This window comes from Brevundimonas vitisensis, from assembly GCF_016656965.1.
Lineage (GTDB): Bacteria > Pseudomonadota > Alphaproteobacteria > Caulobacterales > Caulobacteraceae > Brevundimonas > Brevundimonas vitisensis.
This window is the reverse complement of sequence record NZ_CP067977.1, coordinates 1623050-2063747: the sequence shown is the minus strand read 5'-3', so window position 1 is coordinate 2063747 and position 440698 is coordinate 1623050. Positions and strand designations below refer to the sequence as shown.

Here is a 440698-nt window from a genome sequence, read left to right as displayed (position 1 = left end):
TCCTGGTGACCTCGGCCGCCCAGGCCGCCTTCCTCAAGGCGACCCTGCCGGAGAATGCCCTGATCAACGCCGAGGGCACCCTGCCGCAGGCCTATGCCGCCATCGCCGACCAGGCGCGCACGCCGATCGTCTTCATCCGCGTGGCGGCTGACCCCGACGCCGCTGACCAGCAGGCCCTGATGGTCGGCGCAGAGGACGAGCGCACCGGCGTCTATGGCCTGCTGGCCGCCAAGGCGATGACCGGGGCCAAGCCCAAGATTCTGATCGCGCCGGGCTTCACCCATCAGCAGACCGGTGGGGCGGCCAACCCGGTGGCCATCGCCCTGAAGACCGTTGCGGCCCGCCTGCGCGCCATCGTGGTGACGGACGGCCCGTCCGACACGGACGCCGCCGCAATCGACAAGGCCGAGCTGGAAGCGGGCGACCGTGTCTATCCGGTCGAGCCCACCGTGGGCGTGCTGGACCGCACCGGCGTGATCGCGCAGCGCCCGGCCTCGGCCCATGTCGCCGGGGTCATCGCCCTGTCGGATCAGGAGCGCGGCTTCTGGTGGTCGCCGTCCAACCGCCCGGTCAACGGCGTGGTCTCGATCGGCCGGCCAATCGAGTTCAGCCTGTCGGACCCGACCGCCTCGTCCAACATCCTGAACGAGGCGGGGGTGGCCGTGATCGTCAACGAGGGCGGGTTCAAGCTGTGGGGCAACCGGACCCCGGCGACCGATGGCGACGTCCATTTCCTGGCGCAGCGCCGCACCCTGGACGCCGTCTTCGACGCGCTGGAAGCCAGCTTCCTTTGGGCAATGGACCGTCCGTTCAGCGCCCAGCTGCTGGTCGATATCGCCGGATCGACCGAGCTTTATCAGCGCGAGCTGAAGGCCCAGGGCGCGATGCTCGGGGGCCGGGTCTGGCTCGACGAGGAACTCAACACCGAGGCGACGTTCAGGGCGGGTCGCTTCTACGTCAACGTGGACGGCGAGGCCCCCGCGCCGCTGGACCGGCTGACGTTCCGCTTCGCCCGCGAGACCGGCTACTACGCCGAGCTGGTCTCCGCCGCCAATCAGCAGCTCGCTTAACCGGAGACCAGGACCATGACGCGACGACTCCCTCATACCATCAAGGCCTTCACCGCCTTCGTCGACGGGCGGGGCATGATCGGCCGGACCACCAGCGGCAAGCTGCCGGTGATCAAGATGAAGACCGAAGGCCACCGCGACGGCGGAATGGACGGCGAGACCGATCTGGAGCTGGGCATCGAGAAGATGGCTGCCGAGCTGGGCTTCGCCGAACTGGACCGCCACGTCCTGGGCGCGGTCGGAAGCCGCAACCTGCCCATCACCCTGCGCGGCAGCATGGAAGGCGAAGGCGGGGCCAAGGTCTCTGTCGTCGCCGAGATGCGCGGCCTGGTGACCGAGGTCGATCCAGGCGAGTGGGCCGGTGAGGCCAAGAAGTCCGAGGTCAAGCTGATGCTGACCCCCGACTACTACCGGCTGAAGATCGGGCCGGACGTCGTTTACGAAATCGACCTGATCGGCGGTGTCCGCCGCATCAACGGGGTCGATCAGCTGGCGCAGCGCCGCGCCAATCTCGGCCTGTAAGGAGGGCATCGACCATGACCATTCAAGGCCTGAAGAAGACCTTCCCCCTGAAGCATCCCTTCGACTTCGGCGGCGAGCAGATCACCGAGGTGGCCCTGCGCCGACCCAAGGGGCGCGAGGTCCGCGAGATGCAAAACGCCGGGGCGGGCAAGAACGGCGACGTCGGCTTCGCCATGATGGCCGCCCTGGCCGAGCGGGAAGAGGCCCTGTTCGACGAGATGGACGGCGAGGACGTCATGGTCGTGCAGGTCTGGCTGAACGGCATCCTGGGAAACTGACGGGCGGCCAGCTGGAGGCGATGCAGGAGTGCGTCGCCTTCATCTACCACTGGCCGCCCCACGTCCTGGACGAACTGCCGCTCGATCTCCTGCAAGGCTGGGCAGAGGCCGCCAAAGTCCGCCTCGATCACCTGATCCGCCTTCGAACCCCCGTCCTCTGAACCCCGCACCGGACCCCCCGCGTGAAGAACCTCGTCGCCTCCCTGACCCTGCGCTTTGTCGATCGGTTGACCCGACCGGCGCGATCGGCCGCCTCGGCCGTGGGGGCGATCGAGCGCGCGCAGAAGATGGCGGCGCGCGCCTCGGCCGACTGGACCCGTGGTCTGGATCAACTGGACGAGCGGATGAACCGGCTGGCCTCCGCGTCGCTGGCGACCGAAGGCCTCGGCCGGGCCGGGGAGTCCGTGGTCCGACCCCTTCGCCGAGGCGTGGTGGCGGGCGCGCAGTTCGACCGGGCCATGACCGGCATCGGCATCACGGCGGGCATGACAGACGCTCAGCTGAGCCCGCTGCGGTCCACCATCCTGCAAACCGCCACGGATCTCGGTGCGCTGCCGACGACGGTTCAGGCGACCTTCAACGCCGTGCTGGCCGAGGGCGTCTATCGGACCGAGACCGAGCTGGCGCGGGCGGGCGTGGCCGTCGCCCGATTCCAGCACCTGCTGGGCACCATGGGCGAGAGCCTGACGGACGCCGAGGCCGGGTCCTTCAGCGCGGCCATGGGTTCGTCGCTGAAGCTGCGGGCCGATCAGCTGGACCGCGCCAACGCCATGGCCATCCGGTCGGCGAAACAGGGCGGGGTGTCCGGGGCCGTGCTGGCCCGCGCCCTGCCTGCCCAGACGGGCGGGATGGTCGGGTTCGGGTTCGCCAACGAGCGGGGACTGGCCGATCTGCTGACCGCCAACCAGCTGGCCAAGCGCCTGGCCGGGTCCAGCGACCAGGCGGCGAACAACGTCACCAACCTGATGGCCGCCATCGCCAGCCCCGAGACCCTGCGCAAGTTCGAGGAAGCAGGCATCGATCTGGAAGCCCGGATCAAGGCGGGGGTCGAGGCGGGCGTGTCGCCCCTGGAAACGATCGCCACCCTGACCCGCGATGCCACGGCGGGCGACCAGTTCCGCATCGGCGAGCTGCTGGGCGACCGGCAGGCGCGCGACGGCCTGATGGCCATCGTCCAGAACCTGGACGAGTTCAAGAAGATGAGCCGCGAGCTGACCGGCGACGACGTCCTGGTCAGCTACCTCGCCGATCTGGAACGGGCGGCCAAGGGTCCGGCCGCCAGCTTCGACCGCTACACCTCGGGCGCGGCGCGGGCGGGCATCGCCGTGGGCACTATCCTGGCCCCGGCCGTCGGCGTCGCGGCCGATTTGCTGAGCCGCGTCGCCAACTGGATGTCGCGGTCCAGCGAGGAGGGGTCGTGGCTGGCCAAGGCAGCGGTTTGGGTTGTGGCCGGGTTCGCGGGCATCGCTCTGGGCGCGGCCTTCGTGGGCCAGGCGATCGTCGGCATTCTCGGCCCCTTCTACATCATGCGGACCCTGTTCGGCACGCTGGGAGGGGCGGCGATCCGGAGCGGGGCGGCCCAGGTCATCGGCTGGCTGGGCCGGATGCGGCTGGCCGCGATCGGGTTCAACCTGGCGATGCTGGCCAACCCCGTGGTGCTGGCCGTGGCCGCCGCCGTGGCCGCCATCGCCCTGGTCGCGATCGTCGTCCGCAAATACTGGCAGCCGATCTCGGCCTTCTTCACCGGTGTGGGCCAGGCGCTCGGCGAGGCCTTCGGGCCGAGCCTTCAGGCCATGGGCCGCTGGCTGGCCCCGCTGAAGCCGATGTGGGATGCGATCGGCAAGGGCATCGGCGACGTCCTCGGGTGGTTCGGCCGCCTGATGCAGCCGGTTCAGTCCACCAAAGGCCAGATCGACGGGGCGACCAATGCCGGTCGCCGGTTCGGCCAAGCGCTGGTCACCGCCTTCAACCTGTCGCCCATCGGCCTGTTCGTGATGGGCATCCGGGCGCTGTTCAATCTGGCGAGTTTCTTCGCCGGGCTGAAGGGCCGGTTCAGCGGGTGGGGCGGCGAGATCATCCGGGGCCTGGTGGCGGGCCTGATGGCGCAGCTGAGCGCCGTGGGCGGCGCGATCAACCAGGTGGCGGATCGGGTGATCTCGGGCTTCCGCACCCGCCTCGGCATCCGGTCGCCCAGCCGCGTCTTTGCGGGTCTGGGCGGCGACACCATGGCCGGACTGAGCCAGGGCCTGCGCGCCGGTGGACCGGGGGCCGTGGGTCAGGTCACCGCCGTGGCCGGTGCCATGGTCGCCGCCTTGGCCGCCGCTCAGCCCGCCGCCGCCGGTGCGGGCCTGAGCCCGGCCTCAGTCCAGTCTCAGGGCGGCGCGGGCGCACCTTCTGCCGCGCGACCGACCGTGTCCATCGGGCGGATCGAGGTTCACGTCACCGTCCAGGGCGGCGGCGATGCGCGGGCCACGGGCCAGGCGGTCGGCCGCGCCGCCGGTGACGCCGTCCGCGCCCGCCTGTTCGACGGGGCGGATTGATGGCCGAGGTTCTGATGACCCTGGGCGACATCCGCTTCTCGGTGACCGAGGGCGCGTATCAGCGCCTTAGCCGCAGGCTGGAGATTGTCGTGTCGCGGCAGGCCCGCGCCGGTCGGCAGGCCGCGCGCCAGGTGCTGGGTGAGGACGAGACGATCGAGATCGAGGGCATCTGCTATCCGGGCCAGCGCCACGCGCGGGACCGGGTCGATAGCTTCCGCGCGCTGGCCCGGACCTACAAACCCGCCCTGCTGACCGATGGGACCGGCGCGGTCTGGGGCCTGTTCACGATCGAGGGCGTGGATGAGCGTGGGTCCGACTTCACCCCCGAGGGCATCGCCCAGCGGCAGGACTTCCGGATCAGCCTCGGTGCTTACGGCGAGGACGCCCGATGATCCGGCGCATGACCACCCGCCAGGGCGATCGGCTGGATCGGATCGCGATCGAGGTCTATGGCCGCTCCGATGGCACCACCGAGGCCATCCTGGCCGCCAACCCCGGCCTGGCCGGGCAACCGCCTCATCTGCCCGCCGGGATCGTGATCGTCCTGCCGGACGTGCCGGTCACCGCCGCCAAGCCGACGGTGCGACTGTGGGACTGAAGGCCGAGCCGGACTTCCAGCTGACGTTGGGTGACGAGGACGTGACCGCGCGCGTCCGCGACCGGCTGCTCTCGCTCACGGTGACCGACAACTCGGGCGAGGAATCGGACACCTTGGAGGTCCGTCTCGACGATCGCGACAACGCCATCGAGACGGCCCGGCGCGGGGCGGTCCTGTCGCTGTCGATCGGTTATGAGGGCGACGGACTGTTCCACATGGGCAAGTTCACCGTCGATGAGGTGACGGTCGAAGGCCCCCCGGATGTGCTGATCATCCAGGCCAAGGCGGCCGACATGCGCGAAGGGTTCAAGGCCCAGCGCACCCGGTCCTTCACCGCCACCACCATCGGCGCGATCGTGGCCGACATCGCCAGCGACCACCGGCTGACGCCCGCCGTCGCGGCCGAGCTGGCCAGCGTCGTCATCGTCCATCGCGACCAGACCAACGAGAGCGATCTGCATTTCCTGACCCGGCTCGGCCGAGACTTCGGCGCGGTGGCCGCACCAAAGGATGGCAAGCTGGTGTTTGCCCCGATCGGCACGGGCCTGTCCGTCTCGGGCGCGGCGATGGATGTGGTCACCCTGGACCGCCGCGACCTGACCCGCTGGAGCGGCAAGGAAGCGGATCGGAACAGCCAGGGGTCGGTCAAGGCGCGCTGGCGCGACCACCGGGCTGCGCGGACCGAGTATGCGACCGCCGGATCGGGCGACCCGGTCAAGACGCTGCGCCCCACCTATCGCGACGAGGCGACGGCCCGCGCGGCGGCCGAGGCGGCGCTGGGCCGGGCTGATCGGGACCGCGCTGAGGTCGAGCTGATCCTGCCCGGCCGGGCTGTGATTGTCGCCCAGACGCCGATCGAGGTCACCGGCCTGCGACCCGAGCTGTCCGGTCGCTGGATCGCCAAAACCGTCACGCACACCCTCGCCTTTGAAGGCGCGGGCTTCACCACCACCGTCACCGGATCACGCGCCGCCTGAGCGCGGCATTGGAGCCATCATGGTTGCTGTTCCTCTCGCCGAAGCCCTCAATCTACTGGGCACCCCGACGTCGGACGACGTCGATCATCTCCAAGCTCAGATCGACGTGATGGCCTCGGCCCAGCCCGGCGGCCTGGTCGGTTTCACGAGCGAGGCGGCGATGAATGCGGCGGTCGCCTATCCGCCTGGCACCCTGGCGGAGGTCGCCGGCGTCGGCATGTTCCGGAAGACCGGCGCGGTCGGCGTCGCGGGCTGGACGGCCTTTGTCTCTCCCACCGCCGCCGCCATTGCCGCTGACCGGGTGCTGGCCCAGCAGGCCGTGACGGCCGCCCAGGGCTATGCCCTGTCACCCGACTACGCCATCGAGCGCGAGCGCCTGCGCGAGAAGTTCGCGGGCACCGGCGAGACCGCCGTCTGGGTTATGGGCAGCGGCAACGCGGGGTTCGGCACCTTCGGCGACGGCAACGTCGGCTCTGTTTCCAGCGAGGCGGTTGACCGGTTCAGCCAGTATGCCGGGCCGCCCGTGATCTTCATGGCCAAGAAGACGCGCCGGGGCGATTGGCTGGCTGCGGTCTATGCCTGGAACGTCGATCCCTATGGCTTTGACGGACAGCACTATCGCTGTGGCCAGGCCTATTTCCGGCCCGGCAAGCGGTTGAAATACACCCATGCCGCCTTCACCGATGGTGACGGCGGAGCGGTCGCCTATCCGATGGTCCAGGCGACCGGATACATCGACGCCGATCTGTCGGCTCTCGGCCCCATCAACTATCTCGCCCTGACCCTCGGCTATACCTCCAACGGTCAGGTCATTGCCAAGGTCGGCTTGACGGACACCGACGCGGTCCAGGTCGTGCCCACCACCCTGGTGCCGACGGCCCAGCAATATGTGACCCGTAAGCAATGGCTGCCTGCCGTCCTGGCGGCAAACGGCGGGCCCCTCGCGCCGGGCGACACCTGCATCTCTGGTACCATCAACGACAGTCAGTTCATCCGGGGCAGCTGTGTCGACGTGCCGGTCTGGGCCGATACCAAGGCCAGGCGGCTGAAGATGCGCGCCGCCTGGACCTCGGCACGCGGATCGGTCCAGGGCAATCCGGCCCCGGCCACCAACTTCTACCAGTATGGCGTCGCCTATTGCGCAGACGGCATGAACTTCAACGATCCCGGCGTTGAACCCATCCGCACCGACTACGCCTTCAGCAGCAACGACCTGTCCGGCAACGACGACTGGACGGCGGGCGGGCGGCTGGAATCGGCTGCCGCCGGTGATGCCGTGGGGAACATGGGCGGCTCCCACCACTATGCCCGACAGCTCTCCCTGGAGCTGACGCTGGACCGGAAGCCGATCTATCTCTTTGCACGCTCGGTAACCTTCAGCCGGACGGGCGGCATCAATCGCGCGACCTTCGCCACCCCCCATGGCATTGGAAACAGTGCCGCCAAGAAGGTCACCTTCTGGGGCTTCCCGGCGCTGAAGAGCGACGCAACCCTCAATCCGATGGGCGGCGCCAACCGCACGGTCACCGAGGCACAGTGCACGGTGATCGATCCCTACACAGTCGAATGGCCCAGCCAGAGCGTGGGCACAGCCCTCTCGGTCGCCCTCTATGACCCCGACGTCGCGCCGGTTGCCCTGACGGGCGGCTGGGTAAAGCGACACGAAGTGGTGATGGCCGCCCCCGGTCAGCGGATCAGAATGAAGCGCCGGGCAGACGTCCACGCCAAGCCCAACTTCACAGGTGTGGTTGCCCTTGAGGTCCGCCAGATCGACACCCTCACCCCGGCCGGGATCGAGGACACCGTCGAGTTCAAGGCGGTCGCCGCCTTCAACATGCAGGGCGGGTTCAACGCGGCCCTCTCGACGTTCTCGTCGGGCAACCGCGCCGCCTATGGCCCGGATCATCAGGGCGACGATACGCGAGTGCGCCCGATCGGCGGTTCACAGGTCTGGGCCTTCAACACGGCACAGCCGGTGGCTCCTGCCCTGTGGGTTAACCACTATCTCGGCAAGGTGGGCGGTCTGGTGATGTGGCACGGCGAGACGGGCAAGGCGAAGGCCTTTGGCCTGGACCGTCCGGCCCTGGACACCCTTCTGTGGAGTCCGGCCTGGAGCATGTTTGTTCAGGAGCGTGCGGCCCAGGACGTCAACGGTCAGTTTCGCACAGGCGTGCTGAAGCCCTATTTCCCGACCGTGCCGCAGTTCGGCAATCTGACCCTGGCGGCGGGCAAGAGCCTGCGGCTCGGCCGCTTCGACTATTTCGAGCCCTTCGACCCAGAGCTGGTCGATGCCGAACTGGGCGTGGCGGGCTAAGACATTCCCCCGCCTTTGGGCGGGGGTTAGGGCGTTGGAGCGCCCTAACCGCAGGAACAGAGCCTGCACATCGGGCGGCCATGGCCGCCTTCCGTCCCGCCACCGGTGCACCCGGCGGGGACAATCGAGCGAGTAACAGTGACGGAGTCCACCCCCCTTCGGCCGATCGATCCGATCCGGCCGCCCGCTGCCTATCAAGGCGGCAAGCGTAACCTGTCGCGCCGCCTAGTCGAACGGATCGGCGCGATCGACCACCACACCTATGTCGAGCCCTTCGTGGGCATGGGCGGCGTCTTCTTTCGCCGCGACTGCCGCCCCAAAATGGAAGTGATCAACGACCTGTCGGGCGATGTGGCCTGTCTGTTCCGCGTGCTTCAGGAACATTATGTGCCGTTCACCGAAATGCTGCGGTTCAAGCTGTCGAGCCGTAGCGAGTTCGACCGGCTGATGCGCCAGGACCCCACCACCCTGACCGATCTGCGACGGGCGGCCCGGTTCCTCTATTTGCAGACCCTGGCGTTCGGCGGGAAGGTCACCGACCGCTCGATCGGTGTCAGTCACGGTCAGAGGGCGCGATTCGACTTCACCCAGATCGTCCCGCGCTTGGCCGACATCCATGAGCGGCTGGCGGGAGTGCTGATCGAGAACCTGCCCTATGATCGGCTGATCCCCCGCTACGACCGGCCGGGCGTCCTGTTCTACATCGACCCTCCATATTGGGGCTGCGAGGACGACTACGGGCCGGGCATGTTCGGCCCGGATGACTTCGAGCGGCTGAGCGGCCTGCTCCAAGGCCTGCGCGGCCGGTTCATGCTGTCGCTGAACGATACGCCCGAGGTGCGGGCCATCTTCGCCTGGGCGGCTATCGAGGCGGTCGGCGTCACCTATACCCTGCCGGGCAAGGGCGGCGTGGGGGCCAAGGAGCTGATCATCCAGACCCCAGCCTGAGGCCAGCCCGAGGCCGGTCTGAGGTTCGCTTCAGACCGGCCTTTCGGCAGTCGCGGAAGCGGACGAAAGTGCTACAGAAGCAAGTGTCCGGAATTACAAAACCAAATGGCGCGCTACACCGGACCTGACGGCCCGGCCACCCTCCCCCGGCGGGGGAGGGAGAGGGTGTGAGGGGCCTTTTTAGCCGCGCGCGAGGTTGCGCAGGACGTAGGGCATGACGCCGCCGGCGCGGAAATATTCCAGCTCGGTGGCGTTATCGATGCGGCAGCGGACCGGGAAGCGGGCCATCTTGCCGTCCGACGGGCGGAACAGCTCGACCCACAGGTCCTGGCGCGGCTTCAGCTTGCCGACATTGACGTCGGACAGGCCGCGGATGGTGACGATCTCCTCGCCGGTCAGGCCCAGCTTGTGCCAGCCGTCCGCCTTGAACTGCAGCGGGACCACGCCCATGCCGACCAGGTTGGACCGGTGGATCCGCTCATAGCTCTCGGCGATGACGGCGCGGACGCCCAGCAGGCGGGTGCCCTTGGCCGCCCAGTCGCGCGACGAGCCGGTGCCGTATTCCTTGCCCGCGAACACGACCAGCGGACGGCCTTCCGACGAATAGCGCATGGCCGCGTCATAGATGGCCATGGTGTCGCCCGACGGGAAGTGACGGGTGACGCCGCCCTCGATGTCCGGGGTGATCTTGTTGCGGATACGGATGTTGGCGAAGGTGCCGCGCATCATGACTTCGTGGTGGCCGCGGCGGGCGCCGTAGCTGTTGAAGTCCAGCGGCGCGACGCCGTGGTTGGTCAGATAGACACCGGCCGGCGAGGCGGTCTTGATCGAACCGGCCGGGCTGATGTGGTCGGTCGTGATGCTGTCGCCGAAGATGGCCAGGACGCGCGCCTCGATGATGTCGGCGACGGGTGCCGGATCCATCGACAGACCCTCGAAATAGGGCGGGTTGGCCACATAGGTCGAGGCGTCGTCCCAGGCATAGGTCTGGCCGCCTTCGACGGCGATGCCCTGCCAGTGCTGATCGCCCTTGAAGACGTCGGCATAGCGTTTGGCGAACATGGACGGGGTGACGTTCTTCTTCTGGATGGCGGCGATCTCGGCCGAGGTCGGCCAGATGTCCTTCAGGAAGACGTCATTGCCCTTCTTGTCCTGGCCGATCGGGTCCTTGGTGATGTCGATCCGCATCGAACCAGCGATGGCATAGGCGACCACCAGCGGCGGCGAGGCCAGATAGTTGGCCTGGACGTCGGGGTTCACCCGGCCCTCGAAATTGCGGTTGCCGGACAGGACGCTGGTGGCGACGACGCCGCCGTCGTTGATGGCCTTGGAGATGGCCGGGTCCAGCGGGCCGGAGTTGCCGATGCAGGTGGTGCAGCCATAGCCGACCAGGTTGAAGCCCAGGGCGTCCAGCTCCTTCTGCAGCCCGGCGGACGTCAGATAGTCGGTGACGACCTGCGAGCCGGGGGCCAGCGAGGTCTTGACCCAGGGCTTGGCCTTCAGGCCCAGCTTGTTGGCCTTCTGCGCCACCAGACCCGCCGCGATCAGGACCGAGGGGTTGGAGGTGTTGGTGCAGGAGGTGATGGCCGCGATGACCACATCGCCGTCGCCGACGGTGAAGTCCTGACCCTCGACGGCCACGCGCTCGGCGTCCGTGGCGCGGCCGAAGACTTCGCCCAGGGCCGTTTCGAACGACGGCGCGGCCACGTTCAGTTCAACCCGGTCCTGAGGCCGCTTGGGCCCGGCCAGGGACGGCACGACGGTCGAGATGTCCAGTTCCAGCACGTCGGTGAAGACCGGGTCTTCGCTGGTCTCGTCGATCCACAGGCCTTGCGCCTCGGCATAGGCCTTGACCAGGGCGACGCGCGCCTTGTCGCGGCCCGTGGCGGTCAGATAGTCGATGGTCGCCTGGCTGACCGGGAAGAAGCCGCAGGTGGCGCCGTATTCCGGGGCCATGTTGGCGATGGTGGCCTGGTCTTCGATGGTCATGCTGGGCAGGGCGTCGCCGAAGAACTCGACGAACTTGCCGACCACGCCCTTCTTGCGCAGCATCTGGGTGACCGTCAGCACCAGGTCGGTGGCGGTGGCCCCCTCGGGCAGGCGACCCGTCAGGCGGAAGCCGATGACTTCGGGGATCAGCATCGGGATCGGCTGGCCCAGCATGGCGGCCTCGGCCTCGATGCCGCCGACGCCCCAGCCCAGCACGGCCAGGCCGTTGATCATGGTGGTGTGGCTGTCGGTGCCGACCACGGTGTCCGGATAGGCGACGGTGGCCTTGCCCTCGGCGATCGTCCAGACGGTCTGGGCCAGGTTCTCCAGGTTGACCTGGTGGCAGATGCCGGTGCCAGGCGGCACGACGCGGAAATTGTTGAAGGCCGACGAGCCCCAGCGCAGGAACTTGTAGCGCTCGATGTTGCGCTCGTATTCGCGCTCGACGTTCTGGCCAAAGGCACCCGGCGTGCCGAAGTGATCGACCATGACCGAGTGGTCGATGACCAGATCGACCGGGTTCAGCGGATTGATCTTGGCCGGATCGGCGCCCAGGGCGGCCATGGCATCGCGCATGGCGGCCAGGTCGACGACGGCGGGCACGCCGGTGAAGTCCTGCATCAGGACGCGGGCCGGACGGAAGGCAATCTCGTGCTCGACCGCGCCCTTGTTCTCGATCCAGGCGGCGACGGCCTTGAGGTCGTCCTGGGTGACGGAAACCCCGTCCTCGTTGCGCAGCAGGTTCTCCAGCAGCACCTTCATGGAGCGCGGCAGGCGACCGATCCCGGTCAGACCGGCTTCCTCAGCGGCCGGAAGGCTGTAATAGGCATATTTCTTACGCCCGACGGTCAGGTCCCGGCGGGTGGATAGGCTGTCGACTGACGGCATGGAGAGCTTCCTCTGGTCAAAGCCGCCCGGACATCCGGTCGCGCCCTCGCGCGGCGAACATCGGGGCACACAGGTCCCCGACGCGCGCGCAGAAAGCCTGCTGCGGCGACCGGGTTCATAATCCCGGCTGGGCCGTTCGTCCATGTATCCATGACGTGTGAAGGGACATTGCGAAAGGTTCGCACTTCGTGATCACCGCCCTCACCCTTTCCGGCCTGTCGATCATGCGCGGCGAACGCCTGCTGTTCCGCGATCTCAGCCTGTCGATACGGGCGGGCGAGGCCGTCGCCCTGACCGGGGCCAATGGGGCGGGCAAGACCAGTCTTCTGCGGGCCGTGGCGAGATTCATCCGGCCCGAAGCGGGGACGATCGGCTTTGAAGGCCCCGACGGTGCCTTGGACGCCGAGACGGTGCGGGGGCAGCACATCCATATGCTGGGCCATCTGGACGGGCTGAAGGGCGGCCGCACGGCGCGCGAGGAACTGGCGTTTCAGGCCGGCTGGCTGGGCGGCGAAAATGTCGATCCGGCGGTCGCGGCCCTGGGGCTGGAGCCCCTGCTGGACCTGGAGGTCAGGAAGCTGTCGGCCGGACAACGGCGGCGCCTGGCCCTGGCCCGGATGATCGCCGCGCCGCGCGCGCTGTGGCTGCTGGACGAGCCGCTCAGTCCGCTGGATGCCCGCTGGCGCGAACGGGTCGGCACGATGATGCAGGACCATCTGAAGGGGGGCGGCGTGATCCTGGCCGCCGTCCATGATCCCCTGCCCATACCCGCCCGCGCGCTGGACCTGGGGGGCGGGCGATGAGCGGCGTCGCGATCCTGCTGCGGCGCGAGCTGTCGCTGGCCTGGGGCGGGGGTGGCGGCCCCCTGCTGGCCTGCGGCTTCCTGCTGTGCCTGACCGGTATCCTGCCCCTGGCGGTGGGGGCGGATGACGCGGTCCTGAGGCCGGTTGCCGGGGGCATGACCTGGCTTGCCCTGGCGTTGGCGTCGCTGCTGTCTCTGGAACGACTGTTCGAGCGTGACCTGGAAGACGGGGCGCTGGATTTGCTGACCACCGGGCCCCTGCCCCTGGAGACGGTCGTGGTGATCAAGGCCCTGTCCCAATGGTTGGCGACGGGCCTGCCTCTGGCCCTTGCCGCACCGCTGGCGGCACTGATCCTGGGTCAGTCGCCGTCCCTGATCGTGCTGACGGGTCTGACGGCGGCGCTCGGCGGGATGGGCTTCGCCTTCACCGGAGCCATGGGGGCGGCCCTGGCCCTGGGCGCGCGGCGAGGCGGGCTGCTGATCGCGGTGGTGGTGCTGCCCCTGTTCATACCGCCGGTGGTGTTCGGTGCGGGGGCCCTGGACCGGGCGGCCGAGGGCCTCAGCCCCCTGTCGGGCATGGCCCTGCTGGGTGCCTATGTGCTGTTCGCGGCCGTCATTTCTCCCTTTGCCGCCGCCGCCGCCATCCGCAACGCCCAGGGATAGCCGGGGTCATGCGACACGGGCCCAAGTAGCGCGGCCGAGAATAGGTCGCTAAAGACCCATCATCATGTTCGGCCTGGCCAATCCCGATCGCTTCATGCGGTTCACCCGTCCGCTGACGCCCGTGCTGTGGGCGGTCGCCGGCCTGTTGCTGGTGGTCGGCACATGGCTGTCGTTCACAGCACCGGAAGACTATCAGCAGGGCGACACGGTGCGGATCATGTTCGTGCATGTGCCGGCCGCCAGCCTGGGGCTGATGGCCTATGGGGCACTGGGCGTGGCCAGTTTCTTCAGCCTGGTGTTCCGCCACGTTCTGGCCGATGCGGCAGCGCGGGCGGCGGCCCTGCCGGGGGCGGTCTTCACCGCCCTGGCCCTGGTCACCGGCTCTCTCTGGGGGCAGCCGATGTGGGGGACCTGGTGGGTGTGGGACGCGCGGCTGACGTCGGTTCTGGTGCTGTTTCTGTTTTACGTGGGCTATATGGCCCTGAGGTCCGCGATCGATGACGAGGCGCGGGGCGCCAGGGCCGCGGCCGTGCTGGGCCTGGTCGGGCTGATCAACCTGCCCATCGTCAAATTCTCGGTCGACTGGTGGAACACCCTGCACCAGCCGGCCAGCCTGCTGCGGATGGGGGGGACCAGTCTGGATTCATCCTATCTGGCCCCGCTGCTGGTAATGATGGCCGCCTATGGGGCCCTGTTCGGGGCCGTCTGGCTGACCGCCATCCGCGCCGAGGTGCGGCGGCGACGGGTCATGACCCTCAGGGCGCGGCGAGCAATGGAGGCCTGATGCTGGATCTGGACATGAGTCCCTATGCCGTCTTCGTCTGGTCCGCCTGGGCGATCAGCGCCCTGGGCCTGGGCGCCATCGTCGTCCGAGCGGTGGCGGCGGCGCGCCGCTGGAAGACGGAGATGGCGCGGCTGGAGGCCGGCACCGACCCGACCACCCCCGAGGGTCCGGCTCACGTAGCGCGAAGCGCGGCAGCCGAAACAAGCATGCCATGAACCGCTGGTTGGCCCTGATCCCGCTTGTGGTGCTGGTCGCCCTGGCCGTGCTGTTCGTCGGCTGGTCGCTGAAACGCGATCCCGAATTCAAGCCTGACGCCCTGGTCGGTCAGGCGGTGCCCGAGACGGTCCTGCCCATGCTGACGGGCGATACCGCCGGTCCCGGGATGGTCGATCTGAAAACCGCAGGCGTCGGACGCCCGATGCTGGTCAATCTGTTCGCCAGCTGGTGTGCCCCCTGCCAGGTGGAGCATCCGAAGCTGATGGCGCTGCGGGCTCAGGGCGTGGCCATCGTCGGGGTGGCATACAAGGACGATCCGATTGCGACACGGGCCTTCCTGGACCGGCTGGGCGACCCCTATGCCATGGTACTGGTCGATGCCGAGGGACGGGCCGGGCTGGACCTGGGCGTGTCGGGGGTGCCCGAGACCTTCGCCGTCGACGCCATGGGCCGGATCGTGGCCAAACATTCCGGCCCACTGATCGACGAACGGGACGTCCAGCGGCTGGTCGACGCCATGCAGGCCCCGGCCCGCCCCTTGCCGACCGCGACGGAGCGATAAGGCGTTAACCCTTTTCAGACGGGTTTCGTTAACCTTGAGGCATGTCTTCGATTCGGCCCGACCTGCCTGCCATGCCGACCGTGCGGCCCGAGCCCGGCGCGGCGGTCCGTTCGGCACAGGCAGCCTTTTTTCGTGCGGCCCTGGCTCAGGCTGAGCCGTCCGTGGCGGTTCAGCAGACCCCGCAGCCCAGCCCGCTGACCGCGGCCCCGACCCGTTCGGCGAGCCCTGAGCGAGACCCGCGCCCCGGCAGCCTGCTGGATATTCGCGTCTAGCCGACCGGTTCGGCTTCCGGCACCGGCGCGGGCTTGGCCTTCTTGGGCTTGGGCGCTTTTTCGGCCTTGGGCGGCTTGGGGGCCTTTTCGGGCTTGGGCTCGGCCTTGCGCGCGGCCTTTTCAGCCTTGCGGGCTTCCTTCTGGGCCTTCTTCAAGGCCTTGGCCTCGGTCTTGGCCTGCTCGGGGGCGGCATCGGCCGCGGCCCCCAACTCACCCAGCAGTTCAAGGAAGCCGTCGCGCTTGTTCTTGGGCAACAGAGCCATGATGCGTTTGTCGGCGGCGACGACGCGGGGACGTGCGGTCTCCAGCGCCTCGGTTCCTGACGGCGACAGACGGACGGCCTTGGCGCGAGCGTCCAGGGTCGAACGCTCCCGCTCCAGCAGCCCCTTTGTGGTCATGCGCGAGACCAGATCGGCCAGGGTCGAGCGATCGATGCCCGTCGCCCGGACGAGGTCGGTCTGGGTCAGGCCCGACTTCGCCGAAACCGCCTCCAGCACGGCGAACTGGCGCTGGGTCAGGCCGCTTGGCCCCATTTCCTCGGCATAGATGTCCAGCGCCAGCTGCAGCGCGCGGTGCATCAGGTGACTGGGCGAATCGGCCAGAGCCCCCGCCCGGCGCGCCTGTTTCCCGGATTTGACCATCTGAGCGTGTCCCCATGCGTTCGCGCACGGACAGTTATCAGGGGCCCTTTACGATTTGACGACAGGCCTTCCGTCCGCGTCGGCTAAAGTCCGGGATCGGGCGAGGTTGGTCCGGGCACGGCGGGCGCTTCGTCCTTGATCAGATTCTTCAGGATGAAGGGCACCTGGGCCAGGCCGAAGACGCAGGCTGCGATCCAGATGATGCCCCGGAACGCGACCCAGGTGTCGTCGCTGTAGTTGCGCCAGACAATCTCGTTGGTGATGGCGATGGCCGCAAAATACAGGCCGTAGCGCAGGGTCAGGGTCCGCCAGGCTGCGTCGGTAACGCGAATGGAATCCCCCAGCAGATATTTGAACGGATATTTCTTCAGCGGCAGCGACCCCAGCAGGATCGCGGCCAACAGGCCGTTCTGGATGCTCAGCTTGATCTTCAGCACCGACGGATCGTGGAAAAAGAGCGTCAGAACGCCGAAGATCAGGGCAAAGCCGCCCGCCAGAAGCGGCAGGGGGGCCAGGCGCCGCTCCACCAGATAGCCGACGATCAGGGCGATCGCCGAGGCGGCGACCAGCACCCAGGTCGCCTGAACCAGGGCCTCGCCGCCCTCCAGCCCGCGCGCCCGGTGCACGATATAGGCCGCCCCGAAGGCGACCAGCGCCCCGAAATCAACGGCCTGGCGGATCCACTGGCGATTGGGGGCAGCTGTGGCCTCAACCTCGGTCATGGTCAGTTCTCCAGCCCCACCAGGGAACGTGAAAAGGCGCGGGCGTCGAAAGGTTGCAAGTCGTCGACCCCCTCGCCCACCCCGATCAGCTTGATCGGGGCGTCGGACGCCTGGGCCACGGGCACCAGGACGCCGCCGCGGGCCGTGCCATCCAGCTTGGTCATCACCAGGCCGGAGACATAGGCCGTGCGGCCAAAGATCTGTTCCTGGGCCAGGGCATTGCGGCCCACCGTGGCGTCCAGGACCAGGAGCGTCTCATGCGGGGCGTCCGGATCGATCTTCTTCAGCACGCGAACGATCTTGAGCAGTTCGTCCATCAGGGCGGACTTGTTCTGCAACCGTCCGGCCGTATCGATCAGGACGACGTCGTAATTCTCGGCCCGCGCCTTGGTATAGGCATCGAAGGCCAAGCCGGCCGGGTCGGCCCCGTCGCGGCGACTTTCGAAGTCGGCCCCGGCCCGCTCGGCCCACACCTTCAACTGTTCGCGGGCGGCGGCCCGGAAGGTGTCGGCGGCGACGATCATGACCTTGGCCCCCTGGGCCGTCAGGTCCGAGGCGATCTTGCCCAGGGTCGTCGTCTTGCCCGAGCCATTGACCCCGACGAACAGGGTGACGAAGGGCCGGGGCCCTTCCAGCGGCGCATAGCGCGCCTGGTGCCCGATCAGTTCTGCGGCCACGGCCTCGGCCAGAGCTTCCTTGACCTCAAGCTCGTTGGCTCCTGCCGCAAAGCGCAATTCCCGGAACCTTGCGACGATCCGGTCTGTGGCCCGGGGGCCCAGGTCACTTTCCAGCAGATGCTCCTCCAGCCCTTGCAGGGCCGCTTCGCTGAGCGGTTCCTTGACGAAGGCGGAGACGACCTGTTCGGTCATCTGCCGGGAGGATCGCGACAGGCCCTCGCTCAGGCGCGAGAACCAGCCTTTCTTGGGGGCGTCGGTCATGGTGTGGGTTTAGCCGGGCCTCGGGGCAGCGTCACCCGTTATCGCACCTGTCCTGTGGCGTTGCTCTGAATGGCGAACCCGACCGGTTTGCCTTACGAAAGGACCGGGTCCTCGCTGTCGCGGGGATGAGCGGAAGATCTGATGTCCAAGACCCACCCCTTTCATTCGGCCCGGACCCACAGCTTCGTGCGGGTCGCCGCCGCGACGCCGCTGGTGCACATCGCCGATCCGGTGGCCAATGCCGCAGAACATGAGGCCCTGATCGGCCAGGCGGGCGAGCAGGGGGTGGACCTGATCGTCTTTCCGGAACTCAGCCTGACCGCCTATGCCATCGATGACCTTCTGATGCAGGATGCCCTGCTGGTCGAGGTCGAGCGCCAGATCGCCCGGCTGGCCCAGGTGACGGCCGAAACCGGCGTGATCGCCGTGATCGGGGCCCCGATCCGAAATGGCGACGCCCTGTTCAACTGCGCCGTGGTGCTGGGCGGGGGCGAAGTACTGGGCGTCGTGCCCAAGACCTTTCTGCCCAACTATCGGGAATATTACGAGAAACGCTGGTTTGCCCCGTCCGGGGCCCGCAGCGAGGACACGGTCGTTCTGAACGGCGAGACGGTGGATTTCGCGCCGGGTCTGATCTTCGAGGCGACCAACCGGCCCGGTTTCGTCTTTGCGGTCGAGATCTGCGAGGACTTCTGGGCCCCTCTGCCGCCGTCCACCCGTGCGGCCCTGGCCGGAGCCCGCATCCTGTGCAACCTGTCGGCCTCCAACATCGTCATCGGCAAGGCGGAGGAACGCGCCGTCCTGTGTGCCAGTCAATCGATGCGCGCGATGGCCGCCTATGTGTTCTCAGCCTCCGGCTGGGGTGAGAGCACCACCGATCTGGGCTGGGACGGCCAGGCCACCATCCACGAACTGGGGGCAAGGCTCGCCGAAAGCGAGCGGTTCGCCATGACCTCGCAATTGACGGTGGCCGATGTCGATGTCGGACGGATCGGGCTGGACCGGCTGCGGAACGGCACCTTTGCCGACTGCGCCCGGCAGGAGGGCGAGGCGGCCACGATCGTGCCGTTCGATGCCGGCGAGAGCACCGCGACAGGCGATCTGATCCGCCCCCTTGATCGCTTCCCCTTCGTGCCGGACGATCCGGCGCGACTGGACCAGGACTGTTTCGAGGCCTTCAACATCCAGGTTCAGGGGCTGATGCGGCGCCTGACCGCGACGGGAACGAAGCGACTGGTCATCGGGGTGTCCGGCGGACTGGATTCGACCCAGGCCCTGTTGGTCGCCTGCCGCGCCTTCGACCGGCTGGACCTGCCGCGCAGCGACATCCTGGCCTATACGATGCCGGGGTTCGCGACCTCCGACGGGACCAAGGCCAATGCCTGGGCCCTGATGACGGCCCTGGGCGTCACGGGCAGTGAACTGGATATCCGCCCCGCCGCCGAACAGATGCTGAAGGACATCGGCCATCCGTTCGCGGACGGCGAGCCGGTCCACGACATCACTTTCGAGAACGTCCAGGCGGGGCTGAGAACCGACTATCTGTTCCGCCTGGCCAATCAGAACCGGGCCCTGGTGCTGGGGACCGGCGATCTGTCCGAACTGGCCCTGGGCTGGGCCACCTATGGCGTCGGCGACCATATGAGCCACTACAACGTCAACGGCGGGGTGGCCAAGACGCTGATCCGGCACCTGATCCGCTGGGTGGCCCATCGCGAGGACATGGCCGGGGCGGCCGGTGTGCTGCAGGCCATCCTCGACACCGAAATCTCGCCCGAACTGGTGCCCGCCGGCGCCGACGGCAAGATCCAGTCGACCGAGGGGACGGTCGGCCCCTATGCGCTGAACGACTTCTTCCTGTTCCACGTCACCCGGTTCGGCACCGCGCCGTCCAAGGTCGCCTTCCTGGCGCATCAGGCCTGGAGCGATGCCTCCAGCGGTCACTGGCCCGCCAACACGCCGGACGAGGAGAGGGTCGAATATGACCTGGCGACCATCAAGGCCTGGCTGCGCAAATTCCTGGTGCGTTTCTTTGCCACCAGCCAGTTCAAGCGCTCGGCCCTGCCCAATGGGCCCAAGGTGGTGACCGGCGGCTCCCTGTCGCCGCGGGGCGACTGGCGCGCGCCGTCGGACGGCAATGCGCGGGTATGGCTGGACGAACTGGACGCCCACGTACCCTAGGGGGACAGGTCGCGCGGCTAGCGACCGGTAGAGCCGAAACCGCCGGTGCCACGCGCCGTGTCGTCCAGGCCTTCGACCTCGGCGACGGTCGCCTGGGCCACCGCGGCGATGACCATCTGGGCAATGCGTTCACCGCGCCGGATCACAAAGGGCTCGTCGCCGTGGTTGATCAGGATCACGCCGACCTCGCCGCGATAGTCGGCATCGATGGTGCCCGGACTGTTCAGGCAGGTGATGCCGTGTTTCAGCGCCAGGCCCGACCGCGGCCGGACCTGGGCCTCATAGCCGTGATCCAGCGCCATCTTCAGACCCGTGGGGACAAGCGCCCGCCCGCCCGGCGGCAGGGTCAGCGGCGACTCGTGCGGCACGGCGGCCCTCAGGTCCATGCCCGCCGAACCCGCCGTCTCATAGGCCGGAAGCGGCAGGTCATGGGCATGGTCCAGGCGCAGGAAGCGGACGGTCGTCATGGGTTATGGATCTTTCAGGCGTTGAAATGGTCGGCGATGCGGTCGGCCAGAGCCTGGGCCACCGCCGTCTTGGACTGACGCGCCCAAGTCTGTGTCGTGCCGTCCCGGCGGAACAGGGTCACGGCATTGGCCTCGGCTCCGAAGACATCGGCCGAGACATCGTTGCCGACGATCCAGTCACAGCCCTTGCGCGACAGCTTGGCACGGGCGTTGGCTTCCAGGTCTGTCGTCTCGGCGGCGAAACCGACCACGAGGGCCGGGCGAAGGGGGCCGGGCGCGGAGACCCCGGCCAGGATGTCGGGGTTTTCGATCAGGCTGAAGGTCGGCGGGCCGCCCGGTGCCTTCTTGATCTTGCCGCCTGCGACCGTGTCGATCCGCCAGTCGGCGACGGCGGCACTCATCACCGCGATGTCTGCAGGCCCGGCCGGATCGGACAGGACGGCCTCGACCGCCGCCTGCATCTGGACCGCCGTTTCGACAGACACCCGGTTCACGCCGGGCGGCACAGCCAGGGCCACCGGGCCCGAAACCAAGGTGACCTCCGCCCCCCGCTCGGCCAGGGCCGCGGCGATGGCATAGCCCTGTTTGCCGCTGGACCGGTTGGTCAGGCCCCGCACCGGATCGATCGGCTCGAAGGTCGGCCCGGCTGTGACCACGGCGCGGCGTCCGGCCAGGGGACGACCGGCGGTGCCGGCCAGCAAGCCCTGGATCGCTTCCAGGATAGCGGCGGGTTCAGCCATACGGCCCGGCCCGAACTCGCCGCAGGCCATCTCTCCGTCGTCGGGGCCGACCACGGTCATGCCGTGCAGGCCCTCGAACCCCGTCAGGCGTTGCACATTGGCCTGGACCGCCGGGTGGAGCCACATGCGGACGTTCATCGCCGGGGCCAGCAGCACCCGCTTGTCCGTGGCCAGAAGGGTGGTGGAGGCCAGGTCGTCGGCCATGCCGTGGGCGGCCTTGGCGATCAGGCCCGCAGTGGCCGGTGCCACCACCACAAGATCGGCCCAGCGCGACAGCTCGATATGGCCCATGGTTGTCTCGTCCTCGGGTGAGAACAGGGCCTGGTGCACCGGATGACCGGTCAGGGCCGCCAGCGACAGGGGGGTAACGAACTGGCTGCCGCCGTGGGTCAGCACCGTCCGGACCTGGCCCCCGGCCTTGCGGATCAGGCGCACAAGCTCCAGCGCCTTGTAGGCGGCGATGCCACCCCCGACGATCAGCAGGATCTTGCGTTCGGACAGTGCGGACATTCGGCGGGTGTAGCGGACCGGACCGATCGGCGCAAAAAAGAACATTGCAAGAACGATCAGCGTGTGACTAACTGCGTTCGGCGGGTTTTGCACGGGAGGGTTGAATGCGTGGCGGTATGACGGCGACGGCCTTTGGTCTGATCGCCCTGTTGGTGACGGGTTGCGACAACGGCGGATCGGCGGTCCAGACGCGCGATCGCGCGGTGGAAGCAGCCGGTGGCGTGGCCCTGACCTCAGGTCCGGCCCCCGAAACGGCGGCGTCCCTGGACACGGCCCCGGCGGCGCGCACCGTCGTCACCGGCAATCGCAGAGAAACCGTCGATGCCAAGGTTCAGCGTCTGTTCGACACCAACGGTGCCGATTTCGGGGCCCGGTCGGCCGAGGACTATCTGGCCAAGTTGACCGCCTTTACCGGCAATCCGCCCGCCGATGCCGAGATGGTGGAACGGCCCAATGGCGACAAGCTCTACTATCAGGCCAGCACCAACACCTTTGCCGTCGTGGCCCGCAATGGCACGCCCCGGACCATGTTCAAGCCGCGCGATGGCGCTGCCTATTGGGCCGAACAGAAGGCGGCAGCACCAACCTTCGGCCAGCGCCGGCGGCGCGAGGAATAGAGCGGTCACAGGCATCGGGTCACGATTTCACGATCCGATGATAATCCTTTTGCAGTGCGGGGCGTTCTATGTTGCCCTGCGGCAAAGGCTGCGGCCGTCAGACGGACATTCATGCTCTATTCGCTTCACGAGCTCGCCTATCACTCGGCGATGCCGTTCCGGTTCGGGGCCCAGCTGGCCCGCGAGTTCTGGTCCTCTCCCTTCAATCTGGCTTCCGACACGGCCATCGGCCGAACGGCCTATGCATCCGCTGAGCTGTTCGAGGGGCTGACCCGTCGCTATGGCAAGCCGGCCTGGCGGCTGGATGTCGTCACCGTGGCCGACCGGCCTGTCCGCACGACCGAGGAAGTGGTCTGGACCTCGGCCTGGTGCCGACTGGTTCGCTTCGTCCGCAACCCCGAGGACCTGGAGCGCGCCGGCAAACCGGCAGACGGGCCTGCCGTCCTGATCGTGGCACCTCTGTCGGGTCACTATGCCACCCTGCTGCGCGGCACGGTCGAGACCTTTCTGGCGGACCACGACGTCTATGTGACCGACTGGGTGAACGCCCGGCAGGTGCCCATGCTGGAAGGGCGGTTCGACTTCTTCGACTATATCGACCACGTCCGCGACATGCTGTCGGCCATCGGACCGGGCACACATGTGGTCGGTGTCTGCCAGCCGGGCCCGCCGGTCCTGGCCGCCGCCGCCCTGATGGCCGAGGATGAGGATCCCTGCCGTCCGGCCTCGATGACCTTCATGGGCTCGCCGATCGATGCGCGCCTGTCGCCGACCGTGACCAACCAGCTGGCAGAGGCCAAGCCCTTCACCTGGTTCCGGTCCAACATGATCCACACCGTCCCCTGGCCCTATCCGGGGTTCGGACGGCGGGTGTATCCGGGGTTCGTCCAGCTCTACAGCTTCATGTCCATGAACGAGGAAAAGCACCTGGACGCCCATCGCCGCTATTTCCAGAACCTGGTTCAGGGCGACGGCAGCGCGACCGAAAAGCACGAGGAATTCTACGACGAATACCTGTCGGTGCTGGATCTGAGCGAGGAGTTCTATCTCCAGACCATCGACATCGTGTTCCAGCGCCACCTGCTGGCGAAGGGCGAGCTGGAGCACCGGGGTCGCCGGGTCGATCTGGCGGCCATCACGGACATCGCCCTGATGACCGTCGAAGGGGAAAAGGACGACATCTCCGGCGTCGGCCAGACCCAGGCCGCTCACGTCCTGACACCCAATATTCCCGACGATCGGCGGGTGCTGCATGTCCAGCCGGACGTCGGCCACTATGGTGTCTTCAACGGGCGACGGTTCGAGACCGAAATCTATCCGCGCGTGCGAGACTTCATTGCCCGCAGCAGCGCGATCGGCGACATTGGCGATGATGTTTCAACGGCCGGCGACGACCCTCTATCGGAACGGCCAGCGACTGCCGCTTGACGGCAATCCGGTTCGGCTGTCGGTCAATCCCCGCGCGCGCCGCATCTCCATCCGCATCGATGCCCGTCAGGGCGAGGCCGTCCTGGTGGCACCCAGCGAGCGGCGCCTGGACCAGGCCGTCGCCTTTGCGCGCACCAAGTCCGCCTGGATCGCTGAGCGCCTGTCGCACCGGGCCGAACGATCACCGCTGGAACCCGGTCAAATACTGGACCTGTTCGGGCGTCCGACACGGCTGGTGGCCGGGCCGGGCAGCACGGCGGCCCGGCTGACGCACGACGTTCAAGGGCCACTGATCGTCTCGGGCGGAACGGGCGAGGCCTATGTCCGGCGCGTTCTGACCCTGCTGAAACGCGAGGCCCGGCAGGTGCTGGTGGCCCGCACCCAGGTCCATCTGGACGCCCTGGGTCAGCGGCCGGTCAAGGTCTCGATCGGCGATCCGAAATCGCGCTGGGGCTCGTGCAGCCCGCACAACCGAACCATTCGATACTCGTGGCGCGTGGTCATGGCCCCGCCGGAGGTCATCGACTATCTGGCCGCGCACGAAGTGGCCCATCTGGTCCATGCGGATCACAGTCCGGCCTATTGGGCCGTGGTCCACCGGCTGGTGGGTGACCACCGCCCCTATCGCGCATGGCTGCGCGAACACGGCCCCGCCCTGCACGGGGTCGGGGCCGCCTGATCGGCGTCAGAAGAACAGCGGATCGGCCTTCTTCTCAGGCGGCAGGGCCGGTTCTGGCCGCTGCGCGGGCTCATCACGCGGCGGGGCCTGGGGCCGAGGGGCCTGGGGCTGAGGTGTGGTCGGGCGGACGACGGGCAGTTCCGGATTGGGTGCCGGATTATCAGGCGGCGTCTCGCCTTCGGGCACGTCACCGAACGGATCGCCGACGGAGGAAATCAGGTCCTCGACCGGATTGGGCGGCTGCCAGCCTTCGGGCATGGGCGGACCGTCGGGAATGGGCTGGACGTTCAGACGCGGCAGGGCCGAGGTCATGAAGCCGCGCCAGATGGCGGCAGGCGAGGAGCCGCCGGTGACGCCGCGCATGGCCGTGTTGTCGTCCTTGCCGACCCAGACGGCGGTGACGAAACCGCCGGTGTAGCCGACGAACCAGGCGTCCTTGTAATCGGACGTCGTGCCCGTCTTGCCCGCGATGTCACGGCCCGAGATGGCCACGCCCGTGCCGGTGCCGCCGGTCACCACGCCCCGCAGCATCTGGTTCATGTAATAGAGCGGCGGATTGTTGATGACCTGGACCGAGCGGCCCTCGCGCGCCGAGCGCTGATAGATGACCCGGCCCTGGGGCGTTCGGATGCGGCTGATGCCATAGGCCTCGACCCGGCGACCGCCGTTGGCGAAGGCGTCATAGGCCTGGGCCATTTCCAGGGGCGAGACCTCGACCGCCCCCAGGGCCATGGCCGGTTCCAGGCCGATCCGGCTGGAGATGCCCAGGCGCCGCGCCGCGCGCGAGACATTGTCGCGTCCGACCTCGTCGGCCAGTCGCGCCGCCACCGTGTTTGTCGACTGGGCCACGGCATTGGCCAGGCTCATCTCGCCGGCGAAGCGGCCGGAATAGTTGCGCGGCGACCAGGAGCCGATGCGGAACGGCTCGTCCACCACCCGGCTCTCGGGCGTATAGCCAGCCTCCAGCGCCGCCAGATAGACGAACGGTTTGAACGCCGATCCCGCCTGGCGCCGAGCGTCGACGGCGCGGTTGAACTGGCTGTCGGCATAGGAGGCGCCGCCGATCATGGCGCGCACCCGTCCCTCGCCATCCAGGGCGACCAGGGCTGCCTGTTCGACCCCCTTGGACCCGTCGCGTTCCAGGATGCGGCGCACCGACCGTTCGGCCTCGGTCTGAAGCGTCAGGTCCAGCGTCGTCTCGACGATCAGGTCCTCGGTCGGCTCACCGACCAGGCCCCGGATCTCCTGGTCCAGCCAGTCGATGAAGTAATGGGCATGTTGGCTGGCCAGGGTGCGCGACACGGTGACGGGACGCAGCACGGCCTCGGCCCGCTGCTCCGATGTGATGACGCCGGCCTCTTCCATCTCGTCCAGAACGACGGTCGCGCGGGCGGCAGCCCGTTCCCGCTCCGAAACCGGCGAATAGCGGGACGGGGCCTTCAGAAGGCCGGCCAGCAGGGCCGCCTCGCCGACGGTGAGCCGCGTCGCGGGCTTGTCGAAATACCGCTGGGACGCCGCCTCGATGCCGTAAGCGCCCGCGCCGAAATAGACCCGGTTCAGATAGAGGGCGAGAATCTCTTCCTTGGAGAATTTCAGTTCCAGCCAGACGGCCAGGATCAGCTCCTGTGCCTTGCGTCGCAGGTTCTGATCGGGCGTCAGGAACAGGTTCTTGGCCAACTGCTGGGTGATCGTCGACCCGCCCTGAACCACCCGCCCGGCCCGCATATTGGCGGCGGCGGCGCGGAACATGCCGACCGGGTCGAAGCCGGGGTGGTGCCAGAAGCGGCGGTCCTCGATCGCCACGAAGGCGGCGGGGACATAGTCGGGCAGGGCCGCCAGATCGGCGGGCGGGGCCTGCTGGGTGCCGCGTACCGCGATCAGGGCACCATTGCGGTCCAGATAGGTGATCGAGGGCTGGCGATCGATCTCATAAAGGGCCGAGGTATCCGGCAGGTCCCGTGCAAAGACGGCGAACAGGACGACCAGGAAGATCAGCCCCCAGACGCCGACGACGGCGGTCCAGTACAGCAGGCGCTGCAACGGCGTGCGCGGCTGGGCCGGGCCATCCGCCGCACCGTTTCCCGTTCCGCGTCCGAAACCCGCCATGCTCGCCCTCTCATCACCCGCGCCAGACTGTCTTAGCCTGCCGGACACCGATCCGAAACGCCCCCCGCGTCTCACGCGAGCGTGAGCGGTGTTTCGGCCGAAAGAAAGGCGGCCCTATTCCGCCGCGAGGAAGGCCTCGACCTCGGCCGCAAAGCGGGCCGGCTGATCCAGCATGATGAAGTGCGCGCTGTCGTCGATGCGGATCAGGGTCGCCGAGGGCAGGTTCGCGAACGAGGCGCGGTAGATGCCATCGGTGATTTCAGGCGTCATGCGCGGATCATTGAACTTCACATACAGGACGCGCGTGGGGGCAGTGATCCGGCCCAGTTCGGGGCGAAGATCGGTCACGATCAGTTCGCGATAGGCGGCGGAGGACACGGCCTGGTCGCTGGTGGCGACGTCCTGCAACGGACCGGCCCTGAGGGACTCGGTGGCGATCATGCCGGTGACGGCCTGGGCTGCCTGGGCCTGATAGACTTCGGGGGCGGCGCTGCGCATGCCGCGATAGATCATGTCGGCGGTCGGGATGACGGACTCGGCCGTGGTGCCCGGCGCCCCGAACATCGCGCCCATGAAGGGGATCATGTCCACCACCATCAGCTTGCCCACGCTGTCGGGATGGCGGGCGGCCAGCATCATGGCCATGGTGCCGCCCATCGAGTGACCGATGACGGCAGGCTTATCCAGCCCTTGTTCGGCAATGTACCGGGCGATGTCCTCGGCCACCGGCGCGGCGACCGGCGCGGGGGTCTCGCCTTGGGCATTGTCCATGGCCGGGGCCCCGGCAAAGCCCTGGACGTGGATGCGGTGGACGCGATAGCGGCCCTTCAGCTGTTCGGTCAGGCCGTCCCAGACCTCTGGCGACGACGACAGACCGGGGATCAGGATGATGTCGGGGCCGCCCTCAAGCCCGTCCACCCGGACATGGAACCGGCCGGACTGGAAGTCGGCATGGGCATGGCCATGTGCGGCATGCCCGTGATGCGCGTGATCCTGAGCCATCGCCGGAGCTCCGCAAGCCAGGGTCAGGGCAGCGCAGGCACCGAGGGCCAGGGTCTGTGTCAGGATCTTCATGGTGTCGTTTCCAAAGGCCGAGCCCGCAAGGCTCTCTTGATGGTTAGTCGCCGCAGCACACTTGATCGGATGCAGGCTGATCGCGGGTCAAGACGAAATCTCTCGGGCCCGCTATGATCCCGCCCATGAGCCCAGCCGACACCGCCCTTCCTTCTTCTCACAAAGCCGAGCCGCTTTCCGCAAAGGCCCCGACCACCGCCTTCGGCAAGGGGTTCGTGATGGACAGCTGGTATTTCGTCGCCCTGTCGCGCGACGTCGCCGCCGGCTCATTGAAGCGGCATGAGGTGATGGGCGAGCCCGTCCTGATCGGACGCACCAAGGGCGGTGCCGTCTTCGGCCTGCGCGACATCTGCCCGCACAGGGCCGCCCCGCTGTCGGCCGGGCGCGTCGTCGACAAGGCGGGCGAGGGCGAGACGGTGGAATGCCCCTATCACGGCTGGCGGTTCCGCACCGACGGGGTGTGCGCGGCGATCCCGTCGCTGGTCGAGGATCAGGCTTTCGAGGCCGACCGCATCCGGGTCCGGTCCTATCCGGTGCGTGAAAGCCAGGGCATGGTCTTCGTCTGGATGGCGGCCGACCCGCGTTCCGACGCGGCCCCCGACCATGAGCCTCCGGTCTTTCCAGGCGTAGTGGGCGGGGATGCACGCCTGGTCGAGAGCATGGATTTCGACAGCCACATCGACCACGCCGTCGTCGGCCTGATGGATCCGGCCCATGGCCCCTTCGTACACCAGCAGTGGTGGTGGCGGTCCGAGCATTCCATGCACGAAAAGGCCAAGGCGTTCGAGCCGCGCGACCTGGGCTTTGCCATGGTGCGGCATGCGCCGTCGTCCAACAGCCGGGCCTATCGCATCCTGGGCGGGGCTCCGGCGACCGAGATCACCTTCCGCCTGCCTGGTTATCGGTGGGAGCATATCCAGGTCGGGGAGCGCCAGGTTCTGGCCCTGACCTGTCTGACGCCGGTGACGGAAACGCGGACGCGGATCACCCAGATCTTCTGGTCCGACCACTGGGTCTTCGCCCTGGCCCGGCCGTTCCTGCGGCTGGGCGTGCGGGCCTTCCTGAAACAGGACGGCGGCATGGTGAACCTGCAGAACGAGGGCTTGCGCTACGACCCGGCCCTGCTGTGGATCGACGACGCCGACAAACAGGCCAAATGGTATCAGCAGCTGAAGCGCGAATGGGCGCGCAGCCGCGCTGAGGGCCGCGCCTTCGCCAACCCCGTCAAGGCGGCGGTGCTGAGGTGGAAGAGCTGAAAGTTCTCCTCCCCATCAAGGATGGGGAGGGGGACCGCGGAGTGGTGGAGGGGGTCTTTCCGTAGCAACGGGCCCAAAAGGGTCCCCTCCGTCACGGCGCGCAGCCGCGCCGCGCCACCTCCCCATCCGCTGCGCGAACAGGGAGGAGACGGGATATCCGACCGCGTCGGGTCGGGAAGTCCCGGAGGCCGACGACCGCGGCCCAGGACTACTGCCGCGAGAGGGCGCCAGCCAGGAGGACGTCGATCTGTTTGGCCATATGGGCCGACAGTTCCTCAACGCCCCAGTTGTCGTAGGCCGCGCGGCGGTAGTTCGACAGATAGGCGTCCCAGATCAGTTCGCCCAGCAGGCGGACGTCCGTGTCCTGGCGCAGTTCGCCGCTGCGGATTCCCGACTGCAGGATGTCACCGACGACAACGACGAGGCCCTTGGTCAGGGTCCGGCTGCGCATCTCGGCGGCCAGGGGCTGGAACCAGGAGCGGGCAACCACCGCCTGGACCAGCGGCAGTTGGTCGATCGAGCCGTGATAGCCGGCGGTCAGGGCCCCCAGCAGGCGGTTGCGCAGGCCCGCGTCCTGATCGGCACCGTTCTTCAGGACCTCGGCCATCTTGGCCATGTCCTCGGACAGTACGGCCTCGAACAGTTCGGCCTTGTCCTGGAAGTTTGCGAAGACCGCGCCGGTGGACATACCGGCACCCTTGGCGATGTCTCGGATGGTGGCCGGGTCATATCCGCGCTCTGCAAACAGCGTCCGGGCGGCGTCCAGAACCTTCTGGCGGGTGCGGACCTTGGCGGCTTGGCGGCGGTTGAGGCGGGGCGCAGTCGCTTCGGACTCGGACGGGTCGACGGTAGTGATGACGGAATCTCGCATTGAAAACGGGTACTCGTACTGTGCGGAGGCAGGGCCGCCGCAAGGAACAGGGTGTGCCGTGTCTTTAGGGGTTTGGATCGCGCGGAACGGCGATCAACGGCCAAGGCTTGATCGGGGCTTTCACCACCGAACGATGACCAAAATGGGGTATCCGTCTTAACAAGCCATGGCTCGCGTGCGTCAATGTGTCCGTATCAGGACCGGTTCGGCTCGACCCGCAGGGCACTGCGCAGCGCGCGATTGGGGCGGTTACGCTGAGCCTCGGGCTGGGCGGCCTGGAAGACCGACCGGTAGCGATCGCGCCGCTCGTGGATCGAGGCCAGCACCAGACCCATCGGTATCCCCAGATCAACCAGGGTATTCTCCGCCAGTTGCAGGCTGGCCTCGGTCGTCTCGGGCACGGCATCGGTCACGCCCAGGGCATAGAGGCGGACGGCATGGCGGTCATCGCGGGCGCGGGCGATCAGCGTCACGTCGGCGCGCAGCCGCCGCACGACCTCGACCACCTGATCGACCTTGCCCGGCGCGTCCATGGTCACGACCACGGCACGGGCATTATCCAGGCCGCACCGGGCCAGCATCTCGGCACGGCCCGCATCGCCATAGATGACGTCCAGTCCGTCGCGCCGGGCCGCCTCGACCGTCGCGGGGTCCGCATCGACCGCCAGAAAGGCCTGGCCATGCTCGGTCAGCATGTCGCCCACCAGTCGGCCCACCCGGCCAAAGCCGACGATCAGCACCCGGCCTTCGCCCGCCTCGCCCAGAGGGGCGGCGTCCATTTCCGGCTGGGTTGAGACAGGATTGGTGATGGCAGCACGCTGGGCCAGCCGATGACCGATCAGGGCCAGCAGGGGCACGGTAAACATGCTGATGGTGGCCGCAAGGATCACGGTGCGGGTGAAGGGTGGTGAGGCCACGCCCTCGACCATACCAGCCGACAGGATGACGAAGGCGAACTCTCCCGCCGGGCCCAGCACCAGGGCCGTCTCCAGCGCGACGCGGACCGACATGCCCCAGGCGCGCGCCAGGGCGAAGATGATCCCCACCTTCACCCCCGTGATGACCAGGGCCAGGGCAAAGACGGCGACGGGGTCGGCGGCCACGGCATCCAGGTCCAGCCCGATACCCACGCCGACGAAGAAGACGCCGAGCAGCAGCCCCTTGAACGGCTCAATGGAGATTTCGACCTCGCGCCGAAACTCGGTCTCGGCCAGCAGCAGGCCTGCGACCAGGGCCCCGATACTCATGGACAGGCCGGCCGCCTGGGCGGCCAGTCCGGCCCCCACGACCACCAGAAGCGAAGCCGCCACAAACAGTTCGTGTCCCTGCCCCTTCATCTGGGCGCGCGCGACCGAGCGGAACATGGGGCGCAGCACAATCCGCCCCAGCAGGACCAACAGCGCCAGCCCCACTGCCGCCGGGGCCAGGGTGAACAGGGCGGTCTTCAACACCTGGGGGTCCAGTTCGCCCCCGCCCTGGGCCAGGCCGGCCAGCACCGTCACGGTGATCAGGATGGGCGCGACCGACAGGTCCTGGGCCAGCAGGATGGAAAAGGTCGATCGCCCGGTCGCGGTCTTCAACCGGCCCCGCTCGGCCAGCACGGGCATGACCACGGCGGTCGAGGACAGGGCCAGGCCCATGCCCAGAACCGCCGCCGAGACCAGCGACTGGCCCAGCATCATAAAGCCCGCGGACAGCACGACGGTGCAGGCCAGCACCTGGGTCAGGCCCAGGCCGAACACCAGCTTGCGCATGGCCTTCAGCCGCTCCCAGGACAGTTCCAGCCCGATCATGAACAGCATGAAGGCGACGCCCAGCTCAGCCAGCTGGCGTACCTGATCCTCGTCGCTGATGGTCAGCCAGGACAGCCAGCCCTGGTTGCCCGCGATCCGCCCCAGACCGTCAGGGCCCAAAAGGACACCCGCCGCCAGGAATCCCAGCACGGGGCTGATCTTCAGCCGGTTGAACAGGGGCACGACCACGCCCGCAGCGGCCAGGAAGACCACCAGATCCTTGTATTCGCCCGCGCCGTGCTCGACCGCCATCGATCCTCCAGATTTGTCAGCGGCACTGTCGCCCAGATCGGGGGGGCGTGGCGAGCCGCCGCAGCGCGTGCATGAACTTTTTTTAAGGCAGGACGACCCCATCCGCGCCTAGAACGATCCGGAGGCCGCAGTATGCGCGGCACAGTTCAGGACTTAAGCCTATGAAACGCCTGCTCCTGGTTCCGCCCTCGCCGCTCTGTGGCTGCCGTCCGCCGCCGTCGCACAGGTTGCGGCCGATCATGATCATGAGTGTCTGGATGAGGCCTGCGCTGTGCAGTCGCTGTTCGACGTCGGGTCCGGCGGTGGCAGCGGGACTCTGATCGGGGTCGATGCGCCGCGGTACGGCACCTGGGGCTTTGATCTGGCAGGTCGCGATCTGAGCGTGGCCCCCGGCGACGACTTCTTTCGCCATGCCAATGGAACGGCCGTCGACGCCCTGGTGATCCCGGGCGACCGGACCCGCTATGGCTCCTTCGACGTGCTGCGGGAACTGAGCGACGCGCGGCTGATGGCCATCGTCCAGGGGCTGACCACCCGCACCGATCTGGTGGCCGGTTCGGATGAAGCCAAGATCGCGGCCCTCTATACCAGCTATATGGATGTCGATCGGATCGAGGCGCTGGATGCACAGACGATCCAGCCCTACCTGAACGAGATCCGTGCCGCCAACGACCACGCCGCCTTCGCCGCCCTGATGGGCCGCAGCGAGGGGCGGCTGGGGGCCTCCATCTTCGGCATTGGCATCAGCGACGACGCCAAGGCCCCCGACGTCCATGTGACCTATGTCAGCCAGGGCGGCCTGGGCATGGCCAACCGCGACTATTATCTGGACGCCCGTTTCGCCGACAAGAAGGTGCTGTACGAGGCCTATATCGCCAACATGCTGGGGATGATCGGCTGGGAAGACCCGGTCGGATCCGCAGCGGCCATCGTCGCCTTCGAGACCCGCATTGCCGAGGCTCACTGGTCGCCGGCTCAGAGCCGCAACCGGGAACTGACGTACAACCCCGCCACGCCGGCCGAACTGGCCCAGCAGATGCCCGGCTTCGGCTGGACCGCCTATCTGGACGCCGCTCAGCTGGGACAGGTGGACCGGCTGGTCGTGCGCCAGAACACCGCCCTGCCCAAGATCGCCGCGGTGTTCGAAGAGACCCCCATCGCGACCCTGCAGGCCTGGCAGGCCTTCCGCGTGGTCGACCAGGCCGCGCCGGTCCTGTCGCAGCGTTTCTCGGACGCGCGCTGGGCCTTCCGCGACCGTGACCTGTCGGGCACGCCCGAGCAGCGCAGCCGCGACAAGCGGGCCGTCAGCTTTGCCGAATCCGGCCTGGGGATGGCGCTGGGCCGGCTTTATGTTGCCGAATATTTTCCGCCGGAATCACGGGCCCAGATGGAGGCCCTGGTCAACAATCTGCGGATCGCGCTTGCCGGACGGATCGCCCAGCTGGACTGGATGGGCCCGGAAACCCGAGAGCAGGCGCTGTACAAGCTCGACAATTTTTCGGTCAAGATCGGCTATCCCGACCAATGGCGCGACTACTCCGCGCTTCAGGTCACGCCCGGCGACCTGTTCGGCAACCGCGAGGCCATCGCCGCCTTCAACTGGGCCTATCAGCGCGATCGCCTGAACCGGCCGGTCGATCCGAACGAATGGTTCATGACGCCTCAGACCGTCAACGCCACCTATAACTCCACGAAGAACGAGATCACCTTCCCAGCCGGCATCCTGCAGCCGCCCTTCTTCGATCCGCTCGCCGACCCGGCGGTCAACTATGGTGCCATCGGCGGCGTGATCGGACACGAGATCGGCCACGGCTTCGACGACCAGGGGCGCAAGTCCGACGGCGACGGTATCCTGCGGGACTGGTGGACGCCCCAGGACGCCGCCAATTTCAACGCCCGCGCCCAGGCTCTGGGATCGCAATATGCCCAGTATGCCCCCCTGCCCGGCTTCAACATCCAGCCGGACCTGACCATGGGCGAGAACATCGGCGATCTGGCCGGGGTGACCCTGGGTCTGGCTGGCTATCACCTGTCGCTGGATGGGGCCGAGGCACCGGTCCTGGACGGCGTCACCGGCGACCAGCGGGTCTTCTATGGCTGGGCTCAGGTCTGGCGCAGCAAGGCGCGCGATGAGACGACCAAACAGATGATCGCCACGGACAGCCATTCGCCGGCCCCGTTCCGCGTCATCGGCCCGCTGCGGAACCTGGACGCCTGGTATGACGCCTTCGACGTAGAACCGGGCGATGCCTATTACCTGGCTCCGGCCGACCGGGTCCGCCTCTGGTAATATCGGGGGCAGACCGCGCGATCACGGCGGGGAATGGGCGTGCTGCCCGCTCCCTGCCGTGAGGCACCGCTTGGCGCGCAATCCAGGATTCCAGGCACGAAAAAGCCCGTTGCGGGGGATACATCGCAACGGGCTTCTTTCGCTCTCTATGGAGCGGACGTTTCCTCCCCGAAACGCCTCCGAAACGCTGCGACAGCAAAGCCGCGCTTCTCGAGTGAGTTCATGAGACGCCTTCGCCCGACCCAAGTCAATCAAAGGACACGCGAAAACCGCACTTTCCTCGACTGAACGTCGATAAGTCAGGAGACTGGCGGCACATTTATCGACGAACCGTCGATAATCTCCCTCAGGGTCGAAACCAGGTCCGCGCGCGGCACGACCCGCTGCCCCGGACGCTGTGCCTTCCACGCCGCATTGTCGGCCAGATTCGCAGCCAGGGCCCGACCCGCATCCAGGTCCTTGATCGTCACCTGACCCGCCGAGATCTCGTCACCGCCCAGGATGACAACGGCAGGGGCTCCGCGGCGATCGGCATATTTCATCTGCGCCTTCATGCCCGCGCGGCCCAGATAGACCTCGGCCGCGATGCCGGCGGCCCGCAGTTCCGACCCGGCATCCAGATAGGTCTTCATGTCGTCGTCGGAGAAGACGATGACCACCACCGGCCCGCGCACATCGGTTTCGGCCCGGCCCGCCGCCTTCAGGGCCGCAGCCAGTCGCGACACCCCGAACGAAAAGCCAGTGGCAGGCAGGCTGGCCCCGGTGAACCGGGCGACCAGATCATCATAGCGTCCGCCGCCACCGATCGAGCCGAACCGAACGGGCCGCCCCTTGTCATCGGTGGTCGGCAGAAGCAACTCGGCCTCGAACACGGCGCCCGTATAGTATTCCAGACCCCGCACGATGGTCGGATCGAACCGGACCGCGTCCTGGCTCACCCCCATGGCCGACAGGGCGCGATCGATGGCCGACAGCTCGGCCAGGGCCTGGGCCCCGGCCGCGCCGAGATCGCCCGCGCCCGACACGGCATCCAGCACGGCAGCACGATCCAGACCCGGTTGGGTCGCCGAGGACAGGAAGGCTTCAAGCGTGCCGATGACGCGCGGCGACAGCCCGGCGCCCTTGGTATAGTCGCCGGACTCATCCAGTCGGCCTTCGCCCAGCAGGGCGCTGACACCCTCCCAGCCCAGGCGGTCGAATTTGTCCACGGCGCGCAAGGCGGTCAGGCGCTGGACCGGATCGGTCACACCACCGGCCTCGAACAGGCCGTCGAACAGCTTGCGGTTGGAGACCCGGATCACGGCCTGATCCGGAGCCAGACCGGCGGCGATCAGCCCCTCGCCCGCCATGGCGATGATCTCGGCGTCGGTCTCGGGCCGGTCCGAACCGACCGTATCGGCATCGCACTGCACGAACTCGCGGAACCGGCCGGGCCCGGGCTTTTCGTTGCGCCAGACCGGGCCATAGGCATAGCGCCGGAAGGGCTTGGGCAGGGTCTCCCAGTTCTGGGCGGCATAGCGGGCCAGCGGCGCGGTGTGGTCGTAGCGCAAGGCCATCCATGACCCGACGCCCTCATCCTCCGGATCGTCCTGCAGGGCGAACACCCCGGCATTGGGGCGGTCGTCGTCCGGCAGGAATTTGCCCAGGGCGTCGGCGTATTCGAAAGCCGGCGTCTCCAGCGGCTCGAAACCCCAGCGCTCATAGACGGCCGAGACCCGCGCGATCAGGCGGCGCTCCGCGATCAGGTCGCGGCCGCGGCGGTCGCCGAAGCCTCGCGGATTTCGGGCTTCGGGGCGGGGGGACAGGGGCTGGTCGCTCATGCGCCGCTTTTAGAGCGGGTCGGGTGAAAAGGGCTAGTGAGCAAAAGGCCGCCGGTGCCTCTGAAGGCTCATTCCTGCCTCATCACCCCTTTCGCAGCGGCACCCACCGTCCATAGGTGGCCGATCGCCACAGCCATTCCAGCGGCCCCATCTGGAACATCGACAGCCACAGGGGCGACCAGATCAGCTGGACCGCCCAGACGGCCGCGACCACGCCCCACAGGGCCCCCGGCCCCATGGTGCCGTACCAGCCCGGTCCCCAGTTCAGATAGAAGAGGCTGGCCATGATGAGGGACTGGGTCAGATAGTTGGTGAAGGCCATCCGTCCGACGGGCACCAAGACCGATGTCACGACCTTCAGCCCGAACCGGGTCATCAGGATAAGCAGGCTGGCATAGCCCAGGGTGATCAGAGGGGCGAAGGAGGCGGCGATCTCGTCGATCAGACCGGCCGGATCCTGCCCCTTGGGCGACCCCAGCGAGATCCACTCCGACCAGGCGAAGACCGCCAGATTGGCCAGCGCTGCCGCAGATAGCAGGCCATAAACCCAGACCGGGGCCCGGCCACTGAAGAAGCCGGTCTTGTACAGGCCCAGGCCCAGCATCATCAGCGACAGGGTCACCGGACCGAAGATGATGATGAGGAAGGGGGCGGTGATCAGCCAGTTCTGGAAGTTCTGGATGCCGGCCTGGGGCCATCCGGCGCGTCCGGCCTCGATCTGGGCCTGGAAGCCCGCCGCCGTCACGGCGAAGGGATTGCCGGACTGGGCCGCCTCGGCCCCCTGCGCAGCCGCATAGGTTTCGCCCCAGGCCGTCAGATAGACCATCCCCACGGCCAGAAGCGACCAGAAGACCAGCAGCAGGCCGCCAGTCCACACCAGCCGCCGCCCGGTCCAGGACCGGACCAGCAGCATGACGAAGCCCCAGACGGCGTAGTTCAGCAGGATGTCGCCAAACCACAGAACCGCACCGTGCAGAGCACCGATCAGGGCCAGGAGCCACAGCCGCCGTCGCAGCAGCGCACCGCGCGCCGCGTCCGACCGCTCTCCCCCGATCAGGAAGACCGACACCCCGAACAGCATGGAGAACAGGCTGCGGAACTTGTCGGTGAAGAAGACATCTGTCGCCCAGGTCCCGACCTTGTCCGCCCCGGCCATGGCGAAGGGGGTCAGGTCGGGGCTCATTTCCAGAGCGAAGGGCCAGGCGAAGGTCATCGCATTGACCGCCAGGATGCCCAGGATGGCCCAGCCGCGCAGCATGTCGAGATTGAACTCGCGGTCCGCCGGAGCGACTGGCGCAAGGCGAGCCGGTGCAAGGCTGACGGATGTCGCTGGATCGATCGTGGTCATGGAGGCCCCCGCCGTTAAGACAAGGAAGCTTGACACCAAGCCGGTCGCCGGAAAACTAAATTCGCCGTAATCCAGACAACGGCCGTCAGACCGCGTCGGTCTCGCCGATCACGCCCAGGCGATCACGCACCGGCGCAGGCCGGGCCTCGAAGGCGATGAAGGCGGCGCACAACCCGGCCCACAGGGCGTAGCTGACCCCGACGATCATCGCGATCGGCAGTCCCCCGACGCCGAAGATCAGGAAGACGGTCTCGGCAAAGCCCGCCGCCTCGCCCACGCCGGCCGAGCCGATCCCCCCGGCAATCGCGGTGAGCAGGGCCATCAGCACCTGCCCGGCCGCCGACAGCAGGCCGCCGAAGAACATGAAGCGCCAGACCACGCCCAGCCGGGTCGCCGGTCGATTGGACCGCTCGCGCTCGCGGGCCAGGACCCACAGAATGGCCGGCACCGCGATCAGGCCCAGAACGAAGACCTGCAACCGCCAGTCCATGGAGAGGCCGGGCATCCAGTTGTTGGGTCGCCACAGCGGCAGGGTCAGGATCAGCGGCGGCCAGGCGGCCCCCAGGACGGCGGCCAGGGCCACCATGACCGGCGACTTGCGCCAGATGACCGCACGCTGGCCCGGCAGGTCGGAGGGACTGTCCAGCCGGAACTTCATCGTGTCGGCGCCGGAGGCTCGGCGGAATAGTCGTAGAAGCCACGCCCGGACTTGCGCCCCAGCCAGCCCGCCTCGACATATTTCACCAGCAGCGGACAGGGCCGATATTTGCTGTCGGCCAGGCCGTCGTAGAGCACGTTCATGATGGCCAGAACGACGTCCAGGCCCATGAAGTCCGCCAGTTCCAGCGGCCCCATCGGATGGTTGGCCCCCAGCTTCAGCGCCTTGTCGATGGAGGCGACGTTCCCGACCCCCTCGTAAAGGGTATAGATCGCTTCATTGATCATCGGCACCAGGATGCGGTTGACGATGAAGGCGGGGAAATCCTCGGCCTGGGTCGTGGTCTTGCCCAGGCTTTCGGCGAAGGCGACCGCCGCGTCATAGGTGGCAGCCGAGGTGGCGATGCCGCGCACGATCTCGACCAGCCGCATCACCGGCGCCGGCTTCATGAAATGCAGGCCGATGAACCGGTCCGGCCGGTCCGTCGCCGAGGCCAGGCGGGTGATCGAGATCGAAGATGTATTGGAGGCCAGCAGGGTGTCGGGGCCCAGATGCGGCGTCAGCTCGCTCAGCACCGACTTCTTGACCGCCTCGTCCTCGACCGCCGCCTCGATCACCAGATCGGCTGCTCCGGCCTGGGCCAGGGTGGACAGGGCGGCGACGCGCGCCAGGGCCGCATCGGCCACACCCTGATCCAGCTGCCCGCGGCCCACCTGACGGGCCAGGCTGGCGGCGATCATGGCGCGAGCCAGCGGCACCCGCTGCTCATCGGAATCATAGAGCCGCACGTCATAACCGCCCACGGCCACCGCCTGGGCGATACCGGCGCCCATCTGGCCCGCGCCGATGACGGCCACTGTCCGGATCGAGGTCATGAAGGAACGGTCTGCTGCGGCGATCTGCCCGGGAGGATTGGCACCTTAGGAGGGTGACGTTCCGGGGGCAATCTATTGCAGTGCAAGAGCCCGCCGACTGTTGCTCAGTAGCCGACGACCAGGCTCAGCGCTGCGGCCTGCGAGGCCGGCAGCAGATAGATGCGGATGCCGTGGATGATCAGCAGGGCGACGATCGGGCTGACATCCAGACCGCCCAGCGACGGGATGATCGAGCGCAGGGGAGCCAGGATCGGGGCCGTGATCCGGTCCAGCGTCTCGGCCAGGCTGGCCACGAAGCGGTTGCGATAGTTGATGACATCGAAGGCGAACAGCCAGCTCAGGATCGCGCTGACGATGATGGCCAGCACCAGCAGGCCCAGCACGGCGTCAATCAGGAAGAAGATAAACTGGATGACGGCCACGGCCATTCGGGATGCTCCATTGCGAGACTGCGGCTTCTAGACCAGGCCGGGCCCCGCGCCAACATGCCCGTGGTCGGGGGCGCGCGCGCGTTTGCCGTTGACACCTCGTCCCCGCCCCGCCTATGTCGCGCCTCGCCTGAACCCGGAGACGGGGCCGTAGCTCAGTTGGTAGAGCGCGTCGTTCGCAATGACGAGGTCAGGGGTTCGACTCCCCTCGGCTCCACCAGGCGCCCCGCGATAGTGAGCCGGGCCTCTGGCCAAATGGATCACTCAGCCCTTTCGGCAGGCCTCATGACGGACGACCCTACCAAGGATTCCACCGGCAACATCCTGGCCGATGGCGATAGTGTGACCCTAATCAAAGATCTGAAGGTCAAGGGATCGGGCGGGGTGACGCTGAAGCGCGGCACCCTGGTCAAGAACATCCGCCTGACCGGGGACCCAGACGAGATCGAGGCCAATGTCGAAAAGGTACGCGGCCTCGTCCTGAGAACCGAGTTCGTCAAGAAGGCGTGATCGAAAGGCCTCGCGCAGCGCGCTGGCGCTCAGGCCTCAAAGGCCGTGTTGTGTCATCGGGGGACGCTGATTCAGCGCCCCCGCCATGACGCCGAGGATCAGGCCAGGGCCTTCAGCTGATCGACCAGATCGGTCTTTTCCCAGCTGAAGCCGCCGTCCGCATCGGGCGTGCGGCCGAAATGGCCATAGGCCGAGGTGCGGGCATAGATGGGCTTGTTCAGACCCAGGTGCTCGCGGATGGCGCGCGGCGTCGCCCCGCCGATCAGGCCCAGGATGTTTTCTTCCAGCTTGGCCTCGGTGATGCCCTTGCCCGTGCCGTGCAGGTCGACGTGGATCGACTGGGGCTCGGCCACGCCGATGGCGTAGGAGATCTGGATGGTGCAGCGGTCGGCCAGACCGGCGGCCACGACGTTCTTGGCCAGATAGCGGCAGGCATAGGCCGCCGAGCGATCGACCTTGGTCGGATCCTTGCCGGAGAAGGCACCGCCGCCGTGCGGGGCCGCGCCGCCGTAGGTGTCGACGATGATCTTGCGGCCCGTCACGCCCGCGTCGCCGTCCGGTCCGCCGATCTCGAAGATGCCGGTCGGATTGATGTGCCAGACGGTGTTTTCGTCGGTGAAGCCTTCCGGCAGCACAGCCAGGATGTGCGGCTTGACGATGTCGGCGACGTCGGCCGACGACAGGCCTGGCGCATGCTGGGTCGACAGAACGATGGAGGTGGCGCGCACCGGCTTGCCATCGACATATTCGATCGTGACCTGGCTCTTGGCATCCGGCTCCAGGCGGGTGTCGCCGCCATGCCGGACCTCGGCCAGGCGCTTCAGGATGTTGTGGCTGTATTGCAGGGTGGCCGGCATCAGCTCGGGCGTCTCGTTCGAGGCATAGCCGAACATGATGCCCTGATCGCCCGCGCCCTCGTCCTTGTCACCGGCGGCATCGACGCCCACGGCGATGTCGGCCGACTGACCGTGCAGGCGGTTGATGAACTCGAACTTGTCCCAGTGGAAGCCGGTCTGCTCGTAACCGATGTCCTTGACCGCGGCGCGCACGGCAGCCTCGATCTCGTCCTGGACGCCAGGGGCCCATTCGCCGGCGGTGTCCATGATGCCGTTGCCGCGGATTTCACCGGCCAGAACCACCAGATTGGTGGTCGTCAGGGTCTCGCACGCCACCCGGGCATAGGGATCCTTGGACAGGAACAGGTCCACGACCGTGTCGCTGATGCGATCGGCGACCTTGTCGGGATGACCCTCGGACACGCTTTCCGAGGTGAAGAGGAAGGTCGAACGGGACAAGGCGGACTCCTAGAAAGGATCGTGGCATTCAGCGTTGGGGCGCAGACATATAAAGATATGTTTATATGTTCAAGAGCCGCCTGCGGACTTGTGCCACGCGCCGCGACGCGCACGCCGCGACGCCCCCGGCTTGGGAGGGACCAAAGGCTTGTTTCTGTAGGAAGAAGGAATGGTGCCGCTTAGGTGACTCGAACACCTGACCCCCGCATTACGAATGCGATGCTCTACCGGCTGAGCTAAAGCGGCCTTGCGCGTGGTTCGGACCGGGGTCCGACGCGAGGAGGGCTGTTTATACGGGACCGATCGCCTTGCCAAGCGTCGCGATGAGGGCAGGCTCATCCGGCGTGTCGGCGACGTGGACGCCAGCCAGATCCAGGCCCGACAGAGGACGGGCGGCGGCGGGCGAGATCGCGACGGCCAGGCGGCACCCCCAGCCGGACCCGGCCCGGGCTGCCAGCGCCTGGGCCGCGCGCGGGGAATGGATCAAAACCACATCGAATTCCGACGGCGCGGGCTCCGGCGTCGGCATGGCGGCATAGACAGCCAGACCCCGGACCGGGGCATGGTCTGCCAGCAGCGCCGTCAGATCGCCCGCAGGCTCCTGGGCACGGGGATGCAGCAGGCTTTGGCCAGCGGGATGCCGGGACCGGATCAGGCGGGCCAGGGCCGACAGGTCGCCGTCCGCCGAGACGACCTCGGTAAAGCCCGCCGCCTGCGCCGCCCGAGCCGTGGCGGTGCCGACCGCCCAGACCGGCAGGCGACGGCCGGGGCTGAGCGCCTCAAAGGCCGTCACGCCATTGGTGCTGGTGAAGACCAGGCCGGTCACGCCGGCCAGATCGATCGCAGGCTCCAGACGCCGGATCGTCAGCAGCGGCTGGACCAGGGCCGTTGCGCCCATGGCCCGCACACGTTCAGCCGTTCGGTCGGCCCCCGGCTGGGCGCGGGTGACCCAGACACACGGTGGTCCCCGGTCCCGCAGGCGCGCCATCTCAGATCTCGATCCGTTGGTCGCCAGCGTCGGCATGGACCTCGGCCCCCAGGCGCTGGCCCAGGATCGTGGCCTGTTCAAGGTCGGTGCCGTCCATGGTGCCGATGCGCCGCCAACGGGCCGCACCGTCGGGGCTGAGCATTTCGGTGGTCAGGGTCAGGCGGTCGCCGTTGATGACGGCATGGGCCCCCACGGCCGTGCGGCACGACCCTTCCAGGGCTGTCATGGCCCCGCGCTCGGCGGCGACGGCAAGGGCCGTGGGGGCATGGTTCAGGGCGGAGACCCAGGGCGCGTCGATGTCCTCGATCCGCGTCTGCAGGGCCAGGGCCCCCTGGCCCGGGGCAGGCAGGAAGACGTCCGGCGACAGGCATTCGCGGATGACCTCGGACAGGCCCAGCCGGTTCAGCCCCGCCGCGGCCAGCAGAATGGCCTCGAACTCACCCTCGGCCAGCCGCCTCAGGCGGGTGTCGACATTGCCGCGCAGCATCTCGATTTTCAGGTCGGGGCGCAGGGCCAGGGCCTGGGCCTGACGGCGCAGGGAGGCGGTTCCCAGGCGTGCGCCGTGCGGCAAGGCGGCGAAATCGGCATAGTCGGTGCTGACGAAGGCGTCGCGGGCGTCTTCCCGCTCCGGGATGGCGGCCACGGCCAGGCCCGGCGGCTGTTCGGCGGGAACATCCTTCATCGAATGGACGGCGACGTCGATACGGCCCGCCAGCAGGGCCTCTTCGATCTCCTTGGTGAACATTGCCTTGCCGCCGATCTCCAGCAGGCGGCGATCCTGGACCCGGTCGCCGGTCGTGACGATCTCGACCAGGGGCACGTCGCGGGCCAGGTCGGCGTCGGCCACGCCCAGGGCCCGGCCAATGGCACGCTGCATCATGCCCGACTGCGTCAGGGCCAGCTTCGAACGGCGGGTGCCGATGCGGACGGGAAAGGTCATGCGAGAAAACACAGCAGCCGTTGCGCCGGGGGGGCGGGGTCGTTACCTCGACCCGATGCGGACGGAGACGAGAACAGGCGCGGACTATAGCAGGGGCGCTCAAGCGGCAACCGGCGGCACCGTGACGCTGCTGGGGATCGAGACCAGCTGCGACGAGACGGCCGCTGCGGTCGTGCGGCTGTCGGCAGATGGCCAGGCCACGGTTTTGTCCAGCGTGATCCACAGTCAGATCGACGATCACGCGGCATTCGGCGGCGTGGTGCCCGAGATTGCGGCCCGCAGTCATGTCGAAATGATCGATGGCGTCGTGCGCCGGGCCATGACCGAGGCCGAGCTGGATTGGGACGCCCTGGACGGCGTTGCCGCCACGGCCGGGCCCGGGCTGGTCGGCGGGGTGATGGTGGGCCTCAGCTACGGCAAGGCGGTGGCACTGGCGCGGGATCTGCCGCTGATCGCCGTCAATCATCTGGAAGGCCATGCCGTTTCGGCCCGGCTGGGGGCGGCGGTGGATTATCCGTTCCTTCTGTTGCTGGTGTCCGGCGGTCACTGCCAGTTGCTGGAGGTCGGCGGCATCGGCGACATGGCCCGCGTCGGCACCACCATCGACGATGCGGCGGGCGAGGCCTTCGACAAGATCGCCAAGGCCATGGGGCTGGGTTATCCCGGCGGACCGGCCTTGGAAAAGGCGGCCGAGACGGGCGACGGGTCACGGTTCGACCTGCCGCGGGCCCTGCTGGGGCGCAAGGACTGCGACTTTTCCTTTTCCGGCCTGAAAACGGCGGCGGCGCGCCTGGCCCAGACCTGCCAGACCGATCAGGACCGCGCCGATCTGGCCGATGCGGTTCAGAGCGCGATCGCCCGCCAGCTGGCCGAACGCTCCGAACGCGCCATGGTCGATTACAAGGCCAAGCAACGGGGGACCGCGTCCCACGCGATAGCGTCCACCCCAGAGAACGCGCTCAAGCAGCCGAGCGCCGCGCGCGAGGCGATAGCGCCCTCATGTGAGAACGCGCTCAAGCAGCGCGGGACCGCGTCCCGCGCGGTAGCGCCCCTAAAATTTGTCGTGGCCGGCGGCGTGGCGGCAAACCGCACGGTGCGGCGGGTGCTGGAAGCAACGGCAGCGCGGCACGGGTTCGACTTTCTGGCCCCGCCCCTGGTGTACTGCACCGACAATGCCGCCATGATCGCCCTGGCCGGGGCAGAGCGTCTGAAGCTGGGCCTGGTGTCGGACATCGACACGGCGGCCCGGCCGCGATGGCCACTGGACGAAGCGCGCGCACTGGCCGATCCAGTGCATGCGCCCGGTCGCAAGGGCGCCAAGGCGTAACGGCCAGAATCTGACGGGAGAGACGGCATGGAATTTCGCACCGCAGGCGTGATCGGGGCCGGGGCCTGGGGCACGGCCTTGGCCCAGGTGACGGCCTGGGCCGGACTGGACACCCTGTTGCAGGCGCGCGAGGCCGAGGTGGTCGAAAGCATCAGCCAGCGCCGTGTGAACGAGGCCTTCCTGCCGGGCGTGACCCTGGACCCCGGCGTGCGGGTGACGCCGGACCTGGCCGAACTGGGAGACCGCGACATCATTCTGGCCGTGCCGCCGGCCCAGCATATGCGGGCGACGCTGGAGGCGTTCCGGCCTCACTATCGGCCGGGCGTGCCGATCGTGCTGTGTTCCAAGGGGATCGAGCGCGGCTCGCTGAAGCTGATGACCGACGTCCTGGCCGAGACCCTGCCGGGCGCGCCCGCCGCCGTTCTGTCCGGGCCCAGTTTTGCAGGGGAAGTGGCGCGGGGCCTGCCCAGCGCGGTGACCCTGGCCTGTGCCGACGAAGCCCTGGGCGAGGAACTCCTATGGACCCTGTCGGCCCCGGGGTTCCGGCCTTATCTGGCGACCGACCTGATCGGGGCCGAGGCGGGCGGGGCGGTCAAGAACGTGCTGGCCATCGCCTGCGGCATCGTCGAGGGACGGGGCCTGGGCCGCAGTGCCCACGCCGCCCTGATCACGCGGGGCTTTGCCGAAATGACGCGTCTGGCCGTCGCCCTGGGCGGCAAGGCCGAGACGGTGGCGGGTCTGTGCGGCCTGGGCGATCTGGTGCTGACCTGTTCCAGCCCGCAGTCGCGCAACATGAGTCTGGGTCTGGCCCTCGGCCAGGGTTTGAGCGTCGAGGAGGCCCTGGCCGGCAAGCGGTCGGTGGCCGAAGGCTATCAGAGTGCGCCCGCTGTGCGGGATCTCGCTGCGGCCCTGGGGGTCGAAATGCCGATCTGCACCGCCCTGGCCGCCCTGCTGAACGGTGAGACCTCGGTCGACATGGTGATCGACAATCTGCTGTCGCGTCCGCTGCGGGCCGAAGGCGGATGACGGGCGAGGCGGCCCCCGCCGAACGGGCGCGGGTCTGGAAGACACCGCCGGGCGTGGCCTTGTGTGCCGAAGCCGATCTGGCCGACCCCGGATCGCGCGGCTTCGTCCTGAAGATCGGCGAGGCCTATTTCCATGGCTTTGTCGTGCGCAAGGACGGACAGGTGGCGGGCTATGTCGACCGGTGCCCGCACGCGGGATTCCCGCTGGCCATCGAACTGGACCGCTATCTGACGCCGGACGGAAGCCTGATCCTGTGCGGCTGGCATGGCGCGGTGTTCCAGCCGCTGAGCGGAGCCTGTGTCGGAGGCCCCTGCGCGGGGGCCAAGTTGACGCCCTGGCCCGTAACGGTTGCCGATGGCGTGGTCCGAACGGCCTGAGGCTATTTCTTCAGGCGGCGGGCGTTGGCGACGGCGGCCTTGTGGATCGGGGCCAGGGCGTCGGCCTGAACCTTCAGCATCTGGGTGTTCAGGCTCAGCGCCTGACCAGCGGCGCGGCCCCACCAGCCCATGGCATAGTTAAATTGGGCCGTGGCCAAGGCAGCGGGACTTTTGGCGCCGGCCATGGCGGTCGCAGCGCGAGAGGCGATGGCGGCTTCGTTCAGGGCGGTCTGGGTGAGGGTCTGGCCCATCTGGTTCAGGGTGCGCCCCGCAGCGATGGCCGAGGCGGACAGGGCGGCCACCTTTTCCGAGCCCATCAGCGAGATTTCGGTCAGGTCGATCTTGCTGGGATCGGCCAGGCCAGCGGCCATGATCTCCATCCGAGCGGCGATGACGTCACCGGATGCACGCATCAGTTCGCCCCCGTCCAGGGCCGCCTGTCCGGCGGAACGGGTATTGGCGGCCACGCGGCGACCGGTACGGATAGCCTTGTCGATCTGGGTCATGACCAAGCCTTGGGCCCTATTCAGACCCCCGGCAAGACCTCGCCCGCGAAGTCGGTGACGTCGCGGATCAGGGCGGGCACGGCGGCCTCGATGATGCGACGGCCCTTTTCCGGACTGGCCTGGGCCGGGTCCGAGCCGATCCGCCCGTCGGGGAAGCGGGCGCGATAGTCCAGGGCATCGCGGATCGGCCCGACCGGAGCGATGCGCGGGCTGTAGTCGGCCGTCTTGATCCGGTCCGGATAGGCCGCCTGGGTCACCGCGATCTCGGATGGGGTGGCGTGCATGCCGTGACCGGTCGGAAAGATCTGATTGCACAGGGAGTTGACGCCCGGCAGGTCCCACCAGTTGCGCAGCTTCAGCACAAACGGGGGCTGTTCGTTGTTTGTCGCTACCGCGTCGCGCGCGGCGCTCGGCTGCTTGAGCGACGGCGTGGCGAAGGACCACTGCGCATAGATTTCGGCAAAGGTCGCCTCGATCGTGGCGACGTTTCCGCCATGGCCGTTGAGGAAATAGATGCGGTCGAACCCATGCCGCGCCAGGGACGAGACCCAGTCGGTGATCGCCGCCATGAAGGTCGAGGGGCGGAATGAGATGGTGCCGGCGAAGGCCAGGTGATGCTGGGCCATGCCGATGTTGAAGGTCGGTGCCACGATCAGCGACCCCTCCCCGGCCTCGGCCTCATGGGCGATGATCTCGGGGCACAGCCAGTCGGTGCCCAGAAGGCCGGTGGGGCCATGCTGCTCGTTCGACCCGATCGGCACCACCACCGTCCGCGACAGCGGCCCGCCGTCGTTCAACCGGGCATCGATCTCGGGCCAGGACGACAGATGGATCAGCATGGGAAACCTGTAGGAACTTTGTGACGGCGCAGGGGTGCACGGACGATCTACGCCGCCCGGCCATCCGGTGCCACCACCAGTTTGCACTTGCGACCGGGTCCGGTGAGCGCATCTAGGGGCCATGACCTCATCCGCGCCCCTCCCCTCCGATCTCGACGTCCTGATCATCGGGGCCGGTGCCGCCGGGATCGGCGCGGCGCGGCGGCTGGCGCGGACCCGGACCCGCTTCGCGGTGATCGAGGCCCGCGACCGGATCGGCGGCCGGGCACACACGATCGAGGCACAGGGCCATGGCCTGGACATGGGGTGCGGCTGGCTGCATTCGGCGGACGAGAACCCGCTGGCCGAGCGGGTCGAGCCGCTGGGCCTGACGCTGGACAAGACCCCGCCGCCCTGGGGCACCGAGACCTTCAACCTGACCTTGACGCCCGCCGAACAGGACGAGGCACGGGCCGCCTTTGCCGCCTTTGGCGAACGAGTGGAGGAGGCCGCTCAGCGGGGCGAGGATCGCGCGGCTGCGGACCTGTTCGAGCCGGGCGGCCGCTGGAACGGGCGGATCGACGCCATATCGGGGGCGCTGAACGGTGCCCGGTTCGCCCAGGTCTCGACCGTGGACTATGCCGCCTATGGCGGAACCGAGGTGAACTGGCGGGTGGTGGAGGGCTATGGCCGGCTGATCCAGCGGCTGGGCGAGGGCCTGCCGATCCTGACCGGCTGTGCCGCCACACGCATCGACCGGTCCAGAACGCCCCTGGTCATCGAGACGACGCGCGGAACGGTGCAGGCCAGGGCGGTGATCCTGACCCTGCCCACGGCCCTCATCGCATCCGAGGCCCTCCGTATCGAGCCGCCGGTGCCCAGCCTGATCGAGGCGGCGTGGGGCGTGCCTCTGGGGCTGGCGTCAAAGCTGCACCTGTCGCTGGAAGGGGCGCAGGAGTTTCCATCGGACGGGCAGCTGTGGGGACGCAACGACACGGCGGACACGGGCGGCTATCACCTCAGGCCCTTCGGTCGGGCGATGATCGAGGCCTATTTCGGCGGAGATCTGGCCTGGGGGCTGGAGCGGGAGGGCCCCGAGGCCATGGCCGATTTCGCGACGGAGGAACTGGTCGGACTGCTGGGTTCGGGGTTCAGGCGCCGGGTCGTGCCGGTCGCGACCTCGTCCTGGGGCGTCGATCCCTGGTCGCAGGGGGCGTATTCTCACGCCCTGCCCGGCCATGCCGCCGATCGCGCCCGGCTCAAGTCTCCGGTGGAAGGCGGGATTTTCGTCGCGGGTGAAGCGACGGCCGACGCCCATTACGGCACGGCGCACGGGGCCTGGATGGAAGGCGAAAGGGCGGCCGAGCAGGCTCTGGCCGCCCTGGTCGTTTAAGCCAGGCTGGAGCGCAGCATCCAGGCGTTCTCTTCGTGCACGCCGATGCGGGCCACCAGCATGTCGTGGGTGAAGGCGTCGCCGGCCTCATCGGCCATTTCGGCGAACTCGGCCATGCGGCGGGCGACGGCCTCGTTGTCGGCGACCAGTTCCTTGATCATCTCGGGCGTCGGCTTGTGCGGGGCGTCGTTCTCGATGACCGTCAGCTCGCGGAAGGCGGCGGTTCCCGTCGGAGCCAGCTGGCCCAGGGCGCGGATGCGCTCGGCCATGGCGTCAGCGGCTGTGTGCAGTTCGTTGTATTGGGCGTCCGTCAGCTTGTGCAGGCCATAGAAGTTCGCGCCCTGCACGTTCCAGTGCACGCCCAGGGTCTTGGCATACAGGGTATAGCTGTCGGCCACGGCCTTGCTGAGGGCCTCGGCGACCTGGACGCGGGCCTTGGGGTCCACGCTGGTGTTCAGGCGTTTGCCGTCGCCCTTGGGCGAACCGGCGGATGCAGGGGACTTGGCCATGGGGTGTGTTCCTGACAGAGAGGGGGGAAGCTAGGCCATGGAAATGGCTGTCCCGCCCGGAGGTTCCCCCTGGCCCACTCGCCCAAGCCGAAAGCCACTGGCCGCAGACGCAAGGCCGGGCCCGACCCGGCACGGGTGGAGGCCATCTTTGCCCGCCTGGCCGGGGTGATGCCTGAGCCCAAGACCGAACTGCGGTTCCAGGACCCCTATACACTGGTGGTCGCCGTGGCCCTGTCGGCCCAGGCCACGGATGTGTCGGTCAACAAGGCGACGGACCGCCTGTTCGCGGTCGCCGCCACGCCCCAGGCCATGCTGGACCTGGGGGAGGAGGCGCTGATCCCCTACATCGCCTCGATCGGCCTTTATCGGACCAAGGCGCGCAATGTGATCGCCGCCGCCCGGATGATCGTGAATCTGCACGGCGGTGTCGTGCCGCTGAACCGCAAGGATCTTCAGGCCCTGCCCGGCGTGGGTCGAAAGACCGCCAGCGTCGTCCTGAACGAACTTGGGATCGAGCCTGCCATCGCGGTGGACACCCATGTGTTCCGCGTCGCCCATCGCCTGGGACTGGCCGACGCCCCGACCGCCGACAAGGTGGAGGACCAGCTGCACGCCGTGGTCCCGCCTGCCTATCTGGCCAAGGCCCACCACTGGCTGATCCTGCACGGCCGCTACACCTGCGTGGCGCGGCGGCCGAAATGCGAGACCTGCGTCATCGCCGATCTGTGCCCCGCGCGGGCACTGTTCGTCGGGGTGTGACGATCAGTCGGCGTCCAGCCATCCTCTGACTGCCGCTGCAAAGGCGTCGCCGCCCGCCGGGGCGGTGCCGAGATAGAAGTCCGGCTCTATCAGCTCGGCTTCCATCAACAGCCAGCGGCCGTCGGCATCGGGGACCATGTCGATCCGGGCATACAGAAGCGGCTCCTCGATTGCGTCCAGCACCGTCCGGGCCAGGGCCAGGGCTGCGGGGGGCGGGTCGGCCACGGGGGTATAGAGACCGCCGTACTGGACCTGGATGCGGAAATCGCCGTCCACCGGGCGCTTCAGCACCGCATGGCTGAACCGACCGCCGAAGAACAGCAGGCTGAGCTCGCCGTGGCTGGCGATGGTCGGCAGATAGGGCTGGATCATCGCCGCCCCGACCGGCGGATCGGTCAGCGCCTGGCCGGGTGACAGGCGCAGCGTCCGCCAGGCCCCGCCCGAAACGGTCGGCTTGACGATGACCTGATCCGATCCAAAGGAATCGAAGGCGGCATTCACCTGGGACTGGGTAATGCCCTGGCTCATCAGGGTCGGGGGAATGGCCACCCCCTTGTCCGCCAGACGCCCCAGATAGGATTTGTCGGAATTCCAGGCCAGGACCGGGGCCGGATTGGCCAGGCGTACAGCAGAGGCCGACCAGGTGGCGCAGGCCTGCATCCAGCGGGCGTGATCGCGGTGATAGCCCCAGGCGATCACCGGCAGCACCAGGGGATAGTCCGCCAGGCCGCCGGCATCTTCGATATGGTCTGTCCAGGCGGTGGGTTCGACGACGATCCCCGCGCGGGCCAGGGCCGCCGACAGCCGCTCCAGCACGCCCGGCCACTGACCGGCATAGGAGGGATCGGCGGCGTCGGGGGTCAGAACGGCGATACGGGTCATCGCCTTGGCTTAGCGCACCCGTCGCGGCCGCGCGAGCCCCGGAAACCCCGCGCCAGAGCATCGCATAAGGATGTCGTTATATGTTTTGCATGACAGGTCCGGCCGCCTCGGCTAAGGGGCGGGCATGACCCAAGCTGCCCCCCGCTATGATGTTTGTGCCGTCGGCAATGCGATCGTCGATGTCCTGGCTCCCAGCCAGCCCGCCTTCCTGGAGGCCCAGGGCCTGACGCCCGGCTCGATGCAGCTGGTGGACGAGGACCAGAGCGCGGCCCTGTATGACGCCATGGCGGCAGGCGTCGAGGCCTCGGGCGGCTCGGCCGGCAATACGGTGGCGGGCATCGGCAGCTTTGGCGGACGTGCCGCCTATATCGGCAAGGTCGCGCCCGACACCCTGGGCGAAGTCTTCACCCACGACATCCGCGCGGCGGGCGTGGCGTTCGACACGGCCCCGCTGACGGACGGTCCTGGGACGGGCCGCTGCCTGATCAACGTCACCCCCGACGGCCAGCGCACCATGTGCACCTTCCTGGGGGCTGCCAACCAGCTTGGCGTGGCGGACATTGACGCGGCCCTGATCGGCGACAGCGCCATCGTCTATCTGGAAGGCTATCTGTTCGATCCGGCCCCGGCGCGTGCGGCGTTCGAGGCGGCGGCAGCAGCGGCCCATGCGGCCGGTCGCAAGGTGGCGATCACCCTGTCGGACACCTTCGTCGTCGCGCGCTGGCGCACCGAGCTTCTGGCCTTCATCGAGGCATCCGCCGACATCGTCCTGGCCAATGAGGGCGAGCTGACGGCCCTGTTCGAAACCGAAGACTTCGATGCCGCCGCCGACCGTCTGGCGGGCCTGGTCGAAATCGCCGCCGTGACACGCGGGGCCGAAGGCTCGGTCATCATCGCGGGCGATCGGCGGGTCGTGGTTCCGGCCGTCCAGGGCGTGACCGTGGTCGATACGACCGGCGCGGGCGACCAGTATGCAGCGGGCTTCCTGCTGGGTCTGGCGCGTGGCCTGGATCATGCCCAGTCCGGGGCCCTGGGTTCACTGGCCGCGGCCGAGGTCATCGCCCACTGGGGACCGCGTCCGATGGTGTCCCTGAAGACCCTCGCCGAACAGAACGGCCTGACGCTGGCCTGAGGTCAGCCGAACAGGCTGAAGATCAGGGCGACGACGGTCACATCGACGGTCCGGGCGATCAGGCTGGTCAGGGTCGTCATGCAAGGCGTTCCGAAATGCGGCGTTCCGACCCCTGCTCAGCAAGGGCCGTGCCGCACTCATCGCCTCACTCAGACTTCGGTGCGTTTGGTCGTGCCGACCGGCGGCCGGCGCTCGGCCTCGCCTGAATATTCGGTGCCCAGATAGGTAGAACGCGCCGCGTCCAGCACGGGCGGACCGCCACGCAGGCCTTTGCGCTGCCTGGTCTGGCCGATCACCTGGGCGGCGAAGACGGCCGCTCCTGCCGCAGGATCGACCGGGGCGGGGGCAGGCTTTGCCGGGTCGATCCTGTCCCCGGCAGGATGATCGATCCGTTCGCCGACGGGGACCAGGTCGCGGGATGCAGAGGTCGCCCCCTGCCCTTCGCGACGCTCGGCCTGCCGACGGGATCGCTCTCGCCGCTCACCCACCGGCCTGACGGAATCGACGGGGCCGACGCCCTTGGTCATTCGCCCGGCTTTCCGCCCGCCAGACGGTCCAGCTGCGCCCTCATCTGCTCCATCTGGGCCCGCATCTCGGCCAGGGGATCGGCGGCAGCGGGTGCGGACGGCGCGGGGTCAGAGGCCTCGGTCCGGGGCGGCATGGCGAAACCGGGCCACATCTTCATCGCGTCAGCGAACATGGCCATGTTGCGCTTGACCGCCTCCTCCATGAGCCCGGCCCCGGGCGCAGAGCCAAAGGCGCGGGTGAACTGGCCCCGCAGCTGTTCCTGCTGTTTGGCGAAGGATTCCAGCGACATCTCCAGATAGCTGGGCAGGACGCCCTGCATCTGGCCACCATAGAAACCGATCAGCTGACGCAGGAACTGGACCGGCAGCAGCGCCTCGCCCCGGCTTTCTTCCTCGAAGATGATCTGGGTCAGGATCTGACGGGTCAGGTCCTCATTGGTCTTGGCGTCATAGACGACGAACTCGACGCCTTCGCGCACCATTCGGGCCAGATCTTCCAGCGTCACATAGGCGGAGGTCGCCGTATTGTAGAGCCGCCGATTGGCGTATTTCTTGATGACGACAGTGTCGCCGTTCATGCCCTTGCCGTTCTCGGATTTCTTGTCGGCCACGCGCGTTCCCATCGTTGCACCGCAGCACTATCCCGCAGTGCGTTTGCGAGCGCAAACGCATTCCGTGGAGGGGGCGCTACGCTCGCCGCGCGGCGGCTCGCCACTTGAGCGCCAGGGACTATGGACGGCTGTCCAGGTCAGGCAGCGAACTTGCGCTCAAGCAGCGAGCGACCGCGTCGCGAGCGTAGCGCCCTTCTACAAAGAATTCGGTGCCAGGACGACGCCGACCAGAACAGCCGCCCAGTGGGTCATGGCGCCGGTCACGACGAAGCCGTGCCAGATGGCCCGGCGGAACTTCACCTTGGGACTGATGAAGATCAGGACGCCCGTCGTATAGATCAGCCCGCCCGCAACCAGCAGGCCCAGGGCGACCGGGTGGACGGTGTCGATCATCGGCTTGAGCGCGATCACGGCCAGCCAGCCGAAGACGATATAGACCGCGCTCCAGATCGCATCGGACAGGCGCGGCAACACCAGCTTGGCCAACACTCCGGCAAAGGCGAGGCCCCAGACCAGGGCGGTGAAGCCCAGGGCCCAGCCGCCCTCGAACCGCTGGGTCGTGAACGGGGTGTAGCTGCCGGCGATCATCAGAAAGATGGCCGCTTCGTCCAGGCGGCGCAGCACCGGACGCGCGGCGCAGGGGTTGGTCCAGTTGTAGATGGTCGAGGCGGTCAGCATGGCCATCAGGCACAGGGCATAGATGGCCGTCGCCGCTGTCAGGCCGATGCCGCCATAAAGGGCCGACAGCACCGCCAGGACAATGCCGCCGATCCCGGCCAGGACCAGGCCGACGATATGCACCCACAGGTCGGCCAGCCGCTCGGCACGCGTCTGATAGTGGTCGATCATGTCCAGGTGGTCGGGCGTCCAGATGCGCGCCGCCAGAGATTTCAGTCGCGTGAGCATGGGCTGACAAGCCTCCGTCCGCTGCGTTCGTTCCTCAAGATGGGACGGGTCTGGTGATCAGGGGCTGAATCGACCGGGTCACGACGACGAAAGCCGGCCCCCTGCGGCATCGCGGACACAGCCCCTATCGCTTGGCTCTTGAGAGCGACGGCCGTTGAGCCTATCCCATCTCGCACTTGCACAATCGTTTTCGGAGCCCTCCCATGACCGAAGTCGTCATCGTGTCCGCCGCCCGTACGCCGGTCGGGTCGTTCCTGGGGGCTCTGTCCTCTGTGCCCGCTGCGAAACTGGGCGAAGTGGCCATCAAGGCCGCGCTGGAGCGGGCCGGCGTTGCCCCCGCCGATGTTGACGAAGTCATTCTGGGCCAGGTGCTGCAGGCCGGAGCCGGTCAGGGTCCGGCCCGTCAGGCCTCGATCGGGGCCGGACTGCCGGTCGAAACTCCGGCCTGGAGCCTGAACCAGCTGTGCGGCTCGGGCCTGCGCGCCGTGGCCCTGGCCTATCAGCAGATCGTTCAGGGCGATGCGAAGATCGTGGTCGCGGGCGGCCAGGAGAGCATGAGCCAGTCGCCGCACGCCGCCCCCATGCGGACCGGGACCAAGATGGGCGACGTCGCCCTGGTCGACACCATGCTGAAGGACGGGCTGATCGACGCCTTCCACGGTTATCACATGGGCCAGACGGCCGAGAACATCGCCGAGCGCTGGGCCATCACCCGCGCGGCCCAGGACGCCTTTGCCGTCGCCAGCCAGAACAAGGCCGAGGCGGCCCAGACCGCCGGTCACTTCGACGCCGAGATCGCCCCCGTCACCATCCCTGGCAAGAAGGGCGACGTCGTGGTCGACAAGGATGAGTACATCCGCCACGGTGCCACGATCGAGGCCATGGAGAAGCTGCGCCCCGCCTTTGCCAAGGAGGGTTCGGTGACGGCGGCCAATGCCTCGGGCCTGAACGACGGGGCGGCGGCCCTGGTGCTGATGACGGCGGATGAGGCGGCGTCGCGGGGACTGGAGCCCCTGGCCGTGATCCGGTCCTGGGCGACGGCGGGCGTCGATCCCGCGATCATGGGCACCGGACCGATTCCGGCCTCGAAGAAGGCCCTGGAAAAGGCCGGATGGACGGTCGCCGATCTGGACCGCGTTGAGTCCAACGAGGCCTTTGCCGCCCAGTCGCTGTGTGTGGTTCAGGAACTGGGCCTGGATCCGGCCAAGGTGAACGTCAATGGCGGTGCCATCGCCATCGGCCACCCGATCGGCGCCTCGGGCGCGCGCATTCTGACCACCTTGCTGCATGAGCTGAAGCGCTCGGGCACCCGCAAGGGTCTGGCCACCCTGTGCATCGGCGGCGGCATGGGCGTGGCCATGTGCGTGGAACGGGCCTGACGGTACCGGACCAGGCCTTTGACGCCGGCTACAGCGCTGTGCGCTGGGTGATCGCGGCGATGGTTTCGGCCTTGGACACCAGGTCGGTCGAAATGCGACCGGCCAGTTCGCGGGCACCGACCGGATAGGCGTCACCGCCTTCGGCGATTTCCTTTGCCAAGGCCGCCGTGGCGTGCAGCGAGCGCTCGAAGGCTTCCAGCTGTTCGACAGCAAGGGCGCGAGCCTCTGCCTGCAGCCGTTTGACGCGGTCGGCTGTGGTCTGGGGCGCGCGCATCAGGTCGTAAACCTCGGCCTCGGCATTGACGAGGCGCAGGTCAGGCTTGCTCTGGGCGGTGTCGCTCGAACGCTTGGACATCAGGGGTCTCCGTGTGCGGATAGAAAAGCCGGACCAGCTTGACCGTTCCGTGACTCGGGCTTGGCTGTCACGATAGGATTCGGACTGTGGCAGCGCGGCATCAAGGCGTCAAAGGCCGTTGCCGACGCCTGGCATCACAACCCCGGATCCCAGACCCCGGCCTGTCGCATCCGCGTGTCGCGTGCTTCCTCGGCCCGGCCTCCCAAGTCCGCCGCCATGCGCCGGATTTCGTCCGACACCGTCGTCTTGCAGACCCCCGGCACCAGGGCGTGCAGAAAGGCGATGCCTGACAGCCGCGCCAGCCTGAACCCGAACCGACCGGCGGTGAGCAGGTGGTGGCCATAGGTTTCCCCCACCTCGCGGGGATGATCGGCGAACAGGCGACGAAAGGTGCGGTTCATGGTCGGTCCGGTCTGCGACGGGCGGCCCTCTACCCGACGCGGCCATTCTGGCCTAAACCGCGCGCCAGAACAGGGGGAGCCGCGTCACGATCGCTGACGTTCGCTTGAACCCCGCCCAGGACGATTTCAGGACTTATCCGCCATGGCCGACGGCTCCACCGCTCCGCAACAGACCTTTCGCTGGGACGATCCCTTCGACCTGAACGGTCGCCTGACCGACGATGAGCGGATGATTCAGGAGGCCGCCCGCGGCTATGCCCGCGATCGGCTGCTGCCGCGCATTGTCCCCGCCTTCCGCGATGAAACCTTTGATCGCGCCATCATGACCGAGATGGGCGAAATGGGGTTCTTGGGGGCCATGCTGCCGGAACAGTATGGCGGCTCGAACGCCAGTCATGTCGCCTATGGCCTGATCGCGCGCGAGATCGAGGCCGTCGACAGCGGATACCGCAGCGCCATGAGCGTGCAGTCGTCCCTAGCCATGTATCCGATCTATGCCTTTGGCTCGGAGGAGCAGAAGATGCGCTTCCTGCCGCGCATGGCGGCCGGCGAACTGATCGGCTGTTTCGGCCTGACCGAGGCGGACGGCGGATCGGACCCGGCCTCGATGAAGACCCGCGCCGTGGCCGTGGACGGCGGCTATCGCCTGAACGGCGGCAAATACTGGATCACCAACTCGCCGATCAGCGACCTGGCCGTGGTCTGGGCGAAACTGGATGACGTGATCCGCGGCTTCATCGTCGAGCGGGACTTCGACGGCTTCACCACCGGCAAGATCGGCGACAAGCTGTCGCTGCGGGCCTCGATCACCGGCGACATAGGCCTGAACGACGTCTTTGTGCCCGAGGCCAATCTGCTGCCGGGCGTGAAGGGCCTGCGCGGGCCCTTCAGCTGTCTGAACAAGGCACGGTACGGCATCGCCTGGGGGGCCATGGGCGCGGCCGAATTCTGTTTCCACGCCACGCGCGACTATGTCGGCGAGCGGATGCTGTTCGGGCGTCCGCTGTCCAGCCGCCAGCTGGTCCAGAAGAAGCTGGCCGACATGCAGACGGAAATCTTCCTGGGGCTGGAAGGGGCCTATGCCCTCGGGCGCCTGCTCGACACCGGCGCCTGGGTGCCCGAGGCGATCAGCCTGATGAAGCGCAACAACTGCGGCAAGGCCCTGGCCGTCGCCCGCGAGGCCCGCGACATGCACGGCGGGGCCGGCATCACCGGCGAGATGCATGTCATGCGCCATGCGATGAACCTGGAAACCGTCAACACCTATGAAGGTGCGCACGACGTCCACGCCCTGATCCTGGGCCGCGCGATCACGGGCCAGAGCGCTTTTTAGGCTTAACCCCCTTCGATCCCAACAAGTCCGTCATTCCGGGGCGCTCGCAGAGCGAACCCGTAACCCAGGACAACCACCTGTATGTCAGACGCAACCAGGAGGCCTGCGACAGCATCCTGGGTTCCGGGTTCTTGGCTTCGCCAAGCCCCGGAATGACGGCAGGGAATGGATCCAGGAGCCTGTCGCTTGAGCGGGGGCCCTATTCGGCCTCGGGGTCCTCGCGGGCACCGGTGTTGACCTCGGGCACATAGAGGCCGGTGACCAGGCGGGTGACAAAGCCGCCCGGCTGGGTGCGGGGGCCATAGCGAGCGCAGGGGTCGGGGTCCGGGATCGGGCGGGCTTCCCGGCCGGTCGGTGCGATGGCGTCGCCCACGGCATCGCCGAACGGCTCGGCCATCTGCAGAGCATCGCCGACGCGCGACAGGGAAGGCGTATCGGTGCCGACGACATTGGCATTGCGCGCCCAGGCCAGGGCCGCCACCTGGGCTCCGCTGGGGGCCAGCAGCTCCGCTTCCGCGGCCAGACCGCCGGTAGTGCCGGGCACGCGGAAGGTGCCGGGGCCGGGGATCAGCACATTGGCCACCGCCGATACGCCCGACCCCGCCTGGCCCGTCGGATTGATCTGGATGACGCCGGTGCGGACCCGCGCCGCGCCGTCCGGTGTCTGGACGACCGTGAACCGCTCGCTGACCTCGTAGCAGACCTGGCGATCGACCTCGCGCAGGACCAGGGCGCGGTCGGCCTCCGACACCTGTGACCCGGCATCACCGACCAGGACGGCCGGTTCCAGATAGACCCGCTCGATGGCCCCCGCCGCCGCATCGTCGCGACGCTGGCGGATCGAAGCGCGGACCGTATCGTCGCGCGCGGTCAGGCCGTCATAGGCCGACAGGAAGCCGGCATCAGCCAGGGGCGCGGTCTGGCAGGCGGTCACCAGGCCCCCGGTCAGGGCCAGCGGGATCAGGCGTTTCATCGGCAGGCCTCGAAAAGGGAATGGACCCCATCATAGCCGTCAGAAAGGATCATGTCGGCCTGGATTGTCATTGTCCGTCCGAGGCGTATCGTCTCCTCGAAGAGGGGGACGCAGATTGGATCAGGATTCCGCCACCATCGAAGCCGCCGATCCCTTTGCCCAGCTGGCCGAGGTATTCGCCGGTCGCCGGGCCCTGGTGCTGGAGGATGAACCGGCCCTGGCCGAGCACGTCGCCGGGCGGCTGCTGAAATCCGGCTTTGCCCAGGTCGATCGCTTCGACACCGGAGAAGGCGCGCTGGAGGCCGCCGGGCGTCACCCCTATGACATCCTGATCCTGGACCGGTTGACCGCGGGGATGGACGGGCTGGAAACGCTGAAGCGCATCCGCGCCGGTCACGGGCCCTCTTGCGATGCGCCGGTCCTGATGCTGACCGCCCTGGGCGGGGAACGGCAGAAGGTCGAGGGCCTGTTGAACGGGGCCGACGACTATCTGGCCAAGCCGGTGGGGGACGAGGAGCTACTGGCCCGCATCGCCTCACAGCTTCGCCGGGCTTCGCGCCGGGCCCCGCCCGCCGGGGCCGACATCGTCAATGGACCGTTCCGCCTGTCGCCCGGGGCCCGGACCCTGCGGTTCGAAGCACCGGGGGCGGAGCCGTGTCTGGTGGACCTTTCCCCGCTCGAGTTCGCCATCGTCTGCGAACTGATGACCGCCCGGGGCCAGCCGGTGACCAAGACCATGCTGTGGGATCGGTGCTGGGTGGAGTGGAAATTTCTGCCCGACAACTACGTCAACATCATCGATGCCCGGATCAGCGCCCTGCGCCGCCGGCTCAAGGACCAGTGTCCGGACTTGCCTGACAGCCTGCACCCCCTGATCGTCTCGGCCCGCAGCCAGAGCCTGGTTTTCCGCGACCTGAGCGTTCCCCACGGTGGCTGAGACGGCGCCCCTGGGACTCGGGCCGGGCGGGGTTCGCGGCTGGCTGTCGCGGCGGACCACGACCCAGTTGTCAGCGGCCATCGCCGTACTGGCGGCCCTGGCCCTGACCGGCTCCCTGCTGGCCATGGGCCGGGCCGTGCGGATGGACCAGCAGGAACAGGCCGCCCTGGACGCCTTGGCCGACTATGGGGCGATGGTTTCCAAGCTGGGCGTCGAGGCCAGCCTGACGGCCGAGACCCTGACCGCCGCCGACGCCGCCTTCCTGTCGGCCTGGCTGGCAGCCTTCCAGAGCGGCCCTGCGCGTGACGCCACCAGTCTGGAGGAAACCTGCCGGACAGGGCGCGGGGGCGCCGGCGTCCGGTTCATCAAGGCCCCGGTCGGCAAGCCCGCCGGCCTGGCGGCGCTGGAAACGGTGCGGGCAGAGCCTCTGCCCCGGCTGGGTCAGGACGTCTATGCCGTTCGGCTGGCCAAGGGTGTCCTGTGTCCGGGCCGGTCGGTCGATGTCGTCATGGTGCGCCGCCCCGCCGGCTCGCTGGACATCATCGTGGGGCGGGTCGTGGACCGGTCGGGCGCAGCCTGGGGGCGGGCGGTGCTGGCCGTGGGCCTGGCAGGCGGGCTGATCCTTCTGTCCGGACTGACGGCCTCGGTGTTCGCCCGGCGCAGGCTGACGACCGCCCTGGCGCAGGTCAGCCAGACCCTGGATCGGGCGGCGGTGGGCGACTTCTCGCGCCGCGCCCCCGAGGTTGGCGTGGCCCCCGAACTGACGGAACTGACGGCCCAGGTGAACCGGACGCTGGACCGGCTGGAAGAATTGCTGAGCTGGCTGCGCGATTCCTCAGACCAGCTGGCGCATGATTTCCGTACGCCGTTGGCGCGCGCGGCGACCCGTCTGGCCGCCTTGCGTGAGGCGCAGGACCTCGAGGACAGGCGCGAACTCACTGAGGCGGCCGAGTGGGATCTGGCCCAGCTGACCCGTGCCATGACCGAGACCATGGCCTTGCGGGACGGCGAGGCCTGGGCGTTCGAGATTGTCCGGCTGGACGAACTGGCTCTGGCGGCGGTCGAACTCTATGAGCCCCTGGCCGAGGCGCGGGGCATCCAGCTTGTGGCCGAAGTGGAGCCGGTGTCGGTGCTGGGCGTGCAGTCGCTGTTGCAGCGCGCAGTGGCCAATCTGGTGGACAATGCGGTGAAGTTCTCGCCCGACGGGGGGAAGGTGGTCCTGAAAGCCACCCGCGAAGGCACGGGCGGCATTCTGTCGGTGACCGACCAGGGCCCCGGGATCGACCCCGCCATGGTCGGTAAGGCTCCCGCTCGTCCGAAGCCGCAGGGCGACGGACCGGAAAGCCATGGCATGGGCCTGCCCTTCGTGCGGGCCATCGTGCGGCGACACGGCGGGCGCATGACGATCGCTGACGCCGCGCCGGGGGCCATCGTCAGCCTGCATTTCTCGCGCTAGGGTGCGTAGACGTTTTCCAGGGGACCATCGAATGCAAGGCTCTATCGGACGCAAGGCCACGCTGGCTTCGGTTGCGGCAGTGCTCGCCATGACAGGCTTTGCGGCGGGATCGGCCCAAGCGCAATCCGCCCAGGACCCCATCCCCTATGACCGAAGCCGGGGCGTCTTCAGCTTTGCCGCCGGGCTGGAACGGTCCCTGCCCGCCGTGGTCCAGGTGACGACCCTGGGCCGGTCCGAGGGGCCGTCCTCGGGCGATGCAGAGCCCATGGCCATCGGGTCTGGCTCGGGCGTCATCATCGATGCGCGTGAAGGCATCGTGGTCACCAACCACCACGTCGTCGAAAACGGCCAGAAGTTCACGGTCGACATGTCCGACGGCCGCCTGTTCGACGCGGTCCTGATCGGGGCGGACAAGGCGACCGACATCGCCGTGCTGCGCATCGAGGCCAGCGGCCTGTCGCAGGTCACCGTGGCCGATTCCGACACCTTGCGCACAGGCGACCTGGCCTTCGCCGTCGGCTATCCGCTCGGTCTGGACCAGACCCTGACCATGGGGGTGATCTCGGGCCTGGGCCGGTCGGGACTGGGCGATGCGGTCGAGGACTATATCCAGACCGATGCGGCCGTGAACTCGGGCAATTCGGGCGGCCCGCTGCTGGACAGCCGGGGACGGCTGATCGGCATCAACACCTCGATCCTGTCGGGCGGCGGCGGCGGCAATGACGGGATCGCCTTCGCCGTTCCCACGCGCATCATGATGTATGTCGTCGATCAGCTGCGGACCTATGGCGAGGTTCGGCGCGGCGGGATCGGAGCGATCCTGGGCTCGCTGAATGCCGAGCGGGCGCGCGAACTAGGCCTGGGCATCGTGCGCGGGGCCATCGTCGACGATGTGGCCCCCGGTTCGCCGGCCGAGGCTGCCGGCCTGCGCCGCAACGACGTCATCACGCGAATTCAGAACCGCCCCGTCGCCAATGCCGGATCGGTGCTGGCCAGCATCGGCATCGCTCAGCCCGGCACACGGCTGGAAGTGGACTATCTGCGCGACGGACGCGAGGGCAGCGCCAGCTTCGTGGTCGAGACGCCATCCACGCCCCGCCTGGTCGTCGGCACCTCGGCGGTGCAGGCGTTTGGTGCAGGCTTCCGCGATCAGCCCCATTCGGACGGCACGGTCGCCGTCCTGGTCACCGCCGTCGAAGGCGGGTCTGCGGCAGCGGCGGCGGATCTGCGCGCCGGGGATGTGGTCACAGCGGTCGGCGGCATGGCCATCGCCGATCTTTCTGCCCTGAGCCGTGCCGTCCCTGCCGAAGGACCGGTCACCTTCACCGTCGCGCGCGGCGAAGAGACGGTGGACATCACGGTCGGCAGCTGAGGCCAGCCTTGTTTGATGGGTCTTGATGGCGATCGATCAAACCCTTGGGACCGTCATTCCGGGGCGCTCGGAGAGCGAACCCGGAACCCAGGAGGGCGGGTAAATCCTTGGAAGTCGCACAAGACGACAGCAATGACTTCCTGGGTTCCGGGTTCTTGGCTGCGCCAACCCCCGGAATGACGGACGCGTATTGCAGCGCAGAAAATCAGGCCGCCGGCAGGCTGATCGCCACCTCGGCCCCTTCGCCCGGTGCGCTGTCGATCGACAGCTTCCCGCCGGACTGACGGGCAAAGGCGTGCGCCTGTGACAGGCCAAGGCCCGCCTGACCCGGCCGGGTGGTAAAGAAGGGCTCCAGCGCGCGCGCAGCCAGATCGCGATCAAGTCCCGGACCCGTGTCACGGACGCTGAGCCGCAGGCCGCCTTCCAGCAGGGACTCCAGCCGCACCGCGACCGAACCTCGACCATCCACGGCCTCGACCGCATTCTGGACCAGCGCCCGCACGGCCCCCTCGAACGTCACCGGATCGATCCGGGCCAGAGCGGGCTCCGGCGGTGCATCGATCATCAGATCGACCCCCGGCCCGGCCAGGGCGCGCAGCCGCCCCTCCATCGCATTCAGCAGAGCCCCGGCGTCCAATACCTGCACCGGCGCGCCGTCCTCGCCCTGGGAAAAGGCGGTCAGCCGCCGGGTCAGGGCCTCGCCCCTCTGGCCCGCAGCCAGGGCCGCCTCGCCCAGGCGGCGGACGCGCGAGGGGTCGTCCACCTGTTTCAGCATCAGGTCCAGGGCGCTGGTCATGACGGTCAGCAGGGCATTGAAATCCTGGGCCACGCCGCCCGTCAGGCGGCCGACGCTCTCCATCCGTCGCGCCCCGTCCAGCTCGCGCCGGGCATCGATTTCAGCCTGGGCGGCCTGGGCGCGTGCGGCCTCCGCCTCCAGACGGGCCGCCTCGGCCTTGCCTTCCGCCTCGGTCAGGGCCTGCCGCAGGGCTTCCAGTTGGTCATCGGCGACAGACGGTTCCGAGGCGGCGGCCTCGGTCACAGGGGCGGTATCGCCCACGGGTTCAGCGGCCTTGTCGTGAGGCGCGGTCTCAGCCTCCGCACGCTCGCCCGCGAGGAGCAGGGCGTCGGCTCGGCCCTCGGCATCGTTCAAGGGCAAGGCCCGCCAGACCAGGGCACCGCCGGGGCCTCCGGTCGAGTGGATCGGTTCGGCTTCACCCGCCGGCGCCATGAAGGCGGCCCGGACAGCCTGTCGCCCTTCGACGCGTTCGTCCTCTCCCAGGAACAGATCGGCGAAGTCAGCGCCGGCCACGCCATCGCTGCGGCCCAGGACTCCCATGGCGGCCCCGTTCGCGGCACGGATCAGGCCATCGGTGCCGACGACCACCAGGGCACTGGACGCCACCTCGAACACGCGGCGGATCAGATCATCGGTCGGGTCGGCGACGGGCGTGGGCGCGACCTCTGGGACCGGGGCCTCGAAGGCAGGGGCCGGAGCGATGGTTTCGGGCGTGGTCAGGCCCTCGGTCTCCACGATGGCGGCGATCGAACCGATCACCTCGCCTCGATCCGTTTCGATCGGCATGGCTGTGACCGAAACCAGCATCTTGCGACGGGTCGCCGGATTGGCCAGCAGGTGCTGGAACCCCTTGACCGTCTGGCCGCGCAGCGCACGGGCGCTGGGCAGCAGGTCGGGCGGCACCGGCCGACCATCCGGATAGGTGATGCCCCAGGTCGCCGAATGAAACCGCAGGCCCAGCAGCTCGGCGTCCCGACGCCCCAGCAGTTGATGGGCCGCACGATTGGCAAAGGTGAACTTCCCCTGGCGATCCGTCTCGACCAGGGCAACGGGAATGGCGTTCAGGGTTTCGAACAGCCGCTTGTCCGCGCTCTGGGCGGCCTTCTGCACCAGATCCAGTTCACTGGTGGTAGAGACGTGACGGCCCCGATTGGTGACGGCGAACCAGGTGGCGACCACGGCCGCGACGGTGCTCAGGGTCGCGACCACGCCCAAGAGCAGCACCCAGTCGATCTCCCCTTCCATGAACATCCGTCAGCCTCGTCCCATTCTGGCACCGCGCGGTACCGGCTCGTGCGCATGTTGCAAGAGGCGAACCGCCACGGACGATACTCCCCCGAAAGGCGACTAGACCGGCGGATGCCCGCGGTCCAGCAATGCCGTGTCACAAACGGACGACACAGGCATGGCACCCCGCATGGGACCACCGCAATTGGAAAGGGCCGGACGTTGCCGCCCGGCCCCTGCCTCAGTTCATTTCGGCTGCTTTAGAAGGCAACGCGCAGGACCAGCTGATAGACGGGCCCGGCATTCTCGGTCTCGATCTCATATTCGTCGTAGTCGCGGCTGATCTGGTCGTCGATGCTGCCGAACTTGTCGAAGACCTCGTCCTTGGACGCATCCAGCAGGTTGGAGCCCGTCAGACGCAGCACGATGTTGTCGCCGAAGCTCTTCTCGACGAACACTTCCAGATCGGCACCGTAGGAGGTCGAGACCTCCTCGGCCAGGACGCGGCCGAAGGCATCGCCCTGTTTGCGGTAGGTCGCTCCGAAGGCGGCACCCCAGGTCGGCAGGTCCTGGGTGAAGCCGAAGTTCAGAACATAGTCCGACTGGTCGTTGAAGCGGCGCTCGCCGATGAAGTCGGTGATCTCGCTGTCCAGCCAGGAGTAGTTGAAGAAGACGCCCGTGGATTCCATGCCGATGAAGTCCAGCGGCGTCGACAGGTCGAACTCGAGGCCATAGACGGTCCCGTCGCCGACATTGTCCACCGTATAGATGAAGGTACCCGGTCCCGCCGAACCCTCGACGCCGGTGTTGGTTTCCTCGATCAGATCGGTGATGTCCCGGTAGAAGGCATTGACGCCGATCACGCCGCGACGGCCCAGGCGACGCTCGAAGCCAACGTCGAAGCCCAGCGAGGTCTCCGGCTCCAGATTGGGGTTGCCGACGAAGTCGCTGTCGCCGAACTCTTCCTCGAGCAGGGTCGGCGACAGGCGGTCAAAGTTGGGACGGCGAACCGTGCGGGCGGCCGAGAAGGTCACCCGGTCCGAATCCGACAGACGATAGCGCAGGCTGAAGGAGGGCAGCAGCTCGGCATAGTCGTTTTCGGTGACCTGATCGGCAGCAGCGACCGTGCGGTCGGTGATCGTCGTGTCGGTCGTCTCGTAGCGCAGGCCGGCTTCCCACTTCAGGGGGCCATTCTCGCCCGAAACCATGACGTAGGGATCGATCCGGGTTTCCTCGATCGTCACATCGCCGCCGTCGACGGGGCTGAACGGTCCGAAGGCGGGCACGGGAGGACGCGGGGCGGGCGCGTTCGGCACGTTGAAGCGGATGCGGGGCGTTTCGGCAACCAGGCTGTCGCGGTCCTTCTGAACCCACTGAACGCCGAACTCCAGTTCCACGCCGGAAGCCAGATCGCGGCTATGTTCAAGGGCAGCCGAGACCTCCTCATCCTTGATGTCAGTGGATGTGGAATCGAGCGTGAACCGGTCCTCATCGGGGAAGGCGATGGCATCGCGCAGATATTCGGACTCGGCTTCGAACTCGTACTGTTCGTCGTCGATGGAGGCATAGCCTAGCTTGAAGCGGGTCTCGCCGCCGAACATCGCGCGCTCATAGCGCGCACGCAGCGACAGGTTGTCGGTGCGGATATCCAGGTCGTTGTCGTTCACCACCGCCAGATTGGCATTGGTTTCCACGCCGTCTGCGTATTCCAGCGAGTCCTCGTCCTGGAACCGGTCGGTGCGGACGAAAGCGCCGGAGAGTTCCAGGTTGCCCCCGGCAACGTCGACCTCATAGGCGGCGTTGAACGAATAGTCGGTGCCATCGCGGACATCGGTCTGGACTTCGGTATTGTCCAGGGTGCCGCCGGGCTCGTCAAAACGCTGGCTGTACTTGTTCTTGGGATTGCGGCGGTCCTGAATATTGGCACCCAGCAGCAGTCGGCCAGGTCCAGCCTGCCCGCCCCACACAGCGCCGTAGGTTCCACCCCACTGGCCATATTCGCTGTCCGGGAAGTTCAGAGCACCCAGCCGGATGTAGCCACCTTCGAGCGACAGGGCATCACGCAACACGATGTTGATCGCACCGGCGACCGCGTCACCCGAACGGTTGGCCGACGAGGAGCGGACGACTTCGATGCGCTCAATCAGTTCGGCCGGGATGCGATCCACGAAGAACGAGCGATCGACGCCGGCCCCCGGCACGCGCTCGCCGTTGATCAGGATCTGGGTATAGCCGGGATCCAGACCCCGCAGACGGACGCCGTCCGATTCCAGAACGTCCGACAGGAAGGTCACCGAGGGCACGCGCTTCAGCGCATCGCCGACGGTCAGCGGTTCGAACCGCTGGAAATATTCCAGGTCATAGGACAGGGTCGGAACCACGTCTTCGGTCCGGTTACGGAAGATCGGCTGACCGGTGACGATGATTTCCTCGACCGAGGTCGGCTGGCTGGCGTCCTGAGCGTGCACCACGCCCGCGAAGGCCAGCGGTGCCAGGGCGGCACTGGCAAACAGTTTGAACTTCATTCTCATGATCCCCGCTGCCGGTCATTGGGCGACCGACGTTTTAATGGCAAAGCTGCCATTAGGTCCGAGGATCAATCAGGACCAGTGATGTTTAGGCGACACGAATTCTTCAGTTTCTTGACAGGCCGCGCACGATTTGTGCACGGACATTTCATTCGCAGAACTGTCACGAAATCCGCGTGCACCGCCGGGTGTCAGAGCATCCCGCCGCGCTGACGCATCCGGCGTTTTTTCAGTCGTCGACGCCAGCGGGTCAGATTGGGCCAGAAGGCGAACAGCAGCACGCCCGCGATGATCGCGGCAAGAACGGCATAAGGCGACATGGCTTCGTATCCCCACGAAGCCTTCACGATACCATTGATACGTCGGATTGTGCACTGCCGAAATCTGACGACAAGCGCTTTTACCGCGACAGCAAAACGGGCAGGACGGTCGCCCGGCCTGCCCGTTCATCATCCTGAATCTTGACCGACTACCAGCGACGATCGTGACGATAGTCCCGGTAATCGCGGCGGTCCCGGCGGTAGTCGCGACGGTCATACCGATAATCGCGGCGGTCATAGCCGTAGCCATAGCCATAACGGTCGTTGTCGTAGCGGTAGCAGCGGTTGCCTCGATAGTCGCAACGATCGCGGTCGTCGCGGTTGGCCGTGGCCCCCAGGGCTGCGCCGGCAATGGCACCGCCCACGACATAGCGTCCGTCGCCATCACCGATGAAGGCACCGGCTAGGGCCCCCACGGCCGCGCCGATCAGCACGTCTTCGCCGCGGTCGTCGTCGTGATCACGATAATCGCGATAGCTTTGGGCCGAGGCCGGCGCGGACGCCAGCAGGGTCAGGGCGAGGGCGGCGGGGGCCCCGATGGCCAGGGTTTTCAGAGTGTGCATCGCAAAGCTCCGGAACAGGGCGCGATCCGCGCCAGACAATTGAGTCCATCCTCACGCACTGCACCTGAACGCCCTTGCCAGCGGCTGTTCATCCGCCGTTCATCGTCGGAAAACGTCAGTTGCGAACAGCGATGGCCGAAGGCAGGGTCGCATCATGTCCGTCGATCGCGCGCTTCTCACCGGTTTCGTGGCCCTGGCTGCCCTGGCCATGGCGACGACCGCGAGCGGTCAGGACCGGCCCAACCCACCGGCACCGCCGCCCCCTCCCCCGCGCCCTGTGTCGCCACCTCCACCTCCACCCCCGCCCCCGCTGCCGGTGGACGCCGTCCGCATCGCCGAGGCGCGGGCGCTGAAGGCCTCCGGCGATCTGGTAGGGGCCGAGGCCGCCTTCGTCCGGTCGGCCGAGGCGCTTGAACTGGTGGACCCCGTCGCCGCCTCCGCCGCCTGGGTCGAGGTCGCCAAGCTGCGTCTGGCCCTGGGGGCTGAAGACGGTGCCGATCAGGCCCTGACCCTCGCCGTCTCGGTGGTCGAACTGCGCCTCGGCCCCGGCGACCCGGCTCTGGCAACGCCGCTCGGAGTCCAGGCCCGCCTGCGCTATATTCAGGGCCGCTATGACGAGGCGCTGACCCTGATCACGCGCGCCTATGCCCTGGTCCCGCCCGACGCTCCGGTCGAGCAGGCCTCGCTGTTGTTCGAGCGGGGCAAGAACCTGGACGCCCTGGGCCGTTTCGTCGAGGCCGAGACCGCTGCCCGCGAGGGTCTGGCCCTGCGCACCACCCACCTGGCTCCGAACGATCCCTACATCGCCGACACCCTGAACCAGCTGGCCAATGCCCTGATGGCTCAGGGCCGGTTCGCCGAAGCCGAGCCGGCGTTTCGCGGTGCCCTGGCCATCTATGAGGTGGCCTATGGCCCCGACAACGAAAACGTCGCCCTGGCCCTGAGCAATCTGGGCAATATCCTTCGCCGGACCGGGCGGCTCGAAGCGGCCGAGGGGGCCTATCGCCGGGCGGCGGCCATTGCCGAGGGGGTGGGCGACCCCTTTCTTCTGGCCCAGTGCCTGACCAATCTGGGATGGCATCTGCATGTCACAGGTCGCGGCGAGCTGGCCGAGCCGATCTTCCGCCGCGCCCTGGACCTGGCGGTCGAACTAGTCGGCCCCGACCATCCCTTCACCGGTGTGGCCCGCGCCAATCTCGCCATCAGCCTCCAGGACCAGGGCCGCCATGCCGAGGCCGTCGAGATCTTCGCGGTGGCCCTCCCGGTGATGGAGGCCGGTCTGGGCACCGACAGTCCCGACCTGGTCACTGCGCTGGAAGGCTATGCTGCCGCACTGAGCGGCCTGGGCCGCCGTGCCGAGGCCGAGGCCACCCATGGCCGTGCCCGTGACATCATCGCCGCCCGCCTGGCCCCCGGCCATCCCGAGGCTGTCCGCCAGACAGGGGCCATGGCCGCCTTCCTGACGGAGCAGAACCGGCCTGCCGAGGCCCTCGCCCTGCTGCGACCTGTACGCGATGCGCTGTTCCAGCGGGCCGGGTCCGGACTGGAGGGCGGCGACCCCCTGCGCCGTGCTGTGCCCCTGTTCGCCCAGCAGGTCCGCGCCGACTGGGCCCTGGCCGAACAGTTGTCGGACGAAGGCAGGAAATAGCCGCTTTAAATAGCCGCTTTCACGCCCGGCGACGCACAGGCGCGCCTTGACGATGCAGAGGGGCAGGACTATCTGCCCAGCGCGTTAGCACTCTCAGGCCTTGGCTGCCAAAATGCCGGTCGCGGGTGCTCAACGATGAAACTTTGGAAGTCCAATCGGAGAACTCAAAGATGGCGTTTCGTCCTCTCGGCGATCGCGTGCTGGTCAAGCGCGTTGAAGAAGAATCCAAGACCAAGGGCGGGATCATCATTCCTGACACGGCCAAGGAAAAGCCCCAGGAAGGCGAAGTCGTCGCCGTCGGACCGGGCGTCCGTGACGAGCGCGGCACCGTGAACGCCCTGGAACTGCAGGTCGGCGACCGCATCCTGTTCGGCAAGTGGTCGGGCACCGAGGTCAAGCTGGAAGGCGAAGACCTGATCATCATGAAGGAGTCCGACGTCCTGGGCGTGCTGTCCTAAGCCGCTGCGTCGATCCTCTTTTCCCTGACAATCCAAACTTAGGAGCTGCCTGATGGCTGCCAAACAAGTTCAGTTCTCCACCGACGCGCGCGAAAAAATGCTGCGCGGCGTCAACGTCCTGGCCAATGCGGTCAAGGTGACCCTGGGTCCCAAGGGCCGCAACGTCGTCATCCAGAAGTCCTTCGGCGCCCCGCGCTCGACCAAGGACGGCGTCTCGGTGGCCAAGGAAATCGAGCTGGAAGACGCCTTCGAGAACATGGGCGCCCAGATGATCCGCGAAGTCGCGTCCAAGACGAACGACAAGGCGGGTGACGGCACCACCACCGCGACCGTCCTGGCTCAGTCGATCGTCCAGGAAGGCCTGAAGGCCGTGGCCGCCGGCATGAACCCGATGGATCTGAAGCGCGGCATCGACAAGGCGGTCACCGCCGTCCTGGCCGACATCAAGGCCTCGGCCAAGAAGGTGTCGAACAACTCCGAAATCGCCCAGGTCGGCACCATTTCGGCCAACGGCGACTCCGAAGTCGGCGAAATGATCGCCAAGGCCATGGAAAAGGTCGGCAACGAAGGCGTCATCACGGTTGAAGAAGCCAAGACCGCCGAGACCGAGCTGGACGTCGTCGAGGGCATGCAGTTCGACCGCGGCTACCTGAGCCCCTACTTCATCACCAACGCCGACAAGATGGAGGTTCAACTCGAAGAGCCGCTCATCCTGCTGTTCGAGAAGAAGCTGTCGTCGCTGCAGGCCATGCTGCCGATCCTGGAAGCGGTGGTCCAGTCGGGCCGTCCGCTGCTGATCATCGCCGAGGACATCGAAGGCGAGGCCCTGGCCACCCTGGTGGTCAACAAGCTGCGCGGCGGCCTGCGCGTTGCCGCCGTCAAGGCTCCGGGCTTCGGCGATCGCCGCAAGGCCATGCTGGAAGACATCGCCGTCCTGACCGGCGGTGAGGTCATCTCGGAAGACCTGGGCATCAAGCTGGAGAACGTCACCCTCGACATGCTCGGCCGCGCCAAGAAGGTCACCATCACCAAGGACGACACCACCATCGTGGACGGCGTCGGCGGCAAGGACGTGATCGAAGCCCGCATCGGCCAGATCAAGAAGCAGATCGAGGACACCACCTCGGACTACGACAAGGAAAAGCTGCAGGAACGTCTGGCCAAGCTGGCCGGCGGCGTTGCGGTCATCCGCGTCGGCGGCTCGACCGAAGTCGAAGTGAAGGAAAAGAAGGACCGCGTCGACGACGCGCTGAACGCCACGCGTGCAGCCGTTGAAGAAGGCATCGTCCCCGGTGGCGGTATCGCCCTGCTCAAGGCCTCCAAGGCCCTGGAAGGCCTGACCGGCGCCAACGCCGATCAGAACGCCGGCATCGCCATCATCCGCCGCGCCCTGCAGGCTCCGATCCGTCAGATCTCGGAAAACGCCGGCGTCGAAGGTTCGATCGTGGTTGGCAAGGTGCTGGAAAACACCTCGGCCACCTTCGGCTTCAATGCTCAGACCGAAGAATACGGTGACCTGGTCGCCATGGGCGTGATCGACCCGGCCAAGGTGGTCCGCACCGCCCTGACCGACGCCGCCTCGGTGGCCTCGATCCTGATCACCACCGAAGCTGCCGTGGCCGACGCCCCCAAGAAGGGCAACGGCGGCGGCGCCCCCGACATGGGCGGCGGCATGGGCGGCATGGGCGGCATGGACTTCTAAGTCCGACGCTCAGTCACACCGGCTGAAAACAGGAGGGCGGGTCCGGCAACGGGCCCGCCCTTTTTGCTCACCAGGAGTCTCATCCCCGATCGGAACTATCCGCCCTCAGGTGCCGCCGTATTGAGCAGTGCCAACTCAGTGTCGGTAGTGGGGAGGATTGCTACGAATTCTTCCGACGTGACGCAGAAGCCGAGCTTTGAGAGGGTTGGAGCGTTGAAGGTGCCCGACAGCAGCCTGATTCCTTTTGGCAGTAGGATGTCGGGTGCGCCACCGTTCTCTCGGAGCCTCTTCATCGGATCTTTCTGGTCGAAAAGCAGCGCCAGCAGCACCCGTCTGTCGATTACCCGCCGGAGATTTTCCTCAAAAAATTTGGCGGCCCGTACAGTGCCCCCTTTGATTGAGCGCAGTTCGCGAAATCTGGCTATGTCGATGTGCTCCCAGCGGTTTGGAGGCCAGTCCACTCCGGTAGCGATCCAACGAATGTGTTTGTAGGACGACGAGAGGATGCTCTTCTTTCCATCTCTGTTTGGAGCGCCCAAATAGATTTGGCGAGCGACGAGTAGGCCAATCCAAGCCTTACGTGCAGTCTCGTCGGCAGCAACCAACAAAACGGGTTCCTCATCGCGGAATGTTTCCGGTGGAATCATCCAACTCCACGATTTGCTTACCGTCGTTTTGACATCAACATCCTGGCCAGCGAGAACCAAATCTCGCAGACCTTTTGGAGCGTCGAAGAGATCACGAAGGAAATGCTCGACCTTCAAGCCAATGAAGGTCTTCTCGACGTTGTCGAGTTCTCGGATCTCCGTCCGCCCCGTACGGACGGGATCGAGGACAAACTCGACCGCTTCTACGATAAGGTCGGTGAAGACCTGCTCAGGTCTGTCGCCAACACGAGCCCTAATTTCGTTCTCGATGATTTCGAGCCGTTCGAAATCCTCGTGTCCAAGGACAACGGATGAAAGAGGCAGCTTTCGCATTGTGCGAAGTTGCCGACCTCTTAATGAGGATTTCCTTACTGACCGCTAGGCAGCAATCGCCCTAGGCTCGAGGATTGAGCGGACGACACCTCCGAGAGCCCCTGCCAAATGCGGCGGCACCGCATTCCCGATCTGCCGCGCCACCTCGACCTTTGTCCCGTAAAACTTGAAGTCATCCGGGAAGCCCATCAAGCGCGCGGCTTCTCGGTGGCTGATCGGTCGGTGCGCCTCCGGGTGAAGGTAGCGGCCCTTTTCGGGTTTGTAGAACTCGGTCCGGATCGTTACCGACGGTCGATCCCACCACAGGCGTCCGAAAAGATCGGTGCCCCCGCTCGTCTTGCGAACCCAGCAGTCCGGCGTGATGTCGGGACGGTTGGCCAGAAGATCGAAGCGATTACCGCCAGGCGGAACGGCGCGATAGCGCTCCATGCTTTTGTCCGTCGGCGTCCGACCGAAATGGAGATCGAGCTTGGGCTTCGACCCGATTTCGGTCCCGATCGTTTCCAACGGCAAATCCGCTATGACGTCGCGCACCGTGCGCCAGCGAGGCAAGTTTAACTTCAACTTCGGATCCGCGTGTGACGCCAGCGGAGGAAACGACGGCAGATTGAATGCTTCTCGCCAGCCCAAGATGATCGTTCTCTTGCGCGTCTGAGGCGCGCCGTAATCGGCCGCGTTCACGATAGCGGCTTGGGTCATGAACCCGTGCTGCTGAGCCTTCTTTTCAATCAACTCGCGTTCTGGAGAGCGGTAGAGCTCGGCGACGTTCTCCATGACGAAAACCCGGGCTCCGGATCGTTCGGCGATTTCGATAAACGGCTCCCAAAGCGCTCGGCGCGCGTCACCGTCGCGCTTCTTGTTGAGCAGGCTGAACCCCTGACAAGGCGGCCCCCCGATGACCACATCAGCTTGAGGGACCTCTTCAGTCAGCAACCATTCCTCAATGTTCGCCCGAACGGATCGGCCGGGGAAATTGAGTTCATGAGTCTTCACCGCTGCCGCATCGTTGTCGATCGCCAACACGGTTTCGAATCCCCCGCAGAAGCGCGGGTCCGAGAAGCCGAGGCTCATGCCGCCAGCTCCGCTGAAGAGATCTATGAGGCGTAGAGTCATGAGTCACCATCAGCCGAATCGCTAGAAACAAAAAGCGAACATTGAGTTGCCTGTCAAGGCGAGGCCTACTTTGGGTTGTCAAAAAATTTGGGCGTCTATCTTAGATGTGTTTAGCTTAGTTAGGCGAGAACAGCAGCGTCTTTAGTCGGCCATTCCCCGACCGCTAACACCTCCCAGCCCCCCTCACCCGATCCCCACGATCTCGACCGTTCTCCCCGCCACGGTGACCTCATCGCCGAGGCGGCGGCCGAGGACCGCCTGGGCGAGGGGGGAGACATAGGCGACCTTGCCAGCCGCAGGATCGGATTCGTCCTCGCCGACCAGGGTCCAGGACTGGATGCGGCCATCCTCGCGTTCCAGGGTCACGGTGTCGCCGAAGCGCACGGTTTCGCCGGGCGCGGCCTGCGGCGGGACCAGCTGGGCCGAGGCGCGGCGCGCGGACCAGTAGCGCAGATCCCGCGTCGCGCGGGCCATGGCGGTGCGGTCCGTCTCGATCGAACCGCTGGTCTGGGCGGCGGAATAGGCGGCGCGGGCGCTGGCCAGGGCGGCCTCGATCGCGGCCAGGCCCTCGGGTGTGACCAGGTTCGGATGGGGCGATATCGGACGGTCGACCAGATCGGCGGCCGTGGCCTCCAGGTCTTCCTCGCGGGTAAAGGCAACGCTCATGGGGACAAAGCGTATGCCGTGCGCGGACGTTCCGGTCTAGGAAGGGCCATGGATCAGACACCCCACACCGTTCATGTCGTCGGCGCCGGTCCGGCGGGCCTGATGGCGGCCGAAGTTCTGGCCACGGCGGGCATCGCCGTGGTGGTGCACGACCACATGCCCTCGGTCGGGCGAAAGCTGCTGATGGCCGGGCGCGGCGGGCTGAACCTGACGCATTCGGAACCGGTGGAGGCCTTCACCGGCCGCTATGGCGCGGCGGCCCCGGTCGTGGCCGGGTGGCTGGAGGCGTTTTCCGCCGCCGACCTGATCGCCTGGGCCGAGGGGCTGGGCCAGCCGACCTTTACCGGCTCCAGCGGCCGGGTCTTTCCCCGCGCCATGAAGGCCTCGCCCCTGCTGCGGGCCTGGCTGGGGCGGCTGGAGGGGCTGGGGGTGCAGATCCGCACCCGCTCGCGCCTGATCGGTATGGCGGACGGGGCGCTGACCTTCCGCACGCCTGAGGGCGAGCGCACGGAGCGGCCGGGGGGCGTGGTCCTGGCTATGGGCGGTGCCAGCTGGCCGCGTCTGGGATCGGACGGCGGCTGGACCGCGATGCTGGAGGCACAAGGGGTGGCCTTGTCGCCCCTGCGGCCGGCCAACATGGGCGTGGACGTCACCTGGTCCGACATCCTGGCGGACCGGTTCGCCGGACAGCCGCTGAAGCCCGTCGCCCTGACCCACGACGAAATCACCGTGCGGGGCGAAGCCATGGTCACCCGTTATGGGCTGGAGGGCGGGGCCGTCTATGCCCTGTCGGCCGCTGTGCGCGAGGCGGTGGCGCAAGAGGGGTCGACGACCCTGGTCCTGGACCTGCGGCCCGATCTGACGATCGAAGCCCTGGCCGAGCGCCTTTCGCGACCGCGCGGCAAGGACAGCGCCACCAACTGGTTGCGCAAAGCCGCTGGCCTGTCGCCGGTGGCCGTCGGCGTGCTGCGCGAGATTCCGGGCGATCTGCCGACCGGCCCGGACAAGCTGGCACGGCGGATCAAGGCGGTGCGGCTGAAGGTGACGGGGGTCCAGGGCTTGGACCGCGCCATATCCAGCGCGGGCGGGGTGCGGCTGGAGGCCGTCGATGCCGGCCTGATGCTGAACGCCCTTCCCGGCGTGGTCGTCGCCGGAGAGATGCTGGACTGGGAGGCACCGACCGGCGGCTATCTGTTGCAGGCAGACATGGCGTCCGGCGTCGTGGCCGCACGGACCCTTGCAGGGTGGATGGCGTCACAAACCATGGTTAAGACGCCGGGATGACCGGTTCTTCCCTGCCCGACATCCACGGCTTCTGCCCCGAGCGCTTCGCCCGGGTGCGCGACGCCTTCGCCGCCAACTTCACCGATGCGCCCGAGGGGCTGAACGAGGTGGGCGCGCGCTTCAGCGTCTGCATCGCGGGCGAGCCCGTCATCGACCTGTGGGCCGGTCATGCCGACACGGGCCGGACCCGACCCTTTGCCGCCGACACCCTGGTGCCCGTTTTCTCGACCGGCAAGGCGATCATGGCCCTGCTGATGGCCGCGGCGGTCGAGCGCGGCAAGCTGGCCTATGAGGAGCGGGTCGCGGACCTGTGGCCAGCCTTTGGCCAAGCGGGCAAGGACCGGGTCACCGTCGGCCAAATGATGAGCCACCAGGCCGGTCTGCCCGGCTTTGCCGAGGCGGTGCCGCCGGAACTGTGGTTCGATCCGCCCGCCGTGCTGGAACGGCTGGCCGCCCAGGCCCCGATGTGGGAGCCGGGCACGGCGTCGGGCTATCACCCCATCACCATCGGCTATCTGGCGGGCGAGCTGTTCCGCCTCGTCGAGGGGCGCAGCATGGGCCAGGCCCTGCGTCAGGATTTCGCCCTGACCCACGACCTGGACCTGTGGATCGGCCTGCCGGAAGCCGAGCACCACCGCGTGGCCCAGATGCGCAAGCCCTCCGCCGCCCCGGACCTGGGCGTCATCGACGATGTGAAGCGGGCCGCCTTCCTGGACCGGGGGTCGTCGCCGGGCGGTCGCGGCTCGGTCGAATGGCGAACGATGGAAATCCCTTCCGCCAATCTGCACGGCACGGCCCTGGGTCTGGCGCGGCTGATGTCGGTCATGTCCATGGGCGGGGTTCTGGACGGCCGCACGGTCCTGTCGCCCAGTGTCCTGCATCAGGCGACCCGCGAGCGCATCCATGGCCAGGACCGGGTCGTGCCCTTCGTCATGAGCTGGGCGGCGGGCTTCATGCGGAACAAGGGGCGCGGCATCTTTGGCCCCAATCCCGAGACCGTGGGCCACGCCGGGTGGGGCGGCAGCTGTGCCTTCGCCGACCCGGCGCGCGGGGTCTCGGCCGCCTATGTCATGAACCGGCAGTCGCCGCACCTGATGGGCGACCCCCGCTCGCTGCGCCTGATCGAGGCCCTGTACGCCGCCCTCTAGATCGGTTCAGCCGCCCGCATCGCCACCTGGGCCGCACGCACCCGGTACCAGGCGGCCAGGGCAAAGACCGCCGCGCCCAGCCAGATGAAGCCGAACGACAGCCCGCGCAGCAGGGTAAAGGCCTCGCCCGTCGCCACCCCGATCGCGAACTGCAGCGTCGGGGCCAGGAACTGGACGAAGCCGATCGTCGACAGGGGCAACCGCCGAGCCGACCAGGCGAACAGGGCCAGCGGCAGCACCGTCGCCAGACCGCTGAACAGGCCCCAGGCGAAACCGGACGGCGAGGCAAACCCATGCCCCTGTCCCGCCATCTGCAGCCACAGCACATAGGCCAGGCCAAACGGCAGCAGCATCAGACATTCGATCAGCAGGCCGGGCTGGGCCTCGACCGCCACCCGCTTGCGGATCACGCCGTAAGCGCCAAAGCTGAAGGCCAGGGCCAGGGAAATCCACGGCGGCCGTCCCAGGGCCAGGGCCTGGATCGCCACCCCCACCGCCGCCAGCCCGATCGCCACCCAGCCCCAGCGGTCGATCCGCTCGCGGAACAGCCACAGGCCGACGATCATGTTCAGCAGCGGGTTGATGTAATAGCCGAGGCTGGCCTCCAGCGTCGCATGATGGGTCGTGGCCCAGACATACAGGCCCCAGTTGGTCGCGATCAGGGCGGTCGACAGCGCCAGCCAGGCCAGGTTGCGCGGCTGGGCCAGAACGGTCCGCACCTGGGCCGACTGCCCGGCCAGCAGCACCAGCCCTGCCGCGAACAGCACCGACCACAGCGCCCGGTGCGACAGGATCTCGGCCGCCGTGAACGCGGCCCCCGCCATCCCCATGAACAACAGGGGCATGAACCCCCACATCACATAACACCCCACCGCCGCCATCAGGGCGGTGCGATCGGGTGCGGCAGGAGAAACGGCAGGCGAGGAGGACGTCATCGCCGCATCTGGGGCCTTTCACCCGCAGGAACAAGCGCTGGACGGCGGATATCGGACGCGGCTTGTCATCGAACAGAGTTCGTGATTTGTTCCACTCGGTAAGGGCGGAGGGACGGATGGTCGCGCGGGTGGTGACGGTGGCGTTCGATGGGGTGGACGCCCGGCGCGTGGACGTCGAGGTCCAGCTGGTCGGCGGTACCGGCCAGACCAGTTTCACCATCGTCGGCCTGCCGGACAAGGCGGTGGCCGAGAGCCGCGAGCGGGTGCACGGTGCCTTTGCGGGCATCGGCCTGGCCCTGCCGCCGCGCCGGATCATCGCCAATCTGGCCCCGGCCGATCAGAGGAAGGAGGGCAGTCATTTCGACCTGCCCATCGCCCTGTCCCTGTTGGCGGCCATGGGGGTGATCGCCCCCGATGCCCTGGACGGCTGGGCGGCGGTCGGGGAACTGGGCCTGGACGGTCAGATCGCGGCGGTGGGCGGCACCCTGCCGGCCGCGGTGGCGGCGGCCTCCATGGGGCTGGGTCTGATCTGTCCCGAGATCAATGGGCCCGAGGCGGCCTGGGCCGGGGATGTGTCCATCCTGGCCCCGCGCTCTCTGATCGGACTGATCAATCATTTCAAGGGCACCCAGGTGCTGCGCGCGCCCGAGCCGGGCCCGATCCGGTCAGGCGGCGCCGTGCCCGACCTGCGCGAGGTCAAGGGCCAGGAAAGCGCCAAGCGGGCGCTGGAGATCGCGGCCGCCGGGGGCCACAATCTGCTGTTCGTGGGGCCGCCCGGATCAGGCAAGTCGATGATGGCCCAGCGCCTGCCTGGCCTGTTGCCGCCGCTGACGCCGCAGGAGCTGCTGGAGACCTCCATGGTCTGGTCAGTGGCCGGGCTGATCGAGCGCGGGGCCCTGACCCGCGACCGGCCCTTCCGCAGTCCGCACCATTCCGCCTCCATGGCCGCCCTGACCGGCGGCGGCACGCGCGCCAAGCCGGGCGAGGCCTCCCTTGCCCACAATGGCGTGCTGTTTCTGGACGAACTGCCGGAATATTCGGCGCAGGCGCTGGATTCCTTGCGCCAGCCGCTGGAGACGGGCGAAATCGTAGTGGCCCGCGCCAATGCCCACATCCGCTATCCGGCGCGGTTCCAGCTGGTGGCGGCGATGAATCCTTGTCGCTGTGGTCTGGGCGGTGCCGGGCGCGGCGCCTGCGGCAAGGCCCCCCGGTGCCAGCGCGACTATCAGAACCGGATTTCGGGGCCCCTGTTCGACCGCATCGACCTGACGGTCGAGGTGCCGCCGGTGACGGCCGCCGACATGGCTTTGCCGCCTCCGTCCGAAGGCACGGCAGAGGCGGCAGCAAGAGTCCATGCCGCCCGCGCCATGCAGGAGGACCGCGTCCGCGCCGCTGGCCTCGACCCGGCCCAGGCCCTGAATGCCCGTTCGGGCGGGGATGTGCTGGACCGGTTCGCCACCCCCGACTCGGCGGGCCGGGCCCTGCTGATGCGGGCGGGCGAGGCGGGCGGCCTGACGGCGCGAGGCTGGACCCGGACCCTGCGGCTGGCCCGCACCATCGCCGATCTGGATGGGTCCGAGGGGGTGCTGCGCCGTCATATCGCCGAGGCGCTGATCTATCGCCGCACCACCGTCGGGGCCCAGGCTGATTTCGATCGGCAAGTCATGCCTTCCGGGCTGGGGGCTGCGGCCTTCTGATCAACCGGCCTTAACCCCTTTGTGTCAGGGTCGGTCCATGGCCTCCCGACCCACCCGGACCCGCAAGACGACCCTCGCCGCCGAGACCGCCTCGGGAGCCGCCGGGGCCGCGCCCGAACAGCAGTTCCTGCGCCTGATGAGCCACGAGATGCGCACCCCCCTGAACGGGGTGATCGGCATGCTGGGCCTGTTGTCCCGCACGCGCCTGGACGGGGCCCAGCGGGCCTATGCCGAGGCGGCCCAGTCCTCGGCCGAGCATCTGCTGGGGCTGGTCAACGACCTGCTGGACTATGCGCGGCTGGAAGCGGGCAAGCTGGAGTTCGACACCGCCCCCGTCGACATCGAGGCCCTGGTGCGCGGCGTGGCCGAACTGCTCAGCCCGCGCGCCCACGACCGGGGACTGGAAATCGCCTGGTCCGTCGCCGCCGATGTGCCGACCGTGCTGGCCGACGAGGGCCGCCTGCGCCAGGTGCTGTTCAACCTGGCCGGAAACGCCGTCAAATTCACCCAGGAAGGCGGCGTGCGGATCGCCGTCTCGGCTGGCCCCGCGGACGAGGGCCGCGCCCGCCTGACCTTTACCGTCGACGACACCGGGCCCGGCGTTCCGGCCGAGGCGCGGGCGCGGATCTTCGAGGAGTTCGGCCACGTCGATGCCTCCGACGCCACCCGCTTTGGCGGGGCAGGGCTGGGGCTGGCAGTGGTCCGGCGGCTGGCCCAGGCCATGGACGGTGCCGTCACCGTGACCGACCGGCCCGGCGGCATGGGGGCCCGTTTCGGCTTCACCGCCACCTTCGATGTCGTGGCGGCAGAGGCGCCGCCGTCGCGGCCCCTGCTGGGCCAGGCCGTCGCGGTCCAGTCACCCGATCCGTTCGTGCGGGCCGCCGCCGAGGATCAGATCCGGGCCTGTGGTGGACAGGTGGCGCCGACCGCCCCCGTCGTTCTGATCGACCATGCCCTGGCCGCCGCAGAGGGACGCCCCCTGGCCGCCCGACCACCACAGGGCCATGCGATCATCCTGCTGCGTCCGTCGCAACGCGAGCTGATCGGGCCTTACCGCGCGGCCGGGTTCCAAGGCTATCTGATCAAGCCCCTGCGCCGCGAATCCCTGGCCGAGCGCATCCTGGCGGCGGCGGGCGCAGCCGTGCCTACCGGCACGAACGGCCCGGCGATGGAGGATGATCGCGTCGCCCCCGTTCGCTTCGCCGGCCTGCGCGTGCTGCTGGTCGAGGACAATCCGGTCGGGGCCCTCTTGGCCCGGACCCTGTTGCGGCGCGAGGGCTGCGCGGTCGAGACCGCCGCCACCGGGGACGAGGCGGTCGCCGCCTGTGCCCGCGCACGCTATGATCTGGTGCTGATGGACATGCGGATGCCGGGCATGGACGGCCCGGCCGCCACCCGCGCCATCCGGGCCACGGGCGACGACACCCCCATCCTGGCCCTGACCGCCAATGCCTTTGCCGAGGACCGCCGCACCTGTCTGGAGGCCGGCATGAACGATCACCTGGTCAAGCCTCTGGAACCGGAACGGCTGCGCGCCGCACTGGCCCGCTGGACGAACCGCTCGGACCGCGCCAAGGTCGCGTCCTGAAGGCGGCGCCGGACGGGCGCCCGGAGACGCATCCATGACCGATACGACGACCCCCGCCAAACCGGCACGCGGCCTGGGTGGCCTGGCGGTCTATGGCGAGCGGCGGGTCTTCGTCATGCTGCTGCTCGGCTTCTCGGCCGGCCTGCCGAACCTGCTGATCTTCGACACCCTGTCGGCCTGGCTCCGGGAGAGCGGCACCACGCTGGAGGTGATCGGCTTCTTTGCCCTGGCCACCGTCACTTATTCGCTGAAATTCGTCTGGGCCCCCCTGATCGACCGGACTCAGGTGCCGGTCATTTCGCGGTTCCTGGGTCACCGCCGGTCCTGGATGCTGGTCACCCAGGGCATCATCATGCTGGGGCTCTGGCTGATCTCGGGCCTGAACCCGTCCAATGCCCTGACGACCATGGCCCTGTTCGCGGTGATGGTGGGCTTTGCGGGCGCGACGCAGGACATCGTCATCGATGCTTGGCGGATCGAGGTGTCGGACGACAGTCGTCACGGGGCCATGGCTGCCTCCTATCAGCTCGGCTATCGCGTCGCCGTCATCGTGGCCGGGGCTGTGCCGCTGGTCCTGGCCGATCTCTACAACTGGAACCTGTCCTATGCGGTGATGGCCGCCCTGATGCTGATCGGGATCGGCGCAACCCTTTTTGCACCACGAGAGACCACGCACACGATCCGGGCGATTCCGGTCGGCGACATCCCCTCGCGTCCCAAGGTCGAGCTGGTGGAGTGGATCATCCGGCTGGCCGTGCTGGTGGTCGCCGCTATGATCGCCGGGTCGGGCCTGACCGGCCAGCTGGACCTGACGCGTGGCGTCCTGGCGCTGGTTGGGGTTTCCGGGGCCAGCCTGGATGGACTTCAGACGGCCTGGGACGCCAAGCCGGGCGGCGTCTTCCTTCAGGTCGGCTCCGTCTTTCTGGGTCTGGGACTGATGGTCGTCGCCTGCTGGCCCATTCCGCGCGTGCCCACGCGGCCGGGGGCCTATCTGGCCGGGTCGTTCGGCGCGCCGCTGAAGGATTTCTATGTCCGGTTTGCCGGTGTCGCGACCCTGATCCTGGCCCTGATCTGCGTCTATCGGCTGGCCGATTTCGTGCTCAACATCATGAACCCCTTCTATCTGGACCTGGGGTTCACCAAGACCGAACTGGCCGAGGTTCGAAAGGTTTTCGGGGTGGTCATGACCACGCTCGGCGTCTTCATCGGCGGCTGGTCGGTGGCGCGTCTGGGCCTGATCCGCACCATGGTGATCGGTGCCTTCATGAGCCCGGTGTCCAACCTCGTGTTCGCCTGGCTGGCGACACAGGGTCCGGACCTGGGGGCCCTGACCATCGCCATCGGCGTGGACAACATCGCCACCGGATACGCGGGCACGGCCCTGATCGCCTATATGTCCAGCCTGACGTCCCTGGGGTTCACGGCGACCCAATATGCCCTGTTCAGCTCCCTGTATGCCCTGCCCGGCAAGCTGATCGCCTCCCAGTCCGGCCGCATCGTCGAGGGATCGGCCCGGGCGGCGGAGGCCGGGGGCCTGTTCGCGCCGCTGAAGGGTCTGTTCGTCAATCTGCCGGCGGGGTCCCTGGTCCAGGGAGCGGCGACCAGCGGCGTCACCCCGGCAGCCTTGGGGGCGGGCTATGTCGTCTTCTTCCTGTATTCGACGATCATCGGCGTGTTTGCCATCGCCCTGGCCTTCGTCGTGGCCGCGAAACAGACCGCGATCCAGGCGCGCCAGACCGATCAGACCGCCGTCGATGCGACCGAGGCCCAGCCCTCCTGATAGGGACCGCCGACCGGCTACAGCTCGGTCGGCGGCACGGCGGTCGTCAGAACGGGTCGGGTCTCCACCAGCGGCTCCATCGAGCGTTCGACTGCCGGGGTCGGATGTGGTGGGGTGACCTCGTCCTCGGGCTCGAACTCGACGCTGATGCCCTCTTCATAGGCGGCGAAGGTGGCGGCGGTGATGATCTCGCTGACCGAGGCCCCCAGGGACACGATCTGCACCGACTTCTCCAGCCCGACCAGCAGCGGACCGATGACCGTGGCCCCGCCAAGCGCCTGCACCAGCTGGCTGGAGATGGCCGCCGAATGCAGGGCCGGCATGACCAGGATGTTGGCGTCGCGGCTCAGGCGCATGAACGGATAGTTGGCGCGCAGGCCCGGATCCAGCGCCAGCTCGGGCGGCATTTCCCCTTCGTATTCGAAGTCGACACCGCGCTGATCCAGGATGCGGATCGCCTCGCGCACCTTTTCGCCCCGCTCGCCGGGAGGATTGCCGAAGGTCGAATAGGACAGGAAGGCAACGCGCGGCGTGCGCCCCAGCTTCCTGACCGTGGCCGCCGCCTGGATGGCGATCTCGGCCAGTTCCTCGGCGCTGGGTAGTTCGTGGATCGAGGTATCGGCCACGAACAGGGTACGCCCCTTGGCCAGCACGATCGACAGGCCGATCAGGCTTTCCTTCACGTCCAGGACGCGGCGGACCTCCTTCAGCACCATGTTGAAGTTGCGGGTCGTGCCGGTCACCACCGCATCGGCATCGCCGCGCGCCAGCATGGAGGCGGCGAAATAGTTGCGGTCCTGGTTGATCATCCGCTGGACGTCGCGCTTCAGATAGCCCCGGCGCTGCAGCTTGGCGTACAGGAAGTCGGTGTATTCGGCGTTCTTGTCCGAGACGCGGGCGTTGACGATCTCGATGCCCAGGCTGTCGAAATCCAGGCCTGCCTCGGCGGCATTGCGGCGGATCAGATCCTCGCGGCCCAGCAGGATCGGCGTGCCCAGCTCGGCCTGTTTGAAGGCCCAGGCCGCGCGGATCACGGTCGATTCCTCGCCCTCGGCAAAGACGACCCGCTTGTTCGGCGCCGCGCGCACGGCCGAGCTGATCTTCTGCATCAGGGCCGCCGAAGGATCGACCCGCTCGCGCAGGCGGGCGCGGTAGGCATCCATGTCGTCGATACGGACCCGGGCCACGCCGCTGTCCATCGCCGCCTGGGCGACGAAGGGCGGAATGTACCAGATCAGGCGCGGATCGAACGGCGTGGGGATGATGTAGTCGGGGCCGAACTTCAGCTTGCGCCCGCGATAGGCCACAGCCACCTCGTCCGGCACGTCTTCGCGCGCCAGCTGGGCCAGGGCCTGGGCGCAGGCGATCTTCATCTCGTGGTTCACGCGCCGAGCCCGCACGTCCAGCGCCCCACGGAAGATGTAGGGAAAGCCCAGGACATTGTTGACCTGGTTCACATAGTCCGAGCGGCCGGTGGCCACGATGGCGTCGGACCGCACGGCCTTGACCTCTTCGGGCGTGATCTCCGGATCGGGATTGGCCATGGCGAAGATGATCGGATTGGGGGCCATGGAGGCGATCATGGACGGGGTGATGGCGCCCTTGGCCGACAGGCCCAGCACCACATCGGCCCCGACCATGGCCTCGGCCAGGGTCCGGTGCGGCGTGTCCGTGGCATGGACCGACTTCCACTGGTCCATCGAGACCTGGCGCCCGCGATAGACGACGCCGTCCAGGTCCACGACCGTGGTGTTCTCGTGCTTGACGCCCAGCGACTTCATCAGGCTGATCGAGCTGAGGCCCGCCGCCCCGGCACCGACCAGCACCAGTTTGACGTCCTCCATCCGCCGCCCGGTGATGTGGCAGGCGTTGATCAGTCCGGCGGTCGAGATGATGGCCGTGCCGTGCTGGTCGTCGTGGAAGACGGGAATATCCAGCAGGTCCTGAAGTTCGCTCTCGATGATGAAGCATTCCGGGGACTTGATGTCCTCCAGATTGATGCCGCCCCAGGTGTCGCCGATGTTCTTGACAACGGTGATGAACTCTTCGGGGTTGGTCGTCTTGACCTCGACGTCGAAGCTGTCGACGTCGGCAAAGCGTTTGAACAGGACCGCCTTGCCCTCCATCACCGGCTTGGAGGCCATGTGGCCCAGATTGCCCAGACCCAGGATGGCCGTCCCGTTCGAGATGACCGCGACCAGATTGCCCTTGGACGTATAGTCATAGGCCCGGTCGGCATCGGCGGCGATCGCGCGAACCGGCACCGCCACCCCCGGCGAATAGGCCAGCGACAGGTCCCGCTGGGTCGCCATCGGCTTGATCGGGGCCATGGAGATCTTGCCCGGCGCCGGCAGCCGGTGGAAATCCAGGGCATCCTCGTCGGAAAACGTCTGTTTGTCGGTCTGGTCGGGCATGGGTTCGCGTCGGCTCGTCAGGGAGGCCGGAACCCTAGAGGGGCATCCCTTAAGGAACAACCGCAGTCGCGCGTCGGGCGGTGTGGATCAGGCCGAAAGCCGTCCCGTCCGCTCGACCTCGACCGGGCCGGTCATCAGCACATGGTCGGTCGCCTCATCCCATTCGATCACCAGTTCGCCGCCGTCGACCACCACCGTGGCCCGCCGCGCCGACAGGCCGCGCCGCGCCGCCGCGACCAGGGCAGCACAGGCCCCCGTGCCACAGGCCCGGGTCAGCCCGGCGCCCCGCTCCCACACCCGCAGTCGGATGCGGTCAGGGGCCAGGATATGGGCAAAGCCGACATTGACCCCTTGCGGAAACAGGGGGTGATGCTCGATCAGCGAGCCGGTGCCCCGCACGAAACCGTCGTCGGGCACATGGTCCATGAAGAAGACGACGTGTGGATTTCCCATGGAAACGGCGCCCGGCGTATGCAGGACCGGATCGTCGATCGGCCCGACCTGAAGCTCGATCCCCCGCGTGTCCATGTCCTCGGCCAGAGGGATCTCGGCCCAGTCCAGCCGCGGCCGACCCATATCGACTTGTACCTCATGGGAAGACACCTTTCGCGCCGTCGTCGGCCCACCCAGGGTGTCGATGGTGACCTGGTCCTTGCCGGTCGATTCCATCAGCATCCAGCCGACGCAGCGCAGGGCGTTGCCACAGGTCTCGACCACGCCCCCGTCGGCGTTCCACACCCGCATGAAGGCATCGGCCCGGTCCGAGGGCGCGATGGCGATCAGCTGGTCACAGCCCTGCCCCGTCGCCCGATCCGCGATGGCGCGGGCCTGCTCGGCCGTGGGGGCGAACGGCTCGGTCAGGGCGTCGACGACGACGAAGTCGTTGCCGGCCCCATTCATCTTGACGAAGGGTCGGGTCATAGGACCGCATATAGGCCGGGATGGTTTCGTGCGCGAGCGACGCAGGCTATCGATGAGGCATGAGCTTGTCGTCATCGACTGAAAAATCCGAGGGATTTCGCCTGCGGGCCCGGCTGAGGGCCCTCTATCACGGCACCTCCCACACTGCGGTGCGGTTCCGGGTTGCGGTTCTGGTGATCGACCTGGCCATCATCGCCTTCTTCATCGCCGGGCCGATCCTCAAGGAAGGCGGGATCGTCTTCTATATCGTCGACTATATGATTGCGGCCCTGCTGGCGGCCGACCTTGCGGCACGGGCCTGGTGCTATTCCAACATCAGGGACTGGCTGAAGAAGCCTATCGTCTGGATGGACCTGTTCATCCTGGCCACCCTGCTGTTCCCGGCCTGGCTGTTCAGCCTGGGCTTCCTGCGCGTGCTGCGGCTGTGGACCCTGATCAACTCGGACTTTTTCTGGCGCACGATCGGGCATCGCTATGACGATACGCGGGTCGAGGACGTGACCAAGGCCCTGGTCGCCCTGGTCACCTTCATCTTCGTGGCGACCGGCTTCGTTTACACCAGCTTCCTGGGACAGACCGAGGGGCTCAGCGGCTATGTGGATGCCCTGTATTTCACGGTCACCAGCCTGACCACCACCGGCTATGGCGACATCCTCCTGCCCGGCACCTGGGGCCGGGTCGTATCGATCGTCATCATGCTGACGGGGGTGACCCTGTTCGTGCGGGTGGGCCAGACCCTTTTGCGCCCGCACAAGGTCCGATTTCCCTGCGACCGCTGCGGGCTGCAGGTCCACGACCCGGACGCGGTTCACTGCAAGGCCTGCGGCAATCTGCTGTGCATCCCCGACGACGGCGGCCACTGAGCCGGGCTTGCCGGGACGTGGCAGGCGCTTAAGGTGCGCCCTCCCCTTGTATCGAGGCCTTCGTCCATGACCCGTTCCCGCTCGCTCGTCCTGCTACTTGCCGCCACCGCCCTTTCGACCTCTCTTGCGAGCGTGACCATGGCCCAGACGCCCCCCAACCCCCCGCTCGAGCCCGGGGCCTTCGCCACCTCGGACGCGACCGACCCCTATCTGTGGCTCGAGGAGATCGAAGGCGAGCGGGCCATGGCCTGGGTCGAGGCCCAGAACACCCGCACCCTGGGCATACTTCAGGGCGACCCCCGCTATCAGCCCCTGCACGATCAGGCCCTGGCCATCCTGGAATCGCGCGACCGCATCCCCCAGCCCGGCCTGAACCGGGACGGCACGGTCGACAACTTCTGGCAGGACGCCACCCATGTGCGCGGAATCTGGCGGCGCACGACCCTGGACAGCTATCGGACCCAGACCCCCGAGTGGGAAACCATCCTGGACATCGACGCCGTCTCGGCGGCCGAGGGCAAGAACTGGGTCTATAAGGGCGTCACCTGCCTGCCGCCCGAGGAACGCCTGTGTCTGGTGTCCCTGTCCGACGGGGGCAAGGACGCCACCACCCTGCGTGAGTTCGACAGCGTCAGCCGCACCTTCGTCGAGGGCGGCTTCAACCTGCCGGAATCCAAGGGCGAGGCCAGCTGGATCGATGCCGACACCCTGCTGATCGCCCGCGATTTCGGCGAAGGCACCATGACCTCGTCCGGCTATCCGATGGTGGTCAAGCGGCTCAACCGTGGCCAGTCCATCGATCAGGCCGTGGAGCTGTTCCGCGGTCAGGAGACCGACGTCCTGGTCGGTGCCCGTGTCCTGCGCGATGCGGATGGCGTCATCCAGGCCACTCTGATCCAGCGCGCGATCAATTTCGACGACAACGAGTACCACTGGGTCCAGCCCGACGGCAGCCTGACCCGCCTGTCCCTGCCCGAGCGGACGGACATCGAGGCCCTGGTGAGCGGACAGATGGTGTTCACCACCAAACAGGCCTGGACCGCACCGTCCGGCCAGGATTTCCAGCCGGGCGACGTGATCGCCTATCCGCTCCAGGCCTGGCTGGCCGATCCGGCCACGACCGCGACCCTGGTGCTGCGTCCCGGTCCGCGCGAGTCGGTGGAAGGCATCACGGCCACCCGCAACCGCCTGATCGTGGCCCTGTATGAAAACGTGCGCGGCGGGGTCTATGTCTATCAACCCACGGACGCGGGCGACTGGACCCGCACCCGGCTGGACCTGCCCCAGGATATTGCCGTCAGCCTGGGCTCCGCCTCGGACGCCGATGACCGGGTCTTCGTCAATGTCACCGGCTATCTGAACCCCTCCAGCCTTTGGCTGGCGAATGCGGCGACGGGTGAGGCGACGAGCGTGAAGTCCTTGCCCGAGCAGTTCGAGACCGAGGGCCTGGTGGTGCACCAGTATGAGGCCCGCTCGGCGGACGGCACGATGATCCCCTATTCGGTCGTGCACCGGGCCGACATGCCGATGGACGGCTCCAACCCCACGCTGCTGTACGGCTATGGCGGCTTCCAGATCTCAAACCTGCCCGGCTATTCGGCCACGGTGGGCAAGCTGTGGCTGGAACGGGGCGGCGTCTATGTGCGGGCCAATACGCGCGGCGGCGGCGAGTTCGGCCCGGCCTGGCACCAGGCGGCTCAGCAGCAGAACCGTCAGCGCGCCCATGAGGACTTCCAGGCGGTAGCCGAGGACCTGATCGCGCGGGGCATTACCTCCCAGCCGCGTCTGGGCGTCATGGGCGGCAGCCAGGGCGGGCTGTTCATGGGGGCGATGCTGACCCAGCGGCCGGACCTGATCAACGGCGCCATCATCGCCGTGCCCCTGTTCGACATGCTGCGCTTCCACAAGCTGCTGGCCGGAGCTTCCTGGCGGGCCGAATACGGCGATCCGGACATTCCCGAGCAGCGCGCCTGGATCCAGGCCTATTCGCCCTATCAGAACCTGCGCGCGGGCCAGCCCTATCCCGAGGTCTTCATCCACACCTCAACCAAGGACGATCGCGTTCACCCCGGCCACGCCCGCAAGGCAGCGGCACGGCTGATGGAACTGGGCTATCCGGTCCTGTTCTATGAGAACACCGACGGCGGCCACGCGGCCAGCGCGAACCTGCGCGAATCCGCCCGCCGCATCGCGCTGGAATACACCTATCTGAGCCGCCGCCTGATGGACGCCCCGGCTGAGGAATAGGGGTCCTCTGCCCGTCCCGGTCGCTACGGCGGCCGGGACACTCAGCCAGGCCAGAAACAAGAAAAGCCCGGTCGCGGGGACCGGGCTTTCTCGAGACGACTGGAGCGGGCGAAGAGATTCGAACTCTCGACCCCAACCTTGGCAAGGTTGTGCTCTACCACTGAGCTACGCCCGCACTTCAGTCGGAGGCGGGCGTATAGCGGAGGTGCCGGACCCCTCGCAAGTCCCCCCATGCACAATTCCTGAAACTATCGGAACAACATGCATGCGGGGCTCGACCAGAGAGGCTCCGAGAGCCGGGCGACAGCCCCTTTTTCGGGCCGCGATCGGCCCGTCCGATCAACGCGGGGCCAGACGGATCGCGCCGTCCAGGCGGATGCATTCGCCGTTGATATAGACATTCTGCGCCAGGTGCAGGACCAGGGCCGCATAGTCGGCCGGGGTGCCCAGACGCTTGGGGAAGGGAATGGCGGCGGCCAGGGCGTCCTGAACCTTCTGGTCCATGCCCGCCATCATCGGCGTCCACATGATGCCCGGCAGGATGGTGTTGACCCGGATTCCCTCGGCCGACAGATCGCGGGCGATCGGCAGGGTCATGGCATAGACACCGCCCTTGGACGCCGAATAGGCCGCCTGGCCGATCTGGCCGTCCTGGGCCGCCACCGACGCCGTATTGACGATCAGGCCACGCTCGCCGTCGGCCATCGGCTCGGCCGAGGCCATGCCCAGGGCCGACTGACTCAGCACCCGGAAGCTGCCGAACAGATTGATCCGCACGGTCCGCTCGAAGCTGGCCATGTCGTGGGCCCGCAGGGAGCCGTCCTCGCGCTTGCGGCTGACGGTCTTCTGGCCCGTGGCGATGCCGGCGCAGTTGACGGTCAGGCGCTCCTGGCCATGGGCGGCGCGCGCCTTGGCAAAACCGGCGGCCACGTCCTCGTCCGATGTCACGTCGACGGCGCAGAAGACCCCGCCGATCTCGGCCGCGATGGCCTCGCCACGCTCGGCGTTCATGTCGAACAGGGCCACCTTGACCCCTTGGGCTGCCAGCGCCCGCGCCGTGCCCTCGCCCAGGCCCGAGGCCCCACCCGTCACCACCGCTGCGATCGACCCGTCGAGTTTCATGGCGTCTGTCCCTATATGTTTTGAACCGAAGATTTACCGCAGGGCTTTAGCCGCCATGACCGCGAATGCCAAACCGACGCCCCAGGACGCCATCGACCCCGCACAGGCCCTGGTTCCCCAGGTGCTGCAGGTGAACGAGGCCCGGGTCAGAACCGGCTTCTGGCCCAAGGTGACGCGCACCGCAGCGTCCATCCCCTTCGCCGACCGTCTGGTCAGCGTCTATTACGCCGCACGCGATCCCGAGACCCCCGCAGCGGCCAAGGGCATCATGCTGGGAGCCCTCGCCTATTTCGTCCTGCCCGTCGATGCCATTCCCGATGTCCTGGCCGGGATCGGCTTCACCGACGATGCAGCCGTGATCACGGCCGTCATCGCCACCCTGGGGGCCAATATCCGCCAGCGGCACACCCAGGCGGCACGTGAGGCCCTGGCGCGGCTAAAGGGCCGCTGAGGCGTCAGCTTTCGACCGTCACCACGATCTTGCCCATGGCCGTGCGGTCGCCCAGGGCCTGGATCGCCTCATGGGCCCGCTCCAGCGGGAAGGTGCGGCTGATGCGCGGACGGATCTTCTTTTCGGACCACAGCCGCATCAGATCGGCCATGTTGGCGGCATGGGCGGCCGGATCGCGCATGACGGCCGCGCCCCAGAAGACGCCGATCACAGCCACCGACTTCAGCAGGGTCAGGTTCAGCGGCAGGGCCGGAATGCCCGCCGGGAAGCCCACCACCAGATAGCGCCCGCACCAGTCCATGGCGCGCAGGGCCGGTTCAGCATAGTCGCCGCCGACCGCATCATAGACGACATCGGCCCCGTCCCGGCCCGAGGCCAGTTTCAGCTCGCCCGACAGCGCCTTCTGGGCTGCCTTGTCCATCGGCCCGGACGGATAGATCAGGCCATTGTCCGCCCCCATCTCCAGGGCGAACTCAACCTTGTCATTGGTCGAGGCCGCGGCGACCACATGGGCCCCCATGGCCTTGCCCAGTTCGACGGCGGCCGCCCCCACGCCCCCGGCAGCGCCCAGCACCAGCAGAGTCTCGCCCGGCTGCAGCTTCGCCCGGTCCTTCAGGGCGTAATAGCTGGTGCCATAGGTCATGATGAGGGCCGCGCCCTCCTCGAAGGACATCCCGTCCGGCATCTTGACCACCGAGGCGGCGGGCACGGCGATCCGCTCCACCAGTCCGCCCCAGCCGGGCACGGCGATGACCCGATCACCCTTGAACACGCCCTTGACGCCCTCGCCCACGGCCTCGACCACCCCGGCGATCTCGGCACCGGGAGAGAAGGGGCGGGCAGGCTTGAACTGATATTTGTCCTCGATGATCAGAGTGTCGGGAAAGTTGATGCCGACGGCCTTCACCTCGATCACCACCTCGCCCTTCATCGGCGTGGGATCCAGCACATCCTCGACCACCAGGGTTTCCGGGCCACCGGGGGTCTTGGACAGGACAGCGCGCATCTTTGGTCTCGCTTTGCTCGAGGGCCTACCGCGCGTTCGCGCTGTTTGAGGCCGGTGTGTAGGGCGTTGGTTTTTTGTTCGCGCAAACGCTAATCAGCGGCAGGCCCGAAGGAAAGAGGCCATTGCAGGAGATGCCCCATGACCCGACCCGCCCTCATTCTGCACGGGGGAGCCGGGGCCCGGCGCGAGAAGAACTACGACCGCGAGGTCGCCCACATGCGCGCCGTCGTCGAAGCGATGCGCGACCGCCTGCAATCAGGCGCCAGCGCCCTGGACGTCGTGGTCGAGGCGGTGACGATGCTGGAAGATTCCGGCCTCTATGTTGCCGGACGCGGGGCCTCGCCCAATCTGGCCGGAGCGTTCGAACTGGATGCCAGCCTGATGGACGGCTCGAACGGCAAGGCCGGGTCGGTCGCCGCCCTGCAAGGCTTCACCAACCCCATCCGCGTGGCCCGCGCCGTGATGGACCATACGCCGCACGTCATGCTGGCGGGCGAAGGGGCGGCCCTGTTCGCCCTCGACCAAGGGCTGGACCGCATCGGCGACGAGGCCGAGTGGTTCACACGCGCCGGCCAGGGCGAGGACAACCATCCGCCAGGCACTCTCAGCCACGGCACGGTCGGCTGCTGCGTGCTGGATACCCAGGGACGGCTGGCGGCGGGCACATCGACCGCCGGGGTGTTCGGAAAGATGCCGGGACGCGTGGGCGACACCCCGCTTCCTGCGGCAGGCACCTGGGCCGACGGTCAGGTCGCGGCCTCGGCCACCGGCCAGGGCGAATATTTCATCCGCACCGCCGCCTGCGCCCGCCTGGCCTGGCAGGTCGAGGCCGGCCAGACGCTGGACGCCGCGGCCCGTGGGGTCATCGACCGCATCGGGGCCCTGGGCGGAGACGGCGGCCTGATCGCCCTGGACCGCGAGGGCCGCATCGCCCATCCGTTCAACAGCCAGGGCATGAAGCGTGCCTGGCTGACGCCGGGGGGTGAAATCGGGGTTGAGGTCTTCGGTCGCTGAGCCTTCAGGCCTTCTTCCCCTTGAACAGGGCATAGACGGCCATGGCATGACCATGCCCCAAGCCAAGTTCGGCCTTCAGCCAATCGGTGATCTGGGTCGCCTTGACCCCCTCGGCGATCCGTCCCTGGACCAGAAAGCCCTTGTCGGTCCCCATGGCTCGCAGATCTTCGGGGGATTTGCCGGTCTTGGCCTGGATATTGTCGAGATAGGCCTGAAAAGACATGGCGTTCCCCTTCCCTATTGCGCCGCCAGGGCTTCGCGCTGACGCGCGACCTCGGCGTCCCGGGCGGCCCGTTGCTCGGCCAGGTTCCGCTCAATCTGCAGCAGTTCGCGGTTCTTCTGGTCCGAGGCCTCCGCGCGGGAGACACCCTCGGGCCGACCCGTGATGTCGGGCAGATAGATCGGCGTCACACAGCGCCGCTCTTCTTCGTACCACCACTGACCTTTGGCGGCACAGCGCTGTTCCGGTTCGACCTGGAGGCGCTGAAACGCCACTGCGCCCAGAGCCAGCAGGCCGAACGTCAGGACAAACAGGACGCCCAGGCGCTGGAACGTAAGAAAGCGGTTCATTGTCGCAGTCCGAGATAAGCATCGCCGAAACGATGAGGTTCGAGCCGACCGGAGTTGACCCAAGGTTACATTGACAGACCTTTCAGGTCGTTCCATTGCCTCGCCCAGGATTCTGGCGATTTCACGGATAGACCCATGAAGGTTCTCGTCCCCGTCAAACGGGTGATCGACTATAACGTCAAGGCCCGCGTCAAGGCGGACCAGTCGGGCGTCGACCTGGCCAACGTCAAAATGAGCATGAACCCCTTCGACGAAATCGCCGTCGAAGAGGCCGTCCGCCTGAAGGAAGGCAAGGAGCATCATGCCGCCGGGACCGCGACCGAGATCGTCGTGGTGTCCATCGGCGTGACCCAGGCCCAGGAGACGATCCGCACGGCCCTGGCCATGGGCGCGGACCGCGGCATCCTGATCCAGTCCGACGCCGACCTGGAGCCGCTGGCCGTGGCCAAGCTGCTGAAGGCCGTGGTCGAGGAAGAAAAGCCGGATCTGGTCCTGCTGGGCAAACAGTCGATCGACGGCGACAACAATGCCGTGGGCCAGATGCTGGCCGCCCTGCTGGACTGGCCCCAGGCCACCTTCGCCTCCAAGATCGAGATCGCGGACGGCAAGGCCAAGGTCACGCGTGAGATCGACGGCGGGCTTCAGACCATCGCCGCCTCCCTGCCGGCCGTGGTCACGGTGGACCTGCGCCTCAACACCCCGCGCTATGCCTCCCTGCCTAACATCATGAAGGCCAAGAAGAAGGAGATCGCCATGAAAGCGGTCGCCGACTATGGCACCGACATCGCCCCGCGCCTGAAGGTGCTCAAGGTCACCGAGCCGCCCAAGCGTTCGGCCGGGATCAAGGTGGCCGACGCCGCCGAACTGGTATCCAAGCTCAAGACTGCAGGAGTGCTGTAAGATGGCCATCCTCGTCATCGCCGATCACGACGGCACCGCCGTCCGCGACACCACCCACAAGACCGTCACGGCCGCTCAAGGGCTGGGCGGCGACATCGACATCCTGGTCGTCGGACAGGGGGCGCAGGCCGCCGCTGAATCCGCCGCCAGGATCGCCGGTGTCCGCAAGGTTCTGCTGGCCGAGAGCGCCGGACTGGCCAAGGGCCTGGCCGAGGCGGTCGAGGCCGTCGTCCTGACCCTGGCCGGGGGCTATGACGCCGTGCTGTCGCCCGCCACCATGGACGGCAAGAACTTCATGCCCCGCATCGCCGCGCGGCTGGACGTCGCCCCGATCTCGGACATCATCGAGGTGGTGTCGGCCGATACCTTCGTGCGCCCGATCTATGCCGGCAATGCGCTGGAGACGATCCAGACCTCGGACGCCAAAAAGGTCATCACCGTGCGCCCGACCGCCTTTGCCCCTGCGGCCGAGGGCGGCTCGGCCTCCGTCGAGACCGTGGCCGGGGCCGATGCGCCCAAGACCGACTTCATCAGCGACGAGATGGTCAAGTCCGACCGTCCCGAACTGGGTGCGGCCAAGATCGTCGTCTCCGGCGGGCGGGCCCTGGGCTCGGCCGAGGAATTCCACGCTGTCATGGACCCTCTGGCCGACAAACTGGGTGCCGCCGTCGGTGCCTCGCGCGCGGCGGTGGACGCCGGCTATGCCCCCAACGACTATCAGGTCGGTCAGACCGGCAAGGTCGTGGCCCCCGGCCTCTACATCGCCATCGGCATTTCCGGCGCGATCCAGCACCTAGCCGGCATGAAGGATTCCAAGGTCATCGTCGCCATCAACAAGGATGCCGACGCCCCGATCTTCCAGGTCGCGGACTATGGCCTGGTCGGCGACTACAAGACCATCGTGCCCGAGCTGATGTCCGCCCTGGGCTGATACTCACTCCGTTCTCCTCCCTATCGCCACGCGATGGGGAGGTGGCGCGGCGGCTGCCAAGCCGCCGTGACGGAGGGGGAAACCGTCGCAAGAGACGGTCACCTTATCTCCAGCACCGCCTCGCCCCCTCCGTCACGACGCGTGCCGCGCCGTGCCACCTCCCCACGACAAGACGTGGGGAGGAGAACATCACGATCGGCGGTGTATCGCTTCGTCTACTCAGTCCATCAACTGTTGCGCCAGATAGACATAGTGGCGGGCCCAGCGCCGGGCATTGGCCACCGGGTCGGCGTCGTTGGAATGGCCGCCCGCCGTCTCTTCATAATAGAGGTGGTCGTGACCCATGGCCCCCAGGCGCGCTGCGAATTTGCGGGCATGGCCGGGATGGACCCGGTCGTCACGGGTGTTGGTGGTGATATAGACGCGCGGATAATCAACGTCCGGCCGCAACTGTTGATAGGCCGAATAGCCCGCGATCCAGGCCGCCTCTTCGGGGATGCGCGGATCGCCGTACTCTCCGATCCAGGACGCCCCGGCCGGCAGCTCGTGATAGCGCAGCATGTCGATCAGCGGGCTTTCGATCACCGCCGCATTGAACAGTTCCGGATGCTGGGTGATCGAGACCGAGGTCAGGACCCCGCCGTTGGACCGGCCATAGATGCCCAGGCGACGCGGACTGGTGATGCCACGATCGATCAGGTCCTGGGCCACCGCCGCGAAATCGTCGAAGGCCAGCTGGCGGTTCTCGTTCAGCACCGCCTGGTGCCACTGCGGGCCGAACTCGCCGCCGCCGCGGATATTGGCCTGGACGAAGACCCCGCCGTTCTCCAGCCACAGCTTGCCCATCTCGGGCTTGTAGGCCGGCGGGAAGCTGACCTGGAAACCGCCATAGCCAAACAGGATGGTCGGGGCCGGGCCCGACTGCTCACGGGGCCGGGTGACGAAATAGGGGATCTTCGTCCCGTCCGACGACGTCGCCTCGAACTGCTCGGTCACATGGGTCGAGGCATCGAACTTGGCCGGGGCCGAGCGCAGGACCTCCAGATCGGCCTGTCCGACGTCCATCAGGCTCAGCGTCGGCGGCGTCAGAAACCCTTGGGTCGAAACGAAGGCGCGGCCAGAGCTGCGCGACACGTCACCCAGACCCACGGCGCTGTTGTCAGAAACGGTGGCGTCACGGCGGACCCATCCGCCGGGGGTGTCTGAGAACACCGCCAGTCGGCCCCGCACATTGTCGCTGAGGCCGACGATCAGGGCCTGGTCGGTGACCCGGACATCGCTGATCGACCGGCGCGGGCCAGGCGTGAACGAAAAGGCGCGTGACGGCGGCAGGGCCGAATGATCCACCCCCGCCATCAGGGCGTTGAAGGGCACGACCGCCAGGGTGCCAGCCGACACCGGCTGCCATCCCGGAATGCCCGGCGTCCAGTCCTGATCCACGGTCAGAACCAGCCGGTCGCCGATGATGCCATGCAGGTCCACCCGGTCGGGCAGGCTCAGCCGTCGCGGCGCGGTTCCCGGGCTCCAGGCCCAGGTCTCGGCATTGAAGGTGTCGAGCGGGCGGCGGAACACCACGGCCTGCAGCTCGCCGGCCCCATCCCGGAACACCACCGGGCTGACCCCATATCCCCCGTCGCCCTGTTCGCCGCGATAGACCTCGGTGGCCTGGGCCAGGGTCTGGCCGCGCGACAGCGACTTGACGATGAAGGGATAGCCGCTCTCGGTCAGGGTGCCGGGGCCGAAATCGGTGGCGACCAGAAGCGTATTCTGGTCCAGCCAGCTGATCCGGTGCTTACCCTCTGGCAGGACGAAACCATCCGCAATGAACGTCTTGGTGGTCAGGTCGAACTCGCGCACCACCACCGCATCCTTGCCGCCATCCGACAGATTGATCAGGCAGCGGGTCTCGTCCGGGGCCAGGCAGGCGGCTCCCTTGAACACCCAGTCGCGGCCCTCGGCGCGCGCCAGGGCGTCGATGTCCAGCAGCGTCTCCCACTGGGTGTCTGCCGACGCATAGGAGTCCAGCGTCGTACGCCGCCAGACGCCCTTGGGATTGGTCGCGTCCTGCCAGAAATTGCCGATGCCATCGCCCAGGAAGGCCGGGGCCGGAATGCGATCCGTCGCCGTCAGGATCGCCTCGGCCTGACCGCGAAAGGTCTCATAGCGGGGATCGCCGGTCAGGGCGTCCAGGCTGGCCCGGTTCGCGGCGGCGACAAAGGCCATGGCCTCGGCCCCGTCCACCTGTTCCAGCGCCAGGTGGTCGTCGGCCGCCCGAACGCCTGCGGGTGACAGGTCGGCGGGGAAATGGGGCGGCGGCGCCCGCTCTGCCGTCTGGACCACAGGGGCCGATCCCGTCTGCGCCGTGGCGCAGGCCCCCAGCAACAGAGCCGGAATGGCGGCGGACAGGATCAATCGGTTCATGACGCTCTACTCTCAAGCCGCCCCGCGCGGGGCTTCACATCGTTGGACACAAGGGTGTCAGGAAGCCGAACCCTCGTCGAGAGGCCTCGGCTCCCCTCTTGGGCAACCATTGATTTCGAAAGGCGCGACCGACCGAGGCGTCAGTCGAAGATGTCGAAGATGCTGTCGCGCTTCTTTTTCTTGTAGCGATAGTCGTCGTCATCGCGATAGCGCGGCTCGGGCCGGCGGTCGTCGCGATAGGACGGCTGGCTCCCCCAGGGCTGGGTATGGGGCGGCGGCGCGGGCTGGACGTACGGCTGGGGCGCGGGCTGCTGGGGCACGGAGGCGCGGCCTTCGTCGGTCGCGGCGCTCATCAGCTTTTCCAGCTCGCCGCGATCCAGCCAGACGCCCCGGCAGGTCGGGCACATGTCGAATTGGACGCCGGAGCGTTCCAGCGTCTGCATCGGCGCATCGTCGTTGGGGCACATCAACAGGGGCATATCGGTATCCGGGCTGGGTCGTGGAAACGATGCGGTCCGACATCGCGCGCTGGGGTCAGCACGCCAGAGGGGCCCGGTCCGCAGCCCTGAACCTAGGCAGGGCGGGCCTCCGCATCAAGCGCCCAGTCGCCGCCCGGTTGCCGCCCCGTCAGCAGGCCTGTCCCGCCGCCCAGCCCGAAGACCAGGCCCACTGGAAATTATAGCCGCCTAGCCAGCCGGTCACGTCCACGGCCTCGCCGATAAAGAACAGGCCCGGCACCGTCGTCGCCATCATCGTCTGCTGGTCCAGCGCCGCCGTATCGACCCCGCCCAGGGTCACCTCGGCCGTGCGATAGCCTTCCGACCCCACGGGCTTGACGGTCCAGGCGTTCACCGCCGCGTCCAGGCGGCGCAGGGTCTTGTCGCCCACCTCGGCCAGCTTGCCCCGCACGCCCTCGCGCGCACAGACGTTTTCGGCCAGGCGGCGCGGCACGATATGGCCCAGCGCCGTATGCACCATCTGCTTGCCGTTTTCCTCCTTGGCGGTCTTCAGCCCGGCATGGATGTCGGTGCCCGGTGCCATGGACAGGGTGATCGCCTCCCCCTCGCGCCAATAGGAACTGATCTGCAGGATCGCCGGACCGCTCAGGCCGCGGTGCGTAAAGAGCATGGCCTCTCTGAAAGTGGGCCTACCGCCCTTCGGGCTACTTGAGGCCGAATTCTGGGGGGCGTCCGCCACCCCGACCACCGCCTCGACCGCCACCCCGGCCAGGTCCTTGGTCTGCTCCAGCAGGCCGGTCTCGAACGTCAGAGGCACCAGGGCCGGGCGGGTCTCGGTGACCCGCAGCCCGAACTGACGCGCGATGTCATAGGCCCAGCCCGTCGCCCCCATCTTCGGGATGGACTTGCCGCCCGTCGCCACGATCAGCGAGGCACAGGTCACCCGGCTGCCGTCCGACAGCGCGACCTCGAACCCCGCCCCGGCCCGCTGCACGCTCGTCACCGACACGCCCAGCGACAGCACCGCCCCAGCCGCCCGCATGTCGTCTGTCAGCATCCGCACGATCTGTTTGGCGCTGTCGTCGCAGAACAGCTGGCCCAGGGTCTTTTCGTGCCAGGCGATGCCCGCCCGATCCACCCGTTTGACGAAGTCGTGCTGGGTGAACCGCCTCAGGGCCGAGGTGGCAAAGCGCGGGTTCTCGCCCAGGAAATTGCCCGGCCCCGTCCCCAGATTGGTGAAGTTGCAGCGCCCCCCGCCCGAGATGCGGATCTTCTCGCCGGGGCTGCGGGCATGGTCCACCACCCGCACCGACCGCCCCCGCCGCCCCGCCTCCAGCGCACACATCATCCCCGCCGCACCGGCACCGACGATCAGGACGTCGACGGCGCTCATCCGACGCACCGACAGATCAATGCGCCTCGTCCCAGTTCGCCGCCGCCCGCGCCTCCACCACCAGGGGCACGGTCAGGGCCACGGCGGGTTCGGCCGCGCTTTCCATCGTCCGTTTGATCACGGCGATGGCGCGGTCGGCTTCGGCCTCCGGGGCCTCGAAGACCAGTTCGTCGTGGACCTGGAGCAGCATCCGGGTTGAGAGGCCGGCGTCCGTCAGGGCGCCCGGCATGCGGATCATGGCGCGGCGGATGATGTCGGCGGCGGCACCCTGGATCGGGGCATTGATGGCGGCGCGTTCGCCGAACTGGCGCTCGGCTCCCGATTTGGAATGGATGGCGGGGATGTGGATCTTTCGCCCGAAGACGGTCGAGACGAAGCCGTTGGCCCGCACCTCGGCCCGGGTGGCGTCCATATAGGCGCGGATGCCGGGGAAGCGCTCGAAATAAATCTTGATATAGGCCCCGGCCTCGCCCTGATCGATCGACAGCTGGTTGGCTAGGCCAAAGGCGCTGATGCCATAGACGATGCCGAAATTGATCGCCTTGGCGCGGCGGCGGGTCTCGGGGTCCATCTGGTCGACGGGGACGCCGAACATCTCGCTGGCCGTGGCGGTGTGGATGTCGATGCCGGCCTTGAAGGCGCGCTTCAGCTCGGGGATGTCGCCGATGTGGGCCAGAAGGCGCAGCTCGATCTGGGAATAGTCGGCGCTGATCAGGACATGGCCGGGGGCGGCGATGAAGGCCTGGCGGATCTGGCGGCCGGTCTCGGTCCGTATGGGGATATTCTGAAGGTTGGGGTCGCTGCTGGCCAGGCGGCCGGTGGTGGCGGCGGCCAGTTGATAGCTGGTGTGGACGCGGTCGGTCGCGGGGTCGGCGGCCTGGATCAGGGCGTCGGTATAGGTGCCCTTCAGCTTGGACAGCTGGCGCCAGTCCAGCAGGACACGGGGCAGGGCGTGTGTGGGGGCCAGGGTCTCCAGCGTGGCGGCGCCGGTCTCCCACTGGCCGCTGGCGGTCTTCTTGCCGCCGGGCAGGTCCAGTTCGCCGAACAGGATGTCGCCGATCTGGCGGGGGCTGCCGATGTTGAAGGGGCGGCCGGCGATCTGGTGGGCCTGGGCCTCCAACTCGGCCATCCGCATCCCGAACTCGGTCGACAGGCTCTGCAGCCGGTTGGGATCGACGCGGATACCGGCCAGCTCCATGTCGGCCAGGACGGCGGGCATGCCCCGCTCCAGCGTCTCATAGACGTTCAGCAGGCCTTCCTCGGCCAGCCGGGGTTTCAGGATCTGCCACAGGCGCAGGGTGACGTCGGCGTCCTCGGCGGCATAGGCGGTGGCCGGTTTCAGCTCGACGTGTTTGAAGCTTTTCTGCGCCTTGCCCGTGCCGGCGACCTGTTTGAACGGGATCGGATCGTGTCCCAGGTGCAGGCGGCTCAGCTCGTCCATGCCGTGACCGTGCAGCCCGCCCTCCAGCACATAGGAGATCAGCATGGTGTCCTCGATCGGGGACACGCGGATGCCGCGCCGGGCCATGACGGCCAGGTCGTACTTGCCGTTCTGGGTGACCTTCAGGACCGCCGGATTCTCCAGCAGGGTCTTCAGCCGCGCCAGGGTTGTGGGCTTGTCCAGCTGGGTCAGGGGCTCGCGCGTGTCCGGCGTGTCGCCGAAATCCAGCCCCCCTGCCCCCGCCAGCGGCGGATGCTCATGCGTCAGCGGAATATAGCAGGCATCGTTCGGCCCGATGGCCAGCGACACCCCGCACAGCCCCGCATGGGTGGCCGACAGGGCGTCCGTCTCGGTGTCGAACCCGACCACCCCCGCCTCGGTCGCCCGCGCGAGGAAGGCGTCCAGCGCCTCCAGCGTCTGGATACAGGCATAGGCCTCGTGGTCGAACGGCTGGGCCTCGACCGGGACCGCCGGGGCCGTGGGCGCATAGCGGGGCGTCAGGACCGGCGCGCTCATCACCTTGGGCGCAAAGGCCGAGCCCTCCTTGGCCGGTGCCTTGCCGTCGCCGACCCGCCGCGCCAGGGAGCGGAACTCCATCAGCTCCAGAAAGGCCGACAGGGTCGCCGGATCGGGATCGCGCACGGCGAAATCGTCGATGGCCTCGGGCGCGGGCGCATCGCAGGTCAGGCGGACCAGCTCGCGGCTCAGCCGGATCTGATCGGCAAAGTCGATCAGTGTCTGGCGACGCTTGGGCTGTTTGATCTCGCCTGCACGGGCCAGCAGCGTATCGAGGTCGCCGTATTCATCCAGAAGCTGTGCCGCGGTCTTGGGCCCGATGCCGGGGGCACCGGGGACGTTGTCGACGCTGTCGCCGATCAGGGCCTGCAGATCGACCATCTTGTCCGGCGTCACGCCGAACTTTTCCATCACGGCGTCCTCGGCCAGGACCCTGTCCTTCATCGGATCCCACATGACGACCCCGCCGCCGATCAGCTGCATCAGGTCCTTGTCGGAGCTGACGATCACCGCCTCGCCGCCCGCGTCGCGCGCCTTGCAGGCATAGGTGGCGATCAGGTCGTCGGCCTCATACCCGGGCAGCTCCACGCAATGGACGCCGAAAGCCGCCGTGGCCTCGCGCACCAGGGCGAACTGCGGCACCAGATCCTCCGGCGGCGGCGGCCGGTGCGCCTTGTACTGGTCGTACAGGGTGTTGCGGAACGTCTTTTCCGAATGGTCGAAAATGGCCACCAGATGGGTCGGGCCGTCCTCGCCCTTCATGTCCCGCAACAGCTTCCAAAGCATGTTGCAATAACCCTGGACCGCGCCGACCGGCAGGCCGTCCGACTTGCGCGTCAGGGGCGGCAGGGCGTGATAGGCGCGAAAGATATAGGCCGAAGCGTCGATCATCCACAGACGCAGGGGCGGCCCGTCCTGGGTCAGGGCGCGTTCGGTGGTTTGGGCTTCGGCATCGGTCATCAGGCGATCATAGACGCCGCCGGAACCGGCGTCATGGGTGACGTCAGCGTCGAAGGATCAAAGCTCGGAAACGTCGACCCGGGCGGCGTGCCGCTTGAAGATCAGGCCCTCGCGCTTGGACGGCTCAGCCCCCTCGACAGCGGTGCCGTACAGTTCCAGCTTGTGACCCACCAGCTGGAAGCCCAGACGTTCGGCGATCTCGGTCTTCAGCCGCTCGATCTCGGCATCGAAGAATTCGATCACCTCGCCGGTACGGGTGTCGATCAGGTGATCGTGGTGATCGTCGCCGGCCTCTTCATAGCGGCTGCGCCCGTCGCCGAAGTCATGCTTCTCGACCACCCCGGCCTCTTCGAATAGGCGAACGGTGCGATAGACGGTGGCGATGGAAATGTGCGGGTCGATGGCCGAGGCGCGGCGATACAGTTCCTCGACGTCCGGATGATCCTCGGCGGACGACAGCACGCGCGCGATCACGCGCCGCTGTTCGGTCATGCGCATGCCGCGTTCGGCGCAAAGTTTCTCGATCCGGTCCATGCGATCAGGATAGGGTCTGGAGCGCCGCTAGGGAAGCGTCGGGTCCAAGTTGAGAACCAGAATCAGGGCATCGATCGCCGGGCCCTCGGCGCGGGCATAGTATCGGGGCCTGCGACCGGCGGCCTGGAACCCGGTGCGGTCGTAAAGGGCGCGGGCAGCCAGATTGTCTTGTGCCACCTCCAGCAGCAGGCAGCTCGCACCCAGCCCGGCGGCCATGGCTGCGGCCGCCTGGATCAGACTGCGGCCCAGACCCAGGCGGCGCGCCTCCGGACGGACCGCCAGGGTCAGTATCTCGGCCTCGTCGGCGACCACGCGAATCAGGATGAAACCCCGCGCGTCACCCAGAACGAAGACCCCCGGCTGACCGACCAGGGCGGCGAAGTCCGCCTGGGACCAGGCTCGGCCCGTCGTCGGGCCGTCAAAGGCCTGGGCATGGATCGCCTCCAGAAGGGCCAGCGTCAGATCCGACCCCGCGCTCATGCCCGCTCCGTGCGGGCCTGGCCGGGCAGGCGGGTCGGCGGGGTGGCGTCGGGCGCGCGCAGATAAAGGGGCCGGGCGGGGCAGAGCGCCGGATCGGCCTGTCGGGTCAGATGGGCCAGGGCCTCGGCCGAGGGTCCGGCAAGAGCCATGACGCCGGTGTCCACTCGGTCGTCCTGGATCAGGCCTGCTCCTGATCCGATGAGCCAGGGGGTGCCCGCCAAAGCCCGAACGCGATCCTGGGCCGTCTCGACGGACAAGGCCTCGGCCGGGCCCGTCGCCGTACCGCCGGACCAAAACCGGGCATAGACCTGCCCCCGGCGGGCGTCGATCAAGGCGACCCGGTCATCGCGCGCGCTCTCCGGTGCCGAGGCCGCCAGGGCGTCCAACGCCGACAATCCGATCACGGGACGGTCCAGCGCCGCCCCCAGACCCAGGGCAAAGGCAAGACCGACCCTCAAGCCGGTGAAGGAGCCCGGCCCCACGACCACACCGATCCTGGACAGGGCTCCGAAGCCCTGGCCTGCCTCGGCGACGACATCGCGGACCAGACCGGCCAGCCGTTCCGAATGGCCCTTGGTCATGGGCTCCTGGCGAGAGGCGATCACGCCCTGGTCGTCGAACACGACCACGCTGCAAAGGCCCAGAGCCGTGTCTATAGCCAGGCCCCTCATGCCGCCGCCACCCGGAAAGAGATCAGGAGGCCGGCGCCGCCAGGGCCTGAACGATCGTGGCGACCGCCTGCCTGAGCGCACGATCGGTAATCAGGGGGAAACTGGCCGCCACCGCCTGTCCTTCGGCCGTGGCCGACATGAACCGCAACCCGGCGGGCCAGTCGGGGTCGATCGTGTCCTGCGAATTCGCGCCTTCCGTCTGGGGGAAGAAGGCGGTGATCGGCATGCCCAGAACGTCTGCCACCGCATGCAGGCGGGACGCTGAAATGCGGTTGGTGCCGCGTTCGTACTTCTGCACCTGCTGAAAGCTGATGCCCAGCCTTGTGGCCAGCGCCGTCTGGGACAGGCCCAGCGCAGAGCGACGCAGGGCAATCCGAGCGCCCACAAAGGCATCCAGTCCCGTCCCTGCGCGCGGTCCACCCGCCATCCGTCACCTCGCCGTCAGAATGACGAGAGTGTTTCATGGCGCGCGCCGAATGACAACTGTTTCGTTTCATCTATCGTTCCAGCCTGGCCGTCACCGCCGATACGGTGCGAATGTCCGATCGCGCGATCCGGGCGACGACCCCCAGGCCACCTTCCCCGCCCCTGACCGTCAGGGTCTGGGAATCGGCACCCTCATACAGCCGGACCAGGACGGTGCCGTCCACGGTTTCGATCACGCATCCCTGATCCCGGCGCGGCCATTGCTGCGGGTCGAACTCCAGCACGACGCCAGACGCGGCCCAGGGGGCCAGATCGTCATTCGATAACTGCAGCCGCCGCACGCCGCCGGGGGCGGGCAGGAACGTTCTACCAGAGGCATTCAGGCCGAGCATGGGCGTGGGCCGTTCCGGCGCCGCCTGCTGCCGGGATCGCGCCAAGGCCAGGTCTTCGGGCGAGGCGTCCAGGGCAGCGACCAGCCGACGCTGGACATCCGGGCGGAACAGACCCGGACGGCGACCGGACTCGTACAGGCCCCAGCCCTGGCTGGTCATTCCCGCCCGTCGGCCCGCCTCCGCCTGGCTCAGGCCCCGTTCACGGCGCAGCAAGGCCAGGGCCTCACCCAGGGCGCGAATTTCCGGATCGGTCTCGAAACGCGGCATGGCGACAGAATGGCAGTCACCGCCAGCGATGGCGAGGACGAAAGCGTTTCATCGGCTCAGTCGCCAGACGGACCCATCAGGCGGGACATGAGCGCACCGGTCGAGGGGTCCAAGGTCTGCGACGGGCCGCCCGCCGCCACATCGGTCAGGATCGCCTTGGCCAGGACCTTGCCCAGCTCGACCCCCCACTGGTCGAAGCTGTTGATGTCCCAGATCACGCCCTCCACGAAAGTCTTGTGCTCATAGAGGGCCAGGAGAGCCCCCAGGGCCTGCGGCGTCAGCCGGTCCATGACGATGGCGGTCGACGGACGGTTGCCGGGAAAGGCGCGGTGCGGGGCCAGCCGGTCCGCCTCGGCGGCCTCTGTTCCGGCGGCCAGCATTTCGCTACGGGCCTGGTCGGCCGTCTTGCCCAGCATCAGGGCCTGACCCTGGGCCAGGGCATTGGCCCACAGCGGCGACTCCGTCGCCTCGCCATGGGTCCGAGCCACGATCACGAACTCGGCCGGGACGGTCTGCGGCCCCTGGTGGATCTGCTGGAAGAAGGCGTGCTGGCCATTGGTGCCCGGCTCTCCGAACACGACGGGACAGGTCTGGCGCGTTACCGGCGTGCCGTCCCGGTGCACCCGCTTGCCGTTCGATTCCATCTCCAGCTGCTGCAGGAAGGACGGCAGGCGGCGCAGGGCATGAGCATAGGGGGCCACGGTGCGGGCACTGCGGCCGAGGCCATCGACATTCCACACCTGGGCCAGGGCCATCAGCACCGGGGCGTTCCGCTCCAGCGGCGCTTCGGCGAAGTGGCGGTCCATCGCCGCCGCCCCGTCCAGCAGACCCTGGAACGCCTCCCAACCCAGGGCCACGGCACAGGACAGGCTGACCGCCGACCACAACGAATAGCGCCCACCCACCCAGTCGCGGAACGCAAAGGTGCGGCCGCAGCCGAAGGCCGCCGCCTTTTCCGGTGCCGCCGTCACCCCGATGAAATGGGCCGCAATGCTTTGGCCGGACAGCCCTGCCGCCAGCCAGGCCTTGGCCGCCTCGGCATTGGCCAGGGTTTCCTGGGTGGTGAAGGTCTTGGACACCACCACGACCAGGGTCGTCTCGGGATCAAGCCCGGTCAGGGCTTCGGCCATGTCGCGCGGATCGATATTGGCCACGAACCGCAGGTCGATGGTCGGATCCAGCGGCTTCAGAGCGTCCCAGACCAACCGGGGCCCCAGGTCCGATCCCCCGATGCCGACATGGACGATGGCCTCGAACCGCTGGCCCGTCGCCCCGGTCGCCGCGCCGGATCGCACAGCCTCGGCATAGGCTTTCATCTCGGCCCGCACGGCCTCGACCTCGGCCGACACCGGCTCGCCCAGCGCATGGTCGTCCGCCCCGTCGGGCGCGCGCAGCGCCGTGTGCAGGACGGCCCGCCCCTCCGTTTCATTGACCGCCTCGCCCCCGAACAGAGCGGCGCGCCGCTCGACCAGACCGGACGCCTGGGCCAGGGTCAGGCAGGCCTCGAAGCCCTCGCGCGTCCAGCTCTGCTTCGACAGGTCCAGATACAGGCCCGCCGCCTCCAGACTGAGGCGCGCCAGGCGGTCGGGGTCGGCGGCGAACTGTTCCACGATCAGGGCCGACGCCGAGGCGGCTGCGGCAGCATCGAAGGCCGACCAGGCCTGGGCGCGGTCGAGAACGGGATCGGACATGGTTCGCCTCCGAAGGGATTGGATGGCCTCAAGTAGCGCAACGCGCGATAGGCCGAAACCGGGGGCCTCAAGTAGCGCAACGCGCGACAGGCCCTCGATCCATCATCAAGCTATCGTTTACGGCTGTGGCCTATGCCGGTTCAATCGCTGATTCCCGGGCCGACCGGGAAAGGAGCCGTCCGATGTCCTGTGGTCTTGCCGTTGCCGCCTTGCTGATGATGGGCGACCCCAACGTCGTTCTGGCCGCGGCCCAGCCGCCCGCCGTCGCCGGGGCCCCCGTCTCTGTGGCCGAGGAGCCTTTCTTCGCCGACCTGGCAACCCGGGCGACCGGACTGAAGTCCATCGTTGATGGCTGGAGCGCCTCGGGGGCCGCCGATCAGGCCGGCTTCTTCGACAGCCCCGCCTATGCCGCCTTCAAGACCGAGGCGGACGACCTGGCCGCGCGCGACATGCAGGGGCACGTCATCCTGCGCGACCGGGGTACGGACGGCGACCTGAAATGCATCCTGCGCGGGATCTCGGAGGACATGCCCCTGCGCGTTGCCGCCTTCGAGGCCGCAACCACTCCGGCCGAGCGGGCTGTTGCCCTGGCGGAGCTCAGCCACCTGCTGGACGACAATGCGGCGGTCATCCTGGCCCCGCCGCAGAGCTGATCTGACGCAACGGCCTCAGCCGTACATGTCGCCCAGATAGACGCGGCGCACTTCCGGATCGCGGATGATGGCGTCGGCCGCCCCTTCGAACAGGACCTCGCCTGCGGAAATGATGGAGGCGTGATCGATGATGCCCAGGGTCTCGCGCACATTGTGGTCGGTGATCAGCACCCCGATCCCCTCACCGGCCAGATAGCGGATGACCTGACGAATGTCGGCGATGGCCAGGGGGTCGATACCGGCGAACGGCTCGTCCAGCAGCATGAAGGACGGCTTTCCGGCCAGGGCGCGGGCGATCTCGACCCGGCGCCGCTCGCCGCCCGACAGACCGGCCGCGGGGGCATGGCGCAGGTGATCGATGCGCAGTTCTTCCAGCAGGCGGCTGGTCTCGGTCTCGATCGCGGCGGCCGAGCCATTGTGCAGTTCCACCACCGCCTTGATGTTCTGCTCGACGGACATGCCGCGAAAGATCGAGGCTTCCTGCGCCAGATAGCCCAGGCCCATGCGGGCGCGCTGATACATGGGCTGAGGCGTGATGTCCTCGCCGTCCAACCAGATCGAGCCGGAATCCGCCGGGATCAGGCCGGTGATCATGTAGAAGCAGGTCGTCTTGCCCGCCCCGTTGGGCCCCAGCAGGCCCGCCACCTCGCCCCTCTGGACGTTCAGGGACACGTCGCGCACGACCTGACGGGGGCCGAAGCGCCGGGCGATGTTCTTGACCCGCAGGCCCGTATCGCGCGCGGGCGGGACCGCGGCGGGCGTCGCCGCGGCCTGGTCCAGATTGAGGGCGGAAAGTTCCTTGCGGGCCAAGCGTCACACGACCGGGCCGGGGCCTCAGTCGTTCCCCTCGGGATAGAAGACGCCCTGAACCCGGTTACCGGCCGCCGTCGGCGCCCCCTCGACCCGGGCCGAGCCGGTGCGGGTGTTATAGGTCAGCCGCGATCCGGTCAGGACGTTCTGCCCCTGGGTCAGGATGACATCGCCGGTCACCACAATGGTGTCGTTGCCGGTGGTATAGACGGCGCGGTCGCCCCGGATCGTCTGTTCGGGCGTCACAAAATAGACATTGCCCGCCGCCTCCAGCCGGCTGTCGCCGGTCTGGTTCAGGCCCGCCACGCGATCGGCGCGCAGCCGGTTCTGGCCTTGCAGCAGTTCGGCATTGCCCACCAGGGTCAGGGTATTACCCTCAACCTCCAGCAGGTCCGCGCCCCACATGATGGGCGCACGGCTGGATGCACCGGGCACGCTCTGGGCACCGCCGAGGGTAGGCACCGCCACCAGGGCTATGGCCAGCAAGGCCGCCGTCATCGTGGTCTTCGTCATCCGCCCGATCCTCAGGGATTGATGGTCCCGCGCACCTTGTTGTCGCCGGAGCCCCGGAACTCGATCCGTTCGCCCTGGTCCCGGATGACATAGGACGAAGCGCTCAAGGTTCCAAGCGGGCCGGTGCCCTGAACGCCCTTGGACCCCGTCACGATGCCGGTACTGGTGTCGACGACCGCCTCGGGCGTCGCCAGCGAGAATCCAGACCCGCCGTCAGAGATCCGCACATTGGGGCCGATGGTGACCGTCTTGGCCACCTGATCATAGGTGCCGCCGTCGGCGGTGATCTCCGTCACCTTGCGTCCCCCCAGATTTAGCCTCAGCACCGGCCCGACCAAACGGAACCGCCCGGTGTCGGGGTCGCGGACTGCACCCTCGGCCCCGATCACGAAGCGACGTCCCTGGTCGTCCTGGCCGTGGAACATGGCCCGGTCCAGGCGGATTTCCTGATCCTGGCCCGCCTTGCGCTCGGCCCCCGAGATAACGGAGCGATAGACCACCCAGGTCACGGTGCCGCCGGCGATCAGCAGGATCACCACCGGCAGGACCCGGCGCAGCATCTGCACGCGGCGCGAGCGCTGTCGCCAGCGGCGCCCGGCGGCGGCCACACGGGCTTCGTCCTGGCTGTCGCGCGCCTCTGGAGTCTGGGTGGGGTCCGGGGCGGTCATCGGGGGATCAGCTGTGAGCGAAGACGTCGATCTCGTCCCAGCCTTCCAGGTCGAGGCGGGCACGGATCGGCAGGAAGTCGAAACAGGCCTTGGCCAGTTCGGTGCGCCCTTCGCGGGCCAGCATCATGTCCAGCTGGTCGCGGACCTTGTGCAGATAAAGGACGTCGGAGGCGGCATAATCCAGCTGGGCCTGGCTGAGCTCTGCGGCTCCCCAGTCCGAGCTCTGCTGCGCCTTGGACAGGTCCACCCCGGCCAGTTCACGCACCACATCCTTCAGCCCGTGCCGGTCGGTATAGGTGCGGGCCAGTTTGGAAGCGATCTTGGTGCAATAGACCGGCCGGGTCTCGACCCCCAGGTGCAGCTGGATCATGCCGATGTCGAACCGGCCGAAGTGAAAGATCTTCAGCACGTCCGGATCGGCCATCAGCCGCTTCAGGTTCGGACAGTCATAGGCGGGGCGGTTCAGCCGCACGACATGGGCATGGCCGTCGCCGGACGACAGCTGGACCACGCACAGCGGGTCACGCCGGAACCGCAGGCCCATCGTCTCTGAATCGACGGCCACGACCGGGCCCAGATCAAGATCGTCGGGCAGGTCGCCCTGATGCAGAAAAGTCGTCATGGGCGGTCTTGTGTCAGTGAACAGTGCTGGTGAGCAAGGGGTCAGCCTCGGCGGTCTGATGGTCTGATCGCCTTACCCCGTGTTGACCAGCACTTTTCACCCGGGCCGCCGCCCGTGCTGCGCCAATCGCGACAGCGCCCAAAGAGCGCGCTCAAGCAGTGAGTCGCCGCGCGGCGAGCGATAGCGCCTGAAACAGAAACGGCGCCGTGTCTTTCGACACGACGCCGTCTGAAACTGGTGCCCAGGAGAGGACTCGAACCTCCACGACCTTTCGATCACTGGCACCTGAAGCCAGCGCGTCTACCAATTCCGCCACCTGGGCCCTGACGTCACGCGAAGGTCGCGTTTCCGTCTGGAAGGCGCGGACCCTTAAGGTAGACCAACCGGTCGGTCAACAGGGCACCGCGCCGAATTTTTGCACTGGATCAGGCGGCTTCGCCCAGACGGTCCATGTCCAGCACGAAACGATAGCGGACGTCGGACTTCTCCAGCCGCTCATAGGCTTCGTTGATCTGGTGCGGGGCCAGGGTTTCGATGTCGCAGGCGATGCCGTGCTCGGCACAGAAATCCAGCATCTCCTGGGTCTCGCGGATGCCGCCGATCAGCGACCCGGCCACGCTGCGGCGCCGCCACAGCAGGCCCATGGCATAGACCGGCAGGCCTTCGGTCGTCAGACCCAGCATGACCATGGTGCCGTCCTTGGCCAGAAGCTGGACGTGGCTGGCGATCTCATGCGTGGCCGAGACGGTGTTGATGATCAGGTCGAAGCTCTCGGCGGCGGCCGCCATGGCCGCCTTGTCCGAATTGATCAGGAAATGTTTGGCCCCCATCCGCTCGGCATCGGCCTTCTTGCGGTCAGAGGTGGACAGGACCGTCACCTCGGCCCCCATGGCTGCGGCCTGTTTGACCGCCATATGACCCAGGCCCCCCAGGCCGATCACCGCCACCTTGGACCCCGGCCCCACCTTCCAGTGACGCAGCGGCGAATAGGTGGTGATGCCCGCGCACAGCAGCGGCGCGGCGGCATCCAGCGGCAGGCTGTCGGGAATGGTCACGACATAGTTCTGATCCACCACGATGGCGCTGGAATAGCCGCCCTGGGTGATCTTCTGGCCGACCGCGGCCCCCTTGGGATCGGGCGATCCATAGGTCTGGGTCATGCCCGGCACGCAGTATTGCTCCTCGCCCGCCTGGCAGGGGGCGCAGGTGCGGCAGCTGTCGACCATACAGCCGACGCCGACCCGGTCACCGACCTTGAAGCGGCTGACGTTCTCGCCCACGGCGGTCACCACACCGGCGATCTCGTGGCCCGGCACGATCGGATAGGTCGTGTTGCCCAGGTCGTTCTTCACGATGTGCAGGTCCGAGTGGCAGACGCCGGCGAACTTGATTTCGATCGCCACATCGTCCGGCCCCGGATCGCGCCGGTCAAAGCTGTAGGGCGTCAGCGGGGCATCCGAAGACGTGGCGGCAAAGGCGCGGGTGGCGATGGGCATGGGGATTTGTCCTGCTGAGCGGCGGTGCCGCTCAATTGTGGCTGGACCTTCCCGTTCGCAAGGGCGTCAGCCCAGCTTTGCAATCAGGGCCTTCGCCGCCGCTGGATTGCGGACTTTCGCCCCGGCGATGAAATAGGCGAAGACGTCGCCGCGTTTGGCCCAGCCGGTGGTCTGGGCGGCGATGGCGTCCAGTTCCGGTCCCGTCATGCCGGTCGGTTCGTCCTCGCGGCTCGACATCAGCCGGGCATAGGTAAAGTCGGCGGTCGGCTGGTCGATGCACGGCCATTCGGGGGCTTCGTCGTCCACGGCATAGACGATGGCCGCGCCGTATTTCGCTGCCAGATCATAGAATTCCGCCGTATCGAAACTGGGGTGCCGCACCTCCAGCGCATGGCGAAGGCGCAGCCCGTCCTTTTCGCGCGGCAACAGCTTCAGGAAGCCCTCGAAGTCGACCGGATCGAACTTCTTGGTCGCCATGAATTGCCAGTTGATCGGCCCCAGCTTGGGCCCCAGCACCGTCAGCCCCTGATCCAAAAAGCGCTCGAAGCTCTCGGCCCCCTCGCTCAGCACCTTGCGATTGGTGCAATAGCGGCTGGCCTTGACCGAAAACACGAACCCGTCGGGCGTCTCGTCCCGCCATTTGGCCCAGCTGTCCGGCTTGAAGGTCGAATAATAGGTGCCGTTGATCTCGATGCTGGTCAGGGCCCGGCTGGCGAACTCCAGCTCACGCTTCTGGGTCAGATCATCCGGATAAAAGACCCCCCGCCACGGCTCATAGGTCCAGCCGCCGATGCCGATGTGGATCTTGCCGGTCATGGTCAGTTTTCCGATGGAGTTCGAGCGGTTTTCAATGCCGCGCTTTCAGCCTTCAGAGGCTTGGACACGGGGCAAACCTCCTGAGCATAGGCGTTCAACGTATTGGCCAGATGGTCGGGGACCAGGCTGTAATGGACATACTGCCCCCGCTTTTCGCTGGTCACCAGCCCGGCGTTCTCAAGCACGCTCAGATGCTGGGAAACCGCCGACTTGGAGATCTCGAAACGCGCCGCGATCTCGCCTGCCGTAAGGTCAGCATGGGCCAGATAGGCCAGAATCTGGCGCCGGATCGTCGAGGACAGGGCTTCAAACACGCGTTGCATGGGCGGCAATTAAGCGATTTGCGAAACACTTGCCAGAGGCGGCGCGCCATGTATAAGTGATATCTTAATTACCGAATAGATGCACCATGTTGAAGTCCCCCGCCTATCGGTTGTCCGCCCTGATCGTAGCCAACTGCGCTGCAGCCCTGACCGTGGGTGCCATCACTGCAGTCGTCGTTGTGGTCGCGTCCTTCATCATTCCGTTTGGTTTGCCGGGGGTGGGGGAAGTGATCGTCTACGCGTTCTTGGCAGCATTTGGAGCAGCGGTAGCGTCATTGCCTTTCTTCTGCACAGGGCTGGCAACGGTTGGCATACTCACATGGTGGGTTCTCGAACGACTGGGGCAGACTAGTCGAGCGACCTTCGCGGCGGTTGCAGCTTTTGAAAGCGTGCTGGGCGGGTTGGTGGTTTTTCACACCCTGTTTTCGTTGCCTGCCGTTTTCGCCCTGCTTCTAGCCATTCCGGGAGCGGTGGCGGGCCTCACAATCCGATCACACGCTTACGACCCGAAGATCACGCCGCCGCCTGTTCGGCCTTCCTGAGCGCGCTGGCCCGGACCTTTTCGCTTTCGGACTTCAGCTGCCCGCAGGCGGCCAGGATGTCGCGGCCGCGGGGGGTGCGGATGGGGCTGGCATAGCCGGCCTTGTTCAGGATGGCGGCGAACCGTTCGATGGTCTTCCAGTCCGAGCATTCATAGTCGGTGCCGGGCCAGGGGTTGAACGGGATCAGATTGACCTTGGCCGGGATGCCCGAGATCAGCTTGACCAGGGCGCGGGCCTCGTCCGGGCTGTCGTTGACGCCCTTCAGCATGACGTATTCGAACGTGACCCGGCGGGCGTTGGACAGGCCCGGATAGGCGCGGATGCCCGCCATCAGGGCCTCCAGATCGTATTTCTTGTTCAGCGGCACCAGGACGTCGCGCAGCGGATCATTGGTGGCGTGCAGGCTGATCGCCAGCATGGCCTGGGTCCGCTCGCCCAGGGCCTGCAACTGCGGCACCACGCCAGAGGTCGAGACCGTGATCCGGCGCCGCGACAGGGCGATGCCCTCATTGTCGCTGATGATGTCGATCGCATCGGCGACGTGGTCCAGATTGTAGAGCGGCTCGCCCATGCCCATGAAGACGATGTTGGACAGGCGGCGGTCCTCCTTGGGCGAGGGCCATTCCTCCAGATCGTCGCGCGCGACCTGAACCTGGGCCACGATCTCGGCGGCGGTCAGGTTGCGGACCAGCTTCTGGGTGCCGGTGTGGCAGAAGGTGCAGTTCAGGGTGCAGCCGACCTGGCTGGACACGCATAGCGCCCCGGCCCGGCCCACGTCGGGAATATAGACGGTCTCGATCTCGATCCCCGGCGCCGTGCGGATCAGCCATTTGCGCGTGCCGTCGTTCGACACCTGGCGTTCCACGATCTCGGGCCGGGCCAGGGTGAAGGCGGCGGCCAGACTTTCCTGGGTGGCCTTGGCGATGTTGCTCATGGCCGCGAAGTCGGTCACGCCATGATGGTGGATCCAGCCCCAGACCTGGCTGGCGCGCATCCGGGCCTTTTCCGGCGGGCAGATGGCGGCGTCGATCAGCGCCTGGCGCAGGCCCTCGCGCGTCAGTCCCGACAGATTGACGGGCTGGGGGACCGGGGCCTTGGCGGCGGCACGGGACAGGTCGAGCGTGACGCTCAAGGGACGGCTCCTGATGATCTGAAGCCGGTCTCTATAGCGACAATTGCGGCATTTGTCGCTCGCCCCGCCCGAACGGCCGACGGATCAGAAGCGGAAGGTCGATTCCAGGCGGACGCGCGGCTGGGTCCGGCGGTCGACCTGCGGCGGTTCGGCCGGGTCCGCAGCGGGGGACGCCAGGCCAGCGGCCGCCCCGACGCGCAGGCGCGGATTGACGCTGTAATAGGCCCCGGCCTCGACATCGCCCCAGTCGCTTTCGCGGCCGACCGGCGACGTCAGGTTGAAGTCCAGGCCCCAGCGGCCGTTGCGGGTCAGGCGCAGGCCCCGGCGTTGCGAGCCGGTGCGCTGGCCCGCTGCCTGGGCGGCATTGGCTTCCGACAAGGTCACGACAGGAGCACGGCTTCGCGACGGTGCGCTCTGAGCCGAGGCGGACGCAGCTATGCCGGTCAGCGAAACCGCCGCCGCAAGACCCGCGATGATCGCGATCGCCTTCATCGTCCCTGCCCTTCGCACGGCTTCGGTCCTGCCGCGCCGTATTCGTGCGGTGATTAGACACCGCCTTCCAGCCCGGTCAACGCAACGAGGCATTGCCGTATCGGTTCCAGGCGACTCTATCCGCCTGATGTGGCTCAAGCGTCACGGGAATGGGGCCGAACTGGGTTCGCCGGCCACGCGAGTGCCTGCTTTGTCCCCGCGCCGAAAATGAGTGCACCGCGTCAGGCCGAGGGTCGCAGCTACTGTTGCCTTGTCATCGCCCCTTTTCACCGTGTTATAGAGCATCGCCGACGTTTGAACGACGCGGCGTCGTCCTCACGGCCCGATGGATCGGGACCGCGTGGCGTCCCTTATTCTTACGGAGAGTGTCTTTATGGCCCTAGTTCGCGGCGCTGCGGTGGCCCTGGTGGCTTCGGGTCTGCTCCTGGCGGGATGCGGCGGCCTACCCCGGCTGGGCGGTTCGGCTCCGACCCCGACGGCCGAGGCCGGGATCGGCGTGAACGGCTTCCTGTGGCGCGCCACCCTGGACACCCTCAGCTTCATGCCCCTGGCCAATGCTGACCCGTGGGGCGGGGTTATCAACTACGACTGGTACACCAACCCCCAGACCCCGGACGAGCGGTTCAAGGCGACCGTCTTCATCCTGGACACCCGTCTGCGGGCCGATGCGCTGAACGTGTCGATCACCAAGGAAGTGCGCGGGTCCGATGGCCAGTGGACCGCCGCCCCGGTTGCCGCCCAGACCGAGACGGACCTGGAGAACGCGATCCTGACCAAGGCGCGCCAGCTGAACCTGTCGAACGCGGGCTGACGTCCTTCTCCCCCTCGGGGGAGAAAGCTGGCAGGCGCGGCCTGACGGATGAGGGGGCTGCCGCATCCGGACATACTATTGGACGCAAGGCGCACGGATAGAGCCCCCTCATCCGAGACGCTTGGCGTCCCACCTTCTCCGCCTAGGGGGGAAGGAAGATCGGAAGATTGACCGTGGCCCGTTACGACCCCAAGACCACCGAACCGCGCCAACAGGCCCGCTGGGCCGAGGCTGAGGCCTTTGTCACCCCGACCGGCGAGACCGGGCGTCCGAAATACTATGTGCTGGAGATGTTCCCCTATCCCTCGGGCAACATCCACATGGGCCATGCGCGCAACTATGTGATGGGCGATGTGGTCGCCCGGTCCAAGCGGGCGATGGGGTATGACGTCCTGCATCCCATGGGCTGGGACGCCTTCGGCATGCCGGCCGAGAACGCGGCGATGGAGCGGGGAATCCATCCCGGCAACTGGACCCGGTCCAACATCGCCACCATGCGCGACCAGCTGAAGCTGCTGGGCCTGTCGCTGGACTGGTCGCGCGAGTTCGCCACCTGCGATCCCGAATATTATGGCCAGCAGCAGGCCTGGTTCCTGGATCTGTACCGGCGCGGCCTGGTCTATCGCAAGGACGGGGTCGTCAACTGGGATCCGGTCGACAACACCGTCCTGGCCAATGAGCAGGTGATCGAGGGGCGAGGCTGGCGGTCCGGCGCGATCGTCGAAAAGCGCAAGCTGAACCAGTGGTTCCTGCGGATTACCGACTATGCCGACGACCTGATTGAGGGTCTGGCCGAACTGGATCGCTGGCCCGACAAGGTCCGGCTGATGCAGGAGAACTGGATCGGACGATCAAAGGGCGCGACCCTGTGGTGGGACATCGCCGAGGTTCCGGCCTTCCTGAACGGCACGGCTGACGGTCAGCCCAGCCACGACCGCGATCCGATCGAGGTCTATACCACCCGTCCCGACACCCTTTTCGGGGCCAGCTTCCTGGCCCTGGCCCCCGATCACCCCCTGACGCGGGCGATCGCCGAGCACCGCCCGGACGTGGCCGCCTTCGTCAAGGCCTGCGCCCAGACCGGGACATCCGAAGCCGATATCGAAAAGGCCGAGAAACAGGGCATCGACCTGGGGATTCGGGTGCGACACCCGTTCGACCCGGACCGCACCCTGCCCGTCTGGTCGGCCAATTTCGTGCTCTCGACCTATGGCTCGGGCGCCATCTTCGGCTGTCCGGGACATGACCAGCGCGACCTGGACTTCGCCCGCAAATATGACCTGCCGGTCGTTCCGGTCGTGCGTCCGGACGGCAGCGACGACGTCGAGATCGGCACCGAGGCCTATGTCGGTCCCGGCCGCATCTTCAACTCCGACTTCCTGGACGGCCTGTCGGTCGAGGAGGCCAAGGCCGCCGCCATCGCCCGTCTGGAGGCGTCCGGCCACGGCAAGGGCGCGACCATCTATCGCCTGCGCGACTGGGGTGTCAGCCGCCAGCGGTACTGGGGCTGCCCCATACCGATCATCCATTGTCCCACCTGTGGCCCGGTGCCGGTCCCGGCAGATCAGCTTCCCGTGGTCCTGCCCGAGGACGTCACCTTTGACGTGCCCGGCAATCCGCTGGACCGTCACCCGACGTGGAAGCATGTCGATTGTCCCAGCTGCGGGACCAAGGCCCTGCGCGAGACGGACACTCTGGATACCTTCGTCGATTCCAGCTGGTATTTCGCCCGCTTCACCGACCCGACGGCGGCCGAGCCCATTGCACGCGCGGCGGCGGACAAGTGGCTGCCCGTCGATCAGTATATCGGCGGGGTCGAGCACGCCGTTCTGCACCTGCTGTACGCACGCTTCATCAGCCGGGCCCTGTCCGATGCCGGGCTGATGTCGGTACGCGAGCCGTTCGCCGGCCTGTTCACCCAGGGCATGGTGGTTCACGAGACCTATTTCGAAGGCACCGATGCGGTCGGCAAGCCGCAGTGGGTTGAACCCACCGACGTGCGGATCGAGACGGTCGATGGACAACGGATCGCCACCCGGTTGTCGACGGGGGCGCGGCTTTCGATCGGCGACATCGAAAAGATGTCCAAGTCCAAGAAGAACGTCGTCGCCCCGGCGGAAATCCTGGAGAGCCATGGCGTGGATGCCGGACGCCTGTTCGTCCTGTCCGACAGTCCGCCCGAACGCGACGTGCAGTGGACCCCCGGCGGGGTCGAGGGCGCCAGCCGCTTTGTCCAACGCGCCTGGACCCTGTTCGACACCTACGACCCCGATTTTGCGGGCGAAGAAGCGGCCAATGCGGCCCTGGTGCGCGAGACCCACAAGGCCATCAAGGCGGTGACCGAGGGCGTGGAGGGTTTCCGCTTCAACGCCGCCATCGCCAAACTCTACGCCTTCGTCGCCACGGTCCGCGACCAGGGACAGGCAGGCGGAGCAGCCAAGCGTCAGGCCCTGTCGGCTCTGGCCCGGCTGATCGCGCCCTTTACGCCGCACCTGGCCGAGGAATGCTGGACGCGGCTGGGCGAAGAGGGGATGATCCTGAACGCGCCCTGGCCGGTCTGGGACGCCGATCTGGCGGCGGACGATGAGGTGGTCCTGCCGGTTCAGGTCAACGGCAAGCGCCGGGCCGAAATCCGCGTCGCGCGGGGCACCGATCCGGCCGAGGTGGAGGCACTGGTCCTGGCCGACCCGGGCGTTCGGGCCCGGCTGGAAGGACAGGAGATACGCAAGGTCGTGGTGGTCAAGGACCGTATCGTCAATCTGGTGGTAGGCTGATGCGTCGATCGCCTCTCCGCGTCCTGGCGCTTGTCGCGCTGACGGGACTTGCATCAGTCGTCGCGGCCTGCGGCTTCACGCCCCTCTATGGCCAGACGGCGGCAGGCTCGGGCCTGACCCGTATTGCCGTGACCACCCAGGACGACCGCCTCGGCTATCGCCTGCGCGAACAGCTCGAGGACGCCCTGGCGGTCGACCGAGCCCAGGCCCCGCTGTGGCGACTGTCGACCGTGGTCGAGCAAAGCCGCCGACCCCTGGGCCGACGGATCGACGACACGGCCTCGCGCTATGAGCTGACGGTCAAGGCCGACTGGACGCTGACGCCCTTGTCGGGCGGTACGCCCCTGACCGGGACCGAGACGGTGACCACCACCTATGCAGCGGCCGACCAGCCCTATGCCGCCATTGCCGCCCAGCAGGACGGCGAAGACCGCGCCGCCGCCGAACTGGCGCGCGTGATCCGGCTGGACCTTCTTCAGGCTCTGGCCGAGTGATCGCGATCCCATGATCCTCGCCAAGAGGCCCGAGGTTGATCGCTTTCTGAAAAGCCCGGACGCGGGCATCCGCGCGGCGGTCATTCATGGCAAGGATCGGTCGGGCGTCGCCGAACGCGCTGACATCCTGTGCCGAGCCATAACGCCCGACCTCAATGACCCCTTCAACGTCACGGTCCTGACCGAAAGCGACATCGACGGCGACGAGGCACGCCTGGAAGAGGCCCTGACCGCTCTCAGCATGATCGGTGGGCGGCGTCTGGTTCGCATCCGTCTGTCCTCCGAGAAGGCGGCGGTCGACAAATTGCTGGCCGCCGCCCTGAAGGTGCATGCCGACGGGGGCTACAATCCCGACGCCATGCTGGTGATCGAGGCCGGGGCCCTGGGCCGCGACTCTGGTCTGAGGAAGGCCGCGGAGGCATCCAAGGGCGCTGCCGCCATCGCCTGCTACGAAGACGAGACCGGCGACGTGGCCCGGATGGTGCGCGAGGCTCTGGAGGCGGACAAGGTCGGACTGACCCGTGACGCCCTGGACCGTTTCGTGTCGCGCCTGCCGCGCGAGCGGGGGCTGATGCGCCAGGAGATCGAGCGTCTGGCCCTGTATGTCGGTCCCGGATCGGGCCGCACCATCGATGTGGAGGAGTTGGAGGCCCATCTGGGCGTGGAGCCGGACGCCTCATTACAGGACGCCGCGCTTCAGGCCTTTGGCGGTCGCCCGGCCCCGGCCCAGGCGGGCCTCAGACGCGCCCTGGCCGAGGGTGAATCCGCTGTCATGGCCGTGAGACAAGCGGCGATCCATCTGGGCAAACTTCGCCGGATCAATGTGCTGCAGGCCTCCGGGGCCGGAGCCAAGGAGGCGGCCAAGGCTGCCGGTGTCTTCTGGAAACAGGAGGCGGAGATGCTGCGCCAGGCCCGTGTCTGGCGGCTCGAAGCGCTGGATCAGGTCCAGGACAGCGTCAATGTCGCAGACCTGGCCACAAAGACCACCGGCCTGCCCGAACACCTGATCGCCGAGCGCCTCCTGCTCGAAATCGCCGCCCGCGCCCGCCGCCTGGGGATCTAGGGCCTAGGCCATCACCAGCGACCTGTGGGCTGCGACGCCGGCAAGGACCCCTGCTGCTGACGCCATCGTCGCATTGTGCATCTGGAACGCCGCGTCGCCGGCCGCGAACACGCCTGGCACACTGGTCTGCTGCATGGGATCGACCTGGATGTGCGGGCCCGTCATGCCTTCGGTGAAGGAGCAGCCGAGGTCAGCCGCCAGGGGACTGGCTGGCCGGGTCTTGGGGGCGGTGAACACCGCATGGGCCGCGACTTCGCGACCGTCGGCCAGACGCAACGCCTCTGTTGCCGCACCCTGGCCCAGCAGCTCAACGACGGGCGTCCTTTCGATCTGCACCCCGCGCGCCGCAAGCTGAGCGGCCTCCTCGTCCGTCGGTTCGAACAGTCCCTGGGTAAACAGTGTGGTCGGGCCCCAGTCCGGCAGCAGAAGCGCCTGATGCAAGGAGCCTGGCAGGCTCGCGATGACCGCCAGCGGCCGGTCCCTAACCTCATAGCCATGGCAATAGGGACAGTGCAGGACACTAACGCCCCACCGCGCCTTCATCGAGGGCAGCAGGAGTTCGTCCGTGACGCCGGTCGCCAGGATGACACGTCGCCCCAGAACCTCCCTGCCGTCCGAGAGCTCAAGCTGATAGCCCTCTTCGAGAGCCATCGCGGCCCTGGCCTCTCCGTGGAAGAAGAAGACGGTAGGATAGGCGGACAATTGCTCCAGCCCAAGGCGCATGATCCGCGCCGGCGCAACCCCGTCTTGGCCCAGAAAGCCGTGCGCCGCCGCTGCGTAGCGATTTCGGGGCTGACCGGCGTCGACCAGCAGCACCGATCGCCGGGCTCGCGCCAGCTGCATGGCGGCAGACAACCCGGCGAAACTCCCTCCAACGACAATGGCATCATAGGTCATGGCTATCTCACGCATCTTTATAAGTTGCGTAAAATAGCGCGAATGGGCGTTCACGCAACCCATGACGTTACATGAGTTTCGCGCTAGACCTTCGGCCATGCCCGCCGATCAACGCCTGTCCCGGATGCTGCACGTGTTGATCCACATGGATCAGAGCGACGGACCCGTGACCTCCGAAACCATTGCCCAGATGCTGGGAGCCCATCCGGTCGTGATACGCCGGACCATGGCGGGTCTGAGATCGGCCGGATACCTGACTTCGGATAAGGGCCACGGCGGCGGCTGGCGCTTGGGTCGGCCGCTTGGTCAGATATCCCTCTTTGATATTCACCAGGCGCTGGGCAGCCCCACCATCTTCGCCATCGGTCTGGCCAACGACGACCCGCGCTGCCTGGTCGAACAGGCCGTCAATGCCGCACTGGACCAGGCCCTGACCGAGGCCGAACAGCGCCTGCTCGCGCGGTTCAAGGAGGTCACCGTGGCGGACCTGGCCGAGGATTTTGCCGATCGCTATGCCCGTATCGTGGGGGAGTCAGGCCCCCCGCCCGCTGCGTGAGACCCTAGAGCCTGATCGGTAGAGGTGGAATCGTTTCGCGATTCCGCCGATGCCGTGAATCAGGCTCCAGGATGAAGCTGGAGCGAAATCTGAGCCGAGTTGGACTGCGTCCAACTCAACCGATTTCGCTCTAGCGACCCGCCGCCCCCAGCACCCGCTCGATCACGCGGCGATAGACGGCCGTCAGGGCGTGAAGTTCGGCGACCGGCACGCGCTCGTCGATCTGATGCATGGTCTGTCCGACCAGACCCAGTTCCAGCACGGGGCAAAGGGCGCGGATGAAGCGGGCGTCCGATGTCCCCCCTGTGGTCGAAGCCTCGGGCCTGATGCCCAGCTCGGCCTCGACCGCATCCTGAACCGCCGTGACGAAGTCGCCTTGCAGCGTCAGAAAGGCATTGCCCGAGCACAGGTGCTCCAGACTGATCTGCAATCCCGTTTCGGCCTGGACTTCGCCGGCCACCCCATTCAGCCAGGCGATCAGGTCGTCACCGGTGTGGGACGGATTGAAGCGGATGTTCAGCCGCGCCCGGGCCTCGGCCGGAATGACGTTCGTCGCGGGATTGCCGATGTCGATGGTGGTGATTTCCAGGTTCGACGGCTGGAAGGCTTCATAGCCGCTGTCCAGCGCGTGGGCGTCCAGCCGGGCCAGCAGCCGCACCAGCACCGGGGCCGGATTCGCCGCCCGCTGCGGATAGGCGACGTGTCCCTGTTTGCCGTGAACGGTGATCCAGGTGTTCAAAGAGCCGCGGCGGCCGATCTTGATCATGTCTCCCAGCCGGGACTGGGACGAGGGCTCGCCGACCACGCAGGCGTCGATGACCTCGCCCTCGGCCATCAGGGTCTCGACCACCCGCTTGGTGCCGTGCAGAGCCGGGCCCTCCTCGTCGCCGGTGATCAGGAAGGAGAGGGAACCCTCAGGCTCGCCCTGCGCCAGAATCTGCGAGACGGCGGCGACCCAGGCGGCGATCCCGCCCTTCATGTCCACCGCCCCGCGCCCGAACAGGATGCCGTCCCGGATCTCGGCCTCGAACGGGTCGGCGGACCAGGCCTCGGCCGCGCCGGTCGGGACCACATCCGTATGACCGGCGAAGCACAGATTGGGCGAGGCGGTCCCCCGCCGCGCGTAAAGGTTCTCGATCCGCACCTCGGCTCCCTGACCGCCGGGCCCCTCGAAGGCCATCCGGCGGCAGGTGAAGCCCAGGTCTGTCAGGATCCGCTGCAGGGTATCCATGGCCCCGGCATCGGCCGGGGTGACGGACGGCCTGCGGATCAGATCGCGGGTCAGTTCGGCGGGATCGACGACAAGGGGAGGTGCAGCGCTCATGGACCTATGCTTTAGGAGGATCGCACCCTCCCGAGAAGGCCCGGAGCCATGCCCAGGATCGACATCGATGCCGCACCCACCGGCCACGGAACGACCTATCCCGATGCCTACGCTGGACCCTGCCTGGCGCGGCGGCGTTGGCGGCTGGGGGACGCCGCCGGGCTGAGCCAGTTCGGCGTCAACCTGCTGCGTCTGCCGGCCGGGGCCTGGTCCAGCCAGCGCCACTGGCATGAAAACGAGGACGAGTTCGTCTGGGTGGTGTCGGGCGAGGTCGTGCTGATCGAAGACGACGGCGAGACCGTGCTTCGGGCGGGCGACTGTGCCGGGTTCAGGGCCGGGGTCGCCAACGGCCACAAGATCGAGAACCGGTCGCAGGGCGAGGCCGTCCTGCTGGAGGTCGGAACCCGGACACCGGGCGGCGATTCAGGCGACTATCCCGATATCGACATGGTCTTCCGTCCGGACGGCTATTTCCACCGCGACGGAACCCCCTACCCGAAACATGACCGACGCACCTGAAGCGCCCGAGCCGATCACCCCCGCCGTGTCCGAGGCCGCACGGTCCGCGCACGGCACCAATCCCTGGGCGGTGCGTGATTTCCGCCTGTTGTGGCTGGGCCGCGTCGTGGCGGTCCTGGCCATTCAGATTCAGTCCTCGGCTCTGTTGTGGCAGGTCTATGAGATTGCGCGGCGCGATCATCCGATCGCCGAGGCCAGCCTGTACCTGGGCCTGGTCGGCCTGGCCCAGTTTATCCCCCTGCTGGCCCTGACGCTGCCGGCGGGCGAAATGGCCGACCGCCGGGACCGCAAATGGACGGTCGCCGCCTCCATCGCGGTAGAAGGGCTTTGCGCCCTGGCCTTTCTGGCGATGGCGATCCACGGCAATCCCCCTCTGTGGGGCCTTCTGGCGGTCGCCGTCCTGTTTGGGGCCTGCCGGGCCTTTCTGGCCCCGGCCAGCCAGGCCTTCCTGCCCATGGTCGTGGGCCGTGCCGCCCTGCCCCGCGCCATTGCGGCCCAGTCGATCGCCTTTCAGACCGGGGCCGTGGCCGGGCCGGCCCTGGGCGGGGTGATCGTCGGCCTGTCTATCCCCCTGGCCTATGCCACGGCCCTGGTGCTTTTCCTGACCGCCCTGTCGGCCTTTCTGCTGATCCGCACCAGCGGGCGGCCCCCCCGACTGGAAAGCGACATCGGCCGCTGGGCCGCCGTCAAGGAGGGGCTGAGCTATGTCTGGACCAACAAGATCGTGGCCGGGGCCATCTCGCTGGACCTGATCGTGGTCCTGTTCGCCGGGGTGGCCCTGCTGACACCTATCTTTGCGCGCGACATCCTGCATGTCGGGCCGCAGGGGTTCGGCCTGCTGCGGGCCGCCTTCGGCATCGGAGCCTTCGGGATGGCGCTGTATCTGGCGCGGTTCCCGATCGTGCGACGCGCAGGGGTGTGGATGCTATCGGCCGTCGCCGCCTTTGGCCTCTGCACCATCATCTTCGGCCTGTCGAAAATCGTCTGGATCAGCGCCCTGGCCCTGTTCATCGGTGGCGCGGCCGACATGATCAGCGTCAACATCCGCCAGAGCCTGATCCAGCTGTCGACACCCGACCACATGCGGGGCCGGGTCAGTTCGGTCTCCATGCTGTTCATCGGGGCCTCCAATGAGCTGGGCGAGGCCTATTCCGGGGTGGCGGTGCGGTTCCTGGGCCCCATCGGGGCGGCGGTGTTCGGCGGAGCCGGGGCCCTGGCCGCGACCGGCATCTGGGCCAAGCTCTTTCCGGGGCTGCGCAAGGCCGATCGGCTGAGCTGAGGACGTTTGATGTCGCATTCCCCCCTTCCCGACGCCGGATCGAACTGGGTCGACCGCCACGCCCCCGCCGGGCTCAAGCCCTGGCTGAAGCTGGGGCGGTTTGATCGGCCGATAGGGATCTGGCTGCTGCTGCTGCCCGGCTGGCAGGGCATTGCCCTGGCCCTGGCCCAGTATGGAGCCCGGCCGGACCTCTATGCCGCCTGGCTGTTCGTGGGCTTCGGCCTGGGTGCCTGCCTGATGCGGGCGGCGGGCTGTGCCTTCAACGACATCGTCGATCGGGACATTGATGCCCGGGTGGCCCGCACGGCGCTTCGGCCCATTCCGGCGGGCCTGATCTCGGTGAAACAGGCGTGGGCCTTCGTCATCGGATGTTCGCTGGGGGGACTGGCCATCCTGCTGACCCTGAATCTGACGGCGATCCTGCTGGGCGTCGGGTCGCTGGCGCTGGTAGCGGCCTATCCCTTCATGAAGCGGATCACCTGGTGGCCCCAGGCGTGGCTGGGCCTGACCTTCAACTGGGGCGCGCTGATGGGGTTCGCAGCCGCCCTGCCGCTGGCCGCGTCGGTCCTGCTGCCGCCCGACATGGCGGGGGAACTGCGCCCCTTCTGGTGGTCGCAAGGTGATGCGGCACACGAGGAGTTCGTGCTCGTCATGGCCTGGCAGGCCTATGTCCCGGCCCTGTTCCTCTACCTGGGCGGCGTGTTCTGGACCCTGGGCTACGACACCATCTATGCGCTGCAGGATATAGAGGACGATGCCATGGTCGGGGTGAAGTCCTCGGCCCGGCGACTGGGACCGCAGGTCCGGTCCGGCGTCCTCGGCTTCTATGTCCTGGCGATCATGTTCGCGGGCGGGGCCGGGCTGATGGCGGGTCTGGGGCCCATCTTCTGGCTGGGACTGGCTCTCTATGCCGGCCATCTGATCCGCCAGACAGTCCGGTTGCGGACCGATGATCCCGCCCTGGCGCTGACACTGTTCAAATCGAACCGGGAAGCGGGGCTGATCCTGCTGGCGGCCATTGCCCTGGGGGCCTTGGGCTAGGCCGGTGTCGACATTCAGCCCCTTTCGCATCCGGGCTTCTCTGTCACCGCCATTCCGGGGCTTGGCTCAGCCAAGAACCCGGAACCCGGGGGTCTGACGCAGGCCGCTGAAGATGCGCCTGGCGTTCGAGCGCTCCACCTGGGTTCCGGGTTCGCTCTGCGAGCGCCCCGGAATGACGGAACAGATGTGACTTTGGATTGGAGCTTGGCTCAAGTAGCGCGAAGCGTTGTAGCGCTCTAACATAGGCCCATGACCCGCATCGCCCGCGCCTTGATGATCTCCGCCGCCGCTGTCCTGGCCCTGTCGGCCTGTAATCGTGAGGCAGAGAAGGCCGAACGTCCCGCCGTGTCCGCCCCCGGCACGCCGGATGCCAAGATCACCCCGGCCGACGCCGCCGCGCCGCTGACCTTTGCCAACGCCACGCCCTATGCCTCGGTCAAACTGACCCTGCCCGAAGCGATCAAGCCCTATCCGGACCTGCATGCCCGCCTCTACGGCGAGGAGGTCAGCAAGCTGCGCCAGTTTGCGGAGGGGGCTCAGGCGGACCGAACCGAGGCGGGCGGTGACGAGGGCCTGCCCGCCTATGAGAAGACCGTCACCTTCGCGGCGGCGGGCGAAACCGGCAAGCTGTTCAGCCTCCAGCGGGTCGATTTTGACTATTCCGGCGGGGCCCACCCCAACACCCTGGCCACCGGCATCCTGTGGGACAAGGCGCTGAAGCGCCTGATCGGGGCTGGCGATCTGTTCCGCAAGGGGGCCGATCTGACGCCGCTGGACCAAGCCCTGTGCACCGCCGTCAATGCGGCCCGCCGCGTCCGTGTGCCCGATGCCCGCAGCATCAGCCTGAACGGCGGCGGAGACTTCACCTGCCCGCGCGCGGCCGATACGCCCTTTGTGCTCGCACCGGGCACGGTCGGTGGAAAGGCGGGGGGACTGGTCTTTCTGATCGGGCCCTATCAGGTCGGACCCTATGCGGAGGGATCCTATGAGATCGCCATTCCGCACGCGGTCTTCCACGCCCTGCTTGTGCCGGCCTATGCGGACGAGTTTGCGGGTCAGTTGACAAAGACCGGCGACCTCGGCGCGCGCTGACCGGCTTCAGGAGGTCCTGACCGGCGCACCCGCCAGGGTGCCCAGATGGATCAGGAACAGAAAGGCCAGGGCGGCCGACATCATCATGATGAACCGCCAGGGCATCAGCCGGGGCCCTCGCCGCAGGTCCGGCGGACGTGCCCCGCGCCAACCCGCAAACAGGGTCACCCCGACGGCAAGAACGAACAGGCTGAGCGTGACGGGCAGGGTCATGCGGCGCAGGTGGTCCCGCGCATCCGGTTTGGCAAGCGGCCAACCCTTGCCGACAGGTTAATCTTCACCGCGCGTTAACCACGTTTGGGCGACAAATCCGGCATCGCGACACGGTGTCCACAGGAACTTGGCCGGGCCGCAAGATATTGCGGTTAAGGGCGCGTTTACACGCTTGATCTGGATCAGGTAACGTCCAGCGAAAGGTCGGGAGGCGAATCAGTGAGCGCAGCCGCGCCGTGGAGCGTGAAGGGGATAGACCCCAAGGCTCGCGAGATCGCCAAGGACCTCGCCCGTCGTTCGGGCATGACGCTGGGCGACTGGCTGAATTCCATGATCCTTGAAGACGACGATGACGGGGTCATTCCCCTGCCGCGTCGCTCGCATGCCGCCGAAACCCATGAACGCCGCGGTCGCTCGCGGCGGCTGGATGACGCTTACGGCGACGATCAGGAACTGTGGCAGCGCCTGGCCGCCTCGGTGGACGCCATCGCTGGCCGGCTGGAGGCTGCCGAGCGCCGCTCGACCATCGCCATCCAGGGCGTCGATCAGGCCGTCAACGGCCTGGTGCGCCGCTTGGACGGACAGGAGAAGCAGGACTCCGTCGTGCTGCGCCGGATCGAGACCCTGTCCGACGAGCTGAAGGAGGGCCATCGCCGCCTCCGCCGCTTCGAACAGGAAACCGGTCCTGCGACGGCCGAATCCTTCGGCAAGGTCGAGACGACCCTGGGGGCCCTGGCCAGCCGCCTCTACGATATCGAAGAACGCCAGCGGGCGGGCGTGAACGAACTGCGCCAGCGGATGGACGCGGTCGAGGCCGTCGCCAAGGCTCAGCCCGCCCCCGGCCTGTCCGCCGAGGTTCTGTCCCACGTCGGCGCTCGCCTGGATTCGGCCCAGGCTCAGACGACCGAAGCCCTTCGCAGTCTGGAACGCTCCTTCGCTGGTCTGGACCAGCGGCTGCGCGCGACCGAGGGCCGGGTCGAGCCTGAGGGTGCCCGCGAGGCCGCCCGGTTCGAGAAGCTGGCAGAGACCCTGGCCCGTCAGGTCGACGCCAACCGCACCGAGATGATGCGGCGGCTGGATACGGCCGAGACCGAGGGGCGCATCGACCGGATCGAACGCGCCGTCCTGTCCATCGGCGATCAGATCAAGGCCTCCGAAAGGCGAGGTGCCCAGGCGGTCGAGGCCATGGGCCGCGAAGTCTTGCGGATCGCCCAGAACCTGAACGGCCGGATGAAGACGGTCGAGGCCGATGGCGCGACCCGGATGGCCCAGCTGTCGGGCGAACTCGCCGGCAAGATTGATCGCGAGATCGGCCGCCTGTCCCAAGGCCTGGATCAACGGTTGATATCGGCCGACGACCGCCACGCGCTGGCGATCGAGAAACTGGGCGGTGAGATCACCCGCATCTCCGACCGGCTGAGCGACCGGATTGCTCAGTCCGAGCGCAAATCGGCCCAGGCCCTCGACGAGATCGGCAAGAAATTGGCCGAAGGGTCCGAGCGCATCGAGCAGCGCTACGACCGCGCCTCGGGTGAACTGGCCGAGCGGATGCGCCTATCCGAGGAACGGACGGCCCGCCTGCTGGCCGAGGCCAAGGAAAGCCTGGAACGCCGCGCCGAAGCGGCGACGGTTCGTGACGCCCCCCTGGACGGGCCGCTGGCCGTGCCCGCTGCGCCGATCAACCCTGCGGCCGCCCCGGCCCAGGCCGACTGGCGTGCGGCTGCCTTCCCCGGCGAGTCCTTTGACGATGGCTGGTCCGACGACGGCATGGGCCTGGAGGCGCCGGTCCCGATCGAGCAGGAGCCGGCTCCCTTCCCGACGGCCTTCCCGGCCGCCGCCGCAGCCCCCCCGCCGCAGATCGTCCATCCGGCACCCGTCCCGCCCGCATTCGACCCGGCCGAGACTCCCGCCACGCCGCAGCCCTTCGGAAGCCGCACCCGGTTCGGCGGGGCGGACGTCTCCGATGCCCTGGCGGCAACCCGGCCCGACGCCTTCGACTCCCAGCCCTTCGATGCGGGGATCGACGACTATGCCGCCGAGACCGATTTCGTGGACGAGCGGACCCTTCGCGCCGCCGCCACCGCCGGACGGGCCGCTTCCTCGACGCGCCAGACGATCGACGCCGCCCGTGCGGCCATGGCCCCTGCTGCCCCCGAAGAGGCCCCGCGTTCCGGCTTCGGCCTGAAGAAGGGCGGAAAGTCCAAGCTGCAGGAACGGCTGGACCGCCAGGCCCGCAAGGAAGGCTCCACTGTCCGCAAGGCGCTGGGTGCCTCGGCGGTCGCCGCCGTCCTCACCAGCGGGGCCTATGCCTATGCGGAGCTTACCGGCCAGAGCCTGCCCTTCCCCGGCCTTGATGAGCCCGCGCCCGGTTCCGCCCAACCGACGCCGATCGCCGCCCTGGCCATCGCCCCGGCAGAGGCCGTGCCCGCCGGCGAAGCCGAAGGCCTGTTCATCCAGGCGCTGGAACAGCTGGACGCCGGAAACACGGCCGGTCTCGCTGATCTGGAGCGTGCCGCCGAACTGGGCCATGTTCCGGCTCAGCTGCATCTGGCGGGTCTGTATCAGACCGGCGACAGCGGCGTGCCGACCGATGCCGTGGCCAGCCGCCGCTGGGCGCGCCGCGCTGCCGAGAGCGGCGACGCCAAGGGCATGCACGCCTATGGCATGTATCTGTTCGACGGTGTCGGCGGTCCGCGCAATCGCGCCGAGGCCATGACCTGGCTGCTGAAGGCGGCGAACCTGGGCCTGATCGACAGTCAGTACAATGTCGCCCGCCTCTATGAGAACGGCGACGAGGGCATTCCGATCAACCGGACCGACGCCCTGCGCTGGTATCTGATCGCGGCCCGGTCCGGCGATCCCGATGCCCAGGAGGCCGTGACCCGGCTGACGCCCCAGACGCCCGCCGCGGCCCAACGATCGGCCCGCGCCGCCGCCGAAGCCTTTACGGTCGAGCCCCTGGCCTGACCTGATCAAAGATCCCATCGCGTGCAAGGCATGGTTCCGGGCGCGTAATCGGGCTAGACCCCTCGGGTGCCCTCCGGCGCCTTGACTTTGTATCCAGCCAGGGCTGCGTCCTTTGGATCTCTATCTGCCGATCGCCGAGGTTTCGGTGAACTGGCCGTCCCTGGTTCTGCTGGGTGCGGTGGTAGGCTTCGTGTCCGGCCTGTTCGGGATCGGCGGCGGCTTTCTGATGGCCCCCATCCTGGTCTTCATGGGTATTCCGCCGACCGTGGCCGTGGCCAGCCAGGCCAGCCACGTCGTCGCCTCGTCCACCTCCGGCGTGATCAGCTATTCCGGCCAGGGCGGGGTGGACTTCCGCCTGGGCGGCATCATGGCCCTGGGCGGGGCGGTCGGTGCCCTGGCGGGGGTGGAGCTGTTCCGATATCTGCGCCTGCTGGGTCAGGCCGATCTGGTGGTGGCGGTCTCCTATCTCGTGTTTCTGGGTGCCATCGGCACTCTGATGCTGAAGGAAAGCCTGACCGCCATCCTGCATCGCAAACAGGGCCGTCCCGCGCCGCGCCGCGACCGCCGCCGGCCGCTGTGGCTGTACGGCCTGCCGTTCAAGATGCGGTTTCCGCGCTCTGGTCTCTATATCAGCGTCATTCCCCCCCTGGCGCTCGGGGCTTTCGTCGGGGTGCTGTCGGCCATCATGGGCGTGGGCGGCGGCTTCATCCTGATCCCGGCCATGCTCTACATCCTGCGGATGAAGGCCGGGGCCGTGGTCGGGACCAGCCTGTTCCAGATCATCATCACCACCGCCATCACCACCGTACTTCAGGCCGGCCGGAACCAGACGGTCGACGTCGTCCTGTCGACCCTCCTGCTGGTCGGAGGCGTGGTCGGTGCCCAGTATGGCGCGCGGCTATCGGGCCGGTTCCGCGCCGAGGAAATGCGCGCAGCCCTGGGGATGATCGTGCTGCTGGTCGGCATCCAGATGGGGCTGGAGCTGTTCGTGCGGCCCTCCGATCCATTCGAGGTCGCACCCGGGATCGCGAACGGATGATGCAGGCCCTTCCTCCGCCGCCCCCGGCTGTCAGCGCCCCGCCACCCGAGCGCTCGGTCGGAACCCAGGACGAGGTCCGCGTCGCCGCCGCCCTGACCGATGCGAGGGTCCGGGTCGATTCCAGCTTCAGCGGCGCCTCGATCGTCCTGTACGGGGCAGTGTTCAACCCGGGCGACACCCCGGCGGACGTAGTCGTGGTGGTGCGCGGCCCCGAGGCCCCCGTCCGCCTGGTCCAGAAGACCCGCACCTTCGGCATTTGGTTGAACAGCCGCCCGGTCCTTTTCGAGGGCGCGCCCGGCTTCTACATGACCGCCTCGACACGGCCCCTGTCGGACATCGCCAACTTCGGCGAGCTGCGCCGCCTGGGCGTTGGGGTCGATCACCTGCGGATCGCCGCGCCGGAAGAACGGCGCACCGTCACCCGCTACGGCGTGCGCGATGTCGTAGTCAGCCGCCTGGGCGAGGACTATCTGGACTGGCGCCGGGCCGTGATCCGTCTGAAGGAGGCGACCGCCCTTTACGACACCGATCCGGACGGGGTCTCCTTCGTTGACCGCGGCCTGTTCCGGGCCGAGATCGAACTGCCGGCCGTGGCCCCGACGGGTCAGTATTTCGCCGAGGTCTGGCTGTTTCAGGAAGGGCAGCCGGTCTCGGTTTCCAACCTGACGCTGACGGTCGAAAAAGTCGGCATAGAACGCGACATCTATGAGTTCGCCCACCGCCGCCCCTGGACCTATGGCGTGCTCTGCGTCCTTCTGGCCGGGCTGATGGGCTATGTTGGTTCGCGGGTGTTCCGCCGCAGCTAGGCCGTCTAGAGGAAGGCCATGCTTCGTCTCGCCACCTGGAACATCAACTCTGTCCGCCTGCGCATCGATCAGGTTGCCCGTTTCGTGGAACAGGCCCGGATCGACGTCCTGCTGTTGCAGGAGATCAAATGCCTGGAGGACCAGTTTCCCCGCGCCGCCTTCCAGGCCATGGGCCTGCCCCATCTGAAGATCGGGGGTCAGAAAGGGTGGCACGGCGTGGCCATCGCCAGCCGCCAGCCGTTCACCGAAGCCCCCGTGCTGGAGGTCTGCCGCGAGCGCCACGCCCGCTGCGTCGGGGTGATGGTCGAAGGGATCGAGATCCAGAACTTCTATATTCCAGCGGGCGGGGACCTGCCCGACCGGGCGCTGAACGCCAAATTCGATCACAAGATGGACTTCTATGAGCGGCTGACCGCAGAGGTCGCGCGCCGGGATCGGTCGGCTCCCCTGCTGCTGGCCGGAGACTTCAATATCGCGCCCGGCGAAAACGACGTCTGGAACCACCGGTATATGTCCAAGGTGGTCAGCCACACGCCGATCGAGGTCGAGACCCTGACCCGGCTACAGGCGACCGGCGGCTTTGCCGATGTGGTCCGCGACGCCCACCCCGATCCTCAGAAACTGGCCAGCTGGTGGAGCTATCGCGCCCAGGACTTCCGCAAATCCAACCGGGGTCTGCGGCTGGACCATATCTGGACGTCGCCGGGCCTGACCCCCGCCGTTATCCCGCACAGCGCGACCATTCACGACATGGTCCGCGAATGGACCCAGCCCAGTGATCACTGCCCGATCACGGTCGACCTGGATCTCTAGCTCAGAACGGGAAGAAGATCGGGATCGCCACCATGGCCGCCACCCAGGTCACCAGGTTCAGCGGCACACCCACCCGCACGAAATCCATGTAGCTGTAGTTGCCCATCTGAAAGACCAGCACATTGGTCTGATAGCCGAAGGGCGTGGCAAAGGCCGCCGAGGCCGCCATCATCACTCCGACCAGGAAGGGGCGCGGATCGACCCCGAAACTCTCGGCGATGGCCACGGCAATGGGCGTGATCAGGACCGCCACCGTCGCATTGGACAGCAGCTCGGTCGCGAACAGGGTCACCCCATAAAGGACGAACAAAGCCCCCAGCGGGCCCAGGGGCCGGATGATGTCGATCAGCCGCTCGGCCCCGGTGGCCGCCAGGCCCGTCACCTCGATGGCCGTGCCGATGACGACCATGCCGGCGATCAGCAGCAGGATCTCTGGCCTCAGACCGGCATAGGCCTCTTCCGGCGTGATGACTTTCAGCAGGATCAGCGCCACGGCCCCGGCAAAGGCCGAGGCCGCGATCGGGGCCAGACCCAGGCCCGCCGCCGCGATGACGGCCAGGAAGATGGTCAGGGCAATCAGGGCGCGGCGCAGGTCGAACGGCCGGTCTGCGGCCCCGAACAGCGCCACGTCCCCCAGGTGCGCATCGCCCGATCCGTCCTCATGGGTGCGGGCCTCGCCCAGCCGGGGCAGACGGAAGGGCAGGCGCAGCCGCTTGCGCGCCAGCCGCCGGGCTTCGGCCTCCGCCTCGGCCTTGCGACGATCTTCTTCCAGCTGGGCCAGACGGGCCGCCTCGGCCTCGTCCTGGGCGACGGAGCGACCCAGCTGCCGTGCTCCCACGAAATAAAGCCAGGCCGCGCCCGCAAACGCGATCACCAGCCCGACGGGGGTAATCTCGAACAGGCCGAAGACCGGCTGGCCCGCATTGCGCGCCATGTCGTTGACCAGAAGATTGGTCGAGGTGCCGATCAGGGTCAGCAGCCCGCCCAGAACAGTGACGTGGCTGAGCGGCATCAGGAACCGCTTCGGCGACAGCTTCAAAGAGGTTGCGACGTCGCGGATGACTGGCGCAGCCAGCACCACCACGGGGGTATTGTTCAGGAATCCACCGACCGACCCGCAAAGGCCGATCACGATCCAGATTCCCCGGGCGCCGATTCGCGCCGCCAGCGCCGTTGCCTGACGAATGATCAGGCCCAGCAGGCCGGACAGTTCAATGGCATAGGCAATCACGAACAGACCGGCCAGGGCGATGACTGCGGGGCTGGCAAAGGCGCCCTGCACCTCGACCGGTCTCACAACCCCCATCAGCAGCAGGGCCGCCGCGCCGCTGAGGGCGACGACATCGGCCCTGACCCGGCCGTGGACCAGCACCCCGACCACCGTCACCAGAACCGCCAGGGCAGCAATCTGTTCGAAACTCATTGGCCCTGAAAACCCTGCCTGTCCTCTGAGGTCAACCATTGAGGCCATGGAGGTCGCCAGTCCAGTCCGCCGATGCTAGGCTAGGTCCATGGTTGACCGGAACGTGAACGCCCGACCCGCCTTCGTTGCCTTGGCCCTTGGTGCGATCTTGGCCCTGAACGCCTGCGATCGTCCCGCCGAGAAGGCGCAGAACGTCCCTCCGCCTGCCCCGCAGGTCGTCCCGGCCCCACTTCCGACCCTCACGGCACCCACGCTGGGCCGCCTCGATTTCATCCAGGCCAAGGCCCGCGCCGCCGATCGCCAGTCCGCCGGCCTGACGACCCCGGCCGGGCCCGATGCCCTTGTTGGACGCAGTTTCTCGATCGTCCTGCCGTTCGGCTGTTCCGGGCCCCTACCCGCCGAGGCCCCGGCCAGTGGACGCCCGGGCCGGCCCGAGGCCCGCTGGGCCGCTGACGGCCGCGCGATCACCCTCAGCCTGACCGCTGCGGACTGGGTAGCCGCTTCTCCGGTTGGGGACATGCCCGAGGCGTGGGAAGCGATCGACGGCGTCTGGATCGAGCGGCCCTGGATCACGCAGGACTCCTGCCCGGTCCGGTCTGAGCCGGTGGCGGGCCCAGCCTCGCTGCCCGAGCCGCCCTCTGTCGGGCTGGCAGTGGTTTTCGGCGCCGAGGATTCGCGGCTGGGCCGGCGGAACGGCCGACCCTATCTGCACACGGTCCGGGCGGAAGGAGAGGCCATTCTGATCCCGCCGCCTGCCGGATGGCGTGTGCGACTGGAAGGGCGTGTCGTCGGCTATCCGGACGGCCAGGCCTTTCACTGTCGTTCGGGCGGGATCGACACGCGGCCGGTCTGTGTCGCCGCGGTCCAGTTGGACCGCGTCGCCTTCGAGGACGCCGCAGGGGTCATCCTCAGCGAGTGGCGACCGGGCTAGCGGCGCCTACGGCTGAAGCCTGTAGCCGCCTGCGTCGGTGACCAGGATCCGCGCCGCACCGGGCTCGGGCTCGATCTTCTGGCGCAGGCGATAGATGTGGGTTTCCAGGGTGTGGGTCGTGACCCCGGCGTTATAGCCCCAGACCTCTGCCAGCAGCTCCTCGCGCGACACGGCCTTGGCCCCGGCGCGATAGAGGTATTTCAGGATGTTGGTCTCTTTCTCGGTCAGCCGGATCTTCTTGGCCTTGTCGTCCATCAGCATCTTGGAGGCCGGGCGAAACTCATAGGGACCGATGCGGAAGACCGCGTCCTCGGACTGTTCGTGGCTGCGCAGATGCGCCCGGATGCGGGCCAGCAGCACGGCGAAGCGGAAGGGCTTGGTGATATAGTCGTTGGCCCCCGCATCCAGTCCCAGGATGGTGTCAGAATCCCCGTCCTGAGCGGTCAGCATGATGATCGGCGTCGAGACCCCGGCCTTGCGCATCAGGCGGCAGGCCTCGCGCCCGTCCATGTCGGGCAGGTCGACGTCCAGCAGGATCAGGTCAGCCCGGCTCTCGCGGCCCAGACGCACGCCGTCGGTGGCATTGGAGGCCTGAATCTGGCGAAACTCTTCGTGCAGGGCCAGTTGCTCCCCCAGCGCCTCGCGCAGGTCGTCGTCGTCGTCGATGATCAATATGGTCTTGGGCGTGGGCATGAGCAGACAATGGCGAGGCTTTGTGTCCACGCCAAGGGTCAGCGTGGCATTTCAGGGTCGAACCTGACCGCAGAATCGCCTTCAGGCCGGTTTTCGTTCCCCGAAAAGGGCCGTGCCCAGCCGCACATGGGTCGCCCCATGGCAAATAGCCGCTTCGAAATCGCCGCTCATCCCCATCGACAGCACGCTGAGGCCGTTGCTCGCCGCGATCGACGCCAGAAGCTGGAAATGGGTCGCGGGGTCCTGATCGGCCGGCGGAATGCACATCAGCCCCTCCACGATCAGCCCGTGGCGATCACGCGCCGACGCGATCAGGGCATCGGCCTGGTCCGGCAGAACGCCTGCCTTCTGGGGCTCGGCCCCGGTATTCACCTGGATCAGGACCCGCGGAATGCGACCCTGGTGCCGACCCGCCTCGGCCAGGGCGGCGGCCAGTTTTTCGCGATCCAGGGTCTCGATCACGTCGAACAGGGCCACGGCCTGGTCCGCCTTGTTCGACTGCAGCGCGCCGATCAGCCGCAGCTCCAGCCCGCTCCGGTCGCGCTCCTGCCATCGCGCCTGCGCCTCCTGCACCCGGTTCTCGCCGAACACCCTCAGCCCGGCCGCCAGGGCCGCATTGATCGCCTCGGGGGGCTGGGTCTTGGATACGGCGGTCAGCACAACCTTGGCGCGGTCCCGGCCGCAAGCCTGACAGGCAGCGGTGATGCGAGCGTCGATCGCGGCCAGCCGATCAACCATGGACGCGGTCGCAGGGACGGGGGATGAAGAGGTCATGACGATGTCTCCCGACGCCGACCGCCTTTGGCGGACCGCCCAGGCTCTAAACCGCGCCGCTGCGGCTGTCAGCCCGCCCGCCGGTCGCCTGCCGCCGCTGCTGTTCCTGACCGATCCGCAGCGCACGCCCGAGCCCTGGATCACGGCCGCTGCCCTGCCGCCCGGTGCCGGGATCGTCTATCGCCACTTCGGCGCTGGGGATCGCCAGGCGGTTGCCGAGCGTCTGCGGCGTGTGACGACGGCCTCCGGTGTGCGACTGCTGATCGGTCAGGATGCCCGCCTGGCCGAGGCGGTGGCCGCCGACGGAGTCCATCTGCCGGAACGCGATCTGGGTCTGGCCGCCCTGCTGCGCGTGACCCGTCCCGACTGGCTGCTGACCGGGGCCGTGCATGGGCGGGACGGGCTGTCCGGGGCCCAAGGGCTGGATGCCCTGATCCTGTCGCCTGTGTTTCAGGCCGGTGGATTGTCCGCCGACAAGGCCCCGCTGACGGTGGAAGGCTTTGCCGATGGGGTCGGTGCCGCTCGCCTGCCGGTCTATGCCCTGGGCGGGATCGACGCCGACAATGCCGAGGCCTTGATCGGCAGCGGGGCCTGCGGGATCGTCGGGGTGGACGGGGTCCGGCGCGCCTTCGGCTGAAGCTGGCGAGAACTGCGACCGCGCCGCCTCTGGACGCCGGGCGGCGACGGCGCGACAAGCGGGCATGATCGCGAGCGCTTCTCCCTCCTATGACGTCATCATCGTCGGTGCCGGCCTGACGGGCGGGGCCCTGGCCCTGGCGGCGGCCCAGGGCGGGCTCAGGGTCGTGTTGATCGACCCCCAGCCGTTCGACGTCCAGCTGGCCCCGACGTTCGACGGCCGTTCGACGGCCATCGCCTTTTCCACCTTCCGGATGCTGGATGCCCTGGGCCTGGGCGAGGCCCTGCGGCCCCATGCCTGCCGGATGGACCGGATCCTGGTCACCGATGGGCGCAGGCCCGGTGCCGCGACCCCGCCCCCTCATTCCGCCTGGCTGAGGTTCGATGCCGATGAAATCGGCGAACGCACGGGCGGAGAGCCGCTGGGCTATATGGTCGAGAACCGCCGTATCCGCGTGGCCTTGGCTCAGAAGCTGTCGGAGGTCGGCATAGAGATTCGCGCACCGGCCACTGCGGTCGATGTCGCCGTCGGTGCCGGCCGCGCGACGGTCACCCTGTCCGATGGCACACAGCTGACAGCCCCGCTGGTCGTGGGAGCCGAGGGTCGGGGGTCACGGGTGCGCGCCGCCGCCGGGATCGAAACCCTGGGCTGGTCCTATGGCCAGAGCGGCGTGGTCGCCACCGTCGGCCTGGGTCGCGACCACGGCAATGTGGCGCACGAACATTTCCTGCCGGGCGGGCCGTTCGCCATCCTGCCTCTGACCGAACAGCGTGCCAGCCTGGTCTGGACCGAGACCACCCGCCGGGGCGAAGCGCTGCGCGACGCCTCGGACGCGGCCTTTCACGCCCATCTGATGCGGCGGTTCGGCGACTTCCTCGAGGATGTCACGGTTCAAGGACCCCGCTTCGTCTATCCGCTGTCACTCAGCCTGGCAGAGCGGATGACCGCCCCGCGCATCGCCCTGATCGGCGATGCGGCCCATGCCGTCCATCCGGTCGCTGGCCAGGGACTGAACATGGGCCTGAAGGATGTCGCCGCCCTGACAGAGGTCCTGACCGATGCCGTTCGCCTGGGCGAAGACATCGGATCGGAGATCGTTCTGGATCGCTATGCCCGGTGGCGCCGGTTCGACAATACGGTGCTGGCGGCGGGCTTCGACGGTTTCGTCCGGCTGTTCTCCAGCGATATCCCACCTGTGAGACTGGCTCGCGATCTGGGCATGGCGGTGGTCAATCGCGTGCCGGCCCTTCGCCGCGCCTTCATGCAGGAGGCAGGCGGTGCCAGCGGCGACCTGCCGAGGTTGCTCAGAGGCGAGGCCCTATAACCGTCTCCTCCCCAGCGCTGCGGGACAGGAGGCGACAGGGGCTCAATCCAGCGTCCGCGCCTCTTCGGGCAGCATGATCGGAACGCCCTCGCGAATGGGGTAGGCCAGCTTGGCCCCCTTGGACACCAGCTCACCGGTCTTGCGGTCCAGCGTCAGCTTGCCGCGCGTGACCGGGCAGACCAGCACCTCCAACAGGCGCGGATCGACCGAAACGGGGGTGTTGAAGGTGTCGCTCAAGTCAGGTGTCCAGACGCGAAAGGGTAAACGGGGTCGGCGAGCCTGGGGCGGGCCAGAACATGGCATCGACACCGTCCCGCGCTCACATCCTGGCTCACTAGCACTGTTAGCCGCCTACTGCATCGATGGCGGCGTGTCGCCATCGCCGCGCTCGGCAGCGTCGATGCGCAGCAGGGCGGTCAGCGCCTCGGCCCGGTCGGTCAGGGTCCGGGCTTCCAGCAGCGCCTGTTTCTCTGCCGGATCGAAAGGCAGGGCCATCGACAGGCTGTTGATCAGGGCCTCGGACGGTGCGCTGCGAGCGGTGTCCCAGTCGATCTCCAGCCCCCGGCTCTCCAGATAGACCCTCAACGCCTCCATGAAGCCTTCCCGCTCGAACGGCGCATCGGCTTGCGGTGTCGTGAGGTCCAGCTCGAAGGGCGCAAAGTCGGCCCGCGCCTGGCGATAGGGCGAGGGTCCGGGCATCTCTGCTGCCAGCCGGAACCGGCAAACCCCGGTCAGGGTGATCAGATACCGCCCGTCGGACGTCTCGGCGAAGCTGGTGATCCGCCCGGCACATCCCACCGGCGACAGCGTCGGCTGGGTCGGGTCGCCACCGGTCGACTGGACCATGCCGATGATGCGGTCACCCGCCATCGCATCGTCGATCATGTTCAGATAGCGCGGCTCGAAGATGTTCAGCGGCAGCTGGCCCCGGGGCAGGATAATGGCCCCGGGCAGGGGAAAGACCGGAATGACCTGCGGAAGGTCGGCCGCCTTCACATATCCCTGGGCCATGGCGTGATCCTCAGGCGAACAGGATGGAGGACAGGCGGCGGCGCCCGTCACGGGCAATTTCCGATGTGCCGCCGGCCGCCTCGAAAACGGTCAGCAACTGTTTGCGCGCGGCCTGATCGTTCCACTCCCGGTCTGCCGCCACGATCTTCAGCAGGCTGTCGACAGCCCCCTTCAGATCGCCCGAGGCGGCCTGGGCCAGGGACAGGTCGTAGCGGGCCTGATGGTCCGACGGGTCGGCCGCGACGCGGGCGGACAGCTCGTCCGTCGGACCGGCCGGTGCCGTCGCCGACAGGGCCAGCTGGGCCCGCACGCTGACCACCGAAGGCTCGGTCGAGCCGGGCGGGGCCATGGCGATGGTCTGGCGCGCCTGATCGGCATCGCCGCCCGCCAGATAGACCCGCGCCATGCCGGCGATGGCCTTCTGGTTGTCGGGTTCGATCGACAGGATATGGGCAAAGGCTTGGGCGGCACCGCCGAAGTCGCTCAGTCCCAGCGATTCCTCACCCAGTTGCAGCAGTTGTTCGACGTCGGAATTGACGCCCGCGCCGCCAGTCAGCTTTTCGATGAAGGCCTTGATCTGGCTTTCGGGCACTGCGCCCTGGAACCCGTCGACCGGCTGGCCGTCGACGAAGGCATAGACGGTGGGGATGGACTGCACCCGCAACTGGCCCGCATAGGCCGGGTTCTTGTCGACATCGATCTTGACCAGTTTGACCGCGCCGCCCGCAGCCCGCACCGCCTTCTCCAGCGCCGGGGTCAGCTGACGACAGGGGCCGCACCAGGTGGCCCAGAAATCGACGATGACCGGCTGGGTCTTGGAGGCCTCGACCACATCGGCCATGAATCCGGCGTCGGACCCGTCCTTGATCAGGTCGGCGGGCGGGGCAAGGTTGGGATCGGCAAAGGTCATGGGCGGTCCATCAAGACAGGAAGGGCAGGAAACGCGACAGTCGTCAGATGGTCGCGCCAGGCCGAAGACTCAAGCGCCCATGAAGTCGACCACCTGCGGTTCGCGGTCGATCAGGCCAAGGAACCGGCGGAAATCGGCCTGGGCCAGGGCCGTGGTGGCGGTATTGGTCAGGGGATGGAAGTTGACGATGTCCGCCGCCCATAGCCGGGCATCCAGTACGAACCGGACCCGGCGCTCCGTATCATTGATCAGTCCCAGTGCTGTGACAGAGCCCGGCCGCACCCCCAGGGTCTCGAGCATCAGGCCCTCATTGCCGAACGACAGCCGGTCCGAACCCATCAGGGCGGGGGCCCGCTTCAGATCGATCACCGTGTCCTGGGCCGCCGAGATCAGCCAAAGCTGAGCCTTCTTGTCCTTCAAAAACAGGTTCTTGGTGTGCAGGCCGGGCAGGGCCGCCTTCAGCTCCAGCCCTTCCTCGACCCGGAATACCGCCGGGTGGTCGTGGGTCGTGTGCGCGATGCCGTGCTCGGCCATCCAGGCCAGCAGGCTGTCGCGGTCGTGTGACGGAGGCGTCAGGGACGGCGTCGTCGGGGAAGGGGCGGCTTGAGCGGACATGGGCGACCGGGCTAGGGGTAGGACCTGTCGATAGACGATAGGAGCAGGGCGTTGGAACTGGAATGCTATCCTATGACGGCGACGCCACCGGACATGGTGCCGGGCCGCCAGTCGCGAAACTGGATGGACGCCTTCGCCAGCCGGCATCCCTATCGCTGCCTGCCGCTCAGCATGGCCAACACCACCGGCTGGGAGATCCTGTGCCCGGTCGGTTTTTCGGCCGAATGGAACGGCGGCCCGCGCCAGGAAGACATCGTCATCAAGGCCGACCGTCCGACGCCGGACCTGCACCATCTGGTGACGTCGCATTTCTCACGCGGCGTTCTGACCATGCATCCGCAGTATCTGTTCCGCACACCGCCGGGCTGGTCGATGATGTGTTCGGGGTCGCCCAATCATGTGAAGGATGGAATTCAGCCTCTGGTCGGGCTGATCGAGACCGACTGGCTGCCCTTCCCGTTCACCATGAACTGGATCTTCACCCGGCCCGGCCGCATCACCTTTGAACGGGGCGAGCCGTTCTGCTTCATCACCCTGGTCGAGGCCAAGAAGATGGAGGCCTTCCAGCCCGTGGTCCGTTCGCTGGAGTCCAACCCCGGCATGAAGGGTCAGTTCGAGGCCTGGAACCGTCAGCGGACCGATTTCAACAACCGGCTTGCCTCCGGCGATCCCGAGGCGGCCAAGGAGGCGTGGCAGCGCTTCTACTTCAAGGGCGAACTGCCCGAAGACATGGGCACGGCCCCCGCAACCCACGCCAACCGACGCCGGATGAAGAACATCCGGATCGGCTGACGCAGAGTCTGGGCCTACCGCGCGTCGCGCTCCTTGAAGCCGAACAACGCTCTCGCGCCCAAGTAGGCCGAAGGCCGGTAGCGCCCTTAGTAAGCCGCCCGCGTCACGCGCGGACCCAGGTTCTGGATCACTTCGCGGGCATCGAAGGCGTTGGGATCGCCCGCCGGCTTGGGTCCGCGACCCATCAGGATTTCCGACGAGGCCTCGAACCGGTCGATCTCGCGGACATCCACGTCCGGACCCCAGAAGGCGTTGCGGCTGGACCAGGCTCCGCGGCGATAGAAGCTCCAGTAGGGGCTCCAATAGGGGCGGTACCGGTCGTAGTAGAAGGGATCGGGCGACACCGAGTAGCGCACGTCCCGGTCGGTCGCCCGGTCGACGGTGGCGAACCAGTCATAACCGTTCTCGACGGTCAGTTCGGCGGCCCGCAGCAGCAGGCCCATCTCGACCTGCTCGCGCGAAGTGACGGAATTGCCCGCGAAGCTTACGCGGAACCGGTCGGCGTCGACGCGCTGTTCGGCATAGCCGCCGCGCTGTCCGTTCACCCCGGCGGGCTGATAGGGCGTGGCGGTCGCACAGGCCGCAAGGGTCAGCGCCGCCGCTGCAACGATTGCGGATTTCGTGAAGACGGTCGTCATGTGAGAAATCTCCAAAGCTTGATGAAGCGCTTCGTCGGGTGAACGGGACATGAATGGCGCAGTTCCATTCCGAGATAAGCCCTTACAATCGTGTGACAATCAGAACCGAGGCCAGCAGCAGCATCGAACCGACCACGATCCCGAATCCGCGTTTGAATTCAGGCCTCGTCATACGCCTGGCCAAGGCGGCACCGCCCAGACCGTATCCGCTCATCGACAGAACATCCATGCCGATGGTCGCCAGGGCAAACAGGGCCAGCTGCGGGGCGACGGGCCGGCTGACATCGATGAAGGGCGGCAGGACGGCGGTGAAGAACAGCACCGCCTTGGGATTGGCGATCTGCACCATGAAACCATCGACCAGGGCCGACCGCTGGGCCGGCGGCGGTGCCGGCACCGCCGGATCGGGATCGGCCGCGGTGGCAAAGGCCCCTCGGAACGCCTTGATGCCCAGCCAGGCGACATAGAGGGCCCCGCCGATGGCGATGACGCGAAACGCCTCTGGAAAGGCCAGGACCAGCGCCCCCAGACCCAGGGCCGCCGCGCCGAACCAGACCAGGGTGGCGGCATTCATGCCCACCACCCCCGCCAGGGCAGCCCTGCGCCCTCGCGACAGGCCGGTGGCCACGGCGAACAGATTGGCTGGCCCCGGCGTCAGGGCCATGACGATCATGACGCCCAGAAAGGCGAGATAGCGATGCGGGTCGACGGGCCAGTCCATGCCCGCCCATCGGACAGGCGCAGGCCCGCGTCAACCGCCAGGCCCGGCGATCAGTCGTCCCGGGCGGCGGCCTCGACAGCCGCGACGGCTTCTGCCGCAGCGGCCTCGGCGGCGGCTTCATCCATGGCATCGGAGGCCTGGCCCAGAGCATAGTCGGCCATCAGCCCATAGGTGGCCATGTGCTCGGGGTCCTGCGACGCCCAGGCGCCGTTCTGGGCCATCCCCATGGCGGCCCCGACGGAAGGGTCGGCCAGGGCCTCGGCCACCAGGGCGTCGACGTTGATCTCGGCCAGGGCTTCAGAGGCGATCTGGGGGCTCAGGGCGCTGGCGGCGGAGGTGAAGGCCAGTACGTCGGGCTCATATTCGGCCCACAGCGCCATGATGGCGGCCTCGCGCTGGTCTTCGCTCAGGCTCTCATCTTCGGCAATGGCTTCAGCGCGGGCGCCGAACTCCTCCATCCGCGCTTCAAACGCAGCCCCGGCCGCCTCCAGCGCCGCCTCGGCCGAGGCGGGATCAGCAGGGGCAGGCACCGACGACGCAGGCGTCTGGGCCAGGGCCGCAGACAGCGGCAGAAGGGCGAGGGCGGCGGCAAGGGAGAGGGCGCGGATCATGGCGAGGGGTCCTTCAAGGTCGCCTTGAAGGTCCGTCGAACGCCGTCCGATCTCAAGTGAAATCGCGGTAAGGCGGGGAGCCGCAGGTCCCCGCCTTACCGGGTCGTCTTATTGCGCGGCGGGCTGTTCGCTGAGGAAGCCGGCGCGGATCTGGGCCGGGATGGTGCGGATCGCATTGCCCAGCTCGGGCAGGGCGGCCAGCATTTCCGCCTTGCGGGCCGGATCGGTTTCCTTGTCGGCCTCGCCCTGGACGAACGCTTCCAGCTTGGCGGCGAAGGCGTCGAACTCGGGCTGATAGCGGACCAGAATCGCATCCACGTCGGCGGTCGCCTTGGCCTGGTCGCCATTGGCGGCCTCGACGGCGGCGACCAGCTCGGCCTGCATGGTCTCCATCCGGGCCTGGAACGCCTCGGCCTCGGCCTCGATCGCGGCCTCTTCAGGCGACTGGGGGGCAGGCGCGGCCTGGACAGGAGACGGCGGCGGGGTCTGGGCGAGCGCCGGAGCGGCCACGAAGGCGGCGGCCAGGGCGAGGGGGGCGAGGATACGCATCTATAGAACTCCGGGAGGGTTGGACGGGCAGTTTCCTTCGCCTTTGAGGCCGGAAAAAGCCCGCCGTCCTCAGGACCTCATTCGCCGGTCCGCGCGTCCCGCCGCGCCAGCACCCGCAGGCGCAGGGCATTCAGCTTGATGAAGCCCGCCGCATCGTTGTGGTCATAGGCCTGAACGCCTTCTTCAAAGGTCACCAGGTCCTGGTCGTACAGGCTGTTGGGGCTCTCGCGGCCGATGATGGTGACATTGCCCTTGTAGAGCTTGACCCGGACGGTACCCGACACCTTGCGCTGGCTGTGATCGATGGCCGCCTGCAGCATCTCGCGCTCGGGTGCGAACCAGAAGCCGTTGTAGATCATCTGGGCGTATTTGACCGCCAGCTCGTCCTTCAGGTGCATGGCACCGCGATCCAGGGTGATGGACTCGATGCCCCGGTGCGCCGCCAGCAGGATGGTGCCGCCCGGCGTCTCATAGACCCCCCGCGACTTCATCCCGACATAGCGGTTCTCGACCAGGTCCAGACGACCGACGCCGTTGTCGTGACCCAGTTCGTTCAGCTTGGTCAGGATCGTGGCCGGGCTCATCGCCACACCATCGATGGCGACGGCATCGCCCTGTTCGAACGACAGGGTGAAGATATGCGGCCGGTCCGGCGCAGCCTCGGGGCTGATGGTGCGCTGGTGCACGAATTCGGGGGCCTCGACCGCCGGATCCTCCAGAACCTTGCCCTCGCTGGAGGAGTGCAACAGGTTGGCGTCGACGCTGAACGGGGCCTCGCCGCGCTTGTCCTTGGCGATCGGAATCTGGTTCTTCTCGGCGAATTCCAGCAGGGCCTCGCGGCTGCGGTATTCCCATTCACGCCAGGGGGCGATGACGTGGATGTCGGGGTTCAGGGCGTAATAGCCCAGCTCGAACCGCACCTGGTCATTGCCCTTGCCGGTCGCGCCGTGACAGACGGCGTCGGCCCCGACCATGCGGGCGATCTCGATCTGGCGCTTGGCGATCAGCGGCCGGGCGATGGAGGTGCCCAGCAGATACTGGCCTTCATACAGGGCATTGGCGCGGAACATCGGGAAGACGAAGTCGCGCACGAACTCCTCGCGCAGGTCGTCGATAAAGATGTTTTCCGGCTTGATGCCCAGCTTCAGCGCCTTTTCCCGCGCCGGACCCAGTTCCTCGCCCTGACCCAGGTCGGCGGTGAAGGTCACCACCTCAGCCTGATATTCGGTCTGCAGCCATTTCAGGATGATGGAGGTATCCAGCCCGCCGGAATAGGCGAGGACGACCTTCTTCACGGGCTTGTCGGCGGGGCGGGACATGGCGGCATCCTGTCTTGGAAAGCGCGGGCGGGAACACGCGGGGAGGCTTGTGCGCCGCGCTTAAACGTCCTGACGGCCCGCGATGCAAGGGCGCGATTGCGGCGATCAGCCGGACGACGGACGACGCAAGCGAAACCAGGTCACAGACTTGCGGATCAGTCGGACACCCGTACGCACGAGAAGGAAGCTGATATACGACAGTCCGGCGACCTGTGCCGTATCCGCGACCATGTCGCTGCCCCGCTCGAACGTCCAGACGCCCCACTGGGCAATGACCTGCCAGACCGCGAGCACGGGAAACGCCATCCCGATGGTGAGAATCATCACGCCATTCAGAATTCCGGCGGTCGCGTCTTCCGCTGTCTCGGGCACATCGACCATGGATCGAGACTAGGTCGGGACAAGACGCCGGGCAAGCGTCAGCCCCACGGCCCCTTGGGCAGCGCCGCGGTCGTCGGCACGCTTGTCGTTCCTGCGGTAAAAACGGCCTTTGCGGGCCGCTGAGCCCGGCCCAGGCTGACGCCCAGGGCCATCAGCGCCTTGACGCGATTGGCGGTGGCCGGGTGGGTCGAGAACAGGCTGTCCGCCCCCTTGCCTGCCAGAGGGTTGATGATGAACAGCTGGCCTGACGCCGGATTGCGCTCGGCGACCGGATTGTGGATGCGCCGGGCATGGGCGTCGATCTTCTGCAGAGCAGACGCCAGGGCGTTCGGATCGCCAGCGATCTCGGCCCCCACGCGGTCGGCCTCATATTCCCGCGACCGGCTGATCGCCATCTGCACCAGGGCGGCGGCCATCGGGGCCAGGATCATCAGGGCCAGGGTCCCCAGAATGCCGCCGGGCCGATCCCGGTCGCCGCCGAAGAACAGGGCGAAATTGGCCAGGGCCGAAATGGCCCCCGCCACCGTCGCCGTGACCGTCATGGTCAGGGTGTCGCGGTTCTTCACATGGGCCAGTTCGTGCGCCATCACGCCGCGAATCTCGTCGCGGGTCAGCATGTCCAGCAGGCCCGTCGTGGCACAGACGGCGGCATGGGCCGGATCGCGGCCCGTGGCAAAGGCATTGGGCTGGTCCGACGGAATGATGGCGATAACCGGCCGGGGCAGGCCCGCGTCCTGCGCCATCCGCACCACATCGGCGACATAGGTCCGCACCACGCCGTTGGGATGGGTCTCGTCCACCGGCTGGGCCCGGTACATCTTCATGACGATCTTGTCGGCGTTCCAATAGCTGAACAGGTTCATCCCGCCCGCGACGACAAGGGCGATCACCAGGCCGGTGGCTCCGCCGATCAGATAGCCGACGCCCATGAACAGGGCCGTCAGCGCCGCCAGCAGTATGAAGGTCTTCACGTGGTTCATCGGTCGAAAACTTGCCGTCTGACTGGCCCCAGAGCCATCAACGCCTATGTGCGGATCAGGCTTCTTTGCCTCAAGAGGACAACCCTGTGACCGAAGCGCCCACCCCCGATGACACTCTGCCGCCGGAAGCCGAGGCCCCGCGTCCCTTGAGCGACGCCGCCCGCCGCGCTCTGGCCGAGGCGGAGGCCCGCCGCGCGGCTCGGATGGAGGCCGAGGCTGCCGTCGAACACGGCGGGCCCGCAGGGCCCGAGCCGACCCGTTATGGCGACTGGGAGAAGAAGGGTCTGGCGGTCGATTTCTGATCCCTGCAGGACCAAAAGTCCCGGTTCAGGCGAATTGCGAACGATCGGACGGATTTGGCGTTAACCTTCTTGCTCTGGGATGAGGGAGAAGGGGCCATGCGCCTGATTTGTCTGTCGGCTGCGTCTGCGGCTGTGGTCATGATGTTCGGTGCGGGCGCGGCTGCGGCCCAGTCCTACTATGCGCCGCCGCCGCCGGCTTCGGCCTATGGCGTGGGCAGCTGGGGCCAGCCCTATCAGTATGGCGGCCACCCAGGCGGCCCCTGCTGCCAGCCCGGCGGCTATCAGCCCCCTCGCTACGAGCCTCGGCCCGTCTGCTGCTACGGTGGCGCGCGCCAGGACGATTATGCGTATCAGGGCCGCTACGACCGGGGCGGTCGCTATGGCTACAGCGACAGCCGGCGCTACTACTACGGCGAACAGCGCTATGAGCACCGCGAGTATCGGCGCGAGGTGCGCTATGAGGGCGATCACGACGCTTGGGGCTATGACGACGACCGTCCGCCCTCGGCGCGCGGATACCGCAACTATGATCCGCCGCGCCGCCCGCACCGTCACGATGCGAACTGCGGTTGCGGCGACGTCTATCTGTACGACCGCTAAGGCGTCTCGACCGTCAGCATATCGGCGGCGATACGAGCGGCGGCCATGATGGGACTGTCGTCTGCAATGATCGGGCGAGCCACGACCAGATGGGTCGCTCCGGCCTGCAGGGCCTCGACCGGGGTCGCCACGCGCTGCTGATCGCCCTTGTCGGCCCCGGCCGGTCGCACGCCAGGGGTCACGATCAGAAAGTCGGGGCGTCCCGCTTCGGTCGCTAGGCGTCGAACCATGGCCGCTTCCAGCGGACTGGCCACCACCCCATCGACGCCGCAGGCCAGAGCCTGGCCCACACGCCGCTCGACCAGGGCCGAGGCGGTCATGCCATAGCCGATCTCGATCAGGTCCGCGTCCGAAAGGCTGGTCATCACGGTCACGGCAAGAATTTTCGTGTCCGATGCGCCGCGACCGCGCACGGCCGCCTCCATCACCTGAGGTTCGGCATGGACGGTCAGGAAATCGCAGCCGCCCTCGGCCACCGATCGCGCCGCCCCTTCGACCTGGGCCCCGATGTCGTGCAGTTTCCAGTCCTGAAACACCCGCTTGCCGCGTTCGCGCAGGGCGTGGGCAAAGGCGACGCCGCCCGGCTGGGCCAGCAGGGTCAGGCCGACCTTGTAGAAGGTCACCCCGTCGGCGATCCGGTCCACCAGGCTCTGGGCCGCCTCCACAGAGGGCAGATCCAGCCCGACGATCAGTCGGTCGTCGCTGAGAAGGCGAGAGGTCATCGACGGGCTCCGGTCAAGCGGCTATCAGATGAGCCGACGATGGATGCGTCGGCCCCGGCCGGCGGGGGCATACAGGCTTAAGGATCAGGCAATGAACGCGCTCGACCTGGGGGTCAATCTGTTCGTGACCCTGTTCGCCCTGATCGATCCCATCGGCAACATCCCGATCTTTGCCGCCGCCACCGTGGGCGCCACCGCCATGCAGCGCCGGCTGGTGTCCACCTATCTGGTGGCTCTGGTCGTGGTCTTTCTGCTGTTCTTCTATTTCACCGGCCTGGCGGTGCTGGAGTTTTTCGGCATTTCGCTGGCGGCCTTCCGCATCGCGGGCGGGATTCTTCTGTTGCTGCTGGGGCTGGAGATGGCCCGCGAAGACTTCCTGAAGATGTTCGCCGACATCGATCCCACCCACGATGCGGGCGATGTGCGCGGCTATGCCAAGCGCCGGTTCCAGCGGCTGGTCGTGCCCTTCGCCATTCCGCTGATGATTGGTCCCGGAGCCATATCGGCGGTCATCATCTCGGCGGGCGAGGCCCAGGCGGTGGGGACGGAAGCCACGGTGGGCGGCGTGATCGCCATCTTCGCCGCTGGCCTGGCCACCCTGGCCTGTTTCTGGATGACCGGCCCGATCAGCCGGGTTCTGGGCGATGTGGGCATGGCCATCGTCGTGCGCGTCCTGGGGCTGATCCTGTGCGCCCTGGCCATACAGTTCATCCTGGCCGGCCTGGGCGAGGCCATCCCCGGCATGTTCTCCGGCGCGGTGACGGCCCCCTATCCGGACAGCGGCCACTAGATCCGCTTCAGCCGCCTCGCATGGCCGCCGACCATGCGCAGGGCGACCGCGTCGGGCAGGTGTTTGGCCAGGCCGGCCAGGACGTTGTTCATCACGCCCGGCGTGACCCGGGGCCGGTTCGCCTCGACCGCATCGCAGCCGACCCGGGCCACATGGTCCGCCGTCTGCCACATCCAGGCGGGATAGGCGGCCGAAACCTCCTGGCGCGTGCCGTTGGCGTCGTGGAACTCGGTCAGGGTGTATCCGGGACACAGGGCGGTGACGTGCACGCCCGTTCCGGCCAGCTCCAGGTGCAGGCCCTGCGATGCCTTGATCAGAAAGCTCTTGATCGGTCCATACAGGGTATCGCCCCCGGTCGCGGGCATCTGCCCGGCCAGGGAGGCGACATTCAGGATGCGGCCATAGCCGCGCTCGACCATGGCCGGGGCCAGCATCCGGCTGAGTGCCACCGGGGCCGACAGCATCACCGCAATCATGGCAGCATGGTCGGCCGGGTCAGCCTTCAGAAAGCCCTCTGTCCGGCTGAAGCCGGCATTATTGACCAGGCCATCGACGCTGAGTCCGCGCCGTGAAATCTCGGCCGTCAGGGCAGCGGGAGCCTGCGGGTCCGCCAGATCGGCGGGGATGACGACAGCCTCGATGCCGTGCGTCGCCATCAGTTCATCGGCCAGAGCCACCAGCGCCGGCGTGCGGCGCGCGGTCAGGATAAGGTCCCAGCCTCGCTGGGCATAGACGCGCGCCAGGGCCGCTCCGATGCCGGCCGAGGCCCCGGTGACCAGGACCCGGCGACGGTTCATGCGGGCACTGTGGTCCGGGCCGGGGGCCGGGCGGGCTTGGCCGCCGCCTGGGCGGGAACGACGACGATCCCGGCCAGCGAGACCGGATCGTCCGCCAGAAGATCGGCGATGGTGATGCGCGACAGGGCCTCGGCGGCCGCGCTGTCGGCGGCGCTCAGGGCCTTGGCCACCTGGCGCGGAATGTGTTCGCTGACCGGACACCCCTTGGCCCCGGCCGGCGGGGAACCCAGGTGGGCGCAGCCATTGACCGCTCGCAACACCTTGTCCAGCCGGATGTCTTGCGGCTGTTGCAGCAGCCAGGCCCCGCCGCTGGCCCCCGGACGGGTCGCGATTAGGCCGCTGCGGGCCAGCATGGCCGTCACCCGGCGCACGACGACCGGATTGGTCGGGACGGAGGCTGCCAGCACTGCGCTGGGCACGGCCTGGCCTGGGCCATAGGCACCTTTATGCGCCAGATAGGCCAGGGCTTGGGCGGCGACGGGAAAGCGTTGACTGTCTGACATGACTGATCCTTGATCCCTCAAGGTAGGCCTTCGGTTTGTGTTTCACAAATACCAGGCCTAAAGGCGAGGAAGGAACGGTCCTGTTGCCCCGCGATTGAACCCCTCGATGAAAGGGTCTAAAGGCCCGCCGCTCTGGATAGGGACCGCCTCCCCGCGGAGCCCGGAGAAACCGAATGGTCGGGGCCAATCCCCGCGGCGATGACACTCCGTCCGACGCCGCACGCAATCCTTCTGCACCCATCGCACCGGCTCACCCGCATCCTGCGGCCGCCGGCGAGGGCGGTCACGTCAAGGCCGGCAAGCTGGGCTTGGTCGTCGGGGCCATCGGTGTCGTCTTCGGCGACATCGGGACCAGCCCCCTCTATGCCCTGCGCGAAGCCATTGCCCATGCCCAGGAAGGCGTCGGCGTAGGGTCCGAACTGGCCATTCTCGGCGTGGTCTCCCTGGCCTTCTGGGCCCTGATGATCGTGGTGACGTTCAAATACGTCTTCTTCCTGATGCGCGCCGACAACAAGGGCGAGGGCGGGACCCTGGCCCTGATGGCCCTGGCCCAGCACGCCGTCGGACGGCGCAGCGCCTGGATCTTCATCCTGGGCGTCTGTGGGGCGGCACTGTTCTACGGCGACGGCATCATCACCCCCGCCATCTCGGTCCTGTCGGCGGTCGAGGGTGTCAAGGACGCGCCCGGCATCGGCGGGGCCCTGGACCCCTTCATCGTTCCGATCGCGGCCGGCATCCTGATCGGCCTGTTCCTGGTGCAGTCGCGCGGAACGGCCAAGCTGGCGCGGTTCTTCGGCCCCATCACCGGCCTGTGGTTCCTGGCCCTGGGGGGTCTGGGCCTCTATCACATCTTCGACGACATCAGCGTGCTGCGGGCCCTGTCGCCGCATTACGGCATCATGCTGTTTGCCGACGACTGGTTCCTGGGCTTCATCATCCTGGGCAGCGTCTTCCTGGCGGTGACGGGGGCCGAGGCCCTGTATGCCGACATGGGCCATTTCGGAAAATCGCCCATCCGGATCGGCTGGCTCTATTTCGTCCTGCCGTGTCTGACGCTGAACTATCTGGGCCAGGGCGCCCTGATCCTGGCCTATCCGACGGCTGCCGAGAATCCGTTCTGGAGCATGGTGCCAACCGTCGCCTACTGGCCGATGCTGGCCTTGGCCACGGCCGCGACGGTCATCGCCAGCCAGGCGGTGATCACCGGGGCCTTCTCGGTCACCCAGCAGGCGGTGCAGCTGGGCCTTCTGCCCCGCATCGACATCCGCAACACCTCAGAGACCCAGGCCGGCCAGATCTTCGTTCCGGCGGTCAATTCCCTGCTGCTGATCGGGGTCCTGGTTCTGCTGTTCACCTTCCAGAGTTCGCATAACCTGACGGCCGCCTATGGCGTGGCGGTGACCGGGACCATGCTGGTCAACACCCTGATGAGCTATTCGGTCATCACCCAGAAGTGGAAATGGCCGCTGTGGGCCGTGGCCGGGACCCTGATCCCGTTCGCCTTCATCGACACCGTCTTCCTGACCTCGAACCTGCTGAAGATCCCGGACGGGGCCTGGATGCCGCTGGTGTTGGGCGCGGGTCTGGTGCTGATCATGTGGACCTGGGTGCGCGGCACGCAGATCCTGACGGAGAAGACCCGCAAGGACAGCCTGCCGCTGGCCGACCTGATCGAGATGCTGCGGGCCCGCCCGCCGCACAGGGCCCCCGGCACGGCGATCTTCCTGACATCGGCGCCCGACATCGCGCCGGTCGCCCTGATGCACAACCTGAAGCACAACAAGGTGCTGCACGAGAAGAACGTCATCCTGACGGTGCGAACCACCGACCGGCCCCGCATCGCCGAGACCGAACGCATCGCCATCGAGCCGATCAATGACGACTTCAAGCGGCTGACCATCTCCTATGGCTTCATGGAAACGCCCAATGTGCCCAAGGCCCTGGGGGTCTGCCGCAAGCAGGGGCTGAAGTTCGACATCATGTCGACCAGCTTCTTCCTGGGTCGGCGGTCGGTGGTGGCGGCCGCCAGCCAGGGCATGCCCCTGTGGCAGGACAAGCTGTTCATCTTCCTGACGCGCAACGCCGCCAACCCCACCGACTTCTACCACATCCCGCCCGGGCGGGTCGTAGAACTGGGCACGCAGGTCAGCGTATGACGTCCGGCAGCAACGCGGGCGGCAACTCGGGCGCGCGCGGTCGCCGCATGGCGCACAAGGCTCGTGGAAACCGGCCCGCACGCCCGGTCGAGGCCTCGGCCCAGTCCGACGAGGCCGCCGATATCGGGGTCGAGGCGCGGATCGCGGCCGGCCTGTTGCTGAATGGCGCCCTGGAAAAGCGCGGCGGCCTGGATGAAGCCCTGTCCAGTCCGGTCGTGGCGGCCCTGCCGGGACCGGATCGGGCCTTTGCCCGCGCTGTGGCCATGGCGGCCCTGCGGCGGCTGGGCGAGATTGACCAGATCCTGGATCGCCGGCTGCAGAAAGCGCCGCCGGCCCCGGTGCGCACCCTTCTGCGGATCGCCCTGGCCCAGACCCTGGTGCTGGAAACCCCGGCCTTTGCGGCTGTCTCGACAGCGGTGAAACTGGCCGAACGCGACCCCAAGACCCGCCCCTACAAGAATCTGGTCAATGCGGTTCTTCGCGGGATCGACCGCGACGGCCCCGGCATGACTTCCCCGACCGGCAATCTGCCGGACTGGATCGCGGCCCGCTGGCGAGCCACCTATGGCGAGGCCGCGCTGCTTGGCCTGGCTCTGGCCGGGCGGGACGAGCCCCCGACCGATCTGTCGCTGAAGCCCGGGACGGAACCCGCAACCCTGGCTGAGGGCGTGGAAGGCTCCGTCCTGCCGGGCGGCACCGTGCGCACCGCGCGCCGGGGCGAGCTGGCCGGTTGGCCGGACTATCAGGCCGGGACCTGGTGGGTTCAGGATGCCGCCGCTGCCGTACCGGCCAGACTGCTGGAGGTTTCGGCCGGCCAGACCGTCCTGGACATGTGTGCCGCGCCCGGCGGCAAGACCCTGCAACTGGCCGCTGCCGGGGCTTCGGTCGTGGCCCTGGACCGGTCAGAGGTGCGCCTGCGTCGCCTGCGCCAGAACTTCGAGCGCATCGGTCTGGACGCCGAGGTCGTGGCCATCCCGGCTGAGGACTGGGACGATCCCCGCACCTTCGATGCCGTGCTGCTGGATGCGCCCTGCACCGCCACCGGGACCTATCGCCGGAACCCCGAGGTCCTGCGGGCCACCAAGCCGTCCGAGGTGGCCAAGCTTGCGGATGTTCAGCACCGGCTGCTGGATGTCGCCGCCGAACGGGTCAAACCCGGCGGCCGTCTCGTCTATTGCGTCTGTTCGCTGGAGCGCGAAGAGGGCGAGACCCAGATCATCGCCTTTCTGCGTCGCAATCCGGCCTTCCGCACCGTGCCCGCCGATCCATCAAGGGTCGGAGCCCCCGCCGAGGCCCTGACACCCGAGGGCTGGCTTCGCATCCTGCCTTCGATGTGGGCAGACCGGGGCGGCGTGGACGGATTTTTCGCCGCCCGGCTGGAGCGGGTCTAGGCGACGGTCCGCTCGGGGGCGGTTTCGGCCTTGCGCGTGTCCTGACGGCGCGGCAGGCGCCAGACCTGGTCCGGTTCGAACTGCGTACCGCGCCAGGCCATTACCGTCACCGTGATCTCGCGCGCATCCCACTCGATGCGGTTGAAGCTGGGTGCCGCCCCCCGCTCGCGTCGCGACAGGGTCCCGCATCCGACCGCATAGGAACAGTGGTCGCTCAGCTGGATCGGCAGGGCAAAGGGCACATGGACGTGGCCGGTGGTGATCAGATCGACCCCGGCTTCGGCAAAGATCAACGCGGCCGCATCGCCGCGCTTGACGTCTCCGGTCATGGGCGTGCCGATCATTTCGATCAGCGGATGATGACAGGCCAGAATCCGCAAAGCCCCCGTCGGAGCGTTGCGCAGGGCGTCCGCCGCCCGCCGGGTCTGATCCAGATCGATCACGCCCTTGGACCAGTTGGCTCGCGCCTGCCAGCCGCGCGCCGTGGTCACGCCCCGCACCATCAATTTGTCGCTGACGAACTGGTGGTCGTGCGCCGGATGGCCTGTGGCCTTCTCAAAGGCTCGCCAGGGCCACAGGACACGGGCGATCAGATCGCCATAGGGAACGTCGTGGTTGCCCACGCTGACGAAGACCGGATCGGGCAGGCGCCGCAGCCAGTTTGCGGCCGCCTCGAACTCCGGCTTCAACCCGTGCTGGGTGATGTCGCCCGTGACCAGATTGAGATCGGCACCGGCCGCGAAGGCATAGTCCAGGGCGGCAAAACACGCCTTGGCATTCTCGGCCCCGAAATGAATGTCCGAAAACTGAAGAACCAGACCCACTAGACGCTGTCTCCGGCCGCAGGCGGCAGGGGGGCCAGGGCTCGGAAAGCCTCGGGCACGAAGGTGATCCGGGCCTCATGACCCAGAAGGCTCGGCTCGCCGTCGATCACCACCGGAATGCGCGATCGCGCCCGGACCATGGCCCGGCGCGTCGCCTTCGTCGTGACGGCCGGATCATGGCGCCAGTCGTTGAAGAGGGCATGGGCCGCCAGGCGAAAGGCCTCGGTCGCTCCTGCCGTATTCATGGCCGCCGCTTCCAGCCCCGCGTCATCGTCCACGGCCCGCGAGATCATCGGGCTGATGAAGACCATGGCCTCGGCCCGGCGCACGGCAGAGCCGTCCAGCGTGTACCGGATACGTCCGGAAAAGGCGCGACGCATGGCCACGCGGGCGTGGTTCCAGGCCTTCTTCAGCTTGCCGGTGCGAACGGCCTCGCGCGCGGGTGCCCACAGGGCCGGTGCCCCCAGAATGGCCGCGCAATAGAACTCCTGGTCATCGACCTTTCCGCCCGAAACCGCTTGCGGCGCACCTTCTTCAAGCGCGCGACGCAGCGCAGCCTTCCAGTCGGCTGTGCCGTACAGGGCCTTGGGCAGCATATTCATCGTGCCGCCCGGCAAGGGCGCGATCAGCGGCCCGTCCGGTCCGGCCCGCGAGGCAATCGTCCCGGCTGTGCCGTCCCCGGCCAGGATCAGCAGCGCATCGGGACGCGCTGAAAGAGCGTCCTGGATCTGGGTGTCGAACTGACCGCCTTCCAGAGCGACGACGCTGGCGTCAACGTCATAGTCCGCCAGGATGGCCTCGGCCTCTCCAGCCGCTCGGGGGCCGACGCTCCCGGACAACGGATTGACCAGCATGATAATCCGCTTGAGCGCCACATGCGGCGTCAGGGTCGGCCGTTCCGCGTCTTCGGTCACTGCCAGGAGCGCAGCCTCGGCCGCCCCGGTCTCATCGAGGGTCTGGGTCATGGCGGGGCGAACGCGCCCACCCAGCCGGGGTTCCGGGCCGAGCGACAGAAAGCTTGACTATTGCTTCTTCAGCTCGTCGGCGGTCTTCTCGGCACCGGCCTGCAAGGCATCGCCGGTCTTGGCCGCCGTCTCGCCGACCTTGCCCGCGGCCTCTTCCCCGGCTTCGGGTGCCTGGCCCGCCAGACTCCGCGCGCTCGTCCAGGCGCTGCTGATCCAGCCGTCGATGATGGCCCCGCCTTCGGCCATCGACCGTTCCTTGATCCCCAGCACGGCGCTCAGAACGCCAAACAGGGCCAAGAGGGTAACGACAAAGCCGATCGGCGAGGCACCGCCGGACCGGCGCTTGGAGCGAGCCCAAACCGGGCTGGATTCACCGTCGGCCATATGAACGGGTTGAGAGAAACGCATGAAAACCCCCTTGGTACCGGGCCCCTACAGCCCCTGGGCAGGGCCGATGGCCTCACCCTTATCATGAGCGTGGTGACACGCCGTGGATGCAAGATGGCCTTGGAACCTGAGCCTTGGTCCAGCGTTCTCACCCCAGGGGCGAACCCTCGTTTTTTTAAGGACAGACCCATGAACAAGGCGATTCTCGCCATTGCGGCGGCCGGCCTGCTGGCTTCGGCCTGCGCCAGCGATGGCTACGGCTACAACACCAACAACGAAGCGACCCGCCAGGGCGTGATCGGTGCCGGCGTCGGTGCCGTGGCCGGTGCGATCATCGGCAACAACGTCGGTGACGGCAATGCCGGCCGTGGTGCTGCCATCGGTGCCGTCGTCGGCGGCGTCGCCGGGGCTGTCCGTGGTTCCAGCCAGGACCGCGCCAACCAGAACCGCCGCTATGACAGCGCGCGCGGTGCCTACTACTACTGCTACCCCGAAGGCGATTGCTATTGGGAAGACGGCCGTCGTCGCTGATCGGCGGTAGCGTCAGGTCCTTGACCTGATCACCGATGAGGATGCGGGCGGTGCGTCGAAAGGCGGGCCGCCCGTTCCATATGAGCCGCGCATTCTCGCGGCGTACTGCGAGGGGGAATACGATGAAGCGGGTTTTGGGGCTGGCGGCGGTTGTCGGCGTGGGTGCGATCCTGTCGGGCTGTTCGGGGGGCCTGAACATGTTCGGCAGCAGGGATGAACTGGTCGCGACGCCGACCACCTGCGTGCCGCAGCGTTTCGAAGTCTATTTCGCCGAGGGCGAGGCGCGGCTGACGCCGGCGGCGCGCGAGGCCATCGGCATGACCGCGGCGCAACTTCAGGGCTGCACCATTCAGTCGGTTCAGGTGCTCGGTCTGGCCGACGCATCTGGCGGGTCGCGCGCCAATCTCACCTTGTCGGAGCGGCGGGCCGTGGCGGTGGCGGAAGCCTTGCAGAGCGCCGGCTGGCCTGCCCCGGCCTTCGATGTGACGGCGGTCGGAGACGAAGGCGCGGTCACGCCCGACGGCACACAGGAGCCCATGCGCCGTCGCACCGAGGTGCTGGTCCAGGCCATCGCCCCGAACTGACGACCCCCAAGGTCGCAGGGCCGTTGCCGGACGCTGACGCGGCGCGGTTTTCGCTTTAGGACAGCGGGGCCTGTTCATGGCCAAGGGTCTCGCCGTGCCGCTTCGTCCCCTCCTGCTGTCCCTGCTCCTGCTGCTGGGCGTGTCTCCCGCCTGGGCCCAGCCCGTGCTGGATGGACCGCGCCGTACCGAGCGGATCGAGGCGGAACTGGTGCCCCTGTCGCAGTGGGTCACGCCCGGCTCGACCTCCATCTTGGCCGTGCGACAGGACATCGAGCCTGGCTGGCATACCTATTGGCGCAATCCGGGCGATTCCGGCGGGCCCACGTCCCTGACCTGGACCTTGCCGCAGGGCGTGGTGGCCGAGGACATAGTCTGGCCCCTGCCCGAGCGGCAGCCGCTCGGCGACCTGATGAATTTCGGCTATTCCGGCCAGGTCTATCTGCCGGTGCCGATCCGCATACCGGCCGAGGCCCGCCCCGGTTCCACCCTGGTCCTGACCACGCGGGCGCTGTTCTTCGTGTGCAGCGACCAGATGTGCGTGCCCGAGACCCTGACCCTCAGCTTGACCATGCCGGTGCGCGCCGGGGCCGCGCCGCTGGACCCTCGGCATGGCGCGGCGATCCAGGCCGTGGTCGAACAGGCTCCCCGCCCGGCAGGGATCGAGGCCCGGGCCCAGCTGGACGGTTCCATCCTGACCCTGACCGCCACCGGCGGCCCTTTGGCCGGGGCGGACCTGACATCGGTCGTCTTCTTTCCGTTCGAGGCGGGGGTGATCGACCATGCCGCCGACGCAACGGGCGAGCGGGGCCCGCAAGGGCTGACCCTGCGCCTGAGCGCCGGACCGGACAGCCGCACGGCGGGTCGACTGACGGGCCCCGTAGCAGGGGTGCTGGCCACCAACATCGGGGCTTTTGAGATCTCGGCCAGCGCCGGTCCGGCCCTGCCCGGCGCCTCGGGACAAGGCAGGCTGACCGCCGCCGCCACCGCAGAGACGGGACTGGCCGGCTTCGCCCAGGCAGCCCTGTTCGCCCTGCTGGGCGGTCTGATCCTGAACCTGATGCCCTGCGTCTTCCCCATACTGGCCATGAAGGCCGCGGCCCTGGCCGCAACGGCGCATCAGCCCCGGGCTGCGGCGCGCGATGGCCTGGCCTTTCTGGCCGGCGTGCTGGTGACATTCCTTATGCTGGCAGGACTGCTGCTGGTGCTGCGGGCGGGGGGCGAGGCGATCGGCTGGGGGTTCCAGCTGCAGTCGCCCGCTGTCACCGCCGCCCTGGCCCTGCTGATGCTGGCTGTGGCCCTGAACCTGTCGGGCGTCTTTCATGTCGGGGCCGGTCTGCAAGGCGCAGGGTCCGGCCCACTGGCGCGCCTGCCGGGGGGGATCGGGGCCTTCTTCACCGGTGTGCTGGCGGTGGTGGTGGCAGCCCCCTGCACCGCCCCCTTCATGGCCCTGGCGCTGGGGGCGGCCCTGGTCATGCCCTGGCCCATGGCCCTGGCCGTCTTCCTGATGCTGGGTCTGGGCCTGGCCCTGCCCTATCTGGCGATCAGCCTGTCGCCCGGCCTTCTGCGCCGCCTGCCCCGGCCCGGTCCCTGGATGGAGCGGCTGAAGGCGCTGCTGGCCTTTCCCATGTATGGCGCGGCCCTGTGGCTGGCCTGGGTCCTGTCGCGCCAATCGGGAGGCGATGCCCTGGCCCTGCTGCTGGGTGCAGGCCTGATGCTGGCCCTGTCACTGTGGCTGGTCGGTCAGGGCCAGGGCCAGCGTGCGAACGGCCACCGGGGAACACTGCATCTGATCGCGGGCGTGGTTGTCCTGATCGTTGCGGGCGGCCTTGCGGTGCTGGCGGCCCGCGTCCCGCCGACCACCGGCCAAGGGGCCAGCCAGACGGCCCTGGCCTCTCAGCCCTGGTCCCCCCAGGCCGTCGAGGCCGCCCTGGCAGAGGGTCGGCCTGTCCTGGTCAACTTCACCGCCGACTGGTGCGTGACCTGCAAGATCAATGAGGCCTCGGCCCTCTCCTCGCCCCGCACGGCGGACGCTCTGGCACAGGCGAACGCCGTCTATCTGGTCGCCGACTGGACCCGCCGCGACGACGCCATCACCGCCGAACTGGAGCGACGCGGCCGTTCGGGCGTGCCCCTGTATCTGCTGTTCACGCCCGGCCGCGCCGAGCCCCGCATCCTGCCCCAGCTGCTGAGCGAAGGCGTGGTGGTCGAGGCCCTGACCGCGCGATAGGCCCCTACATCAGGTCGACGGGCAGGATCTGGCTGGACAGCAGGGTCGCCATCCCGGCCCAGTGATCGGGTCCCTGGCGCTCGACCCAGGACTGGACGGTGTCGCGGCCCAGTCCATAGTTGATGATGTAGCTGCGATAGGTGTCGATGAAGGCCAGACGCTGGGTCGCCCGTTCGCGCGAGGTCAGGCCATAGGTCTGCAGCCGGTCCAGGGTCGTTTCGCGATCGACCCGGCCCGACAGATAGTCGTCGGCAATAGTGTATTCCGCGCGGCCCAGGGCCCGCGTCAGCGCCAAAAGCTCGCCCTGAACAGCGGCACGGGCCGGATCCAGGCCCGCCAGGGGATAAAGGACCTCGCGCTCGAACGCTCCCCGCTCCGCGCCCGGAAAGGCCAGGTCGATGCCATAGTTGGCGCTGCCCTCGGCGATGAAGGACATGGGGCTGTACAGCGGATAGACGCTCATCTCGACCCAGCCCCGTTCGCGCACGAACGTCCGCTCCAGCAGCAGATTATAGACGTGGTGGCCGGGGTAGCCCTCGTGACAGCCCAGATCGACCGCCCGGTCGATGAAGATGGGCAGGTCGGTGTTGATCTGGATCAGGCTGTTGGCGTCGCCCTTGTAATAATTATAGCCGGACCAGGCCTTGTCGGTGACGAACTCCAGGGTGAAGCGCTCATTGGCCGGCAGTGGGATGCGGCGCACCGTGCGGGCGCGGCATTCGGCGATGGCCGCACGCATGACGGCGTCCAGCCGGTCCTTGGGAATGGCGAAGGTGCCCCGGAACGCCGCCACCCGGTCGGCCAGGGGCCCCTCGCCGGGGACCAGGGTCTCGATCCGGGCCAGCACCGGGTCGAAACTGGACAGGGGGGCCAGGTCCGGCCGCACGCCAAACAGGGCGTAGGCCTCGTCGGCAAAGCCCATCTTTTCGCCCGACAGCATCCGCAGGCGCGCTTCGGCCGCCGAGACGTGAGCCAGCAGATAGGCGCGCCGCTGGCGGTGGTCGGGGTCCAGGCTGGCCGGGGCGATGGCGTTCAGCCGCCCGGTCAGACCGCGCGAGGCGGCGATGAGCTCGGGCACGGGCCGCAGATTGTCCTTGGCCGCCTGGGCCCATTCCGGCGGACCATAATAGGCATCGACATAGCCCGGCTCATGCTCGCCGATCTCCAGGATCAGGGCCACATAGTCGGCGGCGATCGCATCCAGGCCGTCCGCGGCGGGCGGGGCCGCTGCCGAAGGCGGTGCCGTCATCGGGGCACAGGCCGCCAGCATCAGCACAAGAGACAGCATCAGGCCGCGCATCGGCAGTCCTCCCGGATCGTTTCGGATGTGAGGCTATGCCGGGTCGCGCAGCAGGCCAAGGCGAGGTTTGGCATTGAGGCCGCCGCCTTCATCCTGTAAGCAGCCGCTCTGCGGCCCTTGGGGCCTGTCAGCACCCGTAGCTCAGCTGGATAGAGCGTTGCCCTCCGAAGGCAAAGGTCACACGTTCGAATCGTGTCGGGTGCGCCATTCTTCTTCCTGACATCGCCGACCTTTGACATTACCCAGCGGCATCAGGCGCAGGCGCGTGCGATTTCCTGGGCCACTTCGGCCGCCTGAACGCGGATGTCCGGGACGGACGTCACCTCCCAGAATGCCCCCCGGGTCATGGGCCCCACCGCATAGAGATCCGCCTGGCCAAGGCCGGAGCCTGACCGCAACCGACAACCATCGTCGACGTCCAGCCCCAGGCCGTCCGGATCGGCGCGGGCAAGGCCTGCCTGCACCAGACTGCGGATCAGAGGAATGTTGCTAGCGGACAGGTCGGCGAGCGGCCCAGTGCAGTTGATTACCACATTGACCTTCTTGGTGGTGGTGCGTGCGGCCCCCCGAGGTTTCCAGGTGACCAGCACCTTCTGGTCAGCCATCTCGATCCGGGTGATGCGGCCTGCCTCGACCGACAGCTCTCCGGCGGCAGTCATGGTCTGCATGCGCCGGGCAACGCTGGGGGCCAGCCGGTGGCGGTGCACGTCCCAGATCGGGCGGAGATGCCGCAGGAACTGGCTGCGCTCGCGACGTGTCCATCCGCGCCACAGGGCCCTGGCCGATCGGCGCAGGTCGTCGGTCACCGCGCGCCATTCCGAGACGAAGGCCGCCCGGCGGGCCTGTCGCAGCACGGCCAGGGGCGACCCGGCATAGAGGTTGGAAATCGGCGGCAGGTCGGCCGCCTTGTGCGCCCGCGGGGCCAGCCCCCGGCGGGACAGGGCAAAGAATCGGCGGCCCGGCGCGGCATGCGACAGGGCCACATCGACCATGGTCAAGCTGGATCCGATCAGCAGCACCCGACACATCGTCTCGTCGAGGGCGGCGGTCCCGCGCCACGGGTCGGCAATGTAACGTCCCTGGTCGATCACAGCCTGGTCCAGTCCGGCAGGCCGGGCCGGTTCCAGATTGCCCAGGGCCAGGACCGTGATGTCGGCGACCAGTTCGGACCCGGATGCGAAGCCCAGTTTCCAGCCCTGCGCATTACGCGAGAGGTCGGTGACCTCGTCGTGTACCAGCTTCAACCGGGAATGGGGACCCTCCAGAGCCTCGGCCAGGATGGCACGCAAATAGCGGCCATAGTCGCCACGCGTGATGAAGGCCCCCTGCGACGTCCACTGGGCTTGGGTCGCCAGCCAGCGGGACAGGTGGTCCGGGTCGTCGGGAAAGGCGCTCATGTTCCCCAGGCGCACGTTCAACACGTGGTCCGCCTCGCGTGTGCCATAGGCCGCTCCTTCGGCGAAGCGCGGGCGTTTCTCAATCAGCCACAGATGGGCATCCGGCCGCTGTCGCGACAGCTGCACCGCCGTCAGCAGGCCACTGAAACCTGCACCGATGATGGCGATGCGCAGGCCGCTCATGCGGGCCGTACCCTTGAGCCGAAGAACCAGGTTCGGGTCGAAGCGAAGAGAGCCATGACCCATGACATGGCGACCCCCAGGGCGGGAGGCCAGCGAAATCTGCTAAGGCATCCGAGCAGATTTCATGGCCGGCCCATCAGAATCGATAGTTGATTCCGACCCGCAGATTGCGGCCCGGCATCGGGGCGATGTCCTTCAGGAAGGAGACGTGTTCGCGGGCCTCTTCGTCGAACAGGTTGCGACCCTCGGCGAACAGGGTGATGCGGTCGTCCTGGAACGGACGCCAGGCCCCGGACAGGTTCACCAGCGTATAGCCGTCGGTGGGCAGCTCGAACTCGGCCACCTCATCCTGTTCGCCGACGCGGCGGACTTCCAGGCTGACATCGAAGGGGGCCGAGCCATAGCGGACGCGGCCCGTCAGCGACCACGGCGGGATGCGCGAGGCGGGCCCCAGGTCCGTGTCGGCATCGACATAGTCGGCGGCCGCCTCCAGCGTCACCACGCGGCGGCCCGAGGTCCAGACGTCATAGGCCGCCTGGGCCTCGAAGCCCCGGAAGTCGGCGTCGGTCTGGACATAGGCGAAGACGGGGAACAGCTCGATCTCGCCGTCCTCATCGAACGGCTCCTCCAGCCCGGTGTCGCGCTGGTCGATGAAGCCATCATATTTGGCCGCATAGACGTGCAGGTCGCCGCGGAAGGCCCCGCGGTCATAGTGGACCGTGCCCTCCAGGGTCACCACCGCCTCGGTGTCCAGGGTGGGGTCACCCAGCTCATAGACGGCGGTGGCCAGGTGGAAGCCGTCGGCAAACAGCTCGACCTCGGACGGGGCGCGCTCGGTCCGCGACAGGCTCAGGCCCAGGAACAGTCCGGGCTGGGGCCGCACGAAAACGGCACCGGAGGCCGACCAGTTGTCGAACTCGCGCTCCACCTCGGCGCCGCCGGACAGGGGTGTGGCGCTGAGCGTGCGGCGGTCATAACGCAGGCCGCCCTCGAAGCCGTAGCCGTCGCGATCCAGCCGCTGGACCGTATAGAGGCCCGCCTCCTCGATGTCGGTGGTGGGGACGAAGGCCTCGTCGCCGATCGCCTCGAAATTGCGCGACAGGGCCTGGACGCCGAACGCCCCGTTCCAGCCGCCGACCGGCCGCTGGATCAGATCGGCGCGCGCTTCCCAGCCATCGGAGTTGAAGACCGTGCCCGGTTCGCCGACGTCCTCGAACTCGGTGTGGGTATAGTCCGCCTGGCCATAGGTGGCGCGCACGGCCCGGAAGGGCCCGCTGTCGAAGCGGTATTCGCCCCGCGCGTCGAACCGCTCCTGCTGCAGGTCGATGAAGACCGTCTCCTCGGCCACGATGCCATAGGTGCTGTCGGTCTGCTTGTAGGACAGACCAAAGAAGCCCTGGTCCCCGATGTAGGATCCGCCGATGCCGAAGGCTTCCAGCTCCGAGAAGCTGTTGGGCAGGACGCCGGTCTCTTCGCGGTCGATCCCCTCGGCATCGGCCAGCCGCTGCGAGATCGGCGAGGACGGGATTTCATAGTCGTCGGCGTCCTTCTTCAGGGCGTCGAGGTGCAGGGCGAAGCGGCCGAGACCCAGGGTCGCGCGGCCCCCGAAGGACCGACCGTTGTCAACCGTTGATCCCTGAGCGGTCACACGGCCCTCCAGCCCGCCTTCAGGCAGCTGCTCGGGGATGCGGCCATCCAGGATGTTGACCACCCCGCCGATCGCCGAGCCGCCGTAGGCCAGGGTGGCAGGACCGCGCACGACCTCGATCCGGTTGGACTCTCCGGGATCGGCGGCGACCTGGTGGTCCGGCGAAACCGAGGACGCATCGATCAGGCCGACGCCATTGGTCAGGACCTGCACGCGCGGGCCGCTCAGACCGCGGATGACCGGTCGGCTGGACCCCGGCGCAAAGCCGCTGGAGCGCAGGCCCGGCAGGGTGGACAGCAGATCGCCCAGAGAGGCGGCGGGGGCTGTGGCCAGGATTTCCTCGTCCAGGACGGAGGTGGCGATGGTGGTGGCGTTGCGGCTGATACCGAAGGGGACACCGGTGACGATGATCTCTTCGACCGTCGTGGCCTGATCCTGAGGCGCGGTCTGGGCCAGGGCGAGGCTGCCCATGGCACCCCAGCCGGCGGCGACGAGGAGGGCGGAGCGGAACGAGCGGGTGACGGTCATGGGGAGGGAACCTGTCCAGTGAATACAGTGCGTGCGTTGTGTTATGAAATAACATTCCGAGGCGCAAGCCCTGTTGTCGCAGGGCGGAAATCTTGACGTGCGGGTCAATCCGCCCTACCTGCGAGGCATGGCCATCCGTCGCATCCTGACCATCGACAATGCTGCCGACCTGGCGGTGCTGAAGCGGATTTCGGTCCCCGTCGAAGGCGGGGTCACGCCGGAACTGCGCACCCTGATGGATGACATGCTGGAGACCATGTACGCCGCGCCGGGTATCGGCCTGGCGGCGGTCCAGATCGGCGATGCGCGCCGGGTCATCGTCATGGACCTGGGCGATGGTGCCGTGGAAGGCGACGCTCCGGCCGCTGGCGAGGCTGCAGAGGCTGCCGACCAGGAAGCCCGCCGCAATCCGCGCTATCTCGTCAATCCCGAGATCGTCTGGGCCTCTGACGAACTGTACACCTATGAGGAAGGCTGCCTGTCGGTGCCCGAGGTGTTTGACGCCGTCGAGCGTCCGGCCCGTATCCGCCTGCGTTACCTCGACTATGACGGCCAGGCTGTGGAAGAGGAGGCCGACGGCCTGTTTGCCGTCTGCATCCAGCACGAGATGGACCACCTGGAAGGCGTGCTGTTCATCGATCACCTGTCGCGACTGAAGCGCGACCGTGCCGTGGCCAAGGTCAAGAAGGCCGCGAGGCTGGCTGCCTGATGGCCCGTCGTCACGCCCCCACCCGGATCATCGACGTCTCGGGCCGCCGTCGCCTGACGCGGTCGGAGAAGATCGGCATCGGCAGCCTGGCCACCGCCCTGGCCTTGACGGCCGTCGGCGTCGTGGCCGGCATCCTGATCGACCGCCTCCTCAGCTTCGATGACGCCCTGGATGCGGGCGGAGAGTGGGACGAAGGCGGCGGCGTCGGCACCCGCTGGGAATAGCCGACCACCCCCGCCTTCACAGGCACCCCTAGCGCATCGTCGGGATCACGAAAGAGCTGTCGGCGTGCTCCAGCTCGCTGTCGGGCCAGCGGGCCGTCACCGTCTTGACCTTGGTCCAGAACTTCACCCCTTCCATGCCGTGCTGGTTGGTGTCGCCGAAGGCCGAGCGCTTCCAGCCGCCGAAGGTGTGATAGGCGACCGGCACGGGGATCGGCACATTGATCCCGACCATGCCGACATTGACCCGGGCGGCGAAGTCACGGGCCGCGCGGCCGTTCTGGGTGAAGATGGCGACGCCGTTGCCGTATTGGTGCTTCGAAGGAAGCGACAGCGCCTCCTCGAAACTGGCAGCGCGGACGATCTGCAGCACCGGGCCGAAGATCTCTTCCTTATAGGCGGCCATGTCCGGCGTGACGTGGTCGAACAGCGACGGGCCGATGAAATACCCCTGCTCGTGCCCCTGCAGGCTGAAGCCGCGGCCGTCGACGACCAGTTCGGCTCCGTCCTTGACCCCCTGCTCGATCCAGCCCTCGACCCGGGCCTTGTGCTGGGCGGTCACGACGGGGCCGTAATGGGCGCCGGCATCGGTCGAGACGCCGACCCGCATCGAGGGGATCTCGGCCACCATCCGCTCGCGCAGTTCATCGGCGGTCTTCTGGCCGACCGGCACCACGACCGGCAGCGCCATGCAGCGTTCGCCGGCAGAGCCATAGGCCGCCCCCGACAGATCCTTGATGACCTGATCCATGTCCGCGTCCGGCAGGACGATGCCGTGGTTCTTGGCCCCGCCCATGGCCTGGACCCGCTTATGGTTGGCCGCGCCGGTCTGATAGACATAGTGGGCAATGTCGGACGAGCCGACGAAGCTGACCGCATGGATCAGCGGATGGGTCAGGATGGCGTCGACCGCCGTCTTGTCGCCGTGGACGACGTTCAGCACCCCGGCGGGGGCCCCCGCCTCCATCATCAGCTCGGCCAGACGGACCGGCACCGACGGATCGCGCTCCGACGGCTTCAGGATGAAGGTGTTGCCGACGGCGATGGCCACGCCGAACATCCACATCGGGATCATGGCCGGGAAGTTGAAAGGGGTGATCCCCGCCACCACGCCCAGCGGCTGGCGCATCGAATAGACGTCAATGCCCGGACCGGCCCCCCAGGTGTATTCTCCCTTCAGCGCATGGGGGATGCCGCACGCGAACTCGATCACCTCCAGGCCCCGCTGGATATCGCCCTTGGAGTCGGCGATCACCTTGCCGTGCTCGGACGACAGCAACTCGGCCAGTTCGGTCATGTTCGCCTCGACCAGGCGCTTGAACTCGAACATCACCCGCGCGCGGCGCTGGGGATTGGTGCTGGACCAGCCGTCGAAGGCGTTCTGGGCGCTCTGGACCGCGCGGTCCATCTCGGCCTCGGTGGCCAGTTGGACGCGGGCCTGGACCTGGCCGGTATTGGGGTCGAAAACGTCGGAGAACCGACCCGAGGTGCCGGTGAAGACGGCTCCGTCGATGAAATGGTTGATGTCGCGCATACTGGCGTTTCCCGGATAATCGATTGTTCTTGTTGGGCGCGGTTTAGCGCCCGGCACACCGCCTGACCAGACCCGCTCTGGCTGACCGGATCAGTCCGGCACGATGGTCAGAACCGGTTTCAGCCGCCGTCCATCGTCCAGGTTCAGCCGGGCCTTGACCTCCAACAGGTCGGCCCCCGCCGGCACGATCAACATGGCCTTGGGATTGGCGGCGTTGATCGCCACCACCGCATTCTTGGGGCAGATGTCGAAACAGTCGGTCTCGCGCACCACCAGCTCGGCCTTGCGGCCCTTGCCCACCTTGTACTGGCCCGCCTTGAGATAGCGGCGCAGGGCCTTTTTCAGCGTCTGATCGCCGTCCGGCCCAAAGCCGCCATCCAGTTTCTTGGAGCATTTGCGGCACACCAGAACCACGTCGCGCCATTCGGATTTCGCGGTCTTGATCGCCATGGGTGTCAGATCGTGGTGTTCGCCGTCTTGCGCAAGACGGACAGGTCGGCGCACCCTGATCTTTCAGAGGGGAAATCGCCATGTCCATCCGTCGCCTGATGTCGTCCGCCGCACCGAAGCTGCTTCTGGCGCTGGCCCTTGCGAGCGGGAGCCTGGCGACACCGGCACTGGCCCAGGCCCCAACGCGCGAGATCTCCGCCGCCGTCGAGGGGGTCATGCCCCAGGTCGTGGCCTGGCGGCGTGATTTCCACCAGCATCCGGAACTGGGCTTTGCCGAAACCCGCACGGCTGCCGCCGTGGCCGAGCATCTGCGGAGCCTGGGGCTGGAGGTCCGGACCGAGGTCGGCAAGACCGGGGTGGTGGGCATCCTGCGCGGTGGGCGGCCCGGCCGGACCGTGGCGCTGAGGGCCGATATGGACGCCCTGCCCGTGCTGGAGGCGACCGGCCTGCCCTTTGCCTCGACCGCGACCGGGACCTATCAGGGCCAGACGGTCCCGGTGGCCCACGCCTGCGGCCACGACGCCCATCTCGCCATGCTTCTGGGGGCCGCCACGGTTCTGGCCGGAATGCGCGAGGATCTGGCGGGGACCGTGGTCTTCATCTTTCAGCCGGCCGAGGAAGGCGCGCCTCCCGGAGAGCCGCTGGGCGGGGCAGCCCTGATGATCGCGGAAGGGGTGCTGAAGGATCCGGCCCCGGAAGCCATCTTTGGCCTGCATGTGGTGCCGGGGGTGCCGGGGACGATCTTCTATCGGCCGCAGGGCTTCATGGCCGCCTCGGACCGTGTCGACATCGTCATCCACGGGCGGCAGACCCACGGGGCCTGGCCCTGGAAGGGGATCGACGTCATTGCCGTGACCGGACAGGTGATCCAGACCATCAACACCCTGACCGCGCGGACGATCGACCCGACAACGACGCCGACCGTCTTCACCATCGCGACCCTGGATGCGGGCGTCCGCTACAACATCATTCCGGATCAGGCGACGCTGTCCGGCACGCTGCGGACCTTTGACACCGCCCAGAGGGACGATCTGGTTCGGCGGGCCGAGGCCGCAGTGGACCATGTGGCGGCGGCCTATGGCGCGACGGCGGATTTCTCGATCCGCCAGAACGCGGCCCTGGTCTATAATGACGAAGGCCTGTCAGCCTGGCTGGCCCCTGTGCTGGAAGAGGCCGCCGGCACCGGAAAGGTCAATGCCGCCACGCCCCCGACCACGGTGGCCGAGGACTTCAGCTATTTTCAGCGCGAGATCCCGGGCGTCTTCTATCACCTGGGGGCCAGCCCGGACGGGGTTGATCCGGCCACCTCGGCCCCCAACCATTCGCCCCAGTTCGACGTGAACGAAAAGGTCCTGGTGGTCGGTGTTCGCGCCCATGTCTTCAGCGCGCTGCGGTTCCTGGAGCGTTAGGTCTTCGACCGGCAGGCCCCTGCCCTAGCCTCGCTTTGACGCCTTGCGGAAGGCGGGCTTGGCCAGGGCAGCGTTCTTGGCGGCGACCATACGTTCCTCGGCCTTTCCACCGTCCAGTCCGGCGTGGGCCATGCTGGCGCCGCGCTTGGCGGCCAGGGCGCGTTTCAGGGCTTCGGTGGCGGCGTTGGTCGGCTTGGCATCGGTCATGCGCGCTCTATAGCACGGACCTGGCCTAGAGCCGCATCAGACGCCGGCACAGGTCATCCAGCTGTTCCAGGGTCTTGTACGACAGGGTCAGCTCGCCCCCGGCGCGCGGGCCGCGATCGACCAGATCGACCTTCAGCCCCAGGGCATCGGACAGGTCCTGGCGCAGGGCGGCGATATCGGCGGACCAGGGCGCGTCATCGGCCTTCGATGCGGCGGTCTTGGCCTTGGACGGCCCTTCGGCCGATCGGCGGGCCAGAGCCTCGGTCTGACGCACATTCAGTCCCTTGGACAGGACCTCCTGCGCCAGAGCGGCGGGATCGGCGGCGGTGATCAGGGCCCGGCCGTGACCGGCGGACAGTCGCCCGGCCATGACATGGTCCACGACCGACGGGGGCAGCTGCAGCAGACGCAGGGTGTTGGCCACATGGCTGCGGCTCTTGCCCACGACGCCGGCCAGGGCGTCCTGGGTCCGGCCGAACCGGTCCATCAGCTGATGATAGGCCTGGGCCTCTTCGATCGGGTTCAGGTCGGCGCGCTGAACATTCTCGATGATGGCGACTTCCAGCACCTCCAGATCGTCCATCTGGCGCTCGATGATCGGCACCTCGGTCAGGCGGGCCAGCTGCGAGGCACGCCAACGCCGTTCACCGGCGATGATCTGCCAATGGCCCGGTTCATCCGGCAGGGCCCGGACCAGGATCGGCTGCAACACGCCCTTGTCCCGGATCGAACTGGCCAGTTCCTCCAGCTCGGGCTGGGTGAAGATCCGGCGAGGCTGATCGGGGTTGGGTTTCAGCTGCTCGATCGGGACCAGCCGGACGCCGGTCGGCAGATTGCCCTCGCCAGACACCGGGGCGGGCTCGGTCGCCTGTTCGCCCAGCAGGGCCGAAAGCCCGCGACCCAATCCGCGTTGTTGACGATCCGACAAAGTCTTTTTCCGTTCTTCTAGATGGGGTGGACCGGTGACGGCCCGGTTCAGGCCGCGATCAGGCGGCGCTGGCGCTCGCGCGCGACGACTTCGCGGGCCAGTTTCAGATAGGCCTGGCTGCCGCTGCATTTCAGGTCATAGATCAGGACCGGCTTGCCGAAGGACGGTGCCTCCGAGACGCGGACGTTTCGCGGTATGACCGAGTCATAGACCTTGTCCCCGAAATGGGCACGGACGTCGGCCGCAACCTGACCCGACAGGGCATTGCGGCGGTCATACATGGTCAGGACCAGTCCCTGGATCTCCAGCGCGGGGTTCAGGCTCTGGCGGACCATGTCGACGGTCTTCATCAGCTGGGTCAGGCCCTCCAGGGCGAAGAACTCGCACTGCAGCGGCACCAGGACGGCATCGGCGGCGGCCATGGCGTTCAGCGTCAGCAGGTTCAGCGAAGGCGGGCAGTCGATCAGGACATAGTCATACCGGGTATGACCCCCGGCCCCCTGAGCCGCCAAGGCGTCGCGCAGACGGAAGGAGCGCCGGTCGGCCTGGCTGAGTTCGATCTCGACGCCCGACATATCGGCATCGGCCGGAATGATGTCCAGCCCCGGCACCGTTGTCGGCACCGCCGCCTCGTCAACGGAGCGCCCATCGACGACGACGTCATAGATGGTGATGCGGCGTGTTTCACGTGGAACACCCAGCCCCGTAGAGGCATTGCCCTGGGGATCCATATCCACGATCAGGACGCGCTCGCCAATGGCGGCCAGGGCCGTGCCCAGGTTGATGGCGGTCGTCGTCTTGCCCACCCCGCCCTTCTGGTTGGAGACGGCCAGGACGCGTGTTTTGTTTGGCTCAGACACGGCGGAGGCTCCGGACAGTAACGATGCGACCGCGGGGGTCGCTGCGGGAAGGCATCAGGTCTGACTGGAAATGCCAGACCTTACGGGCCGCGATCAACTCGTCTTCGGCCTTCTCTCCCTTGAGAAACAGGGCTTGTGCACCACGAAGAACATAGGGCTGTGCATAAGCCAGCAGACGCTCCATGGGCGCGACCGCCCGGGCCGTCACGACATCGACCTTGATCTTCTGATCCTCGGCCCGGCCGTTGACCACAGTGGCCGGCAGGTCGAGGGCTGTAACGACGTCCTGGAGGAATCGGCACCGCTTACCCAGGCTGTCGACCAGCCAGACGTGCGCCCCGGCGCGACCCTTCAGCAGTAGGGCCAGTATGACTCCGGGAAAGCCGGCACCGGCCCCGAGATCGGCCCAGGTCCGGCCCTCCCCCGCATGGTCCAACAGCTGGGCCGAGTCCCAGGCGTGGCGGTTCCAGAAGTTCGGCAGGGTATCAGGCCCGACCAGGTTCATGACCGCATTCGCCTCGATCAGGCGCAGACGAAAAGCGTCGACATCCGCCATCGCCGCGTCCGAGGCCTGGGTCAGGGATTGGAATTCGGCGGGCGTCACTGTGTCTCCTCCCCATCGAAGATAGCGGGCGGGACTGCGTATCGGCTCCCCATGGCGGCGCACGGCGGAGATGACACCGCCATCCCCGTCACGCGGCCACCTTCGTACGTTTCACGTGAGACAACAGAGCGGTGAGTGCCCCCGGGGTCATCCCCTCGATCCGTCCAGCCTGGCCCAGGGTCACAGGCCGAATACGCGACAGCTTCTCGCGCACCTCATTCGACAGGCCCCCGACCGACGCATAGTCGAGATCGCTTGGCAGGGTCAGGGCTTCTTCGCGGTTCAGCGCGGCGATGTCGGCGGTCTGACGGTCCAGATAGCCGGCGTAGGTGGCGTCGATCTCGACCTGCTCACGGACATCGGCCGACCATGTCGCAATGGACGGACAGGCCGCGACGAAGGTGTCGAGCGTTACGCCGGGATAGGACAACAGGTCTCGCATCGAACGCTGGCGACCGTCGGCATTGACGCTGATACCCAGAGCCGATGCCGCCTTGGGCAGGAAGGTCGTCTCGCGTGCCAGGGCAAAGGCCTCATCCAGCCGGGACCGCTTCTCGCCAAAACGGGCCGACCGGTCCGCGCCCACGAGACCGGCCTGCATGGCCAGGGGGGTCAGACGTTGATCGGCATTGTCGGCCCGCAGCGTCAGCCGATACTCGGCCCGGCTGGTGAACATCCGATAGGGCTCGGTCACGCCCCGCGTCACTAGGTCGTCGATCATGACCCCGATATAGGCCTGGTCCCGGCCGAGGATCAGGGGATCACGGCCAGAGACCGCGCGTGCGGCATTCAGTCCGGCCATCAGGCCCTGCGCCCCGGCCTCCTCATAGCCCGTCGTGCCGTTGATCTGGCCGGCCAGGAACAGGCCGCGCCGACGCTTGACCTCCAGCGCCGGGGTCAGTTCACGCGGATCGACATAGTCGTATTCGATGGCATAGCCGAAGCGAAAGACAGCCACGTCCTCCAGGCCCGGAATGGTTCGGAGGAAGGCCATCTGGGTCGCGTTCGACACCGACGTCGAAATGCCGTTCGGATAGACGGTGGGGTCGTCCAGCCCTTCCGGCTCCAGAAAGATCTGGTGCGAAGTCTTGTCCGCAAACCGAACGACCTTGTCCTCGATCGACGGACAGTAGCGAGGTCCCCGACCCGTCAGATGCCCCCCATAGACAGCACTTTCGCCCAGGTTCTCGGCGATGATGCGGTGGGTCTCTTCGGTCGTATGGGTGATGCCGCAGGAGATCTGGGGCACTTCGATCCGGTCGGTCAGGAAGCTGAACGGTACAGGCTCGGCATCCGCCGCCTGCATCTCCAGCCGGTCCCAGGCAATGGTGCGTCCGTCCAGGCGAGCCGGGGTGCCGGTCTTCAACCGGCCCATGGCCAGGCCGGCGCCATAGAGATCTGCAGCCAGTCCCGTGGACGGAGCCTCGCCATGGCGGCCCGCCGGAATCCGCTCTTCCCCCTTGTGGATCACGCCGTTCAGGAAGGTACCCGTGGTGAGGACGACGGCGCCCGCCGACAGGCTCTGTCCCGCATCCGTGACGACGCCCGCGACGCGCTCGCCATCCAGGATCAGGCGCTCGGCCGTGCCAGCCATCAGGGTCAGGTTCGGCGTCTCGGCCAGTTCCGCCTGCATGGCCTCGCGATAAAGGCGGCGGTCGATCTGGCTGCGTGGACCCCGGACAGCCGCGCCCTTGGACCGATTGAGCATGCGGAACTGGATGCCGGACACATCGGCCAACCGCCCCATCAGGCCGTCCATGGCATCGATCTCGCGGACGAGGTGCCCCTTTCCCAGACCGCCGATGGCGGGGTTGCAGGACATTTCGCCGATCGTTTCGAGTTTCTGCGTCAGCAACAGTGTCTTGGCCCCGGCGCGCGCGGCGGCAGCGGCGGCTTCGCAGCCGGCGTGCCCGCCGCCGATGACGATCACATCAAAGGTCTTCATGCCGCGCCACATAGGCCATACGCACCATTCTCACCATAGAGACATGAGGGGTGTTTCACGTGAAACAGCCCTATTTGCCGATGCAGAAGGTCGAAAAGACCTCGCCCAACACATCCTCAACATCGATCGCGCCCGTCACGCGCGCGAGGGCCTGGGCCGCACGTCGCAGATCGTCACCCGCCATTTCCGGTCCCACCGACAGGGCCGACCGCGCGGCCGCCACTGCGTCGCGCGCCTCGCTCAAGCGACGCCGATGCCGTTCGCGAGTGACGGCCGGAAAGTCAGAGCCCGCCAAGTCGCGGGCCAGCCTCGCCGCGATCCAATCGTGCAGCTGGGAAAGCCCCTGCCCTGTGAGCGGGCTCACGGCAAGGGATTCGAAGCCTTCAACCGACGCGGCAAGACCGCGATCGGCCTTGCTCAGAATGACCAGATCTCCCGGCTGGGCGTGATCGGCAGCGGCCCCTTCGGGATCACCGGGGGCACGCACCCACAGGCGCAGTTCCGCCTCCGCCGCCCGGACCTGGGCACGGCGAACCCCCTCGGCCTCGACCGGATCATCCGTCGGCCGGAGCCCGGCGGTATCAGACAGGGTCACAGCATAGCCGCCGATCACCAGCTGAGCATCGAGCACATCCCGGGTGGTACCGGCGACGGGCGTCACAATCGCGGCCTCTCGCTCGACCAGGGCGTTGAACAGCGACGACTTGCCCGCGTTGGTCTCGCCGATCAGGACGATCCGGTAGCCATCCCGCACCCGTTCGCCCCGCTGCCCGTCGGCCAGAGCGCGGTCGAGATCGCCAAGAAGGCGGTCCAGAATCGGGCCCGCATTGGACGCCAGATGATCGGGCACATCCTCGTCGGGGAAGTCGATCTCGGCCTCGACCAAGGCCAGGGCCTGCAGCAGATCGCGCCGAAAACCCGCATAGGTGGCCGACAGCGCGCCGGCCAATTGACCCAGGGCCTGATGGGCTTGGGCCTGGGTCTCGGCATCGATCAAATCCGCCACGGCCTCGGCCTGCGCCAGATCCATCCGGCCATTCTGGAAAGCGCGGCGCGTAAACTCGCCCGGTTCAGCAGGACGAATACCTATGGCGATCAGGGCTGCCGTCGCCGCCTCGACGATCGCCCGCCCCCCGTGCAGATGCAGCTCGGCGCTGTCTTCGCCCGTATAGGACTGTGGTCCGACAAACCGCAGCACCAGCGCCTGATCGATCCGGTCACCCTGGTGAGACAAGGCCTTCAAGGTCGCGAGGCGCGGCGTGGGTCGCCCCGCACCCAGGGCATCAAGGGCACGATTAGTGTCCGGCCCCGACATACGGATCACGGCGATTGCGCCCCGACCGGGCGGCGTGGCGAGGGCGAAGATGGTGTCCATCATCTATATCACGTGGAAAAGATCATGCTTTCTCCTCTCCGTTCACACGGCAGATGGGGAGGAGACTCGCAATCAGCCCTTTGCCACGGCGCTTTCCATCAGACGGCGGAACTGATCCTGAGCTTGGAGGCCGAAGCTGGTCCAGGTCTTCATGAGTTCTTCCGGCTGCATCGCCGACATATTGGCGTCCATCCGCTTCTTCATCTCGGCGACCAGATGATCGTTCAGCGGCTCGACATTAGGCAGACCCAGAAAGGCGCGCGCTTCAGCCGGTTCGCATTCAATCTCGATATTGACCTTCATCCTAGCCTCCGTGTTTCACGTGAAACGTCGTTTGGGTCCTGCCGTCCGACGCGCGGTGCCGGGTTGCTTGACGACAGTTTCAGGCCGCTGGACGCGGACCGAAACCGCCGCCTCCGCCTCAGGTGTTCATCGACTGGAAGAAGTCGCCGTTGTTCTTGGACTGGCGCAGCTTGTCCAGCAGGAACTCGATCGCATCCTGCGGCCCCATCGGATTGAGGATGCGGCGCAGGACATAGGTCTTGGTCAGCTGCTCCTTCGGCGTGATCAGGTCTTCCTTGCGCGTGCCGGACTTGAGCACATCGATGGCGGGGAAGATGCGCTTGTCGGCCACCTTGCGATCCAGAACGATCTCGGAGTTGCCGGTGCCCTTGAACTCTTCGAAGATCACCTCGTCCATCCGGCTGCCGGTGTCGATCAGGGCGGTGGCGATGATGGTCAGAGACCCGCCCTGTTCCACGTTGCGGGCGGCACCGAAGAAGCGCTTGGGCCGCTGCAGGGCATTGGCGTCGACGCCCCCGGTCAGGACCTTGCCCGACGAGGGAACGACCGCGTTATAGGCACGGCCGAGACGCGTGATGGAGTCCAGCAGGATGACGACATCCCGCTTGTGCTCGACCAGACGCTTGGCCTTTTCGATCACCATTTCGGCGACGGCGACGTGGCGGGTGGCCGGTTCGTCGAAGGTGGAGGCGATGACCTCGCCCTTCACCGTGCGCTGCATGTCGGTGACTTCTTCGGGCCGCTCGTCGATCAGCAGCACGATCAGGAAGACCTCGGGATGGTTCCGCTCGATAGACTTGGCGATGTTCTGCAGCATCACCGTCTTGCCGACCCGCGGGGGGGCGACGATCAGGCAGCGCTGACCCTTGCCCAGGGGGGCAACGATGTCGATGACCCGGCCCGAGCGGTCTTTCAGGGTCGGATCGTCGATCTCCATATGCAGCCGCTCTTCGGGATACAGCGGCGTCAGGTTGTCGAAATTGACCTTCGTGCGGACCGTTTCCGGGTCCTCGAAATTGATGGTGTCGACCTTCAGCAGGGCGAAATAGCGCTCGCCCTCACGCGGGCCCCGCACGGTGCCGTGGACCGTGTCACCCGACCTCAGGCCGAAACGGCGGATCTGCGACGGCGAAACGTAGATGTCGTCCGGTCCGGGCAGGTAGTTGGCGTCGGGGCTGCGCAGGAAGCCGAAGCCGTCCGGCAAAACCTCCAGCACCCCATCGGCCGAGATCTCGACCTCTTCATCGGCCAGGGTCTTCAGGATGGCGAACAGCAGGTCCTGTTTGCGCAGGGTCGAGGCATTCTCGATCTCCAGCTGTTCGGCGAAGGCCACCAGATCGGCCGGCGTCTTGGCGTTCAGCTCAGCCAGGGTGATCCGGCCATTGGGCACGATTGGCTCGCCGTCCTCCTCCTCGGCCTCCTGATCCACCAGACTGTTGTCGGGCAGGGACATGTCGCGCGGAGCCTCGACCTCAGGGGTCTCTTGCGCCGTGGGCATTTCGGTCTCGGGGGTATCGGTGGAGTCGGTCATGGGCATGCGATCATGAGCAGCGCGCCGCGCGACACAGGGTCAGGCGGGCGGAGAGGAAACTGGCGATGTGTGGCCTGTCGGCCGGGTGGGAAGGCAACGGTCGTCCCAGGCCGCAAAGGGCGAGGGCGTCGCAAGAGAAGGGCACTCCGACCGATCCGGACGGAGCTCACTCCAGCGAAACCACGGACCGGGGGTCCGGGTCAAGCGGGGCCTCAGCCCAGGGTCCATTCCGTGGTCACAGACAGCACCATGACGATGGCGATGACGAACGGGATTTCATTGGTCATGCGCCAGAACCGGCCGGTGCGGACGCTGGTGCCCGCCCGAACCCGGCGGCCCTCGGCCGTCAGAAACCCGTGCCAACCGGTCAGGGCCAGGACACCGGCCAGTTTGGCGATCATCCAGGGCTCCAGCAGAAAGCTCCAGCCGCGCGCCGTGCCATCCAGCCAGATCAGCCAGCCCCCGAATAGCCAGGCCGCCCCCATGGCCGGCCCCAGGATGATGCCGGACAGACGCTGTTGCCAGGTCTGCAACAGGGACCGCATCTGAGTCCGCAGGGGTTCGGGCTTGTCGGCCTGTTCGGCGTCATAGGCGTACAGACGCGGCAGGAACAGAAGCCCGGCCATCCAGGCGATCACCGCCAGGATGTGCAGACCCCGCGCCAGGTCATAGGCGCTCACGCCGACCGCCCCGCCTGGCCCTGCCCGCGCTCGGCCTGACAGGGACAGGCCTTCCATCGGCCTTGGCATCCCGGCCCGAAGGGGGCTGTACCCGCACGACCCAGCGACTGGGTCACCGCCTCGGCCAGGGTGTCGATGAACGGAGCCGCGACGCTGACGGTCGGGGTCCGCAGATAGGGGCTGACGCCCTTCTCGTGGGCCAGCTCGGCATATTCCTGATCCAGTTCGACCAGGGTCTCGATGTGTTCGGAGACGAAGGCCACAGGCACCACCACGGCACCGACGCCATCCCGGCCCGCCTGTTCGATGGCATCAGGCGTGGACGGACCCAGCCATTTCATCGGCCCGACGCGGCTCTGGTAACAGACGGTCCAGTCCGTCAGGCCGGCAGCCTGGGCAACATCGGCCACCGTGCCCTCGACCTGTTCCTGATAGGGATCGCCCTTTTTGGTGACCAGCATCTCGGGAATACCGTGGGCCGAGAACAGCACCCGCATGGGGCGGTCGCCGGCCTGGGCCAGGGCGGAGCGGATCGCCTTGGCCTGAGCCGTGACCCAGCCCGGTGCCTGGGGATAGCAGCAGATGGTCCGGCTGCGACCCGAACCGGCATAGGCCGCCTTCCAGGCCTGAAGCGAAGACTCGGTCGTCGTTGTCGAAAACTGCGGATAGAGGGGCAGCAGCACGACCTCGTCGGGCCCCCAGACGGCCACGTCCACCGCCGTCTCTTCGGTCAGGGGATGCCAGTAGCGCATGGCGATGAAGACCTTGACCTCATCGCCCGGCAGCCGCGCGGACAGCGACTGCGTGAGCGCCTCGGCCTGGGCTCGGGTTTCGGCCAGAAGGGGTGAGCCCCCGCCCGCGTCCATCAGGGCATAGTTGGCCTGGGCGCTCGCTTCGCGGCGAGAGGAGATCAGCCGGGCCAGCAGGGTGCGGAACGGCTGGGGCAGGCCGATGATGGCCGGATCCCGGAACAGGTTGAAAAGAAAGGGTTTGACTGAGGCCGCATCGTCCGGCCCGCCGAGGTTGAACAGCACCACGGCCAGCCGACGGCCACCGGTCGGCCCCTCGCCCGGCCCCGACATCATTGCGCGCCGATCCGTTTCAACACCTGCTCCACATGGGCCACCGGCACGTCGGGCAGGATGCCGTGGCCGAGGTTGAAGATCCATGGACCCTGGCCCCAGGCCTCGACAAGCTGGTCCACCCTGCGGTCCAGTGCCGCGCCCCCGACGCGCAACAGCAGCGGGTCCAGATTACCCTGGATCGGTTTGATCGCCTGCACCCGTTTGCCGACCTCCAGGGGACAGGCGGTGTCCAGCGCCACGGCCTGGACGTCGACCTCGGCGGCATAGCGTTCGGCATGGGCCGCCGAGCCCCGCGGAAAGCCGATCAGCGGAACCGTCACGCCCAGTTCCCGCACCCTGGCCACGAGGGCCTGATGCGGGCGCAGAACCAGGCGGTCGAACAGATCGTCGGGCAGGCCCTCGGCCCAGCTCTCGAAAATCTTCAGCACCTGGGCCCCGGCGTCGGCCTGCATCTTCAGATAGCGGGCCGTGGCCTCGACCAGCACCTCCAGCGTGCCGTCGACCTTGTCCGGCTCGGCATAGGCGTAGGATCGGGCGGTGGCCCGCTCGCCCTTGCCGATCGTGTTGTGGTGCCCGTCCAGCATATAGGTGGCCACCGTCCAGGGCGCGCCGGCGAACCCGATCAGGGCCCGCTCCGGCTCGGGCTCCAGCGCCGCACGGACCAGGCTGAGGGTCTGGCCGACCTGATGCAGATGATCACCGGCTCCGTCGGCCAGTTCCCGCATCCGCCCGACCGAGGGCATTTCGCCCAGACGCGGCCCCTCGCCCGTCTCGAACCAGACGTCCTGGCCCAGGGCCCGGGGGATCAGCAGGATGTCCGCAAAGACGATGGCCGCGTCAAAGCCGAACCGGCGCATCGGCTGCATCGTCGCCTCGGCCGCCATCTCCGGGTTCAGGCAGAAGGCGATGAAATCGGGAGCCTCGGCGCGCAGGGCCCGGTATTCGGACAGATACCGCCCCGCCTGACGCATGAACCATACCGGAGGCCGATCCGGTGTCCGCCCATCCAGGACCTGAAGAAGGCGAGACGGATTGGCCGGGCGCGATGAGGACTGGATCATGCATCGGGCTTTACGAGCCCCGGTCCCAGGCCTCAAGCCCGGCGTTCTTCCTTCCCTGAACAAGATTAGAATCGAAGAGTCGAAGAAGCAGGCTGGAGGCGGGATGACGGGGATAATTTCCGCCGGAAAAGGTCTCTGACCGCCTCTGTCCACGGACCGACGCGCCGGTCAGCGGGGCTGGGATAAGCCCTGTTGAGAGCGGGGACAAATCTTAATCAGGTCTTAACATCAAGGAGATGACGAGCCCGATCCTCCGTATGAGGTCGGTGTGTCGTTAAGTCTTCATTAACCTTTTCCCCAGGCAGAACCGCCGACCTCGCCCGAGAGGGGACAAAGTGGCGGTAGAGGGCCCAAGTTCTCCCTCACGATCCCCGCTCGCGACCGGGCGACGCCGGCGCTATAGGATTCGGCACACCGGCCGGGCCCAGTTCCCAACACCGCCGTCCACAGAAACAGGGTCTTGGCCCCCAGCACTGTCCCGGATCATCATGACCGCCCGCACAAACGTCCGTCGCCCGAGCGTCCGCATATGAGCCCTGCCCGTCCGCCCGGAGCCCACAGGCTGGCCACCTATTTCCACGTCCACCTGGTTTCGGATTCGACCGGGGAAACCCTGAACGCCATGGCCAAGGCGGTAGTGGCCCGTTTCGACGGGGTCATTCCCATCGAGCACATCTATGCCCTGGTCCGGTCGTCCAAACAGCTGGACCGGGTGCTGGAAGAGGTGGCGGCGGCGCCGGGGGTCGTTCTGCACACCCTGGTCGATCGCGAACTGCGCGAACAGCTGGAGGAAGGCTGCCGGCGGCTGGACATGCCGCAGATTGGGGCCCTGGATCCCCTGGTCGGGGCGCTGTCCCGCTATCTGGGCGCGGCGCTGTCGACGCGGGTCGGGGCGCAGCACGCGCTGGACCATGAATATTTCAACCGCATCGCGGCCCTGGACTATGCCATGGCCCATGACGACGGTCAGGGGACGGCCGAGCAGCTGGAAAGTGCCGATGTCGTGCTGTGCGGGGTCAGCCGCACGTCAAAGACTCCGACCTGTATCTATCTGGCGCACCGGGGCATCCGCGCGGCGAATGTGCCCCTGGTGCCGGGACAGGAGGACGGCGAGCGGCTGGTGGCCCTTCGCAACCCGCTCGTGGTGGGACTGACGGTCTCGCCCGATCGCCTGGTGCAGATCAGGAAGAACAGGCTGGACGGGCTGAACGCCAACCGGGCCTCCAACTATGTCGATCATGACGCGGTGCGTGAAGAGACCGTCAAGGCCCGGCGGGCGTTCGAACGGCGCGGCTGGCCGGTGATCGACGTGACACGCCGCTCGGTCGAGGAAACGGCGGCGGCCATCGTCAATCTGTTGAGCGAGCGGCGGACCCACCGCCTGGGGACGAGCTGGTGAGCGGCCCGCTTGTTCTGGCTTCCGGTAGTGCGGCCCGGCGGGCCATGCTGGCCGATGCGGGACTGGTGTTCACCGTCCAGACCTCCGACGTGGACGAGGCCGCGCTGAAGACGCCCGGCGCCGATCCGGCGGAACTGGCCTGCCGCCTGGCCGAGGCCAAGGCCCTGGCGGTTTCCGCCTCCATGCCGGGCGCCTGGGTCATCGGCGGCGACCAGACCCTAGCCTTCGACGGCGGCCTGATCTCCAAGGCCCGGTCCCTCGATGAGGCCCGTCAGCGACTGAGCCAGATGCGCGGACGATCCCACACCCTGCATTCGGGAGCGGCACTGGTGCGCGACGGCGCGGTGGTCTGGTCGGGTGTCGAGACCGCGACCATGGTGATGCGCGACATCTCCGACCCGTTCCTGGACACCTATCTGGCGACCGAGGGCGAGGCGCTTCTGGCCTGTGTCGGGGCCTATCGGCTGGAGGGTCTGGGCGCCCAGCTGTTCGACCGGGTCGATGGGGATTATTTCACGGTCCTTGGTCTGCCGCTGTGGTCGCTTCTGGCGGCCCTGCGCCGCGCCGGGGCAATCGCCTCGTGACCGGGCGCGCGATCAGCGGGGCTGCGGTCGTGGCCGGCGTGACCGGGCGTCCGATCGCCCAGTCGCTGAGCCCGCTGCTGCACAATGCCTGGATCGCCGCGGCGGGCCTGGATGCCGCCTATGTGCCCTTTGCGCCGCAGGACGAGGCCGGGTTCGATACCCTGATCGCGGCCGGGCGGGCGGGACTGATCCGGGGCCTCAATGTCACCGCCCCGTTCAAGGCGCGGGCCCTGGCCTGTGCCGATGACGTCCTGCCCACGGCACGGGCCTGTGGATCGGCCAATCTGCTGGTGTTCGAGGACGGCCGGATCACGGCGGACAGCACCGATGGCGAAGGCCTGGTCCTGGCCCTGGCGGAACAGGCTCCGGCCCTGACTCTGGACGACGCGACGGCGGTGGTCCTGGGGGCCGGTGGCGCGGCGCGCGCTGCCGTGGTCGCCCTGTCGCAGGCCGGGGCCGAGGTCTGGATCATCAACCGCACCGAGGCCACGGCTCTGGCCATGGCCGAGGACCTGTCCACGCCGGATCGTCCGGTCCGCATCGGCGATGCGGCCCTTGGCCAGGCCGATCTGGTCGTCAATGCGCTCAGCGTGCCGCCGACGATCGCTCTGGACGGACTGAAAGCCGGGGCCGTGCTGATGGATATGACCTATCGCCCCCTCGAGACGGCCTTTCTGGCGGCGGGCCGGGCCCGGGGTCTGACCGGTGTGGATGGGCTGGCCATGCTGATTGGTCAGGCCCGGCCCTCCTTCCGGGCCCTGTTCGGCGTGGATGTGCCCGATATCGATGTCCGATCGCGGGCGCTGACCTTTCTGGAGGACCGGGGATGATCCTGCTGGGCCTGACCGGGTCGATCGGCATGGGCAAGTCGACCACCGCCGCCCTGTTCGCCGAGATGGGGGCAGTGGTCTGGAATGCGGACGAGGCGGTTCATGCCCTGTATGCGCCGGGCGGGGCGGCGGTCGCGCCGATCGATGCGGCCTTTCCCGGCGTGGTCAGCGAGGGCGCGGTGGACCGCACCCGTCTGGCGGCGGCGCTCGGCAGCGATCCGGCAGCCTTTGCCCGGCTGGAGGCGATCGTCCATCCTCTGGTCGCCATGGGCCGGATGCAGCAGCTGCAGGCAGCCGCTGCCGCCGGCGTGAAACTGGCCGTGCTGGATATTCCCCTGTTGTTCGAAACGGGGGGCGAGCGATCGGTCCATGCGGTGGTGGTGGTGACGGCCCCGCCCGAGGTTCAGGCCGAGCGCGTCCTGGCCCGGCCCGGCATGACCCGCGAACGGTTCGAGGCGATCCTGGCGCGACAGGTCCCGGACGCCGAGAAACGCCGCCGGGCCGACTTCATCGTCGATACCGGCCAGGGGATGGAGGCTGCGCGGACGCGGGTGCGCGAAATCGTGGGGACGGTTCTGGCCCCGGGCTGGACGTCTCCGCGCGAAGCAGAGCACTAGGGACCATGGCCCGCGAGATCGTTCTGGATACCGAAACCACCGGCATCGACCCGAAACAGGGGCACCGGCTGATCGAGGTCGGCTGTATCGAGATCGAGGATCTGATCCCGACCGGACGGACCTTTCACAGCTTTGTGGACCCCGAGCGGCTGATCGATCCCGATGCGATCCGGGTGCACGGCATTACCGACGCCAAGGTGCGGGGCGCGCCCAAATTCCGCGAGGTCGTGGGCGATCTGATGGCCTTTATCGGCGATGCGCCGATCATCGCCCACAATGCGGCCTTCGACCGGGGTTTCATCGACCATGAGTGCGGACTTTGCCGCCATGCCGTTCTGCCCGCCAGCCGGTGGATCGACACCCTGGCCCTGGCGCAGAAGCGGTTTCCGGGCATGGCCAACTCGCTGGATGCCCTGTGCCGCCGGTTCAAGATTTCCCTGACCGAGCGGACCCTGCACGGGGCGCTGATCGATGCCCGCCTGCTGGCCGAGGTCTATCTGGAGCTTCGCGGGGGCAAGGCCCGGGCCCTGGACCTGTCGGCGGTGCGGGGACCGACCACGGCCGAGACCGTCGCCGCGGGCGGCTATGGACCCCGTCCCCGGCCCCTTGAACCGCGATCGACCGAAGCGGAGCGCCTGGCCCATGTCGCCCTTTTGTCCAAGGTGCTGAAGGACCGGTCTCTGTGGGCAGCCTATGGCGTAGAGACCTGAGGGGCCTCTAGCGCCGCCCCCCGGCTCAGGCCTGGCCGACCTCGTTCGGCGCGCGGGCGATCTGGGCCTGGCGCTGCGCATAGATGCCGGCGAAATCGATCGGGTCCATCATGAAGGGCGGATAGAAGCCGCCGTCCGCCGTCGCCTTGGCCACCACTTCGCGGGCGAAGGGGAACAGATAGCGCGGACATTCGATCAGCAGCATCGGCTCGATGTCCTTCTCGGCCACGCCGGTCAGCTGGAACAGGCCGCCATAGACCAGTTCGACATGGAAGACCGGGGTCGTCTCGGCCGTGGCCTTGATCGACAGCTTCAGGTCCACTTCGAACAGACCATCGGGGCGGCCCTGGGCGTTCATCTCGACACCCAGGTCGATGGCCGGCTTGCCCTCGACGCGCAGGCTTTCAGGGGCCTTGGGGTTCTCGAACGACAGGTCGCGGACATACTGGACCAGGATGCGGAAGCCCGGCGTGGGCGGCGTGCCCTGGACAGCACCGTTGGAGGGGGCGTCGGCGGGGGTGGTGGTGTCGGTCATGAGGGCGCGGCCGGATCTGTGATGTGGGTCGGGCACCGCCTGCGGCACCGCGATTGAGGCGCGGCGACTAGCATGGGCTCCCGGACGGGGCAACGCCGCGCAAATCGCCGCACCGGGCGGATTCCGGTTCGCCTGACGCGCGTTGGACGGTGCGCCGTGCCTTGCGTCCCCCTATATCAGCCCCTAATCCAAGTCCTCCGCGTCCTTCGCGCCAGTCAGGTATGCCCGTGCCGGTTCAGTTCCAGCTCGTCATCTTCGCCGCCATCGCCGCCTTTGTGCTGTTCCAGCTGTATAATGTGCTGGGCAAGAAGGTGGGTCGCCAACCCGAGGACGATGCCCGCGCCAAGCCGCCCCTGGTCGGCCCCAATCCGGCGACCGCCGAACCCGAGCGCAAGCTGCCGGTGCTGGACGCCGCGACCCAGGCCGCCATCGCCGGCCTGAAGGCCCGCGACCCGGCGTTTGACCCCCACCGCTTTCTGGAGGGAGCGCGCCAAGCCTATGAGACCATCGTGCGCGGCTATGCCAGCGGTGATCGCCCGACCCTGACGCCTCTGCTCAGCGGCCCCGTCATGGCCTCCTTCGAGCACGGCATGGCTGCCCGCGAGACGCGGGGCGAGACCGAGGTGGTCGAGTTCGTCCATCCGCCGCGTGCCGACTTGGAAATGGCCGACGCCGCCGGCGACAAGGCCACGGCCCGCGTCCGCTTCCTGGCCGAGATCCGCAGCCGGATCACGGCCGAGGGCAGCACCGAAGAGCGGATCGAGGAACGCCGCACGGCCGAGCAGTGGACGTTCGAGCGGACGCTGGGTTCCAGCGACCCGAACTGGGTCCTGGCCCGCGTCGAGCCCGCCACCGCATGATCGGCGGCCGCCGCGGGATGCAACCCGAGGTGGCGGTCAGACAGTCGTGGCTGATCGGGGCGCTCGGCCTGGTCCTGGCCGGGTGTGCGGGGACGGTCCCGCCCTCCTCGCCCTCCCCCATCGGTCCGGTGGCACCGCCGCAGACACAGGCCCCGCCGCCGGTGAGGCCGCAAACGCCCGCGGTCCAGGGGGACAGCCCCGCCGCCCTGCCCGGCTGGGATCAGGAAGACCATTTCGCCGCCTTCCATGCCTATCTGGCCGGATGCGGCGCGGCGCGCGATGCGGCGGGCCGGACTGTCTGTGCCCGCGGCCGGGCTCTGGCTGCCGCCGGACCCGTCAGCCCGAGCGAGGCCCGCGACTTCCTCGAGACCCAGTTCATCGTCGTGGAAGCCCGCACGGCGGACGGCAGTCCGGGTCGGCTGACCGCTTATTTCGCACCCGAATACGCCGCCCGACGCGTCGCCGATGCAGTATTCGACACCCCGATCCTGGCGGCGCCTGCCGATCTGAGCCGCACGCCCCAGGGGGTGGTCCAGGTCCGGCCCGACGGCACCACCGGTCCCTATCCGGAACGCGCCGCCATCGAAGCGGGCCCGCCGCCGTCCGCCGTTCTGGGCTGGATGAAGGCCGAAGACCTGTTCTTCATGCAGATTCAGGGGTCGGGCTATCTGACGTTCGAGGACGGAGGCCGTGTCCGGGCCGCCTATGCCGCCGACAACGGACGACCGTTCCGAGGCATCGCCACCCCAATGGCCCAGCAGGGGCTGCTGCCCCCCAACGGCACCTCGGGCGAGGCGATCCGCGCCTGGCTGGCCGACCACAGGGGGGCTGAGGCCCGCGCCGTCACCGCCCTGAACCCCCGCTATATCTTCTTCCGGGCCGATCCCGATGACGGGGGCCATCCCGCAGGGGCGGCGGGCATCCCCCTGCCCGCGCGCCGCGCCATCGCGGTCGATCCGGCCAGCTGGACCTATGGCGATCTGGTGTGGATCCAGGCCGAGGGCGGCAATCTGATCGGGGCGCGGGCCAGTTACCACGGCCTGGTCATGGCCCTGGACACCGGGTCGGCCATCCGCGGCCCGGTCCGCGCCGACCTCTATCTGGGCCGAGGCGAGGCCGCCGGGCTGGAGGCGGGTGCCGTACGCCATCCCTTGCGGATGTGGCGGCTGGTGCCGAGGGGCTGAACCGGCGGTCATCGACCGTCATCCTGAAAGGCACCGGACAGGCCAAAGCCCGCTTCGGCCCGCAGCCGAAACGTGCGGAGCGCGGGCGGCTGGCCCGGCTCCTGGGCTCCTCCGTTTCCTGCCGGAGGACGCCCGGCACTAACCTCTGACAGCAGGACGGTGCGAATGTCCGCAACGGGTGGAAAGCGGACGTTGCCGAGACGCAGCCTTCCACTAAGTTGACGCAATGACCCTCGAGGAACTGAGGTCCCACCTGCGCGCGATCCTCGCGAAAGAAGAGGCAAGCCCAATAGACTGGGTTTCTGTCGACCGACTGTGCTTGGAGCTAATCGGGAGACTAAGGAAGGGGAAGGAGCCCCCTTTCCCGCACGAAGTTGCCTACCACTACCTCGATGACCCTGACATCCGGCGGAAGGACGAGGCATACGGTCGTGGTCAGCGTTTGAGGCTACAGCGATGGCTGGACGGCGAGGACGTCTCGGATCGCGGTCTCTTGCCGTAAAGTCCGCAACGGGTCGGGAGCAGGCATTAGGATATAGCCGGGCAGCGGACGTTCGCCCTCAGAACGGCACCGGACGTGCTGGATATGGTTAGGAGCGGGAAGCGGACCCTGTCCTCTTTAGGGCGGCCTGAAAGGCTTCGGGCTCCCGCAGATGAAGGCCGATCCGCCTACCGTCGCTTGTTTCGACTATTAGCGATGACCGCAAAAGCCGACGGTGAACCTCTACCCGCCGTATATTCGACAGCGGAACCGAGAGTTCGAGGCCCAAAAGCTCTGGCAGAAACATCAGGTTGAACGGGAAAAAAGGGCTGACGATCAGGGCCCGGTCCGTGACGACCACGATCAGGCAGTTATTGGCACCGCCGAGCCGACCAAGAAAACTCCCGTCGTTCCATCCGGAAGCCGCTCTTTCCTTGAACGGAGAGTTCTTCGGGACGCGCGGAAAAATGGGTTTATCCGCACTTAGGCGGTAGGCGACTGAAGCCGCGATCAGACCGCCGATCCAAAGAAACGGAAACGCGATCAGCATCCCCTCAAGCCATGGATTGTTCATCGCCGCCTCAGGCCGCCCAGGACGCCGCGCAGGAGTTCGCGGGTCAGGGTGGAGCCGGCGGTGCGCAGGACCGATTTGGTCAGGGCCTCGACCGGGGTTTCGCGGGTGGAGCGACGCGCGGCCGGTTTGGCGCGGGCGGCCTCGCGGTCCAGGCGGGCCTGTTCCTTTTCGCGGGCGGCGGCGGCCTTTTCGGCTTCGCGGGCTTTGAGCGCATCGGCCTTGGCCTGGGCGGCCTCGGCGGCAGCCTGAGCCTCGGCCTGATCGGCGGCGGCGTGGCGGGCGGTCAGGACCTCGTGGGCCGACTCGCGGTCGATGGCGGTGTCATACAGGCCGCGCACCGGGCTCTGGGCCATGATTTGGGCGCGCTCGGCCTCGGTCGCGGGGCCCAGGCGGCTGTCGGGCGGGCGGATCATCGTGCGGGCGACCACGGTGGGGGCGCCCTTTTCGTCCAGGACCGAGACCACCGCCTCCCCCACCCCCAGGGCCTGGATCACTTCGGCGGTGTCGAAGGCCGGATCGGCGCGGAAACTGTCGGCGGCGGCCTTCAGCCCGCGCTGCTCCGACGGGGTATAGGCGCGCAGGGCGTGCTGGATGCGGTTGCCCAGCTGGGCCAGGACGCTGTCGGGGATATCGGCCGGGTTCTGGGTCACGAAATAGACGCCGACGCCCTTGGACCGGATCAGGCGGACGACCTGTTCGACCTTTTCCAGCAGGGCCTTGGGCGCATCGTTGAACAGCAGGTGGGCCTCGTCGAAGAAGAAGACCAGCCGGGGTTTTTCCGGGTCGCCGATCTCGGGCAGCTGTTCGAACAGCTCCGACAGCAGCCACAGGAGGAAGGCGGCATACAGGCGCGGGCTGTTCATCAGCCGGTCGGCGGCCAGGACATTGACCTGGCCCCGCCCGTCCAGGCCGGTGCGCAGCATGTCCTCCAGCCGCAGGGCCGGTTCGCCGAATAGGGACTGTCCGCCCTGTTGCTCCAGCTGCAGCAAGGCACGCTGGATGGCGGCGATGGAGGCGGGGGCGACATGGCCGGCCTCGCGCCCGATGCGCTCCGCATTCTCGCCGACATGGACCAGCAGGGACCGCAGATCGTCCAAGTCTAGCAGCAGCAGGCCTTCCTTGTCCGCCACATGGAAGGCGACGGTCAGGACGCCCTCCTGAACCTCGTTCAGGTCCAGCATCCGCGCCATCAGGACGGGGCCGATCTCACTGACTGTGGCACGGACGGGGTGGCCCTTCTGCCCATACAGGTCCCAGAAGACGGTGGGGGCGCCGCGCGGGGTCAGGGTCAGGCCCATGGAGGCGGCGCGGGCGGCCAGCTTTTCGTTCGGCGATCCGGCCATGGCGATGCCGGACAGGTCGCCCTTCACATCGGCGGCAAAGACCGGGACCCCGGCGTCGGAAAACCCCTGGGCCATGATCTGCAGCGTCACCGTCTTGCCCGTGCCGGTGGCCCCGGCGACGACGCCGTGCCGGTTTGCTCGCTTCAGCAACAGGTGCTGGGCCTGGACGGCACCCTCCGGGCCGGACTGGCCCAGGAACAGGCCGGGGACGGGATCGGTCATGGTTGGGGGCTCTCCGGTGACAGACCCTGATTAGCCGAGCCGGCTGCGCCGCTCCAGCCCGGCCGACCGGCGATCTGTGGGCAGGGCCGTTAACCGTGTATAGGAGGGGCGATCATCGGAGGTGGCGTGATGAAGATCCTGCGTTTCGTGCTGATCCTGGCCGTCATGGGCTATGCGGGCTGGCTGGCCTGGCCGCTGCTGTCGCCGCTGCTGGACGGGACGGGCCTGTCGCTGGAGGGCCCAGGTCTTGAGAGTGGGGGGCCGTTCGGCATTCCGGTGGCGGCCCTGTGGATCGGGGCGGCGGTGCTTTATCTGGTCGCGGCCCTGATGCTGGGGGCGGGCAATCCGCGCGCGGCGGTGGCCTATTTCCTGGGGTTCGTGGCCGATGCGGTGCTGAGACTGGCCATCGACCAGGGCCGGTCGGGCGCGCCGGACGTGGCGGCTAGGTCTGGCAAGCCGGGCGACTTTCAGGCGCAGGATGCCGGACCGATGAGTTTGCCGGGCGAGGTGTCGTCCAGCCTAGGCATTGATCCGACCTGGCTGGTGCTGGGGGTTCTGGTCCTGATCGGGGTGCTGGTCTTCGTCGCGAGCCGTCGAAGGCGCCGCGTCCGCATCCCGGGCCGACTCGCGGCCTGAGCCTTCGTCCCCATATGAGGCCCAGACAGAACCTGGACGGTTGATTCCGGCGGATGGAACGCTAGGGTCCGGCCGCTCGCCTCCCCCGCGACCTATGCCCGAGGATTTCATGGCCGACACCGCCTCCAAGACCGCCGCAACCGCCTATGACGTCGTCATCATCGGCGGCGGGCCGGGTGGATACAATGCCGCCATCCGGGCGGGGCAGCTGGGCCTGAGCGTCGCCTGTGTCGAGATGCGCGAGACCCTGGGCGGCACCTGCCTGAACGTCGGCTGCATGCCCTCCAAGGCCCTGCTGCATGCCTCGGAGATGTTCGAGGCCGCCAACACCGAATTCGCCAAGATCGGCATCGAGGTCGCGCCCAAGCTCAATCTGGACCAGATGCATGCCTCCAAGAACGAGAGCGTCACCGCCCTGACCAAGGGGATCGAGTTCCTGTTCAAGAAGAACAAGGCCGTCTGGATCAAGGGCAAGGGCAGGATCACGGGCCCCGGCACCGTCGAGGTCGAGGCTGCCGACGGGTCGAAGACGACGCTGAGCGCCAAGGACATCGTCATCGCCACGGGTTCGGAGCCCACGCCCCTGCCGGGCGTCGATTTCGTGCCGGGCAAGGTGGTGGATTCGACCGGGGCCCTGTCCCTGCCCGCCGTGCCGAAAAAGCTGATCGTCGTCGGTGCCGGGATCATCGGCCTGGAGCTGGGCTCGGTCTGGCGCCGCCTGGGGGCCGAGGTGACGGTGGTGGAATATCTGCCGCGCATCACGCCGGGCATGGATTCGGACCTGGCCACCGCCTTCCAGCGCGCCCTGACCAAACAGGGCATGAGCTTCAAGCTGGGCTCCAAGGTCACCGGGTCGAAGGTGACGGATGCGGGCGTCGAGCTGACCGTGGAGCCGGCCGCCGGCGGCGCGGCCGAGACCCTGACCGGGGATGTGGTCCTGGTGGCCATCGGACGTCGTCCCTATACGACCGGTCTGGGGCTGGAGACCGTGGGGGTCCAGACGGACAAGCGCGGCGTGATCGTGGGCGACCACTTCAAGGTCGCGCCCGGCCTGTGGGTGATCGGCGACGTCACGACCGGCCCGATGCTGGCCCACAAGGCGGAAGAGGATGCCGTCGCGGCCATCGAGCTGATCGCGGGCAAGGCCGGTCACGTCGACTACAACCTGGTGCCCAGCGTGGTCTATACCTTCCCCGAGGTGGCGTGGGTCGGCAAGACCGAGGACCAGCTGAAGGCCGACGGCGTCGCCTACAAGTCCGGCAAATTCCCGTTCAGCGCCAACAGCCGCGCCAAGATCAACCATGAGACCGACGGCTATGCCAAGGTCCTGGCCGATGCCGTGACCGACCGCATCCTGGGCGTTCACATCATGGGGCCCCAGGCGGGCGAGATGATCGGCGAGGCCTGTATCGCCATGGCCTTCGGCGGCGCCTCGGAAGACATCGCCCGCACCAGCCACGCCCACCCGACCCGCTCCGAAGCCGTCAAACAGGCGGCCATGGGCGTCGAGGGCTGGACGATGCAGGCGTGATGCTTCTCCCTCCCCTTCATGGGGAGGGATGATCGCGAAGCGATCCGGGTGGGGACGTGTCCACTCGGCAAGGCCTTTGGCTTTCTCTGAACATCCCCACCCGCGCTCGCTAGGCTCGCGGTCGCTCCCCATGAAGGGGAGGGAGAGGGCGGCTTCACGCCCGTGGATGCGCTGCGGCGTAGGCGGTGAGGAGGCGGGCGGCGTCGACGCCGGTGTATTTCTGAGTGGTCGACAGGCTGGCGTGGCCCAGCAGTTCCTGGATCGAGCGCAGATCGGCCCCGGCCCCCAGCAGATGGGTCGCAAAACTGTGGCGCAGGGCGTGGGGGGTGGTGCTGTCGGGTAGGCCGAGGCGTCCGCGCAGGCGCTGGACCGTGGCCTGGACCTGACGGGGACTTAAGCGCCCGCCGCGTCTGGCCCGGAACAGGGGCTGGTCGGGGGCGGAGGGCCAGGGGGTCAGGGCCTGGTAAGCCTGCACCGCCGCGCGGACGGCCGGCAGGACCGGGGCCATCCGGGTCTTGCCGCCCTTGCCGGTGATCCGCAGGGCTTCCGGCAAGGGGGCGTCCGCGCCGGTCAGGGACAGGGCTTCGGAAATCCGCAGGCCGCAGCCATACAGCAATGACAGGACGGCCCGGTCGCGCGCAGCCTCCCAAGGCTCGGCGTCGGGGTCCAGGGCCGGCTCGTTCAGCAGGCCGCGCGCCTGATCCTCGGTCACCGGGCGGGGCAGGCTGGCCTTGACCCGGGGACCGCGCACCAGGGCCAGTTGCGGGGCAGGTGTACCGCAGCGCCGGTCCAGAAAGGTGTGAAAAGTGCGGATGGCCGACAAGGTCTGGGACAGCGACCGGGCCGCCAGAGGGTGATCGCCCCCTCGCCGCTCGGCCAGATGGGCCCGGACCTCGGCGGCGGTGACGGTGCCCAGGTCGGACAGGCTCAGGGCCTCGCCCCGGTGGCGCTCCAGAAAGGCGATGTAGAGGCGGCCGATATGGCCATAGGCCTCCAGGGTGCGGGGCGACAGGCGGCGCTCATGGGCCAGATGCTCCAGCCAGGCGGCCAGGGCTTCGGGCGCGGTCAACCGGCCACCGGCCAGCGTTCGGCCATCCGTTCGACCACGCGGGCGATGAAGGCGGCCAGCTCGCAGCCCATGGCGGGGGTGAAGCCGTCCGCCTCGGTCGAACCGAAGGCGCACAGGGCGTGGCGGGCCGTGCCGTCCGGCCCGATGCGCGGGGCCATGCGGATCAGGGCAATGGACTGGATGGTGTCCTCGACCGCGCCGAACAGATTGAGGCCCTCGATCCGGGGGCCCAGCCAATGGAGGCCGTCCTCGCTCATCAGGCGATCGACGCTGCCTGGATCCAGCGCCCGCCAGCCGAAGGGGATGACCCCGGGCTTTTCCAGGGCGATGGCAGCCCCGGCGACGCCGAACCGGGCCTGGGCCACCCCGTCCAGACGCCGCGCCAGGTCCGAATGGCCCGTGGCCTCCATCAGATCAAGGGCGGCAACGTGGGTCTGGGTCTGGGCGGCGAAGTTGGCGCGGGCAATGGTTTCGATGCGGCGGCGGGCATCGGTCTCGCGCTCCACCACCGCTTCCAGCCGGGCCTCGACCCGGCCCAGGGCGGCGGTGCCGAAGTCCACGACATTGCGGTCCGTGGCGCGCAGACCCAACTCTTCCAGCAGGGCGCGATCCTCGGTCAGGGGCCCGGGATGGGCGTGCAGCCACGCGCGCACGCGCGGCCAGTGCAGGCCGTCAGAGAGAGGATCGTCGCCGTTTGCGGCGTCTTCGAAGAGGTCCAGCGACGTGCCCACCGAAACTCCTTCAAAGGAAAAACGGGCGTTTACAGAATCGACTGACCGGTCTTGCCCCAGTCCGCCAGGAAGGCATCAAGCCCCTTGTCGGTTAAGGGATGTTTTATCAACGCCTTGAAGGTGTCGGCCGGAAGCGTCGCGGCGTCGGCACCGGCCAGGGCGGCGGCGCTGACATGGGCCGGATGGCGCAGGGAGGCGGCCAGGATCTCGGTCTCGAACCCGTGGATGTCGTAGAGGGCGCGGATCTCCTCCAGCAGCACACTGCCGTCCGCGCCATGGTCGTCCAGCCGCCCGACGAAGGGCGAGACGAAGGTGGCCCCCGCCTTGGCCGCCAGCAGGGCCTGGGCCACCGAGAAGCACAGGGTGACGTTGGTCTTGATGCCCTTGTCGGCGAAATTGCGCGCGGCCCGCAGTCCGTCCCAGGTCAGAGGCAGTTTGACGACCACGTTCGGGGCGATGGCCGCCAGCTTGTCGCCCTCCTTGACCATGGTCTCATAGTCGGTGGCGACGGCCTCGGCCGAAATGGGCCCCTCGACGAGGGCGCAAATCTCGGCGATGACCTCGGCGATGTTCCGGCCCGACTTGGCGATCAGCGACGGATTGGTGGTGACGCCGTCCACCATCCCGGTGGGCAGCATCTCCTTGATGACGGCGACGTCGGCGGTATCGAGAAAGAGTTTCATGGAGGTGGTCTTTAGCGGGACAGCGAGAGTGAGGCGAGAGCCAAAATCCTCCCCCAATGGGGGAGGGGGACCGCGAAGCGGTGGAGGGGGTAAACCGCAGACACCGAGTCTGGATTGGGCCCCCTCCGTCACGGCGCGAAGGCGCGCCGTGCCACCTCCCCCAATGGGGGAGGAACTGCTGCCATGATCGTCGCCACCGTTCTCATTCCCCTGCCGGTGCCGGAGGCCTTCGACTATGAGGCGCCGGAGGGGGTGGTGCTGGCGCGGGGGGACCAGGTGGCCGTGCCGCTGGGGCCCCGGACCCTGCGCGGCATCGTCACCGAGGTGCGCGAGACGACCGGATCGAACCGGCGGCTGAAGGCGATTGAGGCGCGGCTGGACGATCCGCCCCTGCCGCCCGGCACTCTGGACTTCGTCGAATGGGCCGCGCGCTGGACCCTGAGCCCGCCCGGCGAGATGGCGGCCATGGCGCTGAAGGGCCTGCGAGGGCCCCGTCCCCGGCCGGAACGGCGCGTGCGGCGGGTCGGCGAACGCACCCCGGCCCGGCCTACCCCCGCGCGGCTGGCGGTGCTGGCGGTTCTGGGCGAGCGGGCCATGGCGGCGGCCGACCTGGCGCGGGCCGCCGCCGTCTCCTCCGGAGTGGTCAAGGGGCTGATCGACGAGGGGGTGCTGGAGATTATCGAGATCCCGGCCGAGGCGGGTCTCGATGCGCCCGACCCGGACCATGCCCCGGCCCGCCTGAACGCCGACCAGGCGGCAGCGGCGGCGGTCATGGGCGAGGCGGTCACGACCGGCGGCTTTCACCCCTTCCTGCTCGACGGGGTGACCGGCTCGGGCAAGACCGAGGCCTATCTGGAGGCGGCGGCGCGCGCGCTGCGGGCCGATCCGGGGGCGCAGATCCTGATCCTTCTGCCCGAGATCGCCCTGACCCAGGCGCTGATCGCACGCCTCACCGACCGGTTCGGGGCCGCACCGGCGGAATGGCATTCCGGCATTGCCCCGCCGCGCCGCCGGCTGGTGTGGGAGGCGGTGGTTGCGGGCCGCTGCAACATCGTGGTCGGGGCACGCTCGGCCCTGTTCCTGCCGTTCACCAACCTGAAGCTGATCGTGGTCGACGAGGAGCACGACGGCTCGTTCAAACAGGAGGACGGCCTCGTCTATCACGGGCGGGACCTGGCCGTGGCGCGGGCCCGGATCGAGGGGGCCACCGTGGTCCTGGCCTCGGCCACCCCGTCGCTGGAGACCCTGGCCAATGCCCAGGCCGGGCGATACGGCTGGCTGCGGCTGGAGGCCCGGCACGGAGCGGCGGTCCTGCCCGACATCACCCTGCTGGACCTGCGCCAGACCCCGCCCGATCCCCAGACTTGGCTGTCCGAGCCGCTGCGCACCGCGATCGCCGAGACCCTGATGGCCGGGGAGCAGACCCTGCTGTTCCTGAACCGGCGCGGCTATGCCCCTGTGGTGCTGTGCCGGGCCTGTGGTCACCGGATGACGGCCCCCGATACCGACAGCTGGCTGGTCGAGCATCGCTATACCGGGCGGCTGGTCTGTCACCTGACGGGCTTTTCCATGCCCCGGCCCAAGCATTGCCCGGCCTGCGGGGCGGAGGACACCCTGGTCGCGGTCGGCCCCGGCGTCGAGCGGGTGGAGGAGGAGGTCAAAAGCCTGTTCCCCCAGGCCCGCACCGCGGTCTTCAGCAGCGACACCGTCCCCGATGCCCGCGCCGCCCGCGCCCTGATCCAGGCCATGGCGGACGGAGAGATCGACATCCTGGTGGCGACCCAGGCGGCGGCCAAGGGGCACAATTTCCCGCGCCTGACCCTGGTCGGGGTGGTGGATGCGGACCTGGGGCTGAGGGGCGGGGACCTCCGGGCGGCGGAGCGGACCTTTCAACTGTTGACCCAAGCGACCGGGCGGGCAGGGCGGGCCGACCGGCCGGGCCGGGCCCTGCTGCAGACCTGGACGCCCGAACATCCGGTGTTGATCGCCCTGGCGGCCGGGGATCGCGATGCCTTTGTCGCCGCCGAAATGGCAGAGCGCGAGGCGGCGTCCCTGCCGCCCTTCGGGCGTCTGGCGGCGCTGATCCTGTCGGGCGAGAACGGCGAGGCGGTCGAGAAGACGGCCCAGGCCCTGGCCGCCTCCATTCCCAATGCCGAACGGCTGGAGGTCTACGGCCCCGCCGACGCCCCCCTGGCCCTGGTCCGGGGGCGGCGGCGCAAGCGGCTGCTGGTCCGGGCCGACCGCGACGTCGACCTGCAGGGCTTCCTGCGCGCCTGGCTGGCACGGGTGAAGGTGCCCGGCTCGGTGCGGCTGACGGTCGATGTGGATCCGTACAGCTTTCTGTAGGGCAGCACCCCTGTTTCGTCATTCCGGGGCTTGGCGCAGCCAAGAACCCGGAACCCCGGACCTGGTCACGGACCTCAAGCTCACGGCGACGCGAACGTCGTCCCCCTGGGTTCCGGGTTCGCTCTGCGAGCGCCCCGGAATGACGACCCCAAAAGTGTCGATACGATCTCTGATGGACCTACAGGTTCAGCAGGGCCGGGTCGCCGCCCTGGGCGGAGATGTTGTTGCTGATGGCCTTCTCGGCGGCATAGCGGATCAGGCTGTTGGGGCCCCCGGCCTTGGGGCCGGTGCCGGACAGGCCCTCGCCGCCGAAGGGCTGGACGCCGACGACGGCACCGGTGATCGAGCGGTTGATATAGACATTGCCGGCCGGGACCCGGGCGATGACTTCCTCGGCAAAGGCCTCGATCCGGCTGTGAACGCCCAGGGTCAGGCCATAGCCGCGCGCCGCCAGCCTGCGGGCCACGTTCGCCAGATCGGCCGGGTCGTAGCGATAGATGTGCAGGATGGGGCCAAAGACCTCACGCTCCAGGAAGTCGGGCGTGGGGATTTCGGCGATGGTGGGGGCGAACAGGTCGCCGCGGGTCGCGCCCTCCGGCATGGCGGCGCGGGCGATGACCTTGGCCTCCTTTGACAGACGCTCGACATGGGCCTCCAGCGCCTGACGGCTTTCGGCGTCGATGACCGGGCCGATGTCGGTGGCCGGGTCGGTCGGATCGCCCAGGACCTGGGCCGCCAGGGCCCCCTTCAAGCCCTCGATCAGGCTGTCGGCCGAGTCCTTGGGGGCATAGAGGATGCGCAGGGCCGAGCAGCGCTGGCCCGCCGAGCCGAAGGCCGAGACGATGACGTCGTCGATGACCTGTTCGCGCAGGGCGGTGGTGTCCACGAACATGGCGTTCAGCCCGCCCGTCTCGGCGATGAAGGGCAGGATGGGACCGGGCCGGGCCGCCAGGGACCGGTTGATGGCGGCGGCGGTGTCGGTGCCGCCGGTGAAGGCCACGCCATCGATCCCGGGATGGCTGACCAGGGCCGCGCCCACGGTCTCGCCCCGGCCGGGGACCAGGGCCAGAAGGTCGGGGTTCAGACCGGCCTTGTGGAACAGGCGTACGGCCTCGGCGGCGATCAGAGGGGTCTGTTCGGCAGGCTTGGCCAGGACGGCATTGCCCGCGGCCAGGGCGGCGGCAACCTGGCCGGTGAAGATGGCCAGGGGGAAGTTCCAGGGGCTGATGCAGGCGAAGACGCCCCGGCCGTGCAGGACCAGGCGGTTGGTCTCGCCCACCGGGCCGGTCAGGGGCTGGGGCCCGCCGAAGTCGCGCTCGGCCAGCATGGCGTAGTAGCGGCAGAAGTCGGCCGCCTCGCGCACCTCGGCCACGCCGTCGTTCAAGGTCTTGCCCGCCTCGCGGCTGAGCAGGGCGACCAGCCGGTCCAGGTCCGCTTCCAGCGCATTGGCCATGGCACGCAGAACGGGCGCGCGTTTCGATCCACCGGAGCGGTCCCAGGCCACCTGGGCGCGCGACGCAGCGTCGACGGCGGCATCCAGGTCGGCGGGCGTGGCCTCGGACACATGGCCCAGGACCTGATGGCGGTCATAGGGGTTGGTCACGGTGCGCGGATCGGTCCCGGCCAGCAGGCGCCCGCCGACGATGGGGCCGGAGGTCCAGGTTTCCGCATCGGTGCGGGCCAGGGCCGCCGCATGGCGCTCGCGGTCGGCCTTCTGGGAATAGTCGCGGCCCAGCGAGTTCTGGCGGTCCATATAGATGTCCTTGGGCGTGGGGATCTTGGCGTGGCGGTCGGGGTGGGCCTCGACCGAGGTGATGGGGTCGGCGGCGACGGCGGAGGCAGGCACCCGCTCGTCCAGCAGGGCATGGACGAAGGAGGAGTTGGCCCCGTTTTCCAGCAGACGGCGCACCAGATAGGGCAGAAGGTCCTCATGCCCGCCCACGGGGGCATAGGCGCGGACGGTGATGGGGCCAAAGGTGTCGATGGCGGCGTCGTACAGCGCCTCGCCCATGCCGTGCAGGCGCTGGAACTCGATCTTCACGCCGGAATCCCGGGCCATCCGATGCACGGCGGCCAGGGAATGGGCGTTGTGGGTGGCGAACTGGGCATAGAGATGCGGGGCCGCATCGATCATGGCCCGGGCGCAGACCAGATAGTTCAGGTCGGTCGCCGCCTTGGTGGTGAAGACCGGATAGTCGGTCCGGCCCAGGACCTGGGCACGTTTGATCTCGGTGTCCCAATAGGCACCCTTGACCAGCCGGACCATCAGGCGACGGCCCGATGTGCGGGCCAGCTCGGCCACGCGGGCGATGACCTCGGGTCCGCGCTTCTGATAGGCCTGAACAGCCAGACCCAGACCCTTCCACTCGCCCAGCTCCGGCTCGTGCGCCAGACGGTCCAGGAGTTTCAGCGACAGGGCCAGACGGTCGGCCTCCTCCGCATCCATGGTGAAGTTGATGTCGTGGGACGCCGCGATCCGGGCCAGCCGCAGGATGCGGGGATAGAGCTCGTCCCAGACGCGGCCCTCATGCGTGGCCTCATAGCGGGGCGACAGGGCCGACAGCTTGACCGAGACGCCGTGCCCGGCCTCCGGCCCCTGACCCTTGGCCGTCTTGCCGACGGCGGCGATGGCCTCGGCGTAGATGCGTTCGTAGCGTTCGGCGTCGGCGGCGGTGCGCGCCCCCTCGCCCAGCATGTCGAAACTGCACAGCCAGCCCTCGCGGTTCGATCGTTTCAGCGCCGCCTCGATGGTGCGGCCGACCACGAACTGTTCGCCCATGATGCGGACGGCGGCGGCCACGGCCTCGCGGATCACCGGCTCGCCCAGGCGGCCGACGACGCGCTTCAAGAAGCCGGGCAGGTCGCTGCGGGCCTGATCGTCGACATCGACCAGCTTGCCCGTCAGCACCAGGCCCCAGGTCGAGGCATTGACGAACAGGCTGTCGGACTGACCCAGGTGGCTGGCCCAATCGGCCGAGCCGATTTTTTCGGCGATCAGCCGGTCGCGGGTGTCCTCGTCCGGGGTGCGCAACAGGGCCTCGGCCAGGCACATCAGGGCCAGGCCCTCTCGGGTGCCCAGCGAAAACTCCTGCAGGAAGCTCTCGACGACGCCCTGTTTCTTGACGCTGGCGCGGGCGCGCTGGACCAGGGTTACCGCCTCGGCGACCACGGCGGCACGGGCGGCCCCGTCGAGGGGATTATGGCTCAGCAGAGCCCGCACAGAGGCCGCTTCGTCCGCATACTTGCCGTGATCCAGCGTATCCCAGTCCTGGGTTAGGGCGATCGGGGACGAAACGTGTGCGCTCATGATCCCCACATACGCCCTTCTCCCGTGCGGGGGGAAGGGCTATGGGTTGCGGTCTCGCTCACGGTGAAAGTCGCCGCCCGCAATGCGCATCGTCCTGGCCACAGACGCCTGGGAACCCCAGGTAAACGGCGTCGTCCGCACCCTGACCCGCACCGTGTCCGAATGCCTGGCCATGGGCCATGAGGTCGAGGTCATCGAACCCAGCCAGTTCAAGACCATCCCGGCTCCCACCTATCCCGAGATCCGCCTGGCCCTGGGGGCAGAGGAAGAGATCCGCGAGCGGCTGCGCGCCTTCGAGCCCGAGGCCGTCCACATCGCCACCGAAGGGCCGATCGGCATCGCCACGCGGCGGATCTGCGTGGAATGGAAGCTGCCCTTCACGACCAGCTATCACACGAAATTCCCCGAATACATCTCGGCCCGTTTCCCGGTCCCGGTGCAGGTCGGCTATGCCTATATGAAGTGGTTCCACAAGCCGTCGGGACGGCTGATGGTGGCCACGCCGACGCTTCGCGACGAACTTCTGGAACGGGGTTTCCGCAATGTCTCGCCTTGGTCGCGGGGGGTGGATACCGAACAGTTCAACCCCGACCTGGAGCCGATCTATGCCGAACTGGGCGGGGCCGACTGGCCGCGGCCCTTCTGGCTGAACGTCGGCCGGGTGGCGGTCGAGAAGAATATCGAGGCCTTCCTGGAAACCGACCTGCCGGGCACCAAGATCGTGGTCGGCGACGGCCCGGCGCGGGCGGAGCTTGAGGCCAAATATCCGCAGGCCAAATTCCTCGGGGCCAAGTTCGGTCAGGAACTGGGCCGATGCTTCCGCGACGCCGATGTGTTCGTCTTCCCCAGCTGGACCGACACCTTTGGTCTGGTGATCCTGGAATCCATGGCGGCGGGCACGCCGGTGGCCGCCTATCCGGCGCATGGTCCGATCGACATCATTCCCGGATCGAATGCCGGGGCCATCGATCCGGACCTGAAGACCGCCTGCATGGCCGCGCTGGAGTGCGACCGGGCCCAGGTGCGGGCCTATGCCGAAAAATTCAGCTGGCGGGCCTCGGCCGAACAGTTCGTCGAGAACTTGGAGCCCTATCCCGAGCCGGAGCGGGGCCGGTTCTGGCGGCGTTTGCGCCGGATCGCCCGGCTGCGGCGGCGCCAGGCCGCCTGAGTCGCCTAACGACGCCCTCTGGCCTTTCGCGCCACACCCCTGTATGAGGCGCGCGCTCCCCGCATGACGCTTTTCCTTAAGCGGCCCCGCTTCTGCCCGGCCGCGTTTTCGCATTGAACGACCGACATGAACCTTCGCAACGTCGCCATCATCGCCCACGTCGACCATGGCAAGACCACCCTGGTGGACCAGCTGCTCGCCCAATCCGGTGTCTTCCGAGCCAATGAGGCGACGACCGAACGGGCGATGGATTCCAACGATCAGGAAAAAGAGCGCGGCATCACCATCCTGGCCAAATGCACGTCCGTGCTGTGGAACGGCAAGGCGGGCGAGACCCGGATCAACATCATCGACACTCCGGGCCACGCCGACTTCGGCGGCGAGGTCGAGCGTATCCTGGGCATGGTGGACGGCTGCGTCATCCTGGTGGATGCCGAAGAGGGCGTCATGCCCCAGACCAAGTTCGTGCTGACCAAGGCCCTGAAGATGGGCCTGCGCCCGATCCTGTGCATCAACAAGGTCGACCGCGCCCACGCCGACCCCGACCGGGTGCATAACGAGACCTTCGACCTGTTCGCGGCCATCGGCGCAACGGACGAGCAGCTGGACTTCCCGCACATCTATGCTTCGGGCCGCAACGGCTGGGCGACGCTGGATCTGAACCAGCCCAACGACAACCTGGCCCCGCTGTTCGACCTGATCGTCGACCATGTGCCGCCGCCCAAGGTGCAGGAAAACAAGGACAAGCCGTTCCAGATGCTGAACGTGCTGATCGAAAGCGATCCGTTCCTCGGCCGGATCCTGACGGGCCGTATTCAGTCGGGCAAGGCGGTTCCCGGGATGGCGATCCACGCCCTGGATCGCGAAGGCAAGGAAATCGAGCGCGGCCGCATCACCAAGGTGCTGGCCTTCCGCGGCCTGAAGCGTCAGCCGCTGGACGAAGGATCCGAGGCCGGCGATATCGTCGCCATTGCCGGCATGTCCAAGGCCACGGTGGCCGACACCCTGTGCGCCATGGAAGTCACCGAGGCGCTGGACGCCCAGCCGATCGACCCGCCGACCATCTCCATGACGGTGGGCGTCAACGACAGCCCGCTGGCCGGGCGCGAAGGCGACAAGGTCCAGTCGCGCGTCATCCGCGACCGTCTGCTGAAAGAGGCCGAGGCCAATGTCGCGATCCGCGTCACCACCACCGAAGGCGGCGACGCCTATGAGGTGGCCGGCCGCGGCGAACTTCAGCTGGGCGTGCTGATCGAAAACATGCGCCGCGAAGGCTTCGAGGTTTCGATCTCGCGTCCGCGCGTCGTCTATCAACAAGGCGAGAACGGCGAGAAGCTGGAGCCGATCGAGGACGTCATGATCGACGTCGACGACGAATTCTCGGGCATCGTCATCGAGAAGCTGGCGGCGCGTAAGGCCGAGATGACCGACATGGGCCCGTCGGGTGCCGGCAAGACGCGGATTCAGCTGAAATGCCCGTCGCGTTCGCTGATCGGCTATCAGGGCGAGTTCCTGACCGACACGCGCGGCTCGGGCGTGCTGAACCGGGTCTTCTCGCATTATGAGCCGTATAAGGGTGAGATCGCCGGCCGTCTGAAGGGTGTGCTGATCTCGAACTCCGATGGCGAGACGGCGGCCTTTGCCCTGTGGAACCTGGAAGACCGCGGCGTGATGTTCGTGGGCGCGGGCGAAAAGACCTATCAGGGCATGATCATCGGCGAGAACAGCCGCTGGGATGACCTGGACGTCAACCCCATCAAGGGCAAGCAGCTGACCAACGTCCGGGCGGCTGGCAAGGACGAGGCCGTGCGTCTGACGCCGCCGCGCCAGATGTCGCTGGAGCAGGCCATCGCCTACATCGACGAGGACGAACTGGTCGAGGTGACGCCCAAGTCGATCCGCTTGCGCAAGCAGATCCTGAACCCCAGCTTCCGCAAGAAGCGCGTCCGCCCCGACTGATGCTCGCCATCAGCGAAGCGACCGGGTGACAACCCAAAAGGAAAGGGCGGCCCCCGCAAGGGAGCCGCCCTTTTTCGTCCTGTAGGACGGTGCTGCGCTTAGCGGCGCTTCACCAGACCCAGCAGGAAGAGCAGGATGATCGCACCCAGGGTGGCGACGATGGTCGAGCCAATCCAACCGCCCCAGGCGAAGCCCAGCGCATTGGCGATGAAGCCACCGATGACCGCGCCGACGATGCCGACGATCAGGTTGGTCAGCAGGCCGTGATTGCGGCCCATGATCTTTTCGGCCAGCCAGCCGGCGATGATACCGACGATAATCCAGAAGATGATGTTCATTGAGTAGTCCTTCCATCCAAAGCCTTGGTCCGCCCTAAATGCGCCATGTGGCATGGGGTTGCACGGCCACGCTTGATCCGGTGTCCGAAGCGTCACCGCAGCTAATGGAGTTGAGCCCCGCACCTGCCTCGTGTAACCCCGCCTCCTGAGCAGAAGCCTGCGGAGCGTGCCGAATTGACCCAGACCCAATATCCGTCGTCCTTCGACAAGGAAGCCCTGCTGGCGTCCGGTCGCGGCGAACTGTTCGGTCCGGGCAATGCCCAGCTGCCTGCTCCGCCGATGCTGATGTTCGATCGGATCACCCAGATCAGCGCGGACGGCGGGGCCCACGGCAAGGGCTATGTCGAGGCCGAGCTGGATATCCATCCGGACCTCTGGTTCTTCCAGTGTCACTTCATCGGCGATCCCGTCATGCCCGGCTGCCTGGGCCTGGATGCCATGTGGCAGCTGGTGGGCTTCTATCTGGGCTGGATCGGTGGTCCTGGCCGCGGGCGGGCTCTGGGCGTCGGCGAGGTGAAATTCACCGGCCAGGTCCAGCCGGACATCAAGAAGGTCGTCTATAAGATCGATCTGAAGCGGGTCATCAACCGCCGTCTGGTCATGGGCATTGCCGATGGCGTGCTGGAAGCCGACGGCGTGCCTATCTATAGCTGTCAGGACATGCGCGTCGGCCTGTTCGGCGGGACGTCCGAAGCCGTCGGCGGCTGATCGACCATCAAAAGACCGCGCGTCACGCGGCGACTCTAAGACTGAGAAGGAAACACCATGCGGCGTGTCGTCGTCACCGGCCTGGGCATCGTCTCTTCCATCGGCACCGGACAGGATGAGGTCACCGCCTCCCTGCGCGAAGCCCGTTCGGGGGTAGTCGCTGCCCCGGACCATGCCCAGCATGGATTCCGGTCGCAGGTCTGGGCCCCGCCGTCGCTGGGCGTCACGGCCGAGGACTGGGCCCCCCATGTCGACCGCCGCGCTGCGCGATTCCTGGCCAACGGCACCGCCTGGGGTCACATCGCCTTTGAAGAAGCGCTGAAGGATTCGGGCCTGAGCGCCGAAGAGATCAAGTCCGAACGCATCGGCCTGATCGTGGGCGAGGGCGGACCCTCGACCCAGGTCATCCTGCAGGCGGCCGCCACCACGGTGGAAAAGGGCTCGCCCAAGCGCATCGGTCCGTTCGCCGTGCCCAAGGCCATGGCATCGGGCCCCTCGGCCGTGCTGGCGACGTGGTTCCAGCTGAAGGGCATCAACTATTCGATCAGTTCGGCCTGTGCGACCAGCGCCCACTGCATCGGGGCTGCAGCCGAACAGATCGCCTGGGGCAAGCAGGACGTGGTCTTCGCCGGCGGATGCGAGGACATCGACTGGTCCATGTCGAACATGTTCGACGCGATGGGGGCCATGTCCTCCGACTTCAACGATAGGCCGTCGGTCGCCTCGCGCGCCTATGACAAGGATCGCGACGGCTTCGTGATCGCGGGCGGTGCCGGCATCGTCGTGCTGGAGGAATATGAGCGGGCCGTGGCGCGCGGCGCGACCATCTATGCCGAAGTCACCGGCTATGGTGCCAATTCCGATGGCTATGACATGGTCGCTCCCTCGGGCGAGGGGGCCGAGCGCTGCATGAAGATCGCGCTGGAAATGGCCGGCAATCCGAAGATCGACTATCTGAACCCGCACGGCACCTCGACGCCCGTGGGCGACTCCAAGGAGATGGGCGCGGTCCGCAATGTCTTCGGCGACGACCTGCCCATGATCTCCTCGACCAAGTCGCTGACCGGCCATTCGCTGGGCGCCGCCGGGGCCCAGGAGGCGATCTACTGCCTGCTGATGATGAAGCACGGCTTTGCTGCCGAAAGCGCCCACATCGAAAACCTCGATCCCGAGTTCGAGGGCATGCCCATCCTGCGTCAGCGCCACGATGGCGAGCTGAAGCACGTCATGTCCAACAGCTTCGGCTTCGGCGGCACGAACGGAACGCTGATCCTGTCGAAGGTCTGACGGCTCAGGCCGCCGCGCGGTCCGCGGTCAAGGCGGGGGTCAGGGCGCGGCGGATGGCATCGAGCAGGACCTCGGGCTGGATCGGTTTTTGAACCACGCCGTCCATTCCGGCCGCCAGATAGGCTTCGGCATCGCGATCGTCCGCATTGGCGGTCAGGGCCAGGATCGGCAGGCCGGCCACCGGTCCTGGCAGGGCGCGGATCGCGCGGGTGGCCTCGACGCCGTCCATGACCGGCATCTTGATGTCCATCAGGATCAGGTCATAGGTACCGGTCCGCGCGGCCTCGACCGCCGCGCGTCCATCCTCGACCATATCGGCGGTGCATCCGAACAGCTCCAGAAGCTTGCCCGCGAGGAAGCGGTTCGTGGCATTGTCGTCGACGACCAGGACGTGAAGCGTCTCATGTGGGGTGGGCTCTGCCATGTCCGGGACCCCGGCGCTTTCTATCTCGACGGCGGGTGCCGCAAAGGAGAAGCTGAACCGCGCCCCGCCTGTCGGGGCCGTGGAGAGGGAGATGGTGCCCCCCACTCGCTCCACGATCTGGCGGCAGATGGCCAGACCCAGCCCGGCCCCGGCGCTTGAGCGGCCCGCATCGCCGGTGTTGAAAGGCTCGAAGATGGTCGCGGCGGCGGTTTCCGGCACGCCGGGACCACTGTCGTCGACGGACCCGGTCACCTGCACTCCTTCGGCCGTGGCCTCGGTCGTCAGAAGCACCTGGATGCCGCCGGTCTCGGTGAACTTGATGGCGTTGCCGATCAGATTGTTGAACAGCTGCTTCAGCCGGACCCCGTCAGCGACGATGCCGTCGGCGGCGCTCAGACTGGCCTCGACGCTCAGGGACAGGCTCTTCTCCTCGGCCCGCGGCCGCCATAGCCGATCAAGGTCGGCGGCCAGCTCCGACAGGCTGAGCGGGGCCGGCTCCAGCGCCAGCAGGCCCGCCTCGGCCCGCGACATGTCCAGAGCGTCGGTCAGCAGGCGCAGCAGGCCCTGGCCGGACTCCACGATGGTGTCGACATGGGGGCGCAGCGCCTCCTGGGTCAGCAGACGCTGCATCAGGGCCGCGACGCCCAGCACACCGTTCAGGGGCGTGCGGATTTCGTGGCTCATCACCGCCAGAAATTCGGACTTGGCGCGGCTGGAGGCGCGGGCGCGGGCCTCGGCGGCGGCCAGACCGCGGGCCAATTCGCCCATCTCCTCGGCGCGCCGCTTGTAGAGCGCGCTGCCCGCCTGGAGCACCTGCAGAATGGCGCCGACGCCGACGTAGCGCCCCTGGCGGTCCACGGCGATGAAGCCGCCCAGCAGCGACGCGGCCTCGCTGGAATCTATGGTGGCGAAGAAGGCCTCGGCGCCGTCCTCCGCGCGCGCGATGGAGGGCCGATCGTTCATCAGGGCCGACACTGGCCGCTTGGCATAGAGTTCGCGGCCGAAGGCGCCGGCCATCTTCAGGGTGAAGGCGTTGCGCTCGATCAGACCCAGCGGACGGTGATCCTCGTCGACGACCGCGATGACCAGGGTGTTCGGCTCGGCCAGGAACCGCTCATACACTTCGGCTCCCCGGGTGGTCGGGAACACGGGTGTTGCCGCCTCGATATAGTCGCCGATCCGCGCCATGCGCCCTCCCGGCCGTCTCACAGGCCACGGGCGTATGGCTTAGCTGTCGGCGCTTAACGACCGGTTGGCCCAGTGTGAAACTTTTTCAATGAAAACAGCAAACTAACGCGGCGTTCGGAGCATTTGTCACGATCGCTTCCTTCCCGCAGCTCGCCGGCTTGTCGGGAACCGAACACGGCGTTACGCCTTGTCTAGCGCTTGATCCCGGAGCCCGCCCTGACCCCCGATCCCTATATCCTGTTCCTGCTGGGGCTCGGCCTGGTGGTCCTGCTGGTCAGCTGGGCGCCCGTGGGGCTGAAGCGGCTGCCGCTGACGCTGGCGATCCTGTGCGTGGGGGTGGGCGTCGGCGTCTTCTCCACGGGGCTGATGGCCTTCAACCCCGATCCGCGTACCTGGGACACGGTGACGGAGAAGCTGACCGAGCTGGTGGTCATCATCAGCCTGATGGGTTGCGGGCTCAAACTGGACCGAAAGCTGGGTTGGAAACGCTGGGCGGTGACCTGGCGATTGCTGGCCATCGCCATGCCGCTGACGATCGGCGCGGTCCTGGTGCTGGGGGTCTGGGGTCTGGGGCTGGCCCTGCCGATGGCGCTGCTGCTGGGCGCAGCCATGGCCCCGACCGATCCGGTGCTGGCCTCTGACGTCCAGGTGGGCCCGCCCGGCTCCGGCGAGGAGGACGAAGTGCGGTTCGGCCTGACGTCCGAGGCGGGCCTGAACGACGCCCTGGCCTTTCCCTTCGTGCATCTGGCCATATTGGCATCGCTGGGCGGACTGGCGACCAGCGAGGGACTGCTCGACTGGGGCCTGGTCAAGGTGGGATGGAAGATCGCCGCCGGTCTGGGCATGGGCTGGCTGGTCGGCGCGGCCTTTGGTTGGCTGCTGTTCCGGGATTCCAGCCGCAGGCTGTCCCACCTGGGCGACGGGCTGATTGCCCTGGCGGCCACCTTCCTGGCCTATGCCGCCACTGAACTGGTGCACGGCTACGGATTTCTGGCGGTGTTCGTGGCGGCGGTGACGATCCGCAATTGGGAGCGCGACCACGCGTTTCACGAAGAAATGCACGACCTGTCGGATCAGGTCGAACGGCTGCTGATGATGCTGCTGCTGGTTCTTTTTGGCGGTGCGCTGGCCAACGGCCTTCTGGCCAGCCTGACATGGATCGATATCGCGGTCGCCCTGGGCATCCTGCTGATCGTGCGCCCAGTTGCAGGGCTGCTGGCGCTGATCGGGGCTCCCCAGCCCTTCAGGGAGAAGCTGCTGCTGGCCTTTCTGGGCATTCGGGGTGTCGGTTCGATCTACTATGTCGCCTATGGCCTGAATCACGGGGATTTCGGCAACAGCGAGCGGCTCTGGGCCCTGGTGGGCTTTATCGTCCTGGCTTCCATCGTCATTCATGGCGTCACGGCGACGCCGCTGCTGGAGCGGCTGGCCAGGTGGCGGACCGCCAGGGCAGGCTGAGCCTTCCGTCCGGGCATCGCCCCTGCTAACCCTCCGCGTTCAGAACACGGAGACGCAATCATGGCGAGCGACAGCGGCTGGACCTTTCCCACCGGCGAACTGATGAAGGGCAAGAAGGGCCTGGTCATGGGGGTGGCAAACGCCAACTCCATCGCCTGGGGCATCGCCTCTCAGCTGGCGGCGCAGGGGGCCGAGCTGGCCTTTACCTATCTGGGCGAAAGCCTGGAGCGCCGGGTGCGGCCGCTGGCCGAAAGCGTCGGGGCCAAGCTGCTGATCCAGGCCGACGTCACCGACGATGCCTCGATGGATGCCGCCTTCGAGCAGCTGGAAAAGGAATTCGGCACGATCGACTTCGTCGTCCATTCGGTGGCTTTCGCCAACAAGGACGAGCTGAAGGGGTCGTTTATCGACAACACCAGCCGCGACAGCTTCCTCTTGGCCATGAACATCAGCTGTTTCAGCTTCGTCGACGTGGCCCGGCGCGCGTCCAAGATCATGCCGAACGGCGGATCGATGATCACCATGACCTATCTGGGGTCGGAGCGGGCCATCCCGAACTACAACACCATGGGCGTGGCCAAGGCGGCGCTGGAGGCGGCGACCCGCTATATCGCACGCGACCTGGGGCCCCGCGGCATCCGCGTCAACGCCATCTCGGCCGGAGCCATGCGGACCCTGTCGCTGGCCGGGATTTCGGGCGGACGGGGCATGATCGCCCAAGGCCGTGCCATGTCGGCGATGAAGGAGGACACCTCGATGGAGGGCGTCGCCGGGGCCGCCCTGTGGCTGTGCTCGGACCTGGGCCTCTCGACCACGGGCGAGGTCATCCACGTCGACGCCGGCTTCCACATGATGGGCCTGGCCAGCGACGACGAGGGCTGACACTGTTTCGTCATTCCGGGGATTGGCGAAGCCAAGAACCCGGAACCCAGGAGGCTGTCACAGGTCTCAAGGTTGCGTCTGCCATTTAAGCTGTTCCCCTGGGTTCCGGGTTCGCTCTTCGAGCGCCCCGGAATGACGGGCAGTTGGGGGTGGCTCGGTTAAATGCTCAGACCAGGACGCGGGCGCAGACGCTGATCAGGCGCTCGACGTCGTCCGCGTCCTGATAGAGACCAAAGCCGAAGCGGATCGTGTCGTCGCGCACATCGGTGACGACATCGGCGGCCAGAAGGGCGGCGCGCCAGGTCTGGGCCTCCGGATGGCGCAGGGCCAGGAAGCGAGCGCGCGGTCCATCGCCCTCGACCGGATTGACGATCCGCGCCTGTGACAGCCGTCCCGCCGATCCGGCCCGGACCGCCTCCTGGAACTGGCGCTGCAGGCCAAGCGCGTGTTCGGAGATGGCGGCGGTGGTCAGGCCCTGGTCGTCCAGCATCGTGCGGACGGCATTGAACCGGTAAAGCGGCGTGGAATCGAAGGTCGCGCCCCAGAAGCGGCCGGCGTCGGCCCGGTACTGCACCCCGTCCGGTGGGCCCATCAGATTGCCGAACTCGGCGAACCAGCCTGTCTCGACCGGCCGTTCGCAGAAGCCCGGCGGGGCGTGCAGGATGCCGGCCCCCTCGCCGGTCATGGCGTATTTGTAGCCGCCGGTGACATAGAAGACCTTGTCCTGGACCGCCGACAGGTCGGTCGGGGTGGCCATGAAGCCGTGATAGCCGTCGACCAGGACCCAGGGCCCCTCGGGCCGGGCCAGGGCGGCCAGGGCCTCCAGCCCGTCAAAGGCCTGACCCGTCTTGAAGAAGACCTGACTGACGACGATCCAGTCGAACTGGGCCGCTTCCGCCTCGCTGACGAAACGCTGGGCAAAGGTGTCGAAGGGTTCCAGCGGCACGCGGTGCACCGAGGCCAATCCCGCTTCTTCCCAGCGCTCCGCCTGGCGGCGGAAGGAATGGAATTCGCCGTCCGTGGACAGGATCCGCACCGGGCGGCGCTCGAAGCCCGAAAAGATGCGCAGCAGGAAGTCGTGGGTGTTGGGCGAGAACACCACCGTCTCGGGGTCAGACAGGTTCAGCTCGCGCGCCACATGGGCCTGGGCCTGGGGAATGGCCTCTCCGAAGATCAGGTCCCATTTGCGATCGGCGTGCTGGTTGGCTTCCATCCACGCCCGCATCTGCCCGTCGAACGAGGCGTCGGGCCACAGGTGATGGCTGTGCGCGGCGAAATGCAGCCGCTCGGGAGCCAGGGACAGGGCGCGGGAGAAGAGGGGCTTGTAGGTCATGGCACACCTCTAGCACGGTCGGTGCGCTGTCTCCTCCCTATCGCGCCGCGACAGGGAGGAGACGGGGAGGGTCTTAGACCAGCGCCCCGTGGCAGTGTTTGAACTTGCGGCCCGAGCCACAGGGGCAGTCGGCGTTGCGGGACGTGCGCTGCCAGCCGGGGGGCAGGGCCTCGACCGGCAGGCGGGCGCGGTCGTCGCCTTGCAGCACGCCTTCCGGCGCCTGGGCGGCGGGATTGGCCATCTCGTTCTCGCCGGTGCCGGGATTCAGGTGGATCTCCTGGAACTCGGGCAGTTCGGGCGGCGGCTGGAAGCGGAACTCCACCGTCATCAGCCAGCGGGTCACATTGTGGCGCAGGTCGTACAGAAGGCTTTCAAACAGGCTGAAGGCCTCAGTCTTGTACTCGTTCAGCGGATCGCGCTGGCCATAGCCGCGCAGGCCGATCACGCCGCGCAGATGGTCCAGGTGGACCAGGTGCTCGCGCCACTGCATGTCGATCATCTGCAGCAGGAACTGTTTTTCCAGGCCGCGCATCTGGGCATCGCCGATCTGGCCCAGGCGTTCGGCCACACGGGCGTCGGCGGCGGCCAGCAGGCGTTCCTCGACCTCTTCATTGGACACGCCTTCCTCGGCGGCCCAGTCGTGCAGCGGCACATCCAGACCCAGGGTCGACTTCACCTTTTCGTTCAGGCCGTCGATGTCCCACTGTTCGGCATAGGCCTTGGGCGGCATGAACCGCTCGACCAGATCGTGGATGGCGTCGTTGCGGAACTCGGTGATCAGCTCGGACGAATCCTCGGCGTCCATGAACTCCTGGCGCTGCTCGAACACGGCCTTGCGCTGGTCGTTCACGACGTCGTCGTATTTCAGCAGGTTCTTGCGGATGTCGTAGTTGCGGGTCTCGACGCGCTTCTGGGCGGTCTCGATGGCGCGGTTCAGCCAGGGGTGGGTGATGGCCTCACCCTCGGCCACACCGAAGGACCGCATGATCGAATCCAGCCGGTCGCCGGCAAAGATGCGCAGCAGGTCGTCCTCGCAGCAGAGGAAGAATTTCGACGTGCCGGGGTCGCCCTGACGGCCCGTCCGGCCGCGCAGCTGGTTGTCGATGCGGCGGCTTTCGTGACGCTCCGTGCCCAGGACGAACAGGCCCCCGGCGGCCAGGGAGACCTGACGGCGCTCCTCGATCTCGGCGCGGTACTGAGCCTCGACGGCGGCCTCGGCCTCGGGCGTGATCTCGATGGCCATGTTGCGCTGATCCTGGCGCCAGCGCTGCATGCGCATTTCCAGGTTGCCGCCCAGCTGGATGTCGGTGCCGCGTCCGGCCATGTTGGTGGCGATCGTGACCGCGCCGGGCAGGCCCGCATCGGCAACGATGAAGGCTTCCTGTTCGTGCTGACGGGCGTTCAGCACATTGTGCGGAATGCCCCGGCCGGTGGCATAGGTGATGTCATAGGCCTCGTCGCCCAGCTTCTGGGCTTCCTTCTCACGCCCGACATAGGCCGGCTTGAGCGTGCGGCCCGTCTCGACCTTGTACTCATAGGTCTGGAGCAGTTCGGACAGGGTCTCGGACTTTTCGATCGAGACGGTGCCGACCAGGATCGGCTGGCCCTTCACATGGCACTGGGCGATCTGGTGGGCGATGGCCCGGTTCTTTTCGTCAAAGGTCCGATAGACCTCGTCGTCGTGGTCGATGCGGATGACCGGGCGGTGCGTCGGGACCTCCAGGACGTCCATCTTGTAGATGTCGAGGAATTCCTGAGCCTCGGTGGCGGCCGTGCCGGTCATGCCGGACAGCTTTTCGTAGAGGCGGAAATAGTTCTGGATCGTGACCGAGGCCAGGGTCTGGTTCTCGGGCTGGATCTTGACGCCTTCCTTGGCCTCGATCGCCTGGTGCAGCCCTTCGGACAGGCGGCGGCCCTGCATCATGCGGCCGGTGAACTCGTCGATCAGCATCACCTCGCCGGAGCGGATGATATAGTCCTTGTCACGGGTGTAGAGGGTGTTGGCGCGCAGGGCCTGGTTGATGTGGTGCACCAGGGTGATGTTGGCCGCATCGTAAAGGCCGGTGGTGTCGGCGGCGAACAGGCCGCGCGCCTCGAGGATCTCCTCGATCTTCTCGGAGCCTTCCTCGGTCAGCAGGGCCTGGCGCTGCTTCTCGTCCAGGTCGTAGGTCGACTTGTCCTGGATCAGTTCCTTGATGATGCCGTCGACGATCAAATACAGGTCCGACCGATCCTCGGTCGGGCCCGAGATGATCAGGGGCGTGCGGGCCTCGTCGATCAGGATGGAGTCGACCTCGTCGACGATGGCGAAATGGTGCGGGCGCTGCACCATCTCGCGCCGGTCATAGACCAGGTTGTCGCGCAGATAGTCGAAGCCGAACTCGTTGTTGGTGCCATAGGTGATGTCGGCGGCATAGGCGGCCTGACGCTGGCCCTGCGACAGGCCGTTGACGATGACCCCGACTTCCAGTCCCAGGAAGCGATAGACCCGGCCCATCCATTCGGCGTCGCGGCGGGCCAGATAGTCGTTGACGGTGATGACGTGGACGCCCTTGCCGGTCAGGGCATTCAGATAGGCCGGGGCGATAGCGACCAGGGTCTTGCCCTCGCCGGTCCGCATCTCGGCGATGCCGCCTTCGTCCAGGATCATGCCGCCGGCCAGCTGTACGTCGTACTGACGCTGGCCCAGCACCCGCTTGGACGCCTCGCGCGCCACGGCGAAGGCCTCGTTCAGGATCTGGTCGGTAGTTTCGCCCTTCTCCAGCCGGTCCTTGAAGGCGTCGGTCATCATCCGCAGCTCGCCGTCCGACAGGGCGGCGAATTTGGGTTCCAGGGCGTTAATCTTCTGCACCTGGGCCATGAAGCCCTTGACCTTGCGGTCATTGGAGGAGCCGAACAGTTTCTTGGCGAAGCCGAGCATGGGGTATCCGGTAAGCGGTCGAGCGGTGCGAAAGCTCTGAACGGGGGCCCGAACGGGCCGGGAATGGAATGCGGGGGTCGGCGAGCCGTCCACAGGCCCCGGACGCCTTCAAAACGAGGCGCGCGTCATGGGGCCGCGCAGACGATCGAAAACCCCTCGACTTGGGCGCAGGCGGGACTTAAGCACCGGCCTTATCCCTGTCAACGCGAGGGGCTTTTTGCGTTCGACGCAATTCGCCCGCAGGATCAGGGGACAGGAGCGCGCCATGGCCCTTTTGAACCGGTTTTCCAAGACCCCGATCCTGTCCATTCTGGCGGTGGTGAGCCTGAGTTTGGCGGCCTGCGGCGGCGGGGGCGGCGACGATCGCGCGCCCGAGCCGGGCGACCGGGCGGTGGCCCGCGTCCAGGGCGAGACCATCTGGGCCTCCGACGTGCGCCGCGAAGCCGTGGCCCAGGGCCTGATCGGAGAAGGCGAGCCGTTCGATGTGACCTCGGTCCTGTTCCGCCGCGTGCTGGACGAGGTGGTCGACCAACGCCTGCTGGCCGCGGAGGCCGAGCGTCGGGGTCTGGACAACAGCCCGCTGGTGCAGCGGCGGCTGCAGGCGACGCGCGACCGTATCCTGGGCGACGTCCTGATCGAGACCACCATCGACGGGGCCATTTCGGATCAGGCGGTCGAGACCCTGTATCAGGAGCAGCTGCGGCTGGCGCGCAGTTCGGAAGAGATTCGCGTGCGGCTGATCCTGTCGCGCACGCGGGCCGAGGCGGATGCAGTCATCGGCATGCTGGGCCAGGGGGCGGCCTTCGAGGCCCTGGCCATGCAGCGCTCGATCGATCAGGCGACGCAGTTTTCGGGCGGTGACCTAGGTTATTCGACGCTGGACGTCATGCCCCAGGCCTATGCCAGCGCTCTTCGCGACAAGCCGGCCGGATCGACCGTAGGCCCGTTCCAGACCGAGGGCGGCTGGGCCGTGCTGCGGGTCGAGGATCGCCGCCGCGAAAGCCCGCCGACCCTGGACCAGGCCCGGCCCCAGATCGTGCGCTATCTGACCTATGAGGGGGTGCGCCAGCTGCTGGAGGAGCTGCGTGGCGGGGCCGAGGTGGAAATCCTCCTGTCCGGCGATGTGGCCCCCGAGCTGCAGGAACCGGCGTCGGCACCGCGCGTGCCCGCGCCCGCTGCGGCCCCCGCCCCCGCCCCGGTCGAAACCCCCGCGCCCAAGGCCGCTTCATGAGCCGAAATCCAGACAAGTCCGGCACCGCGAAAACCGCGACGAACAAGACCACGCCGAACAAGACGGGCGCCAGCAAGGCAGGGCAGTCCATCGAGGCCGCGCTGGAAAAGGCACTGGATCCCCTGGCCACGGCACTGAAACGGGCCACGACCCGCCCGGCCCCCGCTGTGGCGACGCCGCCGGCCGCACCGGGCAAGCCGGGCCTGGCCGTTTCGCCGCTGGCCGTGCCGTTTCCGATCATCCCCCCGATCGGCGGGGTCGAGATGGCGACGGCCCGCGCCGGCTTCTACAAGCATGAACGCGACGACCTGGTGGTATTCCGGTTCGCGCGCGGGACCACCTGCGCGGGCGTCTTCACCCGGCACAAGGTCGGCTCGGCCCCCGTCGACTGGTGCCGCCGCCATCTGGACGCCGAGGACGGGGGCAAGGATGTGCGCGCCCTGGTCGTCAATGCCGGGTGCGCCAATGCCTTCACCGGAAAGCCGGGGGCCGATGCGGCACGTCGGACGGCCTCGGAAGTGGCCAAACGGTTCGGCTGTCGTCAGCGCGATGTGATGCTGGCCTCCACCGGGGTGATCGGGGTCCTGCTGGACGATCGCAAGATCGCCACCCGGCTGGGTGATATCGAGGCGCGGCTGGATGCCGACGTCCATCCGACCGAGCAGTGGGCGGCCGCCGGTCGGGGCATCATGACCACCGACACCTTCCCCAAGGGGTCCTATGCCGAGGCCGAGATCGAGGGCTACAAGGTCCGGATCGCCGGCATCGCCAAGGGGTCGGGCATGATCGCCCCCGACATGGCGACCATGCTGGCCTTCATCGTCACGGACGCGGCCATCGCCCCGCCGGTGCTGCGGGCCCTGCTGGGCCTGCACGTCCGCACCACCTTCAACAGCGTGACGGTGGACGGCGACACCTCGACCAACGACACCTGCCTTCTGTTCGCGACCGGGGCCTCGGGCGCGCCGCGCATCGGGCGGGTCGGCGACCGGCGGCTGAAGTCCTTTTCGGCAGCCCTGGACAAGGTGATGCTGGATCTCGCGCACCAGCTGGTCCGCGACGGCGAGGGTGCGACCAAATTCGTCAAGGTGACCGTGGACGGTGCCGCCAGCCCCGCCTCGGCGCGGAAACTGGCCAAATCCATCGCCGACAGCCCCCTGGTCAAGACGGCCATCGCCGGCCAGGACGCCAACTGGGGCCGGATCGTCATGGCGGTGGGCAAGACCGACGAACCGGTCGACCGCGACCATCTGGCCATCCGCTTCGGCCCGCACCAGGCGGCGATCGACGGGGCCGTTGCGCCGACCTACGACGAGGCCAAGATGACCGCCTATATGAAGCAGTCCGAGATCGACATCACCGTCGATGTCGGCGCAGGCCGCGCCTCGGCCACCGTCTGGACCTGCGACCTGACCAAGGGCTACATCGAGATCAACGGCGACTATCGCTCGTGAGCCAGAGCCTGCCTACCGTCCTGGTCGTTGCCGTGGCCCTGATCGACGCCGACGGGCGGGTGCTGATCGCCCAGAGGCCACAGGGCAAGCAACTGGCCGGGCTGTGGGAGTTTCCGGGCGGCAAGGTCGAGCCGGGCGAGCGGCCGGAAGACGCCCTGATCCGTGAACTGCACGAAGAGCTGGGCATCGACGTCAATGCCGCCTGCCTAGCTCCGTTCGTGTTCGCGAGCCACGCTTATGAATCGTTTCACCTTTTGATGCCACTGTACCTGTGTCGGCGCTGGTCCGGGATCGTCCAGAGGCGCGAGCATGCGGCCCTGGCCTGGGTCAGGCCGAACCGGCTGTCGGACTATCCGATGCCGCCCGCCGACGAACCCCTGGTCGCCTGGCTGCGCGACCTTCTGTGACGCCCGGAGGGCCGATGCGACGTCTCATCGCCCGTTTCCTTCAGGACCGCTCCGGGGCCACGGCCCTGGAATACGGGATCATCATGGCGCTGATGTTCCTGGTCATGCTGGGCGCGCTCAGCGCCTTCGGCGGCACGGGCAGCGGCATCTTCAATCGGGCCATGGACGCGATCCGCGAGGGTATGGGCGGCTGACGCCCTGTGCGTCACGGTTTCTGGCGGCCGACCTCCTCGACCCCCAGGGCATCGGCCAGGCGCATCTTGGCCGAGCCGCGCGGCAGGGGCTTCTGCTGGCTGTCGTGCGGGGCCCAGCCGGCCAGGTGGACGATCTCGAACGTCGCGGGAATGCGTCCGTCCGCCTCGGCATGGCGTTCGGCATAGAGGGCGGCGGCGCGGGCCACGATCGATCGCGTCAGGGGGCGCGTGGGCCCTGCCAGGACATTGGTCTCGCCCATGGCGCGCAGGTCGCGGATCAGGGCGAACAGATTAGGGTAGCGCACGGTCACCCGGTCCACATCCGACACCGGCAGAGCAAATCCGGCCCTCTGCAACAGGGCGGCCCCGTCGAAGCCGTCGGCAAAGGGCGAGACGCGGGCCTGGGCCCCGCCGCGCTCGGCCAGTTCCGCCTCGGTCAGAACGCCGCGCAACTCCTTCAGCGTCCCGGCGCCCAGAAGGGTGCCCAGGAACAGGCCGTCCGGCCGCAGGGCCCGGCGGATTTGGCTGAGGGCGCCGGGCAGGTCATTGGCCCAGTGCAGGGTCATCAGCGAGACCACCAGATCGGCCGCGCCGTCCGCCAGCGCCAGGGGTGCCGCGCCGGGGGCCGAAGGATCTCCCGCCTGTCGGACGGTGCCCACACGGGGTGCCGCGACGCTGTCCGACAGGACGTCTGCAAAGACGGACGGATGGGCTGACAGGTCGACGGCCCCGTCGAAATCGCGCAGGATCGCCTCCAGGCTGTGCACCGCATTGTCGGCGGCACGGCGATGCAGGAAATCGGCGGTGCCGATCGTGGTCTGCGACCGGGCCAGACGCGCGGCGCGGCGGCGGGCGTCGAAGATGACCGGCGGGCCGGCGGAAGGGGAGGGGTTCGAGGTCATGCCGTCCTACGATGGGGGCTGGAGCGACGGATGGAAAGCGGCCAGTGGTCGCCTGAGCCTGGCCGCACGGTCCCTGGGGCGAGGGGTGGCCGATCTGATCCTGCCGCCACTGGCCCATGACAGCCCCGAGGCGACGGCCTCGGCGGGGCTGACGCCGGGGGCCTGGAGCCGGGTGACCTTTCTGGAGGCACCGGTCTGCGACGGCTGCGGCGCGGCCTTTGATCACGATGGCGGGGCGTTTGCGGCCGATCGCTGTCCGGCCTGTCTGGCGGCCCCCTATGCCTTTGGCCGGGGCCGGGCGGCCTGTGTCTATGACGAGGCGTCGCGGGGGCTGATCCTGAAGTTCAAACATGGAGACCAGCAGCGGTTCGCCCCCCTTTTCGCGCGCTGGATCAGTCGGTCGGCCGCCGATCTTCTGGCCGATGCCGATGCGGTGGTGCCCGTGCCGCTGCATCGGATGCGGCTCCTGTCGCGGCGGTTCAACCAGGCGGCAGAGGTGGCCCGCCCGCTGGCCCGGTCGGCCGGGCTGGACTATCTGCCCGATGCCTTGGTCCGCGCCCGTCCCACGGACAGCCAGGGCGGCAAGAGCGCGCGGGGACGGCGAATGAATGTCCGCACCGCCTTTGCCGTGACCGAGGCGGGGCGTCGCCGGATCAAGGGTCGGCATCTGCTGCTGGTCGATGATGTGCTGACCACAGGGGCCACGGCCGAAGCCTGTGCCCGCACCCTTCTGGCCGCCGGAGCCCGCGCCGTGGATCTGGCCGTCATTGCCCGGGTGCGAAACGCGCGCGAACTGCCTAGATAGAAGGTATCAGTCCGAACCAGGAGTTTTGAAATTGGCCGACGTCGTCCTCTACACCAAGCCCGGTTGTCCCTATTGCACGGCCGCCAAGTCGCTGTTGCGGAAGAAGGGTGTCGATTTCACCGATATCGTCGCCTCCAATGATCCGGAAAAGAAGGCCGAGATGATCCAGAAGTCGGGCGGGCGCACCACCTTCCCCCAGATCTTCATCGACGGAAAACACATCGGCGGCTCTGACGACATCCATGCGCTGGATGCCCGCGGCGGTCTGGATCCTCTTCTGGCGGCCTGATGTCGCACATGCTGGACATCGCCCTGATCCAGACGCGTACCCCCGCAACGGCGCAGGGGGGGCTGGATCATGTTTCACCTCTGATCCGTCAGGCCGCGGCTGATGGGGCCCAGCTCATCCTGACGCCGGAGGGCACGAATTTCCTCGAGCAGCGCCGCGATCGCCGTGCCCTGGTCCTGAGCGATGAGGACCAGGACGTCTGCGTCCTGGGCCTGCAAGGTCTGGCGGCGGAACTGGGGGTATGGCTGCTGATCGGCTCGGCCATCGTGCGGTCCGGCCATGCCGGGGACGACCGGGCGGCCAACCGGTCGCTGCTGATCGACCCCGGCGGCCGGATCGTCGCCCGCTATGACAAGCTGCACGTGTTCGATGTCGATCTGCCCAATGGCGAGAGCTATCGCGAGAGCGCAGGCATCCGGCCCGGGGATGCCGCCGCCGTGGCCCAAATGCCGTGGGGCCGTCTGGGCCTCAGCGTCTGCTACGACGTGCGCTTTCCGCAGCTGTTCCGCCGTCTGGCCAAGGCAGGGGCCGAGGTGATTGCCGTTCCCGCCGCCTTTACGGTGCCGACCGGGCGGGCACACTGGGAGACCCTGCTGCGGGCCCGCGCCATCGAGACGGGGGCCTTCGTCCTGGCCCCGGCCCAAGGCGGTCTGCACGAGGATGGCCGCAGCACCTGGGGTAGGACCCTGGCGGTCAGCCCGTGGGGCGAGGTGCTGGGCGTGCTGGACCACGACGCGCCGGGCGTTCTGTCGCTGCAGCTGGATCTGTCGGCGGTCGAGACCGCACGCCGCTCGGTGCCGCAGTTGTCTCATGATCGGGAATTTGCGGGTCCGGCATGATCCGATACGCTCTTCAATGCGAGGCCGAGCACGAATTCGAGGCGTGGTTCGGGTCGTCGTCCGACTATGACGATCAGTCGTCACGAGGGCTGGTCGAATGTCCCTTTTGTGGGACCAATCGAGTCGGCAAGCAGATCATGGCCCCCGCTGTGACGGGCACCCGGCGCGCCGATGACCCGCAGGCCCTGGCCCGGATGCAGGCGATGATGATGTCGGCGGCGCGTGAGGTCCGTGCCCACGTCGAGGCCAATTTCGACAATGTCGGCGACGCCTTTGCCCGCGAGGCGCGAGCCATCCATGAGGGCCGCAGCGAAAAGCGCGACATCTATGGTCAGGCGACCCCGGCCGAGGTGCGCTCTCTGAAGGAAGACGGCATTCCCTGTGCGGCCCTGCCTCCCGCTCCGCCCGATCCCGAGAGCCTGAACTGATGGCGTCCCATGCCTGGCGCGCGATGACGCCTGCCGATCTGGACGCCGTGGCCGAGATCGCCAGGGTCGGATTTCCCGATCATTTCGAAGGTCGCGACTGTTTCCAGAACCGGCTGACACTGAATCCGGCAGGCTGTTTCGTCCTGACCGACGACCGGGACACCGTCGGCGGTTATCTGATCGCCTACCCATGGCGGCGCGAGCAAATACCCGCCCTCAACACCCTGATCGAGGCCCTGCCGGAGGATGCCGACGTCCTCTATCTGCATGATCTGGCGATTGCGTCATCGGCCAGGGGCGGAGGGTTCTCGCGGCCCGTCGTCGAGCGGCTGGCGCAGCACGCGCGATCGGACGGATGGCCCGCCCTGACGCTGGTTGCCGTGAACGATGCCGTGGCCTTCTGGCAGGGCCACGGGTTCGTCGTCCATGACAGTGAGGCGCTGCGGGCGCGCCTGGCCGGATATGGTGCGAGCGCCCGCTACATGGTTCGCCGACTGGACTGATCAGTCGCGCGTCCAGCCTTTTTCGGCCATGCAGGTGATGAAGCCGGTGCTGTTGCTGTTGTCGCCGTGGACGGCTTCGCAGGCTTCCTTGGAGGCCTCGAAGGGCTGGGCGTTCTGGCCGTTCCAGTTCACGCCGTCGCTGTCGCCGGCGTCGATCACGGTGATGCAGCCGCTGGTCATCAGGGCGGCGGCCAGGGTTGCGGAAAGGGCGGTCAGGGTGATGAGACGTTTCATGGAACAGCTCCGTTTGAGAGAAGCCTCTTAATTCCACGGCACAGCTTGGCTGTCCCGTTACTTCGATGTCAGGTCGATGAACCCGAAATGAACCGCCTCAGTCGCGGGTTGCGACCATCATATAGTTGATGTCGGCATCGTCCCCCTGACTCCAACGGTCCGCCAGCGGATCATAGGCCAGGCCGAACGGGCCGGTGACGGTCAGGGGTTCGCTCGCCAGCATGGCGCGCAGCTCGTCCGGCTTGATGAACTGACGCCAGTCGTGGGTCCCCGCCGGGACCCAGCGCAGGATGTATTCCGCCGCGACCTTGCCCAGGGCCAGCGCCTTCAGCGTGCGGTTGAGGGTGGCGACGATCAGTATGCCGCCCGGCGCGACCAGGCGCGAACAGGCCCGGATGAAGGCGGCCGGATCGGCGACGTGCTCGATCACCTCCAGCGTCAGTACAACGTCGAAGGGCCCGGCCCCCTCGGCCTCCAGCTGTTCGACGGTGGCGGCGCGATAGGTGATGTCCAGGCCCGACTGTTCGGCATGGGCCCGGGCCGTGCCGATGTTCTCGGGCGCGGCATCCACGGCGGTGACTGCAAATCCCATTCGGCGCATCGGCTCGGCGATCAGGCCCCCGCCACAGCCAATGTCCAGCAGGCTCAGGCCCTGGAAGGCGGCGCGCGCCCTGGGGTCGCGTCCGAAATGGGCAGCGGCCTGGTCGCGGACGAAGGTCAGACGGGCCGGATTGAAGCGATGAAGAGGGGCGAACGGGCCCTTCGGGTCCCACCATTCCGCCGCCTGGGCCGCGAACCGGGCGACATCGGCCGGGTCGATCGACGCCCCGTGCGGTCCCACAGGTGTTCCTGCGGTGTCGCTTTGGGGTTTGCGCTGCGAAAGGGGGTCGTTAGAAGCGGCCATGGGCCGAGGGATGAACCGGCGGGCCCCTTCATGCAAGACGGAGCGGCTCGCCACGATGACGCGGATGCCATCAGATCGACTGGTGCTGAAGTTCGGCGGGACGTCGATGGGCGACCTGGAGCGGATTCGCCGGGCGGCCCGGATCGTGGCGGCAGAGGCGCGGGCCGGAAAACAGGTCGCGGTCGTCGTCTCGGCCATGGCGGGAAAGACCAATGAACTGGTGGCCTGGACCGACGGGGCGGGACCCGCAGCGGCCGGACTGCCCCTGTCCGACGACGAATACGATGTGGTGGTCGCCTCGGGCGAACAGGTGACGGCGGGCCTGCTGGCCCTGACCCTGCGCAACATGGGGCTGAATGCCCGCAGCTGGATGGGCTGGCAGATCCCCATCCTGACCGACGACGCCCATGGCCGGGCGCGGATCGAGGACGTGCCGGGCGAGGTGCTGGGCGCCGCGATGGACGCCGGAGAGATCGCGGTGGTGCCGGGGTTCCAGGGCGTCACCCGCGGAGGCCGGATCACCACCCTGGGCCGCGGCGGCTCGGACACCTCGGCCGTGGCCGTGGCGGCTGCGCTGAACTGTCCGTGCGACATCTATACCGATGTGGACGGGGTCTATACGACCGACCCGCGCATCGAATCCCGGGCCCGCAAGCTGAACCGCGTCTCATACGAAGAGATGCTGGAAATGGCCTCTCTGGGGGCCAAGGTGCTGCAGACCCGGTCGGTCGAACTGGCCATGGCCAAGCGGGTGCCGGTGCGCGTCCTGTCCAGCTTCGTCGAACCCGACGAGGACGGATACCTGCCCGCCGGTGCCGGCACCCTGATCTGCGACGAGGAGGAAATCGTGGAAAAACGTATCGTGTCGGGGGTCACCATGAGCCGCGACGAGGCCCGGATCACCCTCCTGGGCCTGTCGGACCGCACCGACGCCCCTGCCGACGTCTTCACGCGCCTGGCCGAGGCCAGCGTCAATGTCGACATGATCGTGCAGAGCCAGGCCCGTACCGAGGGCACGGTGAACCTGACCTTCACCACCGGTCGCCGCGACGCCAGCCGCGCCGCTGAACTGATGCGCACGCACCAGACCGCCATCGGCTTCGAGGAAATCCGCGTCGATGAAGACGTGGCCAAGGTCTCGGTGGTGGGCGTGGGCATGCGCAGCCATGCCGGCGTCGCCCAGACCATGTTCCGCGCTCTGGCCGACAAGGGCGTCAAGTTCCAGGCCATCTCGACCTCCGAGATCAAGATCAGCGTCCTGATCGACGCCGCCTATGCCGAACTGGCCGTCCGCGCTCTGCACGCGGCCTATGGGCTGGATGGGGTTTAAGTTCACGCATTCGGCCTATGGGCTGGCGGTCCTATAGGGATAGGATGATCGACATCGGCACCCGATGGATGGGTCGCGAACGGGAGAGGCCATGCTGAAAGGCGGCGGATTGACGACGAGGGGGCCCAGAAACCTCCTGCGCCAGATCCGCGAGGCCATGGCCGGGGGCGGTCCGGCCCAGGAGCGGCTGGATACGGTCGTGCGGACCATCGCCCAGTCGATGGTGGCCGAGGTCTGCTCCATCTATCTGCGGCGCGGCTCGGGCGAGCTGGAGCTGTTCGCCACCCAGGGGCTGAACCCCCAGGCTGTCCACGCCACCCGCCTGCGTCCCGGCGAGGGTCTGGTCGGCGAGGTGGCCCGGATGGCCCAGCCGATCAGCCTGTCGGACGCGCCCAGCCATCCCAGCTTCTCGTATCGGCCGGAGACGGGCGAAGACCCCTATCACGCCTTTCTGGGGGCGCCCCTGCTGCGCGGCGGGCGGGCCATCGGCGTCCTGGTCGTGCAGAACCGGGCCGAGCGCCGCTATGACGAGGACGAGGTCGAGGACATCCAGACCATCGCCATGGTCCTGGCCGAGACGGTCGCCTCGGGCGAGCTGCTGGCCCAGGACGAGCTGCGCGATGTTGAGGTGGCCCCGCACCGTCCCGAACGGCTGAAGGGCCAGCGGTTCGCCGAAGGTCTGGCGTTTGGCCATGTGGTGCTGCACGAGGCGCCCCTGCCGCCCGAGCGGCTGCTGTCGGACGATCCGGTGGCCGAGGAGGTCCGGCTGAAGGACTCGCTGGCCGCGCTGAAAGCTAGCATCGACGCCATGCTGGACGGCGGCCAGGGCAAGCTGGCGGGCCAGTCGTTCGAGGTGCTGGAAACCTATCGGATGTTCGCCGATGACCGGGGCTGGAACCGGTCGCTGGAGGAGGCGGTGCGCTCGGGCCTGACGGCCGAGGCGGCGGTGGACCGGGTCCGGAACGAACACCGCGCCCGCTTCGCCAAGGCGCGCGACCCCTACATCAAGGAACGGCTGCACGACTTCGAGGACCTGGCCAACCGGCTGCTGCGGGTCATGGCGGGCGACCGTCCGGGCGAGCGGGACCTGCCGGACGACGCCATTCTGGTGGCGCGGAACCTGGGGCCGGCGGACCTGCTGGAATATCCCCGCGACAAGCTGAGAGGCCTGCTGCTGGAGGAGGGCTCGGCCGCCAGCCATGCCGCCATCGTGGCCCGGGCGCTGCAAATCCCGTGCGTCGGGCGTCTGATGGGGGTGCGCGACCGGCTCAGCGAAGGTGATCTGGTCATCGTCGACGGCGAGACGGGCGAGGCCCATCTGCGGCCCCGGCCCGATATGCTGGATTCGGCCCAGTCGCGGATGGCCGTGCGCGACCAGCGCCAGGCCGAGTTCGCCAAGCTGCGCGATGTGCCCGCCGTCACCGCCGACGGCACCCGGATCACCCTGCTGACCAATGCGGGACTGGCCGTCGATCTGGAGAACCTGGACGAGACGGGCGCCGAGGGGATCGGCCTGTTCCGCACCGAATTCCAGTTCATGGTGTCGGAGGAACTGCCGCGTCTGAACACCCAGACGGCGCTGTACAAACTGGTGCTGGATGCGGCGGGCGACCGGCCCGTCACCTTCCGCACCCTGGACATCGGGGGGGACAAGGTCCTGCCCTATCTGGAATCGGAGCGGGAGGAGAACCCGGCCCTGGGGCGGCGGGCGATCCGCCTGGGCCTGGACCGTCCGGCCCTGCTGCGGATGCAGTTGCGGGCCCTGCTGGCGGCGGGCGCGGGGCGGGAGCTGCGGGTCATGTTCCCGATGATCGCCACGGTGGACGAGTTCCGCGCCGGGCGGGAGCTGGTGGACATCGAATGCGAATGGGCGCGGCGCCGGGGGCGGGCCCTGCCGGCCCTGCTGCGGGTCGGGGCCATGATCGAATGTCCGTCCCTGCTGTGGCATCTGGATGCCCTGCTGCCGCTGACCGACTTCGTCTCGATCGGGACCAACGACCTGCTGCAATACATGTTCGCCGCCGACCGGACCAATCCGCTGGTCTCGGACCGGTACGACCCGATGTCGCCGCCTGCCCTGCGCGCCCTGGCCGAGATCCAGAAGAAATGCCTGGAGACGGGCACCCCCGTGTCGGTCTGTGGCGAGCTGGCCGGGCGTCCGCTCGAGGCCTTTGCGCTGTTGACCCTGGGCTTTACGCGCCTGTCGGCCCCGGCGGGGGGTGTGGGGCCGGTCAAGCGCATGATCCTGTCCACCGACCTGCCTGCGGCCCGGCGCGGCATGGCGGCCCTGCTGGGATCGTCCGCCGGATCGATCCGCAATGAACTGGAATCTCTGGCCCGGAAGTTGAACGTCGCCGTCTGAGCCGTCCCGCAGCGGGATTCAGGCTTAACAAACCGTTGAACGGGCGACCCTTATGAGTTATCCACAAGACGCGTTCGGTATTCCTCCGGGGGGAGGCGAGAACCGTCACCCAAGTTTGGTAAACGGTCCTCGGTTGAGTACGGCACCCGCTTCGCAGGCCGTGCCGAGTATAGGGTCAGGCGTCATGGCGCTGGATACGGGGAACATCCCCGACGAGTTTCGGGCACATCCCGACTGGAAGGACCCTGTGCCTCCCGTCACGGACGCCGCGACTCTGGGAGATGCCCTGCGCAGCGCGCGCGAACGCTCCGACCGGTCCCTGGCCGAGCTGTCGACCCTGACGCGGGTCCATGTCCGCTATCTGACCGCTCTGGAACAGAACGACTGGTCGATCCTGCCTTCGCGGGTCTTTTCGATCGGCTATGTCCGCTCCTATGCGGCCGCCCTGGGCCTGGACGAGCAATTGGCCGTCGAGCGGTTCAAGCGCGAAAGCCCCGACCCGTCCGTGCCGCTGCAGGCACCGGTCGGCGTCGCCTTCGAAGAGGTCAAACGCTATTCGCCGCGCGTCATCGGGGTGATCGCCCTGCTGGCCGTGGCCATCATCGGCTGGAACGTGTTCCAGCGGGTCAGCCTGATCCGCACGGTGCAGCCCTCGGACATCGTCTCGACGCCCGAAAGCTGGACCCTGGGCGCCGTTCCCGGCCAGGAAGGCCTGGTGCGCCTCAGTGGCCCCCAGCCCGCCCCGCCGGACCAGACCACCCCCGCCCTCTATGTCACCCCGGGGCTGGAGGCCCAGCTGACCGGTGTCGACCCCAATGATCCCGCCGCCGTCGCGGCTGCCGCCCTGGCCGCCAATGCGCCGCCGGTGCAGAAGGCCTTCAACCCGCGCGGTGCCGTCTATGGCGCGGCGGCCACGGCCTCGCAGGTGGTGATCCAGGCGCGCAAGGCCGCCGGCATCGTGGTCCGCATGTCCGACGGCCGTGTCCTGTTCGCCCGCCAGCTGGCGGCCGGCGAGGCCTGGCGCGCTCCGATCGGGGTCCAGGCGGTGGTGGATGTGTCCGATCCCACGGCCTTCGACGTCTATCTGAACGGCGAGCACGGCGGCATGCTGGAACAGGCGCTGACCCCGCTGGCCCAGCTGAACAACCGGGCCCAGGACCTGGCCCGTCAGGCCGCCGCCGAGGTGGCCCTGCGGACCGAGGCCGCCCGCCAGGCCGCAGCAGAGGTTCTGGTGGACACCCGTCAGGCCATGGCCGAGACCACCGGGGGCTGAGGCTTTTTGCCGACCGGGACGATGGTGTCGCCCTTGGTCGTGGTCTTGTCGTCGATCAGCGCCTATCTTGTCGGCTGACATGAGCGATCATTCCCATATCCGACCCTGGCGGCACATCGAACGCCGCATCAGCCGCAAGATCCGCGTCGGCAGCGTGGAGGTGGGCGGCGGGGCGCCGATCAGCGTCCAGTCCATGACCAACACCCCGACCACGGATGCGGCGGCGACGATCGATCAGATCCGCCAGCTGGAAGAGGCGGGGGCCGACATCGTGCGCGTCTCCTGCCCGGACGAGGACTCCACCGCCGCCTTCCGCACCATCGCCCGCGAGGCGCGCGTGCCCCTGGTCGCCGACATCCACTTTCACTACCGGCGCGGCATCGAGGCGGCCGAGGCGGGCGCCGCCTGTCTGCGGATCAATCCCGGCAATATCGGCAATGCCGCGCGCGTGCGCGACGTGGTCCAGGCCGCCAAGGACCATGGCTGTTCGATGCGGATCGGGGTGAATGCCGGGTCGCTGGAACGCGAACTGCTGGAAAAATACGGCGAGCCCTGCCCCGAGGCCATGGTCGAGAGCGCCCTGAACCACGCCCGGATCCTGCAGGATCACGACTTCCACGAGTTCAAGATCTCGGTGAAGGCGTCCGACCCCTTCCTGACGGTGGCCGCCTATCAGCAGCTGGCCGAGGCGATCGACTGCCCGCTGCACCTGGGCGTGACCGAGGCAGGGCCGCTGCGGTCCGGCACCATCAAGTCGGCCATCGGCCTGGGCAATATGCTGTGGGCCGGGATCGGCGATACCATCCGGGTCAGCCTGGCCGCCGACCCGGTCGAGGAGATCAAGGTCGGGTTCGACATCCTGAAGTCGCTGGGTCTGCGTCACCGGGGCGTCAACATCATCGCCTGCCCGTCCTGTGCCCGGCAGGGGTTCAATGTGATCGAGACGGTCGCCGTGCTGGAAGAAAAGCTGGCCCATATCTCGACGCCGCTCAGCCTGTCGATCATCGGCTGTGTCGTGAACGGACCGGGCGAGGCCCTCTATACCGACGTCGGCTTCACCGGCGGCGGCAAGGGGGCGGGCATGATCTATCTGAACGGCAAGATCGCTCACAAACAGGCCAATGACGGCATGATCGACGAGATCGTCGCCCGCGTCGAAGAAAAGGCGGCCGAACTGAATGCCGCGCGAGCGGCCGAGGCGGTGGGCCTGGCGGCGGCGGAATAGGGCACCACCGGCCCCAAGCGGTGCCGCATCGTCGAGACCTGAACCATCCCGGGGGTGAGTGACGTACGATCCTGTCTGGCGATGGCAGGTAGCCGTCACGCCCGATACGATTTGGCCGTGACGACCCATTGTATTCGGCAGCATAGTCCGCGGGGGCGACCGCGCGTCTTGGACGCCCTCCAACCTCATCCCTGATCGGTCCCATGAAACTCTACATCACCACCCCGTCCCCCTTCGCTCGCAAATGCCGGATCGTGATCCGCGAAAAGGGGCTGGCCGCGCGGGTCGAGGAGATCGCGGTCGATCCCTATGCCAATGCGCCCGAGCTGCTGGCCACCAATCCGGTGGTTCAGGTGCCCACCCTGATCGCCGAAGACGGCCTGCCGATCACCGACAGCCCGCTGATCTGCGACTATCTGGACGGGCTGGGCGAGGGGCCTGGCCTGTTGCCACAGGATCGAGCCGATCGGCTGCGGGTGCGGCGGATGGAGACCCTGGGTTCGGCGGCGCTGGAAATGGGGGTCAAGCTGGTGCTGGAGAAGCGCCGTCCCGAGCAGGAGCGTTCGCCCTCCTGGATCGATCGCTGGACCCTGAACATGGGCCGGGCCCTGGATGCCATGGAGGCGGCGGTTCAGTCGGGAGATATCGCGGCCGATTCGCTGGACCTGGGCGGAATCACCGCCGGGGTGGCCGTGGCCTGGATCGGTTTCCGTCATCCCGACTACGACTGGCGCACGGGCCGGCCGGGCCTGGTGGCCCTCAGCCAGACGCTGGAGGCTCGGGCCAGCTTCATCGACACCCGGCCGGCCTGATCGATCAGCCGATCAGCCCCGCCAGCTGGGCCCCCTGGAACAGGGACAGAAAGATCAGGAGGCCACCGACTGCATAGGTCAGGGCCCGGCGCGGCACCCGCTTGGTGATGAGGCCGGCGAAGGGGGCGGCGATCAGGCCGCCGGCGACCAGGCCCGCAATGGCGGCGGCGTGGTTCTCCAGCGCCCCGGCCTCGCTCCAGTGGCCGGTAAGGATGGCCCAGACGAAGGTGGCCGAGATGGCGACGGTCAGAAAGAACTCCGCCGTATTGACCGTGCCGATCGCGCGGCGTGGGTCCTGACCGGCGCCGACCAGGGTCGAGGTCACGGTGGGGCCCCAGCCGCCCCCGCCGATGGCGTCGAAAAAGCCGCCGATCACGCCCAGGGGCCCGACGAACCAGGTCGGAATGCGCCGGGGGCGGATGTCATGGCTCGCCCGCCACAGGATATAGACGCCGATCAGGGCCAGATAGGCGATGACGAAGGGCTTGATGACGTTGCCCTCGATGCCGGTCAGGACATAGGCCCCCAGGCAGCCGCCGATCACCCCGGCGATGGCCAGGGGCACGAACAGCCGCCAGTCGATGTTCTTGTGCCAGACGTGGCTGCCGGCCGAGGCGGCGGTGGTGAAGACCTCGGCCCCGTGGGTGCTGGCCGAGGCCATGGCCGGGGGCACGCCCAGGGCCAGCAGGACCGAGGACGAAATCACGCCGTAAGCCATGCCCAAGGCACCATCCACGGCCTGGGCCAAAAGGCCGACCAGCAGAAACAGGAAGAAGGTGTCCATCGAGCCCCCGAAAATCGACCCTTAGCTCACAGACGCAGCCCGCCGCAGCCGAATTTAACTGTCAGCCGCCAATAGCATGGCTGTCGATCGCGGCGGCGATGGAACGCTCAGCGACGGACCTCGATCCCCCGCCAGACCCGGGCGACGGCGTCCAGCACTTCGCGCCCGCTGAAGGGCTTGATCAGTATGGCCTCGGCCTGGTCGGCGGCGCGGGCCGTCGCGGTGACGTCGCCCGACAGGAACAGGCTGGCCACCCCCCAGCGGTCTTTCAGCGTGCGGGCCAGGGCGACACCGCTCTGGCGGCCCGACAGATTGACGTCCAGCAGGGCCAGATCGACCGGATGCAGGGCGGCGGACACCTCGGCGGCCTCGGCGCTGTGGAAGGGGCCGATGATGCGGTGCCCGGCCTCGGTCAGGACATCGGTCAGGTCGGCCGCCATTTCCGGATCGTCCTCGACCACCATCAGCGTCAGCGAGAGAGACCCGTCATGTTCTGCGGTCGGTTGTTCGCGCCGAGCGGGCGAATGGCGGGTCAGCACAGGCCGGAGATCGGTCCAGACCTCGCAGGCCCGCCGCGCGGAATCCAGGTCGAATATGGCGGCCAGGCCCTTCAGCTCCTGCTCCGCGCGGGGCGACAGGGCGAACTCAGGGTCGGTCAGCAGGGGATCATAGATCGCGCACAGTCTGGCGACGCTGGATTGGGGGTCCATGGCCGGATCGGTCGGCCCGGCAGGTGGCATACGGTCGGCATCAAACATGGTCGGCCCTCCCTAGGTCCGCCGCACAAGATAGCCATGCTGCGCCGGAGGTATCAGGCGGCTGACGCGGTTGTTATCGGGGTCTGCCGCCCGATCACGATCCCGGCACCGCCCTCAGACCTCGCCTCCGCGCCGATTTCCCTTTAAGGGTCCGGCCCTTCGATCATCACGGATATTCTGCCCTTGCGACTGCCCCAGGCCCGGCTCGATCAGGTTCTCGACCGCTTCCACCAGGTGGAGGCGCGCATGGGCGCGGCCACGGACGGGCAGGAGATCGTGCGCCTGTCGAAAGAGCATTCGGAGATGAAGCCGGTGGCCGACGCGGTCATGGCCCTGGCGCGAGCGCGAGCCGAGATGGCCGATCTGGAGGTCATGTCGACCGATCCCGAAATGGCCGAGATGGCGTCGGAGGAACTGCGGGCCCTGGGCGATCGTCTGCCGGAGATGGAGCGCGAGGTGGCCCTGCTGCTGGCCCCGCGCGATGCCGATGAAAATGCCAGCGCCGTGCTGGAAGTCCGGGCCGGGACCGGCGGGGACGAAGCGGCCCTGTTCGCCGGCGACCTGTTCCGGATGTACTCGCGCTATGCCTCCACGCGCGGCTGGCGGGTCGAGGTCGACAGCGCCACCGAGGGCGAGGCCGGGGGCTACAAGGAAATCATCGCCACCGTCACCGGCGACGGCGTGTTCGGCCGGCTGAAGTTCGAAAGCGGCGTGCACCGGGTCCAGCGTGTGCCGACGACGGAGGCGCAAGGGCGCATCCACACCTCGGCCGCCACGGTCGCGGTCCTGCCCGAGGTCGAGGACGTCGAGATCGACATCCAGGACAAGGACATCCGCATCGACACCTTCCGGGCCTCCGGCTCGGGCGGGCAGCACGTCAACAAGACCGACTCGGCCGTGCGGATCACCCATTTCCCGTCCGGCATCGTGGTGACGTCGTCGGAGAAGTCCCAGCACGTCAACCGCGACAAGGCGATGAAGAACCTGCGCGTGCGGCTCTACGACATGCAGCGCCAGATGAAGGACAATGCCCGTTCGGACGCGCGCAAGTCCCAGGTCGGCTCGGGCGACCGGTCCGAACGCATCCGCACCTATAATTTCCCGCAAGGCCGCGTGACCGACCACCGCATCGGCCTGTCCCTGCACAGCCTGCCCCAGATCCTGGAGGGGGACATCGACCCCCTGCTGAACGCTCTGATCGCCGAGGACCAGGCCGCCCGCCTGGCGGACCTGGAGGCGGAGTTCGGCTGAGACCGGGCTATTTCCGGATGCGTCGGCGCATCAGACGGTCCGACAGGGCCTCGGCGTGTTTCAGGGTGAAGGCCAGGGCGGCGGGATTGCCGCGCCGGGCACCGACCGTATCGGCCACGACCGCGCCCCGTTCGCCGATCGGCATGGGCTGGCCCGTGGTGGTGTCGATGGCGGTCTGGTGCTCGATCTCGGCGTTCAGCTCGGCCCCCATCAGGATCACCTGGGCCGAGATCCAGGTCCAAAGCAGGAAACCCATCATCGCCGCCAGCGGACCGTAGGAATCGGTCCGGACGAAGTTGGTCAGGTACCAGCTGAACAGCAGCGACACGACCAGGCTGACCAGGGCCGCAAAGATCGCTCCGGGCGTCAGCCAGCGCCAGCGCGCCCTCTGACGGCATGGGCCATAGCGATAGATCAGGGCCAGTGCCCCGGCATAGAGCACCAGCAGCACCGGCCAGCGCAGCGGGGCCAAATGGGCCCATTCGTCCTCCAGCCCGAGCAGGGACAGGGCGATCGGCACCCCGACGACCAGGGCCGCACTCAGCAGGACCGCCAGCAGGCCCGTCAGCGTAAAGGCCATGCAGATCAGGTTGTAACGGACGATGTTGCGCTTCTCGACCTCGTGATAGGCGACGTTCAGCCCATAGAAGAGGGTCTTGATCGCGCCATTGGCGACCCACAGCGACAGCAGAAGCGTCCAGACCAGGGTGAAGGTCAGCTCACCGCCCGAATTCTCGGCCAGACGCTGCATCTCTCCGCCGATGAACTGGGCGACGTTTGAAGGCAGGACCGAATAGAGGAAATAGAGCCGCTCGGCCGCGTCCGCCGGGTCGGCAAACAGGCCATAGATGGTCACCAGCGCCCCCAGGGTCGGAAACAGGGACAGGATGGCAAAGAAGGTCACACCTCCCGCCACGAAGCCGACCCGGTCCCCGAAATAGGCACCCCCCAGCCGCCACAGGATGTCGATCCAGCCCTTGAGCGGAATATGGTGCGGGCGTTCGGCCAGTCGCCCGCGTCCGGGCTCTCGGAACTCGTGGTCCATGGGGGTGGGCGGCGGTGCCGGGGGCTCAGCCGGCCTGTAGCGCCGCAGGTCCAGCCCGATGCGATACCCCTGGCGATGCAGCAGATGCGCCCCGCCAGCTCCGGCCGCCAGACCGCCGATCAGGGCCGTGGCCAGTCGCCAGAGTCGGGAAGGGTGACGCGGCGAGGACTGGGGCATGGGACTCCGGCAGACAGGAAACGAACGACAGGTCGCACAACGACCCGGCCTCGCGCCCGTTCCTGCGGGCCGCGGCTTGTGCCTTGTGATGGCCGACGGCGCGGGGCAGGAAGGTGCGGTGACCGCGACCATTGCCGCCCTTTATCGCCATCCCGTCAAGGGATTCACCCCCGAGGCCCTGACGGATGCCCGGCTGGAGGCGGATGGCTGGTTCCCCGACGACCGGCTGTATGCCGTCGAGCATGGGCCGTCGGGTTTCGATCCCGAGGCGCCGGTCCATCTGTCCAAGATGAAGTTCGCGGTCCTGGCGCGCGATGCCGCCCTGGCCCGGGTGCGCACCCGCTATGACGCCCCTTCGCGGACGCTGACGGTCGAGGCGCAAGGGCGGCCGACCCTGACGGCGGCCCTGGATCAGGCCGAGGGCCGCCGGGCCTTTGCCGACTGGCTGACCGATTTCCTGGGCGAGGATGCGGCAGGGCCTCTGAGGATCCTGTCGGCGCCCGGCCACCGGTTCATGGACAGCCGCCGGGGCCACGTCTCCCTCCTGAATCTGGCCAGTGTCCGCGATCTGGAGGCGCGGGTCGGGCGTTCGCTGGATCCCCGCCGGTTTCGGGCCAATGTCTGGGTCGAGGGCTGGCCCGCCTGGATCGAGATGGAGGGGGCCGGCCGGGAGGTCCGGCTGGGTGCCGCAGGCTTGGAGGGGCTGAAACCGATCGTCCGCTGTGCTGCCACCCATGTCGATCCGGATACGGGCGAGCGCGATTTCGATCTGGTCAGCGCCCTGTTCACCCATTACGGCCACCGCGACTGCGGCCTGTATGCCGCGATCCGGACCGGCGGCCCGATCGCCGTCGGCGATGCCGTGGAGATGATGCCATGACCCAGACCCCAACCCTGCTGACGGCCTGGAAGACAGCCCACGCGCGGCTGAAGGACGGCCGCATCGACAGTCCCTCGATCGACGCACGGCTGTTGCTGGAGGTGGCGACCGGGGCCAGCCGGGCCGACATCCTGACCGATCCCTATCGTCCCCTGACCCCCGAACAGGACGCCACCTTCGCGGCCATGATCGAGCGGCGGCTGCGCCGCGAGCCGGTGTCGCGCATCCTGGGTCGCAAGGGCTTCTGGAAGATCATGCTGAACGTCACCCCCGATGTGCTCAGCCCCCGTCCCGATACCGAATCCCTGCTGGATGTGATCCTGCCGGCCTTTGCGCCCCATCAGGCGTTCCAGATGATCGACCTGGGCACGGGCTCGGGGGCGATCCTGCTGGCGGTGCTGGCCGAGCGGGCCGGGGCCACGGGGGTCGGCACCGACATCTCGTTCGAGGCCCTGGCCGTGGCCAAGGACAATGCCGCCAGCCTGGGCCTAGATGGACGCGCGACCTTCCTGCGGACCGAATGGGCGGCCGGTTTCGGCGACGACAGTTTCGATCTGGTCGTGTCCAATCCGCCCTATATCCCTACGGGCGACATTCCCGGACTGGACCCGGAGGTGCGCGATCACGACCCGCACCTGGCCCTGGATGGCGGCGAGGACGGGCTGGAGGCCTATCGCCTGCTGGCCCCCGAGATCGCGCGGATCCTGCGCCCCGGCGGCATCTTCGCGGTCGAGATCGGCTGGGACCAGGGCCCGGCGGTCAAGGCCCTGTTCGAGGCGGCGGGCCTGACCGACGTCAAGGTCGTGCGCGACCTGGGCGACCGGAACCGCGTCGTCACCAACGGGCCCGATCCGCGCCAGGCCCCTGTCAGCCTGTAATCCGCCGTTCGAGCCGGGGGCCGATTGGGGCCTGAACAAACCCCTTGGAATGCGGGCCGGGCCGCGCTAAGTCTTGCGTCGTCTCTCACCCAAGCGCAGCGTTTTGAACCGATCCGGTTCGGCCACCTTGCGACTGGGGCGCGTGAAGGCTCCGGGTTTCGGCCCTGGGCGGACCACGACCGGGCAGACGACGGCTTTCCGATGATATCGATGCCCTGACCCCTGAAACAGGGCGATCGGCCCCGGACGAACGGATCGACGAACCCCGACGAGGTCCGGCCGCTGGTGGCCAGGACCCGCCATCCCAGAACGGTAGCGTCTGATGAGAGATTTCAAGGGCATGAAGCGTCAACGCGGACGCAACAGAAAGCCCGGCGGCAGTCCCAACAACGCCAACAACACCAATCCGAACCGGTCCTGGGATTCGCAGGGCCCCGAGAACATCAAGGTCCGGGGCAATGCCCAGACCGTCTATGAGCGCTATCAGCAGCTGGCCCGCGATGCCGCGTCCGGGGGCGATCGGGTTCTGGCCGAGAACTATCTGCAACACGCGGAACACTATTTCCGCGTGCTGAGGGCGCTGCAGCCGATGCGGCCGGTGTCCGAGATCGCGGCGCGCGAACTGTCCAATCAGGGCTTCGACATCGATTTCGAGGATGAGTCCGGGGCCCAGGCCGCCGCCCTGATGGCGGCCCATCAGGCTGAACTTCAGCGTCAGCAGAACCAGAACGGCGGTCACAACAACGACGGTCATGAGCCGCGCGAGGCCCGTGAGGGCCGCGAGCCGCGTGAGCCCCGCGAATGGCGTGATCGCGAAGAGCGCGAGCCGCGCGGCGATCGCCAGGACACCCGCAACGAACCGCGCGAACCGCGCTCCGACGCTGGTGCCGATGGCGAACAGCCCCGCGAGGGCGGCCGCCGCGAGACGCGCCGCGAACGCTGGGAGCGCCGCCGCGAAGAGCGCAACCGCCGTTTCCCCGACAATCCCTCGACCGAGGTCTATGTCGAGGCTGGCGACGGCGAAGCTGCCCCTGCCGTGACCGACGCCCCCGAAGCCGAAGTGGCCGAAGCCGCGCCGGAGGCCCGGGAACGTCCCGCCCGTGCCCCCCGCGCCCCGCGCGCCGAACGGGCTCCGCGCGCGCCGCGCGAGGTCGAGGATGACGGCCCGACGGCTCTGCCCGGCTTTCTGACGCGGTCCAGTGCCACAAGCCCGGCTCCGGCCGCTGCGTCGCCGGCGGAGGACGCCCCCGCCGGTACGGACGAAGAGGCACCCGCGCCGAAACGCCGGGCCCCGCGCCGCAAGGTCGAGACCCCGGCCGCCGAAGACTGACGGCCGGTCGTCGGCACAGCTTGACGGCGACGGCATCGGCGGCCTTAACCCGAGGGTCTCGCAGCCCGAGGAATGTCCATGCGTCGTCTGCTGTCTTCCACCCCGCTGACCCTGATGGCGGCTGCCCTGATCCTGGCCGCCTGCGCCTCGACCCCGCCGACGCCGCCCCTGCCGACCGGACCGGGATCGGGCGGGGTTCTGCGCGACTGGCGCGGCATCATCACCCCCTATGACCGCGATCGCTATCAGCGTGTCGACGCGGCCTGGACCCTGGCCCTGCAGCAGGCCCGGCGTCAGGCGGGATCGGGCGACCTCGGCAGCCTGGGCGCACTGATCGACCCGCGCGCGGGTCGTGGCGGTGTCACCCCGCCGGTCGGCGACTATCGCTGCCGCACGGTCAAACTGGGGTCCCAGGGTGGCGAGACCGGCCTGGGCTATGTCGTCTATGGCTGGTTCGACTGCCGCATCGAAATGACGGCCAACGGGCTGAAATTCTCCAAGCTGACCGGATCCCAGCGCCAGTCCGGCCTGCTGTTCCCCGAGAACGACCGACAGATGATCCTTCTGGGATCGCTGGCCCTGGCCGAAGAGCCGCCGGCCAATTCCTATGGTCAGCGGCCCGAGCGCGATCTGGTGGCGGTGCTGGAACGAATCGGCGACCGTCGCTGGCGACTGGTGATCCCCTGGCCCCAATATGAATCGAACCTGGACCTGATCGAGCTGGTCCCGGCCAGCTGATGTCCACCTTTGCCGTGGTCGGTGCCGGGCCGTCCGGCCTGGCCGTCGCCCTGATGCTGGCGCGGCAGGGCCACCGGGTGTCCGTGTTCGAGCGGTTTCAGGCCGCCGGGCCGGTCGGGGCCGGCTTCATGCTGCAACCGACGGGGCTGGCGGTGCTGGACAGCCTCGGCCTGACCCCGGCGGTCGAGGCCCTGGCCCAGCCGATCGACCACATCTTCGGCCGCGAGGCGCGGGGCGGCCGCGTGGTGCTGGATGTCCGCTACAGCGACCTGAAGCAGCCCCGACAGGCCCTGGGGGTGCATCGCGCCGCCCTGTTTCAGGTGCTCTACGACGCCTGTCTGGCCGAAGGGATCGATATCGAGACCGGCTGGGACGTGGTGGGAACTGAGGGTGGACGGCTGACCGACACTCGGGGCCGGACCAGCGCCATCTTCGACCTGATCATCGACGCCTCGGGCGCACGGTCGGTCATCGCCCGCAGCCTGGGGGCCAGACCAAGGGCGCTGGCCTATGGGGCCCTGTGGGCCACCGTCCCCTGGCCCGGTGCGCCGTTCGACGAGGCGGCTCTGCAGCAGGTTTACCGGGGGGCCTCGACCATGATCGGCATCCTGCCGGCCGGGACGCGGCCCGGATCGGCGGATCGGCTGGCGACCTTCTTCTGGAGCCTGAAGTCGGCGGACTATCCGCGCTGGCGGGCCGACAGTCTCTATGCCTGGAAGGATGAGGTGCGCCGCCACTGGCCCGAGGTGGCCCCGGCCCTGACAAGCCTGCGCACGCACGAGGACCTGACCTTGGCCCGCTATGGCCACCACACCCTGGCCAGGCCCTGGGCGAAGCGGCTGGCGGTGATCGGCGATGCGGCCCATTCGACCAGCCCGCAGCTGGGCCAGGGGGTGAACATGGGCCTGCTGGATGCCCTTGCCCTGACCCAGGCGCTGGAGCGGCATCCGGACCTGACTGAGGCCCTGCCGGCCTATGCCGCCTCGCGCCGCTGGCACGTGCGGCTCTATCAGGCGCTGTCGATGGGGTTCACCCCCTTCTATCAGGCCGACGGCCGGGTCCGGCCCTGGGTGCGGGACCACATCCTGGGCAAGGTGGCGCGCCTGCCCCTGGCCCCGCGCCTGCTGGCCGCGACGGTATCGGGCCTGATGCTGGACCCGCGCGTCAGACCCGCGTCAGCCGCAGGTCCTGATAGTCGTAGCTGAAATCGATGTCCGGGCTGACGCCCTTCAGCGTGGCCGTGCCTGACGCCAGGTCGAAAGTGATGAAGGCGTCCTCCTCCCGCTTGTCGGGAAAGCGGGTGCGCATCGTCTCGCCGTCATAGGCTTCCAGCGGGCCTTGCAGAGCGGGCGTCCGGGAAAAGGCCAGCCACAGTCCGCCGTCGCGCGGCGTGACGGTGATGTCGCCATACCAGGGGTCACGCCAGGTGCCGACATAGGCCGACAGAGGCTGGGAAGGCGGCGATCCGGCCGCCTGTTTCGCATCGATCTCGGCCGCCGCCGCCAGCGAAGCGGTCTTGCCCTCTGCCTCGATCCGGCGGGAGTCGGCGATCCAGTCGAAGCCGGTCTTGCCCATCACGATGTCGGCAATACCGCTGCGCAGGGCCCGCAGCAGATAGCTTTCCTCGGCATTGGAAAAGATCGCGAAGCCGACGTTGCGGCCGGGGATCAGCACCGTCGCCGAAATGCCGCCGGGTGAGCCGCCGCCGTGGCTGATCAGGCGTTCGCCGCGATAATCCTGGACCTGGAACCCCATGGCATAGGTCGAGGCGATCGCCCGGCCGGGCAGTTCCGCCGTCGGGCCGGGCGAGGAGGCGGTGATGATGTTGGGCCGCCACATCTCGCGCGCCGTCGCCTCCGAGAACAGGCGCGAGCCGTCGGGCAGGGCCCCCATGGCCAGGCGCACCGCGATCCATTTGGCCCAGTCGGTGGCGGTGGTGCAGAAGCCGCCCGCCGCCCCGGCTGCGTCCCAGTTCCAGATGCCTGCGATACTGTCGCTGAGCAGGGTCATCTCCCCCTGATAGCGCAGGGGAGGCCCCACCCGTCCGTGTGGCAGGGCCGACTTGGCCGGATCGGCCATGGAGGTGAGGGGCACGGTCTCGGTCATGCCGACGCGGTCCAGGATGCGGGTCTGGACGAAATCCTCCCACGACAGGCCCGAGACGTTCGCGATCACCTCTCCCGCCACCACGAACATCAGGTTGCAATAGTGGTAGTTGGCCCGAAAGCCGTCCTCGATCGGCACATGGGGCACCGCCGCCATGATCTCGGCCCGCGTCCGATCCGAGTTCGGCCAGAACAGGAGGTCACCGGCGCCCAGGCCGAACCCCGCCCGGTGGCTGAGGGTATCGCGAACCGTGATCCGGGCCCCGATCACCGGGTCCGACAGGGTGAAGCCGGGGATATAGGTGGCGACCGGCTCGTCCCATTTCACCTTGCCCTCATCGACCAGTATGGCCAGGGCCGCGGCCGTGACGTTCTTGGTGTTGGAGGCGATGGCGAACAGGGTGTGCTCGTCCGCGCGCGCCGCCGCGCCTTGCCGCTTCACGCCATAGCCGCGCGTCAGCACCGGCTGGCCGTCTTTGACCACGACGATGCCCAGGGCTGGCTGATCGGGCCAGGCCGCCATGGCCGAGGTCACATAGGCGTCGACCGCCTGGGCCAGGGTCGCGTCGTCGTTCGCGGCCATGCCCGCGGGGGCCAGGGCCCAGGCCGTGGACGGCAGGGCGACCGCTCCGGCAGAGGCGAACAGGGCAGACCGGCGGGACAGGCGAACGGACATGGGGCACTCCAGGCAAGACCTGGCCGACGCTAGCCCGTCACTCTGCATTCGTCATCCTTCGCAAACGCCCATCTGCCGCGCAGACCGCCGCCCCGCCGCACACGAGCGTGCGAACCTGTCTTTCTGCACCCAAGGCAGGCACCCCTTGTGTGGCCGCTTCGCCACACCCAACTGAGGCTCCAGCGGCGTTGCTCTTGGGAGGACGCCGCGCCACCATCGCCCATCAGGGGATAGCCGCATGAACATCGACCTCTATTCCGACCGCGCCAAACAGGCCGTTCAGTCCGCCCAGTCGCTGGCCCTGGCCCGGCGCCACCAGCAGTTCGCGCCCGAGCATCTGCTGAAGGTGCTGCTGGAGGAGCGCGACGGCCTGGCGCGCAATCTGATCACCGCCGCCGGGGGCGACCCCGCCCGCGCCGAGACCGCGACCGAGACGGCCCTGAAGAAACGCGCCCAGGTCAGCGGCGGCAATGGCCAGCTTTATCTGGACGGCGACACCGCCCGCGTCTTCGCTGCGGCCGAGCAGGCGTCCAAGGCGGCGGGCGATGCCTTCGTCACCACCGAGCGGCTGCTCAGCGCCATCGCGCGCGAGGGTGGCGTTGCGGCTGAAATCCTGAAGTCCGTCGGGGCCACGCCCGAAAAGCTGGACGCCGCCGTCGCCGACATCCGCAAGGGCAAGACCGCCGACAGCGCCGGGGCCGAAGACGCCTATGACGCGCTGAAACGCTATGCCCGCGACCTGACCCTGGCCGCGCGCGACGGCAAGATCGATCCGGTCATCGGCCGCGACGAGGAGATCCGCCGCACCATCCAGGTCCTGGCCCGCCGCACCAAGAACAACCCCGTCCTGATCGGCGAGCCCGGCGTCGGCAAGACCGCCATCGTCGAAGGCCTGGCCAAGCGGATCGTCGATGGCGACGTGCCCGAAAGCCTGAAGGACAAGGTGGTGATGGCCCTCGACATGGGCAGTCTGATCGCCGGTGCCAAATATCGCGGCGAGTTCGAGGAGCGTCTGAAGGCCGTGCTGGCCGAGGTCACGGCGGCCGAGGGCGGCATCATCCTGTTCATCGACGAGATGCACACCCTGGTCGGCGCCGGAAAGGGCGACGGGGCCATGGATGCCTCCAACCTGCTGAAGCCCGCCCTGGCGCGGGGCGAGCTGCACTGCGTCGGCGCCACCACCCTGGATGAATACAGGAAGCACGTCGAAAAGGACCCGGCCCTGGCCCGCCGTTTCCAGTCGGTCTTCGTGGACGAGCCCTCGGTGGAGGACACCGTCTCCATCCTGCGCGGGCTGAAGGAGAAGTATGAGGTCCACCACGGGGTCCGCATCAGCGACAGCGCCATCGTCGCCGCCGCCACCCTGTCCAACCGCTACATTACCGACCGCTTCCTGCCGGACAAGGCCATCGACCTGATCGACGAGGCGGGCAGCCGCGTCCGCATGGCCGTCGATTCCAAGCCCGAGAGCCTGGACGAGATCGACCGCCGCCTGGTCCAGCTGAAGATCGAGCGCGAGGCCCTGAAAAAGGAAACCGACGCCGCCTCGCGCCAGCGGCTGGAGCGTCTGGAAGACGAGATCGCCGATCTGGAGGGACAGTCCGACGACCTGACCGCCCGCTGGAAGGCCGAAAAGGACAAGGTCGGCCAGGGGGCCCAGCTGCGCGAGACCCTGGACCGTCTGCGCGCCGAACTGGCCGCGGCCCAGCGCGCCGGCGACCTGGGCCGCGCGTCGGAGATCGCCTATGGCCAGATCCCCGGCATCGAGAAACAGCTGGCCGAGGCCGAGGCCGCCGAAACGAGTGGCACCGGCCCCCTGACGCCCGAGGTCGTCGACGCCGAACAGATCGCCGCCGTCGTCAGCCGCTGGACCGGGGTGCCGGTCGACAAGATGCTGGAGGGCGAGCGCGAGAAACTGCTGTCGATGGAGAACGCCCTGCGCGCCCGCGTCGTGGGTCAGGACCCTGCGCTTCAGGCCGTGGCCGATGCCGTGCGCCGGGCCCGTGCCGGGCTGAACGACCCCAACCGCCCGCTTGGCTCTTTCCTGTTCCTGGGCCCCACGGGCGTGGGCAAGACCGAGCTGACCAAGGCGCTCGCCGCCTTCCTGTTCGACGACGAGGCGGCCATCACCCGCATGGATATGTCGGAATATATGGAGAAACACTCGGTCAGCCGCCTGATCGGGGCCCCTCCCGGCTATGTCGGCTATGACGAGGGCGGGGCCCTGACCGAGGCGGTGCGCCGCCGCCCCTATCAGGTCGTGCTGTTCGACGAGGTGGAAAAGGCCCACCCCGACGTCTTCAACGTGCTGTTGCAGGTGCTCGACGACGGCCGTCTGACGGACGGGCAGGGACGGGTGGTCGATTTCCGCAACACCCTGATCATCATGACCAGCAACCTGGGCTCCGACGCCCTGGCCAACCAGGGCGAGGGCGAGGATGTCGAGGCCGTCCGCCCCTATGTGATGGAGGCCGTCCGCGCCCATTTCCGGCCCGAGTTCCTGAACCGCATCGACGAGATCATCCTGTTCCGGCGCCTCGGCCGCGACCAGATGGCAGGCATCGTCCGCATCCAGCTGTCGCGCCTGGAAAAGCTGATGGCCGACCGCCGCCTGACCCTGTCCATCGACGACGGTGCCTTGGCCTGGCTGGCCGACAAGGGCTACGACCCCGTCTATGGGGCCCGGCCGCTGAAGCGCGTGATCCAGAAAGACCTGGTCGACCCCATGGCCAAGAAGCTGCTGGCCGGAGAACTGGAGGACGGCTCGGTGATCGCCGTGTCAGCGGGCGCCGACGGGCTGGAGATCGGGAAGGCGCGGGTGCACTGACGCCGCTACTTTCTAAAGCTTGCTTACATCATCAATCGAAGAGAATGGCGATTTCCAGTGCGCAATCGCATCAATCAGCGAGGCCAGAGGCGTTCCAGAAAACGAACCTTTAGCCTCGTGCTCGGCAATCATGTTCATCGCGCTTACGGTTTTCATCTTCCCTCGCGCTTCGTAGCCATGCGCGTGTTCGAAGTCCTTCGCGAAGGCAAAGCCGAGAGCGTCGATGCCCTCGGCTTTCGCTGCAGTGATCTCGGCCCAGATAGCGTCGTTTCGATCCCACCCGACTTGATCTGTGGCTCGCTCGCTGAACCTAACATCAAGATCATGGACAGCGATGTATCGCTTGCCAAAATCTCTTAGGACCCGCTGAACGGCAGGCAGGCTGGCCTTCCCGCCGCAATCGACGATGTGTACATCAAGGTCGTGTTTGCTGACGCCTTTCGCCGCAAGAACGTGCGTCAGTGCGGCAAACTCCGTCTCCCCCTCGACCAAGACCACTTTGTCGGCGAACAAGCATTCGCTGACCAAGGGGTTCAGTTGATATATCAGCTTCAACGCGTCGCGACGCTCCTTTGGGACGTTGTTCGTTTCAGACTGATGGATCACGCTGCCATTCTTGGTGCGCTCGACAAGTGCGATTGTTTGTTTTGGTCTCGAGAAATCGACCATGACTGGGGAATGGCTACAAGCCATAACCTGAACTCCACCCTGAGTAGCCAGCTCATAGAGAAGCGCACGCATTCGCCTTACTGCGGTCGGGCTTAGGAATAGCTCCGGCTCTTCGATCTGAAGAAGCGTGTTTCCAACGGCTTCCTCTGGGGCACCTCGCGCTTTTGCACGGCGTGTAGCGGCCGCCAACTCCGGCACAAGAATGTTCAGCGCACTAAGCAGGAAGGCACGCTGGGAGCCTTGTCCGTGCCGGCCCACGCCCAAGGATGGACTATCTGACAATGTTAGCTCAATTTCGGCCTGCTTTTCCAGCAACGAGCCAATCCCCTTGTCCGACGGAGGATTGCGTATTTGGACCGCAAGTCCCGGGAAGACATTCGAGGCTACCCCTGAAACCTTTCCCGCAATCTCATTAATGTATTGATCCTGCTCAATCTCCTCTGAGAGCGCCTTCAGCGCTTCTTCGATTATCTGGACATTCTTGGACCCAGCGATATGTCGCTGAATTACTTCTTTAAAGAGCTTCTCAAACTGGCTTCTAAGTTCATCCGCCGCCATGAGCGGAGCAAGGTGAATAGGCTCGGGCAGCCGGTTCTGAAGGATTGAATCGAACCCGCCAAAACCACCTTCGACCCACGCTTCCGTGTCCCAATCGTAGGAGAACTTGGTGGCTTTTTGGCCTGCGGCTCCCCACGCCTTGCGAACCTTCGCTACACGTCCGTCGGAGTACCATTTGCCGGTTTTGTCGTTGGCGAGATCGTCTCCTTCCGCCGCCTGAAATCGGAGCTCCATTACAATCGGGCGCTCTACTTCACAGCGAAAGAAATCTTCCCGTGAAGGAGAGAAGCCTGCAGCCCGGAAGTCACGGTATGCTTGAAGGAGGCTGGTCTTTCCGCCGTTGTTCTCGCCGACGACAACGATGATGTCGTTAGACATGTCGAGCCAGTGAAAGCCCAACTCAGGATTTGCGGGGTGGTCGTCCTCACCAAGCCGACAGAATCCTCGGTAGTTTGAAATTCCAAGCTGTAGCAGTTTCATGAGAGCCCCCCGGTCAGCGACGCTAGCGGCAGGGTGGCCGTTTCACAACTATAGAGAGATGCGCTTAAGCGCCGCTGACCCAAGCAACCAGAGGCCCCGAAGTCACCGCCGGAGCCTCCGGTCTCCTCGCCATCGCGCGTCCGCGACCTAGGGGTTGATGACCACCTTGATGCAGCCGTCGGTCTTTTCCTGGAACATCTTGTAGGCGTCCGGGCCGTCTTCCCGCTTGATCGTGTGGGTGATCAGGAAGCTGGGTCGATTTCTCCGCCTTTTCCTTCTCCCATTGGGAGAAGGTGCCCCGAAGGGGCGGATGAGGGTCGGGTCTGTCCATCGGCGCAAGCCGTCGCACGGGCGTTCCTCACACCAGACATCCGGCCCTCACCCTTTCGCGCAAGGACGACGGCTATCGCCGCCGTGCGCTCAAGCCCTCTTCCAACGGGAGAGGGCCAATGATCCGGCACCTACGCCGCGAACCGCCACCACGCCCAGGCCGCCAGTCCGATCAGGCTCGTTGCAGCGAGCGTCTGGTTGATCACAATATCCCACCTCCGGGCAGGCAGAGTGTGGTCGGGGTATACAATGGGCCAGCGGCGGCTGCGCACCGCCTCCGCCAGCACCGCGGGCGTGATCGGAATGCGACCGAAGCGCCGGTGGATCGGCGTGTAGAACAGACCTCCGATACTCCACCCCTCCTCGCCATGGTGGAAGTACCAGCGCCAGGTCGTCGCATCGACCTCGAACCGGTCGACGAAGGCCTGCATGAAATCCCCGGCGTCATCGCCCGTGATCCCCAGCACGTCGAACAGGTCGTCGTCATCCGAAAGGGCGGGCGTTGGACCCCAAACGTCGTCGATGAAGGCCAGAACGGCCGTGCGCGCATCACTCATGCCCCCATCCTGTCGCGTCCGGCCAACCACCACATCTGAATTAGCAACACCCCGACCGCCTCCACCGCCGCCCGGTGCGGCTTGGTCTTGTGGGTCATGGCGTGCACCGCCTGCCCTAGTCGGGTCCCGCGGAGATCAGCCGGGCAAGGTCGAGCGCATCCCGCCGAACGGCGGGCAGGGCGAGGTTGATGTCATTGCGCTCAAGCGCCAGCTTCATCGACGCCCTTTCCAACGCAAGGAGATGGCGAGGCTTGAACTTCTTCCAGTCGGGATCATCGGCCTCGAGATCAGCATAGGCGGTCTTCCCCAATCCCATGATCGCCGCCATTTCGGTCTGCGTCAGCTTGGCCCGCTCGCGCAAATCCTTCATCTGCTTCGCACTCATCACTGCCTCCATAATTACCGGTTTCCGGTATTTATGTGTACAATCGTGCCGGAAAGCAACCGGCATTCTGCGGCCGCGTCTCCGCGTCATCGGCTTACCGCCTCCCCGCCACCTGACCTGTCGTGGTCAAGCGGCAGACGACAATGCGCCCCTTGTCAAATAGGAAGTTTGTCCTGTCTCGGCAAGGCGGGTCTTTGACATCGACCGCGCTCGGCCTGGCCAAGGTGGACTGAGTGGACCGAGTGGACTGCGTTTTTCGCCTCCGGTTTTCCTGCGGCACCGGCTTTCGGCTAGGCTGATCCGATGTGTGCCTCCTATGAATCCCGGTTCACCGTGCGCCAGCTGGTCGAGGCCTTTGGCCATGCGGGGATCGCCATTGGCATGGATGGGGGCGGTCTGCCCAATCTGGAACCGCGCGAGGAGGTTCGGCCCACGGATGCCGATCGGGTGGTGCGGATGGCGGAGGATGGGTCGGTGGTCTATGCCCCCGCCCGGTTCGGCCTGGTGCCCGGCCAGCCGAAGCGCCCGCCGGTGATCAATCTGCGGTCCGAGGGGCGGACGGTGGCCAATGGGGCCGGGGGCGGGCGGGCCCTGCTGCCGGTCTCGGGCTTTTACGAGTTCACCGGCGACACCTATCCGAAGACGCGCTGGCGGCTGTCGGCAGCGGACGGATCGGTGCTGATGCTGGCCTGCGCCTGGCGGGCGCAGGGCCCGGGCGAGGGGTTTGCCCTGCTGACGGCCGAGCCGGGGCCGGACATCGCGCCGTATCACACGCGCGGGGTCGTCCCCTTGCCGCCGTCGGCCTGGGCCGACTGGCTGTTTGATCGGGTGCCGGGCGAGCAGCTGCTGTTGCCGCCGCCCGCCGGGACCCTGGTGGCCACCGCCGCGCCGCGACCGGGGGCGGGATCGGCGCCGTCGCTGTTCGACCTGTAAGGGTCGGTCAGTCTTCCAGGCGCGGAGAGTTCACGCCGCGCAGCTGGCAGGCATTGTCGGCCGCGGCCCGGCCGGTCTGGGCGCCGGTCGGCACCAGTATGCCCTGACGGGCTTGGCAGTCAGCGGCCAGCGCCTTCAGGTCGGAGTTGTAGCCGCCTTCCATCGGGCCGGTGGCGCAGGCAGAGGCCGTCAGGCCCAGGGTCAGGACGGCGGCGGTGGAGATCAGGATACGCATGGGCAGGACTCCTTCTGGCAGATGATGCAGCCGGCCTCAGCCGACACACTGTGAGGGGCGGGTCTCTTTCGGGCCGTACTGGGCGCAGGACCGGTCGATCTCGCCCTGGATCAGGGCGCATTCGTTGGCCACGTTGCAGGGCGGGCGCGTCGCAGGACTGACAGCGATGCAGCGTTTGACTAGGGCGGCTGCGGCGGCATCGCCGATCTCGGCGGCACAGCCGGTGCCGATCGGGACGACGGGCATGGCGGCCGGCGCGGTGGGGTCTGGCGCCCCGCTACCGGTCGGCGGGGGAGTGTCTGGGGACGCGACCTCCTCCTGGGGTGGCGCGTCCGGGGGCATCACCGGCTCATCGACCGGAACAGCGGCAACGGGCTCGGTCGTGTTACCGGCACCCTGTGGCCCACAGGCGGACACCAGGGGCACAGTCATCATAACGGCGGCGGCGATCAGCGGGATCAGACGCATGGGGGCACTCCGGATAGGGAACCGAGCCGACGATGGCCCGGTTCCGATCCGACATACAGACTACCGCCCCAAAGCCGACTTTTGCATGGCAAACAGTTGGCGGCAGCCGCCGTCGGCCAGGGCGAACAGGCGGTCGAACTCGGCGCGGGAGAAGCCCCGCTTCTCGCCCGTGGCCTGGATCTCGACGATGGTGCCCGAGCCGGTCAGGACGAAGTTGGAATCGGCCTCGGCCGAGGAATCCTCTTCATAGTCCAGGTCCAGCACGGGCTGGTCGGCACAGACCCCGCACGAGATGGCCGCCACCTGATCCAGGATCGGGTCGGTCTGCAGGACACCCTCGGCCCGCAAATAGTCGAAGGCGCTGGCCATGGCGACCCAGGCCCCGGTGATGGCTGCCGTGCGTGTGCCGCCGTCAGCCTGGATCACGTCGCAGTCCAGCACCACCTGGCGCTCGCCCAGGGCCTTCAGATCGACCACGGCGCGCAGGGAGCGGCCGATCAGGCGCTGGATCTCCTGGGTGCGGCCCGATTGTTTGCCGGCGGCGGCTTCGCGGCGGCCTCGGCTGTGGGTGGCCCGGGGCAGCATGCCGTATTCGGCCGTGACCCAGCCCTGGCCGGTGTTGCGCATCCAGCCGGGGACCTTTTCCTCGACCGAGGCGGTGACCAGCACCTTGGTATGGCCGAACGAGACCAGGCACGACCCCTCGGCATAGCGGTTGACGCCCGTCTCCAGGGTCACGGAGCGAAGCTGGTCGGCCAGGCGGCCGGACGGACGGGAAGCGGTCATGAGCGATGATCCTTGGAAGCTGGGGCGGTGGTGATTATCCTGAAATCATGCCGCTGTATCCCCCAGGGTCATCCTCCGGGTCATCCCCCGCGCCGTCGGTCGCCGTCCGTCTGCGCCCGGCCACGGTGGACGATGCCGACACCCTGGCTGCCTGGGACCGGGAACCGCACGTCATCGCCTGTTCCAGCGATGACCCGGACGCCGAGGCGGCCTTCGGCAGCGACTGGGTCGAGGAGATCACCAACTCGGCCAATGAACTGACCTATGTCATGGCCGAGGTCGACGGCCGGCCAGTCGGAGCCATGGCGGTCTGCGACCCCCATACCGAACCCAGCCACTACTGGGGCGAGATCGAGCCGGGCCTGCGGGCGATCGATATCTGGATCGGGCCGCCCGAGTGGCTGAACCGGGGCGTGGGGACCCAGATGATGGCCCAGATGATCGATCGCTGCTTCGCCGAGCCGGGCGTCAGTGCGATTGTCATCGATCCACTGAACACTAATGTCGACGCGCAACGGTTCTATGCGAGGCTGGGGTTCCGGGTCGTCGGACGCCGGGCCTTCGGCGATGACGACTGTCTCGTCATGCGGCTGGAGCGTGAGCACTGGCGATCTGGATCGCCGAGACAGGCGGGCGCTCAATGACTTTCATGACCAGTCCGTCGCCGTCTCTGTCCAGTCTGGATCAGAGGGCCCGCGACATCTTTCGCCATGTGGTGGAGACCTATCTGGAGACCGGCGAGCCGGTGGGATCGCGTACGGTCTCGCGCGGCGGGGTGCATCTGTCGCCCGCCTCGATCCGCAACACCATGCAGGACCTGACTCTGGCCGGTCTGCTGGCGGCGCCGCACACCTCGGCGGGACGGATTCCGACGCATGCGGGTCTGCGGCTGTTTGTCGACGGCTTTCTGGAGATCGGCGACATCGGGGCCGAGGAGCGCCGCGAGATTGACGCGCGGCTAGCCGGAACGGGTCGGGGCTTCGACGAGGCCCTGGATGCGGCCTCCAGCCTGCTGTCCGGCCTGGCGGGCGGGGCGGGCATCGTGGCCAGTCCGGTACGGGATGCCGGCGTCAAACATGTGGAGTTTGTCGCCCTGGGCCAGGATCAGGCCCTGGCTGTGCTGGTCGGGGACGACGGCTCGGTCGAAAACCGCATCATGACCCTGACGGCCGGGGTGACGCCCTCGACGCTTCAGGAGGCGTCGAACTTCCTGAATGCGCGCCTGAAAGGCCGTTCCCTGGCCGAGGCCCGGACCGAGATGCGGGCCGAGCTGGAGGCCGCCCGGGCCCAGCTAAACGCCGCCGCGGCCCGGCTGGTGGAGGACGGGATGGCCGCCTGGTCCGGTGGGGCGGACCGCGACCGGTCATTGATCGTGCGGGGCCGCGCCAATCTGTTGCAGGACCGCGAAACGATCGAGGATCTGGAGCGGGTCCGCGTCCTGTTCGACGACCTGGAACAGAAGGAGCAGCTGATCGGCCTTCTGGATGGCGTCAACGCCGGCCAGGGGGTGCGGATCTTTATCGGTGCAGAAACGCGACTGTTTTCGCTTTCGGGTTCCGCCGTGATCGCGGCGCCCTATATGAACGGTCGCCAGCGGGTGCTGGGCGCCGTCGGCGTCATCGGACCTGCGCGACTGAACTATGCCCGGATCATACCGTTGGTGGACTATACCGCCCGGGTGCTGGGCCGAATGCTGGACGGACAAGAGACTTGAGCGACATCAACGACACCGAATTCGACACCGCCGCCCCGGCCGACGCCCCATCGGGCGAAGCCCCAGCGGCCACGGACGACCTGGCCCCGCTCGATGCCGTCATCGCCGAGCGGGACCAGTGGCGGGACCGGGCCCTGCGCGCCGCTGCCGAGGCCGAGAACGTCAAGCGACGCTCTGAAACCCAGATGAACGACGCCCGCGCCTATGCGATTCAGCGGTTCGCGCGCGACCTGCTGGGCGTGGCGGACAATCTGGAGCGGGCACTCCAGGCTGCGCCCAAGAATGCCGAGGGCGGTGAGGCCGGCCTGGTGACCGGGCTGGAGATGACGCAGAAGGCGCTGCTGACGGCCTTTGAGACCAATGGGCTGAAGCGCGTCGCCCCGGAGCCGGGGGAGGCCTTCGATCCGCATCTGCACCAAGCCATGATGGAACAGCCTTCGACGGCGGTCTCGGGCGGCTGCGTCATCCAGACGCTTCAGGCCGGATACGCGCTGTTCGGCCGTACGGTGCGCCCGGCGATGGTCGTGGTTGCGGCCAAGGGTTCGGGAGCCTCTGCGGCCGCCAACCCCTATGCCCAGACCGAGACGCCCGGCGGCAACGTCGACGCCAAGGCCTGATCGAAGCCGTGGGCTCCGGGTCCGCTCTTCGAGCGGCCCGGAACGACGGGAAGCGCTTCTTAAGTCGCAGCGAACTCGGACAGGGCGTCGATCACGGCGCGGTTCTGGTCCTCGGTGCCGATGGTGATGCGCAGGCAGTCAGGCAGGCCGTATCCGCCGACGGGCCGCACAATGATCCCCCGGCTGTTCAGATAGTCGTTGGCCGCTGCGGCCCGGCCAGCATCGGCGAAGCGGACCAGAACGAAATTGCCGGCGCTCGGCAGGACATCGAAGCCAAAGCCGCGAATGGCCTGGGTCATTCGGGGACGCCAGGTGTGGATCAGGTCCCGCGAGGCCTTTTGATGGGCCGCATCGCCGAGGGCCGCCACCGCCGCCTCGATGCCCGGCACCGAGACGTTGAAGGGCAGGCGGATGCGGTCGATCGCCTCGGCCACCGCCAGGGGCGCATAGCCGAAACCGATCCGCAGGCCGCCCAGGCCATGAATTTTTGAGAAGGTGCGGGTGACCACGATGTTGGCGCTGTCGCGGGCCAGGCCGAAACTGGTCTCCCAGTCGGGCTCGGTCACATATTCGGCATAGGCCTCGTCGACGACCAGCAAGACGTGGGGCGGCAGGCCCTCGTGCAGCTGCCGGATTTCCTCGGGCGTATTATAGCTGCCGGTCGGGTTGGACGGGCTGGAGACATAGACGATGCGCGTCCGGTCATCGACCTGGGCCAGCAGGGCCTCCGGCGTCGCCTTGAAGTCCGGCTCCGGCGCCGACTTGACCTCGGCCTGATTGGCCAGGGCGCTGATCCGATAGGCCAGGAAGCCATACTGGCCGCTGACGATATTGTCGCCGGGCGTCAGATAGGCCTGGTTGAGAAGGGCGAACACCTCGTCCGAGCCATTGCCGAAGATCAGGCGCTCGGGCTCCAGCCCATGATGCTCGGCCACGGCGGCGCGCAGCTTGCTGGCGCGGCCATCGGGATAGATGTGGATGTTGCGGATCGCGGCCTCATAGGCGGCGCGGGCCTTTTCGCCAGCACCCAGCATGTTTTCGTTGGACGACAGCTTCATGGGCTCGGCCACGCCGTCGATCTTGGACTTGCCGCCGACATAGGGGGCGATGGCCATGATGCCGGGCTTGGCGACAGGCGCCGCGGCGTCAGGTGCCGAAAGGGGGGCGTCGGTCATGGTCGTCCTCTCAAATGGCGCGGGCGGATCAGAATTGGGGGGCTGCGCCGATCACGCCGCTCAACAGGCCGGGGGCGGCGGTCAGCCGCGCGTCCTCGGCCTGCACATAGCCCGCCAGCATGAACAGCTTCAACCCGCCTGCCGACGCAAGGGGTGTCGCGGCCAGTCCTGCCAGGCCCAGCGCCTCGACGATCCGAAGGTCGCTCTGGTTGGCATCGGTGACCCAGAAGGTGCGGTCGTCCCCGGTCGGGCCGGTTGGCCGCGCGGCGACCATGAGCGCCTGAGGCAGGCCTGCACGGTCGTCAGGCAGGCCCGCGATGATCCGCAGATGCGGCAGGGCCAGAAGGCGCCCCCACCAGGGCCGGACGCCCGACAAGTCGATCAGGGCCTGACCGCCCTTGCTGATGGCGCTCAGGGCGGCTTCGGGCTCGGCCACGACCTGGCCGCCCAGGCCATAACGGTCGGCGGCCAGCAGGCGGGACAGGCCGCCGCACACGAGCGGTGCCCCCGTCTGTCCTGCCTCGATCCGGCCCCAGACGGCGCGGATCACGGCCCGCGTCGCCGAATCCGATCCGGTCAGGAGGGAACGCAGGGCCAGGGCTGCGGCGTCCGGGGCCGGATCGGTCCCGGCGCGAAGGCGGGCCGTCACCGCCTGACGGACGGCCTGATCCAGACGCGCCCGCTCTGGGTCGTGCGGCGGCTCCTGCAGCATCAGAACAGCTTGGGGGCGGGGGCCAGAGCGAAGGGACCCAGCCAGGTGCGGCCATCGCGGAAGACGATGGTCAGGTCCACATCCTGATCCCCGCTCGCGGCGGATACGGCGGCGGCCCCCGCCGCGCCGGCACGATCGACCGAGCCCGAGCCCGACTGCGCCAAGCCCGCGATGGCGGACATTGGTCGCTCCGCCTTCAAGGCGATCTGGCCCTGAAGTCGACCGTCGGGCCCTGCGTTCAACTGATCGCTGGACAGCAGGGCTCGGCTCTCACCCGCTTCCAGGCTGCCGCGAACGCCGGAGAAACGCCCCCCTGCCCGGGTCCAGGCGGCGAACAGTCCGGCGGCGTCAGTGCCGCGCAGGGCTCGCGCATCCTCGACGACGCCTTCGACCTGGGCTGTCAGACGCCCATTCTGCGCCAGACCCTCGACCGGTCCGCCGGAACGTCCCTCGGCATCGGTCATGCGGAACAGCACGTCCAGGTCGGCAACAGCTGCGGCATTGGGCCGGGTGTAGAGTTCGATCTTGCCGGCCCGGCTGATGGGAAAGGCCTCGGACCCCGCCTGGGCCGTGAAGACAGGATTGACCAGTTCGACCGCCAAGGTCGGGAAGGGTGCGGCAAAGCCGGATGCGCTCAGCCGCAGAGCGTCGCCGCGAATATCGACGCGGCCCTTGTCGCCACGAACCAGGGACAGGCCTTCCGGGGCGATCACCACCCATTTGCCGGGGTCATAGGCACTGGCCTCGGCCACCAGGACCGCGCCGGACAGGCCCTGTCCGGACGGAGCCACGATATCCGGATCGGCGATCTGGACCCTGACCCGGAAGGGCCAGCCGCTGGTCTGGACCGGGCCATGGGTGACCGTCCATCCCGAATCGCGCAGAGCCTGGACCTGGACGTCCAGCCGGGTCTCGACCTCACGCGCCAGCCAGAACCACCAGCCCGTCCACCCGGCCAGGGCCACCAGGGCCAGGACCAGGGGCACATAGAGGCCGCGGCGACTGTGACGGGCAGGAGGAGCGTGATCGGTCATGATCGATCCCTAGCCCGTCCCTTGCAGTCTCGCTACCCGAAGCCCCCAGCCCAGCGCCGACAGCGGCCCAAACCCGCGATCAAGCCGCGCGAAGTGCGATAGCCCCCCTCAGAAAGTCTTTCTCAGCCGAACGGAATAGAAGGTCCGCGGATCGACAGTGCGGCTCTCGATGAAGTCCACCGCGCGGGTGGTGCGGTCGGCATAGACGATCCGCTCGAACTCGATGTCGTTCCAGATGTTGACCTGGGCCCGGATCGACAGGGTCGCAGTCGGCTTGTACTCGGCCCAGGCCTCGAAATAGTCGTGACCAATGAAGCCCGAGGTCTGGTCCGGGTCATAGGAATACTGGCCCAGCTTCGGGATGAAGGCGGCTCCCCACTGCAGCTTCCAGCTCGTGATGTCCTGCGACAGGCTGATCACGGCCTGGGAGCGGCGGACGCCCGAGATCGGCCGGGCCTCGCCGGTGGTCGGATCGGTGACCTCGGTGCTGTTCCAGGTGTTGCGGAAGCCCAGTTGTCCACCCGTGAACCCGGCCCAGTCCATGGGCAGCACGATGTTCAGGGCCAGCTGGTCCAGGGTTCCGTCACCGATGTTGCCGATCGCCGACAAGCCGTCGTCCAGGGGGATGGCGTCGATCACGTCGGAGATTTCATCGTGCCGCAGGCCGATCGAGACGATGCCGTCGTCCAGGAAGCGCCGCTCCAGCGTCACCTCGCCGATCCAGCGCTGTTCTGGCTCCAGGTCCGCATTGCCGCCGAACACGTTTTCCTCGTCCAGGTCGGCCGAGGCGGCGAAGTCGCCGAAGTCCAGCTGCCCGACCTCGCGCTCGACCCTGACGCGGACCTGGGTCTGGGCCATCGGGGTCCAGGTGACCAGGAAGCGTGGCTTGGCGAAGACGAAGCTCTTGTCCTGATCGGCGTCGCCTGACTGGGTGATGGTCGAGGCCTCCACGCGCAGACCCCCTTCAAGCGTCAGGTCCGTGCGGGGGCGCCATGTGCCCTTGCCGAAGACTTCGCCCCGGGTTTCCTCGACCGTCACCGAGGCCGAGGGCAGGGGGATGGGCGTGCCGCCGATGCTGAACGCCTGGTCGGTCTCCAGGCGGTTGTAGGCAACCTCGCCGCCGCCTTCCAGGGTCAGGGCGGCGGACTGCTCGAAGCGCAGCGAAGAGCGCAGGATGGTCTCGGACGCCTGACCGTCGCTGGCGAAGCGCTGTTCAGGGCTGTCGACGCCGCCGACGCGATTGCGCGACAGGGACACCGCCTCGAAATCGCTGAACTCGTGAATGAAGCGGGTCTCGCTGCTCAGGCGGTCCCCCATGGGGCGGGTATAGACGGCTCCGAATTCGCCACTGGAGCCCTCTTCTTCGAACAGGCTCTCGCGCAGGATCGCCGGCGCGCTCTGAACATAGCTGGCGTTGAAGTCGTTCACGCCATAACGGGCGGTCAGGTCGATCTTTCCACCGAAGAGCGGGGTGGCGAAGTTGACGCGGCCCGAGGTCCCGCCGCCGTAGTTGCTGTCGGCCGTGGCTTCGTCACGCAGGACACTGCCGTTGGCATCGACGCGGCGCACCCGGCCCACGCCGTCGGAATCGTTCATCGATATGCCGTCGGACAGGGTGATGCCCCAGCTGCGGTCACCTTCCTTGGCTGTGAACTGATAGGAGGCGCCGTACAGATCCTGGCCCCCCTCGAACAGGGCCGCGTTCCAGCTGAGGATGGATTGGCGGCTGGACTGGCTTTTCAGGACCACGTTCACGACGACGGAATAGCCCTGCATGTCGATGCCGGGAGCCCCGCCCCGGATCAGTTCTATCCGTTCGACATTGGACACCAGGGTCCGCGCCAGGACGGAGGAGCCCGCGTCGTTTTTGGATGCCGGACGCGATCCGTTGATCAGAACGTTTCCGACCGAGCCTTCGAAGCCGCGGCTGCCGTCCCCGTCCGAAATGGAGAAGCCGGGCACGCGATTGACCATGTCCAGCGCCGTATTGGGCCGCTGATCAGCAAAGAAGTCCGGCGTGAAGATCAGCACGCCCTGCTGGTCGGCATCGGCCGTTACGGCAGGCGTGGTCGTGGTCGGCGCGCTTTGGGCCAGGGCGGCCGAACCGCTGAAAATCAGGGCGGTGGTGGCCAGCAGTATCGTCTTGGTCATGATGCGATTTCCCCTCGTCATGAACGGGGATGTGCCGGTCGCCGCATCGAACCACCAGTTACAAGCTGGACAGGTGGATTAAATAAGCGACAGAAATACAATCACTTGAGGTGACGTTTCTGTAATGTTTGCGGCCTTTTGGCGATGGTGGCCGCCTAGACGGCGGTACCGCCGACGGTCAGGCCGCCGATCTTCAGCGACGGCTGGCCGATGCCGACCGGAACCCCCTGTCCCGCCTTGCCGCAGACGCCCACGCCGGGATCAAAGGCGAAGTCGTCGCCGATCATGGTGATGTTGGTCAGGGCCGTGGCACCGTCCCCGATCAGGGTCGCGCCGCGCACCGGGGCGGTGATCCGGCCGTCCTCGATCAGATAGGCCTCGGTGCACTGGAAGACGAACTTGCCATTGGTGATATCCACCTGGCCGCCGCCGAAATTGGCGGCATAGAGGCCACGCTTGGTCGAGGCGATCATGTCCGCCTTGGAGTCCTTGCCCCCCTCCATGAAGGTATTGGTCATGCGCGGCATGGGCATATGGGCAAAGGACTGGCGGCGACCGTTGCCGGTGGCCCGCGCGCCAAGCTGACGTGCGGACAGGCGATCGTGCATCAGCCCGACCATGATGCCATCCTCGATCAGGACGGTACGCGACGTCGGGGTGCCTTCGTCATCCACGGACAGTGAACCCCGGCGATGGGCGATGGAGCCGTCATCAACCACGGTCACGCCGGGCGCCGCGACGCGCTGGCCCATCATGCCGCTGAAGACCGAAGACCCCTTGCGGTGGAAATCGCCCTCGAAACCGTGACCGATTGCCTCGTGCAGCAGGACGCCAGGCCATCCGGCCCCCAGGACGACGTCCATCTCGCCGGCCGGACAGTCGACCGCGTCCAGATTAACCAGAGCCTGACGCAGGGCCTCGTCGACCTGGGCCTGCCAGCGCTCGGGCGCGACCCAGGCCTCGAACCCGGCGCGGCCGCCGGCTCCGGACGAAGCGCTTTCGCGTCGCCCGTTCCGCTCGACCGTCACCGAGACGTTCAATCGGACGAGGGGCCGGATATCGCGCACCGTCAGGCCATCTGCGCGCAGGATCTCGATCGCGCGCCGCTCGCCAACGATGGAGGCGGAAACCTGCACCACCCGCGGATCGCGTGCGCGGGCGAAGGCGTCGATCTCGCTCAGCAGGGCCACCTTGTCCGAGAACACCGGCGAGGCCAGGGGATCGACCGGTTCATACAGCACCTGATTGGTGGCGCGCGGACCTTCGGCCGCCACGGCCTGATGGCCGGCCTTGGCCAGGGCGGCGCTGTCTGCGGCCCGGCGCAGGGCAGCAGCCGAAATCTCGTTGGCATGAGCATAGCCGGCGGTCTCGCCCGCCACGACCCGAAGGCCGAAGCCCTCGGATGCGTCATAGGCGGCCGATTTCAGCCGCCCGTCATCGAACACAAGAGATTCGCTCTCGGCGCGTTCAAGGAACAGTTCGCCGTCATCGGCCCCGTGCAGGGCCCCTTGAAGGATTTCCAGCGCTTCGCTGTTGTCGACGCCCGAGGTTTCGAGCAGGGGCGGAGGGGCGGCATGCAGGGTCATGGTCCCTAGATAGGGGGTGCATGCGGCGACGTCACCCGGCACTTCACTCTCCCTCCCCTTCATGGGGAGGGACGGCAAGCCCCGGACCTGGTCCGGGGCGAGCCAGGGTGGGGCAGTTTCGGACATCCCCACCCGGACCGCTGCGCGGTCTTCCCTCCCCATGAAGGGGAGGGAGAGGCCTGTCCCTACTGATGCACTTCGCCCGAACCGGAGATGTCGGACTGCACCGACGTCGGCCGGGTCTCCAGATAGACGTCGCCCGATCCGGCGATATCGATCCGGGCCGCGCCGGTCGGGGCGATACGCGCCTCGCCGGAGCCCGAGATCGCGACCTCGGCATCGGTGGTCGCCAGGTCGGACAGGTCGACCTCGCCCGAACCGGAGATGTCGACCGACAGGGTCTGCACCGTGCCGGAAGCCTTCACCTCGCCGCTGCCCGACACATCGAGATCCAGCCGGGGCTGGTCATAGTCGCGCAGAACCAACTCGCCCGAACCCGCCAGCTCGAACTGGTTGATCGAAGGCGCAGTGATGCGGATCTTCAGGCCGTCATGATCGCTCCAGGCTCCATGATGGCCCCAGCCGACGACAACCTCGCTGTTCCGGCGGTCGATGAAGATGCGGCCATCCTCGACCCTGATCTGATCGACCACGGCCTGGGCCCCGGTGACCACCACCCCGGCCTCGGGTCCCTGCACATAGGTGATTTCGGCCGGCAGATCGATCGACAGGCGGTCCCCTCCGGTCCAGGCCAGGGTGCGGCTGACGTCCGGTCCGCGATCGGCACGATCGACCCGCTCGAAACGGATCGTATCACCGTCAGGGTCCACGATTTTCCAGGACCAGTCGTTCTGTTCCAGTTCATGCGCGCCAAGGGCAAAGGCGCCGCCCAGGCTGGCCAGGGCCAGGACCGTGCTGGCCCCGGCGACGATGACGAGATTGCGGATCATGACCGGTCTCCAGCGGTGTCAGTGGCCTGGGCGTCCAGGGCCGGTTTCAGCAGGCGGTAGTGAAGGCGGGCGAACCAGACCAGGCCGTTGACCAGCCAGATGGTCAGGATGGTCGTCAGCGCGGCCAGGGCGGTGGCTGCGGCCATCAGCCCCAGGCCGCCCAGAATGGCGGCAAGGGCTCCGCCCGGGAACCCGGCGAACGGACCGGCGATCATGATGCCCCCGCCCCCGATGAACAGGCCGAGCGCGGCCATGTAGAAGGCAAACAGAATCCCGACCACGCTCATCAGGATGGGCAGGAGGATCAGGATGTCGATCGCGCCCAGCCCCAGGACGGCAAAGACGGCTCCGGCCGCAGCCGAGGGGTTCTGCTCCTGGTTCCAGCGACGGATGCCGGCTTCGGCCTTCAGTTCGCGCGCCAGACGGTTCGGATCACCCAGGGCCTCGGCCACCTCGGCCTCGCTGCGCCCGGCCGCCTTGCCGTCTTCGAAATGGATCTCGTAGTCGCTCAGTATGTCGGCGGCGGCCGAGGTCGGCATGCCGACCAGCCCTCGCTTCAGCCGGGCCATGAATTCGGCACGGGTCATTGTTCAGCTCCCCTGTCAGTCGTCTCTGGGTTGGGTTGGGCGGCGGGCTCGGCGACGATCCCGTCGACAGCGCGAACGAAAGCCTGCCATTCGGTGGTCTGGGCGTGCAGAGCGTCGCGGCCGGCCGAGGTCAGCCTGTAGTATTTCCGTGACGGTCCGGCCGAGGATTCGACCAGATAGGTCTCCACCAGCCCCTCGGACTGCATGCGCCGCATCAACGGGTAGATGGTTCCTTCGCCCATATCGATGGCGTCCGACAAGCGGGCGGCGATCTCATAGGCATAGCTGTCCGACCGGGCCAGCAGGGCCAGGACACAAAGCCCCAGCACCCCTTTCTTCAACTGTATCTCGATGGTTTCAGGCACCGCGATCTCTCCTTGTGATGGCCATCGTCTATCGCAAGGTATCGTGCGGTGCAAGGTAGCTGTCATTGCATGACGAAGGTTTAATCTTCGGGCTGCGGCGTCATGGTTCGTGCGATATCGGCGCGGGTCGCTTGGCAAGCGCCAAGCGGGGGGATATGGACCGGCTCTCAAAGGTCGTGCCTCTCATTCCGAGGCCCGGCCTGCATTTGCGACCCGCTCGCAGGTGGTTGTCGTGCAACGCATAATGAGGACGTCTCGAATGGGGATGGGCAAGCGAGCCCTGGGGGTTGTGGGAGGCGTGATCGCCTCGGCGTCCCTCGCCGTTTTCGCCGCTGCGCCGGTCTGGGCGCAGGACCTGATGGGGCAACCGACCCCAGGCGGCATCGACCTGCAGCCGGCGGCTTCGCCGCTGAAGCATGAGGCGATCTGGTTCCACAACGCCATCCTGCTGCCGATGTGCTTCGGCATCAGCATCCTGGTGCTGGGCCTGCTGGCGTGGATCGTGATCCGCTACAACAAGAAGGCCAATCCGACGCCCGCGCGCTGGAGCCACAACACCCTGATCGAGGTGATCTGGACCGTGGTCCCGGTGATGATCCTGGTGGTCATCTCGCTGTTCTCGTTCCAGCTGCTGTTCAAATACCACGACAACCCGGACCCCTATCTGACCGTGAAGGTCACCGGGAACCAGTGGAACTGGGCCTATGAGTATCCGGACCAGGGCATCGCGGAATACATTTCCAACATGCTGCCCGAGGACGAGGCCCGTGCGCGGGGCGTGCCCTACCGCCTGGCCGCCGACGAGCCGATGGTCGTGCCGGTGGGCAAGAACATCGAACTGCTGGTCACGGCCTCGGACGTGATCCACGCCGTCGCCCTGCCGGCCTTCGGCCTGAAGACCGACGCCGTGCCCGGCCGGGTCAACAACACCTGGTTCCGCGCCGAGCGCGAAGGCGTCTTCTATGGCCAGTGCTCGGAACTGTGCGGCGTCGATCACGCCTTCATGCCGATCGAAATCCGCGTGGTCAGCCAGGCCGAGTTCGAGGCCTGGGTTGCCTCCAAGGGCGGCTCGATGACGCCGCCGCCCGCCGCCGGCGCAGCCCCGGCCGCCGCGCCTGCCGCTGCGGCCCCGGCGGCGGCCGCCCCGACTGCCGATGCCGCCGCCGCGACCGCGCCTGCGGCCACCCCGACCGCTCCCGCCGCCACGCCAGCCCCTGCGGCTGCGCCGGCGGCCCAGTAACGACGCGAGAGCCCCAACACCATGGCCACCGCACACGCGCCCGCCCACGACATCCACGGTCATGACGCCCATGACCACAAGCCCGGCTTCTTCACGCGCTGGTTCTTCTCCACGAACCACAAGGACATCGGCACCCTGTACCTGCTGTTCGCCATCATGGCGGGCATCGTCGGTGGGGCCCTGTCCGGCCTGATCCGCTGGGAACTGGCCGAGCCCGGTATTCAGATCTTCCGTGAAGGCTCGGTGATCCAGCAACTGGGTCTGATCGAAGCCTCCAAGCATGGCTACAACGTCACTGTGACGGCCCACGCCCTGATCATGATCTTCTTCATGGTCATGCCCGCCATGATCGGCGGCTTCGGCAACTGGTTCGTGCCGATCATGATCGGTGCGCCGGACATGGCCTTCCCGCGCATGAACAACATCTCGTTCTGGCTGCTGGTCTCGGCCTGGGTCCTGCTCTGCCTGTCGATGTTCGTCGATGGCGGCCCGGGCAAGGGCTTTGGCGGTGGCTGGACCATCTATCCGCCCCTGTCCACCAGCGGCCACACCGGCCCGGCCATGGATCTGGCCATCTTCTCTCTGCATGTTGCGGGGGCCTCGTCGATCCTGGGCGCGGTGAACTTCATCACCACCATCTTCAACATGCGCGCGCCGGGCATGACCCTGCACCGTATGCCGCTGTTCGCCTGGTCGGTGCTGATCACCGCCTTCCTGCTGCTGCTGTCGCTGCCCGTTCTGGCCGGTGCCATCACCATGCTGCTGACCGACCGCAACTTCGGCACCAGCTTCTTCGATCCGGCCGGTGGCGGCGATCCGGTGATGTTCCAGCACCTGTTCTGGTTCTTCGGTCACCCGGAAGTGTACATCCTGATCCTGCCGGGCTTCGGCATCATCAGCCACATCGTCTCGACCTTCTCCAAGAAGCCGGTCTTCGGTTACCTGGCCATGGCCTACGCCATGGTGGCGATCGGCTTCGTCGGCTTCATCGTCTGGGCCCACCACATGTATACCGTCGGCATGACGGTGAACCTGCGGGCCTATTTCGTCGCCGCGACCATGATCATCGCCGTGCCGACCGGGGTTAAGATCTTCAGCTGGATCGCCACGATGTGGGGCGGTTCGCTGGACTTCAAGACGCCCATGCTGTGGGCCATCGGCTTCATCTTCCTGTTCACCGTCGGCGGCGTGACCGGCGTGGTCCTGGCCAATGCCGCCATCGACTACAGCCTGCACGACACCTATTACGTCGTGGCACATTTCCACTATGTGCTGTCGCTGGGCGCCGTCTTCGCCATCTTCGCGGGCTTCTACTACTGGTTCGAGAAGATGTTCGGCGTGAAGTACAACGAGTTCCTGGGTGCCGCGCACTTCTGGATCATGTTCATCGGCGTGAACCTGATCTTCTTCCCGCAGCACTTCCTGGGTCTGCAGGGCATGCCGCGTCGCTACATCGACTATCCGGACGCCTATACCCTGTGGAACCAGGTCTCGTCGGTCGGCTATCTGATCACCGTCGCCGGTGTCGTGGTCTTCCTCATCATGCTGGCCGAGGCGGCGATCCGTCGCCGGGTCGGCGTCGCCAACCCCTGGGGCGAAGGTGCCACCACCCTGGAGTGGACCCTGTCGTCGCCCCCGCCGCACCACCAGTTCAACGAACTGCCGGTGGTCAAGGCGGACGAGCACTAAGCCTGCCGCCCTGCGACTGTCCTCCCGGGCATTGGCCCGGGGACTGGCCGGGGCGTGAGGTTAACAGCAAGACGGGCCCCGGATGTTTGCGCGTCCGGGGTCCCTTTCTTTCCCGGACGACGCCCGTCCCTCGTGTCGGGCCCGCGGATGACGGTAAACTGGACTGAATGGCTCCTTCTGCGACCCCCGCCCTGTCCACCGCCCAGCCGGAAGACTTCTTCCAGCTGTTGAAGCCGCGCGTGATGTCGCTGGTGATCTTCACGGCGGTGACCGGCCTGGTGGTGGCCAGGGGCGAGACCGACTGGCTGTCTTCGGCCATCGCCATCCTGTGCATCGCGGTAGGGGCCGGGGCTGCCGGGGCCCTGAACATGGCGCTGGAGGGCGAAACCGACGCCCTGATGCGCCGGACGCGAGGTCGCCCCGTGGCCGCCGGCCGGGTCAAGAAGTCCGACGCCCTGACGTTCGGCATCGTGCTGTCGATCTTTTCGGTGATGCTGCTGGGTATGGCCGCGAACTGGCTGGCCGGCGGGCTGCTGGCCATGACGATCGTCTATTACGCCGGCTTCTACACCCTGCTGCTTAAGCGGCGGACGCCCCAGAACATCGTCATCGGCGGGGCAGCGGGGGCCTTTCCGCCCGTGATCGGCTGGGCCGCAGCGACCGGATCGGCTCCGTGGCAGGCCTGGCTGCTGTTCGCCATCATCTTCCTGTGGACCCCGCCGCACAGCTGGGCCCTGGCGCTGTATTCCGCCGGCGACTATGCGCGGGCGGGCATTCCGATGATGCCTGTGGCGCGCGGGGCCCGATCGACGCGCCTGCAAATCCTGCTCTACAGCCTGGTCTTCGTGCCCGTGGCCATTGCTCCGGGGCTGACGGGTCTGGGCGGACCCATCTATCTGACCGTCTCTGCCGTCGGCGGACTGGCCTTCCTGGGACTGGCCGTGCGCCTGTGGCGGTCGCGCGCGGGCGATGAACCGGACAAGGCTGAGGCGGTGGGGCGAGAGGCCGCATTGTATGATGTCCGTGCGGAGGCCAAACCGGCGCGCAACCTGTTCGCCTTTTCGATCCTGTATCTGATGGCTTTGTTCGCTGCCTTGCTGGTCGAGACCCTGACTGCCCAAGCCCCGATCGTTCAAACCCTGGGCCGGACCCTGATCCCATGACCTTCGTACGCCTGACCCCGGAACAGTTGACCGCCCGCAATCGCCGCAATCGCGCGATCGCCGGAGGCCTGATCGCCTTCATGGTGCTGATTTTCGTGGTCACGGCCCTGAATCTGAAACGCAACATCGACGCACGCGCGGCCCTGAACGCCCCCAACCAGGCCTCCGCCGTCTCGGGAGATCGCGCCGGATGAACCGCAAGAACATGATCGCCCTGGCCTGCGGCGGCGTGGTCATGGCCATGACCGGCGCGGCCTTTGCGGCTGTGCCCCTCTATCAGCTGTTCTGTCAGGTCACCGGTTTCGACGGCACGGTCCGCAAGGCTGACAAGGCCCCGGACACCGTCCTGGATCAGACGGTCATGATCCGGTTCGACACCAATGTGCGTGGCCTGCCCATGACCTTCCGCGCCGAACAGCCCACGCAGCGGGTCCGGATCGGCGAGACCGGCATCGCCTATTTCAATGTGACCAACACCTCCGACCAGCCGATCGGTGCCACCGCCGCCTATAATGTGGTGCCCGAGCGGGCCGGGCCTTATTTCCAGAAGCTGCAGTGCTTCTGTTTTGAAGGCCAGACGATCGCGCCCGGAGAAACGCGGTCCTTCCCCGTCCAGTATTTCGTCGCACCCGAAATGGCGACCGACCGCGAGTCGCGCGGCGTCAGCGAAATCACCCTCAGCTACACCTTCTATCCCACCAAGGGATTTGATCCCACTGGCGCAGCGGGATAGGCGAGGCTATAGCCGTTTCCAATCCTACCGACCGCCTCAAGAGACCTTCGAGAATGGCCGACGCCCACGCCGCTCCGCATCACGACTATCACCTGGTCGACCCCAGCCCGTGGCCCCTGGTGGCCTCGCTCGCCACGACCGTCATGATGGTCGGGGCGGTGGCCTGGATGAAGGGGGTGTTCGGCCTGCCCGAGGGCACGTCGTGGCTGTTCTTCGCCGGTTTCGCCGGTGTGCTCTATGCCGCCTTCGGCTGGTGGGCCGATGTCATCAAGGAAAGCCAGCGGGGCGACCACACCCCCGTCGTCTCGATCGGCCTGCGCTACGGCATGGTGCTGTTCATCGCGTCGGAGATCATGTTCTTCGCGGCCTTCTTCTGGATGTTCTTCGAGATGGCCATCTTCAACGAGGCGCGCGCCTTTGTTCCGGAAGTGGGCAACTGGGCCGACACGGCCGCCGCCTGGTCGACCTGGCCGCCCCAGGGCATCGAAACCCTGGATGCCTGGCAGCTGCCGCTGCTGAACACGGTGATCCTGCTGCTCAGCGGCACGACGGTCACCTGGGCGCACCACGCCCTCCAGGTCGGAGACCGCAAGGGGGCCCGCATGGGCCTGATCATCACCGTGGCCCTGGGCGTGCTGTTCACCGCCGTGCAGGCCTATGAGTACGAGCACATCCTGCATGAGAACCTCTTCTTCAACGAAGAGGCGCTGAACTCGGGCCTCTATGGTTCGATCTTCTTCATGGCGACGGGCTTCCACGGCTTCCACGTCCTGATCGGCACCATCTTCCTGGCGGTCTGCCTGCTGCGTCTGCTGGCCGGACAGTTCACGCCCCAGAAGCATTTCGGCTTCGAGGCTGCGGCCTGGTACTGGCATTTCGTGGACGTCGTCTGGCTGTTCCTGTTCGCCTTCGTCTACGTCATCTTCGGGTGACGACAGGCCCTTCGGGTCCAGAGTTTCAGCCGGCGCGGACCGATCCGGTCCGCGCCGGTCTGCTTTGCCGGTGTCCGCGCTGCGGGCGTGCGCCCTTGTTCAATGGCTTCCTGAGGGTCGTCGAACGCTGCCGGGCCTGCGGATACGATTTCAGCCATCTGAATACCGGTGACGGTGCGGCGGTCTTCGTCATGCAGATCGCGGGCGGGATCGTGGTCTTCGGGGCCCTGTTCATCCAGATCGCCTACAGTCCGCCGGTCTGGGCGCTGCTGGCTGTGGCCACACCCCTGGTCGTGGGCCTTTCGCTCAGCCTGATGCGACCCGCCAAGGGGGTGATGATCGCCCTGCAGATGCGCAACCGTGCGGGACAGTCGCGCCATGACATCTGAACCGACCCGCCGGGCCCGTTTCCCGTGGCCTCTCACGCTCGCTACGGGCCTGGCGCTGTGCCTGTTGATCGGCCTGGGCAGCTGGCAGGTCCAGCGACTGGGCTGGAAGCAGGACATCATCGCGCGGGCCGAGGCTGCCGCCGGCCTGCCCCCCGCGCCGATCGAAGACGTCCTGCAGGAGGACGCGATCGAATATCGGTCGGTGATCCTGACCTGCCCCGGTCTGGCCACTGCGCCGTTCGTTGAGCTGAAGACCATTCACGACGGCACCTCCGGCGTCCGGCTGATCTCCGCCTGCCGGGCGGACGAGACGCTGCTGGTGGATCGCGGCTTCGTGGCCGACACCGTCTCGGCTCGCCCGCCGGTCCGTGCCTCGACAGACCCGGTCCGCCTTACCGGCCAGATTCGCCGGACCGACCGGAACCGCTGGGCACCGCCGCCACAGGGGGGCGTCTTCTATGACCGCGACCTGGCGGCCATGGCCGCAGTCCTGGGCATGGCGGCCCCGGTTTCGGATATCACCATCTTCGCCACCACCTCGTCCAATCCCGACTGGCCGGCGCTGCAGCCCTCAGCCCCGCCCGCAGCCTTTTCAAACAACCACCTGGGCTATGCCGCCACCTGGTTCGGCCTGGCGCTGGCGCTGGTCGGCTTTTACGTCGCGCTGCTCAGAAGACGGCGCGATCCCGGCAAGCAGCCTCGATCCGCAAGCGCGGCGACAGGGAAGATGAAGTCCTGACCCAGGCCCGCCTCCATACGCTTTCGAACGGCCTTCGGGTGGTGTGCGACCCCATGCCGGGCCTGCGGACCTTCGCCTTGACGGTCGCCGTCCAGGGCGGGGCCCGGTGGGAGCCGCCGGAGCGGTCCGGCTGGTCGCACCTGCTGGAGCATCTGGTCTTCAAGGGGGCGGGCGACATGGGAGCCCGCGAGATCGTCGAGCGGATCGAAGCCGAGGGCGGGTCGATCAATGCCGCCACCGGCTATGAGCGGACCAGTTTCGACGTGCGCGGTCTGGATGGCTCGCTGGGCCTGGCCCTGCAGGTCGTGTCTGATCTGGTCTTCCGTCCCCGACTGGATCCTGCCGAGATCGAACGCGAAAAGGACGTGGTCGACCAGGAGATCGCCGAGGCCTTTGACACGCCCGACGATCACGTCTTCGAAATGGCTCAAACCCGGGCCTTTACCGACCAGCCCCTGGGCCGGCCGATCCTGGGCTCGGTCGACAGCCTGGCCCCGGCGGACCCCGTGGGGGTCGCGAGCTGGCGAGCGCAGCTCTATTCGCCGGATCGGATGGTGGTGGCCGTGTCCGGCGCGGTGGACGAGGGCGAGCTTCTGACCCTGGCCGAGCGCTGGTTCGGTCAGGCTCCGGCAAAGGCCGCCGCGGCCCCGGCCCCGGCCGTCTTCCACGGCGGTCACGCGACCCTGTCTCGCCGCATTGAGCAGGCCAATCTGGTGTTCCAGCTGCCAGCACCCGGCGCGACCGATCCTGATCTGCCTGCCTTGCGCCTGCTGACCGAAATCCTCGGCGGGGGCATGGCATCGCGCCTGTTCCAGAGCGCGCGCGAGGACCGGGGCCTGGCCTATGCGATCGACGCCTATCACGACCCCTATGCCGACATCGGGCTGTTGGGCATCTATGCCGGGGCCGCGGCCGACCGCGCCGTCGAACTTGCCCAGGTCTGCGCCGCGGAGCTGCGGACCCTGGCCGAGCAGGGCCCTTCGGCGGCAGAGCTGTCGCGCGCCAAGGCCGTGCTGAACGCAGGCCTGTGGATGTCGGACGAGGCACCCGCCAGCCGCGCCGGCCGGGCCGCAGCCCAGACCCTGATCTTTGGCGCTCCGATCGCATCGGATGTCACCCAGGCCTCTGTGATGGCCCAGACGGCGGACGACCTGCGGCGGGTCGCTGCCGCCTGTCTGGCCCCCGCCCGGGCGGCCACCGCCGTGCTGGGTCCGCGCGCCGCCTCGAAGGCCGGGACCGCTTTCGCCGACGCCCTTTTCGGCTGATCGGTCGCGAGATAGCCTGAGCCCATGGCGTTGTTCGACTGGCTGAACGAAACGGCGGGCCCGGATGTGGAGGGAGAGGGCATCCGCCTTCGGCCGCCAGGACCGGCCGACTATGCCCCCTGGGCTGAACTGCGCCAGCTGTCGCGCGACTATCTTCAGCCCTGGGAGCCGACCTGGCCGGTCGACGACCTGACCCGCCCCGCCTTCCGCCGCCGCCTGACCATCTATGCGCGCGAGATGGAGCAGGCCACGGCCTGGCCCTTCTTCATCTTCGACGCGCAGGACGACACCCTGGTCGGGGCGATCACCCTGTCCAACATCCGCCGGGGCGTCGCCGACACCGGAACCCTGGGCTATTGGGTCGGCCAACCCCATGCGGGCCGAGGCCACGCCAGCGCCGCCGTGCGGGCCATGTGCCGCTTTGCTTTCGAAACACTTCAGCTGCACCGGATCGAGGCGGCCTGCGTCCCGACCAATGTCGCATCACGCCGTGTGCTCGAAAAGTCAGGCTTCCGACTGGAAGGTCGCGCGCGGGCTTATTTGAAAATTAACGGCGCATGGGCAGATCATCTGTTGTTCGGCCTTGTTTCTGACGAGTTCGGGCGCGGCACCTGATCCGGGTGCTGCACCAAGGGATACCGCAGGCGCGTGAGTAATCGATCCAGGACCATGCTCTGGGATGCCACCACGGCGATTGAGGCGCTGGCTGCGGCTGATGCCGCGCTGTGGATCTGGACGCCGGCGGAGGATCGGATCCGTTTCACCGGGGCGACCCGGTCGCTGGGGCTGGGCCCCCTGGCCCCCGAGTGCTCGGGCGCGGCCTTCATCGCCGTCACCGCCCCTCAGGATCGGTCGCTGGCCGAACGTATCCTGAAACCCCAGGCCGAGGGCACCGAGGTGGCAATCCGCCTGCGGATGCGCGATTCCGAAACCTGCCTGTGGCGCGGCGTCTGGCTGGAAGACGGCCTGCGCGCCGCCGGGGTCGTGGCGAGAGAGGCAAAGTTCGCCGGTGCCGATCGTGACCCGTTGACGGGGCTCCTGGACCGGCGCGCCTTCCTGACCCAGGTGGGCGAGGCCCTGACCGTGCCGGGGGACTATGAACTGGTGGTCGCCGACCTGGACCGTCTGCGTCGCCTGAACGAAGCCCTGGGGCATGCCCGGGCCGACATGGTGCTGTCGGCGCTGGGGTCGCGCCTGGCCGCGGCCTTTTCCGGGGACGCCTGTCCCGCACGCATCGGAGAGGACGAGTTCGCCGTCCTGGCTCCGCGCGCGCAGGGCTCCGTCTCGAACCGCATGCGCGCCGCCTTGGAGCAGCCCCTGCGCGTCGCCGGCTTTGACATCTATCCGACCGTATCCATTGGCGCGGTCTCGACGGAAGGCGGCCCGGACGCGGCAGACGCGGCCGAGCTGCTGCGCCGTGTCGAGCTGGCCGTCGAACAGGCCAAGACCGCAGGCCGGGGTGGAGCCGCCGCCTATGGCCGGGCACTGGAAACCGACAGCCTGTCGCGCCTGGCCATGGAGGCGGACCTGCGAAACGCCTTCGTGCGCGGCGAGATCGAGCCCTTCTATCAGCCGATCGTGAATCTCGACACCGGCGCCGTGGCCGGGTTCGAAGCCCTGGCGCGCTGGCGGCATCCGAAGCGGGGAATGGTCCCGCCTGACGAGTTCCTGGGCCTGGCCGATGAAATGGGCCTGATGAACGACCTGGGTCTGCTGATGATGACCCAGTCGGCCCGGCAGCTGGCCGAATGGCTGCATCGCCATCCCGGCGCAGGAAAGCTGTTCTGCAGCGTCAATCTGTCGGTCGGCGAGATCGAGCGGCCCAATCTGGTCGACGATGTCGCGCGCATCATTGCCGAGTCCAACCTGCCCAAGGGAGCCCTGAAGCTGGAGGTGACCGAGGGCGACATCATGCGCGATACCGCCCATGCGGCCGAGGTCCTGACCCGCTTGCGCGAAGCGGGGGCATCGCTGGCGCTGGACGATTTCGGAACCGGCTTTTCGTCCCTGTCCTATCTGGCGCGCCTGCCGTTCGATACGCTGAAGATCGACCGCTATTTCGTTCTGACGATGGACAAGGACGAGGGCTCGGCCAAGATCGTCAAATCGGTCGTCAACCTGGGTCGCGACCTGTCGCTGGAGGTGGTGGCCGAGGGGGTGGAAAACGCCCATCTGGCCCGGCTGCTGCTGGACGCCCAATGCCATTACGGCCAGGGTTTCGGCTATGCGCCCGCCCTGCCGGCCCAGGAGGCAGAGGTCTATCTGAACGAGTCGCTTGCCGACGGGACCGCCCCGATCAAGGCGCGGTCCGCCTGATCAGGACCCTCTCATCAAGCGCGCCCTGACTGGGCGCTGAGCTGTGCCGCATTGACGCCGATCCCGCGCAGGGCGCGTGCCCATTTGGTCTCGTGGTCGGTGTCGAAGACCACATCGAGGTCCAGGTCCGCGATCAGCCAGACGTTTTCGGCCAATTCCTCTTCCAGCTGGCCCTCGCCCCAGCCCGCATAGCCCAGCATCAGAACCGACCGCCGGGGCCCGGAAAGCGGATCGGTCATGGCGGTCAGGGCCTCGCGCGTGCCGGTCACCGCCAGTCCTGGCTCGAAGGCGACGCTGGCATCGGGAGCAACCCAGTCGTCGGTATGCAGGACAAAGCCGCGCTCGCCTTCCACCGGACCACCGATCATGACCGGTCGTTGTCCGGCGTTTTCGGGAACCGCCGTCTCCAGCTTGGTCAGGACGGTTGCCAGGTCCACGCCGGGCACGGGCCTGTCGAGCCGCAGTCCCATGGCGTGATCGGGGCCATGGGCGCAGACCAGGATGACGGCCTGCTCAAACCGGGCGTCGCCGATGCCGGGCATGGCCACCAGCAGACGACCGACGAGGGAGTTGAACGCGTCCATGACCTGATGATCGGCATGGCGGGCCGGGCACGCAAGCACCAGCGTCGAAAAACCCTGCTTGGCGGGGTGACGGCGGGTCTCTATCTGAAGCTCGGAGCCATCCGGCCCGCCCTTCCAGACCCGTCTTATCGGAGCGCTACCATGACCATCCAGATCGGCGATCGCCTGCCCGCCGTCACCCTGGCCCGGGCCACGCCCGACGGCCCCCGCCCGATCACGACGGAAGAGCTTACGGCCGGCAAGACCGTCGCCCTGTTCGCCGTTCCCGGTGCCTTCACCCCCACCTGCTCGGCGCGCCACCTGCCGGGCTTCAAGGATCATGCGGCCGATCTGAAGGCCAAGGGCGTCGACACCATCGCCTGCGTCTCGGTCAATGATGCCTTCGTGATGCAGGCCTGGGCCGAAAGCCAGGGCGTCAACGGGGACGACATCCTGATGCTGGCCGACGGCAGCGGCGATCTGACGCGCGCCCTGGGCCTGACCATGGACGCCAAGGGCTTCGGCATGGGCGAGCGCTCGCAGCGTTACGCTATGGTCGTGCGTGACGGTGTGGTCGAACGCCTGGATGTGGATGCCGGCGGCGAGTTCAAGGTGTCGTCCGCCGAGCACCTGCTGGCGTCGCTTTAACGGCAACCGCTCTGCGGCTTGAGGCCGTTAGATGAGCGGAGCGCGATCCTGTACCGAGGCCGTCAAACTCAGGCGGCTTCGGTCTCGTGTTCGGGGGAGGTCGCGTCGGCCTCGTTGGAAAGGACGTGGGTCACGGCACCCAGCAGGGTCGCCGGCGTAATCGGCTTGGGCACGAAATAGGTCATGCCCGCAGCCATGCAGGCGGCGATGTCCTCGGCCGAGGTGTCGGCGGTGACAGCGATCACGGGCGTCGGTGCGTTCGGGCCGCCCTGGCTGCGGATCCGCCGCGTCGTTTCGCGACCGTCCAGCTCGGGCATGCGGACATCCATGAAGATCACGTCGAAGACCTCGGCGTCGCAGGCAGTCAACGCCGCCATGCCATCCGCCGCCGTCGTCACGTCACAGCCCAGCGGCTGCAGGATCAGCTGGATGGCGCGGCGGTTGATGTCGTGGTCGTCCACGACCAGAACCCGCAGCGGTCGGCCTTCATCGTCGTCGGTAGCGGGCTCGGGCTCGGTCTGCGCGGCCGGAACCGGCTGGATGTCGATCACCTGGGACTCGGCCGGCGGGGCCACCTGTGCGGTCAAGGTCGAGGCGAGGGAGCGGGCGACGACCGCGCGTGCGGCGGGATCCAGGGCCGTCACCGGCTGGGCGACCACATTGCTGCGTCCGAAGCGGACCGACAGTGTAAAGCTGGCCCCCTGACCCGGCGTGCTGCGGGCGGTCAGGCGGCCGCCCATCAGCTGAGCCAGATCGCGGCTGATGGTCAGCCCCAGGCCGGTGCCACCGTGGCGGGCGCTGACGCCCTCGGCCGTCTGATCAAACGGCGTGAACAGCCGCGACAACTGGGCCGCCGACATGCCCGGCCCCGTGTCGCGCACCTCGATCAGTACAGCATGACCTTCGGTCTCGTCCTGCCAGGCGCTGAGGACCAGGGTGATCGTGCCCTGATCGGTGAACTTCATGGCATTGGAGATCAGGTTGTTCAGGATCTGGCGCAGACGCATGGCATCGCCGCGCACCATGGCCGGCATCTGGGCGGCCCCTTCGATCCCCAGTCTCAGGCCCTTGGCCCGCGCCGGGCCCTGCCACAGGCGTACGGTCTGGGCGATCAGGCTGCGCAGGTTGAAGTCGCCGTCCTCGACCGTCATCCGCCCGGCTTCCAGCTTGGCGTGATCCAGCAGGTCGTCCAGAAGCGCCTTCATCATCAGGCCCGCGTCGGTGATCAGATGGGCGTGCGCCCGGGCCGTGTTGTCAGCCGCGCCCTGCTCCAGCTCGGCCGAACCTGCCAGAATGGCGCTGATGGGGGTGCGCAGGTCATGACCGACCGCGGCCAGAAAGGCGCTGCGGCCTTCCATGACCCGTTCCGCCTCGATGCGGCGACGATCCGCGTCCAGCCGCGCCTTGATCTCCGAGCGCCGCGACCGATCCATCCGCTGCCAGGTGCTGATGCAATAGGCAATGAAGACCCCCACGGCGATGCCTGCAGCCGTGGCGAAATTGGTCGATGCCCCATTCATCAGCATGAGGAAGGGCGTCGCAGTCAGATACAGGAACTGGCCCAGTGAGGTCAGGATCATGACCAGGTTGGACCGCGGCGCATTGATCACCGAATAGATGGCACCCGCCGACAACATGATGGCGGCGCAGACCCCGCCCATCGGCCCGCCGACGATCCAGAGCGGAATCGACAGGCTGCCGAAATAGGTGCCGTTCAGCACCAGCATCAGCCCGCCCGCCATCGACCGCCCCAGCGGCATACGGGTCGCCCGACCCGTGTTGATGGGTGCGAAAACGATCAGATCGATCAGCTGGATCAGGAAATAGCCGGTGACCCACACCAGCCCGAAGGTCCACCCCAGAAGCGGGCTGAACACCAGGGCGCAGGCAGCCCCCATCAGCAAGCGCTGCAGCAGCGCCTTTCGGCGCTGGCGAACGGCCACGGCCCAGCCGTTGGACATGTCGGCGTCGGCCTGTGGCATGCAGCTCCCCGGATCGGCCTTCTGGCCCTTTGCGGTGAAGATGCCAGCCTTAGGCTAACGCTCCGTCAACGGGCGGTGCCGATGGCCTGATGAACTGTTGAAAACCCGTCCGCACGCAGTCGCCGAGCCAGGTCGCGCTTGATCCGCCCGACCAGACCGGGCCCCTCATAGATCAGGGCCGAATAGACCTGGATTGCCGAGGCCCCGGCGCGAATGCGCGCATAGGCGTCTTCGCCCGAGCCGATTCCGCCCACGGCGATCAGCGGGATTTGTCCCTGACCCGCCTCGGAAGCGGCCCGCAGCGCGTAAAACGCCCGATCCTTCAATGGTGCCCCAGACAGGCCGCCGCTCTCGCCGCGATCGGGTGAGCGAAGGCTGTCCGGCCGGTCCAGGGTGGTGTTGGACATGATCAGGGCATCGATCCGGTGCGCCAGGGCAGCCTCGACGATCATGCCGATCTCCTCAGCTGTCAGGTCCGGTGCGATCTTCAGAAAGACCGGACCCGTGCCCGGCTGGCGGGCAGCATTGACCCGGCCCAGCAGGTCATCCAGAGCTGCCCGCCCTTGCAGCGCTCTCAGTCCGGGCGTGTTGGGCGAGGAAATATTGACGGTGAAATAGTCGGCCAGTCCGTTTAGGCGACGCAGGCCGGTGACATAGTCGGCGGCCCGGTCCTCGGTCTGTTTGTTGGCCCCCAGATTGGCCCCGACCACGCATCCCGCCGGGCGGTTCGCCAGATGGCTGGCAAAGGCCTCCAGCCCGGCGTTGTTGAACCCCATCCGGTTGATGATCGCGCGGTCCTGGCTCAGCCGGAACAGGCGCGGCTTGGGATTGCCGTCCTGGGCCAGGGGCGTGACCGAGCCGCATTCGACGAAGCCGAAACCCAGGCGCGAAAGACCGGCCAGGGCCTCGGCATTCTTGTCCAGTCCTGCCGCCAGCCCCACGGGATTGGGCAGCTCCAGCCCGGCCAGGGTGGTGCGCAGAATTGGATCGTCCGGCGCGGCCGCAGGCAGGGGAAGGGTCTTCAGGGCGGTGATGGCCAGGCCATGCGCCGTTTCCGGGTCCAGCTGCCGCAGCGCGAAGGCACCGACATCGTTCAGGCCCACGGCGCCGTCCCCTCGACGACGGGCGTGCCGTCCGCCGACACCGACAGGGCCTGTGCCGCCGTGACGGCGCTGGCGGGCAGCGGGGCATAGAGATGCGGAAACAGGGCCCCGCCGCGCGACTCCTCCCACACGGGGGGCTCGTCCAGCCGGGTCAGATCGACCGTCAGCGCCAACAGGTCCGACCGCCCGGCATAGTGGCGGCGAAGGGTCTCGACCACCTGTTCAGCCGTCGACAGATGGATGTAGCCGTCCGCCAGATCGACCGCCGAGCCGGCATAAAGGCCTGTGGGCAGGGCGGCTTCCCATTCGGCCCGGTCCACGATCTTGAAGGCGACCCACGGTTGTGCGTTCATTCGTCCGCGCCCCCGCCCAGAGCCCGGGGCGTCAGGAAGCCTTCGTGGACGCATCGACCGGCGACATCAACGCCGAACAGGGCGGCCGCTCCGGTCGGAAAGCCCCCGCTCATCCGGTCCAGGACCGAAGGGGAGGCGGCCGATTCCGTCAGATACTCGACCGCCAGCAGGTGAATGCCGGGATTGTGGGCGACCACGATCAAACAGCCGACCTCGTCCTCGGACGCCTCGACGAAGCGGCGCAGGGTCTCGGGCGAGGCGTTGTAGAGGGCCGGATCGGTCCGCACCTCGACGTCGCCCAGGCCCTCCTGAACCAGATCCCAGGTCTGGCGGGTGCGGGTGGCGGTCGAGACCAAGGCGCGGTCTGGCCGCCATCCCCGCTCGGCCAGGGCCCGGCCCATCAGGACGGCGTCGGCCTGGCCCCGGGGCGACAACGGACGGTCCTGGTCGCGCCCGGACGGGGCGTCCCGCTCAGCCTTGGCGTGGCGCATCAGAATCAATCGGTGCATGCGGTCCCGTTTACGGATGTTCGGAGGCGGTATCCAGAGCATCGCCGTCGCCCGATGCCGTCTGGGTCGCGGGTCGGGGGGCCAGGGCCGGGGCCATGACGGGCAACCGCTGGGCATGGCCCTGGGGCCGGATGCGGGCATAGGCGTGACGGCTGGCTTCCAGCAGGATCAAACCCGCCGCACCGGGCAGAACATGTTTCCCCACCTGCTCGATCCCGTCCGACAGCGGCAGCAGCGGGGCCCAGGGCGGCGTGTAGAGCGTCTGGGTCCAGGCGGTGGGCTCCAGGCCGACGGCCCGCACCAACTGCTCCAGCTGACGCCGTGTAAAGGGCCGTCCGTGGCCGAAGGGGGTGGCCTCCACCCGGGCCCACAGACCCCCGCGCGCCGCCGCCGCCAGGATGATGCGACCGGCAGGGGCCAGGGCCCGGACGGCCTCGGTCAACAGGGCATGGGGATCGTCGGCTTCCTCCAGCGCATGGACCAGAAGGATGCGGTCGAAGGCGCCCGCCGCAAACGGCCAGCGCCGGTCGTCGATCAGCAGGGTCCGGTTCCGGCCGACGACCGGCCATTGCTCCACGCCCTGACCGCCGGGCATGGCCGCGACGACACGCCGCGCCCCGACAAAGGCGTCCAGCCAGGGGGTGGCATAGCCGACGCCCAGCACGTCGCAACCGACGCCCTCGCCCCAGGCATCGTCCAGCCGCCGCGCCAGGAGGCGGCGCACAAGCGCCCCGGCCGGCTCGCCATAGAAGGTTCGAAGCTCGTCGATGCTGCGGCGCATGGGATCAACATAGGCCGGGGCGGGCCGCCCTGCTACACAGACGGCCATGACCCCGAACCACAGCCTGTCCGTTCACCTGTTCCCCTGTCTCAGCGACAACTACGGGATTCTGGTCCGCGATGACGCGACCGGCATGGTGGCCACGGTCGATACGCCCGATGCCGACCGGATCCTGGCCGAGCTGGAGACCCTGGGGTGGGGACGGCTGGACCTGATCCTGAACACCCACTGGCATCCCGATCACACTCAGGGCAATGCGGCGATAAAGGCTGCGACCGGCTGCCGGATCGTGGGCCCGGCCGAGGTGGCCCGTGTCGCGCCGCTGGATCAGGTGGTCGCGGACGGGGCGGTGGTGGACCTGGGCCAGACGCCGCTGGCCGTGACGGAAGCGCCCGGCCATACCCTGGGTCACATCGTCTATCGAGCGATAGCGGCGGGCCAGGCCTTCGTCGGCGACGTGCTGTTTCCGCTGGGCTGCGGGCGTCTGTTCGAGGGGACGCCTGAACAGATGTGGGACAGTCTGTCGGCCATCGCCGCCTGGCCGGACCAGACCGTGATCTGGTCGGCGCATGAATATACCGCCGCCAACGCGCGCTTTGCCCTGAGTGTCGATGACCGGCCCGAGATGGCGGCCCACGCCCGGTCGATCTTTGAGGCGCGTGAGCGGGGCGAGGCGACGGTGCCGACCACGGTGGGGATCGAACGGGCCTTCAATCCCTTTCTGACGGCCGGGGACGCGGCGACCTTCGCCGCACGGCGGGCTGCCAAGGATGGCTTCAAGGGCTGACGGGATCCAGCGCCCGGCGGATCAGGGAGACGGCGTCCTGCCGCGCCTGCGGAACATAGGGGATGGCCGGCCCGCGCCCCCAGACCGGATCCGGCCACAGGCCGTCGTCGCGGCGACGTCCCACCACATGGATGTGCAGCTGGGCGGTGACATTGCCGATGGCGGCAATGTTCAGTTTCTCCGCCGGCCGCCCCGCCAGTTCGCCCAAAGCACGCACGAGCTGTCCCGCCTGGATGACGGCTTCCATGACGTCCACGCGCTGCGCCGACGACAGGTCTTCCAGCTCGACCGCCCCGGTGACGCGCGGGATCAGGATCAGCCACGGAAACCGGGCATCGTCCTGTAGCCGGACCTGGCACAGGCCAAGGTCGCCGATGGCCAGGGATCCGGCGTCGAAGGCGGGATCGGCGAAGAAACCGCTCATCCCCGCCTCAAGCAGCGCCAAGCGCGATAGGCAAAACCATCAAGCCTCAAGCAGCGCCAAGCGCGATAGGCGAAACTCAATTGCTCAGGCCATAGACGACGCAGGCGCTGTCGGTGATCTGGCGCAGCGGCGGCTGCAAGGCCAGGCGGGCCGCCTCGATCTGGGCTTCCGAAGGTGCCGTACCCGGCGGCGGGGGCGCAGGGGGAGGGGGCGGCGCGGCAACACTGCGGGCTCGCGAGCCGGTTACAACCACTTCCGAAGAGTCCACCGTCGTCGCCAGGCCGCCGCCGGACGAATAGGAAGGCCAGCCCGCCAGCACATCGGTCTGGCAGGCGCGTCCCGTGGGGTCGATCACCCGCACGGGCCCCAGGCTGGCGCCCGCATTGGCGGCTGCGGCCCGGGCGCGATTGGCCGAATCCTTGACCGCCTCGCCCGACAGCCAGGTGATCAGTTCATTGTCCGGCTCCAGATTGAAGCCGACCTGGCCGACCGAGGTCGGTGACGAGGCGAGGACCGTGGCATAGACCCGTTCCAGCACCGTGATGTCGCGGATGGTGATGCTGACCGTGGCATCGGCCTGATAGCGTTCGATCCGGTCCGACCGGACATTGTCACGCAGCACGCCGCTCTCGTCGCGATATTGATCATAGAGCGGACGGGTGGTCAGGGTCGTCTCGACCCGAACCTTGTCCACGCCATAGGCGGCCAGGGCCTGGCTGAGGGCGCGCACCCGGTCGGCGGCGGCACGCGAGGCGTCGGTGGCGCTGCGGTCCACGACCTGGAAGGTGGCCGAAAACCCGGCCCGGTTGGCCTGGACCTCGGTCCGCACGAAACCCATGGAGGCGATAACCGGATCGCGCATCCACCAGGGCGCAGGCACATAGCGTTCCCCGATCGTGGCCGGTGGGGTTTGGGCCAGGGCCGGAGCGGCGATGCCACCCGCCAGCAGGGCAAGGGCTGCGGTTGAAACCAGGCGGCGCATCATGGCGTGTCTCCCATCTTCAATGGACCATGCCCGGCGGACCGGGCCCGGTAAACCCGCCAAATCCTGACGATCACCGCCGACGTCGACCTATGGCCAGTTGCAGCGCGGCTTCGCCGGGTCTAGACCGCCGCCACGGTTTTTCCACCCATCCACTCCAGCAAACGGCTTCAAGTAGCGCCAGCGCGGTAGGCCCGACATCGGGCCTCAGGTAGCGCGAAGCGCGGTAGGCCAGAATAAGGACTCCTCATGGCTCGCGCGAAGATCGCCCTCATCGGTGCCGGTATGATCGGCGGAACCCTGGCCCACGTCGCCGCGCGCGAGGCGCTGGGTGATGTGATCCTGTTCGACATTGCCGAGGGCACCCCCCAGGGCAAGGCGCTGGATATCGCCGAGGCCACCGCCGTCTTCGGTTCGGACGTCGCGCTCAAGGGCGCAAACGACTATGCCGACATCGCCGGTGCCGACGTCTGCATCGTCACCGCCGGCGTGCCGCGCAAGCCGGGCATGAGCCGCGACGACCTGATCGGCATCAATCTGAAGGTCATGAAGGCCGTGGGTGAAGGCATCAAGGCGCATGCCCCGAACGCCTTCGTCATCTGCATCACCAACCCGCTGGACGCCATGGTCTGGGCGCTGCAGAAATTCTCGGGCCTGCCCAAGGAGAAGGTCATCGGCATGGCCGGCGTGCTGGATTCGGCGCGCTTCGCCTATTTCCTGGCCGAGAAGACCGGCGTGTCGGTGCAGGACATCCACGCCTGGACCCTGGGCGGTCACGGCGACGACATGGTGCCGATGGTGCGCCACTCGACCGTCGGCGGCCTGCCGCTGCCCGACGCCGTCGCCGCTGGTCTGCTGAGCCAGGGTGACTTGGACGCCATCGTCGAGCGGACCCGCAAGGGCGGCGGCGAGATCGTGGCCCTGCTGAAGACCGGCTCGGCCTTCTATGCTCCGGCCGAAAGCGCCATCGCCATGGCCAAGTCCTATCTGCTGGACCAGAAGCGCGTCCTGCCCTGCGCCGTCTGGCTGTCGGGCGAATACGGCCTGTCGGACCTGTATGTCGGCGTTCCCGCCCTGCTGGGTGCCGGCGGCGTCGAGAAGGTGATCGAGTTCACCACCAACGACGAAGAAAAGGCCATGTTCAAGAAGTCGGTCGAATCCGTCCAGGGCCTGATCCAGGCCTGTAAGGACATCGACGGCTCGCTGGCCTGATCGAAACCTTCAGGAGACCGGAACCGGCTGCGAGGCCGGTTCCGCCACTCCCGGCCCGATGTGGGTGTTCAGGAACACCTCCAGCCGCTGCAGATACACAAGACGCCCCGACGTCCGCGACAGGGAATGATCGCCCCAGTCCAAGGTCAGGAACTCGACGTCCTTTCCGGCCGCCTTCAGTGCATCGACCATCTTTTCGGACTGGATGATCGGCACCACGTCATCGACGGTGCCGTGGGCGATGAGTACCGGCATGGACACCTCCCGTGCCCGCCGGGCCGGAGATTCCGCCTCCAGCCGCGCCGCATCGGTGGACATTCGGCCGATCATCCGGCGAATGATGGTTCCGCCGCCATACAGTTTGGACTCTTCTTCGATCAGGTGAGGAAGGTCAGTCACCGGCGCGACGGCCGAGGCACAGCGGAACAGATCGCCGTGCTCGACCGCGGCCATCATCGACAGATAGCCCCCGAACGACCAGCCGACGATGCACATCCGTGACGGATCGGCCAGGCCCTCGGCGATCAGCCACCGCGTCCCGTCCTCGACATCGTCCAGGATGGCCCCGCCCCACTCCTGTTCGCCGGCCTGACGGAAGGCCTCACCATAGCCGGTGGAGCCGCGGAAATTCGGCTGAAGCACGCCATAGCCCAAGCTGGCGATGAACTGGGCCAGGAAGTCGAACTCGGCATTGTCACGCGCATGGGGACCACCATGGGGCATGACGACGAAGGGTATCCCCCGCGCCGTCTCCCGGGTCAGGCCCGGCGGAAGGGTGACATAGGCCGGGATGGTCAGCCCGTCGCGCGCGGCATAGTTGATCGGTATCACCTTGGCGGGCGTGTAATCGGCCAGGGGGTTTTGCGGCTGTCCGACCGGACGGACGACGGACGCGACCGTATCGACCCAGTAGGCCTGCTGCCTGCGGGCGACATTGTAGTCGGCAGCGATCACATACCGCCCGTCGGCCGTCTGATCGCTGATCAGGGTTTCAGGCATCTGGATGAGTGCGCCCACGCCATTGGCACGCTCCCGCGCCGCCGCGTCGAAATAGACCGTGTGATAGATGTCGCTATAGTAGCCTGCTCCAACCACCCGGTGCCCGTCCGGAGACATGATGGCGCTCAGGGCGTCATAAGTCTCGTCCTTGAACAGCGTCTGGGTAAACCCGCCGGCAGCGAGATCATAGATATAGAGCCCGGTCGTGGGGCCTTCATGGTTCGACAGCACGACCAGCCTGTCCGGATCGCCGTCAAAGCCCTGTACGTTGAAAATGTCACCCGCCCCCGACAGGGTTATGGCGTCTACTTCCCAGTGCCGGGGCCGGGCGCGGAAAAGCTCCGTATCGGTCCGCACCGGGTCGCCGAGGCCAAGAATGATCTGGCCTTCCGCATCGGCTATCCAGTGTCTGACCAGGTCGTTTTCACGCCGATATTCGGTCAGGCGACCGGTTCGAACATCGACGCGATAAACCGTCGGGCGAAAAGGCTGAACCGAATTCATCTGGACGAGGATGTTGCGATTGTCGTCTGGGAGCAGATGGACAAGGCGGTCCTGGTAGACGGGCGTGAAGCGCATCCGGTTGTTCAGGTCGGACAGCACCACGGGCTGGGTCAGGCGGCTGCTAAACGACACCAGTCGCGTCTGATTGAGCTGGAACTCGCCGATCCCCGTGGGCACGCTGACGCTGACCAGCAGCCGGTCGTCGCCCTTCCACACCAGCCAGTTGGGTGCCCGCGCGGCGCCGAAGGCATAGGTGGCCGAAGGGGCGCTGGCGCCGACGGGCCAGACTTCCAGGTGAAAGATGCTGTCGCGCTGGACGATCATGGCGACCTGCTGCCCGGACGGCGACAGGCTGATGTTATGATAGGGCGGCGGGGCGGCAAAGGCCTCGGCCCTTGGAGAAGCCGCCTGGGCCCACGCCTGCGGTCCGCACGCGATCAGGGCCAGGCAGGCCCCGGCCGCCATCAGGATTCTGAGCATCTCCCCCCCCGGGATAGGCGTTACTGGGCCGGTGCGGGCGCGGCGGGCGGCGTGGCGGCGAAATAGCCGATGTGGGTGCCGAAGGTTTCCAGCAGCTCCACCCACAGAAGGGTGTGGTCACCCAGCTGATCGACGCCCAGCCCGCCCATGATCAGGACGTCGTACTGGACGATGGCCAGGGGCTTGGCGTCATCTCCCACGATATAGAAGGCTTTCAGGAAGCGGTGGTCGCGGTTCCAGTCGTTGACCTTTTCCAGGGTGACGCCCGGATTGGTGAAGACCGCGCTGAACTGCACCGCGCCGCAGACGTCGGCCGTGTCGCAGGCATTGAACAGGACGGTCCAGCCGACATTGCCGTCCGTGACCTGGACGAAGGTCTCACCGTCCTGGCGCTGGATCTCTCCGACCTGGGCTCCGACCGAGATCAGCCAGTCCCGCACGGCGGTGACGGACAGGCCCGGTTCCGCCGCCTGGGTGACGGGCGCCGCAGGGGCTGTCTGGGCTGCAGCAGGCAAGGCGGTGGCACCGAACGCCGCGGCCATCAGGGCCATCAGGGTCAGGGGACGGGACGGCGGGACAATACGCATAGGTGGGACACTCCGTTCGCCCTTATCCTATGCCTGACGACCCCGATTGCGCCAGCCACGCCTGGCCGGTCATTTCATTGAGGCGCGAGATGGTGCGCGCGAACTCGAATGCGCCCAGCCCTTCGTTGTACAGCGCCTCCGGGGCCGCCTCGGCCAGCACCACCAGCCGCGTACGGGCCTCGTACAGGGCATCGATCAGGGTCACGAACCGGCGCGCCTCGACATGGCGTCCCGCGTCCATCACCGGAACATCCTCGATGAACAGGGTGTGGAACCGGCCCGCGATGGCCAGATAGTCCTGTGGCCCCAGGGGTGTGCCGCAAAGCTCGGCAAAGCTGGCGCGCGCCAGGCTGCCGGCCGTGCGCTGGATCACCACATCGCGGCCGAGGACGGTCAGGTGGGCGGGCTCTTCCGGTTCGTCGCCCTTCAGGTCGTCCCACAGATGTTCGAAGGCGATCTGGCGGCCCATGTCGGAGGGCGCATACCAGACGCGCGACGTGGCCAGCCGATCGATGCGCCAATCCTGGGCCCCGGCCACCTCGATCACCCGGCACCGGGCCGTGATCTGGTCGATGAAGGGCACGAACAGCTCGCGGTTGATCCCGTCGCGGTACAGGTCCGTCGGCACCCGGTTGGAGGTCGCGGCCAGCACCACCTTGTGCGCGAACAGGGCCTCGAACAGCCGCCCCAGGATCAGCGCGTCGGCGATATCGGTGACCTGAAGCTCGTCGAAACAGAGCAAACGCGCCTCGGACGCGATCAGGGCGGCCACCGGGCCGATCGGGTCGTCGCCCTTGACCTGGCCGAAGACGGCGCGGCGGGTCTTGCGGTCGCCCTCGCGCCACTGCCGGATCAGGCCGTGGACCCGGGCCATGAAGGCATGGAAATGGGCGCGGACCTTTCGCTTTTCCGGCGCACAGGCGAAAAACAGGTCCATCATCATGGACTTGCCCCGTCCAGGCGGCCCCCACAGATAAAGGCCCTGGACCTGTGGCACCCCGCCGAACAGCCCCCGGCGACCCAGGTCCTTCTCCAGCTGAACCAGGGCGTCCAGCGCCGCAGCTTGCGCCGGATCAGGCTTGATCCGCCCCTGTTTCAGGCGAGCGTCATAGGCGGTGCGAATGCGGGATCCCATGCTGATCGGCCATAACCGCAATGCACAAGGGTGAAAAGCGATTGCTTCGCGGACGCGAAAGACTACATCGGTCTGTCACCGAAAACTGAAACTGCGCGCGCCAGCTCCCAGGCTCCACAAGCCGAGCGGCAGCGTCCGAACAAACAACCCCCGCGCTCAAGCAGCGAGGCTCCGCGAGCCGAGCGTAGCGCGTCCGAAGGACTAGAAAAACATGGGCTATCGCGTCGCTGTCGTGGGTGCCACCGGCAATGTCGGCCGGGAGATGATGAACATCATCGAAGAGCTGAACTTCCCCGTCGACGAAATGCACGCCATCGCCTCGCGGAAATCGCGTGGGGTCGAGGTGTCGTTCGGCGACCGGACGCTGAAATGCCAGGACCTGGAACAGTTCGACTTTTCCACCGTCGACGTCGTTCTGATGAGCGCGGGCGGCAAGGTCTCGCGCGAATGGTCGGAAAAGATCGGCAAGGCCGGTCCGATCGTGATCGACAACTCCTCCACCTTCCGCATGGACCCGGACGTGCCGCTGATCGTGCCGGAGGTGAACCCCGACGACATCAAGCTGGCCACGAAGAAGAACATCGTCGCCAACCCCAACTGCTCGACCGCCCAGCTGGTGGTGGCGCTGAAGCCCCTGCACGATGCGGCCAGGATCACCCGGGCGGTGGTCTCGACCTATCAGTCGGTTTCCGGCGCGGGCAAGGAGGGGATGGATGAGCTGTGGACCCAGACCAAGGCCATCTATGGCCTGGGCGATGCCACGCCCAAGAAATTCCCCAAGCAGATCGCCTTCAACGTCATCCCCTTCATCGGCAGCTTCCGCGATGACGGCTATACCGACGAAGAGGCCAAGATGTGGGACGAGACCCACAAGATGCTGGACCCGTCGATCAAGCTGACCGTGACCTGCGTGCGGGTGCCGGTCTTCGTCGGCCATTCGGAATCGGTAACCGTCGAGTTCGACCGCCCCATCACCCCCGAAGAGGCTCGCGAGATCCTGCGCGAAGCACCGGGCGTGCTGGTGATCGATAAGCGCGAGGCCGACGGCTATATCACCCCCGTCGACGCCGCCGGCGAACACGCCGTCTATGTCAGCCGCATCCGCAAGGATCATACGGTCCAGAACGGCCTGTCGCTGTGGGTCGTGTCCGACAACCTGCGCAAGGGGGCGGCCCTGAACGCGGTCCAGATCGCCCAGCTGCTGGACGAGACCGGCATGATCAAGCCCAAGAGCGGCTATCGCACCATCACGGTCTGATGCCGCCAGCCCTTGTCAGGCCGAGGGGATGTGTCTCGCCTCGATGACGTCCCACATCAGGGCGGCGGCATCGATGCCGGTGAACTGTTTCAACTGCTGGGCGCCGGTGGGAGAGGTGACGTTGATCTCGGTCAGATAGTCGCCGATCACATCGATGCCGACGAAGATCAGGCCGCGCCGCTTCAACTCCGGGGCCAGGGCGGCGCAGATTTCGCGGTCACGCTCGGTCAGTTCGACCGGCTTGGCCGTGCCGCCGACACGCAGGTTGGAACGCACGGCCCCCTGTGCAGGGACGCGATTGATCGCGCCCACCGGCTCGCCGTCGATCAGGATGATCCGTTTGTCGCCCTTCTCCACGGCGGGGATGAATTTCTGGATCACCAGAGGGTCGCGCGATCCGGTCGCGTGAATCTCGACCAAGGCCTCCAGGTTCGGATCGTCGGCCCTCAGCCGCACCACCCCCGACCCGGCCGCGCCATGCAGGGGTTTCAGCACCACGTCGCCGTGCCGGGCATGGAAATCGGCCAGGGCGACCGGGTCGGACGAGATCAGGGTCGGGGGCTGCAGGCCCGCGAACCGGGTCGCGAACAGCTTTTCAGGGGCGGAGCGGACCTCGGCCGGATCATTGACCACCAGGGTGCGCGGATGGACCGTCTCCAGCAGATAGGTGGCGGTGACATAGGCCATGTCGAAGGGCGGATCCTGGCGCATCAGGATCACATCGACGTCGTTGCCCAGGTCCAGGCGGACCTCCTCACCGAACGCCACGTGGTCCCCCTGCACCGGCTTAAGCGTCACGGGGCGGGCGCGACAGAACAGCGAGCCGTCCTCCAGCGCCAGGGTGCGGAAGTCATAGACCCACAGTGGAAAGCCCCGGTCCTGGGCCGCCATGGCCTGCATGAAGGTGGTGTCCGAATGGATGTCGACCCCTTCGATGGGGTCCATCTGGATCGCGACCTTCAGCATGGCAGGCTTCCTTGAGGGCGACGCGGCGGGGGCCATGTCGATCATCCCCTCCAAATGGACCCGGTCGCCCCCCGCCTCAAGTGGGACAGGGCGCGATCACACCTCAAGTTTTCAGCCCCTTCTGCATCCCGGCTTCTCAGTCACCGTCATTCCGGGGCGCTCGTAGAGCGAACCCGGAACCCAGGGGGACAGCTTAAATGCCAGAAGTAATTTCGAGGCCCGTGACAGACTCCTGGGTTCCGGGTTCTTGGCTACGCCAAGCCTCGGAATGACGGATCAGAGTGAGAGTCCATTGAACTAGTTCAGCTGCATCCGCACCCGCTCGAGGATCTGAACCCGGCCGACCTCGGCGGGGCCGTCCACACCCCGCGCGCGGGCCAGGGCCTCCAGCGCGCTGGTCAGGGCTCCGCGTTTCTCGCGGGCGGCCGCCACGTCCAGCCAGGGACGGTGGTCCTCGGGGGCCAGCAGGGCGCGGCGCAGGGCCGAACGCTCGGCCGCTTCGTAGTCGCCCGATTTCAGCGCGCGGCTGAACAGGATGTTCTGCAGCCGGATCAGGGCCGCTCGATCGGTGACCGGGGCCATCAGCACGTCCAGCCGATCAGCGATATGGGGCGTCAGTCCTGCCCTCAGGGCCCGGCGTGTGAGTTCGGACGGCATGACCACCCGCCCCTCGCTGAAGGGATCCAGGGCGATCGGCCCGTCCGGCGTCTCGACCCGCAAGAGCACGTGTCCCGGAAAGTCCACGGCGGCGCAGGTCAGGCCCGTCCGCCGCGCGGCATCCAGATAAAAGACCGCAAGCGCCGCCGACAGCCCCCGCCGCCGCTCGGCCACGTCGATCAGGTCCGTATTGGCCGGATCATCATAGTGAAGCAGGTCCCCGTTCAGCCGCAGGTCGCCGGCCATGGTCTCGGCCAGGGCGTCCTCCATTCGCTCGCCGCCGATCCGCTCGGCCAGCCGCTCGGCGGCATAGGCGGCCAGGACCCGCACGGGCCCGGCCTGCCGAAACGGCTGATCGTGGATGGCGCAGGCGATGGAGGCTTCCAAGAGCGGGAATGCGTCGTCCCCGGCCAGTCCGGCCTCGGTCAGCACAGCCTCTGCTTCGTCGCGCGTCATCTGAGGTCGACCTCCGTCGGAACCACACCGCGACGATGGACCGGAACCCGACCGGGCGCCAGCGCCACCAGGTCGATGCGAAGGTCGAAACCTTTCAGGGCGGGGCGCCCGTGCAACACCGCCTGACCGGCTGACAGCAGGCGACGGTGCTGATCGGGGCCAAGCGCCGCCAGGGCCGCCTCCAGGGTCGTGCGCCGCTTGACCTCCACCACGGCCAGCACCTGTCCCCGGCGCGCCAGGATGTCGATCTCTCCGGCCCGGCTGCGTAGGCGAAACCCCAGGATCTGATAGCCCTTCGCCATCAGCCAGAGGGCCGCGATCCACTCCGCTCCACGCCCCTCGCGGCGCGACCGCCCGCCTCTCAAGCTGCGTGAGGAGGACGGCGGCCCGGGCACAGGGGGCTTCATCTCCGGCCTTGTAGAGCCAGGGCCCGGCGGTAGAGGGCCTTGCGTGGCAGGTCCAGCGCCCGCGACACCTCGGCGGCGGCCTCGCCGGGGGGCAGCCGGGTCAGGGCCTCAATCAGGGCAGCCTCGGCGTCTGCCTCGCTGGCCACCTCTGCCGTTCCGGGCCCGATGACCACGACGATCTCGCCCTTGGGGCCCTGGCAACGCGGATCGACGGCCAGTGTGTCCAGCGTCCCGCGCACGCATTCCTCATAGAGTTTGGTCAGCTCTCGGGCGACGGCGGCGGGGCGGGGGCCCAGGACCGCAGCCATGTCGGCCAGGCTGTCGGCCAGCCGCGGTCCGCTCTCGAAAAGGACCAGGGTATGGGGCCCCTTGAGCGCCTCAAGCGCCGTGCGCCGGGCCCCTGACTTGGCCGGCAGGAAGCCGGCAAACAGCACGTGGTCGGCGGGCAGGCCGGCGATGCACAGGGCCGCCAGCAGGCTGGAGGCACCAGGGATGGGGTGCACCGGCAGCCCCGCCGAGATCACAGTGCGGGCCACGACGAAGCCGGGGTCGCTGACCAAGGGTGTGCCCGCGTCGGAGACCAGGGCCACCACGGCGCCGGCCCCGATCCTTTCAATCGCAACCTGGGCCGCCCGTTCCGACGCATGGTCGTCGCAGCGCTCCAGTTTCGCTTTCAGCCCATAGGCCGACAGCAGCTTGCCCGTGACCCTCGTGTCCTCGGCCAGGACCAGGTCCGCCGCCGCCAGCACATCCAGCGCCCTCAGCGTCATGTCCCGCAGGTTCCCGATGGGCGTCGCCACCAGATAGAGCCCCGGCGCGACGGGCCGTGGCGGTGGGGCAGCAGGCGGAAAAGGCGAAGGCTCGGTCATCGGCAGGACCGTGCCAGTGCCCGGGGGCGGGCTCAAGGGCGGATCGCGATCCCATCCGATGCCTTTGAGTCTCCTCCCAATGTCTTGGCATGGGGAGGTGGCGCGACGCATCTTGCGCCGTGACGGAGGGGGTAATCTTGGAGGGAGGATTCGCCCCCCTCCGTCTCGTCGCTACGCGCCGATCCACCTCCCCACGATGTGGGGAGGAAAACTGCAGGAGGCGCTTCTAGGTCAGCAGGGCCCTCAGCACGCCGTCCAGCACCGGACGGCCCGTCCGGGTGGCAACAACATGGTCTCCGGTCACGGTGAGAAAACCCTCAGCGACCAGATCGGCCAACGGTCCCGAGGCCATCGTCCGCCCCAGAGCGACCAGATCGTCCAGTGCGGCCCCCTCGACCGTGCGCAGACCCAGCAGGATGCGTTCCTCGGCAGCCCCGCTCGGTGACAGGACCTCCTGCTCGATCCAGGGTTCGCCGCCGGCGACACCGGCGACATAGTCTCCGATCCTGCGATGGGCGATGGTCGTGGTGCGGCTGCCGTCCCGCGTCAGACGGCCATGGGCCCCGGGGCCGACGCCGAGGTAGTCGCCTCCGCGCCACACATGCATGTTGTGAGCGGACCGCGCCGCCGGTCCCCTCGCATGGTTGGACACCTCATAGGCCTCGAACCGTGCCGCCTCCAGAACCGCTTGCGTCGTCTCATAGAGGGCAGCGGCCTGATCTTCGTCCGGAGGGACCAGGGTGCCCCGCGCAAAGGCCCGGCCGAAGGCGGTCGTGGACTCTATGGTCAGCTGATAGGGCGAGACGTGCTCGAACCCCATGTCCAGGGCCTGGGTCAGCTCATCGGCCCAGGCGGCGGGAGTCTGGTCCGGTCGCGCATAGATCAGGTCGATCGACAGCCGGTCGAAGGCGCGGGCGGCCACGGCCACGGCTCGCTGCGCCTCGGCCGCCGAATGGTTGCGTCCCAGAAGGGTCAGGGACGCGTCGTCCAGAGCCTGCACCCCCATCGACAGCCGGTTGACCCCGGCGGACCGCAGGGCGGCGAAACGGCTGGCCTCCGCATCGGTGGGATTGGCCTCCAGCGTGACCTCGACCACACCGGTGGCCGGGAACAGGCTGTGGGCGCGGTCGACTATGGTGGCGACGCTGTCGGGGGTCATCAGCGACGGCGTGCCGCCCCCGAAAAAGATCGAGGCCAGACGCCGGGGGCCGATGAGCGCGGCCTGGGCCTCCAGATCGGCCAGGATCGCCGCCGCCAGCCGCTCCGCCTCCTCCGTCCGCCCCCGGTCGCGCACGACATTGAAGTCGCAATAGGGGCAGATCCGCGCGCAGTAGGGCCAGTGGACATAGAGGGCCAGGGCATCCCGCCCCCTCTCCCGCTGGGGGAGAGGGGTCATGGGTGAGCTAGTCAATCAGCGCGGCCTTCAGCTTGGCAAAGGCCAGGGCGCGGTGGCTCATGGCGTCCTTGATCGCGGGATCCATCTCCCCGAACGTCTGGTCATGGCCGTCCGGGATGAAGATCGGATCATATCCGAAGCCCCGATCCCCGCGCGGGGGAAAGGTCAGGTGGCCGTCCACGCGTCCTTCGACCACCACACTGGGCCCGTCCGGCCATGAGACAGCGAGCGCCGAGGTGAACCAGGCCCGGGTGTCGCGCGACCCCCCCTCTTCCAGCCGCTGCTCGACCTTGCGCATGGCCAGGGCGAAATCCTTTCCGGGTCCGGCCCACCGGGCGGAAAAGATGCCGGGCGCTCCGTCCAGGGCTGCGACCGACAGGCCCGAGTCGTCGGCCAGGGACACAATGCCGCAACGGTCTGCCGCATGGCGTGCTTTCAGCAGCGCATTGCCGACAAAGGTGGTCTCGGTTTCGTCCGGTTCAGGCACCCCCGCGTCGGCGGCCGTGACGATCTCGTAATTTCCGTCCAGCAGGGCGGCGATCTCGCGGGCCTTTCCCGGATTATGGGTCGCCGCGACCAGCCGCATACCCTTGATCAGTTTCAACATTTTCGGCCCGTCCCGCAGTGCAACATTCTATTACCAAGGTTTAATATCGTTAAACGATATGTAACGTGTTTTTCGGCTCCGCACGGCTTATCTCTATTTTCAAGAACGGGGGGCCGCACCGTTCCCAAGGCAAGCCCTGATTGGAATGCTTTTAGGCCCAAACTCAAAAACAGGGGCACATCAGACCCCTAAACAGAACCGATGGAGATATACGATGGACACCATGAACGCTTCGCTCTGGATGGAAAAGGTCGGCCACGCGATCGTCAATGCCGCCCTGCTGGCTGCCCTGCCGACGGCGATCGTCGCGATCCTGATCCAGTCCTTCTGAACGTCCGCCCTTTGACGGACATGACGAAGACCGCGAAACATAGAGCCACGCGTGGGTCGGCCGGACCCCGCGTGGCCCCCGCGCCCCTGCGCCCGGCTTAGAGGGATTGATGTTCGAATGCCGCTTCCGACCTCCAGGCCGCGCGGAATTCGTCCCGGACTGCTGACGCGCCTTCGGGTTCCCGGTTTTCGGACCCTGGGCCCCGGCTCCGTTTCCAGCCTGCTGAAGGTGGCGCTGGACGTGGCCTATGTGCTTCTGGCCCTGATTACGGGCCTGATGCTGATCCTTCTGGTGGTCGGCATTTTCATTCCGCTGGAGAACCTGGACGTTACCGTCTCCAACGACGAGGGCGGGACTGCCCAGCCCCTGACGCGAGCGCTGCTGATTTTCGCGCTCGGCTCGATCAGCGCCTATTTCGGCGGCTTCCTGCTGATCCTCACGCACCTACGCAAGATTTTCCGGACGCTGACCCTTGGCGATCCGTTTCAGCCCGGCAATGTGCGACGCCTGCGCCAGATCGGTTTGATCCTGGCGGTCGTCACCGGCGGGGTCTGGTTGGTCCAGGGCCTGGTCGCCGCGCGACTGGCCCCGGGCATCATGGACCCTCAAGGGATCGGAGAGCTTCTGACCCCGGTCTTCTCGGTCCTGGTGGTTTTCGTCCTGGCGGAAGTGTTTCGCGAAGGGGCCCGGCTGCGGCGCGAGTCGGAGCTGACCATATGAGTCTCTTGCCTCTGGAAGGCGGCGTCTTTTCCATCCTGTCCGCGTGGTCTAGGGCTGCGCCATGACCGTTCGCATCCATCTGGACCGACTTTTGGCCGAGCGGCGGATGTCGCTGACCGAGCTCAGCGATCGCGTCGGCGTCACCGTGGCCAATCTGTCGATCCTGAAGACGGGCAAGGCGCGGGCGATCCGGTTCTCGACCCTGGACGCCCTGTGCCGCGAGCTGGACTGTCAGCCGGGCGATCTGATCGCCTGGACTCCCGGCCCTGCCATGATCGAGGAAGAAGACGTCGGCAAAGATCCGGGCGAATGACCCGGCGCGGCGACCCGCTGAGTCCAGAGGACCGCCGCCTGTGGGCCCGGATCACCGGCACCGTCGCGCCGCGCCGCGCGGTCAAGGCGGCCCGGATCGACCCGCCCGAGCCAGTTCCTCCCACCGTCGCTGCGCCGGTGAACCGGCGCTTGCCAGTGCCCTCCACCCCGGCGGCCAGCACGGTCGCCCACCCGGCTGCGCCACATCGTCCCCGCGCCGCGCCGGAGCCGCTGGAGCCGCGACGTCAGCGGCGCCTGGCCCGCGAGCGCGATCCGATCGAGGCACGCATTGATCTGCATGGCTTCTCGCGCTTCGAGGCAGAAGACCGTCTGAAGGCATTTCTGACGGGGGCCCAGGCGCGGGGGTGCCGCTCGGTTCTGGTCATCACCGGCCAGGGGCGGCGCGGCGGCGGCGTGATCCGGGCCTCGATCCAGGAATGGTTACAGGCCGCCCAGCTGCGCGGCGTGGTCAGCGGCTATGCCGTCGCTCACCGTCGGCACGGCGGCGACGGGGCCATCTATGTGACCCTGACCCGCCGCTGAGAACAAAGCGGCCCGGCCTCAAGTAGCGCGACCGCGCGATAGGCCCACTCAACCGGCCTCAAGTAGCGCGACCGCGCGATAGGCCAAACTTAAACCGTGCTGCCGAAATCCAGGTCTTTGCGGGCCGAGATGATGGTGACGATGAAGCCTGCCAGCACATCCAGCATCACCATCACCACGATCAGGAAGAAGGTGGAGGTGGCAAAGCCCCGGATCAGAAGAAACTCGACCAGGCAGACCACGAACAGGATCATCGACAGGGCGTGGTTGACGATGGCGACCTTCTGGCTGGACGTCGATTTCAGCAGTTCGAAGAACAGCAGGATCAGCGACAGGAACAGGATCAGATCCCCCACCCCGACGTTCCAGCGGGCGCCTGACGCCATGGGAATGGAGAACAGCGCCTCGCGCAGCACCTCGTCCGGCACCACCTGCCCACCGCCCCCCAGGACACCGGTCAGTATGATGATGTTGTAGAGCACCACAGGGATCAGGAGCAAAGGCAGGGCGATCAGCATGGGTCGATCCTCAGACGGGCCATGGTCGGGCCATTAACCCTGAATACCCCGGTTCGCTCCAAACGGCTACGCTGGTTCGCCTGGTTGGGGTCTTTGCGGCTCGATGCGTGACCGTCCAGCCTCGCCTCAGACCGACAGGCAGACGACCTGGGCCACGCGCAGGTCCCGGCGCAGATCGTCCGAGACACGGCCATAGTTCTCGACGGTGATGGGCTGGCCCAGCAGCGGCTCGTCGGGCCTCTGAAGCCCGCGGACAGCCGGTCCGAAGGTGTCCGGGGCCGTCGTATAGATGCGGCCCCGCCGGGGCGCTTCGGCAATCGTCACCCCCACGACCCGCCCCTGGCGATCCAGCGCCGGCGCACCGGACAGACCCGACAGGGTCCCGCGCAGGGTCGCCGTCCGGCCGACCTCGGCCCAGGCCAGCACGGGTTCGTCCCTTTCGCCGCGCCCCCGGACCTTGAAGGTCTCGCGCCCCAGCAGGCGCGATGTGACTTCGCCGGCAGACCCCTGCGGAAAGCCGGGATGAAAGGCCCGCTGTCCCCGCCGCAGGGGCCGGTCGATCGCCAGAGGCATGGCCGCCGGCCCGCCCTCTGTCAGCAGGACGGCGACATCGGCGCGGGGGGCCAGCCGAACGTCGGCGGCGACAGCGCGCCCGCCCCCGACGACCAGGGCCGGGCGGCGGCAGCCCTCGACCACATGGCGGGCCGTGACCCAGCGGCCCTCTCCGGCGATCGAAAAGGCCGTGCCCGAGGCGGGCTGGAACGGAATGTCCGGCGCATTGACGGTCATGGCTGGATCGAAGGGTGTGATCGGCCCCAGCAAAGCTCCCTCGACCTCATCGGGCGGCGGCGGGGCGGGCGGGGCGTCCGCCTTTTCCTGGCTGGAGATCGACCAGATCACCAGCGCCCCGACCAGGACACCGTAGATCATCCAGTCCGGGGGCCTGAAACCACCCATGGCGATCAGCCCGTCAGGGCGGCGGACAGGATCAGGGCCGTGGCCAGTTTGGCCCCGACCAGAACCACAGCCGCCGGGATCTCGCCATCCTGAATCCTCTGCGGCAGACCCGTCAGGACCACGTCCACGATGCGGAAAGCCAAAAGCTGAAGGGTGATCGTGGCCACGCCCCAGATCCCAATCTCAGCCAGGGAGGTCGACACCGACAGCGAAACCGACAACGGAATGGCCAGCCCGACCAGCACACCGGCAAAGGCCAGGGCGGCGGCAGCATTTCCGTCGCGGATCAGGGCGATTTCCTTCCACGGCGTCAGAATGGCGTAGAGGGCCGCGCCCCCGCACATCAGCACCAGGGTTGCGGCCAGATGCAGGACCAGGATGGGGAAGCCGCTGGCAAAGGCCTGAACTTCTGGGCTGGCCAGAACATTTGAAAAGAAGGACGAATCCATAGAGAGTCCAGGCACCAGAGCGATGACGATCCCTGATGCCCGATTGTCGCCCCAATCCGCAAGCGCCACAGGGCCACAGTGTGGCGGCCTTCGTGCGGATCAGTCGCCGAACAGATCGCGCACGAACCGGTCCAGGTCGCCACCCTCGAAGCGGAACCCCGCAATACCCGCGCGGCGGGCCGCCTCAATGTCTGACGGCTGGTCCCCGATCATGAAGGCGCGTTTCAGGTCGATGCCGTGATCGGCTGCGGCCTTCAGAATCATGCCCGGATTGGGCTTCCGGTCCGGGTGGTCGGGGTGGAAATAGGCCGGGTCGCGCGCCTCGTTATGGAAGGGGCAGGCGTAAACGGCCTGGATCCGCGCCCCCTTCGCCGCCAGCCGACGCACGATCAGGGCATTGAAGGCGTGCATCTGGTCTTCGCTGAACAGTCCCCTGGCCACTCCGGACTGATTGGTGACGACGATGACCACATAGCCCATGGTGTTCAGGCGACGGACGGCCTCGGCCGCCCCCGGCATCATGATCAGCTGGTCCTCGCGATGGGGATAGCCGCTGTCTTCGATCAGCACCCCGTCGCGGTCCAGGAAAACGGCCGCAATCCCGGCCGGTGACGTCTCGACGTTCAACGCTTCACTCCCTGACGCCGCCGTTCCGAACCGGCAACGCGCCGATGGGCTTAATCCTCATCGTTGCAAGCCGCAACGCGAAGTGACCCTGCCGTGTTTGGTCTGCGGGGGATGGCTTTGGTAGGAGGCCGGGGATGGTCCCGCGGTTTGGGCCGAACGGAACGACGCGCTAGGGTGCGGCATCCGTCAGAATCGAGAGCGTCTCATGAGCATCGCCTTCATCGACCTTCAGGCCCAGCGGTTGCGGCTGAACGGAGCCATCGAGGCCGCCGTCCAGGACGCAGTGACGGGCGGGGCCTGGGTCATGGGTCCGCAGGTGCGCCAGTTCGAGGCCGATCTGGCCGCGTTTGGCCAGGCGAAGCACGCCCTGGGCTGTGCCAATGGGACGGACGCCCTGATCCTTCCGCTGATGGCCTGGGGCCTGCGTCCGGGCGACGCGATCTTCGTGCCCAGCTTCACCTTTGCCGCGACGGCTGAGATCGTGCCGTGGCTGGGCTGTACGCCGGTCTTCGTCGATATCGACACGGCGACCTACAATATGGATCCGGCGCATCTGGAAGCCTCGATCGAGGCGGTGAAGGCCGAGGGGCGGCTGATGCCCAAGGTCGTCATCGCCGTCGACCTGTTCGGCCAGCCCGCCGACTATCCGGCCATTCGCGCCATCTGCGACCGCCACGGACTGAAGCTGATCTCGGATTCGGCCCAAGGCTTCGGCTGCACCCTGAACGGCGAACACCCGCTGAAATGGGCGGATGTCACGACCACCAGCTTCTTTCCGGCCAAGCCCCTGGGTTGCTATGGCGACGGGGGGGCGGTGCTGACGAACGACGACGACCTGGCCCAGGAAATCGACAGCCTGCGCGTCCATGGCAAGGCTGTGGCCAAGGATCTGGTGGGCCGCACCTTTGATCACGACCCCAAATATCTGAACATGCGGATCGGCATGAACTCGCGTCTGGACACGATCCAGGCGGCCGTTCTGATCGAGAAGCTGAAGGTCTTCGGCCAGGAGATCGAATGGCGCAACCGCATCGCCGCCCGCTACAACGAACGCCTGGCCCCCCATGTCAGCGCCGTGCCACAGGTGATTTCGGGCGGGGTCTCCAACTGGGCCCAGTACACGATCGAACATCCCGACCGTGACGGCCTGGCCGCCCACCTGAAGGCCCACGGCGTGCCGACGGCGGTCTATTATCCGATCCCCTGCCACCTGCAGCCGGCCTATGCCCGATATCCGCAGGGGGCGGGCGGCCTGCCGGTCACAGAGGCCAAGAAGGACGTGGTCATCAGCCTGCCCATGCATTCGGACCTGGACGAGGCGACCCAGGACACCATCATCGCCGCCGTCGCCAGCTACAAGGTCTGACCATGAGCCAGCACACCCCCCTGAAGGTCGGCGTGGCCGGGGCCGGCGTCATGGGCCGGAACCATGCGCGTGTGGCCACCGACGTCCGCGACTTCGCCCTGACAACCATCTTCGATCCCGATGCGGCCGTGGCGACGGGCGTGGCCGAGGCCTATGGCGCGGCACCCGTGATGACGGCCCAGGACTTCGTCGCCGCCGGGCTGGACGCAGCCATCGTCGCCACCCCGAACCGGCATCACGCGGACCTGTCCGTGGCCTTGCTCGAAGCCGGCGTGCACGTCCTGGTCGAAAAGCCGATCGCGGCCACCGTGGCCGATGCTCAGCGCATGATCGACGCGGCCCGCGCCAACAACCGGGTCCTGATGGTGGGCCAGGTCGAGCGGTTCAATCCGGCGGTCGAGGCGGTCAAGCGCGCGGTGGACGGCGACGACATCATCTCGATCCAGATCACCCGCGTCGGCCCCTTCCCGCCGCGCATGGGCGAGGTCGGGGTGGTGATCGATCTGGCGGTGCATGACATCGACATCATTCGGCACCTGACCGGGTCCGAGATCGTTGAGGTTCAGCCCCAGCTGGCCCGAACCCGTGCCGATCGCGAGGACACGGCCCTTCTGCAGTTCCGGCTGGAAAACGGGGTGATCGCCCACATCACCACCAACTGGGTCACCCCCTACAAGGTCCGCACGTTGCAGGTGGCGACCAAGACCAAATTCGTCGTCGCCGATCTGATGACCCGCCAGGTGACGGAATATTTCGGCCAGCAGTCGGACGGCAGCTATTCGACGCGAGGGGTCATGAGCTGGCCCAACGAGCCGCTGAAGAAGGAACTGGAGGCCTTTGCCCACGCCATCCGGACCGGCGAGACGCCGGCCGTGACGGGCGAGGACGGCCTGCGGAACCTGGAGGTCGCCCTACGCTGTCTGGGCGAGTGAGCTGGTCCGAGGCGATGTCCTGAACGTCAGCTTCACGCGCAGGCCCCCGGGCCGATAATCCATGTCGACCGTCCCGCCCAGGTCGCCCTTCAGACTGGTGGCGATCAAGCGCGAGCCGAAACCCGTGCGACTGGGCGGCGTCACCGGCGGCCCGTCGCTTTCGGTCCAGTCCAGGGTCACCAGGCCTTCGGCATCGACATCGCCCCAGGTGATGGTGACACAGCCGCCTGGAAGCGAAAGCGCACCGTATTTGGCCGCATTGGTCGCCAGTTCGTGGGCAATCATGCCCATGGCCAGGGCCTGGGGCGCCTCCAGCCAAACCTCTGGACCGTCCAGTCGGATCTGGTCGCTGGAATAGGGCCGGAGTTCCTTGGACAGCAGATCGCGCAGCGTCGCCTTTTCCCAACCCGAGGCCGTCAGCAGATTGTGCGTGTCCGACAGGGCCATCAGCCGCGCCTGAAACAGGGCGAAGAACTCCTCCACCCCTTCGGCGCGGCGGGCGGTCAGGGCGGCAATCGACTGGATCGTGGCCAGGGTGTTCTTCACCCGGTGGTTCAACTCGTTGATGAGCAGCTTCTGGCGGCGCTCGCTGGTCTCCAGATCGGCAAAGGCGTGGCGGCGATCGGTGATGTCGCGCACCACACCGGCCAGCTTGATCGGGCGGCCCGAACGCGATCGGATCAGGTTGCCGTGCGCCTGAACCCACCGGCTGCCATCACCGACGGGGAACTCCACATCATATGGGGCCTCGCCAGCCAGTGCCCGGCGCAGGGCCTCCTGACGCGTTTCAACATCTTCCTCGCGCAGCCAGGGCGGGGAATCGAAGGCATAGCTGGTCTGGCCCGGCGGCAGCCCGAGAAGCACCTGCGCCCGGGCCGACAGGTTGACCGCCCGGTCCCGCAGCCCAATCTCCCAATAGCCGACGCCGCCAGCCTCGATGACGTCCAGCAGCCGGGTCCGCTGGTCCGCGATGGACACCGCCAGGGTGGTGAGCAGGATCACGACCGTCATCGACGCGACGCCGATGGCGATGGCCAGGGACGGCGCCCCGCCCTCGCCCATGGCCATGGTGGTCGGTTCCAGCCTGAGGGCGGCCATGCCGCTGTAGTGCATGCCGACCACGGCCACACCCAGGACACCAGCTGCCACGGCACGCCGCGGTATGGAGACGTCCCGACCCGCCGCCCAGAGGGCGGCCATCGACGCCCCGATTGCGATCAGGACCGAAACCAGCACCAGCTCCGGCCGCCAGCCCACGGTCGCCGCCGTGCGCATGGCCGCCATGCCGACATAGTGCATCAGGGCGATCGCACAGCCCATGACGATCCCCGCCGCCGGGACCTGACCTCGCCCCAGCCGGGCTCGCGTCGCCGCAAAGAAGGCCCCGGCCGTTCCCGCCACGGCCAGCAGGAAGGACAGCAGAGTCAGGCCGACGTCATACCGAACTGGGGCACCGGGATCGAAGCCGAGCATGGCGATGAAATGCATGGCCCAGACGCCGCCGCCCATGGCCAGGGCCGCCGTGGCCAGCCATGGGGCCTGCTCGGTCCCGGTGCGCGTCCGGACCCGCTGCAACAGGTCCAGCGCCGTCCATGCGGCCGTCACGGCAACCACATAGGAGAGAGCAACGAAGACAAGGCCGTGATGGTGATGCAAGCGGACTATCCAGAAGGTTGTCGGCCTCTATCGACCTAACGGGCGGTGCCGTCCATGCGTCATTCAACCATCTGCATTCCAAGCCACTCGGCAATCAGGGCCGGTTTGCTGCCGCCGTCGATCTCGACGGTCAGTTCGTGCTTGATCAGCCAGCGGCCGCCGCCCTTGTCTTCGGCGGACAGGAGCTTGAACCGGCCGCGCACCTTTGACCCGGCGGGCACGGGGGCCAGGAAGCGCAGTTTGTCGAAGCCGTAGTTGACCCCCATCACCACGCCGTCCAGCGGCGGCACGGCGTCATAGGACATGGCCGAGGCCAGGCTGAGCGTCAGGAACCCGTGGGCAATGGTGCCGCCGAAGGGCGTGGCGGCGGCCGCTTCCGGGTCCACGTGGATGAACTGCCAGTCCTCGGTGGCATCGGCAAAGGCATTGATGCGGGCCTGGTCGATCTCGAACCATTTCGAGACGCCGACCTCGGTGCCGATCAGGGCGGCCAGTTCGCTGGGTTTTGTCATGCATCAGACTCCGGTGAAGCGATCTTCGATGATGGCGGAAAACAGGGCCGGGTCGACATTGCCGCCCGACAGGATGATGGCCGTGGTCCGGCCCTGGGTCTCGACCTTGCCGGCCAGAAGGGCGGCCAGGGCGGCGGCCCCGCCCGGCTCGACCACCAGTTTCAAGGTGCGGAAGGCATAGCGCACGGCCTGCGCCGCCTCGTCATCGGTCACGGACAGCGCCCCGGCCAGGACCCGCTGGTTGATGGGAAAGGTGAGGGCACCGGGCACGGGCGTCTGCAAGGCGTCGCAGATCGAGGGCGCGGCGGGCGGGTGGCCGACGCGGGTCCCGGCGGCCAGCGACCGGGCCGTGTCATCGAAAGCGGTGGGTTCGACCGCCCAGGTTCGGGTGGCGGGGCTCAGGCTCTCCATGACCAGATTGATCCCGGCCATCAGCCCGCCGCCCGAGCAGCAGCACAGCAACTGGTCGACGGCTGCACCCTCGGCCTGATCCAGCAGTTCCAGGGCGGTGGTGCCCTGGCCTTCGATCACGAACGGGTCGTCAAAGGGCGGCACCAGGATGGAGCCCCGCTCAGCGGCGATGGCCGCGCCGATCTCTTCGCGGCTTTCGGTCCAGCGATCGTAGAGGCGAACCTCGCCACCGAACGAACGGACCCCCTCGATCTTGATGGCGGGACTGTCGGCGGGCATCACGATCAGGGCGCGTGTCCCGACCAGGGCGGCAGCGGCGGCCACGCCCTGGGCATGGTTGCCGGAGGAATAGGCGACGACCCCCCGCGCCCGCTCGGCCGCGTCCAGACGGCTGATGCGGTTATAGGCGCCTCGAAACTTGAAGGCCCCGGCATGTTGCAGATTTTCGGCCTTCAGCAGGACCCGGCCACCGACGCGCGCATTCAGGGCCGGGCTCTCGATCAAAGGTGTCCGGACGGCGACGCCCGCAATCTGTGTGGCGGCGTCCCGGACGCCTTCGAAGGAAGCGGTGTGCATCGGGGCACATAAGCCGATCAACACCGCCCTTGGAAGGGTTGGCCCGGCCGCCGCCCTGCAAACGCGGTCAGAGGCTCGATCTCCGCGCCATCTCGCGCTCAAGTAGCCCGGAGGGCGATAGCGCCCTAAAAGACCCCCATGACACCTCTGATCCTTGCCATCGACCAGGGCACGACCTCGACCCGGGCCATCGCCTTCGAGGTCGGCGAGGGGGGCGTGTTCAGCGCCGTGGCCGTATCGCAGATCGAGCTGCCCCAGCATTTCCCGCAGTCCGGCTGGGTCGAGCATGACGCGGCCGAAATCTGGGCCGCAACCCTTCAGACCTGTCGCGAAGTCATCCGAAAGGCGGGCGGCGTGGGCCGGTTCGCCGCCATCGGCATCACCAATCAGCGCGAGACGGCGGTCCTGTGGGATGCCGCCACGGGCCAGCCCCTGCACCGCGCCATCGTCTGGCAGGACCGCCGCACGGCCGAGGTGACAGGGCGGCTGGTGGCCGACGGCCATGAGCCCGGGGTTCAGGCGGCAACGGGCCTGATCCTCGATCCCTATTTCTCGGCCACCAAATTCGCCTGGCTGCTGGATGCGGTGCCGGGTGCCCGCGATCGGGCGGCGCGGGGCGAGGTCCGTCTGGGCACGATCGAAAGCTGGCTGATCTTCAACCTGACGGGCGGGGCGTCCCACGTCACCGATGCGACCAATGCGGCCCGGACGTCGCTGATGGACCTGGCGGAGCGCGCGTGGCGGCCGGACCTGTGCGAGCTGTTTCAGGTGCCCCTGGCCGCCCTTCCCGAAATCCGGGCCTGTTCGGACCATTTTGGCGACACCGTGCCCTCGCTGTTCGGCAGGGCCTTGGCCATCCATGGCGCGGCAGGAGACCAGCAGGCGGCCCTGGTCGGCCACGGGGCGCTGGCGGCGGGCGATGCCAAGATCACCTATGGCACGGGCGCGTTCCTGGTTGCCAATGTCGGCGCGGTGCCGGTCGTCTCGACCCGGCGGCTGCTGGGCACCTTGGGCTATGCGGTTGGAAACGACGTCGCCTATGCGCTGGAAGGGTCCATCTTTTCTGCCGGATCAGCGATCCAGTGGTTGAGGGACGGTCTGAAGGTCTTGTCTGAATCGCGCCAGTCCGAGGCCATGGCCCGGACCCTGGCGGACAACGGCGGCGTATATCTGGTGCCGGGCTTTACGGGCCTGGGGGCACCGTGGTGGCAGCCGGATGCGCGAGGCACCATCGTCGGCCTGACCCGGGACAGCGGGCCGGCCCACATGGTTCGGGCAGCGCTGGAGAGCCTGGCCTATCAGACAGCCGACCTGCTGGATGCCCTCCACAGCGACGGAGCCCCGCCATTGAAGGTGCTGAAGGTCGATGGCGGCGTGACGGCCAATGACTTTGCCATGCAGTTCGTGGCCGACATCTGTCAGGTCACGGTCGAGCGTCCGGCTTTTCAGGAGATGACGGCCCTGGGGGCGGCCAAGCTGGCGGCCCTGGGGATCGGGCTGATCGACGACCTGTCCGCAATGGCGCGCGAAGCCCCGGCCGTGTGGACCCCCCGAATGGCCCCGGAACAGCGTCAGGCCCTGCTGAGGGGCTGGCGCGGTGCCGTCAAGGCGGCCATCATCGCCGCAAAACCGGACGAAGCGCCCGAATGACCGAACCCACGACGATCGACCAGAACCAGGACCCCCAGGCCGCCTTTGCCGGCACGCGAGAGGTCGATCCCCGATATGCGCTGGACACCGCCTCCCTGGATCGCTGGCTGGCTGATCACGTCGAGGGCTATGCCGGACCGTTGACGATCCGTCAGTTCAAAGGGGGGCAGTCCAATCCGACCTATGAACTGGTGACGCCGGGCGCGGCCTATGTCCTTCGCAGAAAGCCGCCGGGTGTCCTCTTGCCCTCGGCCCATGCGGTGGACCGCGAATATACGGTGATTTCGGCCCTGCATGCGCAGGGTTTCCCCGTGGCCCGGCCCCATGCCCTGTGCCTGGACGAAGCCGTCATCGGCTCGATCTTCTATGTCATGGACAAGGTCGAGGGGCGGGTGTTCTGGGACCTGAAACTGCCCGGCCTGGTGCCCGATCAGCGCCGCGCCATCTATGACGCCCAGGTCGATACCCTGGCCGCCTTGCACCGGTTCGACCCGGCCGAGATCGGCCTGTCCGACTATGGCAAGCCCGGCAACTATTTCGAGCGTCAGGTCGGTCGCTGGACCAAACAGTATCGGGCCTCTGAGATTGATCCGATCCCGGCGATGGACCGGCTGATCGACTTCCTGCCGCGCGACCTGCCCGCCGACGGTCCGGCGCGGATCGTCCACGGCGACTTCCGGCTGGACAATATGATCGTCGCTGCGGACGGGCCGGACGTCCGGGCCGTTCTGGACTGGGAGCTGTCGACCCTGGGCGATCCGATGGCCGACTTTTCCTATATGCTGATCGGCTGGGTCATCCCGGCCAGCCAGAGGAACGGCCTGGGCGGGGCGGACCTAGAGGCGCTGGGCATCCCCACGGTCGAACAGACGGTGGCCCGCTATGCCGCGCAGACCGTTGGGCCGGTGCCGGGCAATCTGGACTGGCTGTTTGCCTACAATCTGTTCCGGCTGGCGGCGATCTGTCAGGGAATCGCGGGCCGCGTCCGAGACGGCACCGCCGCCAGCGCCCACGCCCGCAGCATGGCCGCCCAGGTCGGGCCGCTGTCGGATGCGGCGTGGAACTTTGCGCAAAAGGCGGGAGCCTAGAGCCAGCCCTTCTTCTTGAAGAAGGCGAGGGGCAGCAGGGCGGCGACGACCATGGCGGTCAGGGCCGCTGGATAGCCCCAGATCTGGGGCAGTTCGGGCATGTGTTCGAAATTCATGCCGTAGATCGACGCGATCAGGGTCGGCGGCATGAAGGCCACCGCCGCCACCGAGAAGATCTTGATGATCGACGATTGCTGGATGTTGATCAGACCCAGGGCCGCGTTGAGCTGAAAGTCGATGCTCGCCGCCACCGCGTGGTTGTGATCGGTCAGGCTGCGGGCGTCGCGCGTCAGGGATCGCAGGTGTTCGGCGGCCTCGTGATCGGCCTCGATCCGGTCGTCCAGGCCAGCGAAAGCAAAGACTCGCGTCAGCCCGGCCAGGCTCTGCTCTATCCGGGCATTGGCCATCCGCGCCCGGCCCAGTTTGGTGATCAAGCGTTCGAAGCCGACCGTTTTCTGTTCGCGGGTGGAAAAGACGTGTTCGGCGATCCCTTCGACATGGGTGACGGCGCGCGACAGCACGTCCGAGGCGCGGTCGATGACCGCCTCCATCAGATGCAGGAACAACGTGTGTCCGTTCGCGCACAGCTGGGGATCGCGATCCAGTATCCCATCCATCATGGCAAAGGGGCGCGGATCGAAATAGCGAATGGTGACCAATGGACCTGTCGTCAGGACGAAGGTCACCGGATCGATCGCCGGGATCTCTGCATCGCCGTTGTGAATCAGGTCGGCGGTCAGGAATGTGGCCCCGCCCTCGCGATACACGCGGCTGGATGCCTCCAGCTCGGCCATTTCCTCGCGGGTCGGCAGGGGCAGGCCCCCCAGGGCGGCTTCAACCGCGGCCTCTTCCTCGCGAGACGGCGCGACCAAGTCGACCCACAGGATATCGGGGTCCAGGGCAAAGGCCTCGGCATGGGTGTCGACGGCCTCGCAGGCCGCGCCGCCGCGTCGATAGACCCGGATCATGGCGCAGTCTCCGAAAGGCGGGACTCAGTGGCCCGTGGCGGTCCCGCTGACCGAGGCCATCTGGTCACGGCGGGTCAGCGCAGGCGTGTCGTTGTAGATGAAGCCGTAGGTCGGATAGACGGTGGTGCCCAGGGCATTGCTGGGGGCGTACCAGACCTTGACCGCGCTCCAGTCGCCGGCCTCGGAAACATCGGCGACGGTGACGTTTTCCTCGACCTTGCCGCGGCTGCCGCCCCAATTGGCATGGGTGACGCGGATGATGCGGTCGGTCAGGACCTCGGACACCACGGCAACGTGGCCACGGGTCATACGTCCATGCGGACGGAAAACCAGGACAGACTGGGTGGCGGGACGATTTCCTGTCTGGTACCGCGCCACGCCCTGCTCCCACCAGGTCCAGGCATCACCCCGGATCTGGATGCCCGAGAAGAAGCGGGCGAAGGTCACGCACTGCCAGTAGACGTCTTCGGCTTTGACCGGGAGGCTTCCGATAGCGGAAAATCCGAGGGTCGCCGCAACCAGTGCGGCTGTAAGCCGTTTCGACATCAGGCAATCTCTGCGCTGCTTCGGGGATGAGCTGTTATAGGCGAAGTTCGCGGGGGTTTCCCACCCCTGTCAGGCGAGTTGTGCCTGCGACTTTTGTTCCGTCCGGCGCTGATTGCGCCGCTCGGCCATGTCGCGCAAAGCCTTGCGGGCCGGGCGTTCCACCAGGTGATAGGTGACGGCGGCTGCGATCGGAATGGCCGCGATCACGGGCAACCACACGAAAAGTTGAAGCTTCTTGTCCTCCGCCCCGGTCGCACGGGCCGCCAGGTTCACCGCCAGGATCTGCCAGGGCGCGCAGATCATATAGATGGAATAGCTGATCTCACCCAGATAGACGGCCGGGGCAGAGGCGAGGATGCCCGCCCGCGCATTGGACACCGAGCCCAGAGACAGGATCAGTCCGCCGGCCAGCAGGACCGTGATGCCGTCCCACAGCATCAGCGAAGATGAGGCGACGATCAGGGCACCGAACACGGCAGCGGCCAAGGCAGGACGCGGCACGCCGCCGCTGCGGTGGACGAGATAGAGGGTACAGCCCAGGGCGAAGCAGGGCACGATCCGCAGGGCCCCCCATCGAATGGTGGCCTGGGTCAGGGGAAAGCCGGCCATGAGCTGGAAGGCGGCATAGAGGCCCAGCAACATCACCGCCGCACCCAGAACAGCCAGCCAGGGCCGCTCGCGCAGTCGCCAGGTAACGAAGGCAAAGGCGGGGAAGCACAGATAGGCGAACCATTCCGCCGAGATGGACCAGGACGGGTGGTTCCATCCAGCCTCGGGGGCCAGGCCCCAGGCATGAAGCAGTAGAAGATTGGCGGGCAGGGATTCCCAGCTCAGCACACTGCCGTCGATCGCCATTCCTGCCGCCGTGGCAGCCAGGCCCAGGGCCATGACGCCCAGCAGCGTCATAAGATGCAGGGGATAGACGCGCGCCAGCCGGGCCCAGAGGAAGCTGCCGTATTTGAAGCCCCCCTCGCCAGCCGCCTGGAGATAGACATGGCTGAGGATGAAGCCCGACAGGACGAAGAACAGTTCGACGCCCAGATAGCCCTTGGCCGCCAGGTTCGGCAGGAAGCCGACGTCCAGATTGGGCCAGAAAGTATAGAGGACGACCCAGGCCGCCGCGATGAAGCGCAGCGCGGTCAGGGGGCGAAGATCGGCGGGTGCGAGCGACAGGGTCATGAAGACACTATCGCCCATCACGATGTGAAAACCGTTAATGCAACCGTGACGCGAATGACGCCTTCAGGCGCAGTCTCGGCGTGTGATCAGCCCTGGGCCGGACGCAGGGTGGACGGCGCAGCGCGGCGTTCGCCACCCGCCGCGATCACGCGGTCGATCCGGGCCTTTTCGGCGCGGAAGGCGGCCAGATCAGCACCGGCCAGGATGGTGCCCTCTTCGGTGCGGACGCCGGACGGATTGATCCGCTGACCACCGCGCCAGATTTCATAGTGGAGGTGCGGCCCGGTCGAGGCCCCGGTCGAGCCGACATAGGCGACGACCTGTCCCTGCCGCACGCGCTGTCCGGCGCGAATGCCGGAGCCATAGCGGGAAAGGTGGCCATAGCCGGTCTCAAGCCCGTTGGAATGACGGATACGCAGCCAGTTGCCATAGCCGCCCCAGCGACGGGCCTCCACCACCACGCCATCGGCCGGGGCCAGAACGGGGGTGCCGGTTCCGGCCGCGAAATCGATGCCCTGGTGCATCCGCTGGTATCCCGAGATCGGATGGCGGCGGAAGCCATAGGAGGAACTGACGCGGAAGCCCCGGTCCAGCGGGGTCCGCATGAAGGACGACCGCATGTTCTTGCCCGAGGCGTCGAAATACTGGGCTTCGGAGGCACCGGCGGGCTTGAAGCGATAGAAGGCCTGGCCCTTCAGCTCGGCATAGAGGAGTTCGCCCGATTCCACCGTGCGGCCGCTCTCGGTCACCGACCGGTCGAACACCAGGACGAAGTCGTCGGAGGCGCGGATGTCGCGATCCAGGTCGAACTTGCCCGAGAACAGCTGGACGGCGCGGCGCGTGACCTTGGGCGTCGATCCCATGCGCTGGGCGGTGGCATAGAGGGAGCCGCTGACGTCGGCCTTCAGCACGACGGTTTCATGGGTGACCCGCTCTTCGAGCGAACGCAGACGCAGGGCCCCGTCGAAGGTGCGCGACACGGTCAGCTGGGTGGCCGGGCCGGTCCGCATGGTCAGGCCGATCAGGCGGGCATCGCCACGGCCGCCGCGCGGTTGTGAAATGGCGGTTTCGAACTTCAGTCCGGCACGCAGCTCCGACAGGTCGAAGACGCCGGCGATCGTGGCGGCGACGGCGCGGGCCTCATCGGCACCGATGCCGGTGCGGCGAACGGCCTGTTCGAAGGTCTCGCCACGGCGAATCTGGACGGGAATGGCTTCCGGGGCTGTCAGCCCGGCGGGCGTTCCGGCGGAGGCGAAGGCGCTGACTTCCAGCGCGGCCATCTGTTCGGCGGTCAGAACCGGCGCTTCATCGGCCCGGGCGGGCTGATAGACGCGACCTGCCAGCAGGGCGACACAGACAGCGGCGGCGGCGGTGAAAACGTGCGGTGCCAGTCGCATCGGCTGGCGTCGCGGATCGAACTGAGCCATCGGTCCCCGGCAATCAACGACGCCGAGCGGCGCCAAACCCACTAAAGCAAGGATCGCGCCCCAAAACCCTTCTAGCGAAAAGGTTCCCGACGTGAGACGAGCCGTATAGCGCGTCGAGACCTTTATGGGAAGCCAGGAGGTTACAAACCATTAACCGGAGCCGTCACGAGCGGTAAAACCACCATGAATTGGCCCAGAACTACTGGTTTCGACAGTCTAGTTCAGGTGTTGTCGGAGCGGTGACGAGTCTGTGATGTTGTGTAAACGCGGGCCGACTCGCGTCGGATTGAAAGTGTCCTCCTTGCCACTCAGCTGTGTCATGTCGGCAACGACAGTAAACCTGAACTGTTCTGGCGTGTTGCGATCCGGGACGTCGTGTCCCGGACCGGGACAGGCGTCGCTTGAAGCCGGGGCCGTTCTCCGTGTCTGACCCGAAACCGTCTCCTGCCGGTCGTTCCGGGCGTGGTCGACGCCTGGCCCGTGTCCTCGTTGTCATGGCGGTCACGATCGCCCTCCTTGTGGTTGCGCTCTATCTGAACCGCCGCGCCGCCGCGCGCGCCGCCCTTGTCGGTTGGCTGGAGCGGCAGGGGATCGAGGCCCAGGTCGAGGTCGAGCGTATCGAGATCGATGGTTTTGTCGGGCGCATCCGCATCGGCGACCCCCAAGACCCCGACTTTGTGGTCGAGCGGGCCGAGGTCGATTACGCCGTGGCCTTGCCCTGGGCACCGGGCGGGGCGGGGCTGACACCCCGCCGCATTCGGCTGGTCAGGCCTGTCTTGAGGGCGACCTGGACGGAGGGCCGCCTGTCTCTGGGGTCTCTTGATCCCCTGATCGAGGACTTCACCCGGCGCCCCGCCGGGCCTGACCGCGGCGCGCCTGTCGTGGTGGTGGAGTCCGGCCGACTTCGTCTGACCACAGAATACGGACCGGTTCAGATCCTGGCGGATGCGCGGATGGCGGATGGTCGTCTGACCCGCCTCAACGCCCGAATGCCCAGCGCCTCGCTGAAAAGCGGGACGGTCGAGGCAAGGTCCCTGGGGGGCACGCTGGATTTGGCCACCACCCGCGATCGCGTCGGCGTGCGCATGGACCTGACTGCCGCGCAGTTCGCAGCCGGGACATCGGGCGGGACCCAGGCGCGGCTCCTGCTGACGGGAGACGTGCCCTATCCGGACCTCAAGGCACAGCGGGCCGACGGCTCGGCACGGCTCTCGGTCGTCCTGACCGGAGCCGAACTGACGGCCGGGGGGACCGCGGCGGCCGAGGCCCGGCTTCAGGCGGCCTTCGACGGTCGCGTGTCGGGCTGGATCGAAACCTTTGGTCTGGAGGGGGCGATCAATGCAAGCGTATCGGCCGCCCGGATCACCGGACCGGACCTGGAGGTCACGAATGTCGACGCCGCCGTGGCGGGCGCGGATCTGAGCGTGGCCAGGACGGCCGAGGGACTGAGCTGGCGAGGTCAGGGCGGCCTCCGGGCCGGTGCGGCCTCGGGCCGGATCGGCGGCGTGCAGGGGCGCGGGCTGACCGTGGCCTCATCTGGGCTGACCGTGGGAGGGCGCGGATCTGCCTTTGAAGTGGCCGGGCCCGTGCGCGTCGCGGCCGATCGCATGGCCGTGGACGATCTGACCCTGAGAGGACTTTCGGCTGATCTGGCACTGGACGGCATTCAGGACGGCGCTCTGAACATCAACCTCAGCGGATCCGCCCGGGCGCAGGGCGGGGCCTGGCCCCTGTTCGGCCCTGCTGCGGGTGACGACATTCCGGAACTGTCTGCCATGAAGGCGGCGCTGGGCGATTTCGCGGTGGCTCTGCCCGCCTTCCGCCTGATGACCGGCAGCCAGGGCACGCGCTTCACCCTGCAGGCCCCGGCGCGGATCACGCCGCGCAACGGCGGTGTCCTGACCCTGACGGCCGCCGGAGCCCCCCTTTTCGAGGCTGAGCCGGGACAGGCGGTGGGCGGTGCCGTGAATGTGACGGCGACGCGGGGCGCTGGCCTGCCCGAAGCGACATTTGCCATCCCGGCCTGGCGCCTCACCCCGGGCGGGTTCAGCGCGACCCTGGACGGTCGTGCGGCCCTCGACTTCGGTCTGGCGAGGGGCATCGCCCTCAGCACGCGCGGAGACCTGGCCAGCGACGGTGGGCGGCTGACCTATACGGCGCGCGACTGCATACCCCTGACAGTCGAGCGGCTCGAGCTGGACGAGAATGACATCACCAATGTCGCGGGCTCCTTCTGTCCGCCCTCGGGCCCCATGGTCACGGTCGCGGATGGGCGCTGGCAGGCGCGCGGCGCGCTGCGGGGCGTCTCGGCCGACGCGCCCTTCCTGGCCCTGCGGTTCTCTGAGGCTCAGGGCACCCTGGCCGTCGATGGCGGCCCCGAAGGCCTGACGATGGATGCGCGTGTGGCCACGGCACAGGTCGAGGATGCGACCCGGCCGCGGCGCTTCAACACCGCGACCGCCACGGGCGGAGCACGTCTGGACGGAGAACGCTGGAGCGGGGCCTTCGATCTGGCGATCGGGCCTCATGCGCTGGGCCGCCTAACCCTGACACACGATGGGGCGACCGGGGTGGGCGGGATCGTCATTGCCTCGCGCGACCTGCGCTTCGTCGAAGGGGGTCTGCAGCCTGAAACCCTCACCCCCCTGGTCGCCGACATCGTCCAGTCCCCCGTCACCGGCACGGCCCGGTTCGACGGACGTATCGACTGGGCCGGCACCGAGGGAACCAGCGGCGCGGTCCTGACCGTGCCCGATCTGAACTTCACCAGTCCAGCCGGCGGCGTGAGCGGGCTGTCCGGCAGGATCGTGTTCGACAGCCTGACGCCGCTCATCACCGCACCGGACCAGACGGTCAGGATCGCGCGACTGGACGCCATTGCGCCCCTGACCGACCTGGATCTGACATTCAGCCTGGACAAGGCGGCGATCAATGTGGCGGGCGGCGAGCTGAATGTCGCGGGAGGCACTGTGCGGGTCGAACCCTTTGCGGTTCCCCTGGACCCGGCCCAGCCCTGGAACGGCGTCGTGACCCTGGACCGGGTGCAGCTGGGCGAGCTGATCGCGGGCTCGGGCTTCGGCGACAAGGTCAAGCTGGATGCGATGGTGTCGGGACGCATTCCCTTCTCCGTCGATCCTGCCGTGGGGCCGCGCGTGTCGGGCGGCCGACTCTATGCCGTGCAGCCCGGCCGGTTGGAGATCGGGCGCGAGGTTCTCACTGGCCTCGAGGCTGGTGGCGGAGGCGAGGCGGTCCCGCCGGGCGTGGTCGAGGATCTGGCCTATCAGGCCATGGAAAACCTGTCCTTCGAAACCCTGACGGCCGATGTCGACAGTCTGGATGGCGGGCGGCTGGGGGTCAGGTTCCACATCCAGGGTCGCCATGATCCTCCGGTCAGGCAGGAGTTGCGCCTGACCTGGCTGGAACTGATCCGCCGCGATTTTCTGAACCGCAACCTGCCGTTGCCCTCGGGCACCGGGATCGACCTCACGCTGGATACCACCTTGAACCTGGATCAGGTCATCAGCGACATGATCGCGCTCAATCGTGCCAGAAACGGCGAAGCCACGACGGTGTCGCCGGACTGAGGCGATCCGTTCAGAACCCATTCACCCTCATCGGCGTTAGATCGCCGCGACGATCCACCGGAGACCGCCCGTCATGTTCAGCAAGCGAGACCTTATCGGCGTCTGCGGCGTCATCGCCCTGACCGCCGCCGCCTGCACCCCGACGGTCCGGCTGGAGGTCGCGCCGATCCAGATCTACGCCAAGCTGGACGCCGATGTCCGTGTTCGCCTCGACCGGGAGCTTCAGGACCTCCTTGTCGAGAATCCCAACCTGTTCTGATGCGAAAGACCGTCATGACGTTCCGCAAATTCTTCGTCGTCGGTGCCGCCGTCGTTGCCCTGGGCGTCGCGGCCGGTGCCGCCTTCGCCCAAGACGAGACCCAGAAGGCCACGGTCGATGCCGCCAAGGCCCAGGGAATCGTCGGTGAACAAGCCGACGGCTATCTGGGCATCCGCACGACGGCCAGCCCCCAGGTGCGTGCTGCGGTCGAGGCCACCAATGATGGCCGCCGTCAGGCTTATGCCCGCAGCGCCGCCGCTGCAGGCGTGGCCCCCGAGGTCGCCGCCGCCCGTATGTTCGAAGGTCAGCTGTTCCCGCGTATCAGCTCGGGCCAATGGTATCGCAACGCCCAGGGGCAGTGGGTCCAGCGCTGAGGCTCGCCGTCGGCGATTGTTCATTCTAGAATGAATATCTCAATCGCCAGGCCATCCCATGACCCAGACTTTCGCTGATCGCCGCTTCACCTCGTCTGACGGTCTGTCTCTCTATGCTCGCGACTATGGCGGTGCCGATGGGCCTGCGCGCCTGCCGGTCATTGCAATCCACGGGCTGACCCGAAACAGCGCCGACTTTGGCACCATCGCGAGCCTGCTGGCCCAAAGCGGGCGGCGGGTGCTGGCGGTCGATGTCCGGGGACGGGGGCGGTCTGACCGTGCGCCCGACCCCATGACCTATCGTCCGGACGTCTATGCGCGCGACATCCTGGCCTTGCTGGAACAGGCGGGCATCGAGCGCGCCGTGTTTCTGGGCACCTCCATGGGAGGGCTGATCACCATGGCGCTGGCGGGCCTGAAGTCGCGAGTGATCGCCGCCGCCATCCTCAATGACATCGGGCCGGAGGTCTCTCCAGAGGGTCTGGCCCGGATCGCGGCCTATACCGGCCAGCCGGTGGACACGCCGACCTGGGCCGAGGCAACTGCCTATGTCCGGCAGACCAACGGCGTCGCCTTCCCCCACTATGGCGATGAGGACTGGGAAGCCTTCGCCAGGCGGGTCTTCCGCGACGGCCCGGAAGGCGCTCCGATCCTGGACTATGATCCCGACATATCGGTGCCGATCCGGGCAGCGGGGTCCAAGGCCCTGGTGCCCAATCTGTGGCCGTCGTTCCGGCGGCTGGCCAAGGGTCGGCCGCTGCTTCTGGTGCGCGGGGCAACCTCCGACCTGCTGGGTGCCGACATCGCCGCCCGGATGCGCAAGGCGGCCCCCAAGATGGCCTATGCCGAGGTCACGGGCGTCGGGCACGCCCCCATGCTGGATGAGGCTGAGGCCCGGGCCGCGATCTTCGAATTCCTGCGCGAGGTTCCCTAGGTCCGCTCCGTCAGGCTAAAGGCGGCCATGGTTTCCGATCCCGACGACGACATCGCCGCCCGCCCGCTGCGTTCTTTTGGCCGCATCAAGTCCCGCGCGATCAAGCCGCGCCAGGCTGCCCTGTTCGATACGCTGCTGCCCGGCATCGCCTTGCCGGATCCGAAGGCGGGGCCGATCGACCCCTCGTCCCTGATGCCGGAGGCCAGCGGTGTCTGGCTGGAGATCGGATTTGGTGGGGGTGAGCATCTGGCCGCCCAGGCCGCGCGCCACCCCACGACCGTGATGATCGGCTGCGAGCCCTTCCTGAACGGCGTCGCCTCGGCCTTGCGCCATGTCGAAGAGGGCGGGCTGAGCAATGTGCGCCTTCATGCCGATGACGCGCGCGATGTGATCGCAGCCCTGCCCGACGCCTCGCTGGACCGGGTGATGATCCTGTTCCCCGACCCCTGGCACAAGGCGCGGCACAACAAGCGCCGCTTGCTCAGCGATGCCGTCGCGATCGAGATCGCCCGCCTGCTGAAGCCCGGTGGAACCCTGCGGTTCGTGACCGACTGGGCCGACTATGCCGACTGGGCGCTGGAGCGGCTGGAGCGGACGCCGGGCCTGGTCCGGATCGGCAATGTCGAAGACTGGCACGCCGCGCCCGCCGATCACTTCGTCACCCGCTATGAGGAAAAGAAGCTGGGCGATACGGCCCCGATCTTTCTGGAGTTCAGGCGCGCCTGAATGGAGCCAACCGCCGAAGGCCCGCCGCAATCGCGACGACCGCGAGCGATTTGACGAGGGCACCGATCAGGAAGGGCAGGAAGCCCGCCTCCAGCGCCGGGGTCCAGCCGATCCGCGTCGCCAGCCAGCCGGTGCCCAGACCCAGAATCAGCAGATGCGCGGCCAGCATCAGCGCCACTGCGACGGCAGGCGGCACGGACTTCTGGCGATCGAAGACCGTTCCGACGAGGGCCGCCGCGACCGGAAAGCCGAGCAGATAGCCTGCGGTAGCTCCGGTAAACGGGGCCAGTCCGCCCGATCCGTCCGACAGAATGGGCAAACCTGCGGCCGCGAGCGCGAGATACAGAAGGACCGCTGCTGTGCCCCGCCATGACCCAAGGACCGCCGCGGCCAGCAGCACCGCCAGGGTCTGCAAGGTCATCGGCACCGGAACCATAGGCACGGTGACCTGGGCCGACAGGGCCATCAGGGCGGCGAAGACAGGCATCAAGAGCAGGGACGGAGGCGGGCGCATGGCGCTGACGACCACGGACAGCCCGGATGCGCAACTGTCGAAGAGGGGGCTGACAAAGCTTATTGGCCCGTCTATATCAGCTCTCACATCGTTAGACCGGCGTCCAACGGCGCCGATTGAAGCGGCGGCCCTGGATGGCCCGCCGCTTTTTTATTGCTCTGGACCGAACGCCTTGCGCGCCAAGACCGCTGAAGATCGCCACCTGCTGGAACTGATCGATCCCATCGCCGAGAGCCTGGGTCTGGCGGTGGTGCGCGTGCGTCTGATGGGCGGGACGCTGCGCCGCCGGCTGCAGATCATGGCCGAGCGGCCCAGCGACAATGACATCGCAGTCGAGGAATGCGCCCGGCTGAGCCGTGCCGTGTCCGAGGTGTTCGACGCCGCCGACCCGATCGCCGGCGAATATCTGCTGGAGGTGTCTTCGCCCGGCGTGGACCGCCCCCTGACGCGGCTGATCGACTTCGACCTGTTCGACGGGTTCGAGGCGCGCCTGGAAACCGACCGCATGATCGAGGGGCGCAAGCGCTTCAAGGGCGTGCTGGCCGGCGTTGACGGCGACAACATCGCCATCGATCTGGACGGTGAGGAAGACACCGCCCTAATCCCGTTCGAGTGGCTCGTCGATGCCAAGCTGGTGCTGACCGATGCCCTGCTGAACCGAGGCGCGGCCATCCGTGCAGCGCGCGGCGAGCCGGAGGATGTCGCGGACGACGCGCCGTCCTCGCCTGGAGCCGGAACCGGCCGGGGCGTGCCTCAGCCCAAGAAGACGTTCAAAAAGACCCCCAAACCCACTCCTTCCAAGACCAACAAGCCCAAGAGGGACCAAGCCTGATGGCCGTCACCGGAATTTCCGCCAATCGTCTCGAACTGCTGCAGATCGCCGATGCGGTCGCGCGCGAGAAGAACATCGACAAGGAAATCGTCGTCGAGGCGATCGAGGAGGCGATCCAGAAGGGTGCCAAGTCCCGTTACGGTGCCCACCACGACATCCGCGCCAAGATCGACATCAAGACCGGCGAACTGAGCCTGACCCGCCATGTCACCATCGTCGAGGACGACTGGCAGCCCGAAGACGAGCTGGAAGAGTTCAACGACAGCGCCATGGTGCGGCTGAGGGACGCCTCCAAGCGCGATCCCGAGGCGGTCGTCGGCAAGGAATATGTCGAGAACCTGCCGCCCTTCGAATTCGGCCGGGTGCAGACCCAGATGGCCCGCCAGGTCGTCATGGGCAAGGTTCGCGACGCCGAGCGCGCCAATCAGTACGAAGAGTTCAAGGACCGCGTCGGCGAGATCGTCAACGGCACGGTCAAGCGGGTCGAATACGGCAACACCATCGTCGACCTGGGCCGCGGCGAGGGCATCATGCGCCGCAACGACTCCATCCCGCGCGAGGTGTTCAACATCGGCGACCGGGTCCGCACCTACATCTATGACGTCCGGCCCGAGGCCAAGGGGCCGCAGGTCATGCTGTCGCGCGCCCACCCCGGCTTCATGGCCAAGCTGTTCGCCCAGGAAGTGCCCGAGGTTTATGACGGCGTGATCGAGATCCGCGCCGCCGCCCGCGACGCCGGCTCGCGCGCCAAGATGGCCGTGCTCTCGAACGACTCTTCGATCGATCCGGTCGGCGCCTGCGTCGGCATGCGCGGCTCGCGCGTCCAGGCCGTGGTGGCCGAGCTGCAGGGCGAGAAGATCGACATCATCCAGTGGAACCCGGACGAGCCGACCTTCATCGTCAACGCCCTGGCTCCGGCTGAGGTGTCCAAGGTCGTGCTGGACGAGGAGGCCGACCGCGTCGAGGTCGTTGTGCCTGACGAACAGCTGAGCCTGGCCATCGGCCGTCGCGGCCAGAATGTGCGCCTGGCCAGCCAGCTGACCGGCTGGCAGATCGACATCATCACCGAGAGCCAGGACTCTGAGCGTCGCCAGCGCGAGTTCAGCGAGCGGACCCAGCTGTTCCAGGAAGCTCTGGACGTCGACGAAGTCATCGCCCAGCTGCTGGTCACCGAAGGCTTCGCCACGGTCGAGGATTTGGCCTTCGTGGAAGCCTATGAAATCTCGGACATCGAAGGCTTCGATGAGGAGACGGCCGAGGAACTGCAGGCCCGCGCCCGCGACTTCCTGGACCGTCAGGCGGCCGCCCTGGACGCCAAGCGGGTCGAACTGGGCGTGCTGGACGAAGTCATGACGGTGCCCGGCGTGACCGGCGCGATCGCCGTGGCCCTGGGCGAGGGCGGTATCAAGACCGTCGAGGACCTGGCCGACCTGGCTACCGACGAAATCCGCGGCGGCTACGAGGTCCGGAACGGCGAGCGGGTCAAGGTGGCCGGTGTGCTGGAATCCTTCAGCCTCAGCCAGGAAGACGCCGAAATGCTGATCCTTCAGGCCCGTGTCGCGGCTGGCTGGATCGATGCCTCGGAACTGCCTCAGCCGCCCGAGCCGGCGTATGAGGAAGGCGAGGAGCTGGCCGAAGGCGAATATGACGCCGACGCCGTCTTCGCCGCCCCGGCTGCTGCCGGAGACGAGGGGCTGGAGCATGCGGAGCTGGACAACGGCGACGCGGAGGTCTTCGGCGAGGACCTCGAAAAATCGCGCGACGCGTGATGGAGCGCTGGACCGTCCATGGGATTGCGCGACGCGACGACTGATCGAGAACGCCGCGACCTGGTGTCCCACCAGGTCATGGACGAATCTCGCCTGATCCGTTTCGTCGCCGCCCCGGACGGCAGCGTCGCACCCGACCTCGGCCGCAAATTGCCGGGGCGGGGCCTTTGGGTCGCTGCCGACCGGGCCTCGGTCCAGGCGGCGGTCAAGAAGAACCTGTTCGCCCGCTCGGCTAAGGCCCCGCTCAAGCCGGCGGCCGATCTGGCCGAGCGGGTCGAAAGCCTGTTGTATCGCCGCTGTCTGGAGCAGCTGGGACTTGCCCGGCGCGAAGGCGTGCTTATCTCGGGGTTCGAGAAATCCGCGGCGGCCATCCGTGCGGGCCGCGCAGCCTGGCTGATCGAGGCCGCGGATGGGTCCGCGGACGGTCGCGGCAAGCTTTTCGGCCTGATCCGGCACGCCCGACCGACCCCGGAGATATGCGGCGCGTTCGGTGCTGACGATTTGAGTTTGGCCCTTGGGCTGGAAAATGCGATACACGCGGTTCTGCTCGCGGGTGGGCGGGCCGATCGCTGGACCATGGAGGTCAAGCGGCTGGCCGGATTTCGACCGCTGCGCCCACGGGATTGGCTTCTGGACGAACCAGAAGTTGGCCCCGAGAGCGGATCAGTTGAGGCCGCGGAACAGGCTGTTGGCGGGCGGGGTGCCGTCTCCTGAAAGGGAGGCGGGGCTGCGCACGTCCTTTTGTATTTGACGACGACGACTTTGGACTAAGACCGGGCGGACCTCTCCGCCCCCCAGTAAAGCGACCGGATGAGCGACGAGAACGACAAGACGAATGAAGGCCAGGGCACGAGCCAGGGCGGTCAGGGCCAAACCGGGCAGGGAACGGGAACGCCGTCCCAGACGGGACCGCGCGCGCCCCTCAGCCTGAAGCCGCGCCAGGCGGGATCGGTCTCGACCGGTACCGTGCGCCAGAGCTTCAGCCACGGCCGGACCAAGACGGTCGTGGTCGAAACCAAGCGCCGTATCGGCGCTGCGCCCGGCCATCAGCGCCCGCAGGGCTTCGACGTCGCCGCCCGTCGTCCCGAGCCTGCGCCCGGCTCTACGGCCCCGCGTCCGGCTCCGCGCGACATTGCCGCCGGCAACCTGTCCAGTTCCGAACAAGAGGCGCGCCGCCGCGCGATCGAACTGGCGACCCAGCAGCAGGCCGAGCGTGAACGCAAGGCTGCCGCCGAGCGCCTTCAGCGCGATCAGGCCGCCCGCGAGCAGGCTGCCGCAGCGGACCGTGCTGCCCAGGCTGCGCGCGACGAGGCCGCCGCCGCCCGTGCCGCGGCCGAAAAGGCCCGCGCCGAGGCAGAGAAGCTGGCGGCTTCGGGTGCCAAGCCCGCTGCCCCGGCGGCTCCCGCAGCCCCTGCGGCTCCTGCGGCTACGGCTCAGACGCCTGCGCCCGCTGCTTCTGCTCCCGAGCCGACGCCGGCCCCGGCCCCGCCTGCTCCGGCCCGTCCTGCACCTCCGGCCCGTCCGGTGGTCAATTTCGGCCAGCGTGTTCCCAAGCAGCCGAGCGCAAACCCCGGTCGTGCCCCCATCGATCGCCCCGCCTTCGGAGGCCGCTCGGCCCGCGAAGCGGCGCTCGGGGGTGGCGAACGCGCCTTCACGGCCCGTCCCGGTGCCGAACGCGCGTCGGGTGCCGCCACGCCGCGCCCGACCCAGACTGTCCGCTATTCGGCCCTGACGCCCAAGCCTGCTCCGAGCCCTGCTGCACGCGGTCCTCGCCCGGGACCTGGCGGCGCTGCGACCCCGCCGGGAGAGACCAATGTCGCCCGTCCGTCCCGCGCGCCCGGTGCCGGCTTCACCCGCCCGGCCAAGCCGGAGGATGATCGTGACCGCCGCTTCTCAGACGCGGGGCCCGGCAAGGCCGTCTCGCGTCAGCGCGGCGAGCCCAAGCGCCGCGAAGGCCGACTGACTATCCAGGCCGTGGCTGGTGGCGACGAGGATGCCGCCGAACGGATGCGCTCGCTGGCCTCGGTTCGCCGGGCCCGTGAACGCGAGAAGGAAAAGCGCAAGGGCGGAGCCACCGAGGCCCCGCGCACCGCGCGCGAAGTCGTCATCCCTGACGTCATCACGGTCCAGGAACTGTCCAACCGTATGGCTGTGCGGGGCGTCGACATCATCAAGTTCCTGATGCGTCAGGGTCTGATGATGAAGATCAACGACGTCATCGATTCCGACACGGCCGAACTGGTGGCGGACGAGTTCGGCATGACGGTTCGCCGCGTGTCCGAAAGCGACGTCGAAACCGGCTTCCTCGATGCTGCGGACGACGAAGGGGCGACCCAGCCCCGCGCGCCGGTCGTGGCGATCATGGGCCACGTCGATCACGGCAAGACCTCTCTGTTGGACGCGCTGCGCACCACCGATGTGGCGGCGGGCGAGGCCGGCGGCATCACCCAGCACATCGGGGCCTATCAGGTGCGCCTGGAAAGCGGCGATCGCGTCACCTTCCTGGACACGCCCGGCCACGCCGCCTTCAGCGCCATGCGTGCGCGTGGGGCGAATGTGACCGACATCGTGGTTCTGGTCGTGGCTGCCGACGACGGCGTCATGCCCCAGACGATCGAAGCCATTCAGCACGCCAAGTCGGCCAACGCCCCGATCATCGTGGCGGTGAACAAGATCGACAAGCCGGACGCCAATCCGCAGAAGGTCGTCAACGAACTGCTTCAGCACGAAATCATCGCTGAAAGCCTGGGTGGCGACACCCAGATCATCGAACTGTCGGCCAAGAACCGCACCAATCTGAACGGCCTCATCGACGCCATTCTGGTGCAGGCCGAGGTGATGGACCTGCGGGCCAATGCCGATCGCTCGGCCGAAGGCGTGGTCATCGAAGCCAAGCTGGACAAGGGACGCGGCCCGGTGGGCACGGTTCTCGTCAAGCGCGGCACCCTGAAGCGCGGCGATATCGTCGTGGCGGGTTCGGCATGGGGCAAGGTGCGCGCCCTGCTGAACGAGCGCGGCGAGCAGCTGACGGACGCCGGTCCCTCGGTGCCGGTCGAGATCCTGGGTCTGGACGAAGCGCCCGGACCTGGCGAGCCCTTCGCCGTGGTCGAGAACGAGGCCCGTGCCCGCGAACTGACCGAGTATCGTGACCGCGTGCGGCGCGAGAAGGCGACCGGCGGCATCAACCAGGTCTCCCTGGCCGACATGATGTCCAAGCTGGGCTCCAAGAAGATCTCGGAGCTGCCGGTCCTCATCAAGGCAGACGTGCAGGGCTCGGCCGAGGCCATCGTCGGCTCGCTGGAGAAGATGGGCAACGACGAGGTCCGCGCGCGGGTCATCATGTCCGGTGCCGGTGGTATCACCGAGAGCGACGTCAACCTGGCCAAGTCGGCCGGGGCCCCGATCATCGGTTTCAACGTCCGTGCCTCGAAACAGGCCCGTGACTTGGCCGACCGCGAGGGCGTGGAAATTCGCTACTATGCGATCATCTACGACCTCCTGGACGATCTGAAGGGTGTGCTTTCGGGCATGTTGGCGCCGATCCAGCGCGAAACCTTCCTGGGCAATGCCAAGGTCCTTCAGGTGTTCGACATCTCCAAGGTCGGCAAGATCGCCGGCTGCCGGGTGTCGGAAGGTGTGGTGCGCAAGGGCGCGCGCGTCCGGATCATCCGCGACGACGTCGTCGTTCTGGAACTGGGCACGCTCAACACGCTCAAGCGCTTCAAGGACGAGGTCAACGAGGTGCCCTCGGGCCAGGAATGCGGCATGCATTTCCAGGGCTTCCAGGACATCAAGGAAGGCGACTTCATCGAGTGCTTTACCGTCGAAGAGATCAAGCGGTCGCTCTAAGTCGAGGGCACTACCACTCGGCTCGCGGAGCCTCGCTGCTTGAGCGCAGGTTGAACTCTATGCGGCGGAAGCAGGCTTGGCCCCGCTTCCGCCGCAGTCGTTTCGGATGTCGTTGTTCATGACCCGCACCCTCGCCGTCTTCCTTGCCGCTCTCCTGACCGCCACGCCGGCCGTGGCCGAGACACGCCTGTGGGCCTATGACGCCGCCGACCGCGTGACCCAGGCCCTGACGCGCGGCGTGACCTTGCGGGTTCAGCGGGGACTGTTCGGCGCGGTCAGGGTCGAAACCCTGTTTTCCACCTCGGCACGCGGATCGGCAGAGATGCGCCGGGGTGGCCCCGACGGTGTCCGCCGGGCCCTGCCCGCCGGATCCACCGAAACCGCCGTCTATTCGATCGTCGCCCAGGGGGACGGGCGCGGCTTGTCGCGGGCGCTGTGTCCGGGCTCGGACGAGGCCTGGCTGGTGCTGGGCCGGGTCCGTCAGGGTCGGCCCGTGGTCATGCAGGCCGTGGGCCGATGGGCGGACGGCACATTCCGGCACTGCGTCCAGCTCAGCTATAGCTATCGCGGCGAATGGGCCGGGCCGCCGAACGGCCTGGGCGCGCCGGAGGAACCTTCCCTTTCCGAGCGATAGAATTCGCGCTGTCACAGGACGGCGTTACGATAGGGGCATGCCTGCTCCCCGCCGCCCGGTCTGTCCGTCATGAAGCGTGCCGCCGCCTTTCTGGGGACGTTGTGCCTTGTCCTGCTTCTGCTGGCCTTCGACGAGAGGGGCGCAGAGCGCGCCTATCATGTCGTCCGCGACGGTGTTGGCCGGGCAAAGGTCCTGCTGACGAGGGCGGAGGTGCCCCCGGCCCCCGCTTCGCGAGGGGTCGTGCTGATCGGCCGGTTCGAGCCGGTGGGCGACGCCGCCGAAACAATCGGGACGCTGGACCTGGTGGCTGCCGAGGTCCGCTTCGAGAAGGCCGGTGTGCTGAAGACTCAGCCCCATCGCATCGCCTATGGCCGTGAAGCCTTCGTCGCCCCGCTGGGTGCCGCACCCACCGATCAGGTGGAGTTGCGCCGGGTCGTGCCGGCCAAGGGTCAGAGCGCGGTGGCGGCCACGCCGGCCTGTTCGGATGAGGCTCCCGGCTGGATTGCCCTGCTGCCGCGGGGCCGTCAGATGGATGTGATGCTGTTCCGTCCCGGCCCGGCACCCGGTACGACCGACGCCGAAGGCACCCTGTGCGGGCACTATCGTTTCGAGGGACAATGAGCGGCCGCCGATCCTCCACCCTGCTGCTGCCTCTGTTGGCGGTCACAGCCCTGGCAGCCGTCGCGGCGACCTGGACCTGGGCGCGAGAGGGGGACCCGAGCCTCTATCCGGCGCGCCAGGGCGGGGTCACGGTCCATATTCTCGACAACGGCTTCCACACCGACCTCGCCGTCCCGCGGGCCGCCCTCCTGGCTCAGTCCGGGCCGCTTGCCGATGCCGTGGCCACCCTGCCGGCGGGTGACTGGATCCTGATCGGCTGGGGCGATGCCAAATTCTATGTCGAACAGACCCCGATTCAGCAGCGGTTGCCGGACGGGCTGCGCGCCTTTTTCCGGCCCGGCAATGCCTCGGTCGTCATGCTCGACCCGGCACAGCGGGATCCGGCGCTGCTGTCCGCCGAGGACGGCCGGGCGTCGCTGACACTGTCACCTGCGGGGTTCGCTGCCATGGCGCGCCGGATCGAGCAGTCGCTGGCGCTTACCGATGGCCGGGCTGTGGTCGTGACGGCCCGGCCCGGTGACGATGCGCGTTTCTTCGCCAGTCGCGAGCATTTCTGGATCGGATATCTGTGCAACAACTGGACGGCGCGTGTCCTGAACGCGGCGGGCTTGTCGATCCGGCCCATGCGGACGGTGACCTCGGGCGAGGTCATGGCGACGGTCACGCGCGCTGCGGGCCAAGAAAGCGTCCAACTGGACACGGCGACGCGGCGCGACTAGACCGCCCCTCCTGTCTGGCTGGCCTCTTTTAAGGTTCTGGCCTTGATTTCCGACCGGGTCCGATCCCCGGATGCGTGAAGGATCACCTCCCATGAGCAATCGCAAACCCAAATCCTCCAAAGGCAAGGGCGGGGCCGGCGAGGTCAGCCAGCGCCAGCTGCGTGCCGCGGAAATGATCCGCCATGCGCTGGTGGAGGTGATGCGCGAGAACGAGATTCACGACCCGGCCCTGACCGGTGTCTCGATCACGGTAAGCGAGGTGCGTCTGTCGCCTGACCTGAAACACGCCACCTGCTTCGTCGAACCCCTGGGCGCGGGCGTCGAAACCGCGCCGGTCGCGGGCCACGAGTCCGAGATCATCAAGGCGCTCAATACTCATGCCAAGTTCCTGCGCGGTGCGCTGGGGCGGCACATCGACATGCGCTTCACTCCCGATCTGCGCTTCCGCCACGACGAGAGCTTCGTCGCGGCCGAACGTCTGAACCGCCTGCTGGACGATCCCCGGGTGCGGGCTGATGTCGATGCGGCTCCGCTTGATGACGATCTGGACGATGGCGGGGCAACCGAACCCCAGGGCCGCGCCTAGTGGGACGGCGAAAATCGGGTGACGTCGTCAACGGCTGGGTCTGTCTGGACAAGCCGTTCGAGCTGGGATCGACCGATGCCGTGTCGCGTGTCCGGCGTCTGTTCAATGCCCAGAAGGCGGGACATGCGGGCACGCTGGACCCCCTGGCCAGCGGCATCCTGCCCATCGCCCTGGGCGAGGCGACCAAGACGGTGCCCTATCTGATGGAGGCGCAGAAGGTCTATCGCTTCACCATAAACTGGGGCGTCTCGACCGACAGTGTGGATCGCGAGGGGCAGATCGTTGCCAGATCCGACGTCCGGCCCTCGCCAGAGGCCGTTCGCGCAGCCCTTCCGAGCTTCGTAGGCGAGATCGATCAGACCCCGCCCCGGTTCAGCGCCATCAAGGTGGACGGACAACGGGCCTATGACCTGGCCCGTGAAGGGGCCGAGTTCGAACTGGCCAGCCGCCGCGTAACCATCCATGAGGCCGCCGTCACGGCCACACCCGATGCCGATCACGTCGAACTGACCATTCGCACCGGCAAGGGTGTCTATGTCCGCTCCCTTGCCCGCGATCTGGCGATCATGCTGGGCGCGGAGGGGCATGTTTCGGCCCTGCGGCGCGAGGCGGTCGGGCCGTTTTCGACGCAGAATGCCGTAACACTGGATATTCTCGCCGATCTGGTGCATAGGAACGCCGCCTTGGAAGGCTTGCTTCCCGTGGCGACCGCCCTGGACGACATCCCGGAGCTGGCCGTGACGGATCAAGACGCCTTCTCGCTTCGGCAGGGACGGCCGATCGTTCTGCTCCCCAGACAGGTCGAAACGCTCAAGGGTCGTCTTGCCGACGGCTCCAGAACCGTTTCGGTTTTTCAGGGTCAGACGCTCGTCGCTCTCGGTCAGTTGCGGGCCGGACGGCTAGAACCCGACCGCATTTTCAATCTCTGATACTGGAGAACCACGATGTCGATTACTGCTGAACGCAAGCAGGAAGTCATCACTGAGAACGCCCGTTCCGCGGGCGACACCGGCTCGGCCGAGGTTCAGGTCGCGATCCTGTCGGAACGCATCGCCAACCTGACCGAGCACTTCAAGACCCACAAGAAGGACAACCATTCGCGTCGCGGTCTGCTCAAGATGGTTTCGCAGCGCCGTCGCCTTCTGGACCACCTCAACAAGGTCGATCGCGAGCGGTACACTGCACTGATCACCAAGCTGGGCCTGCGTCGCTAAGCGCTGTCCAGGACTAGGATTCCGAGGCGCGGGCCATGTCCGCGCCTCTTTCCATACCTAACGACCACCGGTGCGCCGCCGGACGTACGGCGCAGGACCCGAGCGGCAAAGCGTCAGCAAAGCTGCAAAGCCGGTTCACACTATCGAAGACGCGAGGGCCACAGCGGTCCTCTTTTACTCCCGAACCGATCGCCATGGGGCGGCCGGTTCATGGATCGAAGGACTGAACGCCCGACGCATCCGCCCCCACTGATGGGACCCCGCCGGGAATACGCCCGCCGGGATACGAAAGACGAAATATGTTCGACATCAAACGCAAGACGATCGAATGGGCCGGACGCCCGCTGACACTGGAGACGGGCCGCATTGCCCGCCAGGCCGACGGTGCCGTGCTGGCGACCTATGGCGAGACCGTGGTCCTGGCCACTGTCGTTTACGGCCGTGCGCCCAAGCCGGGTCTGGATTTCTTCCCCCTGACCGTCAACTACCAAGAAAAGACCTTTGCCGCCGGCAAGATCCCGGGCGGTTACTTCAAGCGTGAAGGCCGTCCGACCGAAAAGGAAACCCTGGTTTCCCGCCTGATCGACCGCCCGATCCGCCCCCTGTTCGTCAAGGGCTTCAAGAACGAGACCCAGGTGGTCGTCACCGTGCTGCAGCACGATCTGGAGAACGACCCCGACGTCCTGGCCATGGTCGCCACCTCGGCGGCCCTGACGATCTCGGGCGTGCCCTTCATGGGCCCGATCGCGGCCGCCCGCGTCGGCTACATCAACAATGAGCTGGTGCTGAACCCGACCATCGACCAGTTGACCGAGTCCGACCTGGATCTGGTCGTCGCCGGCACCGCCGACGCCCTGATGATGGTGGAATCCGAAGCCAAGGAACTGTCGGAACAGACCTTCCTCGACGCCCTGATGTTCGCCCACAAGGGCATGCAGCCGGTCATCGACGCCATCATCGAACTGGCCGAGCACGCCGCCAAGGAGCCGTTCGACTTCCAGGCCGAGGACCACTCCGACGTCGTCACCGCGATCCAGAACCTGGTCGGCGAGGACATCAAGGCCGCCTACACCCACACGGCCAAGCATGACCGCCACAACGCCGTCGGCGCCGCCAAGAAGAAGGCCGCCGAAGCCCTGGTGAAGACCGACGAGAATCCGGACGGCGTCGAGCCGGCCAAGTTCTCGACCGCCTTCAAGGAATGCGAAGCCCACGTCCTGCGTCGCGACATCATCGACAACGGCCACCGTGTCGATGGCCGCGCTCTGGACAAGGTCCGCGACATCGTTTCGGAAGTCGGCATCTTCCCGCGCACCCACGGCTCGGCCCTGTTCACCCGCGGCGAAACCCAGGCGATCGTCGTCGCCACCCTGGGCACCGGCGAGGACGAGCAGTACATCGACGCCCTGACCGGGACGTACAAAGAGAAGTTCCTGCTGCACTACAACTTCCCTCCCTATTCGGTCGGCGAGACCGGACGGATGGGCGGTGCTGGTCGCCGGGAAATCGGTCACGGCAAGCTGGCCTGGCGGGCGATCCGCCCGATGCTGCCTTCGAACGAGGACTTCCCCTACACGATCCGTCTGGTGTCGGAGATCACCGAGTCCAACGGCTCGTCCTCCATGGCCACGGTCTGCGGTTCGTCGCTGGCGCTGATGGATGCGGGCGTGCCGCTGAAGAAGCCCGTGTCGGGCATCGCCATGGGCCTGATCCTGGAGCCGTCGGGTGAGTTCGCTATCCTGTCGGACATCCTGGGTGACGAAGACCACCTGGGCGACATGGACTTCAAGGTCGCCGGCACCCGTGACGGCATCACCAGCCTTCAGATGGACATCAAGGTCGCCGGTATCACCGAAGAGATCATGAAGAAGGCCATCGCCCAGGCGTCGGCCGGTCGCCTGCACATCCTGGACGAGATGGACAAGGCCATCGACGGCGCCCGGACCGAGCTGGGCGAGTTCGCGCCCAAGATCGAGTCCATCAAGGTTCCGGTCGACAAGATCCGCGAAGTGATCGGCACCGGCGGCAAGGTGATCCGCGAGATCGTCGAAAAGACCGGCGCCAAGATCAACATCGAGGACGACGGCACGGTCAAGATCGCCGCTTCGGAGCAGGAAAAGATCGACGCCGCCAAGACCTGGATCCAGTCCATCGTGTCCGAGCCCGAGCCCGGCATGATCTATTCCGGCAAGGTCGTGAAGGTCGTCGACTTCGGCGCCTTCGTGAACTTCTTCGGGGCCAAGGACGGCTTGGTCCACGTCAGCCAGATCGCTCTGGAACGCGTCGCCAACCCGGCCGACGTCCTGAGCGAGGGCCAGGAGGTCAAGGTCAAGTTCCTGGGCATGGACGATCGCGGCAAGACCAAGCTGTCGATGAAGGTCGTCGATCAGACCACGGGTGAAGACCTGACGGACAAGATCAACGCCGAACGGGCCGAACGCGGCGAGCCGCCTCTGGCCGAGGATACCGGTGGCGGTGGCCGTCCCAAGCGGGACGGCGAGCGTGGCGGCGACCGTGGTCGCAGCCGTCGCTGATCCAGCGATCGAATGAAACGGGCCCCGCTGGAAACAGCGGGGCCTTTTTCTTAGGCTGCGGAAATCAGCGCATCATCCAGGGCACGCGCACGGACCGCAGCCTCGCGCGCGGTGATCCGGGCGGCATAGGGGGCAAAGGCCGGGCGTTCGGGGATGGATTTGAACTGCAGCCCCCAGGCGATCTGACTGCCGACATAGACATCGGCGGCGCTGAACCTCTCGCCAAGGATATAGGGGCCGCCGCTCACGGCGGTCTCCAGGGTATCGATCACGGTGTCGAAGGTGCCGTAACCGACCATGCCCGCCTTGTCGGCAGGGGCAAGCAGACCCAGCGATCTGGCCGTGACCGCAGCCTCGACCGGCCCCGCGGCAAAGAACATCCAGCGCAGATAGGGCCCGCGCATCGGGTCATCCAGCGCCGGCGCCAGGCCCGCCTGAGGGAAGGCGTCGGCCAGATAGGCACAGATCGCCGCGCATTCGCTGACGGTCACTTCGCCATGGGTGATCGTCGGCACCTTGCCCATGGGGTTCAGCGCCAGATAGTCGGGGGCCTTCATCGTGGTGCCATAGTCCAGGACGACGGCCCGATACGGTTGGCCGACTTCCTCCAGCATCCACCGGACGATCCGGCCTCGCGACATCGGATTGGTATAGAAGACGATCTCTTCGGCCACGGCTATCTCCCTCCAGTTGTGACGGGAACATAGCAAGAACGCGGGTCTGCGGAAAGCCCGGGATATCAGGGGGCCGTTCCGTCCCATTCCGCCAACACACCAGGATCGGTTTCGTGATTCATCGCCTCGTTGCGCCAAGCGAGGAACCGGGCGGTATCGGCCAGGCGCGACAGGGCCCAGACGGCCGCGCCCCGGACCAAGGCTGACTCGTCGCCGAGCCGGGCCTGTGCCGCAGCGATCAGGTTCGGATCGGCGCTGTTTCCGATCGCATAAAGGACGTTCCGCACGAACCGGTCCCGGCCGATCCGCTTGACGGGGTTTTTGGCGAAAAGAGTGCGAAAGGCGGCGTCATCCAGGGCAGCCAGGTCCGAAAGCCGCGGCGAAACGAGAGCGGCGCGGGCCATCAATCGTCCCTCGCGGGCCGTGCTGGCGAATTTGTTCCAGGGGCAGACGGCCAGACAGTCGTCGCAGCCATAGATCCGGCTGCCGGTCGCGGTGCGGAACTCGACCGGCCATGGGCCAGCGAACTCTATGGTCAGGTAGGACAGGCAGCGCCGCGCATCCAGCTGATAGGGGGCCGGAAAGGCATTGGTGGGACAGGCGGTCAGACAGGCGGTGCAGGAGCCGCAATGGTCGATCTCGGCGGCGTCGACCTCCAGCTCTGCCGCGGTCAGGATGACGCCCAGGAACAGCCAGTTGCCGTGGCGGCGCGACAGCAGATTGGTGTGCTTGCCCTGCCAGCCCAGGCCGGCCCGCTGGGCCAGCGGCTTCTCCATCAGGGGGGCGGTGTCGACGAAGACCTTGACGTCCTGCCCCGTCAAGGCGGCGACCTGGCCGGCCAGGGTCTTCAGGCGGCCCTTGATGACCTCGTGATAGTCGTCGCCCCGCGCATAGACCGACAGATAGCCTGCACCCACGTCAGCCATCTGCGGCAGGGGATCGGTCTCGGGGCCATAGTTCATGCCCAGGACAATCGCCGTCCTGGCTCCATCCCACATGGCCGTGGGGTGGGCGCGGCGGGCCAGGGTGGTTTCCATCCAGCCCATCTCCCCGTGACGCCCGGCCTGGACGAAATGGGCCAGCCGCTCTCCGGCATTCCACGGCTCGGCCGCCGAGGCGAACTGGCAGGCGTCAAAGCCCAGGGCCAGGGCGCGTTCGCGAATGGAGGGACGGGGATCGACGGCCATGGCAGGCGGTCTGGACGCGATCGGCTCAGAAATCCAGATCGGCGTACCAGGCTACGGCCGCCACGCCCGGAAAGCGGTCCGCCAGCAGGGGCCGGAAACAGGGCCGGGACTTGATCTTCATGTACCAGGTCTTCAGCGACGGCCAGGACGCCCACGGCACCTCGCCGAAATAGTCCAGGATCGACAGATGGGCAGCCGCCACCAGGTCCGCTTGACTGAGACGACGCCCCGCCAGCCAGTCGCGTGCGGCGGCCAGAGACTCCAGAAGAGCCAGGTGCGCCTTCAGGGCCTCGCGTCCCTCGCGCAGGGCCCGGGCCTCGGGTGGTCCCAGTCGCAGAAGCGGCTTTTCCATCCGCTCATGCAGCAGGACAGCGTCGACTTCGTCGGTGAAGCGTCGCTCGAACCAGGCCACCAGGCGGCGGGCCTCTGCGCGTTCGGCGGCATCGCCCGGCAACAGGACGGCGTCCTTGGTCCGGTCCTCGATCCAGCCCAGGATCGACGCGATCTCGCACAAGGTCAGGGCACGGCCCTGATGGGTTGTCTGCAGCACGGGAGGCATGCCCGACGGGTTCAGGTCACGCACCGGGCAGTCCGCTTCCCAGGGCCGGACCGCAGTCTCGGTCCATTCGATCCGGGCTTCGCCCAGCGCCAGGCGCGCGGCACGCGACGCGGGGTCGAAGGCAAAATGATACAGCAGCGTCTCGGCCATGGCGCAGTCCTGCACCCCAGGCCGTTAATCCGGCGTTTACCGCGCGGCCCAGGGTTCGTTCAGGACCAGGGACCCTTGGAGGGCGTCGCCGACGGGCTGGGCGGTACCGCCGAGGATCCGGTGGCCGGAGCGTTGTCCGGGGCCGCTGTGTGGGTTTCGGCCCGGCCGCGCGGGTCCGGGTGAATAATGATGTCGGCTCCCGGCCGAACGGCCAGAACGCGGCGTTCGGCCTCCACCACGATGTCGTGGGCCTGGATCAGGGTCAGGCTGGGTTCCAGATCTACATGCATCTGGACCATCAGGATCGGCCCGGCCCGGCGGGTTCGCAACTGATGAACGCCGGATATGCGGGGATCGGCCAGAACGGCGGTGGTGACGGCAATCCGGTCTTCGTCCGGCGCGGCGCGATCCAGCAGTTGCTGGGCTGCGACCCGCAGCATGCCTGCCGCCCCCCAGAACAGCCAGACCGCCACGACCAGACCGGCCGCCGCGTCCAGGCCGGGCGCGTTCAGGAAGGCTCCCGATGCGACGCCGATCAGCGCGACCAGATTGGCCGCCATGTCCGCCGCATAGTGGGCGCGGTCGCCCGCCACGGCGATGGACCCGCTGGCCTTGACGGCACGGGTCTGCATCCACACCAGCCAGCCGGTCAGGGCCATGGAGATCAGCATGACGCCCACGCTCCAGCTGCCGGCGGTGACCGGGCGCGGGTCCAGTATGCGGTTCACTGCGGCCCAGCCGATGAACAGGGCCGAGGCGAACACCAGTCCGGCCTGGACGAGAGCGGCCAGAGCCTCCGCCTTTCCATGGCCATAGCGATGCGCCTCGTCGGGCGGGGCGGCGGCCCAGCGCACGGCATAGAAGGTGGCCAGGGACGCGATCAGGTCCAGCCCGGAATCCGCCAGGGTGGCCAGGATCGATACCGAGCCGGAAGCCCCCAGCGCAAAGGCCTTGAGGGCGATCAGGACGACGGCCACTCCGACCGACAGGCCGGTCACCCGGCGCACGGTCAGCTGGGCGTCGATCCGTGCCTGATCTGTATTGCCCGAGGAGGAGGGAGCGGTCATTCCGCCTTGTCGCCGAAAGCGACACCCTTGCCAATGCCAGGCTGCAAAACGCGGTTCGATGCGTTAACCTTAGCTTTATGGTCATCAAACCGCCGCATGGTCCGCGGGTAGATCACACCGACATTCAATCGATGGGACGGGACATGGACGCCGAAGGGCGCTGGATCGGACGAGGCGAGGCGCTGTCGCGCCTGGGCGTCAAGCCCCAGACCCTCTACGCCTATGTCAGCCGGGGCCGGATTGCGGCCCGGCCCGATCCCACCGACCCCCGGCGCAGCCTGTATGCCGTCGATGACATCGCCCGAATGGCCTCTGGACAGGGCTCCGCAGCGGGGGGCGACAGCCTGGTCCTGGTGCCGGCTCAGGGCGCAGCGGCCAGGGGCGAGGCGAGCATTCTGTCGTCGGTGTCCGTGGTGGCCGGCGGGCGACTGTTCTATCGGGGACTGGACGCCGCCCAGCTGTCTCAGAACGCGACGGTCGAAGAGGTCGCGCGCCGCCTCTGGCATCTGCGGGAAGCCAATCCCTTTCCGGGGCTTAAGCCACGGGTGGATGCGGTAACCGGGGGCTCGGCCCGCGCGCGCCTGTATGCGGCCCTCGGCCGGCGGGCCCAGGAAGACGCCGTGTCGACCAGCCGGGCGGCGGATGAGCTTCGCCACGAGGCCGCATCAGTCCTGAACGAAGCGGTGGATGCGGTCGCCGGTCCCGGCCCCCGCCTGCATTTCCATCAGCGTCTCGCTCGCGGCTGGAAGGTGCTGGAGCGCGACGCCCATCTGATCCGCCGGGCCCTGGTTCTGTCTGCCGATCACGAACTGGACGCCGCCGTGCTGGCAAGCCGGGCGGCAGCCAGCGGCGGCGCACCGATGGCGGGTGCCGCCCTGGCCGGGATCACCACCGTGGCCGGGTCTCGACTGGCGATGGAGGTGGGCTCGGTCTCGGCCTGGCTGTTCGAGGCGCGGCGCGACCCTGCCGCGGCCGTGCGTCGCCGCTTCGAGGCCGAGGGCAGGGTCCCCGGCTTCGGTTCAGCCGACTGGCCCGAAGGAGACCCCCGCGCAGCGGCGCTGCTGGGTGCTACCGACCTGCCGACTGATCTGGCGACGGTGCTGCATCAGGGGCGGGACGTCAGCGGTCACGAACCCGATCTGGCCATGGCCCTGGCCCTGGTGGCCCGCCGCCTGGATCTGCCCCGCGAGGGGGCGTCGGACCTGCTGATGATCGGGCGGCTGACCGGTCTTCTGGCCCATGCTCTGGATCAGGCCATCGATGGCTCGCCTATCCGGGCCCGGCTGCGCTATGTGGGTCCTGAACCTGGCGCGAACTGATCGGCCGGGCAGCGATCGGGGATTTCATGGCGGACTGGCTGGCGGCGATCATACTGGGCCTTGTCGAGGGGCTGACCGAGTTCATCCCTGTCTCCTCGACCGGTCACCTGCTCTTGACCAAACAGGCCCTCGGCCTGGGCGACGAGCCTTGGGACACCTTTATCGTCATGATCCAGCTGGGAGCCATCCTGGCGGTGGTGGCCCTCTATTTCCAAAGGCTGTGGAAGGTCCTTCTGGGCCTGCCCGGCAAGGATCCGGCCGCCCGGCGCTTCGCCATCTCGGTGCTGCTGGCCTTCATCCCTTCCGCGATCGTGGGCCTGCTGTTCCACGGCTTCATCAAGGATGTGCTGTTCAACACCACAATCGTCTGCATCACCCTGATCATCGGCGGTTTTGCCCTGATCGCTCTGGAGCGTTGGGCCCCGGTGCCGCGTGAGTATGATGCGATGAAATTCTCTTGGAAGACGGCGCTGGGCGTCGGCCTGTTTCAGTGCCTGTCGATCGTGCCCGGCGTGTCGCGCAGTGGGGCGACCATCGTCGGCGGTCTGCTGCTGGGTGTCGACAAGCGTGCAGCGGCCGAGTTCTCGTTCTTCCTGGCCATTCCGACCATGGTTGCGGCCTTCAGCCTGGACTTCTGGGAGAGCCGCGAACTGATCACCGGCGACGTCATGGGCCTGATCGCCATCGGCTTTGTGGTGTCCTTCGTCAGCGGCCTGTTCGTCGTGCGGGCCCTGGTGGACTTCGTCGGGCGCTACGGCTTTGCCCCCTTCGCCTTCTGGCGCATCGTCGTGGGCACAGTCGGCCTGCTGGGTATGTGGCTGTACTAGGAGGCCGGCCGGCTCGCTAGGCTGTGAGCGAGACCGGCTTTTCGGCGAACTGGCCGCCACGGCGATAGCGCCACAGGTAGGACGGAGCGATGGCTTCGATCCCGGTGGGCTGGATGTCCAGGGCGGCCAGCCCCTCTGCGCCCAGGGCGACGACATTGTCGGTTTGCAGCATGACCACCTGATCCTGCGTCAGGACCGGGGGGATGCCGATGACCGCCGTCAGCTGGGCCAGAGACCCGATCGCGCGTGCGGCGAAGAAGGGCAGGGGCAGCAACAGGCGCTGGCGATGAGTCTCGCGCAGAATCAGCTGCAGGACTTCTTCGAAGGTCATTACGGCCGGGCCGCCCAGTTCAAAGGTGCGACCGGCAGCGTCGCGCCGGATCACCGCGCGGGCGACCGCCTCGGCGACGTCACCGACATAGACGGGCTGGAATTTCGTCTGCCCGCCACCGATCAGGGGCAGGGCCGGCGCAAACGAGGCCATTTCGGCAAACCGGTTCAGAAAGCCGTCGCCGGCGCCGAACACGATCGAGGGGCGCAGGATCACGGCGTCGGGACGCACGGCGCGGACGGCCGCCTCGGCCTGACCCTTGGTGCGGCCATACAGACCGGCCGCTTCGGTATCGGCTCCGATCGCGGACATCTGAACAAGGCGCGTCACCCCGGCATCGGCGCAGGCCTGGGCCACGGTGCGGGCCCCCTCGACATGCAGGGCCTGGAATTTGCGCGACGGCGTCTCGAACAGGATGCCAACCAGATTGACGGCAGCATCGGCGCCGACGAGGGCGGCAGCGACCTGGTCCTTGTCCGTGACGTCGCAACGGATCGGCTGAATCTGGCCGACATCGCCCAGGGGGCGCAGATCGAAGGCCAGGCTCGGGCGGCGCACGGCCACCCTCACCCGCCAGCCCCGACGGGCCAGTGCGCGGACCACCTGGGTGCCGACGAAACCGGACCCTCCGAAGACGGTGACCAGACCGGGCGAAATCTCAGCCATTGCGGGCTCCAACGGGACGAGGCGACGTCAGGCTGCGCGACGACGCAGCCCTCACGGGCGGGATAGACGATGCGCTTGACCCTCGCAATGCGGTCAGCCCTGGCAGGCTGTCGCCCCTTGTGTCTTCTCGGGCGACGGCTTGCCCGCTAGAACGTCTTTCGGACAGGTCGTGCGCTCAGAGATGCGGTCGTCAGGGACAAGGAAACGCATATGGCTAGAACCGCATTCGTCACCGGCGGCACTCGCGGCATCGGCAGGGCCATTGTGCAGCGTCTCAAGGAAGACGGCATGCAGGTGGCAGCCGGATACTCCGGCAATGTCGAGGCGGCGGAAGCCACAGCGCGCGAACTGGGCGTCATGGTGGTGAAGGGCAATGTCGCCTCCTATGACGACTGTGCCCGTGCGGTGGCCGAGGTCGAGGCGCAGCTGGGCCCCATCGACGTTCTGATCAACAACGCCGGCATCACCCGCGACGGCTTCTTTCACAAGATGAGCGCCGATCAATGGTCGGACGTCATCCGCGTCAACATGGACAGCGTCTTCAACATGACCCGCCAGGTCATCAACGGGATGCGTGATCGGGGCTTTGGCCGGATCGTCAACATCTCCTCGATCAACGGCCAGAAGGGCCAGGTGGGCCAAACCAACTATTCTGCCGCCAAGGCCGGAATGATCGGCTTCACCAAGGCCCTCGCCCTGGAGAATGCGCGCAAGGGCGTCACCGTCAACTGTATCGCGCCGGGCTATATCGACACCGAAATGGTCGGTGCCATGGATGAAAAGGTCCTGGCCAGCATCGTTGCCCAGATCCCGGTCGGCCGCCTAGGCAAGGGCGAAGAGATCGCCGACATGACCGCCTGGCTGTGTGGCGAGCGTGCTGGATATGTCACAGGTTGCACCCTGTCGCTGAACGGCGGTCAGTATCTGGTCGGCTGAGCCATCCTTGCCCAAAATCCGCCGAGGTGGACGCGCAACGCTGACACCATGAATTCGACGGTCAGGGTCAGAACGACGGACAGGTCGGTCCTGCCCGCCATGGCGCTGTTCGCCATGGTGGTGACCATGCTTGTGGCCCAGGCCGTGCCCTCTACAGCGGCCGCCCAGATCCGCAGCAATGCCCAGGCGGAACAGAGCCGGGGCCTGCGTAATCGGCCATCATTGCCGGCCCAGCCCGGACCGGGGCGCTATATCTCCGAGACCGGCCAGGCCTTCGTTCTGGACCGGTCCGGCCAGCGCACCCTGATGCGGTTCGAGCAGGGGGCCGAGGTCTGGGTCCTGCGGCCCAGTCCGGCGCCGCGCGGCGACGTCATCTATCGCAATGACGCGGGCGATCAGGTGCTGCGGGTCACCCCCGACGGCGGAATGACGGTCTTCACCACCCGCGCCCCCCAGGGCACGCCGGTCGCATCGGCCGGGTCGGCTCCGTCTCTGTTGCCCCCGACCCTGACGGCGGTTCAGCTGTGGAATTTCATCGTCCGCCAGAGTGATCGCGCCAGCCGGGCCCTGGGGCGTCTGGTTGTGGTCGATGTGGATATCGAACCGGGGTCCGAGGCCGTGGCTGCCGATGCCCTGAGCACGGCCGTCGACGCCATTGCCCGCATGGCGCGGTCGGCCACCCTGCGCCGCGAGGTGGCCCAGGTGCGGCGCATCCTGGTCAGCGACGAGGGGCGCCCCTCCGTCTCCTTTTCGCAGGGCACGCTGCGGATCACCATCGATGCCGACGCCGGCTATGCCGGCCGCCCGTCTTCGGCACGTATCGTCCGCGTGATCGCCGAGGGCGGCTAGACCGGCCAGGGCCCTGCGCGGCTGAGGGCGCTGGGGGTCGGACGGCCGATGGCCTGGCCGATCCAGCGCGCGGTCTCGATCAGGGCGTCCAGATCGTAACCGGTCGGGAAGCCGGCCCGCTCCAACATATAGACCAGGTCTTCGGTGGCGATATTGCCGGTTGCGCCCGGCGCAAAGGGACACCCGCCGATGCCGCCGACCGAGGCGTCCAGCACATCGACCCCCGCCTCCACCGCCGCATAGGCATTGGCCAGGCCCGTGTTGCGGGTGTCGTGAAAATGCAGGCGCAGGACGGCCTCCGGCGCAGCGGCGCGGGCGGCCTCGATCTTTTGGGTCACGCTCCAGGGATCGCCGACGCCGATGGTATCGGCCAGAGCGATCTCGGCGACGCCGAGAGCCGCAATGCGACCGACCAGATCAGCGACCTGATCGGTGCCGACCTCGCCGTCGAAGGGGCAACCCCAGACGCAGCTGATTGTGGCCGACAGCGAGGGCGAACCCCCGCGCTCCGACGGGGCATTGGCGCGGCCCGCCAGGATGTCGGCCAGCATGCCAACCTGCTGATCGACCGACAGGCCCTGATTTTTCAGGCCGAAGCCGTCGGTGGCGCTCAGGGCCACATTGACCTCGTCCACGCCGGTTCCCAGGGCGCGATCATAGCCCCTGCCGTTCAGGACCAGGCCGATCCGGCTGTGGCCCGGCGCCGGGGGCAGGGCCGCCATCACCTCTTCGGCCCCGGCCATCTGGGGCACATATTTCGGATGCACGAAGCTGACCGCCTCGATCCGGCGCGCGCCTGCCGCCTCCAGCCGACTTACGAAATCGGCCCGCACGGCTGGATCCAGCACCGTTTTTTCGTTCTGAAGCCCGTCACGGGGGCCGACTTCGACGATCTGGATGGGGCGACGGCCCTTTGCGGCGGTCATTCGGAGGTCCCGGTGCCGGTCCGGGTCCCCGGTGGGGCATAGACGGTCAGGCTGACGTCATCGCCGCTGGAATAGTTCTGGCCCGTCACCGTGCCGACCGCACGGCCCATGACGCCCAGATCCGAAGACGCCGCCCGGAACGCCTCTGCGTCGCGCGCTTCCACGATGACCGGTCGTCCCTGGGCCAGGGCCCGCGCGGCCCCTGCCGCATCGGTCAGCTGCGTGTCACGCCCGGTCAGGAAGACAAAGCTCGGCTCATGGAAGGTGGTGATGGCGATCGGTCCCGGCACACGGCCCTGGCTGGGGTCAAGGCCGGCCTGCTCCAGGGTTTTGACCAGTTGCGGGGCGATCGACAGCGGGCGCAGCTGGCGGATCGTTCCGGCCAGGGCGGCATGGGCGATGATTCCCATGATCAGGGACGCCAGGATCGCGGTCACCGCCTCCCTGTTCAGCAGGAGGAAGGCCCCGACCGCCGCCGCCGCCGCCGCCGACACGATGGTGAGGGTCGCCCAGGTCTGAGCCGTCGAGGTGCCGAACTCGGTCAGGCCATAGATTGTGATGCCGATGATCAGGGTGGCGGCAAAGACCGCCAGAACCGCGCCGGTGATCCGCGACACCCGGCCGATCGGCTGCATAAGGGCCGCCGCCGCCAACAGGGCCAAGGCCCCGAAGGTCGGCAGGGTATAGTGCCACAGCTTGGTCGGGGCGATCTCGAAGATCAGCCAGGCCGGAACCAGCCAGCAGACCAGAAACCTCACCGCAGGCTCGGCGCGCCTGTGCCAGGCGGTCGACAGGGCGGCCGGCAGCATCAGGGTGGCGGGAAACAGCAGCAGGGGCGACAGCACCAGATACATGCCCGGAAAACCGCCGTGACTTTCGGCGGCGCCGGTGACCTTGGGGGCCAGATCGCCGCCGATCGCCTCACGCCAGAATCCGCCGTCGGTGGCGATGGTGATGGCAATGGCCCAGGGGCCCACGATCAGCGCCACCAGTGGCAGGCCCCAGCCCCAGCCCAGCCGCTTCAGCCAGCCGATGTCGCGGTCCCAGGCCGACAGGGCAATCATGGCGGGCACCACGACGATCAGGCTGATCGGCCCCTTGATCAGGATCGAAAGGCCCAGCCCCAGCCAGAAGGCAAATTTATAGGGGCGGATCGGCGCTTCACCTGCCCGGTGCGCCATATAGATACGCGCCAGCGCCGCCATGGCCAGGGTCACCGACCCGCACAGCATGGCATCCGTCTTGGCAATCCCGGCTTCTGAGGACAGCAGGAAGGTTGCGCCCAGCATGGCCCCGGCCAGGAAGCCTGCCCGCCGGCCGAACAGGGCGGCTCCGGCCCAGGCGACAGCGGCAGCGGCAAGCATGGCCCCCAGGATCGACGGGATGCGATAGGGGGCGATGTCGCGCGCCTCGACCGAGGACGTCACGGCCACGGCGGCCGCCTGCATCCAGTAGATTCCGATCGGCTTCTTCCAGCGGGGGTCCTCCTGGAAGCGGATGTCGACATAGTCGCCGCTCTCCAGCATCTGGGAGGTCGCCTGGGCATAGCGGCTTTCGTCGCGGTCCAGCGGCGGCAGCAGCAGGAGGCTGGGCAGGCCTGCAATCAGGGCCACCAGGGCCGCCAGCAGGGGGCCACGCCATCCGGCGATCCACAGGTCGAAGTCGGGTCTTGTCATGGGACCTTCCTAACATGGTCGCTGCCGGAACGTCAGCGGCCTCGCAGCGTGGCCGTGGCGCCCTCCCGCATCGTCGAAAAACCCGTTACAGACCCGCCCATGAGCCAAGCAGCCAGCCCTGATATCTCCGTTGTCGTCCCCGTCCATGACGAGGCGGGTGCCGCCGCTGCCCTGGCGCGCGAGATCGCGGACGCCTTTTCCGGCCGGTCCTATGAGATGATCTTCGTCGATGACGCCAGCCGGGACACGACCCTGGCCGAGCTCCGCGCCCTGCAGGCGGAACTGCCGATGTTGCGGGTGCTTAGCCACGGCTCGAATGCCGGTCAGAGCCGCGCCGTGAGAACCGGGGTCCTGGCCGCGCGTGGGGCGCTGATCCTGACCCTGGACGGCGACGGCCAGAATCCGCCCGCCGATGGTCCCGCCCTGATCGATCTGCTGTCGGCCTCGCCTTCGACGGTGGGGATGGTCGGCGGGCGGCGTGCCAGCCGGATGGATTCGGAGGCCAAGCGCTGGGCCTCGCGCTGGGCCAACCGTATTCGGCGGCGGCTGCTGGGCGATGACGCGGACGATACCGGCTGCGGGCTGAAGGCCTTCCGCCGCGACGTCTTCCTGCGCCTGCCCTATTTCGATCACCTGCACCGCTATCTGCCCGCGCTGATGATCCGCGAGGGGTATCAGAACCTCTATGTCGACGTGGGCCACCGGCACCGCGAGACCGGCCGGTCGAAATATACCAACTGGGGCCGCCTGCGCGCCTCGATCTCGGACCTTCTGGGCGTGATGTGGCTGAAGTCCCGCTCGCGACGCCCCGGCGCGATCTCCGAATTTTAAGGAGGGGCGCTACGCCTTCGCAAGAAGCGGGCGCTACGCTCGGCTCGCGGAGCCTCGCTGCTTGAGCGCCGATACCCTGTGGCCAAGCCGCGCGAAACCGCAGCAGCCGACCTCGCGCTCAAGTCGCGAGCGACCGCGTCGCGAGCATAGCGCCCCCTCTTAGGTTTAATGCCGGAAGACGCGGACGCCGGTGAAGGCCATGGCCAGACCCGCTTCGTCGGCGGCGGCAATGACCTCGGCATCGCGCATCGAGCCGCCCGGCTGGATCACCGCGGTGGCTCCGGCGGCGGCCGCCTCGATCAGGCCGTCGGCAAACGGGAAGAAAGCCTCGGACGCACAGGCGGACCCCTGCGCCAGGGAATGGGCCAGGCCTTTCGCCTCTCCGGCCTCGCGGGCGCGGATGGCGGCAATGCGGGCCGAGTCGCGGCGGTTCATCTGGCCCGCGCCGATCCCGGCAGTCTGGCCGTCCTTGGCATAGACGATGGCGTTGGACTTGACGTGCTTGGCCACAGTGAAGGCGAACAGCATGTCCTCGATCTCCTGCGGCGTGGGCTGGCGGCGCGTGACGATCTTCAGGTCCGCTGCCGTGATCCGACTGCGGTCGCGCCCCTGCACTAGGAAGCCGCCCGCGACCGAGCGGAAGACTTCGCCCGCCGCCAACGGATCGGGCAGGCCGTCGGTGATCAGAAGACGCAGGTTCTTCTTGGCGGCAAAAACCTGACGGGCCTCCTCGTCGGCCCCCGGGGCGATGACGACCTCGGTGAAGATGTCGGTGATGGCGCGCGCATCGGCTCCGTTCAGCGGACGGTTGACGGCGATCACCCCGCCAAAGGCGGAAACGGCGTCGCATTCCAGGGCGCGGGCATAGGCCTGGGACAGGTCCGCACCGACCGCCACGCCGCAGGGGTTGGCGTGTTTGACGATGACGCAGGCCGGGGCGTCGAATTCGGCGACCAGCTCATAGGCGGCGTCGGCATCGGCGATGTTGTTATAGCCCAGTTCCTTGCCCTGGATCTGCTGGGCATGGGCGACGCCGGGACGGGCCTCTCCCGTGCGATAGAAGCTGCCGGTCTGATGCGGGTTCTCGCCATAGCGCAGGGTCTGGGCCAGCGTTCCGGCAATGGACCGGCGGGCCGGGGCGGGGTCTTCGACTTGGCCGGCGAACCAGCCGGAGACCGCAGCGTCATAGGCGGCGGTCCGGGCGAAGGCGCGCGCCGCCAGCCGCTTGCGCAGGGCCAGTGAGGTCGTGCCGTCGGCTTTCAGCGCCTCGACGATCCAGCCGATGGATTCGCCATCCACCGCGACCGCGACATAGCCGTGGTTCTTGGAGCCCGAGCGGATCATCGCCGGCCCACCGATGTCGATGTTCTCGACCACTGCATCGAAACCACCGCCAGAGGCCACGGTGGATTCGAACGGATAGAGATCGACCCAGACGATATCGATCGGACCGATGCCGTGGGTGGTCATGGCCAAGGCATGATCGGCAGCGTCGCGCACGCCCAGCAGCCCGCCATGCACCACCGGATGCAGGGTCTTGACCCGCCCGTCCATCATTTCGGGAAAACCGGTCAGATCGGCCACGTCCTTAACCGGCAGGCCAAAACCGGCGATCGCCGCGCGCGTGCCGCCGGTCGAAACCAGTTCGACCCCAGCGTCATGCATCGCCCGCGCCGCCTGTTCCAGCCCGGTCTTGTCCGACAGGGAGATCAGGGCACGGACCGGGCGGACGGCGTCGGGCGCGGGCGGAAAATCAGGAGCAGCGGGCATGGCGGTATGTTCCGGCGAAGGCGGCAAAGGGGGAGGGGCGCGGTGGCCGCCTCCTAGCATTCTGTGCGTGGCATGCCATCCCCGAACACGGTGCCGGAGGGGCTGGATAGACCATTGACGCGGCATCGCGCCGCACCGACAAGTCGCCGGATGAAAGACGCCATCGCCGTTCCCACCTCGACCGTCTCGCGCAATGCGCTGGTGTTGCTGGCCTGCGTTGCGTGCGGGGCCGCGCTGTTCTGGCTGCGGGGGATACTCACGCCTCTGGCCATGGCGCTGTTCCTGCTGATCATGATCGACGGCGTGAAACGCTCGATCCAGGAACGATTGAAGGTGCCGTCCCACATTGCGGGGATTGCCGCCCTCGTCGCGGTCGTCCTGGCGTTCTTCGGGGCCATCGCCATCATTGCCAACGGTGCCCTGGGGTTCTTCGGCGAGGCGTCGGGAGTGTCGGCCAATATCGGCCCGCGCATCGATCGGATCATCCAGGATGGTGCCGCCCTGTTCGGACTGCAGGAACAGGCTCCAACGGCCTCGGACCTGATCGCGCAGCTTGATGTCCGCCCCTATCTGGCCCAGGCCGCGACACAGGTGCAGAGCGTCCTTGGCGGGGCTTTCTTCGTGCTGGTCTATCTGGGATTCCTTCTGGCGGCCCAGTCGGGGTTTCAGCGCAAGATCGTCTCCATGTTTCCCCGCCGCGCGGCCCGTGACGAGGCGGTCGAGGTGTTCCGGCGGGTCCGGTCCGGCGTGGAGGGCTATCTCTGGGTCCAGACCGTTACCGGCATCATGATCTGCGCGGCCGCCTGGGCGCTCATGCGGGCCGTCGGTCTCCAGAATGCCGAGTTCTGGACCTTCGTCATCTTCATCGTCGGTTTCATCCCGGTTCTGGGCGGCGCGGTCGCGGGGCTGGCACCGCCCCTGTTCGCCCTGGTGCAGTTCGAAAGCTATTGGCCCGCGCTGATCCTGCTGGGCGGGCTTCAGGCCATTCTGTTCATCGTCGGCAACTTCATCCAGCCGCGCATGCAGGGTGAGAACCAGAACATCGACCCCGTCGTGGTCCTGCTGTCGCTGGCGCTATGGGGTCAGCTGTGGGGCGTGGTGGGCATGTTCCTGTCCACACCGCTGGCGGTGATGGCCATGGCCATCCTGGCGGAGTTCAAGGGAAGCCGTTGGGTGGCCATCCTGATGTCCGGCGACGGCGAACCCTATGCCGATGAGCCCGCCGCGAAGTCGTCCCGAAAGCCCCGCGTCAAGGCGCCGCAGTCGGAAGCGTCCGAGCAGGGCTGAAGGCCCTTGAACCTTTTGGCGCAGGGCCCATTTCCATCCTGTCGGCGCGGCACCCCTCCCCTCCTGGCCGCGACGATGTGAGGTCGGTGCACTCCCCCCTCCTGTACCGACCCAAGCAGGCCGCCGGACGAAAGTTCGGCGGCCTTGTTCTTTTGTGGCTCCGACGACGGCGGGGGCCGGTGGTGTGAATTTGCCACAGTCGGCGCGTGCGAAGCCCGGGCTCCTTAAAACCGCCAACCGGTCTGGAACAGTCAAGCCGAGCCCACGTTCTCGCCGCTGGTAGGGCACTTTTCGAAACGCTCCCCAGCGGGGCAGAGGAACAGACTGATGAAAACAATGATTTCTGCGGCGTCGCTGGCGCTCCTGGTCGTCGCGGGCGCTTCGCCCGTCCTGGCCCAGGACTGGTCCGGCCCGTACGTCGGCGTCTACGGCGGCTATCTGGAAACCGGCGAGGAAGAAGACGAGCGTCTGATCTTCGACCGCGATTTCGATGGCCAGTTCGACGACACTGTCGTCCTGAACGGCACCAACAACAGCGCCTTCAGCCCCGGTTCCTGCGACGGCGTGGGCCTGAGCAACAGCGCCGCCGGTGGCTGTGATTCCGACAGCAACGGCGTCGAAGGCGGCGTTCGCGCCGGTTGGGACTGGCAGTTCGGCAACTTCGTCGTCGGTGGCGTCGCTGAAATCAGCGCCGTGAAGTCCGAGGACAGCGTGACCTCGTTCAGCACCACCCCGGCCTCCTACATCATCACCAGCGAAATCGAGCACATGGCCGCCCTGCGCGCCCGTCTCGGCTACGCCTTCGGTCCGGTGCTGGTCTATGGAACGGGCGGCGCCGCCTATGCCAAGGTCAACAACAGCTTCTACACCACCAACGGTGCCAACACCTTCACCGCTCGCACGGATGAAGACGATGCCGACGGTTATCAGGCCGGTGCCGGCATGGAGTGGAAACTGGCTCCGAACCTGAGCCTGGTGGGCGAGTATCTGTACACCAGCCTGGAAGCCGATCCCTATGTGATCCGCGTCGGACCGGGCACGGCCCCTGCGACCAACCCCTTCATCCTGCCGCCGAACACGGCTGGTACGGACCTGCGTCGCAGCAACGACAACTATGACATTCACGCCTTCCGCATCGGCATGAACGTCAGCTTCTAAACCTTTCGAACGGGCTCGCCCATCGAAGGAAGGAAGGCCGGAACCGGGCGACCGGGTCCGGCCTTCGACGTTTTCCGGCTTCCCGAGACGCTTGTGACGGCCTAACCATCGCGCTTGAGACAGCGGTGCCAAGCCGCGCCACCCAGAGACCCTGCCCATGTCCGGCGAAGCCCATGCCCCGATCCCTCAGCCGATCACGCTGGAGGCGCTGGGGCGGGCGTTTGCCACAGCGCTCGGTCGCAGCGGCGGCCCGGACGCGGTCCAGACGGATTTCCTGACCCAGGCGCTTGAAGACTACGTCGCCGATGAAACCCCGGAAATCGACGGCGCTGATCTGGCGGCGGTCCTGGCTACTGCCTGGAAGGCGGGCGAAGGCCGGGCCCACGGCGAAGCGGCGCGAATCAGCATCGGCCCGCTGACCGGTTCGGGCGGGCGACGCGCGGCCTATGACCTGATCCAGATCATTCAGGACGACCGCCCCTTCCTGGTCGACAGTGTCATGGGCGAGTTGGCCGAGCGCGGCGTCACGGCGCGCGGCATGTTCCACCCGGTGGTCGAGATGGGCGGGGGCCGGACGTCCGTCATCGTGATCGTGGCCGATCCTCTGTCGCAGGAGCGGCGCGACGAACTGGGCGAGGGTCTGGCCGCGACCCTGGCTGACGTGGGAACCTCGGTCAGCGATCACGAGGCGATGAACGCCCTGATGACCCGCTCGATCGCCCAGTTGCGGACCTCGCCTCCGCCGATCGACGCGGCCACGGTCGAGGAAACGATCGCCTTCCTGGCTTGGCTGAATGCCGACCATTTCGTCTTCCTGGGCGCCCGCGACTATGACTATCCGCGCACCGGTGACGGAGATTACGAAGCCGAAGCCCCGCTCAGCCTGTCGGGTGAGGGGCTGGGGGTGCTGCGCGATCCGGAACGCACCGTCCTGCGGCGCGCCAATGAACCGGCCGTTCTGACCAAGTCGATGAAGCGGCAGCTGGACCTGTCGGAACCGGTGACGGTGGCCAAGGCCAACATCCGGTCCCGCGTCCATCGCCGTGCCTATATGGACTATGTGGGGGTCAAACGTTACGGCCCGGATGGCCGGGCCTCGGGCGAGACCCGCTTTGTCGGCCTGTTCACGGCCGAAGCCTATGACCGGGCGGCCGGCGAAGTGCCGCTGGTCCGGCGCAAGGTCGCCAATGCCCTGGCCCGCGCGGGCAAGGCAGCCGGAAGCCACAACCACAAGCGCCTCAAGAATATTCTCGAGAATTATCCTCGCGACGAGCTGTTCCAGATCAGCGAGGACGAACTGCTGCGCATCGCTTCGGGCATCCTGCATCTGTACGATCGGCCGCGGATCCGCATCTTCTCGCGTCGGGACCCCTTCGACCGGTTCGTCTCGGTCCTGACCTTTATTCCGCGCGAGCGGTTCGACGCCTCGGTGCGCGAGCGGATCGGGCGGATTCTGGCGCGGGCCTGGGGTGGCCGTCTGTCGGCCTGGTATCCGCAGCTGTCGGATGCGCCGCTGGTGCGCATCCACTACATCATCGGGGTTACGCCGGGCGAGCATCCCTGTCCCGACCATGCCGCTCTGGAAGCGGAAGTGGCCGAGGCCGGACGCGGCTGGGTCGAACGGTTCGAAAGCGCTGTGCGCGCCGCCGACATCGAGGAGACTCAGGTCGGGCCGCTGAGCGCCCGCTGGGCCGAGGCCTTCGGGGCCGGCTACCGGGATCGCTACGAGGCGGCCGAGGCCGTCGAGGATTTGACCCAGTTCGACCGGCTGAACGACAGCGGCCTGCTGGACGGGGGCGAACCGGTTGCCGTGCGGGCGTTCCGCACACGGTCAGACACGCCGCTGCAGTTCCGCTTCAAGCTGTATCGCCGTGGGGCCGCCGTGCCTCTGTCCGATGTCCTGCCGATCCTGGCGGACATGGGGCTGAAGACGCTTGAGGAATGGGGCCATGCCGTCACGCCGACCGGGGGGCAGCCCATCCATGTGCACGAATTCCTGCTGGAAGACCCGCGCGGCGCAGACCTGAATTTTGCCGACGTCAAGGAGACGTTCGAGGCTGCGGTGTCCGCCGTCTGGACGGGCCGGACCGAGAGCGACGGTTTCAACCGCATGGTCCTTGAGCTGGGTGTCGACTGGCGCCAGGCCGCCCTGATCCGCACCCTGGCCCGCTATCGCCAGCAGACCGGACTGGACCCCAGCCAGGCGGTGCAGGAGGAGGCGCTTCGCGACTATCCGGCCGTGGCGCGGGCGATCCTGTCGCTGTTTGCCTGCAAGTTCGATCCGGTGGGACCGGCCCAGGCCGAGCGTGAAGCCCATGCGGCGGAACTGGTCGAGAAGATCAACGCCCTGCTCCAGGAGGTGAAGAGCCTGGATCACGACCGGGCCCTGCGCCGCCTGTCCCTGCTGGTGCAGGCGATCAAGCGGACCAACTTCTATCAAACCGGGCCCGATGGCGAGCCCAAGCCCCACATCTCGATCAAGATCGCCTCGCGCGAGCTGGACGACCTGCCCCTGCCCAAGCCCTATCGCGAGATTTTCGTGTGGGCCCCGCATATCGAGGGGGTGCATCTGCGCTTCGGCCCGGTGGCGCGCGGCGGCCTTCGCTGGTCCGACCGCCGCGACGACTTCCGCACCGAGGTGCTGGGCCTGGTCAAGGCGCAGCAGGTCAAGAATGCGGTGATCGTGCCGGTCGGTTCCAAGGGGGGCTTCTATCCCAAGGGTCTGCCCGCCATCGTGCGCTCGGGCGGCGACCGCGACGCCCAGCAGGCCGAAGCCATCCGCGCCTACAAGACCTTCCTGTCGGGTCTGTTGGACATCACCGACAACCTGGCCGCCGATGGATCGGTCATTCACCCGGCCAATGTCATCGCCTGGGAGGGGGACGACCCCTATCTGGTCGTGGCGGCGGACAAGGGCACGGCCACCTTCTCGGACATCGCCAACGGGGTGTCGCGCGACTATGGCTTCTGGCTGGACGATGCTTTCGCCTCGGGCGGGTCGGTCGGTTATGACCACAAGGTCATGGGCATCACGGCCCGCGGTGCCTGGGAGGCGGTCAAGCGCCACTTCCGCGAGGCGGGCAAGGACATTCAGACCGAGCCCTTCACCGTCGTCGGCGTCGGCGACATGAGCGGCGACGTCTTCGGCAACGGCATGCTGCTGTCCAAGGCGATCCGTCTGGTCGCCGCCTTCGACCACCGCGACATCTTCATCGACCCCAATCCCGATCCGGCCACCAGCTGGATCGAGCGGGATCGGATGTTCAAGCTGCCGCGCTCGTCCTGGGCCGACTATGACACCCGCCTGATCTCGGCGGGCGGAGGCGTCTTTTCGCGCAGCGCCAAGTCGATCCAGCTGTCGCCCGAAATCAAGGCGGCGCTGGACATCAGCGACGACGTCCTGGATCCCGCCAGCCTGATGAAGGCCATACTGAAGGCCCCGGCCGAGTTGCTGTATCTCGGCGGCATCGGCACCTATGTGAAGGCCCCCCACGAAAGCGATCTGCAGGTTGGCGACAAGGCCAATGACGCCATCCGCGTCGATGCAGGCGAGCTGAGGGTCAAGGTTGTCGGGGAGGGAGCCAACCTCGGTCTGACCCAGGCCGGGCGCATCGCCTTTGCCCAGGCCGGCGGCCGGATCAACACCGACGCCATCGACAACTCCGCCGGGGTCGACAGCTCCGACCATGAGGTCAACATCAAGATCCTGACCGGGACGGCGATCGCCTCAGGAAATCTGAAGGCTGAGGATCGCGACGCCCTGCTGGCCTCGATGACGGACGAGGTCGGGCTGAAGGTGCTGGTGCACAACTATGACCAGACCTTGGCCATCAGCCTGCAGGAGGCCGAGGGTCCGGGCGGACTGGATGCCCAGGTTCGCTTCATGCAGGCGCTGGGCGCGCGGGGCAAACTGGACCGCAAGGTCGAGGGTCTGCCCGACGATACCCGCCTCGCCGAAATGCGGGCGACGGGCGCGGCCCTGACCCGGCCGGAGCTCGCCGTTCTGACGGCCTACTCCAAGATCGAGCTGTTCGACGAAATCGTCGCCTCGACAGCCCCGGACGATCCCTTCTTCGAAGAGACGCTCGTCCGCTATTTCCCGGAGCCGCTGGCGCGCTTCCAGGAGGACATGAAGCGGCACCGGCTGCGGCGCGAGATCGTCTCGACCGTCATGGCCAATGAGATCGTCAACATGGCCGGGGCGACCTTCCCCGACCGGCTGAAGCAGAGCGCGGAGTGCGACACGGCGGCCATGGTCGTCGCCTTCGAGGCGGCAAGGCGCGTCTTCAGACTGGACGAGGCCTGGGATGCGGTCTCGGGCCTGGACCTGAAGATCACGGCAGAGGCCCAGATGGCCCTTTATGGCGAGATCGCCACGGTCCTGCGTCGCCAGACCTCCTGGCTGGCGCGGCGCGCGGCGCAGCAGGGCACCTCGGTCGGGGGACTGATCGCCACCTATCGTCCGACGGCCGACACCCTGCGCCAGGCCGGAGGCGACGTCCTTTCCCGGTTCGAACAAGGGCGTCTGGAGGCGAGGGTGGCTGCCTTTACCGACCTTGGGGCTCCGGCTGAACTGGCGGCGACCGTCGCCCTGCTGCGGCCCATGGTGGCCACGGCGGACATTGGCGATCTGGCCCGCGAGGCCGGCTGGGGTGCGCCCGAAATGGCCCGGTTGTATCATCAGGTTGGCGCGGCCTTCGACTTCGACCGGCTTCGCGCGGCGGCGGGTCAGGTGCCCTCTCTGGACCATTTCGACCGTCTGGCGGTGCGTCGCCTGATCCGGGATCTGATGTCGGAGCAGATGATGCTGACTCGTGCCGTGGCGCGGGCGACGGATGCTTCGGTCGGCCGGGACGAGGCGACGGCCGAGGCGGCGGTCGACGCCTGGATCGGCCCGAAGCAGGCCCTGGTCGAGGGCGTTCGCGCCTCGGTCGACGAGATCGAGGCTTCTGGCCTGGGTTGGACCTTCGCCAAGCTGACCATTGCCAACAGCACGATCCGCGATGTTGCGGCGGCCGTGGGATGACGAGGGCCGCAGCCGCCGCGGCAGGCAAACGGAGGCCCGCCCATGCCGCGTAAGTTCCTGGTGATCGCGGACGACAGTCCCGAGTTCGAGGCGGCGCTGCGCTACGCGGCGCGGCGGGCGCGATCGACCGGCGGGCGGGTGGCCCTGCTGCGGGTCATTCCTCGCGGACTGGATGCTCACTGGTCCGGAGCCCGTGACGACATCGAACGTGAACTGCGCACCGAGGCCGAAGCCCTGCTGCAGCGGCTGGGGCAGGAGGCGGCCGAGCGGTCGGGAGCTTCGCCGCTTTTCCTGATCGAACAGGGCGAGCCTCAGGCTGCCATCCGCAAGGTCGTTGGCGAGGACCCCGAGATCAAGATCCTGGTCCTGGCCTCGGCTGGCGGGGGCCGCGCACCCGGTCCCCTGGTCTCAGCCGTTCTGAAACAGGGCGCGGCCTTCACCGGGCGCAAACTGCCCGTCACGATCGTTCCGGGCGAGCTGACCGAGAAGGACATCGAGGATCTGGCCTAGGCCCCTCGCCGCCGGTGGCGAACGGAAAGGCCCGAGGTCTTGAAGCTGGGGTCTGCAAGGCGCATCTGGGCCCCATGTTCATCCAGACCGAACCAACCCCGAACCCGAACGTCCTGAAATTCCTGCCCGGTCGGGACGTCGCGCCCGAGGGGCCCATCGAGTTCCGCTCGATCGACGAAGCCACTGCGTCTGCCCTGGCCGAGACTCTGTTTCAGCTGGAGGGGGTGGAGGGCGTCTTCTATGGCTCCGACCACATCTCGGTGACCCGCGTGGCCCAGGGCCCGGAGTGGGTGCAGATGAAGGCCCCGATCCTGGCGGCCATCATGGACCATTTCGTCTCGGGCGAGCCTCTGATGCGCGGGACGGCCGGGTCTGCGGACGGCCACGCCGGTGGGGGAGACGACAGCGAGATCGTCGTCGAGATCAAGGCCCTGCTGGATAGCCGGATCCGCCCGGCCGTCGCCCAGGATGGCGGCGACATCCTGTTTGATGCCTTCGACGAGGCGTCAGGCGTTCTGTCGCTGCGGATGCGCGGTGCCTGTGCCGGCTGCCCGTCCTCGTCTGCCACGCTGAAGGCCGGGGTCGAGCAGATGATGCGCCACTATGTGCCCGAGGTGACCCGGGTCGAGCAGGTTCTCTGAATCACTTTTGTTCCGTCATTCCGGGGCTTGGCGCAGCCGAGAACCCGGAACCCAGGACCGCCTCGCGGACTTTGAAGCGCCTTCCAATGCCCTAGCTGCCCTCCTGGGTTCCGGGTTCGCTCTGCGAGCGCCCCGGAATGACGGTGATTCAGAGGTTAAGATGCGAGAGGCGTTGAACGTCTAATCAATCTAGGCCGCCAGGCCCGCCGCCTTGATGAGCGGCTTCAGCGGCCCCATCGCTTCCGGCGTAGCGGACAGGGCGGCACGCGTTTCGGGCGCCCGCATCAGACGAACCGCTTCGGCGCGCGCACGCTCGGTCACCGGACCCACAGGCGCCGTCTCGCCCGCTGCCAGCCGCAGAAGGGCTTGCAGCTTCTGCGGCACCGGGACGGCGGCACGCACGATCTGGCCGATGATCCGGCTCTCGCCTTCGATGACGCCGCCGACATGACCGATGGCGGCCGAAACCTGAGCAAAGTCGGCTTCCGACAACCCGGCTCCGGCTGCGGTGCGCTGCAGGCCGGCCAGAACGATCAGCCGCTGGGGCACAGGCTGTGCCGACTGACGCAGTTCGGTCTCGAACCGCAGGGAGGTGACGCAGGCGACCAGCCAGCGCGCGGCCGAACGCTTGTTTCCGGTGCCGGTGACGTTTTCGCACAGTCGGGTCAGACGCTCGGCCTCGCACATCACGGTCTCGCACCCGGCCACATAGGAGGCGACGAAGTCGGCAGTGATCAGGCTCTTGGACCGTTCGGCGAAGGCGGTCTGGACCTCTTCCAGGGTCAGGAGACGCCCCGCCGTTGCCGTCAGGGCCAGGGCCAGGGTCCGCAGAATCTCGATCTCGCCGGCCGCATCGCGAGGCCGCAGACGGCGCGGCGACATCAGCTCGCGCAGGACCATCCGCGCCAGAACCGAGGCCAGCATCGGGAACTCGCCTGCCTCCATCCGCGCGCCCAGGCGCACGGCCGGTCCGTCAACGGGCGGGATCTGCAGCCGCAGGCGCGTATCCTCGGCGATCATGGCGTCGATCTCGCGCGGGGCGACCATGCGGACGACGGCGGCCAGACTGGCCCCCTGATCCAGGGATGGCCCAAGGATGTCGGCCAGGGCGGTGCGGCTGGACAGCAGTTCGGACAGAATCTGCTCTATGGCGACCATGACGATGGCGCGGGGTGCGCCGTCCATCGGTGCGCGGTCGGCCAGGGCCATCAGCCGCTCCAGACGCGCACGAGCCCCCTTCAATCCGGCCAGGGCCCCCGACACCACACCCCCCATGACGAAGGCACGATCGGGTACGCCGACCAAGCGATGCGCAAGGTCGGCCAGCGACACATTGTCGAGACTGGGGAAAGCCTGACGACGCCCCGCGCCGATCAGCCGCTCGATCGTCTGGTCCGCCAGTTTCTGATAGTGGCGAAGCAGCTCGTGCACGGGCTGGCCCACGGCCTGGCTCTCGGGAATGGCCACCTTCTGCATCGCATGCTGAAGCTCCACGCCCGAGGCCTCCAGCCGCTCGGCCAGATCGGGGCGGTGCAGCAGTTCGAACGGCGTTGCCCCCTGGCGGGCCAGCCAGTCTTCCAGCACCCGTCCGATCAGCTCGCGGGCATGGGGGGCATAGAGGTCGGCGGGTGCATTGCACTGGGGCCCGACATGGTCGTCCGCCACCACCCGCTTGCGCTTGATCTCTGGCGCACCCTTGGTCAGCAGGGTCAGGCTGGTGAACTCCATGGTGGCGGTGTCCAGGGTCTCCTTGGTCACGCGCACGGCAGCGGCGCGGTCGTCGCGCAGCATGTCTTCGGCGGTCTGGGTCGCAACGGTCCGGTCCTCCGTCGCCATCAGCAGGGACCAGGGCGCGGGAGCCGTCTTGCGGATATAGACTTCGTAGTGGACGGGACCGGCCATGACGCCTTCAACGCTGTACAAGCGCGCAGGATGGCACCACAGGCTTTAAGACGGCGTTTCACGCCCCATATGGCGATGATGGGTGCGCGGTCGTATTGTGACCGCGATTCCATAAGAACGGTTACGCTTGTCACGCGTTCGGACATCGTACGTTCAGCCGGCTGGCCTCCGATAGGCCGTGAATGAGGAGAGCCCCTTGGCCAACATCACCCTGGTCGACGACGACGAGAATATCGTTGCCTCCGTCTCCCTGGCGCTGGAGAGCCATGGCCACAAGGTCACCGCCTATCATGACGGGGCCACCGGCCTGGAGGCGCTGGAACAGTCACCTCCCGATCTGACGATCCTGGACGTCAAGATGCCCCGCATGGATGGCATGGAGGTGCTGCGCCGCCTGCGCCAGACCTCCCAGATCCCGGTGATCATGCTGACGTCCAAGGACGAAGAGATCGACGAAATCCTGGGCTTCAACCTGGGGGCCGACGACTACATCACCAAACCCTTCAGCCAGCGGCTGCTGATCGAGCGGGTCAAGGCGCTGCTGCGCCGTTCGGGTGTCGATGGCGGTGAGGCCGAAGCCTCGGCCGACAACTCGACCAAGGCCATCAAGCGCGGCAAGCTGACCATGGACCCTGCGCGTCACGAGTCCACCTGGGACGGCAAGGCGGTCAAGCTGACCGTGACCGAGTTCCTGCTGCTCCAGGCCCTGGCCCAGCGGCCCGGCTTCGTGAAGAGCCGCGACAATCTGATGGACGCCGCTTACGACGATCAGGTCTATGTCGACGATCGGACCATCGACAGCCACGTCAAACGGATGCGAAAGAAGTTCCGGGTGGTCGATCCCGAGTTCGACGCGATCGAGACCCTGTATGGCGTCGGATATCGTTACCGCGAAAGCTGAGGCCACGGCGCCGTCCGAGCCCCTTCGGGGTGAGGGCAAACGCCGGGGCCGCCTGTTCCGCTTCGGGGGCTCCCGACTCGGCGGGCTGATCCTGGCGCTGAACCTGCTCAGTCTGATGATCCTGTTCGGTGGGGCGCTGGCGCTCAACGAATGGGATCGCGGCCTCGTGGAGGCCCGCCAGGAATCCCTGACCGTCCAGGCCGAGCTGCTGTCGAATGTGCTGGGCGAGCTGGGGATCACGGAAGGCGAGCCCGTTCCGGTGTTGGACGGGCTGGCGGCCGCTCAGTGGCTGAGGGACAATTTCATTCCCCAGGGTCAGCGCGCCCGCCTTTACGACATCGACGGCGTGCTGGTGGTCGACAGCTATGTCGTGTCCGAGACGATCGGCGGCAGCAATCTCCCGCCCGCCCTGCCGGCCGGTACGCCGCCTGAACCCGTCCAGCCGGAAGCCGAGGCCAAGGAGGCTGCCCGGTCCGAACGTGCCCGCGCCCAACTGGCCGCCGAGGTCGAGGCGGCCCTGGCCGGCACGCCCCAGGCCGGCGTGCGTCTGTCGGAGGCGGGCGAGCGGGTGGTGTCGGTGTCCATCCCGGTGCGTCACGTCCGCCAGGTTCTGGGGGTGCTGACGCTGGAAGCGGGCGATGTCGATGCCATCCTGTCGGCCCAGCGCCGGGCCCTGGTCCCCTTCGCCCTGGTGGCCCTGGCTGTCTCGCTCTTTTCGTCGCTGTTGCTGCATGTCTTCGTGGCGCGGCCGGTGATGCGGCTTTCGGCTGCGGCCGATCAGGTGCGGATGCAGCGCGCGCGCGCCATCTCTCTGCCCGACCTTGAAGATCGCAAGGATGAAATCGGCGATCTGGCTCGTTCGCTCGAGACCATGACCCTGGCCCTGTCCGACCGGATGGATGCGATCGAGCGGTTCGCTGCCGACGTCAGCCACGAGATCAAAAACCCCCTGACCTCCATCCGCTCTGCGCTGGAGACCCTGGATCTGGTCAAGGACAAGAGCCAGAGAGAACGCCTGACGGCCCTGCTGCAGGCCGATGTACGCCGACTGGATCGCCTGATTACCGATATCTCCAACGCCTCGCGGCTGGATGCCGAGCTGTCGCGCGACCGGCCCCGGGCGGTCGATATGGGCCGATTGCTGACCGAGATTGTGGGCGTCTATCAGACCACGCTGAAGCCGGGCGAGCCTGCGGTGCGATTGGCGCCGCTGCCGGCGGAAGCCACGCGCGTGCTGGGCCGAGACGGCCCCTTGGGTCAGGTCGTCCGCAATCTGATCGACAATGCCCGTTCGTTCAGTCCGGCGGACAGTGAGGTGCGTGTGGCGCTCAGTCGCGATGCGGCCGATCCGGACCGGCCACTGCGTATCGTGGTCGAGGACGACGGCCCCGGTATCCCGTCCGAAAACCTGGAGACGGTGTTCGAGCGATTCTATACCTCCCGGCCCAAGGGAACCGCCTTCGGGGCCAACTCCGGCCTTGGCCTGTCGATCGTGCGTCAGATCGTGGAGGCCCATGGCGGCAAGGTCTGGGCCGTCAATCGCAAGGCCGAAGACGACACGGTCCAGGGCGCGCGGTTCGAGATCAACCTGCCCCTGCCGGGACGGCGCGCATGACGACACAGGCCCTGCATGGCACCACCGTTGCCTACCGTGGCCTGGACGGTTGGCGCGGCCTTATGATCACCGGGCCGTCCGGGGCGGGCAAAAGCGACCTGGCCCTGCGGTTGATCGCCCGTGGCTGGCGGCTGGTCGCCGACGACTACACCCATGTCTGGGCCTCCGGCGGCTCGGCCTATGCGACGGTCCCGCACAGTATCGCAGGCCAGATCGAGGCCCGAGGGGTGGGCATCGTCCCGGCACCGACACTTGGTCTGGTCCGGCTGGCACTGCTGATCGAGCTGTCGTCCATCACAGCCGAGCGCTTGCCCGAACCCCAGTTCCGGACCGTTGCGGGGATATCCCTGCCCTTCATTCAGCTCGATCCGCGGCCCGCCTCGGCAGTCGAAATCGCGACATCGGCCATCGTCCGGCTTTAACCGGGCTCCGCTTTGGGTTATCGGACGCGGCTTGCGCGCGTATCGGACGCAAGCCGCTGGGGGGCGCTGACTTTGGTGAAGCCTTCATGATCGGGCTGGTGATTGTCACCCACGGGGGCCTGGCCACCGAATTTCTGGCGGCCATGGAGCATGTGGTCGGCCCGCAGCGCGGGGTCGCGGCCATCTGCATCGGGCCGGAAGACGATATGGAACGCCGGCGGCGCGACATTGTCGATGCGGCCGCGGCGGTGAACGATGGCGACGGCGTCATACTGCTGACCGACATGTTCGGCGGCACGCCCTCCAACCTGGCGATTTCGGTGATGGAACAGACCCACGCCGAGGTGATTGCCGGGCTGAACCTGCCCATGCTGATCAAGCTGGCCAGCGTCCGGGTCCGCGAGCCGCTGGAGACCTGTGTCGCCCATGCCCAGGATGCGGGCCGCAAATACATTTCCGTCGCGTCCTGGCTGCTGGCAGGTGAGAAATGAGCGCGGGCCCGTCCCCCATCGTGGCGACCGCCGACATCTGCAACAGCCGGGGACTGCACGCCCGTGCCTCGGCGAAATTCGTGAAGCTGGCGTCCAGCTTCGACGCTGAAATCCACGTCACTCGCGACGGCGTGACCGTGGATGCGCGCTCGATCATGGGGCTGCTGATGCTGGGGGCCGGCAAGGGCTGCGGCATCGAGATTTCCGCCGCCGGTCCGGATGCGGAACCCGCGATCAAGGCGCTGACGGATCTGATCGCCCGGCGGTTCGACGAGGACCAATGATCGCGCGTTACGCGATTTGACTGATTATTGACCCCTTCAGCGGCTATATCGCCCCTGCCCGCCATCTCTCCCCGGACGGACCCGAGCATGCGTTATCTGCACACCATGGTCCGCGTGACCGACCTGGACGCCTCCCTGCGGTTCTATGTGGACCTGCTGGGACTTCAGGAGGTCCGTCGTCTGGAAAATGAGGCCGGGCGCTATACCCTGGTGTTTCTGGCGGCTCCGAAGGATCTGGACCGGTCTGCGGCTGAACGGTCGCCCGAGGTCGAACTGACCTTCAACTGGGATCCCGAACCCTATGATGGCGGCCGCAACTTCGGTCATCTGGCCTACAAGGTCGACGACATCCATGCGGCCTGCCAGCGGCTGATGGACGGTGGCGTGGTCATCAACCGTCCGCCGCGCGACGGCCGCATGGCCTTTGTCCGTTCGCCGGACGGCATCTCGATCGAACTGCTGCAGGAGGGCGAGCCTCTGTCGCCGGCCGAGCCCTGGATTTCCATGCCCAATACCGGGACCTGGTAGCCATGCGCGTTGCCGCCGTGATGCTGATGGGACTGCTGGCCACGGCCTGCGCCTCCACCTCCGAAACCTATCCTTCGCGCACGGCCACGGAACAGCTGCTGGTTGCCCGCGCGGCAGATGAGGCCGTCGAAGGCCTGACCGTGCCGGTCCCCAAGACATCGCGCATCTTCGTCGACGACGCCTATTTCCGGGCCGAAAACGCCGCCTATGCCGTCAGCGCCATTCGCGGAGCCCTGTCTGCGGCGGGTCATGCCCTGGCCAGCAACCGCGCCGACGCCGATGTGATCTTCGAGGTTCGCGCCGGGGCGCTGTCCATCGAGCAGATGCGCCGCGTTTTTGGCATCCCCGAGGTCCGGGTGCCGATCAACGACAGCTTCAACGTCGTTTCAGTGCCCGAGCTGTCGATCTACAGCCGCCGCGACCGGGTCGGGGTGGCCGAGTTTTCGGGCTTTCTCTACGACGCCAAGACCGGGGCGCCTCTGGGGGCCGTGGTGCCGATGACAGGCGAGTTCCGCATCCGCCGGCACAATTTCCTGATGATCTTCGCCTGGGGCCAGCAACGGATCGATCCGGGCGACCGTGATCCGGGCGACAGCTGGCGGGAGTTTTAATGAGGCGGTTTGCGCGCTAAGACAGCCGCGCATGACCGAAACCCTCGTTTCCCCTGCGGTCGAGACGGCCGACACCCCAGCGACCAAACGGCTGTTCATCAAGACCTACGGGTGCCAGATGAACGTCTATGACTCCGAGCGCATGGCCGATGTCCTGCGCCCGCTGGGCTATGCCCCGACCGATACGCCTGAAGGGGCTGATTTTGTCATTCTGAACACCTGCCACATCCGCGAGAAGGCCGCCGAGAAGGTCTATTCGGAACTGGGCAAGCTGCGGCTGATGAAGCTGGACAAGGCCGCATCCGGCGACGGCGCCATGACCATTGCGGTGGCCGGCTGCGTGGCCCAGGCTGAAGGCGAAGAGATCATGCGCCGCCAGCCGGCCGTGGATCTGGTCGTCGGCCCGCAGGCCTATCATCAGCTGCCCGAGTTGCTGACCCGCACGGCGCGGGCACGTGGCGAGCGGATCGGGGCTGACTTTGCGCCGGATGCGAAGTTCGACGCGCTCAGCGCCCCGCGCGTGACGACGGGCGTCACGGCCTTCCTGACGGTTCAGGAAGGTTGCGACAAATTCTGCAGCTTCTGCGTGGTGCCCTATACCCGCGGTGCGGAGTGGTCGCGGCCGGTGGCCGACATCGTCACCGAGGCGCGTCGCCTGGCCGATCAGGGCGTGCGCGAAGTCACCCTGCTGGGCCAGAACGTCAATGCCTATGACGGCATCGGCCCGGACGGTTCGCCTTCGACCCTGGCGCAGCTGGCGCGGGCCCTGGCGGACATCCCCGGCCTCGACCGCATTCGCTACACGACCAGTCACCCCAACGACATGTCGGACGATTTGATCGCTGCCCATGCGGAGCTGGACGCCCTGATGCCCTATCTGCATCTGCCGGTTCAGTCGGGCTCCGACCGGATCCTGCGGTTGATGAACAGAAAGCATGGTCGCGCCAAATACATCGACCTGATCGGCCGCATCCGTGAGGCGCGTCCGGATATGGCGATCTCGGGCGATTTCATCGTCGGCTTTCCGAGCGAGACGGATCGGGATTTCGAGGACACCCTCGATCTGGTCCGAACGGTCGGTTATGCCTCGGCCTTCTCCTTCATGTATTCGCCGCGCCCTGGAACCCCGGCCTCGACCATGGGCACCCAAGTGCCGGACGATGTCAGCCGGGCACGCCTGCACGCGCTCCAGGCCCTGCTCACCGAACAGCAGGTGGCCTTCAATGCGGCCCAGGCGGGACGCACGCTGGATGTCCTGTTCGAAAAGGTCGGCCGCCACGGGCGTCAGGCCATCGGCCGCTCGCCCTATCTGCAGTCGGTCCATGTCGAGGACGCCGATCACCTGATCGGCCGGATCGTGCCGGTCCAGATCCTGTCGGGGGCCCAGAACAGCCTCTCGGGCACCCTGTCGGCCTCTGGTGTGGATCGTCCGGTCCTCCAGGGAGTTCGTCCCTCATCCGGCGACGCCCTGCGGGCGGAGCGATAGAGACCCTCGAAAACTATGTCGCGTGAAACCGAATTCCTGGCCCTGGACGACGTCGTCGCGCGCGCGGTCATCGGCCCGCACAGCCGCCATGTCGCCCTGTTGGAAAACGCCTTCAAGGTGCTGATCGAGGCTCCCGGCGGCGGGCTGTCGATCAATGGCTCGGCCAAGGATCGTGCCGGTGCGCGCAAGGTCATCGAAACCCTGGCCAAGCGGGCGGCGCAGGGGGCGGAGCTGAACGAGGCGGACGTCCGCACGGCCCTGGGCACCGTCCGCTCGGGCGGAGCTGCGGCCGACGGCATGGCCCTGCCCATCGGGCGACGCGGGGCCATCGTGCCCAAGACCAATGCCCAGGCCCGCTATGTCGAGGCCCTGGCCCGGTGCGAGCTGACGTTCGGCGTCGGCCCGGCAGGGACGGGCAAGACCTTCCTGGCCGCTGCCTATGGAGCGTCCCTGCTGCGCAAGGGCGCGGTGGATCGGCTGGTCATCACCCGCCCGGCGGTGGAGGCGGGCGAGAAGCTGGGCTTCCTTCCTGGTGATCTGAACGAAAAGGTCGATCCCTATCTGGCTCCGATCTGGGAGGCATTGAACGACATCTTGGGGCCCGACGACGTGCGCCGCCGTCGCGACAAGGGCGAGATCGAGGCTGCGCCCATCGCCTTCATGCGCGGACGGACCCTCAGCCATGCCTTCATCATCGCGGACGAAGCCCAGAACCTGACGCGGCTGCAGATGAAGATGGTCCTGACCCGCCTGGGTGAAGGTGCCAGGATGGTTGTGACCGGCGACCCGTCGCAGATCGATCTGGTCAATGCGCGCGATTCCGGCCTGGCTCACGCTCTGCGGATCCTCAAGGATGTCGAGGGGGTCGGTATCATGGCGTTCGAAGCCCAGGACGTCGTCCGCCACGCCATGGTCGAACGGATCGTGCGCGCCTATGACGCCGATACCGAAGCGCCAGAGCGCCGATGATCGAGATCGAGGTCGAGGCAGGCGACTGGGACCAGGCTGTCGCTCAGGTGGACCACATCGTCACCCGCGCAGCTCAGGCCGCCTTGGGAACAGAGGCCGGTGATGTCGTTGTCCTGCTCACGGACGACGCTGCTGTGCGCGAGTTGAATGCTCGTTTTCGCGACCGCGATCGGCCCACCAATGTCCTGTCCTTTCCCGCCGCCGACAGCGCCTTCCCGCACCGGGGCGATCTGGTGCTGGCGTTCGAGACCTGCCGTGACGAGGCGGTGGCGCAGGGCAAGACCCTGGCCGATCATCTGAGCCATCTGGTCGTCCACGGCGTGCTGCACATCCTGGGTCACGACCATGAGGACGAGGCCGAGGCCGAGGCCATGGAATCTGCGGAGCGCACGATTCTTGCTGGGATCGGGGTTTCGGATCCCTACAGGTTCCAGAATGACCGATGATATCCTGACACAGCCCCATGTCCGCCCTGACCGGAAGGCACTCGGTGGGCGGCTGCTGAGGATTGCTCTTGCCCTGTTGGCGGGGGTGGCAACGGCCCTGGTTCATCCACCGTTCGGCCTTCTGCCCGGACTGGTCGGCTATCCCCTTCTGATGCTGCTGGCCGAGCGGTCGGAAACCGTAAAAGGCGGGTTCTGGGTCGGATGGCTAGCCGGGTTCGCCTATTTCTTCATCGGCTGCTGGTGGGTGGCCGAGGCCTTCTTCGTCAATCCCGATCAAGCCTGGATGGCACCGTTCGCAGCCAGCCTGCTGCCCGCAGGTCTGGGGCTGTTCTGGGGCGTGGCCACAGCGCTTTACCGCCGGTTCACCCCGACCGGCGTGCGTCGAATCCTGCTGTTCGCCGCCCTTTTCTGTCTGATGGAGTGGGTGCGTGGCCATGTGCTGACCGGCTTCCCTTGGAATCCGGCCGGTGCAGGCTGGGCGGCGGGATCGGCGGCGTCACAGTTTGCGGCCGTGGCCGGTGTCTATGGGCTGAGCCTCTATACCGTCGTGGCGGCGTCGGCGTTCGGGCCTCTGGCCGGGCCGGGTCCGCGCAAGGCGCGCATCGGTGCTGCGGTGGCGGGCGGGCTGGCTCTGCTGGCGCTGGTCGTCGGGGGCACGGTGCGGCTGGACCGCGCCAAGGTGACCTACACCGATACTGTCGTCCGGATCGTCCAGGCCGATGTGGACCAGCAGTCCAAATGGACGCCCGAAGCCTATTTCGGCATCGTCGACCGCTATGTGAATCTGACGGCCCGACCCGGCGCGGTGGTGCCTGACGTCATCCTGTGGCCCGAGGGCGCGCTGCCCAATACCTTCAATCGCGTGTTCGCGCCGGGCGCTGAAGAAGGCATGGCCATCGCTCGAGCGCTCCAGCCGGGCCAAACCCTGCTGGCCGGGCTCAGCCGGGGACAGGACGACGCCTCCGCCCCTGAAGGCGCGCGCTATTTCAACAGCCTGATCGCCCTGCACAGCGAAGGCGCACAGGGCCTGCGTATTGCGGCCGTCTATGACAAGCATCGGCTGGTGCCCTTCGGCGAGTATCTGCCGGCAGGTCAGTTGATGAGTGTCCTGGGCATCCGCAGCCTGGTGCACGTTCCATCCGATTTCAGCGCCGGTCCGCGACCCGCGCCGATCGATCTGCCGGGTGCACCCCGGGTCCAGCCGCTGATCTGCTACGAGAGCCTCTATCCCGGTTTCACACCGGGCGGCGTGGGGCGGCCGGAGTGGATCGCCAATGTCTCGAACGACGCCTGGTTCGGGAAGACGTCCGGACCGCTGCAGCACCTCAATCTGGCGGCCTATCGCGCGATCGAGACCGGTCTGCCGCTGGCTCGGGCCACACCGACCGGGGTGTCGGCCATGATCGATCCCTGGGGGCGCGTGGTGGGGGACAAACGGATCGACGCGGGTGAAAGCGGGGTCATCGACGCGCGCCTGCCCAGGCCCGCAGCCGTGACCCTGTATGGCCGGTTCGGCGACGCTCTGTTCTGGCTGGGTCTGGTGTTGGCGGTCGCGGCCGCCACCGCGCTGCCCGGCTGGCGCTTCCGCCTGAATACCTAAGCTCTGGCATTCGGCCAGAACAGGATTATTCTGCGGGTCGCCATGCGAAAACGGCCATAATCGTCGTGCTCTTCTCCCTGACGATAATGTGCTGAGTTTTCAACTTTTGGCAGACAGCTGCTGTGCGAGGGCGCACATCAATCTGTGCTTATTGAAGGGACGTGTCGAACGATGGCCAGAGGCAAAGGCGAGGACGGACCCCATCCGGTGGACCGCCATGTCGGTCGCAGGGTCTGTGAGAGACGGATCAGCCTGGGCTTCAATCAGAGCGACCTCGGCCGCGCGCTGGGCCTGACCTTCCAGCAGATCCAGAAGTACGAAAAAGGCTCCAACCGGATTTCGGCGTCGAAACTCTGGGACATCGCCCGCTTCTTCAAGGTGGACGTGGCCTATTTCTTTGAGGGCCTGGCGACCACACAGCCCGGCATGGCCGAAGAGGCCGGCAGCGGCTTCGATCATGATTTTCCGGCGACCCGTTATACGATCGAGATCGCCAAGCTGGCCCCGCAGCTTCCCGTGGCCAAGCAGAAGCTGGCGCTGGACCTGATGAAAAGCATGGCGTCCCCCACCGCCGACACCTGAGGCGGCAGATCAGGCTGGGTCTTAGCCTCTGGCCATGGCCCTGCGGATCAGTTCGGCCGACCGGTCGGGGCCCAGGTCGTGGGCGATTGCGCTTCGGAACTGACCGTCCGGGCCCATCAGATAGACCGTCAGGGAATGGTTCATCGTATAGGCGTCGCCCTCTCCGACCTTCTGGAAATAGGCGCGATAGGCTTTGGCGGCTGCGGCCACCTGTTCAGGCGTGCCGGTCAGGCCGATGACACCCTTCGGGAAGCCGTCCGATGACAAATAGTCCTTGAGCGCCTGCGGCGTGTCCCGCTCGGGATCCACGCTGATGAAGACGATCTGCATTTTTTCCGCGTCGGCCCCCAGCTGCGCCTGGGTCGCGGCCAGGGTGGCCAAGGTGGTGGGGCAGAAGTCGGGGCAGTAGGTGAAGCCGAAGAAGACCAGGCTCCAGCGCCCCTCCAGCATCGTCTGATCCACGGTACGACCGTTCTGGTCCACCAGCTGGAAGGGGCCTCCGACCATGGGCTGCCCGGTCTCGCTGGACGCCGGCAGGGACTGAGCGGCCTGTTCGCGGCCTGTCACGACCACCATGGTCACCACGGCCAGGGCGGCGGCGATGGCGATACAGGCTCCCGCGAACAGCAGGACGGTGCGACGCGGCATCGCGAATCTCCGAAATCATCACAAGGAAGGACCAGACGGGTCTATAGAGGGCGTGTGATCCCGAATGAAGCCGATCCATCGTCGCAATCGTCGCAAGGTGCCGGGCTGGATCCTGGCCCTGGGCCCCTGGCCGGTTGGCGAAATCTGCCCCGCCGTGGTCGCGGTCTGTCGCTGCGGACCCTGATCGTCCTGCGATGGCTGGCGGTGGCGGGTCAGAGCGCGACGGTCGTGGTGGCGGTCGGCTTCCTTCATTTCGATCTGCCGCTGTGGCCCTGTCTGGCGGTGATCGCCGCCAGCGTCCTGATGAATCTCCAGGCCACGGCGCGGATGAAGCGTACCGATGGCGGCCTGTCGGACGGCAGCCAGACCGCCGCGCATCTGGGCTTCGATATCCTGCAGCTGGCGATGCTTCTGGGTCTGACGGGCGGATTGGAAAATCCCTTCTGCCTGCTGCTGGTCGCCCCGGTTACGGTGGCGGCGGCCTCCCTGCCGGGACGTCAGGCGGTGGCTCTGGGGGTGTTGGCTCTGCTGGCGACGGCGGCGCTGTTCTATCTGGCTCTGCCGCTGCCCTGGGCCCAGGGCGCAGACCTGAACCTGCCGCCGCTCTATCGGTTCGGCATCGGCTTGGCCCTGGTGACGGGCGTTGTCTTCACCGCCGCCTATGCCTGGCGGGTTGCGGCGGACGCCGAAAAGCTGGAGCTGGCCTTGGCCACCACCCAGGATGTGCTGCAACGCGAGCAGAGGCTGGCGGCCCTGGGAGGGCTGGCGGCGGCGGCGGCGCATGAGCTGGGCACGCCTCTGGCCACCATCCAGGTGGTGGCTCGCGAAATGCTGCGCGCCTCGGCCAAGGGCGGGCCGGAAGCCGAGGACGCCGCCCTGATCCTGCAACAGGCCGAGCGCTGCCGCGACATCCTGAAACGTCTGTCCCAGGAGCCAGAGGAGGGCGACGCCCTCTATGCCGACGTCGCGCTGAAGACCCTGCTGGACGAGGTGGTCGAGCCGCATCGAGGTTTTGACCTGGCGTTCGAAACCCGGGTCCGGACGGCGTCGGGTGAGCCGGTTCCCCGTGTGCGCCGCCTGCCTGAGGTCATCCATGGCCTGTCCACCCTCGTTGAGAATGCGGCCGATTTCGCCGGATCCCGCGTCCGCGTGGCCGCACTGGTCGATGCGGGCTGGATCGAGATCGAGGTGGTGGACGACGGGCCCGGCTTTTCGTCCGAAATCCTGCCGCGCCTGGGCGAGCCCTATGTGACCAGCCGTCCGCAGGGCAAGGCGCGGCGCGCCCTTGCGGCCCAGATCGCCGCCGCCGCCGCCGGGGCCGCCAAACCTCGGCGCAGGGGCAAGACCGCCTCGGCCCCTGATCCGACCCCCATCGCGCCCAGCCAGGGGGGCATGGGCCTGGGCTTTTTCATTGCCCGCACCCTGTTGGAACGGACCGGGGGCAAGGTCACCGTGGGGACGGGCGACGGCGGCAGGGGGCAGCCGCGCGGGGCCCGTGTCAGCATCCGCTGGCCTCGCCCGGCGCTCGAAGTGTCGCAGGGGGGTGGGTGAACCTTGACCTTACCCCGGGACATGACGACTTGATCGCCAAGGAGACCATGACGATGCCCGACACCGAAGCCCGAATTGCTGCGCTTACCGACCGGTCGCTGCTGCTGCTGGACGACGACAATGCCCTGCGCACCCGTCTGGGCCGCGCGCTGGAAGCGCGGGGGTTCCAGGTCACCCTGGCGGCCTCCATCGCCGAGGCGCTGGAAGCCCTGAAGACGGTCGTGCCCGCCTTTGCCGTGCTGGACATGCGGCTGGAGGACGGCAACGGCCTGAAGATTGTCGAGGCCGTGCGCGAGCGGCGCGAGGACGCCCGTATCGTGATGCTGACCGGATATGGCGCGATCGCCACGGCGGTGGCGGCGGTCAAGGCCGGGGCCGTGGACTATCTGCAGAAACCCGCCGACGCCGACGACGTGGTCAAGGCCCTGCTGATGACCGGCGAGGCCCCCGAGCCGCCGGACAACCCGATGAGCGCCGACCGGGTGCGCTGGGAACATATCCAGCGCGTCTATGAGCTGTGCGACCACAATGTCTCGGAAACCGCTCGCCGCCTGGGCATGCACCGCCGCACCTTGCAACGCATCCTGGCCAAACGCGCCCCGCGCTAGGGCGCGCCTAAAGCCGCATCGACCGCATGGCCCCCAGACGGCCGAAGGCGATGGTCAGCGCCTTGCGGCGGGCGGGGGACAGGGCCTCAACCGGGGCTTCGCGCACAACCGCCCCGCCGAACCCGTCGGCGACGATCAGGCCGGGCTGGTCCGGCAGGACGTCGACCGGAAACTCCGGCGCGACCGCGAAATAGAAGGCATCGCAGAAGGGGCCGTATTCGCCCCATTTCCGGTCGACGCGATAATCGTCCAGCCCCGACTTCACCTCGCAGATGACGATGTCGCCGCGCGGACCCAGGGCCATGACGTCGGCCCTGCGCCCATTGGGCAGGCAGACCTCCATCAGCGGCGCATAGCCCATGTCCAGCAACAGCCGCGCCGCCCCCCGCGTCACCGCCTGGGTGGTTTCGGGCCGGGAAAAGACAAGTTCCAGATGGACGGCAGCAGCCATCCTCGACTTATGTTCCGCTTGTGTTCACGGATCAAGCGGGCGTATCCGTATTTGACAAACCCATCCAGCTAGGCGATATTGAGCGGGTAAGGAGAAACCCGCCGTGTCCGTTCTGTCCAAGCCCTATTTTCACGATGAAGCCGCCGCTTTCGCGTTCGTCGAAGGCATCATCTGGGGCGGCGAGGCCTCGTGCCCGCACTGCGGCGTTGTCGGTCGGTCCTATGCCCTCAAGGCGGTGCGCTCCAAGCCCTCCAAGAAGAACCCGGAAGGCGTGATCCGTCATGGCCTGAAGAAGTGCGGCGCTTGCCGTGGCCAGTTCACCGTCCGCAAGGGCACGATCTTTGAGGAAAGCCACCTGCCCCTGCATAAGTGGCTACAGGCGATCTATCTGATGTGCAGCAGCAAGAAGGGCGTTTCGGCCCTCCAGCTCCAGCGCACCCTTGAGGTCCAATACAACACCGCGTGGTTCCTGGCCCACCGCATCCGCGAAGCCATGCGCTCTGGCGACCTCTCGCCCTTCGGTATGGACGGCGGCATGGTCGAGGCTGATGAAACCTACATCGGTCGCGAGCCCAATACCCCGGTCACTTCGGGCGGCGCGCACAAGATGAAGGTTCTGAGCCTCGTCGAACGCAGCACGGGTCGTTCGCGCTCGTTCGTCATGAACGACGTCAACACCAACCAGATCGGCCTGATCGTCGCGGCCAACATGGCCACCGAAGCGCACCTGATGACCGACGAAGCGACCTTCTATCGCCGCGCTGGCAAGACGCTCGCCGCCCACTCGCGCGTCAATCACAGCAAAGGCGAGTATGTCTTCAAGCTGGACCCGCGCGTCCACACCAACACGGTCGAGGGCTTCTTCTCGATCTTCAAACGCGGCATGAAAGGCGTCTATCAGCACTGCTCCAAGAAGCACCTGCACCGCTATCTGGCAGAGTTCGATTTCCGCTATTCCAACCGTTCGGCGCTGGGCTGTGAAGATCAGGAACGCACCATGCGCGCCGTGCTGGGCGTCGTCGGCAAGCGCCTCACCTATCGGTCAACTGACTTGCGGGCCGAAGCCGTCGCCTAACGGCAAGTGGCACGGCGCTCGCTGGCGAACGCGCGGTTGACCTTGTGCCCCTCAGCGAGGCTCTATGCGCTTCGCGAGGGGCCATGCGACTTAAAGACATCATCAAGGCGGAAAAATCCGCCTTTGACTTGGGAAAGTGGCAATACGGCCATATCCCTCGTCATGCCTTTCCCCAATCAAAGGTGAAGGAGAGTGCCTACAAGTTTGGGCGCGCGTATAGCTGGCGCATTGTAAGGTTCACGGCGCTAGGTCGGCGTATTCGCGTTAAAATTGTGCTTAACGAGAGCAAGGAAATATTTCGCGCTAAGCTAGGCGTCGAAGAAGGGGGCGATATGATCGTTCTGTGCGAGCATGAGTTTCACTCGTCAGAACCCGGTTGGCATTGCCATTTTACTACAAAGCCCCTAAATTCCGTTGTCGCTGGCACGGTGCGAGCGGGGAAGAGGAAGAGGCCGACCGCGATTGACGCCAGCGCGGTATTTAACGTCACCGAAGCGACTGCGTTCGATATTGCCGCGAAGCGTTATGGCTTCGACCAGAAGGGCAGCCTGTTATGAACCTCCTCAAGGACGTGTGCGGAACATTCTGCGACGGCCTTGCCATGCGCGAGGTTCCGATGGGGTTTGCAATCCGCACCCCCTTCCGCAACCCAGATGGTGACGCTGTGGCGCTATACGCGCGCCGTGATCCCGATTTCTCCAGCCGATACCGTTTTGAGGATGACGGGGCTACGATGGCCGAGCTTCAGGAGGAAGGTTTCTCGCTCGACAATGAGGTCAGGGGCGCGGAGTTTCATCGCCTGCTTAGCGAGTATGGATGCCACTACGACGAGAGCGAAATACTGATCCACACGGACTATCTGTCCGAAGAGCAGATGCCCGCTTACTTCCTCAAATTCATGGCGCTCATGGTGCGCTTGGGCGACCTGAGGATGATGTCTCGAACCGTTGTGCGGGACACCTTCAAAGTGGATCTTCAAGAGTTCGTCGAAGCGACCTTCCAAGGCATGGCGGTCGTCGAACGCGACGCATCCCCCATGGCGACCCTCAGCGACTACGTTGCTGACGTGGTGGTGCGCGGGCCCGACGCCACGCTCGCGATTTACGCAGGAACGACCGAAGTAAAGGCCCTTGAGGCGTTCGTTCTGTGGCAAGAAATGGAGCGCCAAGGGCTGACAGGCGTCATCCCTATGGTGGTCTTCGAGAACGCCAAGCCTGCCACCATCAAGACACGCACCGTGGCGAGGTTGATGAACAGCAACGTGTCGCTGGGATCGCTGGGAGGCGCGCAATGGGACGTAAGCCAGAAGATGCGTCAGCAAGCGGGCATAAGGGGGGTTTACCAATGAGCGAGCCGAGGCCCCAGGCTGACAAATTCCGGGACCTGGCCCGCGAGATCGGCGCGCACGAGAACGAAGAGGTCTTTGAGGCCAACCTTCGGCGGATAGTCAGGGCTCCGAAACCTGAGAAGGCTGCACCGGAGCCAGAAGCGGCATCGGATGGAAACTGATATCTGGCGATGGGTCCGTCCGTCGTGGGGTCGGCTCTATGTTCTCGCGCTGGCCGCTCCCGCCTTCTGGGTGGTGTGGCGACTGCTAGACCGCGATCCCGCCAAGGTCGTCGTGATGCTTATAGTCGGCGGCTGGCTGGTGTTCATCTTCCGCACTTGGTTCTGGTTCGAGAAGCCTCGCTTTAGGCGGCCTTGATTGAGTCCCATTGCCGCGCGATTTCAGCGCACGCAGCCTCGGCATCTTTCAGCCGATTGGTGATCGCCTTTGGTGCTTCGACGAGCTTCTTCGAGAAGATGTCCAGCGTGAAGCAGCAGCGATAGTCGCAGTCGTCGCCACCCTGACTGACGAGGTAGTGCCGAAGAAGCGCCCCGGCATATTCCGCCGAGTCCTTCGTGTGAGGCGAGCCCTTGGAGATGTTGAGCTTTATGGCCCCGCTCTGCTTGGCACCCTTCTTGCTCATGGTTACCAGCACATCCGGCCGGACGCTCACCGCGACGTCGGCTATCGGGAGCTTTTTGGGAGCGTGCTCACCCATGGTCAGGGTCGCCTCGTGGAAATCGAGCGTCGGGGCGAGACCTAGAAAGAGCTTCATGGCCTCCACGTTCGACTTCTTCATGCGTTCCTCGAAGTCGCCATTCACCAGTGTCGCTTCGTATTCGGAAATCGCGACCTGTAAACTCTGCGTATTCGGCACTTTCCCAACAAGGAAGCGCTTTGCAAGCTCCAGTGTAGGCTCGTATCGGATCACTTGGAAGGTTGGCGGAAACTTGGAATCTCGCAGTATTCTCTCTCGCCTTGAGGCCTTATTCGTGGCAAGATATTCAGCGAGCTTGTTTACCGAGATGCGCGGGTCTTTGTGGAACTTCTGGGGCTTCGGCGGAGGGATCGGAGCCATGTTATCAACCTCGGGTGAGAATCTATGAGCGATTACTACTTTAGCATGGCTCTCGGGAATCGCCGTTCTCTTTGCATCAGCCCACTGACGAATGAGGAACTGGCGAGCGGCGAAGGCCGCCCCGGAAACGGCCTCGGCTACTTCCTCTATGAGCGCGATGAGGCCGACGACGGTCTGAACGTTCTCGCCAAGATCGTGTCAGAAGATGCAGCGGTCAGGCTGTATCAGGCCATACGAGAGGCCAGCGGCGGGAGGCTGGCGGAGGCGGCATAACTGACGGGTTTGTCAAATACGCATACGCCATCAAGCGGGATCACCGGCCCGTGTGCACCACATTGCCGGTGTTGAAGCCCAGGGCGCGGGCGCGGCCGATCAGTTGGGTGCGGGTGGCTTCGGACGGGCTCTGGCTGCGGTGCCAGATCCACCAGTCCGACTTGTTCGGCAGGCCCATGATGGCCCAGCTGTAGTCCGGCGCATGGTCCCAGACCCAGTAGTTCTGGCCCGCCAGGCCGCCGAAGCTGAGCAGACCGGTCAGGCTGAAACGAAATTTGGCATTGGTGGTCGTGTCGGTGACCCGGGCATTGGCCCGCAGGGTCTCGACCACGCCGTCGGCGCGGCGGGTGCAGGTCACCACGATGCCGTAGCGGTCGGCCCGGTTGGTGGGGTTGAAGTCAATCTGGGCCCGGCTGCAGTCCTTCTGCACGTCGTTGTGGCTGCGGACCACCTCGAACCAGCGGCCGTCGAACTGGCCAAGATTCACATTGGTCGCCTGGGCGGCGGCAGGCCCGGCCACCAGGGCCAGGCCGAAGGCGGTGGCGACGGCGCTCATGCGGATCGGGGTCATGCGGGCTCCTGGATCGGGGACGATATCGTCGGTCGTGCGATCAGATACGCGCCGGAGGGCCCGGCGGTTGCCTTCACCGCGCCCGGCCCTGCCATTGCGCCCGGGTCTGGCCCCAGCGGTCCACTCTCACCGTGTCGAAAGGGGCGGGCAGGCGGGTGGGCCCCTGGTTGGTCGACCCCAGCCGCTCGGCCAGTCGCTGTGACGGCGTGTTCTCGGGATCAATGCAGTGGATCACCTCGGTCCACCCCAGGACATCGAAGGCATAGTCCAGCGTCGCCTTAGCCGCTTCCAGGCCATAGCCCTGGCCCTGGGCGTCGGGGTGCAGGCCCCACCCGACCTCGGTGCCTGGCCAGCCCAGCGGCTGCCACGGCCCGATACGGCCCATCCACCGGCCGCTGTCGCGCTCGATCACCGAGAACATCGCCACGCCGGTCATGCTCCAGGCCCCGGCCATGGTCATGAAGCCGCGCCAGGCCGCTTCGGCATTCTGGGGCCCGCCGATGAAGCGCGACGCCTCGGTGTCGGCCATCAGCTCGGCCCAGCGCGGAAAATCCTCCATCGCCGTGGGGCGCAGCATCAGTCGCGCGGTATGCAGCACAGGGCCGTCGGTCACAGCAGATACTCCCGTTCCAGGGTATAGACGCCGCCGTCGTCGGTCACGACGCTGGAATACAGGCCGAACCGATCGACACGGATCGGCGGCGAATGCAGCAGATTGTGCCCGGCCATCCAGGCCCCGATCCGATCCGGGTCTGCCTGGGGCTTGAGATAGGCCAGGGTGACATGGGGCCGATAGGTGCGCCGCTCCATCACCACCCCCGCCCGTTCCCCTGCCGACCGGCAGCGACCCGCCAGCACACCCAGCCGCTCGTTTGCTGCAACCCCGGCCCAAAGAGAGCGGCTGCGGTGCGAGTCGCCGAATTCGCCGACCCCTTGCAGCTCGATCGCGAACGGTCCGCCCGTCGCCGCCCGCTCCAGCTCGGCCACCAGATCGTCCGCCCGCCGTTCGTCGATCTCGCCGTAGAAGGCCAGGGTCAGATGCAGGTGCTCGCGTCCCCGCCAGCGTGCGCCGGGCAGGCCGGACTGCCGGCGCGCCAGGGTTTCTGCCACGTCGTCCGGCATATCGATGGCGGTGAATAAGCGGATCATGCGACCGAAGGTAGCGCCGGCAACCGATCGCCGGAAGTCCGGTTTTCCTTGCGTAACGGGCTTGTCGCCCCGATATTTGACGCCAGACCGGGGCAACCCCGGCTTTTTGGGAGAAAGAAATCGCGATGAGCGACTTCAACAATGGATATGCCCGGCCGATGCCGACGCGCGCCGACATGGCCGTGGACGCGGGCCTGCGCGCCTTCATGCTGGGCGTCTACAACAAGCTGGCCCTCGGCCTCGCCGTCGCCGGCGTGCTGGCCTATGTGACCGGCAATGTCCCGGCGGTGACCGAGCTGTTCTTCACCCGCACCGTCGATGGCCGGGTCGGGCTGACCGTGCTGGGCATGGTGGTGCAGTTCTCACCCCTGGTCCTGCTGTTCGGCTCGATGTTCTTCATGAAGAACCCGTCCGCCCGCGGCGTGAACCTGCTGTACTGGGCGGTCGTCGCCACCATCGGTGCGGGCATGGGTCTGCTGTTCCTGCGCTATACCGATGCTTCGATCGCCTCGACCTTCTTCGTGACGGCGGCGGCCTTCGGCGGTCTCAGCCTGTTCGGCTATACGACCAAGCGCGACCTCAGCCCGATCGGCACCTTCCTGATCATGGCCGTGATCGGCCTGATCATCGCCTCGGTGGTCAACATGTTCCTGGGTTCGGGTACGCTGTACCTGATCATCATGGGCGCGGGCGTGCTGATCTTCTCGGGTCTGATCGCCTATGACACCCAGCGCCTGAAGATGACCTACTATGCCCTGGGCGGCGACCAGACCGGTCTGGCCGTGGCCACTGGATTTGGTGCCCTGGGCCTGTTCATCAACTTCGTGAACCTGTTCCAATTCCTGCTCGCCTTCATGGGCAACCGGGAATAAAGACCGGCCCCACGACCGACGACAAGAAGGCCCCGGTGGAAACATCGGGGCCTTTTCCTTGCGGGTCATGGTCTCGCGATGAACGCCTCCAGCTTGGCCAGGGTCTGGTGGCCCAGCTCGATCGCGCCGAAGCCTTTGGCGTCCTGGAACTCCGCCCCAGTGTTGAACACCATCCCCAGGGTGACCAGGGTCGCCCCATCGACCTCTTCGAACCGGGCCCAGGCGTCGGCGTGCTTGGGTCCGTTCTCGCCCCAGAGCAGGGCATAGCTGAGCCGCTGCCGGGGCGTGATCTCGCGATACAGGTGGTGGTTCGGAAAGACCGTGCCGTCAGGGCCGATCATGTCGAATACCCATTCGCCGCCTGAGCGCAGGTCGATCCTGTCGGTGCGACAGGTGAACCCGTCGGGGCCCCACCACTGCGGCAGAGTCTCGGGATTGACCCAGGCTCCCCACACGGCCGCCACGGGGGCCTCGATCCGGCGTTGCAGGATCATGGTCCGCTCGGCCGTGCCGACCAGATTGTCCAGACCCGCTCCAAAGCCCTGGCGATAACCGCCCTCCATGTCTTCCGACAAGGACGAGAGTTGCACCGTCACCTCGAGGCGGCTGCCCGCGTCGCTGGGCCGGATTTCGGCGGTGACCAAGGCTGCGGACTGGATGCGATCTTCGCAGGAGATGACTTCGGAACTCACGCTGAGCTCCGGGGATTGCAGCACCAGCCAGCCATTCTCGCAGCGGATCGTCGGCTGCCCCTCGACCTTGCAGAGCGAGATTTCACGCCCCCCGACGCGGGTGTCCGCTTCGAGGAATTCCACGGTGACCTCCGGTGTCGGCGCGGCCCAGACCGCTCTCGCGACCGGGTCGGACCAGGCCTGCCAGACCACGGACGGCGGGGCCTGGATGTCGCGCTGGAAGGTCAGGGTGGCGAACCGCGCGGCCGGCCTGTCGCCCGTCATTGACGGTGTCGCATGGGTCATCGGTCTTCTTCCTTCAGGGTGTTCATGACAAAGGCGTCCAGCCGGTCGAGGCGGGCCTCCCAGAGCGTGCGATGGTCGTCCATCCAGTGCCGGGCAGGGGCCAAGGCACCGGGAACCAGCGTGCAGGTGCGGATGCGTCCGTCTTTCGAAGAGGTGATCAGCCCCGCTTCTTCCAGCACCGATATGTGGCGCATGACCGTGGGCAGGCTGAGGCCCGTCGGCTCTGCCAGTGCTGTGATCGGCATTGGCGTTTCCGCCAGCCGCCCGAGCGTGGCGCGTCGGGTGGGGTCCGCCAGGGCATGGAACAGGAGCGACAGATCGGGGTAATGCTTAGTCATGTCGCTAAGTATTTCAGCGACGCCCAAATGCGCAAGCAGAAACTTCGTCGATCAGCTAAGTTTCAGTTCTTAGAGCGCGCGGTCAGTCCACGACATTGAACCGGCGGGCGTCGAACACGCGCAGCACCTGGGCCAGGTCGCGGCCGCGCTTCAGGATCTGGCCACCCTCGCCGATGACCGACCACTGCCCCTGTCGGGTCTGCAGGGCCGGGCGTTTCTCGATACGATAGGCAGGGGCGTCGCCGCTGCGGCGGAAGACGGCGAACTCGGCGGCGTCCTTGCCCGGCAGCATGGCATAGTCGCGCCACTCGCCCGCCGCCACCATCCGCCCATAGACCCGCAGAATCGGGTCCAGCTCGCGCCGGTCAAAGAAGACGGGACCTTGCGGACTGTCGGCGGGGGCATCCAGGCTCATGCCCTGGAAGATATGCCGCCCCGCGCCGGACGCCAGCCCTTGATTCGGCGAGCAGTTCCGACGACGCGCTCAAGTAGCGCGAAGCGCGATAGCGCAACAAAAACACTCCGACACGAAATGGCCCCGTTTCGGTCCATCGCCCGCCGCCTTGGACGGCGAGAAAAACACCATCGGCCTGTCGGAGTTCGGACGCGTCCCGGATCCTGAACAGCCCCCCCAGCCCCTCCTGGATATGTCCAGCAAGGATTTCGGCGGGCCGATGCTTCCTCCAAGCGAGACGCCCGGTCTGCCGACCCTCCCCCCTCCTGGCAGTCCGGGCGTTTTGCCGTTGTGGACGGGTCGGCAGAGTGCTGCCTGGGGCATATCTTCGCGCCCTGTCGCGATCCGTGCTTCGCGCATTCCCCCAAGCGTTTCAGCGGTCGAGGTTGCGACAGGCGGCTTCGCAGACGCCGAAGGCGGTCAGTCGACCGGTCCGCCCAGGAACAACGGGCTGGTAGAAACGTCAAAAGCGGGCAAGAACCGGCACCCAGCAGACGAACGAGGATAGTGCCATGACGACCGCCAGCCCCAACCCCCTGGAACAGGCCCTGGCTCAGGCGCTGGCCGATCCGACGAAACAGTCGGCGTTCGAACTGGCACTGATGGGGGCCGAACTCTATGTCGTGCCCAGCGACGGCGTGCCTCCCGAGGGCCAGACCCTGGGCATCGAGCGGCCGTTCAGCCTGAAGGGCATCCGGCTGTCGGATGGCCGCGAGGCGACGGCGCTGTTCACCTCGCTGGAGCGGGTCAAGGTGGTGTTCGGCGACGAGCAGCCCATGGCCATGCGCGGCCTGCATGCCCTGCAGATCATGGCCGAGGGGACGCTGGCGCTGAACCCCGGCGCACCGGGTGGGCTGATCCTGGGGCCCCGCGATATCGCTGCCATCCTGAAGGGGATTGGCGATGCGCGGCCGGGCACGCGCACGCCGGCCGGATTGGACCTGAGCGTCCCAGAGCGTGAGCCCAAGGTGCTGATCGACCGGCTGAAACCGCGTCTGGCCGGACCGGGGGTCGAGGCTGTGTGGATCGCCCGCACCACCGCGCGGGACACCGGGGCCAAGGGTCTGCTCATCGACGTCCGCAGCACCCTGCCTTTCGTCGAGGTGCGCACGCGCGTGGAACAGGCGGCCGCCGGACTGAACACCGAGGGCGAGGCTCTGGAACTGTCCGTCAGCCTGCCGGGCGGCGAAGCCGGGGTGGGGCTGAAGGTCCTGTAAGTCAGGCGGCGCGGAAGGCCTGGATGGCCTGAACCGTCGCCCGCACCTGGGCCTCGATACCGGACCAGTCGCCGGATTTGACGGCGGCGTCGGTGATCAGCTTCGACCCCATGCCCGCGGCCACGATGCCGGCACCGAACCATTTGGCGATGGAGGCCTCGTCCGGATCGACGCCGCCGGTGGGCATGATCTTGGTCCAGGGCATGGGGCCCAGCACCGCCTTTACGAAGTCCGGCCCGCCGACGCTGGCCCCCGGGAACAGTTTGACGATCTCGCAGCCCAGCTCCTGGGCCTGACCGATCTCTGTGACGGAGCCGCAGCCGGGGAAATAGGCGGTCATGCGGCGGTTGCAGACGCGGGCCACGTCGGGGACCAGGCACGGGCTGACGATGAAGCGCGCCCCCCGGTTCAGATACAGGCTGGCCGTGCCCGCATCGACGACCGAGCCGATGCCCAGGATGATGTCGGGGTCGGTGCGCTGCAGCTCGCGCGCAATGTCGCCGAACAGGTCGACGGCGAAGTCGCCCCGGTTGGTGAACTCGATCGCCTTGGCACCGCCGCGCGAACAGGCCCGGATGACGTTCAGGCAGACCTCTGGATCGGCATGATAAAAGACGGGGGCCACGCCCTGGGCCTGAAGGGCAGTGAGAACGGCGAGGCGGTCGTGGCGCATTTCAATCTCCGCTCCGGTGGCGGCGGTCACCGGTATCGGGGCTCTGTTTATCCCGGCGACCGCGCGAAACGAAAGGACCGGGGCCCGGCTTTCGCGGTGCCGGACGGAACTTATTGTTTCGCCAGATCGACGATCCGCCGCACCAGGGCACTGTCGGCATCGAACAGCGGGTCCAGGACGGTGAAATGGTTCAGGCCGGGCAGGGCCTGATAGCGGGTTTCGACGCCGTTGTTGGCCCAGTGGTCGGCCATCATGCGGGACTGGCGCAGGAACTCGGCGCTTTCCTCGCCGCCGACGATGCAGTCCAGCACCGTGCCGCCCGGCGTCGAGCCGTTGGGGATGGGCCAGAAGACCGGCGACAGGGCCGCGGCCTCGTTCTCGTCGAGGTCGAGTGCGGTGTTCAGCGAGGTCCCGATCAAGGGGCGCAGGTCAAAGAGGCCGCTGATGGCGACAGCGGCCCCGGCCCGGGCCTCTGACAGCATGCAGGCCGCCATATGACCGCCGGCGGAATGGCCGAAGACGACCGGCCGCTGGCCGCCATTTCGGTCGCGCATCACGTCCATGGCGACGCGGACCTGTTTCAGTATGGTGCCGAGGCGGACTGTGGGGGCCAAGTCGTATGAGGGAACCGCCAGGCTGACGCCGTGCCGGATGAAGGCGGGGGCGATGCCGGTGAACCAATCCTTGTCCAGGGCCTGCCAGTAGCCGCCGTGCAGGAAGACCGCGATGGGGGTGCCAGGTCCGGCATCGAAAATGTCCATCACCTCGCGCGGGCCGGGACCATAGGCCAGGGTCTCGGGCGGATGGGCAGCGCGGGCGGCCAGAGCCAGAGCCTTCCACCGGTCCATGACGACCGGATGGTCCGGCACGCGGGCGCGGTTGTTGTACTGGCTTTCCGCGTCGGGGGCCTGGAGGTCGATCTCGCCTGTCACGAATCCATCCGCTACACACCCTCCGAACCTCGGAAGGACCGCCGCCATGATGACCGCCATCTTTGTCTTCATCAAATGCGAGCTGGGGCACGCCAACGACGTGGCCGCGGATATGGTCGACAATGTCGAGCATGTGTCCGAGGTCTATTCCACCTCGGGACAATATGACCTGCTGGCCAAATTCCAGCTGCCCAAGGACATGGACATCGGCACCTTCGTGACCCGGTCGGTGCAGACGCGCCCGCACATCCGCGACACCTTCACCGTCATCACTTTTTCGCCCTTCCTGCCGACGAAGGGCTGACGCTACGTCACCGAAAAACCCTGCTAATCTTCGCGTCAGAGGAAACGCGGAGACACGCGACATGACCGATCTGGACACCTTCCGCGCCGAGACGCGGGCCTGGCTGGAGGCAAACTGCCCGGCCGAGTGCCGCGGGCCGTTGGACAATGAGGAGGACCGCGTCTGGGGCGGTCGCAATCCCACCTTCAAGACCCCGGCCCACAAGCAGTGGATGGAGGTGATGGGCGCGCGCGGCTGGACCGCCCCGGAATGGCCGACCGAATACGGTGGTGGGGGCCTGAGCCGCGAGGAGGCCAAGGTGCTGGCCTCGGAAATGCGGCGCATCGACGCCCAGATGCCGCTGTCGTCCTTCGGCATCTGGATGCTGGGCCCGGCCCTGCTGCAGTTCGGCACCGAAGAACAGAAGAAGCGCTTCCTGCCCGAGATCGTGCGCGGCGAGATTCGCTGGTGTCAGGGCTATTCCGAGCCCGGGGCCGGATCGGACCTGGCCGGGATCCAGACCCGCGCCGAGGATCGGGGCGACCACTGGATCGTCAACGGCCAGAAGGTCTGGACCAGCTATGCCGACAAGGCGGACTGGATTTTCTGCCTGGTGCGGACCGATCCGGAGGCGCCCAAGCATCTGGGTATCTCATTCGTGCTGTTTGATATGGCCACGCCGGGCGTGACCACGCGGCCCATCACCCTGATCAGCGGCAAATCCCCCTTCTGCGAGACCTTCTTCGACGATGTGCGGGTGGAGAAGGCAAACCTGGTCGGGACGCTGAACCGGGGCTGGGACGTGGCCAAGGCCCTGTTGGCGCATGAGCGGACCATGATCGGCGGCATGGGCATGATCGGCGGGGGACGGCCCATGGGTCAGGTCGCCGCCGACAGCGTCGGCACCGATGACGACGGACGCCTGGACGACCCGATCCTGCGCGCCAAGATTGCGGAGCTGGAGGTCGATCTGGCCGCCTTCCAGCTGTCGATGGAGCGGGTCGGGGATCAGGTGAAGGCTCGGCAGGTCAGCCCGGCCATCGCCTCCATGCTGAAATACTATGGCTCGGAGCTGAACAAGCGCCGCCACGAGCTGTCGATGGCGGCTGGCGGTTCGGATGCCTTGGAATGGGAAAGCGATCGCTCCCGCAACGGCACCGCCGCGCGGGACTGGCTGCGGACCAAAGCCAATTCGATCGAGGGCGGGACCAGCGAGGTCCAGCTGAACATCATCGCCAAACACATACTGCAACTGCCGGGGGCGTAGGGCCGCCAACTCATCATCGTCACCCTCGGACTTGATTCGAGGGCCGGACGGTCCGCCGCTCGTGCGACCAAGATGACGCACGGCCCACTCAACATCCGATCCTCGGATCAAGTCCGAGGATGACGGCGTGGAAGAACCCAGATGCCCCTGATCCTGACCGAAGAACAGACCATGCTGAAGGAGGCCGCCGACGGCTTCCTGAGCGAGAACGCCCCGATTGCCCATCTTCGCCACCTGCGCGACAGCCGCGACGCGGACGGGGTCTCGCGCGATCTGTGGCGGGCCTTTGGCGAGATGGGGTTTGCCGGCGTGATCATTCCCGAGGCCCACGGCGGATCGGGCCTGGGGGCGGTCGAGGCGGGCGTGATGGCCGAGGCCCTCGGCCGGACCCTGACGCCCAGTCCCTTCATGGGCTCGGGCGTGCTGTCGGCGCGGGTGCTGATCGAGGCCGGATCGCCGGAGCAGCAGGCCGCCTGGCTGCCGCGCATCGCGGCGGGCGAGGCGATCGTTGCCTTGGCGGTCGATGAGGGGGCCAAACACGCCCCGTCCAAGATCACGACGACGGCACAGCGATCGGGCAATGGCTTTGTTCTGAACGGGGCCAAGGGTTTCGTGCTGGACGGCCACATTGCCGATGCCCTGATTGTGGTGGCGCTGACAGAGAACGGCCTGACCCTGTTCCTGGTCGATCCGAAGACGCCGGGCATAGAGATCGAGCGGACCATCATGGTGGATGCCCACAATGCCGCGCGTGTCACCCTGACCGACGTTCAGGTCGATGCCGATGCGGTGATCGGTGCCGTGGACGGGGGCGAAGGCCCGTTGGAGGCCGCGCTGAACCTGGGCCGGGCCTGTGCCGCAGCCTCCCTGACGGGGGCTGGCGATCAGGCGTTTCAGACCACGCTGGAATACCTGCGCACCCGCAAACAGTTCGGCAAGCTGATCGGCGAGTTTCAGGCCCTGCAACACCGGGCGGCCCATCTGTTCACGGAGATCGAACTGGCGCGGGCGGCGGTGCTGGGCGCGCTGCAGCGGCTGGATGCGGGCCATGAGACCGCGCCCCTGGCCGTCTCGATCGCCAAGGCCAAGGCCGGACGCGTCGCCGAACTGGCGGTTCAGGAGGCGGTGCAGATGCACGGCGGCGTCGGCATGACCGACGAATACGACGTCGGGCTGTTCATGAAGCGGGTGCGTGTCCTGAACGAGCTTTTGGGCGACGCCGGATTTCACACCGAACGGCTGGCCCGCACCCAGGGCTATTGAAGCCTAGCGGGGCTGTTGCGTCGGCCGCAGCAGGGTCAGGTCATAGCCCAGCGCCTGGGCGCGGTTCAGGATCGTCTGACGGACCGCGTCGCTGGGCTGAGGGGTGCGGCTGAGCAGCCAGAGGTATCGGCCCGATCCTTCGCCCACGATCGACCAGGAATAGTCCTCGGCATGGTCGAGGATCCAGTAGTTGCCGAAATAGAAGGGGCCGAAGAAGGACACCTTCAGCTTGGCGTTTCCGCTGCCTTCTACGACCTTGGCCCGGCCCTCGACGGATCGCAGTTCGCCGTCGAGCCCGTCCTGGCGACAGGTGTTGACCACACCGATCAGGCCATCTTCGCGCTGGGTATAGGTGGCCGTGACGCCCTCGCATCCGCGCTGGAAACCCGCCTCATAGCGCCCGATTTCGTACCAGGTGCCGGCATAGCGTCCGAGATCGACGGTGCGGGCCGGGGCCGGCACGGCGCTGTTGCCGACCGGACCTTGCTGCAGGGCCGCGCAGGCGGACAGGGTCAGGGTCGCAGCGGCCGTCAGGACCAGAACTTTGAGAGAGGGTGCCTTCATCCACCCCCAACGGCCACGCTCGGCCGAAGGTTGCGATGCCAGGGACGGGTTCAGTGCGCCTCTGGCGGACGGGCGGCAGGGTCGAGGTATTCGTTCTCGGCGTGGGGGTCGGCCGACAGCACGAAGCGGCGATCGCAATAGCCGCACTCGACGAAATCATCCTCGCCCATGTCCAGATAGACCAGCGGATGTCCGAGAGTCGCGCCCAGGGTGCGGCTGCCGCCATCACAGGCCACGCGCTTGGATGACACGACGACGTCTTCGGGCGGCGGAACCAGAGTATCGGGATGGCGGGGCGGCATGGCGGATCCTGCAGGTGAGCCTGTCGCCGCGTTCCTAATGCCTCGCCATCCGCTTGGGAAGCACCCGGTCGGTTCAGGCCTCGGGTGCCGGGGTCGCATTGCGCCGGAACAGGCGGTCAAACAGGGCTTTGCGCTTCTTGAACAGCGACAGGCCCAGGCAGCCGGCACCGACCCACAGGCCGATCTCGCCCACCACGGCGGAAACCCCGGCCAGGATCATGGCCTGGGTCAGGGGCAGATGCTCCATCTTACCCAGGACGATGAAGGCCGCCATGCCCGCATAGCCGATGACGCAGACCGCCATGGCGGTCCAACCGATGATCTTGATCCGGCTCATGCCCGGTCTCCGTCAAGTGTGATTGTCACTATGACAAGCACGCTAGACATATGGCCGGGATTAGTCAAGCGTCTTTGACACATGCGAGTGTCCCTTTTGCCGCCCGGCTTGGCGAAGCGATGCCGCCGCCCTAACTAGACGCCACCCTGCTCGCCGGACCTCTCCATGACCCAGACCGATGCCCTGCCCGATGACGCCATCGCCATCCGGGGCCTGCGCAAGACCTATGCGGCTTCCAAGAAGGCGGCCCCGAAGACGGCTCTGGACGGGGTTGATCTGACCATTCCGCGCGGTTCGATCTTCGGCCTGCTGGGTCCCAATGGGGCCGGCAAGTCGACGCTGATCAACATCCTGGCGGGCGTGGTCAACAAGTCGGAAGGCGAGGTTCTGATCTGGGGCCGCGACATCGACAAGCGGCCGCGCGACGCACGCGCCGCCCTTGGGGTGGTACCTCAGGAGATCACCGCCGACGTCTTCTTCACCCCGCGTGAGGCGCTGGAGGTTCAGGCGGGATTCTATGGCGTGCCGGCCAACGCGCGCCGCTCGGACGAACTGCTGGCGGCCGTCGGTCTGTCGGACAAGGCCGATGCCTATGTGCGGGCCCTGTCGGGCGGGATGAAGCGGCGGCTGATGGTGGCCAAGGCCCTGGTCCACAATCCGCCGATCCTGATCCTGGACGAGCCGACCGCCGGGGTGGACGTGGAACTGCGCCGCCAGCTTTGGGCCTATGTCCGGCGGATCAATGCCCTGGGCGTGACCATCCTGCTGACCACCCACTATCTGGAGGAGGCGCAGGAGCTTTGCGACAGCATCGCCATCATGAACCGGGGCCGGGTGGTCGCCTGCGAGCCGACGCCGCAACTGCTGCGCCGCCTGGACACCCGCAATGTGGTGGTGACGCCCGAGCACCCGCTGGACGGCCTGCCTGACCTGAACGGGTTCGAGGCGCTGGCCCGCCCGAACGGGGCCTTTGCCGTCACCTATCGCAAGGGGCAGTCATCGGTGGAACAGGTGCTGGCCGCCGTGCGCGCGGCGGGCGTGACCATCGCCGATATCACGACCGAGGACCCGGACCTGGAAGACGTCTTTCTGGCCTTGACCTATGGCGACGCAGACCAGGCTGATCCGACAAAGGACTGACGCCAGCGCCTGACGCTGGCACCGACCGGCGTCAGACCACCATGACCGTGCCGAGCAGAACCCGTGCGCCGGCCCGGCCCAGCACCGCGTCGGTCGCGGCCTGCAACTGCTGCGACAGACGATCGATATTGGGCGGTGCACCGGGCGGCAAGGCTCCGGCGGCGCGTTGCACAACCTCGCTATAGGCGGCTCTCAGCCGGGGCGCGGACTGGTTGGCGCGGGTCCGCAGGGCAGCGTCCGCAACGTCGATCCCGGTCTCGACCGACATGACGCCGCGCCGTCCGTCGCGACGGACGACCGTGGAGGTGACAGTGGGAAAGCGGATATAGCTGGCCTGGGCCGCCTCGCCGGGGCCGCTGGCGGTTGAGCCGGAAAGTCCAAGGAGCGCGCGCCTGTCCATGCCCGGCAGGATCGGCGGACAGGCTTAATGCGCCGTTACGATCGTGGCGCTATGCCTTGGCCTGCAAGGAGCCCCTGTTGCGACATCTGTCCACCCTCGCCGCCATCGGCCTGCTGATCGCCGCACCCGCCTTGGGGGCCGTCGGCAACGCGCCTGACGAAATCGCGCGCCTTCAGGCCGAGTATCGCGACGAGGCGGCAAGGGCACGGCGATTGCGGGCCGACGCGGCAGAGGCAGAGGCAGAGGTTGCTGATCTGGAACGCCGCCTCAGTGGCCTGCGCCGCGAGATGTCGGGCGAGGATCGCCAGCTGTCGCTGCAACGCGACCGTCTGCGTGAACTCAGCGCCCGCGAGGCAGTGCTGGTGGCGCAGCTGTCGCGGGCCCGGGCGCGTCACTCGCGCCTGCTGGGGGCCTTGCAGATGATGACCCGGCGGCCGCCTCCGCCGCTTCTGGTGCCTGCGGACAGGGCGGTGGACACGGTGCGTGCCGCCATTTTGATGACCGCGATGGCCCCGGCGCTTCAGGCCCAGGGCGAGGGGCTGACCGGACGGCAGGCCGAGCTGGGCCGTGTCCGCCGCCTGGCCGTCCTTGGCAGCGAGCGCCTGTTCACCACCGAAAGCGATCAGGGCGACCAGCGCGCCGAACTTGAAGGCCAGATCGCCCGCAAGTCGGACCTGCGAACCGTGCTGGACGCCGAGGCGACCGAGGCCGAGCGCGCCGCAGCCGTGCTGGAGCGGCGCCTGTTGGCTCTGGGCGGTACCGTGCCGGTCCCGGATCGCGAAACGGCACGAACCGCGACCCGCCTGCCTGGCGGCCGCAGTCGTCTGACGCGCCCCGTGGCCGGGGCTCCGATCCAGCGGTTCGGCGGATCCAGCCGGGGATGGCGCTGGGCGGCGACCGGCGGTCCGGTCCGTGCACCGGCAGCGGCACGCGTGGTCCATGCCGGAGCATTGGAGGGCTGGGGCAGGGTGGTCATCCTGGATCTTGGCCCGGGCTGGCAGGTGGTTCTGGCGGGTCTGGCCAGCGTCTCGGTGGCGACTGGCGATCGGGTCGGTGATGGCCAGACGCTGGGCACCGCTGGTGCCTCGGGCGACATCTATATCGAGCTGCGCCGCGACGAGCGCCCCGTCGATCCCTCCCCCTGGCTCCGCTGATCGGCGAAATCGCTATGCAGGGGCCGATGACGCTGATTTTATCCGGTAACGGTGGTCGCGCCACGATTTGGTCGCGAGCGCCCCGTCAACTTGAGACGACATCTTGAACCTTCCGGGGCCGCCTCCCACACTCCAGGCCCCACTGAAAGAGACCGAATGCGTAAACTGCTTCTCGTCGGATGCGCCGCCCTGGTTCTGGGAGGCAGCGCCGCGGCCGTGGCCAGCCAGACCCCCCGCAACGAAACCTTCCGGATGCTGGAGCTGTTCGGCGACGTTCTGGCCATGGTCGAACAGGCCTATGTGGTGCCGGTCGACAACAAGAAGCTGATCGAGGCGGCGCTGCAGGGCATGATGACGGCCCTGGATCCGCACTCGAACTATCTGCCGCCGGACGGCTTCGGCGATCTGCGCGAGCGGACCGAAGGCCAGTATTCGGGCGTGGGCCTGACCATCAGTTCCGAGGGTGGTCTGGTGAAGGTCATCTCGCCCATGGATGGCGGTCCGGCCGCGCGCGCGGGCGTCATGCCCGGCGACGTGATCTCGGTCATCGACGGCCAGAACGCGGCCGGCCTGACGGTGTCGGAGGTGTCTGACAAGCTGCGCGGGGCCACCGGCACCAGCGTTTCGGTCACCTTCCTGCGCGACGGCTCCGATCCGCTGGAGGTCACCCTGACCCGCGAGATCATCAAGGTGGAGTCGGTCACCGGCCGGGTCGAAGGCGACTTTGGCTACATCCGCATCGCCACCTTCAACGAGAACACCGGCCGGGAACTGACCGAGACCATCACCCGGCTGAAGACCGAGAACCCGGCGCTGAAGGGCTATGTGCTGGACCTGCGCAACAACGGTGGCGGGCTGCTGACCGCCTCGGTCGCGGTGTCCGACGCCTTCCTGGAACGCGGCGAAATCGTCAGCCAGCGTGGACGTCGCCCCGAGCAGATCGAGCGCTATTCGGCCCGGCCCGGCGACCTGATCGACGGCCTGCCTCTGGTGGTGCTGATCAACTATGGCTCGGCCTCGGCGTCCGAGATCGTGGCGGGCGCGCTGAAGGATCACGAGCGGGCCACGGTCGTCGGCCTGACCAGCTTCGGCAAGGGATCGGTCCAGACGGTCATTCCGCTGCGCAATGGCGCGGACGGAGCCCTGTCGATCACCACGGCGCGCTACTACACCCCCTCTGGCAGCTCTATCCAGAAGATCGGCATCGAGCCGGACCTGGAGGTCTCGCGCTCGGTCGAGGAGGCGCGGATCGTCTCCCGGTCCAACTTCACCTATTCCGAAGCCGCCTATGCCACGGCGCTGGATGCCTCGATCGGGGCCGAGCGGCGCGGTCCGCACACCCCGGTCGAAGCGCCCGGCGAGGACTGGCCCGAGGACAAGGACTATCAGCTGGAGCGGGCGTTCGACGTGCTGCGCGCCGGGGGCGACCTGAGCCAACTGGCCGCCGCGCCAGCCGGCATCATCGTCACGCCCGCCGGGACCGAGGTGGCCGAAGCCCCGGCCGAGACCACGCCCGAGGAATGACCAGACCTCCCCCTTCTCCCTTCTGGGGAGAAGGGGGACGGAGCCTTGCGGTGAACCTCGATCGCGCCCGTCAGGCCGCGACGCTGGCGTAGTCGATCATCGCCTCGTCTCGGCCTCTCAGACCCGTCTCGAAATCCATGAAGATGTCGATCAGCTCTTCGGTCGAGACCTGGGCTGCGCCGGGGCTGAAGCGGAAACGCCAGAAGCTGACGATGTGCTGGATGGCTCCCAGCTGTTCGCCCAGGGTCGTGAACATGTCCGGTGCGCGCAGCAGGAAATCCCGGAACAGCATCGGCTGCCCGTCGATCGTCAGGGCGGTATAGGCATCGTCATAGATCCGCAGGGTCTCTCCCACCGCGTCGCAGGCCCGCCCGATCCGGTGCCGCAACACGCTGCGCCCGCGGTCCAGATATTCGCGGGCCGCCTTGTCGACGGGGCCAGAGGGACGGACGTTCCAGACCGCATCGGCCACGACCGCCGCCTCGAACAGCAGGGTGGTCAGCAGCCATTTGTAGTAGAGGAAGCCCTTCCAGCAGAAGACGCCCTCCTGATACTCGTCCGGCTCCAGCCGCAGGGTCACGCCCAGGGCCTCCATGCGGTCGCCCGGCGCATTGGACAGGATCTTGGACGCCATCCGGCGCACGGACTGCTCGATGGCCACATCGCCAAAAGTCTGGGCGCTGAGGGCGACCAGGGGCTGAATCTCGCGTTGGACAAAGGCGGACATGCGTTGCAGGTCTGCGTCGCTGATGGCGAAGTAACAGGGGGCCGGGTCGACCCCGCCCCGCCGCAACTGCTCACGCAGCAGGAAGGGATCCAGCGAGGGCACCCCGTCCATCAGACGCAGGGTGGCCATGTCCGGATCGTCGGGATGCAGGCCGAAGGCCTCGCGCATCACCCGCTCGAAGCCGTGCTGGTCGACGAAGACATAGCGGCCGCCGCTCTTCAGCTCGGCCATGTCGATCGGAACCACCACCTTGGTTGCGACCTGACGACGGCTTCGCAACAGGTCGATCTCGTTGCGACGAAGGCGGTGCTTGATGATCAGCGACCGATTCAGGGCTGGCGTTCGGAACATGGGCCGGGCCGCCCAGTCCGGATCGGACCCATGGTCCTGCGACACCTTCAGCAGGTTCAGCACGCGCGCGGTGGAGGCCGAGCGCCGCAGATGGGCCAGGTTACGGATAGTGCGGTCGGTCATCGATCCCCTCGAGACCAGCACCGTGCCACCAACTGATGACCAACGGCTTAGCTGGCGAGCCAATTCGTCGCTCTGGCGTCCGGGTCCGGCGGGGCCTAGTTTGCGGCCATGGGAAACGTTTTCGACATACTGGTCATCCTCGCCATTCTGGCGGTCGCCGTGACATTGGGGTTTGGCATCTATTCGCTGTATCGCGGCGGCGACTATGCCCGGACCAATTCCAACAAGCTGATGCGACTGCGCGTCGGCCTGCAGGCCGTGGCGATCGTGCTGCTGGTCGCCGGTATGTGGTGGAAATCCACCCAGGGGGGCTGAGCCCATGGTCACCCTGAACAAGATCTATACCCGCACCGGCGATGACGGGGCGACGCGCCTGGCCTCTGGCGCAGAGGTGTCCAAGAGCGATGCCCGGGTCGAGGCTTACGGCGCGGTGGACGAGCTGAATGCCGTCATCGGCATCGCCCGGCTGCATTCAGGCCAGAATGACCGCATCGACGCCATGCTGGGCCGTATCCAGAACGAGCTGTTCGACCTGGGGGCAGACCTGGCCACGCCGCATGACCCGGCCCCGACCTGGGAGGCGCTGAGGATCGTGGCCTCGCAGGTCGACCGACTGGAGGCCGAGATCGACTGGATGAACGAAAGCCTCAAGGCATTGGACAGCTTCATCCTGCCCGGCGGTTCGGCCCTGGCGGCCCATCTGCATCTGGCGCGGACCGTCTGTCGCCGGGCCGAGCGGGAGGCGGTGCGGCTGATCGAGGGCGGAGCAGCGATCAATCCCGACGCCTTGCGTTATTTGAACCGTCTGTCGGATCATCTGTTCGTCGCCTCGCGCCGGGCCAATGCGGGCGGCAGCGGTGACGTATTGTGGAAGCCCGGCGCAACGCGCTGACGCCATCAGGAAAGCCGAGCCGTATGGACACCTTGAGCGCTCGCTGGGCCCGGCTGGAACCCTTCGCCCAGGTTTTCGGGCCCGATGATGATCGGCCGCGCCCGGCGGTGCTGCTGTTCCACGGTTGCGGAGGGCTGCGGGATCACCTGCCCCTGTATGCCCAGGCGGCAGTGGCGGCGGGCTGGCGGGCTGTGATCGTCGATTCCTACGCGCCGCGCGGCTGGAGCCGGATGTTCGCCCTGGGGGCTGTCTGTTCGGGGATTGCGCTGCGAGGCTGGGAACGGGCGGGCGATGTCCTGGCCACCATCGAGGGTGTCTCACGCCGGGCCGATGTCGATGCCTCGCGCCTCGCCGTGGCCGGATGGAGCCATGGCGGCTGGTCGATCATGGAGGCGATGAGCGCCGACCCCGCCCCGCGCGGGGCCATGGGGGTGTTGGATGCGGAGCGCTGCGATCTGTCGGGGATCAAGGCGGCCTATCTCTGCTATCCCTATGTCGGGATTGCCGCGCCGAACCGGATGCGCCCGTGGCGGCATTGCCCGCGCATCCTGGCCGTCACGGCCCGGCGCGATCACCTGACCACCGTCTCGAACGCCGAGCGGGTCAATGCCATGCTGCGATCCTGCGGCGCCGAGGTCGAATCCTGGATCGCCGAGGGCACCCATTCCTTTGACGAGCCGATGAACGCCCCGCCGATGCGGCACGACCCCGAGCTGACCCGTCAGGCCCTGGACCGGTTCCGCCGCCTGCTGGAAGACACGGCCCCGGCCCTCACGGCCTGAAGCCTCAGCGCGGAGGTGGCGGCGCGGGAGACGTCTGCGGCAGCGTCATGGTCATCTCGCCCGCACGAGCGAAGCGCAAGGTGACCTCGGTCCCCGTGGCCCAGTAGCTGCCGTTCTCAAGCCCGAGCACATTGACCACCAGCGGCAGATAGGACGGCTCGCCATCAACAGGCGGTGGCAGGGTGATCGGCAGGGCGACCGGCTCGGCTTTGCTGAACATGTTTCCGTCGGTGCGGAACTCCAGCGTCTGACCCAGGGGTGTCGTGACGGCCAGCAACTGGTCCGGCTCGGTCCCCGTATTCTGGACGACGACGCGAATATGGCCGGTGAAGGGGGCACTGAGGCCCGACACCATGAAGGCGGTGTTCACCACCACCAGGGGCGAGGCCTGAGCCGGGGCCTCCTGAGTGGCGGGTTCGGCGGCCAGCGCCAGCATCAGTTCCAGCATCATCCCCTCCAGAATCCCACGATCCGTTTGACGTCATCCACCACCGGATCGGCGACGGCGGCCGCCCGCTCGGCCCCGTCCTTCAGCACGCGGTCGATCTCGTCGGGGGCGGCCATCAGGCGGCGCATTTCGGCAGTGACCGGGGCCAGCGACTGGACGGCCAGCTCGGCCAGAGCCGGCTTGAACGCTCCGAAACCCTGTCCGCCGAACTGTTCCAGCACGGCCTCGCGGCTGATGTCGGCCAGGGCGGCATAGAGGGTCACCAGGTTGCGCGCCTCGGCCCGCTCGGCCAGGCCGTCCAGCGTCTCGGGCAGGGGCTCGGGATCGGTTCGCGCCTTCTTGATCTTGGAGACGATGGTGTCGGCATCGTCCGTCAGATTGATGCGCGACTGGTCCGACGGGTCGGACTTGCTCATCTTGGCCGAGCCGTCCCGCAGGCTCATCACGCGCGGGGCCGGCCCCTGGGTCAGGGGCTCGGGCAGGGGGAAGAAGCCGGGCACACCGAAGTCGGTGTTGAACTTGCCGGCGATGTCGCGGGTCAGTTCGAGGTGCTGTTTCTGGTCCTCGCCCGTCGGCACCTCGGTCGCCTTGTAGAGCAGGATGTCGGCCGCCTGCAGCACCGGATAGGTGTAGAGGCCGACGCTGGAGCGTTCCTTGTGCTTGCCCGACTTTTCCTTGAACTGGGTCATCCGGTCCAGCCAGCCCAGGCGGGCCGTGCAGTTCAGGATCCAGGCCAGTTCGGAATGGGCCCGCACCGCCGACTGGGGAAAGATCACCGAACGGGCCGGGTCCAGGCCACTGGCCAGATAGGCGGCGGCGATCTCTCGCGTCTGGGCAGCCAGCAGGGCCGGGTCCTGCCAGACGGTTATGGCATGCAGGTCGGCGACGAACAGGAAGCAGGGCGCGCCCTGGTCCTGCAGGGCGGTGAACCGCTTCAGCGCGCCCAGATAGTTGCCCAGGTGCAGGGCCCCCGAGGCCTGGATGCCCGAAAGGATGCGGCGCGGGCCGGCATAGGCGGAGGAAACGTCTTCAGTCATCAGTCCAGTCCAGTCGGAGCCGCAGCCCCCGGTTCGCGGCGCAGGGCCGCCTTCAGTTCGGCGGGGCTCGCCGCGCGGAAAAGCACGACCAGCACGGCATAGACAAGGGCCCCAACGCCGCAGACGGCGACTACCGCAGCCTCCTTGGCCAGCAGCAGGGCGCTGAGCCGCTCATAGTTCAGGCCCGCAACGAACAGCACCGCCCCCATGCCCAGGCTTGCGGCAATCACTCGGGCCATGCGCGACACGAAGGCGGGTGACGGTCGCCAGGCCCGCTCGCGCATCAGGGTTCCAGCCAGCAGGATGACATTGGCCCAGGCCGCCAGACTGGTCGCCGCCGCCAGGCCCAGCACCCCGTCCTGGCCTCGCGCCGACAGGATGAAGAACAGCCCGGCCCCGACGGTGACGTTCAGTGCGACCGAGCTCATCGCATAGATCATGGGGCGGCGGGTGTCCTCGCGGGCGAAGAAGGGTGGGGTCAGAACCTTGGCCAGAACGAAGGCCGGCACGCCCCAGGCGAACTGGCGCAGGGCATCGGCGGTGCGGGCCGCGTCCTCGCTGGTGAAGGCTCCGCGCGTCACCGTGGCGTCGATGATGAAGAAGGGAATGACCAGCAGGGCCATGGCCGCGGGCAGGGTGAAGGCCATGGCCAGGGTCAGGCCGTCATCCAGGGTCCGGCGGCCGCCCTCGTGATCGCCGGAGACGAAGGCGCGCGTCAGGCGCGGCACCAGGGCCAGGCCGATCGCGACCCCAACCAGGCCCAGCGGCAGCTGATACAGTCGGTCGGCATTGTAGAGGACCGAGCGGGCCCCCTCATCCGATCCGGTCAGGACCTGGCTGACGACGGAGTTGATCTGCATCGCTCCGCCGGCCAGGGCTCCCGGCACAGCCAGGGCCAGGGCCCGCTTCACCGCCGGGGTCAGGCGCGGCAGATGCAGCCGTAGCCGGATGCCCAGCTTTCGGACGCCCCACCAAAGCAGGCCCGCCTGCGCTGCGCCCGAGACGGTCACCGCCACTGTGACCGCCAGCAGCGTCAGGGTCGGGTCGATCTCCGGCCAGACCAGGGGGGCCAGCAGGGGCACCAGGGTGCAGATGTTCAGCAGCACCGGCACCCCGGCGGTCAGGGCGAATTTCCCGCCCGTGTTGAGCACCCCCGACAGCAGGGAGGCGATGGTCATGAAGGCCAGATAGGGCATGGCCAGCTGGGTGGCGATCACGGCCACGCGCATGATGCCGTCATCGTCGCGATAGGCCGACAGCAGCCAGGGCATGATCCAGGGCATGGCGATCTGCAAGGCGATGCAGAACCCCACGACCACGGCCGCCATGAAGGCCAGGGCCTCGGACGCCGTCGCGGTGGCCGCCTCTTCGCCCTCTCGCTCGCGCACCCCGCCATAGACGGGCACAAAGGCCTGGGCGAAGGCGCCTTCGGCGAACAGTCGTCGGAACAGGTTGGGCAGCATCAGGGCCGTGGCGAACACGTCCATCAGCGGGCCCTGACCGAACCGTGCCGCCAGGGCCATGTCGCGGGCAAATCCCAGGATGCGGCTGCCCAGGGTCAGGGTCGCCTGGACCAGGGTATTGCGCGCAAGGCTCATCGGCGAGGTTCCAGAAAGGGGCCTGTGGGCTCTAGTCGGGCGATCCCTGCCGCACAAGGGGTGTGGGCTTGCGGCGCACGGATGATGCCGACAGCTCCGACACGTCGCGGGTCGAGGCGCGGACGGGCACGATCCGCCGTCCCGCCGGTAACACCGGCGCCTGGTCCAGCACCGACTCCAGGGCCGCGCGCAAGGCGACCGTGGACGCGACGCTCTCGACCAGAGGCGAGCCGCCGTCGTCCGTCACATAGAAGGCATCGACGGCTCGTGCTCCAAAACTGGCCACATGGGCCGAGCGGACCGAGATGCCGTGCGTGGCCAGGGTGCGGGCGAGATCGGCCAGCAGTCCGGGCCGGTCGGCCCCGGAGACCTCGATCACCGTTGCCCCTTCGCTGGCCCCCGTGTCGATCATGACGACCGGCCTGACTTCAAAGGCGGCGCGGCGGGCACTGATCGGGCGATCGACGGGGACGGCGGGGGCGTCCCGGCCCAGGGCGGCATTCTCCAGCGCCTGAACCAGACGGGACAGGCGCCGCGGTTCGGCCTGGCCATAGGGCAGGCCTGCCCCATCCTGAACCTCGAACAGATCCAGCGCCATGCCATCAGGCGCAGTGGCGACGCGGGCTCCCACGACATCGGCCCCCTCGGCGGCCAGAACCGTAGCCAGGTCAGCGAACAGACCGGGTCGGTCCGAGGCCGCGACCACGATCCGGGTGGCCGCCTGGGTCTCGGGGCCATCAGGCTTCAAGGCCTGGGCGGCGGCACCCGTCCGGCGAGCGCGGTCCATGAGGTCGGGGGCTGCCTCCAGCGGTCCGGGACCGGCAAGGGCCTCGCCCCGGAACAGGGCATCGACCCGGCCATAGAGGTCGCGCATCAGCGACCCCTTCCAGCTGTTCCACACGCCCGGCCCCACCGCCCGGATGTCGGCGGCGGTCAGGACCAGCAGCATCCGCAAGCGCTCCGGGTCGCCGACCAGGGCCGCAAAGGCACTGATGGTGTCGGGATCGGTGACGTCGCGTTTCTGGGCATAGTCGCTGAGCGCCAGATGATGTCGCACCAGCCAGACCACCAGCTCGATCCGGCGGCTGTCGATGCCCAGACGCTCGCAGGCCCGGCGCGCGGATATGGCCCCGTCCTCCAACTGGCCCCGGTTGCCGCCCTTGCCCACGTCGTGCAGCAGCATGGCCAGCATCAGCACCTCCGGATCCGCGATCCGGTGGACGATCTCGGTGGCCAGGGGATGATCCTCCTGCAGCTTGCCCCGCATGATGTCGTTGATGATGCCGACAGCCTGGAGCGTGTGCTCGTCGACCGTATAGGCGTGGTACATGTTGAACTGGGTCTGGCCGACGATGCGTCCCCACTCGGGCAGGAAACGGCCCAGCAGCCCGGTCTCGTTCATCAGGGTGAGGACGCGATAAGGCCGCTGTCCGCGCGCCAGAACATCGAGGAAGGCCTGGGCGGCCACCGGATTGCGGCGCAGTGCCGGTGTCACCAGCGACAGCGACCGGCTGACGGCCGAAAAGGCCTCGGGATGAAGGTCCAGATCGTGCCGGTCGGCCAGGACGAACAGGGTCAAGAGCCGCGTCGGGTCCTGGGCGAAGACGTCAGGGCCGGTGGTGGACAGCCGTCCCTCCTCGACGACGAACCCCTCGACGTTCAGACGGCGACGGCGATTGGGCATCAGGCGCGACAGGCTGAGGGTGTGTTTCTGCTGGCGAGCCTCCAGCTGGGCGCTCATGGCACGGGTCAGGGCCCCGACGTCACGCGCGACCAGGAAGTATCGTCGCATGAACCGCTCGACCGCCGGTTCGTCGCCGCGCCCACGCCAGCCCATGCGCCGCGCCACCTCGGGCTGAAGATCAAAGGTCAGTTTTTCCTCGGCCCGCCCTGCGGTCAGGTGGAGATGGGCCCGGACCCGCCACAGGAAGTCGAACGCCTCCTCGAAGCTGCGTCGTTCGCGCGCGGTCAGCAGGGCCTCCAGCACCGAGGCCCCCAGGGGGCTGGCCGGGTCCAGCGACCGGGCGATCCAGAACAGGGTGTTCAGGTCCCGAAGGCCGCCCTTGCCGTCCTTGACGTTGGGCTCGACCTTGTAGCGAACGGCCCCGGCCTTGATCTGGCGCTGATTCCGCTCTTCCAGCTTGGCGGCGATGAAGGGCCGCGGGTCCGCCTTGGACACCTGTTCCCGGAAACGGGTCATCATCCCTTCGGCCAGGTCTTCGTCACCGACCAGAAAGCGCGCTTCCAGAAGGGCGGTGCGTACGGTCATGTCGTCGCGGCCCAGCTTCAGGCAGTCGTCGATGGAACGCGACGCCGCACCCACCTTCAGCCCCAGGTCCCACAGGACATAGAGCATGAACTCCGTGACCTGTTCGCTGCGTCCGCTGGACTTCCAGGGCCGCAGGAACAGGATGTCCAGATCGGAAAAGGGGGCCAGGACGCCGCGGCCGTAGCCGCCGACCGCGACAAGGGCCAGCTTCTCACCCTCGGTCGGATTGGGCGCCGGATAGAGGGTTTCGGTCGCCAGCCGCCAGAGCGACGACAGAAGGTCGTCCGCCGCCGCGCAATACAGCCGCGCCACCTCGACCCCGCCCAGACCGGCCTCCAGTTTGCGCGCAACACGCGCCCGCGCCGCCTCATAGGTCTCGCGCAGAACCTCGGACACGGCGACGCGCACGTCGGACGCCAGTGCGGCGTGGGCCAGGCGGTCGTCCAGGGGGGGAAGGTCGGTCATGGCCGGACGGGACTATGCGGGGTTCGGACGCAGAAAGACATAGAGGCCGAAGTCCAGATGGGGGCGTCCGAAGTTGAAGAGGGTCTGCACCCGATCGGCCGAGGCCCGCACCCCCGCCGCTTCGGGCCGATCGGCATGTCTCGCCAGCCAGTCCCGGGCGGCGCTGTCCATCGTCGCCAGATAGTCGTCCCAGACGGCCTCGTCCGACGCCTCAGCCAGGGCCACCTCGAACCCGGCCGAACGGGCCGCCGCCTGCCATCCCTCGTGCGTGGCATAGGTGTTGTTCATCTCGACCAGCTGGCGCAGCGGATCGGGCGGGGTTCCCTTCCAGCAGAGATCGCCCCACAGCAGGGCCCCGCCAGGCTTCAGAAGACGCGAAAGCCCCGTCAGCATGGCCTCGGGCGCGCGGGTCCCGTCGCCCACCGGATCGGTTGCGCCGATGGCCACGATAAGTTCGACCGGCGCCATCTGCGCCAGCACCGTGCCGGAGGTCCCGACCCGCAGGTCGATCCGGTCTGTGGCGGCGCTGGCAGCGATCCGGGTGGCGGCCAGATCGGCCATGACCGGATCTGCCTCGACCGTGACGACCTGAAGGTCGAACGCTTCGGCCAGGAGCACGGCGACCGTCGCATTGCCGGTGCCGATATCGAGCGCCCGGTCGCCCGGCCGCAGCCCCGAAAGCCCCACGGCCCGGGCCAGCGCCTCTGGCCGGACGGCGTTGCAGATGGTCAGGGCCTCATAGGCGATGCGATGGAAATTGGTGCGCATGGTCCAGCCATACATCAGACGGGCGGGAGACGCAGGTGATCCGACTTTCGTCGCCTGCTATAGGCCGACCATGAACCCCCGCCTGCACTCCTTCGACGCGGTAGAAAACGTCCGTGACTATGGCGACTACGCCACAGCCGCGGGGCGGCGCATCCGGCCTGGTGTGCTGTTCCGGTCCGGTCATCATGCCAGGGCCACACCCGCCGATCTGGACCGGCTGGCCGCCTTTGGCCTGGGCACGGTGGTCGATCTGCGACGGCCCAGCGAGCGGGTGCGCCAGCCCTCGCGGCGGCATGACGGCTTTGCGGCCCAGGTCATCGAAAGCGATCACGACGACGGCGGCGAGGCCCCACACCTGACCTTTCTGAAGACCGCTGACCTGACCGAGGAGTCGGGGCGTCGGTTCATGACCCAGACCTATCGCCAGCTGGCGTTCGAGCCGTCGCACCTGGATCTGTTCCGGCGATATTTCGCCGCCTTGGCCGAGGACGAGCGGCCTGTGCTGATCCACTGCGCGGCGGGCAAGGATCGGACCGGCATGCTGGCGGCCCTGACCCACCACCTGCTCGGCGTCGGTCATGACGACATGGTCGAGGACTATCTGCTGACCAATGTCGCAGTCGATCTGGAGGCACGCGCACCGGACATGGCGCGGCAGTTGGAGAAGATGACCGGTCGAACGGCCTCGCATGGCGCCGTGGTCGCCTTCCTAGGGGTCGAGCCCGCCTTTCTGGATGCAGGGCTGAAGGCCATCGTCCAGGCCCATGGATCGCTGGACGCCTATCTGGAACAGGCTCTGGGCGTCGATGGTGCCGCCCGCGACCGCATTGTGGAGCGTCTGTCAGCGTGACCATGCATAGGGTCGAGCGGCGGGTGGACTGGCACGATCCGCTGGCAGTTGCCTGTGGCCTTCACCGCCGGACGGGAGCCCTGGCCCTGATTTCGGACGGCGACGTCCGGGCCGGGCGCTCGTGGGTGGCGGCCGAGCCGGACCTGCTGTTCGTCGGTCCCATGCCGCCGGAGGCCCCGTTCCGCATACTGAATGATCCCGATTTCGCCAGGGGCGTGGTCGGCCTGGCGACCTATGACGGCGGGGCACGGCCGGCGACCGGCCAGCGGGGCGTGTCGCAGGACGGCGACTGGCCCGACCTGATGCTGGCCCGCTATCCGGCCCTGCTGCGTTTTCAGGACGGCGTCGCCACGGCCGTCGGCCTGGGGGCCAGCGAGGCCGAGGCGGAAGGCCAGGCCGACCGCGCGGAAGGATGGCTGGGCTTGGCCACCAGCCCCGACGTGCCCGGCCCGCCGGCAGAGACCTTTCACACCGAGGCATCGGACGACGCCTACCGCCATGCCGTGGCCGAAGTGGTGCGCCGGATCGGCGAGGGTGAGCTGTTCCAGGCGAATATCGCCCGGGCCTGGTCCGGACGTCTGGGATCGGGGGTCGATCCGTTCGACGTCTTCCTGCGGCTGGCCAGATCGCGGGCGGCGGCCTACGGGGCCTTCTGGCGGATGGGCGACCGGGCCCTGGTGTCCAACTCGCCCGAGCTTTTCCTGAACTTCGACGCCGCCGCCGCCCGGATCGAGACGCGGCCCATCAAGGGGACACGGGGTCGCGATGCGGATGCGGCGACCGATGCCCGGCTGGCCGCCGACCTGGTCGCCAGCGCCAAGGACCGGGCAGAAAACCTGATGATCGTCGATCTGATGCGCAACGACCTGTCGCGCGTCGCCGTGCCGGGCTCGGTCAAGGTCGAGCGGTTGTTCGAGGTCGAAACCCTGCCGACCGTCCACCATTTGGTCTCGACGGTGACGGCCCAGGCCCGGTCAGGCACCGGTCCTGCCGAACTGATGGGGGCCACCTTTCCACCCGGATCGATCACCGGCGCACCGAAGCATCAGTCGATGAAGGTCATCGCCGATCTGGAACCGCCGCGCGGTCCATGGTGCGGGTCCCTGTTCATGATCGATGCCGAGGGCAGCCTGACCGCCTCGGTCCTGATCCGAACGGCCGGCTTCGTCCAGGATGGGCGGGGATGGTCGTTCCGCACCCTGGCGGGGGCAGGCATCGTGGCCGACAGCGATCCGGACGCCGAACTGGCCGAGACCACGGTCAAGATCAGCGCCCTGAGGCAGGCCCTGACCGGATCGGCCGATTAAGGCTCAGGACGGCGCGATCTGTTTCAGCCGGTACAGAGCCTCTAGCGCCTCGCGCGGGGACAGGGCGTCGGGATCGAGCTCGGACAGGGCCACGTCGAGGGCCGACAGCGGCGGGGGTGCCGCAGGCTCGGCCACAGCGAAAAGGGGCAGGTCGTCCAGTCGGCCATGAGCGGCCTTTTCGCCCTCCAGCCGGGCCAATACGGACTTGGCGCGCGCCACGACGGGGGGCGGCACCCCAGCCAGCCGCGCGACCTGCACCCCATAGGACCGGTCTGCCGCGCCAGGCGCCGCCTCATGCAGGAAGACCAGGTCGCCGTTCCATTCGCGCGCCCGCATCGACAGGTTGCAGACGTGGTCCAGCCGATCCTCCAGCCGGGCCAGTTCGTGATAGTGGGTGGCGAACAGGGTGCGCGTCCGGTTCACGTCATGCAGAGCCTCGGCCACGGCCCAGGCGATGGCCAGGCCGTCATAGGTGGCGGTGCCGCGCCCGATTTCGTCCAGAACGACAAAGGACCGCTCGGTCGCCTGGGTCAGGATGGCGGCGGTCTCGACCATTTCGGTCATGAAGGTGGACCGGCCGCGCGCCAGGTCGTCGCCCGCTCCCACCCGGCTGAACAGCCGGTCAACGACACCCAGCCGCATCGAGGCGGCGGGCACGAACGCCCCGGCCTGAGCCAGGATGACCAGCAGCGCATTCTGGCGCAGGAAGGTCGACTTACCCGCCATGTTCGGCCCGGTCACGATGGCCAGCCGCGCGCAGCCCACGCCCGACCCGTCCAGCCGACAGGGGTTGGGCGTATAGGGATCGCCCGCCGCCTTGACCGCCGCCTCGACCACCGGATGGCGACCGGCCTCGACCATAAAGCCCAGGCTGGAGTCGACGACGGGTCGGACGGCTCCGACTTCTTCGGCCCATTCTGCTAGGGCGGCATTGGCGTCCAGCTCCGCGAGGGCTTCGGCCAGGGTTTGAAGTTTCAGCGCCAGGCTCTCGACCGCACGCCGCCACGCCTCGAAGGTCTCGGCTTCCAGGGCCAGGGCCCGGTGGCCCGCCTGGCTGATCTTCGCATCCAGTTCCGACAGTTCGACGGTCGTGAAGCGAACCTGATTGGCCAGGGTCTGGCGGTGGATGAAGGGGCTGTCGGGACCAGCGCGGAACAGGGGCTCGGCCGCCTTGGCCGAGGCTTCCAGAAAATAGCCCAGCACCGCATTGTGCCGGACCTTGAAGGCGACGCCGGACTGGCTGATCGCGCGGGCTTCCAGCTCGGCGACGACCTTGCGGCTGTCATCACGCAGGGTGCGGGCCGCATCTAGTTCGGGCCGGTGTCCGGGCCGGACATAGCCCCCGTCGCGGACCAGATGCGGGAGTTCCTCGACCAGGCCGTCGACCAGATCGCCCAGCAGATGGCCCAGGGCGGGGTCGAGCGCCAGCTGATCCAGACACGAACCGATGCGCTCGGGCGGCCCGGCGATCGGCTCGCGCGTGGTGCTGGCGAACAGGGCCGACAACGTCTGGGCCGTAGACAGTCCTGCGCGGATTGCCGCCAGATCGCGTGGCCCGCCGCGTCCGAGTGCCAGGCGAGACGCTGCCCGCGCCAGATCGGGACAGGCCCGCAGCGAGGATCGCAGGTCCCGACGCAGGTCGCGTCGCTCCAGCAGCCATTCGACCGCATCCAGGCCGTGGTTGATCTGAACCGGGTCGCGCCGCGGCCGGGCGATGCGTTCGCCCAGGGCCCGGGCGCCCGCCGCCGTCACCGTGCGATCGATCACCGACAGCAGCGACCCTTCGCGTTCGCCCCTCTGGGTCCGATCGATCTCCAGGCTCAGCCGGGTCGCCGGGTCGATAGCCAGGAAGCCGGCCTCGCCCGACCGGCGCGGCGGCGACAGGACCGGGATGCGCCCGGCCTGGGTAGTTTCCAGATAGGCGGCGATCAGCCCCAGGGCCGAGACCTCGGCCTCCTCGAAGGCCCCGAAGCCGTCCAGGACCGCGACCCCATACAGCCGCTCGACCCGCGCCCGCGCGCCGACGGGTTCGGCCTGGGCCTGGGGCAGGGCCTGGACCACGCCGCCCGAGCCATCGAGCGCCGCCTTGGCCTCCGGGTCGGAGAACAGGCGGTCGGGCACCAGAACCTCGGACGGGCGAAAGGCGGCCAGGGTCGCGCCCAGGTCCTTCAGCGCACAGGCCACCACATCGACCGCCCCGGCCGACAGTTCGACCACGGCCACGGCAGCGCGCCCCTTGCGGATCGCCACCGCCGCCAGACGGTTCGCGCCGCGCGCGTCCAGCAAGGCATCCTCGGTCAGGGTGCCGGGCGTCACCACCCGCACGATGTCGCGCCGGACCACCGCCTTGGACCCGCGCTTCTTCGCCTCGGACGGGTCTTCCATCTGTTCGCAGACGGCGACGCGGAACCCCTGGCGGATCAGGCGCGCCAGATAGCCTTCCATGGCATGGACCGGCACCCCCGCCATGGGAATGTCCTCGCCCAGATGCTTGCCCCGCTTGGTGAGGGCCAGTCCCAGCGCAGCCGAGGCCTGGACCGCATCGTCGAAGAACAGCTCGTAGAAATCGCCCATGCGAAAGAACAGGATCGCATCCGTCGCCTTGGCCTTGGCTTCGAGGAATTGCGCCATGACCGGCGTGACGCCCGGCTCGGCAGCGGTCTTCGGCGGATGAGTGAGGGGGGCGTTCATGGAAGACGGACAGGGTGAAGGATTGTGGAGGTCGGCTCAAGCCGTCCTTGCCTATTGCCGTGGGGCGGTGCCAAATGATCGAGGGTGGGGGATACGACCATGACGAGAACTGCGGCCACTATCCGGCCTATCGACCGGCTTTGGGGTGCCGTGAAGGTGTGGACCGTGCTGTACTTCGCGGTGACCGTCTCATTTATGGCCGGTCTCGGCTATCGCGTCTGGCTGGTCGGCCAACTGCCGGGCGACACCTACCTGACGGAAACCAGCTATCTGGTCGGCGGCGAGCTTGAAATCTGGACCACGGCGGCAACGGGCTTGGCCTACTTTGTAACTTACGTCGTCTCGGCGATCCTGGTTCTGATGTGGTATCTGCGGGCTGTTCGAAACGCCCGCGGTCTCAGTCATGGAATCGAGACCTCACCGAAGTGGGTCGTCTGGTGGTTCATCATTCCGCTGGTGTCCCTGTGGATGCCCTACCGCATAACAAGCGAGCTGTGGCGTTCCAGTCAGGCACCCGAAAAATGGAAACGCCTGTCCGATCCCGTCACACTGCGGATCTGGTGGGCTTTGGTTCTGCTGTTCAGTTTCGCAAGTGTGGCTTCCGGCATCATGGGCCGCACAGCTCAATCGGCACGTGAGGTGCTGATCAGCGATGTCGTGTACATGGGCCTCCATATCCTCCCCCTCTTGGCGGGCATTCTTTTCCTCAAGATTGGCGGGGAGATCTCCGCACGCCAGACGGCCCTGATCCAGAGCGGGTACAGGCCCCCTGACCGACAAGGTCCGGTGTGGTCCTCTTGATCCCGCTTGCCTAAGCTGTGCTGCACTGCGACAAGGCGCGCAGGCGGTTAAGGGAACACGGTGCGAAACCGTGGCTGTGCCCGCAACTGTAGGCGGCGAGGCGGTCGTCCGATCCGGATCAGCCATGATCCGGCGTCACTGGGGCTTCATTTCATGAAGGCCTGGGAAGGCGTGGACGCCCGTTGTTGACCCGCAAGCCAGGAGACCTGGCCGCCGACGTCGCTCGTCCGCTGTCCGGGACCAGACAGAGACGCGGGGACCACCGGCCTGATTGTCATCAGGTTCGTTCCGTCGAAGCGACCCGACCCCTGCGTCGCCGCTGGACCCTTGTCCTGCGGTGGGTCGGTCGCTGTTCACAAGCCCCGGCGCGCGCGGTCGCGGGGCTGACGGAGTCACGCTCAGATGAAGCGGTCCATCCTTTTGTCCACCGTCGCCCTGTCGGCGGCGTTTCTTGCCTTACCTGCATTCGCGCAATCCCAGCCTGAAGCCACCGACGTGCCCGAGGTCGTTGTCACCGCGACCCGCATCCCGGCCATCGTCGCCCGGACGCCAGGCGCGCGGGTCATCGATGCCCTGACCATCCACCAGCGGGGTGCCGTCTTTGCTGCCGACATCCTGGCCGATGTGCCCGGTCTGTCGGTGGTGCGGGCGGGGGCCTTCGGCGGTGTCGCCCAGGTCCGTATGCGAGGGGCCACCCCCGGCAAGACCCTGGTCCTGGTCGACGGCGTACCGGTCAACGACCCGGCCGAGGTCAACGGAGCCTTCGACTTTTCCGGCTTTGCTCTCAGCGACGTCGAACGCATCGAGGTGCTCAGCGGGCCGCAGTCATCGCTGTGGGGGTCCGACGCCATCGGCGGGGTGATTGCCTTCACGACCCGCGAGATCGACGGCGTGGCCGCCGAGGCCGAGGCGGGGTCGTATGACACCCTGCGCGGTCGTCTGGCCCTGGGTGTCGCCGACCAGCGCCGCGCCTTGAGCGTCCAAGTCGCCCGCTTCGACACCGACGGCATCTCGGCCGCCGACGAGGCCGACGGCAATCCCGAGGCCGACGGGTTCGAAAACACGACGATCACCCTGAAGGGCCGCTATGCCGTGACGCCCGCCGCCACCTTGGACGGGTCGCTGCGCTGGAGCGACAGCCGGGCCGACACCGATGGCTTCCCGGCACCGACCTTTGCCCTGGCCGACACCCTGGATCGCCAGACCAGCGAGCAGACCTCGGGCTTCGCACGCCTGCGGCTGGACGCCTTCGGCCTGGCCCATCAGTTCAGCGTCTCGGCCATGGAGATCGAGCGCGAGACCATCTCGGCCTTCCCGTCCGTGTTCGAGGCGGACCGGCTGGCTTTGCGCTGGCAGGCGGACGGCACAGCCCTCGACCAGCGCCTGGCCTATGCCTTCGGCGCGGAACGCGAGGACACCAGCGGAAGCCTGTCCAGCGGGCTAACGGAGGAGATGGGAACAAGCTCGATCTTTGGTGTGGCCCGGTTCGAGCCGTCTGATCGCCTGACCCTGACGGCCGGGCTTCGCCATGACGAGACCGACGACTATGGCGGCGAGACCACTGGCCGGGTGTCGGCAGCGCTTGACGTCGCGGGTGGCCTGATCCTGTCCGGGGCCTGGGGCACGGGCTTCAAGGCCCCGTCGATCAGCCAGGCGGTCTGTGACTTCTGCTTCTCGTCACAGCCGTTCCCGAGGCTGAGGCCCGAGACCGCCGAAGGGGTGGAGGTCGCCTTGGGCTGGGCGTCGTCCGATGGCCGGATCGAGGGCCGGGCCACCCTGTATCGGCTGACGGTCGATGACCAGATCATCTATGTCTTCGATACGACCACCTTCGATTCCTTCTACGACAATATCGACCGGACCCGCACCGACGGGCTGGAGGTCGAGGGACGGGCGGTGCTGGGCGCGGGCTTTGACCTGACCCTGGCCTATGCCTGGACCGACGCCCGCGATGAGGCGGATGGCAGCAGGCTTCTGCGGGTACCCGAGCATTCGGGATCGGCCACCCTGGGCTGGACCGGCGAGCGGTTTTCGGGGGCTCTGACGGTGCGAGCCGAGGGCGATCAGGACGATTCCGGCGGCGTGCGCGAGGGCTTCGTCACCGCCAACCTGAACGGGTCCTGGCAGGTGAACAATCAGGTCGCGATCACCGCACGGATCGAAAACCTGGCCGACGAGCACTATCAGCAGGTGCTGGGATACGGCGAGCCGGGCCGCTCGGCCTATGTCGGGGTCAGGCTGCGCTACTGATGCGGGAAAGGGCGGCGCGGTGGCCTAGCGACTGCGCCGTTCCACTCTCGGGCAGGCCCGTTTCCAAGGCCATGGTCGCCCAGTCCAGATGGGCGGGCGCGGGCGCGTGCGAGGCGGCCAGGACAGCGCGGACCTCCGCCGCCGAGGCGACGCTGGCGATCACCGCCGAAACCTGAGGCAGGCCCAGGGTATAGGCCAGGGTTGCCTGCATCGGATCGATACGGGCCTCGGCCAGACGGCGCCGGATGCGCGACAGGGCATGGGCATGAACCGCCATTTCAGGCGGCAGGCTGTCGCCGCTGATGAACAGCACGCCGTCGGCGAAGACGGATGACGCATGCACGGCCACGCCCGCCTCGGCCAGGGTGTCGAGCACGCCCGTGCGATGGGCTCGCTGATCCAGCAGGTTGCAGGGCAGTTGCACCACGTCGGGCTGATATCGCCGGGCCAGCAGCGCCGGCGAGTCTTCCATGGTGGCGCAGAAGCCGATGCGCCGGAACAGTCCACGGTCCTTGAGCGCCCGCAGCCGGTCCCACAGGGCACGTCCATCGGCCCCGGCCAGGTCTCCGGCATGTCCGATCAGAAGGGTGTCGCCGCGCGGCAGACCCATCCGCTCCAGCGAACGGCGGGCGCGGGCCTCGACGCGATCCAGACCTTCGGACAGGGCGACGGTGCGAACCGTGACCTGAAATGGGGTCGGGAAGGGCCAGGCCTGACCCAGCAGCCGCTCGACATCGCCCTCGGGCCGCGTCGCGACCAGGCCCATGCCGCCGTCCGCTGCCGTCTGCAACATCAGCCGCAGCGCATCCTCGCGCGCGCCGACGGGGCGCCCGGCATTCCATGCGGTCTCGCTCCGCTCAGGCTCGGTCACCACGGCCAGGGCCAGCTTGGACTTCACAGAAGGGGCGGCTGCGGACTTCACCCCCTCAGTGTGGCAGGCAATGTTTAAGGGGGCCTGACCGGGACCCTAAGAAGGTCTTACCCGCAGACCAGTGTTCACCCGTCCGCGTCGGGTTGGCGATCCGGGTGAGCGCGAGCGAATGCCTCGTGTTCGAGGGCCTTCTGTTCGACGGCCAGCAGATGAGGATAGGCATCCAGCGGCACATTGAATCGCCGCGCCGAATACAGCTGCGGGATCAGATAGGCGTCGGCCAGGGTCGGAGACGCACCGAAGCACCAGCCTTGGCCATCTCGCGCCACCAGCGCCTCCAGCGCAGCAAAGCCTGCGCCGATCCAGTTGCCGGCCCAGGCGTCAACCGCCGCCTGATCGGCATCGAAACGACCGCGTATGGCGCTGAGCACCCGCAGATTGTTCAACGGATGGATGTCGCAGCCTATCAGGGCGGCCATGGCACGAACGCGCGCGCGTTCCGCAGGGGTGGCCGGCAGCAGCGGCGGGTTCGGCCGCGTCTCTTCAAGCCATTCCATGATGGCCGGGCTCTGGGTCAGGACCAGGCCGTCGATCTCCAGCGCCGGGACCATGCCCTGGGGATTGAGGGCCAGATAGTCGGGCGACCGCTGGGCCCCGGTCCGCAGGTCGACGCCGGACGTCTCATAGGTCACGCCCTTGAGATTCAGGGCGATACGCAGCCGATAGGCGGCCCCGGAGCGCCAATAGCCGTAGAGAATCGCCGTCATCGGGGCTGAACCGTAAAGCTCAGCGGCGACAGTCCATCCACCGTGGCCTCGACGCGATCGCCGGGCACCAGCGGCCCGACACCTTCAGGCGTGCCTGTGAAGATCAGATCGCCGGGCTTGAGCGCCCAGAGTTTGCCGGCCTCGGCCAGGATCTCGTCAGGGCTCCAGATCATGTCCGACAGCCGGCTGGACTGACGGACGACGCCGTTGACCGACAGGACGATCGTCGCCTGTGGGTTCGGCAATGCGCCGAGCGTGAGCGGACCGCAGGGGGCGGACTGGTCGAAGCCCTTGGAGGCATCCCAGGGACGTCCGTTGGCCTTGGCCTCCGCCTGAAGGTCGCGGCGCGTCAGGTCGCAGCCAACCGCCCAGCCGACAATCGCGCCGTCAGGGCCGATGGCACAGACCAGCTCGACCTCATAATGCAGGTTCTGGGTTTCCCCCGGATAGGTGGGATCGGCCCCGTCTGCGACCAGGGCATCGCCGGGCTTGGCGAAGAAGAAGGGCGGTGCGCGCTCTGGATCGGCCCCCATCTCGCGGGCATGGGCGGCATAGTTCTGGCCCACGCAGAGGATGCGGCGAACCGGGAACCGTGCGGCCTGACCGACGACGGGCAAGGACGGAACGGGCGAGGGCGGGAAGATCCAGTCGGTCATGGAAACTTTCGAGTGGCGAGTGGCGTTGGATTAGTGGTCGTTGGCGGGGCCGGGGTCCAGTCTCGAGGGGCCAGGAAAACAATGTCAAAGGCTGTGATTGTCGTCGCAGCCCACTCGCCACTCAACATTCGCTGCCCCAGATCCCATGTTGCATCGCGGGAACCGGGTGGGTGCATTGGCGTTCCGACCCCAAGTTCTCTATCTAAACCGTCAAGCTTAAAGACCGGGAGCAGCATCATGGCCACGACCAAGGCTCGAGAAGACATCAAGAACGACCTGAAGACCCTGAAGGAGGACCTGAAGGTCGGTGCGCGCGAGGAAACCCAGCGCCTGCGCGAGAAAGCTTCGGAGGCCGAAGCCCTGGTTCGCGAAAAGAGCGAAGAGGCCCGTGAGCGCGCGCGCGCCTATTACGAGCAGGCCCGCACGCGCGGCCGCGAATATTACGACGACGCGGCCGAGCGCTTCGACGAGGCCCAGCGTTATGTCGTCGAACGCGTCCAGGAACGCCCTGTGCAGTCGACGGCGATCGCCCTGGGTGTCGGCGTCGTCCTGGGTATGCTGCTGGCCGGTCGCCGGCGCTGATGTTCGGCAAGACGCTGATCCGCCGGGCTGTCGCGACTGCGGTCGCGGCAGGTGCCGGTTTCGTGGCGATCGTGGCCTTTGGCGCGACTGTCTTCTACGCCCTCAGCCTGATCGTGCCGCCTCTGGCGGCGGCTGCCATTACAGGACTGCTGTTTGCGGTTGTGGCGCTGGTCGTCGCCATCGTCTTTCTGCGTTCCGCGGAAGGCGATGATGCGGACGAGGACGAAGAACCTGAGGGCCTGGCCGCGCGGGCGTATCACCTGTTCCGCCAACGCCCGATCCTGGGCACGGTTGCGGGTCTCGCAGGGGGCTGGATCTTCCTGCGCAACCCGGCGCTGGCGACCATGGTCGCTGCCGCCTTTACCGAGAAGAGCCACGTCCGGCGGCGTCGCTGATCGGACCTTTCGGGGAACGGCGACGGTCGAAAGACGTTGATCGGTCAGGCTGTCACCCGAAAGGACATTTCCATGCTGCGCTGGGCTATCATCTTCCTCGTTGTCGCGCTGATCGCGGCTGTTCTGGGCTTTGGCGGCATTGCCAACTTCTCGTTCGAGATCGCCAAATTCGTCGCGGTCATCGCCATCATCCTGTTCGTCATCTCCCTCATCGCCGGCGGTCTGAGGGGGCGACGCGTCTAGACCGGCGTGAAACCGGTATAAAACAGGCCGCGATCCGAAAGGGTCGCGGCCTTTCTCTTGGCCGCCTGGCTTGCCCCGGTGCGAATGCCGCCTTATCCCACGCCCCATGGCCGTATCCCCCCTGATCTGTCCGTCCATTCTCGCCAGCGACTTCGCCCGACTGGGCCAGGAGGTCGCCGCGATCGAGGCGGCGGGCGCCGACTGGGTCCATGTCGATGTCATGGACGGGCATTTCGTGCCCAATCTGACCATGGGCCCGGACATCGTGAAGGCCCTGCGCCCGCACACCAGCCTGCCCTTCGATGTGCATCTGATGGTCGCGCCGGTCGATCCCTGGCTCGAGGCCTATCGCAACGCCGGGGCTGATGTCCTGACGGTCCATCCCGAAAGCGGTCCGCACCTGCACCGCACCCTGGGCCGCATCCGACAGCTCGGTGCCAAGGCCGGCGTGGTCTTCAACCCATCGACGCCCCTGTCCATTCTGGAGGAAGTGGTCGATCTGGTCGATCTGGTGCTCATCATGTCGGTCAACCCTGGCTTCGGCGGGCAAGGGTTCATCCCCTCGGCCCTCGGCAAGATCGCTCGGGCCCGGACCATACTGGACCGGGCTGGCTCGTCCGCCACGCTTCAAGTGGACGGGGGTGTGACGTCTGCCAATGCCGCGGCCTGCGTCGCCGCCGGGGCCGATGCGCTGGTCGCCGGTACGGCGGTGTTCAAAGGGGGCGAAGCTGCCTACGCCGCCAATATTGCGGCCATCCGGACGGCCTGTGCCACTGTTTCCCCGGAGGCTGGCGCGTGAGCCCAGCCGGTCCGTTCTCAAAGCCGGACATCGGGGCCTCGCCCGCCGACATCCCCGGTCTGCGCGGAGCACCGGTGCGGACACCGATCCGGGGCAGCGGGGCCGCAACCGGTCCTGGGCTCTGGCCCGCCGTGCTTGGTCGGATGCTGACCCGGCAGCTGTGGATCGAACTCTATGGGCTGCCCGGCTATGCCCAGACGCTGCGAAGCGGACGGGTCACAGCCTTTGCTGCCACGCCGCGCGACTTTCGACCCGTGGATGGCGCGGCGGGCAAGTCCATCCTGAACGGGCGCTTCGTCCTGGCCGGAACCAGCCTGGAAGCCCCCGCGCCGGCTGATCCCTGGAACCGGGCCAGTCCCAGCCGGACCTTCGCGACCGAACTGCACGCTTTCGTCTGGCTGGCCTCATTGATGCAGGAGGGCGACCGGGGCGCGCGCGAGGCGCTGCGACTGACGCTGTCCTGGGGCAACACCTTCACCCGCTGGTCGCCCTTTGCCTGGGGGCCGGAGGTCCTGGCCCGCCGGGTCCTGGCGCTGGCCTGTGCTGCACGGCGGATGGGGGCCGTTGCGACCGAGGAGGAACGCGTCAGGCTTGCCGACCTGCTGGTGCGTCAGACCCGTCAACTTCTGCGCCCGCCCGGCGGCCTGGCCGGACAGGCCGAGCGGCTGATCGCGGCAGCGGTGTCCGGCAGCGTCCTGGCGGGACCGACCGGAGCCCGCCTGCGCCGCATCGCCCTGGCCAGACTGCCGCGCGCACTGGAAACGACGGTGGCACCGGACGGCGCCCATGCCTCACGCTCACCCGAGGCGGCAATGGAGCTGCTGCTCGACCTGCTGACGCTGGACGACGCGCTCAGCCAGGTGGCCGAGACCCTGCCTCCACCGGTGGCGGCGACCGTGACCCGGCTGACGGCGGCGCTGCGTCTTCTGACCCTGCCCGATGGCCGGCTGGCGGCTTTTCAGGGTGGAGCGGCATCCAGCGCGGCGCGCGTCGCCGCCGCGCGGTCGCACGACCAGAACGCGGCCTTGCAGGATGTCACCGGCACGGTCGGGGGTCTGACACGGGTTCGTACCCCCTTGCTGACCGTGATCGCAGACACCGCCGCCCCGGCGCGCGGAGCCTGGGCCGGGGCTGCCTGTGCCCAGCCGCTGGCGCTGGAGATCCTGTGTGGTCGGGACCGGCTGGTTTCGGGTTGCGGCTGGACGCCGCGCGCTGCGGACCGGCAAGGTCTGAGGCTGACGCCGGGCCATTCCACCGTCACCCTGGGCGAGACGTCGCTGGGCGAACCCCTGGGCGGGTGGCGGGCCGAGCTGATGGGCGCCCGACTGATCAGCCGTCCCTATGCCGTCACGGCCGAGCAACGCGAGAGCGACAGCGCGGTCTGGCTGGAGGTCGAGCATGACGGCTGGGTGCCGCTGTTTGGCCTGAAGCATCAGCGGCGACTGTATCTGGACCAGAAGCTGGACGAACTGCGCGCCGAGGAACGCCTTTATCCGGCCGATGGACAGTCTGCCACGGTACGGGCGATCGCCACCCCCTATGCGGCGCGTTTCCATCTGGAGCCTGGCGTACAGGCCTCACTGGCGCGCGACCGGCGCTCGATCCTGCTGCGCGGCCATTCAGGGCGTGGGTGGTGGTTTCGCACCGACGGGCCGGACGTGGCGATCGAGCCGTCCGTCCATGTCGATGACGGGCTGACCCGCCGTTCGCTGCAGATCGTCGTGCGCGGCTCGGCCCGCACCGACGCCGAGACCCGCATCCGCTGGAAGCTGAACCCGGCCGGAGCGGCGGGCGATCCGGTCTAGATCGACGAAGGGTCCGGAACGACGCGGGCCACGCTGTTGAAGGGGACCGGCCCTTCGAACCGGTCCCCAAACCGGATCAATCCTCGTCCATCTTCAGCGCGGCGATGAAGGCTTCCTGCGGGATTTCGACCTTGCCGAACTGGCGCATGCGCTTCTTGCCGGCTTTCTGCTTCTCCAGCAGCTTCTTCTTGCGGGTGGCGTCGCCGCCGTAGCACTTCGACGTCACGTCCTTGCGCAGGGCGCGGACGGTCTCGCGGGCGATGATCTTGCCGCCGATGGCCGCCTGGATCGGGATGACGAACAGATGGGGCGGAATCAGCTCCTTCATCTTTTCGACCATGCTGCGGCCGCGCATCTCGGCCCGGCCACGGTGGACCAGCATGCTGAGGGCGTCGACCGGCTCGGCATTGACCAGGATGTTCATCTTGACCAGGTCGCCGACCTTGTACTCGGTCAGTTCGTAATCGAAGCTGGCATAGCCCTTGGAGATGGATTTCAGCCGGTCGTAGAAGTCGAACACCACCTCGTTCAGCGGCAGCTCATAGACCACCAGGGCCCGCGCCCCGACGTAGGACAGTTCGATCTGCTGACCGCGCCGGTCCTGGCACAGCTTGATGACCCCGCCCAGATATTCGTCGGGCGTCAGGATGGTGGCCTTGATCCAGGGCTCGGCGATGGTCTCGATCTGCATGACGTCCGGCAGGTCGGCCGGATTGTGCAGCTCTATCTCGGTGCCGTCGCGCAGCCCGATCTTGTAGACGACCGAAGGCGCGGTCGCGATCAGGTCCAGGTTGAACTCGCGGCTGAGCCGCTCCTGGATGATCTCCAGGTGCAGCAGGCCCAGGAAGCCGCAGCGGAAGCCGAAGCCCAGGGCCGCCGAGCTTTCCATCTCATAGGTGAAGCTGGCATCGTTCAGCCGCAGCCGGCCGATGGCAGCGCGCAGGTCTTCGAAATCGGCGGCATCGACCGGGAACAGGCCGCAGAAGACCACCGACTGGACTTCCTTGAAGCCTTTCAGCGGCTCGGCCGTGGGCCGCTTCTCGTCGGTCAGGGTGTCGCCGACGGCGGCGTGGGCGACTTCCTTGATCTGGGCAGTGATGAAGCCGACCTCGCCGGGGCCCAGGCTTTCGACCGGGGTGTTCTTGGGCAGGAAGACGCCGACCCGGTCGATCAGGTGGGTCGAGCCGTTCTGCATCATCTTGACGCGCATTCCGGCTTTCAGCGTGCCGTCGAACACCCGCACCAGGACGACAACGCCCAGATAGGGGTCGTACCAGGCATCAACCAGCAGGGCCTTCAGCGGCGCATTGGGATCGCCCTTCGGCGCCGGCAGGCGGGTGACGATGGCCTCCAGCACGTCCTCGATGCCGATGCCGGACTTGGCGCTGCACAGGACCGCATCGGACGCGTCGATGCCGATGACGTCCTCGATCTGCTGGCGGACCCGATCCGGCTCGGCGGCCGGCAGGTCGATCTTGTTCAGGACCGGCACGATCTCGTGATTGTTGTCGATGGCCTGATAAACATTGGCCAGGGTCTGGGCCTCGACCCCCTGCGACGCATCGACCACCAGCAGCGAGCCCTCGCAGGCCGCCAGCGAGCGGGACACCTCATAGGCGAAGTCGACGTGCCCCGGCGTGTCCATCAGGTTCAGCACATAGTCCAGCCCGTCGCGCGCGCGATAGTTCAGCCGGACCGTCTGGGCCTTGATCGTAATGCCCCGCTCCTTTTCGATTTCCATCGAATCAAGGACTTGCGCCGACATTTCGCGCGCGGACAGGCCTCCGGTCACCTGAATCAGGCGGTCGGACAGGGTGGACTTGCCGTGGTCGATATGGGCGACGACGGAGAAGTTGCGGATTCGGTCGATCGGAGGGGTCGTCATGCTGGGGCGCGGTTAGCATGGGCCGTGTCCGAACGCCAATCCGGGTGCTGCGCTCCGACGCGGCCGGGCGTCGCATTACTTTGTCGTAATGGCCTGTGGACGCGTTTGAGAACGGCTTCTGAAACGGCTATGGAGCGACGTTAGACGGCGACGATCCAGGCCCTGGATTTCCGCCGCACCGACCCCGCCCATCGGCCGGGTCGAAACGGGGATAGCACGACGTGACGATTTCCAAGCGACAAGCCGGTTTGAGCCTGCTGGTGGCCGCTGTGTTGGGCCTGGCGGCCTGCGGTGGCAATGAGACTGAGGCCCCGCCGCCGTCGCGTCAGTCGGTCACCGCCGCGACCGTGACCCTGACCCCTCTGGACCGGGTCGTTACCGCCTCGGGCAGCGTTTCGGCCTGGGAAGAGGTGCCGGTCGGCGCCGAGACCGGCGGCCTGGTCGCTACCGGCGTCTTCGTCGACGAGGGACAATATGTTCGCCAGGGCCAGGTGCTGGTCAAGCTGAACGACGCCCTGCTGCGGGCCCAGCTGCGCCAGCAGGATGCCGCCCTGGCCTCGGCCGAGGCCACCCTGGCCCAACAGGAGGCCGCCCTGGCGCGTGCCGGTGAGCTGCGCGAGCGTGGCTTCCTCAGCCAGGCCTCTCTGGATACGGCCATCGCCAATCAGCGCACGGCCCAGGCCAATGTCGCGGCGGCGCGGGCCGCCCGCTCTGAAACGGCTACCCGGCTGGACCAGACCAATCTGCGCGCCCCGGTATCGGGCCTGATCATCAGCCGCAGCGTGACCCGGGGCCAGATCGTCCAGCCCGGAACCGAGCTGTTCCGTGTCGTCCGCGATGGGCGACTGGAGCTGGACGCCCAGGTGCCCGAGACCGAACTGCCGCTGGTGAGTCCCGGCATGGCCGTGGCCATCACCTCCGACCAGGCTGGCCAGACCACCGGCACCGTCCGCATCGTGACGCCCGAGGTCGATCCCCAGACCCGGCTCGGTGTCGCCCGCATCACCCTGGCCTCGGGAAGCGGCCTGCGTCCCGGCATGTTCGCCCGCGCGACCATTGCCGTGGGCGCCGCGCCGGTCCTGACGGTGCCGTCCGACGCCATCGTCTTCCGGGAGGGCAAGGCGGGCGTCTATGTCATCGGGTCCAATGACGCCGTCCGCTTCGTCGAGGTCAAGACGGGTGCCCGGTCTGGCAATCTGGTCGCCATCGAGGCGGGACTGAGCGCCGGTCAGCGCGTGGTCGTGCAGGGGGCCGGCTTCCTGGGCGAAGGTGATCTGGTGACTGTCCGCGCGGCTGGCACAGTGCGTGCCACGCCCACCGCCCAGGCGACCCAGCGATGAATTTCAACAACATCTCGTCCTGGTCGATCCGGAATCCGATCCCGATCGTCCTGCTGTTCATCGTCCTGACGCTGGCGGGCATCGTCAGCTACTTCAACCTGCGGACCAACAACTTCCCCGACGTCGATCTGCCGATCGTGGTCGTCACCGTGGTGCAGCCCGGCGCCGCCCCGACCGAGCTGGAGACCCAGGTCACCCGTCTGGTCGAGGATTCGGTCGCGGGCCTGGGCCAGGTCCGGCACATCACCTCGACCGTCTCGGACAGCGCCTCGACCACCCAGATCGAGTTCCAGCTGGGCGTCGACCTGGAAAAGGCGACGAACGACGTCCGCAACGCCGTCACCGCCATCCGCCAGAACCTGCCCGCCGATGTGCAGGAACCGATCGTGCAGCGCGTCGAGTTCAGCGGAATCCCCATCGTAAACTATGTCGTCCGCGCCCCGGCGATGAACCCTGAGGAAATCAGCTGGTTCGTCGACAACACCGTGTCCAAGCGGATGCTGGCGGTGTCGGGTGTCAGTCAGATCAATCGCGACGGCGGCGTGGATCGCGAAATCCGCATCAAGCTGGACCCCGCGCGGCTGGAGGCGGCCGGCGTCACGGCCGCGGCCGTCTCGAACCAGCTGCGGGCCTCCAACATCAACCTTCCGGGCGGCCGGGGCGAGATCGGCGGCGAGGAACAGGCCATCCGCACGGTCGGATCGGCCGCCTCGGTCGAGGCCTTGCGCGAGACCCTGATCCCGGTCGGCGGCCGTTTCGTTCGCCTGGGCGATCTGGGCGAGGTGACGGACGAATGGTCCGAGCCGCGCGGGCGCGCCCGGTACAATGGCGAAGAAGTGGTCGGGTTTGGCGTCGTCCGCTCGATCGGATCGTCGGAAGTGGACGTCTATCACCGCGCGATCGAGGCCATTGAGGCGCTGGATGCGGAGCGTGACGACGTCACCTTCGAGATGGTGTCCGACACCACCTCCGACGTCATCAACAACTTCCATGCCTCGGTCGAGGCCCTGCTGCTGGGCGCTCTTCTGGCCATTGCCGTGGTGTTCATCTTCCTGCGGGACTGGCGCGCGACTCTGATCGCGGCCATCGCCATGCCGCTGTCGCTGATCCCCACCTTCTGGGTCATGGATCTGACCAACCAGTCGCTCAATGTGGTGTCGCTGCTGGCCCTGTCTCTGACCATCGGCATTCTGGTGGATGACGCCATCGTCGAGATCGAGAACATCGTCCGCCATATCCGGGACGGAAAAGCGCCCTATCCGGCGGCGATCGAGGCTGCCGACGAGATCGGCCTGGCGGTCATGGCCACGACGGCAACCCTGGTGGCGGTGTTCGCCCCGACCGGATTCATGCCGGGTGTGGTCGGCCAGTTCTTCGTCAGCTTCGCCATCGCCACCTGCGTCAGCGTGCTGTTCTCCCTTTTGGTTGCGCGGACGCTCACGCCATTGATGGGGGCCTATCTGCTGAAAAGGGACCAGGGCAAGGAGCACCCGGATCCCTTCTGGATGGCGCCCTTCCTGCGCTGGCTGGGCTGGTCGCTGAACCATCGCTGGATCGTCTTCGGTCTCGGCGGCCTGTTCTTCGTCCTGTCCATCGGTCTGGCGACGCAGCTGGCCGGGGAGTTCATTCCGGTTGAGGACACCTCGCGCTCCAGCCTCAGCGTCCAGTTGCCGCCCGGCACGACGCTGGAACAGACCGATCAGACGGTCGCCGATATCACGAAAATTCTCAGGGCTCGGCCGGAGGTGGAGTCCGTCTTTTCCTCGATCGGCTCGGCCACCGTCAGCTTCGGCCCGGGAGGCGGCAGCAGCGCCGGCGAAGTCCGCAGGGCCTCCATGACCGTCAATCTGGTCGGGCGGTTCGAGCGCAAGCTGAACCAGCAGGAGTTTGAACGCGAAGTCGGTCAGGCGCTGCGCGTCATTCCCGGCGCGCGGATCCAGTTCGGTGCGGCCGACGGCGGCGGTGGCAACCTGCTGACCATTGCCCTGGTCGGTGACGATGCCCGAACTCTCGATGCGGCGGCCGCGCGGCTGGAGCGCGAGATGCGCGAAATGCCCGGTCTGGCCAATGTCATTTCCAGCTCGGCCCTGGTCCGGCCCGAAATCCTGATCACGCCCAAGGCGGACATCGCAGCCCTGCAAGGCGTCTCGGCCCAGGACATCTCTCAGGTCGCGCGCGTTGCGACCCTGGGTGACGCTGATCAGCTCCTGCCGAAATTCAATCTCGGCGACCGCCAGATTCCGATCCGGGTCATGCTGGACGAGGAGGCCCGCAGCCAGCTGGGTATCATCGAGAATCTGAAAGTGCCCACAGCATCCGGCGCGGCCGTACCCCTGGCCGCCGTGGCCGACATCAGCTTCGGTGCCGGACCCAATCTGATCGAGCGCTACGACCGTCGCCGCGTGGCCAATATCACGGCCGAACTGTCCGGCACGACGCTGGGCGAGGCTTCGACGGCCATCAACAGCCTGCCCGCCATGAAGGAACTGCCCGAGGGCGTGTTCCAGGCCGCCTCCGGCCAGCTGGAAAGCTTCCAGGAACTGGGCACCGGCTTCATGTTCGCCATCGTGACCGGCATCCTGTTGATGTATGTCGTCCTGGTGCTGCTGTTCGGCAGCTTCCTGCATCCGATCACCATCCTGGCGGCCCTGCCGGTGTCCTTCGGAGGGGCCTTCTTCGCCCTGCTGATCACGGGCAAGTCGATGTCCATGCCGGCCCTGATCGGCATCATCATGCTGACCGGGATTGCGGCCAAGAACTCCATCCTGCTGGTCGACTACGCCATCATCGCCATGAAGCAGGGCATGACCCGGCGCGACGCCCTGATAGATGCGGCGCACAAGCGGGCGCGGCCGATCATCATGACCACCATGGCCATGGGTCTGGGCATGCTGCCCATTGCGGCGGCGATCGGCGAGGGGACGGCCTTCCGCTCGCCCATGGCGATCGCGGTGATCGGTGGTCTGATCACCTCCACGGCCCTGTCGCTGCTGTTCGTGCCGGTGGTGTTCAGCCTGATCGACGGCTTCAAGGTCCGGATCGAAAAGCGGATGGCTCGCCGTTTCCACGGTCAGCGCGGCGAGACGGGCCCGGCCGAATAGGCACCCGTCTCGGCCGCTTCGCGCCGTCGTCGCGTCTTGCCGCAGGCGGGTGTCTTGCGCGCGTGAGCGATGATGGCGCCTCTCTCCCGGAGCCACAGCCCATGGTGCTGAAGTTCGAAAGGGCCGCGGCCTTCTGAGAGGCCATGGCCTTTGGCCGGCATTCCGGCTTCCTGACAGCAGCCGTTCGACCGCAGGCGGTTACTGCACGCAGGATAGACACGCGGGGCTATAGCGGCCTTTCTCCTCCCGTCCATCGCCCATCGCCGGGTGACCCAAAAGCAAAACCGGCCGGGGTTTCCCCCGGCCGGCTGCATTTTACGACTGCCTGACCCCGAGGGGCCCTGCGATCAGTAGCGGAAGCGCAGGGTTGCGCCGAAGGTCCGCGGCTGGCCCAGGAAGGCGTTGTAGGTCTGGGTGTCGCGGGCCGGGCTATAGAAGGTCCCGTCCGGCTGAACCGTGGACTGGAAGGCCGTGCCCTGCAGAGGGGCGTTGAAGCCGACCTGGATGTATTCTTCGTCGGTCAGGTTCTGGGCCCAGAACTCCCAGGTCCAGCGCTCGTCCTCGGTGCCGATGACGATCCGGCCGTTCACCGTGGTGAAGGCGTCCTGCTGCTTGAAGGGCAGCAGGTCCGAACCGGTGTTGTAGTCGGACATATACTTGGCCGCCAGGCTGAAGCCGCCGCGCAGACCGTTGCCCAGGCTGCGATCGAAGTTGATCGACAGCGACCCCGACCATTCCGGCGCGAACGACGGACGGCTGCCCGGCAGAAGCGAGGCGGCGGGGAAGTTGTTCGGATCCACCAGATCGGCGGCCGTGAACTCGCCGTACTTGGCGTCGGTATAGGTCAGACCACCCTGCAGGCTCAGACCCTCGACCGGGGTGAACCAGACCATGTCGGCATCGATGCCGCGCGAGGTCAGTTCCGGGATCGGCTCGACCGTGAAGCCCACGCCGTTGAAGGTGTTCAGCTGGAAGTTTTCGAACGTCTGATCGAAGTAGGTGGCGTTCAGCAGCAGGGTGCGGTCCAGCAGCGTCATCTTCACGCCGGCTTCATAGCTGTCGACCGTCTCGGACGGGAAGAACAGCGACGACACCGGGGTGATGGTGCCAGTGCGGTGCACGCGGTCCAGATTGTAGCCGAAGCTCTTATAGCCGCGAGCATACGACGCATAGAACAGGAAGGACGGGTTCAGGCGATAGGAGGCCTTGATCGTGCCGCTGAGTTCGCTGTCGTCGAAGCTTTCGTTGACCGCGCGGTTGTTGAAGGCGCTGTTGGCGAAGGGCAGACAGATCGCCCCCAGGATGCCGCCGACTTGGGTCGGGCCGAGAGCGCCGCCGATTGCACCAGCATTCAGTTGAGCCGCCGTACAGGCCGCGCCATTGGTGCCGACATTGTCCTGCAGTCCGTCCAGGGACTTGTCGTCCATGGTGTAACGCAGGCCCAGCGTCAGATCGAACTGTTCGGTGACGTGCCAGGTGTTGTTGGTGAAGATGGCGTAGGAGGTCGATTCCTGGTCATAGGTGTCGGCATAGCCCTGGCCGACCGTGAAGCCCTGACCGGTGGCCGGAACCGCACCGTAAAGGCAGCCCTGCAGACCCGCAGCGGTCTGACCCGTGGCCGTGAAACAGCCGATGCGGCCCGGGTTGATCGGGATCGCACCCGGAGGCGTCGGGAGGCCGGCGGTGGCCGCGTTCAGGCTCGCCGTCAGCAGGAAGGAGATATAGGGGGTGTAGTCGGCACCGAAGTACCAGGTGTCGTTACGGGTGATGTCTTCCGAGGTCGCGAACAGGCCGACCAGCCAGTCGAAGCGGTCGTTCTGACCGGCCAGACGGAATTCCTGGGTCAGGTTTTCAACGCTGTAGCCGTTCTCTTCGTCCTGGACGCGATAGGCGATGTCGGCACCGGTATAGTCGATGTCCTGACCCAGTTCGGTCGACCAGTCACGCCACGAGGTGACGGAGGTCAGGGTCGCACCACCGAACATGCCCGGCAGGTCGATGTTGGCTTCGACCGACAGGCCCATGTCCTCGATGCCCTGGCCCGTGGCGCGGTTGGCGAAGGCCGTGCGCGAGAAGGGCAGGGCGGCGAAGCCGGGAGCCGGAGGACGCTGGCCCGTGCCGTTCGACAGCGGATCGATGAAGTTATAGGTCGGGCCGGTGCGGATCTGCACGCCGACGCAGCAGTATTCGTTCCGCTCGCTGTAGTCGGCGATGATGCGGACCGATGCCGTGTCGCTGGGCAGCCACAGCAGCTGGGCGCGGGCGGTGTGGAAGTCCTGGTTCTGGTCGTCGGTTTCCTGACGCGGACCGTCGCCGGTGTTGACCTCATAGAAGCCCTCGCGAACACGGCGGGCGCCGTACAGGCGGAAGGCCAGGGTGTCGGACAGCGGGCCGCTGACCGATCCGGCAGCGCCATAGCCGCCATAGTTCGAGACGCCGAGTTCGAAATTATACTCGGGCGTGAACGACGGGGCCTCGGTGATGATGTTGATCACGCCGGCCGAGGTGTTCTTGCCGAACAGCGTGCCCTGCGGGCCCTTCAGCACTTCGATGCGGCCGATCTCGCCCAGGTCGCCGAAGCCGACCGAGTTGCGCGAGCGATAGACGCCGTCGATCACGACGCCGACCGAGCTTTCCAGGCCGGGGTTGTCACCCACGGTACCCACGCCGCGGATACGGGCGGTGGTCGAGGCTTCCGACGAGGTCGAGGTCACCGTCATGCCGGGGGTCAGGATCTGCAGGTCCTTGATGTCGCGGACGCCGGCGTCCTGCAGGGTTTCCTGCGAGAGGGACGTAACCACGATCGGCACGTCCTGCAGGTTCTGCTCACGCTTCTGCGCGGTGACGATCAGATCGTCGACCGTGGTGGCTTCCTGGTCCTGAGCCGAGGCGGCCCCGGCGAAACCAAAGGCGACGGCACCGACCACGAGGGCCGAGGCAGTGTAACGAAGACGGTTGGTAAAGCGCATGACGGCTCCCGGCGCATGGCCCGACCGTCGACAGACGGTCGTGGCGTTTCCTGTTCCCAGACCCCCGCCCTTCTTGAAGGGGCGGCAGGTATCCGAACCTTTGGGGTAGTCCAACGCGTCACCAGCGACAAGAAGCCGCGAAGGTGAATGCCGTTTATATGCCCCGCCGCCGCCCTCACTGTGACGCAAAAGCGACAGAAATCGATGACCTTACGTCAATATTCAGCTAGTGAACGCCAGTAGACGATGCTTCTTCGGCCAATTCCTTGCGCCTGATCCGCCCTGCCGCGGCGAGAACCACCGCAGCCCCGACTGCCGACAGGAACGACCCGCCCAGGACGCCGAGCTTGACCTCCACCTGGACGACCGAGTCGATCGCGCCGGGGAAGGCCAGGGTGCCAATGAACAGGCTCATGGTGAAGCCGACGCCGCACAGAAGGCTGACGCCGAGCAACTGCAGCCAGGACGCGTCGGTTGGCCGCTTGCCGATCTTCAGGGCCGAGGCCAGCCACGCCGCCCCCATCACCCCAATGGGCTTGCCCAGGAACAGGCCCAGGGCGATGCCGATCACCAGGGGCGCGAAGGCCTGTTCCCAGCCCAGGCCCGCGAACGATACCCCGGCCTTGGCGAAGGCGAACAGCGGCAGGACCAGATAGGCGACATAGGGATGCAGGTCGTGCATCGCCTCCTTCAACGGGCTTTGCCGGTCGTCGGCACGGTGGCCGACGGGCACGATCAGGGCAAAGGCCACGGCGGTGAGAGAGGTGCTGAGCCCCGACTGGATCGTCAGATACCAGACCGCCCCGAAACCCAGCACCCAGAACGGAGCCGCAATCCGGCGGCGCGAAAGCACCGCTCCGACGATCAGCAGTCCGGCGACCCACAGCAGCGGGCCAGGGGCGACGCCCTGGCTGAAAAGAATAGCGATCAGGGCAATGGCACCCAGGTCGTCAACGATGGCCAGCGTCAGCAAGAACACCCTGAGCGACGGCGGCAGACCGCGTCCGACCATGGCAAAAACCGCCAGGGCAAAGGCGATGTCGGTGGCCAGCGGGATCGGCCAGCCGTTCTGGGGCCCGCCCAATGCACTGGCGATCGCCAGATAGACGGCGGCCGGAGCCAACATGCCGCCCAGCGCCGCCAGGACCGGTGTCATCAGCTTGCGGGGGTCGCTGAGTTCGCCCTTCAGAATCTCGTATTTGATCTCCAGCCCGACGACGAGGAAGAAGATCGCCATCAGCCCTTCCTTGATCCAGTCGGAGATCGACATGGACAGGAACAGAGGACCGACCTGAAGGGGATGCACGCCCTTCAGCCAGCTGAAATAGGCCTCGGCCAGGGGCGAATTGGCGACGATCAGGGCCGACAGGGCCGCCAGACCCAGCACGGCACCAGAGGCGGCCTCGGTCTTAAGGAAGTCGAGCGTCAGTTTGCGAGCCACGGCGGCCTCCGAAATCTTGAAAGGACTGTCGTGGCGTCAGGTTATCGACGGACGCCGGACTGGATTCGGCCTCACTGAGGCGCGCCAGCCTGATCGGGAAGGCCCCGACCTGATGTCTGTTTGCGATCATAAGGATTGGCGCGGCAGGTTCAACCGCCGCCGGGACGGTTGCGGCGGGGGCTTTCAGGACGCATTTGCCACGGCATGCCCATTTCGCCCGCCTATCGCCCCGATCCTCGCTTCGCCGCCCTGGGGCCCGATTTCGGAGATCCGGTTCAGGCGGCCGCCTTCCCCCAGGCCACCTTGAGGTTCCGCAACGACCGGGCGGCGGCCAGCGTGGGATTGGAGGCCCTGGATGACGCGGAATGGATCGCGCATTTCGGCCGGTTCGTGCCCCTGCCGGGCCAGCCCGGTCCGATCGCCATGCGATACCACGGCCATCAGTTCCGCCAGTATAACGCCGATCTGGGCGACGGTCGCGGCTTCCTGGCCGCACAGGCGCGTGAGGTCTCAGGCCGTCCGGCACACGAGAAAGAGCTGCGCCTCCTTGATCTGGGCACCAAGGGGTCGGGGACGACGCCTTGGTCGCGCGGTGGCGACGGTCGCCTGACGCTCAAGGGCGGGGTGCGCGAAGTCCTGGCGGCCACCATGCTGGAAGCCCAGGGGGTGCCCACCAGCCGAGCCTTCAGCCTGATCGAGACCGGCGAGGCCTTAGAGCGCGGCGACGAGCCGTCGCCAACGCGATCCGCCGTTCTGGTGCGGCTGTCGCACAGCCATATCCGGTTCGGGACGTTCCAGCGGGCCGCCTATTTTAGGCGTACCGACATGATCGAGACCCTGACAGAGCACGTCCGGGCCCTCTACCATCCTCATGTGGCCGGGGGAGACGTGCCCGGGCTCCTGTCGGCGATCGTCCAGGCATCCGCGCGTCTGACGGCGCGATGGATTGCAGCCGGATTTGTCCACGGGGTCCTGAACACCGACAACCTGAACGTCACGGGTGAAAGCTTCGACTATGGCCCCTGGCGGTTTCTGCCGCTCTATGAGCCCGGGTTCACCGCGGCCTATTTCGACCAGTTCGGCCTCTATGCCTTCTCCCGTCAGCCAGAGGCGGTGTTCTGGAACCTGACGCAGCTGGCGGGGGCGCTGAAGCTGGTGGCCGATGCCGAGCCCCTGACGGCAGCTCTGAACGGTTTCGGCCCGGCCTATATCCGCGAACTGCGTGCGGCATTCCTGGAGCGTCTGGGCGTGCAAAGCCTGGGCGAGGCCGCCGATCAGCGCCTGCTGGATACGACGCTGGCCCTGTTGCGTCAGGGCGGGGCAGACCTGCGGTGGGAGCCGCTGTTCCACGACTGGTTCGGTGGCTTCGCCTCATCGGCCAGGGCGCTCTCCGGGCCCCGCGCGCGCCTCTATCAGGGCGAGGCCTTTGACGCCTTCCGCTTTGCTCTGTTCGAGCATGAACCGGACCGGCCCGAACGGCTGGCCGATCCGGTCTTTTCGGAACCCGAGCCCGTCGAACTGCTGATCGATCAGGTCGAGGCGATCTGGAAGGCAATCGACGAAGACGACGACTGGTCGCTCTTCCAGAGCAAGCTGTCCCGGATCGAGGCCGGCCGCATCGCCTTGGCAGGGCCGTTTGACGGCTGAATAGCCGCGCGAAAAAAGAGGGGACCGCCTGTCGGGACTGCTCGCGACAGCGCGTCTTCCAGGCGGGCACCGACCTGGTCGAAACAATAAGTCATCAGCTGATGTCTTCGATTGATGACTTTGGCCGGAACCTGTGCCATAACGCCTTCGAGGCCGTCCGGCCCCGGATTACCGATCTGTATGCATACGGCCACGCTGTGGTCACGACCCCACGGCACAGCTTCTTCATCTCCTTCGCCTAGCGTGAGTGTCAGAGACCCCTTGCGGAACCCTCCGCTCGATCTGATCTAGTGTCTGTTACCAATTATCCTCCTCTTCCCCGCCCGGTGTCCATGTCCAGCATCACCGTCTCACCCGCCCGCGCCCGCCAGTCCCGTGACCGTCTGAACCTCACGCTGTGGACCTTCCAGGGCTGGTTGGCGATGTTCTTCATCGGTGCCGGCTACGCCAAGCTGACCGAGCCGATGCCGATGCTGATCGAGCTGATGTCCTGGCCCGCCCTGGCCAGTGAGAATCTGGTGCGGGGCCTGGGTCTGGCTGAGGTCGTACTGGCCATCATGGTCCTCAGCCCGCTGCTGTCATGGCGCATTGGTCGGCCTCTGCTGGTCACGGCTGCCGTGGGTCTGATGGGGCTGGAGACCGTCATGCTGCTGGTGCACCTGATGGGTATGGATGCGGGTCCCGCCGTCACCAATGCGATCCTGCTGGCGATCACCGCGCCCGTGGTCTGGTTCCGCTGGCGCAAGGCTGCCTGAGCGGCCTACCCATCTCGAGACAGGGCCCACACCCGCGTCCGCTTGATCTCCTGGTCTTCCAGTTCTCGCGTCGTGGGCACGGCATACTCGGCCAGAAGGGCGAAGCCGGTGCGTGGGAAATAGGTTCGCATCGGGTCTCCGACCAGAACGCGAGAGCCTTGAGCGTCCGCCTGTCTCAGCCAGTCCAGCACGCGTCCTGACATCGGCTGTTCGTAAAAGACGTCCCCCGCACAGATCACGTCGACCTGAGGCGGGGCCGCCTGCAACAGGTCGTCGGCGGTGAAGTCCAGCTGGACACCGTTTGCCTGTGCATTCAGCCCGATGGCCGCCTGACAGAAAGGGTCAATGTCGGCGCACAGGCATTGCGCGGCACCCGCCTTCATTGCCGCGATCCCGACAAGGCCAGAGCCGGCGGCAAAGTCGAGCACGGTCCGCCCGGCGACCTCCTGCGGATTGTCCAGGAGCCAGCGCGCCAGTCCCTGCCCGCCCGCCCAGGCGAACGCCCAGAAGGGGGGAGCCACCCCCAGTTCCCCCAATGCCTCCTCCGTCAGCCGCCACAGCGGCGTCACCTCATCGGCCAGCCACAGACCGATCTCCGGCGCGTGGGGCACAGCCTGGTGGCGGGTGTTGGCCAGGATGAAGGCCGCAGGATCTGCGACGGACGCAGACTGCTGCGTAAGGCTGGGCTGACAAAAAGTCATGTTGACATGACACCGGAGGGGTGTAAGGTCAGCCTTACATAGAGGGGCTTTCTCATGCGCATCACTCAGAATCTTCCTACGCCAGCCGGTCGTCGCTACGTCATTCGTACCACTGCCTTCATGACCGGCTATATGGCCATCAACATCGGGGCCATCTTTGGTGCCTTCGACGATATTCAGGGAAAGCCAGCCGCCTGGCTTCTGGCCCTGGCCGTCTCGGCTCCCGTCGCCGGGCAACTCTGGGCCACCCTGGCCATGATGCGCGACAGCGATGAGTATATTCGCGGCATCTTCGCCAAACAGTTCATCCTGGCTGCGGGACTGGCCATGGCGATCGCGACGGCCTGGGGCTTTGGCGAAAGCTTTGCGGGCGCCCCGCACGTCCCGGCCTGGATCATCTATCCGCTGTTCTGGGCCATGTTCGGCCTGGTCGCGATGGTCGTGCGTTACGAACGCTGATGAAGAACACACTCAAACTGCTTCGCACTGAAAAGGGCTGGACCCAGCAGCAGCTGGGTGACGCCCTGGGTGTCTCCCGCCAGGCCGTCAACGCCCTGGAGACCGAGAAGCACGACCCGTCGCTGGACTTGGCCTATCGCATCGCGGTGCTGTTCGGACGACCGGTCGAGGACATCTTCGACAACCCCCATGCCTGAGCGTCAGCCCATCGGCTGACGTCCTTAGAACGCAACAGGAAATCATCATGCTCTATCCCCGCCACATCGGGCGCTCGACCGCGCGCGCCCTGTTCATCGCCTCGGCCCTGATCCTCGCTGCCGGAGCCGTCGCCGGCATCGCCCGGGCCCAACCGGCGCAGACGTCTGCATCCCAGGCCTTTGCATCGGATCGTCTTTCCGTCGAAGTCATCGGGGTGGGACCTGACGTGGTCCTCATCCCCGGTTTCGCATCCTCGCGGGAGGTGTGGCGCAGGGAGGCCACCCGCCTGTCAGCCACTCACCGGGTCCACATGGTGCAACTGGCCGGATTTGCGGGTGAGCCTTGGGTTCACGGCGACGGCCCCTTCGTCCAGCCCGTGATCGATGCTCTGGCCACCTATATCCAGCAGGCCGGTCTGGATCGACCCGCTGTCATCGGCCATTCGATGGGCGGGATGAGTGCCCTGATGCTGGCCCAGCAGCGACCGGATCTGGTGGGCCGGGTGATGAGCGTCGACAGCCTGCCGTTCTTCAGCGCCCTGTTCGGGCCCCAGGTTACGGTGGACACCGCCCGCCCGTTCGCGGCTCAGGCCTCTGCCGGGATGCGTGCAGCCGACGACGCGGGTTTCCGTGCCGCCCAGACCCAGGGTGCGGTAGGCCTCGCGATCGATCCCGTCACGAGAGCGGCGATGGTGGAATGGTCCATGGCGTCGGATCGACAGGCCCTGGCCACTGCCATTGGCGAGATCATGCTGACTGATCTGCGCCCCGGCCTGCCCTCGATGACCACGCCGGTCTGGGCCGTCTATGCGGCGGATGACAACGGCGGCGCGCCGGCGTCCATGGCGGATGGTCTGTGGGCCCGTGAATATGCCGGGCTTGCCGGCGTCACCCTGATCCGGGTCGATGACAGCCGCCACTTCATCATGGCCGATCAGCCGCAGCGGTTTGCCGAGATCGTCGACCGCTTCCTGGCCGAGTGAGGGGGATCAGGCTGCTGTGGCCGGGGCTTCGCGGACGAACAGGGCGCTGACGGCGTCCACCGTCCGGGCCTGGCGAAGCTTTTCGCGCAGTTCTGGATCACGCAGGGCACGGGAAACGGCAGCCAGCGCCCGCAGGTGCTCTGCCCCATCGCGCGGAGGGGCGAACAGGCCGAACAGAAGGTCGACGGGACGGTCATCAACGGCCCCGAAATTGACCGGAGTATCCAGTCGCACGAATACGGCACAGACGCGGTTCAACCCGTCCAGCCGCGCATGGGGCACGGCGACGCCGCTTCCCAGGCCGGTTGATCCCAGGGCTTCCCGCTCCATCAGGGCGTCCAGAACGGTCTGTTCATCCACACCCAGGTTACGCGCCGCCGCCTCGGCCAGCACATGAAGCGCCTGTCGCTTGGACGATGCTCCCGAGCGCAGAAGGATCCCGCCAGGAGCCAGCAAGTCAGCGATGTCCATGGGTATCCCCGAACTCAGAACGCAACGCACAGGCACCAACGCCAGACGCGATAGGGTGGGCGCGCGTCGTCTAGACGCTACGCCCACCTGTGGGAAGGATTATGACCCGGAACCGTTTACGGAACCGTGTCGGCTTTGGGACGTCACTGCGACGGCAGCGTCCGCTCGGGGTCGATCCAGCCGATGTTTCCGTCAGGCCGGCGATAGACGACCGAGGTGCCGCCGTGCCCGGCGTGCTTGAACACCACAACCGGATACCCCGTCAGGTCCAGCTCAAGCACAGCCTGGCCCACCGTCATGGTCCGCACGCGGACGTCGGTCTCGGCGATGACCATCCCGGCAGGGGCCTGTTCGTCGGGGGCACCGGCGTCGCCGAAGACGTCGTCGTCCACCGAATCGGGATCGCGCAGGATGGTCATCCGGCCGATACCGGCCGCGGCGGCCGCCATTTCGGTCTTCTCGGGCGACAGGCCCTTGGGACCGGCATGATGGTTCTTCAGCCTGCGCTTGTAGCGCCGGACCCGCTTTTCGAGCTTGTCCAGCGATTCCGAGAAGGCGGCATGGGCATCACCGCCAAGACCGCTGGTGACGATCACCTGGCCTGAGGCGAGACGAACCCAGCAATCTACCTTGAACCCGTGCCCATCCTTGGACACCGAAACCTCGGCGTCCTGGGCTCCGCGATCAAAGTATTTGCCGATCCCTTCTTCGAGTTCCTGGGAGATGCGCGAGCCTAACGCTTCGCCGACATCCACGTGCTTGCCGCTGACTTGGACTTGCATGCAGACAGAACGCGACCGCTTTGATTTGGTGTCAACGGAGAACGCTGAAATCGACGGTCACGCTTGCGCGATCAAAGGCCTGGGATCACCCCGTGCGCAGCATCCGCTTGCGTTCGACCGAGGAGGGAATCCTCAAGGCTTCCCGATATTTGGCGACGGTACGACGGGCGATGTCGATGCCGGCCTCGTTCAGGATCTCGACGATACGGTCGTCGGAAAGGACATCGCCGTCCCGGCCCTCGCCATCGATCATCGACTTGATCCGGTGACGGACGGCTTCGGCCGAATGGCTGGACTGGCCGTCGACGGACTGGATGGCGGCGGTGAAGAAGAATTTCAGCTCGAACACCCCGCGCGGTGTGGCGACATATTTGTTCGAGGTGACCCGGCTGACGGTCGATTCATGCATGCCGATGGCATCGGCCACCGTCTTCAGGTTCAGAGGGCGCAGGAACTCGACACCGAAGGCCAGGAAAGCATCCTGCTGGCGGACGATCTCGGAGGCGACCTTCAGGATGGTCTTGGCCCGCTGGTCCAGCGACTTGACCAGCCAGCTGGCCTGGGAGGCGCAATCGGCGACGAAGGCTTTTTCCGTCTCGGTCCGCGCCCCGGCCTGAACGACGCCGTGATAGCGTTTGTCGATCAAAAGGCGGGGCAGGGTGTCGGCATTCAGCTCGACCCGCCAGCCCCCGGCCGGATCGGGTCGCACCATCACGTCGGGGATCACCGTCTGGGCCGGCTCGCCGCCAAACCCCGCGCCCGGCCGGGGCGTCAGGCCCTTCAGCTCGGCGATCATGTCCGACAGATCCTCGGCATCGACACCGCAGACCTTTCGCAGGGCCGACAGGTCCCGTTTGGCCAGAAGGTCGAGGTTGTCCAGCAGGGCCGCCATGGCCGGATCGAACCGGTTGCGCTCGATCAGCTGCAGCTTCAGGCATTCCGGAACCGACCGCGCCATGATGCCGGTGGGCTCGAACCCATGGCAGACGGTCAGCACGGCCTCGACGCGCGCCAGATCGCAGCCCAGGCGGTCGGCGATCTCGGCCAGCTCCCCGCGCAGGTAGCCGCCCTCGTCCACCCCGTCGATCAGGGCCAGGGCGATGGCCTGGTCGGTCGGCGACATCGCCGCCGACGACGCCTGGCCCTGAAGATGTTCCCACAGAGTGATCTCGCGGCGGTCAGGCCGCTCTGCGCCGTCGGCTTCGGGCGCCATGCCGCCCTTGCCGGTGCTGGACCAGTCGTTGAGGCCGGGCTGGGCCTCAATTCCCGACCCGTCATGGGCCCGGTCGCTGGCGGCTTCGCCCGGTGTCGGCTCGCCGTAAAGATCGTCCGGCCGGGCATCCAGGGCCCGTTCGGCGTCGGCGGTCACGGGGGTGTCAAACCGCAGTTCGCCGGCGTCTTCATTGGCCTGGGCCGCATCGACCGGCTCGGGTGGGGCGTCGTCGTCGCGCTGAAGCAACGGATTGCGCTCCAGCTCGCCCTCGATGAAGGCTTCCAGCTCCAGGTTGGACAGTTGCAGCAGCTTGATCGCCTGCTGCAGCTGGGGCGTGATGACCAGCCCCTGCCCCTGCCTGACCTCCAGCCTTTGACCGATCACCGACGTCCCCCATGGGCGCATGGCCCGAAACTTGCTGAGGGGCAGAATGCCGACGACCGGTTAACGCCGTCTAAGCGCGCGAACCGTGGTCTCGCAGGCGGCGGTGTCAGGCGAAATGTCGGGAAAGGTGGAGACCGGCACGACCCGAAGGGGAATTCGTTGTGGCTGCTGCCTTCCGGCCCTGACCAGATTGGCGAAGCCTTCGCCCGCACCGATCTCCACCCCCTATATCGTGGCTGGTGGCGACGAGATCAAGTCTCCCGCTCCTGAGGCGGGCGAGCTATGACATGGCATGCCCCTTCCCGCTCTCAACACCTTCGCCGGCAATCCGCTCGACCGCGCCGGGGACCGGCGGAACGATCCGGCCTGGCTGGCGGAGCAGGAGGCCAATCCAGAGGCTCTCGCCATGGTGCTGTGGAACGGTGCGCCGCTGATCGAAGAAGAGCAGACGCCGCGTCTGGCCTGGCTGTCGCTGGCCCATGCGCGGGATCTGTCGCCCCGGGGCGAGGTGTTTCTGGGTCTGTGGAAGGAGGCGCCCGTCTTTGCGGTCGAACTGGGCGGTTCGGTCGATCCGGCCAGCGGCCCCGTCCAGGGGCTGGGTCAGTTCCAGGACATGCGGACGGCGGCGGCCCTGCTGCCCGGCGCGGATGCGGCCATGGCCGGGACGGCCAAATCCCTGTTCGACTGGGCCGGACGGCACGGGTTCTGCGCAGCCTGCGGTCAGGCCAGCGACAGCGCGTGCGGCGGCTGGAAGCGGCTGTGCCCCGCCTGCGGCACCGAGCATTTTCCCAGGGTGGATCCGGTGGTCATCATGCTGCCAGTCTATCGCGGTGGCCCCGAACCCGTCTGTCTGCTGGGGCGTCAGGCCAGTTGGCCCCAGGGGCGGATGTCGGCCCTGGCCGGGTTTCTGGAGCCCGGGGAGACGATCGAGGAGGCGTGCGCCCGCGAAATTGCCGAGGAGGCAGGCCTGACGGTCAGCGCCGTTCGCTATCACTCCAGCCAGCCCTGGCCGTTCCCGTCACAACTGATGATCGGCCTGATCGCCGAGGTCACCGACGACCAGGCCACGCCCGACCAAACCGAGCTGGAGGCCGTCGCCTGGGTCACACGAAAAGAGGCGGCCAATGTGCTGGCGGGGACGCACCCCATCATCAAATCTCCGCCTCCCTTCGCCATCGCCCACACCCTGCTGAGGGCGTGGGTCGACGGGTTTGATGTGTCCGTTTCGGATCAGCCCGCGTAGGCCTTGGCTCCGGCACGGCAGTTGGCGGCGCTGCAGGCGGCCATGGTGATCTCGACCGTATAGCTTCCGGCGCGTTCGGCGGTGAACATCACGATCGGCACGTCGTCTTCCAGGAAGTCAGACCCGACCGAGGTGGAGCCGGAGAAGACTTCCAGGTCGACATCGGTGCAGTTCTGGTCGCACAGGCCGACGACCGTATATTCGACACCGGCGCGAGCGTTGAAGGTGAACCGCGAGCTGGCACCCTCGGCCAGTCCGGCATTGTGACGCTGGACGGTCGAGAGATTCGGAAACTCTGCTTCGAAGGCCGTGAACAGTTCGGCGATCAGCGCGTCACCGTCCTGGGCCACGGCTGGCACGGCGAAAAAGGCGATGGCGGTCGCAACGGCGAGAGATTTCAGCATTTTGGATCGGCTCCTGGTTGAGGAGCCGACATTCTCACCGAACGCTGTGACGGGCAAATGATCGTTCCTGACGGGATCAGGTGCGTGATGCCGCCAAGGCCCGCGCCGCTTCAAGATCGGCAGGGTTGTCGACCGACAACGGGGCCTGATCGATGACAGCGGCCCAGATCGACAGTCCCATCTCCAAGGCGCGCAACTGTTCCAGTTTCTCGCGGCGTTCCAGAGGCGAGGGCGGGGCAGCACAGAACCGCATCAGCGCCTCCCGCCGATAGCCATAAAGACCGATGTGCCGCCAGACGGGGGCGTCGCCGTAAAGGGTCGAACGGGTGAAATAGAGGGCTCGGCCGCGCATCGCGACTTCGTCCAGGGCCAGGACGGCCTTGACCACATCGGGATTGGCGCGGTCGGAGGGCCCGCTCTCGGTCGCGACCAGGGTGGCAATGTCGCAGGAGGGTTCGGCCTCCAGCAGGGCTGCGCACGCCAGGGCCAGGCCAGGATCGGCAAACGGCATGTCGCCTTGCAGATTGATGATCGCGTCGTGGCGACCCTCCGGGTCGATGGCCTCGACGGCGGCACGGATCCGATCGGATCCGGATGGCAGATCAGGGTCGGTCAGGACGGCCTGTCCGCCGGCGGCCTGGATCGCCGACACGATTTCGGCATCGCCTGCCGCCACGGCGACGGGCAGTCCGGAGGCACAGGCCTGCTGCCAGGCTCGCACGATCATGGGCCTGCCCCCGATGTCGGCCAAGGGCTTGCCGGGCAGGCGGGTCGCGGCCATCCGAGCCGGGATCAGGATCAGGGGGGTCATGCCGTGCGGTCTTCCTGCGACGCCGAGAACGGTTGAAAGCGCCCATGGGCCGGTTGCGAAGGCGGCGCTAGCGTGTAAGAGACGCCCACGCAAGAATATGCTGCCCGCCGACCCTGGCAGGCGGCCTCCAGAGACGGGATGCGACCACGCGCATGAGCGGCGATCTGAAGTGGAACAAGATTTTCGGTGCGGGCCTGGGGACGGCGTTCGCCATCCTGGTCGTGCAGCAGGTGTCGAGCGCGATCTTTGCGCCTCATCCGCCTGAGAAGATGGGCTATTTCGTCGACGCGCCCGAAGAGGCCGCCGGTGGTGCCGCCGAAGCCGAGCTGCCGCCGGATTGGGGCACGCTGCTGCCCGTCGCCGACCTGGCGGCCGGTGAAGCGGCCTTCGCGCGCTGCGTGGCCTGCCACACCATCAATGCGGGCGGTGCCAATGGCATCGGTCCGAACCTCTATGGCGTGGTCGGTGGCCCTGTCATGCATTCGGCCGGGTTCGCCTATTCCGACGCCATGGCAGCTCATAAGGGTGAGGCTCCGGTCTGGACCTATGACGAGCTCGACCGGTTCATCACGGCACCGCAACGCTATGTCGCAGGCACCAAGATGTCCTTCGCTGGCCTGCGCGACACCCCGACGCGGGTCAATCTGATCGCCTATCTGCGGGCTCAGGGCTCGACGGGCTATGCCATCCCCGCGCCCGATCCGGCGCGTCAGCCGGGCGCTGCTGCGGCTCCTGCGGGTGAAGCGCCTGCTGTCGAGGGCACCGACGCCACCGGGGCCGAGGCCGCCGCGCCGGTCGAGGGGGCTGCCGGCCAGGCGACCACCCAGGCGACGCCGGTCGCACCGCCTTCGGCGACCAGCACCCCGACAGGCGGCTGATCCAGGATCCCGCCACCGACGTCGCCGAGATTGTCGTCACGGCGGCGCGCTTGCCCGATGCGGCAGGACAGGGCGCGTTTGCCCTGATCCGGCTGGATCCGGAAGCGTTGAACCGTGCTCGCCGCCTGGACGAAGCCCTGGCTGCCGTGCCCGCAGTCTCGCTGTTCAGGCGTACCTCCAGCCTGTCGGCCAATCCCACGACCCAGGGGCTGTCCCTGCGCGCCATCGCCCCATCCGGGGCCGGGCGTGCGCTGATCACCCTGGACGGAGTGCCGTTGAACGATCCGTTCGGCGGATGGGTCATCTGGTCCCAGGTCCCGCCCGAATCGCTGGATGGCGTCGATGTCGTCCGCGGGGGCGGGACCGGCCCGTATGGCGCAGGGGCGCTGACCGGCTCTGTCGCCTTGCGAGAACGCGATGCGGGCGGCGTTCTGGACCTGTCGCTCGCTGAGCGTGGCACCTTCCGCGCGGCGGGATCGACGGCGATCGCTCTGGGGCCGATCCAGCTGGTCCTTTCGGCGGGGCATGAGACGACGGATGGCCATGTGCCGGTGCGCGGGCCTGCGGCGGGACCGGCGGATACCCCTCTGGACCTGACGGCCAGCACCGCTTCGGTGCGGGCAGACGTTCCGCTGCAAGGGGCGACGCTGTCGTTGCGGGCCGGTGTCTATGAGGAAGACAGGGGCTCGGGCCTGCAGGGTGCCCGAGCCAACGCCAAGGGGTCGGTGATCAGCGCCACCCTGGCCGCCCGTCCGTCGCCGGATCGGGCCGGATGGCGGGTCCAGTTGTGGCGGCGCGGCAGCGATCTGGCCAACAGTTCGGTCGCCGTCGCGGCCGACCGTTCCGGCACCACTGCGGCCAATGAGCAGATCGAGACACCGGCCGAGGGCTGGGGGGTGAACGCCGCTCTGCGGCGGGCTCATCCGTTGGGCGATGGCCGAATCGAGTGGGAAGTCGGGGCCGATGCCCGCATCAATGAAGGTGAGACCCGCGAGCGCTTTCGCTTCATCGCCGGCAACTTCACACGCGACCGGATCGCCGGTGGCACGACGCAGGGGGCCGGGGTCTATGCGGATGGATCATGGAGCCGGGGCCCGTGGCTGGTAGCAGGCGGGCTTCGCCTGGATGGCTGGCGGAACCGCGACGGTCGTCGTCTGGAAACCGACCGCGCCACGGGTGTCGCGACCCTGGACGAGACCGATCCCGAACGCTCGGGCACAGTCACCAGCGCGCGACTGGCCGTGCGCCGCGACCTGGCCGAAGGATTCAGCCTGCGGGCCGCCGCATACTCGGCCTTCCGCCCCGCAACGCTGAACGAACTGCATCGCCCGTTCCGGGTCGGCAATGACCTGACGGAGGCCAATGCGGCGCTGGAGCCGGAACGGCTGACGGGGATCGAGACGGAGCTGGCCTGGACCGGCTCGCGCGGCGGGGTGACAGCCACGGTCTTTGCCAACCGCATCGAGGATGCAGTGGTGAATGTCACGATCGGCGAAGGACCCGGCACCTTTCCGCGGGCCGGCTTCGTGCCCGCTGGCGGGGTGCTGCGGCAGCGGCGCAATGCCGGAACCATCGAGGCGGTCGGGCTGGAGCTCAACGGGGACTGGACGCCTGGGGATCGGTTGACGCTGCGCGGCGCCTTGTCAGCAACCGATGCGCGGCTGGAAGGCGGCACGGCGGCCCCGCAACTGACCGGCCTGCGCCCGGCCCAGGCCCCGATCTGGAGCGTGACGGCCGGAGCCGACTGGCAGGCGAGCGACCGGCTGGTCCTGTCGACCGCTGCCCGATATGAGAGCCGCCGCTTCGACGACGACCTGAACAGCCGGGTGCTGGCAGCGGCGGTAACCCTGGATATGCGTGCCGAATGGCGGGTGAATGACGTGACGGGCCTTTGGCTGGCCGTGGACAATGTGTTCGACGCGGATGTACCCGTCGCCGCGACCGCGACGGGCGTCGAAAGCCTGGGCACGCCGCGTACCGTGGGCGTGGGTCTGCGCCTGTCGCTCTAGGGGGCCAGAGTCATGATCCGCCTTCATCTCCCTCAGCCTTTGTCGGCCGGTGCCGCCCTGGTGCCGTCGCTGGACCAGTCGCGCTATCTGACCCAGGTCATGCGGCTGAAGCTCGGCGATGCGGTCCTGGTCTTCAATGGCCAGGACGGGGAGTGGCGCTGCGTCCTCAGCGATATTCTGAAGAAGGGTGTGGTCCTGAAGGCCGAGGCACAGGTCCGGCCACAGACCATTGGCCCGGACGTTCATCTGCTGATGGCGGTGGTCAAGAAATCGGCGATGGAATTCGCCGTCGAAAAGGCCACGGAACTGGGCGTCCGGCACATCCGCCCGATGCTGACGGCGCGGACTCAGGGCCACCATCTGCGTCTGGATCGCCTCGATGCCATCGCGATTGAATCGGCCGAACAGACCGGACGCATGGACCTGCCTGTGATCGACGATCCGGCCAAGCTGGCGGATGTGCTGGAGGGCTGGGACCCCGGCCGGCGGCTGATGTTCTGCGACGAGACGGGAGGCGCGCCTGTCGTGAAGGCGCTGTCGGCCCTGGAGGATTCCGGTAGGCCTTGGGCCATACTGATCGGGCCGGAGGGTGGGTTCTCGCCACAAGAACGCGAGCGCCTGCGTGCCTTGCCCTTTACGACGGCCGTCTCTCTGGGGCCGCGCGTGCTGCGGGCCGACACCGCCGCGGTTGCCGCCCTGACCCTGTGGCAGGCCGCGGTCGGCGATTGGGAACGATAGGGGAGCAGGCCTCCCCCTTGAGTGCAGGCGAATTCTCTCCCATCTAGCCGCCACAACAGGGCTGAAAACATGAACGACGCGCCGCCGCTCTCCCGCGAAGACCTGATCGCGGCGATGTCGAAGGGCATCAAACCTCGCGCCGAATGGCGCATCGGGGCCGAGCACGAGAAATTCGGCTTCGACCGCACGACCCTGCGGCGTCCGACCTATGACGGCCCGAACGGGATTCTGGCCATGCTGACGGGTCTGCAGCGCTTTGGCTGGTCTCCGTTCGAGGAAGCGGGGCACGTCATCGCCCTGGAGCGCCGGAACAGCGAGGGGATGAGCGCCTCGATCAGCCTGGAGCCCGGCGGCCAGTTCGAACTGTCCGGCGCGCCGCTGAAGGATGTGCACGACATTTGCTCCGAGACCGGCCAGCACCTGATGGAGGTCAAACAGGTCGCCGATCAGCTGAACCTGGGCTTTCTGGGCGCGGGCTTCGACCCGATGTGGCGGCGCGAGGATGTGCCGGTCATGCCCAAGGGCCGCTATGTCATCATGCGTGCCTATATGCCCAAGAAGGGCAGCCTGGGCCTGGACATGATGCTGCGCACCTGCACCATCCAGTCCAACCTGGACTTCGAATCCGAAGCGGACATGGTGCTGAAGTTCCGCACCGCCCTGGCGCTGCAGCCGATCGCTACCGCCCTTTTTGCCTGTAGTCCGTTCACGGAAGGTCGTCCGAACGGCTTCCTGTCCGCTCGGGCCAATGTCTGGACCGATACCGATCCCGACCGCACGGGCATGCTGGATTTCGTCTTTCAGGATGGCTTCGGCTTTGAACGCTATGCCGACTATGCCTTGGATACGCCGATGTATTTCGCCAAGCGGGGCGACCGCTATGTCGATCTGTCCGGCCAGTCGTTCCGCACCTTCATGACCGAGGGTCTGCCCGATCTGCCAGGCGAACGGGCCACCAAGAAGGACTGGGCCGATCACCTGACCACCCTGTTCCCCGAGGTCCGGCTGAAGAACTATCTGGAGATGCGCGGGGCCGACGGCGGGCCGTGGAGCCGGATCTGCGCGCTCCAGGCGCTGTGGGCCGGGGTCCTCTATGACGGGGCCGCCCTGGCTGCCGCCTGGGATCTGGTCAAGGATTGGGACATCGCCGATCACGAACGTCTGCGGCGCGACGTGACCCGCCTGGGCCTGCGGGCCGAGGTGGCCGGTCGCTCGGTGCGCGACATCGCCGTCGACATGGTCACGATTGCCCAGCGCGGGCTGAAGAACCGGGCGCGGTTCAGCGGCGGTATGGTGGACGAGCGCGGCTATCTGTCGGAACTGGAAGACATTGCCGACAGCGGCGTGACCCCGGCCGAGCGCCTGCTGGACCTCTATCACGGCGAATGGGAGGGTGATGTCAGCCGGATGTACCGCGACTTCGCCTACTGACCGCTGCCGGCCTGATCAGCAGGCCATGACCGCCGCGTTGTCACGCTTCCACCCACCCGGTCCAGGCCCCATCCCGGCGATCCAGGATGGGGCGGCGGGCATCACAGCGTCCGTGCGATCAGCACCTTCATGATTTCGTTGGTGCCGCCATAGATCCGCTGGACGCGGGCGTCCTTGTAGAGCTGGGCGATCGGATATTCGTTCATATAGCCATAGCCGCCGTGCAGCTGCAGCATCTCGTCCAGCACCTCGCCCTGGATGTCGGTGACCCAGTATTTGGCCATGGAGGCGGTGGCGGCGTCCAGCTGGCCCTTGAGGTGCAGGCCCATGCAGTGGTCGACGAACACCTTGGCCACGGTCAGCTTGGTCTTGACCTCGGCCAGTTTGAACTGGGTGTTCTGGAAGTCGATGATCCGCTTGCCGAAGGCCTTGCGCTGTTTGACGTAGTCGAGGGTTTCCTTGAGTCCGCGCTCGGCGGCAGCCACGCCCTGGATGGCGATGTTCAGTCGTTCCTGAGGCAGCTGCTGCATCAGCTGGACGAAGCCCTGGCCCTCGCCGCCGCCGATGATGTTCTCGCCCGGCACCTTGACGTCGTTGAAGAACAGCTCGGAGGTGTCGTTCCCCTCCATGCCGATCTTGTGCAGGTTACGGCCCCGTTCGAAGCCCTCGGCACCGTCGGTCTCGACCACGATCAGGCTGGTGCCCTTGGCCCCCTCGGCCGGATCGGTCTTGGCCACGACAATGATGAAGTTGGCCAGCTGTCCGTTGGTGATGAAGGTCTTGGACCCGTTCACCACATACTGGTTGCCCTGTTTGATGGCGGTGGTCTTGACGCCCTGCAGGTCCGAGCCCGCGCCCGGCTCGGTCATGGCGATGGCGCCGACCAGCTCGCCTGAGGCCAGTCGGGGCAGCCAGCGCGCCTTCTGTTCGGCGGTGCCATAGTGCCAGATGTAGGGGGCGACGATCGCGTTGTGCAGCGAGATGCCGAAATGGTCGGCACCCTTCCATCCCAGCTGACGCATCAGCACGACCTCGTGGCGATAGTCGCCGCCCATGCCGCCGTCTTCCTCGGGCATCGACAGCCCCAGCAGACCGGCCTCGCCCGCCTGGGTCCACAGCTCGCGCGGCACCGAGGAGTTGGCGATCCATTCCTGGACCTTCTCCGGCGGCGCATGTTCGTCGATCCATTTGCCGACGCTGTCGGAGAAGAGGGCGATCTCCTCTTCCTGCATGAAATCGGGGTCGGGCGTGTCGAGGACGTTCAGCATGGATTAGCTCAGCTTCTCCCTCCCTCGCCGAGGGAGGGTGGCCGCGAAGCGGCCGGGTGGGAGGGGCCGGGCGAGACAGGTTCGGCGTCGCCGAGCCGTTCCCGCCTGGTCGCCGCTGCGCGACGACCCCCCTCCCCCGAAAGGGGGAGGGAGGACTCTGGTTTGGCTCAGAACGCCTCTGCCGGCAGGGCCATCAGGACGTCGGCACCGGTCTTCAGCTTGGCCATGTGGCCCGAAGCGTCGGGCAGAATGCGCTCGACGAAATAGCGGCCGGTGATCAGCTTGTTGGCGTAATAGGGATCGGTCGATCCGGCATCGATCTGCTTCTGCGCCGCCTTGGCCATCTGGGCCCAGAGATAGGCCAGGGCCGTCAGGCCGAAGACGTTCAGATAGTCGGTCGAGGCCGCACCCGCATTGTCCGGGTTCTGCATGCCGTTCTGCATCAGCCACATGGTGGCCTCCTGCAGCTTCTTCTTGGTGTCGGCCAGGCCGTCGACGAAGGGCTTGATCGGGGTGTCGCCGCCGTTCTCGGAGACGAAGGCGTCGATGTCGGCGAACCAGCTCATGATGGCGCGGCCGCCGTTGGCGGGCAGCTTGCGGCCCACCAGATCCAGGGCCTGAATGCCGTTGGCCCCCTCATAGATCATGGTGATGCGGGCATCGCGCAGATACTGAGACGCCGGATAGTGTTCGGTGTAGCCCGAGCCGCCGTGAACCTGCATGGCCAGGCTGGCGACGTGGAAGCCCTTGTCGGTCAGATAGGCTTTCAGCACGGGCGTGATCAGACCCATGTAGTCCTTGGCCTTCTGGGCGGTCGCCTCATCGTCCGAATGCTGAAGATCGGCCTGGAGCGCGGTCCACAGGGTGAAGGCCTGGCCGCCTTCGACGAAGGCCTTGGCTTCCAGCAGCATGCGGCGCACGTCCGGATGGACCATGATGGAATCGGCCGGACCGTCCGGGTTCTTGGGTCCGGTCAGCGAGCGGCCCTGCAGGCGGTCGTGAGCAAACTCGACGGCGGCCTGATAGGCGGCGGTGCCGATGGCCAGGCCTTGCAGCCCGGTGCCCAGGCGCGCCTCGTTCATCATCACGAACATGGCGGCCATGCCCTTGTTCTCGGTCCCGACCAGCCAGCCCTTGGCGTTTTCATAGGCCATGACGCAGGTGGCGTTGCCGTGGATGCCCATCTTGTGCTCCAGGCCCGCGCACTGGACGCCTTCGTTGCGCTCGCCCAGGCTGCCGTCTTCGTTGACGAAGACCTTGGGAACGACAAACAGGCTGATGCCCTTGATGCCGGCCGGTGCGCCCTCAATGCGGGCCAGGACCAGGTGAATGATGTTGTCGGTGAAGTCGTGCTCGCCCGACGAAATCCAGATCTTCTGGCCGGTGATGTTGTAGCTGCCGTCGCCGTTCGGGACGGCCTTGGTGCGGATCAGGCCCAGGTCCGTGCCGCACTGCGGCTCGGTCAGGTTCATGGTGCCGCCCCATTCACCCGACGCCATCTTGGGCAGGTACATGGCCTTCTGCTCATCGGAGCCGTTGGCGTTCAGGCCCCAATAGGCTCCGGCCGTCAGGCCCGGATACATGGAGAAGGCCGGGCTGGCGGCGGCGGTGAACTGGCCGAAGGCCATGGCCACGACCGAGGGCATGCCCTGGCCGCCATGCTCGGTCAGGGCCGACAGGGCCGGCCATCCGGCGGCGACCATGGCCTGATAGGCTTCCTTCCAGCCCGTCGGGCCGGTGACCTTGCCGTCCGCCCATTTGCAGCCTTCGGTGTCGCCGACCTTGTTCAGGGGCGCGATCACCTCCTCGGCGAACTTGGCGCCTTCCTCCAGGATCTGGGCAACCAGATCCGAGGACACGTCCTGAAAGCCGGGCTGGTTGGCATAGCGGTCGATGTCCAGAACTTCATTCAGCACGAAGGTCAGGTCGCGGACGGGGGCTTTATAGGCCATGGGGGCTCAGGCTCTCGCTTTGAAGGGCTGGATGACGGGTTGTTCGGGGTTCATGCGCGCACGAAGAAGCGTCGCGTATTCTTCGGCGCCGGGCAGCAGGTCGGGGCGGTGTTCGCCCAGCTTACGCTCCATGACGGCACAGGCTTCCTCGGCCGTTTCGATGGCGGCGTCCAGATCTTCGCGCTGCTGCTTCAGGGCAGCGATCTGGGCACGGTGACGGCGCAGGGCCACCGCCATCTGATGGGCGTTGTGGTCGTCGTGGTCGTAGAGATCCAGCATCTCCTGGATCTCTTGAAGGGTGAAGCCGATGCGGCGCCCCCTCAGGATCAGTTTCAGCCGTGCCCGGTCGCGCGCGCCATAGACGCGTGTCTGCCCCTTGCGGGCGGGCGTCAGCAGGCCCTTGTCCTCATAGAATCGAAGGGCGCGGGCCGTCGCGCCGAATTCCCGGCACAACTGGCGGATGGAATAGGTGCGATGGTCGTCGGCAGTGGCCATGCCCCAAGTGATAACTTGACGTGCGCGTAAAGGGAAGGTTTTTCGTGCGGATCGGTATGCGACCCTTCGCCTGGCCTTTGGGCCCTGGAAAGACCAGGATCGGACATGGCCCGTAAACACGTGAACAAGGGCACGGCCCCGGACAAGGGCAACCTGCCGCAGAAGACCTGCGTGGCCTGCGGGCGGCCGTTCGCCTGGCGACGGAAATGGGCGCGGGACTGGGATCAGGTGCGTTTCTGTTCGGATCGGTGCCGCACGACGGGCGTTGCCAAGCCCTAGCCCTCGGCCGGGCCCCGGCTTAAATCGGGGTCAGGGAGAACAACGCCATGACAACCGGCACAGACACGGTCGCCTATATGACCGGCTTCGGCAACAGCTTCGCCACCGAAGCGGTGGTGGGGGCCCTGCCGATCGGAAGGAACTCGCCCCAGCGGCCGCCGCTGGGGCTTTATGCCGAACAGCTCTCGGGCACGGCCTTTACCGCCCCCCGGCACCAGAACCGGCGCAGCTGGCTGTATCGGCTGCGACCCAGCGCCCAGCACCCGGCCTATCAGCCCTTCGATCAGGGGCGGCTGCGATCCGGGCCGTTCGACGAGACCCCGCCCAATCCCAACCGGCTGCGCTGGGATCCTCTGCCCTTGCCGACCGTCCCGACCGACTGGGTCGAGGGGCTGGTGACCTATGGGGGCAACGGCGATGCCGAAGCCGGCACCGGGGTGGGGATCCATCTGTATGCCGCCGACCGGTCGATGGTGGATCGCGTCTTCTATGATGCCGATGGCGAACTGCTGATCGTGCCCCAGGAGGGCGCGCACAGGTTCGTGACCGAGATGGGGATCATCGAGGCGCTTCCCGGCCATGTCGTGGTGATCCCCCGAGGCGTGCGGTTCCGGGTCGAGCTGTTCGGGCCCTCGCGCGGATACGTCTGCGAAAACTATGGAGCACCGCTGCAACTGCCGGATCTGGGGCCCATCGGGTCGAACGGGCTGGCCAATGCGCGGGATTTCGAGACCCCGGTCGCCGCGTTTGAGGACGTGTCGCGGCCGGTCCAGTGCATCCAGAAATACGGCGGCCGCCTGTGGGCCACGACCTTTGAGCACAGTCCGCTGGATGTGGTCGCCTGGCACGGCAATCACGCGCCCTACCGCTATGACACCCATCGGTTCAACACGATCAATACGGTCAGCTATGACCATCCCGATCCGTCGATCTTTACGGTCCTGACCAGTCCGTCAGAAGTTCACGGCACGGCCAACATGGACTTTGTCATCTTCCCGCCCCGCTGGATGGTGGGCGAGGATACCTTCCGGCCGCCCTGGTTCCATCGCAATGTGATGAGCGAGTTCATGGGGCTGGTGTACGGGGCCTATGACGCCAAGGCGGGCGGGTTCGCCCCTGGTGGCGCCTCGCTGCACAACCGCATGAGCGGCCACGGTCCGGACCAGGCGACGTGGGAGGCCGCGACCCAGGCCGACCTCGTGCCCCACAAGATCGAGAACACCCTGGCCTTCATGTTCGAGACGCGCATGCCTATTCGCGTCACAAAATGGGCGCATGAGACGCCCCTGATGCAACTCGACTATGACGACTGCTGGTCCGGCTTTGCCAAGGGCCGGGTGGAGAGCTGACCATGAAACTGCCGATCATCGCCATAGCGACCCTGTCGATGCTGTGCCTGGGGGCGTGCGCACCCAAGGCTCTGACACCCGAGGAAATGGCTGTCGCCGAATGCACGGCCCAGGGCGGGACCATGCAGCGGGTCGGACGGCTGCAGTCCCTGCAATGCGTGATCCGTTATGCCGACGCCGGGCAACGCTGCAGCGACGGCGACGATTGCCTGGGCGACTGCCGGGTGGAAGGCAGCGTCCTGCCGCCGGAAGGCCGGGCCGTCACCGGCGTCTGTCAGGCGACCAGCAACCGCTTCGGCTGTTTCACGACGATCGAGGACGGCAAGGCCGAAGCGACCCTCTGCATCGACTAGGATCGGCCCACGTCGCATGAAATTCGCTGCACGTCGGCCGTGCCGCTGCATCCTTCAGCTTGGCCATAGCGTTTCTGCGCCATGACCCTGATTGAAATCCTGACCCTCCTGGCCGTGAATCTGGCCGTCATCATTGGTGTGATGCTGGTCCTCTGGCTCCTGGCCCTGCGGCTGAAGGACGTCAGCTTCATCGACGGCGTCTGGCCGCTGGGCATGCTACTGCTGGCCCTCATCACCTGGCCCCGGACCGAGGGCGATCCGACACGGACCCTGCTGTTGCTTTGGCTGGTCGGGGTGTGGGCGTTGCGCCTGGGCATCCATTTGCTGCGGCGCTGGCGTCTGCATGGCGCTGATGGGCGCTATGTCGCCATCGTCGAAAGCCAGGAAAAGAACAAAGGTTGGAGCTTCGGCAAGACCGCCCTGCTGTTCGTCTTCCTGCCGCAGGGGCTGCTGGCCTGGCTGACGTCCCTGCCGGTGCAGCTGGGTCAAATCGCCTATAGCCCGACGGTCGGCTGGATTGGCTGGATCGGGGCCGGCCTCGCCGTGGTCGGCATCGCCTGCGAAAGCATAGGCGATGCCCAGCTGTCGGCCTTCCGCAAGGACCCGGCCAATAAGGGCAAGGTGCTGGATACCGGCCTGTGGCGCTATACCCGCCATCCGAACTATTTCGGCGATGCCTGTGTCTGGTGGGGGCTTTATCTGATCGCGGCCGAGAGCGGCTGGGTCGGAGCGGCGTCCATCCTGGGGCCGATCTTCCTGACCTTCACCCTGACCAAATGGTCCGGCATCGGCATCACCGAAAAGGCCATTCACAGCTCGCGGCCCGGCTATGCCGACTATGTCGCCCGCACCAGCCCCTTCATCCCCTGGCCCCCCAAGAAGGCCTGATCGCGACCACGAAAAACCCCCGCCGGGCGAACCGGCGGGGGTCTGAACCTCGATCGGGATCGAAGGCTTAGTTGGTGGTCGGCGTGTTCGCAGTGGTCATGCCACCGTCGGCGTTGCCAGCCTGCTGCTCGACGCGGTCGGCGGCACGGTCGGCGTTCTCTTCAACGCGGTCGGCCTGAGCGTTCAGGGCATCTTCCTGAGCGTCGGTCGTGGCGGCGTCGGCCTGACGCTCCAGGGCGTCGGCCTGCATTTCGCCTTGCGCCTCGATGGAGTCGGCCTGCTGCTCGGCGGCCTTGTCGGCGGCGCTTTCACCGCAGGCGGCCAGGCCGGCAACGGCGAAGGTGGCGACGGCGGCGATCATCAGTTTACGCATGATTTAGTCCCTTCCATAGTTGGAAAGACCAAAACACCGAGCCTGCGGAAAGGTTCACGGCGGCGTGAGGTTTCCGTGATCGCCTTACTCCGCCTGGGCGAACGCTACCCGTGCTGCGCCCAGCAGGGCCGCGTGTTTATGCAGGATCACATTGGTGGGGATCGCCTTCATATAGTCGGCGAACCGGCCCTTGCGCTCGAACCGCTCACGGAAAGGACTGGCCTTCAGGAAGGGCAGGATGCGCGGCGCAATTCCGCCGGCGATATAGACCCCGCCGCGGGCCCCGGTGGTCAGGGCAATGTCCCCGGCCACGGCCCCCAGAATGGCGCAGAAGCGGGCCAGGGTCGCCCCGCACGGGCTGTTCGGATTGGCCAGGGCGGTCTCGGTGATTTCGGCCGGGTCCTCGATATGGGTCTCGCGACCATCAATCTCGGCCAAGGCCCGGTGCATGTTCAAAAGGCCCGGCCCGCAGATCAGCCGCTCGATGGACACGCGGTCATAGCGGCGACGCAGGATGCGCAGGATTTCGTCTTCAACCGCATCGCCCGGCGGGAAGCAGGCATGGCCACCTTCGGACGGCATGGCCATTTCCCCGCCGCGCCCGTCACGCACCAGCGCCGACACGCCAAAACCGGTGCCCGGGCCCAGGACCGCGATCGCCGATTCGGGGTCTCCCTCATCGGGGCCGCCCAGCGAAGCCAGTTGGTCGGCCGGGACGACGGGGGCACCCCAGGCCAGGGCCTCGAAATCATTGATCAGGCGGACGGGCTTCATGCCCAGGGTTTCTAGCTCGGCCTCAGACACCCGCCAGGGCGAGTTGGTCAGGTCGATCTCGCCGTCCGTCACCGGCCCGGCGACGGCAATGACGCCACCCGTCGGCTTGACCTCGCAGCCGTCGATGAAGGCCTTCACCCCACCCAGGAATGTGGGATGTTCCGAGGCCGGAAAGCTCTGGTGATGCTCCAGTACCGGCTTGCCCTGGATCATGTGGGCAATGGCGAAACGGGCGTTGGTGCCGCCAACGTCACCGACCAGCAGTGTCTTGTCCCAGGCGATGGTCATATTCAGGTCTCCTCCCCGGAGAAACAGACGGTGGCACCCTCTTCTGCGGAGGTCACCACGCGGCGGAACGCCGTGAACAGTTCACGGCCATAACCCCAGGAATCCGAGGCGGCGTGGGCGGGTGTGCGACGGGCACGGTCGCGGGTTGTCAGGTCAATGCCGACCGCTTCGAGCGTGCCTGCCTCGCCATCGACGCGGATGATGTCGCCGGTCTGAACATAGGCCAAGGGGCCGCCGTCCAGGGCCTCTGGACTGACATGGATGGCCGCGGCCGTCTTGCCGGACGCGCCCGACATGCGCCCGTCGGTGACCAGGGCCACCTTGAAGCCGCGATCCAGCAGGACCGACATCAGGGGCGACAGGGAATGCAGTTCGGGCATCCCATTGGCCTTGGGCCCCTGGAAACGCAGAACGATGACCACGTCGCGATCCAGCTGTCCGGCCTTGAAGGCGGCCTGGACCTCTTCCTGGGTCTCGAAGACGGCGCAGGGAGCCTCGACAATCCGGTGCTCGGGCTTGACCGCCGAGACCTTGATGACGGCCCGGCCCAGATTGCCCTTCACAAGGCGCAGACCGCCGTCCTTCTGGAACGGGTCGGAGGCCGGGCGAAGGATGTCGGTGTCCAGGCTTTCGCTCACGCCGTCGCGCCAGACCAGTTGGCCGTCGATCAACGACGGTTCCTGGAAATAAGCCTCGATCCCCGAGCCCATGATGGTCGTGACGTCGGAATGGATATTCCCGGCCTGGGCCAGTTCGCGCGCAACGAAAGCCACGCCGCCCGCCGCCTGGAAGGCATTCACATCGGCCGAGCCATTGGGATAGACCCGCGCCAGCAGCGGCGTCACCGCCGACAGCTCGTCCATGTCGGTCCAGTCGATCACTATGCCCGCCGCCCGCGCCATGGCGACCAGGTGGATGGCGTGGTTGGTCGATCCGCCCGTGGCCAGAAGGGCGACGATGCCGTTGACGATCGCCTTCTCGTCGATCACGTCGGCCATGCGGCAGGTGCCGGACAGGGCCAGCTCGATCGCGCGCCGTCCCGCCGCTGCCGTCAGGGCATCGCGCAGCCCTGTCTCGGGATGGACGAAGGCGGTCGAGGGCATATGCAGGCCCATCAGCTCCATCATCATCTGATTGGAGTTGGCGGTGCCGTAGAAGGTGCAGGTGCCGGGCGAGTGATAGGAGCCGACCTCGCTCTCCAGCAGCACGGACCGGTCCACCTTGCCTTGAGCATATTCGGCGCGGACGCGGGCCTTTTCCGCATTCGGAATGCCGCTGGGCATCGGCCCGGCGGGGGCGAAGACGACCGGCAGGTGGCCAAAGGCCAAGGCACCCATGAACAGGCCGGGCACGATCTTGTCGCAGACACCCAGCATGATGGCGGCGTCGAAGGCATCGTGCGTCAGGGCGATACCCGCCGACATGGCGATCAGATCGCGGCTGAACAGGCTCAGCTCCATGCCGGGGCGGCCCTGGGTGACGCCGTCGCACATGGCCGGGGTTCCGCCCGCGACCTGGGCCGTGGCCCCCATGGCGCGTGCGGCTTCGCGCAGGATCTCGGGAAAGCGCTCGAACGGCTGATGCGCCGACAGCATGTCGTTATAGGCGGTGACGATGCCCAGGTTCGGGGCCTGGCCGCCCATCATGGTCAGCTTGTCGGCAATCGTCTGACCGGCGAAGGCATGGGCCCAGTTGGCGCAGGACAGCTTGGCCCGCGCCACGCCGCTGTCGCGGGCATGGTCCATGCGGCGGATATAGTCGGTGCGCGTCGGACCGCTGCGCTCGATGATGCGGGCAGTGACGGCGGCGACCGTGGGATGAAGCGACATCAGGAGCCTTCCGTCCACAGAACTTCGAGGGGCACCCCGGCGGCGATCAGGGCGGCGATCGGCTGGACCTTGGGATCGCCCAAGGCCTCGCGTTCATAGACCGTTCGCTTGGCGGCGCCTTTCAGCGCCAGGATGACCCGGCCGGCCTGAGCCAGATAGGCCAGGTTCACGCTGAGCCGCTCGATCGTCGGGGCGGCCCCGTCGCGCCCGGGCGGCACGCCCAGGACGGTGGGGGCCAGGGTCGGCGTGAGCAGGGTCTTCAGGGTCGGGCTGTCCGGGAACATGGAACAGATATGGCCATCTTCGCCCATGCCCAGAAGGACCGTGTCGAAGCGCCCGCCCTCGGCACGCAGGGCGGCGGCAGCCACGGCAGCGGCCCGGTCCACCGTCACGGCGGGGCTGTACAGCGGCACGAAACGAGCGGCGGCCGCCGGTCCGGTCAGCAGGACGTCGCGGATAAGGCGGGCGTTCGACTCCGGCGAAGTCTCCGGGACATAGCGTTCGTCGATCAGGGTCACGGCGACGCTGGACCATTCCAGCCGGGCCTCGGCCAGTCGGGCATAGATGGGGGCGGGCGTCGATCCGCCCGGCCCGGCGAACAGGGCCCGCCCGTTGGCGGTAATGGCGGCGGACAAGTCCGACGCAAGGCGGGACGCGCAGGCTTCGGCCCAGTCGTCAGTCGTGGCGAAAACTTCGATCTCAGGCATCGGTCGTGTTCCAGGCGCGGCCAGTGCGGTCCAGCAGATAGTCCGCGGCCTCGGGGCCCCAGGTGCCAGCGACATAGTCATGGGGCTTGGTGCCGGCATCAGCCCAGGCCTGGGACACGCCGTCGACCCATTCCCAGGCCTTTTCCGCCTCGTCACGGCGCACGAACAGGGTGGAGTCGCCGTTCAGCGCATCCAGAAGCAGCCGCTCATAGGCGATGCGGCGGCGGGGTGGGGCATCGCCCTTGCCGCCGACACCCCAGGACAGGCTCATCTTGATCGGCTGCAGCTGCATCCGCTGATCCAGTCCAGGACGCTTGTTCATGACCGTCAGGCTGATGTCCTCCTCGGGCTGCAGCTCGATGATCATGCGGTTGGCCTGGACCTCGCCACGGTCGTCGCGGTCGAAGATGGAATGTGGCACCGGCTTGAACTGGATGACGATCTCGGTGCGCTTCTCGGGCAGGCGTTTGCCGGTCCGCATGAAGAAGGGGACGCCGGCCCAGCGCCAGTTGTCGATGTCGGCGCGGATGGCGACAAAGGTTTCGGTGTCTGAATCCAGACCGCGTTCCTCGTCATAGCTGGCGACCGGCTTGCCGCCCGAGGTTCCGGCCGCATACTGGCCCCGCACGGTGACCCGCTCGGCATCCTCAGGCGTTATGGGGCGAAGGGACCGCAGGACCTTGACCTTTTCGTTGCGGACCGAGTCCGGGTCCAGGTCGCTGGGCGGCT

General features: G+C 67.5%; 435 protein-coding genes, 5 tRNA genes, 1 other RNA gene and 1 riboswitch (2 of these 442 cut by a window edge). Of the genes, 225 read left to right on the top strand and 216 right to left on the bottom strand.

All coding sequences use genetic code 11. The features are described from left to right. From JIP62_RS10405 to JIP62_RS10360, 10 genes are all read left to right on the top strand, one after another. Nucleotides 1-1070, top strand: the 3' portion of a protein-coding gene (locus tag JIP62_RS10405) for a phage tail sheath subtilisin-like domain-containing protein (protein WP_201102119.1). The gene continues 145 nt to the left of window position 1, outside the view; only the last 1070 of its 1215 coding nucleotides appear in the window; the start codon falls outside the window, past its left edge; it ends in the stop codon at nt 1068-1070. Between the two features lie 15 nt (nt 1071-1085). Then, on the top strand, nt 1086-1592 hold the full coding sequence (locus JIP62_RS10400) for a phage major tail tube protein (protein WP_201102118.1): 507 nt from the start codon (nt 1086-1088) through the stop codon (nt 1590-1592). Nucleotides 1593-1606: 14 nt separating this feature from the next. After that, nucleotides 1607-1870 (top strand): phage tail assembly protein, encoded by a 264-nt coding sequence (locus JIP62_RS10395; RefSeq protein ID WP_201102117.1) that lies wholly within the window; start codon nt 1607-1609, stop codon nt 1868-1870. A gap of 20 nt (nt 1871-1890) precedes the next feature. Continuing rightward, nucleotides 1891-2031: a GpE family phage tail protein gene (locus tag JIP62_RS10390; RefSeq protein WP_201102116.1), complete on the top strand. Its 141-nt coding sequence runs from the start codon at nt 1891-1893 to the stop codon at nt 2029-2031. A gap of 21 nt (nt 2032-2052) precedes the next feature. Then, nucleotides 2053-4410, top strand: coding sequence for a phage tail tape measure protein (locus JIP62_RS10385; RefSeq protein ID WP_201102115.1), 2358 nt, complete (start codon nt 2053-2055; stop codon nt 4408-4410). Then, the gene (locus tag JIP62_RS10380) at nt 4410-4802 is read left to right on the top strand and encodes a phage tail protein (RefSeq protein WP_201102114.1); all 393 of its coding nucleotides are present in this window, start codon (nt 4410-4412) and stop codon (nt 4800-4802) included. The genes JIP62_RS10385 and JIP62_RS10380 overlap by 1 nt, the downstream gene beginning before the upstream one ends. Continuing rightward, nucleotides 4799-5008 (top strand): tail protein X, encoded by a 210-nt coding sequence (locus JIP62_RS10375; RefSeq protein WP_407932719.1) that lies wholly within the window; start codon nt 4799-4801, stop codon nt 5006-5008. The genes JIP62_RS10380 and JIP62_RS10375 overlap by 4 nt, the downstream gene beginning before the upstream one ends. After that, nucleotides 4999-5985: a contractile injection system protein, VgrG/Pvc8 family gene (locus JIP62_RS10370; RefSeq protein ID WP_201102113.1), complete on the top strand. Its 987-nt coding sequence runs from the start codon at nt 4999-5001 to the stop codon at nt 5983-5985. The genes JIP62_RS10375 and JIP62_RS10370 overlap by 10 nt, the downstream gene beginning before the upstream one ends. 19 nt (nt 5986-6004) lie before the next feature. Next, nucleotides 6005-8299 (top strand): hypothetical protein, encoded by a 2295-nt coding sequence (locus tag JIP62_RS10365; protein WP_201102112.1) that lies wholly within the window; start codon nt 6005-6007, stop codon nt 8297-8299. Between the two features lie 138 nt (nt 8300-8437). Further along, nucleotides 8438-9247 carry a DNA adenine methylase gene (locus JIP62_RS10360; protein WP_201102111.1) on the top strand — a complete coding sequence of 270 codons (810 nt, stop codon included), beginning with the start codon at nt 8438-8440 and terminating at the stop codon, nt 9245-9247. 180 nt (nt 9248-9427) lie between these two features. On the opposite strand, the gene acnA is transcribed toward JIP62_RS10360, so the two are convergent. After that, entirely contained in the window at nt 9428-12124 is a 2697-nt protein-coding gene (acnA, locus tag JIP62_RS10355; RefSeq protein WP_201102110.1) for an aconitate hydratase AcnA, read from the bottom strand. A gap of 188 nt (nt 12125-12312) precedes the next feature. Here acnA and ccmA point away from each other — a divergent pair, with 188 nt between their 5' ends. The 6 genes from ccmA to JIP62_RS10325 all read left to right on the top strand — a co-directional run bounded on the left by ccmA (nt 12313) and on the right by JIP62_RS10325 (nt 15423). After that, entirely contained in the window at nt 12313-12927 is a 615-nt protein-coding gene (gene ccmA, locus JIP62_RS10350; RefSeq protein WP_201102109.1) for a heme ABC exporter ATP-binding protein CcmA, read from the top strand. Beyond that, nucleotides 12924-13589 carry a heme exporter protein CcmB gene (ccmB, locus tag JIP62_RS10345; RefSeq protein ID WP_201102108.1) on the top strand — a complete coding sequence of 222 codons (666 nt, stop codon included), beginning with the start codon at nt 12924-12926 and terminating at the stop codon, nt 13587-13589. Before ccmA ends, ccmB begins: the two co-directional genes overlap by 4 nt. A 64-nt stretch (nt 13590-13653) precedes the next feature. After that, nucleotides 13654-14373 carry a heme ABC transporter permease gene (locus tag JIP62_RS10340; RefSeq protein ID WP_201102107.1) on the top strand — a complete coding sequence of 240 codons (720 nt, stop codon included), beginning with the start codon at nt 13654-13656 and terminating at the stop codon, nt 14371-14373. Further along, on the top strand, nt 14373-14588 hold the full coding sequence (ccmD, locus tag JIP62_RS10335; protein WP_201102106.1) for a heme exporter protein CcmD: 216 nt from the start codon (nt 14373-14375) through the stop codon (nt 14586-14588). Before JIP62_RS10340 ends, ccmD begins: the two co-directional genes overlap by 1 nt. Next, nucleotides 14585-15151: a DsbE family thiol:disulfide interchange protein gene (locus tag JIP62_RS10330; RefSeq protein WP_201102105.1), complete on the top strand. Its 567-nt coding sequence runs from the start codon at nt 14585-14587 to the stop codon at nt 15149-15151. The genes ccmD and JIP62_RS10330 overlap by 4 nt, the downstream gene beginning before the upstream one ends. 41 nt (nt 15152-15192) lie before the next feature. After that, nucleotides 15193-15423 carry a hypothetical protein gene (locus JIP62_RS10325; RefSeq protein WP_201102104.1) on the top strand — a complete coding sequence of 77 codons (231 nt, stop codon included), beginning with the start codon at nt 15193-15195 and terminating at the stop codon, nt 15421-15423. Here JIP62_RS10325 and JIP62_RS10320 read toward each other — a convergent pair. From JIP62_RS10320 to ftsY, 3 genes are all read right to left on the bottom strand, one after another. Continuing rightward, nucleotides 15420-16064 carry a MarR family winged helix-turn-helix transcriptional regulator gene (locus JIP62_RS10320; protein ID WP_201102103.1) on the bottom strand — a complete coding sequence of 215 codons (645 nt, stop codon included), beginning with the start codon at nt 16062-16064 and terminating at the stop codon, nt 15420-15422. The two genes, JIP62_RS10325 and JIP62_RS10320, sit on opposite strands and share 4 nt — an antisense overlap. An 83-nt stretch (nt 16065-16147) precedes the next feature. Then, nucleotides 16148-16786, bottom strand: a complete 639-nt coding sequence (locus tag JIP62_RS10315; RefSeq protein ID WP_201102102.1) for an inner membrane-spanning protein YciB — start codon at nt 16784-16786, stop codon at nt 16148-16150. A 2-nt stretch (nt 16787-16788) separates the two neighbouring features. Further along, nucleotides 16789-17724, bottom strand: a complete 936-nt coding sequence (ftsY, locus tag JIP62_RS10310) for a signal recognition particle-docking protein FtsY (RefSeq protein WP_201102101.1) — start codon at nt 17722-17724, stop codon at nt 16789-16791. 141 nt (nt 17725-17865) lie between these two features. On the opposite strand from ftsY, the gene JIP62_RS10305 reads away from it, so the two are divergent. Further along, complete coding sequence (locus JIP62_RS10305; RefSeq protein WP_201102100.1) at nt 17866-19905, top strand: NAD(+) synthase; 2040 nt, start codon at nt 17866-17868, stop codon at nt 19903-19905. Between the two features lie 17 nt (nt 19906-19922). Here JIP62_RS10305 and dut read toward each other — a convergent pair whose 3' ends face one another. Together dut and coaBC are read right to left on the bottom strand one after the other, a co-directional pair. Then, nucleotides 19923-20372: a dUTP diphosphatase gene (dut, locus tag JIP62_RS10300; protein WP_201102099.1), complete on the bottom strand. Its 450-nt coding sequence runs from the start codon at nt 20370-20372 to the stop codon at nt 19923-19925. A 14-nt stretch (nt 20373-20386) separates the two neighbouring features. Beyond that, nucleotides 20387-21622, bottom strand: coding sequence for a bifunctional phosphopantothenoylcysteine decarboxylase/phosphopantothenate--cysteine ligase CoaBC (gene coaBC, locus JIP62_RS10295; RefSeq protein WP_201102098.1), 1236 nt, complete (start codon nt 21620-21622; stop codon nt 20387-20389). 104 nt (nt 21623-21726) lie between these two features. Between coaBC and JIP62_RS10290 the strand changes: the two genes are divergently transcribed. From JIP62_RS10290 to JIP62_RS10280, 3 genes are all read left to right on the top strand, one after another. Beyond that, nucleotides 21727-22239 (top strand): S-type pyocin family protein, encoded by a 513-nt coding sequence (locus tag JIP62_RS10290; protein WP_201102097.1) that lies wholly within the window; start codon nt 21727-21729, stop codon nt 22237-22239. Between the two features lie 111 nt (nt 22240-22350). Further along, nucleotides 22351-23667, top strand: a complete 1317-nt coding sequence (locus JIP62_RS10285; protein ID WP_201102096.1) for a polyhydroxyalkanoate depolymerase — start codon at nt 22351-22353, stop codon at nt 23665-23667. Beyond that, nucleotides 23609-24346, top strand: a complete 738-nt coding sequence (locus tag JIP62_RS10280; RefSeq protein ID WP_230974728.1) for a M48 family metallopeptidase — start codon at nt 23609-23611, stop codon at nt 24344-24346. Before JIP62_RS10285 ends, JIP62_RS10280 begins: the two co-directional genes overlap by 59 nt. A gap of 6 nt (nt 24347-24352) precedes the next feature. Here JIP62_RS10280 and JIP62_RS10275 read toward each other — a convergent pair whose 3' ends face one another. Continuing rightward, entirely contained in the window at nt 24353-26452 is a 2100-nt protein-coding gene (locus JIP62_RS10275; protein ID WP_201102095.1) for a transglycosylase domain-containing protein, read from the bottom strand. A 114-nt stretch (nt 26453-26566) separates the two neighbouring features. Next, on the bottom strand, nt 26567-27526 hold the full coding sequence (locus tag JIP62_RS10270; protein WP_201102094.1) for an alpha/beta fold hydrolase: 960 nt from the start codon (nt 27524-27526) through the stop codon (nt 26567-26569). Nucleotides 27527-27651: 125 nt separating this feature from the next. On the opposite strand from JIP62_RS10270, the gene JIP62_RS10265 reads away from it, so the two are divergent. Beyond that, on the top strand, nt 27652-28782 hold the full coding sequence (locus JIP62_RS10265; protein WP_201102093.1) for an aromatic ring-hydroxylating oxygenase subunit alpha: 1131 nt from the start codon (nt 27652-27654) through the stop codon (nt 28780-28782). A 208-nt stretch (nt 28783-28990) separates the two neighbouring features. Here JIP62_RS10265 and JIP62_RS10260 read toward each other — a convergent pair whose 3' ends face one another. Both JIP62_RS10260 and JIP62_RS10255 read right to left on the bottom strand, forming a co-directional pair. Next, on the bottom strand, nt 28991-29653 hold the full coding sequence (locus JIP62_RS10260; protein ID WP_201102092.1) for a TetR/AcrR family transcriptional regulator: 663 nt from the start codon (nt 29651-29653) through the stop codon (nt 28991-28993). 194 nt (nt 29654-29847) lie between these two features. Beyond that, nucleotides 29848-31698 carry a cation:proton antiporter domain-containing protein gene (locus JIP62_RS10255; RefSeq protein ID WP_201102091.1) on the bottom strand — a complete coding sequence of 617 codons (1851 nt, stop codon included), beginning with the start codon at nt 31696-31698 and terminating at the stop codon, nt 29848-29850. Between the two features lie 271 nt (nt 31699-31969). Between JIP62_RS10255 and JIP62_RS10250 the strand changes: the two genes are divergently transcribed. Further along, complete coding sequence (locus JIP62_RS10250; protein ID WP_230974727.1) at nt 31970-33988, top strand: M13 family metallopeptidase; 2019 nt, start codon at nt 31970-31972, stop codon at nt 33986-33988. Between the two features lie 299 nt (nt 33989-34287). Here JIP62_RS10250 and hisS read toward each other — a convergent pair whose 3' ends face one another. The 5 genes from hisS to JIP62_RS10225 form a co-directional block, all read right to left on the bottom strand. Beyond that, the gene (gene hisS / locus JIP62_RS10245) at nt 34288-35808 is read right to left on the bottom strand and encodes a histidine--tRNA ligase (RefSeq protein WP_201102090.1); all 1521 of its coding nucleotides are present in this window, start codon (nt 35806-35808) and stop codon (nt 34288-34290) included. Nucleotides 35809-35890: 82 nt separating this feature from the next. Beyond that, nucleotides 35891-37156 carry a DUF418 domain-containing protein gene (locus tag JIP62_RS10240; protein ID WP_201102089.1) on the bottom strand — a complete coding sequence of 422 codons (1266 nt, stop codon included), beginning with the start codon at nt 37154-37156 and terminating at the stop codon, nt 35891-35893. A gap of 85 nt (nt 37157-37241) precedes the next feature. Continuing rightward, the gene (locus JIP62_RS10235) at nt 37242-37814 is read right to left on the bottom strand and encodes a phthalate transporter (protein WP_201102088.1); all 573 of its coding nucleotides are present in this window, start codon (nt 37812-37814) and stop codon (nt 37242-37244) included. Further along, nucleotides 37811-38689, bottom strand: a complete 879-nt coding sequence (locus JIP62_RS10230; protein ID WP_201102087.1) for a 3-hydroxybutyryl-CoA dehydrogenase — start codon at nt 38687-38689, stop codon at nt 37811-37813. The genes JIP62_RS10235 and JIP62_RS10230 overlap by 4 nt, the downstream gene beginning before the upstream one ends. A 104-nt stretch (nt 38690-38793) precedes the next feature. Next, nucleotides 38794-39117, bottom strand: coding sequence for a YggT family protein (locus JIP62_RS10225; RefSeq protein WP_201102086.1), 324 nt, complete (start codon nt 39115-39117; stop codon nt 38794-38796). Between the two features lie 144 nt (nt 39118-39261). Between JIP62_RS10225 and JIP62_RS10220 the strand changes: the two genes are divergently transcribed. Together JIP62_RS10220 and JIP62_RS10215 are read left to right on the top strand one after the other, a co-directional pair. After that, nucleotides 39262-39337 (top strand) — tRNA-Ala (locus JIP62_RS10220). A 65-nt stretch (nt 39338-39402) separates the two neighbouring features. Next, entirely contained in the window at nt 39403-39627 is a 225-nt protein-coding gene (locus JIP62_RS10215; RefSeq protein WP_201102085.1) for an alkylphosphonate utilization protein, read from the top strand. 98 nt (nt 39628-39725) lie between these two features. On the opposite strand, the gene metK is transcribed toward JIP62_RS10215, so the two are convergent. The 4 genes from metK to hemC all read right to left on the bottom strand — a co-directional run bounded on the left by metK (nt 39726) and on the right by hemC (nt 42850). Further along, complete coding sequence (metK, locus tag JIP62_RS10210) at nt 39726-40922, bottom strand: methionine adenosyltransferase (protein WP_201102084.1); 1197 nt, start codon at nt 40920-40922, stop codon at nt 39726-39728. Between the two features lie 170 nt (nt 40923-41092). Continuing rightward, nucleotides 41093-41168, bottom strand: a tRNA-Thr gene (locus JIP62_RS10205). A gap of 43 nt (nt 41169-41211) precedes the next feature. Continuing rightward, on the bottom strand, nt 41212-41910 hold the full coding sequence (locus JIP62_RS10200) for a uroporphyrinogen-III synthase (RefSeq protein WP_201102083.1): 699 nt from the start codon (nt 41908-41910) through the stop codon (nt 41212-41214). A gap of 1 nt (nt 41911) precedes the next feature. Beyond that, a complete protein-coding gene (gene hemC / locus JIP62_RS10195) occupies nt 41912-42850 on the bottom strand; it encodes a hydroxymethylbilane synthase (protein WP_201102081.1) in 939 nt (312 codons plus the stop codon). Nucleotides 42851-42971: 121 nt separating this feature from the next. Between hemC and tsaD the strand changes: the two genes are divergently transcribed. From tsaD to JIP62_RS10180, 3 genes are read left to right on the top strand one after another with little or no spacing between them, the layout of a single operon-like run. After that, nucleotides 42972-44177, top strand: a complete 1206-nt coding sequence (gene tsaD, locus JIP62_RS15340) for a tRNA (adenosine(37)-N6)-threonylcarbamoyltransferase complex transferase subunit TsaD (protein ID WP_201102079.1) — start codon at nt 42972-42974, stop codon at nt 44175-44177. Between the two features lie 27 nt (nt 44178-44204). Then, nucleotides 44205-45203, top strand: coding sequence for an NAD(P)H-dependent glycerol-3-phosphate dehydrogenase (locus tag JIP62_RS10185; protein WP_201102078.1), 999 nt, complete (start codon nt 44205-44207; stop codon nt 45201-45203). Beyond that, nucleotides 45200-45580 carry a Rieske (2Fe-2S) protein gene (locus JIP62_RS10180; protein WP_201102077.1) on the top strand — a complete coding sequence of 127 codons (381 nt, stop codon included), beginning with the start codon at nt 45200-45202 and terminating at the stop codon, nt 45578-45580. Before JIP62_RS10185 ends, JIP62_RS10180 begins: the two co-directional genes overlap by 4 nt. Nucleotides 45581-45582: 2 nt before the next feature. Here JIP62_RS10180 and JIP62_RS10175 read toward each other — a convergent pair whose 3' ends face one another. Both JIP62_RS10175 and JIP62_RS10170 read right to left on the bottom strand, forming a co-directional pair. Beyond that, a complete protein-coding gene (locus tag JIP62_RS10175; protein WP_230974726.1) occupies nt 45583-46086 on the bottom strand; it encodes a phasin in 504 nt (167 codons plus the stop codon). A 20-nt stretch (nt 46087-46106) separates the two neighbouring features. Further along, nucleotides 46107-46925 (bottom strand): creatininase family protein, encoded by an 819-nt coding sequence (locus JIP62_RS10170; RefSeq protein ID WP_201102076.1) that lies wholly within the window; start codon nt 46923-46925, stop codon nt 46107-46109. Nucleotides 46926-47046: 121 nt separating this feature from the next. Between JIP62_RS10170 and JIP62_RS10165 the strand changes: the two genes are divergently transcribed. Continuing rightward, entirely contained in the window at nt 47047-48297 is a 1251-nt protein-coding gene (locus tag JIP62_RS10165; protein WP_201102075.1) for a flavin monoamine oxidase family protein, read from the top strand. On the opposite strand, the gene JIP62_RS10160 is transcribed toward JIP62_RS10165, so the two are convergent. After that, nucleotides 48294-48806: a Dps family protein gene (locus JIP62_RS10160; RefSeq protein WP_201102074.1), complete on the bottom strand. Its 513-nt coding sequence runs from the start codon at nt 48804-48806 to the stop codon at nt 48294-48296. The two genes, JIP62_RS10165 and JIP62_RS10160, sit on opposite strands and share 4 nt — an antisense overlap. Nucleotides 48807-48875: 69 nt before the next feature. Here JIP62_RS10160 and nth point away from each other — a divergent pair, with 69 nt between their 5' ends. Then, on the top strand, nt 48876-49565 hold the full coding sequence (gene nth, locus JIP62_RS10155; RefSeq protein WP_201104700.1) for an endonuclease III: 690 nt from the start codon (nt 48876-48878) through the stop codon (nt 49563-49565). Between the two features lie 3 nt (nt 49566-49568). Here the strand turns inward: nth and JIP62_RS10150 are convergent, their stop codons facing one another. Continuing rightward, complete coding sequence (locus tag JIP62_RS10150) at nt 49569-50447, bottom strand: ATP-grasp domain-containing protein (RefSeq protein WP_201102073.1); 879 nt, start codon at nt 50445-50447, stop codon at nt 49569-49571. Nucleotides 50448-50571: 124 nt separating this feature from the next. Between JIP62_RS10150 and JIP62_RS10145 the strand changes: the two genes are divergently transcribed. Continuing rightward, nucleotides 50572-51579 (top strand): adenosine kinase, encoded by a 1008-nt coding sequence (locus tag JIP62_RS10145; RefSeq protein WP_201102072.1) that lies wholly within the window; start codon nt 50572-50574, stop codon nt 51577-51579. 149 nt (nt 51580-51728) lie between these two features. Here the strand turns inward: JIP62_RS10145 and JIP62_RS10140 are convergent, their stop codons facing one another. From JIP62_RS10140 to trhA, 3 genes are all read right to left on the bottom strand, one after another. Then, nucleotides 51729-52106, bottom strand: coding sequence for a hypothetical protein (locus JIP62_RS10140; RefSeq protein ID WP_201102071.1), 378 nt, complete (start codon nt 52104-52106; stop codon nt 51729-51731). Then, nucleotides 52103-52717: a polyhydroxyalkanoate synthesis repressor PhaR gene (gene phaR / locus JIP62_RS10135; RefSeq protein WP_407932718.1), complete on the bottom strand. Its 615-nt coding sequence runs from the start codon at nt 52715-52717 to the stop codon at nt 52103-52105. Before phaR ends, JIP62_RS10140 begins: the two co-directional genes overlap by 4 nt. Before the next feature lie 195 nt (nt 52718-52912). After that, nucleotides 52913-53623: a PAQR family membrane homeostasis protein TrhA gene (gene trhA, locus JIP62_RS10130; protein WP_201102069.1), complete on the bottom strand. Its 711-nt coding sequence runs from the start codon at nt 53621-53623 to the stop codon at nt 52913-52915. A gap of 203 nt (nt 53624-53826) precedes the next feature. Here trhA and JIP62_RS10125 point away from each other — a divergent pair, with 203 nt between their 5' ends. Beyond that, on the top strand, nt 53827-55002 hold the full coding sequence (locus JIP62_RS10125; RefSeq protein WP_201102068.1) for an acetyl-CoA C-acetyltransferase: 1176 nt from the start codon (nt 53827-53829) through the stop codon (nt 55000-55002). Between the two features lie 28 nt (nt 55003-55030). Here the strand turns inward: JIP62_RS10125 and JIP62_RS10120 are convergent, their stop codons facing one another. Both JIP62_RS10120 and JIP62_RS10115 read right to left on the bottom strand, forming a co-directional pair. Further along, the gene (locus tag JIP62_RS10120; RefSeq protein ID WP_201102067.1) at nt 55031-55357 is read right to left on the bottom strand and encodes a hypothetical protein; all 327 of its coding nucleotides are present in this window, start codon (nt 55355-55357) and stop codon (nt 55031-55033) included. A gap of 134 nt (nt 55358-55491) precedes the next feature. After that, nucleotides 55492-55758, bottom strand: coding sequence for a DUF6356 family protein (locus JIP62_RS10115; protein ID WP_201102066.1), 267 nt, complete (start codon nt 55756-55758; stop codon nt 55492-55494). A 142-nt stretch (nt 55759-55900) separates the two neighbouring features. On the opposite strand from JIP62_RS10115, the gene JIP62_RS10110 reads away from it, so the two are divergent. After that, on the top strand, nt 55901-57091 hold the full coding sequence (locus tag JIP62_RS10110) for an acyl-CoA dehydrogenase (protein ID WP_201102065.1): 1191 nt from the start codon (nt 55901-55903) through the stop codon (nt 57089-57091). 199 nt (nt 57092-57290) lie between these two features. Here the strand turns inward: JIP62_RS10110 and JIP62_RS10105 are convergent, their stop codons facing one another. Beyond that, nucleotides 57291-58064: a DUF3313 family protein gene (locus JIP62_RS10105; RefSeq protein WP_201102064.1), complete on the bottom strand. Its 774-nt coding sequence runs from the start codon at nt 58062-58064 to the stop codon at nt 57291-57293. Nucleotides 58065-58179: 115 nt separating this feature from the next. Between JIP62_RS10105 and JIP62_RS10100 the strand changes: the two genes are divergently transcribed. Genes JIP62_RS10100 through JIP62_RS10090 form a run of 3 tightly spaced genes read left to right on the top strand, consistent with a single transcriptional unit; the run spans nt 58180 to nt 61829 of the window. Beyond that, a complete protein-coding gene (locus tag JIP62_RS10100) occupies nt 58180-59001 on the top strand; it encodes a response regulator transcription factor (protein WP_201102063.1) in 822 nt (273 codons plus the stop codon). Then, nucleotides 58994-60457, top strand: a complete 1464-nt coding sequence (locus JIP62_RS10095) for a HAMP domain-containing sensor histidine kinase (protein ID WP_201102062.1) — start codon at nt 58994-58996, stop codon at nt 60455-60457. Before JIP62_RS10100 ends, JIP62_RS10095 begins: the two co-directional genes overlap by 8 nt. Before the next feature lie 31 nt (nt 60458-60488). Beyond that, on the top strand, nt 60489-61829 hold the full coding sequence (locus JIP62_RS10090) for a S1C family serine protease (RefSeq protein ID WP_201102061.1): 1341 nt from the start codon (nt 60489-60491) through the stop codon (nt 61827-61829). A gap of 205 nt (nt 61830-62034) precedes the next feature. Here the strand turns inward: JIP62_RS10090 and JIP62_RS10085 are convergent, their stop codons facing one another. The 4 genes from JIP62_RS10085 to JIP62_RS10075 form a co-directional block, all read right to left on the bottom strand. After that, complete coding sequence (locus JIP62_RS10085) at nt 62035-63870, bottom strand: PAS domain-containing sensor histidine kinase (RefSeq protein WP_230974724.1); 1836 nt, start codon at nt 63868-63870, stop codon at nt 62035-62037. Between the two features lie 242 nt (nt 63871-64112). Next, nucleotides 64113-66377, bottom strand: a complete 2265-nt coding sequence (locus JIP62_RS10080; RefSeq protein WP_201102059.1) for a TonB-dependent receptor plug domain-containing protein — start codon at nt 66375-66377, stop codon at nt 64113-64115. Between the two features lie 194 nt (nt 66378-66571). Then, entirely contained in the window at nt 66572-66700 is a 129-nt protein-coding gene (locus tag JIP62_RS15260; protein WP_269145458.1) for a hypothetical protein, read from the bottom strand. 149 nt (nt 66701-66849) lie between these two features. Continuing rightward, on the bottom strand, nt 66850-67263 hold the full coding sequence (locus JIP62_RS10075) for a hypothetical protein (RefSeq protein WP_201102058.1): 414 nt from the start codon (nt 67261-67263) through the stop codon (nt 66850-66852). Between the two features lie 154 nt (nt 67264-67417). Between JIP62_RS10075 and JIP62_RS10070 the strand changes: the two genes are divergently transcribed. The 3 genes from JIP62_RS10070 (at nt 67418) to groL (ending at nt 71071) form a co-directional block, all read left to right on the top strand. After that, entirely contained in the window at nt 67418-68911 is a 1494-nt protein-coding gene (locus JIP62_RS10070) for a tetratricopeptide repeat protein (RefSeq protein WP_201102057.1), read from the top strand. 170 nt (nt 68912-69081) lie between these two features. Then, nucleotides 69082-69369, top strand: a complete 288-nt coding sequence (gene groES, locus JIP62_RS10065; RefSeq protein WP_201102056.1) for a co-chaperone GroES — start codon at nt 69082-69084, stop codon at nt 69367-69369. A 52-nt stretch (nt 69370-69421) separates the two neighbouring features. Further along, nucleotides 69422-71071 (top strand): chaperonin GroEL, encoded by a 1650-nt coding sequence (gene groL, locus JIP62_RS10060; RefSeq protein WP_201102055.1) that lies wholly within the window; start codon nt 69422-69424, stop codon nt 71069-71071. Between the two features lie 95 nt (nt 71072-71166). On the opposite strand, the gene JIP62_RS10055 is transcribed toward groL, so the two are convergent. The 3 genes from JIP62_RS10055 to greA form a co-directional block, all read right to left on the bottom strand. Further along, a complete protein-coding gene (locus tag JIP62_RS10055) occupies nt 71167-72051 on the bottom strand; it encodes a NaeI family type II restriction endonuclease (RefSeq protein WP_201102054.1) in 885 nt (294 codons plus the stop codon). 45 nt (nt 72052-72096) lie between these two features. Next, nucleotides 72097-73122 (bottom strand): DNA cytosine methyltransferase, encoded by a 1026-nt coding sequence (locus JIP62_RS10050; RefSeq protein WP_201102053.1) that lies wholly within the window; start codon nt 73120-73122, stop codon nt 72097-72099. A 225-nt stretch (nt 73123-73347) separates the two neighbouring features. Continuing rightward, a complete protein-coding gene (greA, locus tag JIP62_RS10045; RefSeq protein WP_201102052.1) occupies nt 73348-73830 on the bottom strand; it encodes a transcription elongation factor GreA in 483 nt (160 codons plus the stop codon). 48 nt (nt 73831-73878) lie between these two features. On the opposite strand from greA, the gene JIP62_RS10040 reads away from it, so the two are divergent. Both JIP62_RS10040 and JIP62_RS10035 read left to right on the top strand, forming a co-directional pair. After that, entirely contained in the window at nt 73879-75114 is a 1236-nt protein-coding gene (locus tag JIP62_RS10040) for a BaiN/RdsA family NAD(P)/FAD-dependent oxidoreductase (RefSeq protein ID WP_201102051.1), read from the top strand. Further along, a complete protein-coding gene (locus JIP62_RS10035) occupies nt 75111-76262 on the top strand; it encodes a serine hydrolase domain-containing protein (RefSeq protein ID WP_201102050.1) in 1152 nt (383 codons plus the stop codon). The genes JIP62_RS10040 and JIP62_RS10035 overlap by 4 nt, the downstream gene beginning before the upstream one ends. Here JIP62_RS10035 and rarD read toward each other — a convergent pair. Further along, entirely contained in the window at nt 76259-77197 is a 939-nt protein-coding gene (gene rarD / locus JIP62_RS10030; protein WP_201102049.1) for an EamA family transporter RarD, read from the bottom strand. The genes JIP62_RS10035 and rarD overlap by 4 nt on opposite strands. Before the next feature lie 116 nt (nt 77198-77313). On the opposite strand from rarD, the gene JIP62_RS10025 reads away from it, so the two are divergent. The 3 genes from JIP62_RS10025 to JIP62_RS10015 are packed head-to-tail and all read left to right on the top strand — an operon-like array spanning nt 77314 to nt 82262. Then, nucleotides 77314-78894, top strand: coding sequence for a YifB family Mg chelatase-like AAA ATPase (locus tag JIP62_RS10025; RefSeq protein WP_201102048.1), 1581 nt, complete (start codon nt 77314-77316; stop codon nt 78892-78894). 37 nt (nt 78895-78931) lie between these two features. Then, nucleotides 78932-80482: a response regulator gene (locus JIP62_RS10020; RefSeq protein ID WP_201102047.1), complete on the top strand. Its 1551-nt coding sequence runs from the start codon at nt 78932-78934 to the stop codon at nt 80480-80482. A 34-nt stretch (nt 80483-80516) separates the two neighbouring features. Next, entirely contained in the window at nt 80517-82262 is a 1746-nt protein-coding gene (locus tag JIP62_RS10015; protein WP_201102046.1) for an AmpG family muropeptide MFS transporter, read from the top strand. A 17-nt stretch (nt 82263-82279) separates the two neighbouring features. On the opposite strand, the gene JIP62_RS10010 is transcribed toward JIP62_RS10015, so the two are convergent. After that, nucleotides 82280-84676 carry an NADP-dependent malic enzyme gene (locus JIP62_RS10010; protein WP_201102045.1) on the bottom strand — a complete coding sequence of 799 codons (2397 nt, stop codon included), beginning with the start codon at nt 84674-84676 and terminating at the stop codon, nt 82280-82282. A gap of 87 nt (nt 84677-84763) precedes the next feature. After that, nucleotides 84764-85597, bottom strand: coding sequence for a diaminopimelate epimerase (gene dapF, locus JIP62_RS10005; protein WP_201102044.1), 834 nt, complete (start codon nt 85595-85597; stop codon nt 84764-84766). 59 nt (nt 85598-85656) lie between these two features. Here dapF and JIP62_RS10000 point away from each other — a divergent pair, with 59 nt between their 5' ends. Next, the gene (locus tag JIP62_RS10000) at nt 85657-86460 is read left to right on the top strand and encodes a potassium channel family protein (RefSeq protein WP_201102043.1); all 804 of its coding nucleotides are present in this window, start codon (nt 85657-85659) and stop codon (nt 86458-86460) included. 66 nt (nt 86461-86526) lie between these two features. Next, entirely contained in the window at nt 86527-88707 is a 2181-nt protein-coding gene (locus JIP62_RS09995) for a prolyl oligopeptidase family serine peptidase (RefSeq protein WP_201102042.1), read from the top strand. A gap of 100 nt (nt 88708-88807) precedes the next feature. Here the strand turns inward: JIP62_RS09995 and JIP62_RS09990 are convergent. Together JIP62_RS09990 and JIP62_RS09985 are read right to left on the bottom strand one after the other, a co-directional pair. After that, nucleotides 88808-88882: transfer RNA gene (locus JIP62_RS09990), tRNA-Gly, on the bottom strand. Nucleotides 88883-89046: 164 nt separating this feature from the next. Continuing rightward, entirely contained in the window at nt 89047-89829 is a 783-nt protein-coding gene (locus JIP62_RS09985; RefSeq protein ID WP_201102041.1) for an SDR family oxidoreductase, read from the bottom strand. Between the two features lie 55 nt (nt 89830-89884). Here JIP62_RS09985 and JIP62_RS09980 point away from each other — a divergent pair, with 55 nt between their 5' ends. Further along, nucleotides 89885-90280, top strand: coding sequence for a YkvA family protein (locus JIP62_RS09980; RefSeq protein WP_201102040.1), 396 nt, complete (start codon nt 89885-89887; stop codon nt 90278-90280). A gap of 4 nt (nt 90281-90284) precedes the next feature. On the opposite strand, the gene JIP62_RS09975 is transcribed toward JIP62_RS09980, so the two are convergent. Beyond that, on the bottom strand, nt 90285-91286 hold the full coding sequence (locus JIP62_RS09975) for an NADPH:quinone oxidoreductase family protein (protein ID WP_201102039.1): 1002 nt from the start codon (nt 91284-91286) through the stop codon (nt 90285-90287). Nucleotides 91287-91424: 138 nt separating this feature from the next. Between JIP62_RS09975 and JIP62_RS09970 the strand changes: the two genes are divergently transcribed. After that, nucleotides 91425-92300 carry an isoaspartyl peptidase/L-asparaginase family protein gene (locus JIP62_RS09970; protein WP_201102038.1) on the top strand — a complete coding sequence of 292 codons (876 nt, stop codon included), beginning with the start codon at nt 91425-91427 and terminating at the stop codon, nt 92298-92300. A 4-nt stretch (nt 92301-92304) separates the two neighbouring features. Here the strand turns inward: JIP62_RS09970 and JIP62_RS09965 are convergent, their stop codons facing one another. Together JIP62_RS09965 and JIP62_RS09960 are read right to left on the bottom strand one after the other, a co-directional pair. Then, a complete protein-coding gene (locus tag JIP62_RS09965) occupies nt 92305-92523 on the bottom strand; it encodes a DUF4287 domain-containing protein (RefSeq protein WP_201102037.1) in 219 nt (72 codons plus the stop codon). A gap of 14 nt (nt 92524-92537) precedes the next feature. Further along, nucleotides 92538-92870 carry a hypothetical protein gene (locus JIP62_RS09960; RefSeq protein WP_201102036.1) on the bottom strand — a complete coding sequence of 111 codons (333 nt, stop codon included), beginning with the start codon at nt 92868-92870 and terminating at the stop codon, nt 92538-92540. A gap of 135 nt (nt 92871-93005) precedes the next feature. Between JIP62_RS09960 and JIP62_RS09955 the strand changes: the two genes are divergently transcribed. Together JIP62_RS09955 and JIP62_RS09950 are read left to right on the top strand one after the other, a co-directional pair. Continuing rightward, nucleotides 93006-93770 (top strand): electron transfer flavoprotein subunit beta/FixA family protein, encoded by a 765-nt coding sequence (locus JIP62_RS09955; protein ID WP_201102035.1) that lies wholly within the window; start codon nt 93006-93008, stop codon nt 93768-93770. A 1-nt stretch (nt 93771) separates the two neighbouring features. After that, nucleotides 93772-94701 carry an electron transfer flavoprotein subunit alpha/FixB family protein gene (locus JIP62_RS09950; protein ID WP_201102034.1) on the top strand — a complete coding sequence of 310 codons (930 nt, stop codon included), beginning with the start codon at nt 93772-93774 and terminating at the stop codon, nt 94699-94701. A gap of 219 nt (nt 94702-94920) precedes the next feature. On the opposite strand, the gene JIP62_RS09945 is transcribed toward JIP62_RS09950, so the two are convergent. The 10 genes from JIP62_RS09945 to pgi all read right to left on the bottom strand — a co-directional run bounded on the left by JIP62_RS09945 (nt 94921) and on the right by pgi (nt 106351). Then, nucleotides 94921-97122, bottom strand: coding sequence for a prolyl oligopeptidase family serine peptidase (locus JIP62_RS09945; protein ID WP_201102033.1), 2202 nt, complete (start codon nt 97120-97122; stop codon nt 94921-94923). A gap of 140 nt (nt 97123-97262) precedes the next feature. Further along, on the bottom strand, nt 97263-97601 hold the full coding sequence (locus tag JIP62_RS09940) for a TFIIB-type zinc ribbon-containing protein (RefSeq protein WP_201102032.1): 339 nt from the start codon (nt 97599-97601) through the stop codon (nt 97263-97265). Nucleotides 97602-97749: 148 nt separating this feature from the next. Next, a complete protein-coding gene (locus JIP62_RS09935) occupies nt 97750-98973 on the bottom strand; it encodes a BaiN/RdsA family NAD(P)/FAD-dependent oxidoreductase (RefSeq protein ID WP_201102031.1) in 1224 nt (407 codons plus the stop codon). A gap of 16 nt (nt 98974-98989) precedes the next feature. After that, nucleotides 98990-101890: a DNA polymerase I gene (gene polA, locus JIP62_RS09930; protein WP_201102030.1), complete on the bottom strand. Its 2901-nt coding sequence runs from the start codon at nt 101888-101890 to the stop codon at nt 98990-98992. 57 nt (nt 101891-101947) lie between these two features. Next, the gene (locus tag JIP62_RS09925) at nt 101948-102424 is read right to left on the bottom strand and encodes a Fur family transcriptional regulator (RefSeq protein WP_201102029.1); all 477 of its coding nucleotides are present in this window, start codon (nt 102422-102424) and stop codon (nt 101948-101950) included. 27 nt (nt 102425-102451) lie between these two features. Beyond that, the gene (locus JIP62_RS09920; protein ID WP_201102028.1) at nt 102452-102904 is read right to left on the bottom strand and encodes a GNAT family N-acetyltransferase; all 453 of its coding nucleotides are present in this window, start codon (nt 102902-102904) and stop codon (nt 102452-102454) included. Beyond that, entirely contained in the window at nt 102901-103575 is a 675-nt protein-coding gene (tsaB, locus tag JIP62_RS09915) for a tRNA (adenosine(37)-N6)-threonylcarbamoyltransferase complex dimerization subunit type 1 TsaB (protein WP_201102027.1), read from the bottom strand. The genes JIP62_RS09920 and tsaB overlap by 4 nt, the downstream gene beginning before the upstream one ends. A gap of 22 nt (nt 103576-103597) precedes the next feature. Then, entirely contained in the window at nt 103598-104002 is a 405-nt protein-coding gene (locus JIP62_RS09910) for a helix-turn-helix domain-containing protein (RefSeq protein WP_230974723.1), read from the bottom strand. Between the two features lie 70 nt (nt 104003-104072). After that, complete coding sequence (locus JIP62_RS09905) at nt 104073-104660, bottom strand: helix-turn-helix domain-containing protein (protein WP_201102026.1); 588 nt, start codon at nt 104658-104660, stop codon at nt 104073-104075. 56 nt (nt 104661-104716) lie between these two features. Next, complete coding sequence (gene pgi / locus JIP62_RS09900) at nt 104717-106351, bottom strand: glucose-6-phosphate isomerase (protein WP_201102025.1); 1635 nt, start codon at nt 106349-106351, stop codon at nt 104717-104719. A 182-nt stretch (nt 106352-106533) separates the two neighbouring features. Here pgi and JIP62_RS09895 point away from each other — a divergent pair, with 182 nt between their 5' ends. After that, nucleotides 106534-107004: a hypothetical protein gene (locus JIP62_RS09895; protein ID WP_201102024.1), complete on the top strand. Its 471-nt coding sequence runs from the start codon at nt 106534-106536 to the stop codon at nt 107002-107004. A 15-nt stretch (nt 107005-107019) separates the two neighbouring features. On the opposite strand, the gene lptB is transcribed toward JIP62_RS09895, so the two are convergent. The 8 genes from lptB to JIP62_RS09855 all read right to left on the bottom strand — a co-directional run bounded on the left by lptB (nt 107020) and on the right by JIP62_RS09855 (nt 112252). Then, the gene (gene lptB, locus JIP62_RS09890) at nt 107020-107814 is read right to left on the bottom strand and encodes an LPS export ABC transporter ATP-binding protein (protein WP_201102023.1); all 795 of its coding nucleotides are present in this window, start codon (nt 107812-107814) and stop codon (nt 107020-107022) included. Nucleotides 107815-107838: 24 nt separating this feature from the next. After that, nucleotides 107839-108327, bottom strand: coding sequence for an LptA/OstA family protein (locus tag JIP62_RS09885; RefSeq protein ID WP_201102022.1), 489 nt, complete (start codon nt 108325-108327; stop codon nt 107839-107841). An 11-nt stretch (nt 108328-108338) separates the two neighbouring features. Continuing rightward, on the bottom strand, nt 108339-108995 hold the full coding sequence (gene lptC / locus JIP62_RS09880) for an LPS export ABC transporter periplasmic protein LptC (protein WP_201102021.1): 657 nt from the start codon (nt 108993-108995) through the stop codon (nt 108339-108341). 7 nt (nt 108996-109002) lie between these two features. Further along, nucleotides 109003-109617 (bottom strand): ribonuclease D, encoded by a 615-nt coding sequence (locus JIP62_RS09875; protein ID WP_201102020.1) that lies wholly within the window; start codon nt 109615-109617, stop codon nt 109003-109005. A gap of 235 nt (nt 109618-109852) precedes the next feature. Next, nucleotides 109853-109939, bottom strand: a tRNA-Leu gene (locus tag JIP62_RS09870). 103 nt (nt 109940-110042) lie between these two features. Then, a complete protein-coding gene (locus tag JIP62_RS09865) occupies nt 110043-111113 on the bottom strand; it encodes an NAD(P)-dependent alcohol dehydrogenase (protein WP_230974722.1) in 1071 nt (356 codons plus the stop codon). Nucleotides 111114-111179: 66 nt separating this feature from the next. Then, nucleotides 111180-111929 (bottom strand): DUF72 domain-containing protein, encoded by a 750-nt coding sequence (locus tag JIP62_RS09860; protein ID WP_201102019.1) that lies wholly within the window; start codon nt 111927-111929, stop codon nt 111180-111182. A gap of 2 nt (nt 111930-111931) precedes the next feature. Continuing rightward, the gene (locus tag JIP62_RS09855) at nt 111932-112252 is read right to left on the bottom strand and encodes a metalloregulator ArsR/SmtB family transcription factor (protein ID WP_201102018.1); all 321 of its coding nucleotides are present in this window, start codon (nt 112250-112252) and stop codon (nt 111932-111934) included. Between the two features lie 86 nt (nt 112253-112338). Between JIP62_RS09855 and JIP62_RS09850 the strand changes: the two genes are divergently transcribed. Then, nucleotides 112339-112794: a hypothetical protein gene (locus tag JIP62_RS09850; RefSeq protein ID WP_201102017.1), complete on the top strand. Its 456-nt coding sequence runs from the start codon at nt 112339-112341 to the stop codon at nt 112792-112794. Here the strand turns inward: JIP62_RS09850 and rlmN are convergent. Next, entirely contained in the window at nt 112766-113926 is a 1161-nt protein-coding gene (gene rlmN, locus JIP62_RS09845; protein ID WP_201102016.1) for a 23S rRNA (adenine(2503)-C(2))-methyltransferase RlmN, read from the bottom strand. The genes JIP62_RS09850 and rlmN overlap by 29 nt on opposite strands. 84 nt (nt 113927-114010) lie before the next feature. After that, entirely contained in the window at nt 114011-114418 is a 408-nt protein-coding gene (locus JIP62_RS09840; protein ID WP_201102015.1) for an NtrZ family periplasmic regulatory protein, read from the bottom strand. A 373-nt stretch (nt 114419-114791) separates the two neighbouring features. On the opposite strand from JIP62_RS09840, the gene JIP62_RS09835 reads away from it, so the two are divergent. The 4 genes from JIP62_RS09835 to holA all read left to right on the top strand — a co-directional run bounded on the left by JIP62_RS09835 (nt 114792) and on the right by holA (nt 119560). Beyond that, a complete protein-coding gene (locus JIP62_RS09835) occupies nt 114792-115229 on the top strand; it encodes a DUF3576 domain-containing protein (RefSeq protein ID WP_201102014.1) in 438 nt (145 codons plus the stop codon). Nucleotides 115230-115402: 173 nt separating this feature from the next. Continuing rightward, nucleotides 115403-118003, top strand: coding sequence for a leucine--tRNA ligase (gene leuS / locus JIP62_RS09830; RefSeq protein ID WP_201102013.1), 2601 nt, complete (start codon nt 115403-115405; stop codon nt 118001-118003). Beyond that, entirely contained in the window at nt 118003-118497 is a 495-nt protein-coding gene (lptE, locus tag JIP62_RS09825) for an LPS assembly lipoprotein LptE (RefSeq protein ID WP_201102012.1), read from the top strand. Before leuS ends, lptE begins: the two co-directional genes overlap by 1 nt. A gap of 10 nt (nt 118498-118507) precedes the next feature. Next, a complete protein-coding gene (gene holA, locus JIP62_RS09820; RefSeq protein ID WP_201102011.1) occupies nt 118508-119560 on the top strand; it encodes a DNA polymerase III subunit delta in 1053 nt (350 codons plus the stop codon). Nucleotides 119561-119563: 3 nt separating this feature from the next. On the opposite strand, the gene JIP62_RS09815 is transcribed toward holA, so the two are convergent. After that, nucleotides 119564-120472 (bottom strand): NAD(P)/FAD-dependent oxidoreductase, encoded by a 909-nt coding sequence (locus JIP62_RS09815; RefSeq protein ID WP_230974721.1) that lies wholly within the window; start codon nt 120470-120472, stop codon nt 119564-119566. Between the two features lie 82 nt (nt 120473-120554). Between JIP62_RS09815 and JIP62_RS09810 the strand changes: the two genes are divergently transcribed. After that, nucleotides 120555-121013 (top strand): Rrf2 family transcriptional regulator, encoded by a 459-nt coding sequence (locus JIP62_RS09810; RefSeq protein WP_201102010.1) that lies wholly within the window; start codon nt 120555-120557, stop codon nt 121011-121013. A 130-nt stretch (nt 121014-121143) separates the two neighbouring features. On the opposite strand, the gene dapE is transcribed toward JIP62_RS09810, so the two are convergent. Continuing rightward, nucleotides 121144-122337, bottom strand: a complete 1194-nt coding sequence (gene dapE, locus JIP62_RS09805) for a succinyl-diaminopimelate desuccinylase (RefSeq protein WP_201102009.1) — start codon at nt 122335-122337, stop codon at nt 121144-121146. A gap of 48 nt (nt 122338-122385) precedes the next feature. On the opposite strand from dapE, the gene JIP62_RS09800 reads away from it, so the two are divergent. The 4 genes from JIP62_RS09800 to JIP62_RS09785 all read left to right on the top strand — a co-directional run bounded on the left by JIP62_RS09800 (nt 122386) and on the right by JIP62_RS09785 (nt 126268). Next, nucleotides 122386-122856: a cupin domain-containing protein gene (locus JIP62_RS09800; RefSeq protein ID WP_201102008.1), complete on the top strand. Its 471-nt coding sequence runs from the start codon at nt 122386-122388 to the stop codon at nt 122854-122856. Further along, on the top strand, nt 122840-124135 hold the full coding sequence (locus tag JIP62_RS09795) for an MFS transporter (protein ID WP_201102007.1): 1296 nt from the start codon (nt 122840-122842) through the stop codon (nt 124133-124135). Before JIP62_RS09800 ends, JIP62_RS09795 begins: the two co-directional genes overlap by 17 nt. A 9-nt stretch (nt 124136-124144) precedes the next feature. Beyond that, a complete protein-coding gene (locus JIP62_RS09790; RefSeq protein WP_201102006.1) occupies nt 124145-125176 on the top strand; it encodes a UbiA family prenyltransferase in 1032 nt (343 codons plus the stop codon). A 249-nt stretch (nt 125177-125425) separates the two neighbouring features. Beyond that, on the top strand, nt 125426-126268 hold the full coding sequence (locus JIP62_RS09785) for a DUF3298 and DUF4163 domain-containing protein (protein WP_201102005.1): 843 nt from the start codon (nt 125426-125428) through the stop codon (nt 126266-126268). Between the two features lie 6 nt (nt 126269-126274). On the opposite strand, the gene JIP62_RS09780 is transcribed toward JIP62_RS09785, so the two are convergent. Next, the gene (locus JIP62_RS09780) at nt 126275-126481 is read right to left on the bottom strand and encodes a hypothetical protein (protein ID WP_201102004.1); all 207 of its coding nucleotides are present in this window, start codon (nt 126479-126481) and stop codon (nt 126275-126277) included. Between the two features lie 219 nt (nt 126482-126700). On the opposite strand from JIP62_RS09780, the gene JIP62_RS09775 reads away from it, so the two are divergent. The 4 genes from JIP62_RS09775 to JIP62_RS09760 all read left to right on the top strand — a co-directional run bounded on the left by JIP62_RS09775 (nt 126701) and on the right by JIP62_RS09760 (nt 132106). Beyond that, a complete protein-coding gene (locus JIP62_RS09775; RefSeq protein WP_230974720.1) occupies nt 126701-129448 on the top strand; it encodes a hypothetical protein in 2748 nt (915 codons plus the stop codon). Between the two features lie 112 nt (nt 129449-129560). After that, the gene (locus tag JIP62_RS09770) at nt 129561-130487 is read left to right on the top strand and encodes a sulfite exporter TauE/SafE family protein (RefSeq protein WP_201102003.1); all 927 of its coding nucleotides are present in this window, start codon (nt 129561-129563) and stop codon (nt 130485-130487) included. Beyond that, nucleotides 130484-131293, top strand: a complete 810-nt coding sequence (locus JIP62_RS09765; RefSeq protein WP_201102002.1) for a TIGR02186 family protein — start codon at nt 130484-130486, stop codon at nt 131291-131293. The genes JIP62_RS09770 and JIP62_RS09765 overlap by 4 nt, the downstream gene beginning before the upstream one ends. An 18-nt stretch (nt 131294-131311) precedes the next feature. Beyond that, complete coding sequence (locus JIP62_RS09760) at nt 131312-132106, top strand: exodeoxyribonuclease III (protein WP_201102001.1); 795 nt, start codon at nt 131312-131314, stop codon at nt 132104-132106. A gap of 1 nt (nt 132107) precedes the next feature. Here the strand turns inward: JIP62_RS09760 and JIP62_RS09755 are convergent, their stop codons facing one another. Next, entirely contained in the window at nt 132108-133529 is a 1422-nt protein-coding gene (locus tag JIP62_RS09755; RefSeq protein ID WP_201102000.1) for an SLC13 family permease, read from the bottom strand. A gap of 88 nt (nt 133530-133617) precedes the next feature. Here JIP62_RS09755 and JIP62_RS09750 point away from each other — a divergent pair, with 88 nt between their 5' ends. Continuing rightward, nucleotides 133618-134460: a hypothetical protein gene (locus JIP62_RS09750; protein ID WP_201101999.1), complete on the top strand. Its 843-nt coding sequence runs from the start codon at nt 133618-133620 to the stop codon at nt 134458-134460. Nucleotides 134461-134466: 6 nt separating this feature from the next. Here JIP62_RS09750 and JIP62_RS09745 read toward each other — a convergent pair whose 3' ends face one another. Both JIP62_RS09745 and JIP62_RS09740 read right to left on the bottom strand, forming a co-directional pair. Further along, nucleotides 134467-135153, bottom strand: a complete 687-nt coding sequence (locus JIP62_RS09745) for a response regulator transcription factor (RefSeq protein ID WP_201101998.1) — start codon at nt 135151-135153, stop codon at nt 134467-134469. Nucleotides 135154-135234: 81 nt separating this feature from the next. Continuing rightward, complete coding sequence (locus JIP62_RS09740) at nt 135235-135927, bottom strand: YggS family pyridoxal phosphate-dependent enzyme (protein WP_201101997.1); 693 nt, start codon at nt 135925-135927, stop codon at nt 135235-135237. Between JIP62_RS09740 and JIP62_RS09735 the strand changes: the two genes are divergently transcribed. Together JIP62_RS09735 and JIP62_RS09730 are read left to right on the top strand one after the other, a co-directional pair. Further along, nucleotides 135926-136564: a thiamine phosphate synthase gene (locus tag JIP62_RS09735; protein WP_201101996.1), complete on the top strand. Its 639-nt coding sequence runs from the start codon at nt 135926-135928 to the stop codon at nt 136562-136564. The two genes, JIP62_RS09740 and JIP62_RS09735, sit on opposite strands and share 2 nt — an antisense overlap. A gap of 64 nt (nt 136565-136628) precedes the next feature. Further along, nucleotides 136629-137888 carry a UbiH/UbiF/VisC/COQ6 family ubiquinone biosynthesis hydroxylase gene (locus JIP62_RS09730; protein ID WP_201101995.1) on the top strand — a complete coding sequence of 420 codons (1260 nt, stop codon included), beginning with the start codon at nt 136629-136631 and terminating at the stop codon, nt 137886-137888. Between the two features lie 42 nt (nt 137889-137930). Here JIP62_RS09730 and JIP62_RS09725 read toward each other — a convergent pair whose 3' ends face one another. The 4 genes from JIP62_RS09725 to JIP62_RS09710 form a co-directional block, all read right to left on the bottom strand. Beyond that, nucleotides 137931-138125, bottom strand: a complete 195-nt coding sequence (locus tag JIP62_RS09725) for a Trm112 family protein (protein ID WP_230974719.1) — start codon at nt 138123-138125, stop codon at nt 137931-137933. Nucleotides 138126-138239: 114 nt separating this feature from the next. Further along, entirely contained in the window at nt 138240-138899 is a 660-nt protein-coding gene (locus JIP62_RS09720) for an LON peptidase substrate-binding domain-containing protein (protein ID WP_201101993.1), read from the bottom strand. 10 nt (nt 138900-138909) lie between these two features. Beyond that, a complete protein-coding gene (trxA, locus tag JIP62_RS09715) occupies nt 138910-139809 on the bottom strand; it encodes a thioredoxin (RefSeq protein WP_201101992.1) in 900 nt (299 codons plus the stop codon). Between the two features lie 69 nt (nt 139810-139878). After that, complete coding sequence (locus JIP62_RS09710; protein WP_201101991.1) at nt 139879-140424, bottom strand: prolyl-tRNA synthetase associated domain-containing protein; 546 nt, start codon at nt 140422-140424, stop codon at nt 139879-139881. A 51-nt stretch (nt 140425-140475) separates the two neighbouring features. On the opposite strand from JIP62_RS09710, the gene JIP62_RS09705 reads away from it, so the two are divergent. After that, nucleotides 140476-141216 (top strand): DUF6065 family protein, encoded by a 741-nt coding sequence (locus tag JIP62_RS09705; RefSeq protein ID WP_201101990.1) that lies wholly within the window; start codon nt 140476-140478, stop codon nt 141214-141216. 86 nt (nt 141217-141302) lie between these two features. Here JIP62_RS09705 and JIP62_RS09700 read toward each other — a convergent pair whose 3' ends face one another. From JIP62_RS09700 to htpX, 7 genes are all read right to left on the bottom strand, one after another. After that, nucleotides 141303-141854: a CC0125/CC1285 family lipoprotein gene (locus JIP62_RS09700; RefSeq protein ID WP_201101989.1), complete on the bottom strand. Its 552-nt coding sequence runs from the start codon at nt 141852-141854 to the stop codon at nt 141303-141305. Nucleotides 141855-141936: 82 nt separating this feature from the next. After that, nucleotides 141937-142575 (bottom strand): LysE family translocator, encoded by a 639-nt coding sequence (locus JIP62_RS09695; RefSeq protein ID WP_201101988.1) that lies wholly within the window; start codon nt 142573-142575, stop codon nt 141937-141939. Nucleotides 142576-142625: 50 nt separating this feature from the next. After that, the gene (locus tag JIP62_RS09690) at nt 142626-143186 is read right to left on the bottom strand and encodes a hypothetical protein (protein WP_201101987.1); all 561 of its coding nucleotides are present in this window, start codon (nt 143184-143186) and stop codon (nt 142626-142628) included. A 108-nt stretch (nt 143187-143294) separates the two neighbouring features. Then, nucleotides 143295-143735, bottom strand: coding sequence for a translation initiation factor IF-2 (locus JIP62_RS09685; protein ID WP_201101986.1), 441 nt, complete (start codon nt 143733-143735; stop codon nt 143295-143297). A gap of 77 nt (nt 143736-143812) precedes the next feature. After that, a complete protein-coding gene (locus JIP62_RS09680) occupies nt 143813-145054 on the bottom strand; it encodes an argininosuccinate synthase (protein WP_201101985.1) in 1242 nt (413 codons plus the stop codon). A gap of 105 nt (nt 145055-145159) precedes the next feature. Further along, on the bottom strand, nt 145160-145435 hold the full coding sequence (locus tag JIP62_RS09675) for a hypothetical protein (protein WP_201101984.1): 276 nt from the start codon (nt 145433-145435) through the stop codon (nt 145160-145162). 38 nt (nt 145436-145473) lie between these two features. Beyond that, the gene (gene htpX, locus JIP62_RS09670; RefSeq protein WP_201101983.1) at nt 145474-146415 is read right to left on the bottom strand and encodes a zinc metalloprotease HtpX; all 942 of its coding nucleotides are present in this window, start codon (nt 146413-146415) and stop codon (nt 145474-145476) included. A gap of 86 nt (nt 146416-146501) precedes the next feature. On the opposite strand from htpX, the gene JIP62_RS09665 reads away from it, so the two are divergent. Together JIP62_RS09665 and JIP62_RS09660 are read left to right on the top strand one after the other, a co-directional pair. After that, nucleotides 146502-146717, top strand: coding sequence for a DUF1674 domain-containing protein (locus tag JIP62_RS09665; RefSeq protein ID WP_201101982.1), 216 nt, complete (start codon nt 146502-146504; stop codon nt 146715-146717). 96 nt (nt 146718-146813) lie between these two features. Further along, a complete protein-coding gene (locus JIP62_RS09660) occupies nt 146814-147317 on the top strand; it encodes a hypothetical protein (protein ID WP_201101981.1) in 504 nt (167 codons plus the stop codon). On the opposite strand, the gene pyrF is transcribed toward JIP62_RS09660, so the two are convergent. Next, entirely contained in the window at nt 147314-148039 is a 726-nt protein-coding gene (gene pyrF, locus JIP62_RS09655; RefSeq protein WP_201101980.1) for an orotidine-5'-phosphate decarboxylase, read from the bottom strand. The two genes, JIP62_RS09660 and pyrF, sit on opposite strands and share 4 nt — an antisense overlap. A gap of 91 nt (nt 148040-148130) precedes the next feature. On the opposite strand from pyrF, the gene JIP62_RS09650 reads away from it, so the two are divergent. After that, nucleotides 148131-148829 carry a MarC family protein gene (locus tag JIP62_RS09650; RefSeq protein WP_201101979.1) on the top strand — a complete coding sequence of 233 codons (699 nt, stop codon included), beginning with the start codon at nt 148131-148133 and terminating at the stop codon, nt 148827-148829. Here JIP62_RS09650 and JIP62_RS09645 read toward each other — a convergent pair. Continuing rightward, nucleotides 148826-149626: an SDR family NAD(P)-dependent oxidoreductase gene (locus tag JIP62_RS09645; protein WP_201101978.1), complete on the bottom strand. Its 801-nt coding sequence runs from the start codon at nt 149624-149626 to the stop codon at nt 148826-148828. The two genes, JIP62_RS09650 and JIP62_RS09645, sit on opposite strands and share 4 nt — an antisense overlap. Beyond that, the gene (locus JIP62_RS09640) at nt 149623-150129 is read right to left on the bottom strand and encodes an Rrf2 family transcriptional regulator (RefSeq protein WP_201101977.1); all 507 of its coding nucleotides are present in this window, start codon (nt 150127-150129) and stop codon (nt 149623-149625) included. The genes JIP62_RS09645 and JIP62_RS09640 overlap by 4 nt, the downstream gene beginning before the upstream one ends. 173 nt (nt 150130-150302) lie before the next feature. On the opposite strand from JIP62_RS09640, the gene JIP62_RS09635 reads away from it, so the two are divergent. Next, nucleotides 150303-152285: a potassium transporter Kup gene (locus tag JIP62_RS09635; RefSeq protein WP_201101976.1), complete on the top strand. Its 1983-nt coding sequence runs from the start codon at nt 150303-150305 to the stop codon at nt 152283-152285. Next, the gene (locus JIP62_RS09630) at nt 152282-153676 is read left to right on the top strand and encodes an RsmB/NOP family class I SAM-dependent RNA methyltransferase (RefSeq protein ID WP_201101975.1); all 1395 of its coding nucleotides are present in this window, start codon (nt 152282-152284) and stop codon (nt 153674-153676) included. Before JIP62_RS09635 ends, JIP62_RS09630 begins: the two co-directional genes overlap by 4 nt. On the opposite strand, the gene JIP62_RS09625 is transcribed toward JIP62_RS09630, so the two are convergent. From JIP62_RS09625 to JIP62_RS09615, 3 genes are read right to left on the bottom strand one after another with little or no spacing between them, the layout of a single operon-like run. Further along, a complete protein-coding gene (locus JIP62_RS09625) occupies nt 153673-154500 on the bottom strand; it encodes a metallophosphoesterase family protein (RefSeq protein ID WP_201101974.1) in 828 nt (275 codons plus the stop codon). The genes JIP62_RS09630 and JIP62_RS09625 overlap by 4 nt on opposite strands. Then, nucleotides 154500-155465: a diacylglycerol/lipid kinase family protein gene (locus JIP62_RS09620; RefSeq protein WP_201101973.1), complete on the bottom strand. Its 966-nt coding sequence runs from the start codon at nt 155463-155465 to the stop codon at nt 154500-154502. The genes JIP62_RS09625 and JIP62_RS09620 overlap by 1 nt, the downstream gene beginning before the upstream one ends. Nucleotides 155466-155522: 57 nt before the next feature. Next, entirely contained in the window at nt 155523-155873 is a 351-nt protein-coding gene (locus JIP62_RS09615; protein WP_201101972.1) for a hypothetical protein, read from the bottom strand. A gap of 168 nt (nt 155874-156041) precedes the next feature. On the opposite strand from JIP62_RS09615, the gene JIP62_RS09610 reads away from it, so the two are divergent. From JIP62_RS09610 to JIP62_RS09600, 3 genes are all read left to right on the top strand, one after another. Next, entirely contained in the window at nt 156042-156383 is a 342-nt protein-coding gene (locus JIP62_RS09610) for a YMGG-like glycine zipper-containing protein (RefSeq protein WP_201101971.1), read from the top strand. A 122-nt stretch (nt 156384-156505) separates the two neighbouring features. Next, the gene (locus tag JIP62_RS09605) at nt 156506-156967 is read left to right on the top strand and encodes an OmpA family protein (protein WP_201101970.1); all 462 of its coding nucleotides are present in this window, start codon (nt 156506-156508) and stop codon (nt 156965-156967) included. Between the two features lie 76 nt (nt 156968-157043). After that, a complete protein-coding gene (locus JIP62_RS09600; RefSeq protein WP_201101969.1) occupies nt 157044-159194 on the top strand; it encodes a protein-disulfide reductase DsbD family protein in 2151 nt (716 codons plus the stop codon). A gap of 4 nt (nt 159195-159198) precedes the next feature. Here the strand turns inward: JIP62_RS09600 and JIP62_RS09595 are convergent, their stop codons facing one another. Beyond that, nucleotides 159199-160494 carry a hypothetical protein gene (locus JIP62_RS09595; protein WP_230974718.1) on the bottom strand — a complete coding sequence of 432 codons (1296 nt, stop codon included), beginning with the start codon at nt 160492-160494 and terminating at the stop codon, nt 159199-159201. 130 nt (nt 160495-160624) lie between these two features. Between JIP62_RS09595 and JIP62_RS09590 the strand changes: the two genes are divergently transcribed. After that, nucleotides 160625-160701, top strand: a tRNA-Arg gene (locus JIP62_RS09590). Between the two features lie 44 nt (nt 160702-160745). Here the strand turns inward: JIP62_RS09590 and JIP62_RS09585 are convergent. Further along, on the bottom strand, nt 160746-162074 hold the full coding sequence (locus JIP62_RS09585) for an FAD/NAD(P)-binding protein (RefSeq protein ID WP_201101968.1): 1329 nt from the start codon (nt 162072-162074) through the stop codon (nt 160746-160748). 136 nt (nt 162075-162210) lie between these two features. After that, complete coding sequence (locus tag JIP62_RS09580) at nt 162211-164250, bottom strand: TonB-dependent receptor (protein WP_201101967.1); 2040 nt, start codon at nt 164248-164250, stop codon at nt 162211-162213. 127 nt (nt 164251-164377) lie between these two features. Between JIP62_RS09580 and def the strand changes: the two genes are divergently transcribed. Continuing rightward, entirely contained in the window at nt 164378-164959 is a 582-nt protein-coding gene (gene def / locus JIP62_RS09575; RefSeq protein ID WP_201101966.1) for a peptide deformylase, read from the top strand. Continuing rightward, nucleotides 164959-165183 (top strand): hypothetical protein, encoded by a 225-nt coding sequence (locus tag JIP62_RS09570; protein ID WP_201101965.1) that lies wholly within the window; start codon nt 164959-164961, stop codon nt 165181-165183. The genes def and JIP62_RS09570 overlap by 1 nt, the downstream gene beginning before the upstream one ends. 28 nt (nt 165184-165211) lie before the next feature. Here JIP62_RS09570 and JIP62_RS09565 read toward each other — a convergent pair whose 3' ends face one another. Together JIP62_RS09565 and JIP62_RS09560 are read right to left on the bottom strand one after the other, a co-directional pair. After that, nucleotides 165212-166714: a CoA-acylating methylmalonate-semialdehyde dehydrogenase gene (locus JIP62_RS09565; RefSeq protein ID WP_201101964.1), complete on the bottom strand. Its 1503-nt coding sequence runs from the start codon at nt 166712-166714 to the stop codon at nt 165212-165214. Nucleotides 166715-166804: 90 nt separating this feature from the next. Then, nucleotides 166805-167164 (bottom strand): hypothetical protein, encoded by a 360-nt coding sequence (locus JIP62_RS09560; protein WP_201101963.1) that lies wholly within the window; start codon nt 167162-167164, stop codon nt 166805-166807. Between the two features lie 80 nt (nt 167165-167244). Between JIP62_RS09560 and JIP62_RS09555 the strand changes: the two genes are divergently transcribed. Continuing rightward, complete coding sequence (locus JIP62_RS09555) at nt 167245-168573, top strand: amidohydrolase (RefSeq protein WP_230974717.1); 1329 nt, start codon at nt 167245-167247, stop codon at nt 168571-168573. 24 nt (nt 168574-168597) lie between these two features. On the opposite strand, the gene JIP62_RS09550 is transcribed toward JIP62_RS09555, so the two are convergent. The 11 genes from JIP62_RS09550 to hemE all read right to left on the bottom strand — a co-directional run bounded on the left by JIP62_RS09550 (nt 168598) and on the right by hemE (nt 179152). Next, nucleotides 168598-168780 carry a hypothetical protein gene (locus JIP62_RS09550; RefSeq protein ID WP_201101962.1) on the bottom strand — a complete coding sequence of 61 codons (183 nt, stop codon included), beginning with the start codon at nt 168778-168780 and terminating at the stop codon, nt 168598-168600. A 25-nt stretch (nt 168781-168805) separates the two neighbouring features. Then, the gene (locus JIP62_RS09545; protein ID WP_230974716.1) at nt 168806-169708 is read right to left on the bottom strand and encodes a ParB/RepB/Spo0J family partition protein; all 903 of its coding nucleotides are present in this window, start codon (nt 169706-169708) and stop codon (nt 168806-168808) included. Nucleotides 169709-169755: 47 nt separating this feature from the next. Then, nucleotides 169756-170568, bottom strand: a complete 813-nt coding sequence (locus tag JIP62_RS09540) for a ParA family protein (RefSeq protein ID WP_201101960.1) — start codon at nt 170566-170568, stop codon at nt 169756-169758. After that, nucleotides 170561-171124: a 16S rRNA (guanine(527)-N(7))-methyltransferase RsmG gene (rsmG, locus tag JIP62_RS09535; protein WP_201104692.1), complete on the bottom strand. Its 564-nt coding sequence runs from the start codon at nt 171122-171124 to the stop codon at nt 170561-170563. Before rsmG ends, JIP62_RS09540 begins: the two co-directional genes overlap by 8 nt. Before the next feature lie 136 nt (nt 171125-171260). After that, nucleotides 171261-173117, bottom strand: a complete 1857-nt coding sequence (gene mnmG / locus JIP62_RS09530) for a tRNA uridine-5-carboxymethylaminomethyl(34) synthesis enzyme MnmG (protein WP_230974715.1) — start codon at nt 173115-173117, stop codon at nt 171261-171263. 70 nt (nt 173118-173187) lie between these two features. Next, entirely contained in the window at nt 173188-174495 is a 1308-nt protein-coding gene (gene mnmE / locus JIP62_RS09525; RefSeq protein WP_201101958.1) for a tRNA uridine-5-carboxymethylaminomethyl(34) synthesis GTPase MnmE, read from the bottom strand. A 69-nt stretch (nt 174496-174564) separates the two neighbouring features. After that, nucleotides 174565-174795: a DUF6489 family protein gene (locus tag JIP62_RS09520; protein ID WP_201101957.1), complete on the bottom strand. Its 231-nt coding sequence runs from the start codon at nt 174793-174795 to the stop codon at nt 174565-174567. A gap of 118 nt (nt 174796-174913) precedes the next feature. Continuing rightward, the gene (gene rho / locus JIP62_RS09515; RefSeq protein WP_201101956.1) at nt 174914-176326 is read right to left on the bottom strand and encodes a transcription termination factor Rho; all 1413 of its coding nucleotides are present in this window, start codon (nt 176324-176326) and stop codon (nt 174914-174916) included. 212 nt (nt 176327-176538) lie between these two features. Further along, on the bottom strand, nt 176539-177006 hold the full coding sequence (locus tag JIP62_RS09510; protein WP_201101955.1) for a CopD family protein: 468 nt from the start codon (nt 177004-177006) through the stop codon (nt 176539-176541). After that, nucleotides 177003-178088: a ferrochelatase gene (hemH, locus tag JIP62_RS09505; RefSeq protein ID WP_201104691.1), complete on the bottom strand. Its 1086-nt coding sequence runs from the start codon at nt 178086-178088 to the stop codon at nt 177003-177005. The genes JIP62_RS09510 and hemH overlap by 4 nt, the downstream gene beginning before the upstream one ends. After that, entirely contained in the window at nt 178088-179152 is a 1065-nt protein-coding gene (gene hemE / locus JIP62_RS09500; RefSeq protein ID WP_201101954.1) for a uroporphyrinogen decarboxylase, read from the bottom strand. The genes hemH and hemE overlap by 1 nt, the downstream gene beginning before the upstream one ends. 529 nt (nt 179153-179681) lie before the next feature. Between hemE and JIP62_RS09495 the strand changes: the two genes are divergently transcribed. The 5 genes from JIP62_RS09495 to dnaQ are packed head-to-tail and all read left to right on the top strand — an operon-like array spanning nt 179682 to nt 183292. Next, a complete protein-coding gene (locus JIP62_RS09495) occupies nt 179682-180551 on the top strand; it encodes a pyruvate, water dikinase regulatory protein (RefSeq protein WP_201101953.1) in 870 nt (289 codons plus the stop codon). A gap of 44 nt (nt 180552-180595) precedes the next feature. Then, on the top strand, nt 180596-181135 hold the full coding sequence (locus JIP62_RS09490; RefSeq protein WP_407932734.1) for a Maf family protein: 540 nt from the start codon (nt 180596-180598) through the stop codon (nt 181133-181135). Beyond that, nucleotides 181132-181965 carry a shikimate dehydrogenase family protein gene (locus JIP62_RS09485; protein WP_201101952.1) on the top strand — a complete coding sequence of 278 codons (834 nt, stop codon included), beginning with the start codon at nt 181132-181134 and terminating at the stop codon, nt 181963-181965. Before JIP62_RS09490 ends, JIP62_RS09485 begins: the two co-directional genes overlap by 4 nt. Then, nucleotides 181962-182582 carry a dephospho-CoA kinase gene (coaE, locus tag JIP62_RS09480; protein WP_201101951.1) on the top strand — a complete coding sequence of 207 codons (621 nt, stop codon included), beginning with the start codon at nt 181962-181964 and terminating at the stop codon, nt 182580-182582. The genes JIP62_RS09485 and coaE overlap by 4 nt, the downstream gene beginning before the upstream one ends. A gap of 5 nt (nt 182583-182587) precedes the next feature. Next, on the top strand, nt 182588-183292 hold the full coding sequence (gene dnaQ, locus JIP62_RS09475) for a DNA polymerase III subunit epsilon (protein WP_201101950.1): 705 nt from the start codon (nt 182588-182590) through the stop codon (nt 183290-183292). Between the two features lie 25 nt (nt 183293-183317). Here dnaQ and secB read toward each other — a convergent pair whose 3' ends face one another. Continuing rightward, nucleotides 183318-183827: a protein-export chaperone SecB gene (gene secB, locus JIP62_RS09470; protein ID WP_201101949.1), complete on the bottom strand. Its 510-nt coding sequence runs from the start codon at nt 183825-183827 to the stop codon at nt 183318-183320. Nucleotides 183828-184048: 221 nt separating this feature from the next. On the opposite strand from secB, the gene timA reads away from it, so the two are divergent. Then, on the top strand, nt 184049-184687 hold the full coding sequence (gene timA / locus JIP62_RS09465; protein ID WP_201101948.1) for a TIM44-related membrane protein TimA: 639 nt from the start codon (nt 184049-184051) through the stop codon (nt 184685-184687). Beyond that, nucleotides 184684-185871: an MltA domain-containing protein gene (locus JIP62_RS09460; RefSeq protein ID WP_230974714.1), complete on the top strand. Its 1188-nt coding sequence runs from the start codon at nt 184684-184686 to the stop codon at nt 185869-185871. Before timA ends, JIP62_RS09460 begins: the two co-directional genes overlap by 4 nt. Nucleotides 185872-186461: 590 nt before the next feature. On the opposite strand, the gene JIP62_RS09455 is transcribed toward JIP62_RS09460, so the two are convergent. Continuing rightward, complete coding sequence (locus JIP62_RS09455; protein WP_201101947.1) at nt 186462-186926, bottom strand: hypothetical protein; 465 nt, start codon at nt 186924-186926, stop codon at nt 186462-186464. Further along, the gene (locus tag JIP62_RS09450) at nt 186923-188491 is read right to left on the bottom strand and encodes a helicase HerA-like domain-containing protein (RefSeq protein ID WP_201101946.1); all 1569 of its coding nucleotides are present in this window, start codon (nt 188489-188491) and stop codon (nt 186923-186925) included. Before JIP62_RS09450 ends, JIP62_RS09455 begins: the two co-directional genes overlap by 4 nt. Nucleotides 188492-188620: 129 nt before the next feature. Between JIP62_RS09450 and JIP62_RS09445 the strand changes: the two genes are divergently transcribed. Beyond that, nucleotides 188621-189127, top strand: coding sequence for a hypothetical protein (locus JIP62_RS09445; protein ID WP_201101945.1), 507 nt, complete (start codon nt 188621-188623; stop codon nt 189125-189127). Nucleotides 189128-189236: 109 nt separating this feature from the next. Next, complete coding sequence (lpdA, locus tag JIP62_RS09440; protein WP_201101944.1) at nt 189237-190658, top strand: dihydrolipoyl dehydrogenase; 1422 nt, start codon at nt 189237-189239, stop codon at nt 190656-190658. 154 nt (nt 190659-190812) lie between these two features. Here the strand turns inward: lpdA and JIP62_RS09435 are convergent, their stop codons facing one another. From JIP62_RS09435 to fsa, 3 genes are read right to left on the bottom strand one after another with little or no spacing between them, the layout of a single operon-like run. Next, nucleotides 190813-191727 carry a tyrosine recombinase XerC gene (locus tag JIP62_RS09435; protein WP_230974713.1) on the bottom strand — a complete coding sequence of 305 codons (915 nt, stop codon included), beginning with the start codon at nt 191725-191727 and terminating at the stop codon, nt 190813-190815. Beyond that, nucleotides 191724-192458, bottom strand: coding sequence for a DUF484 family protein (locus tag JIP62_RS09430; protein ID WP_230974712.1), 735 nt, complete (start codon nt 192456-192458; stop codon nt 191724-191726). The genes JIP62_RS09435 and JIP62_RS09430 overlap by 4 nt, the downstream gene beginning before the upstream one ends. A 29-nt stretch (nt 192459-192487) precedes the next feature. Then, entirely contained in the window at nt 192488-193141 is a 654-nt protein-coding gene (fsa, locus tag JIP62_RS09425; RefSeq protein ID WP_201101943.1) for a fructose-6-phosphate aldolase, read from the bottom strand. 183 nt (nt 193142-193324) lie between these two features. Here fsa and JIP62_RS09420 point away from each other — a divergent pair, with 183 nt between their 5' ends. After that, complete coding sequence (locus JIP62_RS09420; RefSeq protein WP_201101942.1) at nt 193325-195487, top strand: primosomal protein N'; 2163 nt, start codon at nt 193325-193327, stop codon at nt 195485-195487. A gap of 178 nt (nt 195488-195665) precedes the next feature. On the opposite strand, the gene putA is transcribed toward JIP62_RS09420, so the two are convergent. Next, nucleotides 195666-198794: a bifunctional proline dehydrogenase/L-glutamate gamma-semialdehyde dehydrogenase PutA gene (gene putA, locus JIP62_RS09415; RefSeq protein WP_201101941.1), complete on the bottom strand. Its 3129-nt coding sequence runs from the start codon at nt 198792-198794 to the stop codon at nt 195666-195668. An 82-nt stretch (nt 198795-198876) separates the two neighbouring features. On the opposite strand from putA, the gene JIP62_RS09410 reads away from it, so the two are divergent. Both JIP62_RS09410 and typA read left to right on the top strand, forming a co-directional pair. Beyond that, complete coding sequence (locus JIP62_RS09410) at nt 198877-199962, top strand: glycosyltransferase family 4 protein (RefSeq protein WP_201101940.1); 1086 nt, start codon at nt 198877-198879, stop codon at nt 199960-199962. A gap of 126 nt (nt 199963-200088) precedes the next feature. Then, on the top strand, nt 200089-201921 hold the full coding sequence (typA, locus tag JIP62_RS09405; protein WP_201101939.1) for a translational GTPase TypA: 1833 nt from the start codon (nt 200089-200091) through the stop codon (nt 201919-201921). Between the two features lie 98 nt (nt 201922-202019). On the opposite strand, the gene JIP62_RS09400 is transcribed toward typA, so the two are convergent. Then, nucleotides 202020-202259, bottom strand: coding sequence for a GlsB/YeaQ/YmgE family stress response membrane protein (locus JIP62_RS09400; RefSeq protein ID WP_201101938.1), 240 nt, complete (start codon nt 202257-202259; stop codon nt 202020-202022). A gap of 174 nt (nt 202260-202433) precedes the next feature. Here JIP62_RS09400 and fabA point away from each other — a divergent pair, with 174 nt between their 5' ends. Further along, a complete protein-coding gene (fabA, locus tag JIP62_RS09395) occupies nt 202434-202967 on the top strand; it encodes a 3-hydroxyacyl-[acyl-carrier-protein] dehydratase FabA (RefSeq protein ID WP_201101937.1) in 534 nt (177 codons plus the stop codon). A gap of 57 nt (nt 202968-203024) precedes the next feature. Continuing rightward, complete coding sequence (gene fabB / locus JIP62_RS09390) at nt 203025-204254, top strand: beta-ketoacyl-ACP synthase I (RefSeq protein ID WP_201101936.1); 1230 nt, start codon at nt 203025-203027, stop codon at nt 204252-204254. 4 nt (nt 204255-204258) lie between these two features. On the opposite strand, the gene JIP62_RS09385 is transcribed toward fabB, so the two are convergent. Beyond that, nucleotides 204259-205866 carry a response regulator gene (locus tag JIP62_RS09385; RefSeq protein ID WP_201101935.1) on the bottom strand — a complete coding sequence of 536 codons (1608 nt, stop codon included), beginning with the start codon at nt 205864-205866 and terminating at the stop codon, nt 204259-204261. Nucleotides 205867-206064: 198 nt separating this feature from the next. On the opposite strand from JIP62_RS09385, the gene JIP62_RS09380 reads away from it, so the two are divergent. Both JIP62_RS09380 and JIP62_RS09375 read left to right on the top strand, forming a co-directional pair. Next, the gene (locus JIP62_RS09380) at nt 206065-207324 is read left to right on the top strand and encodes a cation:proton antiporter (protein ID WP_230974711.1); all 1260 of its coding nucleotides are present in this window, start codon (nt 206065-206067) and stop codon (nt 207322-207324) included. A 60-nt stretch (nt 207325-207384) separates the two neighbouring features. Beyond that, a complete protein-coding gene (locus JIP62_RS09375) occupies nt 207385-208206 on the top strand; it encodes an enoyl-ACP reductase FabI (protein WP_201101934.1) in 822 nt (273 codons plus the stop codon). A gap of 166 nt (nt 208207-208372) precedes the next feature. Here the strand turns inward: JIP62_RS09375 and JIP62_RS09370 are convergent, their stop codons facing one another. Together JIP62_RS09370 and secA are read right to left on the bottom strand one after the other, a co-directional pair. Next, a complete protein-coding gene (locus JIP62_RS09370; RefSeq protein WP_201101933.1) occupies nt 208373-209539 on the bottom strand; it encodes an aminotransferase class V-fold PLP-dependent enzyme in 1167 nt (388 codons plus the stop codon). 73 nt (nt 209540-209612) lie between these two features. Next, entirely contained in the window at nt 209613-212459 is a 2847-nt protein-coding gene (gene secA, locus JIP62_RS09365) for a preprotein translocase subunit SecA (RefSeq protein ID WP_201101932.1), read from the bottom strand. A 265-nt stretch (nt 212460-212724) separates the two neighbouring features. Between secA and JIP62_RS09360 the strand changes: the two genes are divergently transcribed. The 4 genes from JIP62_RS09360 to JIP62_RS09345 are packed head-to-tail and all read left to right on the top strand — an operon-like array spanning nt 212725 to nt 215745. Beyond that, nucleotides 212725-213690 (top strand): peptidylprolyl isomerase, encoded by a 966-nt coding sequence (locus tag JIP62_RS09360; RefSeq protein WP_201101931.1) that lies wholly within the window; start codon nt 212725-212727, stop codon nt 213688-213690. Beyond that, on the top strand, nt 213687-215144 hold the full coding sequence (gene argJ, locus JIP62_RS09355) for a bifunctional glutamate N-acetyltransferase/amino-acid acetyltransferase ArgJ (protein ID WP_201101930.1): 1458 nt from the start codon (nt 213687-213689) through the stop codon (nt 215142-215144). The genes JIP62_RS09360 and argJ overlap by 4 nt, the downstream gene beginning before the upstream one ends. An 8-nt stretch (nt 215145-215152) precedes the next feature. Further along, the gene (locus tag JIP62_RS09350; protein ID WP_407932733.1) at nt 215153-215551 is read left to right on the top strand and encodes a (deoxy)nucleoside triphosphate pyrophosphohydrolase; all 399 of its coding nucleotides are present in this window, start codon (nt 215153-215155) and stop codon (nt 215549-215551) included. 14 nt (nt 215552-215565) lie between these two features. Further along, on the top strand, nt 215566-215745 hold the full coding sequence (locus tag JIP62_RS09345) for a Flp family type IVb pilin (protein ID WP_201101928.1): 180 nt from the start codon (nt 215566-215568) through the stop codon (nt 215743-215745). 11 nt (nt 215746-215756) lie between these two features. On the opposite strand, the gene JIP62_RS09340 is transcribed toward JIP62_RS09345, so the two are convergent. Continuing rightward, on the bottom strand, nt 215757-216647 hold the full coding sequence (locus JIP62_RS09340) for a methyltransferase domain-containing protein (protein ID WP_201101927.1): 891 nt from the start codon (nt 216645-216647) through the stop codon (nt 215757-215759). Between JIP62_RS09340 and JIP62_RS09335 the strand changes: the two genes are divergently transcribed. The 5 genes from JIP62_RS09335 to JIP62_RS09315 are packed head-to-tail and all read left to right on the top strand — an operon-like array spanning nt 216646 to nt 219511. After that, on the top strand, nt 216646-217452 hold the full coding sequence (locus tag JIP62_RS09335) for a ComF family protein (RefSeq protein WP_201101926.1): 807 nt from the start codon (nt 216646-216648) through the stop codon (nt 217450-217452). The two genes, JIP62_RS09340 and JIP62_RS09335, sit on opposite strands and share 2 nt — an antisense overlap. A 31-nt stretch (nt 217453-217483) precedes the next feature. Then, a complete protein-coding gene (gene grxC, locus JIP62_RS09330) occupies nt 217484-217741 on the top strand; it encodes a glutaredoxin 3 (protein WP_201101925.1) in 258 nt (85 codons plus the stop codon). After that, a complete protein-coding gene (locus JIP62_RS09325) occupies nt 217741-218580 on the top strand; it encodes a carbon-nitrogen hydrolase family protein (RefSeq protein WP_201101924.1) in 840 nt (279 codons plus the stop codon). Before grxC ends, JIP62_RS09325 begins: the two co-directional genes overlap by 1 nt. Next, entirely contained in the window at nt 218577-219008 is a 432-nt protein-coding gene (locus JIP62_RS09320) for a DUF1178 family protein (RefSeq protein ID WP_201101923.1), read from the top strand. The genes JIP62_RS09325 and JIP62_RS09320 overlap by 4 nt, the downstream gene beginning before the upstream one ends. Next, nucleotides 219008-219511: a GNAT family N-acetyltransferase gene (locus JIP62_RS09315; protein ID WP_230974710.1), complete on the top strand. Its 504-nt coding sequence runs from the start codon at nt 219008-219010 to the stop codon at nt 219509-219511. Before JIP62_RS09320 ends, JIP62_RS09315 begins: the two co-directional genes overlap by 1 nt. On the opposite strand, the gene JIP62_RS09310 is transcribed toward JIP62_RS09315, so the two are convergent. Together JIP62_RS09310 and ubiG are read right to left on the bottom strand one after the other, a co-directional pair. Further along, the gene (locus JIP62_RS09310; protein ID WP_201101922.1) at nt 219512-219745 is read right to left on the bottom strand and encodes a hypothetical protein; all 234 of its coding nucleotides are present in this window, start codon (nt 219743-219745) and stop codon (nt 219512-219514) included. Nucleotides 219746-219842: 97 nt separating this feature from the next. Next, complete coding sequence (gene ubiG, locus JIP62_RS09305) at nt 219843-220649, bottom strand: bifunctional 2-polyprenyl-6-hydroxyphenol methylase/3-demethylubiquinol 3-O-methyltransferase UbiG (RefSeq protein ID WP_201101921.1); 807 nt, start codon at nt 220647-220649, stop codon at nt 219843-219845. Nucleotides 220650-220713: 64 nt separating this feature from the next. On the opposite strand from ubiG, the gene JIP62_RS09300 reads away from it, so the two are divergent. The 5 genes from JIP62_RS09300 (at nt 220714) to JIP62_RS09280 (ending at nt 227651) form a co-directional block, all read left to right on the top strand. Then, complete coding sequence (locus tag JIP62_RS09300; protein ID WP_201104675.1) at nt 220714-221979, top strand: aspartate kinase; 1266 nt, start codon at nt 220714-220716, stop codon at nt 221977-221979. Between the two features lie 157 nt (nt 221980-222136). After that, nucleotides 222137-224341, top strand: a complete 2205-nt coding sequence (gene ptsP / locus JIP62_RS09295; RefSeq protein ID WP_407932732.1) for a phosphoenolpyruvate--protein phosphotransferase — start codon at nt 222137-222139, stop codon at nt 224339-224341. A 184-nt stretch (nt 224342-224525) separates the two neighbouring features. Continuing rightward, complete coding sequence (locus tag JIP62_RS09290; RefSeq protein ID WP_201101920.1) at nt 224526-225614, top strand: helix-turn-helix domain-containing protein; 1089 nt, start codon at nt 224526-224528, stop codon at nt 225612-225614. 79 nt (nt 225615-225693) lie between these two features. Continuing rightward, entirely contained in the window at nt 225694-226839 is a 1146-nt protein-coding gene (gene ispG / locus JIP62_RS09285; protein ID WP_201101919.1) for a flavodoxin-dependent (E)-4-hydroxy-3-methylbut-2-enyl-diphosphate synthase, read from the top strand. A 203-nt stretch (nt 226840-227042) separates the two neighbouring features. Next, nucleotides 227043-227651: a glutathione S-transferase N-terminal domain-containing protein gene (locus JIP62_RS09280; RefSeq protein ID WP_201101918.1), complete on the top strand. Its 609-nt coding sequence runs from the start codon at nt 227043-227045 to the stop codon at nt 227649-227651. A 4-nt stretch (nt 227652-227655) separates the two neighbouring features. On the opposite strand, the gene JIP62_RS09275 is transcribed toward JIP62_RS09280, so the two are convergent. After that, on the bottom strand, nt 227656-228435 hold the full coding sequence (locus JIP62_RS09275) for a sulfite exporter TauE/SafE family protein (RefSeq protein WP_201101917.1): 780 nt from the start codon (nt 228433-228435) through the stop codon (nt 227656-227658). A 107-nt stretch (nt 228436-228542) separates the two neighbouring features. Next, nucleotides 228543-229193 (bottom strand): response regulator, encoded by a 651-nt coding sequence (locus JIP62_RS09270; protein WP_201101916.1) that lies wholly within the window; start codon nt 229191-229193, stop codon nt 228543-228545. Nucleotides 229194-229376: 183 nt separating this feature from the next. Here JIP62_RS09270 and prfA point away from each other — a divergent pair, with 183 nt between their 5' ends. Continuing rightward, the gene (prfA, locus tag JIP62_RS09265; protein WP_201101915.1) at nt 229377-230444 is read left to right on the top strand and encodes a peptide chain release factor 1; all 1068 of its coding nucleotides are present in this window, start codon (nt 229377-229379) and stop codon (nt 230442-230444) included. A 7-nt stretch (nt 230445-230451) separates the two neighbouring features. On the opposite strand, the gene JIP62_RS09260 is transcribed toward prfA, so the two are convergent. Then, entirely contained in the window at nt 230452-231666 is a 1215-nt protein-coding gene (locus tag JIP62_RS09260) for a YihY/virulence factor BrkB family protein (protein WP_201101914.1), read from the bottom strand. An 88-nt stretch (nt 231667-231754) separates the two neighbouring features. Between JIP62_RS09260 and JIP62_RS09255 the strand changes: the two genes are divergently transcribed. The 5 genes from JIP62_RS09255 to JIP62_RS09235 all read left to right on the top strand — a co-directional run bounded on the left by JIP62_RS09255 (nt 231755) and on the right by JIP62_RS09235 (nt 236697). Continuing rightward, the gene (locus tag JIP62_RS09255) at nt 231755-232546 is read left to right on the top strand and encodes an MOSC domain-containing protein (RefSeq protein ID WP_230974709.1); all 792 of its coding nucleotides are present in this window, start codon (nt 231755-231757) and stop codon (nt 232544-232546) included. After that, entirely contained in the window at nt 232543-233424 is an 882-nt protein-coding gene (gene prmC / locus JIP62_RS09250) for a peptide chain release factor N(5)-glutamine methyltransferase (protein ID WP_201101913.1), read from the top strand. The genes JIP62_RS09255 and prmC overlap by 4 nt, the downstream gene beginning before the upstream one ends. 322 nt (nt 233425-233746) lie before the next feature. After that, a complete protein-coding gene (locus tag JIP62_RS09245; RefSeq protein WP_201101912.1) occupies nt 233747-234754 on the top strand; it encodes a DUF4167 domain-containing protein in 1008 nt (335 codons plus the stop codon). Nucleotides 234755-234832: 78 nt separating this feature from the next. Then, on the top strand, nt 234833-235492 hold the full coding sequence (locus JIP62_RS09240; RefSeq protein WP_230974708.1) for a DUF4893 domain-containing protein: 660 nt from the start codon (nt 234833-234835) through the stop codon (nt 235490-235492). After that, entirely contained in the window at nt 235492-236697 is a 1206-nt protein-coding gene (locus JIP62_RS09235; protein WP_201101910.1) for an FAD-dependent oxidoreductase, read from the top strand. The genes JIP62_RS09240 and JIP62_RS09235 overlap by 1 nt, the downstream gene beginning before the upstream one ends. Here the strand turns inward: JIP62_RS09235 and JIP62_RS09230 are convergent. Next, a complete protein-coding gene (locus JIP62_RS09230; RefSeq protein ID WP_201101909.1) occupies nt 236657-238273 on the bottom strand; it encodes a serine hydrolase in 1617 nt (538 codons plus the stop codon). The two genes, JIP62_RS09235 and JIP62_RS09230, sit on opposite strands and share 41 nt — an antisense overlap. A gap of 238 nt (nt 238274-238511) precedes the next feature. On the opposite strand from JIP62_RS09230, the gene clpB reads away from it, so the two are divergent. Next, entirely contained in the window at nt 238512-241100 is a 2589-nt protein-coding gene (clpB, locus tag JIP62_RS09225; RefSeq protein WP_201101908.1) for an ATP-dependent chaperone ClpB, read from the top strand. A gap of 12 nt (nt 241101-241112) precedes the next feature. Here the strand turns inward: clpB and JIP62_RS09220 are convergent, their stop codons facing one another. The 3 genes from JIP62_RS09220 to JIP62_RS09210 all read right to left on the bottom strand — a co-directional run bounded on the left by JIP62_RS09220 (nt 241113) and on the right by JIP62_RS09210 (nt 244079). Further along, on the bottom strand, nt 241113-242807 hold the full coding sequence (locus tag JIP62_RS09220) for an ATP-dependent nuclease (RefSeq protein ID WP_201101907.1): 1695 nt from the start codon (nt 242805-242807) through the stop codon (nt 241113-241115). A gap of 461 nt (nt 242808-243268) precedes the next feature. Beyond that, nucleotides 243269-243694 carry a DUF1493 family protein gene (locus JIP62_RS09215; RefSeq protein WP_201101906.1) on the bottom strand — a complete coding sequence of 142 codons (426 nt, stop codon included), beginning with the start codon at nt 243692-243694 and terminating at the stop codon, nt 243269-243271. A 115-nt stretch (nt 243695-243809) separates the two neighbouring features. Beyond that, nucleotides 243810-244079, bottom strand: a complete 270-nt coding sequence (locus tag JIP62_RS09210) for a helix-turn-helix domain-containing protein (protein WP_201101905.1) — start codon at nt 244077-244079, stop codon at nt 243810-243812. Nucleotides 244080-244382: 303 nt separating this feature from the next. On the opposite strand from JIP62_RS09210, the gene JIP62_RS09205 reads away from it, so the two are divergent. Further along, a complete protein-coding gene (locus JIP62_RS09205; RefSeq protein WP_201101904.1) occupies nt 244383-245012 on the top strand; it encodes an SOS response-associated peptidase family protein in 630 nt (209 codons plus the stop codon). A gap of 7 nt (nt 245013-245019) precedes the next feature. On the opposite strand, the gene JIP62_RS09200 is transcribed toward JIP62_RS09205, so the two are convergent. The 3 genes from JIP62_RS09200 to rph are packed head-to-tail and all read right to left on the bottom strand — an operon-like array spanning nt 245020 to nt 246501. Further along, a complete protein-coding gene (locus JIP62_RS09200; protein ID WP_201101903.1) occupies nt 245020-245247 on the bottom strand; it encodes a hypothetical protein in 228 nt (75 codons plus the stop codon). Nucleotides 245248-245283: 36 nt separating this feature from the next. Next, nucleotides 245284-245715: a hypothetical protein gene (locus JIP62_RS09195; protein WP_201101902.1), complete on the bottom strand. Its 432-nt coding sequence runs from the start codon at nt 245713-245715 to the stop codon at nt 245284-245286. A gap of 60 nt (nt 245716-245775) precedes the next feature. After that, the gene (gene rph / locus JIP62_RS09190; RefSeq protein WP_201101901.1) at nt 245776-246501 is read right to left on the bottom strand and encodes a ribonuclease PH; all 726 of its coding nucleotides are present in this window, start codon (nt 246499-246501) and stop codon (nt 245776-245778) included. A 47-nt stretch (nt 246502-246548) separates the two neighbouring features. On the opposite strand from rph, the gene JIP62_RS09185 reads away from it, so the two are divergent. The 3 genes from JIP62_RS09185 to grpE are packed head-to-tail and all read left to right on the top strand — an operon-like array spanning nt 246549 to nt 248832. Then, nucleotides 246549-247145 carry a GNAT family N-acetyltransferase gene (locus tag JIP62_RS09185; RefSeq protein ID WP_201101900.1) on the top strand — a complete coding sequence of 199 codons (597 nt, stop codon included), beginning with the start codon at nt 246549-246551 and terminating at the stop codon, nt 247143-247145. After that, complete coding sequence (hrcA, locus tag JIP62_RS09180) at nt 247142-248215, top strand: heat-inducible transcriptional repressor HrcA (RefSeq protein WP_201101899.1); 1074 nt, start codon at nt 247142-247144, stop codon at nt 248213-248215. Before JIP62_RS09185 ends, hrcA begins: the two co-directional genes overlap by 4 nt. Next, on the top strand, nt 248212-248832 hold the full coding sequence (gene grpE / locus JIP62_RS09175) for a nucleotide exchange factor GrpE (RefSeq protein WP_407932717.1): 621 nt from the start codon (nt 248212-248214) through the stop codon (nt 248830-248832). The genes hrcA and grpE overlap by 4 nt, the downstream gene beginning before the upstream one ends. Before the next feature lie 59 nt (nt 248833-248891). Here grpE and hisC read toward each other — a convergent pair whose 3' ends face one another. The 8 genes from hisC to JIP62_RS09135 form a co-directional block, all read right to left on the bottom strand. Next, nucleotides 248892-250007, bottom strand: a complete 1116-nt coding sequence (gene hisC, locus JIP62_RS09170) for a histidinol-phosphate transaminase (protein WP_201101898.1) — start codon at nt 250005-250007, stop codon at nt 248892-248894. A 28-nt stretch (nt 250008-250035) separates the two neighbouring features. Further along, the gene (locus JIP62_RS09165; RefSeq protein WP_201101897.1) at nt 250036-250719 is read right to left on the bottom strand and encodes a hypothetical protein; all 684 of its coding nucleotides are present in this window, start codon (nt 250717-250719) and stop codon (nt 250036-250038) included. Then, complete coding sequence (locus JIP62_RS09160) at nt 250719-251753, bottom strand: DUF2125 domain-containing protein (protein ID WP_201101896.1); 1035 nt, start codon at nt 251751-251753, stop codon at nt 250719-250721. Before JIP62_RS09160 ends, JIP62_RS09165 begins: the two co-directional genes overlap by 1 nt. Before the next feature lie 108 nt (nt 251754-251861). Further along, entirely contained in the window at nt 251862-253904 is a 2043-nt protein-coding gene (locus JIP62_RS09155) for a TonB-dependent receptor plug domain-containing protein (protein ID WP_201101895.1), read from the bottom strand. A 155-nt stretch (nt 253905-254059) separates the two neighbouring features. After that, nucleotides 254060-255490: a metalloprotease TldD gene (gene tldD, locus JIP62_RS09150; RefSeq protein WP_201101894.1), complete on the bottom strand. Its 1431-nt coding sequence runs from the start codon at nt 255488-255490 to the stop codon at nt 254060-254062. A 185-nt stretch (nt 255491-255675) separates the two neighbouring features. After that, entirely contained in the window at nt 255676-256440 is a 765-nt protein-coding gene (locus JIP62_RS09145) for a head GIN domain-containing protein (RefSeq protein WP_201101893.1), read from the bottom strand. Continuing rightward, nucleotides 256437-257027, bottom strand: coding sequence for a DUF1700 domain-containing protein (locus JIP62_RS09140; protein WP_201101892.1), 591 nt, complete (start codon nt 257025-257027; stop codon nt 256437-256439). The genes JIP62_RS09145 and JIP62_RS09140 overlap by 4 nt, the downstream gene beginning before the upstream one ends. Next, the gene (locus tag JIP62_RS09135; RefSeq protein WP_201101891.1) at nt 257024-257392 is read right to left on the bottom strand and encodes a PadR family transcriptional regulator; all 369 of its coding nucleotides are present in this window, start codon (nt 257390-257392) and stop codon (nt 257024-257026) included. The genes JIP62_RS09140 and JIP62_RS09135 overlap by 4 nt, the downstream gene beginning before the upstream one ends. Before the next feature lie 259 nt (nt 257393-257651). On the opposite strand from JIP62_RS09135, the gene coxB reads away from it, so the two are divergent. From coxB to JIP62_RS09080, 11 genes are all read left to right on the top strand, one after another. Then, nucleotides 257652-258632 (top strand): cytochrome c oxidase subunit II, encoded by a 981-nt coding sequence (coxB, locus tag JIP62_RS09130; protein ID WP_201101890.1) that lies wholly within the window; start codon nt 257652-257654, stop codon nt 258630-258632. Between the two features lie 21 nt (nt 258633-258653). Beyond that, nucleotides 258654-260321: a cytochrome c oxidase subunit I gene (gene ctaD / locus JIP62_RS09125; RefSeq protein ID WP_201101889.1), complete on the top strand. Its 1668-nt coding sequence runs from the start codon at nt 258654-258656 to the stop codon at nt 260319-260321. Nucleotides 260322-260488: 167 nt separating this feature from the next. Continuing rightward, nucleotides 260489-261484, top strand: a complete 996-nt coding sequence (locus tag JIP62_RS09120; protein ID WP_201101888.1) for a heme o synthase — start codon at nt 260489-260491, stop codon at nt 261482-261484. Continuing rightward, on the top strand, nt 261481-261678 hold the full coding sequence (locus JIP62_RS09115; protein WP_201101887.1) for a hypothetical protein: 198 nt from the start codon (nt 261481-261483) through the stop codon (nt 261676-261678). The genes JIP62_RS09120 and JIP62_RS09115 overlap by 4 nt, the downstream gene beginning before the upstream one ends. Further along, a complete protein-coding gene (locus JIP62_RS09110) occupies nt 261675-262217 on the top strand; it encodes a cytochrome c oxidase assembly protein (RefSeq protein WP_201101886.1) in 543 nt (180 codons plus the stop codon). Before JIP62_RS09115 ends, JIP62_RS09110 begins: the two co-directional genes overlap by 4 nt. Nucleotides 262218-262270: 53 nt before the next feature. After that, nucleotides 262271-263149, top strand: coding sequence for a cytochrome c oxidase subunit 3 (locus tag JIP62_RS09105; RefSeq protein WP_201101885.1), 879 nt, complete (start codon nt 262271-262273; stop codon nt 263147-263149). A 95-nt stretch (nt 263150-263244) separates the two neighbouring features. Then, complete coding sequence (locus JIP62_RS09100) at nt 263245-263538, top strand: DUF983 domain-containing protein (protein WP_230974707.1); 294 nt, start codon at nt 263245-263247, stop codon at nt 263536-263538. After that, nucleotides 263528-264277 carry an SURF1 family protein gene (locus tag JIP62_RS09095; RefSeq protein WP_201101883.1) on the top strand — a complete coding sequence of 250 codons (750 nt, stop codon included), beginning with the start codon at nt 263528-263530 and terminating at the stop codon, nt 264275-264277. Before JIP62_RS09100 ends, JIP62_RS09095 begins: the two co-directional genes overlap by 11 nt. 53 nt (nt 264278-264330) lie before the next feature. Continuing rightward, nucleotides 264331-265542 (top strand): M16 family metallopeptidase, encoded by a 1212-nt coding sequence (locus JIP62_RS09090; RefSeq protein WP_201104669.1) that lies wholly within the window; start codon nt 264331-264333, stop codon nt 265540-265542. 24 nt (nt 265543-265566) lie between these two features. Then, a complete protein-coding gene (locus tag JIP62_RS09085; RefSeq protein WP_201101882.1) occupies nt 265567-266157 on the top strand; it encodes a GNAT family N-acetyltransferase in 591 nt (196 codons plus the stop codon). A gap of 54 nt (nt 266158-266211) precedes the next feature. After that, nucleotides 266212-267858: a putative bifunctional diguanylate cyclase/phosphodiesterase gene (locus tag JIP62_RS09080; protein ID WP_407932716.1), complete on the top strand. Its 1647-nt coding sequence runs from the start codon at nt 266212-266214 to the stop codon at nt 267856-267858. A 14-nt stretch (nt 267859-267872) separates the two neighbouring features. Here the strand turns inward: JIP62_RS09080 and JIP62_RS09075 are convergent, their stop codons facing one another. Next, entirely contained in the window at nt 267873-268442 is a 570-nt protein-coding gene (locus JIP62_RS09075) for a YqgE/AlgH family protein (RefSeq protein WP_201101880.1), read from the bottom strand. Nucleotides 268443-268583: 141 nt separating this feature from the next. Between JIP62_RS09075 and JIP62_RS09070 the strand changes: the two genes are divergently transcribed. Then, entirely contained in the window at nt 268584-269069 is a 486-nt protein-coding gene (locus JIP62_RS09070; RefSeq protein WP_201101879.1) for a peroxiredoxin, read from the top strand. Nucleotides 269070-269137: 68 nt separating this feature from the next. Here the strand turns inward: JIP62_RS09070 and JIP62_RS09065 are convergent, their stop codons facing one another. From JIP62_RS09065 to JIP62_RS09045, 5 genes are all read right to left on the bottom strand, one after another. Further along, on the bottom strand, nt 269138-271051 hold the full coding sequence (locus JIP62_RS09065) for an ATP-binding protein (RefSeq protein ID WP_201101878.1): 1914 nt from the start codon (nt 271049-271051) through the stop codon (nt 269138-269140). A gap of 65 nt (nt 271052-271116) precedes the next feature. Next, entirely contained in the window at nt 271117-272154 is a 1038-nt protein-coding gene (locus JIP62_RS09060) for a quinone-dependent dihydroorotate dehydrogenase (RefSeq protein ID WP_201101877.1), read from the bottom strand. Continuing rightward, nucleotides 272145-272507, bottom strand: a complete 363-nt coding sequence (locus JIP62_RS09055) for a DUF952 domain-containing protein (protein WP_201101876.1) — start codon at nt 272505-272507, stop codon at nt 272145-272147. Before JIP62_RS09055 ends, JIP62_RS09060 begins: the two co-directional genes overlap by 10 nt. Beyond that, complete coding sequence (locus tag JIP62_RS09050) at nt 272504-273016, bottom strand: SixA phosphatase family protein (RefSeq protein ID WP_201101875.1); 513 nt, start codon at nt 273014-273016, stop codon at nt 272504-272506. The genes JIP62_RS09055 and JIP62_RS09050 overlap by 4 nt, the downstream gene beginning before the upstream one ends. 10 nt (nt 273017-273026) lie before the next feature. Continuing rightward, nucleotides 273027-273797, bottom strand: a complete 771-nt coding sequence (locus JIP62_RS09045; protein WP_201101874.1) for a class I SAM-dependent methyltransferase — start codon at nt 273795-273797, stop codon at nt 273027-273029. Nucleotides 273798-273843: 46 nt separating this feature from the next. Here JIP62_RS09045 and gloB point away from each other — a divergent pair, with 46 nt between their 5' ends. Continuing rightward, nucleotides 273844-274584: a hydroxyacylglutathione hydrolase gene (gene gloB, locus JIP62_RS09040; RefSeq protein ID WP_201101873.1), complete on the top strand. Its 741-nt coding sequence runs from the start codon at nt 273844-273846 to the stop codon at nt 274582-274584. On the opposite strand, the gene JIP62_RS09035 is transcribed toward gloB, so the two are convergent. Both JIP62_RS09035 and JIP62_RS09030 read right to left on the bottom strand, forming a co-directional pair. After that, complete coding sequence (locus JIP62_RS09035; protein ID WP_201101872.1) at nt 274574-275008, bottom strand: HIT domain-containing protein; 435 nt, start codon at nt 275006-275008, stop codon at nt 274574-274576. The genes gloB and JIP62_RS09035 overlap by 11 nt on opposite strands. A gap of 76 nt (nt 275009-275084) precedes the next feature. After that, nucleotides 275085-275993 carry an SIMPL domain-containing protein gene (locus JIP62_RS09030; protein ID WP_230974706.1) on the bottom strand — a complete coding sequence of 303 codons (909 nt, stop codon included), beginning with the start codon at nt 275991-275993 and terminating at the stop codon, nt 275085-275087. A 246-nt stretch (nt 275994-276239) separates the two neighbouring features. On the opposite strand from JIP62_RS09030, the gene mdh reads away from it, so the two are divergent. Further along, the gene (gene mdh / locus JIP62_RS09025; protein WP_201101871.1) at nt 276240-277202 is read left to right on the top strand and encodes a malate dehydrogenase; all 963 of its coding nucleotides are present in this window, start codon (nt 276240-276242) and stop codon (nt 277200-277202) included. A 9-nt stretch (nt 277203-277211) separates the two neighbouring features. Here mdh and JIP62_RS09020 read toward each other — a convergent pair whose 3' ends face one another. Genes JIP62_RS09020 through zapE form a run of 3 tightly spaced genes read right to left on the bottom strand, consistent with a single transcriptional unit; the run spans nt 277212 to nt 280907 of the window. After that, nucleotides 277212-279185 carry an alpha/beta hydrolase family protein gene (locus JIP62_RS09020; RefSeq protein ID WP_201101870.1) on the bottom strand — a complete coding sequence of 658 codons (1974 nt, stop codon included), beginning with the start codon at nt 279183-279185 and terminating at the stop codon, nt 277212-277214. A gap of 20 nt (nt 279186-279205) precedes the next feature. Beyond that, complete coding sequence (locus JIP62_RS09015) at nt 279206-279772, bottom strand: YbjN domain-containing protein (RefSeq protein ID WP_201101869.1); 567 nt, start codon at nt 279770-279772, stop codon at nt 279206-279208. A gap of 22 nt (nt 279773-279794) precedes the next feature. Then, entirely contained in the window at nt 279795-280907 is a 1113-nt protein-coding gene (gene zapE, locus JIP62_RS09010) for a cell division protein ZapE (protein ID WP_201101868.1), read from the bottom strand. A gap of 211 nt (nt 280908-281118) precedes the next feature. Here zapE and JIP62_RS09005 point away from each other — a divergent pair, with 211 nt between their 5' ends. Next, complete coding sequence (locus JIP62_RS09005) at nt 281119-282165, top strand: aspartate-semialdehyde dehydrogenase (protein WP_201101867.1); 1047 nt, start codon at nt 281119-281121, stop codon at nt 282163-282165. Nucleotides 282166-282180: 15 nt separating this feature from the next. Here JIP62_RS09005 and gshB read toward each other — a convergent pair whose 3' ends face one another. The 6 genes from gshB to rdgB form a co-directional block, all read right to left on the bottom strand. Then, entirely contained in the window at nt 282181-283131 is a 951-nt protein-coding gene (gene gshB / locus JIP62_RS09000) for a glutathione synthase (RefSeq protein ID WP_201101866.1), read from the bottom strand. A gap of 297 nt (nt 283132-283428) precedes the next feature. Next, the gene (locus tag JIP62_RS08995; protein ID WP_201101865.1) at nt 283429-284244 is read right to left on the bottom strand and encodes a SirB1 family protein; all 816 of its coding nucleotides are present in this window, start codon (nt 284242-284244) and stop codon (nt 283429-283431) included. Then, nucleotides 284241-284651, bottom strand: a complete 411-nt coding sequence (locus JIP62_RS08990; RefSeq protein WP_201101864.1) for a YraN family protein — start codon at nt 284649-284651, stop codon at nt 284241-284243. Before JIP62_RS08990 ends, JIP62_RS08995 begins: the two co-directional genes overlap by 4 nt. Next, nucleotides 284648-285520, bottom strand: a complete 873-nt coding sequence (gene rsmI / locus JIP62_RS08985) for a 16S rRNA (cytidine(1402)-2'-O)-methyltransferase (protein WP_201104666.1) — start codon at nt 285518-285520, stop codon at nt 284648-284650. The genes JIP62_RS08990 and rsmI overlap by 4 nt, the downstream gene beginning before the upstream one ends. 226 nt (nt 285521-285746) lie before the next feature. After that, complete coding sequence (hemW, locus tag JIP62_RS08980; protein WP_201101863.1) at nt 285747-286916, bottom strand: radical SAM family heme chaperone HemW; 1170 nt, start codon at nt 286914-286916, stop codon at nt 285747-285749. Nucleotides 286917-286923: 7 nt separating this feature from the next. Beyond that, on the bottom strand, nt 286924-287523 hold the full coding sequence (gene rdgB, locus JIP62_RS08975) for an RdgB/HAM1 family non-canonical purine NTP pyrophosphatase (RefSeq protein WP_230974705.1): 600 nt from the start codon (nt 287521-287523) through the stop codon (nt 286924-286926). A 448-nt stretch (nt 287524-287971) separates the two neighbouring features. Between rdgB and JIP62_RS08970 the strand changes: the two genes are divergently transcribed. The 3 genes from JIP62_RS08970 to JIP62_RS08960 all read left to right on the top strand — a co-directional run bounded on the left by JIP62_RS08970 (nt 287972) and on the right by JIP62_RS08960 (nt 289429). Continuing rightward, nucleotides 287972-288574 (top strand): DUF2975 domain-containing protein, encoded by a 603-nt coding sequence (locus tag JIP62_RS08970; protein ID WP_201101862.1) that lies wholly within the window; start codon nt 287972-287974, stop codon nt 288572-288574. A 61-nt stretch (nt 288575-288635) separates the two neighbouring features. After that, nucleotides 288636-288887 (top strand): helix-turn-helix domain-containing protein, encoded by a 252-nt coding sequence (locus JIP62_RS08965; protein ID WP_201101861.1) that lies wholly within the window; start codon nt 288636-288638, stop codon nt 288885-288887. Next, nucleotides 288884-289429, top strand: a complete 546-nt coding sequence (locus JIP62_RS08960; RefSeq protein WP_201101860.1) for a Smr/MutS family protein — start codon at nt 288884-288886, stop codon at nt 289427-289429. The genes JIP62_RS08965 and JIP62_RS08960 overlap by 4 nt, the downstream gene beginning before the upstream one ends. An 89-nt stretch (nt 289430-289518) precedes the next feature. Here JIP62_RS08960 and JIP62_RS08955 read toward each other — a convergent pair whose 3' ends face one another. The 4 genes from JIP62_RS08955 to JIP62_RS08940 all read right to left on the bottom strand — a co-directional run bounded on the left by JIP62_RS08955 (nt 289519) and on the right by JIP62_RS08940 (nt 291980). Next, nucleotides 289519-289947 (bottom strand): hypothetical protein, encoded by a 429-nt coding sequence (locus JIP62_RS08955; RefSeq protein WP_201101859.1) that lies wholly within the window; start codon nt 289945-289947, stop codon nt 289519-289521. 126 nt (nt 289948-290073) lie between these two features. After that, nucleotides 290074-290904, bottom strand: a complete 831-nt coding sequence (locus tag JIP62_RS08950) for a S1 family peptidase (RefSeq protein ID WP_201101858.1) — start codon at nt 290902-290904, stop codon at nt 290074-290076. 5 nt (nt 290905-290909) lie between these two features. After that, entirely contained in the window at nt 290910-291353 is a 444-nt protein-coding gene (locus JIP62_RS08945) for a DUF350 domain-containing protein (RefSeq protein ID WP_201101857.1), read from the bottom strand. Between the two features lie 99 nt (nt 291354-291452). Further along, on the bottom strand, nt 291453-291980 hold the full coding sequence (locus tag JIP62_RS08940; RefSeq protein ID WP_201101856.1) for a D-glycero-alpha-D-manno-heptose-1,7-bisphosphate 7-phosphatase: 528 nt from the start codon (nt 291978-291980) through the stop codon (nt 291453-291455). A 205-nt stretch (nt 291981-292185) separates the two neighbouring features. Here JIP62_RS08940 and JIP62_RS08935 point away from each other — a divergent pair, with 205 nt between their 5' ends. Together JIP62_RS08935 and JIP62_RS08930 are read left to right on the top strand one after the other, a co-directional pair. After that, nucleotides 292186-293346, top strand: coding sequence for a DegT/DnrJ/EryC1/StrS family aminotransferase (locus JIP62_RS08935; protein WP_201101855.1), 1161 nt, complete (start codon nt 292186-292188; stop codon nt 293344-293346). A gap of 2 nt (nt 293347-293348) precedes the next feature. Then, on the top strand, nt 293349-294278 hold the full coding sequence (locus tag JIP62_RS08930; protein ID WP_201101854.1) for a Gfo/Idh/MocA family protein: 930 nt from the start codon (nt 293349-293351) through the stop codon (nt 294276-294278). On the opposite strand, the gene JIP62_RS08925 is transcribed toward JIP62_RS08930, so the two are convergent. Genes JIP62_RS08925 through JIP62_RS08915 form a run of 3 tightly spaced genes read right to left on the bottom strand, consistent with a single transcriptional unit; the run spans nt 294258 to nt 297433 of the window. Further along, on the bottom strand, nt 294258-295934 hold the full coding sequence (locus tag JIP62_RS08925; protein ID WP_201101853.1) for an MHYT domain-containing protein: 1677 nt from the start codon (nt 295932-295934) through the stop codon (nt 294258-294260). The genes JIP62_RS08930 and JIP62_RS08925 overlap by 21 nt on opposite strands. Nucleotides 295935-295993: 59 nt before the next feature. Continuing rightward, nucleotides 295994-296446 carry a MaoC family dehydratase gene (locus JIP62_RS08920; RefSeq protein WP_201101852.1) on the bottom strand — a complete coding sequence of 151 codons (453 nt, stop codon included), beginning with the start codon at nt 296444-296446 and terminating at the stop codon, nt 295994-295996. Between the two features lie 3 nt (nt 296447-296449). Continuing rightward, nucleotides 296450-297433: a threonine ammonia-lyase gene (locus JIP62_RS08915; protein ID WP_201101851.1), complete on the bottom strand. Its 984-nt coding sequence runs from the start codon at nt 297431-297433 to the stop codon at nt 296450-296452. Between the two features lie 138 nt (nt 297434-297571). Between JIP62_RS08915 and glpK the strand changes: the two genes are divergently transcribed. Then, complete coding sequence (gene glpK / locus JIP62_RS08910) at nt 297572-299083, top strand: glycerol kinase GlpK (RefSeq protein ID WP_201101850.1); 1512 nt, start codon at nt 297572-297574, stop codon at nt 299081-299083. Continuing rightward, nucleotides 299080-300171, top strand: coding sequence for a phosphotransferase family protein (locus JIP62_RS08905; RefSeq protein WP_201101849.1), 1092 nt, complete (start codon nt 299080-299082; stop codon nt 300169-300171). The genes glpK and JIP62_RS08905 overlap by 4 nt, the downstream gene beginning before the upstream one ends. Here JIP62_RS08905 and JIP62_RS08900 read toward each other — a convergent pair. The 4 genes from JIP62_RS08900 to JIP62_RS08885 all read right to left on the bottom strand — a co-directional run bounded on the left by JIP62_RS08900 (nt 300168) and on the right by JIP62_RS08885 (nt 304291). Then, the gene (locus JIP62_RS08900; RefSeq protein WP_201101848.1) at nt 300168-301139 is read right to left on the bottom strand and encodes a magnesium transporter CorA family protein; all 972 of its coding nucleotides are present in this window, start codon (nt 301137-301139) and stop codon (nt 300168-300170) included. The two genes, JIP62_RS08905 and JIP62_RS08900, sit on opposite strands and share 4 nt — an antisense overlap. A gap of 24 nt (nt 301140-301163) precedes the next feature. Then, nucleotides 301164-301586, bottom strand: coding sequence for a CHAP domain-containing protein (locus tag JIP62_RS08895; RefSeq protein WP_230974704.1), 423 nt, complete (start codon nt 301584-301586; stop codon nt 301164-301166). A gap of 168 nt (nt 301587-301754) precedes the next feature. Further along, on the bottom strand, nt 301755-302864 hold the full coding sequence (locus tag JIP62_RS08890) for an acyltransferase family protein (protein WP_201101846.1): 1110 nt from the start codon (nt 302862-302864) through the stop codon (nt 301755-301757). Between the two features lie 86 nt (nt 302865-302950). Next, on the bottom strand, nt 302951-304291 hold the full coding sequence (locus tag JIP62_RS08885; RefSeq protein ID WP_201101845.1) for a M23 family metallopeptidase: 1341 nt from the start codon (nt 304289-304291) through the stop codon (nt 302951-302953). A gap of 494 nt (nt 304292-304785) precedes the next feature. Between JIP62_RS08885 and JIP62_RS08880 the strand changes: the two genes are divergently transcribed. The 5 genes from JIP62_RS08880 to trmB all read left to right on the top strand — a co-directional run bounded on the left by JIP62_RS08880 (nt 304786) and on the right by trmB (nt 310168). Then, entirely contained in the window at nt 304786-307875 is a 3090-nt protein-coding gene (locus tag JIP62_RS08880; protein ID WP_201101844.1) for an intermembrane phospholipid transport protein YdbH family protein, read from the top strand. Between the two features lie 73 nt (nt 307876-307948). After that, complete coding sequence (locus JIP62_RS08875) at nt 307949-308134, top strand: YnbE family lipoprotein (RefSeq protein WP_201101843.1); 186 nt, start codon at nt 307949-307951, stop codon at nt 308132-308134. Next, complete coding sequence (locus tag JIP62_RS08870; RefSeq protein ID WP_230974703.1) at nt 308134-308508, top strand: DUF1318 domain-containing protein; 375 nt, start codon at nt 308134-308136, stop codon at nt 308506-308508. Before JIP62_RS08875 ends, JIP62_RS08870 begins: the two co-directional genes overlap by 1 nt. Nucleotides 308509-308566: 58 nt before the next feature. Further along, on the top strand, nt 308567-309442 hold the full coding sequence (locus JIP62_RS08865; protein ID WP_201101842.1) for an alpha/beta fold hydrolase: 876 nt from the start codon (nt 308567-308569) through the stop codon (nt 309440-309442). A gap of 27 nt (nt 309443-309469) precedes the next feature. Next, entirely contained in the window at nt 309470-310168 is a 699-nt protein-coding gene (gene trmB / locus JIP62_RS08860; protein ID WP_201101841.1) for a tRNA (guanosine(46)-N7)-methyltransferase TrmB, read from the top strand. Here the strand turns inward: trmB and JIP62_RS08855 are convergent. Further along, nucleotides 310155-310655, bottom strand: a complete 501-nt coding sequence (locus JIP62_RS08855; RefSeq protein ID WP_201101840.1) for a biotin transporter BioY — start codon at nt 310653-310655, stop codon at nt 310155-310157. The two genes, trmB and JIP62_RS08855, sit on opposite strands and share 14 nt — an antisense overlap. A gap of 199 nt (nt 310656-310854) precedes the next feature. Between JIP62_RS08855 and rimP the strand changes: the two genes are divergently transcribed. From rimP to pnp, 11 genes are all read left to right on the top strand, one after another. Then, the gene (gene rimP, locus JIP62_RS08850; RefSeq protein ID WP_201101839.1) at nt 310855-311514 is read left to right on the top strand and encodes a ribosome maturation factor RimP; all 660 of its coding nucleotides are present in this window, start codon (nt 310855-310857) and stop codon (nt 311512-311514) included. Further along, nucleotides 311514-313283: a transcription termination factor NusA gene (nusA, locus tag JIP62_RS08845; RefSeq protein WP_201101838.1), complete on the top strand. Its 1770-nt coding sequence runs from the start codon at nt 311514-311516 to the stop codon at nt 313281-313283. Before rimP ends, nusA begins: the two co-directional genes overlap by 1 nt. Before the next feature lie 18 nt (nt 313284-313301). Continuing rightward, nucleotides 313302-313997 carry an RNA-binding protein gene (locus tag JIP62_RS08840; RefSeq protein ID WP_201101837.1) on the top strand — a complete coding sequence of 232 codons (696 nt, stop codon included), beginning with the start codon at nt 313302-313304 and terminating at the stop codon, nt 313995-313997. 96 nt (nt 313998-314093) lie between these two features. After that, nucleotides 314094-317132: a translation initiation factor IF-2 gene (infB, locus tag JIP62_RS08835; protein WP_201101836.1), complete on the top strand. Its 3039-nt coding sequence runs from the start codon at nt 314094-314096 to the stop codon at nt 317130-317132. Between the two features lie 118 nt (nt 317133-317250). Continuing rightward, the gene (locus JIP62_RS08830) at nt 317251-317766 is read left to right on the top strand and encodes a hypothetical protein (RefSeq protein WP_201101835.1); all 516 of its coding nucleotides are present in this window, start codon (nt 317251-317253) and stop codon (nt 317764-317766) included. Nucleotides 317767-317835: 69 nt separating this feature from the next. After that, nucleotides 317836-318387 carry a hypothetical protein gene (locus JIP62_RS08825; protein ID WP_201101834.1) on the top strand — a complete coding sequence of 184 codons (552 nt, stop codon included), beginning with the start codon at nt 317836-317838 and terminating at the stop codon, nt 318385-318387. Next, nucleotides 318384-319106 carry a DUF2459 domain-containing protein gene (locus JIP62_RS08820; protein WP_201101833.1) on the top strand — a complete coding sequence of 241 codons (723 nt, stop codon included), beginning with the start codon at nt 318384-318386 and terminating at the stop codon, nt 319104-319106. The genes JIP62_RS08825 and JIP62_RS08820 overlap by 4 nt, the downstream gene beginning before the upstream one ends. A 91-nt stretch (nt 319107-319197) precedes the next feature. After that, nucleotides 319198-319692, top strand: coding sequence for a 30S ribosome-binding factor RbfA (gene rbfA / locus JIP62_RS08815; RefSeq protein WP_201101832.1), 495 nt, complete (start codon nt 319198-319200; stop codon nt 319690-319692). Further along, nucleotides 319692-320621 carry a tRNA pseudouridine(55) synthase TruB gene (gene truB / locus JIP62_RS08810; RefSeq protein ID WP_201101831.1) on the top strand — a complete coding sequence of 310 codons (930 nt, stop codon included), beginning with the start codon at nt 319692-319694 and terminating at the stop codon, nt 320619-320621. The genes rbfA and truB overlap by 1 nt, the downstream gene beginning before the upstream one ends. Before the next feature lie 15 nt (nt 320622-320636). Continuing rightward, on the top strand, nt 320637-320906 hold the full coding sequence (rpsO, locus tag JIP62_RS08805) for a 30S ribosomal protein S15 (protein WP_201101830.1): 270 nt from the start codon (nt 320637-320639) through the stop codon (nt 320904-320906). A 299-nt stretch (nt 320907-321205) separates the two neighbouring features. After that, the gene (gene pnp / locus JIP62_RS08800; protein ID WP_201101829.1) at nt 321206-323440 is read left to right on the top strand and encodes a polyribonucleotide nucleotidyltransferase; all 2235 of its coding nucleotides are present in this window, start codon (nt 321206-321208) and stop codon (nt 323438-323440) included. A gap of 50 nt (nt 323441-323490) precedes the next feature. Here pnp and JIP62_RS08795 read toward each other — a convergent pair whose 3' ends face one another. The 4 genes from JIP62_RS08795 to JIP62_RS08780 all read right to left on the bottom strand — a co-directional run bounded on the left by JIP62_RS08795 (nt 323491) and on the right by JIP62_RS08780 (nt 327077). Next, nucleotides 323491-324114, bottom strand: coding sequence for a glutathione S-transferase family protein (locus JIP62_RS08795; RefSeq protein WP_201101828.1), 624 nt, complete (start codon nt 324112-324114; stop codon nt 323491-323493). A gap of 65 nt (nt 324115-324179) precedes the next feature. Further along, nucleotides 324180-325301 (bottom strand): tRNA epoxyqueuosine(34) reductase QueG, encoded by a 1122-nt coding sequence (gene queG, locus JIP62_RS08790; protein ID WP_201101827.1) that lies wholly within the window; start codon nt 325299-325301, stop codon nt 324180-324182. 25 nt (nt 325302-325326) lie between these two features. Further along, entirely contained in the window at nt 325327-326010 is a 684-nt protein-coding gene (gene fzlA, locus JIP62_RS08785; protein WP_201101826.1) for an FtsZ-binding protein FzlA, read from the bottom strand. Nucleotides 326011-326069: 59 nt separating this feature from the next. Beyond that, a complete protein-coding gene (locus JIP62_RS08780) occupies nt 326070-327077 on the bottom strand; it encodes a cation diffusion facilitator family transporter (RefSeq protein ID WP_201101825.1) in 1008 nt (335 codons plus the stop codon). 143 nt (nt 327078-327220) lie between these two features. Between JIP62_RS08780 and JIP62_RS08775 the strand changes: the two genes are divergently transcribed. Together JIP62_RS08775 and JIP62_RS08770 are read left to right on the top strand one after the other, a co-directional pair. Further along, nucleotides 327221-328396, top strand: a complete 1176-nt coding sequence (locus tag JIP62_RS08775) for a citrate/2-methylcitrate synthase (RefSeq protein WP_230974702.1) — start codon at nt 327221-327223, stop codon at nt 328394-328396. A gap of 26 nt (nt 328397-328422) precedes the next feature. Then, entirely contained in the window at nt 328423-329223 is an 801-nt protein-coding gene (locus JIP62_RS08770) for an undecaprenyl-diphosphate phosphatase (RefSeq protein ID WP_201101823.1), read from the top strand. 16 nt (nt 329224-329239) lie between these two features. On the opposite strand, the gene JIP62_RS08765 is transcribed toward JIP62_RS08770, so the two are convergent. Beyond that, complete coding sequence (locus tag JIP62_RS08765) at nt 329240-330220, bottom strand: complex I NDUFA9 subunit family protein (protein WP_201101822.1); 981 nt, start codon at nt 330218-330220, stop codon at nt 329240-329242. A gap of 210 nt (nt 330221-330430) precedes the next feature. Between JIP62_RS08765 and phbB the strand changes: the two genes are divergently transcribed. After that, nucleotides 330431-331156 carry an acetoacetyl-CoA reductase gene (gene phbB, locus JIP62_RS08760; protein WP_201101821.1) on the top strand — a complete coding sequence of 242 codons (726 nt, stop codon included), beginning with the start codon at nt 330431-330433 and terminating at the stop codon, nt 331154-331156. A 99-nt stretch (nt 331157-331255) separates the two neighbouring features. Then, nucleotides 331256-332005 carry a DUF4908 domain-containing protein gene (locus JIP62_RS08755; protein WP_230974701.1) on the top strand — a complete coding sequence of 250 codons (750 nt, stop codon included), beginning with the start codon at nt 331256-331258 and terminating at the stop codon, nt 332003-332005. Here JIP62_RS08755 and JIP62_RS08750 read toward each other — a convergent pair. Next, entirely contained in the window at nt 332002-332931 is a 930-nt protein-coding gene (locus JIP62_RS08750; protein WP_201101819.1) for a hydroxymethylglutaryl-CoA lyase, read from the bottom strand. The genes JIP62_RS08755 and JIP62_RS08750 overlap by 4 nt on opposite strands. After that, complete coding sequence (locus JIP62_RS08745; protein ID WP_201101818.1) at nt 332928-334607, bottom strand: ArnT family glycosyltransferase; 1680 nt, start codon at nt 334605-334607, stop codon at nt 332928-332930. The genes JIP62_RS08750 and JIP62_RS08745 overlap by 4 nt, the downstream gene beginning before the upstream one ends. Nucleotides 334608-334706: 99 nt before the next feature. On the opposite strand from JIP62_RS08745, the gene JIP62_RS08740 reads away from it, so the two are divergent. Continuing rightward, on the top strand, nt 334707-335438 hold the full coding sequence (locus JIP62_RS08740) for a glycosyltransferase family 2 protein (RefSeq protein WP_201101817.1): 732 nt from the start codon (nt 334707-334709) through the stop codon (nt 335436-335438). 165 nt (nt 335439-335603) lie between these two features. Here the strand turns inward: JIP62_RS08740 and purH are convergent, their stop codons facing one another. After that, the gene (gene purH / locus JIP62_RS08735; RefSeq protein WP_201101816.1) at nt 335604-337208 is read right to left on the bottom strand and encodes a bifunctional phosphoribosylaminoimidazolecarboxamide formyltransferase/IMP cyclohydrolase; all 1605 of its coding nucleotides are present in this window, start codon (nt 337206-337208) and stop codon (nt 335604-335606) included. Nucleotides 337209-337358: 150 nt separating this feature from the next. Between purH and JIP62_RS08730 the strand changes: the two genes are divergently transcribed. From JIP62_RS08730 to JIP62_RS08710, 5 genes are all read left to right on the top strand, one after another. Further along, nucleotides 337359-338495, top strand: coding sequence for an AI-2E family transporter (locus JIP62_RS08730; protein WP_201101815.1), 1137 nt, complete (start codon nt 337359-337361; stop codon nt 338493-338495). Between the two features lie 327 nt (nt 338496-338822). Next, nucleotides 338823-339653: an outer membrane protein gene (locus tag JIP62_RS08725; protein WP_230974700.1), complete on the top strand. Its 831-nt coding sequence runs from the start codon at nt 338823-338825 to the stop codon at nt 339651-339653. 157 nt (nt 339654-339810) lie between these two features. Beyond that, nucleotides 339811-344679, top strand: coding sequence for an NAD-glutamate dehydrogenase (locus JIP62_RS08720; protein WP_201101814.1), 4869 nt, complete (start codon nt 339811-339813; stop codon nt 344677-344679). A gap of 42 nt (nt 344680-344721) precedes the next feature. After that, nucleotides 344722-345189 carry a universal stress protein gene (locus JIP62_RS08715; RefSeq protein ID WP_201101813.1) on the top strand — a complete coding sequence of 156 codons (468 nt, stop codon included), beginning with the start codon at nt 344722-344724 and terminating at the stop codon, nt 345187-345189. A gap of 74 nt (nt 345190-345263) precedes the next feature. Continuing rightward, entirely contained in the window at nt 345264-345830 is a 567-nt protein-coding gene (locus JIP62_RS08710; protein WP_201101812.1) for a NifU family protein, read from the top strand. Nucleotides 345831-346019: 189 nt separating this feature from the next. Here JIP62_RS08710 and JIP62_RS08705 read toward each other — a convergent pair whose 3' ends face one another. Then, the gene (locus JIP62_RS08705; protein ID WP_201101811.1) at nt 346020-347732 is read right to left on the bottom strand and encodes a hypothetical protein; all 1713 of its coding nucleotides are present in this window, start codon (nt 347730-347732) and stop codon (nt 346020-346022) included. A gap of 196 nt (nt 347733-347928) precedes the next feature. Here JIP62_RS08705 and JIP62_RS08700 point away from each other — a divergent pair, with 196 nt between their 5' ends. The 12 genes from JIP62_RS08700 to JIP62_RS08645 all read left to right on the top strand — a co-directional run bounded on the left by JIP62_RS08700 (nt 347929) and on the right by JIP62_RS08645 (nt 357667). Next, nucleotides 347929-348633, top strand: a complete 705-nt coding sequence (locus JIP62_RS08700) for a response regulator transcription factor (RefSeq protein WP_201101810.1) — start codon at nt 347929-347931, stop codon at nt 348631-348633. After that, the gene (locus tag JIP62_RS08695) at nt 348602-350248 is read left to right on the top strand and encodes a sensor histidine kinase (protein WP_201101809.1); all 1647 of its coding nucleotides are present in this window, start codon (nt 348602-348604) and stop codon (nt 350246-350248) included. Before JIP62_RS08700 ends, JIP62_RS08695 begins: the two co-directional genes overlap by 32 nt. Further along, a complete protein-coding gene (locus JIP62_RS08690) occupies nt 350245-350670 on the top strand; it encodes an HPr kinase/phosphorylase (RefSeq protein ID WP_201101808.1) in 426 nt (141 codons plus the stop codon). Before JIP62_RS08695 ends, JIP62_RS08690 begins: the two co-directional genes overlap by 4 nt. An 86-nt stretch (nt 350671-350756) precedes the next feature. Further along, nucleotides 350757-351161 carry a PTS sugar transporter subunit IIA gene (locus JIP62_RS08685; RefSeq protein WP_201101807.1) on the top strand — a complete coding sequence of 135 codons (405 nt, stop codon included), beginning with the start codon at nt 350757-350759 and terminating at the stop codon, nt 351159-351161. Continuing rightward, nucleotides 351158-351445 (top strand): HPr family phosphocarrier protein, encoded by a 288-nt coding sequence (locus tag JIP62_RS08680; RefSeq protein ID WP_201101806.1) that lies wholly within the window; start codon nt 351158-351160, stop codon nt 351443-351445. The genes JIP62_RS08685 and JIP62_RS08680 overlap by 4 nt, the downstream gene beginning before the upstream one ends. Before the next feature lie 87 nt (nt 351446-351532). Continuing rightward, nucleotides 351533-351973, top strand: a complete 441-nt coding sequence (locus JIP62_RS08675) for a VOC family protein (protein ID WP_201101805.1) — start codon at nt 351533-351535, stop codon at nt 351971-351973. Nucleotides 351974-351975: 2 nt separating this feature from the next. Then, nucleotides 351976-352584 (top strand): DUF6655 family protein, encoded by a 609-nt coding sequence (locus JIP62_RS08670; protein WP_201101804.1) that lies wholly within the window; start codon nt 351976-351978, stop codon nt 352582-352584. 31 nt (nt 352585-352615) lie between these two features. Further along, nucleotides 352616-354070 carry a tRNA (N6-isopentenyl adenosine(37)-C2)-methylthiotransferase MiaB gene (gene miaB / locus JIP62_RS08665; protein ID WP_201101803.1) on the top strand — a complete coding sequence of 485 codons (1455 nt, stop codon included), beginning with the start codon at nt 352616-352618 and terminating at the stop codon, nt 354068-354070. A gap of 15 nt (nt 354071-354085) precedes the next feature. After that, a complete protein-coding gene (locus JIP62_RS08660; RefSeq protein ID WP_201101802.1) occupies nt 354086-355039 on the top strand; it encodes a PhoH family protein in 954 nt (317 codons plus the stop codon). After that, a complete protein-coding gene (ybeY, locus tag JIP62_RS08655; protein WP_201101801.1) occupies nt 355036-355485 on the top strand; it encodes an rRNA maturation RNase YbeY in 450 nt (149 codons plus the stop codon). The genes JIP62_RS08660 and ybeY overlap by 4 nt, the downstream gene beginning before the upstream one ends. Then, nucleotides 355475-357085, top strand: coding sequence for an apolipoprotein N-acyltransferase (gene lnt / locus JIP62_RS08650; RefSeq protein ID WP_201101800.1), 1611 nt, complete (start codon nt 355475-355477; stop codon nt 357083-357085). Before ybeY ends, lnt begins: the two co-directional genes overlap by 11 nt. 171 nt (nt 357086-357256) lie before the next feature. Next, the gene (locus JIP62_RS08645) at nt 357257-357667 is read left to right on the top strand and encodes a helix-turn-helix domain-containing protein (protein WP_201101799.1); all 411 of its coding nucleotides are present in this window, start codon (nt 357257-357259) and stop codon (nt 357665-357667) included. Between the two features lie 21 nt (nt 357668-357688). Here the strand turns inward: JIP62_RS08645 and JIP62_RS08640 are convergent, their stop codons facing one another. Beyond that, nucleotides 357689-358315 (bottom strand): SCO family protein, encoded by a 627-nt coding sequence (locus JIP62_RS08640; RefSeq protein ID WP_201101798.1) that lies wholly within the window; start codon nt 358313-358315, stop codon nt 357689-357691. Nucleotides 358316-358369: 54 nt separating this feature from the next. Between JIP62_RS08640 and JIP62_RS08635 the strand changes: the two genes are divergently transcribed. Both JIP62_RS08635 and JIP62_RS08630 read left to right on the top strand, forming a co-directional pair. Beyond that, complete coding sequence (locus JIP62_RS08635) at nt 358370-359866, top strand: ActS/PrrB/RegB family redox-sensitive histidine kinase (protein WP_230974699.1); 1497 nt, start codon at nt 358370-358372, stop codon at nt 359864-359866. Between the two features lie 53 nt (nt 359867-359919). After that, a complete protein-coding gene (locus JIP62_RS08630) occupies nt 359920-360474 on the top strand; it encodes an ActR/PrrA/RegA family redox response regulator transcription factor (protein ID WP_201101797.1) in 555 nt (184 codons plus the stop codon). Between the two features lie 7 nt (nt 360475-360481). On the opposite strand, the gene mmcB is transcribed toward JIP62_RS08630, so the two are convergent. Next, nucleotides 360482-360925 carry a DNA repair putative endonuclease MmcB gene (gene mmcB, locus JIP62_RS08625; RefSeq protein WP_201101796.1) on the bottom strand — a complete coding sequence of 148 codons (444 nt, stop codon included), beginning with the start codon at nt 360923-360925 and terminating at the stop codon, nt 360482-360484. 103 nt (nt 360926-361028) lie between these two features. Here mmcB and JIP62_RS08620 point away from each other — a divergent pair, with 103 nt between their 5' ends. From JIP62_RS08620 to JIP62_RS08605, 4 genes are all read left to right on the top strand, one after another. After that, nucleotides 361029-362000 carry an IS1595 family transposase gene (locus tag JIP62_RS08620; protein WP_201101795.1) on the top strand — a complete coding sequence of 324 codons (972 nt, stop codon included), beginning with the start codon at nt 361029-361031 and terminating at the stop codon, nt 361998-362000. A gap of 83 nt (nt 362001-362083) precedes the next feature. Further along, nucleotides 362084-362557 carry a hypothetical protein gene (locus JIP62_RS08615; protein WP_201101794.1) on the top strand — a complete coding sequence of 158 codons (474 nt, stop codon included), beginning with the start codon at nt 362084-362086 and terminating at the stop codon, nt 362555-362557. Continuing rightward, nucleotides 362554-363348 carry a DUF1828 domain-containing protein gene (locus tag JIP62_RS08610; RefSeq protein WP_201101793.1) on the top strand — a complete coding sequence of 265 codons (795 nt, stop codon included), beginning with the start codon at nt 362554-362556 and terminating at the stop codon, nt 363346-363348. Before JIP62_RS08615 ends, JIP62_RS08610 begins: the two co-directional genes overlap by 4 nt. Nucleotides 363349-363498: 150 nt before the next feature. Further along, nucleotides 363499-363705 carry a hypothetical protein gene (locus JIP62_RS08605; protein ID WP_201101792.1) on the top strand — a complete coding sequence of 69 codons (207 nt, stop codon included), beginning with the start codon at nt 363499-363501 and terminating at the stop codon, nt 363703-363705. Here the strand turns inward: JIP62_RS08605 and JIP62_RS08600 are convergent. Then, the gene (locus JIP62_RS08600; protein ID WP_201101791.1) at nt 363692-364405 is read right to left on the bottom strand and encodes a hypothetical protein; all 714 of its coding nucleotides are present in this window, start codon (nt 364403-364405) and stop codon (nt 363692-363694) included. The two genes, JIP62_RS08605 and JIP62_RS08600, sit on opposite strands and share 14 nt — an antisense overlap. Before the next feature lie 24 nt (nt 364406-364429). On the opposite strand from JIP62_RS08600, the gene JIP62_RS08595 reads away from it, so the two are divergent. Continuing rightward, nucleotides 364430-364678: a hypothetical protein gene (locus JIP62_RS08595; RefSeq protein WP_201101790.1), complete on the top strand. Its 249-nt coding sequence runs from the start codon at nt 364430-364432 to the stop codon at nt 364676-364678. 40 nt (nt 364679-364718) lie between these two features. On the opposite strand, the gene JIP62_RS08590 is transcribed toward JIP62_RS08595, so the two are convergent. The 3 genes from JIP62_RS08590 to thpR form a co-directional block, all read right to left on the bottom strand. Continuing rightward, entirely contained in the window at nt 364719-365249 is a 531-nt protein-coding gene (locus JIP62_RS08590) for a lipocalin family protein (RefSeq protein ID WP_201101789.1), read from the bottom strand. Between the two features lie 73 nt (nt 365250-365322). Then, nucleotides 365323-365826, bottom strand: coding sequence for a GNAT family N-acetyltransferase (locus tag JIP62_RS08585; RefSeq protein ID WP_201104658.1), 504 nt, complete (start codon nt 365824-365826; stop codon nt 365323-365325). A gap of 32 nt (nt 365827-365858) precedes the next feature. Beyond that, nucleotides 365859-366398 (bottom strand): RNA 2',3'-cyclic phosphodiesterase, encoded by a 540-nt coding sequence (gene thpR, locus JIP62_RS08580; protein ID WP_201101788.1) that lies wholly within the window; start codon nt 366396-366398, stop codon nt 365859-365861. Between the two features lie 125 nt (nt 366399-366523). On the opposite strand from thpR, the gene JIP62_RS08575 reads away from it, so the two are divergent. Further along, on the top strand, nt 366524-367270 hold the full coding sequence (locus tag JIP62_RS08575) for a Bax inhibitor-1/YccA family protein (protein ID WP_201101787.1): 747 nt from the start codon (nt 366524-366526) through the stop codon (nt 367268-367270). Between the two features lie 65 nt (nt 367271-367335). Here JIP62_RS08575 and JIP62_RS08570 read toward each other — a convergent pair whose 3' ends face one another. From JIP62_RS08570 to JIP62_RS08560, 3 genes are all read right to left on the bottom strand, one after another. Continuing rightward, entirely contained in the window at nt 367336-368247 is a 912-nt protein-coding gene (locus tag JIP62_RS08570; protein WP_201101786.1) for an SRPBCC domain-containing protein, read from the bottom strand. Then, nucleotides 368244-368585 carry an ArsR/SmtB family transcription factor gene (locus JIP62_RS08565; RefSeq protein ID WP_201101785.1) on the bottom strand — a complete coding sequence of 114 codons (342 nt, stop codon included), beginning with the start codon at nt 368583-368585 and terminating at the stop codon, nt 368244-368246. Before JIP62_RS08565 ends, JIP62_RS08570 begins: the two co-directional genes overlap by 4 nt. A gap of 82 nt (nt 368586-368667) precedes the next feature. Then, complete coding sequence (locus JIP62_RS08560; protein WP_201101784.1) at nt 368668-369000, bottom strand: DUF2794 domain-containing protein; 333 nt, start codon at nt 368998-369000, stop codon at nt 368668-368670. A gap of 551 nt (nt 369001-369551) precedes the next feature. Between JIP62_RS08560 and JIP62_RS08555 the strand changes: the two genes are divergently transcribed. Then, entirely contained in the window at nt 369552-370256 is a 705-nt protein-coding gene (locus JIP62_RS08555; RefSeq protein ID WP_201101783.1) for an SseB family protein, read from the top strand. Between the two features lies 1 nt (nt 370257). Here JIP62_RS08555 and JIP62_RS08550 read toward each other — a convergent pair whose 3' ends face one another. Continuing rightward, the gene (locus tag JIP62_RS08550) at nt 370258-370929 is read right to left on the bottom strand and encodes a bifunctional 4-hydroxy-2-oxoglutarate aldolase/2-dehydro-3-deoxy-phosphogluconate aldolase (protein WP_201101782.1); all 672 of its coding nucleotides are present in this window, start codon (nt 370927-370929) and stop codon (nt 370258-370260) included. 110 nt (nt 370930-371039) lie between these two features. Further along, nucleotides 371040-371861: an alpha/beta hydrolase gene (locus tag JIP62_RS08545; protein ID WP_230974698.1), complete on the bottom strand. Its 822-nt coding sequence runs from the start codon at nt 371859-371861 to the stop codon at nt 371040-371042. A gap of 46 nt (nt 371862-371907) precedes the next feature. Here JIP62_RS08545 and JIP62_RS08540 point away from each other — a divergent pair, with 46 nt between their 5' ends. The 3 genes from JIP62_RS08540 (at nt 371908) to JIP62_RS08530 (ending at nt 374674) form a co-directional block, all read left to right on the top strand. Then, on the top strand, nt 371908-372165 hold the full coding sequence (locus tag JIP62_RS08540; RefSeq protein ID WP_201101781.1) for an Lrp/AsnC ligand binding domain-containing protein: 258 nt from the start codon (nt 371908-371910) through the stop codon (nt 372163-372165). A 61-nt stretch (nt 372166-372226) separates the two neighbouring features. Beyond that, nucleotides 372227-373411: an acyl-CoA dehydrogenase family protein gene (locus JIP62_RS08535; protein WP_201101780.1), complete on the top strand. Its 1185-nt coding sequence runs from the start codon at nt 372227-372229 to the stop codon at nt 373409-373411. Nucleotides 373412-373552: 141 nt separating this feature from the next. After that, nucleotides 373553-374674 (top strand): acyl-CoA dehydrogenase family protein, encoded by a 1122-nt coding sequence (locus JIP62_RS08530; protein WP_201101779.1) that lies wholly within the window; start codon nt 373553-373555, stop codon nt 374672-374674. Nucleotides 374675-374677: 3 nt separating this feature from the next. Here JIP62_RS08530 and JIP62_RS08525 read toward each other — a convergent pair whose 3' ends face one another. From JIP62_RS08525 to JIP62_RS08515, 3 genes are all read right to left on the bottom strand, one after another. Continuing rightward, nucleotides 374678-375238, bottom strand: coding sequence for a lipocalin family protein (locus JIP62_RS08525; protein ID WP_201101778.1), 561 nt, complete (start codon nt 375236-375238; stop codon nt 374678-374680). 50 nt (nt 375239-375288) lie between these two features. Beyond that, complete coding sequence (locus tag JIP62_RS08520) at nt 375289-375540, bottom strand: zinc-finger domain-containing protein (protein ID WP_201101777.1); 252 nt, start codon at nt 375538-375540, stop codon at nt 375289-375291. A 73-nt stretch (nt 375541-375613) separates the two neighbouring features. Then, the gene (locus tag JIP62_RS08515; RefSeq protein WP_201101776.1) at nt 375614-375877 is read right to left on the bottom strand and encodes a hypothetical protein; all 264 of its coding nucleotides are present in this window, start codon (nt 375875-375877) and stop codon (nt 375614-375616) included. A 165-nt stretch (nt 375878-376042) separates the two neighbouring features. Between JIP62_RS08515 and JIP62_RS08510 the strand changes: the two genes are divergently transcribed. Further along, complete coding sequence (locus JIP62_RS08510; RefSeq protein WP_201101775.1) at nt 376043-377017, top strand: ABC transporter ATP-binding protein; 975 nt, start codon at nt 376043-376045, stop codon at nt 377015-377017. A 31-nt stretch (nt 377018-377048) separates the two neighbouring features. Here the strand turns inward: JIP62_RS08510 and JIP62_RS08505 are convergent, their stop codons facing one another. Continuing rightward, a complete protein-coding gene (locus tag JIP62_RS08505; RefSeq protein WP_201101774.1) occupies nt 377049-377417 on the bottom strand; it encodes a Tat pathway signal protein in 369 nt (122 codons plus the stop codon). Nucleotides 377418-377494: 77 nt separating this feature from the next. Between JIP62_RS08505 and JIP62_RS08500 the strand changes: the two genes are divergently transcribed. Further along, entirely contained in the window at nt 377495-378571 is a 1077-nt protein-coding gene (locus JIP62_RS08500) for a murein hydrolase activator EnvC family protein (protein WP_230974697.1), read from the top strand. Nucleotides 378572-378727: 156 nt separating this feature from the next. After that, a complete protein-coding gene (locus JIP62_RS08495) occupies nt 378728-380095 on the top strand; it encodes a S41 family peptidase (RefSeq protein ID WP_201101773.1) in 1368 nt (455 codons plus the stop codon). A 70-nt stretch (nt 380096-380165) separates the two neighbouring features. Here JIP62_RS08495 and JIP62_RS08490 read toward each other — a convergent pair whose 3' ends face one another. Beyond that, on the bottom strand, nt 380166-381296 hold the full coding sequence (locus tag JIP62_RS08490) for a hypothetical protein (protein WP_201101772.1): 1131 nt from the start codon (nt 381294-381296) through the stop codon (nt 380166-380168). A 108-nt stretch (nt 381297-381404) separates the two neighbouring features. Between JIP62_RS08490 and JIP62_RS08485 the strand changes: the two genes are divergently transcribed. From JIP62_RS08485 to JIP62_RS08475, 3 genes are read left to right on the top strand one after another with little or no spacing between them, the layout of a single operon-like run. After that, nucleotides 381405-381611, top strand: a complete 207-nt coding sequence (locus JIP62_RS08485) for a twin transmembrane helix small protein (protein ID WP_201101771.1) — start codon at nt 381405-381407, stop codon at nt 381609-381611. Between the two features lie 4 nt (nt 381612-381615). Further along, nucleotides 381616-382188, top strand: coding sequence for a cob(I)yrinic acid a,c-diamide adenosyltransferase (locus JIP62_RS08480; protein WP_201101770.1), 573 nt, complete (start codon nt 381616-381618; stop codon nt 382186-382188). 23 nt (nt 382189-382211) lie between these two features. Beyond that, nucleotides 382212-382970: a dienelactone hydrolase family protein gene (locus tag JIP62_RS08475; protein ID WP_201101769.1), complete on the top strand. Its 759-nt coding sequence runs from the start codon at nt 382212-382214 to the stop codon at nt 382968-382970. A 4-nt stretch (nt 382971-382974) separates the two neighbouring features. Here the strand turns inward: JIP62_RS08475 and JIP62_RS08470 are convergent, their stop codons facing one another. Genes JIP62_RS08470 through JIP62_RS08450 form a run of 5 tightly spaced genes read right to left on the bottom strand, consistent with a single transcriptional unit; the run spans nt 382975 to nt 389555 of the window. After that, nucleotides 382975-383421 (bottom strand): hypothetical protein, encoded by a 447-nt coding sequence (locus JIP62_RS08470; RefSeq protein WP_201101768.1) that lies wholly within the window; start codon nt 383419-383421, stop codon nt 382975-382977. Next, the gene (gene trpS, locus JIP62_RS08465) at nt 383418-384455 is read right to left on the bottom strand and encodes a tryptophan--tRNA ligase (protein WP_201101767.1); all 1038 of its coding nucleotides are present in this window, start codon (nt 384453-384455) and stop codon (nt 383418-383420) included. Before trpS ends, JIP62_RS08470 begins: the two co-directional genes overlap by 4 nt. After that, nucleotides 384455-386053, bottom strand: coding sequence for a murein biosynthesis integral membrane protein MurJ (gene murJ, locus JIP62_RS08460; RefSeq protein ID WP_201101766.1), 1599 nt, complete (start codon nt 386051-386053; stop codon nt 384455-384457). The genes trpS and murJ overlap by 1 nt, the downstream gene beginning before the upstream one ends. 31 nt (nt 386054-386084) lie before the next feature. Next, nucleotides 386085-388787, bottom strand: a complete 2703-nt coding sequence (gene glnD / locus JIP62_RS08455; RefSeq protein WP_201101765.1) for a [protein-PII] uridylyltransferase — start codon at nt 388785-388787, stop codon at nt 386085-386087. Nucleotides 388788-388799: 12 nt separating this feature from the next. Beyond that, on the bottom strand, nt 388800-389555 hold the full coding sequence (locus tag JIP62_RS08450) for an SAM-dependent methyltransferase (protein ID WP_201101764.1): 756 nt from the start codon (nt 389553-389555) through the stop codon (nt 388800-388802). Nucleotides 389556-389625: 70 nt separating this feature from the next. On the opposite strand from JIP62_RS08450, the gene JIP62_RS08445 reads away from it, so the two are divergent. Continuing rightward, entirely contained in the window at nt 389626-390405 is a 780-nt protein-coding gene (locus tag JIP62_RS08445) for a tyrosine-protein phosphatase (protein WP_201101763.1), read from the top strand. 2 nt (nt 390406-390407) lie between these two features. Continuing rightward, on the top strand, nt 390408-391712 hold the full coding sequence (locus JIP62_RS08440) for an anthranilate synthase component I family protein (protein ID WP_201104650.1): 1305 nt from the start codon (nt 390408-390410) through the stop codon (nt 391710-391712). A 3-nt stretch (nt 391713-391715) separates the two neighbouring features. On the opposite strand, the gene mutS is transcribed toward JIP62_RS08440, so the two are convergent. Beyond that, nucleotides 391716-394403, bottom strand: coding sequence for a DNA mismatch repair protein MutS (gene mutS / locus JIP62_RS08435; protein ID WP_201101762.1), 2688 nt, complete (start codon nt 394401-394403; stop codon nt 391716-391718). A 99-nt stretch (nt 394404-394502) separates the two neighbouring features. On the opposite strand from mutS, the gene JIP62_RS08430 reads away from it, so the two are divergent. Both JIP62_RS08430 and JIP62_RS08425 read left to right on the top strand, forming a co-directional pair. After that, complete coding sequence (locus JIP62_RS08430) at nt 394503-395204, top strand: DUF4328 domain-containing protein (protein ID WP_201101756.1); 702 nt, start codon at nt 394503-394505, stop codon at nt 395202-395204. A 28-nt stretch (nt 395205-395232) separates the two neighbouring features. Then, a riboswitch (cobalamin riboswitch) is annotated at nt 395233-395432 on the top strand. Between the two features lie 174 nt (nt 395433-395606). Further along, nucleotides 395607-397454, top strand: a complete 1848-nt coding sequence (locus JIP62_RS08425) for a TonB-dependent receptor plug domain-containing protein (RefSeq protein WP_201101754.1) — start codon at nt 395607-395609, stop codon at nt 397452-397454. Here JIP62_RS08425 and JIP62_RS08420 read toward each other — a convergent pair. The 3 genes from JIP62_RS08420 to JIP62_RS08410 all read right to left on the bottom strand — a co-directional run bounded on the left by JIP62_RS08420 (nt 397438) and on the right by JIP62_RS08410 (nt 399748). After that, nucleotides 397438-398376, bottom strand: coding sequence for an aldo/keto reductase (locus JIP62_RS08420; protein WP_201101752.1), 939 nt, complete (start codon nt 398374-398376; stop codon nt 397438-397440). The two genes, JIP62_RS08425 and JIP62_RS08420, sit on opposite strands and share 17 nt — an antisense overlap. Before the next feature lie 74 nt (nt 398377-398450). Next, nucleotides 398451-399092, bottom strand: a complete 642-nt coding sequence (maiA, locus tag JIP62_RS08415) for a maleylacetoacetate isomerase (RefSeq protein ID WP_201101745.1) — start codon at nt 399090-399092, stop codon at nt 398451-398453. Further along, nucleotides 399089-399748, bottom strand: a complete 660-nt coding sequence (locus JIP62_RS08410; RefSeq protein ID WP_201101743.1) for a fumarylacetoacetate hydrolase family protein — start codon at nt 399746-399748, stop codon at nt 399089-399091. Before JIP62_RS08410 ends, maiA begins: the two co-directional genes overlap by 4 nt. 237 nt (nt 399749-399985) lie before the next feature. Here JIP62_RS08410 and JIP62_RS08405 point away from each other — a divergent pair, with 237 nt between their 5' ends. The 5 genes from JIP62_RS08405 to JIP62_RS08385 all read left to right on the top strand — a co-directional run bounded on the left by JIP62_RS08405 (nt 399986) and on the right by JIP62_RS08385 (nt 403572). Further along, nucleotides 399986-400330 (top strand): DUF883 family protein, encoded by a 345-nt coding sequence (locus JIP62_RS08405; RefSeq protein ID WP_201101741.1) that lies wholly within the window; start codon nt 399986-399988, stop codon nt 400328-400330. After that, nucleotides 400330-400725 carry a hypothetical protein gene (locus JIP62_RS08400; protein ID WP_201101739.1) on the top strand — a complete coding sequence of 132 codons (396 nt, stop codon included), beginning with the start codon at nt 400330-400332 and terminating at the stop codon, nt 400723-400725. Before JIP62_RS08405 ends, JIP62_RS08400 begins: the two co-directional genes overlap by 1 nt. Nucleotides 400726-400797: 72 nt before the next feature. Further along, nucleotides 400798-400968, top strand: coding sequence for a DUF1328 domain-containing protein (locus JIP62_RS08395; RefSeq protein WP_201101738.1), 171 nt, complete (start codon nt 400798-400800; stop codon nt 400966-400968). 106 nt (nt 400969-401074) lie between these two features. Then, a complete protein-coding gene (rpe, locus tag JIP62_RS08390) occupies nt 401075-401767 on the top strand; it encodes a ribulose-phosphate 3-epimerase (protein WP_201101737.1) in 693 nt (230 codons plus the stop codon). Beyond that, nucleotides 401764-403572 (top strand): heparinase II/III family protein, encoded by a 1809-nt coding sequence (locus tag JIP62_RS08385; RefSeq protein ID WP_201101736.1) that lies wholly within the window; start codon nt 401764-401766, stop codon nt 403570-403572. Before rpe ends, JIP62_RS08385 begins: the two co-directional genes overlap by 4 nt. A 76-nt stretch (nt 403573-403648) precedes the next feature. Here the strand turns inward: JIP62_RS08385 and lepA are convergent, their stop codons facing one another. Further along, nucleotides 403649-405457 carry a translation elongation factor 4 gene (gene lepA, locus JIP62_RS08380; protein WP_201101732.1) on the bottom strand — a complete coding sequence of 603 codons (1809 nt, stop codon included), beginning with the start codon at nt 405455-405457 and terminating at the stop codon, nt 403649-403651. Nucleotides 405458-405678: 221 nt separating this feature from the next. Between lepA and JIP62_RS08375 the strand changes: the two genes are divergently transcribed. Then, nucleotides 405679-406797, top strand: a complete 1119-nt coding sequence (locus JIP62_RS08375; protein WP_230974696.1) for an efflux RND transporter periplasmic adaptor subunit — start codon at nt 405679-405681, stop codon at nt 406795-406797. Continuing rightward, the gene (locus JIP62_RS08370) at nt 406794-409898 is read left to right on the top strand and encodes an efflux RND transporter permease subunit (RefSeq protein ID WP_201101730.1); all 3105 of its coding nucleotides are present in this window, start codon (nt 406794-406796) and stop codon (nt 409896-409898) included. The genes JIP62_RS08375 and JIP62_RS08370 overlap by 4 nt, the downstream gene beginning before the upstream one ends. A 347-nt stretch (nt 409899-410245) precedes the next feature. Here the strand turns inward: JIP62_RS08370 and JIP62_RS08365 are convergent, their stop codons facing one another. Continuing rightward, complete coding sequence (locus tag JIP62_RS08365) at nt 410246-412867, bottom strand: TonB-dependent receptor (protein ID WP_201101728.1); 2622 nt, start codon at nt 412865-412867, stop codon at nt 410246-410248. Nucleotides 412868-413093: 226 nt separating this feature from the next. Continuing rightward, nucleotides 413094-414308, bottom strand: coding sequence for a Na+/H+ antiporter NhaA (gene nhaA, locus JIP62_RS08360; RefSeq protein WP_201101720.1), 1215 nt, complete (start codon nt 414306-414308; stop codon nt 413094-413096). A gap of 204 nt (nt 414309-414512) precedes the next feature. On the opposite strand from nhaA, the gene JIP62_RS08355 reads away from it, so the two are divergent. From JIP62_RS08355 to JIP62_RS08345, 3 genes are all read left to right on the top strand, one after another. After that, on the top strand, nt 414513-415955 hold the full coding sequence (locus tag JIP62_RS08355) for a protein adenylyltransferase SelO (RefSeq protein ID WP_201101719.1): 1443 nt from the start codon (nt 414513-414515) through the stop codon (nt 415953-415955). A gap of 101 nt (nt 415956-416056) precedes the next feature. Beyond that, entirely contained in the window at nt 416057-416197 is a 141-nt protein-coding gene (locus JIP62_RS08350) for a hypothetical protein (RefSeq protein ID WP_201101717.1), read from the top strand. A gap of 90 nt (nt 416198-416287) precedes the next feature. Continuing rightward, nucleotides 416288-416710, top strand: a complete 423-nt coding sequence (locus tag JIP62_RS08345) for a DoxX family protein (RefSeq protein ID WP_201101715.1) — start codon at nt 416288-416290, stop codon at nt 416708-416710. Nucleotides 416711-416715: 5 nt separating this feature from the next. On the opposite strand, the gene JIP62_RS08340 is transcribed toward JIP62_RS08345, so the two are convergent. Beyond that, nucleotides 416716-417411 (bottom strand): class I SAM-dependent methyltransferase, encoded by a 696-nt coding sequence (locus tag JIP62_RS08340; protein WP_201101713.1) that lies wholly within the window; start codon nt 417409-417411, stop codon nt 416716-416718. Between the two features lie 54 nt (nt 417412-417465). Here JIP62_RS08340 and JIP62_RS08335 point away from each other — a divergent pair, with 54 nt between their 5' ends. Genes JIP62_RS08335 through JIP62_RS08325 form a run of 3 tightly spaced genes read left to right on the top strand, consistent with a single transcriptional unit; the run spans nt 417466 to nt 419050 of the window. Further along, nucleotides 417466-417870 carry a hypothetical protein gene (locus tag JIP62_RS08335; protein ID WP_201101711.1) on the top strand — a complete coding sequence of 135 codons (405 nt, stop codon included), beginning with the start codon at nt 417466-417468 and terminating at the stop codon, nt 417868-417870. Next, entirely contained in the window at nt 417870-418067 is a 198-nt protein-coding gene (locus tag JIP62_RS08330) for a helix-turn-helix transcriptional regulator (protein ID WP_201101709.1), read from the top strand. Before JIP62_RS08335 ends, JIP62_RS08330 begins: the two co-directional genes overlap by 1 nt. A gap of 47 nt (nt 418068-418114) precedes the next feature. Next, complete coding sequence (locus JIP62_RS08325) at nt 418115-419050, top strand: alpha/beta fold hydrolase (protein WP_201101707.1); 936 nt, start codon at nt 418115-418117, stop codon at nt 419048-419050. 6 nt (nt 419051-419056) lie between these two features. Here the strand turns inward: JIP62_RS08325 and ptsN are convergent, their stop codons facing one another. The 4 genes from ptsN to ffs all read right to left on the bottom strand — a co-directional run bounded on the left by ptsN (nt 419057) and on the right by ffs (nt 422123). Next, nucleotides 419057-419521 carry a PTS IIA-like nitrogen regulatory protein PtsN gene (ptsN, locus tag JIP62_RS08320; protein WP_201101705.1) on the bottom strand — a complete coding sequence of 155 codons (465 nt, stop codon included), beginning with the start codon at nt 419519-419521 and terminating at the stop codon, nt 419057-419059. Nucleotides 419522-419664: 143 nt separating this feature from the next. Then, on the bottom strand, nt 419665-420303 hold the full coding sequence (gene hpf / locus JIP62_RS08315) for a ribosome hibernation-promoting factor, HPF/YfiA family (RefSeq protein WP_201101704.1): 639 nt from the start codon (nt 420301-420303) through the stop codon (nt 419665-419667). A gap of 85 nt (nt 420304-420388) precedes the next feature. Then, nucleotides 420389-421921: an RNA polymerase factor sigma-54 gene (gene rpoN / locus JIP62_RS08310; RefSeq protein WP_201101702.1), complete on the bottom strand. Its 1533-nt coding sequence runs from the start codon at nt 421919-421921 to the stop codon at nt 420389-420391. Between the two features lie 102 nt (nt 421922-422023). Then, nucleotides 422024-422123, bottom strand: an RNA gene (gene ffs, locus JIP62_RS08305) — signal recognition particle sRNA small type. Between the two features lie 69 nt (nt 422124-422192). Between ffs and nudC the strand changes: the two genes are divergently transcribed. Beyond that, complete coding sequence (gene nudC / locus JIP62_RS08300; RefSeq protein WP_201101700.1) at nt 422193-423143, top strand: NAD(+) diphosphatase; 951 nt, start codon at nt 422193-422195, stop codon at nt 423141-423143. Here nudC and JIP62_RS08295 read toward each other — a convergent pair. Both JIP62_RS08295 and JIP62_RS08290 read right to left on the bottom strand, forming a co-directional pair. After that, nucleotides 423131-423547 (bottom strand): hypothetical protein, encoded by a 417-nt coding sequence (locus tag JIP62_RS08295; protein WP_201101698.1) that lies wholly within the window; start codon nt 423545-423547, stop codon nt 423131-423133. The genes nudC and JIP62_RS08295 overlap by 13 nt on opposite strands. A 76-nt stretch (nt 423548-423623) precedes the next feature. Next, nucleotides 423624-424358 carry a 3-deoxy-manno-octulosonate cytidylyltransferase gene (locus JIP62_RS08290; RefSeq protein WP_201101696.1) on the bottom strand — a complete coding sequence of 245 codons (735 nt, stop codon included), beginning with the start codon at nt 424356-424358 and terminating at the stop codon, nt 423624-423626. 152 nt (nt 424359-424510) lie between these two features. Here JIP62_RS08290 and JIP62_RS08285 point away from each other — a divergent pair, with 152 nt between their 5' ends. From JIP62_RS08285 to JIP62_RS08270, 4 genes are all read left to right on the top strand, one after another. Continuing rightward, on the top strand, nt 424511-425236 hold the full coding sequence (locus JIP62_RS08285) for a c-type cytochrome (protein WP_201101695.1): 726 nt from the start codon (nt 424511-424513) through the stop codon (nt 425234-425236). Nucleotides 425237-425286: 50 nt separating this feature from the next. Then, nucleotides 425287-427245: a TonB-dependent receptor gene (locus JIP62_RS08280; protein WP_230974695.1), complete on the top strand. Its 1959-nt coding sequence runs from the start codon at nt 425287-425289 to the stop codon at nt 427243-427245. Nucleotides 427246-427257: 12 nt separating this feature from the next. Then, nucleotides 427258-427983, top strand: a complete 726-nt coding sequence (locus JIP62_RS08275; protein ID WP_201101693.1) for a 16S rRNA (uracil(1498)-N(3))-methyltransferase — start codon at nt 427258-427260, stop codon at nt 427981-427983. Nucleotides 427984-428052: 69 nt separating this feature from the next. Continuing rightward, nucleotides 428053-429414, top strand: coding sequence for a glutamate--cysteine ligase (locus tag JIP62_RS08270; RefSeq protein ID WP_201101691.1), 1362 nt, complete (start codon nt 428053-428055; stop codon nt 429412-429414). A 101-nt stretch (nt 429415-429515) separates the two neighbouring features. On the opposite strand, the gene JIP62_RS08265 is transcribed toward JIP62_RS08270, so the two are convergent. The 3 genes from JIP62_RS08265 to JIP62_RS08255 form a co-directional block, all read right to left on the bottom strand. Further along, nucleotides 429516-430682 carry an acyl-CoA dehydrogenase family protein gene (locus tag JIP62_RS08265; RefSeq protein WP_407932715.1) on the bottom strand — a complete coding sequence of 389 codons (1167 nt, stop codon included), beginning with the start codon at nt 430680-430682 and terminating at the stop codon, nt 429516-429518. 167 nt (nt 430683-430849) lie between these two features. Then, on the bottom strand, nt 430850-432634 hold the full coding sequence (locus tag JIP62_RS08260) for an acyl-CoA dehydrogenase C-terminal domain-containing protein (protein WP_201101689.1): 1785 nt from the start codon (nt 432632-432634) through the stop codon (nt 430850-430852). Between the two features lie 6 nt (nt 432635-432640). After that, nucleotides 432641-433129 carry a MerR family transcriptional regulator gene (locus JIP62_RS08255; RefSeq protein ID WP_201101688.1) on the bottom strand — a complete coding sequence of 163 codons (489 nt, stop codon included), beginning with the start codon at nt 433127-433129 and terminating at the stop codon, nt 432641-432643. Nucleotides 433130-433234: 105 nt separating this feature from the next. On the opposite strand from JIP62_RS08255, the gene JIP62_RS08250 reads away from it, so the two are divergent. The 4 genes from JIP62_RS08250 to JIP62_RS08235 all read left to right on the top strand — a co-directional run bounded on the left by JIP62_RS08250 (nt 433235) and on the right by JIP62_RS08235 (nt 435998). Continuing rightward, complete coding sequence (locus tag JIP62_RS08250; protein ID WP_201101686.1) at nt 433235-433408, top strand: DUF2256 domain-containing protein; 174 nt, start codon at nt 433235-433237, stop codon at nt 433406-433408. Between the two features lie 47 nt (nt 433409-433455). Next, nucleotides 433456-434757 carry a homogentisate 1,2-dioxygenase gene (hmgA, locus tag JIP62_RS08245; protein ID WP_201101684.1) on the top strand — a complete coding sequence of 434 codons (1302 nt, stop codon included), beginning with the start codon at nt 433456-433458 and terminating at the stop codon, nt 434755-434757. A gap of 2 nt (nt 434758-434759) precedes the next feature. Then, entirely contained in the window at nt 434760-435110 is a 351-nt protein-coding gene (locus JIP62_RS08240) for a hypothetical protein (protein WP_201101683.1), read from the top strand. 81 nt (nt 435111-435191) lie between these two features. Then, complete coding sequence (locus tag JIP62_RS08235) at nt 435192-435998, top strand: DUF1295 domain-containing protein (protein ID WP_201101681.1); 807 nt, start codon at nt 435192-435194, stop codon at nt 435996-435998. Between the two features lie 67 nt (nt 435999-436065). Here the strand turns inward: JIP62_RS08235 and JIP62_RS08230 are convergent, their stop codons facing one another. From JIP62_RS08230 to zwf, 5 genes are all read right to left on the bottom strand, one after another. Further along, a complete protein-coding gene (locus tag JIP62_RS08230) occupies nt 436066-436371 on the bottom strand; it encodes a hypothetical protein (RefSeq protein WP_201101679.1) in 306 nt (101 codons plus the stop codon). Between the two features lie 84 nt (nt 436372-436455). After that, nucleotides 436456-437433, bottom strand: a complete 978-nt coding sequence (glk, locus tag JIP62_RS08225; protein WP_201101677.1) for a glucokinase — start codon at nt 437431-437433, stop codon at nt 436456-436458. A gap of 2 nt (nt 437434-437435) precedes the next feature. After that, complete coding sequence (edd, locus tag JIP62_RS08220; protein WP_201101675.1) at nt 437436-439262, bottom strand: phosphogluconate dehydratase; 1827 nt, start codon at nt 439260-439262, stop codon at nt 437436-437438. Further along, a complete protein-coding gene (pgl, locus tag JIP62_RS08215; RefSeq protein ID WP_201101673.1) occupies nt 439262-439969 on the bottom strand; it encodes a 6-phosphogluconolactonase in 708 nt (235 codons plus the stop codon). The genes edd and pgl overlap by 1 nt, the downstream gene beginning before the upstream one ends. Then, on the bottom strand, nt 439962-440698 hold the 3' portion of the coding sequence (gene zwf / locus JIP62_RS08210) for a glucose-6-phosphate dehydrogenase (RefSeq protein ID WP_201101671.1). It continues 724 nt past the right edge of the window; only the last 737 of its 1461 coding nucleotides appear in the window; its start codon lies beyond the right edge, outside the window; the stop codon is at nt 439962-439964. The genes pgl and zwf overlap by 8 nt, the downstream gene beginning before the upstream one ends.

What these genes read in the sequence shown, in the direction of transcription:
- trxA (WP_201101992.1), bottom strand. Translation starts at nt 139,809, where the DNA reads ATGACCTTTGCCGATCCCAACCTTGCCCCGCCCGCCGACCTGATCAAG.
- trmB (WP_201101841.1), top strand. Translation starts at nt 309,470, where the DNA reads ATGGTTTCCGATCCCGACGACGACATCGCCGCCCGCCCGCTGCGTTCT.
- fabB (WP_201101936.1), top strand. Translation starts at nt 203,025, where the DNA reads ATGCGGCGTGTCGTCGTCACCGGCCTGGGCATCGTCTCTTCCATCGGC.
- hisC (WP_201101898.1), bottom strand. Translation starts at nt 250,007, where the DNA reads ATGACCGACGCCCCCCTTTCGGCACCTGACGCCGCGGCGCCTGTCGCC.
- JIP62_RS08350 (WP_201101717.1), top strand. Translation starts at nt 416,057, where the DNA reads ATGTCTTCGATTGATGACTTTGGCCGGAACCTGTGCCATAACGCCTTC.
- JIP62_RS09215 (WP_201101906.1), bottom strand. Translation starts at nt 243,694, where the DNA reads ATGAGTGATGCGCGCACGGCCGTTCTGGCCTTCATCGACGACGTTTGG.
- zapE (WP_201101868.1), bottom strand. Translation starts at nt 280,907, where the DNA reads ATGGGATCCCGCATTCGCACCGCCTATGACGCTCGCCTGAAACAGGGG.
- JIP62_RS09345 (WP_201101928.1), top strand. Translation starts at nt 215,566, where the DNA reads ATGCGACGTCTCATCGCCCGTTTCCTTCAGGACCGCTCCGGGGCCACG.
- JIP62_RS09950 (WP_201102034.1), top strand. Translation starts at nt 93,772, where the DNA reads ATGGCCATCCTCGTCATCGCCGATCACGACGGCACCGCCGTCCGCGAC.
- JIP62_RS09030 (WP_230974706.1), bottom strand. Translation starts at nt 275,993, where the DNA reads ATGATGCGCCGCCTGGTTTCAACCGCAGCCCTTGCCCTGCTGGCGGGT.
- infB (WP_201101836.1), top strand. Translation starts at nt 314,094, where the DNA reads ATGAGCGACGAGAACGACAAGACGAATGAAGGCCAGGGCACGAGCCAG.
- rpsO (WP_201101830.1), top strand. Translation starts at nt 320,637, where the DNA reads ATGTCGATTACTGCTGAACGCAAGCAGGAAGTCATCACTGAGAACGCC.
- JIP62_RS09710 (WP_201101991.1), bottom strand. Translation starts at nt 140,424, where the DNA reads ATGTCCGCTCAAGCCGCCCCTTCCCCGACGACGCCGTCCCTGACGCCT.
- rarD (WP_201102049.1), bottom strand. Translation starts at nt 77,197, where the DNA reads ATGACGTCCTCCTCGCCTGCCGTTTCTCCTGCCGCACCCGATCGCACC.
- JIP62_RS08510 (WP_201101775.1), top strand. Translation starts at nt 376,043, where the DNA reads ATGACCCAGACCGATGCCCTGCCCGATGACGCCATCGCCATCCGGGGC.
- dut (WP_201102099.1), bottom strand. Translation starts at nt 20,372, where the DNA reads ATGACGACCGTCCGCTTCCTGCGCCTGGACCATGCCCATGACCTGCCG.
- JIP62_RS08670 (WP_201101804.1), top strand. Translation starts at nt 351,976, where the DNA reads ATGCGCGTTGCCGCCGTGATGCTGATGGGACTGCTGGCCACGGCCTGC.
- ybeY (WP_201101801.1), top strand. Translation starts at nt 355,036, where the DNA reads ATGATCGAGATCGAGGTCGAGGCAGGCGACTGGGACCAGGCTGTCGCT.
- JIP62_RS08645 (WP_201101799.1), top strand. Translation starts at nt 357,257, where the DNA reads ATGGCCAGAGGCAAAGGCGAGGACGGACCCCATCCGGTGGACCGCCAT.
- JIP62_RS10215 (WP_201102085.1), top strand. Translation starts at nt 39,403, where the DNA reads ATGACGGACGACCCTACCAAGGATTCCACCGGCAACATCCTGGCCGAT.
- JIP62_RS08425 (WP_201101754.1), top strand. Translation starts at nt 395,607, where the DNA reads ATGAAGCGGTCCATCCTTTTGTCCACCGTCGCCCTGTCGGCGGCGTTT.
- nudC (WP_201101700.1), top strand. Translation starts at nt 422,193, where the DNA reads ATGCCCCTTCCCGCTCTCAACACCTTCGCCGGCAATCCGCTCGACCGC.
- argJ (WP_201101930.1), top strand. Translation starts at nt 213,687, where the DNA reads ATGAGCCGAAATCCAGACAAGTCCGGCACCGCGAAAACCGCGACGAAC.
- dapF (WP_201102044.1), bottom strand. Translation starts at nt 85,597, where the DNA reads ATGACCCGACCCTTCGTCAAGATGAATGGGGCCGGCAACGACTTCGTC.
- ptsN (WP_201101705.1), bottom strand. Translation starts at nt 419,521, where the DNA reads ATGGACATCGCTGACTTGCTGGCTCCTGGCGGGATCCTTCTGCGCTCG.
- JIP62_RS09600 (WP_201101969.1), top strand. Translation starts at nt 157,044, where the DNA reads ATGGCCAAGGGTCTCGCCGTGCCGCTTCGTCCCCTCCTGCTGTCCCTG.
- JIP62_RS08235 (WP_201101681.1), top strand. Translation starts at nt 435,192, where the DNA reads ATGACCCTGATTGAAATCCTGACCCTCCTGGCCGTGAATCTGGCCGTC.
- JIP62_RS09155 (WP_201101895.1), bottom strand. Translation starts at nt 253,904, where the DNA reads ATGACCAAGACGATACTGCTGGCCACCACCGCCCTGATTTTCAGCGGT.
- JIP62_RS08520 (WP_201101777.1), bottom strand. Translation starts at nt 375,540, where the DNA reads ATGCCGCCCCGCCATCCCGATACTCTGGTTCCGCCGCCCGAAGACGTC.
- ptsP (WP_407932732.1), top strand. Translation starts at nt 222,137, where the DNA reads ATGGCCGGGGGCGGTCCGGCCCAGGAGCGGCTGGATACGGTCGTGCGG.
- JIP62_RS10050 (WP_201102053.1), bottom strand. Translation starts at nt 73,122, where the DNA reads ATGAGCCTCGGCTTCTCGGACCCGCGCTTCTGCGGGGGATTCGAAACC.
- hemE (WP_201101954.1), bottom strand. Translation starts at nt 179,152, where the DNA reads ATGATCCAGTCCTCATCGCGCCCGGCCAATCCGTCTCGCCTTCTTCAG.
- JIP62_RS09090 (WP_201104669.1), top strand. Translation starts at nt 264,331, where the DNA reads ATGCCGGGCCTGCGGACCTTCGCCTTGACGGTCGCCGTCCAGGGCGGG.
- JIP62_RS08365 (WP_201101728.1), bottom strand. Translation starts at nt 412,867, where the DNA reads ATGCGCTTTACCAACCGTCTTCGTTACACTGCCTCGGCCCTCGTGGTC.
- JIP62_RS08905 (WP_201101849.1), top strand. Translation starts at nt 299,080, where the DNA reads ATGACCGAACCCACGACGATCGACCAGAACCAGGACCCCCAGGCCGCC.
- putA (WP_201101941.1), bottom strand. Translation starts at nt 198,794, where the DNA reads ATGAGCGCACACGTTTCGTCCCCGATCGCCCTAACCCAGGACTGGGAT.
- JIP62_RS10390 (WP_201102116.1), top strand. Translation starts at nt 1,891, where the DNA reads ATGCAGGAGTGCGTCGCCTTCATCTACCACTGGCCGCCCCACGTCCTG.
- ubiG (WP_201101921.1), bottom strand. Translation starts at nt 220,649, where the DNA reads ATGGCCGCTTCTAACGACCCCCTTTCGCAGCGCAAACCCCAAAGCGAC.
- JIP62_RS09165 (WP_201101897.1), bottom strand. Translation starts at nt 250,719, where the DNA reads ATGCTGCAGGAGCCGCCGCACGACCCAGAGCGGGCGCGTCTGGATCAG.
- phbB (WP_201101821.1), top strand. Translation starts at nt 330,431, where the DNA reads ATGGCTAGAACCGCATTCGTCACCGGCGGCACTCGCGGCATCGGCAGG.
- JIP62_RS09765 (WP_201102002.1), top strand. Translation starts at nt 130,484, where the DNA reads ATGATGCAGGCCCTTCCTCCGCCGCCCCCGGCTGTCAGCGCCCCGCCA.
- mutS (WP_201101762.1), bottom strand. Translation starts at nt 394,403, where the DNA reads ATGAACGCCCCCCTCACTCATCCGCCGAAGACCGCTGCCGAGCCGGGC.
- rph (WP_201101901.1), bottom strand. Translation starts at nt 246,501, where the DNA reads ATGACCGCTTCCCGTCCGTCCGGCCGCCTGGCCGACCAGCTTCGCTCC.
- JIP62_RS08325 (WP_201101707.1), top strand. Translation starts at nt 418,115, where the DNA reads ATGCTCTATCCCCGCCACATCGGGCGCTCGACCGCGCGCGCCCTGTTC.
- JIP62_RS08440 (WP_201104650.1), top strand. Translation starts at nt 390,408, where the DNA reads ATGCATAGGGTCGAGCGGCGGGTGGACTGGCACGATCCGCTGGCAGTT.
- JIP62_RS09760 (WP_201102001.1), top strand. Translation starts at nt 131,312, where the DNA reads ATGCTTCGTCTCGCCACCTGGAACATCAACTCTGTCCGCCTGCGCATC.
- rho (WP_201101956.1), bottom strand. Translation starts at nt 176,326, where the DNA reads ATGACCGACTCCACCGATACCCCCGAGACCGAAATGCCCACGGCGCAA.
- JIP62_RS10145 (WP_201102072.1), top strand. Translation starts at nt 50,572, where the DNA reads ATGACCCAAGCTGCCCCCCGCTATGATGTTTGTGCCGTCGGCAATGCG.
- JIP62_RS09140 (WP_201101892.1), bottom strand. Translation starts at nt 257,027, where the DNA reads ATGACCCGTGCCGAATTCATGGCCCGGCTGAAGCGAGGGCTGGTCGGC.
- JIP62_RS09650 (WP_201101979.1), top strand. Translation starts at nt 148,131, where the DNA reads ATGAACGCGCTCGACCTGGGGGTCAATCTGTTCGTGACCCTGTTCGCC.
- JIP62_RS08490 (WP_201101772.1), bottom strand. Translation starts at nt 381,296, where the DNA reads ATGACCGACCGCACTATCCGTAACCTGGCCCATCTGCGGCGCTCGGCC.
- JIP62_RS09975 (WP_201102039.1), bottom strand. Translation starts at nt 91,286, where the DNA reads ATGCGCGCTGTCCTGTCCAAGACCCCCGGTGGCCCGGAAACCCTGGTG.
- JIP62_RS09695 (WP_201101988.1), bottom strand. Translation starts at nt 142,575, where the DNA reads ATGGACTGGCCCGTCGACCCGCATCGCTATCTCGCCTTTCTGGGCGTC.
- JIP62_RS08715 (WP_201101813.1), top strand. Translation starts at nt 344,722, where the DNA reads ATGCCGCGTAAGTTCCTGGTGATCGCGGACGACAGTCCCGAGTTCGAG.
- JIP62_RS09955 (WP_201102035.1), top strand. Translation starts at nt 93,006, where the DNA reads ATGAAGGTTCTCGTCCCCGTCAAACGGGTGATCGACTATAACGTCAAG.
- JIP62_RS09450 (WP_201101946.1), bottom strand. Translation starts at nt 188,491, where the DNA reads ATGACCGATCCCGTCCCCGGCCTGTTCCTGGGCCAGTCCGGCCCGGAG.
- maiA (WP_201101745.1), bottom strand. Translation starts at nt 399,092, where the DNA reads ATGACGGCGATTCTCTACGGCTATTGGCGCTCCGGGGCCGCCTATCGG.
- JIP62_RS10380 (WP_201102114.1), top strand. Translation starts at nt 4,410, where the DNA reads ATGGCCGAGGTTCTGATGACCCTGGGCGACATCCGCTTCTCGGTGACC.
- JIP62_RS09095 (WP_201101883.1), top strand. Translation starts at nt 263,528, where the DNA reads ATGACATCTGAACCGACCCGCCGGGCCCGTTTCCCGTGGCCTCTCACG.
- JIP62_RS09815 (WP_230974721.1), bottom strand. Translation starts at nt 120,472, where the DNA reads ATGCGTGAGATAGCCATGACCTATGATGCCATTGTCGTTGGAGGGAGT.
- lptC (WP_201102021.1), bottom strand. Translation starts at nt 108,995, where the DNA reads ATGACCGCCCCGGACCCCACCCAGACTCCAGAGGCGCGCGACAGCCAG.
- JIP62_RS08995 (WP_201101865.1), bottom strand. Translation starts at nt 284,244, where the DNA reads ATGACGCGCGACGAAGCAGAGGCTGTGCTGACCGAGGCCGGACTGGCC.
- JIP62_RS08355 (WP_201101719.1), top strand. Translation starts at nt 414,513, where the DNA reads ATGCCCATTTCGCCCGCCTATCGCCCCGATCCTCGCTTCGCCGCCCTG.
- JIP62_RS09310 (WP_201101922.1), bottom strand. Translation starts at nt 219,745, where the DNA reads ATGAAACGTCTCATCACCCTGACCGCCCTTTCCGCAACCCTGGCCGCC.
- JIP62_RS09290 (WP_201101920.1), top strand. Translation starts at nt 224,526, where the DNA reads ATGGCGCTGGATACGGGGAACATCCCCGACGAGTTTCGGGCACATCCC.
- JIP62_RS09965 (WP_201102037.1), bottom strand. Translation starts at nt 92,523, where the DNA reads ATGTCTTTTCAGGCCTATCTCGACAATATCCAGGCCAAGACCGGCAAA.
- JIP62_RS09755 (WP_201102000.1), bottom strand. Translation starts at nt 133,529, where the DNA reads ATGAGTTTCGAACAGATTGCTGCCCTGGCGGTTCTGGTGACGGTGGTC.
- JIP62_RS09240 (WP_230974708.1), top strand. Translation starts at nt 234,833, where the DNA reads ATGCGTCGTCTGCTGTCTTCCACCCCGCTGACCCTGATGGCGGCTGCC.
- JIP62_RS09940 (WP_201102032.1), bottom strand. Translation starts at nt 97,601, where the DNA reads ATGCCCCTGTTGATGTGCCCCAACGACGATGCGCCGATGCAGACGCTG.
- JIP62_RS08370 (WP_201101730.1), top strand. Translation starts at nt 406,794, where the DNA reads ATGAATTTCAACAACATCTCGTCCTGGTCGATCCGGAATCCGATCCCG.
- JIP62_RS09840 (WP_201102015.1), bottom strand. Translation starts at nt 114,418, where the DNA reads ATGAAGGCGATCGCGATCATCGCGGGTCTTGCGGCGGCGGTTTCGCTG.
- JIP62_RS10015 (WP_201102046.1), top strand. Translation starts at nt 80,517, where the DNA reads ATGACCGATACGACGACCCCCGCCAAACCGGCACGCGGCCTGGGTGGC.
- JIP62_RS08630 (WP_201101797.1), top strand. Translation starts at nt 359,920, where the DNA reads ATGCCCGACACCGAAGCCCGAATTGCTGCGCTTACCGACCGGTCGCTG.
- JIP62_RS08295 (WP_201101698.1), bottom strand. Translation starts at nt 423,547, where the DNA reads ATGCTGAAATCTCTCGCCGTTGCGACCGCCATCGCCTTTTTCGCCGTG.
- JIP62_RS09520 (WP_201101957.1), bottom strand. Translation starts at nt 174,795, where the DNA reads ATGAAGGTCAATATCGAGATTGAATGCGAACCGGCTGAAGCGCGCGCC.
- JIP62_RS09270 (WP_201101916.1), bottom strand. Translation starts at nt 229,193, where the DNA reads ATGTTTGATGCCGACCGTATGCCACCTGCCGGGCCGACCGATCCGGCC.
- JIP62_RS09085 (WP_201101882.1), top strand. Translation starts at nt 265,567, where the DNA reads ATGGCGTTGTTCGACTGGCTGAACGAAACGGCGGGCCCGGATGTGGAG.
- JIP62_RS08505 (WP_201101774.1), bottom strand. Translation starts at nt 377,417, where the DNA reads ATGGACAGGCGCGCGCTCCTTGGACTTTCCGGCTCAACCGCCAGCGGC.
- JIP62_RS08970 (WP_201101862.1), top strand. Translation starts at nt 287,972, where the DNA reads ATGCCGCTTCCGACCTCCAGGCCGCGCGGAATTCGTCCCGGACTGCTG.
- glpK (WP_201101850.1), top strand. Translation starts at nt 297,572, where the DNA reads ATGACACCTCTGATCCTTGCCATCGACCAGGGCACGACCTCGACCCGG.
- clpB (WP_201101908.1), top strand. Translation starts at nt 238,512, where the DNA reads ATGAACATCGACCTCTATTCCGACCGCGCCAAACAGGCCGTTCAGTCC.
- coxB (WP_201101890.1), top strand. Translation starts at nt 257,652, where the DNA reads ATGGGGATGGGCAAGCGAGCCCTGGGGGTTGTGGGAGGCGTGATCGCC.
- JIP62_RS09910 (WP_230974723.1), bottom strand. Translation starts at nt 104,002, where the DNA reads ATGGCGGGTGGACCGCGCGCAGGGACGGGACTGGATGCCTTTGTGGGC.
- JIP62_RS09750 (WP_201101999.1), top strand. Translation starts at nt 133,618, where the DNA reads ATGGTTGACCGGAACGTGAACGCCCGACCCGCCTTCGTTGCCTTGGCC.
- JIP62_RS08470 (WP_201101768.1), bottom strand. Translation starts at nt 383,421, where the DNA reads ATGATGCTGGAACTGATGCTGGCGCTGGCCGCCGAACCCGCCACTCAG.
- JIP62_RS09895 (WP_201102024.1), top strand. Translation starts at nt 106,534, where the DNA reads ATGTCCTGTGGTCTTGCCGTTGCCGCCTTGCTGATGATGGGCGACCCC.
- JIP62_RS08535 (WP_201101780.1), top strand. Translation starts at nt 372,227, where the DNA reads ATGACCGATCTGGACACCTTCCGCGCCGAGACGCGGGCCTGGCTGGAG.
- JIP62_RS10305 (WP_201102100.1), top strand. Translation starts at nt 17,866, where the DNA reads ATGTCCAAGACCCACCCCTTTCATTCGGCCCGGACCCACAGCTTCGTG.
- JIP62_RS08680 (WP_201101806.1), top strand. Translation starts at nt 351,158, where the DNA reads ATGAGCGCGGGCCCGTCCCCCATCGTGGCGACCGCCGACATCTGCAAC.
- JIP62_RS09780 (WP_201102004.1), bottom strand. Translation starts at nt 126,481, where the DNA reads ATGACCCTGCCCGTCACGCTCAGCCTGTTCGTTCTTGCCGTCGGGGTG.
- JIP62_RS09630 (WP_201101975.1), top strand. Translation starts at nt 152,282, where the DNA reads ATGACGTCCGGCAGCAACGCGGGCGGCAACTCGGGCGCGCGCGGTCGC.
- JIP62_RS10150 (WP_201102073.1), bottom strand. Translation starts at nt 50,447, where the DNA reads ATGACCCGTATCGCCGTTCTGACCCCCGACGCCGCCGATCCCTCCTAT.
- JIP62_RS09280 (WP_201101918.1), top strand. Translation starts at nt 227,043, where the DNA reads ATGAAACTCTACATCACCACCCCGTCCCCCTTCGCTCGCAAATGCCGG.
- JIP62_RS09835 (WP_201102014.1), top strand. Translation starts at nt 114,792, where the DNA reads ATGGCCCTAGTTCGCGGCGCTGCGGTGGCCCTGGTGGCTTCGGGTCTG.
- JIP62_RS08855 (WP_201101840.1), bottom strand. Translation starts at nt 310,655, where the DNA reads ATGCCTGTCTTCGCCGCCCTGATGGCCCTGTCGGCCCAGGTCACCGTG.
- rbfA (WP_201101832.1), top strand. Translation starts at nt 319,198, where the DNA reads ATGAGCAATCGCAAACCCAAATCCTCCAAAGGCAAGGGCGGGGCCGGC.
- JIP62_RS10035 (WP_201102050.1), top strand. Translation starts at nt 75,111, where the DNA reads ATGACCGGTTCTTCCCTGCCCGACATCCACGGCTTCTGCCCCGAGCGC.
- JIP62_RS09200 (WP_201101903.1), bottom strand. Translation starts at nt 245,247, where the DNA reads ATGCGTATCCTGATCTCCACCGCCGCCGTCCTGACCCTGGGCCTGACG.
- JIP62_RS08560 (WP_201101784.1), bottom strand. Translation starts at nt 369,000, where the DNA reads ATGAGCCTGGATGCCCCCGCCGACAGTCCGCAAGGTCCCGTCTTCTTT.
- rdgB (WP_230974705.1), bottom strand. Translation starts at nt 287,523, where the DNA reads ATGTTGAAACTGATCAAGGGTATGCGGCTGGTCGCGGCGACCCATAAT.
- JIP62_RS08265 (WP_407932715.1), bottom strand. Translation starts at nt 430,682, where the DNA reads ATGCTGAACGTCCTCGACACGCCCGACCCCGATTTCATGCAGGAAGAG.
- trpS (WP_201101767.1), bottom strand. Translation starts at nt 384,455, where the DNA reads ATGACTGAAGACGTTTCCTCCGCCTATGCCGGCCCGCGCCGCATCCTT.
- JIP62_RS09445 (WP_201101945.1), top strand. Translation starts at nt 188,621, where the DNA reads ATGAAGATCCTGCGTTTCGTGCTGATCCTGGCCGTCATGGGCTATGCG.
- lepA (WP_201101732.1), bottom strand. Translation starts at nt 405,457, where the DNA reads ATGACGACCCCTCCGATCGACCGAATCCGCAACTTCTCCGTCGTCGCC.
- JIP62_RS09790 (WP_201102006.1), top strand. Translation starts at nt 124,145, where the DNA reads ATGTCGCATTCCCCCCTTCCCGACGCCGGATCGAACTGGGTCGACCGC.
- nusA (WP_201101838.1), top strand. Translation starts at nt 311,514, where the DNA reads ATGGCCGTCACCGGAATTTCCGCCAATCGTCTCGAACTGCTGCAGATC.
- JIP62_RS08605 (WP_201101792.1), top strand. Translation starts at nt 363,499, where the DNA reads ATGGAAACTGATATCTGGCGATGGGTCCGTCCGTCGTGGGGTCGGCTC.
- JIP62_RS10105 (WP_201102064.1), bottom strand. Translation starts at nt 58,064, where the DNA reads ATGAAACGCCTGATCCCGCTGGCCCTGACCGGGGGCCTGGTGACCGCC.
- JIP62_RS09595 (WP_230974718.1), bottom strand. Translation starts at nt 160,494, where the DNA reads ATGCGCGGCCTGATGCTGTCTCTTGTGCTGATGCTGGCGGCCTGTGCC.
- JIP62_RS08750 (WP_201101819.1), bottom strand. Translation starts at nt 332,931, where the DNA reads ATGACCGCCGCAAAGGGCCGTCGCCCCATCCAGATCGTCGAAGTCGGC.
- JIP62_RS09660 (WP_201101981.1), top strand. Translation starts at nt 146,814, where the DNA reads ATGCGCCTGATTTGTCTGTCGGCTGCGTCTGCGGCTGTGGTCATGATG.
- JIP62_RS10400 (WP_201102118.1), top strand. Translation starts at nt 1,086, where the DNA reads ATGACGCGACGACTCCCTCATACCATCAAGGCCTTCACCGCCTTCGTC.
- JIP62_RS09945 (WP_201102033.1), bottom strand. Translation starts at nt 97,122, where the DNA reads ATGAACCGATTGATCCTGTCCGCCGCCATTCCGGCTCTGTTGCTGGGG.
- JIP62_RS08495 (WP_201101773.1), top strand. Translation starts at nt 378,728, where the DNA reads ATGCGTAAACTGCTTCTCGTCGGATGCGCCGCCCTGGTTCTGGGAGGC.
- JIP62_RS09420 (WP_201101942.1), top strand. Translation starts at nt 193,325, where the DNA reads ATGATCGTCGCCACCGTTCTCATTCCCCTGCCGGTGCCGGAGGCCTTC.
- JIP62_RS09985 (WP_201102041.1), bottom strand. Translation starts at nt 89,829, where the DNA reads ATGAAACTCGACGGGTCGATCGCAGCGGTGGTGACGGGTGGGGCCTCG.
- JIP62_RS09490 (WP_407932734.1), top strand. Translation starts at nt 180,596, where the DNA reads ATGCTGGCCGATGCGGGACTGGTGTTCACCGTCCAGACCTCCGACGTG.
- JIP62_RS09360 (WP_201101931.1), top strand. Translation starts at nt 212,725, where the DNA reads ATGGCCCTTTTGAACCGGTTTTCCAAGACCCCGATCCTGTCCATTCTG.
- polA (WP_201102030.1), bottom strand. Translation starts at nt 101,890, where the DNA reads ATGACCGATGCCGAAGCCCAAACCACCGAACGCGCCCTGACCCAGGAC.
- JIP62_RS10395 (WP_201102117.1), top strand. Translation starts at nt 1,607, where the DNA reads ATGACCATTCAAGGCCTGAAGAAGACCTTCCCCCTGAAGCATCCCTTC.
- JIP62_RS09020 (WP_201101870.1), bottom strand. Translation starts at nt 279,185, where the DNA reads ATGCTCAGAATCCTGATGGCGGCCGGGGCCTGCCTGGCCCTGATCGCG.
- JIP62_RS08880 (WP_201101844.1), top strand. Translation starts at nt 304,786, where the DNA reads ATGGCGGTCACGATCGCCCTCCTTGTGGTTGCGCTCTATCTGAACCGC.
- JIP62_RS09185 (WP_201101900.1), top strand. Translation starts at nt 246,549, where the DNA reads ATGCCGCTGTATCCCCCAGGGTCATCCTCCGGGTCATCCCCCGCGCCG.
- JIP62_RS09260 (WP_201101914.1), bottom strand. Translation starts at nt 231,666, where the DNA reads ATGCCCCAGTCCTCGCCGCGTCACCCTTCCCGACTCTGGCGACTGGCC.
- JIP62_RS08695 (WP_201101809.1), top strand. Translation starts at nt 348,602, where the DNA reads ATGGCGTCGGATATCGTTACCGCGAAAGCTGAGGCCACGGCGCCGTCC.
- JIP62_RS08945 (WP_201101857.1), bottom strand. Translation starts at nt 291,353, where the DNA reads ATGGATTCGTCCTTCTTTTCAAATGTTCTGGCCAGCCCAGAAGTTCAG.
- JIP62_RS09860 (WP_201102019.1), bottom strand. Translation starts at nt 111,929, where the DNA reads ATGACCGGCAAGATCCACATCGGCATCGGCGGCTGGACCTATGAGCCG.
- edd (WP_201101675.1), bottom strand. Translation starts at nt 439,262, where the DNA reads ATGTCGCTTCATCCCACGGTCGCCGCCGTCACTGCCCGCATCATCGAG.
- JIP62_RS09455 (WP_201101947.1), bottom strand. Translation starts at nt 186,926, where the DNA reads ATGAACAATCCATGGCTTGAGGGGATGCTGATCGCGTTTCCGTTTCTT.
- JIP62_RS10040 (WP_201102051.1), top strand. Translation starts at nt 73,879, where the DNA reads ATGGATCAGACACCCCACACCGTTCATGTCGTCGGCGCCGGTCCGGCG.
- mnmE (WP_201101958.1), bottom strand. Translation starts at nt 174,495, where the DNA reads ATGATGGACACCATCTTCGCCCTCGCCACGCCGCCCGGTCGGGGCGCA.
- JIP62_RS09980 (WP_201102040.1), top strand. Translation starts at nt 89,885, where the DNA reads ATGACCGCGAATGCCAAACCGACGCCCCAGGACGCCATCGACCCCGCA.
- JIP62_RS08675 (WP_201101805.1), top strand. Translation starts at nt 351,533, where the DNA reads ATGCGTTATCTGCACACCATGGTCCGCGTGACCGACCTGGACGCCTCC.
- gshB (WP_201101866.1), bottom strand. Translation starts at nt 283,131, where the DNA reads ATGCTGAAGGTCGCGATCCAGATGGACCCCATCGAAGGGGTCGACATC.
- JIP62_RS09855 (WP_201102018.1), bottom strand. Translation starts at nt 112,252, where the DNA reads ATGCAACGCGTGTTTGAAGCCCTGTCCTCGACGATCCGGCGCCAGATT.
- JIP62_RS09340 (WP_201101927.1), bottom strand. Translation starts at nt 216,647, where the DNA reads ATGACCTCGAACCCCTCCCCTTCCGCCGGCCCGCCGGTCATCTTCGAC.
- hmgA (WP_201101684.1), top strand. Translation starts at nt 433,456, where the DNA reads ATGACAACCGGCACAGACACGGTCGCCTATATGACCGGCTTCGGCAAC.
- JIP62_RS10020 (WP_201102047.1), top strand. Translation starts at nt 78,932, where the DNA reads ATGGCCTCCCGACCCACCCGGACCCGCAAGACGACCCTCGCCGCCGAG.
- JIP62_RS10025 (WP_201102048.1), top strand. Translation starts at nt 77,314, where the DNA reads ATGGTCGCGCGGGTGGTGACGGTGGCGTTCGATGGGGTGGACGCCCGG.
- dapE (WP_201102009.1), bottom strand. Translation starts at nt 122,337, where the DNA reads ATGAGCGCTGCACCTCCCCTTGTCGTCGATCCCGCCGAACTGACCCGC.
- JIP62_RS08230 (WP_201101679.1), bottom strand. Translation starts at nt 436,371, where the DNA reads ATGCGTAAACTGATGATCGCCGCCGTCGCCACCTTCGCCGTTGCCGGC.
- JIP62_RS10055 (WP_201102054.1), bottom strand. Translation starts at nt 72,051, where the DNA reads ATGCGAAAGCTGCCTCTTTCATCCGTTGTCCTTGGACACGAGGATTTC.
- JIP62_RS08865 (WP_201101842.1), top strand. Translation starts at nt 308,567, where the DNA reads ATGACCCAGACTTTCGCTGATCGCCGCTTCACCTCGTCTGACGGTCTG.
- JIP62_RS09925 (WP_201102029.1), bottom strand. Translation starts at nt 102,424, where the DNA reads ATGGACCGGATCGAGAAACTTTGCGCCGAACGCGGCATGCGCATGACC.
- JIP62_RS09735 (WP_201101996.1), top strand. Translation starts at nt 135,926, where the DNA reads ATGACGATGTCTCCCGACGCCGACCGCCTTTGGCGGACCGCCCAGGCT.
- JIP62_RS09400 (WP_201101938.1), bottom strand. Translation starts at nt 202,259, where the DNA reads ATGAACATCATCTTCTGGATTATCGTCGGTATCATCGCCGGCTGGCTG.
- ccmD (WP_201102106.1), top strand. Translation starts at nt 14,373, where the DNA reads ATGCTGGATCTGGACATGAGTCCCTATGCCGTCTTCGTCTGGTCCGCC.
- JIP62_RS08900 (WP_201101848.1), bottom strand. Translation starts at nt 301,139, where the DNA reads ATGATCCGGGTCTATCGACGCGGCGGCGCGGCCTGCGAGGCCGTCGAC.
- JIP62_RS08965 (WP_201101861.1), top strand. Translation starts at nt 288,636, where the DNA reads ATGACCGTTCGCATCCATCTGGACCGACTTTTGGCCGAGCGGCGGATG.
- JIP62_RS08640 (WP_201101798.1), bottom strand. Translation starts at nt 358,315, where the DNA reads ATGCCGCGTCGCACCGTCCTGCTGTTCGCGGGAGCCTGTATCGCCATC.
- JIP62_RS08250 (WP_201101686.1), top strand. Translation starts at nt 433,235, where the DNA reads ATGGCCCGTAAACACGTGAACAAGGGCACGGCCCCGGACAAGGGCAAC.
- groL (WP_201102055.1), top strand. Translation starts at nt 69,422, where the DNA reads ATGGCTGCCAAACAAGTTCAGTTCTCCACCGACGCGCGCGAAAAAATG.
- mdh (WP_201101871.1), top strand. Translation starts at nt 276,240, where the DNA reads ATGGCTCGCGCGAAGATCGCCCTCATCGGTGCCGGTATGATCGGCGGA.
- htpX (WP_201101983.1), bottom strand. Translation starts at nt 146,415, where the DNA reads ATGAACCACGTGAAGACCTTCATACTGCTGGCGGCGCTGACGGCCCTG.
- JIP62_RS09685 (WP_201101986.1), bottom strand. Translation starts at nt 143,735, where the DNA reads ATGCGTATCCTCGCCCCCCTCGCCCTGGCCGCCGCCTTCGTGGCCGCT.
- rsmG (WP_201104692.1), bottom strand. Translation starts at nt 171,124, where the DNA reads ATGGCGGATGTCGACGCTTTTCGTCTGCGCCTGATCGAGGCGAATGCG.
- JIP62_RS09585 (WP_201101968.1), bottom strand. Translation starts at nt 162,074, where the DNA reads ATGAGCGGCCTGCGCATCGCCATCATCGGTGCAGGTTTCAGTGGCCTG.
- JIP62_RS09970 (WP_201102038.1), top strand. Translation starts at nt 91,425, where the DNA reads ATGACCCGACCCGCCCTCATTCTGCACGGGGGAGCCGGGGCCCGGCGC.
- JIP62_RS08745 (WP_201101818.1), bottom strand. Translation starts at nt 334,607, where the DNA reads ATGACAAGACCCGACTTCGACCTGTGGATCGCCGGATGGCGTGGCCCC.
- JIP62_RS08575 (WP_201101787.1), top strand. Translation starts at nt 366,524, where the DNA reads ATGAGCGACTTCAACAATGGATATGCCCGGCCGATGCCGACGCGCGCC.
- hemH (WP_201104691.1), bottom strand. Translation starts at nt 178,088, where the DNA reads ATGTCGGGGCCGGGCGAGGGGCCGACCGGTGGCCGTCGGCTGGCCGTG.
- rpe (WP_201101737.1), top strand. Translation starts at nt 401,075, where the DNA reads ATGGCCGTATCCCCCCTGATCTGTCCGTCCATTCTCGCCAGCGACTTC.
- JIP62_RS09050 (WP_201101875.1), bottom strand. Translation starts at nt 273,016, where the DNA reads ATGCACCGATTGATTCTGATGCGCCACGCCAAGGCTGAGCGGGACGCC.
- JIP62_RS10070 (WP_201102057.1), top strand. Translation starts at nt 67,418, where the DNA reads ATGTCCGTCGATCGCGCGCTTCTCACCGGTTTCGTGGCCCTGGCTGCC.
- JIP62_RS10270 (WP_201102094.1), bottom strand. Translation starts at nt 27,526, where the DNA reads ATGAAGATCCTGACACAGACCCTGGCCCTCGGTGCCTGCGCTGCCCTG.
- JIP62_RS09645 (WP_201101978.1), bottom strand. Translation starts at nt 149,626, where the DNA reads ATGAACCGTCGCCGGGTCCTGGTCACCGGGGCCTCGGCCGGCATCGGA.
- hpf (WP_201101704.1), bottom strand. Translation starts at nt 420,303, where the DNA reads ATGCAAGTCCAAGTCAGCGGCAAGCACGTGGATGTCGGCGAAGCGTTA.
- JIP62_RS10000 (WP_201102043.1), top strand. Translation starts at nt 85,657, where the DNA reads ATGAGCTTGTCGTCATCGACTGAAAAATCCGAGGGATTTCGCCTGCGG.
- hisS (WP_201102090.1), bottom strand. Translation starts at nt 35,808, where the DNA reads ATGAGCGACCAGCCCCTGTCCCCCCGCCCCGAAGCCCGAAATCCGCGA.
- JIP62_RS09115 (WP_201101887.1), top strand. Translation starts at nt 261,481, where the DNA reads ATGACCTTCGTACGCCTGACCCCGGAACAGTTGACCGCCCGCAATCGC.
- JIP62_RS08615 (WP_201101794.1), top strand. Translation starts at nt 362,084, where the DNA reads ATGCGACTTAAAGACATCATCAAGGCGGAAAAATCCGCCTTTGACTTG.
- JIP62_RS09320 (WP_201101923.1), top strand. Translation starts at nt 218,577, where the DNA reads ATGATCCGATACGCTCTTCAATGCGAGGCCGAGCACGAATTCGAGGCG.
- JIP62_RS10375 (WP_407932719.1), top strand. Translation starts at nt 4,799, where the DNA reads ATGATCCGGCGCATGACCACCCGCCAGGGCGATCGGCTGGATCGGATC.
- JIP62_RS09325 (WP_201101924.1), top strand. Translation starts at nt 217,741, where the DNA reads ATGTCGCACATGCTGGACATCGCCCTGATCCAGACGCGTACCCCCGCA.
- JIP62_RS10175 (WP_230974726.1), bottom strand. Translation starts at nt 46,086, where the DNA reads ATGACCCAGATCGACAAGGCTATCCGTACCGGTCGCCGCGTGGCCGCC.
- JIP62_RS08585 (WP_201104658.1), bottom strand. Translation starts at nt 365,826, where the DNA reads ATGCTGCGCCCCACGGCGATGGAGGATTTTCCGCGCTGGGCCGAGCTG.
- JIP62_RS09605 (WP_201101970.1), top strand. Translation starts at nt 156,506, where the DNA reads ATGAAGCGGGTTTTGGGGCTGGCGGCGGTTGTCGGCGTGGGTGCGATC.
- JIP62_RS09105 (WP_201101885.1), top strand. Translation starts at nt 262,271, where the DNA reads ATGGCCGACGCCCACGCCGCTCCGCATCACGACTATCACCTGGTCGAC.
- JIP62_RS09235 (WP_201101910.1), top strand. Translation starts at nt 235,492, where the DNA reads ATGTCCACCTTTGCCGTGGTCGGTGCCGGGCCGTCCGGCCTGGCCGTC.
- JIP62_RS09555 (WP_230974717.1), top strand. Translation starts at nt 167,245, where the DNA reads ATGTCCATCCGTCGCCTGATGTCGTCCGCCGCACCGAAGCTGCTTCTG.
- JIP62_RS09055 (WP_201101876.1), bottom strand. Translation starts at nt 272,507, where the DNA reads ATGAACGCACAACCGTGGGTCGCCTTCAAGATCGTGGACCGGGCCGAA.
- JIP62_RS09275 (WP_201101917.1), bottom strand. Translation starts at nt 228,435, where the DNA reads ATGGACACCTTCTTCCTGTTTCTGCTGGTCGGCCTTTTGGCCCAGGCC.
- JIP62_RS09680 (WP_201101985.1), bottom strand. Translation starts at nt 145,054, where the DNA reads ATGTCCCGCCCCGCCGACAAGCCCGTGAAGAAGGTCGTCCTCGCCTAT.
- JIP62_RS08660 (WP_201101802.1), top strand. Translation starts at nt 354,086, where the DNA reads ATGTCGCGTGAAACCGAATTCCTGGCCCTGGACGACGTCGTCGCGCGC.
- JIP62_RS09720 (WP_201101993.1), bottom strand. Translation starts at nt 138,899, where the DNA reads ATGGCCCAGGGATATGTGAAGGCGGCCGACCTTCCGCAGGTCATTCCG.
- JIP62_RS09300 (WP_201104675.1), top strand. Translation starts at nt 220,714, where the DNA reads ATGCCATCAGATCGACTGGTGCTGAAGTTCGGCGGGACGTCGATGGGC.
- JIP62_RS08335 (WP_201101711.1), top strand. Translation starts at nt 417,466, where the DNA reads ATGCGCATCACTCAGAATCTTCCTACGCCAGCCGGTCGTCGCTACGTC.
- JIP62_RS09220 (WP_201101907.1), bottom strand. Translation starts at nt 242,807, where the DNA reads ATGAAACTGCTACAGCTTGGAATTTCAAACTACCGAGGATTCTGTCGG.
- JIP62_RS08820 (WP_201101833.1), top strand. Translation starts at nt 318,384, where the DNA reads ATGAGCGGCCGCCGATCCTCCACCCTGCTGCTGCCTCTGTTGGCGGTC.
- JIP62_RS08515 (WP_201101776.1), bottom strand. Translation starts at nt 375,877, where the DNA reads ATGAGCCGGATCAAGATCATCGGTTGGACCGCCATGGCGGTCTGCGTC.
- JIP62_RS10230 (WP_201102087.1), bottom strand. Translation starts at nt 38,689, where the DNA reads ATGACCTCGATCCGGACAGTGGCCGTCATCGGCGCGGGCCAGATGGGC.
- JIP62_RS08740 (WP_201101817.1), top strand. Translation starts at nt 334,707, where the DNA reads ATGAGCCAAGCAGCCAGCCCTGATATCTCCGTTGTCGTCCCCGTCCAT.
- coaBC (WP_201102098.1), bottom strand. Translation starts at nt 21,622, where the DNA reads ATGTCCGCACTGTCCGAACGCAAGATCCTGCTGATCGTCGGGGGTGGC.
- def (WP_201101966.1), top strand. Translation starts at nt 164,378, where the DNA reads ATGGCCATCCGTCGCATCCTGACCATCGACAATGCTGCCGACCTGGCG.
- JIP62_RS08720 (WP_201101814.1), top strand. Translation starts at nt 339,811, where the DNA reads ATGTCCGGCGAAGCCCATGCCCCGATCCCTCAGCCGATCACGCTGGAG.
- JIP62_RS09460 (WP_230974714.1), top strand. Translation starts at nt 184,684, where the DNA reads ATGATCGGCGGCCGCCGCGGGATGCAACCCGAGGTGGCGGTCAGACAG.
- ccmB (WP_201102108.1), top strand. Translation starts at nt 12,924, where the DNA reads ATGAGCGGCGTCGCGATCCTGCTGCGGCGCGAGCTGTCGCTGGCCTGG.
- JIP62_RS08775 (WP_230974702.1), top strand. Translation starts at nt 327,221, where the DNA reads ATGGACGCCGAAGGGCGCTGGATCGGACGAGGCGAGGCGCTGTCGCGC.
- JIP62_RS08450 (WP_201101764.1), bottom strand. Translation starts at nt 389,555, where the DNA reads ATGCGCACCAATTTCCATCGCATCGCCTATGAGGCCCTGACCATCTGC.
- pgl (WP_201101673.1), bottom strand. Translation starts at nt 439,969, where the DNA reads ATGCCTGAGATCGAAGTTTTCGCCACGACTGACGACTGGGCCGAAGCC.
- JIP62_RS09885 (WP_201102022.1), bottom strand. Translation starts at nt 108,327, where the DNA reads ATGACGAAGACCACGATGACGGCGGCCTTGCTGGCCATAGCCCTGGTG.
- JIP62_RS08240 (WP_201101683.1), top strand. Translation starts at nt 434,760, where the DNA reads ATGAAACTGCCGATCATCGCCATAGCGACCCTGTCGATGCTGTGCCTG.
- JIP62_RS09495 (WP_201101953.1), top strand. Translation starts at nt 179,682, where the DNA reads ATGAGCCCTGCCCGTCCGCCCGGAGCCCACAGGCTGGCCACCTATTTC.
- JIP62_RS09245 (WP_201101912.1), top strand. Translation starts at nt 233,747, where the DNA reads ATGAGAGATTTCAAGGGCATGAAGCGTCAACGCGGACGCAACAGAAAG.
- JIP62_RS08830 (WP_201101835.1), top strand. Translation starts at nt 317,251, where the DNA reads ATGACCCGCACCCTCGCCGTCTTCCTTGCCGCTCTCCTGACCGCCACG.
- JIP62_RS08405 (WP_201101741.1), top strand. Translation starts at nt 399,986, where the DNA reads ATGGCCACGACCAAGGCTCGAGAAGACATCAAGAACGACCTGAAGACC.
- thpR (WP_201101788.1), bottom strand. Translation starts at nt 366,398, where the DNA reads ATGATCCGCTTATTCACCGCCATCGATATGCCGGACGACGTGGCAGAA.
- JIP62_RS08285 (WP_201101695.1), top strand. Translation starts at nt 424,511, where the DNA reads ATGAGCGGCGATCTGAAGTGGAACAAGATTTTCGGTGCGGGCCTGGGG.
- JIP62_RS08730 (WP_201101815.1), top strand. Translation starts at nt 337,359, where the DNA reads ATGAAAGACGCCATCGCCGTTCCCACCTCGACCGTCTCGCGCAATGCG.
- JIP62_RS10330 (WP_201102105.1), top strand. Translation starts at nt 14,585, where the DNA reads ATGAACCGCTGGTTGGCCCTGATCCCGCTTGTGGTGCTGGTCGCCCTG.
- lpdA (WP_201101944.1), top strand. Translation starts at nt 189,237, where the DNA reads ATGGCCGACACCGCCTCCAAGACCGCCGCAACCGCCTATGACGTCGTC.
- JIP62_RS08950 (WP_201101858.1), bottom strand. Translation starts at nt 290,904, where the DNA reads ATGGGTGGTTTCAGGCCCCCGGACTGGATGATCTACGGTGTCCTGGTC.
- JIP62_RS08765 (WP_201101822.1), bottom strand. Translation starts at nt 330,220, where the DNA reads ATGGCTGAGATTTCGCCCGGTCTGGTCACCGTCTTCGGAGGGTCCGGT.
- JIP62_RS09865 (WP_230974722.1), bottom strand. Translation starts at nt 111,113, where the DNA reads ATGCCCATCGCCACCCGCGCCTTTGCCGCCACGTCTTCGGATGCCCCG.
- JIP62_RS09005 (WP_201101867.1), top strand. Translation starts at nt 281,119, where the DNA reads ATGGGCTATCGCGTCGCTGTCGTGGGTGCCACCGGCAATGTCGGCCGG.
- JIP62_RS08480 (WP_201101770.1), top strand. Translation starts at nt 381,616, where the DNA reads ATGGTCACCCTGAACAAGATCTATACCCGCACCGGCGATGACGGGGCG.
- pnp (WP_201101829.1), top strand. Translation starts at nt 321,206, where the DNA reads ATGTTCGACATCAAACGCAAGACGATCGAATGGGCCGGACGCCCGCTG.
- JIP62_RS10120 (WP_201102067.1), bottom strand. Translation starts at nt 55,357, where the DNA reads ATGTCCAAGCGTTCGAGCGACACCGCCCAGAGCAAGCCTGACCTGCGC.
- JIP62_RS09045 (WP_201101874.1), bottom strand. Translation starts at nt 273,797, where the DNA reads ATGCGCCGCAGCATCGACGAGCTTCGAACCTTCTATGGCGAGCCGGCC.
- JIP62_RS08840 (WP_201101837.1), top strand. Translation starts at nt 313,302, where the DNA reads ATGGGATTGCGCGACGCGACGACTGATCGAGAACGCCGCGACCTGGTG.
- JIP62_RS09920 (WP_201102028.1), bottom strand. Translation starts at nt 102,904, where the DNA reads ATGAGCGCGGGGTCGGATCTGACGCTGGCCCTTCTGGAGGCGATCCAT.
- JIP62_RS08915 (WP_201101851.1), bottom strand. Translation starts at nt 297,433, where the DNA reads ATGCACACCGCTTCCTTCGAAGGCGTCCGGGACGCCGCCACACAGATT.
- JIP62_RS09120 (WP_201101888.1), top strand. Translation starts at nt 260,489, where the DNA reads ATGGCTCCTTCTGCGACCCCCGCCCTGTCCACCGCCCAGCCGGAAGAC.
- JIP62_RS10235 (WP_201102088.1), bottom strand. Translation starts at nt 37,814, where the DNA reads ATGAAGTTCCGGCTGGACAGTCCCTCCGACCTGCCGGGCCAGCGTGCG.
- hemW (WP_201101863.1), bottom strand. Translation starts at nt 286,916, where the DNA reads ATGACCCCTCTCCCCCAGCGGGAGAGGGGGCGGGATGCCCTGGCCCTC.
- hemC (WP_201102081.1), bottom strand. Translation starts at nt 42,850, where the DNA reads ATGACCTTTCCCGTCCGCATCGGCACCCGCCGTTCGAAGCTGGCCCTG.
- JIP62_RS09160 (WP_201101896.1), bottom strand. Translation starts at nt 251,753, where the DNA reads ATGACCGATCACGCTCCTCCTGCCCGTCACAGTCGCCGCGGCCTCTAT.
- JIP62_RS09635 (WP_201101976.1), top strand. Translation starts at nt 150,303, where the DNA reads ATGGTCGGGGCCAATCCCCGCGGCGATGACACTCCGTCCGACGCCGCA.
- JIP62_RS08595 (WP_201101790.1), top strand. Translation starts at nt 364,430, where the DNA reads ATGAGCGATTACTACTTTAGCATGGCTCTCGGGAATCGCCGTTCTCTT.
- JIP62_RS08525 (WP_201101778.1), bottom strand. Translation starts at nt 375,238, where the DNA reads ATGAAGGCACCCTCTCTCAAAGTTCTGGTCCTGACGGCCGCTGCGACC.
- mmcB (WP_201101796.1), bottom strand. Translation starts at nt 360,925, where the DNA reads ATGGCTGCTGCCGTCCATCTGGAACTTGTCTTTTCCCGGCCCGAAACC.
- rpoN (WP_201101702.1), bottom strand. Translation starts at nt 421,921, where the DNA reads ATGCGCCCATGGGGGACGTCGGTGATCGGTCAAAGGCTGGAGGTCAGG.
- JIP62_RS09550 (WP_201101962.1), bottom strand. Translation starts at nt 168,780, where the DNA reads ATGACCGATGCCAAGCCGACCAACGCCGCCACCGAAGCCCTGAAACGC.
- JIP62_RS08410 (WP_201101743.1), bottom strand. Translation starts at nt 399,748, where the DNA reads ATGACCGACTGGATCTTCCCGCCCTCGCCCGTTCCGTCCTTGCCCGTC.
- fzlA (WP_201101826.1), bottom strand. Translation starts at nt 326,010, where the DNA reads ATGGCCGAGACGCTGCTGTATCATTTTGCCTTCGACCCCGCGTCGCGT.
- JIP62_RS09905 (WP_201102026.1), bottom strand. Translation starts at nt 104,660, where the DNA reads ATGCCGCGTTTCGAGACCGATCCGGAAATTCGCGCCCTGGGTGAGGCC.
- JIP62_RS08570 (WP_201101786.1), bottom strand. Translation starts at nt 368,247, where the DNA reads ATGACCCATGCGACACCGTCAATGACGGGCGACAGGCCGGCCGCGCGG.
- JIP62_RS09615 (WP_201101972.1), bottom strand. Translation starts at nt 155,873, where the DNA reads ATGCGTTTCTCTCAACCCGTTCATATGGCCGACGGTGAATCCAGCCCG.
- JIP62_RS10225 (WP_201102086.1), bottom strand. Translation starts at nt 39,117, where the DNA reads ATGGCCGTGGCCGTCATCCAGTTTATCTTCTTCCTGATTGACGCCGTG.
- JIP62_RS09385 (WP_201101935.1), bottom strand. Translation starts at nt 205,866, where the DNA reads ATGGCGCGGATCGGCGACTATATCGAGGCGGCAACACCCGTGTTCCCG.
- JIP62_RS08445 (WP_201101763.1), top strand. Translation starts at nt 389,626, where the DNA reads ATGAACCCCCGCCTGCACTCCTTCGACGCGGTAGAAAACGTCCGTGAC.
- JIP62_RS09640 (WP_201101977.1), bottom strand. Translation starts at nt 150,129, where the DNA reads ATGTCAGACAGTCAACGCTTTCCCGTCGCCGCCCAAGCCCTGGCCTAT.
- secB (WP_201101949.1), bottom strand. Translation starts at nt 183,827, where the DNA reads ATGACCGACACCACCACCCCCGCCGACGCCCCCTCCAACGGTGCTGTC.
- JIP62_RS09810 (WP_201102010.1), top strand. Translation starts at nt 120,555, where the DNA reads ATGCCCGCCGATCAACGCCTGTCCCGGATGCTGCACGTGTTGATCCAC.
- JIP62_RS10315 (WP_201102102.1), bottom strand. Translation starts at nt 16,786, where the DNA reads ATGACCGAGGTTGAGGCCACAGCTGCCCCCAATCGCCAGTGGATCCGC.
- JIP62_RS09700 (WP_201101989.1), bottom strand. Translation starts at nt 141,854, where the DNA reads ATGACGACCGTCTTCACGAAATCCGCAATCGTTGCAGCGGCGGCGCTG.
- dnaQ (WP_201101950.1), top strand. Translation starts at nt 182,588, where the DNA reads ATGGCCCGCGAGATCGTTCTGGATACCGAAACCACCGGCATCGACCCG.
- purH (WP_201101816.1), bottom strand. Translation starts at nt 337,208, where the DNA reads ATGCCCGCTGCTCCTGATTTTCCGCCCGCGCCCGACGCCGTCCGCCCG.
- fsa (WP_201101943.1), bottom strand. Translation starts at nt 193,141, where the DNA reads ATGAAACTCTTTCTCGATACCGCCGACGTCGCCGTCATCAAGGAGATG.
- JIP62_RS08255 (WP_201101688.1), bottom strand. Translation starts at nt 433,129, where the DNA reads ATGGCCACTGCCGACGACCATCGCACCTATTCCATCCGCCAGTTGTGC.
- timA (WP_201101948.1), top strand. Translation starts at nt 184,049, where the DNA reads ATGCCCGTGCCGGTTCAGTTCCAGCTCGTCATCTTCGCCGCCATCGCC.
- rsmI (WP_201104666.1), bottom strand. Translation starts at nt 285,520, where the DNA reads ATGACCGAGCCTTCGCCTTTTCCGCCTGCTGCCCCACCGCCACGGCCC.
- glk (WP_201101677.1), bottom strand. Translation starts at nt 437,433, where the DNA reads ATGACCATCGCCTGGGACAAGACACTGCTGGTCGGTGACGTTGGCGGC.
- JIP62_RS09995 (WP_201102042.1), top strand. Translation starts at nt 86,527, where the DNA reads ATGACCCGTTCCCGCTCGCTCGTCCTGCTACTTGCCGCCACCGCCCTT.
- tsaB (WP_201102027.1), bottom strand. Translation starts at nt 103,575, where the DNA reads ATGAGGGGCCTGGCTATAGACACGGCTCTGGGCCTTTGCAGCGTGGTC.
- holA (WP_201102011.1), top strand. Translation starts at nt 118,508, where the DNA reads ATGATCCTCGCCAAGAGGCCCGAGGTTGATCGCTTTCTGAAAAGCCCG.
- JIP62_RS09370 (WP_201101933.1), bottom strand. Translation starts at nt 209,539, where the DNA reads ATGACCTACAAGCCCCTCTTCTCCCGCGCCCTGTCCCTGGCTCCCGAG.
- JIP62_RS10080 (WP_201102059.1), bottom strand. Translation starts at nt 66,377, where the DNA reads ATGAAGTTCAAACTGTTTGCCAGTGCCGCCCTGGCACCGCTGGCCTTC.
- JIP62_RS10160 (WP_201102074.1), bottom strand. Translation starts at nt 48,806, where the DNA reads ATGGCCAAGTCCCCTGCATCCGCCGGTTCGCCCAAGGGCGACGGCAAA.
- JIP62_RS09110 (WP_201101886.1), top strand. Translation starts at nt 261,675, where the DNA reads ATGAACCGCAAGAACATGATCGCCCTGGCCTGCGGCGGCGTGGTCATG.
- JIP62_RS09620 (WP_201101973.1), bottom strand. Translation starts at nt 155,465, where the DNA reads ATGACCCAGACCCTCGATGAGACCGGGGCGGCCGAGGCTGCGCTCCTG.
- JIP62_RS09730 (WP_201101995.1), top strand. Translation starts at nt 136,629, where the DNA reads ATGATCGCGAGCGCTTCTCCCTCCTATGACGTCATCATCGTCGGTGCC.
- JIP62_RS10140 (WP_201102071.1), bottom strand. Translation starts at nt 52,106, where the DNA reads ATGACCAAGGGCGTCGGCCCCGTCGATTCCGTCAGGCCGGTGGGTGAG.
- JIP62_RS09565 (WP_201101964.1), bottom strand. Translation starts at nt 166,714, where the DNA reads ATGCGCGACATCAACCATTTCATCGACGGAGCCGTCTTCACCGGCACC.
- JIP62_RS08270 (WP_201101691.1), top strand. Translation starts at nt 428,053, where the DNA reads ATGAACGACGCGCCGCCGCTCTCCCGCGAAGACCTGATCGCGGCGATG.
- JIP62_RS09070 (WP_201101879.1), top strand. Translation starts at nt 268,584, where the DNA reads ATGACCATCCAGATCGGCGATCGCCTGCCCGCCGTCACCCTGGCCCGG.
- pgi (WP_201102025.1), bottom strand. Translation starts at nt 106,351, where the DNA reads ATGTCCGATCCCGTTCTCGACCGCGCCCAGGCCTGGTCGGCCTTCGAT.
- JIP62_RS08990 (WP_201101864.1), bottom strand. Translation starts at nt 284,651, where the DNA reads ATGAAGCCCCCTGTGCCCGGGCCGCCGTCCTCCTCACGCAGCTTGAGA.
- JIP62_RS08610 (WP_201101793.1), top strand. Translation starts at nt 362,554, where the DNA reads ATGAACCTCCTCAAGGACGTGTGCGGAACATTCTGCGACGGCCTTGCC.
- JIP62_RS10180 (WP_201102077.1), top strand. Translation starts at nt 45,200, where the DNA reads ATGACGGGCGAGGCGGCCCCCGCCGAACGGGCGCGGGTCTGGAAGACA.
- hrcA (WP_201101899.1), top strand. Translation starts at nt 247,142, where the DNA reads ATGACTTTCATGACCAGTCCGTCGCCGTCTCTGTCCAGTCTGGATCAG.
- JIP62_RS09210 (WP_201101905.1), bottom strand. Translation starts at nt 244,079, where the DNA reads ATGAGTGCGAAGCAGATGAAGGATTTGCGCGAGCGGGCCAAGCTGACG.
- JIP62_RS10280 (WP_230974728.1), top strand. Translation starts at nt 23,609, where the DNA reads ATGATGTTTCAACGGCCGGCGACGACCCTCTATCGGAACGGCCAGCGA.
- JIP62_RS08935 (WP_201101855.1), top strand. Translation starts at nt 292,186, where the DNA reads ATGAGCATCGCCTTCATCGACCTTCAGGCCCAGCGGTTGCGGCTGAAC.
- JIP62_RS09205 (WP_201101904.1), top strand. Translation starts at nt 244,383, where the DNA reads ATGTGTGCCTCCTATGAATCCCGGTTCACCGTGCGCCAGCTGGTCGAG.
- JIP62_RS09080 (WP_407932716.1), top strand. Translation starts at nt 266,212, where the DNA reads ATGCTCTGGGATGCCACCACGGCGATTGAGGCGCTGGCTGCGGCTGAT.
- JIP62_RS09800 (WP_201102008.1), top strand. Translation starts at nt 122,386, where the DNA reads ATGCCCAGGATCGACATCGATGCCGCACCCACCGGCCACGGAACGACC.
- miaB (WP_201101803.1), top strand. Translation starts at nt 352,616, where the DNA reads ATGACCGAAACCCTCGTTTCCCCTGCGGTCGAGACGGCCGACACCCCA.
- ctaD (WP_201101889.1), top strand. Translation starts at nt 258,654, where the DNA reads ATGGCCACCGCACACGCGCCCGCCCACGACATCCACGGTCATGACGCC.
- JIP62_RS08890 (WP_201101846.1), bottom strand. Translation starts at nt 302,864, where the DNA reads ATGACCCTGTCGCTCGCACCCGCCGATCTTCGCCCCCTGACCGCGCTG.
- JIP62_RS10260 (WP_201102092.1), bottom strand. Translation starts at nt 29,653, where the DNA reads ATGCGAGATTCCGTCATCACTACCGTCGACCCGTCCGAGTCCGAAGCG.
- JIP62_RS10255 (WP_201102091.1), bottom strand. Translation starts at nt 31,698, where the DNA reads ATGGCGGTCGAGCACGGCGCGGGCGAATACAAGGATCTGGTGGTCTTC.
- groES (WP_201102056.1), top strand. Translation starts at nt 69,082, where the DNA reads ATGGCGTTTCGTCCTCTCGGCGATCGCGTGCTGGTCAAGCGCGTTGAA.
- lnt (WP_201101800.1), top strand. Translation starts at nt 355,475, where the DNA reads ATGACCGATGATATCCTGACACAGCCCCATGTCCGCCCTGACCGGAAG.
- JIP62_RS09740 (WP_201101997.1), bottom strand. Translation starts at nt 135,927, where the DNA reads ATGACCTCTTCATCCCCCGTCCCTGCGACCGCGTCCATGGTTGATCGG.
- JIP62_RS09690 (WP_201101987.1), bottom strand. Translation starts at nt 143,186, where the DNA reads ATGATCCGCGCCCTCTCCCTTGCCGCCGCCCTCGCCCTTCTGCCGCTG.
- JIP62_RS08710 (WP_201101812.1), top strand. Translation starts at nt 345,264, where the DNA reads ATGTTCATCCAGACCGAACCAACCCCGAACCCGAACGTCCTGAAATTC.
- JIP62_RS08260 (WP_201101689.1), bottom strand. Translation starts at nt 432,634, where the DNA reads ATGGCCTATAAAGCCCCCGTCCGCGACCTGACCTTCGTGCTGAATGAA.
- gloB (WP_201101873.1), top strand. Translation starts at nt 273,844, where the DNA reads ATGACCCCGAACCACAGCCTGTCCGTTCACCTGTTCCCCTGTCTCAGC.
- JIP62_RS09145 (WP_201101893.1), bottom strand. Translation starts at nt 256,440, where the DNA reads ATGATCCGCAATCTCGTCATCGTCGCCGGGGCCAGCACGGTCCTGGCC.
- JIP62_RS09785 (WP_201102005.1), top strand. Translation starts at nt 125,426, where the DNA reads ATGACCCGCATCGCCCGCGCCTTGATGATCTCCGCCGCCGCTGTCCTG.
- JIP62_RS10185 (WP_201102078.1), top strand. Translation starts at nt 44,205, where the DNA reads ATGGAATTTCGCACCGCAGGCGTGATCGGGGCCGGGGCCTGGGGCACG.
- JIP62_RS08920 (WP_201101852.1), bottom strand. Translation starts at nt 296,446, where the DNA reads ATGACAAAACCCAGCGAACTGGCCGCCCTGATCGGCACCGAGGTCGGC.
- JIP62_RS10285 (WP_201102096.1), top strand. Translation starts at nt 22,351, where the DNA reads ATGCTCTATTCGCTTCACGAGCTCGCCTATCACTCGGCGATGCCGTTC.
- JIP62_RS08555 (WP_201101783.1), top strand. Translation starts at nt 369,552, where the DNA reads ATGACGACCGCCAGCCCCAACCCCCTGGAACAGGCCCTGGCTCAGGCG.
- JIP62_RS10290 (WP_201102097.1), top strand. Translation starts at nt 21,727, where the DNA reads ATGCGTGGCGGTATGACGGCGACGGCCTTTGGTCTGATCGCCCTGTTG.
- JIP62_RS09375 (WP_201101934.1), top strand. Translation starts at nt 207,385, where the DNA reads ATGGCGAGCGACAGCGGCTGGACCTTTCCCACCGGCGAACTGATGAAG.
- JIP62_RS10110 (WP_201102065.1), top strand. Translation starts at nt 55,901, where the DNA reads ATGGCCGACGGCTCCACCGCTCCGCAACAGACCTTTCGCTGGGACGAT.
- JIP62_RS08685 (WP_201101807.1), top strand. Translation starts at nt 350,757, where the DNA reads ATGATCGGGCTGGTGATTGTCACCCACGGGGGCCTGGCCACCGAATTT.
- JIP62_RS10090 (WP_201102061.1), top strand. Translation starts at nt 60,489, where the DNA reads ATGCAAGGCTCTATCGGACGCAAGGCCACGCTGGCTTCGGTTGCGGCA.
- JIP62_RS08825 (WP_201101834.1), top strand. Translation starts at nt 317,836, where the DNA reads ATGAAGCGTGCCGCCGCCTTTCTGGGGACGTTGTGCCTTGTCCTGCTT.
- JIP62_RS09560 (WP_201101963.1), bottom strand. Translation starts at nt 167,164, where the DNA reads ATGGCGATCAAGACCGCGAAATCCGAATGGCGCGACGTGGTTCTGGTG.
- JIP62_RS08885 (WP_201101845.1), bottom strand. Translation starts at nt 304,291, where the DNA reads ATGGCTCAGTTCGATCCGCGACGCCAGCCGATGCGACTGGCACCGCAC.
- murJ (WP_201101766.1), bottom strand. Translation starts at nt 386,053, where the DNA reads ATGAGCCTTGCGCGCAATACCCTGGTCCAGGCGACCCTGACCCTGGGC.
- JIP62_RS10075 (WP_201102058.1), bottom strand. Translation starts at nt 67,263, where the DNA reads ATGCACACTCTGAAAACCCTGGCCATCGGGGCCCCCGCCGCCCTCGCC.
- JIP62_RS08430 (WP_201101756.1), top strand. Translation starts at nt 394,503, where the DNA reads ATGACGAGAACTGCGGCCACTATCCGGCCTATCGACCGGCTTTGGGGT.
- JIP62_RS08550 (WP_201101782.1), bottom strand. Translation starts at nt 370,929, where the DNA reads ATGCGCCACGACCGCCTCGCCGTTCTCACTGCCCTTCAGGCCCAGGGC.
- JIP62_RS08960 (WP_201101860.1), top strand. Translation starts at nt 288,884, where the DNA reads ATGACCCGGCGCGGCGACCCGCTGAGTCCAGAGGACCGCCGCCTGTGG.
- JIP62_RS08345 (WP_201101715.1), top strand. Translation starts at nt 416,288, where the DNA reads ATGTCCAGCATCACCGTCTCACCCGCCCGCGCCCGCCAGTCCCGTGAC.
- tldD (WP_201101894.1), bottom strand. Translation starts at nt 255,490, where the DNA reads ATGACCCTGCATGCCGCCCCTCCGCCCCTGCTCGAAACCTCGGGCGTC.
- JIP62_RS10115 (WP_201102066.1), bottom strand. Translation starts at nt 55,758, where the DNA reads ATGAACCGCACCTTTCGTCGCCTGTTCGCCGATCATCCCCGCGAGGTG.
- JIP62_RS10010 (WP_201102045.1), bottom strand. Translation starts at nt 84,676, where the DNA reads ATGCCCGACCAGACCGACAAACAGACGTTTTCCGACGAGGATGCCCTG.
- JIP62_RS08780 (WP_201101825.1), bottom strand. Translation starts at nt 327,077, where the DNA reads ATGACCGCTCCCTCCTCCTCGGGCAATACAGATCAGGCACGGATCGAC.
- JIP62_RS08485 (WP_201101771.1), top strand. Translation starts at nt 381,405, where the DNA reads ATGGGAAACGTTTTCGACATACTGGTCATCCTCGCCATTCTGGCGGTC.
- JIP62_RS09230 (WP_201101909.1), bottom strand. Translation starts at nt 238,273, where the DNA reads ATGTCCGTTCGCCTGTCCCGCCGGTCTGCCCTGTTCGCCTCTGCCGGA.
- JIP62_RS09610 (WP_201101971.1), top strand. Translation starts at nt 156,042, where the DNA reads ATGAACAAGGCGATTCTCGCCATTGCGGCGGCCGGCCTGCTGGCTTCG.
- JIP62_RS09195 (WP_201101902.1), bottom strand. Translation starts at nt 245,715, where the DNA reads ATGCGTCTGATCCCGCTGATCGCCGCCGCCGTTATGATGACTGTGCCC.
- JIP62_RS08565 (WP_201101785.1), bottom strand. Translation starts at nt 368,585, where the DNA reads ATGACTAAGCATTACCCCGATCTGTCGCTCCTGTTCCATGCCCTGGCG.
- JIP62_RS08600 (WP_201101791.1), bottom strand. Translation starts at nt 364,405, where the DNA reads ATGGCTCCGATCCCTCCGCCGAAGCCCCAGAAGTTCCACAAAGACCCG.
- JIP62_RS09795 (WP_201102007.1), top strand. Translation starts at nt 122,840, where the DNA reads ATGACCGACGCACCTGAAGCGCCCGAGCCGATCACCCCCGCCGTGTCC.
- JIP62_RS08955 (WP_201101859.1), bottom strand. Translation starts at nt 289,947, where the DNA reads ATGCTGATCGCCCTGCCTTTGCTCCTGATCCCTGTGGTGCTCTACAAC.
- glnD (WP_201101765.1), bottom strand. Translation starts at nt 388,787, where the DNA reads ATGACCGACCTTCCCCCCCTGGACGACCGCCTGGCCCACGCCGCACTG.
- JIP62_RS08705 (WP_201101811.1), bottom strand. Translation starts at nt 347,732, where the DNA reads ATGGCCGGTCCCGTCCACTACGAAGTCTATATCCGCAAGACGGCTCCC.
- JIP62_RS09675 (WP_201101984.1), bottom strand. Translation starts at nt 145,435, where the DNA reads ATGGTCGATGTGCCCGAGACAGCGGAAGACGCGACCGCCGGAATTCTG.
- JIP62_RS09075 (WP_201101880.1), bottom strand. Translation starts at nt 268,442, where the DNA reads ATGGACGCGTTCAACTCCCTCGTCGGTCGTCTGCTGGTGGCCATGCCC.
- JIP62_RS08870 (WP_230974703.1), top strand. Translation starts at nt 308,134, where the DNA reads ATGCGAAAGACCGTCATGACGTTCCGCAAATTCTTCGTCGTCGGTGCC.
- coaE (WP_201101951.1), top strand. Translation starts at nt 181,962, where the DNA reads ATGATCCTGCTGGGCCTGACCGGGTCGATCGGCATGGGCAAGTCGACC.
- prmC (WP_201101913.1), top strand. Translation starts at nt 232,543, where the DNA reads ATGACCCAGACCCCAACCCTGCTGACGGCCTGGAAGACAGCCCACGCG.
- JIP62_RS08755 (WP_230974701.1), top strand. Translation starts at nt 331,256, where the DNA reads ATGGCGCTGTTCGCCATGGTGGTGACCATGCTTGTGGCCCAGGCCGTG.
- JIP62_RS10325 (WP_201102104.1), top strand. Translation starts at nt 15,193, where the DNA reads ATGTCTTCGATTCGGCCCGACCTGCCTGCCATGCCGACCGTGCGGCCC.
- JIP62_RS08690 (WP_201101808.1), top strand. Translation starts at nt 350,245, where the DNA reads ATGACGACACAGGCCCTGCATGGCACCACCGTTGCCTACCGTGGCCTG.
- JIP62_RS10125 (WP_201102068.1), top strand. Translation starts at nt 53,827, where the DNA reads ATGACCGAAGTCGTCATCGTGTCCGCCGCCCGTACGCCGGTCGGGTCG.
- JIP62_RS08590 (WP_201101789.1), bottom strand. Translation starts at nt 365,249, where the DNA reads ATGACCCCGATCCGCATGAGCGCCGTCGCCACCGCCTTCGGCCTGGCC.
- JIP62_RS09015 (WP_201101869.1), bottom strand. Translation starts at nt 279,772, where the DNA reads ATGCGTATTGTCCCGCCGTCCCGTCCCCTGACCCTGATGGCCCTGATG.
- JIP62_RS09570 (WP_201101965.1), top strand. Translation starts at nt 164,959, where the DNA reads ATGGCCCGTCGTCACGCCCCCACCCGGATCATCGACGTCTCGGGCCGC.
- JIP62_RS09255 (WP_230974709.1), top strand. Translation starts at nt 231,755, where the DNA reads ATGGCCGACGGCGCGGGGCAGGAAGGTGCGGTGACCGCGACCATTGCC.
- JIP62_RS10085 (WP_230974724.1), bottom strand. Translation starts at nt 63,870, where the DNA reads ATGGAAGGGGAGATCGACTGGGTGCTGCTCTTGGGCGTGGTCGCGACC.
- JIP62_RS10275 (WP_201102095.1), bottom strand. Translation starts at nt 26,452, where the DNA reads ATGGCGGGTTTCGGACGCGGAACGGGAAACGGTGCGGCGGATGGCCCG.
- JIP62_RS09315 (WP_230974710.1), top strand. Translation starts at nt 219,008, where the DNA reads ATGGCGTCCCATGCCTGGCGCGCGATGACGCCTGCCGATCTGGACGCC.
- JIP62_RS08395 (WP_201101738.1), top strand. Translation starts at nt 400,798, where the DNA reads ATGCTGCGCTGGGCTATCATCTTCCTCGTTGTCGCGCTGATCGCGGCT.
- JIP62_RS10240 (WP_201102089.1), bottom strand. Translation starts at nt 37,156, where the DNA reads ATGACCACGATCGATCCAGCGACATCCGTCAGCCTTGCACCGGCTCGC.
- JIP62_RS09580 (WP_201101967.1), bottom strand. Translation starts at nt 164,250, where the DNA reads ATGACCGTCACCCGCTCGTTCCGCTCCGCCCTCCTCGTCGCCGCCGGC.
- JIP62_RS08290 (WP_201101696.1), bottom strand. Translation starts at nt 424,358, where the DNA reads ATGACCCCCCTGATCCTGATCCCGGCTCGGATGGCCGCGACCCGCCTG.
- JIP62_RS10170 (WP_201102076.1), bottom strand. Translation starts at nt 46,925, where the DNA reads ATGCTGATCCATCTGTCGTCCTGGCCCGAGATCGATGCCCGGTTGAAC.
- JIP62_RS08475 (WP_201101769.1), top strand. Translation starts at nt 382,212, where the DNA reads ATGGACACCTTGAGCGCTCGCTGGGCCCGGCTGGAACCCTTCGCCCAG.
- JIP62_RS09875 (WP_201102020.1), bottom strand. Translation starts at nt 109,617, where the DNA reads ATGACGACTTTTCTGCATCAGGGCGACCTGCCCGACGATCTTGATCTG.
- JIP62_RS10200 (WP_201102083.1), bottom strand. Translation starts at nt 41,910, where the DNA reads ATGGCGCGCCTGCGGGACCGGGGACCACCGTGTGTCTGGGTCACCCGC.
- queG (WP_201101827.1), bottom strand. Translation starts at nt 325,301, where the DNA reads ATGGCCGTCGATCCCCGTCCCTCCATTCGCGAACGCGCCCTGGCCCTG.
- JIP62_RS10265 (WP_201102093.1), top strand. Translation starts at nt 27,652, where the DNA reads ATGAGCCCAGCCGACACCGCCCTTCCTTCTTCTCACAAAGCCGAGCCG.
- JIP62_RS08930 (WP_201101854.1), top strand. Translation starts at nt 293,349, where the DNA reads ATGAGCCAGCACACCCCCCTGAAGGTCGGCGTGGCCGGGGCCGGCGTC.
- JIP62_RS10340 (WP_201102107.1), top strand. Translation starts at nt 13,654, where the DNA reads ATGTTCGGCCTGGCCAATCCCGATCGCTTCATGCGGTTCACCCGTCCG.
- ftsY (WP_201102101.1), bottom strand. Translation starts at nt 17,724, where the DNA reads ATGACCGACGCCCCCAAGAAAGGCTGGTTCTCGCGCCTGAGCGAGGGC.
- JIP62_RS10320 (WP_201102103.1), bottom strand. Translation starts at nt 16,064, where the DNA reads ATGGTCAAATCCGGGAAACAGGCGCGCCGGGCGGGGGCTCTGGCCGAT.
- ispG (WP_201101919.1), top strand. Translation starts at nt 225,694, where the DNA reads ATGAGCGATCATTCCCATATCCGACCCTGGCGGCACATCGAACGCCGC.
- pyrF (WP_201101980.1), bottom strand. Translation starts at nt 148,039, where the DNA reads ATGACCTCTCGCCTTCTCAGCGACGACCGACTGATCGTCGGGCTGGAT.
- JIP62_RS10165 (WP_201102075.1), top strand. Translation starts at nt 47,047, where the DNA reads ATGACCTCATCCGCGCCCCTCCCCTCCGATCTCGACGTCCTGATCATC.
- JIP62_RS15260 (WP_269145458.1), bottom strand. Translation starts at nt 66,700, where the DNA reads ATGTCGCCTTATGCCGTTCTTGCCGCGATCATCGCGGGCGTGCTGCTG.
- JIP62_RS09035 (WP_201101872.1), bottom strand. Translation starts at nt 275,008, where the DNA reads ATGAGCGGTTTCTTCGCCGATCCCGCCTTCGACGCCGGATCCCTGGCC.
- JIP62_RS08340 (WP_201101713.1), bottom strand. Translation starts at nt 417,411, where the DNA reads ATGACTTTTTGTCAGCCCAGCCTTACGCAGCAGTCTGCGTCCGTCGCA.
- JIP62_RS09335 (WP_201101926.1), top strand. Translation starts at nt 216,646, where the DNA reads ATGCCGTCCTACGATGGGGGCTGGAGCGACGGATGGAAAGCGGCCAGT.
- JIP62_RS09065 (WP_201101878.1), bottom strand. Translation starts at nt 271,051, where the DNA reads ATGCCACAGGCCGACGCCGACATGTCCAACGGCTGGGCCGTGGCCGTT.
- lptE (WP_201102012.1), top strand. Translation starts at nt 118,003, where the DNA reads ATGCGTCGATCGCCTCTCCGCGTCCTGGCGCTTGTCGCGCTGACGGGA.
- JIP62_RS08540 (WP_201101781.1), top strand. Translation starts at nt 371,908, where the DNA reads ATGATGACCGCCATCTTTGTCTTCATCAAATGCGAGCTGGGGCACGCC.
- secA (WP_201101932.1), bottom strand. Translation starts at nt 212,459, where the DNA reads ATGCTCGGCTTCGCCAAGAAACTGTTCGGCTCCTCCAATGACCGCAAG.
- JIP62_RS08330 (WP_201101709.1), top strand. Translation starts at nt 417,870, where the DNA reads ATGAAGAACACACTCAAACTGCTTCGCACTGAAAAGGGCTGGACCCAG.
- JIP62_RS08725 (WP_230974700.1), top strand. Translation starts at nt 338,823, where the DNA reads ATGAAAACAATGATTTCTGCGGCGTCGCTGGCGCTCCTGGTCGTCGCG.
- JIP62_RS09935 (WP_201102031.1), bottom strand. Translation starts at nt 98,973, where the DNA reads ATGAGCGCCGTCGACGTCCTGATCGTCGGTGCCGGTGCGGCGGGGATG.
- JIP62_RS08530 (WP_201101779.1), top strand. Translation starts at nt 373,553, where the DNA reads ATGCCCCTGATCCTGACCGAAGAACAGACCATGCTGAAGGAGGCCGCC.
- JIP62_RS08400 (WP_201101739.1), top strand. Translation starts at nt 400,330, where the DNA reads ATGTTCGGCAAGACGCTGATCCGCCGGGCTGTCGCGACTGCGGTCGCG.
- JIP62_RS08275 (WP_201101693.1), top strand. Translation starts at nt 427,258, where the DNA reads ATGATCCGCCTTCATCTCCCTCAGCCTTTGTCGGCCGGTGCCGCCCTG.
- JIP62_RS09410 (WP_201101940.1), top strand. Translation starts at nt 198,877, where the DNA reads ATGCGCATCGTCCTGGCCACAGACGCCTGGGAACCCCAGGTAAACGGC.
- JIP62_RS09960 (WP_201102036.1), bottom strand. Translation starts at nt 92,870, where the DNA reads ATGAACCGCTTTCTTACGTTCCAGCGCCTGGGCGTCCTGTTTGTCCTG.
- JIP62_RS09745 (WP_201101998.1), bottom strand. Translation starts at nt 135,153, where the DNA reads ATGCCCACGCCCAAGACCATATTGATCATCGACGACGACGACGACCTG.
- trhA (WP_201102069.1), bottom strand. Translation starts at nt 53,623, where the DNA reads ATGCTCACGCGACTGAAATCTCTGGCGGCGCGCATCTGGACGCCCGAC.
- JIP62_RS09850 (WP_201102017.1), top strand. Translation starts at nt 112,339, where the DNA reads ATGTTGAAGTCCCCCGCCTATCGGTTGTCCGCCCTGATCGTAGCCAAC.
- typA (WP_201101939.1), top strand. Translation starts at nt 200,089, where the DNA reads ATGAACCTTCGCAACGTCGCCATCATCGCCCACGTCGACCATGGCAAG.
- JIP62_RS08875 (WP_201101843.1), top strand. Translation starts at nt 307,949, where the DNA reads ATGTTCAGCAAGCGAGACCTTATCGGCGTCTGCGGCGTCATCGCCCTG.
- JIP62_RS08770 (WP_201101823.1), top strand. Translation starts at nt 328,423, where the DNA reads ATGGCGGACTGGCTGGCGGCGATCATACTGGGCCTTGTCGAGGGGCTG.
- acnA (WP_201102110.1), bottom strand. Translation starts at nt 12,124, where the DNA reads ATGCCGTCAGTCGACAGCCTATCCACCCGCCGGGACCTGACCGTCGGG.
- greA (WP_201102052.1), bottom strand. Translation starts at nt 73,830, where the DNA reads ATGAGCGTTGCCTTTACCCGCGAGGAAGACCTGGAGGCCACGGCCGCC.
- mnmG (WP_230974715.1), bottom strand. Translation starts at nt 173,117, where the DNA reads ATGAAGACCTTTGATGTGATCGTCATCGGCGGCGGGCACGCCGGCTGC.
- JIP62_RS10365 (WP_201102112.1), top strand. Translation starts at nt 6,005, where the DNA reads ATGGTTGCTGTTCCTCTCGCCGAAGCCCTCAATCTACTGGGCACCCCG.